The 460,178-nt window shown below is 65.3% G+C and carries 422 protein-coding genes, 7 tRNA genes, 10 pseudogenes, 1 riboswitch and 3 other annotated features (2 of these 443 running past the window's edge); of the genes and pseudogenes, 159 read left to right on the forward strand and 280 right to left on the reverse strand.

All coding sequences use genetic code 11. The features are described 5' to 3' along the window. Both IG171_RS07445 and IG171_RS07450 read right to left on the reverse strand, forming a co-directional pair. A protein-coding gene (locus tag IG171_RS07445; protein WP_212131051.1) for a family 1 glycosylhydrolase crosses the window boundary here: on the reverse strand, positions 1-175 show its beginning. It extends 1,178 nt beyond the left edge of the window; the window shows 175 of its 1,353 coding nt (coding positions 1-175); the start codon lies at positions 173-175; its stop codon lies beyond the left edge, outside the window. A gap of 89 nt (positions 176-264) precedes the next feature. Beyond that, a tRNA-Ala gene (locus tag IG171_RS07450) sits at positions 265-337 on the reverse strand. 141 nt (positions 338-478) lie between these two features. Between IG171_RS07450 and IG171_RS07455 the strand changes: the two genes are divergently transcribed. Both IG171_RS07455 and IG171_RS07460 read left to right on the forward strand, forming a co-directional pair. Next, positions 479-1,690: an FAD-dependent oxidoreductase gene (locus tag IG171_RS07455; protein WP_212131053.1), complete on the forward strand. Its 1,212-nt coding sequence runs from the start codon at positions 479-481 to the stop codon at positions 1,688-1,690. A 133-nt stretch (positions 1,691-1,823) separates the two neighbouring features. Next, positions 1,824-2,546, forward strand: a complete 723-nt coding sequence (locus tag IG171_RS07460) for an alpha-ketoglutarate-dependent dioxygenase AlkB (protein ID WP_212131055.1) — start codon at positions 1,824-1,826, stop codon at positions 2,544-2,546. A 19-nt stretch (positions 2,547-2,565) separates the two neighbouring features. Here IG171_RS07460 and IG171_RS07465 read toward each other — a convergent pair whose 3' ends face one another. The 6 genes from IG171_RS07465 to IG171_RS07490 are packed head-to-tail and all read right to left on the reverse strand — an operon-like array spanning position 2,566 to position 8,485. Further along, positions 2,566-2,955 (reverse strand): monovalent cation/H(+) antiporter subunit G, encoded by a 390-nt coding sequence (locus IG171_RS07465; RefSeq protein ID WP_212131057.1) that lies wholly within the window; start codon positions 2,953-2,955, stop codon positions 2,566-2,568. Beyond that, a complete protein-coding gene (locus IG171_RS07470) occupies positions 2,955-3,215 on the reverse strand; it encodes a monovalent cation/H+ antiporter complex subunit F (RefSeq protein ID WP_212131059.1) in 261 nt (86 codons plus the stop codon). The genes IG171_RS07465 and IG171_RS07470 overlap by 1 nt, the downstream gene beginning before the upstream one ends. Continuing rightward, positions 3,212-3,589, reverse strand: a complete 378-nt coding sequence (locus IG171_RS07475) for a Na+/H+ antiporter subunit E (protein WP_349252148.1) — start codon at positions 3,587-3,589, stop codon at positions 3,212-3,214. Before IG171_RS07475 ends, IG171_RS07470 begins: the two co-directional genes overlap by 4 nt. After that, on the reverse strand, positions 3,586-5,103 hold the full coding sequence (locus tag IG171_RS07480) for a monovalent cation/H+ antiporter subunit D family protein (protein ID WP_212131061.1): 1,518 nt from the start codon (positions 5,101-5,103) through the stop codon (positions 3,586-3,588). Before IG171_RS07480 ends, IG171_RS07475 begins: the two co-directional genes overlap by 4 nt. Further along, complete coding sequence (locus IG171_RS07485; RefSeq protein WP_092014199.1) at positions 5,100-5,432, reverse strand: cation:proton antiporter subunit C; 333 nt, start codon at positions 5,430-5,432, stop codon at positions 5,100-5,102. Before IG171_RS07485 ends, IG171_RS07480 begins: the two co-directional genes overlap by 4 nt. Next, positions 5,429-8,485 (reverse strand): DUF4040 family protein, encoded by a 3,057-nt coding sequence (locus IG171_RS07490; protein ID WP_212131063.1) that lies wholly within the window; start codon positions 8,483-8,485, stop codon positions 5,429-5,431. Before IG171_RS07490 ends, IG171_RS07485 begins: the two co-directional genes overlap by 4 nt. A gap of 122 nt (positions 8,486-8,607) precedes the next feature. On the opposite strand from IG171_RS07490, the gene IG171_RS07495 reads away from it, so the two are divergent. Then, positions 8,608-9,747 carry a glycosyltransferase family 1 protein gene (locus tag IG171_RS07495; protein ID WP_212131065.1) on the forward strand — a complete coding sequence of 380 codons (1,140 nt, stop codon included), beginning with the start codon at positions 8,608-8,610 and terminating at the stop codon, positions 9,745-9,747. Positions 9,748-9,827: 80 nt separating this feature from the next. Here the strand turns inward: IG171_RS07495 and IG171_RS07500 are convergent, their stop codons facing one another. From IG171_RS07500 to IG171_RS07555, 12 genes are all read right to left on the reverse strand, one after another. Then, a complete protein-coding gene (locus IG171_RS07500; RefSeq protein WP_212131067.1) occupies positions 9,828-10,424 on the reverse strand; it encodes a histidine phosphatase family protein in 597 nt (198 codons plus the stop codon). Further along, the gene (gene rsfS / locus IG171_RS07505) at positions 10,421-10,792 is read right to left on the reverse strand and encodes a ribosome silencing factor (RefSeq protein WP_249204176.1); all 372 of its coding nucleotides are present in this window, start codon (positions 10,790-10,792) and stop codon (positions 10,421-10,423) included. Before rsfS ends, IG171_RS07500 begins: the two co-directional genes overlap by 4 nt. Positions 10,793-10,829: 37 nt before the next feature. Continuing rightward, positions 10,830-12,290 (reverse strand): hypothetical protein, encoded by a 1,461-nt coding sequence (locus IG171_RS07510; RefSeq protein WP_212131071.1) that lies wholly within the window; start codon positions 12,288-12,290, stop codon positions 10,830-10,832. Then, positions 12,283-12,858 (reverse strand): nicotinate-nucleotide adenylyltransferase, encoded by a 576-nt coding sequence (gene nadD / locus IG171_RS07515; RefSeq protein WP_249204177.1) that lies wholly within the window; start codon positions 12,856-12,858, stop codon positions 12,283-12,285. The genes IG171_RS07510 and nadD overlap by 8 nt, the downstream gene beginning before the upstream one ends. 31 nt (positions 12,859-12,889) lie before the next feature. Beyond that, positions 12,890-13,048, reverse strand: coding sequence for a hypothetical protein (locus IG171_RS07520; RefSeq protein ID WP_212131075.1), 159 nt, complete (start codon positions 13,046-13,048; stop codon positions 12,890-12,892). 124 nt (positions 13,049-13,172) lie between these two features. Then, entirely contained in the window at positions 13,173-14,462 is a 1,290-nt protein-coding gene (locus IG171_RS07525; protein WP_212131076.1) for a glutamate-5-semialdehyde dehydrogenase, read from the reverse strand. 3 nt (positions 14,463-14,465) lie between these two features. Beyond that, positions 14,466-15,632 carry a glutamate 5-kinase gene (gene proB / locus IG171_RS07530; protein WP_212131078.1) on the reverse strand — a complete coding sequence of 389 codons (1,167 nt, stop codon included), beginning with the start codon at positions 15,630-15,632 and terminating at the stop codon, positions 14,466-14,468. Further along, the gene (gene obgE / locus IG171_RS07535; RefSeq protein WP_212131080.1) at positions 15,629-17,197 is read right to left on the reverse strand and encodes a GTPase ObgE; all 1,569 of its coding nucleotides are present in this window, start codon (positions 17,195-17,197) and stop codon (positions 15,629-15,631) included. Before obgE ends, proB begins: the two co-directional genes overlap by 4 nt. Before the next feature lie 99 nt (positions 17,198-17,296). After that, positions 17,297-17,548, reverse strand: a complete 252-nt coding sequence (gene rpmA / locus IG171_RS07540; protein ID WP_212131082.1) for a 50S ribosomal protein L27 — start codon at positions 17,546-17,548, stop codon at positions 17,297-17,299. Positions 17,549-17,563: 15 nt separating this feature from the next. After that, positions 17,564-17,872, reverse strand: coding sequence for a 50S ribosomal protein L21 (rplU, locus tag IG171_RS07545; RefSeq protein WP_212131587.1), 309 nt, complete (start codon positions 17,870-17,872; stop codon positions 17,564-17,566). Between the two features lie 235 nt (positions 17,873-18,107). Beyond that, on the reverse strand, positions 18,108-18,425 hold the full coding sequence (locus IG171_RS07550; protein WP_212131084.1) for a chorismate mutase: 318 nt from the start codon (positions 18,423-18,425) through the stop codon (positions 18,108-18,110). A 95-nt stretch (positions 18,426-18,520) separates the two neighbouring features. After that, positions 18,521-20,050, reverse strand: coding sequence for an alanine/glycine:cation symporter family protein (locus IG171_RS07555; RefSeq protein ID WP_212131086.1), 1,530 nt, complete (start codon positions 20,048-20,050; stop codon positions 18,521-18,523). A gap of 142 nt (positions 20,051-20,192) precedes the next feature. Between IG171_RS07555 and IG171_RS07560 the strand changes: the two genes are divergently transcribed. Beyond that, positions 20,193-21,488, forward strand: a complete 1,296-nt coding sequence (locus IG171_RS07560; RefSeq protein ID WP_249204179.1) for an SPFH domain-containing protein — start codon at positions 20,193-20,195, stop codon at positions 21,486-21,488. 94 nt (positions 21,489-21,582) lie between these two features. Here IG171_RS07560 and IG171_RS07565 read toward each other — a convergent pair whose 3' ends face one another. Next, positions 21,583-24,777 carry an Rne/Rng family ribonuclease gene (locus tag IG171_RS07565; protein ID WP_212131088.1) on the reverse strand — a complete coding sequence of 1,065 codons (3,195 nt, stop codon included), beginning with the start codon at positions 24,775-24,777 and terminating at the stop codon, positions 21,583-21,585. Between the two features lie 244 nt (positions 24,778-25,021). Here IG171_RS07565 and IG171_RS07570 point away from each other — a divergent pair, with 244 nt between their 5' ends. Further along, a complete protein-coding gene (locus IG171_RS07570) occupies positions 25,022-25,669 on the forward strand; it encodes a vitamin K epoxide reductase family protein (protein ID WP_212131090.1) in 648 nt (215 codons plus the stop codon). 106 nt (positions 25,670-25,775) lie between these two features. Here the strand turns inward: IG171_RS07570 and ndk are convergent, their stop codons facing one another. The 6 genes from ndk to IG171_RS07600 all read right to left on the reverse strand — a co-directional run bounded on the left by ndk (position 25,776) and on the right by IG171_RS07600 (position 33,657). After that, entirely contained in the window at positions 25,776-26,189 is a 414-nt protein-coding gene (gene ndk / locus IG171_RS07575; RefSeq protein WP_212131091.1) for a nucleoside-diphosphate kinase, read from the reverse strand. A gap of 82 nt (positions 26,190-26,271) precedes the next feature. Next, positions 26,272-26,637 carry a DUF4233 domain-containing protein gene (locus IG171_RS07580; RefSeq protein WP_212131092.1) on the reverse strand — a complete coding sequence of 122 codons (366 nt, stop codon included), beginning with the start codon at positions 26,635-26,637 and terminating at the stop codon, positions 26,272-26,274. Beyond that, on the reverse strand, positions 26,634-28,073 hold the full coding sequence (locus tag IG171_RS07585; protein ID WP_212131093.1) for a folylpolyglutamate synthase/dihydrofolate synthase family protein: 1,440 nt from the start codon (positions 28,071-28,073) through the stop codon (positions 26,634-26,636). The genes IG171_RS07580 and IG171_RS07585 overlap by 4 nt, the downstream gene beginning before the upstream one ends. Then, the gene (ileS, locus tag IG171_RS07590; protein ID WP_212131094.1) at positions 28,070-31,333 is read right to left on the reverse strand and encodes an isoleucine--tRNA ligase; all 3,264 of its coding nucleotides are present in this window, start codon (positions 31,331-31,333) and stop codon (positions 28,070-28,072) included. Before ileS ends, IG171_RS07585 begins: the two co-directional genes overlap by 4 nt. A 290-nt stretch (positions 31,334-31,623) precedes the next feature. Beyond that, positions 31,624-32,376, reverse strand: coding sequence for an SDR family oxidoreductase (locus IG171_RS07595; RefSeq protein ID WP_212131095.1), 753 nt, complete (start codon positions 32,374-32,376; stop codon positions 31,624-31,626). 78 nt (positions 32,377-32,454) lie between these two features. After that, positions 32,455-33,657: an acyltransferase family protein gene (locus tag IG171_RS07600; protein WP_212131096.1), complete on the reverse strand. Its 1,203-nt coding sequence runs from the start codon at positions 33,655-33,657 to the stop codon at positions 32,455-32,457. Positions 33,658-33,852: 195 nt separating this feature from the next. Here IG171_RS07600 and valS point away from each other — a divergent pair, with 195 nt between their 5' ends. Together valS and IG171_RS07610 are read left to right on the forward strand one after the other, a co-directional pair. Next, positions 33,853-36,498, forward strand: a complete 2,646-nt coding sequence (gene valS / locus IG171_RS07605; protein ID WP_212131097.1) for a valine--tRNA ligase — start codon at positions 33,853-33,855, stop codon at positions 36,496-36,498. A 391-nt stretch (positions 36,499-36,889) separates the two neighbouring features. Continuing rightward, complete coding sequence (locus tag IG171_RS07610) at positions 36,890-37,576, forward strand: AIM24 family protein (RefSeq protein ID WP_212131098.1); 687 nt, start codon at positions 36,890-36,892, stop codon at positions 37,574-37,576. 77 nt (positions 37,577-37,653) lie between these two features. On the opposite strand, the gene IG171_RS07615 is transcribed toward IG171_RS07610, so the two are convergent. From IG171_RS07615 to IG171_RS07650, 9 genes are all read right to left on the reverse strand, one after another. Beyond that, positions 37,654-38,604 (reverse strand): IS3 family transposase, encoded by a 951-nt coding sequence (locus IG171_RS07615; protein ID WP_249203700.1) that lies wholly within the window; start codon positions 38,602-38,604, stop codon positions 37,654-37,656. Between the two features lie 71 nt (positions 38,605-38,675). Beyond that, entirely contained in the window at positions 38,676-39,116 is a 441-nt protein-coding gene (locus IG171_RS07620) for a transposase (RefSeq protein ID WP_212127466.1), read from the reverse strand. A gap of 121 nt (positions 39,117-39,237) precedes the next feature. Further along, the gene (locus IG171_RS19315) at positions 39,238-39,684 is read right to left on the reverse strand and encodes a hypothetical protein (protein ID WP_349252149.1); all 447 of its coding nucleotides are present in this window, start codon (positions 39,682-39,684) and stop codon (positions 39,238-39,240) included. After that, positions 39,685-40,527 (reverse strand): MFS transporter, encoded by an 843-nt coding sequence (locus IG171_RS07625; protein ID WP_349252150.1) that lies wholly within the window; start codon positions 40,525-40,527, stop codon positions 39,685-39,687. An 11-nt stretch (positions 40,528-40,538) separates the two neighbouring features. Continuing rightward, on the reverse strand, positions 40,539-41,825 hold the full coding sequence (gene clpX / locus IG171_RS07630) for an ATP-dependent Clp protease ATP-binding subunit ClpX (protein WP_212131099.1): 1,287 nt from the start codon (positions 41,823-41,825) through the stop codon (positions 40,539-40,541). Between the two features lie 196 nt (positions 41,826-42,021). Then, positions 42,022-42,666 (reverse strand): ATP-dependent Clp protease proteolytic subunit, encoded by a 645-nt coding sequence (locus IG171_RS07635; protein ID WP_212131100.1) that lies wholly within the window; start codon positions 42,664-42,666, stop codon positions 42,022-42,024. Positions 42,667-42,689: 23 nt separating this feature from the next. Next, a complete protein-coding gene (locus tag IG171_RS07640; RefSeq protein ID WP_212131590.1) occupies positions 42,690-43,286 on the reverse strand; it encodes an ATP-dependent Clp protease proteolytic subunit in 597 nt (198 codons plus the stop codon). A 203-nt stretch (positions 43,287-43,489) separates the two neighbouring features. Then, complete coding sequence (tig, locus tag IG171_RS07645; RefSeq protein WP_212131101.1) at positions 43,490-44,848, reverse strand: trigger factor; 1,359 nt, start codon at positions 44,846-44,848, stop codon at positions 43,490-43,492. Between the two features lie 618 nt (positions 44,849-45,466). Then, positions 45,467-46,027, reverse strand: coding sequence for a PadR family transcriptional regulator (locus tag IG171_RS07650; protein WP_212131102.1), 561 nt, complete (start codon positions 46,025-46,027; stop codon positions 45,467-45,469). A gap of 116 nt (positions 46,028-46,143) precedes the next feature. Between IG171_RS07650 and IG171_RS07655 the strand changes: the two genes are divergently transcribed. Together IG171_RS07655 and IG171_RS07660 are read left to right on the forward strand one after the other, a co-directional pair. Beyond that, positions 46,144-46,548, forward strand: a complete 405-nt coding sequence (locus tag IG171_RS07655) for a nuclear transport factor 2 family protein (protein WP_212131103.1) — start codon at positions 46,144-46,146, stop codon at positions 46,546-46,548. After that, a complete protein-coding gene (locus IG171_RS07660) occupies positions 46,549-47,280 on the forward strand; it encodes an AMP-binding protein (protein WP_212131104.1) in 732 nt (243 codons plus the stop codon). A gap of 470 nt (positions 47,281-47,750) precedes the next feature. On the opposite strand, the gene IG171_RS07665 is transcribed toward IG171_RS07660, so the two are convergent. Then, positions 47,751-49,787, reverse strand: coding sequence for an NADPH-dependent 2,4-dienoyl-CoA reductase (locus IG171_RS07665; RefSeq protein ID WP_212131105.1), 2,037 nt, complete (start codon positions 49,785-49,787; stop codon positions 47,751-47,753). 842 nt (positions 49,788-50,629) lie between these two features. Further along, positions 50,630-50,703 (reverse strand) — tRNA-Gly (locus IG171_RS07670). Positions 50,704-50,980: 277 nt separating this feature from the next. On the opposite strand from IG171_RS07670, the gene IG171_RS07675 reads away from it, so the two are divergent. Next, positions 50,981-51,054: transfer RNA gene (locus tag IG171_RS07675), tRNA-Pro, on the forward strand. A gap of 415 nt (positions 51,055-51,469) precedes the next feature. After that, on the forward strand, positions 51,470-52,813 hold the full coding sequence (locus IG171_RS07680) for a tyrosine-type recombinase/integrase (RefSeq protein ID WP_212131106.1): 1,344 nt from the start codon (positions 51,470-51,472) through the stop codon (positions 52,811-52,813). 3 nt (positions 52,814-52,816) lie between these two features. Here the strand turns inward: IG171_RS07680 and IG171_RS07685 are convergent, their stop codons facing one another. Together IG171_RS07685 and IG171_RS07690 are read right to left on the reverse strand one after the other, a co-directional pair. Then, complete coding sequence (locus tag IG171_RS07685) at positions 52,817-53,131, reverse strand: hypothetical protein (protein WP_212131107.1); 315 nt, start codon at positions 53,129-53,131, stop codon at positions 52,817-52,819. Continuing rightward, positions 53,128-54,846 (reverse strand): FtsK/SpoIIIE domain-containing protein, encoded by a 1,719-nt coding sequence (locus IG171_RS07690; protein ID WP_212131108.1) that lies wholly within the window; start codon positions 54,844-54,846, stop codon positions 53,128-53,130. The genes IG171_RS07685 and IG171_RS07690 overlap by 4 nt, the downstream gene beginning before the upstream one ends. A 152-nt stretch (positions 54,847-54,998) precedes the next feature. Here IG171_RS07690 and IG171_RS07695 point away from each other — a divergent pair, with 152 nt between their 5' ends. Then, positions 54,999-55,331 (forward strand): hypothetical protein, encoded by a 333-nt coding sequence (locus tag IG171_RS07695; protein ID WP_212131109.1) that lies wholly within the window; start codon positions 54,999-55,001, stop codon positions 55,329-55,331. A 4-nt stretch (positions 55,332-55,335) separates the two neighbouring features. Here IG171_RS07695 and IG171_RS07700 read toward each other — a convergent pair whose 3' ends face one another. From IG171_RS07700 to IG171_RS07710, 3 genes are all read right to left on the reverse strand, one after another. Beyond that, positions 55,336-56,088, reverse strand: a complete 753-nt coding sequence (locus IG171_RS07700; protein ID WP_212131110.1) for a hypothetical protein — start codon at positions 56,086-56,088, stop codon at positions 55,336-55,338. Positions 56,089-56,207: 119 nt separating this feature from the next. Continuing rightward, positions 56,208-56,813 carry a hypothetical protein gene (locus IG171_RS07705; protein WP_212131111.1) on the reverse strand — a complete coding sequence of 202 codons (606 nt, stop codon included), beginning with the start codon at positions 56,811-56,813 and terminating at the stop codon, positions 56,208-56,210. Positions 56,814-56,887: 74 nt separating this feature from the next. Continuing rightward, positions 56,888-57,802: a hypothetical protein gene (locus IG171_RS07710; RefSeq protein WP_212131112.1), complete on the reverse strand. Its 915-nt coding sequence runs from the start codon at positions 57,800-57,802 to the stop codon at positions 56,888-56,890. Positions 57,803-57,936: 134 nt separating this feature from the next. Here IG171_RS07710 and IG171_RS19025 point away from each other — a divergent pair, with 134 nt between their 5' ends. The 4 genes from IG171_RS19025 to IG171_RS07725 are packed head-to-tail and all read left to right on the forward strand — an operon-like array spanning position 57,937 to position 61,224. After that, positions 57,937-58,875: a hypothetical protein gene (locus IG171_RS19025; RefSeq protein ID WP_249204180.1), complete on the forward strand. Its 939-nt coding sequence runs from the start codon at positions 57,937-57,939 to the stop codon at positions 58,873-58,875. Then, a complete protein-coding gene (locus IG171_RS19030; protein WP_249204181.1) occupies positions 58,853-59,938 on the forward strand; it encodes an N-6 DNA methylase in 1,086 nt (361 codons plus the stop codon). The genes IG171_RS19025 and IG171_RS19030 overlap by 23 nt, the downstream gene beginning before the upstream one ends. Beyond that, a complete protein-coding gene (locus IG171_RS07720) occupies positions 59,935-60,999 on the forward strand; it encodes a restriction endonuclease subunit S (protein WP_212131113.1) in 1,065 nt (354 codons plus the stop codon). Before IG171_RS19030 ends, IG171_RS07720 begins: the two co-directional genes overlap by 4 nt. A gap of 3 nt (positions 61,000-61,002) precedes the next feature. Then, on the forward strand, positions 61,003-61,224 hold the full coding sequence (locus tag IG171_RS07725; protein ID WP_212131114.1) for a helix-turn-helix transcriptional regulator: 222 nt from the start codon (positions 61,003-61,005) through the stop codon (positions 61,222-61,224). A gap of 88 nt (positions 61,225-61,312) precedes the next feature. On the opposite strand, the gene IG171_RS07730 is transcribed toward IG171_RS07725, so the two are convergent. Together IG171_RS07730 and IG171_RS07735 are read right to left on the reverse strand one after the other, a co-directional pair. Further along, on the reverse strand, positions 61,313-65,635 hold the full coding sequence (locus IG171_RS07730) for an FtsK/SpoIIIE domain-containing protein (protein ID WP_212131115.1): 4,323 nt from the start codon (positions 65,633-65,635) through the stop codon (positions 61,313-61,315). Then, positions 65,635-66,345, reverse strand: a complete 711-nt coding sequence (locus IG171_RS07735) for a nuclease-related domain-containing protein (RefSeq protein WP_212131116.1) — start codon at positions 66,343-66,345, stop codon at positions 65,635-65,637. Before IG171_RS07735 ends, IG171_RS07730 begins: the two co-directional genes overlap by 1 nt. 951 nt (positions 66,346-67,296) lie before the next feature. Here IG171_RS07735 and IG171_RS07740 point away from each other — a divergent pair. Beyond that, a complete protein-coding gene (locus IG171_RS07740) occupies positions 67,297-67,473 on the forward strand; it encodes a hypothetical protein (RefSeq protein ID WP_212131117.1) in 177 nt (58 codons plus the stop codon). Positions 67,474-67,547: 74 nt separating this feature from the next. Here IG171_RS07740 and IG171_RS07745 read toward each other — a convergent pair whose 3' ends face one another. The 9 genes from IG171_RS07745 to IG171_RS07780 all read right to left on the reverse strand — a co-directional run bounded on the left by IG171_RS07745 (position 67,548) and on the right by IG171_RS07780 (position 74,541). Continuing rightward, positions 67,548-68,432: a hypothetical protein gene (locus IG171_RS07745; RefSeq protein ID WP_212131118.1), complete on the reverse strand. Its 885-nt coding sequence runs from the start codon at positions 68,430-68,432 to the stop codon at positions 67,548-67,550. Continuing rightward, positions 68,429-68,623: a hypothetical protein gene (locus IG171_RS07750; RefSeq protein ID WP_212131119.1), complete on the reverse strand. Its 195-nt coding sequence runs from the start codon at positions 68,621-68,623 to the stop codon at positions 68,429-68,431. The genes IG171_RS07745 and IG171_RS07750 overlap by 4 nt, the downstream gene beginning before the upstream one ends. Positions 68,624-68,633: 10 nt before the next feature. Next, on the reverse strand, positions 68,634-68,762 hold the full coding sequence (locus IG171_RS19250) for a hypothetical protein (RefSeq protein WP_283091852.1): 129 nt from the start codon (positions 68,760-68,762) through the stop codon (positions 68,634-68,636). A gap of 124 nt (positions 68,763-68,886) precedes the next feature. Further along, entirely contained in the window at positions 68,887-69,681 is a 795-nt protein-coding gene (locus IG171_RS07755) for a hypothetical protein (RefSeq protein ID WP_212131120.1), read from the reverse strand. A gap of 91 nt (positions 69,682-69,772) precedes the next feature. Next, a complete protein-coding gene (locus IG171_RS07760) occupies positions 69,773-71,080 on the reverse strand; it encodes a DNA methyltransferase (protein ID WP_212131121.1) in 1,308 nt (435 codons plus the stop codon). Positions 71,081-71,119: 39 nt separating this feature from the next. Further along, complete coding sequence (locus IG171_RS07765) at positions 71,120-71,338, reverse strand: hypothetical protein (protein ID WP_212131122.1); 219 nt, start codon at positions 71,336-71,338, stop codon at positions 71,120-71,122. A 54-nt stretch (positions 71,339-71,392) separates the two neighbouring features. After that, positions 71,393-72,457 (reverse strand): hypothetical protein, encoded by a 1,065-nt coding sequence (locus tag IG171_RS07770; protein ID WP_212131123.1) that lies wholly within the window; start codon positions 72,455-72,457, stop codon positions 71,393-71,395. Between the two features lie 4 nt (positions 72,458-72,461). After that, positions 72,462-73,598: a hypothetical protein gene (locus IG171_RS07775; RefSeq protein ID WP_212131124.1), complete on the reverse strand. Its 1,137-nt coding sequence runs from the start codon at positions 73,596-73,598 to the stop codon at positions 72,462-72,464. A gap of 4 nt (positions 73,599-73,602) precedes the next feature. Next, positions 73,603-74,541, reverse strand: coding sequence for a hypothetical protein (locus IG171_RS07780; protein WP_212131125.1), 939 nt, complete (start codon positions 74,539-74,541; stop codon positions 73,603-73,605). Here IG171_RS07780 and IG171_RS07785 point away from each other — a divergent pair. Then, a complete protein-coding gene (locus tag IG171_RS07785) occupies positions 74,540-75,640 on the forward strand; it encodes a DNA methyltransferase (RefSeq protein WP_212131126.1) in 1,101 nt (366 codons plus the stop codon). The genes IG171_RS07780 and IG171_RS07785 overlap by 2 nt on opposite strands. Here the strand turns inward: IG171_RS07785 and IG171_RS07790 are convergent. Further along, on the reverse strand, positions 75,546-76,508 hold the full coding sequence (locus tag IG171_RS07790; RefSeq protein ID WP_349252154.1) for an IS3 family transposase: 963 nt from the start codon (positions 76,506-76,508) through the stop codon (positions 75,546-75,548). The genes IG171_RS07785 and IG171_RS07790 overlap by 95 nt on opposite strands. After that, positions 76,367-76,499: a sequence feature (AL1L pseudoknot), on the reverse strand. It overlaps the preceding gene by 133 nt. Continuing rightward, on the reverse strand, positions 76,457-76,768 hold the full coding sequence (locus IG171_RS07795) for a transposase (RefSeq protein ID WP_212127336.1): 312 nt from the start codon (positions 76,766-76,768) through the stop codon (positions 76,457-76,459). The genes IG171_RS07790 and IG171_RS07795 overlap by 52 nt, the downstream gene beginning before the upstream one ends. 23 nt (positions 76,769-76,791) lie before the next feature. Between IG171_RS07795 and IG171_RS07800 the strand changes: the two genes are divergently transcribed. From IG171_RS07800 to IG171_RS07820, 5 genes and pseudogenes are all read left to right on the forward strand, one after another. Next, positions 76,792-77,112 carry a hypothetical protein gene (locus IG171_RS07800; RefSeq protein WP_212131127.1) on the forward strand — a complete coding sequence of 107 codons (321 nt, stop codon included), beginning with the start codon at positions 76,792-76,794 and terminating at the stop codon, positions 77,110-77,112. Between the two features lie 54 nt (positions 77,113-77,166). Next, entirely contained in the window at positions 77,167-77,565 is a 399-nt protein-coding gene (locus IG171_RS07805) for a hypothetical protein (RefSeq protein ID WP_212131128.1), read from the forward strand. Between the two features lie 113 nt (positions 77,566-77,678). Continuing rightward, positions 77,679-77,942: a glutaredoxin domain-containing protein gene (locus tag IG171_RS07810; RefSeq protein ID WP_212131129.1), complete on the forward strand. Its 264-nt coding sequence runs from the start codon at positions 77,679-77,681 to the stop codon at positions 77,940-77,942. After that, positions 77,939-78,661 carry a hypothetical protein gene (locus IG171_RS07815; protein ID WP_212131130.1) on the forward strand — a complete coding sequence of 241 codons (723 nt, stop codon included), beginning with the start codon at positions 77,939-77,941 and terminating at the stop codon, positions 78,659-78,661. Before IG171_RS07810 ends, IG171_RS07815 begins: the two co-directional genes overlap by 4 nt. Positions 78,662-78,707: 46 nt before the next feature. Further along, a pseudogene (locus tag IG171_RS07820) lies at positions 78,708-79,620 on the forward strand (IS5 family transposase). Positions 79,621-79,642: 22 nt separating this feature from the next. Here IG171_RS07820 and IG171_RS07825 read toward each other — a convergent pair. After that, the gene (locus tag IG171_RS07825) at positions 79,643-80,350 is read right to left on the reverse strand and encodes a GNAT family N-acetyltransferase (RefSeq protein WP_212131131.1); all 708 of its coding nucleotides are present in this window, start codon (positions 80,348-80,350) and stop codon (positions 79,643-79,645) included. 393 nt (positions 80,351-80,743) lie between these two features. Between IG171_RS07825 and IG171_RS07830 the strand changes: the two genes are divergently transcribed. Both IG171_RS07830 and IG171_RS07835 read left to right on the forward strand, forming a co-directional pair. After that, complete coding sequence (locus tag IG171_RS07830) at positions 80,744-80,968, forward strand: hypothetical protein (protein WP_212131132.1); 225 nt, start codon at positions 80,744-80,746, stop codon at positions 80,966-80,968. A gap of 468 nt (positions 80,969-81,436) precedes the next feature. Then, positions 81,437-82,596 (forward strand): annotated as a pseudogene (locus IG171_RS07835) (IS3 family transposase); the annotation flags it as partial. A gap of 533 nt (positions 82,597-83,129) precedes the next feature. Here IG171_RS07835 and IG171_RS07845 read toward each other — a convergent pair. Continuing rightward, positions 83,130-84,047 carry an NAD(P)-dependent oxidoreductase gene (locus IG171_RS07845; protein ID WP_212131133.1) on the reverse strand — a complete coding sequence of 306 codons (918 nt, stop codon included), beginning with the start codon at positions 84,045-84,047 and terminating at the stop codon, positions 83,130-83,132. A gap of 52 nt (positions 84,048-84,099) precedes the next feature. Beyond that, positions 84,100-84,942, reverse strand: a complete 843-nt coding sequence (locus IG171_RS07850) for a MurR/RpiR family transcriptional regulator (protein ID WP_212131134.1) — start codon at positions 84,940-84,942, stop codon at positions 84,100-84,102. Positions 84,943-85,076: 134 nt separating this feature from the next. On the opposite strand from IG171_RS07850, the gene IG171_RS07855 reads away from it, so the two are divergent. The 3 genes from IG171_RS07855 to IG171_RS07865 all read left to right on the forward strand — a co-directional run bounded on the left by IG171_RS07855 (position 85,077) and on the right by IG171_RS07865 (position 88,491). Further along, positions 85,077-86,198 carry a mandelate racemase/muconate lactonizing enzyme family protein gene (locus IG171_RS07855; RefSeq protein ID WP_212131135.1) on the forward strand — a complete coding sequence of 374 codons (1,122 nt, stop codon included), beginning with the start codon at positions 85,077-85,079 and terminating at the stop codon, positions 86,196-86,198. Beyond that, complete coding sequence (locus IG171_RS07860; protein ID WP_212131136.1) at positions 86,182-87,348, forward strand: FAD-dependent oxidoreductase; 1,167 nt, start codon at positions 86,182-86,184, stop codon at positions 87,346-87,348. Before IG171_RS07855 ends, IG171_RS07860 begins: the two co-directional genes overlap by 17 nt. Positions 87,349-87,516: 168 nt before the next feature. Next, complete coding sequence (locus IG171_RS07865; RefSeq protein ID WP_212131592.1) at positions 87,517-88,491, forward strand: IS481 family transposase; 975 nt, start codon at positions 87,517-87,519, stop codon at positions 88,489-88,491. A gap of 911 nt (positions 88,492-89,402) precedes the next feature. On the opposite strand, the pseudogene IG171_RS07870 reads toward IG171_RS07865, so the two are convergent. The 4 genes and pseudogenes from IG171_RS07870 to IG171_RS19320 form a co-directional block, all read right to left on the reverse strand. Continuing rightward, positions 89,403-89,870, reverse strand: a pseudogene (locus IG171_RS07870) (DDE-type integrase/transposase/recombinase); the annotation flags it as partial. Positions 89,871-89,906: 36 nt separating this feature from the next. Beyond that, a protein-coding gene (locus IG171_RS07875) for an IS3 family transposase (RefSeq protein WP_212128014.1) occupies positions 89,907-91,141 on the reverse strand; the annotation gives its coding sequence in 2 pieces (ribosomal slippage) (positions 89,907-90,859 and positions 90,859-91,141; 1,236 coding nt in all). Between the two features lie 61 nt (positions 91,142-91,202). Beyond that, positions 91,203-91,729, reverse strand: a pseudogene (locus IG171_RS07880) (IS3 family transposase); the annotation flags it as partial. 27 nt (positions 91,730-91,756) lie between these two features. Then, positions 91,757-91,939 (reverse strand): annotated as a pseudogene (locus IG171_RS19320) (helix-turn-helix domain-containing protein); the annotation flags it as partial. Positions 91,940-92,107: 168 nt separating this feature from the next. On the opposite strand from IG171_RS19320, the gene IG171_RS07890 reads away from it, so the two are divergent. From IG171_RS07890 to IG171_RS07900, 3 genes and pseudogenes are all read left to right on the forward strand, one after another. After that, the gene (locus IG171_RS07890) at positions 92,108-93,694 is read left to right on the forward strand and encodes an IS1634 family transposase (protein ID WP_212127892.1); all 1,587 of its coding nucleotides are present in this window, start codon (positions 92,108-92,110) and stop codon (positions 93,692-93,694) included. Between the two features lie 171 nt (positions 93,695-93,865). Beyond that, positions 93,866-95,049, forward strand: a pseudogene (locus tag IG171_RS07895) (IS3 family transposase). 34 nt (positions 95,050-95,083) lie between these two features. After that, positions 95,084-95,269: pseudogene (locus IG171_RS07900) on the forward strand (IS1380 family transposase); the annotation flags it as partial. Positions 95,270-95,319: 50 nt separating this feature from the next. On the opposite strand, the gene IG171_RS07905 reads toward IG171_RS07900, so the two are convergent. The 9 genes from IG171_RS07905 to IG171_RS07945 form a co-directional block, all read right to left on the reverse strand. After that, a complete protein-coding gene (locus IG171_RS07905; protein WP_212131138.1) occupies positions 95,320-96,243 on the reverse strand; it encodes a LysR family transcriptional regulator in 924 nt (307 codons plus the stop codon). Positions 96,244-96,247: 4 nt separating this feature from the next. Continuing rightward, positions 96,248-97,903, reverse strand: coding sequence for an ABC transporter ATP-binding protein (locus tag IG171_RS07910; RefSeq protein WP_212131139.1), 1,656 nt, complete (start codon positions 97,901-97,903; stop codon positions 96,248-96,250). A gap of 11 nt (positions 97,904-97,914) precedes the next feature. Beyond that, positions 97,915-98,748, reverse strand: coding sequence for an ABC transporter permease (locus IG171_RS07915; RefSeq protein ID WP_212131140.1), 834 nt, complete (start codon positions 98,746-98,748; stop codon positions 97,915-97,917). Beyond that, on the reverse strand, positions 98,745-99,701 hold the full coding sequence (locus IG171_RS07920) for an ABC transporter permease (RefSeq protein WP_212131141.1): 957 nt from the start codon (positions 99,699-99,701) through the stop codon (positions 98,745-98,747). Before IG171_RS07920 ends, IG171_RS07915 begins: the two co-directional genes overlap by 4 nt. A 94-nt stretch (positions 99,702-99,795) precedes the next feature. Then, a complete protein-coding gene (locus IG171_RS07925) occupies positions 99,796-101,340 on the reverse strand; it encodes an ABC transporter substrate-binding protein (RefSeq protein WP_212131142.1) in 1,545 nt (514 codons plus the stop codon). Between the two features lie 5 nt (positions 101,341-101,345). Beyond that, positions 101,346-102,983 (reverse strand): hydantoinase B/oxoprolinase family protein, encoded by a 1,638-nt coding sequence (locus IG171_RS07930; RefSeq protein ID WP_212131143.1) that lies wholly within the window; start codon positions 102,981-102,983, stop codon positions 101,346-101,348. Between the two features lie 22 nt (positions 102,984-103,005). After that, complete coding sequence (locus IG171_RS07935) at positions 103,006-103,368, reverse strand: hypothetical protein (RefSeq protein WP_212131144.1); 363 nt, start codon at positions 103,366-103,368, stop codon at positions 103,006-103,008. A 95-nt stretch (positions 103,369-103,463) separates the two neighbouring features. Next, positions 103,464-104,875 (reverse strand): IS3 family transposase gene (locus IG171_RS07940; RefSeq protein WP_212131495.1). Its coding sequence is split into 2 segments (ribosomal slippage): positions 103,464-104,527 and positions 104,527-104,875, totalling 1,413 coding nucleotides; the frame shifts between segments, so codons are not numbered across the junction. Positions 104,876-104,925: 50 nt separating this feature from the next. After that, positions 104,926-106,647, reverse strand: coding sequence for a hydantoinase/oxoprolinase family protein (locus IG171_RS07945; protein ID WP_212131145.1), 1,722 nt, complete (start codon positions 106,645-106,647; stop codon positions 104,926-104,928). Positions 106,648-106,878: 231 nt separating this feature from the next. Here IG171_RS07945 and IG171_RS07950 point away from each other — a divergent pair. The 5 genes and pseudogenes from IG171_RS07950 to IG171_RS07970 form a co-directional block, all read left to right on the forward strand. Next, positions 106,879-107,241: pseudogene (locus IG171_RS07950) on the forward strand (IS481 family transposase); the annotation flags it as partial. Positions 107,242-107,312: 71 nt separating this feature from the next. After that, positions 107,313-108,547 (forward strand): IS3 family transposase gene (locus IG171_RS07955; RefSeq protein ID WP_212128014.1). Its coding sequence is split into 2 segments (ribosomal slippage): positions 107,313-107,595 and positions 107,595-108,547, totalling 1,236 coding nucleotides; the frame shifts between segments, so codons are not numbered across the junction. A 35-nt stretch (positions 108,548-108,582) separates the two neighbouring features. Beyond that, on the forward strand, positions 108,583-109,653 hold the full coding sequence (locus tag IG171_RS07960; protein WP_212131146.1) for an integrase core domain-containing protein: 1,071 nt from the start codon (positions 108,583-108,585) through the stop codon (positions 109,651-109,653). Between the two features lie 134 nt (positions 109,654-109,787). Continuing rightward, a complete protein-coding gene (locus IG171_RS07965; RefSeq protein ID WP_212127336.1) occupies positions 109,788-110,099 on the forward strand; it encodes a transposase in 312 nt (103 codons plus the stop codon). Next, positions 110,057-110,189 (forward strand) — a sequence feature (AL1L pseudoknot). Its footprint overlaps the gene before it by 43 nt. Continuing rightward, positions 110,138-111,010 carry an IS3 family transposase gene (locus IG171_RS07970; protein ID WP_249204296.1) on the forward strand — a complete coding sequence of 291 codons (873 nt, stop codon included), beginning with the start codon at positions 110,138-110,140 and terminating at the stop codon, positions 111,008-111,010. (Overlaps the previous feature by 52 nt.) Before the next feature lie 126 nt (positions 111,011-111,136). On the opposite strand, the gene IG171_RS07975 is transcribed toward IG171_RS07970, so the two are convergent. Genes IG171_RS07975 through IG171_RS07985 form a run of 3 tightly spaced genes read right to left on the reverse strand, consistent with a single transcriptional unit; the run spans position 111,137 to position 112,784 of the window. Continuing rightward, positions 111,137-111,415 (reverse strand): hypothetical protein, encoded by a 279-nt coding sequence (locus tag IG171_RS07975; RefSeq protein WP_212131147.1) that lies wholly within the window; start codon positions 111,413-111,415, stop codon positions 111,137-111,139. A gap of 11 nt (positions 111,416-111,426) precedes the next feature. Beyond that, positions 111,427-112,227 (reverse strand): hypothetical protein, encoded by an 801-nt coding sequence (locus IG171_RS07980; protein WP_212131148.1) that lies wholly within the window; start codon positions 112,225-112,227, stop codon positions 111,427-111,429. Then, positions 112,224-112,784, reverse strand: a complete 561-nt coding sequence (locus tag IG171_RS07985) for a hypothetical protein (protein ID WP_212131149.1) — start codon at positions 112,782-112,784, stop codon at positions 112,224-112,226. Before IG171_RS07985 ends, IG171_RS07980 begins: the two co-directional genes overlap by 4 nt. A gap of 73 nt (positions 112,785-112,857) precedes the next feature. On the opposite strand from IG171_RS07985, the gene IG171_RS07990 reads away from it, so the two are divergent. After that, positions 112,858-113,737, forward strand: a protein-coding gene (locus IG171_RS07990) for an IS5 family transposase (protein WP_212127312.1) whose coding sequence is annotated in 2 segments (ribosomal slippage) — positions 112,858-113,214 and positions 113,216-113,737 — 879 coding nt in all. Because the reading frame shifts where the segments join, the coding sequence is not laid out codon by codon here. On the opposite strand, the gene IG171_RS07995 is transcribed toward IG171_RS07990, so the two are convergent. Next, positions 113,734-113,925, reverse strand: coding sequence for a helix-turn-helix domain-containing protein (locus IG171_RS07995; protein ID WP_212131150.1), 192 nt, complete (start codon positions 113,923-113,925; stop codon positions 113,734-113,736). The genes IG171_RS07990 and IG171_RS07995 overlap by 4 nt on opposite strands. Before the next feature lie 210 nt (positions 113,926-114,135). Between IG171_RS07995 and IG171_RS08000 the strand changes: the two genes are divergently transcribed. After that, positions 114,136-114,256, forward strand: a tRNA-OTHER gene (locus tag IG171_RS08000). Between the two features lie 115 nt (positions 114,257-114,371). Here IG171_RS08000 and IG171_RS08005 read toward each other — a convergent pair. From IG171_RS08005 to IG171_RS08015, 3 genes are all read right to left on the reverse strand, one after another. Next, positions 114,372-115,484: an alcohol dehydrogenase catalytic domain-containing protein gene (locus tag IG171_RS08005; RefSeq protein ID WP_212131151.1), complete on the reverse strand. Its 1,113-nt coding sequence runs from the start codon at positions 115,482-115,484 to the stop codon at positions 114,372-114,374. A gap of 13 nt (positions 115,485-115,497) precedes the next feature. Continuing rightward, on the reverse strand, positions 115,498-115,971 hold the full coding sequence (locus IG171_RS08010; RefSeq protein WP_212131152.1) for a ribose-5-phosphate isomerase: 474 nt from the start codon (positions 115,969-115,971) through the stop codon (positions 115,498-115,500). A gap of 71 nt (positions 115,972-116,042) precedes the next feature. After that, entirely contained in the window at positions 116,043-116,648 is a 606-nt protein-coding gene (locus tag IG171_RS08015; RefSeq protein WP_212131153.1) for a disulfide bond formation protein DsbA, read from the reverse strand. 192 nt (positions 116,649-116,840) lie between these two features. Between IG171_RS08015 and IG171_RS19040 the strand changes: the two genes are divergently transcribed. The 4 genes and pseudogenes from IG171_RS19040 (at position 116,841) to IG171_RS08030 (ending at position 121,032) form a co-directional block, all read left to right on the forward strand. After that, positions 116,841-117,587, forward strand: a complete 747-nt coding sequence (locus IG171_RS19040) for a hypothetical protein (protein ID WP_249204183.1) — start codon at positions 116,841-116,843, stop codon at positions 117,585-117,587. 60 nt (positions 117,588-117,647) lie between these two features. After that, a pseudogene (gene pepN / locus IG171_RS08020) lies at positions 117,648-119,486 on the forward strand (aminopeptidase N); the annotation flags it as partial. Positions 119,487-119,498: 12 nt separating this feature from the next. Then, positions 119,499-120,647, forward strand: coding sequence for a mechanosensitive ion channel family protein (locus tag IG171_RS08025; RefSeq protein ID WP_249204188.1), 1,149 nt, complete (start codon positions 119,499-119,501; stop codon positions 120,645-120,647). Beyond that, complete coding sequence (locus tag IG171_RS08030) at positions 120,628-121,032, forward strand: globin (protein ID WP_212131154.1); 405 nt, start codon at positions 120,628-120,630, stop codon at positions 121,030-121,032. The genes IG171_RS08025 and IG171_RS08030 overlap by 20 nt, the downstream gene beginning before the upstream one ends. Positions 121,033-121,156: 124 nt before the next feature. On the opposite strand, the gene IG171_RS08035 is transcribed toward IG171_RS08030, so the two are convergent. Beyond that, the gene (locus tag IG171_RS08035) at positions 121,157-121,825 is read right to left on the reverse strand and encodes a hypothetical protein (protein ID WP_212131155.1); all 669 of its coding nucleotides are present in this window, start codon (positions 121,823-121,825) and stop codon (positions 121,157-121,159) included. Then, the gene (locus tag IG171_RS08040) at positions 121,822-122,364 is read right to left on the reverse strand and encodes an acyl-CoA thioesterase (protein ID WP_212131156.1); all 543 of its coding nucleotides are present in this window, start codon (positions 122,362-122,364) and stop codon (positions 121,822-121,824) included. The genes IG171_RS08035 and IG171_RS08040 overlap by 4 nt, the downstream gene beginning before the upstream one ends. 96 nt (positions 122,365-122,460) lie before the next feature. On the opposite strand from IG171_RS08040, the gene IG171_RS08045 reads away from it, so the two are divergent. Continuing rightward, a complete protein-coding gene (locus IG171_RS08045) occupies positions 122,461-123,369 on the forward strand; it encodes an acyl-CoA thioesterase II (RefSeq protein WP_212131157.1) in 909 nt (302 codons plus the stop codon). Then, positions 123,366-123,599 carry a hypothetical protein gene (locus IG171_RS08050; protein ID WP_212131158.1) on the forward strand — a complete coding sequence of 78 codons (234 nt, stop codon included), beginning with the start codon at positions 123,366-123,368 and terminating at the stop codon, positions 123,597-123,599. The genes IG171_RS08045 and IG171_RS08050 overlap by 4 nt, the downstream gene beginning before the upstream one ends. 110 nt (positions 123,600-123,709) lie before the next feature. Here the strand turns inward: IG171_RS08050 and ettA are convergent, their stop codons facing one another. The 9 genes from ettA to IG171_RS08095 all read right to left on the reverse strand — a co-directional run bounded on the left by ettA (position 123,710) and on the right by IG171_RS08095 (position 132,412). Next, the gene (ettA, locus tag IG171_RS08055; RefSeq protein ID WP_212131159.1) at positions 123,710-125,392 is read right to left on the reverse strand and encodes an energy-dependent translational throttle protein EttA; all 1,683 of its coding nucleotides are present in this window, start codon (positions 125,390-125,392) and stop codon (positions 123,710-123,712) included. 47 nt (positions 125,393-125,439) lie between these two features. Further along, positions 125,440-126,057, reverse strand: coding sequence for a hypothetical protein (locus IG171_RS08060; RefSeq protein WP_249204189.1), 618 nt, complete (start codon positions 126,055-126,057; stop codon positions 125,440-125,442). Between the two features lie 77 nt (positions 126,058-126,134). Then, positions 126,135-126,752, reverse strand: coding sequence for a single-stranded DNA-binding protein (locus tag IG171_RS08065; protein WP_212131160.1), 618 nt, complete (start codon positions 126,750-126,752; stop codon positions 126,135-126,137). A 165-nt stretch (positions 126,753-126,917) separates the two neighbouring features. Beyond that, complete coding sequence (locus IG171_RS08070; RefSeq protein WP_212131161.1) at positions 126,918-128,498, reverse strand: GTPase; 1,581 nt, start codon at positions 128,496-128,498, stop codon at positions 126,918-126,920. Then, complete coding sequence (locus IG171_RS08075; RefSeq protein ID WP_212131162.1) at positions 128,495-130,192, reverse strand: dynamin family protein; 1,698 nt, start codon at positions 130,190-130,192, stop codon at positions 128,495-128,497. Before IG171_RS08075 ends, IG171_RS08070 begins: the two co-directional genes overlap by 4 nt. Before the next feature lie 177 nt (positions 130,193-130,369). Beyond that, positions 130,370-130,443, reverse strand: a tRNA-Arg gene (locus IG171_RS08080). Positions 130,444-130,550: 107 nt separating this feature from the next. Beyond that, on the reverse strand, positions 130,551-130,757 hold the full coding sequence (locus IG171_RS08085; RefSeq protein ID WP_212131163.1) for a hypothetical protein: 207 nt from the start codon (positions 130,755-130,757) through the stop codon (positions 130,551-130,553). A gap of 79 nt (positions 130,758-130,836) precedes the next feature. Next, on the reverse strand, positions 130,837-131,151 hold the full coding sequence (locus IG171_RS08090) for a thiamine-binding protein (protein WP_212131164.1): 315 nt from the start codon (positions 131,149-131,151) through the stop codon (positions 130,837-130,839). 70 nt (positions 131,152-131,221) lie between these two features. Further along, positions 131,222-132,412, reverse strand: a complete 1,191-nt coding sequence (locus tag IG171_RS08095; RefSeq protein WP_212131165.1) for an acetyl-CoA C-acetyltransferase — start codon at positions 132,410-132,412, stop codon at positions 131,222-131,224. Between the two features lie 228 nt (positions 132,413-132,640). On the opposite strand from IG171_RS08095, the gene IG171_RS08100 reads away from it, so the two are divergent. Together IG171_RS08100 and nucS are read left to right on the forward strand one after the other, a co-directional pair. Further along, positions 132,641-134,257, forward strand: a complete 1,617-nt coding sequence (locus IG171_RS08100) for a cell division protein (RefSeq protein ID WP_212131166.1) — start codon at positions 132,641-132,643, stop codon at positions 134,255-134,257. A gap of 448 nt (positions 134,258-134,705) precedes the next feature. After that, entirely contained in the window at positions 134,706-135,401 is a 696-nt protein-coding gene (gene nucS, locus IG171_RS08105) for an endonuclease NucS (RefSeq protein WP_212131167.1), read from the forward strand. 330 nt (positions 135,402-135,731) lie between these two features. Here nucS and IG171_RS08110 read toward each other — a convergent pair whose 3' ends face one another. From IG171_RS08110 to IG171_RS08255, 30 genes and pseudogenes are all read right to left on the reverse strand, one after another. Then, on the reverse strand, positions 135,732-136,592 hold the full coding sequence (locus IG171_RS08110; protein WP_212131168.1) for a hypothetical protein: 861 nt from the start codon (positions 136,590-136,592) through the stop codon (positions 135,732-135,734). Between the two features lie 332 nt (positions 136,593-136,924). Further along, positions 136,925-138,238, reverse strand: coding sequence for a UDP-N-acetylglucosamine 1-carboxyvinyltransferase (murA, locus tag IG171_RS08115; RefSeq protein ID WP_212131169.1), 1,314 nt, complete (start codon positions 138,236-138,238; stop codon positions 136,925-136,927). Further along, positions 138,238-138,705, reverse strand: coding sequence for a DUF2550 domain-containing protein (locus tag IG171_RS08120; RefSeq protein WP_135538628.1), 468 nt, complete (start codon positions 138,703-138,705; stop codon positions 138,238-138,240). The genes murA and IG171_RS08120 overlap by 1 nt, the downstream gene beginning before the upstream one ends. 22 nt (positions 138,706-138,727) lie before the next feature. Further along, positions 138,728-138,988 carry a F0F1 ATP synthase subunit epsilon gene (locus IG171_RS08125; protein ID WP_212131170.1) on the reverse strand — a complete coding sequence of 87 codons (261 nt, stop codon included), beginning with the start codon at positions 138,986-138,988 and terminating at the stop codon, positions 138,728-138,730. A 3-nt stretch (positions 138,989-138,991) separates the two neighbouring features. Continuing rightward, on the reverse strand, positions 138,992-140,440 hold the full coding sequence (atpD, locus tag IG171_RS08130; RefSeq protein ID WP_212131171.1) for a F0F1 ATP synthase subunit beta: 1,449 nt from the start codon (positions 140,438-140,440) through the stop codon (positions 138,992-138,994). 26 nt (positions 140,441-140,466) lie between these two features. Beyond that, a complete protein-coding gene (locus tag IG171_RS08135; protein ID WP_212131172.1) occupies positions 140,467-141,399 on the reverse strand; it encodes a F0F1 ATP synthase subunit gamma in 933 nt (310 codons plus the stop codon). A gap of 31 nt (positions 141,400-141,430) precedes the next feature. Beyond that, positions 141,431-143,065 (reverse strand): F0F1 ATP synthase subunit alpha, encoded by a 1,635-nt coding sequence (atpA, locus tag IG171_RS08140; protein WP_212131173.1) that lies wholly within the window; start codon positions 143,063-143,065, stop codon positions 141,431-141,433. An 84-nt stretch (positions 143,066-143,149) separates the two neighbouring features. After that, positions 143,150-143,956 (reverse strand): F0F1 ATP synthase subunit delta, encoded by an 807-nt coding sequence (locus IG171_RS08145; RefSeq protein ID WP_212131174.1) that lies wholly within the window; start codon positions 143,954-143,956, stop codon positions 143,150-143,152. Next, entirely contained in the window at positions 143,956-144,507 is a 552-nt protein-coding gene (locus IG171_RS08150; protein WP_212131175.1) for a F0F1 ATP synthase subunit B, read from the reverse strand. Before IG171_RS08150 ends, IG171_RS08145 begins: the two co-directional genes overlap by 1 nt. A gap of 19 nt (positions 144,508-144,526) precedes the next feature. Next, positions 144,527-144,751 carry a F0F1 ATP synthase subunit C gene (gene atpE, locus IG171_RS08155; RefSeq protein WP_209325103.1) on the reverse strand — a complete coding sequence of 75 codons (225 nt, stop codon included), beginning with the start codon at positions 144,749-144,751 and terminating at the stop codon, positions 144,527-144,529. 80 nt (positions 144,752-144,831) lie between these two features. Further along, complete coding sequence (atpB, locus tag IG171_RS08160; RefSeq protein ID WP_249204190.1) at positions 144,832-145,644, reverse strand: F0F1 ATP synthase subunit A; 813 nt, start codon at positions 145,642-145,644, stop codon at positions 144,832-144,834. Positions 145,645-145,906: 262 nt separating this feature from the next. After that, a complete protein-coding gene (locus tag IG171_RS08165) occupies positions 145,907-146,353 on the reverse strand; it encodes a hypothetical protein (protein ID WP_212131176.1) in 447 nt (148 codons plus the stop codon). Continuing rightward, positions 146,350-147,459: an MraY family glycosyltransferase gene (locus IG171_RS08170; RefSeq protein WP_212131177.1), complete on the reverse strand. Its 1,110-nt coding sequence runs from the start codon at positions 147,457-147,459 to the stop codon at positions 146,350-146,352. Before IG171_RS08170 ends, IG171_RS08165 begins: the two co-directional genes overlap by 4 nt. Continuing rightward, positions 147,460-148,110, reverse strand: coding sequence for an L-threonylcarbamoyladenylate synthase (locus IG171_RS08175; protein WP_212131178.1), 651 nt, complete (start codon positions 148,108-148,110; stop codon positions 147,460-147,462). It lies immediately after the preceding gene. 59 nt (positions 148,111-148,169) lie between these two features. Further along, positions 148,170-149,135, reverse strand: a complete 966-nt coding sequence (gene prmC / locus IG171_RS08180) for a peptide chain release factor N(5)-glutamine methyltransferase (protein ID WP_249204191.1) — start codon at positions 149,133-149,135, stop codon at positions 148,170-148,172. Further along, complete coding sequence (prfA, locus tag IG171_RS08185) at positions 149,092-150,168, reverse strand: peptide chain release factor 1 (protein ID WP_212131179.1); 1,077 nt, start codon at positions 150,166-150,168, stop codon at positions 149,092-149,094. Before prfA ends, prmC begins: the two co-directional genes overlap by 44 nt. A 1-nt stretch (position 150,169) precedes the next feature. Next, positions 150,170-152,198: pseudogene (rho, locus tag IG171_RS08190) on the reverse strand (transcription termination factor Rho). A 224-nt stretch (positions 152,199-152,422) separates the two neighbouring features. After that, positions 152,423-153,325 (reverse strand): homoserine kinase, encoded by a 903-nt coding sequence (gene thrB / locus IG171_RS08195; protein WP_212131180.1) that lies wholly within the window; start codon positions 153,323-153,325, stop codon positions 152,423-152,425. A 2-nt stretch (positions 153,326-153,327) separates the two neighbouring features. Then, positions 153,328-154,413, reverse strand: coding sequence for a threonine synthase (gene thrC / locus IG171_RS08200; RefSeq protein WP_212131181.1), 1,086 nt, complete (start codon positions 154,411-154,413; stop codon positions 153,328-153,330). A gap of 2 nt (positions 154,414-154,415) precedes the next feature. Continuing rightward, positions 154,416-155,759, reverse strand: coding sequence for a homoserine dehydrogenase (locus IG171_RS08205; protein ID WP_249204193.1), 1,344 nt, complete (start codon positions 155,757-155,759; stop codon positions 154,416-154,418). Further along, on the reverse strand, positions 155,756-157,198 hold the full coding sequence (gene lysA, locus IG171_RS08210; protein ID WP_212131182.1) for a diaminopimelate decarboxylase: 1,443 nt from the start codon (positions 157,196-157,198) through the stop codon (positions 155,756-155,758). The genes IG171_RS08205 and lysA overlap by 4 nt, the downstream gene beginning before the upstream one ends. Then, positions 157,198-158,010, reverse strand: a complete 813-nt coding sequence (locus IG171_RS08215; RefSeq protein WP_212131183.1) for a DALR anticodon-binding domain-containing protein — start codon at positions 158,008-158,010, stop codon at positions 157,198-157,200. Before IG171_RS08215 ends, lysA begins: the two co-directional genes overlap by 1 nt. Before the next feature lie 160 nt (positions 158,011-158,170). Beyond that, positions 158,171-159,346 (reverse strand): MFS transporter, encoded by a 1,176-nt coding sequence (locus tag IG171_RS08220; protein ID WP_212131184.1) that lies wholly within the window; start codon positions 159,344-159,346, stop codon positions 158,171-158,173. 88 nt (positions 159,347-159,434) lie between these two features. After that, the gene (locus tag IG171_RS08225) at positions 159,435-161,984 is read right to left on the reverse strand and encodes an FtsX-like permease family protein (RefSeq protein ID WP_212131185.1); all 2,550 of its coding nucleotides are present in this window, start codon (positions 161,982-161,984) and stop codon (positions 159,435-159,437) included. After that, complete coding sequence (locus IG171_RS08230; RefSeq protein WP_212131186.1) at positions 161,981-162,787, reverse strand: ABC transporter ATP-binding protein; 807 nt, start codon at positions 162,785-162,787, stop codon at positions 161,981-161,983. The genes IG171_RS08225 and IG171_RS08230 overlap by 4 nt, the downstream gene beginning before the upstream one ends. Positions 162,788-162,908: 121 nt before the next feature. Continuing rightward, positions 162,909-162,984: transfer RNA gene (locus tag IG171_RS08235), tRNA-Arg, on the reverse strand. A 136-nt stretch (positions 162,985-163,120) separates the two neighbouring features. Further along, positions 163,121-164,170 carry a M15 family metallopeptidase gene (locus IG171_RS08240; protein WP_212131187.1) on the reverse strand — a complete coding sequence of 350 codons (1,050 nt, stop codon included), beginning with the start codon at positions 164,168-164,170 and terminating at the stop codon, positions 163,121-163,123. 309 nt (positions 164,171-164,479) lie between these two features. Continuing rightward, entirely contained in the window at positions 164,480-165,541 is a 1,062-nt protein-coding gene (locus IG171_RS08245; RefSeq protein WP_212131188.1) for a hemolysin family protein, read from the reverse strand. Beyond that, positions 165,538-166,869, reverse strand: a complete 1,332-nt coding sequence (locus IG171_RS08250; protein ID WP_212131189.1) for a hemolysin family protein — start codon at positions 166,867-166,869, stop codon at positions 165,538-165,540. The genes IG171_RS08245 and IG171_RS08250 overlap by 4 nt, the downstream gene beginning before the upstream one ends. A 131-nt stretch (positions 166,870-167,000) precedes the next feature. Next, positions 167,001-168,458: a GuaB1 family IMP dehydrogenase-related protein gene (locus tag IG171_RS08255; protein WP_212131190.1), complete on the reverse strand. Its 1,458-nt coding sequence runs from the start codon at positions 168,456-168,458 to the stop codon at positions 167,001-167,003. Positions 168,459-168,560: 102 nt separating this feature from the next. Here IG171_RS08255 and IG171_RS08260 point away from each other — a divergent pair, with 102 nt between their 5' ends. Both IG171_RS08260 and IG171_RS08265 read left to right on the forward strand, forming a co-directional pair. After that, positions 168,561-172,280 (forward strand): multifunctional oxoglutarate decarboxylase/oxoglutarate dehydrogenase thiamine pyrophosphate-binding subunit/dihydrolipoyllysine-residue succinyltransferase subunit, encoded by a 3,720-nt coding sequence (locus IG171_RS08260; RefSeq protein WP_212131191.1) that lies wholly within the window; start codon positions 168,561-168,563, stop codon positions 172,278-172,280. Further along, positions 172,277-172,891, forward strand: a complete 615-nt coding sequence (locus IG171_RS08265) for a GDSL-type esterase/lipase family protein (RefSeq protein ID WP_212131192.1) — start codon at positions 172,277-172,279, stop codon at positions 172,889-172,891. The genes IG171_RS08260 and IG171_RS08265 overlap by 4 nt, the downstream gene beginning before the upstream one ends. 307 nt (positions 172,892-173,198) lie before the next feature. Here the strand turns inward: IG171_RS08265 and rsrA are convergent, their stop codons facing one another. After that, positions 173,199-173,468: a mycothiol system anti-sigma-R factor gene (gene rsrA / locus IG171_RS08270; RefSeq protein WP_212131193.1), complete on the reverse strand. Its 270-nt coding sequence runs from the start codon at positions 173,466-173,468 to the stop codon at positions 173,199-173,201. Beyond that, on the reverse strand, positions 173,465-174,073 hold the full coding sequence (locus IG171_RS08275) for a sigma-70 family RNA polymerase sigma factor (protein ID WP_212131194.1): 609 nt from the start codon (positions 174,071-174,073) through the stop codon (positions 173,465-173,467). Before IG171_RS08275 ends, rsrA begins: the two co-directional genes overlap by 4 nt. Positions 174,074-174,265: 192 nt before the next feature. Here IG171_RS08275 and IG171_RS08280 point away from each other — a divergent pair, with 192 nt between their 5' ends. From IG171_RS08280 to IG171_RS08300, 5 genes are read left to right on the forward strand one after another with little or no spacing between them, the layout of a single operon-like run. Further along, positions 174,266-174,763 (forward strand): DoxX family membrane protein, encoded by a 498-nt coding sequence (locus IG171_RS08280; RefSeq protein WP_212131195.1) that lies wholly within the window; start codon positions 174,266-174,268, stop codon positions 174,761-174,763. Beyond that, complete coding sequence (gene aroA / locus IG171_RS08285; protein WP_212131196.1) at positions 174,756-176,096, forward strand: 3-phosphoshikimate 1-carboxyvinyltransferase; 1,341 nt, start codon at positions 174,756-174,758, stop codon at positions 176,094-176,096. The genes IG171_RS08280 and aroA overlap by 8 nt, the downstream gene beginning before the upstream one ends. Position 176,097: 1 nt before the next feature. Continuing rightward, a complete protein-coding gene (rsgA, locus tag IG171_RS08290) occupies positions 176,098-177,156 on the forward strand; it encodes a ribosome small subunit-dependent GTPase A (protein ID WP_212131197.1) in 1,059 nt (352 codons plus the stop codon). A 9-nt stretch (positions 177,157-177,165) separates the two neighbouring features. Next, a complete protein-coding gene (hisN, locus tag IG171_RS08295) occupies positions 177,166-177,957 on the forward strand; it encodes a histidinol-phosphatase (protein WP_212131198.1) in 792 nt (263 codons plus the stop codon). Continuing rightward, positions 177,957-179,222: an aminotransferase class I/II-fold pyridoxal phosphate-dependent enzyme gene (locus IG171_RS08300; protein ID WP_212131199.1), complete on the forward strand. Its 1,266-nt coding sequence runs from the start codon at positions 177,957-177,959 to the stop codon at positions 179,220-179,222. Before hisN ends, IG171_RS08300 begins: the two co-directional genes overlap by 1 nt. Positions 179,223-179,320: 98 nt before the next feature. On the opposite strand, the gene IG171_RS08305 is transcribed toward IG171_RS08300, so the two are convergent. Continuing rightward, entirely contained in the window at positions 179,321-179,869 is a 549-nt protein-coding gene (locus IG171_RS08305; RefSeq protein ID WP_212131200.1) for a YceI family protein, read from the reverse strand. Positions 179,870-180,030: 161 nt separating this feature from the next. Here IG171_RS08305 and IG171_RS08310 point away from each other — a divergent pair. Beyond that, positions 180,031-180,107: transfer RNA gene (locus IG171_RS08310), tRNA-Met, on the forward strand. A gap of 1,372 nt (positions 180,108-181,479) precedes the next feature. Here IG171_RS08310 and IG171_RS08315 read toward each other — a convergent pair. Further along, positions 181,480-184,500: a UPF0182 family protein gene (locus IG171_RS08315; RefSeq protein WP_249204195.1), complete on the reverse strand. Its 3,021-nt coding sequence runs from the start codon at positions 184,498-184,500 to the stop codon at positions 181,480-181,482. Continuing rightward, the gene (locus IG171_RS08320; protein ID WP_212131201.1) at positions 184,500-185,639 is read right to left on the reverse strand and encodes a S16 family serine protease; all 1,140 of its coding nucleotides are present in this window, start codon (positions 185,637-185,639) and stop codon (positions 184,500-184,502) included. The genes IG171_RS08315 and IG171_RS08320 overlap by 1 nt, the downstream gene beginning before the upstream one ends. Positions 185,640-185,810: 171 nt before the next feature. On the opposite strand from IG171_RS08320, the gene IG171_RS08325 reads away from it, so the two are divergent. Then, positions 185,811-187,277 carry a zinc-dependent metalloprotease gene (locus IG171_RS08325; RefSeq protein ID WP_212131202.1) on the forward strand — a complete coding sequence of 489 codons (1,467 nt, stop codon included), beginning with the start codon at positions 185,811-185,813 and terminating at the stop codon, positions 187,275-187,277. Then, positions 187,278-187,832: an NUDIX domain-containing protein gene (locus IG171_RS08330; RefSeq protein WP_212131203.1), complete on the forward strand. Its 555-nt coding sequence runs from the start codon at positions 187,278-187,280 to the stop codon at positions 187,830-187,832. It abuts the gene before it with no gap. Here the strand turns inward: IG171_RS08330 and IG171_RS08335 are convergent. Then, positions 187,816-188,367, reverse strand: a complete 552-nt coding sequence (locus IG171_RS08335) for a M48 family metallopeptidase (RefSeq protein ID WP_249204197.1) — start codon at positions 188,365-188,367, stop codon at positions 187,816-187,818. The genes IG171_RS08330 and IG171_RS08335 overlap by 17 nt on opposite strands. Positions 188,368-188,897: 530 nt before the next feature. Between IG171_RS08335 and IG171_RS08340 the strand changes: the two genes are divergently transcribed. Continuing rightward, positions 188,898-189,800, forward strand: coding sequence for a hypothetical protein (locus IG171_RS08340; protein ID WP_212131204.1), 903 nt, complete (start codon positions 188,898-188,900; stop codon positions 189,798-189,800). Here IG171_RS08340 and IG171_RS08345 read toward each other — a convergent pair. Together IG171_RS08345 and nudC are read right to left on the reverse strand one after the other, a co-directional pair. Then, complete coding sequence (locus tag IG171_RS08345; RefSeq protein ID WP_249204199.1) at positions 189,777-191,816, reverse strand: UvrD-helicase domain-containing protein; 2,040 nt, start codon at positions 191,814-191,816, stop codon at positions 189,777-189,779. The two genes, IG171_RS08340 and IG171_RS08345, sit on opposite strands and share 24 nt — an antisense overlap. Further along, the gene (gene nudC / locus IG171_RS08350) at positions 191,813-192,790 is read right to left on the reverse strand and encodes an NAD(+) diphosphatase (RefSeq protein WP_212131206.1); all 978 of its coding nucleotides are present in this window, start codon (positions 192,788-192,790) and stop codon (positions 191,813-191,815) included. Before nudC ends, IG171_RS08345 begins: the two co-directional genes overlap by 4 nt. A 156-nt stretch (positions 192,791-192,946) precedes the next feature. Here nudC and IG171_RS08355 point away from each other — a divergent pair, with 156 nt between their 5' ends. Then, on the forward strand, positions 192,947-194,176 hold the full coding sequence (locus IG171_RS08355) for an aminoglycoside phosphotransferase (protein ID WP_249204201.1): 1,230 nt from the start codon (positions 192,947-192,949) through the stop codon (positions 194,174-194,176). A gap of 127 nt (positions 194,177-194,303) precedes the next feature. Here IG171_RS08355 and IG171_RS08360 read toward each other — a convergent pair whose 3' ends face one another. After that, positions 194,304-197,555, reverse strand: a complete 3,252-nt coding sequence (locus IG171_RS08360) for an ATP-dependent DNA helicase (RefSeq protein WP_249204203.1) — start codon at positions 197,553-197,555, stop codon at positions 194,304-194,306. Then, positions 197,489-200,728 (reverse strand): UrvD/REP family ATP-dependent DNA helicase, encoded by a 3,240-nt coding sequence (locus IG171_RS08365; protein ID WP_212131207.1) that lies wholly within the window; start codon positions 200,726-200,728, stop codon positions 197,489-197,491. The genes IG171_RS08360 and IG171_RS08365 overlap by 67 nt, the downstream gene beginning before the upstream one ends. A 111-nt stretch (positions 200,729-200,839) precedes the next feature. Between IG171_RS08365 and IG171_RS08370 the strand changes: the two genes are divergently transcribed. Beyond that, positions 200,840-201,433 carry a TetR/AcrR family transcriptional regulator gene (locus IG171_RS08370; protein WP_212131208.1) on the forward strand — a complete coding sequence of 198 codons (594 nt, stop codon included), beginning with the start codon at positions 200,840-200,842 and terminating at the stop codon, positions 201,431-201,433. A 138-nt stretch (positions 201,434-201,571) separates the two neighbouring features. After that, complete coding sequence (locus tag IG171_RS08375; protein WP_212131209.1) at positions 201,572-201,793, forward strand: DUF3107 domain-containing protein; 222 nt, start codon at positions 201,572-201,574, stop codon at positions 201,791-201,793. Between the two features lie 96 nt (positions 201,794-201,889). Here IG171_RS08375 and IG171_RS08380 read toward each other — a convergent pair whose 3' ends face one another. After that, the gene (locus IG171_RS08380) at positions 201,890-202,522 is read right to left on the reverse strand and encodes a ferritin-like fold-containing protein (protein ID WP_212131210.1); all 633 of its coding nucleotides are present in this window, start codon (positions 202,520-202,522) and stop codon (positions 201,890-201,892) included. 61 nt (positions 202,523-202,583) lie between these two features. Here IG171_RS08380 and IG171_RS08385 point away from each other — a divergent pair, with 61 nt between their 5' ends. Together IG171_RS08385 and IG171_RS08390 are read left to right on the forward strand one after the other, a co-directional pair. Beyond that, a complete protein-coding gene (locus IG171_RS08385; protein WP_212131211.1) occupies positions 202,584-204,092 on the forward strand; it encodes a DEAD/DEAH box helicase in 1,509 nt (502 codons plus the stop codon). 136 nt (positions 204,093-204,228) lie between these two features. Beyond that, entirely contained in the window at positions 204,229-205,488 is a 1,260-nt protein-coding gene (locus IG171_RS08390; protein ID WP_212131212.1) for an acyltransferase, read from the forward strand. Positions 205,489-205,502: 14 nt separating this feature from the next. Here the strand turns inward: IG171_RS08390 and IG171_RS08395 are convergent, their stop codons facing one another. Further along, on the reverse strand, positions 205,503-206,360 hold the full coding sequence (locus IG171_RS08395) for a PHP domain-containing protein (RefSeq protein WP_212131213.1): 858 nt from the start codon (positions 206,358-206,360) through the stop codon (positions 205,503-205,505). A 78-nt stretch (positions 206,361-206,438) separates the two neighbouring features. On the opposite strand from IG171_RS08395, the gene IG171_RS08400 reads away from it, so the two are divergent. Together IG171_RS08400 and IG171_RS08405 are read left to right on the forward strand one after the other, a co-directional pair. Beyond that, a complete protein-coding gene (locus IG171_RS08400) occupies positions 206,439-207,953 on the forward strand; it encodes an aminopeptidase P family protein (protein WP_212131214.1) in 1,515 nt (504 codons plus the stop codon). Continuing rightward, positions 207,950-209,041 (forward strand): P1 family peptidase, encoded by a 1,092-nt coding sequence (locus IG171_RS08405; RefSeq protein WP_212131215.1) that lies wholly within the window; start codon positions 207,950-207,952, stop codon positions 209,039-209,041. The genes IG171_RS08400 and IG171_RS08405 overlap by 4 nt, the downstream gene beginning before the upstream one ends. A 63-nt stretch (positions 209,042-209,104) precedes the next feature. On the opposite strand, the gene IG171_RS08410 is transcribed toward IG171_RS08405, so the two are convergent. Beyond that, positions 209,105-211,027 (reverse strand): calcineurin-like phosphoesterase family protein, encoded by a 1,923-nt coding sequence (locus IG171_RS08410; RefSeq protein ID WP_212131216.1) that lies wholly within the window; start codon positions 211,025-211,027, stop codon positions 209,105-209,107. Positions 211,028-211,221: 194 nt separating this feature from the next. On the opposite strand from IG171_RS08410, the gene IG171_RS08415 reads away from it, so the two are divergent. Genes IG171_RS08415 through IG171_RS08430 form a run of 4 tightly spaced genes read left to right on the forward strand, consistent with a single transcriptional unit; the run spans position 211,222 to position 215,750 of the window. Further along, positions 211,222-212,496, forward strand: a complete 1,275-nt coding sequence (locus IG171_RS08415; RefSeq protein ID WP_212131217.1) for a CBS domain-containing protein — start codon at positions 211,222-211,224, stop codon at positions 212,494-212,496. A gap of 4 nt (positions 212,497-212,500) precedes the next feature. Further along, positions 212,501-213,085 (forward strand): DUF1003 domain-containing protein, encoded by a 585-nt coding sequence (locus tag IG171_RS08420; RefSeq protein ID WP_249204204.1) that lies wholly within the window; start codon positions 212,501-212,503, stop codon positions 213,083-213,085. Positions 213,086-213,108: 23 nt separating this feature from the next. Then, positions 213,109-214,230: an Mrp/NBP35 family ATP-binding protein gene (locus IG171_RS08425; protein WP_212131218.1), complete on the forward strand. Its 1,122-nt coding sequence runs from the start codon at positions 213,109-213,111 to the stop codon at positions 214,228-214,230. A 32-nt stretch (positions 214,231-214,262) separates the two neighbouring features. After that, the gene (locus tag IG171_RS08430) at positions 214,263-215,750 is read left to right on the forward strand and encodes a polysaccharide deacetylase family protein (protein WP_212131219.1); all 1,488 of its coding nucleotides are present in this window, start codon (positions 214,263-214,265) and stop codon (positions 215,748-215,750) included. Positions 215,751-215,790: 40 nt separating this feature from the next. Here the strand turns inward: IG171_RS08430 and IG171_RS08435 are convergent, their stop codons facing one another. After that, complete coding sequence (locus tag IG171_RS08435) at positions 215,791-216,249, reverse strand: twin-arginine translocase TatA/TatE family subunit (protein ID WP_212131220.1); 459 nt, start codon at positions 216,247-216,249, stop codon at positions 215,791-215,793. 81 nt (positions 216,250-216,330) lie between these two features. Here IG171_RS08435 and IG171_RS08440 point away from each other — a divergent pair, with 81 nt between their 5' ends. Together IG171_RS08440 and IG171_RS08445 are read left to right on the forward strand one after the other, a co-directional pair. Beyond that, positions 216,331-216,663, forward strand: a complete 333-nt coding sequence (locus tag IG171_RS08440) for an MGMT family protein (RefSeq protein ID WP_212131221.1) — start codon at positions 216,331-216,333, stop codon at positions 216,661-216,663. Between the two features lie 36 nt (positions 216,664-216,699). Then, entirely contained in the window at positions 216,700-217,335 is a 636-nt protein-coding gene (locus IG171_RS08445; RefSeq protein WP_212131222.1) for a class I SAM-dependent methyltransferase, read from the forward strand. A gap of 107 nt (positions 217,336-217,442) precedes the next feature. On the opposite strand, the gene IG171_RS08450 is transcribed toward IG171_RS08445, so the two are convergent. The 6 genes from IG171_RS08450 to dapE all read right to left on the reverse strand — a co-directional run bounded on the left by IG171_RS08450 (position 217,443) and on the right by dapE (position 222,236). Beyond that, the gene (locus IG171_RS08450; protein WP_212131223.1) at positions 217,443-217,613 is read right to left on the reverse strand and encodes a DUF3117 domain-containing protein; all 171 of its coding nucleotides are present in this window, start codon (positions 217,611-217,613) and stop codon (positions 217,443-217,445) included. Between the two features lie 115 nt (positions 217,614-217,728). Beyond that, positions 217,729-218,964: a hypothetical protein gene (locus tag IG171_RS08455; RefSeq protein ID WP_212131224.1), complete on the reverse strand. Its 1,236-nt coding sequence runs from the start codon at positions 218,962-218,964 to the stop codon at positions 217,729-217,731. Then, the gene (locus IG171_RS08460; protein WP_212131225.1) at positions 218,961-219,338 is read right to left on the reverse strand and encodes a DivIVA domain-containing protein; all 378 of its coding nucleotides are present in this window, start codon (positions 219,336-219,338) and stop codon (positions 218,961-218,963) included. Before IG171_RS08460 ends, IG171_RS08455 begins: the two co-directional genes overlap by 4 nt. A gap of 35 nt (positions 219,339-219,373) precedes the next feature. Next, a complete protein-coding gene (gene folP, locus IG171_RS08465; RefSeq protein WP_249204205.1) occupies positions 219,374-220,273 on the reverse strand; it encodes a dihydropteroate synthase in 900 nt (299 codons plus the stop codon). After that, positions 220,270-221,064: a TIGR00730 family Rossman fold protein gene (locus IG171_RS08470; RefSeq protein WP_212131226.1), complete on the reverse strand. Its 795-nt coding sequence runs from the start codon at positions 221,062-221,064 to the stop codon at positions 220,270-220,272. Before IG171_RS08470 ends, folP begins: the two co-directional genes overlap by 4 nt. A 5-nt stretch (positions 221,065-221,069) precedes the next feature. Further along, on the reverse strand, positions 221,070-222,236 hold the full coding sequence (gene dapE / locus IG171_RS08475; RefSeq protein WP_212131227.1) for a succinyl-diaminopimelate desuccinylase: 1,167 nt from the start codon (positions 222,234-222,236) through the stop codon (positions 221,070-221,072). A 42-nt stretch (positions 222,237-222,278) separates the two neighbouring features. Between dapE and dapD the strand changes: the two genes are divergently transcribed. Further along, complete coding sequence (gene dapD / locus IG171_RS08480; RefSeq protein ID WP_212131228.1) at positions 222,279-223,223, forward strand: 2,3,4,5-tetrahydropyridine-2,6-dicarboxylate N-succinyltransferase; 945 nt, start codon at positions 222,279-222,281, stop codon at positions 223,221-223,223. 482 nt (positions 223,224-223,705) lie between these two features. Here dapD and IG171_RS08485 read toward each other — a convergent pair whose 3' ends face one another. From IG171_RS08485 to fdxA, 3 genes are all read right to left on the reverse strand, one after another. After that, positions 223,706-224,989, reverse strand: a complete 1,284-nt coding sequence (locus IG171_RS08485; protein ID WP_212131229.1) for a citrate synthase — start codon at positions 224,987-224,989, stop codon at positions 223,706-223,708. A 331-nt stretch (positions 224,990-225,320) separates the two neighbouring features. Then, positions 225,321-226,442, reverse strand: a complete 1,122-nt coding sequence (gene dapC / locus IG171_RS08490; RefSeq protein ID WP_212131230.1) for a succinyldiaminopimelate transaminase — start codon at positions 226,440-226,442, stop codon at positions 225,321-225,323. 12 nt (positions 226,443-226,454) lie between these two features. Then, positions 226,455-226,781, reverse strand: a complete 327-nt coding sequence (fdxA, locus tag IG171_RS08495; RefSeq protein WP_212131231.1) for a ferredoxin — start codon at positions 226,779-226,781, stop codon at positions 226,455-226,457. A gap of 190 nt (positions 226,782-226,971) precedes the next feature. Between fdxA and IG171_RS08500 the strand changes: the two genes are divergently transcribed. After that, positions 226,972-228,057 (forward strand): GNAT family N-acetyltransferase, encoded by a 1,086-nt coding sequence (locus IG171_RS08500; RefSeq protein ID WP_212131232.1) that lies wholly within the window; start codon positions 226,972-226,974, stop codon positions 228,055-228,057. A gap of 2 nt (positions 228,058-228,059) precedes the next feature. Here IG171_RS08500 and IG171_RS08505 read toward each other — a convergent pair whose 3' ends face one another. From IG171_RS08505 to IG171_RS08535, 7 genes are all read right to left on the reverse strand, one after another. After that, positions 228,060-229,817, reverse strand: coding sequence for a VanW family protein (locus tag IG171_RS08505; protein WP_212131233.1), 1,758 nt, complete (start codon positions 229,815-229,817; stop codon positions 228,060-228,062). 51 nt (positions 229,818-229,868) lie between these two features. Continuing rightward, positions 229,869-231,191 carry a PIG-L family deacetylase gene (locus IG171_RS08510; RefSeq protein WP_212131234.1) on the reverse strand — a complete coding sequence of 441 codons (1,323 nt, stop codon included), beginning with the start codon at positions 231,189-231,191 and terminating at the stop codon, positions 229,869-229,871. Between the two features lie 32 nt (positions 231,192-231,223). Continuing rightward, on the reverse strand, positions 231,224-233,134 hold the full coding sequence (typA, locus tag IG171_RS08515) for a translational GTPase TypA (protein ID WP_212131235.1): 1,911 nt from the start codon (positions 233,132-233,134) through the stop codon (positions 231,224-231,226). A 301-nt stretch (positions 233,135-233,435) separates the two neighbouring features. Beyond that, entirely contained in the window at positions 233,436-235,406 is a 1,971-nt protein-coding gene (locus tag IG171_RS08520) for an ABC transporter ATP-binding protein (RefSeq protein ID WP_212131236.1), read from the reverse strand. Beyond that, entirely contained in the window at positions 235,406-236,437 is a 1,032-nt protein-coding gene (locus IG171_RS08525; protein WP_212131237.1) for an ABC transporter permease, read from the reverse strand. Before IG171_RS08525 ends, IG171_RS08520 begins: the two co-directional genes overlap by 1 nt. Continuing rightward, the gene (locus IG171_RS08530; RefSeq protein ID WP_212131238.1) at positions 236,434-237,978 is read right to left on the reverse strand and encodes an ABC transporter permease; all 1,545 of its coding nucleotides are present in this window, start codon (positions 237,976-237,978) and stop codon (positions 236,434-236,436) included. The genes IG171_RS08525 and IG171_RS08530 overlap by 4 nt, the downstream gene beginning before the upstream one ends. 103 nt (positions 237,979-238,081) lie before the next feature. Then, the gene (locus tag IG171_RS08535) at positions 238,082-239,887 is read right to left on the reverse strand and encodes an ABC transporter family substrate-binding protein (RefSeq protein WP_212131239.1); all 1,806 of its coding nucleotides are present in this window, start codon (positions 239,885-239,887) and stop codon (positions 238,082-238,084) included. A gap of 258 nt (positions 239,888-240,145) precedes the next feature. Here IG171_RS08535 and IG171_RS08540 point away from each other — a divergent pair, with 258 nt between their 5' ends. Beyond that, positions 240,146-240,736 carry a hypothetical protein gene (locus IG171_RS08540; RefSeq protein ID WP_212131240.1) on the forward strand — a complete coding sequence of 197 codons (591 nt, stop codon included), beginning with the start codon at positions 240,146-240,148 and terminating at the stop codon, positions 240,734-240,736. 4 nt (positions 240,737-240,740) lie between these two features. Here the strand turns inward: IG171_RS08540 and IG171_RS08545 are convergent, their stop codons facing one another. The 5 genes from IG171_RS08545 to IG171_RS08565 all read right to left on the reverse strand — a co-directional run bounded on the left by IG171_RS08545 (position 240,741) and on the right by IG171_RS08565 (position 245,803). Next, positions 240,741-241,394, reverse strand: coding sequence for an MBL fold metallo-hydrolase (locus tag IG171_RS08545; protein ID WP_249204207.1), 654 nt, complete (start codon positions 241,392-241,394; stop codon positions 240,741-240,743). 74 nt (positions 241,395-241,468) lie between these two features. After that, entirely contained in the window at positions 241,469-242,539 is a 1,071-nt protein-coding gene (locus tag IG171_RS08550) for an NADH:flavin oxidoreductase/NADH oxidase (protein ID WP_212131241.1), read from the reverse strand. A gap of 28 nt (positions 242,540-242,567) precedes the next feature. Next, positions 242,568-244,187: a DASS family sodium-coupled anion symporter gene (locus IG171_RS08555; RefSeq protein WP_249204209.1), complete on the reverse strand. Its 1,620-nt coding sequence runs from the start codon at positions 244,185-244,187 to the stop codon at positions 242,568-242,570. A gap of 171 nt (positions 244,188-244,358) precedes the next feature. Further along, positions 244,359-245,138, reverse strand: coding sequence for an alpha/beta fold hydrolase (locus IG171_RS08560; RefSeq protein ID WP_212131243.1), 780 nt, complete (start codon positions 245,136-245,138; stop codon positions 244,359-244,361). 53 nt (positions 245,139-245,191) lie between these two features. Beyond that, positions 245,192-245,803: a thymidine kinase gene (locus IG171_RS08565; RefSeq protein WP_212131602.1), complete on the reverse strand. Its 612-nt coding sequence runs from the start codon at positions 245,801-245,803 to the stop codon at positions 245,192-245,194. Positions 245,804-245,952: 149 nt separating this feature from the next. Here IG171_RS08565 and IG171_RS08570 point away from each other — a divergent pair, with 149 nt between their 5' ends. The 4 genes from IG171_RS08570 to IG171_RS08585 all read left to right on the forward strand — a co-directional run bounded on the left by IG171_RS08570 (position 245,953) and on the right by IG171_RS08585 (position 251,216). Then, entirely contained in the window at positions 245,953-247,377 is a 1,425-nt protein-coding gene (locus IG171_RS08570) for an IS1380 family transposase (protein WP_135542801.1), read from the forward strand. Positions 247,378-247,804: 427 nt separating this feature from the next. Then, complete coding sequence (locus IG171_RS08575; RefSeq protein WP_212131244.1) at positions 247,805-250,033, forward strand: NADP-dependent isocitrate dehydrogenase; 2,229 nt, start codon at positions 247,805-247,807, stop codon at positions 250,031-250,033. Between the two features lie 100 nt (positions 250,034-250,133). Next, positions 250,134-250,568 carry a lipopolysaccharide assembly protein LapA domain-containing protein gene (locus IG171_RS08580; protein WP_212131245.1) on the forward strand — a complete coding sequence of 145 codons (435 nt, stop codon included), beginning with the start codon at positions 250,134-250,136 and terminating at the stop codon, positions 250,566-250,568. 3 nt (positions 250,569-250,571) lie between these two features. Further along, a complete protein-coding gene (locus IG171_RS08585) occupies positions 250,572-251,216 on the forward strand; it encodes a 4'-phosphopantetheinyl transferase superfamily protein (protein ID WP_212131246.1) in 645 nt (214 codons plus the stop codon). Positions 251,217-251,512: 296 nt separating this feature from the next. On the opposite strand, the gene IG171_RS08590 is transcribed toward IG171_RS08585, so the two are convergent. Next, complete coding sequence (locus IG171_RS08590) at positions 251,513-251,902, reverse strand: hypothetical protein (RefSeq protein WP_212131247.1); 390 nt, start codon at positions 251,900-251,902, stop codon at positions 251,513-251,515. Then, positions 251,899-253,293 carry a PLP-dependent aminotransferase family protein gene (locus IG171_RS08595; RefSeq protein WP_212131248.1) on the reverse strand — a complete coding sequence of 465 codons (1,395 nt, stop codon included), beginning with the start codon at positions 253,291-253,293 and terminating at the stop codon, positions 251,899-251,901. The genes IG171_RS08590 and IG171_RS08595 overlap by 4 nt, the downstream gene beginning before the upstream one ends. Positions 253,294-253,513: 220 nt before the next feature. Here IG171_RS08595 and pdxS point away from each other — a divergent pair, with 220 nt between their 5' ends. Together pdxS and pdxT are read left to right on the forward strand one after the other, a co-directional pair. Then, positions 253,514-254,395 carry a pyridoxal 5'-phosphate synthase lyase subunit PdxS gene (gene pdxS / locus IG171_RS08600; RefSeq protein ID WP_212131249.1) on the forward strand — a complete coding sequence of 294 codons (882 nt, stop codon included), beginning with the start codon at positions 253,514-253,516 and terminating at the stop codon, positions 254,393-254,395. Then, positions 254,389-254,982: a pyridoxal 5'-phosphate synthase glutaminase subunit PdxT gene (gene pdxT, locus IG171_RS08605; protein ID WP_212131250.1), complete on the forward strand. Its 594-nt coding sequence runs from the start codon at positions 254,389-254,391 to the stop codon at positions 254,980-254,982. Before pdxS ends, pdxT begins: the two co-directional genes overlap by 7 nt. Before the next feature lie 183 nt (positions 254,983-255,165). Here the strand turns inward: pdxT and IG171_RS08610 are convergent, their stop codons facing one another. From IG171_RS08610 to IG171_RS08635, 6 genes are all read right to left on the reverse strand, one after another. After that, entirely contained in the window at positions 255,166-255,954 is a 789-nt protein-coding gene (locus IG171_RS08610) for a diacylglycerol kinase family protein (protein ID WP_212131251.1), read from the reverse strand. Positions 255,955-255,956: 2 nt separating this feature from the next. Next, positions 255,957-257,066 carry a winged helix DNA-binding domain-containing protein gene (locus IG171_RS08615; protein ID WP_212131252.1) on the reverse strand — a complete coding sequence of 370 codons (1,110 nt, stop codon included), beginning with the start codon at positions 257,064-257,066 and terminating at the stop codon, positions 255,957-255,959. Positions 257,067-257,175: 109 nt separating this feature from the next. Further along, positions 257,176-258,480: a carboxylesterase family protein gene (locus IG171_RS08620; RefSeq protein WP_212131253.1), complete on the reverse strand. Its 1,305-nt coding sequence runs from the start codon at positions 258,478-258,480 to the stop codon at positions 257,176-257,178. Between the two features lie 9 nt (positions 258,481-258,489). After that, positions 258,490-258,993: a phosphoribosyltransferase gene (locus IG171_RS08625; protein ID WP_212131254.1), complete on the reverse strand. Its 504-nt coding sequence runs from the start codon at positions 258,991-258,993 to the stop codon at positions 258,490-258,492. A gap of 58 nt (positions 258,994-259,051) precedes the next feature. Beyond that, on the reverse strand, positions 259,052-259,525 hold the full coding sequence (locus IG171_RS08630) for a DUF2087 domain-containing protein (RefSeq protein ID WP_212131255.1): 474 nt from the start codon (positions 259,523-259,525) through the stop codon (positions 259,052-259,054). 172 nt (positions 259,526-259,697) lie between these two features. Continuing rightward, complete coding sequence (locus IG171_RS08635) at positions 259,698-260,081, reverse strand: YchJ family metal-binding protein (protein ID WP_249204211.1); 384 nt, start codon at positions 260,079-260,081, stop codon at positions 259,698-259,700. A gap of 54 nt (positions 260,082-260,135) precedes the next feature. On the opposite strand from IG171_RS08635, the gene IG171_RS08640 reads away from it, so the two are divergent. From IG171_RS08640 to IG171_RS08655, 3 genes are all read left to right on the forward strand, one after another. Beyond that, the gene (locus IG171_RS08640) at positions 260,136-260,723 is read left to right on the forward strand and encodes an HhH-GPD-type base excision DNA repair protein (protein ID WP_212131256.1); all 588 of its coding nucleotides are present in this window, start codon (positions 260,136-260,138) and stop codon (positions 260,721-260,723) included. A 171-nt stretch (positions 260,724-260,894) separates the two neighbouring features. Beyond that, positions 260,895-261,488: a hypothetical protein gene (locus IG171_RS08645; protein WP_212131257.1), complete on the forward strand. Its 594-nt coding sequence runs from the start codon at positions 260,895-260,897 to the stop codon at positions 261,486-261,488. A 331-nt stretch (positions 261,489-261,819) separates the two neighbouring features. Next, the gene (locus IG171_RS08655; protein WP_212131258.1) at positions 261,820-262,362 is read left to right on the forward strand and encodes a hypothetical protein; all 543 of its coding nucleotides are present in this window, start codon (positions 261,820-261,822) and stop codon (positions 262,360-262,362) included. 18 nt (positions 262,363-262,380) lie between these two features. Here the strand turns inward: IG171_RS08655 and IG171_RS08660 are convergent, their stop codons facing one another. Then, complete coding sequence (locus IG171_RS08660; protein ID WP_212131604.1) at positions 262,381-263,799, reverse strand: DHA2 family efflux MFS transporter permease subunit; 1,419 nt, start codon at positions 263,797-263,799, stop codon at positions 262,381-262,383. A gap of 213 nt (positions 263,800-264,012) precedes the next feature. Here IG171_RS08660 and IG171_RS08665 point away from each other — a divergent pair, with 213 nt between their 5' ends. After that, a complete protein-coding gene (locus IG171_RS08665) occupies positions 264,013-265,299 on the forward strand; it encodes an FAD-dependent oxidoreductase (protein ID WP_212131259.1) in 1,287 nt (428 codons plus the stop codon). On the opposite strand, the gene IG171_RS08670 is transcribed toward IG171_RS08665, so the two are convergent. Continuing rightward, positions 265,269-265,937: a hypothetical protein gene (locus tag IG171_RS08670; RefSeq protein WP_212131260.1), complete on the reverse strand. Its 669-nt coding sequence runs from the start codon at positions 265,935-265,937 to the stop codon at positions 265,269-265,271. The genes IG171_RS08665 and IG171_RS08670 overlap by 31 nt on opposite strands. Before the next feature lie 101 nt (positions 265,938-266,038). Here IG171_RS08670 and IG171_RS08675 point away from each other — a divergent pair, with 101 nt between their 5' ends. Next, a complete protein-coding gene (locus IG171_RS08675; RefSeq protein ID WP_212131261.1) occupies positions 266,039-266,755 on the forward strand; it encodes a PIG-L deacetylase family protein in 717 nt (238 codons plus the stop codon). 101 nt (positions 266,756-266,856) lie between these two features. On the opposite strand, the gene tpx is transcribed toward IG171_RS08675, so the two are convergent. The 7 genes from tpx to IG171_RS08710 all read right to left on the reverse strand — a co-directional run bounded on the left by tpx (position 266,857) and on the right by IG171_RS08710 (position 274,738). Beyond that, positions 266,857-267,357 (reverse strand): thiol peroxidase, encoded by a 501-nt coding sequence (gene tpx, locus IG171_RS08680; RefSeq protein WP_212131262.1) that lies wholly within the window; start codon positions 267,355-267,357, stop codon positions 266,857-266,859. Between the two features lie 78 nt (positions 267,358-267,435). Next, on the reverse strand, positions 267,436-268,455 hold the full coding sequence (locus IG171_RS08685; RefSeq protein ID WP_212131263.1) for a DUF368 domain-containing protein: 1,020 nt from the start codon (positions 268,453-268,455) through the stop codon (positions 267,436-267,438). Positions 268,456-268,513: 58 nt separating this feature from the next. After that, positions 268,514-268,885, reverse strand: coding sequence for a VOC family protein (locus tag IG171_RS08690; RefSeq protein ID WP_212131264.1), 372 nt, complete (start codon positions 268,883-268,885; stop codon positions 268,514-268,516). A 106-nt stretch (positions 268,886-268,991) separates the two neighbouring features. Then, positions 268,992-269,810 carry a thioesterase family protein gene (locus IG171_RS08695; RefSeq protein WP_212131265.1) on the reverse strand — a complete coding sequence of 273 codons (819 nt, stop codon included), beginning with the start codon at positions 269,808-269,810 and terminating at the stop codon, positions 268,992-268,994. 41 nt (positions 269,811-269,851) lie between these two features. After that, positions 269,852-270,067 carry a hypothetical protein gene (locus IG171_RS08700; protein WP_212131266.1) on the reverse strand — a complete coding sequence of 72 codons (216 nt, stop codon included), beginning with the start codon at positions 270,065-270,067 and terminating at the stop codon, positions 269,852-269,854. Positions 270,068-270,227: 160 nt separating this feature from the next. Further along, positions 270,228-272,531 (reverse strand): LPXTG cell wall anchor domain-containing protein, encoded by a 2,304-nt coding sequence (locus IG171_RS08705; protein WP_249204213.1) that lies wholly within the window; start codon positions 272,529-272,531, stop codon positions 270,228-270,230. A gap of 266 nt (positions 272,532-272,797) precedes the next feature. Further along, on the reverse strand, positions 272,798-274,738 hold the full coding sequence (locus IG171_RS08710; RefSeq protein ID WP_212131267.1) for an LPXTG cell wall anchor domain-containing protein: 1,941 nt from the start codon (positions 274,736-274,738) through the stop codon (positions 272,798-272,800). 245 nt (positions 274,739-274,983) lie between these two features. Here IG171_RS08710 and IG171_RS08715 point away from each other — a divergent pair, with 245 nt between their 5' ends. Genes IG171_RS08715 through IG171_RS08725 form a run of 3 tightly spaced genes read left to right on the forward strand, consistent with a single transcriptional unit; the run spans position 274,984 to position 276,737 of the window. Further along, positions 274,984-275,460 (forward strand): META domain-containing protein, encoded by a 477-nt coding sequence (locus IG171_RS08715; RefSeq protein WP_212131268.1) that lies wholly within the window; start codon positions 274,984-274,986, stop codon positions 275,458-275,460. Beyond that, positions 275,457-275,768 carry an META domain-containing protein gene (locus IG171_RS08720; protein ID WP_212131269.1) on the forward strand — a complete coding sequence of 104 codons (312 nt, stop codon included), beginning with the start codon at positions 275,457-275,459 and terminating at the stop codon, positions 275,766-275,768. The genes IG171_RS08715 and IG171_RS08720 overlap by 4 nt, the downstream gene beginning before the upstream one ends. Beyond that, positions 275,769-276,737, forward strand: a complete 969-nt coding sequence (locus IG171_RS08725; protein ID WP_212131270.1) for a DUF808 domain-containing protein — start codon at positions 275,769-275,771, stop codon at positions 276,735-276,737. 42 nt (positions 276,738-276,779) lie between these two features. Here IG171_RS08725 and IG171_RS08730 read toward each other — a convergent pair whose 3' ends face one another. The 7 genes from IG171_RS08730 to IG171_RS08760 all read right to left on the reverse strand — a co-directional run bounded on the left by IG171_RS08730 (position 276,780) and on the right by IG171_RS08760 (position 282,942). Beyond that, entirely contained in the window at positions 276,780-277,367 is a 588-nt protein-coding gene (locus IG171_RS08730) for an ABC transporter substrate-binding protein (RefSeq protein ID WP_212131606.1), read from the reverse strand. Between the two features lie 242 nt (positions 277,368-277,609). Next, positions 277,610-278,434, reverse strand: a complete 825-nt coding sequence (locus IG171_RS08735; RefSeq protein ID WP_212131271.1) for an ABC transporter ATP-binding protein — start codon at positions 278,432-278,434, stop codon at positions 277,610-277,612. After that, positions 278,434-279,534, reverse strand: coding sequence for an iron chelate uptake ABC transporter family permease subunit (locus tag IG171_RS08740; protein WP_249204215.1), 1,101 nt, complete (start codon positions 279,532-279,534; stop codon positions 278,434-278,436). Before IG171_RS08740 ends, IG171_RS08735 begins: the two co-directional genes overlap by 1 nt. Further along, positions 279,531-280,598: an iron chelate uptake ABC transporter family permease subunit gene (locus IG171_RS08745; RefSeq protein WP_212131272.1), complete on the reverse strand. Its 1,068-nt coding sequence runs from the start codon at positions 280,596-280,598 to the stop codon at positions 279,531-279,533. The genes IG171_RS08740 and IG171_RS08745 overlap by 4 nt, the downstream gene beginning before the upstream one ends. 87 nt (positions 280,599-280,685) lie before the next feature. Continuing rightward, the gene (locus IG171_RS08750) at positions 280,686-281,171 is read right to left on the reverse strand and encodes a SufE family protein (RefSeq protein WP_212131273.1); all 486 of its coding nucleotides are present in this window, start codon (positions 281,169-281,171) and stop codon (positions 280,686-280,688) included. Then, on the reverse strand, positions 281,171-282,079 hold the full coding sequence (locus IG171_RS08755) for a sulfurtransferase (RefSeq protein WP_249204216.1): 909 nt from the start codon (positions 282,077-282,079) through the stop codon (positions 281,171-281,173). Before IG171_RS08755 ends, IG171_RS08750 begins: the two co-directional genes overlap by 1 nt. A 74-nt stretch (positions 282,080-282,153) precedes the next feature. After that, positions 282,154-282,942 carry an alpha/beta fold hydrolase gene (locus IG171_RS08760; protein ID WP_212131275.1) on the reverse strand — a complete coding sequence of 263 codons (789 nt, stop codon included), beginning with the start codon at positions 282,940-282,942 and terminating at the stop codon, positions 282,154-282,156. A 73-nt stretch (positions 282,943-283,015) separates the two neighbouring features. Between IG171_RS08760 and IG171_RS08765 the strand changes: the two genes are divergently transcribed. After that, on the forward strand, positions 283,016-283,480 hold the full coding sequence (locus IG171_RS08765; RefSeq protein WP_212131276.1) for an NUDIX domain-containing protein: 465 nt from the start codon (positions 283,016-283,018) through the stop codon (positions 283,478-283,480). A gap of 13 nt (positions 283,481-283,493) precedes the next feature. Here the strand turns inward: IG171_RS08765 and IG171_RS08770 are convergent, their stop codons facing one another. Further along, positions 283,494-284,450, reverse strand: a complete 957-nt coding sequence (locus IG171_RS08770) for an iron-siderophore ABC transporter substrate-binding protein (RefSeq protein ID WP_212131277.1) — start codon at positions 284,448-284,450, stop codon at positions 283,494-283,496. A 118-nt stretch (positions 284,451-284,568) separates the two neighbouring features. Beyond that, on the reverse strand, positions 284,569-285,798 hold the full coding sequence (locus tag IG171_RS08775; RefSeq protein ID WP_212131278.1) for an NAD(P)/FAD-dependent oxidoreductase: 1,230 nt from the start codon (positions 285,796-285,798) through the stop codon (positions 284,569-284,571). A gap of 122 nt (positions 285,799-285,920) precedes the next feature. Here IG171_RS08775 and IG171_RS08780 point away from each other — a divergent pair, with 122 nt between their 5' ends. Then, positions 285,921-286,517 (forward strand): TetR/AcrR family transcriptional regulator, encoded by a 597-nt coding sequence (locus tag IG171_RS08780; RefSeq protein ID WP_212131279.1) that lies wholly within the window; start codon positions 285,921-285,923, stop codon positions 286,515-286,517. Positions 286,518-286,572: 55 nt separating this feature from the next. Here IG171_RS08780 and IG171_RS08785 read toward each other — a convergent pair whose 3' ends face one another. Together IG171_RS08785 and IG171_RS08790 are read right to left on the reverse strand one after the other, a co-directional pair. Then, positions 286,573-287,220, reverse strand: coding sequence for a response regulator transcription factor (locus IG171_RS08785; protein ID WP_349252155.1), 648 nt, complete (start codon positions 287,218-287,220; stop codon positions 286,573-286,575). An 85-nt stretch (positions 287,221-287,305) separates the two neighbouring features. Next, on the reverse strand, positions 287,306-288,454 hold the full coding sequence (locus IG171_RS08790) for a sensor histidine kinase (protein WP_212131281.1): 1,149 nt from the start codon (positions 288,452-288,454) through the stop codon (positions 287,306-287,308). A 153-nt stretch (positions 288,455-288,607) separates the two neighbouring features. Here IG171_RS08790 and IG171_RS08795 point away from each other — a divergent pair, with 153 nt between their 5' ends. Together IG171_RS08795 and IG171_RS08800 are read left to right on the forward strand one after the other, a co-directional pair. Next, on the forward strand, positions 288,608-289,264 hold the full coding sequence (locus IG171_RS08795; protein ID WP_212131282.1) for a DedA family protein: 657 nt from the start codon (positions 288,608-288,610) through the stop codon (positions 289,262-289,264). Between the two features lie 5 nt (positions 289,265-289,269). Then, entirely contained in the window at positions 289,270-289,845 is a 576-nt protein-coding gene (locus IG171_RS08800; RefSeq protein ID WP_212131283.1) for a histone deacetylase, read from the forward strand. On the opposite strand, the gene IG171_RS08805 is transcribed toward IG171_RS08800, so the two are convergent. After that, positions 289,799-290,737 (reverse strand): 2-dehydropantoate 2-reductase, encoded by a 939-nt coding sequence (locus IG171_RS08805; protein ID WP_212131284.1) that lies wholly within the window; start codon positions 290,735-290,737, stop codon positions 289,799-289,801. The genes IG171_RS08800 and IG171_RS08805 overlap by 47 nt on opposite strands. Continuing rightward, positions 290,734-291,417: a thiamine phosphate synthase gene (gene thiE, locus IG171_RS08810; RefSeq protein WP_212131285.1), complete on the reverse strand. Its 684-nt coding sequence runs from the start codon at positions 291,415-291,417 to the stop codon at positions 290,734-290,736. Before thiE ends, IG171_RS08805 begins: the two co-directional genes overlap by 4 nt. A gap of 12 nt (positions 291,418-291,429) precedes the next feature. Further along, a riboswitch (TPP riboswitch) is annotated at positions 291,430-291,533 on the forward strand. On the opposite strand from thiE, the gene thiO reads away from it, so the two are divergent. From thiO to moeB, 4 genes are all read left to right on the forward strand, one after another. Beyond that, entirely contained in the window at positions 291,523-292,665 is a 1,143-nt protein-coding gene (gene thiO, locus IG171_RS08815) for a glycine oxidase ThiO (protein WP_212131286.1), read from the forward strand. It overlaps the preceding riboswitch by 11 nt. A 30-nt stretch (positions 292,666-292,695) precedes the next feature. Further along, a complete protein-coding gene (thiS, locus tag IG171_RS08820) occupies positions 292,696-292,953 on the forward strand; it encodes a sulfur carrier protein ThiS (RefSeq protein ID WP_212131287.1) in 258 nt (85 codons plus the stop codon). 1 nt (position 292,954) lies between these two features. Further along, the gene (locus tag IG171_RS08825; protein WP_212131288.1) at positions 292,955-293,722 is read left to right on the forward strand and encodes a thiazole synthase; all 768 of its coding nucleotides are present in this window, start codon (positions 292,955-292,957) and stop codon (positions 293,720-293,722) included. Further along, positions 293,719-294,918, forward strand: coding sequence for a molybdopterin-synthase adenylyltransferase MoeB (gene moeB, locus IG171_RS08830; RefSeq protein ID WP_212131289.1), 1,200 nt, complete (start codon positions 293,719-293,721; stop codon positions 294,916-294,918). The genes IG171_RS08825 and moeB overlap by 4 nt, the downstream gene beginning before the upstream one ends. Here moeB and IG171_RS08835 read toward each other — a convergent pair. Further along, positions 294,909-295,388, reverse strand: a complete 480-nt coding sequence (locus IG171_RS08835) for an SRPBCC family protein (protein ID WP_249204217.1) — start codon at positions 295,386-295,388, stop codon at positions 294,909-294,911. The genes moeB and IG171_RS08835 overlap by 10 nt on opposite strands. A gap of 23 nt (positions 295,389-295,411) precedes the next feature. On the opposite strand from IG171_RS08835, the gene IG171_RS08840 reads away from it, so the two are divergent. Then, complete coding sequence (locus IG171_RS08840) at positions 295,412-296,056, forward strand: mismatch-specific DNA-glycosylase (protein WP_212131291.1); 645 nt, start codon at positions 295,412-295,414, stop codon at positions 296,054-296,056. Positions 296,057-296,059: 3 nt separating this feature from the next. Here the strand turns inward: IG171_RS08840 and IG171_RS08845 are convergent, their stop codons facing one another. Both IG171_RS08845 and IG171_RS08850 read right to left on the reverse strand, forming a co-directional pair. Next, positions 296,060-296,683, reverse strand: a complete 624-nt coding sequence (locus IG171_RS08845; RefSeq protein ID WP_212131292.1) for a thymidine kinase — start codon at positions 296,681-296,683, stop codon at positions 296,060-296,062. After that, the gene (locus IG171_RS08850) at positions 296,676-297,347 is read right to left on the reverse strand and encodes a PepSY domain-containing protein (RefSeq protein WP_212131293.1); all 672 of its coding nucleotides are present in this window, start codon (positions 297,345-297,347) and stop codon (positions 296,676-296,678) included. The genes IG171_RS08845 and IG171_RS08850 overlap by 8 nt, the downstream gene beginning before the upstream one ends. Before the next feature lie 172 nt (positions 297,348-297,519). Here IG171_RS08850 and IG171_RS08855 point away from each other — a divergent pair, with 172 nt between their 5' ends. Then, on the forward strand, positions 297,520-297,810 hold the full coding sequence (locus IG171_RS08855; protein WP_212131294.1) for a YrhK family protein: 291 nt from the start codon (positions 297,520-297,522) through the stop codon (positions 297,808-297,810). Here IG171_RS08855 and IG171_RS08860 read toward each other — a convergent pair. From IG171_RS08860 to IG171_RS08885, 6 genes are all read right to left on the reverse strand, one after another. Next, complete coding sequence (locus IG171_RS08860) at positions 297,737-298,282, reverse strand: HXXEE domain-containing protein (protein ID WP_212131295.1); 546 nt, start codon at positions 298,280-298,282, stop codon at positions 297,737-297,739. The two genes, IG171_RS08855 and IG171_RS08860, sit on opposite strands and share 74 nt — an antisense overlap. Before the next feature lie 104 nt (positions 298,283-298,386). Further along, positions 298,387-299,910 carry an ATP-binding cassette domain-containing protein gene (locus IG171_RS08865; protein ID WP_212131296.1) on the reverse strand — a complete coding sequence of 508 codons (1,524 nt, stop codon included), beginning with the start codon at positions 299,908-299,910 and terminating at the stop codon, positions 298,387-298,389. 1 nt (position 299,911) lies between these two features. Further along, positions 299,912-300,763 carry an energy-coupling factor transporter transmembrane component T gene (locus tag IG171_RS08870; protein WP_212131297.1) on the reverse strand — a complete coding sequence of 284 codons (852 nt, stop codon included), beginning with the start codon at positions 300,761-300,763 and terminating at the stop codon, positions 299,912-299,914. Then, a complete protein-coding gene (locus tag IG171_RS08875; RefSeq protein WP_212131298.1) occupies positions 300,760-301,638 on the reverse strand; it encodes a histidine kinase in 879 nt (292 codons plus the stop codon). Before IG171_RS08875 ends, IG171_RS08870 begins: the two co-directional genes overlap by 4 nt. Continuing rightward, complete coding sequence (locus IG171_RS08880) at positions 301,635-302,756, reverse strand: nucleoside hydrolase (protein WP_212131299.1); 1,122 nt, start codon at positions 302,754-302,756, stop codon at positions 301,635-301,637. Before IG171_RS08880 ends, IG171_RS08875 begins: the two co-directional genes overlap by 4 nt. A 26-nt stretch (positions 302,757-302,782) precedes the next feature. Continuing rightward, the gene (locus tag IG171_RS08885; protein WP_212131300.1) at positions 302,783-303,004 is read right to left on the reverse strand and encodes a hypothetical protein; all 222 of its coding nucleotides are present in this window, start codon (positions 303,002-303,004) and stop codon (positions 302,783-302,785) included. Positions 303,005-303,132: 128 nt separating this feature from the next. On the opposite strand from IG171_RS08885, the gene IG171_RS08890 reads away from it, so the two are divergent. Next, positions 303,133-304,038, forward strand: coding sequence for a carbohydrate kinase (locus tag IG171_RS08890; protein ID WP_212131301.1), 906 nt, complete (start codon positions 303,133-303,135; stop codon positions 304,036-304,038). Here IG171_RS08890 and IG171_RS08895 read toward each other — a convergent pair. Further along, complete coding sequence (locus tag IG171_RS08895) at positions 304,028-304,498, reverse strand: SRPBCC domain-containing protein (RefSeq protein WP_212131302.1); 471 nt, start codon at positions 304,496-304,498, stop codon at positions 304,028-304,030. The genes IG171_RS08890 and IG171_RS08895 overlap by 11 nt on opposite strands. A gap of 298 nt (positions 304,499-304,796) precedes the next feature. Then, a complete protein-coding gene (locus tag IG171_RS08900) occupies positions 304,797-305,288 on the reverse strand; it encodes a helix-turn-helix domain-containing protein (RefSeq protein WP_212131303.1) in 492 nt (163 codons plus the stop codon). Positions 305,289-305,397: 109 nt separating this feature from the next. On the opposite strand from IG171_RS08900, the gene IG171_RS08905 reads away from it, so the two are divergent. Then, the gene (locus IG171_RS08905) at positions 305,398-306,036 is read left to right on the forward strand and encodes a dihydrofolate reductase family protein (protein ID WP_212131304.1); all 639 of its coding nucleotides are present in this window, start codon (positions 305,398-305,400) and stop codon (positions 306,034-306,036) included. Positions 306,037-306,162: 126 nt separating this feature from the next. On the opposite strand, the gene IG171_RS08910 is transcribed toward IG171_RS08905, so the two are convergent. Continuing rightward, the gene (locus IG171_RS08910) at positions 306,163-306,849 is read right to left on the reverse strand and encodes an SDR family oxidoreductase (protein WP_212131305.1); all 687 of its coding nucleotides are present in this window, start codon (positions 306,847-306,849) and stop codon (positions 306,163-306,165) included. Positions 306,850-306,994: 145 nt separating this feature from the next. Here IG171_RS08910 and IG171_RS08915 point away from each other — a divergent pair, with 145 nt between their 5' ends. The 3 genes from IG171_RS08915 to IG171_RS08925 all read left to right on the forward strand — a co-directional run bounded on the left by IG171_RS08915 (position 306,995) and on the right by IG171_RS08925 (position 308,662). Further along, a complete protein-coding gene (locus IG171_RS08915; RefSeq protein ID WP_212131306.1) occupies positions 306,995-307,618 on the forward strand; it encodes a 1-acyl-sn-glycerol-3-phosphate acyltransferase in 624 nt (207 codons plus the stop codon). Between the two features lies 1 nt (position 307,619). Then, the gene (gene arfB, locus IG171_RS08920) at positions 307,620-308,057 is read left to right on the forward strand and encodes an alternative ribosome rescue aminoacyl-tRNA hydrolase ArfB (RefSeq protein ID WP_212131307.1); all 438 of its coding nucleotides are present in this window, start codon (positions 307,620-307,622) and stop codon (positions 308,055-308,057) included. Between the two features lie 110 nt (positions 308,058-308,167). After that, positions 308,168-308,662 carry a DinB family protein gene (locus tag IG171_RS08925; RefSeq protein WP_212131308.1) on the forward strand — a complete coding sequence of 165 codons (495 nt, stop codon included), beginning with the start codon at positions 308,168-308,170 and terminating at the stop codon, positions 308,660-308,662. 21 nt (positions 308,663-308,683) lie between these two features. On the opposite strand, the gene IG171_RS08930 is transcribed toward IG171_RS08925, so the two are convergent. From IG171_RS08930 to IG171_RS08965, 8 genes are all read right to left on the reverse strand, one after another. Beyond that, positions 308,684-309,631 (reverse strand): alpha/beta fold hydrolase, encoded by a 948-nt coding sequence (locus IG171_RS08930; protein ID WP_212131309.1) that lies wholly within the window; start codon positions 309,629-309,631, stop codon positions 308,684-308,686. 24 nt (positions 309,632-309,655) lie between these two features. After that, a complete protein-coding gene (locus IG171_RS08935; RefSeq protein WP_212131310.1) occupies positions 309,656-310,159 on the reverse strand; it encodes a nucleoside deaminase in 504 nt (167 codons plus the stop codon). Between the two features lie 89 nt (positions 310,160-310,248). After that, positions 310,249-310,749: a YtoQ family protein gene (locus tag IG171_RS08940; RefSeq protein ID WP_249204323.1), complete on the reverse strand. Its 501-nt coding sequence runs from the start codon at positions 310,747-310,749 to the stop codon at positions 310,249-310,251. Positions 310,750-310,825: 76 nt separating this feature from the next. After that, positions 310,826-312,055, reverse strand: a complete 1,230-nt coding sequence (locus tag IG171_RS08945) for an alpha/beta hydrolase (RefSeq protein ID WP_212131311.1) — start codon at positions 312,053-312,055, stop codon at positions 310,826-310,828. A gap of 356 nt (positions 312,056-312,411) precedes the next feature. Further along, entirely contained in the window at positions 312,412-312,828 is a 417-nt protein-coding gene (locus tag IG171_RS08950; protein WP_212131312.1) for an ATP-binding cassette domain-containing protein, read from the reverse strand. A gap of 118 nt (positions 312,829-312,946) precedes the next feature. Further along, on the reverse strand, positions 312,947-313,246 hold the full coding sequence (locus IG171_RS08955) for a transcriptional regulator (protein ID WP_212131313.1): 300 nt from the start codon (positions 313,244-313,246) through the stop codon (positions 312,947-312,949). Beyond that, entirely contained in the window at positions 313,243-313,722 is a 480-nt protein-coding gene (locus tag IG171_RS08960) for a hypothetical protein (protein ID WP_212131314.1), read from the reverse strand. The genes IG171_RS08955 and IG171_RS08960 overlap by 4 nt, the downstream gene beginning before the upstream one ends. 9 nt (positions 313,723-313,731) lie before the next feature. Next, on the reverse strand, positions 313,732-314,013 hold the full coding sequence (locus IG171_RS08965) for a helix-turn-helix transcriptional regulator (protein ID WP_212131315.1): 282 nt from the start codon (positions 314,011-314,013) through the stop codon (positions 313,732-313,734). Between the two features lie 241 nt (positions 314,014-314,254). On the opposite strand from IG171_RS08965, the gene IG171_RS08970 reads away from it, so the two are divergent. Then, a complete protein-coding gene (locus IG171_RS08970; RefSeq protein ID WP_037294454.1) occupies positions 314,255-315,088 on the forward strand; it encodes an SDR family oxidoreductase in 834 nt (277 codons plus the stop codon). A gap of 14 nt (positions 315,089-315,102) precedes the next feature. Here IG171_RS08970 and IG171_RS08975 read toward each other — a convergent pair whose 3' ends face one another. After that, positions 315,103-315,396, reverse strand: a complete 294-nt coding sequence (locus IG171_RS08975) for a hypothetical protein (protein ID WP_212131316.1) — start codon at positions 315,394-315,396, stop codon at positions 315,103-315,105. Between the two features lie 172 nt (positions 315,397-315,568). On the opposite strand from IG171_RS08975, the gene IG171_RS08980 reads away from it, so the two are divergent. After that, positions 315,569-316,876, forward strand: a complete 1,308-nt coding sequence (locus tag IG171_RS08980; protein ID WP_212131317.1) for an ISL3 family transposase — start codon at positions 315,569-315,571, stop codon at positions 316,874-316,876. Between the two features lie 248 nt (positions 316,877-317,124). Continuing rightward, the gene (locus tag IG171_RS08985; protein ID WP_135807666.1) at positions 317,125-317,499 is read left to right on the forward strand and encodes a VOC family protein; all 375 of its coding nucleotides are present in this window, start codon (positions 317,125-317,127) and stop codon (positions 317,497-317,499) included. Between the two features lie 143 nt (positions 317,500-317,642). Here the strand turns inward: IG171_RS08985 and IG171_RS19325 are convergent, their stop codons facing one another. From IG171_RS19325 to IG171_RS09010, 5 genes are all read right to left on the reverse strand, one after another. Continuing rightward, positions 317,643-317,927 carry a response regulator transcription factor gene (locus IG171_RS19325; RefSeq protein WP_349252151.1) on the reverse strand — a complete coding sequence of 95 codons (285 nt, stop codon included), beginning with the start codon at positions 317,925-317,927 and terminating at the stop codon, positions 317,643-317,645. A gap of 48 nt (positions 317,928-317,975) precedes the next feature. Then, on the reverse strand, positions 317,976-318,260 hold the full coding sequence (locus IG171_RS19330) for a response regulator transcription factor (protein ID WP_349252152.1): 285 nt from the start codon (positions 318,258-318,260) through the stop codon (positions 317,976-317,978). Between the two features lie 496 nt (positions 318,261-318,756). Beyond that, positions 318,757-320,021 (reverse strand): IS3 family transposase gene (locus tag IG171_RS08995; protein WP_212131318.1). Its coding sequence is split into 2 segments (ribosomal slippage): positions 318,757-319,730 and positions 319,730-320,021, totalling 1,266 coding nucleotides; the frame shifts between segments, so codons are not numbered across the junction. Further along, positions 319,606-319,737, reverse strand: a sequence feature (AL1L pseudoknot). It overlaps the preceding gene by 132 nt. A gap of 221 nt (positions 320,022-320,242) precedes the next feature. Next, entirely contained in the window at positions 320,243-320,899 is a 657-nt protein-coding gene (locus IG171_RS09005) for a hypothetical protein (protein ID WP_212131319.1), read from the reverse strand. Continuing rightward, on the reverse strand, positions 320,842-321,573 hold the full coding sequence (locus IG171_RS09010; protein ID WP_212131320.1) for an ABC transporter permease: 732 nt from the start codon (positions 321,571-321,573) through the stop codon (positions 320,842-320,844). The genes IG171_RS09005 and IG171_RS09010 overlap by 58 nt, the downstream gene beginning before the upstream one ends. Positions 321,574-322,046: 473 nt before the next feature. On the opposite strand from IG171_RS09010, the gene IG171_RS09015 reads away from it, so the two are divergent. Then, positions 322,047-323,438, forward strand: a complete 1,392-nt coding sequence (locus tag IG171_RS09015) for an IS1380 family transposase (protein WP_212131610.1) — start codon at positions 322,047-322,049, stop codon at positions 323,436-323,438. 11 nt (positions 323,439-323,449) lie between these two features. Here IG171_RS09015 and IG171_RS09020 read toward each other — a convergent pair whose 3' ends face one another. The 6 genes from IG171_RS09020 to IG171_RS09045 form a co-directional block, all read right to left on the reverse strand. Continuing rightward, positions 323,450-324,163 carry an ABC transporter ATP-binding protein gene (locus IG171_RS09020; protein ID WP_212131321.1) on the reverse strand — a complete coding sequence of 238 codons (714 nt, stop codon included), beginning with the start codon at positions 324,161-324,163 and terminating at the stop codon, positions 323,450-323,452. A 344-nt stretch (positions 324,164-324,507) separates the two neighbouring features. Continuing rightward, the gene (locus IG171_RS09025) at positions 324,508-325,152 is read right to left on the reverse strand and encodes an MFS transporter (protein ID WP_212131322.1); all 645 of its coding nucleotides are present in this window, start codon (positions 325,150-325,152) and stop codon (positions 324,508-324,510) included. After that, positions 325,122-326,001, reverse strand: a protein-coding gene (locus IG171_RS09030; protein WP_212127312.1) for an IS5 family transposase whose coding sequence is annotated in 2 segments (ribosomal slippage) — positions 325,122-325,643 and positions 325,645-326,001 — 879 coding nt in all. Because the reading frame shifts where the segments join, the coding sequence is not laid out codon by codon here. The genes IG171_RS09025 and IG171_RS09030 overlap by 31 nt, the downstream gene beginning before the upstream one ends. A 193-nt stretch (positions 326,002-326,194) precedes the next feature. After that, the gene (locus IG171_RS09035; RefSeq protein WP_212131323.1) at positions 326,195-326,851 is read right to left on the reverse strand and encodes an MFS transporter; all 657 of its coding nucleotides are present in this window, start codon (positions 326,849-326,851) and stop codon (positions 326,195-326,197) included. 301 nt (positions 326,852-327,152) lie between these two features. Then, a complete protein-coding gene (locus tag IG171_RS09040; protein ID WP_212131324.1) occupies positions 327,153-327,860 on the reverse strand; it encodes a TetR/AcrR family transcriptional regulator in 708 nt (235 codons plus the stop codon). Between the two features lie 33 nt (positions 327,861-327,893). Further along, on the reverse strand, positions 327,894-328,361 hold the full coding sequence (locus IG171_RS09045) for a hypothetical protein (RefSeq protein ID WP_212131325.1): 468 nt from the start codon (positions 328,359-328,361) through the stop codon (positions 327,894-327,896). Positions 328,362-328,417: 56 nt separating this feature from the next. On the opposite strand from IG171_RS09045, the gene IG171_RS09050 reads away from it, so the two are divergent. Together IG171_RS09050 and IG171_RS09055 are read left to right on the forward strand one after the other, a co-directional pair. Continuing rightward, positions 328,418-329,293: an alpha/beta hydrolase gene (locus tag IG171_RS09050; RefSeq protein WP_212131326.1), complete on the forward strand. Its 876-nt coding sequence runs from the start codon at positions 328,418-328,420 to the stop codon at positions 329,291-329,293. 196 nt (positions 329,294-329,489) lie between these two features. Continuing rightward, on the forward strand, positions 329,490-329,837 hold the full coding sequence (locus tag IG171_RS09055) for a VOC family protein (RefSeq protein ID WP_212131327.1): 348 nt from the start codon (positions 329,490-329,492) through the stop codon (positions 329,835-329,837). A 257-nt stretch (positions 329,838-330,094) separates the two neighbouring features. On the opposite strand, the gene IG171_RS19045 is transcribed toward IG171_RS09055, so the two are convergent. From IG171_RS19045 to IG171_RS09070, 3 genes are all read right to left on the reverse strand, one after another. After that, on the reverse strand, positions 330,095-330,439 hold the full coding sequence (locus IG171_RS19045; RefSeq protein WP_249204218.1) for a hypothetical protein: 345 nt from the start codon (positions 330,437-330,439) through the stop codon (positions 330,095-330,097). A 227-nt stretch (positions 330,440-330,666) separates the two neighbouring features. Further along, entirely contained in the window at positions 330,667-331,185 is a 519-nt protein-coding gene (locus IG171_RS09065; RefSeq protein WP_249204219.1) for an AraC family transcriptional regulator, read from the reverse strand. 109 nt (positions 331,186-331,294) lie between these two features. Further along, positions 331,295-331,438 carry a hypothetical protein gene (locus IG171_RS09070; protein WP_168216587.1) on the reverse strand — a complete coding sequence of 48 codons (144 nt, stop codon included), beginning with the start codon at positions 331,436-331,438 and terminating at the stop codon, positions 331,295-331,297. 141 nt (positions 331,439-331,579) lie between these two features. Between IG171_RS09070 and IG171_RS09075 the strand changes: the two genes are divergently transcribed. Next, positions 331,580-332,143 carry a TetR/AcrR family transcriptional regulator gene (locus IG171_RS09075; protein ID WP_249204220.1) on the forward strand — a complete coding sequence of 188 codons (564 nt, stop codon included), beginning with the start codon at positions 331,580-331,582 and terminating at the stop codon, positions 332,141-332,143. Then, entirely contained in the window at positions 332,140-332,724 is a 585-nt protein-coding gene (locus IG171_RS09080) for a hypothetical protein (RefSeq protein ID WP_028704971.1), read from the forward strand. The genes IG171_RS09075 and IG171_RS09080 overlap by 4 nt, the downstream gene beginning before the upstream one ends. 142 nt (positions 332,725-332,866) lie before the next feature. On the opposite strand, the gene IG171_RS09085 is transcribed toward IG171_RS09080, so the two are convergent. The 4 genes from IG171_RS09085 to ychF form a co-directional block, all read right to left on the reverse strand. Next, positions 332,867-333,175: a hypothetical protein gene (locus tag IG171_RS09085; RefSeq protein ID WP_019619454.1), complete on the reverse strand. Its 309-nt coding sequence runs from the start codon at positions 333,173-333,175 to the stop codon at positions 332,867-332,869. Continuing rightward, positions 333,172-335,085: a cation-translocating P-type ATPase gene (locus IG171_RS09090; RefSeq protein WP_051082907.1), complete on the reverse strand. Its 1,914-nt coding sequence runs from the start codon at positions 335,083-335,085 to the stop codon at positions 333,172-333,174. The genes IG171_RS09085 and IG171_RS09090 overlap by 4 nt, the downstream gene beginning before the upstream one ends. Then, the gene (locus IG171_RS09095; RefSeq protein ID WP_019619456.1) at positions 335,082-335,441 is read right to left on the reverse strand and encodes a metalloregulator ArsR/SmtB family transcription factor; all 360 of its coding nucleotides are present in this window, start codon (positions 335,439-335,441) and stop codon (positions 335,082-335,084) included. The genes IG171_RS09090 and IG171_RS09095 overlap by 4 nt, the downstream gene beginning before the upstream one ends. 78 nt (positions 335,442-335,519) lie before the next feature. Continuing rightward, positions 335,520-336,605 (reverse strand): redox-regulated ATPase YchF, encoded by a 1,086-nt coding sequence (ychF, locus tag IG171_RS09100; protein WP_212131329.1) that lies wholly within the window; start codon positions 336,603-336,605, stop codon positions 335,520-335,522. 72 nt (positions 336,606-336,677) lie between these two features. Between ychF and IG171_RS09105 the strand changes: the two genes are divergently transcribed. Then, a complete protein-coding gene (locus IG171_RS09105) occupies positions 336,678-337,874 on the forward strand; it encodes a DNA recombination protein RmuC (protein ID WP_212131330.1) in 1,197 nt (398 codons plus the stop codon). 14 nt (positions 337,875-337,888) lie between these two features. On the opposite strand, the gene IG171_RS09110 is transcribed toward IG171_RS09105, so the two are convergent. Then, positions 337,889-338,968 carry a 4-hydroxy-3-methylbut-2-enyl diphosphate reductase gene (locus IG171_RS09110; protein WP_212131331.1) on the reverse strand — a complete coding sequence of 360 codons (1,080 nt, stop codon included), beginning with the start codon at positions 338,966-338,968 and terminating at the stop codon, positions 337,889-337,891. 99 nt (positions 338,969-339,067) lie between these two features. On the opposite strand from IG171_RS09110, the gene xseA reads away from it, so the two are divergent. Both xseA and IG171_RS09120 read left to right on the forward strand, forming a co-directional pair. Then, complete coding sequence (gene xseA / locus IG171_RS09115) at positions 339,068-340,390, forward strand: exodeoxyribonuclease VII large subunit (protein WP_212131332.1); 1,323 nt, start codon at positions 339,068-339,070, stop codon at positions 340,388-340,390. Positions 340,391-340,492: 102 nt separating this feature from the next. Beyond that, complete coding sequence (locus IG171_RS09120; protein WP_212131333.1) at positions 340,493-340,732, forward strand: exodeoxyribonuclease VII small subunit; 240 nt, start codon at positions 340,493-340,495, stop codon at positions 340,730-340,732. A 73-nt stretch (positions 340,733-340,805) separates the two neighbouring features. Here the strand turns inward: IG171_RS09120 and IG171_RS09125 are convergent, their stop codons facing one another. Next, on the reverse strand, positions 340,806-341,453 hold the full coding sequence (locus IG171_RS09125) for a DUF4245 domain-containing protein (protein ID WP_249204222.1): 648 nt from the start codon (positions 341,451-341,453) through the stop codon (positions 340,806-340,808). A 116-nt stretch (positions 341,454-341,569) separates the two neighbouring features. Here IG171_RS09125 and glpX point away from each other — a divergent pair, with 116 nt between their 5' ends. From glpX to IG171_RS09140, 3 genes are all read left to right on the forward strand, one after another. Beyond that, positions 341,570-342,694, forward strand: coding sequence for a class II fructose-bisphosphatase (gene glpX, locus IG171_RS09130; protein ID WP_212131335.1), 1,125 nt, complete (start codon positions 341,570-341,572; stop codon positions 342,692-342,694). A gap of 68 nt (positions 342,695-342,762) precedes the next feature. Next, a complete protein-coding gene (locus IG171_RS09135) occupies positions 342,763-343,389 on the forward strand; it encodes a carbonic anhydrase (RefSeq protein WP_212131336.1) in 627 nt (208 codons plus the stop codon). 65 nt (positions 343,390-343,454) lie between these two features. Beyond that, positions 343,455-344,858 (forward strand): class II fumarate hydratase, encoded by a 1,404-nt coding sequence (locus IG171_RS09140; RefSeq protein WP_212131337.1) that lies wholly within the window; start codon positions 343,455-343,457, stop codon positions 344,856-344,858. Positions 344,859-345,228: 370 nt separating this feature from the next. Here IG171_RS09140 and IG171_RS09145 read toward each other — a convergent pair whose 3' ends face one another. Continuing rightward, complete coding sequence (locus IG171_RS09145) at positions 345,229-346,536, reverse strand: PhoH family protein (RefSeq protein ID WP_212131338.1); 1,308 nt, start codon at positions 346,534-346,536, stop codon at positions 345,229-345,231. A 226-nt stretch (positions 346,537-346,762) separates the two neighbouring features. Continuing rightward, entirely contained in the window at positions 346,763-347,524 is a 762-nt protein-coding gene (locus IG171_RS09150) for an isoprenyl transferase (protein ID WP_212131339.1), read from the reverse strand. A 102-nt stretch (positions 347,525-347,626) separates the two neighbouring features. Here IG171_RS09150 and IG171_RS09155 point away from each other — a divergent pair, with 102 nt between their 5' ends. After that, the gene (locus IG171_RS09155; protein ID WP_212131340.1) at positions 347,627-348,406 is read left to right on the forward strand and encodes a hemolysin III family protein; all 780 of its coding nucleotides are present in this window, start codon (positions 347,627-347,629) and stop codon (positions 348,404-348,406) included. 94 nt (positions 348,407-348,500) lie between these two features. Here the strand turns inward: IG171_RS09155 and IG171_RS19050 are convergent, their stop codons facing one another. Together IG171_RS19050 and mca are read right to left on the reverse strand one after the other, a co-directional pair. Further along, positions 348,501-348,896, reverse strand: coding sequence for a hypothetical protein (locus tag IG171_RS19050; RefSeq protein ID WP_249204224.1), 396 nt, complete (start codon positions 348,894-348,896; stop codon positions 348,501-348,503). Next, positions 348,893-349,960, reverse strand: a complete 1,068-nt coding sequence (gene mca / locus IG171_RS09165) for a mycothiol conjugate amidase Mca (RefSeq protein WP_212131341.1) — start codon at positions 349,958-349,960, stop codon at positions 348,893-348,895. Before mca ends, IG171_RS19050 begins: the two co-directional genes overlap by 4 nt. Positions 349,961-350,083: 123 nt before the next feature. Here mca and IG171_RS09170 point away from each other — a divergent pair, with 123 nt between their 5' ends. Together IG171_RS09170 and greA are read left to right on the forward strand one after the other, a co-directional pair. Continuing rightward, positions 350,084-350,509 (forward strand): DUF4307 domain-containing protein, encoded by a 426-nt coding sequence (locus IG171_RS09170; protein ID WP_212131342.1) that lies wholly within the window; start codon positions 350,084-350,086, stop codon positions 350,507-350,509. Between the two features lie 252 nt (positions 350,510-350,761). Then, a complete protein-coding gene (gene greA / locus IG171_RS09175; protein WP_212131343.1) occupies positions 350,762-351,256 on the forward strand; it encodes a transcription elongation factor GreA in 495 nt (164 codons plus the stop codon). A gap of 91 nt (positions 351,257-351,347) precedes the next feature. Here greA and IG171_RS09180 read toward each other — a convergent pair whose 3' ends face one another. Beyond that, the gene (locus IG171_RS09180; protein WP_249204231.1) at positions 351,348-352,874 is read right to left on the reverse strand and encodes an AI-2E family transporter; all 1,527 of its coding nucleotides are present in this window, start codon (positions 352,872-352,874) and stop codon (positions 351,348-351,350) included. A 64-nt stretch (positions 352,875-352,938) separates the two neighbouring features. Between IG171_RS09180 and IG171_RS09185 the strand changes: the two genes are divergently transcribed. The 3 genes from IG171_RS09185 (at position 352,939) to IG171_RS09195 (ending at position 356,474) form a co-directional block, all read left to right on the forward strand. Continuing rightward, a complete protein-coding gene (locus tag IG171_RS09185) occupies positions 352,939-353,859 on the forward strand; it encodes an SGNH/GDSL hydrolase family protein (RefSeq protein WP_249204232.1) in 921 nt (306 codons plus the stop codon). Next, positions 353,856-354,539 (forward strand): Maf family protein, encoded by a 684-nt coding sequence (locus IG171_RS09190; protein WP_212131344.1) that lies wholly within the window; start codon positions 353,856-353,858, stop codon positions 354,537-354,539. Before IG171_RS09185 ends, IG171_RS09190 begins: the two co-directional genes overlap by 4 nt. Before the next feature lie 123 nt (positions 354,540-354,662). Continuing rightward, positions 354,663-356,474, forward strand: coding sequence for a biotin carboxylase N-terminal domain-containing protein (locus IG171_RS09195; RefSeq protein WP_212131345.1), 1,812 nt, complete (start codon positions 354,663-354,665; stop codon positions 356,472-356,474). Positions 356,475-356,533: 59 nt separating this feature from the next. Here the strand turns inward: IG171_RS09195 and IG171_RS09200 are convergent, their stop codons facing one another. The 4 genes from IG171_RS09200 to IG171_RS09215 all read right to left on the reverse strand — a co-directional run bounded on the left by IG171_RS09200 (position 356,534) and on the right by IG171_RS09215 (position 360,323). Then, positions 356,534-357,811: a DUF6596 domain-containing protein gene (locus IG171_RS09200; protein ID WP_212131346.1), complete on the reverse strand. Its 1,278-nt coding sequence runs from the start codon at positions 357,809-357,811 to the stop codon at positions 356,534-356,536. Next, positions 357,811-358,152, reverse strand: coding sequence for a YciI family protein (locus IG171_RS09205; protein ID WP_212131347.1), 342 nt, complete (start codon positions 358,150-358,152; stop codon positions 357,811-357,813). Before IG171_RS09205 ends, IG171_RS09200 begins: the two co-directional genes overlap by 1 nt. 110 nt (positions 358,153-358,262) lie before the next feature. Continuing rightward, complete coding sequence (locus tag IG171_RS09210) at positions 358,263-359,687, reverse strand: NAD(P)H-quinone dehydrogenase (RefSeq protein ID WP_212131348.1); 1,425 nt, start codon at positions 359,685-359,687, stop codon at positions 358,263-358,265. 84 nt (positions 359,688-359,771) lie between these two features. Then, positions 359,772-360,323 carry a gamma carbonic anhydrase family protein gene (locus tag IG171_RS09215; RefSeq protein WP_212131349.1) on the reverse strand — a complete coding sequence of 184 codons (552 nt, stop codon included), beginning with the start codon at positions 360,321-360,323 and terminating at the stop codon, positions 359,772-359,774. 262 nt (positions 360,324-360,585) lie between these two features. On the opposite strand from IG171_RS09215, the gene IG171_RS09220 reads away from it, so the two are divergent. Continuing rightward, positions 360,586-360,834, forward strand: a complete 249-nt coding sequence (locus IG171_RS09220; protein ID WP_009374875.1) for a WhiB family transcriptional regulator — start codon at positions 360,586-360,588, stop codon at positions 360,832-360,834. Between the two features lie 224 nt (positions 360,835-361,058). Here IG171_RS09220 and IG171_RS09225 read toward each other — a convergent pair whose 3' ends face one another. Together IG171_RS09225 and IG171_RS09230 are read right to left on the reverse strand one after the other, a co-directional pair. Next, positions 361,059-362,573 (reverse strand): PAS domain-containing sensor histidine kinase, encoded by a 1,515-nt coding sequence (locus tag IG171_RS09225; protein WP_212131350.1) that lies wholly within the window; start codon positions 362,571-362,573, stop codon positions 361,059-361,061. Positions 362,574-362,695: 122 nt separating this feature from the next. Next, complete coding sequence (locus IG171_RS09230) at positions 362,696-367,573, reverse strand: NAD-glutamate dehydrogenase (RefSeq protein WP_249204233.1); 4,878 nt, start codon at positions 367,571-367,573, stop codon at positions 362,696-362,698. 141 nt (positions 367,574-367,714) lie between these two features. On the opposite strand from IG171_RS09230, the gene IG171_RS09235 reads away from it, so the two are divergent. Further along, complete coding sequence (locus tag IG171_RS09235) at positions 367,715-368,179, forward strand: DUF2505 family protein (RefSeq protein WP_212131352.1); 465 nt, start codon at positions 367,715-367,717, stop codon at positions 368,177-368,179. A gap of 11 nt (positions 368,180-368,190) precedes the next feature. On the opposite strand, the gene IG171_RS09240 is transcribed toward IG171_RS09235, so the two are convergent. From IG171_RS09240 to IG171_RS09250, 3 genes are read right to left on the reverse strand one after another with little or no spacing between them, the layout of a single operon-like run. Then, the gene (locus IG171_RS09240; protein ID WP_212131353.1) at positions 368,191-368,754 is read right to left on the reverse strand and encodes a hypothetical protein; all 564 of its coding nucleotides are present in this window, start codon (positions 368,752-368,754) and stop codon (positions 368,191-368,193) included. Between the two features lie 10 nt (positions 368,755-368,764). Next, entirely contained in the window at positions 368,765-370,015 is a 1,251-nt protein-coding gene (locus IG171_RS09245; protein WP_212131354.1) for a DNA-binding response regulator, read from the reverse strand. Beyond that, complete coding sequence (locus IG171_RS09250; protein ID WP_212131355.1) at positions 370,015-370,662, reverse strand: SAF domain-containing protein; 648 nt, start codon at positions 370,660-370,662, stop codon at positions 370,015-370,017. Before IG171_RS09250 ends, IG171_RS09245 begins: the two co-directional genes overlap by 1 nt. A 141-nt stretch (positions 370,663-370,803) precedes the next feature. Here IG171_RS09250 and IG171_RS09255 point away from each other — a divergent pair, with 141 nt between their 5' ends. Continuing rightward, positions 370,804-371,025 carry a helix-turn-helix domain-containing protein gene (locus IG171_RS09255; protein ID WP_212131356.1) on the forward strand — a complete coding sequence of 74 codons (222 nt, stop codon included), beginning with the start codon at positions 370,804-370,806 and terminating at the stop codon, positions 371,023-371,025. A gap of 34 nt (positions 371,026-371,059) precedes the next feature. Here the strand turns inward: IG171_RS09255 and IG171_RS09260 are convergent, their stop codons facing one another. Then, positions 371,060-371,575: a hypothetical protein gene (locus IG171_RS09260; RefSeq protein WP_212131357.1), complete on the reverse strand. Its 516-nt coding sequence runs from the start codon at positions 371,573-371,575 to the stop codon at positions 371,060-371,062. A 149-nt stretch (positions 371,576-371,724) separates the two neighbouring features. Between IG171_RS09260 and IG171_RS09265 the strand changes: the two genes are divergently transcribed. Together IG171_RS09265 and IG171_RS09270 are read left to right on the forward strand one after the other, a co-directional pair. Next, positions 371,725-372,573, forward strand: a complete 849-nt coding sequence (locus tag IG171_RS09265; RefSeq protein ID WP_212131358.1) for a LysM domain-containing protein — start codon at positions 371,725-371,727, stop codon at positions 372,571-372,573. After that, positions 372,570-373,037: an Rv3235 family protein gene (locus IG171_RS09270; RefSeq protein ID WP_212131359.1), complete on the forward strand. Its 468-nt coding sequence runs from the start codon at positions 372,570-372,572 to the stop codon at positions 373,035-373,037. The genes IG171_RS09265 and IG171_RS09270 overlap by 4 nt, the downstream gene beginning before the upstream one ends. A gap of 36 nt (positions 373,038-373,073) precedes the next feature. On the opposite strand, the gene secA is transcribed toward IG171_RS09270, so the two are convergent. The 7 genes from secA to mtrA form a co-directional block, all read right to left on the reverse strand. Next, positions 373,074-375,761: a preprotein translocase subunit SecA gene (secA, locus tag IG171_RS09275; RefSeq protein ID WP_212131360.1), complete on the reverse strand. Its 2,688-nt coding sequence runs from the start codon at positions 375,759-375,761 to the stop codon at positions 373,074-373,076. A 54-nt stretch (positions 375,762-375,815) separates the two neighbouring features. Next, positions 375,816-377,057, reverse strand: coding sequence for a crosslink repair DNA glycosylase YcaQ family protein (locus IG171_RS09280; RefSeq protein WP_212131361.1), 1,242 nt, complete (start codon positions 377,055-377,057; stop codon positions 375,816-375,818). A 141-nt stretch (positions 377,058-377,198) separates the two neighbouring features. Next, complete coding sequence (raiA, locus tag IG171_RS09285) at positions 377,199-377,861, reverse strand: ribosome-associated translation inhibitor RaiA (RefSeq protein WP_212131362.1); 663 nt, start codon at positions 377,859-377,861, stop codon at positions 377,199-377,201. Between the two features lie 66 nt (positions 377,862-377,927). Beyond that, positions 377,928-378,650: a ComF family protein gene (locus IG171_RS09290; RefSeq protein WP_212131363.1), complete on the reverse strand. Its 723-nt coding sequence runs from the start codon at positions 378,648-378,650 to the stop codon at positions 377,928-377,930. Between the two features lie 37 nt (positions 378,651-378,687). After that, on the reverse strand, positions 378,688-380,376 hold the full coding sequence (locus IG171_RS09295) for an LpqB family beta-propeller domain-containing protein (RefSeq protein WP_249204324.1): 1,689 nt from the start codon (positions 380,374-380,376) through the stop codon (positions 378,688-378,690). Positions 380,377-380,411: 35 nt separating this feature from the next. After that, a complete protein-coding gene (gene mtrB / locus IG171_RS09300) occupies positions 380,412-382,520 on the reverse strand; it encodes an MtrAB system histidine kinase MtrB (RefSeq protein WP_249204236.1) in 2,109 nt (702 codons plus the stop codon). Further along, on the reverse strand, positions 382,517-383,197 hold the full coding sequence (mtrA, locus tag IG171_RS09305; RefSeq protein WP_212131365.1) for an MtrAB system response regulator MtrA: 681 nt from the start codon (positions 383,195-383,197) through the stop codon (positions 382,517-382,519). Before mtrA ends, mtrB begins: the two co-directional genes overlap by 4 nt. Before the next feature lie 132 nt (positions 383,198-383,329). Between mtrA and IG171_RS09310 the strand changes: the two genes are divergently transcribed. The 5 genes from IG171_RS09310 to IG171_RS09330 are packed head-to-tail and all read left to right on the forward strand — an operon-like array spanning position 383,330 to position 388,588. Next, on the forward strand, positions 383,330-384,382 hold the full coding sequence (locus IG171_RS09310; protein ID WP_249204237.1) for a hypothetical protein: 1,053 nt from the start codon (positions 383,330-383,332) through the stop codon (positions 384,380-384,382). Beyond that, complete coding sequence (locus tag IG171_RS09315; RefSeq protein WP_212131366.1) at positions 384,379-385,065, forward strand: DUF4129 domain-containing protein; 687 nt, start codon at positions 384,379-384,381, stop codon at positions 385,063-385,065. The genes IG171_RS09310 and IG171_RS09315 overlap by 4 nt, the downstream gene beginning before the upstream one ends. Next, the gene (locus IG171_RS09320; protein ID WP_212131367.1) at positions 385,062-386,315 is read left to right on the forward strand and encodes a DUF4350 domain-containing protein; all 1,254 of its coding nucleotides are present in this window, start codon (positions 385,062-385,064) and stop codon (positions 386,313-386,315) included. The genes IG171_RS09315 and IG171_RS09320 overlap by 4 nt, the downstream gene beginning before the upstream one ends. Next, a complete protein-coding gene (locus IG171_RS09325; RefSeq protein WP_212131368.1) occupies positions 386,312-387,301 on the forward strand; it encodes a MoxR family ATPase in 990 nt (329 codons plus the stop codon). Before IG171_RS09320 ends, IG171_RS09325 begins: the two co-directional genes overlap by 4 nt. Then, positions 387,302-388,588 carry a DUF58 domain-containing protein gene (locus tag IG171_RS09330; RefSeq protein ID WP_212131369.1) on the forward strand — a complete coding sequence of 429 codons (1,287 nt, stop codon included), beginning with the start codon at positions 387,302-387,304 and terminating at the stop codon, positions 388,586-388,588. 30 nt (positions 388,589-388,618) lie between these two features. On the opposite strand, the gene IG171_RS09335 is transcribed toward IG171_RS09330, so the two are convergent. After that, a complete protein-coding gene (locus IG171_RS09335; RefSeq protein ID WP_212131370.1) occupies positions 388,619-389,617 on the reverse strand; it encodes a stage II sporulation protein M in 999 nt (332 codons plus the stop codon). Between the two features lie 67 nt (positions 389,618-389,684). Here IG171_RS09335 and IG171_RS09340 point away from each other — a divergent pair, with 67 nt between their 5' ends. Beyond that, positions 389,685-390,515, forward strand: coding sequence for an RDD family protein (locus tag IG171_RS09340; RefSeq protein ID WP_212131371.1), 831 nt, complete (start codon positions 389,685-389,687; stop codon positions 390,513-390,515). Here the strand turns inward: IG171_RS09340 and ahcY are convergent. From ahcY to IG171_RS09355, 3 genes are all read right to left on the reverse strand, one after another. Beyond that, complete coding sequence (ahcY, locus tag IG171_RS09345) at positions 390,509-391,969, reverse strand: adenosylhomocysteinase (RefSeq protein ID WP_212131372.1); 1,461 nt, start codon at positions 391,967-391,969, stop codon at positions 390,509-390,511. The genes IG171_RS09340 and ahcY overlap by 7 nt on opposite strands. 80 nt (positions 391,970-392,049) lie before the next feature. Continuing rightward, positions 392,050-393,534 carry a phosphomannomutase/phosphoglucomutase gene (gene manB / locus IG171_RS09350; RefSeq protein ID WP_212131373.1) on the reverse strand — a complete coding sequence of 495 codons (1,485 nt, stop codon included), beginning with the start codon at positions 393,532-393,534 and terminating at the stop codon, positions 392,050-392,052. Continuing rightward, a complete protein-coding gene (locus IG171_RS09355; RefSeq protein WP_249204241.1) occupies positions 393,531-393,845 on the reverse strand; it encodes a DUF3499 family protein in 315 nt (104 codons plus the stop codon). Before IG171_RS09355 ends, manB begins: the two co-directional genes overlap by 4 nt. A 130-nt stretch (positions 393,846-393,975) precedes the next feature. On the opposite strand from IG171_RS09355, the gene IG171_RS09360 reads away from it, so the two are divergent. Continuing rightward, positions 393,976-394,338: a metallopeptidase family protein gene (locus IG171_RS09360; RefSeq protein WP_212131374.1), complete on the forward strand. Its 363-nt coding sequence runs from the start codon at positions 393,976-393,978 to the stop codon at positions 394,336-394,338. Positions 394,339-394,368: 30 nt separating this feature from the next. On the opposite strand, the gene IG171_RS09365 is transcribed toward IG171_RS09360, so the two are convergent. From IG171_RS09365 to IG171_RS09375, 3 genes are read right to left on the reverse strand one after another with little or no spacing between them, the layout of a single operon-like run. Beyond that, positions 394,369-395,826, reverse strand: coding sequence for a DUF5719 family protein (locus tag IG171_RS09365; protein WP_212131375.1), 1,458 nt, complete (start codon positions 395,824-395,826; stop codon positions 394,369-394,371). Beyond that, positions 395,823-398,873 carry a glycosyl transferase gene (locus IG171_RS09370; RefSeq protein WP_212131376.1) on the reverse strand — a complete coding sequence of 1,017 codons (3,051 nt, stop codon included), beginning with the start codon at positions 398,871-398,873 and terminating at the stop codon, positions 395,823-395,825. The genes IG171_RS09365 and IG171_RS09370 overlap by 4 nt, the downstream gene beginning before the upstream one ends. Further along, on the reverse strand, positions 398,870-399,121 hold the full coding sequence (locus IG171_RS09375) for a WhiB family transcriptional regulator (protein ID WP_212131614.1): 252 nt from the start codon (positions 399,119-399,121) through the stop codon (positions 398,870-398,872). The genes IG171_RS09370 and IG171_RS09375 overlap by 4 nt, the downstream gene beginning before the upstream one ends. Positions 399,122-399,659: 538 nt before the next feature. Here IG171_RS09375 and IG171_RS09380 point away from each other — a divergent pair. The 4 genes from IG171_RS09380 to IG171_RS09395 are packed head-to-tail and all read left to right on the forward strand — an operon-like array spanning position 399,660 to position 402,962. Then, positions 399,660-400,787 (forward strand): coenzyme F420-0:L-glutamate ligase, encoded by a 1,128-nt coding sequence (locus IG171_RS09380; RefSeq protein WP_212131377.1) that lies wholly within the window; start codon positions 399,660-399,662, stop codon positions 400,785-400,787. Positions 400,788-400,834: 47 nt separating this feature from the next. Beyond that, complete coding sequence (locus IG171_RS09385) at positions 400,835-401,530, forward strand: hypothetical protein (protein WP_212131378.1); 696 nt, start codon at positions 400,835-400,837, stop codon at positions 401,528-401,530. Continuing rightward, positions 401,518-402,288 carry a CoA transferase subunit A gene (locus tag IG171_RS09390; protein WP_212131379.1) on the forward strand — a complete coding sequence of 257 codons (771 nt, stop codon included), beginning with the start codon at positions 401,518-401,520 and terminating at the stop codon, positions 402,286-402,288. The genes IG171_RS09385 and IG171_RS09390 overlap by 13 nt, the downstream gene beginning before the upstream one ends. Positions 402,289-402,299: 11 nt before the next feature. Beyond that, positions 402,300-402,962, forward strand: coding sequence for a 3-oxoacid CoA-transferase subunit B (locus IG171_RS09395; RefSeq protein ID WP_212131380.1), 663 nt, complete (start codon positions 402,300-402,302; stop codon positions 402,960-402,962). 240 nt (positions 402,963-403,202) lie between these two features. Here IG171_RS09395 and manA read toward each other — a convergent pair whose 3' ends face one another. The 8 genes from manA to IG171_RS09435 all read right to left on the reverse strand — a co-directional run bounded on the left by manA (position 403,203) and on the right by IG171_RS09435 (position 414,498). Continuing rightward, positions 403,203-404,522, reverse strand: a complete 1,320-nt coding sequence (gene manA, locus IG171_RS09400; protein WP_212131381.1) for a mannose-6-phosphate isomerase, class I — start codon at positions 404,520-404,522, stop codon at positions 403,203-403,205. 287 nt (positions 404,523-404,809) lie between these two features. Then, positions 404,810-407,623, reverse strand: coding sequence for an NlpC/P60 family protein (locus IG171_RS09405; protein ID WP_212131382.1), 2,814 nt, complete (start codon positions 407,621-407,623; stop codon positions 404,810-404,812). A gap of 264 nt (positions 407,624-407,887) precedes the next feature. Next, positions 407,888-409,408 (reverse strand): LCP family protein, encoded by a 1,521-nt coding sequence (locus IG171_RS09410; RefSeq protein WP_212131383.1) that lies wholly within the window; start codon positions 409,406-409,408, stop codon positions 407,888-407,890. A gap of 312 nt (positions 409,409-409,720) precedes the next feature. Next, positions 409,721-410,869, reverse strand: a complete 1,149-nt coding sequence (locus tag IG171_RS09415; RefSeq protein WP_212131384.1) for an acyl-CoA dehydrogenase family protein — start codon at positions 410,867-410,869, stop codon at positions 409,721-409,723. 37 nt (positions 410,870-410,906) lie between these two features. Beyond that, the gene (gene purE, locus IG171_RS09420; RefSeq protein WP_212131385.1) at positions 410,907-411,425 is read right to left on the reverse strand and encodes a 5-(carboxyamino)imidazole ribonucleotide mutase; all 519 of its coding nucleotides are present in this window, start codon (positions 411,423-411,425) and stop codon (positions 410,907-410,909) included. 46 nt (positions 411,426-411,471) lie between these two features. Further along, entirely contained in the window at positions 411,472-412,665 is a 1,194-nt protein-coding gene (locus tag IG171_RS09425; protein WP_349252153.1) for a 5-(carboxyamino)imidazole ribonucleotide synthase, read from the reverse strand. Between the two features lie 70 nt (positions 412,666-412,735). Next, a complete protein-coding gene (locus IG171_RS09430) occupies positions 412,736-413,914 on the reverse strand; it encodes a nucleotide pyrophosphatase/phosphodiesterase family protein (RefSeq protein WP_212131387.1) in 1,179 nt (392 codons plus the stop codon). Beyond that, positions 413,911-414,498 (reverse strand): DUF5998 family protein, encoded by a 588-nt coding sequence (locus IG171_RS09435; RefSeq protein WP_212131388.1) that lies wholly within the window; start codon positions 414,496-414,498, stop codon positions 413,911-413,913. Before IG171_RS09435 ends, IG171_RS09430 begins: the two co-directional genes overlap by 4 nt. 79 nt (positions 414,499-414,577) lie before the next feature. On the opposite strand from IG171_RS09435, the gene IG171_RS09440 reads away from it, so the two are divergent. The 3 genes from IG171_RS09440 (at position 414,578) to IG171_RS09450 (ending at position 421,050) form a co-directional block, all read left to right on the forward strand. After that, positions 414,578-417,250 carry a bifunctional GNAT family N-acetyltransferase/acetate--CoA ligase family protein gene (locus IG171_RS09440; RefSeq protein WP_212131389.1) on the forward strand — a complete coding sequence of 891 codons (2,673 nt, stop codon included), beginning with the start codon at positions 414,578-414,580 and terminating at the stop codon, positions 417,248-417,250. 328 nt (positions 417,251-417,578) lie between these two features. Beyond that, entirely contained in the window at positions 417,579-418,133 is a 555-nt protein-coding gene (locus IG171_RS09445; protein WP_212131390.1) for a TetR family transcriptional regulator, read from the forward strand. Positions 418,134-418,278: 145 nt separating this feature from the next. Next, the gene (locus IG171_RS09450) at positions 418,279-421,050 is read left to right on the forward strand and encodes a DNA topoisomerase IV subunit A (RefSeq protein ID WP_212131391.1); all 2,772 of its coding nucleotides are present in this window, start codon (positions 418,279-418,281) and stop codon (positions 421,048-421,050) included. 68 nt (positions 421,051-421,118) lie between these two features. Here the strand turns inward: IG171_RS09450 and IG171_RS09455 are convergent, their stop codons facing one another. Together IG171_RS09455 and IG171_RS09460 are read right to left on the reverse strand one after the other, a co-directional pair. Further along, positions 421,119-422,813, reverse strand: coding sequence for an adenylate/guanylate cyclase domain-containing protein (locus IG171_RS09455; RefSeq protein ID WP_249204243.1), 1,695 nt, complete (start codon positions 422,811-422,813; stop codon positions 421,119-421,121). A gap of 5 nt (positions 422,814-422,818) precedes the next feature. Next, the gene (locus IG171_RS09460; protein WP_212131392.1) at positions 422,819-423,694 is read right to left on the reverse strand and encodes a biotin--[acetyl-CoA-carboxylase] ligase; all 876 of its coding nucleotides are present in this window, start codon (positions 423,692-423,694) and stop codon (positions 422,819-422,821) included. A gap of 67 nt (positions 423,695-423,761) precedes the next feature. Between IG171_RS09460 and IG171_RS09465 the strand changes: the two genes are divergently transcribed. Beyond that, positions 423,762-425,342, forward strand: a complete 1,581-nt coding sequence (locus tag IG171_RS09465; RefSeq protein WP_212131393.1) for an acyl-CoA carboxylase subunit beta — start codon at positions 423,762-423,764, stop codon at positions 425,340-425,342. Then, a complete protein-coding gene (locus IG171_RS09470) occupies positions 425,339-425,650 on the forward strand; it encodes a hypothetical protein (protein ID WP_249204244.1) in 312 nt (103 codons plus the stop codon). Before IG171_RS09465 ends, IG171_RS09470 begins: the two co-directional genes overlap by 4 nt. 96 nt (positions 425,651-425,746) lie before the next feature. Here the strand turns inward: IG171_RS09470 and IG171_RS09475 are convergent, their stop codons facing one another. The 4 genes from IG171_RS09475 to IG171_RS09490 all read right to left on the reverse strand — a co-directional run bounded on the left by IG171_RS09475 (position 425,747) and on the right by IG171_RS09490 (position 430,460). After that, positions 425,747-427,522 carry an MDR family MFS transporter gene (locus IG171_RS09475; protein ID WP_212131394.1) on the reverse strand — a complete coding sequence of 592 codons (1,776 nt, stop codon included), beginning with the start codon at positions 427,520-427,522 and terminating at the stop codon, positions 425,747-425,749. Further along, positions 427,519-428,226 carry a TetR/AcrR family transcriptional regulator gene (locus tag IG171_RS09480; protein ID WP_212131395.1) on the reverse strand — a complete coding sequence of 236 codons (708 nt, stop codon included), beginning with the start codon at positions 428,224-428,226 and terminating at the stop codon, positions 427,519-427,521. Before IG171_RS09480 ends, IG171_RS09475 begins: the two co-directional genes overlap by 4 nt. A 137-nt stretch (positions 428,227-428,363) precedes the next feature. Further along, positions 428,364-429,161: a nitrilase-related carbon-nitrogen hydrolase gene (locus IG171_RS09485; protein ID WP_212131396.1), complete on the reverse strand. Its 798-nt coding sequence runs from the start codon at positions 429,159-429,161 to the stop codon at positions 428,364-428,366. A 102-nt stretch (positions 429,162-429,263) separates the two neighbouring features. Next, positions 429,264-430,460, reverse strand: coding sequence for an MFS transporter (locus tag IG171_RS09490; protein WP_212131397.1), 1,197 nt, complete (start codon positions 430,458-430,460; stop codon positions 429,264-429,266). Positions 430,461-430,578: 118 nt separating this feature from the next. Between IG171_RS09490 and IG171_RS09495 the strand changes: the two genes are divergently transcribed. Both IG171_RS09495 and IG171_RS09500 read left to right on the forward strand, forming a co-directional pair. After that, positions 430,579-432,255 carry a DUF885 domain-containing protein gene (locus IG171_RS09495; RefSeq protein ID WP_212131398.1) on the forward strand — a complete coding sequence of 559 codons (1,677 nt, stop codon included), beginning with the start codon at positions 430,579-430,581 and terminating at the stop codon, positions 432,253-432,255. A gap of 15 nt (positions 432,256-432,270) precedes the next feature. Beyond that, positions 432,271-432,951, forward strand: coding sequence for a GntR family transcriptional regulator (locus IG171_RS09500; RefSeq protein ID WP_212131399.1), 681 nt, complete (start codon positions 432,271-432,273; stop codon positions 432,949-432,951). 3 nt (positions 432,952-432,954) lie between these two features. Here the strand turns inward: IG171_RS09500 and IG171_RS09505 are convergent, their stop codons facing one another. Continuing rightward, a complete protein-coding gene (locus IG171_RS09505; RefSeq protein ID WP_249204246.1) occupies positions 432,955-434,466 on the reverse strand; it encodes an MFS transporter in 1,512 nt (503 codons plus the stop codon). Between the two features lie 431 nt (positions 434,467-434,897). On the opposite strand from IG171_RS09505, the gene IG171_RS09510 reads away from it, so the two are divergent. From IG171_RS09510 to IG171_RS09525, 4 genes are all read left to right on the forward strand, one after another. Then, positions 434,898-435,401, forward strand: a complete 504-nt coding sequence (locus IG171_RS09510; RefSeq protein ID WP_249204325.1) for a flavin reductase family protein — start codon at positions 434,898-434,900, stop codon at positions 435,399-435,401. Between the two features lie 97 nt (positions 435,402-435,498). Then, positions 435,499-436,563 carry an Rv2578c family radical SAM protein gene (locus tag IG171_RS09515; protein WP_212131401.1) on the forward strand — a complete coding sequence of 355 codons (1,065 nt, stop codon included), beginning with the start codon at positions 435,499-435,501 and terminating at the stop codon, positions 436,561-436,563. A 102-nt stretch (positions 436,564-436,665) separates the two neighbouring features. Beyond that, entirely contained in the window at positions 436,666-437,388 is a 723-nt protein-coding gene (locus tag IG171_RS09520; RefSeq protein ID WP_212131402.1) for a DsbA family oxidoreductase, read from the forward strand. A gap of 286 nt (positions 437,389-437,674) precedes the next feature. Further along, positions 437,675-438,424 (forward strand): MgtC/SapB family protein, encoded by a 750-nt coding sequence (locus IG171_RS09525; protein WP_212131403.1) that lies wholly within the window; start codon positions 437,675-437,677, stop codon positions 438,422-438,424. A 54-nt stretch (positions 438,425-438,478) separates the two neighbouring features. Here the strand turns inward: IG171_RS09525 and IG171_RS09530 are convergent, their stop codons facing one another. After that, a complete protein-coding gene (locus tag IG171_RS09530; RefSeq protein WP_212131404.1) occupies positions 438,479-439,081 on the reverse strand; it encodes a TetR/AcrR family transcriptional regulator in 603 nt (200 codons plus the stop codon). Between the two features lie 91 nt (positions 439,082-439,172). On the opposite strand from IG171_RS09530, the gene IG171_RS09535 reads away from it, so the two are divergent. After that, a complete protein-coding gene (locus tag IG171_RS09535; protein WP_212131405.1) occupies positions 439,173-440,357 on the forward strand; it encodes an ABC transporter permease in 1,185 nt (394 codons plus the stop codon). A 138-nt stretch (positions 440,358-440,495) separates the two neighbouring features. Beyond that, positions 440,496-441,383, forward strand: coding sequence for a hydrolase (locus tag IG171_RS09540; protein ID WP_249204248.1), 888 nt, complete (start codon positions 440,496-440,498; stop codon positions 441,381-441,383). A 29-nt stretch (positions 441,384-441,412) separates the two neighbouring features. Here the strand turns inward: IG171_RS09540 and IG171_RS09545 are convergent, their stop codons facing one another. The 3 genes from IG171_RS09545 to IG171_RS09555 all read right to left on the reverse strand — a co-directional run bounded on the left by IG171_RS09545 (position 441,413) and on the right by IG171_RS09555 (position 444,634). Beyond that, complete coding sequence (locus IG171_RS09545; protein ID WP_249204250.1) at positions 441,413-442,564, reverse strand: acyl-CoA desaturase; 1,152 nt, start codon at positions 442,562-442,564, stop codon at positions 441,413-441,415. A 127-nt stretch (positions 442,565-442,691) separates the two neighbouring features. Then, positions 442,692-443,372 (reverse strand): response regulator transcription factor, encoded by a 681-nt coding sequence (locus tag IG171_RS09550; RefSeq protein ID WP_212131406.1) that lies wholly within the window; start codon positions 443,370-443,372, stop codon positions 442,692-442,694. After that, the gene (locus IG171_RS09555; protein WP_212131407.1) at positions 443,369-444,634 is read right to left on the reverse strand and encodes a histidine kinase; all 1,266 of its coding nucleotides are present in this window, start codon (positions 444,632-444,634) and stop codon (positions 443,369-443,371) included. Before IG171_RS09555 ends, IG171_RS09550 begins: the two co-directional genes overlap by 4 nt. Before the next feature lie 303 nt (positions 444,635-444,937). Between IG171_RS09555 and IG171_RS09560 the strand changes: the two genes are divergently transcribed. Next, positions 444,938-446,251 carry an SLC13 family permease gene (locus tag IG171_RS09560; RefSeq protein WP_212131408.1) on the forward strand — a complete coding sequence of 438 codons (1,314 nt, stop codon included), beginning with the start codon at positions 444,938-444,940 and terminating at the stop codon, positions 446,249-446,251. 19 nt (positions 446,252-446,270) lie between these two features. Here IG171_RS09560 and IG171_RS09565 read toward each other — a convergent pair whose 3' ends face one another. Then, the gene (locus tag IG171_RS09565; RefSeq protein WP_212131409.1) at positions 446,271-447,776 is read right to left on the reverse strand and encodes an acetyl-CoA hydrolase/transferase family protein; all 1,506 of its coding nucleotides are present in this window, start codon (positions 447,774-447,776) and stop codon (positions 446,271-446,273) included. After that, positions 447,749-449,137 (reverse strand): MFS transporter, encoded by a 1,389-nt coding sequence (locus IG171_RS09570; RefSeq protein ID WP_212131410.1) that lies wholly within the window; start codon positions 449,135-449,137, stop codon positions 447,749-447,751. The genes IG171_RS09565 and IG171_RS09570 overlap by 28 nt, the downstream gene beginning before the upstream one ends. 243 nt (positions 449,138-449,380) lie before the next feature. Here IG171_RS09570 and IG171_RS09575 point away from each other — a divergent pair, with 243 nt between their 5' ends. Beyond that, complete coding sequence (locus IG171_RS09575) at positions 449,381-450,283, forward strand: LysR family transcriptional regulator (RefSeq protein WP_249204251.1); 903 nt, start codon at positions 449,381-449,383, stop codon at positions 450,281-450,283. Between the two features lie 9 nt (positions 450,284-450,292). Here the strand turns inward: IG171_RS09575 and IG171_RS09580 are convergent, their stop codons facing one another. Further along, the gene (locus tag IG171_RS09580; protein WP_249204252.1) at positions 450,293-451,306 is read right to left on the reverse strand and encodes a formylglycine-generating enzyme family protein; all 1,014 of its coding nucleotides are present in this window, start codon (positions 451,304-451,306) and stop codon (positions 450,293-450,295) included. 55 nt (positions 451,307-451,361) lie between these two features. Here IG171_RS09580 and IG171_RS09585 point away from each other — a divergent pair, with 55 nt between their 5' ends. Next, complete coding sequence (locus IG171_RS09585; protein ID WP_212131412.1) at positions 451,362-452,174, forward strand: fructosamine kinase family protein; 813 nt, start codon at positions 451,362-451,364, stop codon at positions 452,172-452,174. 70 nt (positions 452,175-452,244) lie between these two features. Here the strand turns inward: IG171_RS09585 and IG171_RS09590 are convergent, their stop codons facing one another. Further along, positions 452,245-453,066 (reverse strand): DUF4352 domain-containing protein, encoded by an 822-nt coding sequence (locus tag IG171_RS09590; RefSeq protein WP_249204254.1) that lies wholly within the window; start codon positions 453,064-453,066, stop codon positions 452,245-452,247. A 125-nt stretch (positions 453,067-453,191) separates the two neighbouring features. Here IG171_RS09590 and IG171_RS09595 point away from each other — a divergent pair, with 125 nt between their 5' ends. The 3 genes from IG171_RS09595 to IG171_RS09605 all read left to right on the forward strand — a co-directional run bounded on the left by IG171_RS09595 (position 453,192) and on the right by IG171_RS09605 (position 456,238). Then, a complete protein-coding gene (locus IG171_RS09595; protein WP_249204256.1) occupies positions 453,192-454,709 on the forward strand; it encodes a histidine kinase in 1,518 nt (505 codons plus the stop codon). 60 nt (positions 454,710-454,769) lie between these two features. Then, positions 454,770-455,435, forward strand: coding sequence for a response regulator transcription factor (locus tag IG171_RS09600; protein ID WP_212131413.1), 666 nt, complete (start codon positions 454,770-454,772; stop codon positions 455,433-455,435). Between the two features lie 68 nt (positions 455,436-455,503). After that, positions 455,504-456,238, forward strand: coding sequence for a phosphatase PAP2 family protein (locus IG171_RS09605; protein WP_249204259.1), 735 nt, complete (start codon positions 455,504-455,506; stop codon positions 456,236-456,238). Positions 456,239-456,289: 51 nt separating this feature from the next. Here IG171_RS09605 and IG171_RS09610 read toward each other — a convergent pair whose 3' ends face one another. Both IG171_RS09610 and IG171_RS09615 read right to left on the reverse strand, forming a co-directional pair. Further along, positions 456,290-457,048, reverse strand: coding sequence for an SDR family oxidoreductase (locus IG171_RS09610; protein ID WP_212131415.1), 759 nt, complete (start codon positions 457,046-457,048; stop codon positions 456,290-456,292). 66 nt (positions 457,049-457,114) lie between these two features. Beyond that, entirely contained in the window at positions 457,115-458,116 is a 1,002-nt protein-coding gene (locus IG171_RS09615; RefSeq protein WP_212131416.1) for an acetamidase/formamidase family protein, read from the reverse strand. 230 nt (positions 458,117-458,346) lie between these two features. Between IG171_RS09615 and IG171_RS09620 the strand changes: the two genes are divergently transcribed. Continuing rightward, positions 458,347-459,687: a dicarboxylate/amino acid:cation symporter gene (locus IG171_RS09620; protein WP_212131417.1), complete on the forward strand. Its 1,341-nt coding sequence runs from the start codon at positions 458,347-458,349 to the stop codon at positions 459,685-459,687. A gap of 79 nt (positions 459,688-459,766) precedes the next feature. Continuing rightward, positions 459,767-460,178, forward strand: the 5' end (the start) of a protein-coding gene (locus IG171_RS09625; RefSeq protein ID WP_212131418.1) for a D-cysteine desulfhydrase. The gene runs 641 nt beyond the window's last position; the window shows 412 of its 1,053 coding nt (coding positions 1-412); its start codon is at positions 459,767-459,769; its stop codon lies off the right edge, out of view.

Consider the following 460,178-nt stretch of genomic DNA (forward strand, 5'->3'; position numbering starts at 1 on the left):
CCGGTTCTGCTGTGCTGCCGTCGACGACATTTCCCGGAGTGTCAACGAAGTCATCCCAGATGGAGCGCCCACGCCCATCAGCGGTGCGTGCACCTTCGATCTGGAAAGCGGCCGTGGCCGCGGAGAAGCGCAAACCTGCCAGCGCCTGAGCATCGAGAGGATGAATGCCGTCCATGCGTCGAATATGTCATGGAAGCTCGGGGGCTGCAATAGACCCGTCAGGTGCGGGCCGGACCGGGGACGGAGTGCGTCCAAGAGTGTCTGTGGAGCTAAGGGGAATCGAACCCCTGACCTTCTCATTGCGAACGAGACGCTCTACCAACTGAGCTATAGCCCCTTTCGCATCTCAGCTTACGCCCGAACCCCACAACAGACCAAAACGGCCGCCGATGCCGTTCGCCTGGCAGTCGCACTCCTGGTGACGGGTCTGCTCGGCGGGTACAGTCGGCAGTGAGTCCCCTCGATGAAAGGACGTGTTATGGCTCAGGAATTCGGAACAGTCGTCATCGGTGCCGGCATCGGTGGTGGCACCGTCGTCGAATCGCTGCGAGACGCCGGTTACGCCGCCTCGATCGCTCTCGTCGGCGCCGATCCGGCTGCCCCCTACTACCGCCCGGATCTGTCGAAGAAGGTGATGATCGAGGGCTCGGACCCGACTGATTCCGCTCTGCGCGGCGATGAGTGGTACTCGGCGCATGATGTCAGCACGTTCTTCGGCACAGCGGTGACTTCCATCGATCCGGCCGCACAGACGGTGACCCTCGACAACGGCGAGCAGCTCCAGTACGGACAGGCGATCCTGGCGACCGGCTCGACCCCGCGCACCCTCGACGTGCCGGGGGCCCAGTTGGCCAACATCCACACTCTCCGGGATGCCGGAGACGCCGTGGCCATCCGCGGACAGTTCGGCGAGGGCAAGAAGGTCGCCGTCATCGGCGGCGGTTGGGTCGGACTCGAGGTCGCCGCAGCAGCGAAGCTCAACGGCTGCGATGTCACCGTCATCCTCAACTCGGATGCGCCTCCGCTGTCGTCCGTGCTCGGTCAGGAACTCGGACAGCATTTCGAAGACCTCCACCAGAAGAACGGTGTGACCTTCCTCAAGGAGGCGAACACCACGTCCTTCACCGGTTCCACCGCCGTCGAAGCCGTCGAGACCAGCGCCGGAAGTGTGCCCGCCGATCTCGTCGTCATCGGCATCGGCGCGGATCCCACCGTGGACACGGCCGCCTCGGCGGGGCTGAGCACGGACAACGGCGTTGTCGTCGATGAGCACATGCGGACCTCCGACGGAAGCATCCTGGCCATCGGTGACATCGCGAACGCCCAGAACACTCTGCGCAATGAGCGTCTGCGCATCGAGCACTGGGACAACGCCGTCAGACAGGCCGAAGTCGCGGCGTCGACGGTCACCGGCGGCTCGAAGGCCTACGACTGGCAGCCGTACTTCTACACCGATCAGTTCGACCTCGGTATGGAATACGTCGGCCACGGCAGCGCCACCGACGAGGTCGTCATCCGGGGCGATCAGTCCAGCGGCGAATTCATCGTGTTCTGGACGCGAGACGGTCGGGTCACCGCGGCCATGAACGTCAACGTCTGGGAGTACGGTGACGAGCTCCGTGCCCTCATCGGCAAGGAGGTCTCCGCCGAGCGCCTGCGCGATGAACAGGTTCCCGTCGGCGAACTCTGATCCGCACGGAAGGACTCGCGGGGTCGGTGGCTGCGGCCGCCGGCCCCGCATCGTCTGTGTCGCTGACCCATCCGGACGGGCCCGAGCAAGGGCGGCTGTGCCGGTCCGCTGCCCATCTGGCATCCTGAAGGGCATGGATTCGCTCTTCGCCGATGAGGCCTTCGACCGTCGTCCGCGCATCGTCGCTCCGGGCGCGGTGTGGCTGCCGGCGTTCCTGTCCGATCGGGCCCAGTCCTGGATCATCGCACGCTGCGCCGAATGGCAGTCCGGTCCCGTCCCGCCTCATGCCACCACCATCGCCGGGCATCCGATGAGCGTGAGAACGATCGGCCTGGGCTGGCATTGGCGACCGGGTCGCTACGACCGTCGAGCCGTCGACGTCAACGGCGCCGCGGTCCTCGCCTTCCCCGACTGGATGACCCGCCTGGGTCGCCAGGTCCTGCAGTCCGCGACGGAGGTCGTCGACGGCGCCGACGACCTGCCAGCCGGCACCGCCGCATCCTGGGGGTTCGATCCGACCGGCTACCATCCGGATGTGGCTCTTGTGAACCATTACGATGCGCAGTCGAAGATGGGCATGCACCAGGACAAGGACGAATTCGATCCGGCCCCCGTCGTCTCACTGTCCCTCGGTGATACGTGCCTCTTCCGATTCGGCAACACCGAGCACCGCAATCGCCCCTACGAGGATCTGCGTCTGGCGTCCGGGGACGCCTTCGTCTTCGGGGGTCCGGCCCGGTTCGCTTTCCACGGTGTGCGCTCGATCCAATCGGGGACCGCACCGGATGCCGGACGGTTGAGCCATCTCGGCGGGGGCAGGATCAACATCACCATGCGCACCACCGGTCGGGAGTGAAGGCGCGCGCTGCGGGGCCTCAGGTCCGGTCTGTCTCGGGGTCGACGTCGACCGTGCCCTCCGGCGGCTGAGCGAGACGGTTCGGGGAGGTCTTGCGGTAGACCGGCTGTCCGGAGAGCACGGTGGACCTGGCGAGCGTGTTGCTGGCCACCGAGGAGACGATGATCAGGCACATCACGGCCACAACAGCCATGATCAGCGAGCCCCAGCTGAACCCCGAGGAGTGCAGGTCGAAGACATAGGCGGCGGCGACGATGAGCGGCATGCCCAATCCGGTCGCCGGGGAGAACACATTGATCCGTGACAGGGAGTCGCGGACGCGGTACATCGCTAGGGCCGACGACAGCAGCAGCAGGGAGCCGGTGATGCCGAAGATCCCGACGAGGACAGTCGCCAGTATCTCGTTCATCAGCGGTGCCCCCTGGTGAGGATGCGTGAGAGGGCGACGGTCGCGAGGATCCCCACCATGGAGGCGAGGAAGACGACGTCGAGGACGATGGACGAGGACACTGCGATGCCGAGCATCGTCACGATGGCCACGGACGAGAAGTAGATCAGGTCCGAGACCACGGCCCGCGAACCCAGGTCACGGGCGGTGAGCACCCGGACGAGGCCGATGATGATGGCTGCGGCGAGAATGAGCGCGCAGATGCTGACGACGACGGTCATGAGCGTTCTCCTTCGGACTCGGCTCCGCCTCCCGGCGCGCGGCCGCGGGTCATGGCCAGCAGCCGCGACTCCATATCGGTCAGCCCGGCCAGGGCATCCTCCTCAGAATCCTCGAACAGCGCGTGGACGAACAGGACGGGCGGCTGCGTCGACGTTCCGGCCGCGATCGCCGCGACGAGCGTGCCGGGAGTGATCGTGATCGATGAGGCGAAGAGGGTGACTTCGAGATCCGTGGCGCAGCGCAGCGGCAGCTCGACGATCATCGGTTGGGCGTAGTCGGCCCGGAAGAGTCGGGACGCGATGGTCCATGATCCGGTGACGATGGCCCACAGGATGAAGCCGACATAGGAGACGCCGTGGATGAGACGCATCATGGGGTCATCACCGCCTCGATGTAGTCGCTGTGGTCGAGCAGGCCCTCGGCGGCGCGATGAGTGATCTCCAGCAGCGGCTCCGGGAAGCAGAAGAGCGCTGCCGACAGCCCGATCATGATCGTGGCGGGCGCGAGCAGACGGGCGGGGATGCGCACGCTGCGCAGGATGGGCTGGGCCGGGGCACGACCGGTCTCGGCCGAATCCGGCCGGTACGTCTGCATCGGCGGCCCCCAGAACGTGTTGCGCCAGGTGCGCTGCAGCGCCAGCAGGCTGATGAGCGCACCGACGACGATGGTCGCCGCGAGGACCCAGCCGCGTCCCCCACCGCTGTCCGTGGCCGCGGTGATGAGTCCGACCTTGCCCCACAGCCCCGAGGTCGGCGGAAGCCCGATGAGCGAGAAGAGGCCGAGGATCATCAGCACCGTCGCCCACCGCTCGCGTGAGGCCAGTCCGGACAGTTTCTTGAACGAACCGGTGCCGTAGGTCTGTTCGACCGCACCCATGATGAGCAGCAGACCCGACATCGTGATCATGTGATGGACCATGTAGAAGGCTCCGGCACTGAGCGCGGCCGAACTCAGCAGAGTGACGCCGAGCAGAATGTGCCCGACGCCCGCTGTCATCTGGAACCCGAGCACATTGCGCACCCGCACCTGTCCGAACCCGGAGATCGCGCCGATGAAGATGCTGACCACGGCCACGACGAGGAGGACGTTCACCCACGGTGCGGGCTCGCCGTAGACGGTGGTGTAGATGCGATAGATCGCATACAGCCCGACCTTCGAGTGCAGTCCCGAGAACAGCGACATCATCCCCGCCGAGGTGTTCGGATAGCTGCGCACGAGCCACCCGTGGAACGGCGCTCCACCGGCCTTGATGAACAGTGACAGCAGCACCACTCCGAGCGCGATGCCCGCCTGCCCCGTGGGCCTTCCCTGGTCGGCGAGGACGGCGAGGTTGACCGTGCCGGTGGACCCGTAGACGAAGCCGACGCCGATGAGCAGCATCGTCGAGGTCAGCAGGTTGACCATGACGTAGAGTCGACCGATGCCCAGCCGCCGCCAGGTGCCGGTGACGGCGATGAGGGCGTAGGCCGGCAGCATCATCACTTCGACGAACACGAAGAAGTTGAACAGGTCCCCCGTCAGCAGGGCACCGTAGACGCCGGTGAGCATCATCAGGATCAGCGCCGGGACGAACCGGTACTGGTCCTCCCCGGTGGCGATGAGGAACAGACAGCTGATGAGCGCCACCAGTGAGGTCAGCACCAGCATGAGTGCGGTGAACGTGTCCGAGACGAACACGATCGCCAGTCCCGGCACGTAGTCGCCGACCGAATGCGCGATCACCGGGGTGCTCTCGTGGATGAGGAGCAGTCCGATGCCGGCCCCGCCTGCGAAGATCGGCGCGGCCAGCAGCAGGAACCGGTCGAAGGTGCGTGAGGTGATGAGCACACTCAGGGCCGAGGACAGAAGCGGCACACCGATGAGCAGGAGGAGAAGGGCCGAGTTCATGAGTCGCGCTCCTCCCCCGTCTCGGGATTGCGTTTCTGGTCGTCGTCATGGCCGAGCACGGCCAGGGCGAGCATGAAGATGGTCACGGCCAGAGTGATCACGATGGCGGTGAGGACGAACGCCTGCGGCAGCGGATCGGCGGCTTCGGACAGATCGCCGCGACCGGCCAGGGGTTCGCCCCTCCAGGCTCCGACTCCGGCCGAGAGCAGGATGAAGTTCGCGGCGTGCGAGATGAGGGTGAGTCCGAAGACGCCCCTGACCATCGAGCGCTGCATCATGAGATAGACGCCGCCGGCGGTGAGCACGCCGATCGTCAGTGCCAGGATCATGGCGCCTCCTGCCCTTCGACGAGTGGGTCCTCATGCCGTTCGACCGGCGGATCACCGCGCAGAATATGCGTCGAGGAGGCACGGACCTTCTCCTCCGTCGAGGCCCGGTCGGCCCGCCGGCTGCGCTCCGGTCGCTCCCCGCGGATGGCTTCCATCGGACCGCTGAGCTCTCCGTAGAGCAGCTCATCGGCCCGTTCGCGTGTGCGTTCGACATCGCGGCGAATGATGCCGTTGGTCAGCACATCGTCACCGGCCGAGGTCGCGGCCGAGTCCGAGACGCCGAGGATGTTGAACGACAGCAGCATCAGTCCGAGCACCGCGAGATAGACGCCGAGGTCGAACAGCATCGACGTCGTCCAGTGCTGACCGGCGAATTCGGTGTGCATGGGTTTGAGGAACGATCCGGCGAAGACGAGTCCGATGATCCCGGTCACCACGGCGGTGCCGACGCCGGATCCGATGAGGTACAGCGGTGCCCGCGGCGGGCCGATCGCACGATCCCTCGCCGTGGACAGGTAGGCCAGTCCGATGACGGCCGAACCGACGAGAGCGGCGATGAATCCGCCGCCGGGCGAGTTGTGTCCGCGCCAGAAGATCACCAGGGACGACAGGGCCAGCAGCGGGCCGAGGACCTTGATCGTCAGCTGCAGCGGGATGACGTTCGGCCATGCCTCGTGGACGGCGCGGTACGCCGTGGTTCCCTTCGGACGGATCGACACCCACGGCGGGCGCGGCGGTTCGGGAATATTCTCCGCCGGCGGGTCGATGAACTTGTCCTTGACCGTCGACATCACGGCCACGATGGCGATGCCGGCCATACCGAGCACGGTCAGCTCGCCCAGGGTGTCGAGGGCACGGAATTCGACGAGGATCGTGTTGACGATGTTGTCGCCTCCGCTGATGCCCGGTGCCCGGTCGAGGTAGTAGGTGCCCAGATCGGAGCGTTCCCGGCGCCCGTTGAGAACGAGGGTCAGGGCGGTCACCGAGGCGCCGACGATGATCGCGAAGATCAGACGCGGGCTCTGCTGGCGCTTCGGATAGCGCCAGAACGAACGCGGCAGCTTCTGCAGCACGAGCATGATGACGATGATCGTCATCGCCTCGACGAGCAGCTGGGTGAGGGTGACGTCGGGGGCGCCGAGGGCCAGGATCTGCACCGTGGCGAGGATCCCCACGGCTGAGAGCGCGACGACGGTGGTCAGCCGCGAATGCGACGTGCACACGACGAGCACGGCGACGGTGATGAGCACGAGGAGGATGACGTCGACGGGACGGCTCAGCCCCTCCTGCAGGCCCGGCAGCTCGGCGTAGACGATCGGAATCGCACCGATGGCCAGCAGACTCAGCCCGCCGAGGGACATCGCGAGATAGGGTCCGGAGTTCATCGGTCGGACGAAGGCCGAGAGTCCGTGCCCGGCCCGGCGCAGTCCCGCGTTGAGCGCATCGATGACGTCTGCGCCGTCGAAGGGCAGTGTGGCGCGGTGGAAGAAGACGAAGACCCGTGACCGTTTGAGGATGATGAGCACACCGAGAGCGATGATGAACGCCGAGGCGATCAGTTCGACGTTGACCCCGTGCCACAGCTCCAGGTGCACGGACCCGGTCGCCGACGGCAGGGCCGCACGGACCACCTGGTCGAGCGGATTGTCGAAGGCGAAGAGGACGAAGCTCAGCGGCAGCGAGGCCAGGATCGGCACCGCAGCGGCGATGAGCATGACCGACGATCCGTGGTGGAGGCGGCCCGGTTCGGGCTCCTTGCCGTCGATGAAGCTGCCCCACACCGTCTTCGCGCAGTAGGCGAAGGTGAGAACGGAGGCACCGGCGGCGACGAGGAGGGCGACCCACCCGGTCCAGTCCCCGCCGGGGGCCTCGCCGAGGGCGGTGAACAGGAACTCCTTCGATACGAACCCCAGCAGCGGGGGGATGCCCGCCATCGACGCACAGCCGATGATCATCACTGCGAACGCGGCAGGGGCGGTGCGCATGAGTTTCGGGATCCGGGCCAGATCGCGGGTTCCGGCCAGGTGGTCGACGACGCCGACCATCATGAACAGTCCGGATTTGAACAGAGCGTGGGCGATCACGTGCAGGGTGGCCGCGGCGATCGCCGCCTCCGTGCCGACGCCGATGACGGCGGTGATGAGCCCGAGCTGGGAGACCGTCGAATAGGCCATGAGCTTCTTCACGTCGTGCTGGTTGAGCGCGAACCAACCGCCGAGGCACGCGGTGACCAGTCCCGCGACGATGAGCAGACCGTTCCAGGCCGGGGTCGAGTGGAAGGCCGGTGAGAACCGCAGCATGAGGAAGATTCCGGCTTTGACCACTGCGGCGGCGTGCAGATAGGCCGAGACCGGGGTGGCCGCGGCCATGGCATCGGGCAGCCACGGGTGGAACGGGAACTGCGCGGATTTGGTCATGGCCGCGATCGCGACGAGGAGGGCGACCAGACTCGTCACCTCGGGCTGGCCGGTCCACACCGGGGAGCCGATCGCCTCGTTGACGTTCGTCGTCCCGGTCACGGCGATGATGACACCGGTGGCCACCAGCAGGCTGAGTCCGCCGATGAAGGTGAAGAACATCGTCCGCAGGGCCGGGGCCCGGCCTGGCGAACCGGATCGGGCGATGAGGAAGAACGACGCGAGTGAGGTCAGCTCCCAGCACACGAACAGCACGAGCAGGTCGTTGCTGAGCACGAGGGCGACCATGGAGAAGGTGAAGATCACCATCAGCCAGTAGAAGCTCGTGTTGCGCCCGTGGGGCAGGTACTCCGTGGAGAACACGAACACGACCGCGCCGATGATCAGGGCGATGTAGGTGAAGACGACGCCGATGCCGTCGGCGCGAAGGGCGAGGTCGACGCCGAGGCTGGGGATCCACGGATAGGTCACCTCGGGGGTGTTCCCGGCCATCACCTCGGCGGCGGTCGGGGTGAACAGCCCGGCCACGGCCAGGTACGCCACCGCCAACGGCCATCCGCTCGCTCGTCCCGCAACGCGGGTGAGGAAGGGAGTGAGCACGACCAGTCCGGCAAGTGCGATAATCGTTAGGATCATGACCGGACCTCAGCGGCCGTGGGCACAGGTGACGGTTCCTTCACTCACTGATCCTTTATCGAGATGTGCGCAGATCGACAGACACAGACTTTCGAAGAATCAGACTATCGACTCGGAGTTCCATGAGCAAAAGCACATTGAGGCCCCGGCCGGCACGGACGCTGTCGGTCTTCTTCGACGCGCGATTCACCCGCACGAAGCACCATGACGGCATCTCCCGCTACGGCTCGTGCCTGCTCGCCGCACTGCTCACGGCGGTCGAGGGCACGGAGATCGACGTCACCGCGATCATCAGCGACGAGGCCCAGCTGGATCTGCTGCCCGAGTGCCGGTGGGTCAAGCTCAACGATCCCACCTCGCCTGCCGAGGTGGCCATCGCCGCCAAGCTCAATGCCCTGGGCGCCGACGTCGTGTTCTCGACGATGCAGACGATGGGATCGGCGGGACGGCGCTACGGCCTCATCCTCACCATCCACGACCTCATCTACTACTCGCATCCGCAGCCGCCGGGCGACCTGCCGCTGCCCATCCGCCTGCTCTGGCGGGCCTACCACCTGAGCTATCTGCCCCAGCGGCTGCTGCTCAACCGGGCCGATGCGGTGGCAGCGGTGTCGGAGACGACGAGGGATCTCATCGTCTCGCACCGACTCACCACCCGGCCGGTGCACGTGGTCTCGAACGCCGCCGAGGTCACCGCCTCGGCGACGCGCACCGTGAATCGTCACGAGGCGAAGACGCTCATCTACATGGGAGCGTTCCTGCCGTACAAGAACGTCGAGTCCCTCATCCGGGCCCTTGAGCACCTGCCGGGGTGGACGCTGCACATCGCCAGTCGGATCGATGGCCGACGGGAGGCGCAGCTGCGGGCCCTGATCCCCGACCGGGCCACGGTCGTGTTCCATCGCGGGATCAGCGACGCGGACTATGCGCAGCTGCTGGACGAGGCCACGGCTCTGGTCACGGCTTCGAAGGAGGAGGGCTTCGGTCTGCCGGTGATCGAGGCTATGGCGCAGGGAGTGCCAGTGGCCGTGTCGGACATTCCCATCTTCAGGGAGATCGCGGCCGAGGCGGCGATGTACTTCGATCCCGATGATCCGCAATCGATCGCCGAGGCGATCACCGCGCTCACGGACGAGACGATCTGGGCACGGCAGTCCGCGGCCGGGCGGACGCAGTCACAGGTCTTCGACTGGTCCCGATCGGCACAGGCGCTCATCGATCTGATTCGCACCGTCGATGAGCGCCGAGGCTCCGGCACCTGAAGCCTCGTCGGCGCCCGAGCCGGGCCGGGGCTTTGCCCGCGGTCGGGATCGCGGCATCGAACCGCAGCCCGCCGATGCTCTCAGCGCTGCTTCCCACTCCAGCTGCTGAGCACCCAACCGTTGCCGGTGTAGCGGAACTCGCCGTATCCGCAGTTGCCGAGCACGCCGATGCGACCGGCGCCGCCCAATTCGAGAAGGATTTCGGCGGCACCGCGCAGCACGGCCCCGTGGGCGACGATCACGATCGTCTCGGCGGACGAGGATTCGACGATGTCGGTGATCGCGGAGGCGACTCGACGGCCCGACTGCGACCGCGACTCGCCTCCCGGAGGGGCGACGTCGACGCCGGAGGCCCAGTCGGCCAGTTCCGCGGGCCAGGTCGCGGCCACCTCGGCGCGGGTGGACCCCTCCCACTCACCGAACGCGGACTCTCGCAGCCGCTCGTCGCGGACCGGTTCGAGACCGGCCAGTCGCGCCAGGCTGTCGGCGGTCTCAGCGGCGCGGGACAGATCCGAGGACACGATGAGACCGGGTTCGAAAACGACGAGTCGACGCGCGGCGTCCTCGGCTTGGGACCGGCCGGTGTCGTTCAGGGGCACATCGGACTGTCCCTGGAAGCGGCCCTCGACGTTGAAGTCGGTCTGACCGTGGCGCCAGAACAGAACCGTCTTCGTCATCGCTGCTCGTTCGGCAGCTGCAGGTCGATGACCGGCACGTCCTTCCACAGCCGCTCGAGAGCATAGTATTCGCGCTGTTCGGTGGAGAAGACATGGACGACGATCTCGCCGAAGTCGAGCAGCACCCAGTCGCTTCCCCGCCCCTCGCGGCGCAGAGGTGTGCGGTCGTGTCCGCGCTGGACGGCCTCCTCGACGGCGTCGATGATCGAGTCGATCTGCCGTTCGTTGTCGGCGGAGACGATGAGGAAGGCGTCGGTGATGTAGAGCGTGGAGCTCACATCGAGGCCGACGATGTCGGTGCCGAGCTTCTCGTCCGCGGCCTTCGCGGCGGTCCTCAGCAGTTGGGTTGATTCGACGATCTCGCTCACAAGATCCTTTCGCATGGATGCGGCTGTCAAGAGGGTGTCACAGGAACATGACGAGGGCGATGACGATGAGTGCCAGGGCGAAGAACGCGGCGACGCCGAGGATGATATAGGGCATCTTCGAGGGCTCCTCGCCCATGAGGATCTGCCCGTCCTGTCCGGTCACGGAGCTGGCGCGGATCCGCGATCCCGGTGGGTTCTCGGTCTCCTCGTCCTCGTAGTCGGGGTTGGGCAGGGGCCAGGCCTCCGGCACCGCGTCCATGGGACGGGTCTCCGGGTTCGCCGCCAGTGCGCGTGCCGCATCGTCGGAGCCGGCTTCGGCCGACGGGGCCTTCGCTTCTGCGGACTCCGCTGCCCGGCCCGAGTCCCTGGCAGTGTCCGAGCCATCGGCGTGCGAGGGTCCCTCCTGTGAGGCGGAGTCTCGGTCCTCTTGTGCGTTCGCCTCGGAGCCCTGGGCCGAGGCTGCGGTGACGACTCGCACCCCGGCCGTCGAGGGCGGCTGGACGATCGGCATCCGACGCGAACGTGAGCTCGCCTCGGCGTCGTCGTCGGTCGGCCCCTCGACTTGCGGTGTTCCGCTGTCGGTGCCGGCGGGGCTCGGACCTGTCTCGGCAGGGCTCGAGCCGGTACCAGCCGCCTTCGCATCGGTGGCGGCAGCGTCCGGATCGGTCCCAATCGCCTTGGAATCGGTGCCGACCGCGTTCGGATCGGACTCAGCAGCGCTCGAGGCGGCCTCGGAGGCGCTCGTGGCCTCCTCGGCGGATTCGGAGGCAGGCGTCTGTGCGGACGTGTCCGCGGCCGAGCGGTCCTGCGCTTCCTCTTGCTCGAGTTCCGAGTACGGCATCGACAGGGCGTCGTAGGGTTCGTCGTCGAACGCCGTCGGACGCGGAGCCGATTCGGCCGTGACCGGGGCCTCGAAGTCGCGTGCAGCGACTTCGTCGGAGTCCCCTCCGAACCCGGCGGCATCATAGGATTCGTGTTCGTCCTCCGACTGCGCGGTCTCCGCAGTTTCGGTCACAGGTCCGGTCAGGCGTCCCTCGGCCGCGGCCCGACGTTCGGCCAGCTCTTCCTCATCGGCGACGACCGGGATCGCACCGGTGGACAGGTCACCGTTGAATGACAGTCCGTGCTCGCGCAGATACCGTTTCCTCTCCGCACGCGACTCGAAGTGCGGCAGCGGGCTCCGCTGCCGGTCGAGACGGTCCTCGGCATGGACGGGAGGCCGTGTTTCGAGAGGGTGGTCCGAGGCCAGTGCACCGCGTTCGTGGGTGGTCCGCGGTGAAGGATCGGGGTCGATGCGGGAGTCGGAGTCCGCACCGTCGGCGGCGGGGCCGGGCGCGGCATCGGGCTTCCTCGGCGGTCGCGGGCTGAGCAGATCTGCGCGGGAGCTCTGCGCCTCATCGGACTGGCCAGGAACCTCTCGTGCCTCGAATGCCTGTTCCGCCGCCAGCCGTTCGGCTTCCCGCCGGGCCCGACGTGACGTGAACTGCTCCTCAGCCATTCTCACTCCTGTACAACTCGTACTTCGCGATGTACTGCACGACTCCGTCCGGCACGAGGTACCAGACGGGCGCACCATCCATCACCCGTTGTCTGCAATCCGTGGACGATATCGCCAGTGCCGGAATCTGCACGAGACTCAACCGGTCGACCGGCAGCCCATCACCATGGAGTTCGTGCCCCGGCCGGCTGACCCCGACGAAGTGCGCCAAGGAAAACAGCTCATCCACATTCTTCCACGTCAGGATCTGAGCCAAAGCGTCCGCGCCGGTGATGAAGAACAACTCCGTGTCCGAACCGTAGCTTCGAGCCAGATCGCGCAGCGTGTCGATGGTGTAGGTGGGCCCGGGCCGGTCGACATCGACGCGTGAGACGGTGAAGCGCGGGTTCGATGCCGTGGCGATGACGGTCATCAGATACCGATGCTCTGGACTCGTGACCTCGTCGACGTCCTTCTGGTACGGCCGTCCGGTGGGGACGAAAACCACCTCGTCGAGGTCGAAGGTCGCTTGGACCTCGCTGGCCGCGACGAGGTGGCCGTGGTGGATGGGGTCGAAGGTGCCGCCCATGACACCGACTCTGCGTCTGTGGTCTGCCATATCAGTGGCGGTGCGAAATGCCCTTCCACGACCGAGTCACAATGCCCATCGTGAGGAAGATCGCCAGGGTGATGAGTCCGTACCAGATCGGATCCATCGGCAGCTCGGTGTGGGCTGCATGCTCCGCACCCTCGGCGGCGGCCATGATGGCTGCGTTCACGTCATAACTCCTTCTGCTTACCGACGACGCTGTTGGCCCGCGTCGTTCTCATTGCCTTCTCAGTTTCTCATGAACGTCCCGGGATTCCGGCATCGACATGATTCGATCCCTGCTCGAGTGCCCTTCAGGAACGGATCTGGCCGTTGCCCATCATCACCCACTTGGTCGTCGTCAGCTGCTCGAGGCCCATCGGCCCGCGGGCGTGCAGCTTCTGAGTCGAGATCCCGACCTCCGCACCGAAGCCGAGCTCTCCCCCGTCGGTGAAACGGGTGGAGACGTTCACACCCACGGCCGCGGCATCGATGGCGGCGACGAAGGTGTCGGCGTTGTCGAGGTCCTTGGTCACGATCACCTCGGTGTGGCCGGAGCTGTAGGCGCGGATGTGATCGATGGCCTCTTCGATCCCCGAGACGAGTTTGATCGCGATCTCGAGGCCGAGGTACTCCTTGGCCCAGTCCCGTCGCGAGACGCGCTTGATCTTCATCGACGCCGGGGCGTGTGCCGAGACGTCGGAGTCGGCGTGGACGACGACACCGGCCTGATCGAGCCGGTCGAGGATCTTCGGCAGCACGCGCTTGGCGGCCTTCTCATGGACGAGCAGGGTCTCAAGGGAATTGCACACGCTGGGGCGATGGGTCTTCGAATTGAGCACGAGATCGACGGCGGTCTTCACCGTCGCCGTCGAGTCGACGAACATGTGCACATTGCCCACACCGGTCTCGATCACCGGCACGATCGACTCCTGCACGACCATGTTGATCAGTTCGGCGCCGCCTCGGGGAATGAGCAGATCGACGAAGTCGCGGGCGTGCATGAGCACATTGGCCCCGTCGCGACCGTACTGGTCGATTCCGTTGACCGTATCGGCCGGCAGACCGACCGATTCGACGGCCGAGCGCAGGACGGAGATGAGCTCGGCGTTCGAGTTCTGCGCGGCCGATCCTCCTCGCAGCACCGTCGCGTTGCCCGCTTTGAGGGCGAGCACGGCGATGTCGACGGTGACGTTCGGCCGGGCTTCGTAGATCGCACCGATCACGCCCATGGGCACACGGGTCTGGCTGAGCCGGATGCCGTTGGGCAGGGTCCGGCCGACGACGACGTTGCCGACGGGATCGGCGAGGTCGACGATCGCTTCGACCGAATCGGCGATCGCGGCGATGCGATCGGCATCCAGGCGCAGGCGGTCGAGCAGCGCTTCGCTCATCCCGCTCTCCGTGCCGGCGGCGATGTCGGCGTCATTGGCTTTGACGATGCGGTCGGTGCCCGTGCGCAGCGCCTCGGCGATGGCGACCAGTGCCGCGTTCTTCTCCGCAGTCGAGGCCGTGGCCAACAGGCTCGATGCCGCCTTCGCGCTGCGCGCGATCCGGGTCACGCCGCGGACTGTCTTCGGGTGGATCTCGGATGATGCTGTCATGGGCTATCTCCTCCCGTTTCTCTGTGTGAGAACGAGATCGTTCCGATGGATGACCTCTTTACGGTAATCATTTCCCAAACGGGTGCCAAGTTCCTCCGTCGTGGCCCCGAACATCGTCGGCAGCTCGTCCGAGGAGAAGTTCGTCATCCCGCGGGCGATGACCTCACCGTCGAGGTTGCGGATCTCGACCGGGTCACCGGCCTCGAAGTCACCGTCGGCGCCGGTCACGCCCGCCGCCAGCAGGGACGTTCCCCGTGAGAGCACCGCCTGTTCGGCTCCGCGGTCGATGGTGATCGAACCGAAGGTCCGTGCCAGGTGGCGCAGCCACAGCAGTCGGGTGCCGCGACGGCGATGGGTGACGGAGAAATAGGTGCCGACCTGCTTGCCTGCCAGTGCCGCCGCGGCCCGATGCGCAGAGGTCAGCACGGCCGGGATGCCGGAGTCGGCGACCATGATCGCCGCGTCGACCTTCGTCGCCATTCCCCCGGTGCCCGTCCCGGCGAGGCCGACGCCGCCGATGGCGATACCGTCGAGATCGCCGAGGCCGCACACCCGGTCGATGAGTTCGGATCCGGGCCGGTCCGGAGGCCCCGAGTAGAGGGCGTCGACGTCGGAGAGGAGGACGAGCGCATCGGCGTGGGCCAGATGCGCCACAAGAGCGGCCAGACGGTCGTTGTCGCCGAAGCGGATCTCCTCGGTTGCGACGGCGTCGTTCTCGTTGACGATGGGCAGGGTGCCCAGGGCCAGGAGTTTGTCGATGGCGCGTTGGGCGTTCTTGTACTGGGTCCGCCGGATCAGATCGTCGGCGGTCAGCAGCACCTGCCCGGGCACGAGGTCGTAGCGTCCCAGAGCACGCGTGTAGGCGGCCATCAGCAGTCCCTGACCGACCCCGGCGGCCGCCTGCTGCGTGGCCAGGTCGCGTGGCCGCTTCCTCAGACCCATCGGGTCGAGACCCGCCGCGATGGCACCCGAGGACACGAGGATCACCTCGTGGCCGGCGGCCCGATGCGCACCGATGACATCGGTGAGTGCGATGAGCTTGGCCTCATCGAGACCGCCGTCGAGGCTGGTCAGCGATGAGGATCCGACCTTGACGACGACGCGACGGGCGGCGGCGATGTCTTCGCGCAGGGGCAGGGTCGCCGCGTGCGTATCAGCTGCGGCGTTCACTCCTCCTCGGTCCCCGAGGCCGGATCGGATGCCTGCTCCCTGACCGACGGGCTCTCGCGGCGTGCCCGCTCGGCCAGCCGCTCCTGCTCGAACTCGGCTCGCACCGCGGCCTTCGCGTCCATCCGTTCGTGGTAGGCGGCCTTGCGCTCCCTGCGGGTCGCGCGGGCTTCCTCTTCCAGGCGGGCGTCGGTGCCGCGGGAGCCGAGGAGTTCGGCGCCGCCGACCGTTGTCGGGTCCCAGTCGAAGACCACTCCATCGTCGCCGCCGACGACGATCGCATCGCCCGGTTTGGCTCCGGCCTTGAACAGGGCGTCCTCGACTCCGAGCCTTTCGAGCCGGTCGGCCAGATAGCCGACGGCTTCGTCGTTGCCGAAGTCCGTCTGCTGCACCCACCGGCGGGGTTTGTCTCCGAGCACCCGGAACAGCGGCCCGTCGGAATCGTGTTCGGCGCGGATCTCGAAGCCCCGATCGTCGACGGCCTTCGGGCGGATGACCACCCGCTGCGGGGTCGCTACGATCTGCTCGCGGCGTTCGCGCTCGGCCAGCACGAGTTCGGCCATGGCGAAGGACAGTTCGCGCAGTCCGGCATGGCTGACGGCCGAGATCTCGAAGACACGGTATCCAGCGGCCTCGAGATCGGGTCGGACGATATCGGCCAAGTCCCGGCCGTCGGGGATGTCGACCTTGTTGAGCGCCACGAGCTTCGGACGTTCGGACAGCGGCAGCAGTCCGCTGCCGTCATCGAGGTCGACGGCATAGGCGGCGAGTTCGGTTTCGATGATCGTCAGGTCGGTAACAGGGTCTCGGTTCGGCTCCCAGGTGGCCATGTCGATGACGTGGACGAGACCGGCGCAGCGTTCGACGTGACGCAGGAACTCCAGACCGAGCCCCTTGCCGTCGGAGGCTCCGGGGATGAGACCGGGAACGTCGGCGACGGTGTAGCGCGTGTCTCCTGCCTGGACCACGCCGAGGTTGGGCGCGAGCGTGGTGAAGGGATAGTCGGCGATCTTCGGCTTCGCCGCTGACAGCGCTGCGATGAGGCTGGACTTGCCGGCCGAGGGATAGCCGACCAGAGCGATGTCGGCGATCGTCTTGAGTTCGAGCACGAGGCTGAGGCTCTCGCCGGGTTCGCCCAGCAGGGCGAAGCCGGGAGCCTTGCGCTTCGTCGAGGCCAGGGCGGCGTTGCCGAGTCCCCCGCGGCCACCTGCGGCAGCGGTGAATTCGGTGCCCTCGTCGACGAGATCGGCGATGATGTCGCCATCGGTGCTCTTGACCACCGTGCCCTCGGGCACGGCGATGACGAGGTTCTTCCCGTCGGCACCGTGGCGCAGATCGCCCTTGCCGATCCCCCCGCCGTCGGCGCGCAGGTGCGGACGGTGGTGCAGCGGCAGCAGTGTGGTCGTCTGTCGGTCGACGCGGAAGACGATGTTGCCGCCGTTGCCTCCGTCGGCACCGTCGGGGCCGCCGAGCGGTTTGAACTTCTCGCGCCTGATCGAGGCGCACCCGTTCCCACCGTCGCCGGCGGCGAGGTGAACGGTGACACGATCTACGAACTCGGTGGCCATAATGTCCTTATATCAGATGAAGGGTGAGTCGCGTGACTCACCCTTCACAGTCCCCTGACGGGGAGAAATCCTATTGGAATCGATCGGATCCTGAGCGGATCAGGCTCCGACGATGTTGACGATCCTGCGCCCCTTGCGGGTGCCGAACTCCACGGCGCCGGCAGTCAGAGCGAAGAGGGTGTCGTCTCCTCCACGGCCGACGTTGGCTCCGGGATGGAACTTGGTTCCGCGCTGGCGGACGAGGATCTCGCCGGCCTTGACGGACTGGCCGCCGAAGCGCTTGACGCCGAGGTACTGCGGGTTTGAGTCGCGACCGTTGCGGGTCGAGCTGACTCCCTTTTTGCTTGCCATGTGAGAAGTCTCCTCTTACTTGATGCTCGTGATCTTCAGACGGGTGAGGTCCTGGCGGTGGCCCTGACGCTTCTTGTACCCCGTCTTGTTCTTGTACTTCTGGATCACAATCTTGGGGCCGCGGAGCTCGCCTGCGACTTCGGCGCTGACCGAGACCTTCGACAGTGCCTCGGCATCGGTCGTGACCGTCTCACCGTCGACAAGAAGCACGGCATCGAGTTCGACGCTGTCTCCAGCCTTCGCCTTCATTCGGTTGACTGTGATGATGTCGCCGACGCTCACCTTTTCCTGGTGGCCTCCGGCGCGGACGATGGCATAGACCATGGTCGAACCCTCTTTCTGCATATTCACGATCGAACGGCGGTTGTCCCTTGGCTGCCGACGAAGTCACCTTCGAGGCCGCCCATTGAGAGGAATCACCAGCCGTGGTGCGTCACGCGCACCGACGCTCAATTCTAGTCTTATCAGCGTGAGATCGGCAAACCCGCAGGGCGGATGCCCACCACCCCGCACTCGACTGTGAGTCATCTCTCAGCCCGGCCGGGAGGCCGAGGAGGTCTCAGTCCTCCCGCGCTTCGGCGATGCGCTCGTGACGGCGGATCACCTCGGCGACGATGAAGGCGAGGAACTTCTCGGCGAATTCGGGGTCGAGGTGCGAGTCCTCGGCGAGAATCCGCAGGCGGGCGACCTGTCGGGCCTCGCGCGATTCATCGGCCGGCGGCAGCCCGTGTTCGGCCTTGAGCTCGCCGACCCGTTCGGTGAGTTTGAACCGCTCGGCCAGGAGGTGGACGAGGGAGGCGTCGATGTTGTCGATGCTGTCGCGCAGCTCGATCAGTCTCTTCTGGGCGGGTGTCTTTCCGTCTCTGTTGTGCTCCACGGCACCAGTCTAACGATGAGCGGACACGGCAGTGCGCCGCGTCTCACGGATCGCGGCGCACTGCGTCTGCTCCTTCGGCAGAGGTCTCGGATGCCTCAGCCGAGTGCGTCGACCGGAACGGCGTCCTTCGTCTCGGGATCGCCCAGCGTGCCGGCCCTGCGGTCGGCCAGGTACTTCTTCATCTCCTTCTTGACCACCGGCATCAGCAGATAGAGGCCGAGGATGTTGATGAACGCGCACATGAACAGCGCGGCATCGGCGAATTCGACGACCTTGGAGAAGGTGGCCACGCAGCCGATGACGACGAAGACGCACACGAGCGTGCGGAAGACGGTGACGCTGGCCTTGGCGTTTCCGAACAGGAAGCTCCAGGCCTGCTCACCGTAGTAGGCCCAGGTGATCAGCGTCGAGAAGGCGAAGAGTGCCACGGCGATCGCCAGCAGCGCCGGGTACCAGGAGGCGACAGTTGAGAAGGCGTCCGAGGCCAGGGCCACTCCCCCGATCTCACCGGCGCCGAGGTCCTCACGGTACGAGGCCTGGTTGGCGACGATGATCGTCAGAGCCGTCATGGTGCAGACGATGACGGTGTCGATGAAGGGCTCGAGCAGGGCGACGAAGCCCTCGGAGATCGGGCGGCGGGTCTTGACCGCCGAGTGGGCGATCGGCGCCGAACCGATACCGGCCTCGTTGGAGAACGCCGAACGCTGAAAGCCGATGATCATGACACCGATGACGCCGCCGGCGATGCCCTGCGGGTTGAACGCGCCGGAGAAGATCTCGCCGACGGCGTGGGGGATGTTCGAGTAGTTGAGCCCGAGGACGAGCAGGCAGGAGACGACGTAGAAGATCGCCATGCCGGGAACCAGTTTGTCGGTGACCTTCGCGATGGAGCGGATGCCGCCGAGGATGACGAGCGCGACGAGGACGGCGAAGACGATTCCGAAGATGAGTGAGGCGAAGGGGCCGGCCAGGATGCCGTCGTCGCCGCCGGTGGCGGTGCGCACCTGGGCGAAGGTCTGGTTGGCCTGGAACATTCCGCCGCCGACGACGCCGAAGATGAGGATCGCGATGGCGAACAGTCCCGTCAGCGTCGTGGCGACGGGTCTGCTGAAGCGTCGGAAGGCGACGGGCAGATATTTGAAGGGTCCGCCGTGGACGACTCCGTTCTCGTCGATCTCACGGTACTTCGCGCCGAGGGTGCATTCGACGAACTTCGTGCACATGCCCAGCAGGCCGGCCACGATCATCCAGAATGTCGCGCCCGGACCGCCGAGGGCGATGGCGACGCCGACACCGGCGATGTTGCCGAGTCCGACGGTTCCCGACAGGGCCGAGGCCAGGGCCTGGAAGTGGGTGACCTCCCCCGGGTCGTCCTTCGTGGAGAACTTCCCGCGGATGATCTCGATCGACAGCTTGGCGGCACGGGCCTGGATGAAGCCGAAGTAGATGGTGAAGACCAGTGCGGCGAAGATCAGCCACACGACAACGAACGGGAAGGACGCTCCCCCGATGGTGATCGGGAAGAAGATGATGTTGCCGAACCATGTTGCGATCGGGTCGAACCAGGAGTTGATGGCATCGTCGACCGGGGACACCGGCTCTGCATGGAGTTGAATGCTGTTCATGGTTTGAAAAGATCCCTGAGACGCAGATCACATTCAAGGCTTCCGCCCGTTGAGACGAGTTCAGTTATGAAACCGTTACCCAACCCGCTCGAACGGAGTCGATGTGAGATTCGCGTCTCATTCTGTGGCCTAGACTGGAGACATGACTGAGAACCCACAGCAGCATGATCGGCGTCCGAATCAGCCCCCTGTTCGCGGCCCTGTCCCGACCGGCGATCCGATGCCCCACTACCAGGACGGTCACACTCACCCGGCCGCGTATCCGGGAGCCGAACCGGTGACCAACCCCAACGGTCACTACGGATCACAGGGTTCCCAGGCCGGCTCCTCCGGTTCTCCCGAATCCCCTGTCGCCTACGGTCCGCCGGGAGGCGCCCAGGCCAATACGGGGGCTCCGCAGACGCACGGAGGCGTCTCCGGCCCGAGCTCCCCGATGCCGCACAACACCGCCCGGGGTCGGCATTCGGCCTCACCGTCTCCCGCCCCGGCACCGGACCCCGGCGGTCGGCGGCCGGCACGCATCGTCTCCCCTGAAGGCGAGCGGGTGCGGGAGCGCTCCGCCGGCGGCGTATCCGGATATTTCGCGATCGCCGGAGCCATCGTCCTGCTCCTGTTGGCCGCGCTGCTCGGGATCATCGGTCTGATCATGACCATCGCGGCGACGGCGATCGGGATCGTCCTCATCGTTCTCGGCGTGCTGTGCTTCATCGCCTCGATGTTCCTCTTCAAGGGCTGCACCTCGGTGGCGCCCGGACATGCTGTCGTCCTCCAGCTGTACGGGAAGTACGTCGGCACCGTCCGGCAGTCGGGGCTGCGGTTCGTCAACCCGTTCTACACGAAGGATCAGGTCTCCACCCGCATCCGCAACCATGAGACCTCGACGCTGAAAGTCAACGACCTCGACGGCAACCCGATCGAGATCGGCGCCGTCGTCGTCTGGCAGGTCAGGGACACCGCACAGGCGATGTTCGAAGTCGACGACTTCGAGGAGTTCGTGGCCATCCAGGCCGAGACCGCCGTCAGGCACATCGCGAATTCCTATGCCTACGACTCCTCCGACCCGCATCGGATGTCCCTGCGCGACAATGCCGATGAGATCACGTCGAAGCTCTCCGACGAAGTGGCCGCCCGGGTCACGGCCGCCGGTGTGACGATCATCGAATCCCGCATCACGCAGTTGGCCTACGCCCCGGAGATCGCCCGTGCCATGCTCCAGCGGCAGCAGGCGACCGCCGTCGTCGCCGCTCGCCAGCTCATCGTCGAGGGCGCCGTGGGCATGGTCGAGACGGCGATCGAGGAGATCGAGGGGCGTGGGATCGTTCGGCTCGGTCAGGCCGAACGCAGCGATCTCGTGTCGAACCTCATGATCGTCCTCTGCGGTGATCAGGCGGCGCAGCCGACGATCAGCACGACGCGCAATCAGCAAGCGGAGGATTGACGCGCAGGACGGGGAGGCCGGCCGTCGACGGATCGTCGAGGGCCGGCCTCCCTGGTGACCGGTCACCGGTCGCGGTGACCGTTCGCGGCTGCGTTCAGTCGTCCTCGCCGATGATGACGAACGAGGTCGGCAGCTGTTCCTGCTTCTCTTCGGCAGCTCTCTTCGGCTCGGCCGACTCCTTCGACGCCGCCGGTGCCTTCTTGGGGGCAGGGGCCGGGGCGGCCTCTGCCACCTTCGTCTCCGAGTCCGCGCCGATCATCAGCGGCAGATCCTCCGGCTCCTCAGCGGCGGGCTTGCGCTGCCCAGCCGCTCCGTGACCGGCGGCGGGCTGCGCCTCCGCCCGGTCGGCCTTCGCCGATGACTTGTCACCGCCCGCCTTCGCCGGTCCCGACTTCGATGTCTCTGAAGTCTTCGCCGACTCGGATGTCTTCGACGACTCGGACGTCGAGGCGTCCGTCGCCTCCGCGGGCTCAGACGTCGAAGCTTCGGATCCCGAGGCAGCCGACGAGGACTCATCGGACTGCGCGGATCGCGAGCTCGAGCGACGACGGCCGTTGCGCGAGCGTGAGCGGCCCTTGCCCCGCTCGGCCGTGTCCGAATTGCCCTCTCCGCGCGAATGGTCTTCGGTCCCGCCGTCGGCAGAGCCGGTATCGGTCTGCTTCATCGTCGCCTTCGCGATCGCGGCGACTGCGGAGCGTGAAGCATCCGAGGACACCGAGTCCTCGTGCGAATCGGACTCATTGTGCTTGGACTTCGAACCCGAGTCGCTGCGGCGCTTCCGGTCGCGGCGGTGGTCACCGCCCGAGGACCGATTGCCCCGATGCGACTTCGAGCCGTCCTCGTCCGATCCCGGCAGCAGCAGTCCGCGACCGCTGAGGTCGGCCCCCGCGCTGACCATCGACTCGGCCAGACCGGTGCCGATGCGCTTGCGGGTCATCTGGACGAGACCCAGCGAGGTCACCTCGGCGACCTGATGCTTCGTCCGGTCGCGGCCGAGGCATTCGACGAGGCGGCGCACCACGAGATCGCGGTTGGATTCGAGCACCATGTCGATGAAGTCGACGACGATGATGCCGCCGATGTCACGCAGGCGCAGCTGTCGGATGACCTCCTCGGCGGCTTCGAGGTTGTTGCGGGTCACGGTCTCCTCGAGGTTTCCCCCGGAGCCGGTGAACTTGCCGGTGTTGACGTCGACGACGGTCATCGCCTCGGTGCGGTCGATGACGAGCGATCCGCCCGAGGGCAGGTTCACCGTGCGCTGCAGCGCCTTCTGGATCTGCTCCTCGATGCGGTAGTGGTCGAAGATGTCCTCGTCCTCGTTGTAGCGGTGGACCCGCTCGAGCAGATCCGGGGCGACGGATTCGACGTACTCGTGGATGGTGTTCCAGGCTCCGTCGCCGTCGATGACGAGCGAGTTGAAGTCCTCGTTGAAGACATCGCGGATGATGCGCACGATCATGTCCGGTTCGCTGTAGAGCAGCTGCGGGGCCAGCACCTTCGTCGACTTCGACTTCTTCTCGATCGTCTCCCAGCGCTTGGCCAGTCGTTCGACGTCGCGTCCGAGATCCGTATCGGTGGCGCCTTCGGCCGCGGTGCGCACGATCACGCCGTTCGAGTCGCCGACGAGCTCCTTGAGCAGCTTCTTCAGCCGTGCCCGCTCGTTGTCGGGAAGCTTTCGGGAGATTCCGGTCATCGAGTTGCCGGGCACGTAGACGAGGAACCTGCCGGGCAGGGAGATCTGGCTCGTCAGACGCGCACCCTTGTGCCCGATCGGGTCCTTCGTCACCTGGACGAGCACCGAATCGCCGGGGCTGAGCGCGGTCTCGATGCGGCGGGCCTTGCCGTCCATTCCGAGAGCGTCCCAGTTGACCTCACCGGCGTAGAGCACGGCATTGCGCCCCTTGCCGATGTCGATGAAGGCCGCTTCCATGCTCGGCAGCACGTTCTGGACCTTGCCGAGGTAGACGTTTCCGATCAGCGAGGCCTGCTGGCGGTTCTCTTTGAGATAGTGTTCGACGGCGATACCGTCCTCGACGACCACGAGCTGGGTCTGGTCACCGCTTTCGCGCACGAGCATGGTGCGATCGACGGATTCTCGCCGGGCGAGGAATTCGGCCTCGGTGATGATGGGACGACGACGTCCGGCCTCGCGTCCCTCCTTCCGTCGCTGCCGCTTGGCCTCGAGGCGGGTCGAGCCCTTGAGCGAAGTGACTTCGTCGCGGTCGCTGCTCCGCGAGCGGGAGCGGCGGCGACGGCGTCGGCGGGATCCGCCGTCGCTGTCGTCGTCATCGCCGCTGTCATCCGACTGCGAGTCCTCGGATCTGCCGTTGTCGGACTTGCCGTTGTCGGAGTTGCCGTTGTCGGACTTGCCGTTCGTCTCCTGCGAATCGGAGTCGGAGCTCTGCTTCGAACCTCGGCTGTTCGATCGCGAGCCCCGTCGTGAGGAGCGGGAACGTCCGCCGGAGGAGCTCTCGTCATCTGAGTCGCCTGTGCCCTCGGAGTCCTGAGACTTCTCCGCCGAGTCGTCTTCGGAGCGGTCATCGCTGTCATCGCGACCTCGCGAGCGGCGTCCGCGGCCGCCTCGGCGACGACGCGGACCGTTCGAGCTCTCGTCATCGTCGTCACCCCGGTGGGAGGAGCGCGCCTCGTCATCGCTGTCGTGGGAATCGTCCCAGTCGTCGGAGTCGTCGTCTTCGATCTTCACGACTTCGGCGAGTTCGGCCTTCGGCACCTGGAAGATCAGGCCTCCGTCGTGGGGGACGGTGGGGTTGGGGCGCGGTTCCGGCGACGACGCGGATGCCGCGGCGGGAGCGGCGAAGGGATTGCGCGGATCGAAGTTCACCGGCGACCGGCCGGCTCCCTCCCGGTCGTTCGGCTCCTCGTCGTCATCCGAGTCCCGGTGCGACGACTCATCTCCGTCTCCGCGGACGTACTCCTCGAAGACGAGTCCCCGGTTGGCCACGGCGTCTCGGGCAGGCTTCGGGCTCGCCCGCCGGGCGGTCGGCTCCCGCTCCTCGGCGTCCTCGTCGTCATCCTCTTCGTCGTCGGCATCGCCGGTCCGCAGCGATTCGGCCGCGGCGGCGATGTCGTCGAGTCGTGCGCGCACGCTGCCGTCGACGTCTTCATGGTCGCTGTCCTTGGCGTTGACCGACTGCTGCAGATCGGCCAGGTCGGCGAGGATGCCTTCGGTCGGATCTGTCGGTTCATTACCGTCGTTCGACGTTTCGTTCATCAGTTCTCCCAGTCCGAAGACGCCGTCCACACCGTACGGATCTTCGGATCCTTGCATGGTCCTTGGGCGGACCGAAACTTGTGGATGGCACGTCAGGCTCGCGCTCGGCGCGTAGGCCTGAGGTGCTGCCTCATCTTGTTGTCGACCTGCGAGGTCATACCCTCGACTCGGTGGAGGCACTTCTCCCATTCGGTGTGAGAACAGGTATCCGTATTCACATTATGTCACACATGTCCCTCTCCGCTGAGGGTCCGAGGGCGCAGGGTTTGCCGCATGGAGTGCGGCCAGGCATTCTTAAGGGGTGAACAGTGCACAGACCCTCCCCGATGGCCGCGACACGGATGCCCCCGCCCCGGCGTGGGTGCTCAGACGGGTTCCCTTCGGAATCTTCCTCATCGTCGGCTCCGTGATCGGGTTCCTCGCCTCGTTCTCATTGGCCGCGGAGAAGTACGCCAAGCTCGCCGATCCCGAGCTCGTCCTCTCCTGCGACCTCAATCCGTTCTTCTCCTGCGGTTCGGTCATGGAGCATCCGGAGGCCGAGCTGTTCGGCTTCCCGAATCAGCTGCTGGGTGTGGCCGCCTTCGTCTTCCCGCTGCTCATCGGCGTGCTCTTCCTCGCCGGGACCGAACTGCCTGGTTGGGTGATGATCGGGCTCAATCTCGGTCTGGCCCTCGGCGTCGTCCTCGTGATGTTCCTGTTCTACGTCTCGATCTACAGGATCGGGGTCGGCTGCCCGTGGTGCATCGTCGTGTGGACCGTGACGATTCCGATGTTCGTGGCCGTGACCGCCCACAATGTGCTCTCCGGCGCCTTCGGCACCCGGGCCGAGGCGAATCCGTTCGCTCGGGTCTTCGCCAAGGAGAACATCGCCCTGTCGGTGCTGTGGATGCTCATCATCTTCGCCTGCATCGTCGTCCAGTTCTGGTCGTTCTTCTCCAATCTGGTCTGAGCGGCACTCGCCTCTGACTTCAGCGATTCGGGCCGATCACGCCGAAGGGGCGCCCCACCGCCAGGTGGAGCGCCCCTTCGCTGTTGGAACGGCAGATGCCGTGGCCTCAGGCTGGGTACCAGATGCCGATCTCACGGTCGGCCGATTCCGTGGAATCGGATCCGTGGACGAGGTTCTTCTGCACCTTCTCACCCCAGTCGCGACCGAAGTCGCCGCGGATCGTGCCGGGCGCGGCGGCCGTCGGATCGGTCGCTCCCGCCAGCGAGCGGAAGCCGGCGATCACTCCCTGCCCCGAGGCGATGATCGACACGATCGGGCCTTCGGCCATGAAGTCGACGAGCGGCTGGTAGAAGGGCTTGCCTTCGTGCTCGGCATAGTGGGCGGCCAGCTCCTCGGACGTGGCCGTGCGCAGGTTCAGCGCGTCGATCCGGTAGCCCTTGTCTTCGATCCGGGCCACGATCTGTCCGACGAGTCCGCGAGCGACCCCATCGGGTTTGATGAGAATGAGGGTGCGTTCCATTCCGGTCCTTCCAAGTTCGAGTGGACGTCGGTCCACAGTTTACCCGGGCGCCGAGGCGGCTCTGCCCGGGATCGGCCGCGGCTCACGAGCGGGCCGCGACCTCGCGATCGATGCGAGCCGACCAGTACACCGCCATCGCCCACAGGGCGATGAAGATGACCGCGACGAAGAACATCGAGTTGAGGACGAACCCGGAGGCCAGAAGCAGCGCCTGGACGATCCAGCCGAGGATCACTCCGGGACGCTTCTGTCCGATCCGGCGAGGCAGCATGATGACGGCGACGATCGCGAGCACGGCGATGGCAGAGGCGCCGATGAGCAGCTGGGCCAGGCTCAGAGTCTGCGCCGATTTCACGACCAGTCCGAAGGTCGTGAGCACGGCGAAGTAGACGACGACGAGCTCGCAGATGAGGATCGACCCGCACAGGACGGGATACTTGGACTTCACGATTCCTCTCCCTTTCCCAGCAGCAGACGCGCCTCGGCGACGGTGTAGAGGGAACCGGTGACGACGATCCCGGGGCTCTTGGCCGCAACGCCGGTGGCGAGGTCGATGGCCTTCATCAGAGCGGCATTGATGTCGGAGGTGACGATGACCGAATCCTCGTCGACCCACTCGCGGGCCGCCTCGGCGAGCTTGTCGACCGGCAGCGCCCGAGCGCTCAGGGTCTCGCTGACGACGAAGACGTCGGCACTGCGGTGCAGCTCTTCGAGCACCCCGTCGAAGTCCTTGTCCCCGAGCATCGCCAGCACCATGACCACGTAGTCGAAGTCGAAGGCCTCATCGAGGGTCTCGGCGAGCACGTGTGCGGCGTCGGGGTTGTGCGCTCCGTCGACGACCACGCTGGGTCCGGTGCGCACGAGTTCGGCGCGGCCGGGCGAGGTCACCTGGGCCAGGCCCTCGGCGACCGTCTCCTGGTTCAACGGCTTGTCCTCGGTGCCGAGGAATGCCTCGGCCGCGACGACGGCGACCGCCGCGTTGTGGGCCTGATGGCTCCCGTGCAGTGGGACGAAGACGTCCGCGTAGACATCGCGTCTGCCCTGGACGGTGATCAGCTGCCCGTCGACGGCCCGCTGGCGGTCGAGGAGGCGGAAGTCCCGGTCCTCGGCCACGAGAGCGATCTCACGTCGTTCGGCCTCGGAGTCGAGCACGGTCTGGGCCGCTTCGTCCTGGACGGCGGTGACGGCCACGGGCTCGGGTGCCGGGGACGGATCGACGCTGCGGTCGAGGACACCGGCCTTGGTCGCAGCGATCGCCTCGATGGTCCCACCGAGGAACGCCTGATGGTCGAGTCCGATCTTCGTGAACACGCACACCTGGGCGTCGGCCACGTTCGTCGAGTCCCACTGCCCGCCCATGCCGACCTCGGTGATGACGACATCGACCGGGGCGTCGGCGAACACCGCGAAGGCCAGCACCGTGAGAGCCTCGAAGTACGTCAGCTTCGGGCGGTCCTCGGACTCGAGCTGAGCGTCGATGATGTCGAGATAGGGGGCGATCTCGTCATAGATGCGCACGAAGGTCGGGATGTCGACCGGGGCCCCATCGACCGAGATCCGTTCGGTCACCGAATGCATGTGCGGGCTGGTGAACCGACCGACCCGCAGATCGTGGGCGGTGATGAGCGAGTCGAGCATCCGGGCCGTGGAGGTCTTCCCATTCGTTCCCGTCACCGTGATCGTCGGAGCCGCCGTGTGGATGTCGCCGAGGACCTCGCAGGCTCGTCGGGTCGCGTCGAGGCGCAGCTCGACCTGGGTCTCCCCCGCCCGGGCGAGCAGCAGGGCGTAGACCCGCGCCAGCTCGGCCTTCGCGGTCTCCGGCGCGGGTGAGCCGGTGCCGGCCTCATCCCGGTCGCCGTGACCGTTCGTCGCTTCGGTGCTCATGCGCGGCTCACCGCCAGACGGGTGCCCTCGGGCAGCTCGTCCGGGTCGAAGACCTGTGCCGCGCCCTCTGCCGAACCGAACTCCAGCGAGGTGGCCAGGGTCTCACCGGCGATGAGCTCGCTGTGGGTCTCGAGCGCCGCGGTGACCTCGGCGCTGGCCTCGACGATGACGGCGATCCGATCGGAGATGTGCAGATCGAGCCGCTTGCGGATGCCCTGGATGGCGCGCACGGCGTCGCGGGCCATGCCTTCGGCCTCGAGCTCGGGGCTCACGCGCGTGTCGAGGGCGAGGAAGCCGGAGTCCAGGGCGGCCAACTCCATGCCCTCGGTGCCGGATTCGGCCACCGACTCCAAGGAGTATTCGCCCTCGACCAGTTCGATGCCGCCACTGACGACCGTGCCGTCGGTGACCGACCAGTCACCGGTCTTCGAAGCCTTGATGACCTGTTGGACCTGCGTGCCCAGACGCGGTCCGGCAGCGCGGGCGTTGACGACGAGGTTCTGCGACAGGGAGAACCCGGCGGCCTCCGCCTCGGCGATGTCGAAGACCTCGACCTCACGGACATTGAGCTCATCGGCGATGATCCCGGTGAAGTCCGCACCGAGCTCGGTGTCGGTGGCCACCGTCAGGCGCGCCAGGGGCAGGCGCACGCGCAGGTGGTTGGCCTTGCGCACCGAGGAGGCCGTCGAGCAGATGTCGCGGGTCAGGTCCATGGCCGCGACGAGGCCGGCATCGGCGGGGAACGCCTCGGCGTCGGGATAGTCGGCCAGGTGCACGGAGCGCTCACCGGTCAGTCCCCGGTAGATCTCCTCGACGGTGAACGGCAGCAGCGGAGCCGCGACCCGGCAGAAGGCCTCGAGGCAGGTGAAGAGCACATCGAAGGACTCGTGGGTGTCGACCCCGCCGTCCCAGAAGCGGCGACGCGAACGACGCACGTACCAGTTCGTGAGCATGTCGAGGTAGCTGCGGACGAGTTCGCAGGCGGCCCAGATGTCCAGGCCCTCCATCGCCTCGGCGAACCCGGCGATGAGGTCGTGCGTCTTCGCCAGCAGGTAGCGGTCGAGGACCTGCGTCGAGTCGTATCGGGTCTGCGCCTGGTAGCCGGTCTGGGCTGCATCGGGCCCGTCGGCGGCGTTGGAGTAGGTGGCGAAGAACTGCCAGGTGTTCCACAGCGGGAGCACGACCTGCCGGACAGCGTCGCGGATGCCCTGCTCGGTGACGACGAGGTTGCCTCCGCGCAGGATCGACGAGGCCATGAGGAACCAGCGCATCGCGTCCGAGCCGTCACGGTTGAACACCTCGTTGACGTCCGGGTAGTTGCGCAGGGACTTCGACATCTTCTGCCCGTCGGAGCCGAGGACGATGCCGTGGGAGATGCAGTTCGTGAAGGCCGGGCGGTCGAAGATCGCCGTGGCCAGCACGTGCAGCAGGTAGAACCAGCCGCGGGTCTGTCCCACGTATTCGACGATGAAGTCGGCCGGGAAGTGGTTGTCGAACCATTCGGAGCTCTCGAACGGGTAGTGCACCTGGGCGTAGCTCATCGAACCGGAGTCGAACCAGACGTCGAAGATCTCCGGGATCCGACGCATCACGGACTGGCCGGTCGGGTCGTCCGGGTTCGGCCGGGTCAGATCATCTACCCAGGGACGGTGGAGGTCGACCTCGCCGGAGTCGTTGAGCGGCAGACGGCCGAAGTCGGCTTCGATCTCGGCCAGGGAGCCGTAGACGTCGGTGCGCGGATAGGCGGGGTCGGAGGAGACCCATACGGGAATCGGCGAACCCCAGAACCGGTTGCGCGAGATCGACCAGTCACGGGCGTTCTCGAGCCATCTTCCGAACTGTCCGTGCTTGACGTTGTCGGGCACCCAGTTGATCTGCTCGTTGAGTTCGACCATCCGGTCCTTGAACTCGGTGACTCTGACGAACCAGGAGGACACCGCCCGGTAGATCAGCGGATTCCGGCAGCGCCAGCAGTGCGGGTAGGAGTGCTCGTAGGATTCGTTTCGGATCAGCAGCGCGCTGCGGCCCTCGAGCGGACCGGTGTGGTTGCGCAGGTCCTTGATGATGGCCTTGTTCGCGTCGAAGACCTGCATTCCCGCGTAGTCGGCCACGGTCGAGTCGAAGCGTCCGGCGTCGTCGACTGGACGGGTGGCGGTGATGCCGTAGGAGTCGGTCAGCTCCTTGTCCTCCTCACCGAAGGCCGGTGACTGGTGGACGATTCCGGTGCCGTCCTCGACGGTGACGAAGTCGGCGGCGAGGATAGTGTGCATCCGCTCGCCGAACTCCTCCTGGCGCCCCGCGAAGTACGGGAACGGAGGCTCATAGGACCGACCGACGAGTTCGCTGCCGGGGAAGGTCCGCAGCACCTCGGGGTGCTCACCGAGCTCACGGGCATAGGCGCCGAGGCGGGCCTCGGCGAGGATCAGGGTCTTGCCCTGCAGCTCCTCGGCCCCGTCGGCACCGGCGACGACGGCGACCAACGGGATGTCCGGGTTGACGGCCACGGCCTGGTTCGACGGCACCGTCCAGGGAGTCGTCGTCCAGATGAGGACCCATTCATCGGCATCGGTGAGTTTGTAGCCGATCGTCACCGACGGGTCCTGACGTGTCTTGTAGACATCCTCGTCCATGCGCAGCTCGTGGTTCGAAAGCGGTGTCTCGTCCTTCCAGCAGTACGGCAGGACCCGGTAGCCCTCGTAGACGAGGCCCTTGTCCCAGAGCTGCTTGAACGCCCAGATGACGCTTTCCATGTAGTCGACGCCCAGCGTCTTGTAGTCGTTGTCGAAGTCGACCCAGCGACCTTGGCGGGTCACGTACTCCTGCCATTCCTTCGTATAGCGCAGCACCGAGGAGCGGCAGGCATCATTGAACGCGGCCAGGCCCATGCGGCCGATCTCGGACTTGTCGGTGATGCCCAGCTGGCGTTCGGCCTCGAGTTCGGCGGGCAGCCCGTGGGTGTCCCAGCCGAAGCGGCGGTCGACCTTCTTGCCTCGCATGGTCTGGAACCGCGGAACGACGTCCTTGACGTAGCCGGTGAGCAGGTGACCGTAGTGGGGCAGGCCGTTGGCGAAGGGAGGGCCGTCGTAGAAGACGAATTCGTTCTCCCCGTTCTCACCGGGATCGCGCTGGTCGACGGAGGCCTGGAAGGTGTCGTCCTCCTGCCAGTAGCGCAGGACGGCGTCTTCGATCTCAGGGAAGTTCGGCGAGGCGGACAGGCCGAAGGCCGAGGTCGATGCCTTGGGATAGAGAGGCTGGGTCATGAGCGTCCTTCTGGGTCACTGCGGTCACTGTCACGAGGACGACAGTCTGCCGCGGTACCACCTCGCTTATCCGCTGCCTGCGCCGATGAGCTCAGGCGGCGGATCGCTCATTGCCGGATGATGACGGATCCACCCGTCCGGTTCTACTGGGATCGCTGGGATCCGTTCTTCCGGATGCTCCCCGGTGATGGCCGGATCAACGCACTTCAATCGTATACCGTCGGCTCCGCTGAAGACCACTCACCGCCAGCGCGGCCGGCGCGAGTGGTCTCCGACCGGGCCGACGACCGTCACAGCCCCTGGTTGCGGGCCACCTTGTACTGTTCGGCCTGGGCGATGGGACGGATGACCATGAGGTCGACGTTGAAGTGGTGGGGGCGGGTGAGCGTGTAGACGACGGCATCGGCGACGTCCTCGGCCGTGAGCGGATTCTCCACGCCTTCGTAGACCTGGGCCGCCTTCTGCGCATCGCCGAGGCGTTTGAGGCTGAATTCCTCGGTTGCGACCATGCCCGGCGCGATCTCGATGACCCGCACGGGTTCGCCGAGGAGTTCGAGCCTGAGGGTTGCGGCGATCGTATGGGAGCCGTGCTTCGTCGCCACATAGCCGCCGCCCTTCTCGTAGGCCTGGTGGCCGGCGGTCGAGGACATCACGACGATATCGCCGCGACCGGAATCGATCAGCGCCGGCAGAATGGCTTTGACGACGCGGAGGACACCGAGGACGTTGATGTCGAACATGTCCTTCCATCCCTCGACCGAGGACTCCGCGATCGTGTCGACGCCGTAGGCGGCTCCGGCGTTGGCCACGAGGGAGTGCACCGGTCCGCCGCGCAGAACCTCGGCGGCCATCGCCTCGACCTCGGCGTCATCGGTGAGGTCGGCGACGATGTAGTCGGCTCCGGTCTCCTCGGCGAGGGCCTTGAGCTTGTCCTCACGTCTGGCCACGGCCACGACGTCCCAGCCCTGTTCGCGCAGCTGCCGCACCGTGGCCGCCCCGATTCCCGAGCTCGCGCCTGTCACCACTGCTCTGAGTGTCTCCATCTGCCTTCTCCTCTGTCGCGGTGTCCGGTTGCATGTGCGACCTCGTCTCCCGGCTCAGTCTACGGAGTCCGGTGGGGCTCAGGGGTCGGGTTCCGGGGCGCGGACGGGACGGGGCGGCTGAACCGAATCCGTCGGCGTCTGCGAGGCTGCGTCGGCCGGATCACCCGGGCGCGGTCTCCGACGGCGGCTCGGCCGCGGTGCGCGGGGCAGGGAGTACGGGTTGCGGAGCCCGCCCTCGCCGAAGACGGCGCGGACTCCCGGGATCCTGACCGCCAGCCAGGTGATCACTGCGCACACGACCGCGTAGGCGAGCGGCATGACGAAGGCGTGCAGCGCCACGCCCGCGACGGTGTCGGGCAGTCCCATGAGATTGCGGACCGGATAGAGGATGAGCGGATGGAGCAGGAACACGCCGAAGGAATACGGATAGAAGCGGTGCAGAAGGCCGAATCCCTCGCGCAGGTGGAAGTGCAGCAGCAGATAGGCCGCCATCGAGGCCACAACCACTCCGGGGGCGAGGAACGCGTAGGGGAACAGCCACGGCTTCTCTCCTGGTCCCAACCCTGCCCAGGCGGCGGTGCCCGCGATCGCGACCAGCAGAGTCGACCAGACGAGAACGGCGGCACGCGCGGACAGGACGATATCGCGCAGCACCCAGCCCAGGATGTAGAAGCCGGCCATGGGCAGGAATCGGGTCGCGATATTGGCCTCCCCGACGTCGAAGATCATCGACACCCACTGGTCGAGCATGCCGATGCCCAGAAAGATCAGGCCCGTGCCCCACTGCAGGCGACGCGATCCGTGCACGCTGAGCAGGCGGAAGAACGGTGTGAGCAGGGTCAGTCCCGCCAGGACGTAGAGGAAGTAGAGCTGGACGAAGGGCGAGCCGGTGAGGATGGCGACCCCGGGGTTCCAGCTCTCGTCGTCGGGCTGGAGGTAATAGCGGCGGAACAGAACGTAGACGACGGTCCAGAACACGAGGGGGATGCCGATGCGCCAGATGCGTTTGGACAGGAACCTCCGCGGTTTGCTCCCGCGATTCGGGTCGAGAGCCAGGGCGCCGGAGATCATGATGAACACGGGCACCGACCAGCGGGAGGCGGAGTCGACGGCGTTGGCCAGCCACCAGTCGGGACCCATCCCGGAGAAGTTCTGCTCGACCACGGTGCCCAGCGAGTGAATGGCGACGACGGCGACGATCGCGATCGCTCGCGCCGGATTCATCCATGCCGTCGAGGTCGGAGGAGGATTCTCGGTCGGAATTCTGTCCAAGGTCGCCATGGGCCAATATTCTCATTGCCCGGCGCGGATGCGTCTCAACCGACCTTCAGGATGTGCGGCCCCTGACATCGTCGGTGCGGATCGGAGTCCGGAACGTGCCTGCTCGTGTCCGGGAGTGAATCTGCCGCTTCCGGGACGCACACGGGCCTCTCACCGGTTTGGCCAGACGCTCACCGGGTGAGAAAATCAGCAATTATGAACACACCTGCCTTTTCGGACTCGACGCACGAGTCAGTGAACCTGCCTGACAAACCGGCTCTCGAGGGCCTGCGGGACAAATGGGACGCCGCGTGGAGCGAGTCGGAAGTCTACGCCTTCGACTCCGAGACCGATCGTGGTCAGGTCTACTCCATCGACACTCCCCCGCCCACCGCTTCGGGTTCGCTGCACGTCGGGCACGTGTTCTCCTATACGCAGACCGACATCATCGCCCGCTACCAGCGCATGACCGGCAAGAACGTGTTCTATCCGCTCGGCTGGGACGACAACGGTCTGCCGACCGAACGCCGGGTGCAGAACTACTACGGCGTGACCTGCGATCCCAGTCGGCACTACGATCCGGACTTCCAGCCGCCGGAGAAGGCACCGAAGAATTCGCGGGACTTCGTCAAGATCTCACGCCAGAACTTCATCGAACTGTGCGAGAAGCTCTCGGCCGAGGACGAGCAGGTCTTCGAGGATCTCTTCCGCTCCACCGGCCTGTCCGTGGACTGGAACTACACGTACCGGACGATCGACGATGATTCCCGTGCGGTCAGCCAGCGGGCGTTCCTCGCGGATCTCGCCGGCGGACATGCCTATTCCCAGGACGCCCCGACGATGTGGGACGTGACCTTCGGTACGGCCGTGGCCCAGGCCGAGCTCGAGGATCGGGAGAAGGACGGCGCCTATCACAAGGTGAAGTTCTTCCCCGAGGGTGCCGACGGACTGGCCGACACCTCTGCCGAGCCGATCGTCATCGTCACCTCGCGTCCCGAGCTCATCCCCGCCGTGGTCGCCCTCGTCGCCCACCCCGACGACGAACGCTATGCCTCGTTCTTCGGCACGAACGTCGTCTCTCCGCTCTTCGGCGTCAGCGTCGAGGTGCGTGCTCATGAATTGGCGAAGTCCGACAAGGGCACAGGCATCGCCATGGTCTGCACCTTCGGCGACCTCACCGACGTCACCTGGTGGCGCGAACTCGATCTGCCCACGCGTGCGGTCATCAACCGCGGCGGTCGGCTCAACCTCGAGGTCCCCGAGTGGATCGCCGCCTCCCCGAAGGCCGAGGCGGTCGCCAACTATGAGGCTCTGGCCGGCAAGACCACCTTCAGCGCGCGCAAGGAAATCGCGCAGATGCTCATCGATTCCGGTGACCTCATCGGCGAGATCGAACCGATCACCCATCCCGTTCCGTTCTATGAGAAGGGTGACAAGCCACTCGAGGTCGTCACCAGCCGCCAGTGGTACATCCGCAACGGCGGCCGGTCGGCACAGCTGCGAGATGAGCTCATCGCCCGGGGACGTGAGATCGAATGGCACCCGGCGTTCATGCGCTCGCGCTACGAGAACTGGGTGGAGAACCTCCACGGCGACTGGCTGGTCTCCCGGCAGCGCTACTTCGGCGTCCCGATTCCTCTGTGGTATCGCCTCGACGGCGACGGGCAGCCGGACTACGACGATCCGATCGTTCCCGAGTCTCTGCCGGTCGATCCGATCGCCGAGGTCCCGGCAGGCTATACGGAGGAGCAGCGTGATGTGCCCGGCGGCTTCACCGCAGACCCGGACGTTCTCGACACGTGGGCGACCTCCTCGCTGACTCCGCAGCTGCTGGGCGGCTGGTCACGGGATGAGGACTTCTTCGACAAGGTCTTCCCCTTCGATCTGCGCCCGCAGGGACACGACATCATCCGCACCTGGCTGTTCTCGACCGTGGTCCGGGCGAACTCACTCAACGACTCGGCACCGTGGAAGCATGCCGGACTGTCCGGCTGGATCCTCGATCCTGACCGGAAGAAGATGTCGAAGTCGAAGGGCAACGTCGTCGTCCCCTCCGACATCCTCGCCGAGTCCAAGCCCGGTTTCGGCCCCGACGCTGTCCGCTACTGGGCGGCCAGTGCCAAGCTCGGTGCCGACACCGCCTATGACGTGACCCAGATGCAGATCGGCCGTCGCCTGGCGATGAAGCTGCTCAACGCCTCGAAGTTCGCCCTCGCCCAAGGCGTGCATGCCGGTCTCATCGGCCAGCTCGGTGCGGTCACTCACGACCTCGACCGTGCGCTGCTGGCGAAGCTGTCCGAGGTCGTCGACCAGGCCGGTGCGCATATGGCCGATTACGACTATGCGCACGCGCTGCGAGTGGCCGAGAGCTTCTTCTGGGAATTCACCGACGACTACGTCGAACTCGTCAAGGACCGTTCCTACGGGGCCTCCGGAACCGACGACCAGACTTCGGCCCATGTCACGCTCGCCACTGCGCTCGATGTGCTGCTGCGGCTGTTCGCGCCGATCATGCCGTTCGTCACCGAGGAAGTCTGGTCGTGGTGGCGGACCGGCTCGGTCCACCGTGCGCCATGGCCGACCGACGAGTCGCTGAGCCATCCGGATTCGACCGTTGCTCCGGAACTGCTGGCTTCGGTGGCTGCGGCGCTGACCGAGATCCGCCGTACGAAGACCGAGGCCAAGGTCTCGCAGAAGACCGCTGTGGCCACAGTGACGATTCAGGCACCGACATCAGTCGTGTCCGCGATTCGCTCTGCCGAGGGAGACCTCAAGGCCGCGGGTCGGATCGAGACTCTCCTGGCCGAGGAAGTCGGCGAAGAGATCACCATCGGTAACATCAGCTTCGTCGAACAGGCCTGATCTCACGGGCCCTTCGGCTCCGAGTCCGCAGGCGGACGCAGATTCGAGCCCCGCGTCGCCCAGCGCTTCGAAACCTTCGAGTGCTGGCCGACGCGGGGTCTTTGCGCGTTCTGGAAGATGCGGTGCCTCCACCGCCTGCTCTGACGCTCCCGCCCGTGTGCCGGGAGTCTTGCCTGTGGCGTTCCGGGAGGCATGCGTGTGTTCCGGGGGTCTTGCGTGCCGGCAGTCATGCCGGTGTTCCCGGATTCCTCGCGCATGTTCCGGCGTCCTCGCGCATGTTCCGGGATGGCCACAAGCGCCGACCTCGTGCACGTGGGATGCGCACGTATTATGGATCCGACAACCGTAGAAGTGCGGAATCCCGTCCTTCCTCAAGAAAGGCCCGTGGAACGTGAGAAGCGAACTCTTTTCCAAACGCAACGCCGAAATCCAGAACCAGGATCGATGGACGCTCCAATCGAAGAAGATGCTGCGTACGGTGATCGTCCCGAACGCCCCGATGATCGCCACCAAGGGAGCCATGGTCGCCTACCAGGGGGATGTGCACTTCACCCACCAGGGGTCGACATCCGTCGGACAGTTCATGAAGAAGGCTGCCACCGGCGAGGGCGGCAATGTGATGCGCGTTGAGGGTCATGGCGAGGTGTTCTTCGCTCGCGAAGCCTCGAATATCTTCATGATGTCCTTGGAGGGTCCGCAGGACGCGCTGACGGTCAACACCTCGAATCTTCTGGCCTTCGATGATGCGCTGAGCTGGGAGATCAAACGCATCAAGGGCGGGGTCGGCGCCATGGTCAGCGGTTCGGGCCTCTTCAACCTCGAACTCGCGGGTCAGGGCACTGCGGCCATCTGCTGCAAGGGAGAACCCATGGTTCTCGACTGCTCGCAGCAGCCGACCTTCGTCGACCCGCAGGCTGCCGTATGCTGGTCGTCCGCTCTGGCTCCGCAGATCAAGACCGATGTCAACGTCGGCACGTTCTTCGGCCGCGGATCCGGTGAATCCGTCCAGCTCGCCTTCCACGGGCCCGGATTCGTCGTCGTCCAGCCTGCCGAGAACGCCGTCTACTCAACTGCCTGAGTCAGAGACGCGCGGGCCGCGCGCGAACTCCTCGTGACGACGGTGGAGCGCCGAGGCCACTGCGCGTGCGGTATATTTCAAGCTGTTTGTGACAGCTCGGTGTTTTCTGGGCTATTGATGCCGGCGTGGGTCGGTGGGCCAGCGGCTATGGGGCTGGTGTGGAATCGTTCCGGATGCGCGCAGTGACGGGCCTCCAGAGTGGCTTGGCGACGGGCCCGGACAAGCTCGGTACGTCCGTGATGGACATCGTTGGGAGTGTAATAATTCAGGCCGCTGTGGCGGTGGTTCGCGTTGTAGTCAGCAATGAACGCGGCCATGTAGTCACGAGCATGATCGATGGATTCGAACCGGGTGGGAAAGTCCAAGTGGTACTTGATGGTCTTGAACGTCGATTCACTAAACGCGTTGTCATTCGACACTCTGGGCCGGGAAAAGGACAGCTTGATCCCCAGCGACTGAGCGAACTGGACAGTCGTTGCCGCGCGCATGGGAGCCCCGTTATCGGCGTGTAGCACGGTCGGGTACTGCTGGTTAGTTGCCACAGCCTGATCGATCATGGTCTGAGCATGGACGGATTTCTCGGAAGTCTCGACCCGGTGGCCAACGATCTTGCGGGAGAAAACGTCCATGATGGCATAGAGGCGATAGATGACCTTGCCGGGACCGCGCAGCATCGTGATGTCCCAACTCCACAGTTGGTTCGGTGCGCAGGCAGCGTGGACCGGCTTGGGCCGTTTGGGCTGGTTACCACGGCGCTGGGCGCGACGGTCTCCGTTCTGCCCGTGTGCGGCCACCACTCGGTGAGCCGTCGATGCGGAGAATGGCACCTGCCCGGCATCGAGCATCCGCCAATACGCCTGGGTGACAGACAGGTTCTCGTAGTCTTCAGAGTTCAACAGCGCCATGAACGCATCGGCCTCGGCGGTGGTGATCCGACTCGGGTAGTCGCGTTCCTTCTGCGGCACCTGCACCCCGGCCGGGACCGCCGGATTCTGGTGACGGTACCAACTCGTACGATGCACACCCATCAACTCGCAGGCCGCCGTGATCGACCAGCCGACCCTGATCAGATCGCCGATGAACCTGAACCCGATTGCCTTTACTGTGGCGGGCTCATCCAGTCCGGCCTGGTCGCCTCGACCTCGGGCAGCGTCGGGTCTGTCGCGGTCGCGCTCTTGGACATCGCTTCCAAGAGCGCGGACGCTTTTCCCAAGATATCGACCGCAGCTTCAGACTTGGCCAGTTTGGCCTTCAACGCTTCGTTCTCGGCCTGCAGCTGTGTGAGTTGCTTCTTCTCAGCGGCTTTGAGCTTGTTGTCACTGGGATTGCCATTCAACCGATCCGATCGCGAGGTCAGGCAACCATTTTCTCTGTCCACGAACCACTGATAGATCGTTCTGGGATTGACCCCGACAGTCCGAGCCAACTGGGCTTTAGAACCCATCTCGATACATTTGTCATATTCGTCCAGGATCTCGAGTTTCTGGGCCGTGGTGAAATGCCCGCGGCTCGAGGAACGGGACGGAACTTCAAAAGACATAACAGACTTCTCTCCCCGCCAATATTGTCAGATAACTGTCACAAGACAGCCTGACACAGAGGGCGTGCACAGTGGCCTCGGCGCTCCACCGTTGTCTCGACCTCCAATCCGCCCAGGGAGCTCAGGGTTCGACGGCGACGGTCTGCTCGGGCCGCCCGCGCTCGACCCGGTAGTTCCGGAAGGCGGGGAAGGCGAGCGAGCATCCGAGGACGAGCACGATCACTGCGGCCCCGCCGCCGGCGGCTGCGACGGTGGTTCCTGTCGCCTCGGCGATCGTTCCGTGGAGGATGTCTGCCAGGCGCGGGCCGCCGGCCACGACGACGATGAACACGCCCTGCATCCGACCGCGCATGTCATCGGTCGCGGCTTCTTGGAGCATCGTCGATCGGAAGGCCGAGGAGATGATATCGGCTCCCCCGCCCAGACCGAGCCCGAACAGCGCTGTGATGAGAGCGAGCGTCCAGAGACTGGAGGCGACCTCGAGCGAGAGCCCGAACAGAACCATCGCCGAGCCCCAGACGATGATCGCTGTGATGACGGCAAGCCCCTGCCGCTCGACTCGGGACACCTATCCGGAGAAGATCCCGGCCACGGCGCTGCCGCCGGCCAGAGCGGCGAAGAGCAGAGAGAAGACGATCCCGCCTTCGTCCGGACCGTCGAAGGTTTCAACGGCGATCTGAGGGAACAGCGCGCGCGGCATGCCGAACACCATGGCGATGACATCGACGAGCAGGGAGACCATGACCACCGTGTTGGTTCTCAGGTACCGGAATCCGTCGACGATGCCTTTGAAACCGGAGCGCGTGTCCGGCTGCATCTTCGGCACCAGTGCAGGAAGGCGGATGACAGCGTAGAGCGTGGCGAACAGGCATACAGCATCGACGCTGTACAGCAGCTCATAACCGAACAGCGGAATCAGAGCGCCGCCCATCACGGGGCCGATGACAGCTCCGACGGTCATCACCGTCATATTCAGCGAGTTCGCCGCCGGCAACAGCTCGAGCGGGACGATCGTCGGCAGAAGGGCCCCTCGTGCCGGCTGGTTGAGACCGAAGAAGGCCTGCTGCAACGAGAACACGGACAGCAGCAGCCAGACGTTGTCGACGCCCACCACTGCGATGAGGGCGAGCACGGCGCTGGTGACGATGAGCCCGACGGTGGAGGCGACGAGCAGCTTGCGCCTGTCGATGACATCTGCCAGCGAGCCGCCCCAGAGGCCGAAGACCACGAGTGGAACGAGGCCGAAGGCTCCGGCGAGTCCGACGTATCCCGAGGACCCGGTGATGTGGAAGATCTGGGCCGGGATCGCAACGACCGTCATCTGAGCACCGATGACGGTGACGATGTTGGCCAGCCAGAGACGCCGGAAGGGAGCGTACTTCAGAGGACGAACATCAGCGAAGAGCCTCATCGGTCACAGGCTCAGGCGGACTTCTTGTTCGTCCTGTTCCGCGACTTGGGTACCAGCGTCGGTGCGACATTGGAGTCGACGACGTCCTTGGTCACAACCACCTCGGCGATGTCCTCACGCGAGGGCACGTCGAACATGACCGGCTGGAGGACCTCCTCCAGGATCGACCGCAGCCCGCGGGCCCCGGTGCCCCGCAGCAGTGCGAGGTCCGCGATCGCTTCGAGGGCTTCGGTCTCGAAGGTCAGCGAGACGTTGTCGAATTCGAACATGCGCTGGTACTGCCTGACCAGAGCGTTCTTCGGTTCGGTGAGGATCGACATCAGCGCCGCGCGATCGAGGTTGGACACCGTCGCCAGCACGGGAAGTCGACCGATGAATTCGGGGATGAGTCCGAACTTGAGCAGGTCCTCGGGCAGGATGTCGGCGTAGAGGTCCTCTTCGTCGTTCTTCGACTGCAGCAGGGCACCGAAGCCGATTCCGTGCTTGCCCTTGCGTGCGGCGACGATCTCCTCCATCCCGGCGAAGGCGCCGGCGACGATGAAGAGCACGTTCGTGGTGTCGATCTGCAGGAAGTCCTGGTGCGGGTGCTTGCGTCCGCCCTGCGGTGGGACCGAGGCCTGAGTGCCCTCGAGGATCTTCAGCAGGGCCTGCTGCACGCCTTCACCGGAGACATCCCGGGTGATCGACGGGTTCTCCGATTTGCGGGCGATCTTGTCGATCTCATCGATGTAGATGATGCCGTGCTCGGCGCGCTGGATGTCGAAGTCCGCGGCTTGGATGAGCTTGAGAAGGATGTTCTCGACGTCTTCGCCCACATAGCCGGCTTCGGTCAGTGCAGTGGCGTCGGCGACGGCGAAGGGCACGTTGAGGCGCTTGGCCAGTGACTGGGCCAGATACGTCTTCCCCGAGCCGGTGGGACCGACCAGCAGGATGTTCGACTTCGCGATCTCGACCTCGGATTCGTCTCCACCGAGGGTCTTCGCCTCCTCCCCCGACTGCAGGGAGCGGATGCGCTTGTAATGGTTGTAGACGGCGACGGACAGTGCCTTCTTCGCAGGTTCCTGACCGACGACGTATTCCTGCAGGAAGTCGAAGATCTCACGCGGCTTCGGTAGTTCGAGTTCGGCCTGCTCCGGACTGGATTCGCTGAGCTCCTCTTCGATGATCTCATTGCACAGTCCGATGCATTCATCGCAGATGTAAACACCAGGTCCGGCGATGAGTTTCCGAACCTGCTTCTGGGACTTCCCACAGAAGTTGCATTTGAGCAGGTCTGCTCCGTCCGCACTGCGAGCCACTGTCACAACCTTTCGCCAGGACGCTTGGCCCCAACTCTACCGCTCGTGTTTCATGTACCTCAATAGCTTCCCATACGTCGCTGACACGAGCCCCCAGCAACGTCATTCGGTGTGTCGGCCGAGAGCCGGAACGGGCCCGCGCAATCGCTGCTGCACGGACCCGTTCCCCCTGAACTCTCGGTGCCCCCGACCGGGCTCAGTACGCGTTCTTGCGCGAAGTGAGCACCTGATCGACAAGACCGTACTCCTTGGCCTGCTCGGCCGTGAGGAAGAGGTCCCGTTCGATGTCGTTCGAGACCTGCGAGGCCTCCTTGTTCGAGTGCTTGGCCAGAGTCTCCTCCAGCCATTCGCGCATCCGCAGCACCTCGGCGGCCTGGATCTCGAGGTCGGAGGCCTGTCCCTGACCCTGACCCTCCATGGCCGGCTGGTGGATGAGCACGCGCGCATTCGGCAGGGCCAGGCGCTTGCCCGGAGTGCCGGCGGCCAGCAGCACGGCGGCTGCCGAGGCGGCCTGCCCGAGGCAGACGGTCTGGATCTCCGGCTTGATGTACTGCATCGTGTCGTAGATCGCGGTCATCGCCGTGAACGAACCGCCGGGTGAGTTGATGTAGAGCGTGATGTCACGGTCCGGATCCTGCGATTCGAGGACCAACAGCTGGGCCATGACATCGTCGGCGCTCGTGTCGTCGACCTGGGCGCCGAGGAAGACCACGCGGTCATCGAAGAGCTTGGTATACGGGTCCTGACGCTTGAAGCCGTAGGGCGTCCGCTCCTCGAACTGCGGCATGACGTAACGCGCCTGGGGCATGAAACCGGCGGTCGAGCCGGCATTGAAGTTCATCGAGTTCATTCCTTGACTCCCACTCACTTGTCGTTGACGTCGGACGCGCGGGCCACCATCTTGTCGATGAAGCCGTAATCGAGGGCCTCCTCGGCGGTGAACCAGTGGTCACGGTCGTTGTCCTTGAGGATCTGCTCGAGCGACTTGCCAGTCTGCTCGGCGGTCAGCTCGGCCATCTGCTTCTTCATGTGCAGAATCAGCTCGGCCTGGATCTTGATGTCCGTGGCCGTACCGCCGATGCCGCCCAGCGGCTGGTGCATGAGGATGCGGGCGTGCGGGGTTGCGAAGCGCTTGCCCGGGGTGCCCGAGGACAGCAGGAACTGCCCCATCGAGGCGGCCATGCCCATCGCCACGGTCGAGACGTCGGGCTTGATGTACTGCATGGTGTCGTAGATGGCCATGCCGGCTGTGACCGATCCGCCAGGTGAGTTGATGTAGAGCGAGATATCCGCGTCCGGATCCTCAGCGGCCAGCAGCATCATCTGCGCACAGATCGCGTTTGCGTTGTCATCGCGCACCTCTGAACCGAGCCAGATGATGCGCTCCTTGAGGAGACGATTGAAGATATGGTCGTCCAGGCCCATTCCCCCACCGGCGTCGAGACCGACGGGAGCTGTCATGTCGTGTGCGCTCACGTTTCACTCCTGTGTTCTGTGGATGGCTTGTTATGGACTCTAACCGCTCCCCACCGGGTTTTAGTCCGCGGCGAGGCCGGTGTTCGCCCTCAGCGTGATCGACGTGGACGGAGATGCACAGACGGTGGGCACGGAACATCGTCCGTGCCCACCGTCTGATCCGGAAACCACCTCGAGGAGGTTCTTCCTCAGTTCTCTTCGGCAGCCTCCGCAGCGGCCTCGTCCGAGGTCTCGGCGTCAGCACCCTCGGCTTCAGCGTCCTCGTCCTCAGGGGGTGAGGTGAAGGCCTCCATGTCGACGAGGTTTCCTGCCGTGTCCTTGACCGTGGCACCGGCGAGGACAGCGGCCAGGGCCTTGCGGCGAGAGACCTCTCCGACCAGGGCGTTGACCTGTCCGGAGCTGTCGAGCATCTGGGCGAACTCGTTCGGGTTCATTCCGTACTGCTGCGAGGCCGAGATCAGGTATTCGATGAGCTCGGACTGGCTGACCTCGACGTTCTCGGCTTCGGAGACGGCATCGAGGATGAACTGGGTGCGCAGGTTGCGCTCGGTCTCCTCGGTGACCTCGGTGCGGTGCTCGTCGTCATCGAGCCGGTTCTCGGACTCGAGGTGACGCTCGACCTCGTCGTTGACGATCTTGGCCGGAACGGGGACCTCGAGGGTCTCGACGAGGTGTTCGAGGACCTTGTCGCGTGCCTGCACGCCCTGGTCGGTCTCCTTCTGCTTGGCGGCCTGCTCGCGCAGGTCCTCACGCAGTTCGGCGATCGTATCGAACTCACTGGCCAGCTGGGCGAAGTCGTCGTCAGCCTCGGGCAGTTCGCGCTCCTTGACCGCAGACAGGGTGATCTTCACGGTTCCCTGCTCACCGGCGTGCTCGCCACCGGCGAAGGTGGTCTCGAAGGTCGTGGTCTCACCGGCGGAGAGGCCGTCGAGGGCCTCGTCCATGCCTTCGAGCATCGTTCCGGCGCCGACCTGGTAGGAGATGTCGGAGGCCGTGTCGATCTCCTCGTCGTCGATGGTGGCGACGAGGTCGAGGGTGACGAAGTCGTCCTCGGCGGCGGGACGATCGACCGAGATCAGGGTTCCGAAGCGGGTGCGCAGCTGCTCGAGCTCGGCATCCACATCGGCATCGGTGACCTCGATGGGGTCGACCTCGACGGTGATCGAATCGTAGGCGGGCAGCTCGATCTCGGGACGGACGTCGACCTCCACGGTGAAGCCCAGGTCGCCGTCTTCGGTGCCGTCGAGTCCGGGCACCTCGGAGATCTCGACCTCGGGCTGGCCCATCGGCTTGAGTTCGTTCTCTTCCACGGCATTGCGGTAGAAGTCATCGAGACCGTTGTTGACGGCTTCCTGGATCACTGCGGGACGACCGATCCGCTGATCGATGATGCGCGCGGGAACCTTGCCCTTGCGGAAACCGGGGACGGTGATTTGGGCACCGATGGTCTTGTATGCCTCGTCGACGCTCGGTTTGAGTTCGGCGTATGGGACTTCCACGCTGATCTTGACCCGCGTGGGGTCGAGTTGCTCGACGGAGCTCTTCACAGTGCGACCTTTCAATTTCGACAGTCATGCAGTTGCGGCCATCTTCCGACCTCACCGGCCCAAGTACATGGCCGGAAGGGCCATCTCACAGCCTGATCGGCCATCTCGTGACCTGAAGGGGAGCGAAAGTCCACGAATAGTTCGCGCACGTCCGCAAGACGCAATCACCCATATTACGCGAAACCCCGGCCGATACGCGAAACCGGGCGGTTTTCATTCGGTCGCTTCCTCACGGGCCATGGAGCTCGTCCGCAGCGAGCTGTCCCAGCCCCGAGCCCAGTCGATCGCGAGCAGTTCACAGTGAGCTCGTCCGCAGCGAACTCCTCCAAAGCGAACTGGCCTGTTCGCGACGATGCCCGCTGTGGCCCGAACGCCCCACGTTCCTCTCTGCGCCTTGCGGACCACGATGGGCGATGGGCGACGTTGCGCCGCCGCGACGATGCCGGGTGAGTCTGCAGCCACGGGGCAAGCACATATTTCGATCTTCGGCCCGCAGCGGTGCCGATCGTCCGGCTCGGGCCGATCGCCCTCTCTCATTCCGGGACATCAGCTCCAGCGCCCAGGAGTGCCAAGCTGTTCAGAAGATCGGCTCCATTGACCACTCGCGGACGACGATCCTCATCCGCCCGTGCCTCGCGCGTCCAAGGCCTCCAGCACGAAGTCGCACCACGCGATGTTCTCCTCCTCGAAGACGATCCCGCGCCGGAGGGTCAAGTAGGACCCCAAGCGCGGCCCTGCGATGATGTAGTGCTCTTCACGGTCGCCGTCGAGGAGACGGTCGCGCGCCCGGCGATAGTGTGCGAGCTTGGCCTGCGAATTCGCCCTCTTGCGCGTCACGTTGTTCCGGATCGCCTCCTCATCGCCGATGGCGAGCGCCTCGACCTGCACCAGCAGCTCGTCGCGGATCGCGGTGGACTTGGGCTCGCCTCGGGTGAACTCGTGCAGTGCCTGCCGACCGGCCTCTGTGAGAGAGAAGACCCGCTTGTCGGGGCGCTTGACCTGGCGCACGACGCGCCCTTTCACCAGACCCGCAGTCTCAAGCTTGTCGAGCTCCCGGTACATCTGCTGGGGTGTGGCCGTCCAGTAGTTTGCGACCGTGATGTCGAAAGCCTTCGCCAGGTCGTATCCGGAGGACTCGTCGTTGGCCAGGGCGGCGAGGATAGCGTCACGCAGTGCCATAGGTCGCATGTTCCCATGAATAGTCCACAAGTTCAATAATCAAGACTGGACAACGAGTGAGCTGGGTCATACCTTCAATTTGTCACCTACTATACAAATTGCTTAGAGAGGGAACTGTGGTCACATTCAGCGAGGCGGTCGTAGCCAAGGATCTCGATGCGGTCGAGGACATGCTCGCCGATGAGGTCGTCTTCACCAGTCCGGTGGCCTACAGGCCCTACCCCGGAAAAGCGATCACCATTTCAATCCTGCGCGCAGTGGTCGAGGTCTTCGAGGACTTCAAATACATCCGCGAGATCCAGGACGACCACGAGCACGCCTACATCTTCACAGCCGAGATCAACGGCTTGTCGGTGACCGGCTGTGACTTCCTCACCTTCGATGAGGAAGGCAAGATCGCTGACTTCATGGTGATGGTCCGGCCGCTCAAGGCCGCCCCGGCTCTCGCCGCAGCCATGGCGGACCGCTATCCGTCCATCCAGGAGGCCGCGGCGCGAATCGAAGAAACGCAGGGGAAGTAGATGCTCAACCTCTCAACCCTCCTCGAAGACTCCGCCCGCACCCACCCGGACCGAACAGCTGTGGTCGCCGGCTCTGACCGGCTGTCGTTCGCCTCCGTCGAGCGCACAGCCAATCAGGTGGCTAACCTGCTGGTCGGACGCGGGATTCGGCCCGGAGACACCGTCGCACTCAGCTGTCCCAACCTGCCGTGGTTCCCAAGCATCTACTACGGCATCGTCAAGACCGGTGCCGCCGTCATGCCACTGAACATCCTGCTCAGCGCACCCGAAGTGGCCTACCACCTGCGCGATAGCGGGGCGAGAGCATTCTTCGCTTTCGAAGGCACCCCCGGACTTCGGCTGGGTGATATCTGCACAGCCGGCTTCGCCGACGCCCCGGACTGCGAGCAGCTGTTCCTCATCACTGCAGATTCGACGAGCCGCCAGGGCACAGACTCACTCGGCAACGGCGTCGAACCTCTTGCACCAGCGCTGGCCAAGCAGCCGGAAGACTTTGATGCCGCCATCACTCAGGCCAGCGACACCGCGGTTGTCCTGTACACGTCGGGCACCGCCGGTCGACCGAAGGGCGCGGAGCTGACCCACGCCAATGTGGTGCTCAACGCCCTCACCGCCCACCGCATCCTCGAGGGGCGCGAGGCAGTTGACACCCACCTGGTGGCTCTGCCGCTCGAGTTCGTCACGAGCTTTCCGATGACCGCGACCGGCAAGATCCTGAAACGCGAGCTCTGACGGCTCCGCCCGATGCACCAGGTCTCCCCCGCCGGTGCCGTGGCCTGATCGAGATGTGCCGACTGCGGCATCGGCCGCGATTCAGATGACGGCGGAAGGTCGATCGAAGCACACCGAGTCAGCGTCTGATCCCTTGCGAATTCACCGTCGGGTGGGAGCACAACGCGATGATGCGGCGCTCGAGCCCAGATGTCAGGCCTCGGAGGCCTCCGACAGACTGCCACACCTGCCCACCGAACGGCGCGCGGCCGGACGAGGGCCAGCGGGCTCCGTGCCATCAGAGCTCCGAAGCAGTGGATGACACCGCCAGCGCCGAGCGCCGGTGAAGACGACCCAACGCGATCAGGCCGATCCACAGACGATTCAGCACAGACATACGGACCCGGTACACCCCTGCGCACAGGCCCCATCCAGCCGCGGACCGTCTCAGTCAGCAGCCGATTGGGACAACCCGTTGGTGTGTGCGTCGCTCACAGGTCGGCGGCGAGCCTGGTGCCCTGATCGATCGCCCGCTTGGCATCGAGTTCGGCGGCCAGCTCGGCCCCTCCGATCAGGTGGGCGCGGATACCGCGGGCACACAGCTCGTCGTACAGTCTCCGGTTCGGCTCCTGCCCAGTGCACAGAACCACATTGTCGACAGTCAGCAAGCGCTTGTCACCGCCATGGATGAAATGCAGTCCTTCGTCGTCGATGCGCTCATACTCGGCACCGGCAATCATGTCCACGCCGCGATGCTTCAGTTCGCTGCGGTGGATCCAACCGGTCGTCTTGCCCAAGCCTGCACCCAGCTTGGTGGTCTTCCGCTGGAGAAGGGCCACCGTGCGTGCCGGCCGCGGACGTGTCGCGGTGGCCAGGCCGCCGGGTGTCGCCGTGTCGCCGCTGATGCCCCACGTATTCAGGAAGGCCGAGACGTCGCGGGCCGGGTCGGCGATGGCCGGATCGCTGAGGCTGGCGTCTGTGAGGTATTCGGCGACATCGAATCCGATTCCGCCCGCACCGAGGATCGCAACCCGATCACCAACGGGTGCCCTGTCTTGCAGCACATCCAGGTAGCCCAGAACCATCGGGTGATCGATCCCGGGCAGCTCGGGGATGCGCGGGGTGACGCCAGTGGCGACCACCACTGCGTCATAGCTGCTCAGCTCATCAGCTGTAGCGGCGGTGCCGAGCCGGACATCGACTCCGGCCGACACCAGCTGGCGCCGATAGTAGCGCAGGGTCTCTTCGAATTCCTGCTTGCCGGGAACCTTCCTGGCGACGTCGAGCTGGCCGCCGATGCGGTCGGCGGCGTCGAAGAGGGTCACCCGATGGCCGCGGCGGGCAGCGTTCAGTGCGCATGAGAGGCCGGCCGGGCCGGCACCGGCCACTGCGACGGTCTTCGCGGTGCGGGTGGGCCCGAGGACCAGTTCGGTCTCGTGGCAGGCGCGAGGATTCACCAGGCATGAGGTGGTGCGCAAGGAGAACGTGTGGTCGAGGCAGGCCTGGTTGCAGCCGATGCAGGTGTTGATGGTCTCCGGCATGCCGGCAACGGCTTTGTTGACGAAGTCGGGATCAGCCAGGAAAGGCCTGGCCATGGAGACCATGTCAGCATGGCCACTTGCGAGCAGCTCCTCTGCTTTTTCAGGGGTGTTGATGCGGTTGCTGGTGACCAGCGGGACGGTCGTCTTGTCCATGAGGCGCTTGGTGACCCATGCATAGGCGCCGCGCGGCACGGAGGTGGCAATGGTCGGAACCCGCGCCTCGTGCCAACCTATTCCGGTGTTGATGATGCTTGCGCCCGCCTGTTCGATGTGGTGCGCCAGAGTGACGACCTCTTCGAAGGTCGAGCCGTCGGGCACAAGGTCGAGCATCGACAGGCGATAGACGACGATGAAGTCCTCACCGACGGTCTCCCGCACGCGCCGGACGATCTCAATCGGGAAGCGCATCCGGTTCTCGTAGCTGCCGCCCCAGTCATCAGTGCGCTGGTTGGTGCGTCGGGCGATGAACTCGTTGATGAGATAGCCCTCAGAACCCATGATCTCCACACCGTCGTAGCCTGCGAGCTGCGCCAGCCGGGCGGCTTCTGCGAAATCGGCGATGGTCTGCTCGATCTCTTCGGGTGTCAGTGCGCGCGGGACGTGCTCACTGATCGGCGCCTGCAGGGGGCTCGGTGCGACGAGATCGGGGTGGTGCGCGTAGCGGCCGAAATGCAGGATCTGCATAGCGATCCTGCCACCGGCAGCGTGCACGGCGTCGGTGACGGTGCGGTGGGCGGTCGCGTCCTGCTCGGTGGCCATCATTGCACCGCCCGGATACGGTCGTCCCGCCTCGTTGGGCGCGATGCCGCCGGTGACGATCAGCCCAGCGCCCCCGGCAGCACGCTCGGCGTAGAAGGCGGCCATCCGGGCGAAGCCGTCCGGAGCCTCTTCCAGACCGACGTGCATCGAGCCCATCACGACTCGGTTGCGCAATGTCGTGAAACCCAGGTCGAGCGGTTCCGACAGGTGGGGATAGTGAGCGTTCATGTCCGACTCCAACACACTAGTCAACAAATTGATTATTGATCATAGTAGCTACATGTTGAGAGCATTGTCCAGGGGTGCGCGTCAGTACCGTAGGCGTCCCGAACGGTCACCCTGTCGAGTCCAGGTCGCCCCATGTGCGCCGACCCGTTTCGCCGCAGATGGGGCGACGGCACGAGATCAGAATGGCCGACCAGCTTCTCCAGCTGCCGATCCGGCTCGCCCTCAGTCGCTCAGACCCGCATCGATACCAGGAAGAAGGCCGACTTCACCCGGCGAATCCGATGGTGCTCGAACGTGCAGCCGAGTCCACCCGCAACCGGCGAAATCCCAGACCAGGTCATGCTCGACGGCACCCGCTTCAACGGATGGCGCCCCCTCATCGGCCGCATCCGACCCCGGTGGCGGCAGCCGTCGATGGCAACGGGCCTCTGACGGCCCTCGTCAAACGAATCCAGCCGAGGACTCGAATCCAATGGCGTCACTCCCGCATCCGACAGGCAGCCCACCGGCGTCTGTCCGGCATCCTGCTCTGACTGTGAACAGGGAGCCCCGCGGCCCATTCGAAGCGCTGTCGAGAGTGACCGATCTGGACGTCGCCGCGATGTGGACGGACGCGTTCACCAGTCCGGAAGCGATTTGGGAGTCTTTCCGCAAACTGCGAAGGCGCACCACGACGGCGCAGGGACGTTGGAGAACCGTACTGACGGGACGTACCGCTTATCCGGCACTGCCCATACCCACTTTTCGGACTGTGTCCCGCTCCATCGGTCGAGGAGCGTCGGCCAGACTGAAACGCCTTGGGCCGCGACTCGTCTGTCAACGATGTCGCGGCCCAAGGCGATTGGAGGGGATGACGGGAATCGAACCCGCACCATCAGTTTGGAAGACTGAGGCTCTACCATTGAGCTACATCCCCGTGGTGCGAGATCGACTATAGCCGAGTCTTCCCACCACCGCCAAATCGGCCTTTCATGAACTGCATCACACCGGTGGCAGGCGTCTTGCGAGAGCGGCGACGAGGCTCAACATCAGGCGCGGCCCGGCCCGACCCGGTCACACGCCACGCGTCCGGCCGAAACTCCCCACGCACGGCAGTACGCCGGCCGACCGATGTGAAGTGCCTCGCATCGGCCGGTCTCGCCCCGACCCGAGGTGCATCTGCCGACTCGGCTGTGGTTAGATAGAGGCCGTCGCGGGATGTGGCGCAGCTTGGTAGCGCATCTGTTTTGGGAACAGAGGGTCGCAGGTTCAAATCCTGTCATCCCGACGATCACCAGCCGCCCGGAGAAAGCTCTCCGGGCGGCTTCTTCATGCCCGGAAACAGCCCGTCATTCTCCCCGTTCGAGGCTCTGACCAGCACGGACATGTGCCTGCACGGGTTTCTGGAACAGGGCTCGACCATCTGTGCACACGCGGTGCTCCCCAGGTCGGATCCGTTCTGGCGACACCTGCGCCCGGTCGGGGTTTCTGGCACGGTCTGTTCCGTTTACTCCACAAGGCGCTGTCGGCCACCCCCTGATGCCCTGCCCGCGACGAGCGCAGCGATCCGCGTCCTCGCAGGTCGCAAACGCCGCACGGGGCCGCCCACATCGAAAGTGGAACGGTATTCCCCGCATTTCCGTATTGATGGAACACCTCATTCTCGCGTCCGAATACGCGCACATAATAAGGAGTATTCGAGCATGGCCAGACCAGCATTGAAACCGGGCGATTTCGGCAAACGCTCCGTATCTTTCAGACAGAAGGAGAATGCCTTCGTCGCCAGCGTCCGATACCGCCGCCACGACGGTGACACCACGCGCATCCTCGCCCGAGGCCCCGATGAGGACACCGCCCTGCGACTGTTGGAAGAGAAGGCCTCCCGCGTGCGGCTCATGGATGAGGACCGCGCCCTGACCCTCTACCAGGCCGCGCACGAAACCATCGACCACCTGGAGGTCGCCCGCGAGAAGCTGCGCCCGCAGACAGCCACCTCCTACCGGGGAACGCTGGAGCGACACCTGCGCGACCACCCCTGCGGCCGCCTCGACCCCCGCACACTCACCGTCCCGCGCGCCCAGGAGCTCATCGACACCACGGCGGAGGCAGCGCCGAGTCAGGGCCGCATCCTGCGCATCATCCTCCGCAGCACCTACGACCGCCTGCTGCGCGTCGGAGTCATCGACCACTCCGCCGACAACATCTTCGCCCACACGCTGCCGCCGCTGGAGAAGAAGGCCAACCCCATCATCTTCCCGTTCGAGGACATCCCCGACCTGCGCGCCGGTCTGCGCTCCTGGGCCTCCGTGCGCACCTCCGGGCCACCTCGACCGACTTACCTCATCGACCTCATCGACATCATCCTGCTCACCGGCATCCGCGTCGGCGAAGCACTGGCGCTGCGCTGGTGCGACATCGAATTGCCCGCATCCGCCCTGCGTGAAGCACCCTGCCAGCCGCAGAGCGAGGAGGCGGCAGCGCTGCCCTACCCCGGCGAACAGGCGAAGGCCGCGCTCACCGTCAACGGCACCCTGCTCCAGCAGCGATTCCACGGACGCATCCGGCAGGAGATGCCGAAGTCAGACACCTCCTGGCGGCGCATCATCGTCTCTGAGACCGTCATGAACATCCTCATCAGCCGCCACCGACTGGTCGCCGGGATCTTCTCAGGCGGCAGTCCGTGGGTGTTCCCCAACCGGGACGGCACCTCGCCCATCCTCATCCCGTCCATGTCCCGCAGCTGGAGACAGGCACGCGCACACGCGGGCTACCCCGACCTCACCCTCCATGCCCTGCGGCGGACACTGGCGACCTACCTCGACGAAGCCCTGGCCGAACGCGGCGGCCTCGAAGTCGCCCGGCGTGTGCTCGGCCACTCCTCGGCGGAGATCACCGAACGGCACTACCGGGCGAAGACGGCGGCATCCGTGCCCGATGTCAGCACGATCATGGAACGGATCCTGTCCACCGGCGTGCAGATGCCAGCACCGAGCGCCCCGCGATCAGGCGGAGCGCTGGAAGCACTGCTGGGAGAGGAGGCGAGCTGATCCTCAGCGGTCGGATGCAGCGACAGGTGCCCGCTGGCGCATCCGTCTGGACCTCGCCACCAGGAAGAGCGTGGCCAGCGCCAGCGGGCCGTTGACGATGCCCGGTGCCGCCACCCAGAACGCGCCGGTGAGCACACCGTAGATGCCCCAGAGGGAGGCATTCGCCAGCAGCGCCACCTGCATCCACACCGACACGCCCGACAGGGCGGCCACGTCCTCGCGCTTGCGCCACACCAGCAGCGCCTGCGGGACGAAGAGGATGAAAGCCGTGATGGAGGCGGCGAAGCCGACGACCTCTGCCAGCAGTGCCTGCGTCACGGCGTCTCACCGCTGGCAGCATCGGCGACCGACTTCCGCGCGCTGCGGGAGCGCTGGAGGTTCGCGTACTCGAAGGCGCTCATCCGCTCGCCGGTCTCCGGGTCGGTCATCGCCTCATCCTCCATCTTCTTCCGGCGGGAGACGGTATCGGAGCCGCGCTCATCATCGACCGACTCGTCCAGGCGCGGGATGTACTTGTCGATGAGCGCAGGCGTGGGCCGGACCTGCTCGGTGCGCGGCACCCCGAGGCCGTCGAGGTAGCTCGTGAGCGCGTCCGTGTCGGCGTAGAACGACTTGAACACCGTCGCCGGTGCCCCATCGAGCTCGGCTGCCCCCGTGCCGCGCGAGGCGGCCCGGTCGGCGACGATGTTCTTCGGCACAACCGGCACCTGCTCGTGGTCGTTGAAAATCAGCTTCCGGTTGTTCTCCGTCGGGTTCGGCCCCAGCAGCACGCGGTGGCCGAGGTTCGTGCGCAGGGCGGTGTCGATGCCGGTGTTCACGCTGGCGATCTGCGTGGAGATGATGAGGCGGAAGCCGACGAACCGCAGCTCGGCGGCGATCTTCTTCACCCGGTTCTTCAGCATCTCCTTCTTGAGGTTGATCTCCTCGGCCTCCACCCGCATCGGGTGGTCCTTCTTCAGCTTCGGCACGGCCTCCATCGCGTAGAGGCCGGTGACCTCATCGACGATGATGAACACCAGCGGCATCGTCGCACGGACGCCCTCCGGCAGCTCCTCGATCTTCTTGGCCCCGTGCTCCTTGAAGATCGCCGCCCGGCGCGAGCCCTCCTCGTAGAGGTAGGCGATGGTGGCGACGATCTCGTCCAGGTTCTCGCAGCCCCAGCCGTAGCGGCGCACGAACGGGCGGCACCACTCGAAGTCCACCGCCTTGTCCGGCAGGTCGATGATCGCCAGTTCATGGCCCCGCGACAGCAGCGAGGCGATAATGTTGTTAAGCGTGACGGATTTTCCGGCACCTGAGATTCCGCCTATCTGCGCGTGCCGATCCGCGAAGTCGATGATGAACGGGCTGCCCGTCTCCTGGCCCGGCTTCGGCAGCCGCTGGCCGATCACGAGTTCGGTGTCGCCGCGCTCAGGCTCAGTCATCGGGTACGGGATGAGACCGGGGAACGTCGGCGGGTCCGAGGGGACGATCCGCCCGGTGAGCGTGCTCGCGTTGATCTCGACGTACCAGCCCTCCTCGCCGATGACCGTCTGGGCGACGTCCTCGATCTTCTCCAGGTGCTTCGAGGGGATGTAGGAGCTCGGCAGGCGCAGCGAGTAGCCGCCGTCAGCGGTCGGGGCGACCTGCACCTCCCACGGCTTCGCGCCGATGGCCGCAGCGATGGAGTCCCTGGCCCGCTTCGTCTCCGGTGCCAGCTTCGTGAGCACCGCACGACGATTGAACGGATCGAACTCGGTCAGGAAGAACCCCGGATACTGGTCGGCGAGCTCGGCATCGAACTTCTTGCCCTGCCCCTCCGTCACCGACGACGGCAGGGTCACCCGCATCCGCTCCCCGCCCTCGACGGCAGAGACCTCCGTGAGGGCGACCCGCTTGACGATGGACGCCTTGGCCTCGTCCATGTCGATGCTCTCGACGACCCAATCGGCCCCCACCTTGTCGGCGATGCGCTTCTCGAGTGCGCTCATGTGCTTGTTCGGGTCGAAGTTCGCAGGCAGGGGGATGCGGGCGCGCTGCGTACTCTCAGCCATCGCAGGTGTCCTCTCAATCGAATGTGCGGAATGCTCTCGACAGGACACAGGGGATCGAGCCCGCCCCCGCAGCGGCATCTGCGGGAAGGCGCGAGGGGCGTCATGCGTTCTGCTGACACGAGCGCGAACGAGCGTGAAGGGTGGGTGGACCGATGCAGCTCTTCGAGTTCCTGCGCACCACCGGCGCGATCCCGCCGGAGGCCACACACCTCGAACTGGCCGAGTACGGGCGCACCGGTCAGGCATGGCGGCCTTGCCGACAGTGCGCCGGGCAGGGATGGGTGCGAGCGTTCGAGGCCGTGGCCGGAGGCCGGTGCTTCCCCTGCGGCGGGTCCGGGAGGATGCCGGTCACGACCATCAGCACACCGCGCGTGCTGGAGGCGATCAGCCTGTGGGAGGACACCTACGGCGGCAGCGGGACGGAACCGGAGGCGGCAGACGGGCAGACCCCGGACCCGCGCAACGGGCCGGGGTCTGGTGCGTGAAGGCTCAGATCACCCGCATGGTGGCGAAGAAGGTCTCGAGGTCGAGGATGTCGGCCACCCCGTGCTCATCGAGGAGCACCACAGCGTCAGTGTCACCGAAGACGCACCGCTCACCGTCCGAGGTCGGCGACCATGCCGGGCGTCCGGCGGGATTGCGCGCGGCCAGCAGTACGCGCCCGTCGGAGGTGGCCACCTGCGTGCCGCAGGCGCGCACCTCGCACTCATCGGCCCCCGTCAGGGCAACATGGCCGGAGTAGATCATGTCCTCCAGGCTGTCGATGTCCGGGCTGATGTAGGTGTGATCGGTCGAGATGACGCAGAGGGTGTCCTCGCCGTCCTGGAGGGAGACTGCCCGGTCGAGGGCCGACTGGTCGAGCTCCGGCAGCGCGGACAGCGAGCGGAGGGTGGCGAACACCTCCGCCTCATCGTGGGGGTCATCCACCGGCGCGACGACTTCGATGCTCAGGAGGCAGTGGCGGGAGTGGCCGTGCGGGCCGATGGCCCACTCGTGCAGGTGGTCCTGGTCGAGGCCGATATGCACGCGCCCGGAGCCATCGTCCAGGGCGGTGATGGCGAACGCCGCCGAGTCGAACCGGGAATAGGCGGCCCCCAGCTTCACGGACAGGAAGCCCTGGCGCACCAGTCGCTCATCATCGGCAAGCGCGGTCATCGGCAGTCCGACGTGCCAGCGGACGCCGAGAGCATCGGCCTCGCTCGGCTGTGCGGGTGTGGGTGCGAGTGCGTCGGTGGACTTCATCGCGGGCTCCTCATCGGCTCGTCTGGTGCTCGCCTGCCCTGTCGGAGGCCGGGCGCACGTGTGCGCACCTGCACATCGCTGGCAGGACTGTGCATGACTGCACAGGGGAAGCGTGCGTCTCAGGCGCTCAGACGCTGACGATCATCGGCCAGCATCGCCAGCCACCGCTCCACCTGGCGCAGAGCGCGCAGGAGCGCCGCCTGCGCGCCGTCAACAGCATCGACGAAGCAGTCGCAGACATACTCGAAGTCGGTGCCCGCGCCGAAGACGAGATCAACCTCAGAGGATGCCTCGCGGGCCTCATCCAGGCCCGGATCGCCGACCAGCAGGTCAGACTCACCCATCTCCTCGATCAGCTCGTCGAGATGGGTGAGCGTGGACGCCCACACGGAGTCATCGGTGAAGTCGCCATCACGCTCATCGGGAGCGGACCGCCGGATGCGGTTCAGGCGGGAGATGCGGGCCTTCACCCAGGTGCGATCCTCCACCAGTCGGTGCATCCGAGACGGCAGCTGGCGGACATTCGAGTAGCCGAGGATGGACAGGAACTCCCGGTTCGACTTCGCCTGATGCAAGGCGATGGCCGTGCCGTAGTGGAAGCGGTAGTAGTCGATGAGTGCGCGATCCTCGGCGACACTCAGATCGAAGTGGCGACCGAGGACATCCGTGAGGGTGGAAGTCTGCTCGAGGGTGAGTCGTGCGGTCTGTCCGGTCGTCTGCGCCATCGTGTGCTCCTCGCGAGTGTCAGGGTGCGCGGCTTGCTCGCCCACCCTGTCGGAGGAGAGGCCACCCGACCGACTCAGGTCAGCCGCGCGGCCACGGCGGCCAGCGTCTCCTCGGAGATCGAATGCGTGCGGATCCCGTCATCGAAGCCGCCGGACTGCCGCCCCTGCAGCTCATCGACGGACGGTGAGGACATGAGTTCGAGCAGTTCGGCGGTGCCGTCGCTCCCCTCGTTCACCGCATTCTTGATCCGCTCGCTGGCGGAGAGAAGATCGGTGATGGAGAACTCCCCGTCGGCGATCTTCTGGACGGCCAGCAGCATCCGCGACAGGCGCACCTGCGGCGTTGACACCGTGACGGCATTGATCGCGTCCTCCTCGTCGTCGCCGATGCCGAGGACGCTGGGCGAGGTGGAGAAGCCGGACGGGCGCACGTCGATGTTGAGGCAGCGGTCTGCGATGACGCCGGAGTCCCCGACCGTGCGGTCCCAGGAGTCCCGACGCTGAGCCCACTCCAACTCGGAGACCTCTTCGGGCCAGTCCGTCTGATCCTGGTAGTGCCAGTCGGCCCAGCCCTGTGTAGCGCAGAACGCCTCGAACGCCTCGCGGATCTCATCGCTGTGGCCGAGGAACGCCTTCGCCAGCAGCCTGCCGTCAGCAGGATCGCGCAGGAGCGAGACCGAGAACCGATGGGCGTCATGGAAGGTGTCAGACGGCGAGAGATCAGCCTCCTGATCAGCGAGGACGCGGATGGCTGAGACCCACGGGTTCTGCGGCGTGTAGAGCCGCGAGCCGTCCCGCCTGCGCACCGGCATCCGAGACCGGTCACCATGCAGCGAATAGTCATCAGCCAACTGGCAGGCCGTGCGCGCCAGCACCTGTGCATCGGCGCGCAGCCTCGCAGGCAGGATCGCCGCCCGCAATGGTGCCACGACCTCGAACGGGTCGGTGCCGACCGGCAGGCGGTAGGCGTCATAGATCTTCGTGCTCACAGGATGCGCTCCTCATCGTCTCGGCAGTCTCGTGCTCGCTGTCGGAGCGCGGGTGTCGAAGTAGGTTCGGGCCTGGTCGGTCAAGTACTGTCATTGTTAGATATTTGATGCAATCAGCGAGTGAGAGTGTTGCTATGGGGAACGAGAAGAGCACCGACCAGTTCGTACGCGACATGCTGCGCGAGATCGGCCACCTCAGACCGTGGGAGCAGAGCTGCTCCGACGCTCCCGCGTACATCTACGAAGCCCTCGAAGGCGCATCCAAGTCCGATGGCTCCGGTCGGGGCAAGCCCGAGTTCGTGATCGAGTCCGGCGAGTTCATCGTCGTGGTCGAGGACAAGGCACGGTTCGAGGATTCACTGCTGCTCGACGACGAGGGCCGTGTCGCCCTGGACGTGCCATCTCGGGTCAGGTATGCGCTGAACGGTGCCGTGCACTACGCGAAGATCTTCGCTGAGAAGACCAACAAGAAGGTCTTCGCGGTCGGCATCGCCGGTACGGAGAGCCACTACGACATGACGGTCGCGTACGTTGCGCCGAGGCTCGAGCCCAGGGTCTTGGACAGGCTGGAGACGCTCACGCCGTTCGCGGCGGAGAACATCGACGAGTACTACCGCGTCGCCGTGCTCGGTGAGCTTCCTCGCGAGGAGCGCGAGGTCCGCGAGATCCGCAAGGTGGCAGCGAACCTCCACGAGGGAATGCGCAACTACGCCTCGCTGGAGAACGAGAACAAGGCGACGCTGGTCTCAGCGATCCTGCTGGCGCTCAAGTACCGACCCGAACTGCTCGACGACCTCGCCGGTGACCAGCGCAACGGATACCGGGACGGCGAGAAGGTGTACAACGCCGCGAAAGAGTTCTTGGAGAGCCCCGAAGCTGACCTCGGGCCGAAGCAGAAGATCGGGATCATGCTCGATCGATTCTCCTTCATCAAGCGCCACGTGCTGCTGAATCAGCGGAACCGCGATCTCGGGAAGACACCGCTCCGGCACTTCACGGAGATCCTCGATCACGAGGTCTTCGAGGTCGTGTCCTCACTCGGCGTTCGACGTGCTGGGGAACTTCTACGGTGAGTTCGTTAAGTACGGCGGCTCCGACGGAAACTCGCTGGGCATCGTGCTCACACCGCACCACATCACAGACCTCATGGCCGAGCTGATCGACGTGAACAGCGACGACGTGGTGCTTGATCCGACTGCAGGATCAGGCGCATTCCTCATCGCGGCGATGCGCCGCATGTTCGCCGACGCGACCACGCGGTACGACCAAGACCCCGCGCTCCTCGCTGAGCGCCTCGACGAGATCAAGAGATTCCAGCTGCACGGCGTCGAGCTCCAGGACAAGCTCTTCGCAGTCGGGACGACGAACATGATCCTGCGCGGTGACGGTAAGGCGAACTTCCAGCGCCGAAGCTTCTTCGACTGCACGCGGGATGACTTCTTCCCGTACAACCCCGAGCGCCCCGAGCGCTTGGAGAGGTTCATGAAGGTGCTCATGAACCCGCCGTACTCGCAGTCGAAGGACAAGACGACTCGGCACCTGTCCGAGCTGTCATTCATCGAGCGGGCGCTGTCACAGTTGGAGGCCCGAGGGCGTCTCGCGGCGATTGTCCCGCAATCGGCAATGGTCGGGAAGACCAGGGAGGACAGGGATCTCAAGGCGAAGATCCTGGGGCACCACACGCTCGATGCCGTCCTGACGATGAACCCGGACACGTTCCACGGCGTCGGTACTCACGTCGTGATCGCGCTCTTCACCGCTGGGGTGCCGCACCCTGAGACGAAGAAGGCGACATTCGTGAACTTCAAGGACGATGGCTACAGGGTCCACCCGCACGTCGGCCTGGTTGACGACGGGCGCGCTGCTGATCGGCGAAAGCACGTGCTGGAGGTCATCCGGGACGGCGTGCCCGACGACACGGCGTTCGTCGTGCGCTCTGAAGTTACGGCAACCGATGAGTGGCAGCACAGCTACTTCTACTTCAACGACCAGCCACCGAGCTATGAGGACCTCTACGCGACAGTCGCGGACTACGTGACGTGGCGGGTGGACATGCACACCCACGGTCGCGGTGAACTCATCACGCCGGGGACGGAAGAAATTGAGTCTGAGATCGGGGGAGGTGTCGACGCATGAGTGCATATGATGACTTGAGGTTTGCCCCCGAACTGCTCACCGATATGTTCCGCATTCACGCTGGTTCTGGTCGCGCAAAGCAAGAATCCGGGCCGATACCTTACGTGGCCGCCTCCTTTCAGAACAACGGCATTGTCGGGTATGTCGACGAGGAGAAATATCCAGGTGGGTGGCTGTCCTTCGTTAAAGACGGCGACGGAGGCGCTGGCACCTGCTTTTATCAGCCCGCTGCGTTTTGGCCATCGAATCATGTGTTCGGCCTGGAGCCGTTGGCGGAGGATGTGACCGAACCTGCCCTGATCGTTATGGCGGCGACAATTACCCATCAGTGCTTCCCCAAGTACAACCGTGGCTTTGCCGCAAACAGCGGCCGACTGTCGCGTCAGAAGATCATGGTCCCTGTGACGACCAGCAGTTCCGGCGAGCAGGTCGTCGATTGGGAGGGCATGACTCGGCTCGGTGAAGAGCTGATGGCCCAAGCGATCACACACACGCACAGCGCTCGTACGTCTGACGACGCCGACGCCGACGCGGACCTTCCGGATCTTAGGTTCGAGCCGATGCTGATCACGGATGTGTTCGAGGCGATGAAGTCGTCGTCTGCGTGGTATGACAAGACCAAGCTTCGTCAGGGGCAGGGTGTTTTCCCGTTCGTCTCCCGGACTAAAGTGAGCAATGGCACGGATGGGTTCACCGCGCGACAGGAGAAGTCGCCGGAGCCGGGAGGTGCGGTGACGATCGGTCTGGATACCCAGACGATCTCGTACCAGCCGGTACCGTTCTACACCAGTCAGAACATTCAGGTTCTTCGTCATCCGAGCCTCGACGAGGACAACGCCCTTGTGCTGGTGTCTTGTCTTCGTGAGCAGATGGGAAAATTCAGCTGGGGCGGTAACGGCGCAACCCTGGGGCGTCTCAAAGCGACCCGCATCATGGTTCCCGTGACGGTCAACGACTCCGGTAACGAGGTCATCGATTGGGAGGGCATGACCCTCTACGGGAAGATCTTGCGGGCACGTGCTGAACGACGGCTGTCCGCATCGGCAGCGGCATCGGGGTGACTCATGAGCCGGCCTCCGGGACGGGCCAAGGGCTTCGGGAAGAGCGTGCAGACGGCCCGACTTGAGCGCGGGTGGTCGCAGGACGAACTGGCCGAGAAGGCAGGAGTGTCCCGCCCCACTGTGTCGCGTGTGGAGCTCGGCCAAGAACCGTCAATGCGCACAGCACGCAGGCTCGCGACCGCGCTCGGCCTGTCCGTCGAGATCATCGGCGGAGACGACGCATGACTGCAAGCGTCTTCCAGTAAGACGGGTGCTGGCGCAGTACCGGCCATGTTCTCCGTGTGCGGATTCTCCTCGGGTCTATCGGAGATGATCAGAAGGTCGGCAGCGTCTTCGTCCGCTTCGGCTGCGGCACGGCGAAAGCATCCGCATCGGCGCTGGCGCGCGTGCGCGTCTTCGGCGCGGAGAATGAATCCCCGCCATCCTCGGCGCGTGCGCGGCGGGACTTCCGCTTCGGCCTGCTCGGCTCCTTCGCGGCGAACAGGTCACCGTCATCGTCGATGGTCGGGATGTTCGGGACGAATGATCCGACCTCCATCCGGTCTGCCTCCGGGGTGGGCTCCTGATCGACGAGAGGGGCACTCCGGGAGGGTGCAGGCGGCTCAGGCTCAGCGGAGGTGACGCTCGCGCCTTCCTCCTCCGCTGAGGTGCTGTCCTCCTCTTCGGGCTCGGACTGATCCCAGTCCGGCTCATCGCTCGCGGTCTCGTCCTCCATCTCATCGGCCTCCGCCGGATCGTCCGCGCTCTCGGGCTCATCCCCGCCGTCTTCGCCGCCGATCTCCTCGGCGTCTTCGAGTCCCGCCAGCCAGTCATCGCCGAGGTCGAGGTCCAGGTCGCCCAGGTCTTCGACGACCGGCTCCGGCGGCAGCATCTCCACCGCCGGACCCTCATGGATCTGCGGCAGGCGCAGGTACGCCTCGTAGTCGATGACCTCATCGGCGGCCAGCGGCTCACGCACCGTGGAGATGAGATCGGCCAACCCGCGCTGACCACCGGGCTCGAACCAGATCTGGACCATCTGCACGCCCGCCTCGATGGACTCGTACAGGCCCCGCCCCTTGGCGACTGACTCCCCCAGGTCCGGCACGTCGTAGGGGTTGACCATGCCAGCGGCGGCCCGGTCGGTGTCCTTCGACTTGCCGAGCACGAGCGTGGACGTGTTCGTCTTCATGTCGTTCGTGCCCGCCAGGCCCTTCATCATCTCCGAGGTGATCTTCTGGGTTGCCAGCATCACCGACACGCCCACGCTGCGGGCCTCGCGGATGATCTTGCCGACGTAAACGGCGATCTCCTTCTTCGCCGCGTTCTGCGCCAGGATCCGCTCGCGCTCGGCCTCGATCTCCGGGTCCATCGATGATTTCGGCTCCGGGTCGAGCATGATGAGCGAGGTGAACTCGTCGATGACGACCATCATGTGCTTCGGGCGCACCTGCTCAGGCAGCTCTCGGTAGTTGCCGACCCCGTGCCGCATGTTCAGCTGCTTGCGCGGACCCACCTGCGCGTAGACGGCCTTGAGCATCGCTGCCAGGTGGAACAGGCCGCCGTCCTCGACTTCGATGTCGATGAAGCCGCGCGAGAACGGACGCAGGTACTGGAAGTCGGCAGCGCCCTTCATCGGGTCGGCGACGTAGAGGTCGTAGCCCTTCATGACCGCCGGGGTGATGATCGCCTGGAGGCCGACCGACTTGCCCGAGCCCTGCCCGCCGAGCACCATCAGGTGCGTGTTCTGCTTCACGTCGAAGACGACCGGTTCGCCGTCGAGTCCGAGGGAGAACGGGATCTCGTCGTCGCCGGTGGCGAGGATCGTGTCGGGGTCGTAGGGGGCCTTCGTGGGCATCGGGTTCTGGCGAGAGCACATGATGCGCGCCCGACCGGTGTCCTCGACCGGCTGGAGCTGGATGAAGCCGTACCCGGTGGGGCCGGAGAGCTTGTCGATGGCCTGCTTGATCCGGCGGGTGTCGAGGCCGCTGGGCAGGTCGAAATCGACGATCATGACCTCCGGGTTCTTCTCCAGCCTGCGGAAGCCCGCCAGCGTCGGCGTCATGCCCTCGGAGTTGCGCACGCCCGCATCCAGGAACGCCTGCTCCCAGTCCATGACCGCCAGCTCCTCGTCGATGACCTCCGCATCGACGAGCGTGCAACGATCCGGGTGCGCGCCGATGACCAGGACGATGACGTCCCCGTCCTCCCCCACGCGCAGGTACTCCGAGCCCAGGTGGCGACGGATGATCGAGGACTGCTTGCGCACCTCCGCCAGCGTCACCCCGCCGTGCAGGCGTGCCCACGCCCGCCACAGGTGCGCCGGGGAGTCCGGGGTGGACAGGGGCTCGACGGCGTACACCTGCGGGTGGGCGAGCTTCGCGGCGGTGAATGCCTGCCGCAGCTGCGCCTGGAGCACCCACAGCGCCGCCGTCTGCCGCCGGTCGGTGTAGGCGGGCTGGGGCGGGAGCACATCGGGGCGCGAGGGCACCGGACGGCGCGAGTAGCGCACGGCCACGCCCATCGGGTGGCGGAAGCCGGGCCGGTCGGCCTTCGTGTCCGGCATGTAGTCCAGCGCGGCGAACGGGGCTGCCGCCAGCACCGAGGACAGGGTGGCCTCGGTCTTCATCACATCGGTCAGGGACTGATTCTGGCGGGCGACGAACGCGCGCTGCTCGATCTCGACACCGGTCGCCAGCGTCCGCGTCATCGACGCCTCGTGCCGCATGGACGGCACCTTGCCGGGATTGTCGTCGAACAGCCGCGCCCAGCGCGTCGTCCACTCGTCCTCGTCGATCAGGCGCATGATCGCGTCCTCGTCCACCGGCCTGCCATCGGAGAACGAGGCATCGTCTGCGAAGGCGAAGCCATCGGAGTCGAAGCCGCCGACGATGAGGTCGCCTGCGCGCATGAGGGCGCTCGCACCGTAGGCGTGCGCGAGCCCGTCGAGCCATTCGGCGCGCACGACCGCCGGTGGCACGCAGGTGGGACCGGCCACTGCGAGGCTCGCGCGCCAGCACGCCCAGAATCCACCAGGAGCGCTTGAAAATGCCTCGACGGACTCCGGGTGCGGATCGAGGGTGTCAGGCCCGTCCTGTCCATCCTCCGAGCGCTGAGGGGCATTCTCTGCGCCAGTCACCCCGGACAGATCGCCGATCTGGGCGAGATCGACGATCTCGGGCGCTCGTGCGCCGACCTCCACGGCGTGCATCCACAGATGCGCCCGCAGGACCTGATAGACGCATTCGAGGCCCAGGCCGGGATCGGCCAGCGAGAGATCATCGGGTGCCTCGATGTACTGGAAGCGCGTGCCCGACTGTGTGCCCGGCGTCGGGGAGCCCGTCTGCGGGTCGATGTCCGGGCACGCGGCGAACGCGCCGACGAATCCCAGCGGTCGCTGGCCGACCGTCTCGTCGATGAGCTTCGGCTGATCGAGCACCGCCTGGATCGACAGCGCCTGGGGCAGGTCGAATGTCGTCACCGACACGGGCGGCTGGTCCTGTAGCGTGTCGATCTGCTCGAAGCCGACGACCACCGGGTGAGCATCCCACTTCTTCATCCGCGCCCAGCGCGAGGCCCACACAGCGGTGTGCAGCACCAAGCGGATGCGCTCGGCCTCGCTGGCGGCGGCGATGGCCGGTGTCGGGGCCTCGTTCGCGGGCCAGGTCACGACACGGAAGAGGTTCGGGTGCGTCGAGCCGGGGATGTCCTCGCCATTGCCGTCCTGCTGCGGGTGTGGGATGACGGCAACGGCCTGGGAGCCGCCGATCTCGGCGACGACCTTGGCAGGCTGGCGGATGATCTCGCCCGCCTGCCGGGTCTCGAACGTCGTGACGGTGAAGAAGCCGTACTCGCGGTAGTCCTCGAGGTGGGCGCGGACCTTCATCGCCTCCCAGCGAGGCTTCCACAGCTCCCGCTGCGCATCGACTTCGCGCCAGTGGGCCAGCGCGGGCCGCCGGGTGATGAAGAACCACACCAGGCCGCCTGCCAGCAGACCGCCGGGCAGGAACGCCCACAGCCCCAGCGCACCGGCAGCGGTGAGCACGACCGTGCGCGCCAGCCACGTCCCGGTGAGGACCGCCGCCAGGACGGAGGCTGCTGCGGCGGCCGCGCGGGAGACCGGCCCCGGCAGGGCCACGAAAGACTCGCGCACGTCCGTGACCGGCTGCGAGCCGAACTCGGAGCGGGTGGCCCGCCAGGCGGCGTCGAAGCCTGCGGCCAGGCCATAGGCGCACCAGGCGTTGACGATGAGCGCGGCCAGGGTCGCCGTCGGATTCTCGGCCAGTAGACCCATGAGCGGCTGATGGATCGACAGGGCGGCAGCGGCCAGGCCGATGAGGCTGATGACCGCAGGCGGCCAGCCGGGCAGCCACGCGCGGGTCGGCACCAGCGCCTGCACGCGCAGCTCGGACCAGAACCGGTAGCGCAGCAGCTTCTTCTGCTCGCGCCCCAGCGGGGTCGGGTACCCCATCGGGTCCTTCGGCCCGGTCAGCTCCGGACGCACGGAGAAGAGGCTGATGACCACCAGGGCGAGACTCGTCGCGGCGAAGACCGGCACGCCGAACCACCCGGTGACCAGCGCCAGGGACAGCGCGGGCAGGAGAACGAGTGCGGAGTAGTCGCGGCGGTTCGCGGGAGCTCTGCGCTTGCCAGCCATCACGCCTCCCCCGATCCGGTGAACTTGGACGTGATCGAGGACGTGGACGCCTGTGCGGCGCGGCCCTCCTGTGCGGGTGCCGCGCCGCTCGGCTGGATGTGGGCGGCGGCCTGCTCGGACAGGAAGCGCCTCAGCACCGCCTGCTCGATGAGCGTGTCTGCCCGACCGGAGGAGGCAGCGCGGCGCAGGCGGCGGGCGATGCGGCTGCGCCCGATGACGTACTCGCTGCCGCGCGGGCGGAAGCCGATGGCGCGCACCTTCCCGCGTGAGGGCCAGATGGCCAGCAGGCAGCGCACCTCGAAGTCCTCGGCACCTGATGCGCGCAGAGCCTTGACCACGACCGAGCGGGCTATCTCCATCGTGTGCTTGTCCGGGTAGGGGAACTCGCTGAAGCCCCGGCGGGTCTTCCCGCCCAGCGTCCACAGCACGCCCGGCGCGTAGACCTTCGCGTCGATGACCCACACGGTGCGGTCGGTGATGAGGATGTGGTCGATGTTCGCGCGCAGTCCGGGGAGCATCACGTCATGGATGACCGTCGGCCCGTCGGTTCGCTGCGCGAGCTCATCGAGGATGTGCGCAGTCGCCAGCTCTCCCCTGCGCCCCTGCTCGGCGACCTGCGCGTTCGCCGCCCACGACGGGGCATCCTCCAGGCTGCCACCGGCGACGCCGAAGATGCGAGGGCCGGAAGGAACACGATGGTGACGAGACATGGTGCCGCTTTCGTCCAGGACTGCTGACACCACGACACAGGGGAAGCACCCGGCCCGACTCCGGCACGAGTGGGTCAGCAGGCGCACCAGCACCCCGCACCACACCACGAGACCCCGCCACTATCCCCATCCCACACCACCGGACTAAACCCGCAAGCCTCTCACCAGCACAAACACTCAGCGGGAAGGCCGGTGGGATAGACGTGGGATAACGGTTTCGGGCTTCTCACCTGCGGAAACTCTCTCTACTACTACTACTATCCCTATAAACTAAAATATATATATAGACCCCCTCACCCCTCTCCTCTCCCCCATCTACCTATACCCCCATATAGGCGTTGTACTCCGGGGGATAGGCCAACTTGACAGCCCGTGATACACTGGACCCGCAATAACGCACAAGGGTTCTTGATACAAAGGGTCCAGCGTACCCCGCGAAACCCCAAGACCACCCCCACCGAACACCTCCGAACACACCCCCGAAACTCCCTCAGCACCACGAAATGAGCCCCCGCAGCGCCGCGAGGGCTCATTTTTGGCCGCACATGCTACAATGCTTCCGTCGAGTGTGCGAGCTTGTGAGTCAGACTCGACGGAAGCATTGTAAAACCCACACCACCGAAAACCGCATGAACACCACCCCTCCACACCCCCTGGAGGGGCCGATTTTTGCCCAGATTTTTGCCCACACATGCTACGCTCCAGTTGCGAGCCTGCGAGGTACGAGTCAGTATCGCTGCTGGAGCGTAAACCCCACCCCACCGAAAACCGCACGGACGCGACCCCTCCTCACACCGACGTGAGAACACACCCGACCACCGCGCAACCGACCCCCACTCCCCCACGACAACCACCCCGCAGAAGCGCTCAGCGCGCCCATCCTCGGCCAGGCTTCCCCTGTTCTCCGACAGACAGTGCAGTGCACAGTCGGAACGAGACAGGAGCGAGAGCATGGCCGCGAAGAAGGATCAGAGCCACTGGGAGCGGATCGTCGAATCCGGTCAGCGCTACGTTGACCAGGACGACCGACAGAGCATCAATGACTGGCTGGAAGGATGGGGCGCGATCTTCTGCGGCGCAGTCCTCATCATCTTCATCGCCACCATCGCCTACAGCGCGATCTTCTAGCGCACCGGCGACACGCGAGAGCCCCGCAGGCGTGCGTCTGCGGGGCTCTTCGCTGTTCGGACATCAGGTGCCGCTCAGCAGGCATGTGCAGGCACGTCTGCTGCCGCCTGCCGCAGGGCCGTCTCACCGAAGAACCCGCGCACCATCGAGTCCCTGGACATGGGCACACCGCGCCTGAGCCAGCTGCCGACGAAGTGCTCGGGCACCCCCAGAGCCTCCGCCAGCGCCTGCGGCCTCATCCCGGCGTGCGTGAGAACGCTTCCGAGCACAGCGCCGTCGATGCGGCGACCGGTGCCCTCCGTGCGCTCGGCGATGGTGTTCTCGATCAGGCGCACAGCCTCCTCCCCCAGCAGCGTGCGCACCTGCCCGGCCCGCAGCGGCGGCACCCCGCGAATGGACCAGTTGTGGATCGTCGAGGTGGCGGTCTCGAGTGCGTCGGCCAGCTGCTGGAGCGACTTCTCGGCGCGTTCGCGGGCAGCGGCGAAGACATGGCCTTCGATGGCGAGGTCATCGGGCGTCCTCCCGGCAGCCTCGTCCTCGCGGGCGCGGGCGAGGGTGTCTGTGCCGAGGAGGCCGATCACCTCTTCGATGCGGGAGACGGCCACGCCGTGAGTGGCCCAGCTCTTGACCGTGCCGGGCGCGACGCCCAGCGCCTCGGCGACCTGGGAGCGGGACATTCCGGCTCGGGTGCGGGCGATCTCGAAGACGCCCGCATCGATGCGCAGATCCTTCCGTCCGACACCAGCCGCCGCGTCTGCGCGCGCCTTCCTCAGCGCGTTCTCGCCGAGGAGGTCGATGACCTGCCCGGCTCGCGGTGCAGACACGCCCCGGATCGTCCAGTGCTGCACGGCGGCCCTCGACAGGCCGCAGGCGTCGGCGACCTGGCGGAGGTTCAGACCCGCGTGCGCGCACGCGAGTGCGAAGACTCCCGCGTCGATCCGCCCGGCGTCGGCACTCACCGCGCGCCCGCCTCGACGGCCCTCCAGAAGTGTTCGTGCTCGATGTGCTGGATGTCCCAGGTGCCGCCTGCGAGGTCGTAGAGGTGGTCGGTGATCGCGTGGATGTCGAACTCGTGGCGAGTGGCATCACCGGCCTCGATCGCGTCGATGACGTACTGCTCTGCTTCGGTGCGGGTGTCGATGGTGGGCATGGGCGTCTCCTTATCGGGTGGTGGGGTCAGTGACTGCGAGGTCCGCGAAGGTCACGTCGTTGAAGCCGGTGTCGGTGAAAGTGGTCTCATCTGCTGCGGCGTAATCGTCGGCCCAGGTCTGCGCGAGGGTGCTGACCATGATGATCCTCCGGTGCGTGCGGGTCTCGATGCTGTCAGATGACCTGTCGGAGGCCGGTGCCGGAGAGCGCGAATGCGCCGGGCCTGCGGATGGGCAGACCCGGCGCATTCGCTCAGTGTGAGGATCAGTGGATGACGATCTGCGTCTTCGTCTTCCCCTGCCACTTCATGGCCTTGACGAGGCTCTTCTCGTACATGGACACGCACCCGGCGGTCTTCATCGACTTCGTGTTCGCGTGCAGGAAGATCGCCGAACCCTTGCCCGCCTTCCGCGCCTCGTTGTAGCCGATGACCTGCGAGTACTTGTACGGCTTCGGCTGGTAGAGGGCCTCACCCCGGTAGCCCTTCGACTTCCGCTTCATGGTGTTGTAGCCCTTGGCCTTGGACGCCTTGCCATCGACCCACACATGGTCGCGGGTGACCTTCGTCCACTTCTTGCCCAGACCGGGGTTCTTCGAGGTGCCGAACCCGTCGCGCAGCCAGTACACGCCGGTGGGGGTCTTCCCGTCGCCCTCGCGCTTCTTCGAGGTGACGCCGTTGTAGCCGAGCTTGCCCGCATAAGCACCGCCGTCGCGCACGTAGCGCTTGCCGGACTTCTTGCACAGGTAGATGTTCGCGGTCGTCTTCGTCTTCTGTCGGACCTCGATGACCTTCGAGGCGGTCACGCCCTTCTTCTTCTCGATGCCGGTGCAGTACGTGACCTTCTTCTTCTTCGGCTTGGACGAGCCACTGCCACCGAGCTTCACGCTCGCCTGAGATGAGCCGGTCAGGGCCGCCTGCGCCTGAGTCTGGGCCGTCGCGCTCGTGTGCGCCTGGGCGGGCTGTGCGATCCCGCTGCCGAGGACGAGTGCGCCGCCGAGCGCGAAGGCGGACAGGCTGCGCAGCAGCGTCATCATGCGGGGGCCGGTGGTGGTGGGCATGGGATGAGACTCCTTCTCCGTGATGCCATCGGCATGTCCGACGGCGACTGGCCGAACTGTCGGAGGAGGCTCACCCCACCCCGCCGCGCCGCTATGCCGGTGCGGCGGCTGAGCGGAGTCGGCGGTGTATGAGATCAATGTAGTCCGCCTCGCGCTCGATGCCCAGGCTGGCGAACCCTTCCATCTGCGCGGCTTCGAGGGTGGTTCCGGAGCCTGCGAACGGGTCGAGGACGGTGCCTCCCGGCGGGGTCAGCAGGCGGACGAGCCATCGCATGACACCCAGCGGCTTCACGCTCATGTGCCGAATGGTCGATCCGTCCTCGCCCTGGACCCTCGGGCGTTCAGAGGCGCGAGCCTTCGGATGGTAGAGGTACGGAGCTTCGGTGGCGGTGAAGAAGCGCGATGGGCCTCTCTCGGGCGTGGGCGCACCGTCATCGAGGCCGCCGACCGGGCACGCGGGTGCGCAGACCTGCCCGTCTGCCCCGTGCTGGCAATCGGCGGCGTGAGTGAGGACGACGTTGGCCGGGTGGCGGCCACGGCTGCCGTCGTAGTCCTTCTTCGGCACCGTCGAGTAGTCGCCGTAGACATGATTGCCTCCGGGCGTCGTGCCGTAGTGGGCGTGACGGTTCTTCACCGAGGATTCTTCGAGGTCGGCCGCCGAGCGGTGCGCCACGCGGCAGGCGTCGGTGTTGAGCGCTCCCGTGGAGTGGGCGAGGACGTTGCGGGCCACGGAGGTCTCCGCCAGCGGCTTGCGGGCGAGCACGATGGGCTCATGGGCAGGCTTGAGTCCGGTCGTCCACCCCTGCCAGCGCTGGGCGTCCTCAGCGGTGGGCCGCCAGTGCCTCCGCGTCGTTGTCGCTGTCTTCTCCGCCATGATGTCGTTGACCTGGTGCGTCAGCGTGTACTCCTCGCCGTCGCCGGACTGCTCGGTGGCTTTCAGCGAGGCGGAAGACGATCCGCCCAGCGTCACCTGCGCTTCGACGGCCTTGGCGACATCCTGCCTGTGCGGCATCCCGGAGCCGTAGAGCCACGCGAGCCCGTCGCGGATCTCGAATCCGGCCAGGCGGACCGACATGCCCATGAGGTCGTAGGTGCGCGAGCCTGCGAAGGCGGCCAGATGGCCGCCGGGCTTGAGGATGCGAAAGCACTCGTCCCACAGCGCCGGTGGCGGGACGAAGGCGTCCCACGGCAGCGACATGAACCCGCGCCCGGCGGGCATGTGCTCGCGGTCACCACCGGCCCACGCCGCCAGCGTTTCGATGACCTGGGCGGGGCTGGTGGCTGAGAGCCCGTAGGGCGGGTCGGTGATGATCGCGTCGATGCTCTCGGACGGCAACGTGCGCAGGTGCTCCAGTGCTTCGGCATGGATGACGGCGGGGGCGGTGTCGGCAGTGCTCATGCATAGGCACAGGGGCTCGGACTCTCCCGCGCACCGGCCTCAGAACAATGCGGCACCGAGGCTGTGCGCGAGGCTGGCCAGGGCTTCGTCCGTCTGCCCGTCCAGCACAGAATCCACAGAGTTATCCACGTCGCTGTCCCCACCAGCGTCCGCATTGTGGATGACACGGCGGGCGTGAGCGATCTGCTCGGCGTCGAGGTCGATGCCGTGATCTGCACGCAGCTCGGCGGCAGTGATCGTCGCCCACCAGCCCCGCATCTGCGCGCAGGCGTTCGGTCAGCGCGGCAGCCGCACTGCTGCGCGCATCGGCTGTCACCGCCTGTCCCGTCGCTTCGTGACCACGCCCGGCAGGTCGTGCGCATCCTCGACGCTGACGACCGTGATCTGCCGGTTCTCGCCATCGGCGAGGTAGATGTCGTCGGTGCGGGTGCGCCCCTGCTCGTCTGTGCGGGTCGTGTAGCCGATGATCTGATCGGCGCGGGCGGCCCCGACAGCCTTGCGGGCCTCATGGGTGCGCTCGTCGTGGTGCCATGCGGGGGTGAGCGCGGGTGCCTGCCGCCCGGCCCGGACGCGGTTGTCGAGGTCGATGAGGTCGAAGTGCTCATCGGCGGTGCCGTAGTCACCTTCATCGGCGGCGCGCTGAGCTGCAGTGAGCACTCGAGTGCGCTCAGCCTCGCCCATCGGCTCATGGCGACTCGCCAGCGCGCGGTCCTCCTCCCTCCGGTGCCACCACGTCACTGCGAGCTCGCGGGTGTCGCGGTCGCTGGGCGCGTAGGGGCCTGCCATGCGCTCTTCGAGCGTTTCCATCTCGCCCGCACCGGACACGTCGCCGATGGATGCCGGTGCCCACGTCTGGATGTGCTCGCGCGCCCTCGTCGGATCGCCGGGAGTGTCCTCGCTCAGCGTCGAATCCCCCGTGTTCGTGCCGGGTGCCTCGCGCACCGGGCCGCCGAGGGCGATCTCGGCTGCCGCCCGCCCGGTGCCGGACTCGGCTCGCGGTGCCGAGTCATCGCGCACCCATGAGCGCAGACCGCCTGCGTTGCCGTCTTCGAGCACGGCGACCCCGCCAGAGCCGCGCATGACCCATGCACGGTGGCTGCTGGTGTCATCGAGCTTCACGTAGGCCAGGGCTCCCGGCTGGAGCTTCGGCAGGGTCTTCTCGCGGTCGCCGAGGACCGTGATTCCCGCCCGATAGGCGATCCGGTCGGCATCGGCCCCTGCCTGCACCTGATCCTCCGGCTCGGGGTCTGGCGAGGCGAAGCTCTCGGTGTCTTCGAGGAAGGACACCTCATCATCGGCCACGGTGTGGGCCTTGGCCGCGAACTGTCCGGGGTTGCCCGCCTGCCCCACTTGACCCTTGCGGGTGATCTTCGTCATCGTCTCAGCCGTCCTTCCGTGTGTTCGTCTCGTAGGGGTCGCTGTCGAGGGCATGGACGCCGCGCGAGATGCGCCTCTTCCCGCTGAGCACCCCGCGTCCGAGGACGGTGGTGCCGGGGCCTTCGATGATGACCTCATCACCGATGCGCAGATCGCCACTGACCCCGGCCCTGCCCCGGATCACGGCATCGCCGTCGAGTCGGGTGGCCCCGGAGACCTGGGCGCTCTCGATCACCTGGGAGCGCCCCTGGATTCGCGCGTGCCCGGCGACGACCGCGCGGTCGGACACGCGCGCTTCGTCCCCGACCGTCGCCCCTCCGTGGACCCACGCCCCGCCGGAGATCTTCGCCTCGCCGCTGATGATCGCGTGATCTGTGACCTCGGCGTCGTCGGTGACCTCGCAGCCGGGACCGCTGAGGCGGGCCGAGTCGGCAACGAGGGCGCGCCCTGAGACGGTCGCATTGCCGCCGACATGCGCACGGTCCTCGATCCGGGCCTCATCGCGGGCGACGGCATCATCGCAGAGGCTGGCGGTGCCGGACACACGCGCGGCCCCGGAGACCCTGGCCGAGTGGGAGAGGCGTCCGGCCCCGGTCACGCTGCCGGACCCTTCGACCACCGTCGTGTCGAACACGCGGGCGTCGTCGGTGACGCGAGCATCATCCCTGATGCGAGCGAGTCCGCCGACGATGGCCCGACCTCCCACGTAGGCGCTGTCGCTCACGCGCGCCTGCCCGCGCACCTGAGCGCCTTCGGCGACCCACGCGGCCCGGCTGGTGTCCAGGTTCTCGGGGTGCTCCACCCAGCCGCCGAGGTCACCTGCGCGCACGCCGTGCTCGGGGATGTCGCGTGAGGCTCGCACGCGGCGCAGCTGCGGCCACTGGGGGTGGCGCTCATCGGTGACTTCGACGCCGCTGCCGCCCGCATACGGGTCGATCCCGTCATCGGGCAGCAGGACGGGGCCGTCGTCGCGCTGACGGGAGGGAGCATCCGTCGGCTCCTGTGTCTGACGCATCGGCGCGAAGCTCTCGGCGTCTTCGAGGAAGGCCACCTCCCCGTCAGCCACGGCGTGGGCCTTGGCCGCGAACTGGCCAGGGTTGCCCGCCTGCCCCACCTGACCCTTGCGGGTGATCCTCGTCATCGTCTCAGCCGTCCTTCCGCGCGTTCTGATCGGCGGGCACGTCGGTGCGCTCGTAGACGACGAGCGGCACGTCGTTCTCATTGCAGACGATGATGCGCCCGCCGTCGTCGGTGTAGGCACGGCTGCCGCCCCAGCCGAGTTTCGAGTGGGCGGGAAGGCCGCCGTCTGCCGGTCTGTGCTCGAGGGTCTGCTCATGCGGTGTCTGCTTGATCACGCGCATGTTCTCGGTCTCGCACCCGGTGCGGGGTCCGATGGCGATGCGGCGGGTGACTTCGGCTCCGACCGGCAGGCGACGGCGGGCCTCGGCGGCGGTGATGCGCTCGCAGTCGCGGCCCACGCGCTCGCCGCGCAGCTGCTCATAGCCCTTGCGCACTCCCATTGCTGAGTTCTCGAAAGCCACCGGGGAGATGTTCGAGCCGAACTCCTGCCCGTACTCGGCATTGGCCCGTCCAGCTGCGAGCTCCGCCTGCGCTTCATCCCAACCCTCATCCCCGCTGGCGGCGTGGCGGACAAGGGCTTCCTGGCATTGGTAGCGGGCGCGAGCGGCGCGCTCTTCGGCCCGCTTGATGCGGCGGCGATACTCAGCAGCCTGGCTCGACGCCAGCGGCAGCTCCTGGAGGGCCTCCCGTGCCCTCTCCACTTCAAGACCCGCGCTATGGACTTCCTGCCTGGCGGCGTACCACTGGGCGCGGGTGTAGTCAGTCGGGATGACGAACGGGTTCGCGGGGCCGGGCACGGGGCGACCGCGCCCTTCAACCGGGGCGAAGCCTTCCGTGTCTTCGAGGAAGGACACTTCCCCGTCGGCCTCGGCGTGGGCCTTGGCCGCGAACTGTCCGGGGTTGCCCGCCTGCCCCACCTGGCCCTTGCGGGTGATCTTCTGCGCGCTGCTCATACTCACGATGTGGGCGGCTGCCACAGGTACGAGCACCACACAGGCATCCATGACCGACATCCTGCTCGACGGAGAACCGGCAGGTGCCGACCTGCTCGCACTCGAAGGCGACAACCTCACCTCCCTGGAGAGGCTCGACGGCATCGAGTCGCAGGCGGGCATCGTCTACCTCGACCCGCCCTACAACACCGGCTCCTACGACCGGACGTACCGAGATGCCTTCGGCAGCGGCTGGGAGGCGTTCATGCGGCCCCGGCTGGCCGCGTCTCGCGCGCTCCTGGCCCCCACGGGTGTCCTCATGGTCTCCATCGGAGAGGCTGAGCACCCGCGTCTGCGCCTGATGCTCGACGAGATGTTCGGGGTGAAGAACCGGCTGGCCACGCTCATCTGGTCCAGCGGCGGACGCAATGCGGGCCGGTTCACCTCCGGGGTGGACTATCTGCTCGTCTACGCCCGCGACAGGCGGGCCTATGAGGCCACCGGCCACACCTGGCGGGTGCCCAGGCCCGGCGTGCGCGCGCTGCTGGCGGCAGGCGCAGATGCCTGGGACAGGCACGCGCCCGATCATCTGGCCGCCTCGCGGGCGCTGTCGGCGTGGTGGTCGAAGAATCGCGGTGATCTGCCTGCCGGGCTGCGCTTCTACCTGCGCATCGACGATTCGGGGCGCGTCTACCGCACATCGGATCCCGGCAGCAGGAATCCGGCCAACCCGAACCGCTATGACATCCTCCATCCGACCACCGGACGGCCCTGCCGGATGCCGGTCAACGGCTGGGCCGGTCCCCCGGACACGCTGCGCGCCTGGCAGAAGGAGGGTCGTCTGCGCTTCGGTGCCGATCACACGACGACCCCGCAGTACGTGCGCTATCTCGATGAGGGCGTGGTGCAGGCTCCCGATCCGGTCATCGTGTCCTTCCGGCAGTCGGCATCGAAGCACGTCGCCGAGCTGGTCGGTCATCGTGAGGTCGGCACACCGAAAGACCACCGGGTGCTCGCCGAGTGGTTCTCCATTGTCAAGTCCCGGGTTTTCTGGAGGCTGAACGTTCGTTCAGTTATTAGGCCGCCGAAGTCTGCAGGCTCGTGTAGTGGGCTGCTTCGATCTCGGCGGGAGTCTGATAGTCAAGCATCGAATGCAACCGTTCGGTGTTGAACCAATGCACCCACTCAGCCGTCGCGGCCTCGAGATCGTTGCGACCGGACCAGGGGCCGTCGGTGAAGACGAGTTCGTATTTGTATAACGAGTTCAGCGCTTCGGCCATGGCATTGTCGTAACTATCGCCGATCGATCCCACCGACGCCACTGCCTCGGCCTCAGCCAGTGCCTGGGTGTAGCGCAGAGCCCGATACTGCACCCCTCTGTCCGAGTGGTGGGTCAGCCCTACAACGTCGTGACCTGCACGTTTACGGCCCCATATGCCCATATTCAAAGCATCGAGAGCCAGATCGGTATACATTCGCGTCGAGGTCTGCCAGCCGATGATCATTCGAGAGAATACGTCGAGGACGAACGCGACGTAAACGAAGCCGGCCTCAGTGGGAACGTAGGTCAGATCCGCGACCCAGAGACGGTTCGGCTCCGCAGCGGTGAAGTTACGTTTGACGAGGTCAGCCGGTCGTTTCGTCTCGGGACCGGGCTTCGTCGTCCGCGGGAACTTCCCTCTCACAACACCCCGGATGCCCAACTCATTGCACAATCTCTCGACCGTGCACCGGGCCACGGGGCCGTAGGTCCTTGTGAGTTCGGCGTGGATCTTGCGGATGCCGTAGACCTTGTTGCGGCGGTGAGTGTGGATAGCCATGATCCTTTCTTTGAGCACCGCATCTCGCTGGGCTCGAGCGCTGACCGGACGGGTCTTGAAGGCATAGTACGTTGATGGGGCGATGCTCAGGCCCAGGTCCTGGCGCAGGACCTGACAGATCGGTTCGATTCCCCACCTGTGCTTGTTCTCGTCGATGAAGGCGACGATTACTTCTGTAGGCGGTCGAACTCCGCCTTGCCGAAAAACGCGGTCGCTGATCGGAGGATGTCGTTGGACTTCCGCAGCTCCCGGTTCTCCTTCTCCAGCCGCCGGATCCGTGCCTGGACGTCCTCGGTCTCGACGGGCAGGTTGGCTGCTTCGGCTTTCTTGACCCAGTTGCGCAGGGCTTCCTTGTTCACATCGGTCTGCTCGGCAATGCGGGCGATGGCACCGTTTCGAGTCTCTGGGTCGGCGCGGGCCTCGAGAGCCAGTCGAGTGGCTCTCTCACGTACTTCTGGTGGATATTTCGAGGTAGGCATGATGAGTTGAGGGTAGTCCTTTCTTGGGTAACCGCACACCCTCCATCAAACCAAGGACGAATCACATCGTCTGCCCGACGGAGGACCCCCTCATCGTGGACCTCTTCGCCGGTTCCGGCTCGACCGGGGATGCGGTCGTGAGCATGAACCGCGCTGATGGCGGCTCTCGTCGCTGCCTGCTGCTGTCCATGAACGAGGTGCCTGTGCGCAAGCGCCGAGAGCTCACAGCCGCCGGTCTGGCTGAGGGCGATGAGGACTTCGAGGCGTGGGGCATGTTCCGGCGCACGCTCATGCCCCGCCTGCAGGCTGTCGGCGGTGACTGGAGGTTCGTTCTCGAGCGCTGACGCTCGCGCCTCCGACAGGCTGCGCGTACACGCACCTGAGTGAGGAGACACACCATGCCCGGCACCGACGCCACAGCCACCACCTATTCGCGGACCGTCACGACCCCCGCCGGTGAAGACTTCACCCTCATCGCGGACAGCCCGCTCGGGATCGTCCAGGAGGCGGGAAGGGTCGCCGAGACCACGAGCATCGAGGGTCTGGCCGATGTGCTCACCGATCCCGAGTTCGAGCGCGACCTCCTGGCTCGCGCCGTCTTCACCATTGAGGCCGAGAGTCTGGTCGCTGAGTTCGCCCGCACCCTGGCATCGGTGGACAACCCGGAGTTCGCCGCTGATGAGACGGTCGGCTTCGATCAGCTGATGACCCTGCCGAGCGTGCGTGATGCCGTCGAGGCCCTGCGCCACGTCTTCGCCGACCGCTCGCTGGAGGTGGTCCGCCAGCAGCTGCCCTGAGTTCGATCCTCGGGCATCTGTTTGCCGCTGGCGGCACCTTGCCGCCCACATGAAGGGTAGACCCCTCCTGCTGGTATCCGCAGGAGGCTGACACCTCTTGTGGAAGGATGCTCGTGGAGCCCATCACCATCTACACCGGACCTGCCTGCCCCGCCTGCCGTCGGACGAAGATGATCCTCGACGACAGCGGACTGGACTACCGCGAGATCGACGTGGCCGACCGCCCCGAGATCGTCGAAGAGCTGCGGGCTGGTGGCTTCGCCCAGCTGCCGGTCGTCTTCGTTCCCGGCATGGCCCCGTGGTCTGGTCTGAGGCCGGACATGCTCGTGCGCGTCAAGGCCGCATTCGCCCAGTCGAATGAGGCGAAGGCCGGATGAGCGTCGCATTCGACGAGTCGAAGCACTGCCGTGGCGGGGATGGGCGCTTCGCACGCAGGGCGCACGCGGCGGCCGAGGCGGAAGTCGGCTTCGGCGACATGGAGGATGAGCAGACAGCCCCCGCCTCCCCGTCCGGAGAGCCCGCCTGCCTGGCGGTGCCATCGGCGGCGAATCTGCCACTGGCGGCCAACCATCCGCACCTGCCGCACACGGTGCGCTTCGGCCATGAGTCCGACCGCGTGGTCACCGTCGTCCGCGAGGGACGCGAAGAGGCGTACCTCATGCCCAATGACGTGCTGATGAGCCGCGAGATGGAGCGCGTGCGCGAGTCCAAGCGCACCGGTAGGCCACGCGAGCCGATGACCTTCACCGATGAGGAGCTGGCCGCCTACCCGCCCGCGCCCCTGCAGTCGCCGATCCGCAGGCCCGAGCCGCGCCTGCGTGACTTCGACATCGAGCGGGTGCCGAAGAACCGTCGAGCCGCCGTCGAGCGCGAGCTCGATCGCGAACTGGTGTGGCTGCCGAGGAAGGCCGATGGGACGCCGGGGACCATCCGCAACGAGATCGCCTCCGGCAGGATCGTCGGCCTGGACCGGACGGGCGGGCAGGCGTCCCTCCGGCGCACCTCGATCCCGGAAGGCAGTTCCCAGGCGGCGGAAGACTCCTCGCACAAGACCATCGGCGTCTCGAAGTCGCTGCTGAACGCCTTCCGGGCCTAGGGCGTGTCTCCTTTATTGACCATTCCAGCACTGACACGGTGGTGTTGTGACTACGAAGCAACGACATCAAGTCTTCACTGATGAGCAGTGGGAGAAGATTGAACCACTGTTGCCCTCGAATGTCGGCAAAAGAGCCCGACCGTTTGAGAACAACCGTCGAATCGTCGAGGGAATCGTCTACCGCTACCGTGCCGGCATCGCCTGGCGCGATCTGCCCCGTGAGCACTTCGGACCGTGGCAGACGGTATGGAAACGTCACCGCCGCTACGCCGCCGACGGCACCTGGGACCGGGTGCTGGCTCACGTACTATCCGATGCTGACGCTGCCGGTGACATCGACTGGAACGTCTCCGTCGATGGCACCATCAATCGTGCCCACCAGCATGCAACGAACACGACGCGCCCTGACCAGGACACAGGGGGCTACGTCGAATTACAAGAATCTGCCCGATCAGGAGTGTGAGCCGGCAGGGCATGGCATCGGTCGCTCGCGTGGTGGGCTGACGACGAAGATCCATCATGCCGTCGACGGCAATGGCCGGCCCCTGGCTGTGGTGGTCACCGGCGGGCAACGTCACGACGGGGTGATTCTGCCGCAGGTGCTTGCCGACATTCGAGTGCCCCGGGCTGGTGGCGGTCGTGAGCGTACGCGTCCGGATGCCGTTCTGGCTGATCGTGCTTATGGGTCCCGGGCGAATCGCGAGTACTTGCGTTCGCGTGGCATTCGGGCAGTGATTCCGGAGAAGAAAGACCAGGTCGCGAGCCGAAAGAGACGCGGGAGTAGAGGTGGGCGGCCGCCGACGTTCGATGCTGGTGCCTATCGGAACCGCAACGTCGTGGAACGCTCGTTTGCCTACGTCAAGCAATGGCGAGGATTAGCAACGCGCTACGACAAGCTCGCGATCACGTATCGAGCGGCTGTCGTGATCAGCGCGATCGTGACATGGCTACGCCGATAAAGGAGACACGCCCTAGTCCGAGTCACTGATCCACAAGATCTTTCGGATCTCCGCACACGTCACATACCAATCGTCCACCCTCTTCAGCCACAAAGTGCAGAGGCTCCTCACACCTGGAGCAACGCATCAAATCCTCAAACATCGGCCATGTGTCGATATAGAACCAGTGCCCGTTGACTTCTTTGACATGGTTCAGCGGCACATTCGCTGGGCTACGGACAGGAAGGCCCTGGTTCCGTTCAGTCACCACAGCTCCGAATCGGCGGTAGAAGTCCGCAGACCCCGTGCGTTCATCGACGAACCCGTCGAGATAACGCGCCCGTTGCTGAAATGAGTGGTTGGCGGCCCAATCTAAGAGGTCTCGGCCCAGCCCCTGCCCCCGGAATTCCTCAGCCACAAACATCCCTGCCAGTACCCTGTGGAAGGAAGCCATAATCCGCGCCTGCTCTTCGTTCTCGTTCACCAGCTCGTCAAAGTATGGAGTCTCGACGATGGCGGCACCGTAAAGTTCCGAATTACTGGTATCAGTCAGGGCGAGAACCGTACTCGCCTGTGGTGGCTCACTCACTCCGTCGAACAGTCGATCCAACTTGTGCTGTTGGCGGTCGTTATAGTCCCGAATCCAATCAACATTGCCGTCGAAGCCGATAATGTTCCGGCCAGCGACCTTGTGCACCATTTCGATACCTCGAGGGTGAAGGACTTGAACGTGTTTCATCTCTGCGGTCATCGCTCTGTCTCCAATCAACATCGATCAGTTCAAGGGGCCAGTTGCTCCCTGTAATCCACTCTAACGGCCAGGAGGGGCACGCGCGTTACGAACCAAATCAGCGCGGATCTGAAGGGATGATCAGCAGGAGAGACCCATCATTGATGACTTACTACTTGCCGCAATGAGACTCTAGGTCTGTGAACAGACATATCAAATCAGGAGGAACGATGGCAGCAGAGGACGTCTTAGACAGCGTAAAGAGGCTGGAAGACCAGCTAATCCGGGCGACACGGTTCGAAGGAATTTCCCGAGCGATCTCCCTCATTGGCCTCGCGATCATCGGCATTGGCGCGCCGCTAGCGATTGCTGCGTACAGCATGCAAATGACGGGGGGCGATCGCAGCGGCCGAGATGGACGAGAAGTATGAGAACGACCCACCAAGCGAAGTTGTCGGCGCGTTCAATCACCTGTGGGGCCAGATCGATTCCGCTATGGGAACCGGTGTAGTGATCGCCCTCATTGCGGGCGCAATCGCATTGATTGGTGGGGTCGCCCAGGCCTGTTTCCGGAGCAAGGCGCTGCGAGCAGAGTTGGAACGCGAACGGCAGCTCACTGTGCAGGGCACCCCTGATTGAGCGAATCCAGCAGAACGGCCGAGTTCAAGGAAGCACCTGAATAGTGCGTTCGTAAACGATCGTTTCCGCGACGTCCCATCTACACCGTTGTGCTTCCGCGTCCCATGTAGAGATGCCTTCTACTTTGTACAGAGACTCGGATACATTGGTTACGGGAATTTTGCGGTTCGGGGTCGCTACCTGAGCTGTCTCAGGCGCGCAGGCGAAACCCGAAAGGATCGACGAACCTATGACGAATCAATCCACTGACTCAACGGCAAAGGCATCACATCCGCGGCGAATGAACAATTACGACGCCTTCGCCGCCGCCTACTCAGCAGAGAACGACGACAGCCTCGCTAACGCCTACTATGAGCGACCAGCAATGCTCAACCTTCTCGGAAGCGTTACGGGGCGTAAGGGACTGATGCAGGGTTAGGTGACATCTAGTCTGGCTTGTTTGAAAGCAAGTCTGGAAGGATGGACACCATGCCACAGCCCTACCCGAAAGAATTCCGCGACGACGTCATCCGCGTCGTCCAGACCAGGGATTCTAAGACAACGATCGGACAGATCGCCAAGGACTTCGGAGTCCACGAAGGCACCATCAACAAATGGATCCGCCAAGCAGACATCGATGCCGGCAACAAACCCGGCAACACCAGCGACGAGTCCGCCGAACTACGAGAGATGCGTCGGCGCAATCGTCTGCTTGAGCAGGAGAACGAGGTCCTGCGCCGCGCGGCCGCCTATCTGTCACAGGCGAACCCTGCTGATCAATTGTGCTCTACCCGCTCGTGAGAGAGCTCGCCGCCGACGGGATCCCCGTCGCGGTGTCGTGCCGGGTCTTGAAGCTCTCACGCCAGCCCTACTACCGATGGCTGGCAGCGCCTGTCCCTGAAGCTGAGGTGAATGAGGCGTATCGGGCCAACGCCTTGTTCGATGCCCATGCCGATGACCCGGAGTTCGGGTACCGGTACCTGGCCGATGAGGCCGAGGCTGCCGGCGAACCGATGGCGGTTCGCACCGCGTGGCGGCTGTGCTCGGCCAACTCGTGGTTCTCGGTCTTCGGAAAGGCCCGAGCCAAGAACGGCAAGCGGCCGGGACCGGCCGTCCACGACGACCTGTGCGTGGTTGTCGATGCCGATGGGCGCACCCGTCACGAGTTCCGAGCCGATGGACCGAATCAGCTGTGGTTGACCGACATTTCAGAGCACCATACGAATGAGGGCAAGCTGTACCTCTGCGCGGTCAAGGACGCCTACTCCTCGCGCATCGTCGGCTACTCCATCGGGGCCCGAATGAAGGCTCGGTTGGCTGTTGATGCCCTCGAGATGGCTGCGACCAGGCGCGGTGACGTGGCTGGATGCGTGACGCACAGCGATCGCGGAAGCCAATTCCGGTCGAAGAAGTTCACCCGTGCTCTGGCCCGCCACGGCCTGGTCGGATCGATGGGCAGGATCGGCGCGGCCGGCGATAACGCGGCCATGGAATCGTTCTTCGCTCTATTGCAGAAGAACGTTCTCGACCGTCGCAGGTGGACCACTCGCGACCAGCTGAGAATCGCGATCGTGACGTGGATTGAGCGGACGTATCACCGACGTCGCCGACAAGCCCGGTTGGGTCGATTGACACCAGTAGAGTACGAAGCAATCATAGAGCCAAGCTGCTCTCGCAGCATGACACTCACGCTGTCACCCTTCTTTGCATCAGTCCCCTCGACTCCGAACTTGTTTTTGTGCTCGTCGATGTACGAGCAGATCACCTCGATGGGCGGTCGAGCTCCGCGGCGAAAAAGTCGACTTCAGGATTTGATTGGCTCGGCGCAGCTCGCGGCCTTCCTTTCCGAGGTCCTTGATGCGCTCGGCTTCGGCTGTGGTCGTGCCTGGCCGGTCGCCGGCGTCGGTCTGTGCTTGGTTGGCCCAGGAGCGCAGTGTTTCGGGGTTGACGCCGAGTTGGTCGCCAACCCGGCGGAAGAGGCCCCGCCGTGAGCTGCGATCGGCTTCGAGTGCGTCGAGGACCATGCGGGTCGCTCGCTCGCGGAGCTCGATGGGGTATTTACGTTGGTTGGGCATGACAGGGAAGTCCTTTCCGTGGCTTCACTGTCTCCATTATTCCCGCGGCGATTCAGGTGGTCGCATTGGACCCCGTGAAGAATTCGTCTTGGTCTCTCCCTGTCTGCTCAGTACCCGTGATGAATGTCTACCTGGCCGATTGGCGTATCGCCGCGCTTGATGCGGACGAAATTTTCAACGATCCGTTCTCTGAGAAGAGGGCGGATGATCTCTGGAGTGTCGGCTGTGTGTGGTGTCACGAGACAGTTCGGAAGCGACCACAAAGGGTGACCTTCTGGTAAAGGCTCTGGGTCAGTGACATCGAGACCGGCGCCGAAGATTCGACCATGAGTCAACGCATCGAGGAGCGCTCCGTGATCGATGATCGAACCTCGTGCTACGTTGACAACGACTGCTTCGGCAGGGAGCTGCTCAAGTTGCGCTGTCCCTATCATATATCTGGTCAGCGGAGTTGCCGCAGCAGCTACGGCGACGACCTGACCTCTCTGGAGAACTTCATCCAACTGGTCAAACGTGACCGTCTCGTCGGCACCATTGAAGTTCTCAGCGGTGCGTCGTACCACGGTGACGTGCGTGTCGAACATCTTGTAGAGACGCACCAATTCAGCTGCAACACCTCCAGCTCCGATGACCACGCAGCTGCGTCCGTTGAGTGTTGAACCGGACCTTCTACCCCAGCTCGTGGCAAGAGATCGGTCCTTGAACTGACGAAGTACAGCCAGTGTCAGTGCGAGGCCATGTTCGCCCACTGGCTTTGCGTATGCGCCTTTGGCTGAGGTCCATTCGACGTGCGGATGTTCTTCGATCAGCCCCTGATACTTCTCCACACCCGCAGAGGGCAGTTGCACCCACGCCACCTTTGGGTTCTGTTCCAACGCCGTCTCCAACTGGTGTCGAGCCGGTGCCCTGTGGAGGATGAATCCGTGTGCATCGGACGCTCCCTGAGTGATGACTGCACCCTGTTGTTCGAGGGCATGATTGAGTTCCGTGTCGTTGCCGGGCATGAGAAGTAGCCGTTCGACCATTGTGTCTCCCATTTGCTGTGATGAGGTGAATCCGGTTGGCGGAGATAGCGGTTCAGGGACTGAGATTCTCTCGCAGTTCTTGGATAGTTGTTCGCACACCCAACGCTTCCTCAGGTCTCCTTCGAACTTGTTCGGCGATGAGGACATCGCAAAATGCCCAAGCCGTGACTGATTCTGACGCTGCCTCGCCGAAAGTGAGCGGCAGGTCAATCTTGCGAAGATCTGCCAGACTTCGGGGAAGGTCATCAGGCGTCACTACTGTCGTATCAAGTGCCCGAGGGGCGGCGTGAGAGAGGAAATTCTGCACATCGGGGAAAATCCGACGTGGAGCCAGTACCAAGAGAATGTCGTCCGACGTCACTCTGTAGACGGCATCGGCGTTGGTATGACCAGAGCCTGTCAACTCTGAGGCTTGAATTCCTAAACGCCGCAGTTCAAGGCACAGGTATTGAGAGATGTGAAAGGCGGTTCCAAGACCGTAGACGAGCACTCGCTTGGCGTCCGCAATCGCTCCTGAAAGAGCAGCGAGTGCGTACGGATCAAGCATGTCCTTCAAGCGGAGGAGCAGAGTCACCGCGGAGGAGAGAACGGCGTCGAACGGTGCGTCGGCACCATGATTGCCAGCACTGACATTCAGTGCCTCCAGTCGAGCTTGGGTGATTCCGCTCAGCGTCTGCGTGGTTTCGACTTTGCGCGCATAAGCGAGCTTCATCTCTTTCGTTCCGCTGAACCCGAGCTTTTTGGCAGCCCGGGCGACTGTGGCCTCGCTCGTCGATGTGGCCTTTGCAATGGCGGCAGCCGAATTGGTGGCGAAGAACAACGGATCCTGATCGGCGAATTCAACCAGCCGGCGTTCCTGCTTGCTCAGCACTGCATCTGATCGTTCGACCTCCATGTGATCATTCTGCCACGACCTTCGCATAAAAATGAAGGCTTTTCTTCCTCTTGCGCTTTCATGAAGGTTTTTTTACACTTGACTCAAGCCTCCGGTGGGGGTTGTCGAATGACTGAGGAAGCGATTGACCAGATATGAAAATCACTGAAATGCGTTCATGGGACCTACTCATCCCTTATGCCGAGCCGTTTCGTCCCTCTTGGCAGCCGGGCGTCGTGCGCAAAGACCGAGAGTTCACGCTGGTAGCCGTTACGGTAGAGGACGGCACTGTCGGCTACGCTGGAGTCGATCAGTTCCGTAGCAGCGAAGTAAAGCGTTACGTGGAGCCGTATCTGCTCGGTGAGTCTGTGTACGACGTGGAGCACCATGCCGAAACCTTGCGCAATGCTGGATTTTGCTGGTTCATTGATATGGCGCTGTGGGACATTATCGGAAAATTGACGAACAAGCCCATCCACGAAATTTGGGGCCGGGTGAGGGACTCAGTTCCGGCTTATGCCAGTACAGGAGCGCGCGGTAACCCCGATGAGCGTGCTGAGCTCATCCGCCACTACCGCGACCAGGGCTTCAAATTCGCCAAATTCCGTTTCGGCAACGAGGACCTCAAAGACGACCTGGCAATTTATGACGCGGTGCATGCGGCGGCACCTGAGCTTGGTCTCATGATTGATGCCAATCAAGCGACGAATCTGCCGCGCAAAGACCATCCGCTACGTTGGGATCTCAACCGAGCGCTCCAAACCGCTCGCGAACTTCACGACCGCGGATGCCTATGGTTGGAAGAACCCTTGCCGCGCTACAACGTCGAAGACTTGGTGCGCCTGCGCGAATGCAGCGATATTCACATCGCTGGTGGTGAGAAGAACCGAGGGTTGCACGAGTTCCAGGTGCTTATCAACGCCGGTGCCTATGACATCATTCAACCTGATCCGGCGATGTCTGAAGGAATGTCACAGCTGCGCAAGATCGCTGCAGCATCTGAGATGTGGAATCGCCATTTCATTCCCCATCATGGTTTGAGCGGGCTAGGGTTGGCCGCCAGTCTTCAGCTGTGCCTGACTACTCCGGGTCTCAAGTATCTAGAAATGATGTATGAGCCTCCGACTCGTACCCTCGAGACTTATCAGCAGCTCGGCGGAATCATCACCTCGACCATCTGGATCGACGATGATGGCTTGGTCCATGGCTGCGAGGAGCCTGGCCTCGGCGTCAGCATCGATGAATCCAAGATTGACCAGTATGTTGTCCGCAGCTGAAACACCACAGATCGATGCTCGGTTTGCCGTGGTGGGACTCGGAGCTGTGGGAAGCGCAGTTCTGTGGCAACTCGCAGAGCAGACCAATGGCGATGTCATCGGCATCGAAAAGAGCCACCTCGCCAACGATCGGTGCGCAGTCGGCGGAGATACTCGGCTCTTTCGTGTTGCGTATAAGGAAGGCGCCGAATTCAGCACCTTGCTGACTGAGTCTCGTCGGTTACTACTCGAACTCAACGCCTCATCCGCATCACCGGTGTTTCACCCGTGCGGCGCGCTCACAATTGGTGATCGGGACAAAGAGTACATGGACACCTTGCTTAAGAGCGTCCAAGAAGCAGGGGCAGAGCATGAGGTTCTGGACCCGACCGCATTGCGGCGTCGCTACCCCCAGCACGGGACTCTGGACTCTGATATCGGACTGTTCGATCCAGCCGGAGGGCTCATTCGGACGAATACTGCCGTCCTGGCGGCAGCCGAAAGAGCAAGCCAACATGGTGCGCGCATTCGAACGGGCGAATCGGTGACCGCTCTGACTCCAATTCGCGCCGGTGTCCGCATCACGACAACCAATACCGAGTACACGGTGGAGAAGGCAATCATCGCCACAGGGGCGTGGTCACGTGATCTCCTCCCCGGCCATTTTGCCGATCACATGTACCCCGGACGCATCATCCTGACATGGTGCAGTGCACGGAACCCGAGCGAGTTCACGCCTGATCGGTTTCCCGTCTTCATCCGTGACTCGGAAGGCACGCACATGTTCGGAACTCCGACGGTCGATGGCGACATGGTCAAGATCTCAGGAGTGATCCCGGATCAGGAAGTTTCTAATCCCTCAGGGCTGCGGCGCGAGCTGTCGGAAGAAGAGCGGTTGCAGATTCTGGCTGCTGTGGAAAAGTTCTTCCCGAGCGTGTATCCCAGCATCGTGCGCGCCGATGCCTATCCTGATCTCTTCAGCGAGGATATGAAACCGCTGGTTGGTGAAGTGTCTGAGTCGAAAGGCGTCTACTTGGCCACTGGCTTCTCAGGGCGAGGATTCAAGATGGCCACCGGAGTGGGGGCAGCGATTGCTCGCAGCGTACTGTCGGGACAGCAGGAATCTGCGTTAGAGTTCGCCTGTCCAGCCCGTTTCACTGATGTTGAGTAGGCGAACAGGATCGGAAATGTGAACGAGTGCTCACACCCGATACGAAGTCGATCCCTAAGTGTACCCGGCCAGGACGTTGGTGACACTCGCGGTGGTTCGTTGACGTGAGGAGGACCTCCGGGTGAGGTGTGGCTTGTCGAGAGTCACAACCAGATCCCGGAGGTCCTCGTGTCCCACCGTAATGCCCGTCTGACGTTCCAGGGTCGCCTGCTGCTGGTGCGGCGGGTACGCCAGGAGGGGTGGGCGGTGGCCCACGCCGCCAAGGCGATGGGCATCTCGCGCAAGTGCGCCCACTACTGGCTCAAGCGCTACGACCAGGAGGGCGAGGACGGCCTGCACGACCGCTCCAGCCGCCCCCACCACAGCCCCCGGCGCACACCGCCCGAGGTGGCCGAGCGGATCGTGGCCTGCCGACGCACCCACCGCCGCGGGCCGGACTGGATCGGCGCCGAGCTCGGTGTGCCCGCGCGCACCGTCTCCCGGGTGCTGCGCCGCGCCGGCGTGCCCTACCTGCGCGAGCTGGACCCGATGACCGGTGAGCAGATCCGCTCCTCCAAGGCCACCGCCGTGCGCTACGAGCGGTCCCGGCCCGGGGAGCTGGTCCACGTGGATGTGAAGAAGCTGGGCAAGATCCCCGACGGCGGCGGCTGGCGCGCCCACGGACGCGCCGCGGCCAACAAGACCAAGGACAAGTCCCGGCGCATCGGCTATGACTACGTCCACTCCATGGTCGATGACCACACCCGCCTGGCCTACAGCGAGATCCACGACGACGAACGGGCCGAGACCTGCGCCGGGTTCCTGCGCCGGGCAGCGGCCTACTTCGCCGCCATGGGCATCACCAGGATCGAACGCGTGATGACCGACAATGCCTTCGCCTACCGCCACGGCCGCGACGTCCACAAGGCCCTGGCCGATCTGGGTGCGAAGCAGAAGTTCATCCGCCCCCACTGCCCCTGGCACAACGGCAAGGTCGAGCGGTTCAACCGCACCCTGCAGACCGAGTGGGCCTACCGCCACGTCTTCACCAGCAACCAAGCCCGCCGCGACGCCCTTGCACCCTGGCTGCACACCTACAACACTGAACGCCGCCACAGCGCACTCGGCGGCCTCCCGCCCCTCAGCCGAGTGTCACCAACCTGATGGCCGAGTACACCTAAGGGCAGGGGGAAGTGGTTGCCGTGATGAGTTTCAGGCGTCCAAAGCGCCGGATGCGGTTGGTGCTTCGTCTGCATCGTAAGTACTCGGTGCCACGCCGACATCACGTCGACAGGCCCCGAAACACCCGTATTCACCGGTGTATCTCCTTTGCATACATTCGTCCACTGCGTCAATCACACTGAGTTCCTTCGCCATGTGGCAGGCTTTCCCAGCCTCGGACTACTACGAACTCTCCGCCCCTTGTCATGGGCATCAGTCGGCGACGGACCTTCCCTCCCGAACACGAGTGGTTCTCGCATCCGGGAGGGGCCAATGACGGGGTTCCCACGTTCACTGTTAACCGTTTGACGGGACCGGTATCCAGTTATGCTCCTGCATCATCGCCATGACTACGCTGCAGGCATTCACCATGGCCTCCCGAGCCGACGACATTCTTCAACTCGGAAGTTCCCTCTGCTGTCGAAACAGTCAAGTTCTGCAATGCGATCCGACCCAAATCCGCCAGGTTTCGAGTCGGCGGGCTGACTTGAGGAGCGCTCAGACACTGGTTCCTATGCATAAACCTCTCCGTCATGTTAGCCGAGCACGCCCCATCTGGCAGTACTGGGAACGTCTCGTCGTTGTCAGGGCTGCTTCCCGCCCTCACCCCCGTCCCGGGGATCAGGTTGCCCTCAACTTCGTCTGGCTGCTGCGACAGCCAGACGGTGGTGGTCTCTCACCTCCACTCGGTTCAACAGCGCCTCGTGGCGCACTATATCGGCCACCCACAACTGGTTCGGAGCGAACGCTTCGAAGTGCCGATCGACAAGATCAGCATGGCACATCTCGCGCGGCGCGGACCGGGTCGTGTTCGGAGCTTTCGGGACTGCTGAAGGTTTGGTTGACTCCTGGGTTTATGCCGCCAGGGCGACGGCCTTGTGGTGAACAAGCTCGTATTCAACCGGGGTCAGTTTACCCAAACGTCGCTGTCGACGCTTCCGGTGATAGGTTCGTTCGACCCAGTGGACGATCGCTGTGCGCAACCTCGCTCGCGTGTCCCAACGGCCCCGGTCGAGGACGTTCTTCTGCAACACGGCGAAGAACGATTCCATCGCCGCATTATCACCAGCAGCACCAACCCTTCCCATCGATCCGACGAGCCCATAGTGCCGTAAAGCGTGCTGGAATTTGCGGGAACGAAATTGCGACCCGCGATCCGAATGCACCACGCAACCGGCCACAACGCCAGCCCCGCCGCGGCGGGCTACAGCATCGTCAATCGCTGCTACGGCCAGGCGCGACTTCATTCTCGAGTCGATGGCATAACCGACGATTCTGTTGCTGAACACATCCTTGACCGCGCACATGTACAGTTTCCCCTCTGGGGCTCCCCGCAAGTCGTGGACACGTGAACCACGTCACGCAGCCTGCGTCGACGCTTCCTCCTGAACCCGACCAGCACTCTGCTCGGCCCAGAACTTCTCCTCGAACTCCACCGGCGGAACCATCCCCAACGCCGAATGCAACCTCCGCCGGTTATAGACCACCTCGATCCAACGAGCGACTTCCCGCATTGCCTCGGCCCGGGTCTGCCAGACTCGCCGCTCGAAGAACTCCGTTTTCAACGACGACCAGAACGACTCCGACATCGCGTTATCCCAACACACTCCAGTCCGGCCCACCGACTGCGTCAAACCCAACTCGACAGACGCCTGATGCAACTGCGACGACGTGTACTGCGCTCCTTTGTCGGCATGAAAAATGACGTCAGCTGGAACCAGCTCTCGCAACGTATGAGCCATCCTCAACGCCCGTTCCACGAGGTCAGAATCCTGCCTGGCATCCATCGCCCAACCAAGCACTCGACGTGAGCACCCATCGCGGATCACACATAAGTACACGAACCCCTCCCAGGTGCGCAGATACGTAATATCGCTGATCCACACAGCATCCAACTCACCTCGGTCCCAGACCCGTTTCACGAGGTCCGGAATGTGATGAGTCGCCACCCCCGGCAGAGTCGTCACCGGTTTGAACCGGCGCGGGCTGATGCCTTCAAGGCCCTGCCTGCGCAACGAGGCCGCGACCGTCTTCTCGTCCACGCTCACGCCTTGTCGAGCCAGTTGCGCTGCCACCCGTGGTGCCCCGTAGACGCCATCAGAGTCCGCGTGGATCTCTGCGACGTGCCCATCCAGGCTCCGTTGCGCTCTGGCACGTTTCGATGGTCCGGTCTGCCGACGCTTCTTCCATGCGTAGTACCCAGATTTCGTCACCTCGAGGAGCCTGGCCATCCGGCGAATCGCGTAGTGAGCCTTCTCCGAATCCATCAGTTCGAATTTCTCTTGTTTCGAGGCTTCGACGCGAAGAAGGCGGCTGCTTTTCCCAAAAACTCGTTGTCCTGTTTCAGATCGAAGTTCTCCCGCCTCAACCGTGCCAGTTCAGCCCGTTCGCCCTCGTTCAACGGGCCCGTGGGCTCACCGTCGCCGCGGCGTCGGTGCTTCTCGGCTTTGACCCAGGTGCCCAGGGTCTGTTCACCGACTCCGATTTCCTTGGCCACCGCGGCGATGGACCTGCCGGTGTCGATGACGAGATTCGCCGCCTCGATCCGATACTCCGGGGTGTAAGAGCGCCGCTGGCGCTTCTGATCTGACATATTGAACATCCTTCCAGCAGGACTGCGAATCCCGCTAACTTGGGTGTCCACTATTCGAGGGTAGCCTCACCTCACTGGTGTGATGCTCGGTAATGTCGGTCAACCATAGTTCGTTGATGCCTGACGCTGAGAAGTCGCGTTCGACGAGGTCATCACACACTGGCGGGCCGGGCTTCTTACCGTGCTTCCGGGCCCGTTTGATCGTGAGGGAGAACAGTTCCTGCTGCGAGCACAGCCGCCACACACGACGCTCTGACGCCTCGTATCCGCACGCGTGGAGTTCATCAGCGATGAACCGGTGCCCGAACTCGGGATCGTCCGTATGCACGTCGTAGGCGGCATTGATCAAGTGCGCCTCCTCGAGATCCCGGTCAGAGATAGGTTTCGCGCACCACTTGTAGAACCCCTGCTTGGTAAAGCCGAGGACCCGGCAGGCCACTGCCACCGGCACCCCGGTGGCAGCAAGGTCGAGGACCAGCGGGTACATCATTTTGGGTGATGACCACCGAGCCTCAAGTTCGCTTGCGAGAGATACGCTGCAGCCTCGCGGAGGATCTTGTTCTCCCTCTCGAGCTCGCGAATGCGTTTCAGCGCTGCCGCCTGGGCGCGAGACTCCTCGACATCACGGGAGGGCTCGAGTCCGTGCTCGCGTAGCCGCGAGTCACGTACCCAGGCCTGGAGAGCTGACTTCGAGATGCCGAGGTCGGCGCAGACCTGCTTCTGGGTCATCCCCTCGCCCAGGAGCTCGAGCGCTGATTGCTTGAACTCATCGGTGTAGATCTTTGGCATGACTTCCATCCTTCCTGGAATTTATCCAGTCGTGAAGTCAACCAAACCTTCAGCAGTCCCGACCGACCCTGACTTCCACAACTAGGCGCTGATTTCGCGATTCCGTTCGTGTTTGTGCTGGTCACAAGGCCGGGAATTCTGTTGGTGGGACACTAATTGGCTGTCTACGATGGGGCTATGTCGCCTCGTCTGCGGAAAGTCACCACCGGGTCCGGGGCCACAGCCGTGCAGATCGTGCGCAAACACCGTGGGAAAGTCACCGTCCTTGAACACCTCGGATCCGCTCATACAGAAGCAGAACTAGCGGCTCTGCTCGCTGCCGGCGAAGAAGGGCTCGCCGACTACGGGGCGGCCGAACAACTCGAACTTGAGCTGGGCCTACCTACCGATGCTGCCGTGCCACCGCGGGCCCGAACTGTGGTGGGATCACGGTCTTCCGTCCTCATCGATGCCATCGCCGAGTCGTGGAAGAGACTCGGTTTCGACGAGGTGGTCAACGACAACGCCTTCTTTCACCTCGTGCTGGCACGGCTGGTTGAGCCGACATCGAAAGCCGACAGTCTCCGTGTCCTTGCCGAGCTCGGTATCGAGCCACCGCACCACAACACGTTCCTCAACTGTCTGGTTCGGGCCAACGAACGCGACTACCGGGACAAGATCGCCGAGAAATGCTTCGCCCACAGCATCGCCACCACCGGCATCAGTCTGCTGCTGTATGACGTCACGACACTGTATTTCGAGGCTGAGAAGGAAGATTCTCTGCGTCAGGTCGGGTACTCCAAAGAACGCCGCGTGGACCCGCAGATCGTTGTTGGACTCCTCGTCGATCGGACCGGATTCCCGTTAGAGATCGGCTGCTTCGAAGGATCGAAAGCAGAGACCCACACGCTCATTCCCGTGATCAAAGCCTTCCAAGAACGCCACCAGGTGACAGACATGGTCGTCGCCGCCGACGCCGGAATGCTGTCGGCAAAGAACCTCAAAGAACTCGATGACGCTGGGCTGCGGTTCATCGTCGGGTCGAGGCAGACGAAAGCTCCACACGATCTGGCGACGCATTTTCGGTGGAATGGTGAGTACGCCGAGGACGGGCAGATCATCGACACGATCACCCCGAAAGGAACCAAGCGGCTTGATCCTGAGCGGGTGAAGAAGAGACGCGAACCCGTCTGGTCAGCGAAAGAGCATCCTCATGCGTGGCGAGTGGTGTGGCAGTACCGGCGCAAACGGGCGATGCGTGATGAGCAGACGCTGAACCTGCAGCGCAACCGGGCATTGGCGATCATCGACGGTGACAAGCCGGCGAAGAAGGCTCGGTTCGTCAAGGTCACTGATGAGGAGAAAGCCTTCGATGAGAAGGCTTATGAGCGGGCGATGAAGCTGACAGGGTTCAAAGGCTACGTGACGAACATTCCCGTCGGGACCATGCCTGCGGCCGAGGTCATCGGCAGCTATCACGACCTGTGGCATGTCGAGCAGTCTTTCCGGATGTCGAAGACCGACCTACGAGCCAGGCCGATCTTCCACCGCACCAGAGATGCGATCGAGGCGCACTTGACAGTCGTGTTCACCGCGTTGGCCATATCGAGGTTCATGCAGGACACGACTGGGGCGTCGCTGAAGAAGATCATCACATCGTTGCGGCCGCTGCGGGAGTTCACCGGCCGCGTGGGTGGGCAGGACATCACCTTCGACCCAGAGGTCACCGGGGAAGCGAGAAAAATCGCGGGTGAGCTACTGCCGGACCGTTTTGCGGGGCACTAAAGTTGTGGAACTCAGGTTCAGCAGTCCCGACCGACCTCGCCGATCAACGCCTGACCGTGACCACCACCGGTGCCGATAAAGGCGCGAACCCGGGCGCGAAACTGGCCACCCGGGACTGCTGAAGGTTTGGTTGACTTCACGACTGGATAAATTCCAGGAAGGATAGAAGTCATGCCAAAGATCTACACCGATGAGTTCAAGCAATCAGCGCTCGATCTCATCAACGACGGGATGACCCAGAAGCAGGTCTGCGCCGACCTCGGCATCTCGAAATCAGCCCTACAAGCCTGGGTCCGTGACTCGCGGCTACGCGAGCACGGACTCGAGCCCTCCCGTGATGCCGAGGAGTCACGCGCCCAGGCGGCAGCGCTGAAACGCATTCGCGAGCTCGAGAGGGAGAACAAGATCCTCCGTGAGGCTGCCGCCTACCTCTCGCAAGCGAACTTGAAGCTCGGTGGCCATCACCCAAAATGATGTACCCGCTGGTCCTCGACCTTGCTGCCACCGGGGTGCCGGTGGCAGTGACCTGTCGGGTGCTCGGCTTCACCAAGCAGGGGTTCTACAAGTGGTGCGCGAAACCTATCTCTGACCGGGATCTCGAGGAGGCGCACCTGATCAATGCCGCCCATGATGTCCATACGGACGATCCCGAGTTCGGATACCGTTTCATCGCCGATGAACTCCACGCCGCAGGTCTGCAAGCGTCAGAGCGTCGTGTGTGGCGATTGTGCTCGCAGCAAGAGCTGTTCTCGAACACGATCAAACGAGCTCGGAAACATGGGAAGAAGCCCGGCCCGCCAGTGTGTGATGACCTTGTCAAACGAGACTTCACGGCCAAGGCAATCAACGAATTGTGGCTGACCGACGTCACGGAGCATCACACCGGTGAGGGCAAGCTGTACATGTGCGCGGTCAAGGACGTGTTCAGCAACAGAATCGTCGGCTATGCCATCGACTCGAGAATGAAGTCGCGCCTGGCCGTAGCAGCGATTGACGATGCTGTAGCCCGCCGCGGCGGGGCTGGCGTTGTGGCCGGTTGCGTGGTGCATTCGGACCGCGGGTCGCAATTTCGTTCCCGCAAATTCCAGCACGCTTTACGGCACTATGGGCTCGTCGGATCGATGGGAAGGGTTGGTGCTGCTGGCGACAACGCGGCGATGGAATCGTTCTTCGCCGTGTTGCAGAAGAACGTCCTCGATAGAGGCCGTTGGGACACGCGAGCGAGGTTGCGGAAGGTGATCGTGCACTGGGTCGAGCGGACCTATCACCGGAAGCGTCGACAGCGACGTTTGGGTAAACTGACCCCGGTTGAATACGAGCTTGTTCACCACAAGGTCGTCGCTCTGGCGGCATAAACCCCGGAGTCAACCAAACCTTCAGCAGTCCCCCCTGATCGCGGGCATGGCCGCCGGGGCTGACTCGATCGATGACATGAACATGCTGCGCCACGGCGGCATGAGCAGACTTTTCGACCGCGTCTACGCCCCGTCCACCCTGGGATCGTCCCTCCGCTCGTTCACCTTCGGCCACGTCAGACAACTCGACGCCATCAGCACTCGTCTCCTGGCTAACCTCAATCGAATAACGCCACTGCTGCCCAACCTGTCACCCCGGCTTCTCCTCTGTCAGCTGGGCGAACCCGGGCCCGCAGTCAACCGTTCGACGGCACCCGGATCACCGAGCAGACTAGCAACGTCTGCCACCGCGTCTTTCGACGTATGCGGATTCCAGGTGCAGTAGACAGGCAGGCTGGGCAGCGTGGGCTGCAACTCCGCATAGGCAACGTCGAGCAATGGCAGAACGTCTGCTACTGATTTCGCGATGATGCCGACTGTGGACCCGGAACGAATATAGCCGAGGAGCTCCACATACGACGCCGGCACTTCACGGAATAAGGGTGTGATGTTGAGATCAGCAAAATACCCAAGCATCCGATCATAGTTAGCAGGGGCCACTCCCCGCGAGAACGTGAGCACTGACCTCGACAACAAGTCTTCAACTTTGACCACCCCTTTGTCAGCCCCGGGTGGCGCGTGATGGATGTTGTACGCGAGCACAAGAGGATCGTTCCAAATCACATCGTTGACATAACGGGGATCATTGGACTGAGTATTGGTAATGATGATGTCGTGCGCACCGTGTACGACGTCAGCTAACAGACGGTTAGTGGAGTCACGCAACAGTTCGATATGGACACCCGTCAGTTCCTGACGAATCTCTCGAATCCGTGCAGTGACGAAGCTAAAAAGTAGCGAACGAGTCACTCCTACACGAACCATGCTCCGAAAGCCCTTCGGGTGTTCAGATAGCCGGAGCAACGTCTGCGCCTGCCGCAGCATTGACTGCGCTGTTTCATAAACAGAGCGCCCTGCCGCGGTCAATGTGAACGGCCTCGCGCTCCTGTCAATGAGCAACGTGCCAACCTCGGTCTCGAGCCGTCGTATCTGTTGACTGACTGCCGATTGTGTGAGGAACAGTTTCTGAGCCGCTTTATCAAAGCTTCGCTCATCTACGACCGTGACGAAATACTCGAGCTTTCTCAGTTCCATGTGTTCATTTGACTCGCTCTAGTTTCCGTTTGCGTTGAGCATTCGGATCGGGTATCGGCACTGACCTGATCAGTCTACGAGTGTACTCGGTACCGGGATTATAGATGATCTCTTTAGTCCTACCAGATTCTTCGATCTTCCCCTTCCGAAGAACGACGATATTGGCAGCAACTTGCTCAACGACTGCCAGATCATGCGAAATGAAGATGCACGAGAAGCCGTATTCCTTCTGAAGCTCGGTAAATAGATCGAGAACAGCGGCCTGCACAGAGACGTCAAGCGCAGAAGTCGGTTCATCAGCTACCAACAGATTCGGGTCGATGCTAAGCCCACGGGCGATACCGACGCGCTGCCTCTGTCCCCCTGAAAGTTCGTGCGGCAGCCGGTCAACAAATGAACTGGGGAGTCTGACCTTGTCCAACAGTGATCGAACTCGCTTGTGAATATCCACGCGTGAAATGCCCTGCTTGCTCCAAACCAGAGGGGCAGCGATTGACTCTGCGACTGTGCGCCGAGGATCGAGAGATGAGGCTGGATCTTGAAAGACCATTGAACGCACGATTGGTCGTCCGTCGTGAGAGCCGCAGATCATCTCACCACTACTCGGCTGTAGGAGCCCGACGGCAATTCTGCCGATCGTCGACTTCCCGGATCCCGACTCGCCAACCAATCCGATTGTCTCACCAAAGCCAACCTTGAAGCTCACCGAATCGAGTGCCTTTTTGTCCGCCCGCTTCAACGATTCACTGTAGTAATAGTCGATGTCCCTGAGCTCCAGCGCTGATCGGCAAGCCTCATCCGCGCTGTGTTCGACGTCCTTCGGCCCAACGGTACTCTCAGCGAGAACACGAGCGTCGGATGAGCCCGCAGTTAGCGCCGCGACGTCCAAGGTCGGAACGGCACCGAACAGATTCTTCGTGTACTCATGTTCAGGATGCGCGAATACTTCCTCAACCCGACCGTGTTCACGGACGTGGCCGTGTTGCATCACGTACAGACGATCTGCTGAGTTCGCGACAACACCCATATCATGAGTAATCAGCAACATAGCCATGCCCAAACGTTTCTGAAGACGTTCAATCAAGTCCAGCACATCGGCTTGAACGGTAACGTCCAAAGCTGTCGTGGGCTCATCAGCAATGAGCAGTTTAGGTTCCGGATCGATCGCCATTGCGATCATGACCCGTTGCCGTTGTCCGCCCGACAGCTCGTGCGGATACTTGTCGACGGCTAACTCCGGTTCAGGGATGTTGACCTGTTCCAACAATTCAATTGCTCGCGCTCGTCGCTGCTTTCGTCCTGGTTTGCGCCTCTTCATCGACATTCCGAGGGAGGTGCCGATCGTGTAGACAGGGTTGAGGGAGCTCAGCGGGTCCTGGAAGATGACGCCTATATCATCCTCGAGCAAACCACGTCGCTGGGCCGCGCTCATTTTAAGAACATCCCGTCCTTCAAATAGCACACGCCCGGACGACTCTGCATTTTTCGGGTTCAGCCCCGCGATTTCCATCGCAGTGACAGACTTTCCCGATCCTGACTCGCCAACCAAGGCCACAACTTCTCCCGCGTTGATGGAGAGATCGATCCTATGAGTAACATCCGTCGTCAACTTGCGACTGTGTCGAAAACTGACCGACAGCGATTCTGTCTCTAACAACATATAATAGTCCTCTAGGTCCGGGGATCGAGTAGATCGCGTAGAAAATCGCCCAGTATTCCGAAGCTCAGAATCATTAAGCTCAGTACAGCACCAGGAATGAGCAACTGCTCAGGATGAGCCCCCATATAACGCTGCGCAGTGGCGACCATAGCGCCCAAAGACGGATCTGGCGGAGCCACACCGAGGCCAAGGAAGCTCAATCCCGATTCCAAGAGGATCGCAGCTGCGATGATCACGGTGAACTGCACGATTATCGGTGCCAGACAGTTGGGAAGGATGACGGTGAAAATCCTGGTGAGCATACCGGCCCCGAAGACCCGAGAGGCGTCAACATACTCCAGCGGGGCTACGGAAAGCACCTGACCGTACACGACCCGGCCAAAGTTTGGAACGAAAAGGAAGCTGAGCACCAGCGTCAGTGTAATGTTGGAATGTCCGTAGATCGTTGTTGCCAGAAGAGCAATGATCACTGGCGGAAACGACAAAATGACGTCGACTACTCGCATTAACAGGAGCTCCCCGAGTCGTGGATAAACACCCGAGAACAACCCTAGAAGAGTTCCTCCCATCATTGCCAACGTAGTCGCGGAAACAGCGATGATCAGCTCGACAGATATTCCCTGCAGAAGACGTGCGAAGACATCTCTGCCGACCTCATCTGATCCCAGCAGATATCCGGATTCACCGAGGCCCGCGAATCGATTGGTGACATTCTGCGTGTATGGATCGAAGCTGGGCAACCAGACAGACACAAAGCTCATAATCACCAGTGCGACGACAAAAATGAGAGCGACCGCCCGAACTATCGTCAGAGAACGCAAAAACTTTAAGCTCACGCGTTTCATGCTGCTCGCCTCCTTACCCGTGGGTCGAGGATCCCATAAATGACATCGACGGCAATGCTGAGCACGACGAACGAAATGCAGACGACGATGACGACGGCCTGAACAACCGGGTAATCACGATCATTCACGGAGTCGATCAACAACGAACCGATTCCCGGCAGATTGAAGATTCTCTCGACAACCACTGTGGATCCAATCAAAGCTCCCGCCTCAAGCCCCGCCACAGACGTCACGGGGATCATCGAGTTTCTCAGAACATGCCGATTGAACACTGTATTTGGAGAAAGTCCCCAAGATCGCGCAGTACGTACCCAGTCTTGCTGGATGTTTTCCAGCATACTCGAGCGGGCCATTCGGCCAACTACCGAGCTAACGGGGATACTGAGCGCGAGAACTGGAAGTACAATTCTCCTGAAGTGCTCAGCCACATCTCCTGTGATTGGTTCAAAACTGCCGGCTGGAAACCATCCTAATTTCAGAGCGAAAACCAGGATTAACAAAGCCCCGACGACATAAACCGGAATGCTGATTCCGATGCTGAGTAATGCAGATAGAACAGTGTCAACGATTCCTTTTGCCCGAGCAGCCAAAGACCCTATGAACGTGCCAAGAAAGGTTCCGACTATCAATGCGAACAATGCGAGCTCGAGTGTGACTGCGAGTCGAGGGCCGAGCAACGATTCGACCGGTGTGGAGAAAACGAATGAATTGCCGAAATCAAATGAGACGACTCCCACCAGATATGAAATGTACCGTTCGGGTCCTGGCCTGTCCAAGCCCAGCTGCTCGCGCAGATTAGCCACTGCCTCTGGAGATGGATCGCTACCGTCGCCGGCGAGTATCTGATAGGCGGGGTCACCCGGGATAAGTTGCAGCATCAGGAAGATAATGGTGATGGATATCCACAACAGCACCGCACCTGCAAGCACCCTGCGAAGAATGTATATGAGCATATGGCTCCCGATCAGTTGGTCGCTCTATGGTGGTGGACGACGACAACTCTGTCATCGTCGTTCACCGCCCCAGAGAAGCTACACGAACTCAGGCCTACTTAATGTTCTGGATTGAGTAACCGCTGTAGAAGGACTGGAACCCCGGGAGGGTCGAAAAGCCCTGCACGTCTTTGGTGTATGCATAAGCCTGACCACGCTGGTTCAGCATGACGATCGGAGGATCGTTGGTCCATTCCTCACGAGCTTTGTCAAACGCTTCCTTCTTCTTTTCGTTGCTATCGGCTGCCATTCCCTGCTCGAAAAGATTTTCCAGCTTTTTGTTCTTGTAGCCGTAGCTCACCGTTGCCATATTGGCACCGTTGATGAAAGTCTGAAGGTATCCGAGGCCAGGGATACGTCCCGTCGTTCCATTGAGCGAGATGTCATAGTCGCCTTTTTGCGCACGTTCTTGACGTGTAGCCCAATCAGGTGAATCGAACTTGACTTTGAGCCCTAGCTTCTTGAGATCGGACAAGACCGGGAGCGCATTGTCCTCATGGAATTTGTACTGCGAGTTCGCCAGGAAATTGATCTCTTTTGAAGTGTCGAACCCGGACTCTTTGAGGAGCTCACGGGCGTGATCCATATCTTCCTCGTACATCTTCGTCCATGCTGGATCGTACGCGGGATCGTCTTCATCCGCTGCAACACCGTACGTGGGCTCGCCGTTTCCGTTGAACGCGGCATTCACCGTGTTCTGGCGGTTCACTGCATAGGCAACTGCCTGACGCAGCAGCGGGTTGGCAAACGGAGAGTCGCCAGTTGTGTTAAACATGAGGTACATGAACGGTCCATTTTGGCTGTCCAGCACAAGTTTGTCATCAGAGTCAATCTGCTCAAACGATTCCCATGGGACATAATCAATCATGTCCACTTCGCCACTGACCAATGCATTGGTCTGAGCTGTGTTATCAGGATAGAAGTCCAGATTGACTTCATTGAGTTTGACGCTGTCGGCGTCGTAATAGTTCTCGTTCTTTTCGAGAACCATATTCCGACCTTCGTTGTATTCCTTCAGCGTAAAAGGGCCCGCGCCTTTCCAATCATCTGACTCGTCTTCCAGATCTTTAGAGGGGTAGACAGCCATTGATGGAACTGCCAGATACTGCAGGAAGGCGTTGTTGGCCTTTTCCAGCATAAATGTCAGCTCGGTGTCGGATTGCACATCAATCTTGTCGATCAGCAATACGCCGTCGATCGTGGCTCCAGGACTGTCTGGGTCGGAGAGATAGCTGAAGCTCTCCTTGACGTTCTCCGCAGTCAATGGCGTGCCATCGGCAAACTTGAGGCCGTCTTTGAGCACGATGTGGAAGACCTTGTGATCGTCAGTATCGATCGACTTGGCGAGGTTCATTTCCACCTCGCCATCGGTGTTGTATTTCGTTAGTCCCGCATGGACCAGTGCGTCCATTGTCAACGGCACAACTGCAGTCGTAGAGGCTGGAGCTAGCTGCCCCGGCTCATCCGATAATCCGATTGAGATGCTGGTCAGCTCATTCCCCTGCTCGTCGCTTCCCGAGCCGCATCCCGAGAGGATGAGCACGGAGGCAACAGACAGGGCGAGGCATTTCTGAAATGTTCCAAAGCGTTTCATTGCCATCCCTTCTATTGATACGTGATCTCGACGTTGTACTTATTCTTGGCGGTGTCTTCCGATATCCTTCCTTCACGAAGATCTTTTAACACGTCCTCGGCAGGCCGGTCCTGTGGTTTCCCGAAACCGCCGCCACCCGCGGTTTTAACGCTTAGAACATCGCCCGTGGACAACGTGACCTTCTCCGCGTTGAGCGGCCTACCATTGACTTCGATCTTCGCTGAAGCAGCGTCGTCGCCGCCCTCCAAGCCCCATGGGCGAGTGTCCATCCGGCTCACTCGTGGACGGCACCTGCAGTCGTCGTGTTCAGCGATGATCTGTCGGTGTATTCCCATTCCCCCGGGATTGCGGCCAGGACCGCTGGAGTCGTTGACAAGCTCATATTTGTCAACTGTTAGAGGATATTCGACCTCAAGGCTTTCTACAGGAAGGTTCGATGTATTCGTGATATGACCTTGCACCCCGTTGAGTCCTGCTTCGCAAGCGCTGGCACCGAGTCCTCCACCGATCGTTTCGATGTACACATAGAACTCTCCGCTGCGCGGATCCGTGCCGCTGAACGTGGTCGACGGCACGGATCCGTAGCTAGCGGCCGTGACCAAGGTTGGGTCTGCTTGCGCTACGGCTCCATGGATGAGATCGGCTACACGCTGTGAAATGTCTGTTCTGCCATTCACCGCAGCAGGAGCGACACAACTGAGTACAGAGCCTTCAGGAGCTTTGACGTCGATTGCCCGATAAAGGCCCGCATTCGCCGGAATATCCGGTCCAACAACGGTCTTGACAGCGTAATAGGTCGTTGCCAACAGCGCGGTATGCACAAGATTGAGACTTGCTCGCACCTGCGGTGGCGCGTCGAACTCGAACAGCAGTGAGTCGTCCCGGACTGTCAGGTCAAGTTTGAGCTTGAGTATCTCGTCCAGTTCTGGACTATCGAATTCGTCTTCACAGTGGTAGACGCCGTTCTGGATTGTTGCGATCCCTGCCCGAACTTTGCGCTCGGTGTAGTCCATGAGCTCTGTACCGGCAGCTTCCATGACTTTGACACCGTACTTATCGAACAGCTCGACCGTTCTCTTGACGCCGAGCTGATTCGCAGCAAGCTGAGCCCGAAAATCAGCAATCCGCTCGCTTGGAACCTGCATATTGGTCAGTACAAGATGCATGACATCATCGACATACTTGCCTTCGCGGACCGCTCTGACCGCAGGAATGCGGATACCTTCTTGGAAGATGGTGGCGTGCGCACGGTCAGCGTAGTCAGCATGATGAGCAAGGTTCGTCGCCCAACCGACAAGACGGGACTGATAGAAGATCGGCGTGACGAGCACAATGTCGGGAAGGTGCGTACCGCCTCCGGTATGGGGATCATTACCCAGGAAGCCATCACCGTCGCGAATATCTTCCACAGGGTACCGGTCGAGCACAGCCGAGACGATGCCCATCAGGGAACCCAAGTGGATGGGAATGTGCTCAGCCTGCGCAAGAGCGCGCCCTTGAGCGTCGAACAGACAAGTGGTGCAATCCCGGCGCTCTTTGATGTTCGGTGAGTAGGACGCTTTGACCAGCGCCTCGCCCATTTCCTCACACACAGACGCGAGTGCCGAGCCGATAACTTCAACTTTGATCGGGTCAAGCTTGGTACTCATGAAAGGGTTCCTGCTTTCGTCTTCATTTTTGTGCCTGGTCACGAATGATGAGCATGTCGTAGGTGTCGATCAGAGCTTCCTGCCCGGGCAGGATGAACGACGTGGAGTCGTATTGTTCGACAATCGCTGGCCCCACAACTTTCTGATCGGTAGGAATTGCCTGACGGTGTAGAACGGGCACCGTGCGTCGCTCACCGAACTCAGTGAGCCACACTTCTCGGCTACTCTCTTCTTGAACTTCAAAAGGAGAATTCAGGCGCTGCACAAGGTCGATGCTCTCAACCTTTCCAAGAGCCTCTACCCGGTAGTTGACAACTTCGATTTCCGAATCCTCGTTGAGGTACCCATATACCGTGTGGTGACGTTTTTCGAAGTCGGCTTTCAACTGTGTCAGCAGGTGTGAGTCCCTGGAAATGTCATCGAGCTCGACCGTCAGTTCGTAGTTCCGGAATTTGTCAAGGTGAGTGAGACCAGCGGGAGTTAGGCAGCTGGTAGCTCAACCTGCTGGCGGTCGTCGTCAGTCGTGCTCTCGACGGGCTTGTTGATCCAGGCAGCCGCAGGGAGGTCGAGGACCTTCGGGGGTGCGTTCGTGGCGAACCGTTCAGGATGAGCCGCCCGGGCCGCGGCGAGGACGTCAGCGCGTTCATTCGCCTTGGCCGCTGCGAGTCCGTAGTGGACATCGGCCGGCGTATGCAGACCGAGTCCCTGGTGGTGATGTTCATGGTTATACCAGGACACGAACTCGTCGATGAACCCTCGCGCCCCAGCCAAAGACCCGAATCGTTCGGGAAAGACCGGCGCATACTTCAACGTTTTAAACCACGCTTCGGAATAGGGATTGTCGTTGGAGACCTTCGGCCGCGAATGCGATCTGGTCACTTCCAGATCGGCCAACAGTGTAGCCACGGACTTCGACGTCATCGACGTGCCCCGGTCGGCATGGACCACCTGTGGGATGCCGTGGATGCCGAACACCTCGGCCATCATCTCCTGAGCCAACGGTCCGGACTCACGAGCATGGACATGAGCACCAACGATGTAGCGGGAGTAGATATCGATCATCACATAGGCGTCGTAGTACACACCCCGGGTCGGTCCGGCCAACTTGGTGATGTCCCACGTATACACCTGTCCCGGCCCGTCAGCGACCAGTTCCGGCACCGCTCGGGCAGGATGCCTGGCCTGCCGTCGACGTTCTCTGACCTGGGCATGCTCGGCCAGGATCCGATACATCGTCGAGATCGAGCAGAGGTAGACGCCCCGGTCGAGGAGAGTGGCGAAGACCTGCATCGGGGTGGAATCGACGAACTCAGCACTGTTGAGCACGGCCAGCACATGCGCTCGTTCAGTGCAGTCGAGCCGGTTGGCCGGGACCACCTCCCGCGGTACAGGCGGGCCTGAACGTCTGCGGCGGCGTGCCGCGGTCGACCGCGCGATACCGGTCAGCCCAGCCGCGCCCCGGGTACTCAAGCCGTGGACGGTCAGCTCGGTGTAGGCGTTCATCAGCGCTTCTTCCGCCTGGTCTCGGTATCCGCGCTCTTGGAGGTCTCTTCCAAGAGCGCGCGTGCTTTTCCCATAATCTCCAATGCCGTCTCCGTGCGGTCCAAACGCTGCTGGGTCTGCTCGAGCTCGCGGCGCAACCGGGCAATCTCAGCCTGATCCTTGCTCGGCTTCCCGACCGCCTGACCGGGCTTCTTTCCATCCAAGACACCCGCATCGCGCAGTCTGCGCCATTCGGTGATCAGCGAGGAATACAGCCCCTCACGGCGCAGGTAGGCTCCTCCCTGCTGCTGCCTGCAGGCTTCTTCGTACGCGGTCAGGTGGGCGAGTTTTTGGTCGGGGGTGAAGGTACGTCGGCGTGGACCATCAGCGCGTGGGTGGCGAGGGTTCATCGTTCCATCATCGCCGATCGGAGTTGATGATGGGGAGAGAGTCGAGATACTCATCGTGGTTGTTCCTGATCTCGCCCTGCTAAGGCGGACTTGCTATGAACCGGTGGACTCAACTCACCCTGACACGCAGGGTTCTGCCCTTTGTAGCGAAGATCTGCGAAGAAGTGCAGCGACTCATCACCCTCAGCGATGGCCTCTTCTCGGATCCAATTCGTGGCATCAGCTTTCAGACTCTCGTATACGTCGACGATCCGATTCAGCGCCTGAGGCTCGAGTACGGTCCGAGCCGTGCTGACGAAGTCGGCCTTGAGGTCGGTCATCAGCATGCCGACAGCAGACATTGCTCCGGGCGCCATCGGAACAAGTGTGATCTTCATGCCCAATTCTCTGGCCAAACGGCCTGAGTGCAAAGGACCGGCCCCGCCGAAGGCGACCAGAGCATACTCTGCCGGGTCATACCCCTTCTGCACAGAGATGACGCGGATGGCTTTGGCCATGTTGGCCGTGACCACACTGATAATCCCTTGAGCTGTCTCTTCCACGCCCAAGCCCAAACGTTTGCCGAGAGCTTCGACTGCCTGGAAGGAAAGACGTGCATCGATCGGCATCTTCCCACCCAGCAGCGCCTCATTGTTCAGAATGCCGAGGACTACGTTCGCATCGGTCACTGTCGGTTCGATATTGCCGTTGCCGTAGCAGGCCGGACCAGGATGCGCTCCCGCGCTCTGTGGACCGACTTTGAGGAGACCACCGTTGTCGATCCATGCGATACTTCCGCCTCCGGCACCTACTGTGCTGATGTCGAGCATCGGAGCCTGGATGGGCCGACTGTCCAATTCCATGCCAGACGTGGACGTAGGTGTACCGTTGTTGACCAGAGCAAGATCGGATGATGTTCCCCCAACGTCCAAGGTGATGATGTTCGGGAATCCTGATTTGCTCGCCAGCGCTGCTGCACCAACCACTCCGGTACTCGGTCCGGAAAGAACCGTACGCACAGGCATATCCTCAGCGGTGGTGAACGAAATGATGCCACCGTTGCTCTGCGTGACCTTGGGGGCGACACCAAGTCCCTTCTCCGCGAGTCGTTCTCGTAGGGACCGCAGATAGTTCTGCATTACCGGACCGATATATCCGTTGATTGTTGTCGTTGAAAGCCTCTCGAATTCTCTGAACTGCGGAAGCACGTCGGAAGAGACTGTGACAAACGCCTGGGGAAATTTAGCCTGAAGCATCTTCCCTGTGACCTCTTCGTGTACTGGATTCTCGAAGCTGTAGAGATAACAGACCGCAATAGCGTCAACTTCGGAGAGAACGTCCTGATGCTGTTCAAGCTGTTCTTCAAGCGTTGAAGGGTCCAAGGGCCGAACGATTGTGCCGTCATACCTGACTCGTTCTTCGACCTCAAAAATGCGATCGCGATCAACGAGGAGTTCAGGCTTCTGAGCGAAGAGGTCATAAAGCTTAGGACGACGCTGCCGACCTAGTTCAAGCAAATCGCGAAAGCCCTGGGTAACGAATAGGGCGACCTTGGCACCCTTGCCCTCGAGCAGGGAATTCGTAGCCACTGTGGTGCCATGAGCGAAGAACTCAACCTCTTCGTAAGAAGACTCAAGCAGATCCACTGCTTCATCAGCACCGACCAGCACCGCCTCCCCCGGGTCATGTGGTGTGCCCGGTGTTTTCAGCACCGTCAGTTGTTTAGAACCGCCGTCATACAAGCATACGTCGGTAAATGTGCCGCCCGTGTCCACGCCCACTCGAAGGGCCATCTGTGCCTCCAATTCATTCGATAGTGACTTGGACTACATACTTGCGCACTTCACAATAATTAGTCAAACAATGAATCGGTAAGCTTCTATTAGCTATAACTAATAGTTTCAAAGAGCGCACAGAGTTACCGCGCCTGGTCCAGTTTGTAGGTGTGGAACCTCGGTACATCGTGGACACCATGTCTCATGACTTCGTGCGCACCCCATGGACGGTTGTGATAGCTGGAGAGAATGACGAATTCTCTCTCACCCCAGATTCGGGCGGCCATCATCAACTACGATCCGACCCAGCCGAACGCCTTGTCGGTCACCGAATTCTGCCGAGCACACAAGATCTCACGCAGCGCCTTCTACAAGATTCGTACCCGGAGCAGGCAGGAATCAACCGCAGCTTTGCATCCGCGGTCGCGGGCCCCGAAACAGCCGGCACGACGCTACGGTCCCGAGGTCGTCAACGAGCTCGTGAGAATCCGCAAGCAGCTCAAAGTTGACGGGTGGGACTACGGGCCACGCACGATCTACTACGAAGCCACGATCGCTGGGTCTTTCCCCGGCGGAGAAGTCCCCTCTCCCGCGACGATCGCCCGGCTGCTGACTGAGGCTACCCTCGAATAGTGGACACCCAAGTTAGCGGGATTCGCAGTCCTGCTGGAAGGATGTTCAATATGTCAGATCAGAAGCGCCAGCGGCGCTCTTACACCCCGGAGTATCGGATCGAGGCGGCGAATCTCGTCATCGACACCGGCAGGTCCATCGCCGCGGTGGCCAAGGAAATCGGAGTCGGTGAACAGACCCTGGGCACCTGGGTCAAAGCCGAGAAGCACCGACGCCGCGGCGACGGTGAGCCCACGGGCCCGTTGAACGAGGGCGAACGGGCTGAACTGGCACGGTTGAGGCGGGAGAACTTCGATCTGAAACAGGACAACGAGTTTTTGGGAAAAGCAGCCGCCTTCTTCGCGTCGAAGCCTCGAAACAAGAGAAATTCGAACTGATGGATTCGGAGAAGGCTCACTACGCGATTCGCCGGATGGCCAGGCTCCTCGAGGTGACGAAATCTGGGTACTACGCATGGAAGAAGCGTCGGCAGACCGGACCATCGAAACGTGCCAGAGCGCAACGGAGCCTGGATGGGCACGTCGCAGAGATCCACGCGGACTCTGATGGCGTCTACGGGGCACCACGGGTGGCAGCGCAACTGGCTCGACAAGGCGTGAGCGTGGACGAGAAGACGGTCGCGGCCTCGTTGCGCAGGCAGGGCCTTGAAGGCATCAGCCCGCGCCGGTTCAAACCGGTGACGACTCTGCCGGGGGTGGCGACTCATCACATTCCGGACCTCGTGAAACGGGTCTGGGACCGAGGTGAGTTGGATGCTGTGTGGATCAGCGATATTACGTATCTGCGCACCTGGGAGGGGTTCGTGTACTTATGTGTGATCCGCGATGGGTGCTCACGTCGAGTGCTTGGTTGGGCGATGGATGCCAGGCAGGATTCTGACCTCGTGGAACGGGCGTTGAGGATGGCTCATACGTTGCGAGAGCTGGTTCCAGCTGACGTCATTTTTCATGCCGACAAAGGAGCGCAGTACACGTCGTCGCAGTTGCATCAGGCGTCTGTCGAGTTGGGTTTGACGCAGTCGGTGGGCCGGACTGGAGTGTGTTGGGATAACGCGATGTCGGAGTCGTTCTGGTCGTCGTTGAAAACGGAGTTCTTCGAGCGGCGAGTCTGGCAGACCCGGGCCGAGGCAATGCGGGAAGTCGCTCGTTGGATCGAGGTGGTCTATAACCGGCGGAGGTTGCATTCGGCGTTGGGGATGGTTCCGCCGGTGGAGTTCGAGGAGAAGTTCTGGGCCGAGCAGAGTGCTGGTCGGGTTCAGGAGGAAGCGTCGACGCAGGCTGCGTGACGTGGTTCACGTGTCCACGACTTGCGGGGAGCCCCATGACCAGCGTCGGCCAGGTCGATGCGTCCCCGAAGAAACGCCCCAAATCGTCCTACATCCCCTTCGTGCGCGCAACAGCGATGTCACTATGGCAACTCGACGCTTTCGAATACGACCTGGTCGGTGGGGAAACTGTCACCATCTATCAACTGCTCGACGACTCCACCCGGTTCGACGTTGGCACAGATGCCTGTGCTCGTGACGAGAACAGCACCGATGCCCAGACCGTGCTCGCGGCCGCCATCGCCGCACACGGGCCACCACAGGAGGTTCTGTCGGATAACTCGTTGGCGTTCAACCAGCTCCGTCAAGGCACCATCGGCGCCGTCGAGGTCTTCCTGGCGTCCAAAGGCTCCATGCCCATCAGCGGTCTGCCCGGCAAGCCGACGACTCAGGGGAAGAATGAACGGTCCCACCAGACGCTGATTCGCTTCCTCGACGCGAACCGGCCGGCCACGCTCGACCAGGTCCGGTGCAGGATCCGGCGGTTCCGGGACCATTACAATACTCGGCGACCGCATCAGTCGCTCAACGATGCCACACCGGCAACAGCGTGGAACCTTGTCGACCATACTCCGGCCACACAGCCGATTCCGATGGCAGTGCTCGAGGCGAAAGCCGCTGAGTATCGGCAGGCGCGCATGCTGCGGCAGGGCCAGCTTGATCGTGCGGCGTTGACGATCTCGAAGACCGGGCAGATCCTTCCGGCCCCCGGTGTATCAGAGCAGCGGGCTGACCAGTCTGTCGTCACCGTTACGAGGGCGAACAGGCAGGTCTACTATCACGGTTATCATGTGTCCCTGCCGTCGACGTTTGCCGATCGCCAGTTCTTTCGAACGATCACTGATGACGCGTTCTTGCTCACCGACATGGTCATGGGAGAAGTCGTGTTCTTGTTCCCGTTGCCGATGATCGCTCTGGGCGTCCGGGACCGCTTCATCGCCTCCTACGCTATCCAGGGTGTGGAGATAGCCAATCCGACGACGCAGTGGCAGCGGAAGCATGCGCAGTATCTGGAGGAGTTCGCATCCCGTGAGTCGGGCCTGCCGGAGGTGTTCACTTTGAGATGATGAGCGGCCGGTGCTGAGGCTGGTAGTTGTGTACAAAGTTATGAGACTGGCTGTCCCCGAAGTGGTGAGGTGATTCGTCCTTGGTTTGATAGAGGGTGTGCGGTTACCCAAGAAAGGACTACCCTCAACTCATCATGCCTACCTCGAAATATCCACCAGAAGTACGTGAGAGAGCCACTCGACTGGCTCTCGAGGCCCGCGCCGACCCAGAGACTCGAAACGGTGCCATCGCCCGCATTGCCGAGCAGACCGATGTGAACAAGGAAGCCCTGCGCAACTGGGTCAAGAAAGCCGAAGCAGCCAACCTGCCCGTCGAGACCGAGGACGTCCAGGCACGGATCCGGCGGCTGGAGAAGGAGAACCGGGAGCTGCGGAAGTCCAACGACATCCTCCGATCAGCGACCGCGTTTTTCGGCAAGGCGGAGTTCGACCGCCTACAGAAGTAATCGTCGCCTTCATCGACGAGAACAAGCACAGGTGGGGAATCGAACCGATCTGTCAGGTCCTGCGCCAGGACCTGGGCCTGAGCATCGCCCCATCAACGTACTATGCCTTCAAGACCCGTCCGGTCAGCGCTCGAGCCCAGCGAGATGCGGTGCTCAAAGAAAGGATCATGGCTATCCACACTCACCGCCGCAACAAGGTCTACGGCATCCGCAAGATCCACGCCGAACTCACAAGGACCTACGGCCCCGTGGCCCGGTGCACGGTCGAGAGATTGTGCAATGAGTTGGGCATCCGGGGTGTTGTGAGAGGGAAGTTCCCGCGGACGACGAAGCCCGGTCCCGAGACGAAACGACCGGCTGACCTCGTCAAACGTAACTTCACCGCTGCGGAGCCGAACCGTCTCTGGGTCGCGGATCTGACCTACGTTCCCACTGAGGCCGGCTTCGTTTACGTCGCGTTCGTCCTCGACGTATTCTCTCGAATGATCATCGGCTGGCAGACCTCGACGCGAATGTATACCGATCTGGCTCTCGATGCTTTGAATATGGGCATATGGGGCCGTAAACGTGCAGGTCACGACGTTGTAGGGCTGACCCACCACTCGGACAGAGGGGTGCAGTATCGGGCTCTGCGCTACACCCAGGCACTGGCTGAGGCCGAGGCAGTGGCGTCGGTGGGATCGATCGGCGATAGTTACGACAATGCCATGGCCGAAGCGCTGAACTCGTTATACAAATACGAACTCGTCTTCACCGACGGCCCCTGGTCCGGTCGCAACGATCTCGAGGCCGCGACGGCTGAGTGGGTGCATTGGTTCAACACCGAACGGTTGCATTCGATGCTTGACTATCAGACTCCCGCCGAGATCGAAGCAGCCCACTACACGAGCCTGCAGACTTCGGCGGCCTAATAACTGAACGAACGTTCAGCCTCCAGAAAACCCGGGACTTGACATCCTTCACGGGTGAGACCGTTCCTGCGTCTGCGGGAGCATTGTGTGCCAGCGCTGTGTTGTCTGTAGTCATGGTTGCCTCTCTCACTGGTCGACCGGGCCGATCCAGTCGCATGAAACTCCGCCGTTGCCGTTGTCTCCGTCGTAGACGACGCAGGTGATGGTGCGTCCGTCCTCGAGGACGATGGGTTCTTCGTGGAGTCCTTGCCCGTCGCCACGTTCATCGACGACGGAGGGGTCATTCGTTTCGTCCGAGCCCTCCGGGGGTTCCTCGACCTTCTTCGGTTCGCATCCAGCCAGGCTGGCGGTGAGGATGATGGTGGTCAGGAGGATGACTGGTTTCTTCGCGTGTGTGGTCTTCATGGGTATTCCAATCACTTGGTCTTCGTGGTCGTGAGTTGCTTCATCACGAATGGTTCGAGTTCCGGGATCTCGACCGCACGGTCACCGACGATGGGCTTGAGTGCTTTGAACAGTGCCCGCATCGTCCGGTCCTGGTCATCGTCTGTGGTGTCGGGACGGCGCAGAATCTCGACGAGGTGCGCGGCATCGTCCATCACTCGTTTCAGCACTGGGTCCAGGGACGGTCCGCGACCGAGAATCGTGGCTTGGTGCTCACCGTCACGCAGCGCCTTGTCGAAGGCATCGACCGCGGTCTCGAAGTCGCGAAGAAGAATGTGATCGTTCTGGTCGATTTCCCACCGTTTCCGGGTCGTCGACGCGACTTCTGACCTATCGAGGATCCGCACCGCGAACTCTTCGTGAGCGACGTCGTGGATCGCGGGAAATTCGATGAGGAGGTCGAGGTCGGTGTGCCACTGGTCCCAACGGGTCTGGATCGCGTCATGACGGGCCACCGTCACCTCTCCCCGATCCCAACCCCACACGTCAACAGTCGAACCGTCGGAGTCCCGGAGCGCGACTCGCGTTGAGCTCAACCCATGCGCTTCCTCGGCAGCAGCGTAAGCGTAGAGGGATATCAGATCGCTCCCAGCCCCACTCAGACCTGCGCGGGAATTCAGGCGACCGACCATAATGGCTCCGAACCCGATCACCGCAAGGACGACGGCAAGCGTCAGACCAACGACCAGAATCGTTGCGAAAGCTTGATCGTTTGCCCATGCCTCGATTGAGGGTCCACCAACGGAGGGTCTACGAACTTTGAATGCCATCATGACCGGCTCCGGGTGATGACTTGGAGGTTCGTCATGGTCTTCTTGATCGACCCGACGGTGTCCGAATGAGTCAGCGCGGCTTGGAACGTCGGTGCCGGCTGTGTGGCCATTGCCGAGAGCAGGTCGGAGAGGACACCGAGTGCGTCGGCGACGTCGCGGCCGAGGTCTTCGACCTTGTCGCCCTCGAGCGTTCCGAGGTCGGAGACTCCCCCACTGAACGCAACCTCGAGGAGTTTCGACTGTTTCTTGACCATTGGCAATGGTGCTGCGGCTCCGTAGTGGAGTTCCCGGATTGCACGGACCACGTGCTCACGGCCAGGAGTGTTACTCGACTCGCTGAGATTCACCGATGCCGGTTCAAGACCGGACGATGAGACAAGGTCGTAGTCGGTGGGGTGGCCATCCTCGACGATTTCCGCATCAACGATGTTCTCCCTCGACGGATTTGGTGCGGATGTCGGCTTAAGAGGTCGTTCGCGGTCGTATTGTTTCCCATCCAAACCAATGACTGGCTCATCAGGTTCAGGTGATTCATTTGAATCACGTGGTTCGTTCAATCGTCGGACTACCGTCGGCTGGCTTAGGGCGTGTCTGATAAATTTCCCGGTGGGATTCTGAAACCCTGGAATCGTGTCTCGATTCCAACTACTCACTGATGACCAATGGGCTCTCATCGCCGACTACCTCCCGGCACCGACCGGCCGACGAGGCCGCCCGTTCTCCGATCCCAGACAGATGGTCGAGGGCATCATCTACCGCTACCGCACCGGTATCGCTTGGCGCGATCTGCCCGAGACCTTCGGCAAATGGCAGACCGTGTGGACCTGGCACCGCCGCCTCGCCGCCGACGGCACCTGGGATGCCATCCACCAGGCTCTGACTGTCCACGCGGCAAAGAATGACAAGGTCGACTTCACCGTCTCAGTCGACTCCACGATCGCTCGCGCACATCAACACGCGACGAACATCAGCCGCGTAAAAAAGGGACTCGTCGAATTACAAGGATCTACTGACAGAGTCGCCTGACCACGCTTTCGGCCGCTCGCGCGGAGGCTTGTCGACAAAGACTCATCAGCTCGTCGATGGCCACGGGCTGCCGCTGGTGTCGATCTGCACCGCTGGTCAGGACGGCGACAGCCCGATGCTCGCCCCTCTGTTGGACAACCTTCAGGTCGGTCGACGCACCCGCCCGGACGCCGTCCTTGGCGACAAGGCCTACTCATCGAGAGCGAACCGGTCACTGCTGCGGTCGCGGAAGATCGAGGCAGTCATCTCCGAACCGTCCGATCAGCAAGGCCATCGTCTCCGGCGAGGATCAAAGGGTGGCCGTCCACCGAAGTTCGACGCGATCAAGTACAAGGGTCGCAATGTCATCGAGCGCGGTTATGCCCGTTTGAAGCAGTGGCGAGGACTGGCCACTCGCTATGACAAACTCGCCGTCGTCTATCGAGCCGCTGTCGTGCTCAACGGTGTCATCGCTTGGTTACAGCATTTATCAGACACGCCCTAGTCGAACAGCGCGTCGATGAAGTCTTCCAGGTCAGCGACCCGGTAGTAGATGCGTCCGCCGAGGACTGCCGTGGGCGGACCTTCCCCGCGTGATCGCCACGCTCTCAGCGTGCGCGGGCTCAGCCCGAGATAGTCGGCGGCCTGATCGAGGACGAGGAATCTGCTCGTATCTGAAATGCCTGTGCTCATGCATTCCTGTGTGGGCCGCACTGGGCGATCACTGGCCGATTCGTGCATTCCAGGTGTCGCAGGAACGAATCAATCCGTCGCCAGAACATATCAGCGCACAGTGCATTCATGAGGCATTCCGCGCAGCATTCTTCCGCCATTCTTCGATTACACTCAATATGGATCGGGTGTTCCTTTTTGGAGCACATTCAATCGGGCGAATCGAATGATCGGGGTGTGAGCGGATGTCACCGGACTGTCAGTGCCTGCAATGCGGATCACTCGCACCGACGACAGCCTCCGCTGGCGGACCCAGGCCAGAGGGTCGCAGGTTCAAATCCTGTCATCCCGACACACATCGGCCGCTCGGACCATGAGGTCCGGGCGGCCCTTCCGCATTCTCAGCGGCCCCGGGGCATGGCCCGTCGATCCCGGCGGCTTCCGCCCTCAACGAGCGCGCCCGCCGCTCAAGCCTCGAAGTCGATGATCTGGCGCACCACCGTGCCGTCGGCGAGGGCGTCGAAGGCCGAGTTCAGGTCGGTGAGTCCGATCGTGTCGGAGATCAGCTCCTCGACCGGCAGCTTCCCCGCCCGCCACAGATCCGCGTAGACGGGGATGTCGCGGCTGGGCACGGCCGAACCGAGGTAGGAGCCGATGACCGTGCGGGCCTCTGCCGTGAGCGTCACCGGCGTGATGTGCGACTGAGCGTCCGGGGCGGGCAGCCCCACGGTCACGGTCGTCCCGCCCACGGCCGTGGCTTCGAAGGCCGTTTCGAAAGCCCGGGGGTGGCCGACGCATTCGATGACGACCGGAGCCCTGCGGTCACCGAGCCGCTCGGGAGTGAAGACCTCCGCAGCCCCGAGTTCCTTCGCGCGAACGAGCTTGTCCGGGTTCGCGTCGACGCCGATGACGCCGGCGGTCTCGATCGACAGCGCCGTGATCAGCGCGGCCGTGCCGACTCCGCCGAGGCCGACGATCATCACCTCATCGCTCGGGTCGGGACGGCCGGCGTTGCGCACCGCTCCCCCGCCGGTGAGCACGGCGCAGCCGAGCACCGCAGCGATTGGAGCCGGAACATCATCGTCGACGGGCACGACCGAGGCGCGATTGAGGACTGCATGCGTGGCGACCACACCGGCGCCGAGGTGATGGGCCACCTCGGCGCCGGTGTGGTCGTGCAGTCGCACCTTGTGACCGTCGAACGGCAGGGTCCCGGCATTGTTCGTCGCGCTGCCGGGCGTGCACGGCAGCTTGCCGTTCGTGCGGCAGTTCGCGCACTCTCCGCATCGGGGCAGGAACACCGTCACGACCTGCTGACCGACCTCGAGGTCGTCGACGCCGTCTCCGAGCGCCTCGACCACACCGGCACCCTCATGACCCAAGAGCATCGGCGTGGGCCGGGGCCGATTGCCGTCGACGACCGAGAGATCGGAATGGCAGACTCCGGCCGCTCGCATCCGAACGAGCACCTCGCCCGGCCCCGGTGCGTCGAGCTCGAGGTCCTCGATCGTCAACGGCCGAGATCTCGCATACGGACGAACTCGTCCGCTCTCACGCAGCACAGCACCTCGGATGTTCACAGCGCGCCGCCTGTCACAGGGCCTTCGGGCCCTGCTCCTCGTAATCGGCCATGATGGCGATCCGCCGTGCGTGGCGGTCGTCTCCCGAGAACGGTTCGGCCAGGAACGCCTCGACGATGGCGATCGCTTCGTCCTCAGGATGCTGTCGGGCACCGACCGCGACGATCTGAGCATCGTTGTGCGCACGTGCCAGCTTCGAGATCTCCGGGTTCCAGGCCAGCGCGGTGCGAGCGCCCTTGACCAGGTTCGCCGCCATCTGCTCACCGTTGCCGGACCCGCCGATGACGACGCCGAGCGCCTCGACGCCGGCGGCGCGGTCGTCGACCACGCCCTGGGCCGCGGCGATGCAGAACGCCGGATAGTCATCGAGTGCGTCGTATTCGAGCGCACCGTGGTCGACGACCTCATGCCCTGCCTTCTCGAGGTGGGTTCTGAGGACCTCTTTGAATTCGAATCCGGCGTGGTCGGTGCCGAGATGGACCTTCATCTGTCTGCCTTTCGTACGATCCCTGCGGACCGCGCTTGAATGTTCATCGGAAAGCGGGTGGAGCCGGCGACTCAGTCGAAGTTCGGACCCTGGTCGCGAGTGCGCTTGAGCTCGAAGAATCCGGGAGTCGAGGCGACTGCGAGGACTCCGTCGAAGAGTCGGCCGGCGTCCTCGCCCTTCGGCGCCGGGGTCACGACCGGCCCGAAGAAGGCGGTGCCCGCCACGCGGCAGATCGGGGTGCCGACCTCATCGCCGACGAGGGCCAGGCCTTCGTCGTGGGAGGCCTGGAGCGCCGCGTCGTAATCGTCGGTCTGGCCGTACTTCATGAGCCCGGCGGGCAGGCCCACCTCGGCGAGCGATTCGGAGACCGCCTTGTCGAAGTCCTGCTCCCCACCCGGGTGGATCCGGGTGCCGATGGCGGTGTAGAGCGGTTCGGCGACTTCCTCACCGTGCTCGGCGATCGCGGCGGTGACGATGCGCATCGGGGCCAGGGCCCGGTCCATCAGCGCCCGGTAGTCGTCCGAGATGTCCTTGTCGCGATTGAGGAAGTTCAGACTCATGGGGTGGAACTTCACCTCGACCTCACGCACCTTGGCCACTTCGAGACTCCAGCGGGAGGTCATCCAGGCCCATGGGCAGCTGGTATCGAACCACAGATCGAGTGTTTCCTTGCTCACTGTCTCTCCTCTTTCGGTCGGTCACGGGCCCCGTCACGGGCGCCCACCGTGTCGGTGCTCAATCTACCAAGGTCTGCCGAATGGGGTGAAAGCGGTCGAAACCTCCATCTCGGGCGGGCGCCGCCGCGACAACGGAAGTCCATGAAAGAATGACCGAGTACACCCGGTCCCCGAAGCGGAGGTCACCTCACTGTGCCGCAATACAACCTCACCCGCGACGAAGCACGCGAACGTTCCGAGATCGTGGACGTCTCGAGCTACGAGCACACCCTGATCCTCACGGGAGAGGGCGAGAGTTTCCGCGTGCACTCGCGCATCCGCTTCACCGCGGTGCCGGAGTCGACGACATTCATCGACGCCATCACCGCCAGCGTCGAACGCGTCCGACTCAACGGAGTCGACCTCGACCTCGCCGAGGCGGTCGGACCGGCCCGCATCGCCCTTCCGGGGCTCGCCGCCGACAACGAACTCGTCGTCGACGCGCATTTCCACTACATGAACACCGGCGAGGGCCTGCACCGCTTCGTCGATCCCGTCGACGACCAGATCTATCTCTACTCGCAGTTCGAAGTGCCCGATGCCAGGCGGGTCTTCCCCGTGTTCGAACAGCCGGACATCAAGGCCCCCTTCTCCTTCACCGTTGTCGCCCCCGACACGTGGACCGTCGTGTCGAACTCCCCCACACCGACTCCGGGCGACCCGACCGAGACCTTCACCGAGCTCGGCGAGCGGCAGGTGCCGTCGACGGCCGTGTGGCAGTTCGCGCCCACGACGCCGATCTCGTCCTATATCACCGCGATCATCGCCGGCCCCTACCGCTCGGTCCATTCGGAGCTGACCTCCTCTGACGGATCTGTCGTGCCCTTGGGCCTCTACTGCCGGTCCTCGCTGTTCGAACACCTCGACGCCGAGAATCTGTTCGGGGTGACCAAGGCCTGATTCGAGTTCTTCGAACGCGAGTTCGGCGTCTCCTATCCGTTCGAGAAGTACGACCAGCTCTTCGTGCCCGAGTTCAATGCCGGTGCGATGGAGAACGCCGGAGCCGTGACGATCCTCGAGAACTACGTGTTCCGGTCCCGCCCGACCGAGGCCCTGGTCGAGCGTCGAACCGTGACCATCCTCCACGAACTCGCCCACATGTGGTTCGGTGACCTGGTGACCATGCGCTGGTGGAACGATCTGTGGCTCAATGAGTCCTTCGCCGAGTTCATGTCGACCCTGGCCACCGCCGAGGCGACGAAGTACACGCAGGCCTGGACGACCTTCGCCACGATCGAGAAGTCCTGGGCCTACCGACAGGACCAGCTGCCGAGCACCCACCCGATCGTCGCGCCGATCGAGGATCTCGCCGATGTCGAGGTCAACTTCGACGGAATCACCTATGCCAAGGGAGCCTCGGTGCTCAAACAGCTGGTGGCCTGGGTCGGGCGGGAGGAGTTCTTCGCCGGGCTGGCTCGCTACTTCGACAAGCACGCCTGGTCGAACACCGAACTGTCCGATCTCCTCGATGAGCTCGAGGCCACCTCGGGCAGGGATCTCGCCAGCTGGTCGAGGCTGTGGCTCGAGGAGTCCGGGGTCAACCTCATCGAAGCCTCGGTCGAGACCGATGACGACGAAGCGATCACGTCCCTGCGCGTGACCCAGCGTCCCTGGACGCTGGAGAACCAGCCGACTCCGTCCCTGCGGCCGCACCGATTGGCCGTCGGCTTCTATTCCGATGACGGATCCGGCCGCCTGGTGCGCACCCACTCGTTCCCCCTCGACATCGATTCCGAATCCGTCGAAATCGACCAGGCCCGCGGCTTGGACCGCCCGGACGTCATCATCGTCAACGACGCCGATCTCAGCTATACGAAGGTCCGCTTCGACGAGTCGAGCATGGACACGGCCGCACGGCGACTGAGCGACTTCGACGATTCGCTCACCCAGCTGCTCGTCCTCGCCACCCTGTGGGACGAGGTCCGTGACGGTCAGCGACCCGTGCAGGACTACATCGAAACGGTCATGACCCACCTGGGCGCGATCACGCACTCCTCCGGGCTGCTCACGCAGATGCGTCAGCTCGACTCTGCGGTCTCGGCCTATCTGCCCCCGCAGCAGCGCGAGAGCGTGCATGCCCGGCTGGCCGACCGGTTCGTCGAACTGCTCGAATCGGTTCCCGAAGGCACGGATCAGGCGTTCCAGTTCGTCCGCGGCTTCATCAGGCACGCGACGACTCCGCAGCAGCTCGAACGGCTGTCGTCATGGCTGCGGCCGGAGACCGACACGGTCTTCGGAATCTCGCTGGACACGGACCTCACCTGGGAGATCCTCATCGGACTCTGCGCTCACGATGCCGTCGAGGATGCGGCCGTGGCCGAGATGAGCCGCCGCGATCCCAGCGCCACCGGCGTCCGCCAGGCCGCGACCGCACGTGCGTCCCGTCCCACTTCGGCGGCGAAGTCGCGGACCTTCACCCGCCTCGTCGACGACGCGGACCTGCCGAACTCCGAGCTCGGGGCACTGGCGCTGGGATTCGGCACCGGTCTGCAGCTGCCTTCGGGCGAGACCATCGCCGCCGACGCTCCCCTGCGGTCCTTCAGCGAGGAGTACTTCGCTCGCGTCGCCGGTTGGTGGGAGACCAGAACCCTGGAGATGGCGCAGACGATGACTCTGCACCTGTTCCCGCCGGTGAGTCAGGACACGGTCGAGGCCACCCGCCGGTGGCTGGCCGACCATCCCGCCGCCCCGAAGGGGCTGCTGCGGCTGATGCAGGAGAAACTCGCCGACGCCGGGCGTGCACTGGAAGTTCAGCGTGTGTCCAGCGCTTCCAAGGGATCATTGAACCTCGGCAGTTAGTCTCGAGACATCATGACTTCTGAGCCAATGGAATCCACTGTTCAAGCCGCAAGCGACTTCGATTGGTCCTTCCTCCTCGGCACTCCGCTGAGGATCACGATCATCATCGTCGGGGCCATCGTCGTCAACCTCATCGTCCGTCTCTTCATCCGACGATTCACCGCGGCCGTGGCCAAGGGCACGGTCGGCAGCGAGAAGGCGGAGGCAGCCGGTCTCGCAAAGTTCTCCGCCACCGCGATGGAGGCGCACAGGACCGGGATCGACCAGCAGACGATCAAGGAACGGCGGGCGCAGCGAGCGAGAACCGTCGGGCGGATGCTGTCGTCGGTGACCACGATCCTCATCAGCGTCATCGCCGCGCTCATGGTCCTGGATGCGCTCGACTTCAACATCGCCCCGATCCTGGCCTCGGCCGGCATCGCCGGTGTGGCCATCGCCTTCGGCGCCCAGGAGCTCGTCCGCGACTACCTCTCCGGCTTCTTCATCGTCATCGAGGACCAGTACGGCATCGGTGACACCGTCGACCTCGGCGAGGCCGTCGGTGAGGTCGAGGACGTCGGACTGCGCCGCACTCAGGTCCGCGATCTCACGGGCACGCTGTGGCATGTGCGCAACGGTGAGATCCTGCGCGTGGGCAACCTCTCCCAGGGCTGGGCCCGTGCCGTGCTCGAGATCCCCATCGACTACTCCACCTCGATGGATGACTACCGTGAGATGACGAAGGACGTCACCGCCTCGCTGCGCAAGGATCCCGAGATCTCCCGCGCGATGCTCGAGGATCCCGAGATCGCCGGCGTCCAGTCACTGTCGGGGTCCCACCGCGTCATCCGCACCATGATCAAGACCAAACCGAACCTGCAGTGGATGGTCGAGAGGGCCTTCCGGGCCGAACTCATCAACGAGATGGCCAAACGCGGGGCTCAGGTCGGTATGATCCAGGAGACGGTCCTGCGCACTCTGCCCGACAGCGCCGACGACTCCGCCGAGGCCGGACGGGCAGAGACCGCTGCCGCCGGCTCCGCACAGCCGAAGCGGTCGGCCGCGGTCACATCGGAAGCCGACAGCGCGCCCTCGCGCCTGCCCAGCGACCAGGAGATCCGCAGCACCGTCCACGAAGACTCCCCCAGCGAAGGAACGAGCGATGACACAGGCCAGCAATGAATCGGTCTTCGAAGCCGTCGGGGGTCATGAGACCTTCACGCGTCTCGTCGACGTGTTCTACAAGCACGTCGACGAGGATGCCGAGCTCATCGCCATGTATCCTGACGGGCACGAACTCACCGGTGCCAAGCATCGCCTGCAGACATTCCTCGAACAGTACTTCGGCGGACCGTCGACGTACCAGGACGAACGCGGCCATCCGCGGCTGAGGATGCGCCACGCCGACTATCCGATCGATTTCGATGCCAGGGACCGCTGGCTGCGCTGCATGCGCGCGGCGCTGGACGATGTGAGTCTGCCGCCGCTGTATGACGAGATGTTCTGGGACTACTTCCAGCGGGCCGCGACCGCCATGGTCAACACGGCCAATCCGAACATCCGCTGAATTCCTGTGCTGAGTCCCAGCGGTGCCGGTGCGCCTGGTCTGCACCGGCGCTGATCGTCCGCACCCGTGCAGTTCATGCGCGGGTGCGGACGGTGCCAGTGGCTCATCCGCTGGTGCGGGCGAGTCATCTGCGGGTGCGGGTGAGCAGGTGACCGCCCGGGGTGACCAGCCGCAGCCAGCCCGCTGATTCCATCACGTCCAGCTCCGCGTCGTCGTCGCGGCCCTGTGCGGGAATGAAGCGCAGCGCAGTGGCCGCGAACGCCAGCCCACCGGGCAGATCGGTGCCGAGGGCCCCTGTCATCTCACGTGACCAGACCCGGGACCGCAGCGCCTTGACCGCGTGTCCGCCGGAGCCTTCCGGGGCACCGGTGCTGATCTCCTCGACACCGGCTGCCGCTGTCTCGTGCAGACGGCCCACCGAGATCGTGTCGCGGGCCCGCCAGCCTGATCGAGGCGGAGCGATGCCGGTCCACGATACGAGCACCGAATTCGGCGGCACCGGCAGCGAAGTGCCGTTCTCCTCCCGCGCGAAACGGTCGATCAGGTTCGACAGCGGCACCGCCTCGTCGAAGCCGTCGAGTTCGGAACTGCGCAGACGCAGCATCCTCATCCCCAGCACCAAGGGGGTCGAATCCCCGATCCCGTGCGGGTACAGCGGGGCCACCGATGCCGCGAGAACATCGGCGACGACCTGCAGTCGCATCGCTCCGTCGGAGTCGGCGCGGTGGGCCAGAGAGGTGAATGCCGACAGATCGGCCATGGCCAGCGGGTCTGAGATCTCGAGAACCGTCATCGGCGACTCCTTCGCATCGGCACGGCACGACCGGCCACGGACTCCATGGCCGCCGTCTCCTCCTGAGTGAGGCGACGCGGTCTGCCCTTGGCGGTATCGATGAAGACGATCACGGTCTCGGCGACCGTGTACGCCTGCGAACCGTCCGGTTCACAGATGACGTAGCCGGCCGTCACCGAGGCGGGGCCGACCTCGCTGATGACCAGATCGACGGCGATGGGGCCGGTGCGATACGGGATCGGTGCCCGGTATTCGATCGCGTGGGAGGCCACGAGCAGTTCGGTCGTCGACGAGGCGTCGGCGAAGATCTTGGGGATCTCGACCCCGCTGACGGTCTCGCTCACCCCGTAGCGTCCGGGTGTGTTCGCGGCGTCGGAACTGTGGGTGGGCGATCCGAGTGCCCGCACACGGGCCTCTTCGAGCAGTCGCAGCTGGGTGACGTTGTTGACGTGTCCGTAGGCGTCCATGTCACCCCATCTCAGTTCCAGCAGTACACGGGTGAATTCGTCCAGAAGAGGATCGGTGGTGCCAGAGTGCATGAACCCCATCATGCCACCTTCCTCGCGACGGTGCGGCACGCGATAGGATCGTGACTCGTACGCACCATAGGCACTGTCGTCCGAGGGAGAGAACCCATGACCGATGAAGCATCCACCGAGGCGGAGGCGAACGTCGCACGGCTGCGGGAGCTGCTCGACCTGCGCAGACTCGAGTTCACCTCTGCGTCGAGCGAGACGGATTTCTTCATCGGCGCCAGCCAGTACAAACCCGATGGCCGGGTCTACGGTGGGCAGGTCCTCGCACAGTGCGTCGTGGCCGCGGCGGCCACTCTCCCGCAGGACAGGCACATCCATTCCCTGCACGGCTACTTCCTGCGTGCCGGGGACGTCAGCGAGCCCATCGAGTTCGGTGTCGAGAGGCTCCGGGACGGACGATCGTTCTCGGCACGACGAGTGCATGCGTATCAGAAGGGCGCTCCGATCCTCTCCCTCATCGCTTCCTTCCAGGACGAGCAGCCGGGCCTCGAACACGCCGAGGAGATGCCCACTGGACTGCCCGCGCCCGAGGACTGCCCCGAGCTGCTCGAGATCATCGGTGACGACGATTCCCCGCAGGTGTCCGGCTGGCTGAGGAAGCGGCCCTTCGAGGTCCGCCCGATCGAGGGGTCCCTGCACGCCCCCGGGGGTGCCGATCCCAGCCTGTGGGAACAGCATTCCTGGTTCCGCACGAGCGCGCCCTTCGGCAGCGATCGCGTGCTCAACGCCGCGGCGCTTGCCTATGCCAGCGATTTCAACCTGCTCGAACCGGTTCTGCGCCGTCAGAAGCTGACCTGGAGCACCCCCGGGCTACGAGTGGCCAGCCTCGACCACGCCATGTGGTGGCATCGGCCGGTCAGGGTCGACGAGTGGATGCTCTATGTCCAGGAGTCACCGGCGGCCCAGGGCGGACGCGGTCTGGGCTATGGCCGCATCTTCGCCGCGGACGGCACGCTGCTGGCCACTGTGGCGCAGGAGGGCATGGTCCGTGTCAAGGAGACCCGTTGAAGGACGACGCCACGATGATGGACGTCATCGCCGCCATTCTGGGTCGATTGGTCAATGTGGCGCTGTTCGTCGTCTTCTCGATCCTCGCTCTGCTGTTTCTGCGGGCGAACACCGATCTGCACATGGGTCTCGTCGCCGTCCTGTCCATCGTCATCGGCGTCGCCGGCACGGTCCTCGTGCGGGTGCTGCTCAACGCGCTGCGGAGTCTCGGCGAACGGCTGCGTTCCTGACCGCGGTTCGGCGCTTCCCGACCGCCGGTGGGTCTGTGGCGGACTCCCACCCGGACGCACCGATGCCCCGGTCAACGTGACCGGGGCATCGGTGCGTCTGTTCGGCTGGCTCAGCCGCGGGTGAGGCGACGGTGCGTCACGCGGTGCGGACGAGCCGCGTCCTCGCCGAGGCGCTCCACCTTGTTCTGCTCGTAGGCTTCGAAGTTGCCTTCGAACCAGTACCACTTCGCGGGATCCTCGTCCGTGCCTTCCCAGGCGAGGATGTGAGTGGCGACCCGGTCGAGGAACCAACGGTCGTGAGACACGACCACGGCGCAGCCGGGGAACTCGAGGAGGGCGTTCTCCAAGGATCCCAGGGTCTCGACGTCGAGGTCGTTCGTCGGCTCATCGAGCAGGAGCAGGTTGCCGCCCTGCTTGAGCGTGAGCGCGAGATTGAGGCGGTTGCGCTCACCGCCGGAGAGCACGCCGGCCTTCTTCTGCTGGTCCGGTCCCTTGAATCCGAACGCCGAGACATAGGCGCGCGAGGGCATCTCCACCGCGCCCACCTGGATGAAGTCGAGACCGTCGGAGACGACCTCCCACAGGCTCTTGTCCGGGTCGATGCCGCCGCGGGACTGATCGACGTAGGAGATCTTGACCGAGTCACCGATCTTGAGCTCACCGCCGTCGAGCTCTTCGAGGCCGACGATGGTCTTGAACAGCGTCGACTTTCCGACGCCGTTGGGGCCGATGACACCGACGATGCCGTTGCGCGGCAGAGAGAAGCTCAGCCCTTCGATGAGCTGACGTCCGTCGAAGCCCTTCTCGAGCGAGTCCGCCTCGATGACGACATCGCCCAGACGGGGTCCGGCCGGGATCTGGATCTCTTCGAAGTCGAGCTTGCGTGTCTTCTCCGCCTCGGCGGCCATCTCCTCGTAGCGGGCCAGACGCGCCTTCGACTTCGTCTGCTTCGCCTTCGGGTTCGAGCGCACCCACTCGAGTTCGTCCTTCAGCCGCTTGGCCAGCTTGGCGTCCTTCTTGCCCTGCACCTGCAGACGTTCGCGCTTCTTCTCGAGGTAGGTCGAGTAGTTGCCCTCGTAGGGGTAGAGGTGGCCGCGATCGACCTCGGCGATCCATTCGGCGACGTGGTCGAGGAAGTACCGGTCGTGAGTGATGGCGATGACGGCACCGGGGTAGGTCTTCAGATGCTGCTCGAGCCACAGCACAGACTCCGCATCGAGGTGGTTCGTCGGCTCGTCGAGGAGGAGCAGGTCCGGCTTCTCCAACAGCAGCTTGCACAGCGCCACCCGACGGCGCTCACCACCGGAGAGCACCGAGACCTCGGCGTCCGGCGGCGGACAGCGCAGGGCGTCCATCGCCTGTTCGAGCTGGGAATCGAGATCCCAGGCGTCCGCTGCGTCGATGGCCTCCTGCAGTTTGCCCATCTCCGCCATCAGAGCGTCGAAGTCCGCGTCCGGATCCGACATCTCCTCGGAGATCGCGTTGAAGCGGTCGAGCTTCGACTTGATCTCGCCGACGCCTTCCTCGACGTTGCCGAGGACCGTCTTCTCTTCGTTCAGGGGCGGCTCCTGCATGAGGATGCCCACGGTGTAACCGGGACTGAGCCGAGCCTCACCGTTGGAGGGCTGCTCGAGTCCCGCCATGATCTTGAGGATGGTTGATTTGCCGGCACCGTTGGGGCCGACCATACCGATCTTCGCTCCGGGATAGAACGACATCGATACATCGTCGAGGATGACTTTGTCACCGTGCGCCTTACGCGCCTTGTGCATGGTGTAGATGAATTCGGCCATAGTGGTCTCAGGCTATCGTTTCGCCGCACCCGAGACCTAATTGACCATCAGCCTCCGCCGAGTGAAGGAGCCTCTCCGGAGGTGTCGCCGCCATCGGACGAATCCTCGCTCGGTTCCGGGCTCTCGGCCGGTTCCGGGCTCTCGGTCGGATCGTCCTCGCCGTTGATGTTCTCTCCCGGCAGATGACCGGCCCCGTTGGAGTCGCCGTCTTCGTCCCTCTTCTCCCCCTTGGGGGCCTCGACTCCCTTGGGCCGTTCGACCTCACCGAACAGGCACGATCCGGTCGACTCGGTGGGCTGCATGAGTTCAGCAGTGGCCTTGCCCGAACGGATCTCTCCGATGACGCAGCCTTCATCGGTTCTGACCCCGAACATCTTCGACGGAACATCGTTGCCCAGCGGAGATTCGTCGATCGTGGCCTCGAGCTGCTCGGGATCGTAGCCGGCGTCGAGCATGGTGGAGAAGAACTTCTTCGTCGACGGCACCGAATCCTTGTCCCCGGTGATCGGTTTGAGCGCCTTGAGCACCTTGTCCACCTCCGCGACCTGGGTGGCCTGAGTCTTCTTCGGCTCGGGCGCGGGTTCTTCGGTGCCGAAGCCCAGGAGCGAACAGCCCGACAAGGCCAGGGTCAGTGCTGCAGCACCCAGCACAGGAACGAGACGCATCTACAACCTCGGCGGGAGGGGACGATTGACAGTCTCACTTTAACCGATCCCGTCGGTCGACGGTGGCAGCGAACCGGTCAGAACGGTGCGGCGGCTTCTGCGGTGTCCTGTGCGATCGCGGCATCACGCTCCTTTGCGGTCTGCTCTGTATCCGCAGCGGACTCCGCAGCGGCAGCCGACTCACCGCTGCCTGTGGACTCGGCGGCGCCTGCGCCGTCCCCGGACGCGGACTGCCCGCCGTCTGCGGACGTGTCCGACAGGGCGTCCCAGCCCGAGGACTGCGGCGAATCGGTCTCCCGCGCTGCTGGGCCTGCCTGGTTCTGCGCTCGCTCAGGGGCCTTCGACCGTCGGTAGTTGGCGGTGCCGTAGCGCAGGTCCGGCCCGATGTGCTCGGCCACCACGGTCGGTGCGATGCCGCTGCGCTCTTCGGTCTCCCATTGGCGGATCTTGAGGGTCCCGGTCACGATCACGGCCGTACCGGAGTGCAGTGACATGGAGGAATTGCTGGCCAGGTCGCCGTAGCAGTCGACGCTGAACCAGGAGGTGCCGTCTGTGACGAACTCTCCCGTGTCCTTGTCCACGCGCCAATGGTTGACCGCGAGGCGGAAGGAGGCACAGGCCCGTCCGGACGGCAGTGTCCGGGCGGCAGGTTCCGTGGCGACTGTGCCGGTGACGGTGATCGGAATGGCGGACATCGGTGACTCCTCTGCTGTTTGGCTGCGCGCGTCCGGGGCGGACGCGCTGGCCTTCAGTCAGCACCGAGACCCGTGGTGGTGTCCAGGCATGAGAAATGCCCTGTGGAAGGAGACCCTCCGTCCACAGGGCATCCGAGGCCGAGTCGCACGGGCTGTGTTCAAGTCTCAACCGAGCAGCTCATAGGCCTTCCGATGCTCGCCGATGACGACCTTCACGGGATCCAGATACGAACTCCGGGCGACTCGACCGACCGCTTCGCGCAGTCTGCCGTCGACTTCGGCCGCCGCTTCGTTCGCTCCCCTGCTACGCGCGGATCTCGCCATCAACGAGGTGACCAGGGACCCGATGACACCGATGACGAACACCCCGATGCTCACGATCCAGCACCAGGCCGGCAGCGCTCCGGAACCGATCGCGGCGATCAGCGCCGATGCGATGATGCCGATGACTCCGATGATGGTCGCGACGAAGAAGACGATCTGCGCCGCGTTGGCCAGTGACCACCAGGCGGGGTTCTGTCGTGTGATATCCACAGCGGTCACCGCCGAGTCGAGAGTCTCCGACAGTTCGGCAGTGCTTCTCTTCTCGGCTTCGGCGGCTTCGTTCTGCCAGGCTCGCGGCATCGTCGACACTGATTCGGTGATCAGTTCGTGGGCCATGAGTCGCACGTGTGAGCTCTGCGCCTTCGTCGTGGCCGGCACAGAGGCCTGGACGAGCTCGTCGCGTCCCTGTCCGTGTTTGGCTCCGAGCGGGTCCGGAGTGTTGCGCTGCATCCAGGCGAGCACCGGATAGCCGGTCTTGCGGTAGGCACGGCGGAGGTAGTCATCGTGGACGGTCTGAGCCACCGCGTCGACACCTGCCGCATCGGACATCGTCTCGACCAGGCGGGAGGCACCGGGCAGTTCATCGGGTGCGGCCACCGGTTGGCCGAGCTCCTTGCGGATCCGCTTGGCCATCGCCTGCATATCGGCCAGCAGCCTCTCGGCCGCTGCGTCTTTCGTATCGACGGTGTCAGCGAGGATGCTCCGGATCTCGGGAATGCCTTCACGCGTCACGGCCGAGGACACGCGCACGTTCGTATCGCTCAATCCGTCCTCGTTGAGCAGATGGCGCAGATGATCAGTTGCGGCCTTCTGTTCCTCGGGGCTGAGCTTGTCGATCTGGTTGAGGACGACGACCATGTTCGCGCTGTTCTCAGCGAGTTCGGTCAGGTAGTCCGCGTGCAGCGAGAAGTCCGCATACTTCTGCGGATCGACCACCCAGAAGACGACATCGACGAGTCCGACGAGACGGTCGGATTCGACCCGGTGCTCAACAGCGGTCGAGTCGTGGTCGGGCAGGTCGAGGAGGATGAGGCCGTGGAGGCGACGCTGGTCATCGCCATCGAGTGCTGATTCGCGCCAGGTTCGGCTCCGCTCGGGAACGCGCAGCCAGTCGAGAACGTCATTGCCGCCCTGTCCCCAGACGCAGGCCGTGGGCCGTGAGGTCGTCGGACGCCGCACGCCGACGCGAGCGATCTCGAGACCGGCGACGGCGTTGAACAGAGAGGATTTGCCCGACCCGGTCGAGCCGGCGAAAGCCACGACCGTGAAGTCCTCCCCCAGACCCAGTCGGTCCTCTGCTCGTCCGAGCAGTTTCTGAGCATCGGTGCGAACATCCCCGCTCAGTTTGTCGGCGCTCAGCGACAGCGAGTGCCGAATGCCCTCGGCCAGGCGCCGGATCTCCGTCTGTGCAGAACTGTTCACAATGCCACCTCAAGTCGTTCACCGGACGAGCGCAGAGCGCCCGATTGCCGCGCCGGTACCGCGGATAGTCTCAGTGCGTTGTCGAATGGGGTGCGGCAGCCACCGACGATCCCCGCCGCGGCGGTGAGGAAACGCTGCCGGATCGAACCGATGAGTTCGGCGGCCTCGGCTTCGCCGAAGATCGTTTCGGCCAGATTGAGCGCCACCCCGGCGCCATGCCGAGCAGCCGGTTCCGCATCGCTGGCGTATCTCGGGTCCCAGAAAGTCGCGTATTCGATGACCGCGCAGACTCCTGAGACACCGAAGGAGAGGATCCGTGCCTTGGACTTCCTGCCCTGTCCGATGTCGCGCACAAGCGCGTTCACCTCATCGGACCAGCCGCTGACTGCGGCCTTGACCGAGTCCTCGAGACCTCTGCCGACATGCCGCAGCTCTGCCTGCTCCTCGATGAGGGCGGCACCGGCAGCGGTGTTGCGCCACTGACCATTCACTTCGTCGACCACAGCGATCGCCTGTTCCCGCAGTGAGACTGCGGCGCTGCGCAGGATCGCGATGTGCAGCGGTGTCGCCGCATCGTGCTTGCCGGTCACTGCCGAGGAGATCCGATCGCGCATACGCGCCATCGTCGGCTCGAGACCGCGGAACAGCTGTCCCGTGCCGACGAAGTCCTGCCATCTGGCATTGACCTCACCGTGAAGGACTCGCCCGTCTGAGAACACCTCGGCCAGCACCGAGTCAGCGGCACTGAAGCATCTGTCCAGTGAGGCCGCCAGCTCGCTGTGGGCCTGCTCCTGCGACTGAGCGAAATCAGCCAGGGCGTTGACCTTCCCGGGTAGCGCGGACACGGCCCCGGTCAGGGTCCGAGCGCGGATGCGCTCCAGCGAAGCCCCTTCGCTGCCGACCTGTGAGATCCAGGAGCGGATGGGATAGATCGCCGAATGCGGAAGCAGCCCGTCTTCGAGCTCGAGTTCGGCCACGGAGAAGATCGGCGAATTCTCCAGCCCCGCCTCGGCGAGCAGACTCGACAGGTGGTGCCTGACCTCGCGGTTGGCTTCAGGGGGAACCCGGTCCAGGACGATGGCGACGGAGGTGCTGCGCACGGCAGCCGTCTTCAGCAGTGCCCAGGGCGCGGCATCGGCATAGCGATTGGCAGTGGTCACGAACAGCCACAGATCGGCGCTGAGCAGAGTCCTGCGGGCCAGTGCGCGATTCGATTCGGAGATCGAATCGATGTCCGGACAGTCGAGGATCGCAGTGCCCGCTTCGACGCTGTCGTCGGCGATGAGGACGACGCCCGGCGTCGTCGACCCGGGGTCGGTGCTGCGCGGCAGGTCCGGCAGATAGTGCTCGGGCTCGAAGTGCTTCGCATCGGCAGGATTGTGGATCACGATGGGATTGCCCGTCGTCGGTCGGCGCACCCCTGCGGGGCTCACGGCGCGACCCACGAGCGAGTTCACCAGCGTCGACTTGCCGGCCCCGGTGGAGCCGCCGACTGCGATGAGGAAAGGCGTCCTGGTGCGATTGATGCGCGGCAGAACGTAGTCGTTGAGCTCCGCGGACAGCGCCGAGTGCGCTGCACGACCGTCTTCGCAGTCCTCGGTCTGCAGGGTGAAGCGGGTCTCGGAGACGCGCTTGACGATATCGTTCACCGCTTGGCCGACAGGCGGCGTCACGGCACTCTTGCTCTCTGTCATCACGCATCCACTCTCCATGTTTTCCCAGCTCGGCACCAACTGCCACGCCGTATCAGCACGGAATTGCCCAGGGCAAGACGGGGTCGACCGAGAGCGCAGTGCCTCGAAGCATGAGGGAAGTCGGAGGAGTCGACGGCCGTCTGACGAATTCGCATTGTGAGGCCGGTGTCCGGAGAGCGCCCCCGGCGGGGCTCGAACCCGCGACCTACCGCTTAGAAGGCGGTTGCTCTATCCGACTGAGCTACGGAGGCTCACACATCGTAACCGATGGCCGCGGAAGAACAGAAAGCGGCCCCGGCCGGACGGGACCGTTCGAGTCCGCGCCCACGGGCCGGGGCCGCTGAGCAGCATTGCTGGATCAGTAGTGACGCGCCGCCTGCTCCAAGGATTTGCGGATGGTCACGAAAGACACCACCGCCACGCCGGTCAGGGCCAGCACGACGGCTACGGCTTCGATGGCGAAGGCGAAGTCGACGATGATCGGAAAGAATCCGGCGAGCATGAAGCCCAGCAGGGCCACCAGAGTCAGCGCAGTGGCGATCGAGAAGTACTTGGCACCGTTCATTGTTCATCTCCTTCTTCCGTTGGAAAAAGGTTAACCCCAAACGTGAGCCGCGTCACTGTGAATTCGAAGAAAATTTCATTCAGCTCTCGCTGCGCGAGTCGATCGCTTTCTCCAGACGTTCGATCTTGCCGTCGATCTCTCCGGTGTATCCCGGACGGATATCGGCCTTGACCACCAGAGATACCCGGGTGCCGTATTCTCCGACGGCCTCTGTCGCTTCTTTGATGACGGCGAAGACTTCATCCCATTCGCCTTCGATGGTGGTGAACATCGAGTCCGTTCGATGAGACAGCCCGGACCGACGCACGATCTCGACGGCCGCGGCCACGGCGTCATGGACCGATGCGTCCGAGTTCTCTCCCCCACTGGGGGCGACTGAAAATGCTGCGAGCATGATGCGTCTCCTTCTTCGAGTGCGGCGGAGGGACCATATGGCCCTCCGCCGCTTGCCGATACCGGCTGGTTCAGCCCTGAGCCGGAACGTTGATGATCAGCGAATCGCCCTGACCACCGCCGCCGCACAGGGCAGCGATGCCGCTGCCGCCGCCTCGGCGCTGGAGTTCGAGGGCGAGGGTGAGAACGATGCGGGCACCGGAAGCGCCGATCGGGTGGCCGAGCGCCACGGCGCCACCGTTGACGTTGACCTTGTCCTCGTCGACGCCGAGGTCCTTGGAACTGGCCAGACCGACAGCGGCGAATGCCTCGTTGATCTCGTAGAGGTCGAAGGAATCCGCGGGCACGCCTTCGCGTTCGGCTGCGGCCCTGATGGCCTGCGAGGGCTGGTGCTGCAGTGTCGAATCGGGACCGGCGGTCCAGGCGTGGGAGCGGATCTCGGCGAGGATCGGTGCGCCGATCTTCTCGGCCTTCTCTCGCGACATCACCACAACGGCGCAGGCTCCGTCGGAGATCTGCGAGGCGTTGCCCGCCGTGATCGTCCCGTCCTTGCGGAAGGACGGGCGCAGCTTGCCCAGGGAATCGGCGCTCGTCTCGGGTCGCACCCCCTCATCGGCGGAGACGGTGACATCGCCCTTGCGCGAGCTGATGGTCACCGGCACGATCTCGTTGTCGAAGGCCCCGGACCGCTGCGCCTGTGCCGCACGCTGGTGTGAGCGCGCGGAGAACGAATCCTGGTCTGCGCGGGAGAACTCCCGGTCACCGGCATTCGCCTCTTCGGTCAGCCCGCCCATGGCCTGATCCGTGAAGGCGTCCCACAAACCGTCGTAATCCATATGGTCTTTGACGACGACATCACCGTACTTGTAGCCGGCACGCGACTTCTGGAGCATGTGCGGTGCCTGACTCATCGACTCCTGACCGCCGGCGACGACGACGTCATACTCTCCGGCACGGACCAGCTGAGCCGCCTGAGTGATCGTGTTGATCCCCGATAGGCACAGCTTATTCACCGTCACCGCTGGCACGCTCATGGGAATTCCGGCATCGACGGCCGCCTGTCGCGCAGGTCCCTGACCGTTTCCAGCCTGCAGCACCTGACCCATGACGACGTACTCGACGTCCTCGCCCTTGATTCCGGCACGATCCATCGCGCCGGCAATGGCCCTGCCGCCGAGCTCGACGGCGCTGAGCTTCGACAACTCGCCCTGCAGACGCCCGAACGGCGTGCGAGCTCCGGCCACGATCACTGCATCAGCCATTTCTCCTCCTCGGATCTCCGCGCCCGGACGCCCGCCCCGACACGTGTGCTTTTCGATATATCCCAGGGTAGTCGAGGTGTCTGTGGCCTTCGTCACTGGGTCTGTGACACACTTCGGAATGCGCCTGTCCACCATCGCGCATTCGCACCCAACACTCATGGAGTCTCCGTTAGAGTAGGACGAGGACAGCCCCGATCACCCCTCCAGAGACGATAGGAGTTCGCTTCAGTGACGCCCACCGAAGAATTCCGCACAGCGATGCGCGGCTACGAAAAGAGTGAAGTCGATTCGCGCCTTCAACAGTTGCGCACCGAAATCGAATCGGTCCGCAAGGCGCTGGCCGATGCGCGGAGTCAGGTCATCAACGCCGATCGGGCGAAGCTGCAGATCGCAGGCGAACTCTCGGAGGCCAAGGCTCAGCTGAAGAAGGCCGCGAACGACAATGCCGAGGCTTCGGGCCCTCCCGGCAGTCGGATCGACCACCTGCTCAAGATCGCCGAGTCCCAGGCCCGAGAGACTCTGGCCCAGGCCAATTCCGATGCCGAGACCATCCGGAACAAGGCCCGTGCCGAGGCGGCTTCGGCCCGGGCTCGGATGCATACCGAGAGCAATGACACCCTGTCCAATGCGCGGTCCGAGGCCGATGCGATCATCTCCTCGGCCGAACTGCGCGCCGAAGAGACGGTCAAGGCGGCCGAGAAGCGCGCCGCCGAGCTCAAGGCCAGCACCGAACGCGAGACGAATCAGGCCAAGGAGGCCAACGACGCCGCGGCCAAGGAAGCACGCGAGAGCCTCGATCACGAACTCTCCGAACTGCGCGCGGCTGCCGAGAAGGAAGCGGCGGATCTGCGGGCCGAGGCCAAGACCGAGGCCGAGGAGACCGTGGCGGCGGCACAGGCTCAGGCCGATGAGCTGCTCGCGGCGGCCAAGGCTCGCGACGAGGCCTCGAAGAAGGCCCGCAACGAATTCGAAGTCGAGCTCGCCGCCAAGCGCAAGGAAGCCGAGTCCGAGCGCAAGAAGCGCTACGACGAGGCGCAGGCCGAGAACAAGAAGCTCATCGAAGAAGCGCAGGCTCGGGCCGCCAAGGCCGACAGCGAAGCCAAGCAGGCTGCGGAGAGGGCAGAGAAGACTCGGACCGATGCGGTGAAGAAGGCCGACGACATCATCGCCGACGGCAAGTCGCGGGCACAGACCCTCATTTCCGAGGCCCGCGCCACCGCCGAGGCGACCATCGAGGAATCCGCGGCCGAAGCCAAGCGCAATGTGGCTTCTGCGCAGTCTCAGGTCGACCTGCTCACCAAGCAGCGCAAGACCATCACCGCCCAGCTCGATCAGCTGCGGTCGCTGTTCGCCATGCCCGGGGTCATGGGCGGCGACAATGTCGATCCGGCGAAGGCCGAGTCCGCCTCCCATGCCACCGAGCAGATCGCCGATGGCCAGGAGCTCGAGGACCTGCTGGCCGAGGACGGTTCCGGCGAGGGCGAGCAGAAGTCCGAGGACTCCTCGCAGGCGGACTCTTCGGAGAAGGGCGATGCAGAGACTGATTCCTCGGAATCGAAATCCTCACAGGCCCAGGAGGCAACCGACTCATCGGAGTCCGAGGCCGCACAGACGGATGACGCGAAGGGGCAGAACTCCCCCACCGAGGCTTCCTCGGCTGAGAAGTCGAGTAACGGCTCAGAATCCGAATCGGAATCCGCTGACAAGGACAGCAGCTCGGATGAGCTGCCCAACGGGGCCACCGATGAGGACACCATTGCGATCAACGCTCAGGTCTCCGGGTCGAACTCGGGATCGAACAAGAAGGGGTCGAAGACGAAACGCTCACGCAATTCGCTGCGCTGACAGCGACCGTGACCGGCGCTGAGACTCATCACGTAGCGGTCGCGGAGAAGTGAAAAACGAGGGGGCCCGTTCGCGGGCCCCCTCGTCGTTGCCGAAGAGGGTCAGTCTCCCTCCAGGGCGATCAGCGGAACCGGTCGAAGCACCGAGAATGCCAATGTCGCCGGCTCTCGACCCCGATCTCGATCCCATGCCGGGCCTCCTGTCGCCAGGCGACGATGTGAGTCGAGGATGCATTGACATCCCGGCCGCACCCCGGGCAGACGTAGACCTTCCCCGAATCGTTGCCTTTGACCGTCTGGACTGACCAGGTTCCGTCCGGCAGGCTGCGCGTGGTCCGCAAGCCGGCGGTGGTCTCGGACAGGTCACGGGCCGACCTCTGCCATTTGTTCTTGCGACGCGAGGATGAAGATCGTGGCATTGAGCCATTGTCTCACGTAGGCTGAAACGCGTGCGTCTTGTCATTGCCCAATGCTCCGTGGATTACGCCGGTCGTCTGACCGCTCACCTCCCGATGGCCACCCGCCTCATCATTCTCAAGTCCGACGGATCGATCCTCATCCATTCCGACGGCGGCTCCTACAAGCCGCTGAACTGGATGACTCCCCCATGCACGATCCGGCACCTCGAGCCCGATGCCGAACAGGCCGAAGCAGGACTGGACGAGGTGTGGGAGGTGTCGCAGACGAAGACCGGCGACCGTCTCATCATCTCCATCGCCGAGGTGATCTCCGACGACACCTACGAGTTCGGCGTCGATCCGGGACTGGTCAAGGACGGCGTCGAAGCCCATCTGCAGGAGCTGCTGGCCGAGCACATCGAAACCCTCGGCGAGGGCTACAGCCTGGTTCGCCGCGAGTACATGACGGCGATCGGGCCAGTCGATATATTGGCCAAGGACCACGTCCAGAATTCCGTGGCTGTTGAGATCAAACGACGCGGGGACATCGACGGAGTCGAACAGCTCACCCGATACCTCGACCTGATGAATCGCGATCCCCGGCTCAGCCCCGTGCAGGGCGTCTTCGCGGCACAGGAGATCAAGCCCCAGGCTCGCACTCTGGCCGAGGACCGCGGCATCCGCTGTGTCGTTCTCGACTACGATGCCCTGCGCGGCATGGACGACCCCGAGTCCCGACTGTTCTGATCGCTGGCGACACCGATCGCATTTCCGACCCCGTCGCCTGCCATTCACGGCGGCCTTTTCCCCTGCCGTTCACGACGCTCTCCCCTGCCGTTGACGACGCTCTCCCCACCTGCCGTTGAAGGCGGCGAGCATCCGTCGATTCGTCGACCGATCGTCAGCCGCGACTGGCCTTGAACGAGGGGTGAGCGCGATCACGACCGCCGTCTTCGCATCATGTCGATGACGTCGTGTTGGCGCACAGCCTCTTTGATCCTCAGGAAGACGTCCGCTGAGAACAGATCGCTCCACCGGATGCGGAAGACCGTCCACCCCTGGTTGTGCATCGCGTACTCACGACGACGCTCGAGTTCGAACGCCTGCTGCGGATCGGCGTCGTCGAGGTAGTATTTTGCCGGCACCGTCGAATTCAGCGATCACCTTGGCGTGCTCATTCGCAAAGTCGGTCCGGCCCAGGTGCCTGCCGCTCGAGTCGCAGATGTCGACCTGCGGTTCGAAACCGACGATCGAATGCTCGACGAAGCGAATCGCACAGATCGATTCGGCCACGTTCTCTCGCCGAGCGTCGACATTGCGCAGCGCTGAGGCGATCTTGCGCGCACCTGTCCGGACCGGATGGGATTCGGCATACGAGCGAAGCTCATCGATGCTCACGGCGAAGCTGCGCACAGCCGCGTCGAGGACGGCGACGGAGAAGGCCAGCGGACAGTCCCGAGCAATATCGAGCATCGTCTGCACCACGTTCGTCACGGGAATCCCGTTGACGATCTCGAGTGCATCGACGTCGAAGGTCCGTCGCCTGATCAGCATGTTCTGCAGACGCACGCCGTAATGCGGACTCACCGATTCGGCAAACACCTCGCCGGGCTCGATGTACGGGATCGGCAGACCATGGGCGATGAGGGCACTGCGATGGGAGAACACGGCATCGGTCGGAAGACGATCGACATACGATCTCACGAGGATCCGCAGGTCCTCCGTGCGCTTGGGCAACCCGTTCGTCTCCGCGGGCAGCGTCGTCGTCGGGGCCGCGGCGATAGCTGCTGTGAAGGCGTGATCGGGGTGGTCGCAGATTGCAGTGATGAGATACCGACCGCGCTCCAACCGCCGCAGGCAGCATCGTTCTGCGGCCTTGATGCGATGGCAGCCCCATCCGGCCTCATTGAGAGCAAAGGTGGACAGACACTCGAACATACCGTCAAGCATGATCGGTCGTGCCTTGGAAAGGCCAGAGTTCGGAAACGGCCTGTGGATAACCGTCGACTCGAGATCACAGGCCGCAGAAAATGCCGTACATGCGAGCAGACGAGTTCATCGAACGCGCTGGTTCAAGGCCGGACACATTGGTGGAAAGGAGCACCTATCGACAGGTGCTCGTCGGCTTGAACGAGTGTGGCTTCTCCCGAAACATGAGCGCCGGCTTGAACGAGTGCGGGTTCTCCCCAAACATGCGCGGCGACTCGAACCATGAACCAGCGATTGATTCCAGCGCCGAATCCCTGGGCAGCCCTCGGCCCTGTGCGCGCCTATTCGAAGCTGAGCGCGTCGGGCTTCTCCACGCGCTCGATGTCGACACCGAGGCTGCGCAGATTGGCGACGAAGTTCTCGTAGCCGCGTTCGATGTGGTCGATTCCCGACACTTCGGTGACTCCGCCGGCGCGCAGAGCGGCCATGACGAGACCTGCCCCTGCACGGATGTCCGAGGCCTCGACCTCGGCGCCGGAGAGGCTGTCGGTGCCGGTCACAAGCGCGTGGTTGCCATCGATGCGCACCTTGGCACCGAGCCGTGCGATCTCCTGGACGAAGCGCCAGCGTGCCTCGAACAGATTCTCCGACAGCAGTCCGATGCCGTCGGAGACCGAGTTCAGGGCGATGACGAAGGGCTGCAGATCCGTGGGGAAACCGGGAAACGGCATGGTCGCCACTCGGATCGCCTGAGGACGCTCGGCTCCGATGACGCGGAAACCCTGTCCCAGGGTTCCGTCTGACAGACTGATCTCACCCAGTTCTTCGACGGTGGCGCCGGAATCGCGCAGCTTCAGTCCGATATTGGGCATGAGCTCGAGACCGACCCCGCGGACCGTGACATCGCCGGCGCTGAGGGCCGCCCCGAAGGCGAATGTGCCGGCGACGATGCGATCGCCGACGGTCCGGTGGGTCACGGGGCTCAGCGACTCGACGCCGGTGATGGTCAGATCGGAGGTGCCGATGCCGTCGATGCGGGCGCCCATCTCGACGAGCATCGTGCAGATGTCGACGATCTCGGGTTCACGAGCGGCATTGGCGATGGTGGTTGTGCCATGTGCCAGGGTCGCGGCCATGACGAGGTTCTCCGTCGCTCCGACGGAGGGGAATTCGAGGACGATCTCCGTGCCCTGCAGCCCGCCGGGGGCTTCGGCGACGAAGTACCCGTGATCGAGGTGGACCTCGGCGCCGAGGGCCTCGAGGCCGGCCTGGTGCATATCGAGACCGCGGGAGCCGATGGCGTCGCCGCCGGGCAGCGCGACGTGAGCGGCACGCATCCGTGCCGTGAGCGGACCGAGCACCGAGATCGAGGCCCGCATCGCCCGGACGAGTTCATAATCGGCTTGGATCCCGACTTCGGCCGGAACGTCGATGCTGACGACGCCGTCGTCGGAGTCGTAGTCGACCTCGCAGCCCAGACGCACGAGGAGTTCGACCATGATCCGCACATCGAGGATGGCCGGGACATTGGTGATCGTGGTGCGTCCCACCGCCAGCAGACTCGCGGCCATGAGTTTCAGGACGCTGTTCTTCGCGCCTCTGACATCGACGGCACCGGTCAGGCGGGAAGGACCGTGCAAGCGAAAGACATCCATCAGGTGAAACGTCCCATCGTCGGGTTGAAGCCGGGAGGTGAGGACTCCAGCCAGGAGGCCATCGTCGACAGTGATTCGGTGTCCATGGCCAGGGACACCGAGCGTGGGCGGCCGTCGGCCTTGCCGTAGGAGCAGTCGACGACGACCGCATCGGGCAGAACCGAGTACTGCTCCCCCGAGGTCGGCTTGCGCCGCACGAGGATGTCGAGGTCGGCGCGCGGAAGCCGGAACGCCGCGCGGCGAGTCAGCGCGAAGACCGGGTACCAGTCCAGGGACGCGACGGAGAACACGGCCACGCCCAAACGCCAACGTGGGCGAGAAGAATACTCCTCGCCCACGTTGATGGAACAGTCAAAAGCACCCGAGAGCTTCGAGATGGACCTGCGTCGGATCGTCACCACGACGATCAGGGCAAGCGCGAGTCCTACCAGCGAGAGCAGAACGATCAGCAGGACAGAAGGGTTCACGGTTGCCAGTGTAACCTGCAGATCAGAGAAGTTCGGCCTGATCAGCGGCAATGATCACGCGATTGTTCTCGACCGAGAGGAAACCGCCATCGGCTTGGACCCGGACGGTGTCCTCCCCGGTCGTGAGAATTCGCGTTTCGCCGTCGGCGACGACACCCAGCACGGGCTCATGGCCCGGGAGGATGCCGATCTCGCCGTCCAGGGTGCGGGCGATGACGCGCTTGGCCTCACCGACCCACACCTCGCGATCGGCAGCCACGACATTCACTTCGAGTGTCGCCATGGCTTACTTCTGCATCTCTTCGTAGTTGCGCATGACGTCGTCGAGACCACCGACGTTGAAGAATGCCTGTTCCGGAACATGGTCGACCTCGCCGGAGCAGATCTTGTCGAAGCCCTCGATCGTGTCGGCAAGCGGCACCGTCGAACCGGGAACCTGAGTGAACTTCTCAGCGGTGTAGGTGTTCTGCGACAGGAACTGCTCGATGCGACGAGCACGGTGGACGACGAGCTTGTCCTCTTCGCCGAGTTCGTCGACGCCGAGGATGGCGATGATGTCCTGCAGCTCCTTGTTCTTCTGCAGAATCGCCTTGACCTCGTTGGCCACACGGTAGTGCTCGTCACCGACGACCAGCGGATCGAGGATGCGCGAGGACGAGGCCAACGGGTCGATGGCCGGGTACAGACCGCGAGAAGCGATGTCGCGGCTGAGCTCTGTGGTCGCGTCCAGGTGGGCGAAGGTCGTCGCCGGGGCCGGGTCCGTGTAGTCATCGGCGGGAACGTAGATCGCCTGCATCGACGTGATCGAGTGACCACGCGTCGAGGTGATGCGTTCCTGCAGCAGACCCATCTCGTCAGCCAGATTGGGCTGGTAGCCCACGGCCGAGGGCATGCGACCCAGCAGGGTCGAGACCTCGGAACCGGCCTGGGTGAAGCGGAAGATGTTGTCGATGAACAGCAGCACGTCCTGGTTCTGCACATCGCGGAAGTACTCCGCCATGGTCAGCGCCGACAGGGCCACGCGCAGACGGGTGCCTGGCGGTTCGTCCATCTGGCCGAAGACCAGGGCGGTGTCCTTGAACACTCCTGCTTCGTCCATCTCCATGATGAGGTCGTTGCCCTCACGGGTACGCTCGCCCACACCGGCGAACACCGAGGTGCCCGAGTGGTTGTGCGCGATGCGGAAGATCATCTCCTGGATGAGCACTGTCTTGCCCACACCGGCGCCGCCGAACAGGCCGATCTTTCCACCCTGGACATAGGGGGTCAGCAAGTCGATGCTCTTGATCCCGACTTCGAGGATCTCGGTCTTGGACTCGAGCTCATCGAACGCCGGTGCCGGACGGTGGATGGGCCACCGTTCGGAGATCTCCAGCTCCTCGCCCTCGGCGAGGTTGAGGCAGTCTCCGGTGGTGTTCCACACATGGTGCTTGGTGACATCGCCGACGGGCACCGAGATCGGTGCCCCGGAGTCGACGACTTCCTGACCGCGGACGAGGCCGTCGGTCGGCTGGAGCGACACGGCGCGGACGAGTCCGTTGCCCAGGTGAAGACCGACCTCGAAGGTCAGCTTCCTGGTTCCCTCGGACAGGTCCACCGTAGTGGTCAGTGCATTGTAGATCTCTGGCACGGAGTCGAGCGGGAACTCGATGTCGACAACCGGGCCGATGACTCGGGAAATCCGGCCGAGGGCGGTGCCCTGTGCCGGAGAGGTTTCCGTTGCTGTGGCAGTCATGGTCTCTTTCTCTCTGCTCTCGCCGGTCAGTCGCCGGCTGCCGATGCCGCGAGGGCATCCGCCCCACCGACGATCTCGGTGAGTTCCTGGGTGATTTCCGCCTGGCGGGCCGTGTTGGCCAACCGGGTGTAGGTCTTGATGAGATCATCCGCGTTGTCCGTGGCCGTCTTCATCGCTGCCTGCCGCGACGCCTGCTCGGAGGCCGCAGCGCTCAGCAGGGCCGAGAGGATGCGCGAATCGATGTAGCGCGGCAGCAGGGCATCGAGCACGGCCTCGGCGCTGGGTTCGAACTCGTACAGCGGGAACGCCGCGGCACCTGAGGCCTCTGCCGACCCTCCACCCGTCGACGCCTCATCGGCGTCGACGACCTCCAGCGGCAGCAGTCGCCGGTATTCCGGATCGTGCGTGACGCTGGAGACGAACCTCGTGAACACGATGTAGATCTCGTCGACCCCCGAGTCCTCGGACTCCGGATCGAAGTTCTCCAACAGGGCTTCGCCGATCTCCCGGGCGTTCTCGGCCACAGGGTTCTCGGAGATGCCGGTCCAGGACCTCTCGATCTTGCGATCGCGGAAGGTGTAGTAGTTCTTCGCCTTGCTGCCGACCGTGAACAGCTGCACGTCCTTGCCCTCGCTGTGCAGAAGCCGAATGAGCTCCTCGGCCTCGCGCAGCAGGTTCGCCGAATAGGCTCCGGCGAAACCACGGTCGGGCCCGATCACGAGCACAGCGGCACGAGAGACGTTCTCCGACTCCGTCGTGAGCACGTGCTCGACGTTCGACTCGCTTGCCACCGCCGAGACCGCCCGAGTCAGGGCGTTGGCATAGGGGCTGGCGGCCTGCGAGCGGGCAATGGCCTTCTGAATCCGCGAAGCAGCGATGAGCTCCATCGCCTTGAAGATCTTCCTCAAGGACTGAGTCGAGCGGATCTTCTGCTTGAAGACCCTCTGCTGGGCTCCCATCAGTTCTTCCTTTCGCCGTTACGGAACAGGATCAACGCTTCTGCCGAACGATCTGCTCCTGCTCGACATCGTCAGAAGACGCGGTGGCGGTGTCTTCGCTGCCGGCCTTCGACCCGCTCTGATCCGAGCTGATGAAGTTCTGCGAGAACTCGTCGAGCGCGTTCTTCAGCTCTTCGGCAGTATCGTCGTCGAGCTTGAGGGTCTCACGGATGGTGGTGAAGACGCCGGTCTTGCGTTCGATGTGATCGTGCAGTTCGGACTCGAAGCGCAGCACATCGTCGACCGGGATGTCGTCGAGGTAGCCGTGGGTGCCGGCATAGATCGACACGGTCTGCTTCTCGAACGGCATCGGGGTGTACTGACCCTGTTTGAGCAGTTCGGTCAGGCGTGCGCCGCGAGCCAGATCGCGCTTGGTCGCATCGTCGAGGTCAGAGGCGAACATCGCGAAGGCCTCGAGCGAGCGGTACTGAGCCAGCGAGATCTTCAGCGTACCGGAGACGCCCTTGAGTGCCTTGGTCTGTGCGGAGCCGCCGACACGCGAGACGGACACACCCACGTCGACAGCGGGACGCTGACCGGCGTTGAAGAGGTCCGACTGGAGGAAGATCTGACCGTCGGTGATCGAGATCACGTTGGTCGGAATGAACGCTCCGACGTCATTGGCCTTGGTTTCGATGATCGGCAGACCGGTCATCGAGCCGCCGCCGAGCTCGTCGGAGAGCTTCGCACAGCGTTCGAGCAGACGCGAGTGGAGGTAGAACACGTCACCCGGGTAGGCCTCACGGCCCGGCGGACGACGCAGGAGCAGCGACACGGCGCGGTAGGCTTCGGCCTGCTTCGACAGATCGTCGAAGACGATGAGGACGTGCTTGCCGTCGTACATCCAGTGCTGACCGATGGCCGAGCCGGAGTAGGGTGCGAGGTACTTGAATCCGGCCGGATCCGAAGCAGGTGAGGACACGATGGTCGTGTACTCGAGAGCTCCTGCCTCTTCCAGCGAACGACGCACGCCGGCGATGGTCGAGCCCTTCTGGCCGACAGCGACGTAGATGCAGCGGACCTGCTGCTTCGGGTCGCCGGTCTCCCAGTTGGCCTTCTGGTTGATGATCGTGTCGATCGCCAGAGCGGTCTTGCCGGTCTTGCGGTCACCGATGACCAGCTGACGCTGTCCACGGCCGATCGGAATCATCGCGTCGATGCTCTTGTAGCCGGTCTGGAGGGGCTCGCGCACCTCCTGCCGGTCCATCACGCCTGCGGCCTGGAGCTCGAGCTCACGGCGGCCGACGGTCTCGATGTCGCCGAGTCCGTCGACGGGACGACCCAGCGGATCGACGACACGACCGAGGTATCCATCGCCGACCGGGATCGACAGGACCTCGCCGGTGCGGTAGACGTTCTGTTCTTCAGCGATCGAGGAGAACTCGCCGAGGATGACGACGCCGATCTCCCGTTCGTCGAGGTTCTGCGCCAGCCCCAGGGTGCCGTCTTCGAACCGCAGGAGCTCGTTGGCCATGGTGCCGGGCAGACCCGATACGTGGGCAATCCCGTCACCAGCGGTGACGACCTTGCCGACCTCGGTCTTCTCCGAGCTCTCGGGGTTGTACGACTCAACGAACTTCCCGAGAGCGTCCCGAATCTCTTCCGGGCGAATTGTCAGTTCCGCCATCTGGTTTCCCTGCTTCCTTTACTCAAATCTTGCGTCCGGCGACCGGTGGGCCGCCTGTGCTGCCGGAGGAGCCGGCCACTAGTGTCAACCTGCGAGCTTGCGCTGCACATCGGCCAGTCGATCGGCCACGGTCGAGTTCATCATCTCGTCGCCGACCTGGACCCGGACTCCCCCGAGGACCTCGGGATCGACCTGGACATTGAGCACGAGCTCACGACCGTAGCTGGCAGACAGAGCCGCCTGCAGCCTGTCGGTCTGAGACTCGCTCAGCGGCTTGGCGACGGTGACGTCCGCAACCGATCGCTGCTGCCGGGCTGCGAGGATGTCGCTGTACTGGTCCAGCGCCGTCGCCACGCGGAGTCCACGTGGGTGCAGGGACGCCTGTTCGACCAGCGTGATGGTTTCTGGCTGTGCCTTGCCTGAGAGCAGGTCGTTGACAAGGGCACGTTTGCTCTCGTCCTGAGCCTGCGAGTCGAGTGCGCGGGACAGATCGTGGTTCGATTCCAGCAGACGCGCGAAGCGGAAGATCTCCTCTTCGACCTCACCGAGCTGGCCGGTGGCCTGCGCGGCAGCGGCGATCGCGGTCACGCCGGCGACTTCGAGGCTGGTGACCAGGTCCTGGGTCCGTGCCCAGCGCTGGCCGACGGCCGCATCAGCGATCCGCAGAACCGCATCCGCGGTCCGAGTCGAGAACAGAGCCCGCAGCAGGTGCTGCTTCTTCTCAGCTGACTCGGATGAGTCCGCCAAGGTCTTGCGCAGTGCGACGTTCTCGGCGAGCACTCCGACCACGGCCAGAGTCTCCTCACCGATCTGGCGTGGGTCTGCCCCCGAGATCTCGGAATTCGCGATTTCGAGGACGGCCTGCAGGGACAATCTGCTCGACTGGAGCATCACGCCCCCTTGACCGGCTGTGCGGACGAGTCGGACTCGAGATCGGCGATGAAGCGATCGACGACATTGGCCGAGCGCTCATCATCGGTCAGTGACTCCCCGACGATGCGGGAGGCCAGATCCGTGGCGAGGGTGCCGACCTCGGAACGCAGCTGAACCATGGCGGACTGGCGTTCGGCGTTGATCTGAGTCTGTGCCGACTCGATGATGCGATCAGCCTCGGTGTGAGCCTGTGCCTTCATGTCGGCGATGATCTGAGCGCCTTCTTCCTGGGCCTCGGCGCGCAGTCGTGCCGCTTCGGCACGACCGTCGGCGAGCTGCTTCTGATACTCGGCCAGAGCCTGATCGGCTTCGGCTTGCACTCTTTCGGCCTTCTCGATTCCGCCCTGGATGCGCGCGGCGCGCTCATCGAGAGTGCGGTTGAAGGCCGGGAGGACGTACTTCCAGACAACCAGGAAGACGATCAGCAGGCAGACGGCACTCCAGATGATGTCATACAGCGCGGGGAGAAGCGGGTTCTCCGCGGCCGCAACGATGTTTACCGGAGTCATCTTTCAGTCCTCTTCGAGATCAGGGGAGGAAGAACGGGGTCGCGATACCGATGAGGGCCAGGGCCTCGATCAGAGCGATACCGAGGAACATGTTTCCGCGCAGGGCGCCGGCCATCTCGGGCTGACGTGCGGTTCCCTCAATGGTCTTTCCGATGACGATGCCGAGACCGACACCGGGGCCGATTGCGGCGAGGCCGTAACCGATCGTCGAAACGCTACCTTCAACTGCGGCGAGCATATCCATAGGATGCTATTCCTTTCATAATGAAGTCGGGTGGTTGGCCCGACCGTGCAACTCGTGAGTTACGGATCTGAGTGGCTGACTCAGTGTTCTTCCGAGACAGCCGAATTGATGTAGACGCAGGCGAGCAGGGCGAAGATGTATGCCTGCAGGACCACGACCAGCATTTCGAGGAGGAAGACGAACATTCCTCCGGCGAAGGTCAGGATGGAGAAGAACTGGAATCCGTTCGAGGCGTCGAAGAGGAAGAAGCTCGTCGCGGAGAAGCACAGGACCAGCAGCAGGTGGCCGACCATCATGTTCGCGAAGAGTCGGATCGCGAGCGTGAACGGCTGCGTGACGAACTTCGTGATGAATTCGATTGGGATGAGCAGGATGTGCATGGCCGGCGGCACGCCGGGCAGAACGAGTGCGTCCTTGAGGTAGCGCCCCAGACCCTTCTCGGCGATGCCCGCCCAGTGGTAGGTCACGTAGACCACGAGTGTGATGACCAGCGGCAGACCGATGACTCCGGTGCCGGGCATATTGAGGAACGGGATGAGCTTCGTGACGTTCCAGAACAGGATGCCGAAGAACACCGCCACGATCAGCGGCATGAACTTCTTCGCCCTCTCCTTGCCCATCGTGTCCTCGGCGATGCCGACGGTGACGAACTCCATCGCCAGTTCCATCGTCGACTGGAAGCGGCCGGGGACGAGCTTCATGCGCTTGGCCCACACGGCGAGGACGACAACCACGGCGACCGTCGCGATCAGGCGAATGAGCATCACCCGGTTCATCTCGAACGGGGTGCCTTCGAAGAGGAACGGTGCCGGGAAGAACTCCGACATCGAAGGAGCGTGGAAGCCGCCTTCTGCAGCAGTGATCAATGTGTTCGCGGCGTTAAGAGTTCCCACGTTGTTATTTCTCTCCCATGGTCAGGGGCCTTGATGGCCTGGCCTTGGCCGTGCAGTCGGTGCGCGGCGTGAGGTTCAGGAGCGACAGAGGCCGTATAACCGCCCCAGCACCGTGCCTACTCTACCAATTGTAGAGAGTCACCGACAAATTCATCAGGCTTCTCTGTGCAATTTCTGTCAACGATTTTATCCGACACGTCATCGTCGTTGCGAACCGGGTCGACGTCACCGATTCCACCGGATGCTCTGCCGGATTCGAGTCTCATTCGGCTTCGGGGTCCACATAGGGCACGCGCCCCTTGACGACGGTGATCGCCTCGACGATCGAGGTGCCGAGCACGGCGACGACGATCGTCAGGAAGGCCACGGTGCCGTCGAGCCAGGCCGCGTCCTTGATCCGCCAGATCACGATCATGAAGATGAAGGCCTTGAACAGGAATCCGACGCCGAGCAGTCCGGCGACGGTTGTCAGGCCCAGGTTCCGACCGAAGTACATGATCACGAGCGTGATGATGATGAAGACCGCCGCCAGTCCCCCGCCGACGGCGCCGCCGACGAGACCGGTCGTGCCGGAGATCAGCCAGCCGAGACCCATGCCGAGAGCTGCGACGACGAGGACGAGGACGATGCCGCGGATCAGCAGGGACTTCCAGACTCGGGTCCAGGCCGCCTCGACTGCGGTTTCGGTTCGCGGGCTCGGATCGGTCACGAGATTTCCTCTCTGGCTTTCTGACGCATTCGCAGGGGGTAGAAGGTGAAGATCAGGGTGATGGCGACGAGGCCGCCGATGAGGCAGGCGGCGAAGATCCAACCTTTGAACAGGAGCAGCACCGAGCCGAAGGCGATGAGCGCCGTCCAGGTGTAGAGGATGAGGACCGCGCGTGCATGCGAGTGGCCCAGGCGCAGCATCCGGTGATGCAGGTGCTTGGCATCGGCGGAGAACGGGGATTGGCCGGCTCGCAGCCTGCGCACCACGGCCAGCCCCAGGTCCAGCAGCGGCAGGAACATCACCGCGACGGGCAGGATGATCGGCATGAAGGTCGCGAAGGCCCGCTCCTGTCCGATGAGTGCGGGATCGACCTGGCCGGTGACACGGATCGTCGAGGCCGCCAGCAGCAGACCGATGAGCATCGAGCCCGAATCGCCCATGAAGATGCGGGCGGGGTTGAAGTTGTGCGGCAGGAATCCGATGCAGGCGCCGACGAGGATCGCGGTGATCAGGGAGGCGAGGTTGGCATACGAGTCGGGTGAGGCGTCTCGAGCCAGCCAGTAGGAGTAGATGAAGAAGGCGCTGCCGCCGATGGCCACGACCCCCGCGGCCAGGCCGTCGAGCCCGTCGACGAAGTTGACCGCGTTGATCGTGACGAGGACGACGAGCACGGTCACGATCAGCGACATCCGCGGAGAGCCGATGATGACTCCGCCGAAGGGGATGGACAGCAGTGCCACGCCTTTGATCGCCATGAAGCCAGCGGCCAGTGCCTGACCGGCGAGTTTGGCCATCCAGTGGAGGTCCCAGATGTCGTCGACGACGCCGAGCAGGCACAGCAGTCCGGCGGCTCCGGCGACGCCGATGATCGGTCCGGTGTCGACGAAGATCCTCTGCAGGAACGGCGTCTGGGAGGCGAAGACGAGGCCGACGAGCAGGCCGCCGAACATCGCCACTCCCCCGAGGCGCGGAGTCGGCACGGAGTGCACATCGCGTTCGCGCAGCGGAGAGAAGATCCGGCCCCGTTCGGCGACCCGCTTGACCATCGGGGTCAGCAGATACGCCACGAGGGCGGAGACGAGGAGGATGAAGAGGTAGGCGCGCACTCAGCCGTCCAGGTCGATGAGCTCGGGGACGATTTCGCGCAGCTGCTCGGCCGTGATGGGTCCACGCCGCGCGATGCGCGGAACGTCGCCGCTGAGGTCGATGATGGTCGAGGACATCCCCGATTCCCTCGCTCCCCCGTCGACGTAGATGTCGACGTCATCGCCGAGCATCTCCTGAGCCTCGTCGGCGGTGGTGGCGGCCGGCCGGCCGGAGATGTTGGCGCTGGAGACCGCGAGAGGTCCCGTGCGGGAGAGCAGGGACAGGGCGTATTCATCATCGGGCATGCGCACGGCCACGGTCCCGTGGGTGTCGCCGAGGTCCCAGTCCAGCGAGGGCTGGGCATCGGCGATGATCGTCAGAGGGCCGGGCCAGAACCGGGAGGTCAGTGCCAGGATCGTCTCATCGACTCCGTCGACGAGTCCGAAGATCGTCTCCGAGCGGGGCACGAGCACCGGCGGGGGCATGTCTCTGCCGCGGCCCTTCGCCGCCAGCAGGGCTGCCACGGCTGCAGCGCTGAAGGCATCGGCGGCGATGCCGTAGACGGTGTCGGTGGGGATGACGAGCAGATTGCCCGTGTCGGCCACGCGTGCGCACTCGTCGAACACGAGGTCACGGATTTCGGCCTGGCTGACGTCGAATCGTCTCGACACGAGTTCTCCGTTTCGAATCTCTGGGCAGTGGTCTCAGCGGCGGTTGACGTTCACCGGTTTCAGGGCGCCTGTCGGCGCGCGAGGGTGAAGCGGTCGCGTCCAGTGTAGTCCGGGTGGGTCGCGGCCTGTCTCAGACTGGCCGTGGATTCCATCAGTTCTCGGACACGCTCGCCCTGCTCTTCGCCGTGTTCCATGAGCAGCAGGCCGCCGGGGCGCAGCAGCGATTCGGCCTCGACGACGATGAGCGCGGGCACTTCGAGTCCGGACTCGCCCCCGTAGAGTGCGGCGGCCGGATCGTGGTCGGCGACTTCGCGATCGCGGGGCACGGCGTCGTCGGGAACATAGGGAGGATTCGTCACGACCACATCGGCGTGCCCGATCAGTTGCGGTCGGCTCGCCGTGATCGTCGTCGCATCCGCCTGGAGGAATTCGACGCTCGAGTCGCCGAGGCGGGTCAGCCCGAGGTTCTCCCGCGCCCAGTCCAGCGCCGCGGATTCGCGTTCGACGCCGAGGACGTCGACGCCCTCGAATTCCGTGGCCAGCGCCAGGGTGATCGCTCCGGAGCCCGAGCACAGGTCGATGACGAAGGGGCGTCCGGTCCGGCCGCGCCCTGTGAGCTCGGCGAGGGCCGCGCCGACGATGAGCTCGGTCTCCGGTCGGGGGACGAACACTCCGGGTCCCACACGCAGCTCGAGGTGTCTGAAGTGGGCGATTCCGGTCAGGTGCTGCAGCGGGACCCGGGCCCGGCGACGTTCACAGAGTCGGGCGAATTCGTTCCTGGTGTCCGTGGGCACCGGATCATCGAACAGTCGCTTCCTGCTCAGCGCGGTCCGGTCGATGCCCCAGGCGTGCGCGAGCAGCGTCAGCGCATCGGTCTCAGGGGTGGGCACTTCGGCCGCGGTGAGCAGGCTGATGGCTTCGCGCAGGAGATCGCTGACACGTGTGGGATCGCTGACGCGTGTGGGGTCGCCGGTGTCCAGTTCAGTCTCCCAGAGCGTCGAGTCGTGCCGCCTTGTCGGCGTCACGGCAGGAGCCGATGACCGGATCGAGGTCGCCGGCGAGCACGTGGTCGAGGTTATAGGCCTTGAACCCGGTCCGATGATCGGTGATCCGGTTCTCCGGGAAGTTGTAGGTGCGGATCCTCTCCGAACGGTCGACGGTGCGCACCTGTGAGCGTCGGATGTCCGCGACCTCGGCGGCGGCCTCCTCCGCCTGCTTGGCCAGGATCCGGGCGCGGAGCATGCGCATGGCCGCGTCCTTGTTCTGCAGCTGCGATTTCTCGTTCTGGCAGCTGGCAGTGATGCCGGTCGGCAGATGGGTGATCCGAACGGCGGAGTCGGTGGTGTTCACCGACTGGCCCCCGGGCCCCGAGGAACGGTAGACGTCGATGCGCAGATCGTGGTCGTCGAGCTGGACCTCCTCCGGTTCGTCGACCTCGGGGAAGACGAGGACACCGGCGGCGGAGGTGTGGATGCGGCCCTGGGACTCGGTGACCGGCACGCGCTGGACCCGGTGCACTCCGCCTTCGAACTTCATCCAGCCGTAGGCGCCGTCGTCCTTGGCCTTGACGGCCATGGTCACGTCCTTGAAACCGCCGAGGTCGGAATGAGTGGCATCGAGGATCTGACTGGTCCAGCCGCGGGAGTCGATCCAGCGCTGATACATCCGCAGCAGATCGGCGGCGAACAGCGCCGATTCCTCACCGCCCTCACCGGCTTTGATCTCGATGATCGCGTCGCGGGCGTCATCGGGATCGCTGGGCACGAGGAGGTCTCTGAGTTCGGACTCGACGCTCACCAGCTCTTTGGACAGGCGCTCGGCCTCGGCTGCGAAGTCGGCGTCGTCCTCGGCCAGCTCCACGGCCGCAGCATGATCGGACTCGAGCTCGGCGAAGTGCCGGGCGGCCGCAGCGACCTTTTCGAGTTCCGCGTACCGCCTCGTCAGCTTCTTGGCCCGGCCCGCATCAGCATGGACGGCTGGGTCGGAGAGCTCCTCCTGCACCCGGGCGTGCTCATCGAGCAGAACGCTGACACTGGCCGTGAGAGTGTCGTCGGCCATCTCAGCTGTTGTCGGTCGAGGACTTCGGCAGGGGTGTCGTCTTCTGGACCTGCATGAGGAACTCGACGTTCGAGCCCGTCTCCTTGAGCTTGGACATGAGCAGTTCGACGGCCTGCTGCTGTTCGAGGCCGGACAGCAGCCGACGCAGCTGCCACATCACCTTCGTCTCTTCGGAGGTCATGAGCATCTCTTCGCGACGGGTGCTCGAGGCGTTGACGTCGATGGCAGGGAAGATGCGCTTGTCCGCGAGCTGGCGGCTCAGGCGCAGCTCCATATTGCCGGTTCCCTTGAACTCCTCGAAGATGACCTCGTCCATCTTCGACCCGGTCTCGACCAGCGCCGTGGCGAGGATGGTCAGCGAACCGCCGCCCTCGATATTGCGTGCGGCGCCGAAGAACTTCTTCGGCGGGTACAGCGCATTGGCGTCGACGCCGCCGGAGAGGATGCGGCCGGAGGCCGGCTGGGCGATGTTGTAGGCACGCCCGAGGCGGGTGATGTTGTCCAGCAGGACGACGACGTCCGAACCCATCTCGACCAGACGCTTGGCGCGCTCGATGGCGAGCTCGGCGATCGTCGTGTGGTCGTCGGCCGGGCGGTCGAAGGTCGACGCGACGACCTCGCCCTTGACGGCACGCTGCATGTCCGTGACTTCCTCGGGACGTTCGTCGACGAGGACGACCATGAGGTGCGCTTCGGGGTTGTTCTCGGTGATCGCATTCGCGATCTGCTGCATGATCGTGGTCTTACCGGCCTTCGGGGGCGCGACGATGAGACCGCGCTGGCCCTTGCCGATGGGCGTGATGAGGTCGATCAGACGCGTCGAGTGCAGCTTCGAGGTGGTCTCCAGCCGCAGGCGCTCCTGCGGGTAGAGCGGGGTGAGCTTCGAGAACTCGACGCGGCTGCGAGCATCGTCGACGGTCAGTCCGTTGACGGAGTCGAGGCGGACGAGTGCGTCGAACTTCTCGCGCTTGCCGCCCCGATGTTCGTTCTCACGCGGCTGGCGGATCGCGCCGGCGACGGCATCGCCCTTGCGCAGACCGTTCTTCCGCACCATCGAGGCCGAGACGTAGACGTCGTTCGGGCCCGAGAGGTAACCGGAAGTGCGCAGGAACGCATAGTTGTCATGGACGTCGAGGATGCCGCCGACGGGGATGAGCACGTCGTCGTGGCGGATGTCCGGCTCGTCATTGCCGCGACCGCGACGCTTGCGGTCCCGACCGCGTCCGCGACGATTGCCGCCGTTGTCGCGGTCGTTGCGGTGCGAGCGATCGTTGCCTCCGCCGCTGCGGTCGTGGCCGCCGCGGTCATTGCCGCCGCGGTCGTCACGGCCGGACCGGTCGTCACGACCGGAGCTGTTCCGGTCGTTTCCGCCCCGGTCGTCGCTGTCGCGGTCGGCGTTGCCGCGACCCTTGTCATGACCGCCCCGGTCGTCATCGGAGCGATCGCTGTGCTTGGCGCGACGCTCGTTGTCACGACCGCCGCGGTCGGAGCCGCGGTCCTGTCGGCCGCCGCGTTCGGACGAATCGTCCGACTGCTGGTCCCGGCTCTCGGCCGGGGACTCGGAGCTGCGCGAACGAGAACGGCTGCGACGGGACTGCTGACGGTCCTGATCGCCGCTGTCCTTCGGGCGAGGAACCCTCCGACTTCTCGGCGGCGGTCTCCTGTCCGGCCGCCGCGTCTGAGCTGGGTTCGACGATGAGGGCCGGCTCCTCGGACGACGGTGCGGCGGCACGGCGCGAGGAGCGACGGTTCGTCGACTCCTGCTTCTGCTCGTCCGACTTCTCCGCCGACTTCTCTGACTTGCCGCGCGCCGCATCGGCGGCGGACTTCTTCTCGGCAGGGGCGGACTTCGCGGACGCTTCCGCGGATCCGCCCGAGTGGCTGTTGATGGCGTCGATCAGTTCGCTCTTGCGAAGGCGACGGTAACCCTTGATCCCCAGGCCGGCTGCCATTTCCTGAAGCTGCGGCAGCCGCAGAGCTGTGAGGCTGCCAGAGCGCGGCGTGGAATCCTGAGTGGTGGTTTCAGACACGAAGGTCCTTCTCCCTCTTTCGGCCGTGCGGCATGTGCCGTTTGCTCACGGCGACGGAAGCACCATTGACGGTGCGTTGTGAAAGAAAACCTGCTGATGAATGAGCAGGAGATGTTCCAGAATGTTTGACATCGGCAACGGACCCGTGAAGATCAGCGGGAAGCCGTCCACTGTCGGAACACCTTCATTCTACTGGTTCGGAGCCGATCATGCGAATCGTTTCCTCAATTTTCTTCGCTCACCCGGTATCCCCCGAGGTCAATCGAGGTTCGATGGGCGCTGATGCCGGCGGGCACAGCGGTGTCGGGCACCGGCCCGTCGAGGACGAGCACGGTGGGCCCGGCGCCGGAGACGACAGCCGACAGCCCGTGTCCGCGCAGCGTATCGACCAGGGCCATCGACTCCGGGTAGACACTGCGGCGGAACTCCTGATGGAGCTTGTCACTGGTGGCTTCGAAGAGCGCTGAGGGGTCGTTGACGAGCCCGTGCACCAGCAGTCCCGAACGGGCCGAGTTCTCCGCCGCGAGGTCATGGTCGATGACAGCGGGGATGAGACTGCGGGCGACGTCCGTGTCCAGGCGGACATCGGGGATGAGCACGGTGACCTCGTCGATCGTTCGCACCGGCACCTGCCAGGTCCGGGCCGGTCCGGACAGGGAGATGGTCAGCCCGCCGAAGATCGCCGGCGCCGCGTTGTCGGGGTGGCCTTCGAAGTCCGTGGCGATCTCGAGGATGCGTCTGCGATCCAACCGCGCACCGGTGGTCAGGCCTCCGAGCTCGGAGGCCAGGCCGATGCCGGCCACGACGGCCGCAGCCGATGAGCCCAGCCCTCGGGAATGCGGGATCCGGTTGCGACAGTCGAGTTCGATCCTGTCGATCAGCGACTCGTCCGCGGCGGGGAATTCGGCGGCGAACACCTCGGCGATGACGCGCATGACCAGATGGGAGCGATCGCGCGGCAGCGCCTGCGCCCCCTCCCCCGATACCGTGACACACGATTCCGGGTCGACGGGGTCGTCGTGGACGGTCAGGGTCAGCGTGTCGACGATGTCCAGGGCGAGGCCGAATGCGTCGTATCCCGGTCCCAGATTCGCCGAGGTGGCCGGCACCTCGAGTTGCAGCCGCACGCTCAGCTGTCCTCGAGGCCCAGGGCCCGGGCAGCGCTGACGGCGTCGACCGAGACCCGCTGGGTCTCGATCTCGGAGCCGTCTGCTGTGTGCAGCGCCCAGGACGGATCCTTGAGCCCGTGGCCGGTCACGGTCACGGCGATCGTCGCGGAGTCAGGAACCCTGCCTGCGTCGGCGGTCTTGAGCAGTCCCGCCACCGAGGCGGCCGAGCCGGGTTCGACGAAGATGCCCTCTTCGCGGGAGAGGAATCTGTGGGCGAGCAGGATCTCGTCGTCGGTGACCGAGTCGATGAAGCCGCCGGATCCGTCACGGGCCGCTTCGGCCTGACTCCAGCTGGCGGGGTTGCCGATGCGGATCGCGGTCGCGATCGTGTCCGGATCGTCGACCGGGTGTCCGAGCACCAGCGGTGCGGCTCCGGCGGCCTGGAATCCCCACATCTGCGGCAGCCTCTTCGCGACTCCCCGCTCCCGGTATTCGTTGTAGCCCTTCCAGTAGGCCGTGATGTTGCCGGCGTTGCCGACGGGAAGGACGTGGACGTCGGGGGCATCGCCGAGCACGTCGACGACCTCGAAGGCAGCAGTCTTCTGTCCTTCGATGCGATCGGGATTGACGGAGTTGACGAGGTGGACCGGATAGGACTCCGAGAGCTTGCGGCACAGTGTGAGGCAGTCATCGAAGTTGCCGTCGACCTCGAGCAGTGCGGCACCGTGGGCGATGGCCTGGCTCATCTTTCCCGGAGCGATCTTGCCGCTGGGCACGAGCACGGCACAGGTCAGTCCGGCCTTCGTGGCATAGGCCGCCGCCGACGCCGAGGTGTTGCCCGTCGAAGCGCAGATGACGGCCTTGGCACCATTGGCCGCGGCCTTCGTGATCGCCATCGTCATCCCACGGTCCTTGAACGAGGCGGTCGGGTTGAGCCCTTCGTACTTCACCCACACCTGGGCGCCGATGCGTTCGCTGAGCCGATCCGCCTTGATCAGCGGTGTCCCACCTTCGCCGAGGGTCACGGCCGGGGTGGATTCGGAGACGTCGAGCAGACTCCGATACTCCTCGACAACGCCCTGCCACTGGTGTCTGGGGTAATTCATTCTCACTGTCCTTCTACGCGGATCACGGATTTGACGGCATGGACGACGGACAGGTCGATGAGTCGATCGACCGTCTTCCTCAGAGTCGAGTCGGTGTTCGAGTGGGTGGCGAGCACCAGTTTGGCGTGCTGGACGCCGTCGTCGTCGACATCGCCGACCGTCTGGCGCATGAGCTCGATGGACGCGCCCTCGTCGGCGAAGACCTCGGAGACCGCTGCCAGCACGCCGGGACGGTCGACCACGTCGAGGGTGATGTGGTAGCGGGTCGTGATCGAGGAGATCGGCAGGATGCGGGAGTCCTCGTGGAAGGGACGCTCGTACTGTCCGCGTCCGCCGAGGACCTTGCGCCGGGCCACGGACACGATGTCTCCGAGCACCGCTGAGGCGGTCGGGGCTCCCCCGGCTCCTTGGCCGTAGAACATCAGCTCTCCGGCGGCTTCGGCTTCGATGAAGACCGCGTTGAAGGCCCCGCGCACCGAGGCCAGGGCGTGATTGCGGTCGATCAGGGCGGGATAGACGCGGGCCGACAGCCCGGCACCGGTCGGTGAGGAGGCCACGCGTTCGCAGACGGCGAGGAGTTTGATGACGAAGCCCTGATCGCGGGCGGTCTCGACCATCTCGGAGGTCACGCCCTCGATGCCTTCGACGTGGACGTCGTCGATCGACACGGGCGCGTGGAAGGCCAGTGACGACAGGATCGCCGCCTTCGCGGCCGCATCGTGTCCGCCGACGTCGGCGGTCGGATCGGCTTCGGCATAGCCGAGCGCCTGCGCTGTGGTCAGGGCCCGTTCGAAGTCCCAGCCCTCGGAATCCATCTGGTCGAGGATGTAGTTCGTGGTGCCGTTGACGATGCCGATGATCCTCTCGATCCGGTCACCGGCCAGGGAGTCGCCGACGGGGCGGATGATGGGGATGGCTCCGGCCACGGCCGCTTCGTGCTCGAGGCGGACACCGGCGGCGTCGGCGGCGGACATGAGCTCACCGTAGCTGGCGGCCAGGAGCGCCTTGTTCGCCGTGACCACCGAGGACCCCTGCTGCAGGGCCGCGGTGATGAGCGATCGAGCCGGTTCGATCCCGCCCATGAGCTCGACGACGATATCGGCGTCGGCGATGGCCGCCTCGGCGTCGGTGGTCAGCAGGTTCGGGTCGATTCCCGAACGGGGACGCGATGCGTCCCGGACGACGATGGCGTTGAGTTCCAGTGGCGCCCCGATGCGTTCGGCCAGGCCGTCTGCGCGGTTCTGAATCCGTGCGGCGACTTCCGTGCCGACGACTCCGCATCCGAGCATGGCAACCTTCAATGCCTGCATATCCTCACCTTTTCCGCTGTTGTCGTTGACGCTCATCTGCTGCTCGGCCCGCCATCGGCCATCCCCGGATCGGTGGCGAACATCTGCGAGTGATCCTCGGGCAGGACGATCCACTCAACTCTATCGGCATCGACGGCGAGCACTCCCGGCCGGGGGATGTGGTTGTAGTTGCTGGCCAAGGGGCGGCAGTAGGCGCCGGTGGAGGGAACGGCGACGAGGTCGCCGGCGGTGACATCGGCGCCCATGTACTCGTCCCGGACGATGATGTCGCCGGATTCGCAGTGCTTGCCCACGACGCGCACGATCGCCGGTTCCGCGCTCGAGGCTCGGTTGGCCAGGGTGCACGAATAGTCAGCGTCGTAGAGGGCGGTGCGGATATTGTCGCTCATCCCTCCGTCAACGGCGACATAGGTGCGGATTCCGCTGTCGGTGCTCACCTGTTTGACGGTGCCGACCTCGTAGAGGGTGAACACGGCCGGGGAGACGATGGCTCGGCCGGGCTCGATCGAGATCCGCGGGACATTCGTTCCCAGACCGCGGCACTCCTTGGCCACCACCGCGGCCAGCTCCGTCGCCATCTCGGCAACCGGGATCGGGGTGTCCTGTGAGGTGTACCGGATGCCGAAGCCGCCGCCGAGGTCGACCTCGGGCAGATCGATGCCGTGTTCGGCCATGACCTCGGCGCGGAAGCCCAGCACCCGGGCGGCGGCGACCTGGAAGCCGGAGATGTCGAAGATCTGCGAGCCGATGTGCGAGTGGAGGCCGTCGAGGCGCAGATGGGCGGAGTCGGCGACCTTCTGCGCAGCGCGTGCCGCGGTTCCGTCGGCCAGGGACAGGCCGAACTTCTGGTCTTCGTGGGCGGTGGCGATGAAGTCGTGGGTGTGTGCCTCGACGCCCACGGTCACTCGCAGCATGACCGGGGCCAGGACTCCCGTGGCCCCGGCGATCGTGTCGAGCCTGTCGATCTCGTCGAGGCTGTCGACGAAGATCCGCCCGACCCCGTAGTCGAGGGCGTATTCGAGTTCGGCGACCGACTTGTTGTTCCCGTGCAGGCCCACCCGGTCGCCGGGGACCCCGGCGGTGCGAGCGACCATCATCTCCCCCAGAGAGCAGGTGTCGAGGCCGAGACCGGCCTCGTGCACCCAGCGGGCCACCGCGGTGCACAGGAAGGCCTTGCCCGCATAGTAGACATCGGCTCCGGCCAGTCCCTTCTCAGCGGAGAAGGCGTTCGCGAAGGTCGAGGCATAGGCCTGGGCGCGGGACCTGAAGTCGGCTGCGTCCATGATCAGGGTGGGGGTGCCGTATTCGGCGGCGAGTTCGGTCACCGAACGGCCGGCGATGGTGAGCACCCCGTCATCGGTCTTGGTGACGTTGTCCGACCACAGGCTCGGCAGGAGCGCATTGACGTCATCGGGGTAGGGCAGCCACACCGGGGCCGGGGTCGCGTGCAGCGTACCTGCGATATGTGCGGGCATCAGATCCTCTCCGGCGCCGAAGCGCCCAGTTGTCGTAGTCCTGCGGCGAGGACGATGATGGCGGCTCGGGCGAGGACGAGCCGTGATGCGTGTCTGGCGGTGATGTCCTCATCGATCGTCGGCGTCACCCGGCAATGACCCAGCCAGTCCTCGATGGCGGCGGAGACTTCGCTCAGCCCGGTCAGCAGCGGTTCGCCTCGTTTGCGACGTCGAGACCGGTCCAGGGCGGCGGGGATCGCGGCCAGTGCGTTGAGCAGCCGCACCTCGGTGGGGTGTGCGAGGCTCGAAGCATCGACCTGCTCGGTCGTGATGCCGGCGGCGTGCGCGCGCCGTTCTTCCCGGCAGACCGCGGCGTGGCCGAGCTGGAGCGGCCTGACCGCGGACGCATCGACGGATGCCACCTGGCCGGTGTCCGCGACGACGCGGCCCGCCGGCAGGGATCCCGCATCGCCGAGGCTGCCCGACCGGAGGGTCGGCTCGCTCACCGCATCGGCCGCGGTGATGATGTCGAGTGCCACCTGTGCCCGTGCGGCCGGGGTCATGGTGATGTTGACGAAGCCGGGGCCGGCGATATCGGCCGACGCCACTTCGGGCAGCGACCGCAGGTGAGCACAGATGTGTTCGGCCAGGTCGAGCCGACTCGAGGGTCGGGCAGCGGCACGCAGGGCCGCCGTCGTCGACCAGTCCCCGAGCTCCGAACGCCGCGGCGGAACGACCTCGACCGGGGCTTCGGCGGCACCCGGTGCCGCGAGACCGTCTGCGGCCAGCGCCAAAGCGCGCGAAAGAGCGGTCTGCAAGTCTTCGGGGGTCACTCGAACAGAGTACTCGGAGCCGCGGGGCGAGGACGAATCTGTCGTCATCTTCGCTCTCATGACGAGACGCGGCGGCCGGAAGCCTGCCGCAGCCGGACGTGTGCCGGAGGCGCCAGCCGCCAGCGCGCCGATGGTCGCTGGCGGAAGCACGCAGGGCTCATCAGATCGAGCCGGGGCGGCAGGCGGCACGGCTGACGAGCAGTTTGACCGCCACCGAGGCCAGGACCACCGCGAAGGCGGGCCACAGGCCATCGAAGCTCTGAATCAGAAAAGCGAAGATCAGCGGTCCTGTGGCTGCCAGAAGATAGCCGCCGCCTTGGACGAACCCGGACAGGGACGCCGCCGAATCCGCGTCGCGAGCACGCAGGGTGATCAGCGTCAGCGCCAGCGGGAAGGTCGAGATCCCGATGCCCAGCAGCACCGTCCACAGCACCGGAGCCGCCGTCGGAAGCAGCCACAGTCCGATGTAGCCCACGGCCAGGCTGAGGCAGAATCCGACCACGATGGGATAGGCCGAGCTCAGCTTCTGTGCCAGGGTCGGAAGAACGAACCCGAGAACGAGCGGGATCGCGGTGACCAGGGCGAGCATCGCACCGGCGAAGGCCGCATCGAACCCTGAGCGTGTCAGCAGCGTCGGCAGCCAGGTGAAGAGGATGAAGTTGTTGAATGAGGTCAGCCCCGTCATCGTCATCAGCGCCCACGCCCGCTTGCTGCGCATGAGCCGGGCGAGTTCGCTGCCGCCGACGACCGCGGCGGCCACCTCGACCGCCGGGGCCGGACGGAGCAGGCGGAGGAGCAGCCACACGGTCACGCCGAGACCGGCGAACCCGGCCCAGACGAGCAGGGAGCCGCGCCAGCCGAATCCGGTGGCCAGGGGAACCGCGACGAGAGGCGGGATGAAGGTGCCGAACTGGAGCAGACCGACATGGACGGTCGACATCAGCGCCACCCGGTCGGGGAAGTACGACTTCACCAGGGGTGGAAGGACGACATTGCCGATGCCCATGCCCAGCAGCGCGAGCACACTGAGGGCGAGGAAGACCGGTGGCGAATCGATCACGGCCCGAACGCCGAGGCCGATGGTGACCATGAGCATCGCCGCCAGCGTCAGTCCGAGGTCGGTGAAGCGCGTGTAGAGCCGTGGGGTGATGAAGCCGCTGAGACCGTACAGCAGCGGAGGCAGCATGCCGATGATGGCCAGGAACGTCGCACTCAGGTGGATCTCCTCGCCCATCGCGTCGAGCAGGGGTGAGAGTCCGGTCACGCCGGGTCGCAGATTGAATGCGGCGATGACGATTCCGACGATGATCAGAATGCGTGTCCGCGCAGAGTCCATGGTCTCTTTCCTATCAGACGAACACCCGCCCGCCGCCGTGCGGGGTCGGGTCTGAGGAGACCGGCTTACGAGATCGCAGCAGCGCGGATCAGAAGTCGAGTTTGAGCCCTTCGACCGGGGACAGGCGCGCGGCCCGACGAGCCGGCGCCAGAGCGGAGAGGATGCCGGCCACGATCGCGACGCCGAGGATGCCGAGGAATGCCGGCACGGAGAAGTCGACGATGAGGTCGGTGGAGTAGCCGTAGGTGAGCAGTCGGGTGCCGACGATTCCCAGTCCGGTGCCGAGGATCAGGCCCACGAGCGCTGCCACCGAGGAGATGAGCACGGCTTCCAGCGCCAGCAGCGACCGCAGCTGCGCGATGCTCAGTCCCAGGGCACGCATGAGCGCATTCTCCCGCCTGCGTTCGATGACGGAGAGGCTGACGGTGTTCGAGACCCCGATGAGGGCGATGAGGACGGAGACGAACAGCAGCCCGACGGCCCCGGCGAGCATGACGTCGATGAGTTCGGAATAGACACCGCGGGCGACGGCGGATCCTCCGACCTCGTCGCTGGACACGTCGAGGGCTTCGGCCACGGACTGCTGGATGCGGTCGATCTCATCGACGTCGACGTCCTCGTCGAGGCGGACGAGCACGGACGTCGAGGTCGCGGAGACTCCGATGCTGTTGCCCACCTCGGGGGTGGTGAAGAACGCCAGACTCGACAGGCCCTCCCTGTGCACGGGAACGTTCATCTCGTTGAGGCCTTTGATCCGCACCGTCGCATCGGAGTAGTCCTCGGGCACGACCACCCGACCGGGCACGAGGTCGGCAGCGGAGTCGCCGAGGACGGTCGAGGCGGTTTCGGGATCGATGACATAGATCTCGGGACGCTCTCCCTTGAAGTCCTCGACCGCCTCGGCGCGGTGGGCGGTCACGGCGTGGGCCACCCCGGGGATCTCCCGCACCTGTGCCAGCGTATCATCGTCGACGATGCCGGACAGCGGCACCGAGACATCGACCGGGTAGCGCTGGTCGAGACCATGGCCGAGCGTCGCCTTCGTCGACATTCCGCCCACGAGGATGGTCGCGACCAGAGTCACACCGATGATCAGCGCCGTGGCGGTGGTCGCCGTGCGCCGGGGATTGCGCAGCGTGTTCAGGGTCGCCAGCTGCCCCGGCAGTCCCCAGGGACTGAACAGCACTTCGCCGATCCAGCCGACGATCGGCGGGATGATCTGCGATGAGCTGATGACCAGCCCGGTGACGAGCAGTCCCCCTCCGAGGGCACCGCCGATGATCCATTCCTGCCCGCCCGACACCGCGTAGAGGGAGGCGATGACGAGTCCGACGCCGACGGCGATGCAGCCGAAGCCGATGATCTGCCGGGGCCTGTTGCGTGTGGACGGGGTGAAGGAGACGTCGAAGGGCTGGAGCGCCTCCAACGGGGTCACGGCGATGGCGCTGCGGGCCGGGCGAATGGTCGCCAGGATCGTCAGCAGCGCCCCGACTCCGATGCCGGTGAGCAGCGCTGAGACGGGAACGGTGAGGGTGTCGTAGGGGAACTCCTCGGGCCAGTAGCGCACAGCCGCCAGCATCAGGCCGCGGCTGACTCCGATCCCGGCGAGGACTCCGAAGACGGAGCCGAGCAGGCCGACGAAGAGCCCCTCGGCGACGACCGAACCGTACATCTGACCGCGAGAGGCGCCGAGGCAGCGCAGGAGCGCGAGTTCGCGGCGACGGCCCGCCACGATGACAGAGAACGTGTTCGACACGACGAGGATGGCGACGACGACCGAGATCCCGGCGAAGCCGAGCAGCAGCGCAGTGATCACGGAGTTGCCTCCGGAGAGACGGTCGGTCTTGACGTCGACGGCGTCGTCGACGGTGAGTGCATCGAGGCTGCCGTCGAGGTCCGAGGAGTCGATGACCGACTGCAGCCGTTCGCGCACCTCTGCCGCGTTCGCGTCCTCATCGAGTGCGATCTGAATGGCGATGACATCGCCCTGCTGTGCGAAGTACTCCTGATAGCCCGACGCGGTCGTCAGCGCTCGGTTGGCTCCCGGCAGTGCCGGGTCCTCCCCCATCTCGGCGAGGCCGACGACCGTGAAGGTGACACTGCTGTGGCTCGGTCCGCGGTAGATCGGCGTGTCGTCGTCGCCGGTCTCGACCGGGACGGAATCGACCGTGAAGCGGATCTCGTCGCCGATTGCGGCCCCGAGGTCCTCGGCCGTGGACGCGTCGAGAACCAGATCGGTGGGAGCATTCGGCCGCTGACCGGAGACGAGGTCGAAGGAGTCCAGGTGAGCATCGGCCGGCACCGGAGACAGGGCGAAGGAGCTCTCGGAGAACGATGTCCCACGCCCTGTGGTCAGGGTTCGCGCCGACAGCGATGCTGTGTGGACCCCGTCGATGTCGGACATGGGACCGAGCAGGGGTGCGACTTCGTCTCCGCCGACGAAGACGTCCTTGCCGGGGATGACCGTGAGATCGGCGTGGGAGAACGATCGGCCGACAGCGTTCTCGAGGCTGTTCTGCAGGGAGGAGTTGATGATGAGGGTCGTCGCGACGAACCCTGCCGCCAGGGCGATTCCGAGGCCGATCGCCAGGAAGCGCGCCCAATGGATCCGGATCTGCGCCAGAGCGACAGCGATCACAGAGCGCTCAATTCGCTCAGGGCGGTGACCACGCTGTCCCGGGTGGGCTGCCGGACCTCCCCGGTGGCCCGTCCGTCTTTGAGCAGGACGACCCGGTGGGCGTGCGAAGCTGCCATCGGGTCGTGGGTGACCATGATGATCGTCTGTCCGTACAGGGTCGTGGCGCGTCCGAGCAGGGACAGCACCTCGGCGCCGGCATGGGAGTCGAGGTTGCCCGTGGGTTCGTCGGCGAAGATGACATCGGGTCTCGTCAGCAGGGCCCGCGCCACGGCCACGCGCTGCTGCTGACCGCCGGAGAGCTCATGCGGTCGATGCTGCAGGCGGTCGCCGAGTTCGAGGCGTTCGACGACCTCGTCCTTCCACTGCCGATCGATCTTCTTCCGGGCCAGGGACACGGGCAGTTCGATGTTCTGTTCGGCGCTGAGCGTCGGGACGAGGTTGAATGCCTGGAAGATGAAGCCGACGCGGTCTCTGCGCAGCTGGGTTAGCTGACGGTCGTTGAGCCGGGTGATGTCCTTCCCGCGCATGATGATCGACCCGGAGTCGACGCGGTCGAGTCCGGCCAGCACATGCATGAAGGTCGACTTCCCCGAGCCCGAGGGGCCCATGATGGCGGTGAAGCGACCGGATTCGAAGTCGACGCTGATGTCGTCGAGGGCGTCGACAGCCGTGTCCGCCCGGCCGAAGCTCTTGCGCAGGCCCTTCGCCCGAAGGACGATGCCGGAGTCGTCGGCGGCCTCACCGGTTGGGACCTGACCGGCGGCTGTGGCCGCACGACCGGTCTCATCGGAGGAGTTCGACATACGGGCCTCTTATCGCAGTTCTGGGATCGTCTCCGACTACCTTAGATGCTGGCCCAGTCGACGACCACTTGGGCCGGAGTCGCAGAACCGCCCACCTCAGCTGCTGAGATGGGCGGTGGTGTGGTGCCCGCGACAGGATTCGAACCTACGACCTTCTGCTCCGGAGGCAGACGCTCTATCCACTGAGCTACGCGGGCAACGGATGCAATGCTACCACCGTTCTCCGGTGCCTCCCAAAACGACACCGCGTGCAATCGGAAATCGATTGCACGCGGTTTGTCGGGCTCGGTTCCGGCAGCGCTGAAGCGCCTGCCGAGCACAGGTTCGGAGGGCTCAGGCGCCCTTCATGTCCTTGCGTCCGGGAACGTATTCCCAGTGCCAGAGCTCGTAGGAGTTCCGCTTGGCCCAGTCCGGGTTCTCCCAGCCGTACTCGCTCGCGTTCGCGACCAGCCAGTCGTACTGCTCGCCGCTTCCGGTCTGGGTTCCCCCGCCGAGGTCCAGTGCCAGGCCCCAGCCGTGGTTCGAGGTGCCGGGACGAGCGGCGAAGCCCGGTTTGCGGGCGGCGACGGAGACCTGCGACTCCAGCGAGCGGTAGGAATCGGTGACGGCGAGGTCCTTTCCGGTGTCCTTCTTGAACGCCGCGTTCATCTTCGCGAAGGCGACCGCGGCATCGGTGCGCAGCTTGTGGTTTCCGACACCGATCTCGCACAGCCATTCATCGGGCAGTTCGCCGTTGCTGGCCTCACCCTTGGGCGCCTCACCATCGCAGCCGGGCAGAACCGTCTTCGTGATCGCCCGCGAGGCGGCCTCGACCTTCGTCTGCTTGGCGCTCGGTGCGCCGATCGTCATCGACGTCTTGTCGTCCTTGTCGACGGCGATGTCGGCAGAGACGGATTCGGCGTTGATCGCTCGCGGCTGCGACTGGGCGGCCGAGTCGTCGACCTTGACCTCCTGCTTGCCGCTGAGGTTCCCGGCGACCATCACCGCAGCGATGGCGGTGCCGGTCACGGACACGGTGGCCAGGGCGGAGAAGGTCGTGACCTGGCGTCGGCGGACCGAACGCAGCAGCGAACCGTCCGAGCCGCGCCTGCCCAGCTGAGCGGCGGCCAGTGTCGAGGTGCGCGCGGCGGGAGTCATCATCTGAGACTGCGCCTGCGCAGCCTCCCTGGCCATCGCGGCCCGACGCGGCGAACCGGCTGCGGCACGCGCCTCGGCGGCCATGGCCGCGCGCCGAGGAGACAGTTCGGCGGCTTCGTCGCTGCGCGGCGAGGACTTCGGCACATTGTTGAGGATCGTCGAAAAGTGCGACGAGGCCCGGTTCTGCCTGCGCAGATCGCGACGGCGGACCTGCGGCGCCTCGGCGGTCGAGAGCTCACTCGACATAGTGCTCCATACTGTTGGCTGTAGCTGTGCGGCGGGCCCCGGATGCGGGCGCCCCAAATGGCTGATGTCACAACACTATAACGACATCGTTACAGAATGTCACTTCTCGGTCATGCACCGCGTGTGACCTGGGCGTTCGTCATTTTCGGAGGGCCAGAAAACACTACAGATGACCTATTCGGGAAGGCGCGAAACAACGTTTCGTTATCATCCGTTACAAATGTTGTCGGACGTCGTGGTCGGCCCGCCGAGGTCATCGGACACCGGGGTCCCCGACCGGGGACCACCGGTGCCGGACGGCGATGTCAATCAGCGGCGGAAGTCGAAACGCCCCCGCTGCATGGCGTCCTGGACCTCGCCGACGAGCTCTTCGAGCACGTCCTCGAGGAAGAGCAGACCCAGCACCTGCGCCTGCGCATCGATGACCCTGGCCACATGGATTCCGACCTTCTGCATCTGCGCCAGCGCCTCCTCGACTTCGTCATCGGCGGTGACGGTGAACAGAGGGCGGAAGCGCTTGCTCTGCACCGGGGCGTCGAAGGCGTCATCGGTGTCGGCGTAGAGGACGTCCTTGATGTGGAGATACGCGCGCGGATATCCGTCCCCGCCGACGACGAAGTACCTCGAGAATCCTGTCTTGCCGACCAGGGTGACGAGTTCGTTCGGGGTCACCTCGTCCGAGATCGTGACGAGCTCGGACATCGGGACCATGATGTCGGCGGCGGTCTTGTCGCTGAACTCCAGGGCACCTTTGAGCAGACCCGTGTCGTCATTGAGCAGCCCCTCGCGCTTCGACTCCGCCACGATCGATTCGACCTGCTCGATCGTGTACGCCTCGTTGACCTCGTCGCGGGCCTCGATCCTGAACAGATGGAGGATCCCGTTGGCCAATCCGTTGAGCGGACGGATGACGAAGCCGAAGACGCGGGCGAGGAACACCAGCGGAGTCGCCAACAGCATCACAGCCTGGCCCGAGGCTGCCAGGGCGAGGTTCTTCGGCACCATCTCGCCGATGACCACGTGCAGGTAGGTGACGACGCCGAGGGCGAGGACGAAGGAGATCGTCGATGACAGTCCCGCGGGGATGCCGAGCCCCTCGAGCGGGCCGGCGAGCAGGTGGTGGATGGCCGGTTCGGCCACATTGCCCAGGAGCAGCGAGCACACGGTGATGCCGAGCTGACAGATCGCCAGCATCAGCGACACGTGCTCCATCGCGTACAGCGCGGTCTTGGCCGCGGCCGAGCCCTCGGCGGCACGTGGTTCGATCTGCGAGCGCTTGGCCGCGACCACAGCGAACTCGGCGCCGACGAAGAAGGAGTTGCCCAGCAGGAGCACGACCAGCCAGATCAGTCCCAACCAATCGGAGCTCACAGGCTCTCACCTCCCGCGTCGAAGGCATCCGCGTCCGTGGCGCGCAGCACCACCCGCAGGCGCTCGACCCGTCGACCGTGCATCCGCTCGACGCGGATCAGCGCGTCGTCGGTCGACACCTGGTCACCGGGTTCCGGGATCCGTCCGAGTTCCTTGAGCACGAAGCCGGCCAAGGTCTCGTAGTCGGAGTCCTCGGGGATGGTGATCCCCATCGTCGACGAGATCTCGTCGGGACGCAGCTGTCCGGGCACGATCCACGAACCGTCGCGGGCCGGACGGGCGGCCACCCGCATCCGGTCGTGCTCGTCGGCGACCTCGCCGACGAGTTCCTCGACGACGTCCTCGAGGGTGACGACACCCGCGGTGCCGCCGAACTCGTCGACGACCACGGCCATCTGCAGACCGGTGGCCCGCAGCTCCATGAGCAGAGGATCGAGCGTCTGCGTCTCCGGGATCTCCTTGACCTCGGTCATCAGTCCGCCCGCATAGGCGTCGTCACGGTTGGGAGGGGGAACGGCGAAGGCCTGTTTGACGTGGACGACGCCGACGATGTGGTCCTTGTCCTCCTCGGCCACGGGGAAGCGGGAGAATCCGGTCTCCCGGGCCTGTTCGATGATCTGACGCGCGGTGGTGTCCTTGCCCACCGTCGACATGCGCGTGCGCGGCGTCATCACATCCTCGGCCGTGCGTTCGGAGAAGCTCAGCGTCCGCTCGAGCAGATCGGCTGTCTGCTCGTCGAGCACCCCTTCCTCGGCGGAGTGCCTGACCAGCGACGTCAGTTCCTCGGGCGAGCGTCCCACGGAGCCCTCCTCCTGCGGTTCGACGCCCATCGACATGAGGATCTTGTTGGCTGTGCCGTTGAGCGCGGCGATGACCGGTTTGAACACGATGGAGAACACGTACTGCACCGGTGCGGCGATCCGTCCGGTGGCCAAGGGAACCGCGATCGCGAGGTTCTTGGGCACGAGCTCGCCGAAGATCATCGAGCCCACAGTGGAGACGATGAGGGCGATCGTCAGGGCCAGCGGAGCGGCGAGGCCGGGACCGACGCCCCAGGCCTCGAACACCGGAGCCAGCAGCTTGCCCAGTGACGGTTCCATGAGATAGCCGGTCAACAGCGTGGTGATCGTGATGCCGACCTGTGCCGCGGACAGCTGGGTGGACAGGTGCGTCATCGACCGCCGCAGCGTCTTCGCCCCGACGACGCCGGCTTCGACGGCCTGATCGGCGGTGTGCCGATCGAGTGTGAGCAGTGAGAACTCGGCCGCGACGAACACGCCGGTGCCGAAGATGAGGAACACAGCGAGAGCGAGGAACAGCCATTCCATCAGCGGCGACCCCCACCGATCACGGCTCGCCGAATCACGTGAATGAGTGGACCGACCCTTCCGGGGTGAGGGTCGTCGTCTGAGGCGCCGGCTTCCCGCCGGCCGGGACTTTCACTGTGCATGCAGAGATCTTACCAACTTCCGGCCAGCGGCCTGCCCTCTTCGTAACCGGCCGCACTCTGGATCCCGACCGCGGCCAATCGCGCGAATTCCTCGAGGTTCCGGGCCCCGGCATAGGTGAAGGAGCTGCGCACACCCGAGGTGATCGAGTCGAGCAGGTCCTCGACCCCAGGCGATTGGGGGTCGATGTACATGGTCGACGAGGAGATGCCCTCTTCGAACAGTCCCTTCCGTGCCCGGGAGAACGCCGATTCCGAACGGGTGCGATTGGCCACAGCACGTGCCGAGGCCATGCCGAAGCTCTCCTTGTACTTCCTCCCCTGACCGTCGACGAGGAGGTCTCCGGGGGATTCGTGGGTGCCGGCGAACCAGGAGCCGACCATGACCTGCGAAGCCCCGGCCGCCAATGCCAGAGCGACGTCGCGGGGGTAGCGGACTCCCCCGTCGGCCCAGACATGAGCGCCGAGCTCCCGGGCCGCCTCGGCGCATTCGAGCACGGCGGAGAACTGCGGGCGACCGACCGCGGTCATCATCCTCGTCGTGCACATCGCACCCGGACCCACCCCGACCTTGACGATCTGGGCTCCGGCGGCCACGAGATCGGACACGCCCTCGGCGGTGACGACGTTGCCGGCCACGATCGGCACTCCGAGGTCGGCGTCGGCGATCGCCGACAGCACTTCGATCATCTTCGCCTGATGCCCGTGGGCGGTGTCGACGACGAGCGCATCGGCCCCGGCCTCGACCAGTGCGGCGGCCCGTTCGACCGCGGCACCGTTGACGCCGATGGCCACGGCGATCTTGAGTCGGTCGTGAGCGTCGACGTTGGCGGTGTAGATCGACGAACGCAGCAGGGACTTCGGTGTCAGACCCCCGAGCACCCTGTCCTCGTCATCGACGACAGCGGCGAACTCGGCGCGCGATTCGGTCATGGACTCGAACAGCGATTCGAGCTGGCTGCCATCGGTCCAGTCGATCTCGGAGGCGCGGATGACATGGGGCGAGGAATCGAGGAGTTCGGACACGGCGGTGAAGCGATCGACATCGCGCAGACCCGCCGCATCGATGATGCCCTCGAGCCGACCGTCGGCGTCGACGACGACCCCGAAGCCGTGCGGACGCTTGGCCAGCACATGCAGCGCGTTGAGCACCGTGTCGTGCGGGGAGAACCGCAGTGCCGATTCGAAGATCCGGTCACGGCTCTTCACCCAGGAGATGGTGTCCCTCGCCGCGGTCAGGGGGATGTCCTGAGGCAGCACCGCCAGCCCGCCTCGGCGAGCCATGGTCTCGGCCATCCGCCGTCCGGACACGGCGGTCATGTTCGCGGCCACGAGGGGCGTCGTCGAACCTGTCGGATCCGTCGTGGTCAGGTCCACGTCGAACCGGGACGTCAGCGAAGATGAGCTCGGGACGAGGAAGACATCGGAGTAGGTCAGATCACTGTTCGGGTCTTTTGAGATGAAACGCATAACACTATTGTCGCTTATGTGCACATTGCGGGGCACATCGCGTTAGGCTGGGAGTTGTCGTTAAGCAGCAAGTCTTGAATCAGGAAGTAGGCGATCAGCGCCGTGTCCGTCAATACTCCGAACCGCACCGTTGAAGACTTCGGGTCCAACGAGTGGCTGGTCGAGGAATTGTATGAGCAGTACAAGTCAGATAAGAACTCGGTCGACAAGTCCTGGTGGCCGTTCTTCGACAAGTACGAGAAGAACAGCGGCGGCTCCCAGACCGCTGCTGCCAAGCCCGCTGCGAAGGCGGCCGACAAGTCTGCTGCGAAGTCCGAGGCTCCGGCCACGGCTTCGTCGGCACCGCCCGCCGCACGGGAGAACCTGCGCGGCGTCTCTCCGTCATCGGCGGAGTCCGAGACCCTGAAGGCGGAGACGAAGTCCGTCCCCCAGGTCACCGTCAAGGAGACCGCCCCGAAGACCGCACCGGAGGAGACGATCACTCCTCTGCGCGGCCCTGCGAAGCTCATCGCCAAGAACATGGATGACTCGCTCGAAGTCCCGACCGCCACCTCGGTCCGGGCGCTGCCTGCCAAGGCGCTCATCGACAACCGCATCGTCATCAACTCCCACCTCAAGCGGACCCGCGGCGGGAAGGTCTCCTACACCCACCTGATCGGCTATGCCGTCATCCGGGCGCTGCAGAACTTCCCCTCGCAGAACGTCTCCTACGACGTCCGCGACGGCAAGCCCGTGATGGTCTCACCGGCCCACATCAACTTCGGCCTGGCCATCGACGTGCCGAAGAAGGACGGCACCCGCACGCTGCTCGTGCCCAACGTCAAGAAGGCCGAGACGCTGACCTTCCGCCAGTTCGTCGACGCCTACGACGGCCTCGTCGACAAGGCGCGCAAGGGCAAGCTCACCGCCGACGACTTCGCCGGCACCACGGTCTCGCTGACCAACCCCGGCGGCATCGGCACCGTCCACTCGGTGCCGCGCCTGACCAAGGGCCAGGGCTGCATCATCGGCGTCGGAGCCCTCGACTACCCGGCCGAATTCCAGGGCGCGAGCCAGCAGACCATCAACTCGCTGGCTGTGTCCAAGGTCCTGACCCTGACCTCGACCTATGACCACCGGGTCATCCAGGGCGCGGGCTCCGGGGAGTTCCTCAAGCTCGTCCACAGCTACCTGCTGGGCGAGGACGGCTTCTACGACGACGTCTTCGAGTCCCTGCGCCTGCCGTATGAGCCGGTGCGCTGGGTTCCCGATGTCTCGGCCGAGGACCAGGACGATGTCAACAAGACCGCGCGCGTCATCGAACTCATCGATGCCTACCGCACCCGCGGTCACCTCATGGCCAACATCGATCCCCTGGTCTACCGGCAGCGCTCGCACCCGGATCTCGACATCAACCAGCACGGTCTGACCCTGTGGGACCTCGAACGCGAGTTCCCCACCGGCGGATTCGGCGCCAAGGCGATGATGCCCTTCCGCAGCATCCTCGGACTGCTGCGTGAGAGCTACTGCCGCACCATCGGCTTCGAGTACATGCACATCGCCGACCCCGTGCAGCGACGCTGGTTCCAGTCGAAGATCGAGGTCCCCCACCAGGAGCTGACCCGCTCCGAGCAGGGACACATCCTCGGTCGACTCAACGCCGCCGAAGCCTTCGAGACCTTCCTGCAGACGAAGTACATCGGGCAGAAGCGCTTCAGCCTCGAAGGCGGAGAGTCCGCGATCGTCCTGCTCGACGAGATCCTCAACCAGTCGGCCGACACCGGACTCGACGAGGTCGCGATCGGCATGGCCCACCGCGGGCGCCTCAACGTGCTCACGAACATCGCCGGCAAGTCCTACGCACAGATCTTCCGCGAGTTCGACGGCACCATGTCCCCCGACAGCGTGCAGGGCTCCGGCGATGTCAAGTACCACCTCGGCACGCAGGGTTCGTTCACCTCGCCGTCGGGCAACACCACCGGCGTCTACGTCGCAGCCAACCCCAGCCACCTCGAGACCGTCGACCCGGTCCTCGAAGGCATCGTGCGCGCCAAGCAGGACCTCATCGACCAGGGCGAGTCCGGGTTCACAGTGCTGCCCGTCCTCGTCCACGGCGATGCCGCATTCGCCGGTCAGGGCGTGGTCACCGAGACGCTCAACCTCTCCGAGCTGCGCGGCTACCGCACCGGCGGAACCGTGCATGTGATCATCAACAACCAGGTCGGGTTCACCACTCCCCCCGCCTCGGCGCGGTCGTCGTTCTACTGCACGGACGTGGCGAAGTCGATCAACGCCCCGATCTTCCACGTCAACGGCGATGATCCCGAGGCGGTCGTGCGTGCGGCGCGCCTGGCGTTCGAATACCGTCAGGAATTCAACCGCGACGTCGTCATCGACCTCGTCTGCTACCGTCGCCGCGGCCACAACGAGGGCGATGACCCCTCGATGACGCAGCCGACGATGTATTCGCTGATCGAGAAGAAGGGTTCGGTGCGCAAGCTCTACACCGAATCGCTCGTCGGCAGGAAGTGCATCACCGACGACGAAGCCGCCGACGCCCTCAAGGACTACCAGTCGAAGCTGGAGTCCGCGTTCGCCGAGACCAAGGAGGCCGAGACCGGCCCCTACGACGGCGAGGCGTTCAACGCTCCCTACGAGCCCAGCGACATCGAGACCTTCAACGATGTCGAAACGGCCATCAGCACCGAGACGCTCCAGCGCATCGGCGAGGTCTTCGCCGAGGTGCCCGAGGGCTTCACGATCCACAAGAAGCTGCGGGCGCTGCTGGAGAAGCGCAAGGAGATGTCGCTCTCGGGCGGCATCGACTGGGGCTTCGCCGAGCTCATCGCCTTCGGCTCGCTGCTGATCGACGGTGTGCCGGTGCGACTGGCCGGGCAGGACTCGCGCCGCGGGACCTTCGTCCAGCGCCACTCCGTGCTCATCGACTCGGTCAACGGCAACGAGTGGACACCCCTGCAGAACCTCACCGAGGATCAGGCCAGGTTCTGGGTCTACGATTCGCTGCTGAGCGAGTACGCCGCCGTCGGCTTCGAGTACGGCTACTCCGTCGAGCGCAAGGACGCCCTCGTGGCATGGGAGGCACAGTTCGGTGACTTCGCGCAGGGTGCGCAGACGGTCATCGACGAGTTCATCTCCTCCTCCGAGCAGAAGTGGCAGCAGAACTCCGGTGTCGTCATGCTCCTGCCCCACGGCTACGAGGGACAGGGACCCGACCATTCCTCGGGGCGCATCGAGCGCTACCTGCAGCTGTGCGCGGAGTCGAACATGACCGTGGCCCAGCCCTCGTCGGGAGCCTCGTACTTCCACCTGCTGCGCCGCCACGCCAAGACGACGAACAAGCGTCCGCTCATCGTCTTCACCCCGAAGTCGATGCTGCGGGCCAAGGCCGCGGCGAACTCGCCGGAGGAATTCACCTCGGGCCGGTTCCAGGCGGTCATCGACGACGGCGAAGTCGATGCCGGTCAGGTCGACCGGGTCGTGCTCGTGTCCGGCAAGCTCTATTGGGAGCTCAAGGCCAAGCGCGAGAAGGAGAACGACACGAAGACGGCACTCATCCGCTTCGAGCAGCTCTATCCGCTCGACGAGGAGGCCATCACCGCCGCACTCGACCGCTACCCGGCCGATGCCGAGATCGTCTGGGCTCAAGACGAGCCGGAGAACCAGGGCGCTTGGCCGTTCATGGCCCTGCACCTGCCTCAGCTGCTCGGAGGCCGTGAGCTCACCGTGACCTCGCGTCCGGCCTCTGCGGCCACCTCGACCGGGCTCAAGCACATCCACGAGGTCCAGCAGAAGGAACTCGTCGACCGGATCCTCAGCCGGTGAGCAGCGGCGTCACCACAACCATCGCCGTGGTCGGAGGGCCCCTGGTCGCCGGCCACGGCGATGGCCGTGGCCTCGGGTGGGTCGGTCGGGTCACGGCCCGGACCCTGCCGAGCCTGCCCGATCTCAAGGTCTATCCGCTGGCCGTTCCCGCCGAGGACTCCGCCGGTCTCCATGACCGCACCATCGCCGAGGCATCGCTGAGGTTCACCCCCGACGGTGACAATCGCCTGGTGCTGGCCCTGGGCTCGGGTGACCTCGACACGGGACGTTCGGTGGCCCGCGCTCGACTCGATGTGGCCAATGTCCTCGACGAAGCGCTGGCTCGGAAGGTCTCGACGTTCGTGCTGGGCCCACCGCCCGAGCACGATGGGGATCGCAATCGTCGCATCGCCGAGCTCAATACGAGCTTCTCCGATGTCGCGAAGAGACGGGGAATCACCTACGTCGATGCGTTCACTCCCCTGCTCGGCCATCCTGTCTGGCAGCGCGAGGTCGCGTCTTCGCGAGACCACCTGCCCGCGCAGGAGGGCTACGGTCTGCTGGCCTGGCTGGTCCTCCATCGCGGTTGGTTCAACTGGCTGGGAGTCCAGGACGTCCTCGGCGACGGCTGAGTCCGAAGACTTCTCGCCGACAGGGAGAGCAGACGCCCGGGGCGGCCGCTTCAAGCGGCTTTGCCCTGGTCCGGCGATCATGAGAGAATGAACCGTCTATTGAAGGAGGGCACCATGAGCAAGCGTGGCCGTAAACGTCGCGACCGCCGTCATAACAAGGCCAATCACGGCAAGCGCCCGGGCGCTGGCGGTCGGTGATGGACTGACTCAGTCAGCCCAGATGACGAGGGCGGGAAGAGGATTCGTTCCTCTTCCCGCCCTCGTCATCTGTCTCTGCTCCGTCTCCGGGTGAGACCTCTCCGCCGTCTCAGGCCCCGGGCCAGGTCGTCTGCTCGAGAGCGATCCGCTGTCGGATCTTCTCACGCAGTCCCATCGGCGCCCGGTCCTGACTGCAGGACCGACGCACCAGTTCCTTGAGCAGGGCCTCGATCTCGTATTCGTCGTGGCATGAGGGGCACTGTTCGAGGTGGACCGAGATCTCACGGATCTCCGTGGTCGTCAGCTCACCGTCGAGGTAGTGGTAGATGCGCATCAGGGACTCGGTCCTGACGCTTTCGCAGCATTCCTCGTCGCTCATTTCGCACCTCCCTGAGGGGTCACGAAACCGCGCTCGGCCGCGTAGTCGGCCAGCATCTCCCGCAGCTGGCGGCGCCCACGATGGAGTCGAGACATCACGGTGCCGATCGGTGTCTCCATGATCTCGGCGATCTCCTTGTAGGGCAGCCCTTCGACGTCGGCATAGTAGACGACCATGCGGAAGTCCTCGGGCAGCGCCGACAGCGCGTCCTTGACGTCGGTGTCGGGCAGGTGATCGAGCGCCTCGAGCTCAGCGGAGCGACCTCCGGAGGAGGAATGGCTGTCCGCCTGAGCGATCTGCCAGTCCTCGATGTCCTCGCTGCCGTGCTCCTTCGGCTGGCGCTGTTTCTTGCGATAGTTGTTGATGAAGGTGTTGGTCAGAATCCGGTACAGCCACGCCTTGAGGTTCGTGCCCGGCTTGTACTGGTGGAAAGCGGCATAGGCCTTCGCATAGGCCTCCTGGACGAGGTCCTCGGCGTCGGCGGGATTGCGAGTCATCCGCAACGCAGCCGCATACAGCTGGTTGACGTATTCTAAAGCGTCGCGCTCGAAACGCTCCGACCTCTCGGCGGCCGTCTCGGGGACTTCCTTGACTGATTCGGTCATCGCAGTCAATGATACGCCCGTTCTCTCGAGGACGGCAGTCGCGCTCATGGACAACTCCTTCTGCCTGTCGATTCGCGACGGGGCTCACCCGCCTTTCGGCTTCACCTGTGCAACATCGGACCGAGGTCCCACTATTCCCCGAACAGCGGTTATGCTTGCCAGTGAGATGCCCGCCACGTAGGAAGGACCACAGTGTCTCCCATCCGCTTCATCGCACGGCCCATGCTGGCCGCCGGCTACATCCTCAACGGCGTCGACCGACTGCGCCGCCCCGAGCCTGCGGCAGCTTCGGTCGGTCCCCTGCTCAACCAGGCTCGCAAACAGATCGATGTGCCCGTGGACGCGACGACTCTGGCCCGCGCCACCGGCGTCGCCCAGGTTGCGGCCGGTTCGCTGCTGGCGATCGGACGCTTCCCGCGCATCAGCGCCTCGATCCTCGTCGGCACCTACCTGCTCGACACCGTCGGTGAGCGCCTGGCCGCGGAGAAGGCGACATCGAAGGAAGAGAAGAAGGCCCGCACCGAACGCACCCTGCAGCGCACATCCATGCTCGGCGGAGCCCTTCTGGCCAGTGTCGACACCGCCGGCCGTCCCGGACTGTGGTGGAGGACCCAGCATGCCGCTGAGGACCTGTGGTCGAACGTCGAAGACACCTCCAAGCAGGCGTTGAGTGCGCTCGGAGTTGACTGACATCCCCACCGAGACACTCCCCGCGGCCGGTGATTGGCAGGCACCGGCCGCCGCATCCGGCATCACTGCCACCGTTTCCGTGCCCGGATCCAAGTCGCTGACGAACCGGTACCTCATCCTCGCCGCCCTCGCCCAGTCCGACTCCGACCTCAAGGGCTGGCTGCGCAGTCGTGACACGCTGCTGATGATCGAAGCCCTGCGCGGGCTCGGTGCCGTCATCGAAGAGGACGCCGATGTGCTCCACATCGAACCGATCGACCTGTCCGAGGCGGCATCGTCGGCCCATCGGGCGAACTCGACCGAGCCGATCAGCATCGACTGCGGACTGGCCGGAACCGTCATGCGCTTCGTGCCCCCGGTGGCCGCGCTCACCGGGCGCGAGGTCGTCCTCGACGGTGACGAGCAGGCGCGGGTGCGGCCGATGACCGTGACCGTGGATTCGCTGTCCAGTCTCGGTGCCGAGATCACCTCGACCGATGGGTTGCTGCCGCTGACCATTCATGCCTCCTCGCAGCTGCGCGGCGGCCATCTCGAGATCGACGCCAGCGCTTCGAGCCAGTTCGTCTCCGGACTGCTGCTGACCGCACCGGTCATGCCCTTGGGCCTCGAACTGGTCAACACCGGTGGACCGGTGCCCAGTCGCACGCATGTGGACATGACGATCGAAGTCCTCCAGGTCGCCGGGGTCGACATCAGCGAGCCCGAACCCGAGCGCTGGATCGTCGAACCGGGTCTGCCGCGCGGACTCGACGTCACGGTCGAGCCCGATCTGTCGAACGCCGCCGCCTTCGCCGCGGCCGCCCTGGCCTCGAGCGGCTCGGTGACCATCGCCGACTGGCCGGTGCACACCACCCAGGCCGGTGATGGCTTCCGCGACATCGCTGAGGCCTTCGGCGCTGAGACGGCCCTGGACCGCAAGGGTCTGCACGTGCGGGGACCGTCGACTCTCGACGCGGTCGATCTCGACCTGTCCGCGGTCGGCGAGCTGACGCCGGTGGTCTCGGCCCTGGCTGCCCTGGCCGAGGGAACCTCGCATCTGCGCGGAATCGGACATCTGCGCGGACACGAGACCGACCGTCTGGCCGCTCTGACCAAGGAGCTCGGGGACATCGGCGTCGACGTCGTCGAACACCCCGACGCGCTGACGATCACCGGGACCGCGGATCTCCGCCCTGCTCTGTGGCACACCTACCATGACCATCGCATGGTCATGGCCGGTGCGATCCTCGCCCTGCGCAACCGGGGACTGATCATCGAGAACGCCGGCACCGTGGCCAAGACGCTGCCGGAGTTCACCCGACTGTGGGAAGCCATGCTCTCCGCCGGAGACTGAGATGGCGAAGATCTACCGCGATGAGGACTACCGTCCCCGACCGAACCGGCGCGGCTCACGTCCCCGGACGAAGAACCGCCCCGATCACAAGGACGCTGTGTCCGGTCTGGTCACTGCCGTCGATCGGGGACGGTACCGCGTCATCCTCGCCGATGCGGCAGGCGAATTCACCGCCGCTGCCCTCGACCCGGGGTCGAAGCGGCAGAGCGATCATCACTCCACCTCGGTGACGGCGGTGCGCGCATCGAACCTGCGACGTCGAGCCATCGTGCCCGGAGACGTCGTCAAGCTCGTCGGCGACACCTCCGGTCGTGACGGGACCCTGGCCCGTCTGGTCGAGATCACGAAGCGGCGCAGCCTGCTGCGTCGCAGCGCCGATGACACCGACCCGACCGAGCGCGTCCTCGTCGCCAACGTCGACGTTCTCGGCATCGTCACCGCCACCGTCGATCCCGAGCCCTCGTACGGCCTCATCGATCGGGCGCTCGTGGCCGCCTTCGACGCGGACATCGATCCGCTGCTCATCGTCACCAAGACGGATCTTCACTCGGCGGCCGAGATCAGGCAGCGGTTCTCGGCCACCGGCGTCGACATCGTCGAGACCTCCCTCCCTCCGGACAGCGGGCGAGTCGAGTCCGAGATCGCCGATCGGCTGGCCGATAGGATCAGCGTCCTCGTCGGCCATTCCGGGGTCGGCAAGTCGACACTGACGAACGCGCTGGTGCCCGCCGCCGAACGCGCGACCGGTGAGGTCAACGACGTCACCGGACGCGGACGCCACACCTCGTCCTCGGCCGTGTGCCTGCCGCTCGCGGCCGGAGGCTGGCTCATCGACACCCCCGGAGTGCGCAGCTTCGGCCTCGCCCACGTCGACCGGCAGACGCTGCTGTCGGCCTTCCCCGAACTCGTCGAAGCCACTGCTGACTGCCCCCGCGGGTGCACGCATCTTCAGGGCGCCCCCGGCTGCCGCCTCGACGACTGGGTGGCCGAGGGGCGGGCCGGTTCCGGCGGCGTCTCACGGCTGGAGTCGCTGCGTCGACTCCTGCCCACGACTGGATAGGCTGAGGGCATGAATGACCTCGACCTGGCGATCGAACTCGCCGATCTCGCCGATGCCATCAGCCTCCCCCATTTCACAGACCAGGACTTCACCGTCGAGACGAAACCCGATCTCACGCCGGTGACCGAATGCGACCGCGCCGTGGAGAAGGCGATCATGGACCGATTGGCGCAGCAGCGCCCGAACGACAGCGTCCTCGGTGAGGAGTTCGGCGCCCATGGCGACTCATCGCGACGCTGGATCGTCGACCCCATCGACGGCACGAAGAACTTCGTGCGCGGAGTGCCCATCTGGGCGACGCTCATCTCCCTCTACGACGGTCAGCAGCCCCTGATCGGCGTGGTCTCCTCTCCCGCTCTCGGCCGTCGCTGGTGGGCGCAGGAGGGACGGGGAGCCTTCGCCTCGGCCCTGGGCGCACCGGCGAAGCGGATCTCTGTATCCGCGGTCGACCGGCTGGACGATGCCTCGCTGTCCTACGCCTCGCTGTCGGGCTGGAAGGACCTGGGTGTCCTCGACGAGTTCCTGCGACTCTGCGAATCCATGTGGCGCACGCGCGGCTACGGTGACTTCTACTCCTATATGCTCCTGGCCGAAGGAGCCGTCGACCTCGCCTGCGAGCCCGAGCTCGCACTCTACGACATGGGTGCCCTCGTGCCCATCGTCACCGAGGCCGGAGGCGCATTCACGAACACCGCGGGCGTCCCCGGCCCCTTCGGCGGCAATGCCGTGGCCAGCAACTCCCATCTCCAGGACGCAGCCCTCGACCTGCTCGGGCGGGTGGCACCGAAGGAGAACGACTGATGCCCGATATCCGCCGCGCCGGGCTGTGGCACGCCATGGCCGAGTCCGCGGGACTGACCAATGCCGACGGCACCATCGGTGAGACGATCTACGGACAGATGACCAAGCGTGCGGCACAGCTCGGTGCCGTCAACCTCGGTCAGGGTGCCCCGGGGACGGAACCGCCCGCCGAACTCATCGACGCCACCACCGAGGCGATGCATGCCGGGTTCAACCAATACGCGCCGGGGCAGGGCTTTCCGCAGCTGCTCGAGGCCGTCGCGGCTCAGCGCGAACGTGATTTCGGCCAGCGAGTCGATCCCGCCGAGGTGCTCTACACCGCCGGCGCCACCGAGGGACTGACGGCTGCGATCCTCGCTCTTCTGCCCCGTGGGGCAGCCGTGGTGGCCTTCGAACCGTTCTACGATTCCTATCCGGCCGCGATCACTGCTGCCGGCGGCAGCCTGCACACGGTTCCGATCCTGCCGGATGGTCGGGGCGGCTTCGCACCGGATTGGGACCTCTTCGATGCGGTCGTGGCCGAGGTCGGGCCCGCGATCATCCTCGTCAACACCCCGCACAATCCGACCGGGTACATCTTCTCCGCGGACGAGCTCGCGCGGATCGGCCGCGCCGCCGAGGCCGCCGACGCCTGGGTCGTGTCCGACGAAGTCTACGAACAGCTCGTCCTCACCGACCAGGCACATGTGCCACCGGCCGTGGCCATCGAGGACACCTCGCGTGTCGTCACGGTCTCCTCGGCGGGCAAGTCCTGGAACACCACCGGATGGAAGATCGGCTGGGTGATCGCCTCGGCGGAGGTGCGTGAGGCCGTCCAGGCGGTCAAGCAGTTCCTCACCTTCACCGCAGGTGGCCCGATGCAGATCGGGATGGCCGCGATGCTCACCGGCGGGTCCGGTTTCATCGAGGAGAACCGCGCTTCCCTGGCCGCCCGCGCCGAGGTGCTCGTGCCGGCCTGCCGCACCGTGCCGGGAGCGATCGTATCGACTCCGCGGGCCGGGTACTTCACCGTCATGGACTTCTCCGCACTGACCGATCTCGATGCCTTCGCGCTCAATGACCTGCTGGCCAGAGAGTTCTCGGTCGTGGGGATCCCGGTACCGGCCCTCTGCCGGCCCGGCAGCCCGGCGCACAGCGCTTATCGCTCGTCGATCCGGTATTCGTTCTGCAAGTCCGTGGCCGACGTCGACAAGGGCGCACAGATGCTCCTCGCGCTCGGCAGCCACCTCAAGCAGCACCCCGAGGCGCTGAGGGCCAGCGGCTGAGGGGCTGAGTCCCTCCCCGGCAGAGACAGACGAAGGGGCGAACCGCATCGCGGGCGGTTCGCCCCTTCGTTGACCTGTCGACGACCGTGGCGGGCCGATCAGGCCTTGACGAGTTCGAGTTCGAGTTCGATCTTGATCTTGTCGGACACGAGAAGCTCACCGCCGCCGAGGACGGCGTCGAAGGACATGCCGAAGTCCTTGCGGTTGACCGTGCCGGTCGCCGACAGTCCGGCGACCTGGTTGCCGTTCGGGTCGGTGGCGACACCGGCGAATTCGGTCGCGAACGCGACTTCCTTGGTCACTCCGCGCAACGTCAGCTCGCCGACGACTTCGAACTCGTCTGCGTCATCGACCTTGATCGCGGTCGACTTGAACTCCAGCTTCGGATGCTCCTCGGCGAGGAAGAAGTCTCCGCTCTTGAGGTGGCCGTCGCGCTGCTCGTTGCGGGTGCTGACCGAGGAGGCGTCCGCCTCGGCGGTCACCGAGCTGTCCTCCAGTGAGTCGCCGATGGAGACGGTACCGGCGATCTCCTCGAAGTGGCCGCGGACCTTGGACACGCCGGCATGGCGGGCGGTGAAGGTGAATTCCGAATGGACGGGGTCGATGTTCCAGGTTCCAGCGGTCAATCCCTGAGGCAGAGCAGTCATGATGTCTCCTTTTAGTTGAAATTTGAAGTACAAAACTGACTATAGTTTACGTTTCAACTAAAGGCAAGTCGTCGAGGTGAACGACAAGTGGACATGTGGCAGAGGTCACCTGTACTCGGTTTGGCCTCGACATGACCCCTCGTGTAATGTGGTGAACACGCCGCGGGGTGGAGCAGTTCGGTAGCTCGCCGGGCTCATAACCCGGAGGTCGGAGGTTCAAATCCTCCCCCCGCCACCAAAGTGGCAGGACCCCCAATCAGTTCAACTGGCTGGGGGTTCTTCTCATTCACACTCTCGCCTCCCAGGAACCCGCCCCGATGTGGTGTATGCACCCACAAACTCGTGAAGAACAGAACCACCACTGCGGGTCGTCCGAGCTGGCGCTGAAACCACTGCGGTGCCTCCTCCACGAAGTCCTGCACAGAGGTTATTCGCAAAGCAGAGTTCAACGACTTTCAGAAGTGGCCGTCCTGCGCTCTCCCACAGGGCGGGGCGAACACGTCCGGCCGCACCTTCCGACGCCGAATTCGATGCTGCTGGAACGTCGCTACGGAGTCAATTTTCAGCCGTCGTTGACAGCACCGCCTGTGACCGGGGAAGCCCATGACCGAATAAGGCTCGATGGCACACCCTCCAGCGGGTAGTGCACACTCATCGCATTCACCGGCTTCCACGTCATCAATTGGCAATTCACCGATACCGAGAAGAACGCGTCGTGGACAGCGCTGATCGAACACGTACCTGCCCCTGAGCCGCAATCATCGATGGTGATGGGCCATTGACCCGGTCGTGAAGAGGCTGTGGCCGACGCCGTGGCCCTGGATGACCCTCGTCGACGTGTGGTTCGGCGCGCTTGACCGCCAGGCGATCAAGCGGGGTGTGTACACGTCGGTGAAGAGTCTCAACACAAGGATCCGAGAGTTCATCAACGGCTGGAACGAACCCAAGCACCCGCCTATGCGGACGACGACACGAGAATCGGTCCTCGATACAGCCAAATCTGAAACATCTTCAAATACGGGATACTAGTCAGTCGCTTCATATTTGTTGAACAGCCTAGCAACCACCGGGTCGACGTATACCTGTCCCTTTATCATGGCCGTTGGCGGTTCCCTCCACTGGCTCACGCTCAGTGAGTTGAGTTGCGCCAGTGCAAATATATCGTCACTGCTGAGAGGCTGCGAACGGACCAGGCGGCCGAGCGCATCCGAAGACCCAGTACTTTGAAGTTGCAGACGGAAATCAATGGCAGCGAATTCGTCTGATAGATCCCATTCCCGCAAGGGCTCCCCAGGGCGATGATTCGACGAGGTTCTGAACACGTCTCCCATCATACTGTGGGACAGCTCACCGAAGCACTGCTTGGCCGATTGCCCACCGGGTCGTCAAGGTCCACAGCGCCTTTCACCCTCCACGGCTCCATATGCATATGCGGCGACGGTCTCCGTCGCATCCGGCAGAATCGAAGACCGGGCCTCTCTTGAAGATCATGTGGCCGCGGCCTCCGCCTGGCCGCCACAGGCCGGTCCCCCGAATACGCCGGGCGCCCCCAAGAGCTGATGCTCTCGGGGGCGCCTGGCTCACTCAGTCGGCCGCTGGGGCGGTCCCGATCAGTTGTCAGAGTCTCCTGCCTGATCGGCCGGATCCGAGGCGGGCGCAGAAGCATCGCTTCCGGCACCGTCCTCAGCGATCGACGGATCGGCCGCAACCGCGTCGTCGATCGCGTTCTTCAGCCGCTCCTGGGCCTTTCCGTACTCTTCGAAGTCACCGTCCTTGAGGGCGGCGTCAGAGTCTTCCATGGCCTTCCGTGCTTCCTGCAGCGCATCGTTGAGGGCCTTGTCCGGAGATCCGGAGCCGGAGTCCTCACCGCCGCCGGAGGAGGAACCGCCGGACTCACCTTCCCCGCTGTCCTCAGTGCCGGCGTCTCCGGCCTTGGCACCGGAGTCGCCGCCGAACACCTGGTCGAGCGCCTCGTCGAGGGTCGGGGCGAAGCCGATGTCCTCTCCGAAGGCCACGAGCACGTGCTGCAGCAGCGGGTAGGAGGTCTCGCCGGCGGACCTGACGTAGACCGGCTGCACGTAGAGCAGACCGTTGCCGATGGGCAGCGTGAGCAGGTTGCCGTTCTCCACCTCGGACTCACCCTGGCGCAGCAGGTTGAGGCTGCGCTGGACGTCGGGCGCGGTGTTGAAGTTGTTTTGCGCCTGTCCCGGTCCGGGCACGGTCGTATTGCGCGGCAGCTGGAGCAGTCTCAGCTTGCCGTAGCTTTCGGCCGTTTCGCCCTTCTTGTCCCCGGCATCGGCATCGGCCGACAGGAATCCGGTGAGGTTGTTCCGCGACTGGCCCTCAGACGACCGAGCCGGAATGTACGAGCTCGTCAGAGAGAAGGACGGCGAATCCTGACCCGGCATCTGCAGAGTCATGTAGAACGGCGGCTGAGTCAGTCCGCTGCTGGCCTGCTTCGTCGGATCCGCCGGCAGGGTCCAGAAGTCCTGACCGGAGTAGAACTCGCTGGCCGTGGTCACGTGATACTTCGCGAGCAGGTCGCGCTGGACCTTGAACATGTCCTCCGGATACCGGACATGGCTCATCAGATCACTCGACATCTCCGAGGACGACTTGATCAGACCGGGGAACACCTTCATCCACGTCTTGAGGACCGGATCGTCCTTGTCCCACTGGTACATGTCGACCGATCCGTCGTAGGCGTCGACGGTGATCTTCACGGAGTTCCGGATGTAGTTGACCTCATCATCGGGCAGGGTCGCCACATTGTTCGGAGCGGTCGCCGTGGTCGAGTCCTCGGTGGCCTGCTGCAGCAGCTGCGGTGTCGAATAGGGGTAGTCCTCGGCCGTGGTGTAGCCGTCGAGGATCCACTTGATCTTCCCATCGACGACGGCCGGATACGGGTCACCGTCGATCTTGAGGAACGGCGCGAGCTTCTCCACACGTTCACGCGGGTGACGCTCGTAGAGGATCTGGGACTCGTCGTTCAACGCATCGGAGAGCAGGATCTGCTCATCCTGGAACTTCAGGGCATAGGCGAGGCGGTTGAACACATTGCCGACCGACGGTCCTCCGTCACCCGAGAATGTGTTGTTCACCTGGCCGGAGCCGCTGTCCTCATCCGAGGGATAGTCGAGCTCACGAGGAGTCGCGCCCTTCTCCGCACCGACGATCGAGTAGTCCGGTGAGGACTCACCGAAATACACTCGCGGCTCGTAGTCGGGGAACTCTCCGCTCGGGGGGATGTCCGATTCCATGAAGGTCGGCTCACCGTCGGGATTGCGCTGATTGCCGTTGGCGGCGACGACGCCGAAGCCGTGGGTGTAGACGATCGCTCGATTGAACCAGCTCTGGTTGTTCACCGAGCTCGGGGCGAGCTCGCGGACTGCAATGACGGTGTCGCGCTTCTCTCCATCGATGTCGTAGCGGTCGACGTCGAGCTTCTGCGGGAACGAGTAGTAGGGGCGCACCTGCTGCAGCTGTCGGAAGGTGTCGGACACGAGGTTCGGGTCCAGCAGGCGGATCGAGGCCGCGGTCTCCGCGTCCTTGCGCAGGGCTCCCTTCTCACCGCTGGTGCTCGGCTCGTAGGGAGTCACCTCGATGTCGTCGAAGTCGAAGGCATCGCGGGTGGCGTCGATGTTGTTCTGGATATAGTCCGACTCCAGCGACTGCTGCGAGGGGTTGACCTGGAACTGCTGGATCATGGCCGGGTAGGCGATGATCGAGACCCCGCCAAGGACGATGAGCGTGAGCGTGGCGATGATCGAGATCCGCCAGTTGCCCTTCCAGGCGGTGTAGACGAACAGCAGTGCCACGAGCACCGCGGCGATCGCGACGATGGCCATAGCCGGCAGTGCGGCGTGGTCGTCGACGTAGGTGACGCCGGGAACGATTCCGCCGGTGGCCGTCATCCGATCGTAGCGGGCCAGCCACAGGCGACCGGCCTGGATGACGACGAGCACCGCGACGGTGATGCCCAGCTGCCATTGAGCCGTCTTCGTCAGGATCACACCTCTCTGCTCTCCCGGGCGGATCCCGCCGAAGAGGTAGTGGGCGACGAGAGCGGCGATGAGCGAGATGAGCAGGGCCATGCCCAGCTGGTTGCCGATCAGTCGCAGACCCGGGAGCACGAAGACGAAGAAGGACTTGTCGAGTCCGAACTGCGGATCCGTCGATCCGAAGGAGGTGGAGTTGATCCATTCGAGGATCGTGTTCCAGTGCGCCGAGGCGGTGATGCCCGCGAGCACGCCGACGACGGCGGGAATGGCGATCGTTGCGACCCTGCGCAGCGGTTCGATCGCCTCACGGTACCGGTCGAGGTTTTCCTGGCGCGGTGTCGTCGGGGCGTAGACCGGACGATGCCGGTAAGCCAGGTGCAGGCTCACCCAGACGGGCACGGCCATGAGGACGAAGCCGGCGAGGAACGTCAGCCCCCGGGTGACCCACATGGTGCGGAAGACCTTCGTGGCATCGAGCTGCCGGAACCACAGGACCTCGGTGTAGACCTGGGTGAAGGAGATGAAGGCGATCAGCAGTATCGCCACGGATACGAGCGTGAGCAGCAGCGGCGAACGTCTGGGCCGATTCGCCGGCATGCGTGCGGAGGTGGGTGAGGACGAGGTGCTCACTACTGCCCTTTCTCATTGTTGTCGGCACCGTCGACGGAGCACTTCGGAAGATCCGAAGTGTCGCCTTCGGCGTACTGCTCCACGGCGGTCACCGCATCATCGAGAGTGTCGATGCGCGCCACCGTGATCTTGGACTGGTCAGCGGCTGACAGGACTTCCGCACAGTTGTCGGCGGGTGAGAGGAACAGCGTCGCTCCGTTCTCAGTCGCTGCGGCCACCTTCTGACGGGCTCCGCCGATGGGTCCGACCGTCCCGGTCGGATCGATCTCCCCGGTGCCCGCGACGTGCTTGCCCCCGGTCAGTGCCCCGGGGGTGAGTTCGTCGATGATGGCCAGGGCGAACATCGTGCCTGCCGAAGGTCCTCCGACACCGTCGACGTTGAAGGCCACGTCGACGGGGAAGTCGAAGTCCTGCTTCATGGTGATGCCGATCGCCTTGCGTCCCTCGACGTCGTCGGGCTTGATGGTGATGTGCTCGGTCTTCCCGTCTCGGTCGATGACGAGGTCGACCGAGTCCGCTGACTGCACTGTCTGACTCATGATGCTCGCGGCTTCGGGATCGGAATCGAGCTTCTTCCCGTTGACCGACATGAGCCGGTCGCCCTTGCGCAGGCTGCCCTGCGCCGGAGAATCGGCGACGACATCGTCGACGAGCAGGTGCACGGAATACGACTTGTCCAACTGCCCCATCGCCGCGGCGACGGCGACGTCCTGGCTCGACGACATCTCCACCGCGTTCGTCTCGGCCACGTCTTCACGTGTGGTGTCGAGAGGATAGTACGCCTCGGAGGGGATCACGGTCCGCTGACCGTTGATCAGCGCCCCCAGAGCCTGAGAGGCGTACACATCACGGCCCGGTCCCCCGCTCACGGCCACCGTGAGCATGTCGATGCGCCCGTCGGTGGGATAGGTCTTGGCTCCGGAGACCTCGATCATCGAATCGCCCTGGTAATCGCCGAGGGTGTTGAAAACCGGTCCCGGCAGCTGGAGCATGTACGGGACCGGCAGAAGCACGGCCAGAGCGATGAAAACGTAGGTCAGGACACCCGATGTCGTGGCCAGACGGGGAGGTCGTCGACGTCTGGTGCCGCGAGACGGCGCCGTTGGCACCGGCACGGCCCGTGGGGCGTTCTCTGACATGTATTCCTTTCACTGCACCGCCCCACCAGTCTAGTTGAATGCTGAGGGCCGAATTCACAGACTCCTTTCGCCGGGTGCGAACATCCTGCGAAACCTCCTGGAATTGGGAAGCTTCCCACATATGAAACCGTTAACGTGGATGTCAAACCTATTCATGGGGGCTGTAGAACAATGACCGATGACAACAACAACGAGCAGAATCCGTTCGAGCAGATCTTCGGGATGCTCTTCGGTGCCAATGGCCCCGGTTCTGGTCAAGGCGACGACAAGAACGAGTCCGGCATGCCGCAGGGCTTCCAGATCGATCCGTCGATGATGGCGACGATCATGAATCAGATGCAGGGACTGTTCGGACAGGGCGCCGACCCGCAGGCCCAGGCCGTCTCGATCGCGCAGAAGGCCGTGCCGACGCCCGACCCCGCGGTGACCGAGGAAGCGAAGCGGGCGACGACCGATGCCTTCCGACTGGCCGAGCTCTGGCTCGCCGAGGCGACCGAACTGTCCGTGGCCAACCGCACGGCCCGCCCGCTGCGCCGCGCCGACTGGGTCGAGGAGACGATGCCGGGGTGGCAGAAGTTCGTCCTGCCGATCAAGGAGAACATGTCGACGGCTCTGACCGAGACTCTCGAATCCCAGGTGCCGGCAGAGATGAAGGGCATCCTCGCAGGCGCTTCGTCGATGTTCGGATCGATGAGCGATTCGATGTTCGCCATGCAGATCGGCCAGGCCGTCGGTGCGCTGTCCGAAAGCGTGCTCACCGGCACCGAGGTGGGCCTTCCCCTTCTGCCTCACGACACCGCCGTGCTCATCGAGACCAACGTGGATGCCTTCGCCGCCGATATCGACGTCGACGCCTCTGAGGTCCGCATCTACCTCGCCGCCCAGGAGCTGGCCCACCTCGCGCTGTTCGAACGGGCGCCGTGGCTCAGCGCCCAGGTCGAGACCGTGCTGACCCGTTACGCACAGGGCCTCAAGGTCGATACCTCGCAGATCGAGGACATGGCCTCGAACATCGACCCGTCGAACATCTCCGACCTCAGCGACAACATCCGACAGGGGCTGTTCAACCCGCCGACGACTGACGACCAGAAGAAGGCACTGACCTCCTTGGAGAACCTGCTCGCCATCATCGCCGGCTGGGTCGATGTCGTCGTCTACGAGGCCTGCGCGCATCTGCCCGGCCGCGATCAGATCAGGGAAGCGCTGCGTCGCCGCCGCGCGACGGCCGGACCGGCGGAGAAGACCTTCTCCACTCTCGTCGGTCTGCAGTTCAATCCTCGACGGCTGCGCGACGCCGCCGCCCTGTTCGCCTATCTCCAGACGCAGGGCGGGGCCGAGGCCAGGGACAAGGTGTTCTCCCATCCCGACCTGCTTCCGACCACCCAGGATCTCGACGATCCGCTCGGGTACTCGGAACGCCGCCAGGCCGAGTGGACCAATGAGTCGAGCATCGACGAGGCCCTCAGCCGCATCCTCGCCGAAGGCCTCGATGGTGCCGACGGATCCTCGGAGACCGACCCGGTCGAGGACTCGGCGGCCACTGCCGCCGAGGATTCGACGGGCAGTGCCGCCGAGGACTCCACGACCGAGGACCCGACAGAGACCGATCCGGACTCCGATGACACCGACGATCGCTGAATGATCGACCTCGAAACGGCCCGCCGAGAGGTCAACCGGGCACCCTCGAGCCCGTTCGCTGACGAGTTCGCCGAGCTCTTCGCTCGGCAGGGAGCCGCGGCACTCGAGCGTCACGGCGGCGGGCACCATGTCACCGCCAGTTGCCTGGTGTTCGATCCGATCGCCGACTCGGTGCTGCTCAACCACCATGGCAAGGCGCAGCTGTGGGGCCAGTTCGGCGGACATCTCGAACCGGTCGACGTCTCCCTCCGCGCTGCAGCGCAGAGGGAGGCCGAGGAGGAGAGCGGGTTGACCGCACTGTCCTGGGTCTCCTCCGCCCCCATCGACCTCCACGTCCACGACCTGTCGACTGCGTTCGGAACCTGCACCCGTCACTACGATGTCGTCTTCGCCGCCCGGGCCTCGGTGAGCCAGTCGCCGACCGTGTCATCGGAATCGATCGATGTCGCTTGGTTCTCCCTGACCGATCTGCCGTCGGCGCTCATGCCCGATCTGCCGGCGCGACTGCCCGGCCTGTTCCGCGCCGCCGCCGGAGCCTTCAGCTCCGACCGCTGAAGCGCTCTCCGTCGCTGAATCCCTGCAGGTACAGCTGCGCCTCCGCCTGCCGCGGATGACGATCCGCCAAGGCATGGAATTCCTTCGAGTGCGGGCCGATCTGCAGGTGGACGAGTTCGTGGACGACGACCGTCTCGAGCACCCAGCGCGGCACGGATTGGAGCCGATGGGAGATGCGGATGTCTCCCGTCGACGTTGTCGTCGAAGCCCAACGGCTGACGTTCTGGTTCGTCACCCACCGGATCGACGTCGGACGCAGCCGTCCCTCGAAGTACCGTCGGCTCATCTCCTCCGCGACCTCCACGAGATCGGCAGCGGACGAATGGTCACGAGCCGACAGCCGGTTCAACAGCTCGGTCAGTGACCGGACGTTCGCCTCCACGCTGTAGCGGACCGGGGTGCGCAGCACATACGTGTCGATCTCCTTGGACACGGCCACCGTCTTCTTCCGCCGGGCCGATCGGCGCACTTCGATGTCCCCGCGGGCGATCGCCCGCAGCACCGCTTCTTCGTTCCACTGCTGTCCCTTGGCCACGGGTCCATCATAGGAAATGCCACTGACTCATCATCGCCTCACCATCGGCCCCCAGACCTTGTGAGTTTCCTGAGCATCCCACGTCACTCCCCCACGGATCGTCTGTCCACAGCCGCCTGTGCGACAGGTCTGCCCGGCGAACGGGGCAGATGACTCATTCCGGGTGCAGTCATCAACACCTGCGAGGCTTTCAAGGCGCCTTTCCTCCACAATCCTCACGGCGATTTCCACACGTTACCCACAGGGTGTTGACGTGTCTGTGCATGAGCGCGCATTGACGCGGCGGCGATTGCAGAATAAGTTCTATGCTTGACCCCGGAAAACCCGGAGATGCGTGCGGAAGGGGAAGCCGCACGAGTCTTCGCGAGCGCCTGGGGCACAATGCGGTTGAGGGCATGTCGGAACGTGTTTTCCGGCCTGTCCTCAACCGTTTTCCACAGGGTTGTCCACAGCTTCTCCTGCCCCATGGCCAAGACTGGCCTCGTTCACTACTGTGGAAGTCCTCAGCGTGTCGAGGCGAAGGGGCCGAGATGTTCAGAATCTTTCCCAGTGTTCCCATCACATGGCGTTCGTCTTCGTGCATCCAGTTCGGTGCCGATGACCCGGTTCTCATCGACGGGCTCCTGCCGGCCGATGTCAGACTCATCGAAGATCTCCGCCTCGGCATCGGATCGTCGCAGTTCTACGCCCGGGCGCAGGAGCTCGGCGCCGATCTCGGTCGGGCGACATCCTTGATCACCCTGCTCGGCGAGGCCGGGGTTCTCATTCCCGAGGGCGCGGACACCGGCGTGGTCCCGAAGGGCTCACCGGCCTTCGCCGCCGCACGCAGCTACGGCCTGTCCCCGGACCGAGTCTCCCAGGCGCTGGCCGCCCGCCCCGTCCTCGTCACCGGTCCTCTGAGAGCGATCGCCGAGGGACACCTCGCCGCGACCGGTTTCACCGTCTCCGGTGCTCGACAGATCGAGGACCTCGACCTCATGACCGCCCCACTGGTCATCACGAGCTCCTACCTGGTCCCCGATCTCCATTCGGCGACATGGCTCAGCGACCGGGAGGTCGACCACGTTCAGGTGGTCCTCGGCGAGTCCGTCGTCGAAATCGCGGGACTCGTCCGGCCCGGGCGGACTCCATGCACGGTCTGCTCCTGTCTGCACAGGAAGGACGCTGACTCCGGTTGGTTCGATCAGTACCCGCGGCTGCGTGCTCTCAGCGACCGGGAGTCTCTGACCGATCCCCTGGCACGCATCCTCGGCGCGGGACATGCCGTCCAGCTTCTCCGCCATTGCCTGCTGCGGCCGCGGTTCGACCCGGTCCGCCGGGTCATCGCGCTCGATGCGGAGACGGTCAGTGAGGACGAGCTGGCCTTCCACGACCGCTGTCACTGCCGCGCTCCCGTGCCCGACTTCGGATCAGTCAGCGAGCAGGCCCATTAGACTCTTTCCGTAGAGTTCGAGCTTCGTCGCCCCGACTCCCGGAACACGCGAGAGCTCGTCGAGGTCACGTGGGCGGATCTCGGCGATGACGGACAGCGAGGTGTCTGTGAGGACAAGGTAGGGAGGAAGCCCCTGCTCCATCCCCACACGGACCCTCCAGCGGCGGAGTCGGTCGAGCAGATCGAGGTCGACATCGCCCGGACAGTCGCCGCAGCGCCCGAGCGCTCGATCGACCTGGGACACGAGTGCACGTCCGCACTGGCGGCAGCGATTGAGCGCGACCGCGTCCTCGACCCTCGGCGCCCGACCCATCGACTCCTCGACCTGTCCCAGTTCGGACAGGAACCGCGAGGCCCGCCGAGGCTTGTGTTTGGAGTCGAAGCGCGCCAGCGACCAGCTCATCTGCAGCTGCCGACCGGCACGGGTCAGCGCCACATAGAACAGCCGCCGCTCCTCAGCGATGGCACGGGGAGTCTGCGCATAGCTGATCGGCAGCAGCCCCTCGCTCAAGCCGACCAGGTGCACGCTGTCCCATTCCAGGCCCTTGGCGGCGTGGAACGAGGCCAGGGTGACGCCTTCGATGTCGGGGGCGAACTGATGTTCGGCACGGTCGGCCAGATCGTCGAGGAAGGTCTCCATCGGCACGGGCAGCTCCTGACCTGCCTGATGGGCCTCGGCGAGATCGACGAGGGCCTTGAGGGACTCCCATTTCTGACGGGAGGCGCCGGGCCCCGGCGGCTCACGGGTGAAGCCGAGGGACCCCAGCACCTCCCTGACGACGTCGGGCAGCGCACGGCCGCTCGAGGTCGTTCGTGCGGCTCGGAGCATGAGGATGGCTTCCTTGACCTCCTTGCGAGCGAAGTACCGTTCCCCGCCCCGCAGCACATACGGGATTCCGGCAGCGGCCAACGCCTGCTCATAGGCCGGGCTCTGTCCGTTCGTGCGGAAGAGCACGGCGATGTTGCGCGGTCGGCGCCCGGCCTTGATCTCTGCCGAGATCGCGTTGACCACCCCTGTGGCTTCGGCCTCGTCGGTCGGATATTCGACCATGGTCGGCTGCTGGCCGACCGGATTGTCCGTCCGCAGGGTCAGCGCGCTCTTGGCGGTGTGTCTGAGCAGGCTGTTCGCGGTGGTCACGATCGCTTGGGAGGACCGATAGTTGCGGACCAGTCGAATCGTCCTGGCCTCGGGCATGGAGGTGCCCAGCGAACCGAGCAGGCTCGCATCGGCACCGGCGAAGGAGTAGATCGTCTGTGCGGGGTCACCGACGACGCACAGGTTGTCGCGGGGGCCGAGCCAGCGGGAGAGCACATCGAACTGCAGCGGTGAGACGTCTTGGAACTCGTCGACGACGAAGTGTCGGTACTGGTCGCGGATCTCTGCCGCGATCGCCGGATACTCGGCCAGGACCCCGGACAGCACCAGCAGCACATCGTCGAAGTCGAGCAGCCGTCCGCGGGTCTTCGCTTCACTGTAGGCCTCGAAGATGCGGACCATGTCTTCGACGCTCAGTCGTCCGGGCAGATCGCGTGCCGCCGCCTTCGTGGCATAATCCTCGATGCCCAGCAGTGAGGCGGAAGCGAATTCGACCTCCGAAGCGACGTCTCGGGTCAGCTCCCGGCTGGTCTCCATCCCCAGGCTCTGCATGACGGAGCCGATGATGCCGGCCTTGTTCTCGATGATGCGCGGGAAGTCCCCCTCGGCGAACCGATCCCAGAAGAAGCGCAGCTGGCGCAGGGCCGCGGAATGGAAGGTGCGCGCCTGCACCGCGGGCACGCCGAGTCCGCGCAGCCGCGAACGCATCTCCCCCGCCGCCTTCGCTGTGAAGGTCAGGGCCAGAACCTGGTTGGGAGGGAACACCTCGGTGGCGATTCCGTAGGCGATGCGGTGCGTCATGGCTCGGGTCTTGCCCGTTCCGGCACCGGCCAGGACGATCACCGGGGAGTCGAAGTGGGTGGCGACCTCTCGCTGCTCCTCGTCCAGGGCCTCGAGAAGGGCCGTGGTCGGAGCGTTCACGCGTTGTCCAACCAGCTGTGGAGGAGTTGGCCGGCGATGGAGACGGTCGAGGGTGCCCGGACCGTCTTCGCGGCGATGGCGTCTCGCAGCTCCTCGCGAGTGAACCATCTCAGGGTGGCGATCTCGGTCCGGTCCGCGGCGAACTCACGGCTGGGTGCCTCGGCGGAGAACCCGAGCATGAGCGAACACGGGAAGGGCCACGGCTGGGACCCGAGGTACTGGGGATCTGTGACCTCGAGGTGGGCCTCTTCCCAGATCTCTCTGATCACCGCGCGTTCGAGTGTCTCCCCGGGTTCGACGAAGCCGGCCAGCAGCGAGTACCGGTCGGCCTCCCACGCGGCGTTGTTGCCCAGAAGGACGCGTTCGACGCCGTCGTCATCGGTGTTGACGATGACGACGATGACGGCAGGGTCGGTGCGCGGGAAGTGTTCGCTTCCGGTCTCCGGATCGCGGCGCACCCACCCGCCGAGGGCCGGTTCGGTCGGGGTGCCGGTGCGCGGCGAGTACTGGTGGGCGCGATGCCAATTGCCGACTCCCACGACTTCGCAGGCCAAGGACACCTGCACGTCGTCGAGGGACTCGGCCAATTGTCGCAGGGGCAGCCACACGGGTTCGGAGCTGTCGAGACCGTCGCCGGGTGCGGTGAGCAGATCGCTGGCATCGCGGGCCCGGGAGGCCTCAAGGGCTGAGTCGAGGTGACTGCGGCCGGCGTCATCGAGCGAGACTCCGATGTAGCGCGTCGCGGCGGCGTCCCGGCCGAGGTAGATCTCGGTCTGTCCCTCAGGCACCTGTTCGCGATCACCGAGGAAGAGCCCGCCGGCTGCCACAAGCAGGGATCCGCGATGTTCGAAGACCGCTAAGGCTCCGGACGCCCAGACCTCGGACAGGTCTCCGTCCGAACCCCGGGTGAGATAGTCGCGATCGATTCCGTGACGGGCGAGGCTGATCGGCTTCACACGAGGCAATGACTTCATGCATTCCACGATAGCTCAGGGCCCTGACGCACACGGGTGCGAGTCGGGTCCGTCCGGGCCCCGGCTTCGGCGCGACTGACACGCTCGGCGGCGAGTCCCGTGTCTCAGCTGGGAGCAGACGGTAGATTGGGAAAGGTGGATACCAAGGCGCTCAAGTTGACTGCGATCGCGGCGACGATGCTCGACGGCTTCGCCCCGACGAAATGGACACCTCTGCCTCCCCTCGACGACGGTGTCAGAGTTCTGCTCGATGACGACCGGCAACAGCTCGTGGCGACGGCTCAGACTCAGCTCGATCGCACCGCGGACACCGGCTCCGCCGCCGAGGCGGGCCGCATCTACGACGCCATGTACCCGCACGCTGACTTCACATGGCCGCATCTGCGGGCCCTGACCGAGGTCGATGCCGAATACTTCGGCACCTCGACTCCGACGACCGTGACTCTGGTCGACCCCCTGCCCGGAGCGCCTCTGGGCGATGTGCCCATCGCCGACACGGCTCGGGCCAGTTCCTTGGCGCAGGCCCTGGCGACCCTGCATTCGGCCGCTCCCGAACCGGTTTCCGAGGCCGGTTTCCCGGTCGAGGACCCCTCTCGGTCGCAGTTCCTCATCCTCGAACGCCTCGACCAGGCCGCAAGCACCGGCCGGGTGCCCTCGGCTCTGCTCCAGCACTGGGAGGAGGAGTTCGAGAAGGTCGCTCTCTGGCATTTCCTGGCCACCCCCATCCACGGCTCCATCGATGAGGCGAGTGTCTACACCGATCAGGAGCGGGTGCTCGCGTTGTCGGAGATCGGCCGTCTGCGGGTGGCCGATCCTGCCGTCGATCTGGCTGCGGCCTCCGCACTGATCGACCCGGCGGCCCTGCCGACGTTCTTCGAGGAGTACCTCAACTCCCGTCCCCGCGCCGATGAGCACGTCATCACCCGTGCCGAGCTGCTGGCCGAATTCGCTGTCCTCGATTGGTTGCTCGAAGCCGTCGATTCCGGCGATGAGGCCGCCATCGAGGACGCCGCCGACCTCTTGGTCTCGTTCAACGACGTTCTCTTCGCCGCCGCCCCCGGCACCGATTCCGGGTCCGCCGAACACCGGGACGACGCCTCTGCCGAGACTCCGACGGCCGACGACGCCTCTGCCGGTGACGACGAGCACGAGGTCGTGTCCGACGAGACGAACGGTCCGGCGGATGAGGAAGGCACGGGTGTCGAGGCCGCGATCACCGAGCGGGACCGCAGCGACGTCTTCATCCCCCGTGCCCGACCGGCCTCCGCCTCCGACGAACCAGCCGCCGACGCACCCGCTGCATCCGACGAGTCCGCTGCCTCGACCGAACCCACTCCGGATCAGGATGACGGGACCGGTCCGATATCGCGACCGGACCGCCCCTGAACCACGGCTCGCCCCACCCGTAGTCCGCCCGGCGGAATCGACTGCCGAGGGGATCGGAGCCTGCCGGGAGATCGGAGATCAGGCAGGACCGGGATGCTGCCGCACCCGGAGTCCGGCGGGCCCGGAGTCAGGTGAGGTCGTTGGCCTCCAGCCAGGCGATGACCTCGTCTTCGTCGGGCAGATCGGTCAGACGCACGATCTCGTCGCTGCCGACGAAGTAGAACGTGCCCGTCACGTCGGTGATCTCCGGATGTGCCCGCAGGATCGCAAACCGGTAGAGCGCCAGCTGCCACTTCATCACCTCGAGCACGTGCGCCTCGGGTTTCTTCGAGGTCTTCCAGTCGACGACCTCCGCGTGCCCGTCGGTGATGAATACGGCATCGATCTTGCCGGGGACCCGGAACCTGCCGAGGACGAGTTCGAACGACATCTCCACGTGGTCGGGGCTTCTGCTGGCGAATTCGGAGGACAGGAAGGTCTCCTGCAGCCGTTCGACGGTGGTCGCATCGATCGATCGCACGAGTTCGTCTTCGCCGATGTCGATGCTCGACTGCCCGAAATGCTGTTCGACCCAGGAATGGAAGTTCGTGCCGATCTCTGCCGCCCGGCTGGGCGGGGTCGGTATCGGGCGCAGAGTCTGCGTGCGGAAGCTCTGCGGATCCCGTCGCCAGGCGACCAGGGCGGTCGCCGACAGTCGATCGGGCATGCCCGCGGCAGAACCGGTCTCCGGCCGGTCCCCGATGCGAAGCGCCTGGGCGGCATAGCGTCCGACGGGACCGGGCTCTGCGGCCAGCTCCTCCAAACCGACCTCTCGGCTGGTCTCGACCCACTCGGCTGCGCGCTGAGCCGCGGCGACCTGTTCGGTGCGCGGAACCGGCCACAGGCTGGTCTCGATCCGGTCTTCCTCGCTCTCATCGGCCGGTTCGGGGATCTCCACCTGTGCCCCGAGCGCTTCGATCGCCTCGGTGAGGAAGGGAGAGGGCTCGTCGGGAACGGTCCTCGCCCCCATCAGTTCGGCCCCGAGCCACAGGTAACGCTTGGCTCGGGTGAAGGCGACATAGGCAAGACGCCGTTCCTCGGCCACGTGGGCCTCGGCGATGCGCGGCCTGATGAAGTCCCCGATCCATTCGTCGAGTGCCTTCTTCGTCTCGAACTCGGCCTCCCGCAGATCGAAGTCGACCAGGTGCGCTCGGTCCCCTCGCAGGGGGTACGGCAGTGCGGTCCGGTCCATCCAGCCCTCCTTGTCACGCGGTTCGGTCGGGAAGTCCTTGACCACGAGCGAGGGCACGGCCACCGCGTCGAATTCCAGCCCCTTCGATGCGTGAACGGTCATGATGTTGATCGCATCGGCTGCCGCCGTCGGTTCGACGGCGTTGAGGGCGTCGTGAGCTTCCATGAGGCTCAGCCAGGACAGGAAGCCGGTGATCGTGGGCTGGTCGTCGGTGGTCGCGTACTGGCTGGCCGCGGACAGGAACGAGTCGACGGCCGAGCGGTGCAGGTTGCGCAGGGAGTCGTTCAGACCCCAGATGTCCGAGTCGATCCCGGTCTCCGCCATGGCCGTGCGGATGATCGAGGAGATGGTGCCGGTGCCCGACCGGACGGTGCGCAGCGCCCGGGCCAGTGCGACCAAGCGGTCCAGTGCTTCTCGGCTCAGCCCTGCCGCTCGGTAGTCGGCGACCAGTGCCCTGTCCGCGGCCGTTCGCGGACCCTGGTCGAGGGCGCGCTGGACTTCGATGAGCTCGTCGACGCCTTCGACGATGGTGGCCTGGTCGATGGCTTCGGCGATGACCTCAGCGGGGTCGAGGCCCGCCTCGGTCCGTTCCGCCTGCCGTCGTTCGGTCTGTCTGTGGGTGAATGACTGCAGTCCGGCGATGTCGCCGGCACCGAGTCCGAGCATGCGGCCGCTGATCAGCCGCATGAGTTCGTTGCCGGCCATCGGGTCGACGGCCGCGGTGAGCACCGCCCGCAGGTCGGCGACGAAGGGGTCGCTGAGCAGCCCGGAGGAACCGTGCACATGGACTGCGAACCCCGCGGCCTCCAGGGCAGCTGCGACGGCGGCGAAATGCGCGCGTTTGCGGCACAGCACGGCCTTCGTCGCCCCTTCGGGGATGGTGGCGAACCATTCGGTGAGGGCTCTCAGGCCGTTGGTGAGGAAGTCGGGGTCGTGTGCGCCCGAGCTGATCTCGATGCCCACCTGCCCGTCGCCGGCTCCGTCGCGGGCGGTCAGCGGGCTCTCGCTGCTGTCGGTGAGTCCTTCGGCAATGCGGTTGGCCACGTGCAGGATCGACCGGTCGTTGCGCCAGCTCGTACTCAGTGTCAGCGATTCGACCTCGGTGAAATCGGAGGAGAAACGGCTCATATTGTCGGCGCTGGCACCGCGCCACCCGTAGATGGCCTGTCGGGGATCGCCGACAGCGGTCACGGCGGTCGAGGCGAACAGGTCGCGCAGCAGTCTGAGCTGGGCGACCGACGTGTCCTGGAATTCGTCGAGGAGGACGATCCTCCAGCGTGCTCTCTCGGCCTGAGCCGCGGCCGGCACTTCGTCGATGATGCGCTGGGCGAATCTCACCTGGTCGGAGAAGTCCATCGCCAGGTTCTGTCGCTTCGCCTGCATATAGGCATCGGCCAGCCGTGCGGTCCTGATCTTCGCTTCGAGCTTCGCCCGCCGTCCGTTGGGGTCGACCGGTTTGCCCTTGCTGGATACGAGCGCGGCCAGACACTGTTCGAGATAGTCGGTGACCTCGTCGACGTCGCGTCCATGATCGTTCATGGCTCCGGCCAGTGCGATGATGTCGGCGATCATCGTCTCCCGGGAGAAGTTTCCGGGTATCTCATCCGGCGGCGTGGAGTCGATGATCTTCGCGGCGATGGTGTGCGCGGCGGCGTCGTCGAGCAGCACGGTCTCGGGTTCGATTCCGATGCTCGCTCCGTGTTCGCTGACGATCGAGGCCGCATACGAGTTGTAGGTCGACACGGTGGGAGTGTCCAGACCGGGCAGCGACAGCTCCCGGCCCTGCCCGAGGTTGTGCCTGAGCCGGGACAGGAGCACGCGGATGCGTCCGCCGAGTTCGCCGACGGCCTTGCGGGTGAAGGTGAGTCCGAGGATCTCCTCCGGCGATACGTGCCCGTTGGCGACCAACCACACCACTCGCTGCGAGATGACGGTGGTCTTGCCGGAGCCGGCGCCGGCGGTGACCTTCATCGACTGCTGCGGATCGGCTTCGATGATGATCTTCTGTTCCGGGCTGGGCGGGAAGGCCTGTGCGGGGTCGGCGGCTGTCAGCCGCGCGAGCTGTTCGGCGGTGAAGCGCATCAGTTCTCCTCCAGCATCTTCGGACCGATCGCCGGGCAGGACGATCGGACGGGACAGCTCTGGCATTTCTGCGGTTCGACTCGGGCGGGGAAGCTCGCCGCCCGCATTCTGCCGGACACATCGTCGATGAGGTCCCGCGCCCAACCGGGGTCGGAGTCGGCCTCGAGGGCCGGCTGCTCCCTGACGGTCCGGGATGATCTGCGCAGGAAGACGAGTTCGGCACCATAGGCCTGGGCCTCGAGTCTCTCGTCCTGTCCGATCGTGATGGTGCCCGAATTGATCGCCTCTTGGTACACGCCCAACTGAGCGTGCCGGTCCATCTCCTTGCCGGCCACGACGTTCCGGCCCGTTTTGAAGTCGACGATGCGCAGACCGCCCTCGACCTCCTCGACACGGTCGAGGCGGCCGGTGACCTTCCACTGCCGTCCCTCGTCGTCGACGCCGACGGCGTAGACCTGTGCCTCCACCCCCACCAGTTCGCCGGGAGCGTTCATGATGTACTCGCCGAGGCGGTCGGCCATCGTCATCGCCACATCGAATTCGCGTTCGCGCTCCCACTCCGCGTCGAATTCGAGGGTGTGGAACTCCTTCTGCACATAGTCGCGGATCGCCGAGGTCGGGCCTTCGGGGTAGTTCTCGGCGGCCGCGTGGATGATGGTGCCGAGGTTCTGGGCGGTCGAGCTCGGACGGTCCCCGCCGTTGCGGGTGAGGAACCACCGGAGGGCGCAGTCCGTGAACGATTCCACCTGCGATGGTGACACCCGCACCGTGTCGGCGGAGGTGAACAGCGGTTCGCTGGTGGTGATGTCCTCGGCTTCGCGCCACTGCTTCGGGTCCGCCACCGATGGGCTCGCCGCCGCCAGTGCGCGCATCAGCTGCGCCCAGGTCTGAGTCTGCTCATCGGGCGGGCCCTCGACGTCGGACCCGCCGTTGGTGTCGGGCCCGAGCGCCGCAGCGGACTGGAGCAGGTGGGCTCTGGCATGTGCGGCCATCTCGGTCAGCGTCAGCGGCGGCAGTTCGTCCTCGTGGGTGATCGCATAGCCGTCGGCCGCCTCGGTGCCTTTGGCGGTGCCGGCGGCCAGAACGTCGAAGAACGGTGAGGGTTCGGTCTCGGCATCTGTCACGGCCGTGACGATCACCCGCTCCTGTGCTCGGCTCAGCGCGGTATAGAACAGTTCGCCCTCCTCGCGCAGGTTCGTCCGCTTCGCATGCGAGTGGTAACCCGGGTCCGCGGTGACGGTCTCCCCCGTGGCCAGCACCGAGGCGAGGTCGGTCAGGCCGAGGATGCCGCCGCGCAGCTTCGGGTTCGGCCACACCCCGTCGTTGACCTCGGCGATGATGACCAGAGGAACCCGCACATGGGCCAGGGAGGACGGCGTGCCGACTCGCACGTGGTCGGCGAACCCGGCGGTGTCGGCCAGGGAGTCCTGCGCGATGTCCTGTTCGGCGACGATCCCGGCGAAGGAGCGCGCGGTGAAGCCACCTCGGTCGGCGATCTTCTCGGCAAGGGCGAACAGCCGCAGCACCGAGTCCAGGTAGCCGTGGGTGACCGATTCGGGGTCGCGCAGCGCCTCGTCCTGCCATCTCTGTGCCACCCCGGCGGCATCCCAGATCGCCCACAGCGCCTGGTGCGGGTCGGATGTTCCGACCTCGGCCGCCGCGTGGAGCATGCGTGAGATCGTCGCCAGCCCCTGCGGAGACGAATCGTCGATGGGGCTGCGCAGCGCCTGCGCGAGCGAGGCCGTGCTGCTGGCGGCGGGAAAGCGCCGGCGCACGCTGCGCCTGAAGCGACGGATCTGGACCGGGTCGAGTCGGACATAGATGCTGCCGGCCAGGGACAGGGCGAGTTCGGCGATCGACTCATCGTCGTCGAAGTCCGGCCGGGTCGACAGCAGCTGCAGCAGCGGCGCGGTCGCGGGATCGATGTTCAGCGGCTGCATCAGCGTGGCGATGGACACGCCTGAGGCGCGCAGCTCGCTGGCGATCGTCCGAGCCGTTGCCGAATTCCGGCAGATGAGTGCGACATCGGACCAGGAGTGTCCGTTCTCGACGAAGTTCGTGATCCGACGCGCCAGATACCGATGTCCCGATGCGCTGCCATCGAACACATGGGTCTCCAGCGGAACGTCGCGACCGGTCTCCGCGGTCGTCTCCTCGCCGGGCACAGCCTCGGCAGGGGCTCCCTCCTTCTCCTCCCCCCGCGGTCGGGGCATGTGCCCCAGAGACCACCGGGTGGTGATCCTGCCGCCGAATCCGTCGATGACCTCGGCCAGTTCCGGATCGACGTCCCACGGCCGGTCGAGGACGACGGTGTCGAAGCCCGCCTCGGCAGTGGCACGATCGATGATCGAGGCATCGGCGCCGTGGAACCGTCCGGTCACCGTTTCCGGGGAGCCGAACAGGGCCACGGCGCTGCCGCGTCCTCTCAGCTGCTCGAGAATCCCCCAGCTGGCCGCCGGGAAGTCCTGCACCCCGTCGGCGAGCACCACCCCGGGCACCCGATCGGGAGCGAAGGTCCACGCTCTGCCGGCGGTCACCTCGGCGGGTTCTCGGAAGATCTCGAACGCGGCCAGGGCGAGCACGGTGGCGGAGTCGACTCCCCCGTAGCCGGGCATGGACATGATGCCCAGATACTCGTCGAGGATCTCGGCCACGGCCGACCAGCGAGGATCGGGATGCCGGGCAAGGGCGCGCTCAAGAGCACTGCGGCCGAAGTCGAAGACGTGATCGCCGCCGTCCGGTTCGGGCACGCGCAGACCGAAGTCGAATTCCATCACCCGGTTGAGGGCGTCCCTGACCTCGGTGCGGAAGGCAGCCGTCGAGCGGACCTCGGCGGTGATCTCCGACGGCCAGTCGGGACCACGGGAGTGACCGCGCTCGTGACCGGCGAGGAGGTCGGCGAGGAACACGTCCTGATCGGCCCCGGAGATGAAGGCGAGGTCCTCTCCGGTCCTCGTCGTGTGAGCGGCCCGGGCGATGCCGTAGGCGAAGGAGGACACGCTGCGGGCCGGAGCGGCCGAGAGCACCGCATCGGCGGGAACCTCGAGTCGGTTGCGCAGCACATCGGCATGGTCGCGATCGGCGGTGAGCACGAGGACGGACGAGGGATCGACCTGAGCGACCAGATGCGAATAGAGCGATTCGAGCAGTGTCGTCTTGCCCGTACCGGGGCGGCCGACGATGTTCAGGCAGCCACCGGAGAGCAGCGTGGCGCCCATCTCCTTCGTCATCTCATCCATACCCGTATTCCACCACGAGCAGCTGACACGACTTCCCCGACCCCCGGATCCGGCGCGTCACCTCCGCCCTGCCTGCCCGGTCACAGGCTGGTCTTCGCGTAGCATTGAAGAATGTCGAGTCCACAACAGAGATCGCCCCGTGACCAACGCCGCGACCAATTGGTGTCCGTGGCGCGCTCCGTCTTCGCCACACGTGGATATCGAACGACGTCGATGGACATGATCGCCGAGGCCGCCGGCGTGTCCAAGCCCGTGCTCTACCAGCATTTCGATTCGAAGCAGGATCTGTATCTCGCGCTCATCGATTCCTCCGCCGCCCACCTGGACTCCCGTCTGGCCGAGGCGCTGGGCTCGACGAACGATCCGCACGAACAGGTCCGCGCCACCTATCGTGCCTATTTCGATTTCGTCGTCTCGCACCGTGAAGAGTTCGTCATCATCTTCAACTCCGACGTCTACGAGCCGAAGGCCGAGAAGAAGCTGCGCAATCTGCGGGAGAGGTCGGCCGCACGTGTGGTCACTGCCCTCCAGAACTTCGCACCGCTGAAAGACGACGAGGCCCAGCTTCTGTGCCGGGCTCTCATCGGCACCGCCGAGGTCGTCGTCAAACAGCTCGACTCCCAGCGCGGCGTCGATGTCGACTCCGCCGTGTCGCTGCTGACCCAGATGAGCTGGGGCGGGCTGAGTTCGTTCTCCCAGCGCTGAGTCCCGCCCTGACGACATTCCCTCCGTCGCCGCATCAGCCCAGAGCGGAATCGAACGGGAAGAAAACCCCTGTCGGCTGACGTTAGGCTGAGCACAGGCCAAATCATCATCTGCCATCGAGAATCTGCAAGGAGCACCATGGAAATCAAGATCGGCGTCAAACAGACTCAGCGTGAGATCACCTTCGAAACCGACGAGGACCCGAAGGACCTGGCTGCGCGCATCGAGGAGAAGGTCCAGTCCGAAGGGCTGCTGACGTTCTCGGACACGAAGGGACGTCAGATCTTCGTTCCCGCCGGATCGCTGGGCTATATCGAAATCGGCGCCGAAACGATCCGTCGCGTCGGGTTCAACGCCTGAGCTGCGCCTCGCCGCATCCGACGCGGCGATGATCTCGCCGCGTCGAACGGAGACAGCGCCCCGGTCATGACGACCGGGGCGCTTCGCTTCGTCCGCTCAGGCGACGAGGCCGAGGGCCGACATCCGCCTCGAATGGTTCGAGGTCACCGAGGGGATCATCTCGACGACGAGGTCCTCATCGATGCCGAGGATCGGATCGGTGAGCAGACTGCGAGCCCGCCCCAGCGTCTCGGCGACGAGCTTGCGGCCCCACAGCGCCAGACGCGACGCCAGCTGTGTGTCCTCGGCCACCTCGGCCGTGAGCCGATTGCGCGCATAATCGCTGGCCCGTGTATCATCGAGAATTGCAATAGCCAGGCTGTATCCGGGCTCGACGAGTTCGTCCACAGCCGTGCGGTAGAAATCATTCATGATTCCGTCGAAGACGAATCCCTTCATGAGGCTTTCGTACCAGTCGCGAGGACGAGTCCTCTCAGCCAGAGTGCTGAAGGTGGGCTCGAAGTGCTGACAGAGCTCGATCACATCCTGGCCCATCTGATCGATGTGCTGTGAGAGCTGTTCGAAGTTCGCGAATGACTGGGAGGCCAACCGCGCCAGGATGACCTTGTCATCCAGATCCGCCGCGGTCGTCGCGTTGGTGGCCATACGTTCGAAACCGGTCAGCTCGCCGAACGCCAGAAGCGCGAGCGTTGCAGCATCAGTACCGGCCAATGGGACAGAATCGGGCATAGTTCAAGACTACCGGTTCTGAGCCATGACAAGCGCGCATGCGCTAAAAGGAGTTTGGAATATGGCGGAGACAGAAGCGGATTTCGCGGACCTGGGAGTCGCCGGACCGATCGTGGCCTCGCTGGCCGCAGCGGGCATCACCCATCCCTTCCCGATTCAGGCACTGACGCTGCCGGTGGCTCTCTCGGGCGCCGACATCATCGGTCAGGCGAAGACCGGGACCGGCAAGACCCTCGGCTTCGGCATCCCTCTGCTCCAGCGAGTCGTCGGCAAGACGGAGGACGCGTCGGTGACCTCCGACCCGGAGTCGACTCCCGACAGCACGGGCGACGCCAAGGAGCCGCGTCTGCCGCAGGCCCTCGTCGTCGTGCCCACCCGTGAGCTGGCCAAGCAGGTCGCAGCCGATCTCGTCACTGCCTCGGTGCAGCGTGATATCGACATCATGACGATCTACGGCGGCATGGACTTCGATCCCCAGATCAGCCGTCTCAAGGCAGGCGTCGACGTCGTCGTCGGCACCCCCGGTCGCCTCCTCGACCTCTATGGGCGCAAGATCCTCAGACTCCACCGTGTCCGCACCGTCGTCCTCGACGAGGCCGATGAGATGCTCGATCTCGGGTTCCTGCCCGATGTGGAGAAGATCATCGATGCGGTGCCCGCGCACCGGCAGACGATGCTGTTCTCCGCGACCATGCCCGGGGCGGTCATCTCCCTGGCCCGCCGCTACATGGACCACCCCACCCACATTCGCGCTCAGGACCACGAAGACCTGTCGCTGATGGGAAAGAACACCACCCAGTTCGTCTACCGCGCCCATTCGATGGACAAGAGCGAACTCGTCGCCCGGATGCTCCAGGCCGAGGGACGCGGACGCACCATCATCTTCACCCGCACCAAACGCACGGCCGACAAATTGGCCGCCGAACTCGGCGATCGCGGGTTCGCGGTCAGAGCCCTGCACGGCGACCTCGGCCAGGCGCAGCGCGAAAAGGCGCTGAAATCCTTCCGCGAGGGCAAGGTCGACGTGCTCGTGGCCACCGATGTCGCCGCCCGCGGCATCGACATCGACGACGTCACCCACGTGGTCAACTACCAGTGCCCGGAGGACGAGAAGACCTACGTCCACCGCATCGGACGCACCGGTCGCGCCGGCAACTCGGGTGTCGCCATGACCCTCGTCGACTGGGACGACATGCCGCGCTGGCGCCTGATCAACAGGGCCCTCGGACTCGACTTCGACGAACCGGCGGAGACCTACTCCACCTCGCCGCACTTCTTCTCCGACCTCGGCATCCCGAAGGGCACCAAGGGCCGCCTGCCGCGTCAGCACTCCGAAGGCGAGGCCGACGAGGAGAGGAAGGGCCGCAGATCGGAGCGTCAGCGCGGTTCGGGCCGCGGTCGCTCCGGCGAGCGCCGAGGCGGGTCCTCGGATCGTCGCGGTGTCTCGGCGGGCTCCGGTGATGAGGAGCGCAAGCCGCGCCGTCGGCGTCAGCGCCGCCGCACACGCGGAGGCAAGCCCGTCAACCGGCCGCAGGGCGGTCGCCCGACCGCCGACTCGAACGAGAGCTGACCCGCACTCACAGGGCCCCGACCATTCGGTCGGGGCCCTCGTTCACTCTGCGTTCAATTCGACGGCCGATCTCGTTCAATTCGGTGACCGATACTCATCGGAGTCCCTGTCATCGAGTACGAACGAGAGTGAGTCATTGTTCGGTCCACGCCGGTTGGACGCACAGTCCCCCGCAGCACCCACCCGGTCCGGTCTCCTGCCCACCGCCGAGTCTGCGCCTCAGTCAGCATCGGGGACTCAGCCGGCTGCCACGGCTGAGGCGGAACCGGGAACGCAGGCGATGCCGGTGGCCGCCGAGCTGACCGAGTCCGGATCACCATCGAGCCCGAAGCGGACTCGCCCCGTTCCCGAACTGCCTCGTTCCCGTACGTATTCCGGGGCCGGTCGGGCTGAGCGGCCCCACAGGCATGACGTCGACGTCATGCGCGTCCTCGCCGGGCTGACGGTCATGGTCGGCCATTCCGGCGGCGTGCTCATCGGCCGTGCCGAAGAAGGCAGCGATGCCTGGTGGCTCGGTCACTTCGCCGAGGCGGTCAATCCCTGGGCCGTGCCCATGTTCTTCATGATCGCAGGCTGGGCCGTGCTCGCCGGGGCACCGCCGCGCACCGAAGCGAAGATGTGGGACCGCATCGTCCGCCACCTGGTTCCGCTCGCCTGCTGGTCGGTCATCTTCGTCCTCGGATTCAACTTCTTCGACACCGACGCCGTCGATGTCCGCCACGAACTCGTGCGCAGCGTCTTCGAAGCCGGCCGTCCCGGTTTCCACCTGTGGTACCTCTACGCGTACATCCCGCTCATCCTCGTCTTCGGCACTCTGGTCCTGTTCTGGCAGGGCCAGCGCCCGTGGAGGCTCGCCGGACTCGCCCTCGTCCTCGGCGGTTCGACCGTCTGGGTGCCGTTCCTCATCGACGTCATCGGTGTCGGATACGACGGATGGAAGTGGGGGTTCGCGACCTATCAGGTCGTCTACTTCGTCATCGGCGCCTTCATCATCCACCACGCGGGGCAGCTGCGTCCGCCGATCTGGTCGCTCGGACTGCTGTTCGCGGTCTCGGCCCTCGGTGTGCTGTGGTGGGAGTCGAGGAGGTCCTATCCGATCGAGAATGCGAATCCGCTCATCATCGGGCTCGCCGTCAGCGTCATCCTCATCGTCTCGCGCATCCGCCTCGGCGCCCGGTCGAAGAAGGTGTTCGCCTTCCTCGCCTCGGCCTCATTCGGGGCGTTCCTGGTCCATGTGTTCTTCCTCGAGCTCTTCTTCGAACGGCTCTTCGACATCGAGGCCGGACCGGTGCTTCTCGTCGTCCAGTATCTCGGCTTCCTCATCCTCATGGCCGCAGCGTCCTTCGCGCTCAGTCTGACCTGGGGACGTCTGCGCCTGCGCAGGCTTCTGGGCTGAGGCCGGGCGGGGTCTCAGCCCTGGATGAAGTCGACTCCGCCCGGCCGGGAGGCGGCGCGGTCGAGCAGCCTGGTGAGCATGTGCTCGGAGGTGACGTGTTCGCCGAGGCGGTTGGGCTTGCCCGTCCCGTGGTAGTCGCTCGAGCCGGTGATGATGAGATCGTGCTCATGGGCGAGCCGGCGCATGGTCTCCCGCTCCTGCGCCGGATTGTCCCGGTGGTCGACCTCGAGGCCGTCGAGGCCGGCGGCGATGAACTCGGTCATCGCGGAATCGGGCACGACACGTCCGCGCATGGCCGCACGCGGGTGGGCGAAGACCGACACACCCCCGGCTTCGCGGATGAGACCGATCGCGGTGATCGGGTCGATCGTCGGCAGCGCCACATGGTACTTTCCGCGACTGGACAGGATCGATGAGAAGGCCTCCGTGCGCGTCTCGACGACCCCGGCCGCCACGAGGGCATCGGCGATGTGCGGACGGCCGATCGTCGCGTCCTCACCGGAGACCGAGAGCACTGCATCCATGTCGATCGGATAGTCCTCGGCCAAGCGTTCGATGATGAGATGGGTCCGGTCGAGACGTGCCCGCCTCGTCTCCTGCACGACCGCGGCCAGGCCCGTGTCATAGGGGTCGTGGAGGTAGGACAGCAGGTGGACGCTGATGCCTTCGTAGCGACAGGAGATCTCCATCCCGCGGACGAGGCCGAGCCCGTAGACCCGGGCTGCGTCCTCGGCCGGATTCCACCCCGCCGTGGTGTCGTGGTCGGTGAGGCCGACGACGTCGATGCCCTCCATCGAGGCTTCTGAGATGAGTTCGGAAGGAGTCTGGGTCCCGTCCGAGAATGCGGTGTGCACATGGAGATCGATGACCATGGTCACAGTCTATCGGCATCTGTCGTCCCGTCTCCCACATCCGGGCGCCGAGTCAGTCGGGCCGCCTAGACTGGGGACATGACAGAGCAGAACTCAGAGACTCCAGACACGACTCAAGCACTCGCAGACCGCGTCAACAACCGCTCGCACCGCCCCAACTCGCGAGCCTTCCGCGATTTCGTCGCCTCCGGCTGGGATCGCACCCCGCTCCACGCCGAGGCCCTCGCCGCAGCCGGCTTCACACCCGCACGTCGGGCTCAGGTCTCCGCTGCCTTCCCCGGCGAACGGCTCGTCATTCCCGCCGGCGGCCTCAAGGTCCGCTCGAACGACACCGACTACCGTTTCCGTGCGCATTCGGCCTTCATCCACCTCACCGGCCTGGAGACCGACTCCGAACCCGATGCCGTCCTCGTCTTCGAACCCACCGACGACGGCCACGAGGTGACTCTGTACTTCCGTCCCCGGGCCGGCGCCGACACCGAGGAGTTCTTCTCCGACTCCCGCTACGGCGAATACTGGGTCGGCCCCCGGGCGGACCTCGAGGCCATGGCCACCATGACCGGCATCGCCACCGAGAACTCGGCCACCGTCGACGACGCCATCACCAAGGACCTCGGATCCATCTCCGTGCGCCTCGTGCGCCAGGCCGATACCCGCGTCGACGGTGTCATCGATCTCGCCCGGACCCAGGTCCAAGCCGATCTCGAGACCTCCGAGGCCGGGGACGCGGAACTGGCACAGATGCTGTCCGAACTGCGTCTGATCAAGGACGACCATGAGATCGACGCCCTGCGCGAAGCGGTCGCGATCACCCGGGCGGGCTTCGACAACGTCGTCGCCTCGCTCCCCCAGGCACTCGACCACCGCCGAGGTGAGCGCGTGATCGAAACCGCCTTCGAAACCGCCGCCCGCTCCGACGGCAACGGAGTCGGCTACGACACGATCGCGGCCTCGGGCAACAACGCCTGCACCCTGCACTGGATCCGCAATGACGGTCAGGTCCGGGACGGCGACCTCGTCCTCGTCGACGCCGGTGCGGAGGCCGATTCGCTCTACACCGCCGACATCACCCGCACTCTGCCGGTGTCCGGCACCTTCACCGAGGTGCAGGCGAAGATCTACGACGCGGTGCTCGCCGCCTCCGATGCCGCCTTCGCCGTCGCCGCCGATCACGCCAATCGGCCGGTGAAGTTCCGCGAGGTCCACGAGGCGGCCATGGAGGTCATCGCCGAACGGCTCGAGCAGTTCGGCGTCCTGCCCGTCTCCGCAGCCGAATCGCTCTCTCCCGAGGGCCAGCAGCACCGCCGGTGGATGGTCCACGGCACCAGCCACCACCTGGGTCTTGACGTCCATGACTGCGCTCAGGCGCGGGCGGAGATGTACCTCGATGCCACACTCGAACCCGGCATGGTCTTCACCATCGAACCGGGACTGTACTTCAAGGCCGATGATCTGCTCCTGCCCGAGGAATTCCGCGGCATCGGTGTGCGCATCGAGGATGACGTCCTCGTCACCGCCGACGGGGTGGAGAACCTGTCCGCGGACTTCCCCCGCACCCGCGCCGAGGTCGAAGCCTGGGTCCAGGGACGATGACCGACAGCGGTGGCAGCGCGCCGGAGGCAGGCGTCGGTCCGGTCCGCTCGCGTGGGATCCTCGAAGTTCCCGGCATCGGCCTCGGCCATGCCGGGCAGTTCTCCCAGGCCCGGATGACCGGATTGAGTGTGGTGCTGCCTCCGCCGGGGTCGACCGTCGGCGTCGACGTCCGCGGAGGCGGCCCGGCCACCCATGAGACCGATGTCATCGCACCGGGGACGCATTCCTACGGTGCCGATGCCATCGTCCTCACCGGCGGTTCCGCGTTCGGGCTCGGCGCCGTCAGCGGGGTCGTGGGGACCCTCGCCGAGGCGGGCCGCGGTTTCCCCGCCGCAGGCCTGGACGGCACTGTCATCCCCCTCGTCCCCGCAGCCGCGATCTTCGACCTCGGCCGCGGGGACGGATCCGTTTCCCCACCCACGCCGGATGAGGGTGCTCTGGCCGCGCGCGCGGCACTGTCCGCGGCCTCCGGGGCCACCGCCGATGAGGCTGTCAGAGGCAGTGTCGGGGCTGGGCTCGGAGCCCGTTCGGGATTCCAGAGCCTGCGCAGCGGACTCGGATCCTTCGCGATCCGCCTGCCCGGCGGCACCGTGGTCGCTGCCCTCGTGGCAGCGAACTCACTGGGCACCATCGGCTCGCCTGCCGGTGGTCTGTGGTTGGACCCGCTGCTGCGGTCCTACGGTTTCGGCACACCAGCTGTGACCGGACTGCCCGCGGCGAGCACAGAGGCTGATGACAGGAACACGACGATCGCAATCGTCGCCACCGATGCGGCCATGGATCCGGCTCAGGTGACGCGTATTGCCGCGGGAGCGCATGCGGGCATCGCCCGCGCCGTACAGCCCTCGCACACGCTCTTCGACGGCGACACGGTCTTCGGCATCGCCACCGGTGCACGGCCGCTTTCCGAGGGTTTCGAGTCCTCGACCCGCGAACTCGTGTCCATCACCGCCGCGGCCGCCGATGCCCTCAGTCTGGCGATCCTCGACGCGCATGCCTCGGCGGCGCCGGCCGACGCCGCGTGGCGGCAGCCACCGACCCTGTCCGAGATCGCACCGGACTTCACCTCCGCGTTCACCGCGCTCTGAACTCGAAGGCGGGGCCCGCCATCCGGCGGGCCCCGCAGCCGCCTCTCTCAGATCGGTTTCGAGTCAGTCGTTGCGAGCCGACTGAGCCTCGTCGGAGTCGAGGCCCTTCGGCTCCCTGATCTCCTTCTTCTGCTGAGTGTCGAAGCCGTCCTGGCGCAGCAGCTTCTGCGATTCGGACTGGGCTGCGGCCTCGTCCTCGACAACGGTGAACCGGATCGTCTCAGTGAATTCACGGCCGTAGCGGTCGGTTCCGGTCACCTCGGCGGTGTGGGTGCCCAGGCCGAGGTCCGACGGGATCTCGGTCCGCCACAGGTGAGAGCTCGACTGCCCGACGTTGCCGGAGGTGCGCAGGTTCTGCGAGGCCGTGTACGGATCGGTGTACTCCCAGCCCTTGGCCAGGCCCTCGCCCTCGCCCGGCTGCGTGTGCTCGGACTGCTTCGGGCTCTTGCCGTCGAAGCTGACCTCGACGCGCGCATCCGAGGTCCCGGCCAGGAAGCTCGAGGTCAGCCACGTCTGCCCCTGCTTGAGGTCGTCGCGGGTGACGACCCGCTCGGAGATCGCCTCCGGAGGGGCACCGACCTTGTCCGCGTCCTGCCAGTCCTGTGCCTTCTGCGCCCAGTCGCGCCACTGCGGCGAGTTCACACCGAGCAGCAGCTGGTGGTCATCGGATTCGCCTCGAACGGTGTAGCGTTCGCTGCGCGAGGCACCGTCGAATTCCAGGGTGAGCACACCCGGTTCGGAGGCGTCCTGAGTGAACGAGTACGGCAGTCCGTCGGCGTTGAGCCCTCCGGAGTACCAGTCGCCGGAGACCGCGCCGGCGACGATCTGCGTGTGCGGCAGCTTCTCGATGCCGGCTGCCGCCCATTCCTTGCGCGTCTGCCCGGCTACGAGGTTCTCCTGCGTGTGCGTGTGACCTCCGACGGTCACGGCGTTCGGGTAGTCGGCGATGACGTCGTAGAATTCCTTCGCATTGTCGACGACGACCTCTTTGTGGGTGAGGATCGGCGCGTGTGTGGCGATGACGACCTGCGCATTCTTCGGCACGTTCTTCAGATCGTTGGCCAGCCACGTCAGCTGCTCGTCGGTGATCTTCTCCTTGTACTTCCTGTTGTTCGCCTTGCCTTCGTATTCGATGCTGTCGAGGACGACGAAGTGAGTCTTGCCGACCTCATAGGAGAAGTAGGACGGACCGAACTGATCGCGGAACGTGTCGAGGGCGTGAGCATCATCGACGGCGTCGTAGTCCTGGTCGTGGTTGCCCGGAGCGACGCGGACCGGTCCGTTCATCTGCGAGTAGATGTCGCGCAGATCGTCGTTGAGGCTGAGGTCGTCGCCGACGTTGTCGCCCAGCAGCAGCACGCCGCAGGCACCGTAGTCGTTGCGATCGGCGAGGTCTCCGACGGCGCCGTCGCGGGCATAGCCCATCTCGGTTTTGTCATAGGCCTGTGTATCGGCGGCGATCGGGCAGTTCTGCTCCGGCTCGGCAGAGGCCTGCGATTCGACCATGGGGAAGTTCACGGCCTTCGGGGTGTCCCCCGTCGGTTCGATTCCGCCGTACTTGAGGTCTCCGGAGCCTTCCGGCAGGTGGTTGTAGCTGAACTGTGCGACCTTGTCCTCGTCGACGGGCACCTGCCAGCCGGCCGGCTGGGTGATGGACACGGTCATATTGTCCCGCACGGGCAGCTCGTAGCGGCCCTCGCCGTCGGTCTGGACGACGTCGACGCCGTTGGACACGGCGACTCCGGCCACGCCCTTCTCGTCGCCGTCGAGTTTCGAGTTCTGGTTGACGTCGTCGAAGACCTGACCGGTGAGCGTCTCCGGATCCTCGGGCTGCCCGCGATCGACCTGCACATGTCCTTCGTAGAGCTCAGCCGGCGGCTGCGCCGCGGCCGCCGTGGGGGAGAGCAGCGGAGCGAAGAGCGAAAGGACAGCGCAGGCGCCGAGACCTGCGACCGCTGTGCGGGGACGGATTGGGCGTGTGTGCATGAATGACTCCTGTATTCGACTGTGGCTGCATCTGCCGAGTCACGACCCTAAGGAGGCGGATCGACGAGGAAGTGAAGGAGCAGGGTCCACGTGATGAATAGGAGGCGTGCCGGCAGAGAACCGGCCTCGTGTGATCTCGGTTCAATTCGGTTCGCCCGGCCCGAAAACACCGATTCAGCACGTAGTCTGAGACCATGAGCGGTCCACCGAAAAGAGTCTTCGTCGCCCGACTCGTCTCCGCGCCCGTGTTCGACCCTCTCGGGGATCAGGTCGGACGGGTCCGCGATGCCGTCATCGTCTATCGAGCGACCATGCGTCAGTTCCCTCGAGTCATCGGTCTCGTCGTCGAGGTCCCGGGCCGACGTCGCGTCTTCGTGCCCATGGGGCGGGTGACCGCGATCGATTCCGGTCAGGTCATCACCACCGGTCTGGTGAATATGCGCCGCTTCGAGCAGCGCCAATCGGAGACGCTGGTCATCAACGATCTGCTCGACCGCCGCCTGCGTCTGCGCGAGGACGACTCCCCCATCCTCGTCGAGGACGTGGGCATCGAACAGCAGGTGAACAAGGATTGGGAGGTCACCAGGCTGTTCGTGCGTCGGGTTCCCGAACGCAGCGCCTTCGCGGCCTTCCGCCGCCGCGGTGAGACCAAGCAGATCGATTGGACCGACGCCGATCATCCGGCGGACTCCGAGGTCGACCAGGAGGCGACCCAGCTCATCGCCGCCTATCAGGACACGAAGCCGGCCGACCTCGCCGATGTGCTCTTCGAGATGAATTCGGCCCGCCGACTCCAGGTGGCGCGCGCACTCGATGACGAACGCCTCGCCGATGTCGTCGAGGAGCTGCCGGCGGAGACGCAGATCGAGGTTCTCGCCGGGCTCGAGACGGAGCGGGCGGTGACCGTGCTCGAGGAGATGGAGCCCGATGACGCCGCCGACCTCCTCGGCGAGCTCACCGACGAACAGGCCGAACGGTTCCTGGCGATGATGGAGCCCGACGAGGCCGAGGACGTGCGCACTCTGCTGGCCTATGACGATGACACCGCCGGCGGTCTGATGACGACCGAGCCGGTGATTCTCACGCCCGAGGCCACTGTGGCCGAGGCGCTGGCGCATGTGCGCAGGGAGGATCTGCCTGCGGCGTTGGCGGCGGCGGTCTTCGTCTGCCGCCAGCCGGTGGAGACTCCGACCGGGCGGTACCTCGGCCTCGTCCACATCCAGGAGATGCTGCGCCATCCTCCGCATGAGCCGGTCGGCATCATGCTCGACACCGAAGTCGAGCCGCTGTCTCCGGACACGGCCCTGGCCGAGGTCTCGAAGCTGCTGGCCGCGTACAATCTGGTGTCGGTGCCGATCACCGACGAGAACGATCGCCTCGTCGGGGTGGTCACCGTCGATGACGTCCTCGACGAGCTGCTGCCCGAGGACTGGCGCACCACCGGTCGTGACGATCGCAGGAAGGGGTAGAGACATGGCAGTCGATGACTTCGAGATCCCCCGTTCGAGCAGACGCAGGCTGCCCAGCTTCACCGTCTCCCCCGAGACCTTCGGTCGCGGCGCCGAGGCCTTCGCCCGGTTCATGGGCACCCCGGCCTTCCTCGTCGGCATGACCGTGTTCTGCACGGTGTGGCTGCTGTGGAACACCCTGCTTCCCGAAGCCTGGCAGTTCGACCCCCGGTCGCTGAACTTCACGCTGCTCACCCTCATCCTGTCTCTGCAGGCCTCGTACGCGGCACCGCTGATCCTGCTCGCGGAGAACCGCAGCACCGACCGTGACCGCGTCGAGTTCGAACACGATCGGCAGCGAGCCGAACGCAATCTCGCCGACACCGAGTACTTGGCCCGGGAGGTCGCGGCACTGCGCATCGCCATGCGCGAGGTCGCCACTCGCGACTTCATCCGCTCCGAGCTCAAGGACCTGCTCAGAGAACTCGAGGACGAGGAGGCGGAGTCGAAACGATCCGCGGCCGACGCCGGCGGTCCCCTTCAGGACGGCGGCGGAGAGGGTGACGGAGCCGAGAGCGACGATGTAGGCTTGAAGGCCCGGAAGCAGTGACCCGGGCAGGAAAGGACGTGGGGATGACAGGTCCCGATGTGGAGGCAGTGACAGAGGCATTGACCGGCGTCATCGACCCGGAGATTCGCCGCAACATCGTCGAACTCGACATGGTCGACGACATCAGCATCGACGGTGGTTCAGTCACCGTCACGGTCCTGCTCACGATCGCCGGCTGCCCGCTCAAGGACACGATCACACGGGATACGAAGGCCGCGGTGGCCCGCGTCGAGGGCGTCACCGAGGTGTCCGTCGTTCTGGGCACCATGACGCCCGAGCAGCGGAAGGCGATGAAGGAGAAGCTGCAGGGCAGCGGCACCCGCGACATCCCCTTCAACCGTCCCGATTCGCTCACGAAGGTCTACGCGGTCGCCTCGGGCAAGGGCGGGGTCGGCAAATCCTCGGTCACGGCCAACCTCGCCGTCTCCCTGGCGGCCAAGGGACTGCGCGTGGGCCTCGTCGACGCCGACATCTACGGATTCTCGATCCCGGGCATGCTCGGCCTGTCGGGGAAGCCGACTCGGGTCGACGACATGATCCTGCCGCAGATCGCCCATGAGGTGAAGGTGATGAGCATCGGCATGTTCGTCCCGCCCAGTCAGGCCGTGGTCTGGCGCGGCCCGATGCTCCATCGTGCTCTCCAGCAGTTCCTCACCGATGTGTTCTGGGGCGATCTGGATGTGCTGCTGCTCGATCTGCCGCCGGGCACCGGTGACATCGCGATCTCGGTCGCACAGCTGTTGCCCGGTTCGGAGCTGCTCGTCGTCACCACCCCTCAGTCGGCCGCCGCTCAGGTCGCCGAACGCGCCGGGTCGATCGCGACGCAGACGAAGCAGACGCTGTCCGGAGTGATCGAGAACATGTCGTGGATGGAGATGCCCGACGGCACCCGCATGGAGGTCTTCGGTTCCGGCGGTGGCGCCAGCGTGGCCGCGAACCTGTCGACGACCCTGGAGCGCGAAGTGCCGCTGCTGGCCCAGATCCCGCTCGACACTCGTCTGCGGGAAGGCTCGGACGCCGGCACCCCGGTCGTGCTGTCCAGCCCCGATTCCCCCGCCGCACAGGCCTTCGACACCCTTGCCGAATCCCTGCGCAGACGCACCCGCGGCCTGTCCGGTCGTTCGCTGGGCCTCAGCCCGGTCTGATCCGAACCGTCGCTCCGATAGGTCACTTGCCCGTGGTGTCTCTGCCTGATCGACGAGACTCGATCGTCTATTCCGTTTTCGCCCTCGCCAGCGCACTGACCCTTCTCATCCTCCTCTCCGGCAGCATCGTCTCCGCGCACCGACCGGAAGCGTCGGCCACGGATGCGACGATCTCTGCCGACCGCACCACCGCCGAGGCCAACCGCGATCGTGTCTCCGCTGCGATACGCAGCTACGCGGTGGTGTCCGAGAAGAGGTCGCCGCACCTGAACATCCATGTCTTCGGGCTGCCGGGAGCCTCGTCACTGAACTCCGCAATCGAGTCGCGGCTGCTCGACCGCATCGAGCACGCACACGGATTCGACGGACGAGCCGCTTTCGAACCGGTCCAGACCGCTCCGGTCCACCGGTGGCCGACGACGGGCTTCACTCCCCCGGTGCCGGCCTCCTCGGCGCCGGCTTCCGAGGCCGGGCGCGAAGTGCCCGAGGTCGGTCGCGCACCGGCGACGCCGTCGGCCCGAGGGGATGAGAACAGCGATCACAACAGCATCGACCTCAGCAATTCGGTCCTCAGCGCGGGCGGTCACTATCTCATCACGGCGCTGCGGCAGCGTTCCCCACATCCGCAGACGACGGTGCTGCTCACCGATCTCGAGGCCGACACCACCGTCGACGCCCAGAAGCTGTTCTCCGCACGCATCGATCCCGCTGACCTGTCTGCCACCGACACCGGGACCCTGACTCTCGCCGGTGAACCGGTCGAAAGAGATGACCTCTCAGCGCTGGGCAGGCACGTGGCTGCGGCCCTGCACACCCCGCTCGAACTTCCGCAGCCGAGCGACCAGCGCTCGCCCGACTTCTCCTGCGCCCTGCTGCCCTGCACTGCACTGACCTATGATGACGGCCCCGGAGACGCCGAGACCGAACAGGCTCTGCTCGATGCCGCTGACGCGGCGAACATTCGCCTCACCTATTTCCTTCTGGGACGGAATATCGACGAGTCCCCCGACGTGGCGGCGCGCATCATCGCCGCCGGCCACGAGGTCGACAACCACACCTACCGCCACCTGAGCCTGGACCGGACCGAATCGGCGACGATCCGACATGAGGTGAACCGGACTCAGAAGTCGCTGCGGGCCCTCGGGCAGAATCAGCACGCTCTCGTCCGACCGCCCTACGGCGCGCTGGACAGACGCTCCGCGCACGCCTTGGCCCAGCCTGCGATCGTCTGGGACGTCGATACCGGCGACTGGCAGGACAAGGACCCGAAGAAGACGGTGAGCCGGGTGAAGTCGAAGACTCGCCCCGGCTCGGTCGTGCTCATGCATTCGATCCACGCTTCGACGGTCGAGGCGGCGCCGGCGGTGTTCTCGGCTGTTGCCGACAAGGGCCTCTATGCCGTGACTGTACGCGAGCTCTTCGCAGGGATCGACTGGGAGCCGGGCGGATCGTATTTCTGCCGCGGCTACGCCGACGAACTGTGCTCGAATCCCGAACACCCTTCCGTGCACAAGGACTGACCCGGCACGCGACCGGCGGCTTCGAGCAGTGGGCGGGATCTCAGGTGGCTTCGGGGTCGAACGGGGCTCCGGTGGAGCGATCGCGCAGTTCCGCCTGGGCCTGGAAGCGTTCGATCGGCGACTGCTCACGCATCTTCGCAGCAGCCGAGGCATCAGCAGAGGAATCGGCTTCGCCGCCGTCCCCGCTCGTCGGCGCGAACTCGTTCGAGGACCGCTCCCGACGCTTGGACTCGCGGATCGCGGTGTCCTCTTCGACGAGGGCCTCCCGCACGATCCGCCTCGGGTCGTACTGGCGCGGATCGAGCTTCTGCCAGTCCACGTCCTTGAAGTCGTCTCCGAAGTCACGTTGGACGCTGTCCTTCGCGCCTTCGGCCATCCGTCGCATCTGACGGACGAAATCACGCAGCTTCTGTGCGTATTCGGGCAGGCGCTTGGGTCCGATCACGACCAAGGCCACAACGACCAGGATCACCATTTCGGTGCCGTTGATACCCAACATGCCTCCAAGTCTACCGTGGAGGCAGGTAGCATCGACTCATGGTCAGCACAGGTTCCCGTCGGCGATCGACCGGCAGCAGTGATGGATGAGACCGCGGTCGAGAGGATCCTGCGCATCGTCGAACTCATCCCCTCTGCGCATGTGGTCGCCTACGGGACCGTGGGTGCCGTCGCCGGCTGCTCTCCCCGCTACGTCGGACGGGTGATGAAGGAGTTCGGCTCGAATGTCACCTGGTGGCGGGTCGTCAATGCCGCCGGTGTCCTGCCCCCGGACATCCGAGCCCGTGCCCGCATCCACTGGGATGCCGAAGGGACGCCGTACTCGCCGCAGCGTGTGGGCCGCAGCGCGTTCCTCGATGTCGATCAACTCGACGAGCTGTGGCGCACCCACGGAATCGACCCCGATTGCGGTTAGACTTGGGAGCAGCCATCAGCGGAAGGAGAGGGCCGATTGTCACGCGAAAATGCAGGTGATCTCACCTTCTCCGAGCAGTACAACGGCCCCGACCCGCTGCTCGACGCCGCCCGGACGCATTCGCACGAATTCGGGCTCGTCCCGGTCTCGCAGACGACGGCGTCGACGATGACCCTGCTCGCCAGGCTGCTGACCCCGGTCGCCGCTGTCGAAGTCGGCACCGGCGTCGGAACCTCGACACTGGCTCTGCTGCGCGGAATGCCGACCGCCGGGATACTGACCTCGATCGACACGAATTCCACGGCCCAGGGTGCCGCTCGCGACCTCGTCGAGATGGCCGGGATCCGCCCGGGACGGCTGCGGCTGATGAACGGTCGCGCCGAGGAGGTGCTCAAGAAGCTCGCCCCCTCGGCCTATGACATGGTCTTCATCGACTCGGAGCCGAGCACCCTCGAACGCATGATCCAGCCGTCGCTGCGGCTGCTCGACACACACGGTCTCCTCGTCATCCACCAGACGCTGCTCAAGGGCTCTGTGGCCGATCCCGTCGACCGCAGCCCGCGCACGCAGGCAGCCAGAGGACTGCTCAATCGCATCGCCGAGCGGGAGGACCTCCAGCGGGTGCTGCTGCCCATCGGCGAGGGTCTGCTGCTGCTCCAGAAGAGCCCGTGAGGCGAACACGGTCCTGAATACGACGAAAGCAGAGACTTCTCATCAGTCTCTGCTTTCGTGCGGTGTGTTCGTTCGGCAGTTGCCGGCCCGGAGGCGGGGCCGTCTGCTCAGAGTCCCAGTGTCTCGGCCAGAGTGTCGTGCAACCCGGTGGCTTCGTCCTTGCTGAGTTCGATCACCAAGCGGCCTCCGCCTTCGACTGGAAGCCGCATCACCATGCTTCGGCCTTCTTCGGTCACTTCCAGAGGTCCGTCGCCGGTGCGGGGTTTCTGGGCTGCCATGTGGGCTCTTCCTTCCGTTGTCATGCAAAGACGGTCCACGCCAGGTGCACCGACTGTTGTACCTCGATTATTCCATGATCCGGTCGATCCGGGTAACTTTCCTTCGAACACATGATCACGGCGGAAGATCGGCCGGTGGGGTGAAGTGCCACAGATAGGCCACCCACACGATCTGGAGCAGCATATAGGCCACGAGCATCGCGGCCCGATAGCCGCGTGAGCGCACCAGCGCCAGGGTCACCGCCATCGGGAACAGCGGCAGCAGCAGCCGCAGAGTCGAGGTCTGCGGGTTGAAGAAGATCAGCAGATAGAGACCGTAGCCGAGGCAGAACAGCTGCAGCGTCCGCCCCATCCGCGCTCCCGCCGGGGAGAAGATCAGGGCGAGCATGCCGGCGACGACGATGATCAGCAGCACCGGGCCCAGGGGGCCGATGAGGTTGATCGCCTGGGCCACCCACTGGACGACGAAGGTCGTCTCCCCGGTGTGCCAGGCCGCCTCGGTGTCGGTGTAGGCGGTCATCGAGCCGGTCGCCAACCAGGCGTGGACGGGGTGGATGAGGGCCGCCGCGCAGGAGAGCACGCCCAAGGTCCAGGACCGGGCCACCTCGGCGGCGGGATACGGGTCGTGCTTGCGGCGGACGAACCGGTCGATCAGAAGCAGGAGCATGAAGAACGAGAACGCCACGCCGATCGGCCGGGACAGGTCCATGAGGACGACGACCGGCAGTGCGGTGAGGTAGCGGCGTTCGACGAGCAGGAACAGCGCCATCGCCTGCAGCAGCAGGGTCAACGATTCGGCGTAGCCGGTGGAGAAGACCGCCGCCGGTGGGAAGAACATCACGAGTGCCAGACCCATCAGGGCCTGGTCGGCGTCGAGGTACTTCCGGAACAGGTTGAGGATGACGATCGAGGCCAGTGCCGCGGCCAGGGTGGACACGATCGGCGAGATGATCTCGTAGCTGACCCCGGTGAGGTCGGACAGCGTGGACACGACGGCGGGGTGCAGGGGGTAGAAGGCCCACTGGTTCTCCCCCACGGCGCCGCTGTCGTCGATCGGCAGGACGCGCGGATAGCCCTCCTCGGCCACGCGGGCGTACCAGCCGCTGTCCCAGAAGTTGAGGAAGTCGTTGAGGGTCGTCGTCACCGGTGAGGACGACCAGTTCGCCGGGTCCTGGCGTTTCAGCACGGCGGCGAAGATCGAGATGCTCACGACGCGGGAGACGAAGTACACGGCCAGTGCCTGGATCCACACCGGCAGCGTCAGGAACAAGGTGCCCAGGCGTGAGAGCCGGGAGGAGTCGAAGATTTCGGGAGCGAGGGTGATTCCGGGCAGGTCGGCGGGTCGGCTCATCGCGGTCCGGCGGCCGTTTCCTCGGCGTCGGCGGAAGTCGCCGCCTCGCTCGCCGCACCGACGGCTTCGCTCGCCGCGCCGGCGGCGCCGTTCGCGGATTCGGCGGGCTCGACGTCGGCTGCCGATTCGAGTTCGTCCAGGCGCTCGCGCAGGATCTGCATCGCCTGATCGACGTCTTCCATCCGGTAGCCGCGCAGCGCCGGCCGGAAGGTCACGGTCTCAAGATCCGCTCCGGTGAATCCTTCGGGCAGGCCGGTCCATCGCTCTTCGGCCTCGTCGACGGTCTCGGCGGAGAAGACGTTGAAGGTGGCCGCGACGACGAATACGAGGACGAAGATCGCGGCCGCGACACCGATCACAATCCACACAGGCATGGACTCATTTTCGCACAGTCGATCGTCCGGTCGGCTCAGCGCAGGCCGCGCACGGTGTGTTTCGGTTCGGCTTCGCCGGTGATCGCCAGGGTCACGGCGATGGCATCGGCGGTGGCGCGGACATCATGGGTGCGGATCATCGCCGCACCCCGCTCGACGGCCAGTGCGGTCGCGGCGATGGTCCCGTGCAGTCGATCCTGCGGGGGCACATCGCCGATCGCCTCTCCGACGAAGTCCTTGCGTGAGACCGCGAGCAGCACCGGGTACCCCGTGTCGACGAACCGGTCGAGATCACGCAGCAGGCGCAGCGACTGGTAGGTGTTCTTCCCGAAATCCGGAGTCGGGTCGATGATGATCCGGTCCTCGGGCACACCGGCGGCGCGGGCGGCCGAGGCGAGGTCGAGGACCCCGGCCAGGGTCCGGTCGACGATCTCTGCCGCGTGCAGTCCGTACCGGTTGCGGTGGGCGTCCGTGCGCGGGTTGAGCCCTCCGGTGTGGGAGCAGACGATGCCGGCGTCGTGGGCGGCGGCCACCTCGGCGACCTTCGGATCGGTTCCGGCCCACGTGTCGTTGAGCAGACCGGCACCGGCGCGGCAGGCGGCGTCGGCGACCTCATGACGCCATGTGTCGACGCTGATGAGCACCTGCGGGTGGGCGGCGGCGACGGCTTCGATGGTCGGGCACACGCGGTCGATCTCCTCGGCCACGGAGATCTCCCGACCACGTCCGGCTCGCACTCCCCCGATATCGACGATCTGGGCGCCGTCGGCGGCAGCGGCCTCCACGGCGGCGATGGCTTCGTCGAGTGTCGCGGCGGATTCGTAGAACGAATCGGTCGTGCGGTTGATCACGGCCATGATCGCCGGTGACCCGGCCCGTGCCTGCCCGAGATCGCGGGATGCAGGTGCCGACTGGGTGAGGCTGCTGTCCTTCACGAACGGCTCCCCGCCCGGCCGGAGTCGGGCCCCGTCTCCGGCGGCCCCGGCGCGATCGCGGCCACGACTTCGTCGATGTCGTCGGTGAGCGTGAACATCGACAGGTCGGGCCGACCGATCGTGCCCGTCGCCAGCGGGGCCTCGGACAGCCAGTCGATGAGCCCCTGCCAATAGCTGCGGCCGAAGAGGACGATCGGGAATGATGTCACTTTGCCCGTCTGCACCATGGTCAGCGCTTCGAACAGCTCATCGAGCGTGCCGTAGCCGCCGGGCATGACGACGAAGGCGCACGAATACTTGAGAAACATCGTCTTGCGCACGAAGAAGTAGCGGAAGTTCACCCCGAGTTCGACGTGGTCGTTCAGCCCGGTCTCGAAGGGCAGCTCGATGCCCAAGCCGATGGACACTCCCCCGCCGTCGACGGCACCGAGGTTGCCGGCTTCCATGATGCCCGGCCCACCGCCGGTGATGATGGCGTTTCCCGCCTCGGCGAGTCGGCGCGCGATCTCACGGGCGTCGGCATAGACCTGAGTGTCCGCGTGCAGGCGGGCGGAGCCGAAGAGGCACACGGCCGGGCCGACCTCGGCCAGCGTGCCGAAGCCCTCGACGAACTCGGCCTGGATGCGCATCACCCGCCACGGATCCTCGTGCGCCCAGGCGGCCCCCGAACCGCGGTCGAGCAGACGCTGATCCGCCGTCGCCTCCGGCACCTTGTCACCGCGCAGACGCAGCGGCCCCTTCCGGTAGAAGCCGCGTGATGGGGTCGAAGCGGGCTCTCCTTTGTCGGCCATCGTCCTCACCGGCCCTCGAAGTAGCTGCGCAGGGTGCGGGCGGCCCGCTCCACCTCGGCGACTGAGACATGCTCATCCGATTTGTGGGCGAACAGCGGGTTGCCCGGTCCGAAGTTCACCGCCGGCACGCCGAGGGAGCTGAACCGTGAGACATCGGTCCAGCCGAGCTTCGGGGCAGGCGACAGTCCCAGCGTGTCGATGAATTCCTGGGCGATCGGGCGGTCGAGGCCCGGCCGGGCGCCTTCGGCCGCATCGGTGACGACGACGTCGAATCCGGTGAAGAACTCGCGCAGGAACTCTTCGGCTTCGGCCGCCGACTTGTTCGGGGCGAACCGGTAGTTCACGGACACACGGCACTCATCGGGCACGACGTTGCCGGCGACTCCGCCGCTGATGTTCACCGCCGACAGCGACTCCTGGTAGTCGAGTCCGTCGACGGTCACGGAACCCGTCTCGTGCGCGGCCAGTCGAGACAATACCTCGGCTGCGGCGTGGATGGCGTTGACGCCCATGAAGGCCCGGGCCGAGTGGGCCCGCACACCCGTGGTGGTGACGTCGACGCGCATCGTGCCGTTGCAGCCGCCTTCGACCGTGGCGTTCGACGGTTCGCCGAGGATCGCGAAGTCACCGGCCAGCCAGTCCGGGTGGTTGCGGGCGACCCGGCCGAGTCCGTTGAGCGAGGCGTCGACCTCCTCGTGGTCGTAGAAGACCCAGCTGACGTCCCGACCGGGCTCGCGCAGGGCCGCGGCCGTGACGAGCTGCATGGCCACTCCGGCCTTCATATCGCAGGCTCCGCGCCCCCAGATCACCTCGTCGGCGGGGTAGTCCTGTCCGGTCATCCTGGTGCGCACGGGCGGCAGGTTCTGCTCGATGGGAACGGTGTCGAGATGACCGGCGACCACGATCCGCTCGGTTCGGCCGAGGTCGGTCCGGGCGACGATCGTATCGCCGTCGCGCAGGATCTCGAGGTCGGGGCCCGGTCCTGCGCTGATCGTCTCGAGCACCTCGACGACGGCATCGGCCAGAGCCGTTTCGTTTCCGGAGACGGATTCGATGGCGCACAGACGGCCCGTGAGCTCGGCCGGGTCATCGAGTGCGCCGGACAGGTACCCCCCGAGCTCGCCGGTGGGCGCGAAGGCGGATTCAGTCTCAGCAGATGGATCGACAGTCATGTCCCTTAGCCTAGTACTGCCGTCTCCGACTAAGCTTGAGGCATGACAGAACGCATTGTTTCCGCACGTGGACTTGCCACGATCCATTCCGACATCGTCCTCTCCGTCTGGTACCCGGCGCTGAGCACGGGTGAGACCGCTGAAGCCGCCGAGGCGGCCGCGACCGCTCGTGCCGCCAACGACGGTCTCGATGCCCTCGTGGGCACTGACGAGGCCCGCGGCACCCGCACCGAGGTGGTCACCACCACGATCGATCTCGACGTCGGCCCCGCCTCGGCGGCGGATGTCTATCTGCGCCTGCATGCCCTCTCCCAGCGGTTGGTCACTCCCAATGACGTCAACCTCGACGGGATCTTCGGTCATATCTCGAACGTCGTCTGGACCTCCTTCGGAGCCTGCTCGACGGAGGACTTCGAAGCCACTCGCGCCAAGCTGCTCGCACGCGGGCCCGTGGCCGTCTACGGACTCGACAAGTTCCCGCGCATGACCGACTTCGTCATCCCCTCCGGGGTCCGCATCGCCGATGCCGACCGTGTCCGCCTCGGCGCTCATCTGGCCTCCGGCACGACCGTTATGCACGAGGGCTTCGTCAACTACAACGCCGGCACTCTGGGATCGGCCATGGTCGAAGGACGCATCTCGCAGGGCGTCGTCGTCGGCGACGGCTCGGACATCGGCGGCGGCGCGTCCATCATGGGCACGCTCTCCGGTGGCGGCACCCACCGCATCTCCATCGGCTCCAGCAGCCTGTTGGGCGCCAACGCCGGTGTCGGCATCTCCATCGGTGACGACTGCATCGTCGAGGCGGGCCTCTACCTCACCGCGGGTACGCGAGTGACCGTGCCCGGCGAAGACAACGCCGTGGTCAAGGCGGCCGAACTCAGCGGACAGAACAACATCCTCTTCCGCCGCAACTCGGTCACCGGCACCGTCGAGGCCATTGCCCGCGACTCCAAGGGCATCGAGCTCAACCCCGACCTGCACTGATCATCCGGCGCGCGTCGCTGGGCGCGCAGAACCGGTCTGCCATCGTGCGTTGCCTCGGTGGTGAAGAGATTTCGAGGGCGCGTTCTCTGAACGCGCCCTCGCGCTATTCACACGCAGCCTCGGCTCGATTGGCTTCCCGCAGCAGGCTGGCAAGCGACTTCCCACGCCGGTGATGGCTCCTCCCGCCAGCGTCATGGCCTCATTCGCATCACGTCAGCGCCTCACTCACGCACTCCTGTCCGCCTGACACCCTCCAGCACGCGCCACGCCCACGCGTTCGTCTCACACCCCTGCGTTGCTGCAGGGCGGTGTGCCGCTGCCGAAGACTATTGCCACCAACGGAGCGCTGCGCCGGCAACGGTGAGGGATGCAGCCGGTGGCACGGCGGGAGTTCACGTGAGGCTGGAGGTCTCAGAGGTCTGAAACGAACACCGGCGCCGGGCAGACGAATCTGCTCCGGCGCCGGTGTGAACCAACAGGGCTCAGCGGTCGCTGATGTCCGTGTAGTTCCGGGAGTGGGCACCCGTGTAGATCTGGCGGGGACGGCCGATCCGCGTCTCGGGATCCTTGATCATCTCGCGCCACTGAGCAATCCAGCCGGGCAGACGGCCGACCGCGAAGAGCACGGTGAACATATTCGTCGGGAATCCGAGCGCTTTGTAGATCAGGCCCGTGTAGAAGTCCACGTTCGGGTAGAGCTTGCGCTCGACGAAGTAGTCATCGGCCAATGCGATCTCCTCGAGCTGCTGAGCCAGCTCGAGCAGAGGATCTCCGCCGGACCGGGCGAGGACCTCGTCAGCGGTCTTCTTGATGATCTTCGCACGCGGATCGTAGTTCTTGTACACGCGGTGACCGAAGCCCATCAGACGGACCCCGTCCTCCTTGTTCTTCACCCGCTCCATGAACTTCTTCGGTCCGTCATCGGAGGCAGCGATCTGCTGCAGCATCTCGAGCACCGCGGAGTTCGCACCACCGTGCAGCGGTCCTGCCAGGGCGTTGACGCCGGCCGAGATCGACTGGAAGACATTGGCCTGTGAGGATCCGACGAGGCGGACGGTCGACGTCGAACAGTTCTGCTCGTGATCGGCGTGGAGGATGAACAGCTGATCCATCGCCTTCACGGCCAGCGGGTCCGGCTCGTATTCCTCGGCGGGGACGCCGAAGTTCACGCGCAGGAAGTTCTCGACCAGGCTCAGCGAGTTGTCCGGGTGGATGACCGGCAGGCCCATGTTCTTCCGATGGGCCAGAGCCGCGATGGTCGGCATCTTCGCGAGCAGGCGGAACGAGGAGGTGTCGATCTGATCTTCGTCAAAGACATCGAGGTCATCTTGGTAGAACGTCGACAAAGCCGCGACCGCAGCTGCCACCATGGGCATCGGATGAGCATCGTAGGGGAAGGCACGGAAGAAGCGACGCAGATCCTCGTGGACGATCGTATGTCCGCGCAGACGGGAATCGAAGGCATCGTACTGTTCCTGCGTCGGCAGCTCACCGTAGATGAGGAGGTAGCAGACTTCGACGAAGTTCGACTGCTCGGCGAGCTGGTCGATCGGATAGCCGCGATACTGCAGGACACCTTCGTCACCGTCGATGAAGGTGATGGCCGATGAGGTGGATGCGGTGTTGGCAAACCCCGGGTCGTATGTCACCGAACCGGTCTCTTTCAGCAGAGAGCCGATACGGTATCCGTTGTTGCCCGCCGACGCCGACACCTCGGGCAGTGCCAGCTCCGTGTCAGCGATCCTGAGGTTCGCCTCCGAAGTCATTCGATCTCCTCACCGTTGACGTACCTCAAGAACTTCCTGAGGTGTCTTGCACAGTTCCTTCAAAGACTACCGATAACCGAGGCAATGAGAAAATCGCTGCACCCGGTACCTACCCATCGGTAATACGTTTGACCTGGTCAAATACCCCATTTTTTATCTGAATGGGGGCTAAGCGCCGCCTTGGAGAACGCTTTGAGGCCACAGCATTATTCCCACCACCGAACAGTGCCGATTCTCACATCGTGCCGTTCGGGGCCGACTCTCATGCCGCGTCCACTCATGCGATTCGCATGCTGCGAATCGCGCACTCTCGTTCGCCCGGTGGCGAACCTCACCCTGCGGCTTGGCTGAGTCTGTTCGCAGCGGCCGCGATCCGCTCGTCTGTCGCGGTCAGGGCGATGCGCACGTGGTCACTGGCTGCCTCACCGTAGAACTCCCCCGGCCCGGCGATGATGCCGAGCTCAGAGAGCCGGGCAAGGGAGTCCCAGCAGTTCTGTCCGGTCGTCGACCACAGGTAGAGACCGGCGGTCGAATGATCGATGCGGAACCCGAAGTCCTCGAGACCCGAGCGCAGCAGATTCCTGCGCGAGCGGTACAGCTGCTTCTGGGCGAGCACATGATCGGTGTCCCTGAGCCCCGCGATCATCGCCGCCTGGATCGGGAAGGGCACGATCATCCCCGCGTGCTTGCGTGAGCGGGTGAGATCGGCAATGAGGTCGGCATCCCCGGCGACGAAGGCGGCGCGGTAGCCGGCGAGATTCGACTGCTTCGACATCGAGTAGACGCTGAGCACTCCGGACCGGGACTCCCCGGCGACCGAGAGCACACTCGGTGCGGGATCGTTCGATTCCCAGTTGAGCAGTCCATAGCATTCGTCCGAGGCGAGCACGATTCCGGCGGCCCGGGCACGGTCGACGACCTCAGCGAGGATCTCGGTGCTGAGCACCTCGCCGGTCGGATTGCTCGGAGTGTTGATCCACAGCAGGCCGATGCCCTCGAGCGAGGCGCCCGCGGCGACCTCGGCGGCATCGAGGCGCACGCAGTCGACCCCGGCGATCGTCGCACCCATCTCATAGGTCGGGTACGCCGCCGACGGACAGGCCACCGCCAGTCCCCTCTGCCGCAGGCCCAGCAGAGTCGGCAACCACGCCACGAACTCCTTCGATCCCACGGTGGGCAGGATCTCCGCGGCCGGGTCCAGAGTGACCGAATGCCAGATCTCGTACCAATCGGCGATGGCTTCGCGCAGCTCCGTAGTGCCGGCCGTCGTCGGGTAGCCGTGGGCGTCTCCGGCCTCGGACAGGGCCCGTCGGATGACCTCGGGCGTCGGATCGACGGGCGTGCCGATCGACAGATCACACACACCATCGGGATGTTCGCCCGCGCGGCGGCGGAAGTCGGTGAGTCGGTCCCAGGGGTAGTCGGGCAGATCGAGTCCGAAGGAAGTCGTCATGGTGGGCAGCGCTCAGAGGTCGTGGCTCTGCGGCGGGAGAGCGGCGATGATCGAATGGTCCTTGTGAGTGTTGCCGAGCTTGGCGGCCCCACCGGGGGAACCGAGCTCGTCGAAGAACTCGACGTTGGCCTTGTAGTACTCTTCCCATTCGTCCGGCACATCGTCTTCGTAGAAGATCGCCTCGACCGGGCACACCGGTTCGCAGGCACCGCAGTCGACGCATTCGTCGGGGTGGATGTAGAGACTGCGTTCGCCCTCGTAGATGCAATCGACCGGGCATTCGTCGATGCAGGCCTTGTCCTTGAGATCAACACAAGGTTGGGCAATGATGTACGTCACTGGGCTGACTCCTCGAACGACTCACGGATGGTGCGCATACACCTCCCACAATACGCCCTCGCCCGAATCCCACGCCCACCGGCGCCCCGTGATTCGCATTGCATCCGCCCTCCCCCGCCACACCTGTCACGGCCGACGTCCACGGTGTCTTAGGCTGGGAGGGCACACATTCAGCGGAGGAAGGCGAGAAGTGGACGAACTCCAGGCCGGCAGACGAGTGGTCGTACGGTATTCGCTCGATCCCGGCGACACCCATTCGACTTCCGATGCCCTCGGTCTCGTCACCGCCGTCGACGAAGCGGGCGTCGAGATCGATACGAAGCGCGGGCCTCTGCGCATCCCCCGGTCCCAGATCCTGCTGGTCCACGAGGTCCCTCCCGCACCGACGAGGACCGGACGCACCCATGAGATCGTCTCCGCCGTCGATCTGCGTCGCATCTCCGCGGCCGCATGGCTGCCGCAGGATGTCTCCTGGCTCCACGTGGAGAATCTGCGCAATGAGGGCACGGAGTCCGGAGCCGATCTGAGCCTGCTGCAGAAGGGTTGGCTGCTGCGCAGTTCGGCCTGCTCCACGCGCCGGGCCAACAGCGCGCTGCCCGTGACCGATTCCGGACTGGGCTGGGAACAGGGTCTCGACGCCGTCGAAGAGTGGTACCGCACACGCGAGCAGCCGAGCCGGATCCAGATCTACTCCGCCGACGACTCGTCCACGCTGGCCCCAGAATGCCAGGGTCTGGCTCCCCTGCTCTCGGCCCGTGGCTACACCCCCTCAGAGGCGGTCCTCCTGCTCACAGGTGCCACCGCCGAGGCGGCCGACGGAGCGTCTGCCCCCGCCGAGGCCGCCGCTGACGGTCTGCTCATCGACGTCGCCGATGCGCCCACATCCGAACATCTCGCGGCGTGGACGAGTCAGCGCAGTCCCGGTCAGACACCGGCAGCGGCAGAGGCCTTCCGCGGACTCATCACCGCCGACCAACCCTGCGAATTCGTCACCGCCTATGCCCAGCATCCCGACGGCTCCCGATCCATGGTGGCGGTCTGCCGGGTCGTCGAGCGCAGGAAATGGGGCGTCATCACCAACCTCGTGACTCGTCCGGACCTGAGGCGTCGCGGCGCCGGGCGATCCGTGGCCCGAGCCGCGGCAGCCCTGCTGGCCCAGCGCGGGGTGCGGTCCTACCTCGTCGATGTCGACGCAGGCAACGAGGCGTCGGTGAACCTGTTCGCCTCGCTCGGAGCGACGGTGCGCCACCGTTCCTGGTATGCCGAGCTCGCCTGAGCTCAGTCCTTGCACTCGACCTTGTTCACCGGTCGGTAGACGGTCGTGAATCCGTCCTTGGTCGTCCGGCCCGAATCGATGTCCTTCATCGTCCGGGTGATTCGGATCGACCATCCGCCCTTGGGCGACTGCGGCGTGCAGGAGTCGCCGCTTTCGGTGATCGAACCGGGTGAGGTGTGGTCGAACCGGTCCGAAGCGTCGGCCGAGACGTCGTACTTCTTGACGCCGAAGACCTTCGCATGGACCTCACCGTCCTTGAGGTACATGTCGAGGACGACCGGCGTCTTCGAATTGTTCGTGAACTTCATGTCGATCGACGACCAGTCGAGCGTCGACTCCCGCCCTTCCGGGTAGCGGGAGATGTAGCGCGAATGCGCCTGGTGCTCATCGAGATCGAACCCGGCGAAGAACGCGGCGTTGAACAGCGTCGTCGACACCTGGGAGACTCCCCCGCCGAAGTCGTCCTTCATCTGTCCGTCTGAGATCACGCCCGCGGCCTTGTATCCGTTGGCCGCGGTGCGCTGGCCCAGGGTGTCGTTGAGGGAGAACTGCTCACCCGGCTGCAGCACGGTGCCGGAGACCTTCTTCGAGGCCACCCGCAGATTGTTGTCGCGATTGGGTTCCGAACTGTAGCCGGTGGAGAACTCCGAGACCGTCTCGGAGACATCGGCCTTCTTCGCATCCTTCGTCGTGAAGTCGGGTTCGACGGAGGCCAGGGTCACCTCGGGGTCGTCGTTGTCGCCCTTGATCACCTCGGTCACGACCTTGGTCAGCTCCTTGGCCTTGATCCCGATTCCGGTCTCCGAGGGCACGACCTCGGGTTTGCCGTCCTTGATCGTGAAACCGGCGTCCTTGGCCGGCTTGCCGATGGCCTTGTTCGCGTCCAGCACCGATTCCTGGAGCTCCTCCTGGTCGAAGACCGGGACCAGTTTCGAGTCCTTGGCCTCAAATGTCAGTGTCTTCGCAATCGTCTTCGGCGAAACGGTGAGGACACCGCCGTCGACGTCCGAATCCGCGTCCTCGCCGGGTTCGGCCTTGATCTCGCGCTTCTTGCTCACCGCGTCCTCGGCGAATCCGTCGGCCATGTCCTCGGCCTCTGCCGTCGTGATGTCGGGATCGACCTGAGTCGGTTGGACGGGCAGGGCGTCCTGCGTGCGCAGCCAGTTCTCGTCGACGGCCGTGCGCACCTGTTCGGCATCGACCGTCTGCCCGACGGTGCCGTCCTTGACCTTCGGTGTCGTCTTCTCGTATCCGAGTTCGGCATCCTTGGGTTCGACGGCAAGGGATTCGGTGACCTTCGAGGTGGCCTTGTCGAACTTCTCCTCGTCGACATCGATGACCGGGGCGACCTCGTCGTCTCCGAACAGGCGGTCCCAAATCACGGTGGGATCGAGACTGAACCCGGTGACACGGTCGACCGTGGCCTCGGCGTCGAAGGTGATGCCGGCCTCGGCGGGGTCGAGCTTCGCCGTCGGTTCGCCTGCCTGCAGAACGATCTCCTTCTCGGCTTCGTCACCGAGTTCGCTGCGCAGCGTGTTCTCGGCGTCGGTTGCGCTCTTGCCGCCGATGTCGATGCCGGCGACGGTCGTTCCCGGAGTGAGCACGCGTCCGCTGAAGAAGCCGACCACGATGTAGAGCGCGGCCAGGACGACAGCGACGAGGAGGACGTAGGGCCAGATCCGCTTCTTCCGGGCACCCTCGACCGAGGAGCGGGGCCCATCGGGACCCGAGATTCCGTCGGCTGGTGTCTGGGGCGTCATCTTCCTCCCGAGGATATCGAGAACGAGTGGATCGATTCTGTTCGGATGAGTCTAACGAGTCCGTTCGCCGCCGCGCACGTTGATGAAGGCGAAGACGGCGGCGAACAGCATCGGTCCGAGCAGCCAGGCCACGGACCGGAGGGTGCCGGTGACGATCATGTCCGCTCCCGGCAGCCAGTTCGGCTGACCGAACACATAGGACAGCACGGCGATGATGACGGCGGCCAGCAGCATCGGCGAACTGCTGCGGTACATGGTCTTCAGATGCCACAGCCCGCTGGCGGCCAACAGCAGCGACAGGGCCAGACCCCATGGGAGGATCACGGGGACCCCAGCGGGGTGGACGACGGTGACGTTGAGGTGCTGCATGGCGCCGAGGAAGGCGATGAGCACAGCGAGGACCCCGGCGTGCAGGTAGGCGAAGACGCCGGGCTTCTTCGGTTCGCGCCGGCGCTTGGCCGGTGCCGGGCCCACCGCTGGCTCCTGCGCTTCCACGGCCGCGAGGTCGAGACCGGAGAGCACATGGTCGGCCGGCCCCTGACGCAGTCGGTCCTCGGGGACTTCGGCTCCGGCGCCGATGGAATAGTATTCGTGGTCGCCGATCCTCTGTCCGACGCCGTTCGACAGTGCGAAGAATGCGCCCGAGACGCTGACCTGGGTCCGATGGGCCTCGAGCGCCGCGCGCTTGGCCGCGAGCACGGCGGTCACGTCCTGGCTGATGACGATCCGGTCGACCGGAGGTTTCGCGGGAATCGCCTCGACGGGCGCGAAACCGGTCTCCGCGAACCCGGCCTGCCCGGGGTCGAAGGCCCGCTGGGCCACCTCGGTGGGGGTGTCGACGCACAGCAGCCGTCCGGTGCGCCATTCGGCCAGGTCGATCGCGGCCATCGTCGCCTCGTGGACCCGCACATGATCGGGATGGCCGTACCCGCCGTTTGCGGCGTAGGTGATGACCGCATGCGGGGCCAGGGCGTCGATGACCGCGGCGATGTGCCTGGCCACGGTGGTCACATCGGCCGCGCAGAGGGCGTCATCGGGCATGGACGACGCGGGCCGGGCATGACCGTCCGGACCCCACTCCATGCCCGAGTCCTCGAAGGTGCGGGTGGTCCCGCCGAGGAAGGCGTGGGTGGAGACTCCGAGCGCGCGCATCGCCTCGGCGATCTCCTGCTCCCGGACCCGGGCCAGGCCGACGCGATCGCCCTCGAGGTGCCTGAGTTCGGCGGGGATGACCTCCCCGCCCTCTCCTCGAGTGGCGGTGAGCACCATGACCTCGGCGCCTTCGGCCACAAGGGACGCGATGGTGCCTCCCGTCGTGATCGTCTCATCGTCGGGATGAGCGTGCACGAAGAGGACGCGCGGCGTGAGTGTCATGGAATCTTGGTGACTCATTCGGCAGTGCTGGTTCAGGCGTTCTGGCGGCGCAGCTTGGCGTGGAGCTTCGCGCGCTCCTTCTGATCGAGCTCGACCTTGCGGATGCGGATCGCGGCCGGGGTGACCTCGACGCATTCGTCCTCGCGAGCGAACTCGAGGCTCTCTTCGAGGGTGAGCTTGCGCGGCGGGGTGAGATTCTCGAAGCTGTCGGCCGATGCCGAACGCATGTTCGTCAGCTTCTTCTCCTTCGTGATGTTGACGTCCATATCGTCGGCCCGCGAGTTCTCGCCGACGATCTGGCCCTCGTAGACCTCGGAGGTCGGTTCGACGAAGAAGGTGCCCCGGTCCTGCAGGTTGATCATCGCATAGGGGGTCACGGTTCCGGCGCGGTCGGCGACGAGCGAGCCGTTGATGCGGAATTCGATGTTGCCGGCCCAGGGACCGTATCCGGCGGAGATCGTGTTCGCGATGCCGGTGCCGCGGGTCTCGGTGAGGAACCGTGTGCGGAAGCCGATGAGGCCGCGGGCGGGGACCTTGAACTCCATGCGCACCCAGCCGGTTCCGTGGTTGGTCATCGTCGACATCACACCCTTGCGGGCGGCCAGCAGCTGGGTGACGGCGCCGAGGTAGTCCTCCGGAACGTCGACGGTGAGCTCCTCGAACGGCTCATGCACCTTGCCGTCGATCTGCCTGGTCACGACCTGCGGCTTGCCGACGGTGAGTTCGAATCCCTCACGACGCATCTGCTCGACGAGGATGGCCAGCGCCAGCTCTCCGCGTCCCTGGACCTCCCAGGCGTCGGGACGCTCGGTCGGGACGACCTTGAGCGAGACGTTGCCGACGAGCTCCTGGTCGAGGCGGTCCTTGACCATGCGGGCGGTGACCTTCGTGCCCTTCTCGCGACCGGCCAGCGGAGAGGTGTTGATGCCCACGGTCATCGAGATCGCGGGATCGTCGATGACGATCGCCGGCATCGGCTTCGGGGTGTTGATGTCGGTGAGGGTGTCACCGATCATGATGTCGGGGATGCCGGCGACCGCGACGATGTCACCGGCCGAGGCCTGGGTGGCGGGCACGCGATCGAGTCCCTGGGTCTCGAGCAGCTCGGTGATCTTGACCGAGCTGATCTCGTCCCCACGGGCCCAGGCGACCTGCTGGCCTTTCTTCAGCGTGCCGCCGAAGATGCGCAGCAGGGCCAGACGGCCGAGGAACGGCGAGGCGTCGAGGTTGGTCACGTGTGCCTGGAGGATTCCGTCCTCGTTGATCTCCGGGGCCGGGATCGTCTCCAGGATGGTCTTGAACAGAGGCTCGAGATCGGGGTTGGCCGGGACCTCACCATCGGCGGGCTGTTCGAGGGAGGCGGCACCTGCCTTCGCTGCGGCATAGACCACCGGCACGTCGAGAACGGCGTCGACGTCGAGGTCGGGAACTTCATCGGCGAGGTCGGAGGCCAGACCCAGCAGCAGGTCCTGTGCCTCTTCGACGACTCCGTCGATGCGGGCATCGGCGCGGTCGGTCTTGTTGATCACGAGGATGACCGGCAGCTTCGCGGCCAGCGCCTTGCGCAGAACGAACCGCGTCTGCGGCAGCGGGCCCTCGGAGGCGTCGACGAGGAGGACGACGCCGTCGACCATGGACAGGCCGCGTTCGACCTCTCCGCCGAAGTCGGCGTGGCCCGGGGTGTCGATGACATTGATGACGATGGGGTCCTCACCGGCCGAGGGACCGTTGTAGAGCACCGAGGTGTTCTTCGCGAGAATGGTGATGCCCTTCTCACGTTCGAGGTCACCGGAATCCATGACGCGTTCGGCGAAATCGCCGTGTTCGCTGAACACACCGGTCTGCCGGAGCATGGCGTCGACCAGGGTGGTCTTGCCGTGGTCGACGTGTGCGACGATTGCTACATTGCGGCGGTTGTCCCGTCGTGTGATGGCTTCAGTCATCAAGAACCTTTTGAGATAGAGAGATCGGTCCAGCCCGGACCCAACAGACAATTATACGCACCACCCGGTGCCTCGCGGTGACAGCCGATGCTCAGCTGCCCGCGGGGGGCCGGAAGTGAGCGGACCCAGCCGGCGGCGCAGCCCCGGCCGGCGCCCCGGAGCCGGCTTCGGGGCCCGCTGAAGCTGAATGAGGTCACAGAACCGAGGCGAAAGACCCGATTCGGGCAGATCGCCTCGGTTCTGTGACCTCATTCGGTGGTTGCGCGGGCGCCGACGAGCCGAAGCCGCCCGCGTCGGAGGCTCAGGCCTCCATGGTCGCCTCGAGGACGGCGTCCCTGGCCTCCCGGCGCTTGCGCTGCTCTTTCGGATCCGGGACCGGAACCGCCGAGAGCAGACGCTGCGTGTACGGGTGGACGGGGTTGCCCACGACCTGCGAGGACTTGCCGATCTCGACGAGGTAGCCGTGGCGCATGACGGCGATGCGCTCGGCGATCCGTTCGATCACCGCCAGATCATGGCTGATGAACAGGCACGCGAATCCGTACTCCTTCTGCAGGCCTTCGAACAGGTCGAGGACCTTCGCCTGCACCGATACGTCGAGCGCCGAGGTCGGCTCGTCGGCGATGAGCAGCTTCGGCCGCAGGGTCAGAGCGCGGGCGATGCCGATGCGCTGACGCTGACCGCCGGAGAGCTCATGGGGGTACCGGTTGCGCATCGACGTCGGCAGCTCGACCGCCTCCAGCAGCTCTTCGATCTTCTTGCTCAGCTCCGGTCCCTTCATCCGCTCGTGGAGGTAGAGCGGTTCGCCGATCGACTCGCCGACCGGCAGACGCGGGTTGAGCGAGGAGCCGGGATCCTGGAAGACGATCCCGACTTCCTTGCGCAGCGGACGCAGCTGCTTGTTGTTCAGTCCCTTGATACTCGTGCCGTTGACGACGATATCGCCTTCGACGGTGGGCAGCAGGCCGAGCGCGGCCCGACCGATCGTCGTCTTGCCCGAACCGGATTCGCCGACCAGTCCCACGACCTCACCGGGGGCGATCATCAGGTTGATGTGATGAGCGGCGCGGAAGGCCTTCTTCCGACCGGAAGCCGGATACTCGATCGCGGCATCGCGCAGCTGCAGGGCCGAGGGCTTCGAGAAGTCCGCCTGCGAACCCGGATGGTAGAAGGTCTCGGTCGAATCCATCTCGATGCGATGATCGGGTTGGCCGGCCTCGGCGATCTCACGGGATTCCGTGTCGAGGTCATCGGTGCGGTTGGCGCCTCCCTCCGCCACGGTCGCGGAACCGGCGTGCGTGTTCCCCAGCGAATCGCGGGAACCGTCGTGGTGGGGATCGATGTCCCCTTGCTCCGCACGCAGGGAGCCGATCTCCTCCGCATGCCCGAAGGCGGCGGACTCGACGTCGTCGAGGCTCGACCCGAAGACCTCGCCTTCGATGCCGGTGCCGAGGTGGGGCACCGCCTCGAGCAGCTGCTTCGTGTAGGGGTGCTGCGGATGGTAGAAGATCTCCTCCGCAGTGCCGGCCTCGACCACCCGGCCGGCGCGCATGACGATGATGCGGTCGGCCATATCCGCCACTACACCCATATCGTGGGTGATGAGGATGATTCCCGCATCGAGCTTCGACTTCAGATCCCGCATGAGCTTGAGGATCTCGGCCTGCACCGTGACGTCGAGGGCCGTGGTCGGCTCGTCGGCGATGAGCAGCTTCGGTTGGCAGGCCAGGGCCTGCGCGATCATGATGCGCTGACGCTGACCGCCCGAGAGCTGGTGCGGGAACGAATGGAACCGGTCCTCGGGGTCGGGGATCTCGACGAGGCGCATGAGCTCGAGAGCCCGCTTCTTCGCTTCGCTGGGTCCGATGTCGAGGTGGACGCGCAGGGTCTCCACGATCTGATACCCGGCGGTGTAGACCGGGTTGAGCGCGGTCATCGGCTCCTGGAAGATCACCGAGATCTCATTGCCCCGGACGTCCTGCATCCGCTCGGGAGGCATGCCGATGAGCTCAGTGCCGCCCAGCACCGCCGAACCGGTGGCCCGACCATTGCTCGGCAGCAGACCGAGCAGCGACATGCTCGACTGCGACTTGCCCGAGCCGGACTCGCCGACGATCGCCAGCACCTCACCGGCGTTGACCGTGTAATCGAGGTGTTCGGCGGCCGTCCACCATTCATCGCTGACCCAGAACTTCACTCCGAGGTCGTTGACCTCGAGGATCGGCGAACCCTTGACCGGCTGCGAATCGCTGCGTGCTGTCTGCTCAGTCATCACTTCGCCCCTTTCTGCGCCATGCGCTCGGCCTTCTTCATCTTCCTCCAGCTCGGGATCGTCTTCATCCTCGGGTCGAACGCATCGCGCAGACCGTCACCGATGAAGTTCACGCACAGAGCGATGACGATGATGAACAGGCCGGGCCACCAGAACAGCCACGGACGGGTGGCGAACGAGGTCTGGTACTCACTGATCAGCTGGCCCAGGGAGATGCCGGGCGGCTGGATGCCGAAGCCCAGATAACTCAGGGCGGCCTCGAGCACGATCGCCTGACTCATGATCAGCGTGGTGTTGACGATGATGACGCCCATGGCATTGGGCAGCATGTGCTTGAACATGATCCTGAAGTCGCCGGCTCCGGCCACGCGTGCCGAATCGACGAATTCGCGTTCGCGCAGGGACATGAAATCACCGCGGACGAGGCGGGCCAGACCGACCCAGAGGATGCAGCCGAGCGCCAGACCGAGCATCGGTCCGCTCGACCCGCCGACGAGGACGCCGAGGATGGAACCGACGACGATGACCGGCAGGATGATGAAGCCGTCGGTGATGCGCATCAGCACCGAGTCGATCCAGCCGCGGTAGTAGCCGGCCAGCGCTCCAATGATCGTGCCGATGACCAGGCAGACCGCGCCGATGATGAACATGACGATGATGGAGATCTGCGTCCCCTTCATCACCCGTGCGAAGTTGTCGCGGCCGATCTCGTCCTGCCCGAAGGGGTGTTCGCCCAGCGAGAAGATGTTCGACAGTGACCAGGTCGGGGCTCCCCCGGGGTTGACCACCTGCCCGGAGGCGGTGTGACTGTACTTCCACCAGCCGGGCAGACCGCCGACGCCCTGTGCACTGAAGGCTAAGATCGCCACAAGCACGAGGACGACGATGCTGATCATCGCCCCTTTGTGGCGGAGGAACTTCCGCAGGACGATCGTGCCCTGCGACAGGCCTTCGGTTTCCTTCGACTCGATCGCATTGTCCCGAACTTCGTCGAGAGCGAGAGCGTTCTGATTGTCGTTGTTGGTACTCATGCGTTCACTCGGATTCTCGGGTCGAGGACGGCGTAGAGGAAGTCCGCGACCAGGTTGGCGATGATGGAGAGCAGACCCGTGATCAGGATGTAGGCCATGACCGGGTCGAGTTCGGCTTGCCTCATCGAGTCGATGAAGAGTTTGCCCATGCCGTTCCAGCCGAAGATCGTCTCCGTGATCACGGCACCGCCGATCATCGTGACGATGTCGACGGGCACCACCGACGCCAGCGGCAGCAGCGCATTGCGCAGAGCGTGGCGCATGATCACCGTGCGCTCGTTGAGGCCTTTGGCCCGTGCCGTGCGGATGTAGTCCTGGCCCATGACTTCGAGCATCGAACCGCGTGTATAGCGGGTGTAGGAGGCGAAGGAGATGAGGACCAGCGCGATCGACGGCAGCAGCAGGTGAGTGAACGAGTCGAGGTTCGACACCCAGAAGTCACCGTCGATGTTCGGCGCCGAAGCACCGATCGTCGCGATCGGACGATTGTTGATGGCCGGGTCGTTCGAATAGTCCTGCCAGCCCTGCAGCACGCGATCGGCGAAGATGAGGAAGGCCACGATGACAGCGGTGAAGCCCGTCGTGCGCGCCGTGTCCCAGGGATCGGGACCGCGGAACGCCAGCCCCACGCCGATGGCGACGGCGATGGCGACGATGAGCAGCCCTGCCATCCACAGCCAGTTCATCGCCACGTAGTAGAAGAGGTACTGCAGGGGCATGAACAGCAGGGCGCCGACGGCCACTGTGGTCAGCGAGGCGTAGAGCACGCGGCGGTTCTTCAGACCCGTCGACAGATACGTCATGACGATGGCCGCGCCGGTTCCGATGATGATGACGCCGACGAGGCCGATGCTCGGATGCTGCAGCCAGCCGCTGGCGAGGATGTAGTAGACCGTGGCGAAGGTGATGAGCGTGGCCGCGGAGAAGGTGATGACTCGCCGTCTCACGCTCCCGCCCAGCGCTCCCATCCAGAACAGCCCCATCGCCAGACAGGCGATGATGATCGGCCACCAGGAGTCCAGCGTCGGGTCGTTGATGAAGTTGTTGATGTCGATCGCACCGTACTGCTTGAGCAGCACCGCCACCCAGAACACGGGCAGCGAGTAGAGGAGGAACGAGACGAAGGTGATGAAGTAGTCGAAGCCCGAATACTGGCGGATCGCCGAGATCATGCCCACAGCGATGCCGAGGATGATGGCCACGATCGTCGAGGCGGTGATTAGCTTGATCGTGTTGGCGATCGCGCCCTGCAGCTGGTCCGTGACCTCCTGACCGGACTTCCACGCGACGCCTAAGTCGCATTGGCCGATGGCGCAGCCACCGACTCCGGCCAGCCACTTGAAGTATCTGACGATGGCGGGCGTGTCGAGGTCGAGCAGACGCCGACGGGATTCGTAGAGGGCCTCGATGTTCGGGGAGGTGCTCGACCGCAGATCCCAGAAGAAGTCCAGGGCGACGTTGAGCAGGAGGTAGAGGACGAAGGTGACGACGAGCAGCACGAGCGCTGTCGACAGCAATCGTCGGAGGATGAATCTGATCATGATGTGGTATCCGTTTCAATCTTCCGAAAACGCTGCTGTGGGGACCACACAGTGATCCCCACAGCAGCCAGGGTGGAGAAGAACCGATCGCGTCAGTTGCGGATCAGTTGACTTCCCACTCCCAGTAGTTCCACATCAGTGTCGGCGACACCGTGATCGTCGACGCGTTCTTGAGCTTCTCGTTGTAGATGAGCAGCGAAGGGAACTGGAACAGCGGCGCACCGAAGGCATCGTCGGTGAGCTGCTTCTCAAGTTCTGTCGACAACTTCTCCTGATCCTCCTCGGGCGCCACGAGGATCTCATCGAGGATCTTGTCGGTCTTCTTGCTCGAGTAGCCGCCATAGTTGTTCTGAGCCCCGGTGCGGTAGTTCGCATCGGACTCCGTGATCCCGGTGCCTTCGGACTGCCAGCCGAAGAGCGCGACATCATAAGTTCCGTCCCCGAGGCGGGTGCCCCAGTTGACGTCTCCGACGTCCTTGATCTCGAAGCCGGCCTTCTCGGCCGACTCCTTGATCAGCTGGAACTCCTGCTGACGACGCGAGTTCGTGTTGTCATACATGACACGGACAGTCGGGCTGTCGACCCCTGCTTCCTTGAGCAGTTTCTTCGCACCGTCGACGTCGACTTCCTTGAGCGCTTCCATTCCGTTGCCTTTGACGATGGCGTCATACATCGGCGAGCCAGGCACCTGGTTGAATGAGTCCCTGGTCTTGGCCTCGGGGTTGAGCGGCTTGATGATCTTGTCGACGATGTCCTGACGCGGGACGGTCTTGAGGAAGGCCTGACGAACCTTCCGCGCTTTGTCCTCGTCGCCTCCATTGGCTGCGGGATCAAACGGCCCCTTGTTGTCGAAGGTGAAGTCGACGTGCTCATAGGTCGCATCGTCGCCTGTGTCGACCTTGACTCCGTCGAGGTCCTCGGCGGCGGAGAGCACATCGGAGGTGGCCTGCGGCTGGGTGAAGTCGACCTCACCGTTCTCCACAGCTTGGACCATCGCCATCGGATCGCCGTTGTAGCGGACGGTGATAGTGTTGATCTTCGGTTTGGTCGGACCGCTGTAGTTGTCGTCGAGCTCGAGGGTCACGTACTGACCTTCTTCGAACTTCGTCATCTTGTACGGACCGCTGTGGACCAGCAGGTCCTCGTCCTCGGGCATCGAGGTGAAGTCGAAGCCGGTGTTCCACACGTTCGAGATCTTCGACAGCTTCTTCGTCTCCTTGTCCTTGATTGCATCGAGGATCGCCTGTTTGCCCTTCTCGGCATCATCGATTCCCAAGGCCTTCTTCGCCACGATGTGCGCCGGCACGCCGACCCCGTCGGCGCCGATGCCGAACTCATCGGCCCAATCGGAATAGGGCTTCGTGTACTCGAACGTGAGTTCCTTGCCGTCGTCTGAGATCTCCGGGAAATCCTTGATGAGCGAGGCGCCGATCGTCGACGAGTCGAAGTAGACCGTGTCCTCGTCGTTCTTCTTGACGTTGCCCTCATCGTCGGAGTTGCTCTCGACGGTATTGAAATTCGAAGACATTCCGGCCCAGGTGAGCGCCAGATCAGCGGCATCGACGGGGGTTCCGTCCGACCACTTGGCGTCGTCGTTGAAGGAGTACTTGACCTTGAGTGGGTCCTCCGAAACCTGCTCGACCTTGCCCAGGTTGCCGTCGGTGACTTCGAGGTCGTCGTTGTAGTACCCGAAGTTGTCGTTCATCAGGTAGGTGAGAATGGCGTTCGAGGTCGCATTGCCGTTCGCGGTCAGAGTGTTCATCGATCGGAAGGATTCGTTCCAGCCGATGTTGAGCGTCGTATCGTTCGATGCGTCGTCGTCATCGCCTCCGCCAGGGGGTGTGCAGGCGGTGAGCACCAGTGCGGCGGCGGCCACTGAGGCGCCGGCCGCGAGGAAGCGCTTGTTCACGTTCTCTCCTTGTTGTCTTAGGGCGAGTCACCCTCGTGCGTGCACCCCAAGGCCGGAGTGCATTCCGATCACAGATTCCCTGTCGGAGATTCCGATCCGGTCGTGATCGTCTTCATATTCTTCATATGGATTGCCTCAAAGTTAATTCACCAGCAACTGTGACCGAGTCCACATATTGAGCAAAATACCGAATCGTTACCGTTTCGAAACCAAGAGAATGGACACCGTTTGTCCAGTCTCAGTGGATAGGATGGCCAGGTGGCTAGCAGTGAGATAGATCGCAATTCAGGCAGTTTCCAGCCGACGATCGTGCGGACGACGGGTTCGACGGTCCTGTTCTTCGTCGTCACCGGTCTGTGCACCATCGGCGTCGTCTCGATCCTCTTCGGCGACTTCTCACCGCGCGGCCTCGCCGCCGCAGGCATCCCCGCTGCTGTCGGCACCTTGGTCTTCGCGCTCTACCGATTCCCGCGGGTCGAGCTCCATCGCAGCGAGCTCGTCCTCGTCAACCCGCTGCAGACCGTGACCATCCCCTGGAATCTCGTCGACGGCTTCGAAACGCACTTCGGCCTGGCCGTGCGCACTCATGAGAAGAAGTTCGGCTCCTGGCCGCTGGCGGGCAGGGGGAAGAAGTGGGAGAAGGACGAGCACGACATGCGCCGCCTCGTCGAGAGTCCGAACCCGGCCGTCGACACCGTGCTCGACCGCTACGCCCGTCTCAGCGACGAGGAGCTGGCCAATCCCGGCGGGAAGAGGACGATCCGGACGGTGTGGAACCTCGGCATCATCGTCGCAGGTCTCCTCGCCGTCGCGTGGGCGGCCTGGGGCGTCGCCGTCCTCCCGGGCTGAGGGCTCACCAACCGCGTTGGCGCCACTCGTCGAGTTTCGGACGTTCCTGGCCCACAGTCGTCGAGTCACCGTGTCCCGGCAGGACCACGGTGTCATCGGCGAGCTGGCCGAAGACCCGCTCCTCGAGGTCGTCCATGAGCGAGGTGAAGTCCGCCTTCGACCAGGTCTTGCCCGGCCCGCCGGGGAAGAGCGAGTCACCGGAGAAGAGGATCGTTCGTCCCCCGTCGCTCAGCAGCAGCGCGATCGAACCGGGGGTGTGCCCGCGCAGGCAGATCGCCTGGAGGACGAATCCGCCGAAGTCGCCGACGTCGAGGTGGTCGACGGTGTGGGCGATCTCCACGCCTTCAGCCTCGGTGATGGCCGCGGCGTCATCGGCCCCGGCAATCGTCATCGCCTCCGGATACCGGGCTGAGACGGCCGGCAGCGCGCGGATGTGGTCCCAATGCCGGTGGGTGGTGATGATCGCCCTCAGCGAGGTCTCCGCCTCGGTGTCCGCAGCCCCGGCCGCCACGAGCTGCGCGATCGCCTCGGCATCGTCGGCGGCGTCGATGAGGACCTGCGAGCCCGTCTCCTTGGCCGTGAGCAGGTAGACGTTGTTCTCCATCTCGGAGACTGCGATCGAACGGATGACGATGTGCTCGGTCTCGATCATATTCATTTCCGTGCTCCTCTTCACGCTGCGCACTTCATCTGTGCGCTGTCTGCGGACCCTCCGCAGGGATCAGGGGGCGGTCACCAGGCTCCTCGCGTGTACTGCGGAGGATAGGGACCGGGTTCGACGCCGAGGATGTGGGCGGCACGCTGCGGCCAGGCCGGTTCGCGCAGCGCGGCGCGGGCCATGAAGATCGCATCGGCCTGGCCCGTGCTCAGGATGGTCTCGGCCTGTTTCGGATCGGTGATCAGCCCGACGGCACCGGTCGGCACGCCCTCGGCGCGGATGGCTGCGGCCAGCGGCACCTGGTAGCCGGGGCCGATGGGGATCCGCACCGGATAGTTGCCGCCGGAGGAGACATCGATGAGGTCGACTCCCGCTTCCGACAGGTCGCGGCAGACCTCGGCCGCCTCGGTGATGTCGAATCCCCCTTCGTGCCATTCGCTGGCCGAGATCCGGACGAAGACGGGCACCTGTTCACCGACCTCGGCGCGCACGGCCGCGTACACCTCATTGAGCAAGCGCGAGCGACCGGCCAGGTTCCCTCCGTAGTCGTCGCTGCGCTGGTTCGACAGCGGCGACAGGAAAGAATGGAGCAGGTAGCCGTGCGCGGCGTGGAGTTCGACGAGATCGAAACCGGCCCCCACCGCCCGCGAGGCCGCCGAGGCGAAGGCGGCGACGACCTCGGCGATGTCCTCGGCTGTCATCTCCTTCGGCTCCGCGAGTTTCGGATAGGCGATGGGGCTGGCCCCTGCGGTCGGCCATCCGCCCTCGGATTCGGGCAAGCTGCCCTTGGGCTCACCGGCGAAGGGCCGGTAGGTGCTGGCCTTGCGGCCGGCGTGCGCGAGCTGGATGCCCATGACGCTGCCCTGGGAGTGGACGAAGTCGACGACGGCCGACCAGGATTCGGCCTGCTCGTCGTTCCAGATCCCGGCGTCTTGAGGGGAGATGCGCCCTTCCGGGACGACGGCGGAGGCCTCGGTGAGGATGAGCCCGAAGCCTCCCTGCGCGCGGGAGCCGAGGTGGACGAGGTGCCAGGGCCCGGGCATGCCGTCCTCGGCCTCGCAGGAGTACTGGCACATCGGAGCCAGCCAGATGCGGTTGCCGATCTCGGTCCCGCGCAGGGTCAGCGGTTCGAACAGCTGGGTCATGACTCAATGATGCCAGTTCGGTTCCGGTTCACAGAGCGATCCCGAATACCGGAACGGCCAGCAGATACACGGTCGCGGTGATGAGCACGATGCCGATGACGTTGAGCCACAGACCGCCCTTGACCATCTGCGCCACTGTCACGTAACCGGAGCCGAAGGCCACCGCATTGGGCGGTGTGGCAACGGGCAGCATGAACGCGCAGGTCGCGGCCAGAGCGACGGGAATCGTCAGCAGCAGCGGGTCGAGGTCGAGGCCCATCGCCACTCCCCCGACGACGGGCACGAACGTCGCGGCGGTCGCGGTGTTCGAGGTCAGTTCGGTGAGGAAGAGGATGATGGCGGCGAAGATCGCGACGACGATCACGGTGGGCAGAACCCCGACCCCGCTCGTCGTCTCACCGATCCATTCGGTCAGCCCCGAGTCGGAGAACTGCGCGGACAGGGCGAGGCCTCCGCCGAAGAGCAGCAGCACGCCCCAGGGCAGCTTCTCCGCGGTCTCCCAGTCGAGGAGGCGCACGCCGCGATTGGCACCTCCCGGGATGAGGAAGAGGAGGAGTCCGATGGCCATGGCGATCCCCTCATCGGAGATCGGCGGTTCATCGAAGATCAGCGGCAGCGAGATCCAACTGGCTGCGGCGAGGACGAACATGGCCAGTACGAGCTTCTCCCCCGTCGACATGGGTCCGAGCTTGTGCAGCTCATCACGGATGAGTTCACGACCGCCGGGGATCCGATCGATCTCGGGTTTGAACAGCACCTTGACCAGCAGGAACCACGCGATGGCCATCATCACGACCGCCAGGGGAACGCCCACGGCCATCCACTGGCCGAAGCCGATGGAGATGTCGTGGCTGTCCTTGAGATAGCCGATCAGGAAGAGGTTCGGAGGGGTGCCGATGATGGTGCCCAAGGACCCGATGGAGGCGGAGTAGGCGATGCCGAGCATGAGTGCGGTGCCGAAGTTCGACTTGACCACTGCCCCGAGGCCGCTGTCGTCGGATTCCGTCTCGCCCTCGTCAGCGACTTCGGTCCCAGTGCCGTCGGCGGTCCCGGTGTCGTTGGCGGACCCAGTACCGTCTGCGGAGCCATCGGTGAGGGCGGACCCCACCACTTTGGACACGATCATGAGCACCGAGATGCCGATCGGCAGCATCATCACCGCCGTGGCGGTGTTCGACACCCACATGGAGATGAAACCGGTGGCGATCATGAAGCCGGCGATCATCGGACCGGGCCGGTCGCCCATGATGCTCAGCGTCACCAGCGCAATGCGACGGTGCAGGTTCCAGCGCTGCATGGCCAGGGCGATGAGGAAGCCGCCGAGGAACAGGAAGATGATCGGATTGCCGTAGGAGGCTCCGACGGTCTCCATCTCGACGTCGGTGCCCAGCACTGGGAAGGCGACGAGCGGGACCAGGGAGGTCGCGGCGATCGGCAGCGCCTCGGTCATCCACCACGCGGCCATGAGCACCGCGATCGCCGCGGTCAGCTTCGCCGAGTGGTCGACGTCGGCCGGCATGATCGCGTAGATCAGCGTGGAGAAGATCAGCCCGAGCAGAAAACCGGTCCACCGGATCCGCAACGTGCTGCGGCCGATTCCGGGTTCTCGTTCGCCGGGAGATCGCATATCGATCTCGGTGGAGGTCATCTCAGAAGACTTCGGACTCGGGGACATTCTCACTCCTCGTCGAGCAGGTTCGCCTGTTCTCAGCCCAGCCTACTGCAGAGGACGCGCGCGTCGACTGCAGAAGTGATCCGCGGTTCGCCCCGGTACGCTCGCCACCGGTGGAGAACTCGTCAGATCCGGGTGGAGAGGTCGTCAGAGCAGGCTGCAGAAGCCGTGGATGCGGTCGGCGACGAGCTCCGGGTGTTCGACCATCGGCAGGTGCGCGGAGTCGGGGACGGTGGCCGACTGCGCCCCGTCGACCCGCTCGGCCAGGGACGACATCGCCTCGGGTGAGAATCCCGGGTCCTGGGCTCCGGCCAGGAACAGGGTCGGCACGGTGATGGCGTGGACGGACCCGCTGAGATCGTAGGATTTCGCTGCGGTGGCGGCCGCGATGTACGCTTCGTCGTCGACCAGAGCGAGGTCGGCGAGGACGAGCGGCCCGGCGGCGATGTCCTCTTCGAGGAATCCGGCGGCGAACCACCGGTCGGCCGTATCGTCGACGAGTCCGCGGGTGCCGTCGGCGCGGACCTCGGCGATCCGTTCGTCCCATGTCTGCGCAGTTCCGAGCTTATCGCCGGTCGCGCAGGCGACGAGTCCGGTCAGCGCTTCGGGATGATTGAGCGCAAGCGTCAGACCGACGGCGCCCGAGATCGAGACGCCGCAGTAGGTGAAGGAGTCCACGCCGACCGCGGCCAGCGACTCGACGAGGCCGGAGGCCAGGTCTGCGATCGTGTACGGTTCGGATTGATCGCCGAGCGCTTCGTCTGCCGGCAGGGTGTGTCCGGGCAGGTCGGAGATGTAGATCTGGAAATCATCGGCCAGTCGGCCGGCGACCGCCGACCACAGCGACATCCGCGTGCCCAGCGCGTTGCCGAAGACGAGGACGGGAGAACCGGGATTGTCGTTGAAGGCACGGACAGCGATGCGCATCTGAGGCTCCTTGGGGTGCGTGAGGGTTCGACTGGGTTCCGAAGACCGTGCGGTCAGGAGTCTTCCGTGGTCAGCCTACCGCCGGAGAATTCGAGATAACAGCGTGGGCACAGCGACTCATATGTCACGGCATTGCCGTCGATGGCGACCTGGTCTCCGTCGAAGATGAATTGTCCGTCGAGGAGGCGGCCGTTGAACATGGCCTTGCGACCGCACCGGCAGATCGTCTTGAGCTCCTCGAGCGTGTGGGCGATCTCCAGCAGGCGGCCCGAGCCGGGGAACGCCTTGGTCCGGAAGTCCGTGCGGATTCCGTAGCACATCACCGGCACCGAGGAGTTCGTGGCGATGCGCATGAGCGAATCCACCTGAGCAGGGGTGAGGAACTGGGCCTCGTCGATGAGCAGGCAGGCGACCGGGGTCTTCGGAGCGTCGATCGACTCGAGCAGGGCGTCGTGGTCGACGTAGTCGGCGTGTTCGGCATAGATCGTCTCGACGTCGCCGTCGGCGGGGATGAGGAAGTCGACATCTCGGGTCACTCCCAGCCGGGACACGATCTGAGAGGCGCCCTTCGTGTCGATGACCGGCTTGGCCAACAGGACTCTCTGGCCGCGTTCTTCGTAGTTGAAGGCCGCCTGGAGCAGAGCCGTCGACTTGCCGGAGTTCATCGCCCCGTACCGGAAGTAGAGTTTGGCCTTGATCCACCGATGCGGGTAGCTGTTCAAAGCCGCGTGTGAAATGGAAATGCCCCTCCTGAACTGGGAAAATGATGATGTCTAACGTCAACATTCCCGTTCAAGAAAGGGGCACCTCTCAGGTGCTATTCAATCACACACCCACGGCAGCGTCCTACTCCTTCAACGACACGAACCTCGTCAGTCCTACCGGCCTGGTCCCGATCATGCGTCTGGCCCACCAGGCAGGCCTGCTCGACCTCGCCGAGCAGCGTTTGACCGTGACGACGACCGGAGCCGATAAGGGCGCGAACCCGGGCGCGAAACTGTCCACCCTGATCGCGGGCATGGCCGCCGGCGCCGATTCGATCGATGATATGAACATCCTGCGCCACGGCGGCATGAACAGACTCTTCGACCGTGTCTACGCCCCATCGACTTTGGGATCGTTTCTGCGCTCGTTCTCCTTCGGCCACGTCAGACAGCTCGATGCCATCAGCGCCCGTCTTCTGACCGGCTTCGACCAGCACATACGCCTGCTGGCCACCAGTCCGACAACACCGCAGTCGTCAATGGTCTTCGTTGACGTCGACGACACCGTCATCGACGTCCATTCCGCAAGGAAACAAGGAGCCGGATTCGGGTATCAAGGCAGTCGGGGACTCAACGCGCTCTTGGCGACTGCATCGACAAGCACCTCCAGTCAGGTCATCGTCGGTCAGCGTCTCCGGAAGGGCTCTACCTCATCAGCTCGGGGTGCCGACAAGTTCGTCTCTGACGCCCTGGCCACCACTCGACGCATCAATTCCGGTCAGGCCCCGGTGCTGGTGCGTGCTGATTCCGCCTACTACTCGTCGACAATGACCAAAGCCGCCCGCGGTGCTGGGGCCGAGGTGTCGGTGACGGTGCGTATGGACAAGAAGGTCAAAACAGCGATCTCCACCATCGACGATGATGCGTGGACCGGCATCCAGTACCCGGAAGCGATCTTCGACGAAGAGACCAAAACGTGGATCAGCAAGGCTGAAGTCGCTGAAGTCGCCTTTACCGCGTTCACGTCGAAGAAGAAGGCTCTGCAGGTGCCAGGCCGGTTGATCGTGCGACGAGTCCCCGAGCTCAACGAGAAGAAGCGGTCTGCCGGGCAGGACCCGTTATTCGACTTGTACCGATACCACGCCTTCTTCACCACCCTCGATCAGGAGCGCTTCGACACTGTTCTGGCGGACCAGATCCACCGGAAGCACGCAATCATCGAGCAGATCAATGCGGAATTGAAAAACGGTGCACTGGCGCATATGCCCTCAGGGGCCTTCGATGCCAACGCAGCGTGGGTGACGATCGCGGCGATGACTCATAACCTACTGCGGGCAGCTGCTGGGCTCATGGGTGGCCGAATGAGCAAGGCGCGTGCACAAACACTGAGGACGCGTATCATCCTCGTCCCGGCCCGGATTGCCCACCGAGCGAGGAGATTGATCCTGAATCTGCCCAGAGACTGGCCATGGGCCGAGGAATTCGCTCGTTTGTGGCAGGCCGCGTTGAGCCCTCCCCAACGTGCGTTGACATGACCGATCAGCCCGAGCGGGCGTGAAGACCGGGGCCCGGGGAGGAGGCCTACGGGAACTGAAAAGTGGAATCAGACTGGTGAGAGACCGGGACGATGTTCCCTGCCCATTTGTCGACATTTTGCGGGAACCGGATTCACACCACGGCTCCCATACCGATCGGTGGATCAAGGTTTGGCCACTGTCGTCCTCTTTCTGTTGTCCGTGCCGACACAGAAGACTACCGCCGATTCGACAGCCGACCACGATCGCCGCGGTGACCGACCGCCACCGTCACGACCACCGCCCCCACCGCGGCGGTCACCGCCGGGTCGAGCCGGCGCGAACACCGGGTGTGAGCACCATCATCGGCCCATGCCGACTACCGAAATCGTCCTGAAGGTAAGATGTCGGTGACAAACCCCAAGAAGATGCGGAGTGGTCCATCACTATGGCAAAAATCATTTACACGCGCACGGATGAAGCGCCGCTTCTGGCGACATACTCGCTCAAACCGATCATCGAAGCCTTCGCCACTTCGGCCGGCGTCGAGGTCGAGACTCGAGACATCTCGCTTGCCGCACGCGTGCTGGCACAGTTCAGTGACCGCCTCCCCGAAGACCAGCAGGTCAGCGACGCTCTGGCCGAGCTGGGCGACCTCGCCCAGACGCCGGATGCGAACATCATCAAGCTGCCCAACATCTCGGCCTCCGTGCCTCAGCTCAAGGCCACCATCGCCGAGCTGCAGTCACAGGGCTATGATCTGCCGGATTACCCGGAAGAGCCCGCGACCGACGAAGACAAGGACGTCCGGGCTCGCTATGACAAGGTCAAGGGCTCGGCCGTCAACCCGGTTCTGCGCGAGGGCAACTCCGACCGTCGCGCTCCCGAGGCTGTGAAGAACTTCGCCAAGGCCCACCCGCACTCGATGGGCGAATGGACCCAGGAATCGAAGACCCGAGTCGCGACCATGGGCTCCGATGACTTCCGCGACAACGAGAAGTCCGTCATCATCGACTCCGACGACACCCTGACGATCCGTCTGCGCACCGCAGCCGGCGAGACCACCGTCCTCAAGGAGTCCCTGCCCGTCCTCGCCGGTGAGATCGTCGACTCGACGAAGATGAACGCCACCGCCCTCGACGAGTTCGTCAAGGAGCAGATCGCCCAGGCCAAGGCCGACGGCGTCCTCTTCTCCGTCCACCTCAAGGCGACGATGATGAAGGTCTCCGATCCCATCCTCTTCGGCAAGGTCATCGAGGCCTTCTTCCCCGAGGTCTTCGCCGAATACGGTGATGTCCTCGCCGAGGCGGGCCTGACCTCCGACAACGGACTGGCCGCCATCCTCGCCGGACTCGACACCCTGCCCGCCGACGCCGCGTCCGGCATCAGGGCCGGAATCGAGAAGGGCCTGGCCGAGGGACCCGACCTGGCCATGGTCAACTCGCACAAGGGCATCACGAACCTCCACGTGCCCTCCGATGTCATCGTCGACGCCTCCATGCCCGCGATGATCCGCGTCGGCGGCAAGATGTGGAACAAGGACGACCAGAAGCAGGACACCCTGGCCGTCATCCCCGACTCCTCCTATGCCGGCGTCTACCAGACCGTGATCGAGGACTGCAAGGCCAAGGGCGCCTTCGATCCGCGCACCATGGGCACGGTGCCCAATGTCGGTCTCATGGCCCAGAAGGCCGAGGAGTACGGCAGCCACGACAAGACCTTTGAGATCCCCGAAGCCGGGGTCGTCGAGGTCGTCGACTCCGCCGGTCAGGTGCTGATGAGCCACGAGGTCGCCGCCGGTGACATCTGGCGGGCCTGCCAGACCAAGGACGTCCCGGTCCGCGACTGGGTCAAGCTCGCCGTCACGCGTGCCCGTCTGTCGGACACCCCGGCCGTGTTCTGGCTCGATGAGACCCGCGCCCACGACCGCAACATCCGGTCGAAGGTCGAGGAGTACCTCACCGATCACGACACCGAGGGCCTCGACATCAGGATCATGAACCCGGTGGAGGCCACCCAGTTCTCCATCGACCGCATCCGCGAGGGCAAGGACACCATCTCGGTGACCGGCAATGTGCTGCGTGACTACAACACCGATCTGTTCCCCATCCTCGAACTGGGCACCTCGGCGAAGATGCTCTCCGTCGTCCCGCTCATCGCCGGCGGAGGACTCTTCGAGACCGGCGCCGGCGGCTCGGCACCGAAGCACGTCGAGCAGCTCGTCGAGGAGAACCACCTGCGCTGGGACTCCCTCGGTGAGTTCCTCGCCCTGGCCGAGTCCTTCCGCCACGAGTTCAACGTCCACGGCAACGAGCGCGCCGGCGTGCTGGCCGACACCCTCGATGCGGCCACCGGCAGGTTCCTCGAAGAGAACAAGTCGCCTTCGCGCAAGGTCGGCGAGATCGACAACCGCGGCAGCCACTTCTACCTCACCCTCTACTGGGCGCAGAAGCTGGCCGAGCAGACTGCCGACGAGGCCCTGGCCGAGGCCATCGCGCCGGTGGCGAAGGCACTGACCGAGAAGGAGGGGACCATTGCGGCCGAACTCCTCGAGGTCCAGGGCAGTCCCGTCGACCTCGGCGGCTACTACTACCCGAACGATGAGTTGGTGACTGCGGCGATGCGCCCGTCGGCCACGCTCAACGAGATCATCTCCTCACTGAGCAAGAACGTCTGAATCAGCATCGACGCGGTGTGAGCGGTGTTCGTGCAACGGTTGGCGAACACTTGCCGCACTTCCGGACTCATGCGCCCCATCAGTGGTTATGATGGGGCGCATGAGTACTCAAGACCCGCGCGGCGAATCCCAGACGCCCGAAGAGCTCCTGGCCGAAACCGATTCCGTGCTCGGGGACGAGGCTCCCACGACCGGGGAGACCCGCGAGGTCGAGCCTCACCAGCAGACGCAGCCTCCCGCACCCGGCAGCACCGACGAACTGCCTTCGACGAAGGGCGGCACGGGGATGTCGGCGGGTATGTGGATCTCGCTCATCATCGGAGCGGTCATCGTCGTCCTGCTTCTCATCTTCATCGTCCAGAACAACGTGGCCGCCCAGTTCCAGTACTTCGGCTGGCAGTTCGAACTGCCCTTGGGTGTGGCCATGCTCTTCGCCGCGATCGGCGGCATCCTCATCGCCGGGCTGATCGGCTCGGTGCGGATCTTCGTGCTCAACCGCCGTCTGAAGAAGATCCACAAGGCTCTGGGCCGCTGATCCATGACGATCGATCCCAGTCTCGCCGAACTCCGCACCGAACTGCCCGCTTCACTGTTCCTCGCCGATACCGCCGCCGAGGCGGCCTGGGCGCGTGAGGACGATTCCGTGCTCACCGAACAGGAGCGCAACTACGCACGGGAGTTCGACGCCGAGGCCGCCACCACCTGGTCGGCCGGCCGCGTCGTCCTCAGGCACGTGCTCGGGGCACATCTTGATCGAGACCCGGCCGGAATCGACATCCGCCTCGATTCGGCGGGCAAGCCCCGCCACGACGATTGCGAGTTCTCCGTCTCCCGCTCCCGCAGACTCGTCATCGTCGCCGTCGCCGACGATCCGGTCGGCCTCGACATCGAAGCCGTACCGGAGCCGGCCGTTGCCGCCGAGGCCCTGCAGCTCGTGCATCCGCGTGAGAGAGCTGAACTCGACCAGCTGTCCGGACCCGAGATGGCTGCGGAGTTCGCACGCCTGTGGGCCCGCAAGGAAGCCTTCCTGCGAGCGATGAGCACTGGCTTGGCCCGAGACCCGGGCATGGACTATGTCGGTTCCGGGCCGCTGCCGGAGTCACCGCATCCGGACGTCGACATCTTCGATCTCGAGTCGGGAATCCCCGAGGGGCACTTCGCCGCGATCGCGTTCAATCGCTGACGATTCCGGTCTCCAGCGGGCACCCGGCAGCAGATGTGTTCAACCGCTGACTCGCTCCTGCACTGCCGCCCGGCCGCCCTCGGCAAAGGGCTGCGCCGATTGCGCCGTTCGATGACTGCGCGGCCGCTTGAACGACCTTGGTTGCGGGGGCGCAGATCCGTCGTTCAAGGCGCAGCGAGGATGTCGACCCGCGCACCTCTCGAAGACTGTACGGCCGCTTGAACGACGTTCGTCCGCAGCCGCCTCGGCCGAATACTCGGTCCGCGATCGCCGAGGAGAGCCTGGAAGAACCTCGTTCAAGCAGTCTGTGACTCGTCCTTGCCGAAATCAGGACCGTTCTCTCCCGTGGTGAAGACCACGGCGATGCCCAATGAGCCCAGCGCCACACAGCCGAAGAGGATCCACGCGGCAGCGGAATTGGCCGCCAGCGCGAGGAAGACGGCGATGACGGCGGCGACGACGAGCAGGCCGTCGAAGAGCATCGGATACTTCAGGAAGCGCTTCTCGCCCTTGCGCACACCGTAGGAGATCTGAGTCGCGGCCCCGAGGAAGAGCAGCACGAGGGCGGTGATGACCAGCCAGCGCGGGGCCAGGAAGAACGTCTCGAGGGCGGGCAGGGCCACGACACCGACGATGGCCAGCAGCATCCTGATGGTGCCGTCCACCACGAATCCGGACTTCATCATGTCTGAATCCTACTCAACAGCGTCTGCACCGTGGCCAGCGCCCTCCGCAGCACCGTCGCCTCGACATTCGAATGGGCGATGACGAGACCGTGCCGGACCTGATCCCCACCGGTCCAGCCGCGGGCCAGGGAAGCGACGAGGATCCCGCGGTCGGCGAGCTGTCGCAGCAAGCGATCGGCCTCGGCAGCGGAGGTTTCGATCACGAGGGTCCGACCGTCATGGACCAGTCCGGGAATCGGTCCCGCCTCGGCGACGACCTCCTCGGCGGCCCTGAGGCGGCGACGGCCGCGCGAGATCCGTCGCCGCAGGCCCCCGGAACCGAGGTAGGAGCTGATGGCCATCTGCAGAATCGGCGAGAACGCCGGCCCCAGCGCCGTGCGCATCGCCATCAGACGCGACGAAATCTCACCGTGGGAGATGAGGTATCCGGTCGACACCGCCGAGGTCAGCAGCGTGGAGAAGGTGCCGATGTGCACGACCTGCGCGCGGCTGTCCGTCGATGAGGCCAGTTCGAACAGCGTCGGCAGCACGGTGCGAGTGAAGCGGGCCTCACTGTCGTAGTCGTCCTCGATGAGGATCACATCCCCTCGCTCCGCCCACTCCAGCAGCCGCACTCGATGATCAACCGGCATCGGAGTCCCGTGCGGGAACTGGTGGTTGGGCGTCACGACGGCGGCCGACACCCCTGCCGGGGACCCGGCGGCGAGGTCCAACGGCACGAGCCTCTGGTCGGTCATCGCCTGCCGCAGACCGGGAAAGCCCGGATTCTCCACAGCGATCGCCCCGTCGATCCCGCTGCTCAGCAGCAGGCGCAGACCGTCACGGGAACCGCTGGTGAGGATGATCTCATCGGGGTCGACGGCCATTCCCCGGGCCAATCGGAGGTAGTCGGCGATCGCCCACCGCGCATCCGGCTGGCCCAGCGGATCGATGGGACCGGGGTCGAGATCGAGCGATTCCCTCCAGGCGCGGCGGAAGGCCGGTTCCCGCAGCGGATCGTCGCCTCCGAAACCGGGCCGCAGATCGATGTAGTTGCGCAGGCGCCGCCTCGGCGAGGCGGGAACACGCGGCCGGGCGCGTGCGGTGCGGGCCGTCGCCGGCAGGTCCGGATTGATCCGGGTCGCCGAGCGTTCGGTGGTCACCAGGAACCCCTCCACAGCGAGCTGTCCGTAAGCGGTCTCGACACTGCCGCGGGAGATCCCAAGGTGAGCGGCCAGACGGCGGCTCGACGGCACCGCATCGCCGGGAAGCAGGGCCCCTTCGGCGATGAGGCGCCGCAGGCCCTGTGTGAGCTGATCGGGCAGCGGAGTCGGCAGATGTCGATCGACCATGAGCGGCAGCGCTACCCCCTCGGTCCGACCGCCGCGTTCCCGGATCGTGCTGGGTTCCATGATCCGATCGTAGGCCTCCCACCGGCATCTGGCCCAAAATTTCGACACATTTCTGGCTCTCCTGCTGAGCCACCCATCGGTCTAGGCTGATGGAGAACGGCCGTTCACCCCTGAAATCCAACGATCCCGACCCAGACCGGACAGAGGCCCGAGGCGACTCGGCTCTGTCGACCCGGTCGACCCGGATCGTCTCCGCGACAGTGAATGGACGAACACCACAATGACCGAGACACAGAACCTGCTGGGCACCGGACTGGCACAGATGCTCAAGGGCGGCGTCATCATGGACGTCATCGATGAGGAGCAGGCCCGCATCGCCGAAGCCGCCGGAGCCTCCGCTGTGATGGCTCTCGAACGCGTGCCCGCCGACATCCGCGCCCAGGGCGGGGTCGCCAGGATGAGCGATCCCGATCTCATCGATTCGATCATCGGCGCCGTCAGCATCCCCGTCATGGCCAAGGCCCGCATCGGCCACTTCGTCGAAGCCCAGATCCTCGAGACCCTCGGTGTCGACTACATCGACGAATCCGAGGTCCTCTCCCCTGCCGACTACGTCAACCACATCGACAAGTCCGTCTTCCAGGTTCCCTTCGTCTGCGGAGCGACGAACCTCGGTGAGGCCCTGCGCCGCATCACCGAAGGTGCTTCGATGATCCGGTCGAAGGGCGAAGCCGGAACCGGCGACGTCTCCGAGGCGATGCGTCATCTGCGGACCATCAACTCCGAGATCCGCGCACTGACAGCCAAGAGCGAAGACGAGCTCTATGTCGCGGCCAAGGAGATCGCCGCGCCGTACCACCTGGTCAAGCAGGTGGCGAGCCTCGGCCGTCTGCCGGTGGTGACCTTCGTCGCCGGCGGTATCGCAACCCCGGCCGATGCGGCGATGATGATGCAGCTCGGCGCCGACGGAGTGTTCGTCGGTTCCGGCATCTTCAAGTCCGGCGACCCGGAGGCCCGGGCGAAGGCCATCGTCGAGGCCACCACCCACTTCGATGATCCGACGGCAGTGGCCAAGGCCTCGCGCGGACTCGGTGATGCCATGGTCGGCATCAACGTCGCCGATGTGCCCGCCCCTCACCGCCTGGCCGAACGCGGATGGTGAGAGTCGGCGTCCTCGCCCTCCAGGGAGCCTTCCGTGAGCACCTGCTCATGCTCGGCTCCCTGGGGGTCGATTCCCGGAAGGTGACTCGGTCCGAGCATTTGAGCGGCCTCGACGCGATCATCCTGCCCGGCGGCGAGTCGACGGCCATGGTCCGCATCGCCGCCGGCACCGATCTCTTCTGCCGACTGCGGGAGAGCATCGCTGCCGGCCTGCCGGTCTTCGGCACCTGCGCCGGCCTCATCCTCCTGGCCGATCGGCTCAGCGATGATTCGCTTGGCGGTTACGAGCGCCTCGGCGGCCTCGACATCACCGTTGCCCGCAACGCCTACGGCCGGCAGCGTGAGTCCTTCACCGCGGCGTTGCACATCGAGGGCTTCGAGCGCACCTTCGACGGCACCTTCATCCGCGCCCCGCAGATCCTCGACATCTCCCCCACCACCGAGGTGCTCGCCCGGTGCGAGGACAGACCGGTGCTGGTGAGGCAGGGCAATGTGTGGGCCGGCAGCTTCCACCCTGAGCTGGGCGGGGACCTGCGGCTCCACACCGAGTTCCTCCAGCACGTCGGCGCTCGGGCTCACCCGATGTGATCGTGGGCTCTCATGGCCGCGGAGCGGATATCAGCAGTCGCTGCCGACCCGCGTTCAGACGCAATTCGAGGCAGTCGCCGATGAGGTCCCCGTCCAGTTGGGCCGGTGCCGGGACATCGAGGCCGATCGTGACCGCGGTGGTGCTGCGATAGTGCATCAGCGGGTGCGATTCCGGTCTGCCTTTCAGGCAGGCGACGGCGATGCCTGCCCAGGCGCGAACGGCTCGGGGGCGCTCCCACGCGGCAGCGGGCCGACGGTGAGGGCGGAGAACTGCTCATCGTCGACTCGCGCGGAGGGGAAGACAGAGATCGGTCCGGCGGGACGGGCCACCTTCGAGGCCATGACCGACCACACGGGCTCGCCGGCGGTGAGCGCGTCGCCGGTGACAGCGAGCCCCTCCGCGAACAGCGCCGTGGCCGCACCCCAGGCGTAACCGGCCAGCCCCGGCAGTGCGTGATGCCGGGCCACGGCACGTGCGTCTCCGCCGATGCCGGCCAGGCAGAGGAAAGCGGTCTGCTCCCATCGCCCGTCGGCTCGCCGGATCTTCGCGACATTGATCGGGACGCGGCGAATGCTCGCATCGGCATCGTCGCCGGCAGATCGCAGGATGCGCAGGCAGTGCGCGATCGCCTGCCGTGTCGAGCCGAGTCCCACATGTCGGCTGAGGACGTTCGCGGTGCCCGTCGGCACCAGGGCCGCGGGGATTCCGGCTTCGGCGAGGACCGGTGCTGCCGCGCGGATGGTGCCGTCCCCGCCGAGGACGATGACGACCTCGGCGCCCCAGTCCACCAGCTGTTCGGCCTGCCATCGTCCGTCGCGAACCGCCGTCGTCGTCATCGTCCGATAGGCCACTGCCCGCTCCCGCAGCGCCTCTGACAGCTTGGTGTACGCACGTCGAGTCGCGACGTGTTTGGGGTTGACGATGATGCCGACGCCGGCCGTCGCTGACCGCTGATCCGGTCTGTCGTTCACGATCACGTGAACGCCGGATGGTCCGTGGCGGCCGCCTCGACGGCGTCGGAGTCGACCGTCTGGCCGGGGAAGGCCTCGACGATGACGCGCGGACCGGTCTTGCGCGGCGAGCGCTTCCACGTTCCGCGGGCACGGCTTCCGGAGATGACGGTGTTCTTGAACATTCCGTTGCCGCCGGGAACGACGGACTTCTCGTGGGCGGGGTCGAGTGTCGCGCTGCGATCCTTGTAGCCGAGGATGATCTCGTCGAATCCCGGCACCAGCAGCGTCTTCGCGGCATCGGATCCCCATTCGCTCAGACGGTCGTCGAGGTCCGGCGCGTGGAAGCAGTCGATTTCGCCGATCTTCGCGCTCATGATCTCTCCGGAGTCGACGCAGTCCTGTACGGCCCTCCTGATCGCGGTCTTCGGCAGTCCGGTCCACCGTGTCGCATCGTCGATGGTCACCGGTCCGTGGCTGAGGACATAGCGTCTCATCCATTCGCGCAGCCCCGCCTCGGCGTCGAGTTCTGTGGGCAGAGGCACCCAGTCGGCGGTGAGGACGTACTTCATGTCGTCCTTGCCCGCGATCATGGGGGCCTGGACGATGAGGTTGTTCAACGCCAAGGAGGTGATGAGGTGCCGGGAGTGTCCGTATTCGTCGCCGGCGCCCAGGGGTGCGAAGGCGTCGAGGAGTTCCTCTCGGGTCAGGGCGCCGCGCTGTCGGAGGGCGGTGGTGGCCAGCTGCGCTGCGGAGTCGAGCATGTCATCGGTGATGCCGAAGTGCTCACGGCGCTTGGCGGTGGACTTCATCGTCCGGGCCCCTGTCAGGCCGAGGATCCAGCCGATGTCCTTGGCCGTGGTCAGATGGATCGTCCCGCGCTGGGTCCAGGTGCGCACGATCTCTCCGGAGTCGATGGCGGCCCGCACGGCTGCGATGCCCGCGGTCTCATCGGTCCCGAGTCGCAATGCGATCGAGGCGAGGGCTCCGCCGAGGTTCTGCGCTTGGACGCAGCCGAGGTGCTCGACGACCGAACCGGCCGGCGACAGCTTCGTCCCGGTCGGTGATACGGGTGGGGGCCCGACCAGACCCTGTGAGATCAGACGCGCCGCGGAGACCTGATGAGTGTCCATGGTCCAACGGTAGCCGACGGCGGTGACACGGCGATTGCAAGAACCCGTCAGCTGCAGGTTCTCGACGCCCCGGGGCCTCGAGTGTTCGACTGTTCTGGCCCCCGAGGGCTCAGCCCATGATGTCGATGAGGCCGGGGACGGGCACTCTGGGCAGTGCCCCGGAGGCGGCGAAGCGGCCCCAGATCCGTCGCAGCTCGGGGCCGGCGATGGCCGTGGTCTCCCCGTAGTCGAGGAAGGAGTCGTGCCAGATCTCGCCGGGGAAGATCAGCGGCAGATCTCCCGAATGGGCAGCGTCGAAGAAGCTGCCGTCGCCGCGAGAGACGATGAGCAGGCGGGCTCCCTGCCCTCCGGACATGCGGTGCCGGTCGTAGAATTCCCGCCCGGCTCGGGTGTAGACCGCCGAGGTGATCCCGGAGATGAGGGATTCGAGCATGGGCGAGGTCAGGCTGCGGTCGTGGAGGCGACGCAGGGCTGGAACGAATCCCGCGAAGAAGGCGATCTCGCGCTCGGTGCGGGTCATGAGCACATCGTATTTCGGCGCGACCTCGGCCCAGGCGTGAGCCGCATCCGACCGTGTCGGCAGGGGCCTGTGCCCATAGTGGACTCCGAAGCACATGCCGGCGTGCAATCCTCCGACTAGGGCGGCCTTGTGGACTTCCTCCTGGGCTGCGAGGATCTCATCGACGCTCGCGGCCGGGTCGATCTTCTGGGCGACCCTGGCCATCGCCCAGTTCATCGCATCCGTGCCGCCGGCCAACCCGAAGGGGGTCGAGGCCAGCAGAACACGGTGGAAGAGGCCTTCGGTGCCTTCAGCGATCATGAGGTGGGCGCAGGCGTCCGCCCCGGCGCTCTGACCGGCGATCGTGATGTTGTCGGGATCTCCGCCGAAGGAGGAGATATTCGCCTGCACCCAGCGCAGCGCGGAGATCTGGTCGAGCACACCGAGGTTCGAATGCTCGGGTCTGCCCGTGCCCAGGTAGCCGAGCACCCCGAGGCGGTAGGTGACCGAGACGACGATGATGCCCTGTTCGGCCGACAGGGTGTGCGGATCGTAGATCTCCGCGTCTCCGGCGCCGGCCACATAGGCGCCACCGTGGATCCACACGAGAACCGGCAGACCCGCCTCGGCGACGGCGGCCTTCGGCATCGTCACGCTCAGTCGCAGACAGTCCTCGCTGATGGGCAGGCCGCCGAGCTGGTCGAAGGTCATTCCTGCGTTCGGGTCGCGACGCAGCTGCGGGCTCGCCGGTCCCGGAGTGGATCCGTCGATGAAGTCCACGGGAGGTTCGTCCAGCGGCGGGCAGAAGCGTTCGGCTCGGGCATAGCGGATCCCCCGTGCACGGATCACATCGTCGTCCTCATAGGCACGGACCCGTCCGCACGGCGCGAGGATGTCGTGCGAGTCCTTCTCCATGCAGTCAGCTTACTTGCTGGGCTCCACCGGAGGTTCGGCCGACCACGGGAAGACGATCCACTGATCGGTGCGCTTCCACACGAAGTCGGGATCGATGATGGATGCCGACTTCGAGTAGATGACTGCCGACTGTGCCTCGGCGCCGTGCTTGCGCAGCAGTTCGAGGACGAGGGCCAGGGTCCTGCCGGAATCGGCGACGTCGTCGACGACCAGCAGCTTCTTGCCCTTGATCGCGTCGATGTCGAGCATCGGTGCCAGCAGGATGGGGTCGGGCAGAGTCTCATGGACATCGGTGTAGAACTCGACGTTGATCGCGTCGGAGAGCTTCAGGCCGAGGGCGTAGGCCAAGGCGCCTGCCGGCAGCAGGCCTCCCCGGGCGACGGCGATGACGATCTCGGGGTCGTAGTCGGAGTCTGCGATCGTCTGCGCCAGCTCACGCGCCGACTGGCCGAACAGGTCCCATGTGAGGATCTCCTTCTCATCGAGATCGCTCGAATCGGCGTGATATGCCATGAATGCTCCTTTGTTTGCCCCGTGTTGGCTCGAGCTCCAAGGATACGCCGTCGCGGAGTCAGCGCAGAAACACCGCGAGCCCGGCCATCTCCTGTGCCTGGGAACCGGTGGGAGTCGGTGGGTTCGGGTTCACCCAGTACCGGCCCGTGTGGGAGTCGCGGTCGAGCAGCCGGTAGTCGATCAGTTCGCGTCGCAGGCGCGCGAAGTCCGGTTGGAAGCCGGCCAGGATGCCGTTGACCTGCTTCTCGCTGTAGATCCGATCCGCCTCGAAGGCCGCCAGGACCTCGATGAGGAGGACGACGAGGGCCCTGCGCTTGGTCGGGATGGAGATGATTCGACCCGCAGGCATGAAGGTCGCAAGTGTCCTGGTGCGGAATCGTTCGATGTGGGGATCGATTCCTGCCGTGTGGGGCTCCGGCGCTGTCTCGACCGGGCTCGATTCGAGCAGGGCCGCACGCGCGGCAGTGAAGTTCTCACCGGTTGCAGTCATCCGCGACCGCACGAGCTCCTTGAAGTCCTTGTCCTTGGTCATGGTGTCTCTTCCTCATGCGACCAAGTCTCCCCCAGCACGAAACCCGGTCAGGAAAGCACCGTGTCGGTTTCGTCCGAGGATTCTCTCCCCTTCGCCATCCGGTCGATGTGCTGGGACCACGACCTCGGCTGGGCGTTGGATGCGCCGAGGACCAGTATAGGTCGAGTCGCTCTCAGCTCTCGAGCGCTTCGAGGTACATCCAGCGTCCGGCCCGACGAACGAAGGCGGAATTCTCCTCCAGCACATGCTCGCCGATGTGGTCCTTGAATCGTGCGCGAAAGTGCACTGTACCGGTCGAGTCCTCCTCTCCTCCGCCGGTGGTGTCGAGGATCGTCAGGCCCAGCCACTCGGTCCGAGTGTCAGTGCCGGGGTCAGCGGGGCGGGTTCTGGGATGCCACGTGCGGAAGAGATGGTTGTCGTCTCTTCGGACGAAAGCGGTGTACCGCGATCGCATGAGCGCCTCCGCGGTGGTCGGCCAGACCTCGCCGTCGAGGGCGGAGCGGCAGCAGTGGTCGAAATCAGTGCCCGGCGGCATTCCGGAACAGGGACAGATCATCCACCGATGATAACCGGAGATGAACGATCGGAGATTGCGTGCGAGGATGGGGCTATGAGTTCAGTGTTCCTCTCCGGAGATCCGCAGGCCGACGCACTGCTGGCAGAAGACCGTTTCGCTCTGCTCATCGGGATGCTTCTCGATCAGCAGGTGACCATGGAGAGCGCGTTCGCGGGACCGGCGAAACTGGCCGAACGATTGGGCCAGCTCGACGTCAACGAGATCGCCGAGATGAATCCCGATGATTTCCTCGACGCCTTCGCCGCCAGCCCGGCCGTCCACCGTTTCCCGAAGTCGATGGCAACGCGGGTGCAGAAGTTGGCCGCGGCCATCGTCGACGACTACGACGGTCAGCCCGAAGCCATCTGGACCAGGGGCGACCCCAGTGGCGCCGAAGTGCTCAAGCGGTTGAAGAAGCTTCCGGGATTCGGTGATCAGAAGGCGAAGATCTTCCTCGCGCTGCTGGGCAAGCAGTTCGGGCTCAAGGCCGAGGGATGGCGGGAAGCCGCCGGGGACTACGGTGCCGAGGACAGCCGTCGCTCCATCGCCGATGTCGTCGATGACTTCACCCTGCAAGAGGTTCGCGAGTTCAAGAAGCAGCAGAAGGCCGCCGCCAAAGCCGCCAAAGCAGCGAAGAAGTAGTCAGCTCACTTCCGCGTAAGTTATCCACAGATTCGACTTCGCCTGTTCTAAAACGCCTTCCGGTCGAATAATGTAGGGACTCCGGGTGCCGGCTGAGGCTCGCACCGCAGTTGCAGACCACAGAGGCGTGGAATGAAAACTGGATCGTCTCGACCGTTTCGTCGACCGGCCTTGATCGTTGTCGCCCTTTTCGGCGCGTTGGCACTCGTGGCACTGGCAGGATGCGCCGACAGCTCCCCCGTCGCCGCCCCGACCTCAACTCTTCCGGAGCAGGTCCCTAGCGACGCGGCCACCGCTGAGGTCGACATCCCTGAATACGAGACCGAACTCGACCTCACAGCTGAAGAAGAGGAAGCCGTCGACGGGGCGTTGGAGGCGTTTGTTGGGTACATCGCAACGATCAATCGCGTGTTCTCCTCCGGAGGGAAAGACACGAAAAACATCGACGCTTTCGCAAGTGAAAAGTCACTTCGAGCACTCCAAGAGAGCGCAGATGACCTGACCAGAGAAAACAAATACATGGCGGGCGAATACGACTTCTACGACGTACGAATTCATGAGGTCAACACTGCATCGGATTCATCCCAGAGCGAATCGGTAGCCATTCTGTTTTGTTCGCATGATTCAGAGCGAGCTGTAATTGAAGTTGGCAAATCTATGCCCAGCCAAACCGAACAAAGCTTAACTATATTGCAGACCGCGACCAAGCACGATGACCGCTGGAAAATCTCCAATCAGGAACTCTGGAGCAAAAGGTGCGAGTAAGCTTAAGCATTTTCGCTCTGTCTTCGCTCGTCCTATGGATGGTGCTCTTCAATAGCATTCCAGCTCAGGCGAATACCGGTCCGGCTTGCGACTCGCTTCAAGAACGAGCTTGCAGCGTCGTCAAGCCCCCGGCCCCTGCGCCACCGCCAGGAGGCGGCTCCGGCGGAGGCGGCGGCTCTGACAGCGGTGGTTCCGGGGTGGCGGGCGCGGTGGCTCCGGCGGCGGAGGCTCTGGAGGTGGGAGCTCCGGCGGAGGCTCTGGAGGTGGAGGCTCCGGCGGAGGAGGAGCCGAACTGCCCGAATGCAGTTATGAAGAAGTCGGCCACCTCTGCGTGAGCGATCCCGGCCCCGGCGAAGGAGGAGGCGGGGGCGGCGGAGCTCCGGCTCGGCCGGCACCACCGACCCGGATCCCGGAATCCCAGTTCCAGAGCTTCGACATCCCTGCACCGACGATCTACGCCTGGCCGAAGGACTGGGCCGTCGTCGGCAAACCGGCCGCCTTCTGGACCGACACCGAAGTCAGCTACATCGACATGACCCTGCTGACCTATGCGGTGACGGTCAAAGTCACCCCGGAGCGATTCCACTGGGACTTCGGCGACGACACCGGAAAGACCACCTCGGCGAAGGGCAAGAAACCGCCACCCGGCAGCAGCCCGCAGATCGGACACGAATACCAGAAGTCCGGAACCGTCTCGGTGTCGATGACTGCGACGTTCAGCGGCGAATTCTCCGTCGACGGAGGTCCCTGGCTGCCCATCGACGGATTCGCTCATGTGGCGAGCAATGAGATCGGCATCGACGTCTACCGGTATCACCGCTATCTCGTCGACGAGGACTGCTACGCGAACCCACGCGGCCCCGACTGCACCTGAGCCCCGCGCCCGGACGGCTCAGCTGTGCACTCGCGGTTTCGGTCGTTCGAAGAACAGGACCGCGATGAAGCCGACGATGACCAGCCCCGCAGGCACCCACAGCGACTGACCCATGGCATGAGCGAACCCGGAGGCGAGCGCGTCCGGCATTTCCGCCGACATCTGCCCGGTCGCACCCGCGCCCGCCTCGGCGCCGGTGCTGCCGCTCGACGAGCCGAGGTTCGCAGCCAGACGCGACTCCATCGCTGCCGAGATCGCGGCACTGCCGAGGACGGCACCGACCTGTCGCACCGTGTTGTACACTCCCGATCCGGCTCCGGCATGGTGCAGCGGCAGGTTCCGAGTCGCCGTCGAACTGATCGACGACCACATGAAGCCGTTGGCCACACCCAACAGCAGCACCGGCGGAATGACCGCCCACAGCGAAGTGTCCTTGTCGAGGATCGACCCCAACCAGAACAGAGCGATCGAAAAGGATCCGAGTCCGATCCCCGCGAGGATTCGCGGATCCCCGTGATCGACGAGGCGACCGACGAACGGGGCGAGCACCCCAGAGAGCATCGCCATCGGGGCCAGCAACAGCGCCGCCTGGGTCGGTGAGCAGCCGAGCACGGTCTGGGCCCAGAGCATGATCGGAAACGCCATCGATGTCACGCCGAAGCCGACCGTGGTCATCGCGATCGCAGCGAGCGTGAAGTTCCTGTCCTTGAACAGCGACAGCGGTACGAGCACCTCGGAGGTGTTGATCCTCTGCCACAGGACGAAGGCGCTGAGGACGACGAGGCCACCGGCGATGACGAACGGCACGGTGACCGGCCCGATGAGTGGTCCCCACCCGGCGCCGGGTGCCTGTTGGATTCCGTAGACCAGCAGGAACATGCCGAGAGCCGAGAGCGCGACGCCGAACCAGTCGAACCGGTGCGGGTGAGTCTCGAGGCTGGGCACCAACCAGATCGCCATTACCAGGGCGATGATGCCGACTGGGACGTTGATGAAGAAGATCCATTCCCAGCCGAAGGCGTCGACGAGCACCCCGCCGAGGATGGGGCCGACCAGCGTCGCGATTCCGGCGACGGCGCCCCACATTCCCATCGCCGCTCCCCGTCGATCGGGTGGGAAGATCCGAGTGATCACGGCCATGGTCTGCGGTGTCATCGAGGCGGCTCCCATGCCTTGGATGACGCGTGCGACGATGAGCGCCTCGACGCTGGTGGTCAGCCCGCACCACAGTGAACTCAGAGTGAAGACGACGAGGCCGACCAGGTAGACGCGTTTCGGTCCGAACCTGTCGCCCAGTCGGCCGGTGATCAGCAGAGGCACCACATATGCGAGCAGATACGCCGAGGTGACCCAGATGACGGCATTGATGTCGGCGTCGAGGGAGGCCATGATGTCGGGCATGGCGACGGAGACGATCGTCGAGTCGACGAGGATCATGAAGAAGCCGAAGCACAGCGCCCACAGCGCCCGCCAAGGATTCGTGACAGCGTTCGATTGGTTGCTCACCGGTTCATCTTTGTTCTCTTCGCCGTCGTGGTCAATCCGGGCCCGCTACCTCCGGGGCTCCCGCCGTCCGGCTCCCCGCTGCACTCATCGTGAGCGTTCATGCTGCAGGGCACACCATCGGCGGGAACCTGAAACAATGGCACCATGGTGTGCCGAATCAACGAGCTGCTCATCGACTCCCACTGGTCAGTCGTCATCATCGGCGCCGGCCAGGCCGGGCTCTCAGCCGCACACTATCTGTGGCGCGACGGAATGGTCCCGGGCAGGGACTTCCTCGTCCTCGATGCCGGAGCCGGGCCCGGTGGGGCGTGGCGCGAACGCTGGGATTCCCTGACGCTGGGCAGAACCAATCACGTCGCCGACCTGCCCGGGTTCCCCCTCGGACGTCCGGATCCGACCATGCCGGCCTCGCAGGTGGTCTCCGACTACTACTCCCGGTTCGAACGCGAACTCGAACTCTGTGTCGTTCGTCCGGCCGCTGTGACCACCGTGACCTCAGAGGAACGCGGAGTCGGCAGGTTCGACATCACCGCCGACATCGACGGCGAACGGGTCCGACTGTCGACCGACTTCATCATCAATGCCACCGGCACCTGGACACAGCCCTATGTGCCCTTCGTTCCGGGTATCGCGGACTTCGAAGGGCACCAACTGCACACGGTGAATTTCCGTGATGCGGAGGACTTCCGCGGTCTGCGCACGCTCGTCGTCGGCGGCGGGATCTCTGCCACCCAGTTCCTCCTCCAGCTCTCAGAGGTCACCGACACTCTCTGGGCCACCCGCCGACCACCGAACTTCACCGACCGAGAATTCGACGGTCAGTGGGGGCTCGAAGTCGAACGGGCCGTACGCGAGCGAACCCTGTCCGGTCTCGCCCCGGCCAGCGTGGTCCGCACCACGGGCCTGCCGATCCGAGACGAGTTCCGTGAAGGCGTCGATTCCGGAGTTCTGGTCTCACGCGGCATGTTCGACCGCGTCCTGCCGCACGGTGTGCACTTCCCCGGTCAGGATGAGACCTCGCAGACGGTCACTGCGGACGGACTGGGCCCGTCCGCCAGCGACCGCCTCGCGGTACCCGAATCATGGGCCCCGTTCCCCACCGAACGGGTCGAGGATGTCGACGTGATCTTCTGGAACACCGGGTTCCGGGCCGCGCTCAAACACCTCGCGCCTCTGCACCTGCGCACCCGCGACGGCGGCATCGCCATGGACACCGAGGTGGCCGTCAGGGGCGACCCGCGGATCTTCCTCGTCGGCTACGGTTCCGCCAGTTCGACCGTGGGTGCCACCCGTGCCGGAAGGATCGCCGCCCGAGAACTGCTCCGGCGGTTGTCCGGACGTTCGAAACCACGCAGATCGACACCCGCTGGCGGGGACGCGAAGGCAGCCTCGGCGCAGGATCAGCGCAGGTCGGGAGTCTCGAGTTCGTGACCGTCGAGGCGGACAGTCGGCAGCATCTGCCTGAACTGTTCTTGGGCCTGGGTGTCATCGGCCTGGGCGAGCATGTCGACGGCGACCTTGAACAGGCGCCCGTCGACGGAGATCCCGGCGACGACCCCGAAGATGGTGGAGTCCTCTTCGTCGACGGCCCGCATATCCTCAGCGGCGAGCTTGCCGTGCACGACCCAGTACTCTCCCCCGTCCAAAGAGCCCGAAGCTTCGCTGAGTTTCGCCGAACCCGAGGTGCTGAACATTCGCTCTCGCGACTTGTCAACGAGCTTCTTCGCTGATCCCTCGTCGTCTTCGTAGCAGTTGACCGTGATGAGCGCCTCGGAGGCGGTGGTGAAGAGCCGATACCCCTCGTATCCGGAACCGTCCGCCCAGTCCGGGCCCAGAGCCAGGCTGACTTCGACCGGGCATTCGGCGCCCAGTTCGACAGTGGTCTCGCTCATCCCTTCCGGAATCGTCGCACCGGTGGGACTCGGCGAGGCGGTCGACTTCTCATCGCTGATACCCACCTGCGCCGGTTTCGACGCGGCATCCTCAGAGCTGCTGACCTTGATCGCCGAGCACCCGCCGAGCAGCAGACTCAGCGCTGCCGCGCCCGCCACCAACGGTCTGGTCTTCATAGTCTGCCTTCATTCTCTTCCGACGGTCCCCATCATGGTACCCACACAGCTTGCGCCTCCCAGCCCTGGCGGAACCGGGGTCGGGCACATAGCCTGGTGTCATGACTGAACTCCCGCTCTTCGACGATCGCGATATCAATCGTGTCCTCTGCGTAGTCGCCCATCCCGATGACATGGAATACGGGGGTTCGGCGGCCGTCGCCAAATGGACCGACGAGGGCAAGGAGGTCGCCTACCTTCTGCTCACCCGGGGTGAGGCCGGCATCCGGGACAGGTCACCGGATGAAGTCGCCCAGCTGCGCGCAGCCGAACAGCGCCGGGCCTGCAATATCGTCGGCGTCGACGATCTCGAGATCCTCGACTTCCCCGATGGCCTGGTCGAACCCTCCCATGAGCTGCGGCGGGCCATTGCGAGGAAGATCCGCCAGTTCGGACCGGATGCGGTGGTGGTGACGAACTTCGACCTCAAGGCCAGGTGGGGACTCAACCACGTCGATCACCGCAATGCCGGCGTGGCCACCGTCGACGCGATCCGCGATGCGGACAACCCGTGGATTTTCACTGAACTCCGAGACGAGGGCCTGGAGGCGTGGAAGGCCGGCCATCTGCTGGTCAACGGCGGCGAGCCCACCCATGCCGTGGCGCTGAGCGCCGACCATGTCGATCGCGGCGTGCGCTCGCTCGAGGCGCATGAGGTCTATCTCGAAGCTCTCAGCGACCATCCGGCTCCGAAGGACATGATCCCCTCGATCGCCACATCCGGTGGAGAGCTCGCCGGAGTCGACTACGCCCTGCCGGTCGCGGTCTTCGACATGTGAGAGCCGGGTGACACGCTCATCGGCGTCCCACCCGGCTCCGTGATTCATTCAGTCCGCGTTCATTCGGATCCGCGGACCGATGCATCGGCCAACAGCACCGATCAGGCTCCCAGAGCTGCGGTCGCTGCGTCGTAGTCCGGTTCGGTGGTGATCTCGTCGACGACCTGCGTGTGGGTCACGGTGCCCTTCTCGTCGAGGACGACGACGGACCGGGCCAGCAGGCCGGCGAGCGGACCGTCGACCATGGTCACGCCGAAGTCCTTGCCGAACGAGCTGCGGAACCCGGAGGCGACCACGACGTTCTCGATGCCCTCGGCACCGCAGAAGCGGGCCTGAGCGAACGGAAGGTCATTGGACACGCAGAGGACGGTGGTGTTCTCCAGCCCTGCTGCCAGCTCATTGAACTTACGCACCGAGGCGGCGCAGACTCCCGTGTCGAGGCTGGGGAAGATATTGAGCACGACGCGCTTGCCCGAGCTGTCCTGCGAGTTCACTTCGCCGAGATCTCCACCGACGAGGCTGAAGGCCGGAGCCTGCTCGCCCTTGGCCGGCAGGTCGCCGACGGTCTTGACCGGAGTTCCCTGAAATGCTGTGTTGGCCATTCTTGACTCTCTCCTTCTTCAGAGCTGACTGCTGTCACATCCACTCTACGTGAGAGTCGGCCCAGCAGAATCCGCCGATCACGGCCGGGGATTCTCACCTTCATCGGGGCCCGGAGACGTCTGATCCTTCGCTGCCGCGGACCGCGCCTCGACGATGATGAGGGCGATGACGACGACCGCGCCGAGAACGGCCAGAAGGATCGGGACGAGCACCGGATCGGTCGGGGCGAGCAGTCCGCCTGCTCCGTGCGGTTCACCGTCTGCGCCGACCTCGGCGGCAGACTGCCAGGGCCACAGGGCGCGCAACGACCCGAACATCAGTCCGGCCATGATGATCAGGGTGAACCACCGGTGGTTGTGGAGGAAGTACTTGAGAATGTTGACGAACACGGCCAGACCGAGAATCGCCCCGAGCATGAAGATTCCGATATAGCCGAAATCGCGTGTGTCGACGGCCCTGAGCGTCGTCGAGTACATGCCGACGGCGAGCAGGAAGAACGAACCCGAGACTCCGGGGATCACAAGTGCGCAGACCGCGATCGAGGCGACGAAGAACACAGCGATCAGCGGAGGATTCTCCACATCGGCTCCTCCGGCCAGACTCGTCATCCAGAAGGCGAGGGCGGCCGCGGCGAGGAAGGCGAGAACACCGAGGACGACCGGTTGGCGCGACGTGCGTGCCGGAAGCATCCGCAACGGCACCGCAATGCTGGCGGCGACGAGTCCGAAGAACAGCCCGCGGGCCACCTCGGGGTGGCCGGTGACGAACGATTCCATCACTCCGGCGACGGTGAATACCGCCGTCGCCATGCCCAGAAGAACGGGCACGACGAGGAACCAGTCGGTGCGCCGCAGCTCGGCAAGTGCCGCAGAGATCCGGTCCGGTCCGGTGACCAGCCTCTTGGCCGCCAAGACGACGTGAGCGGCGGAGTCGATGAGCTGATCATAGACTCCGGTCACCAGCGCGATGGTGCCGCCGGAGACGCCGGGGACGAGCTCGGCGCTGCCGATGAGGAAGCCACGGACGAGGTCGAGCGGGATGAGTCTCTTGGGGCGCGCCGGTGCGGTCTCGGTGCCGGACGTCGAGGAGTGGGTCATGCGTCCAAGCCTAGCGACTCAGTCGCCTGTCGTCCCATCGATGGCTTCGCGGAGGAGATCAGACCGCCGTGCGCCGACCGATGTCGAAGACGTTTCCCTCGGGGTCTTTCAGCGTCGTCCATTCGATGCCGTGCTCGTCGAAGGACGCTAGCTTCTGTGCTCCCAGGGCCACAGCTCGCTCGACGTCGGCCGGATAGTTCGGGTCGTCGAGGTCGATGTGCAGCGGGTTCTTCCCCTCTGCCCGATCGTCGACCTTGACGAAGAGCATTCCCGGCGTCGGCGATTCGGAATTGTGGACTCCGCCGATGCTGGCGACGAACTCGTTCGCACCGGCATCGAGTTCAGCGCCGAGCAGCTCGGCCCAGAAGATCGACTGCGCTTCGACGTCGTGGCAGTCGAAAGTGATGCTCATCGATGACAGTGAAGCCATGAGCGTGGTCCTTTCACCTGTGGATCGGGATGTCCCCGACTCTAGTATCGACCACGGACGCAAGTGCCCGACGACGTCATCGAAGGTTATCCTGCGTCGCTTCGGCTCAGCCTCTGGGCTGCCGTGCCAGTTGCCGCGACTGCGCGACGAGGCGGCCCGCCGAATCCCAGAGCTCGCAGTCCTCTTCGAACATGCCGCCGGCGATGTTCCGAGTGGAGATCTTCGCGCTGATCCATCCGGGCGCCGGCAGAGCACGCAGGTGGGCTGTCAGCTCCATCGTCGGCGCCCAGTTGAATCTGCCGAGATCGAACATCACCGGCGGGAACGCATCGAGGAAGGTCAGCAGCGACAGCGGGTCCGGATCTGTCCCATCGACCAAACGGATCCACCCCTGCAGCAGACCGCGTCCGCTCGGCTTGCCCACTGCGAAGCCGGCAGTCGCCGGGTCGAGCCGCATGTCGAAACGGTCGATGATCGGAGCGGCCTTGTGGAACTTTTCGCTGGCCTCGGCCGCATCGATGCACTCTTCCGGTGGGGGAAGCTGCGGTGGCGTGGCCGTGGTGGCGACATCGTCGGGAAGCTCGCCGAGGTTGCCCATCGTGGCCATGGCCGCGATCGTCGGTGCCCCGTTCTGCGACAGATCGACGCTGTAGCTTGCCGTCGATCTGCCCTCGCGCAGAGTGCGAATCGAGATGTCGGCCGGTCCGTCCGCACTCGGTCCGAGGTAGAAGGTGGAGATGACCAGTGGATCCGGCGTCTTCGGGCCGAGACTGCGCAGGGCACGGCCGACGATGCCGAGCAGGTATCCTCCGTTGATTGCACCTGCCACCTTCCAACCGGCGTCGAGTTCCGCGCTGAAGCTGTGGTCGCTCTGGCGCTCGACGGCGGTCGAGCGGGCGAATTCACTGGAGGCTGTTTGGGTCATGCTCTTACACTACCAATCACTGAACGAACGTCCAGCCAAATTCATGTTCTGCGCGTGCGCCGTTCGTTTCCGTGGCGGTAGTTGCCCGTGACACGAGCCAACAGCTGCTGATCCTGCTCAGCGTCGTGGCCGAGTCTGGGGATGAGAGCCGCCGCCTTCTTCCCGCCGAGCTCCATCACGGTGCGGCCGCCTCGGCGGATGAGCAGGAGACCGGACTTGGTGACCTGATAGTCGAATGGATCGGATTCCAGGCTCATCACAGGACTCCCTCGTCGCCCGCGGCTCCTCGTTGCCGGCAGCTCTCACTGTGATCGAACGTATCGGGCCAGACTGTGCGTGGGTTGAGAAAGTGCCCCTGGCCTACAGACCAGGGGCACTTTCGTTCAAACGGTCAGACTGCGACCGCCTTGTTCAGTCTCAGTTGTTCTTCTTGCGACGCATGGTCAGAACAACTGCGGCTCCACCGACAACGAGGAGTCCGGCTCCGGCAGCCAGGCCGGTGAGCTCGGCACCGGTGCGAGGCAGATCGGATCCGCCGTCACCGTTTCCGTCGTCGTCACCGTCGTTGCCGCCACCGTTGCCATCTTCGTCGGCAACGACCGAGAACGAACCGGTCAGAGCATCTTCGTCCTCGGTGTCGTTGGCACCGGTGACCTCGAGATCGTACTGGCCGAGGTAGGCCGAGGGGTCAGAGGCGTTGGTGCCGTAGATCGAGAATCCGACGACTCCATCCTCGTTCGCGACCTCGTCCAGGGTGATGCCCTCGACGTTCTCCGGTCCGGCAACGACCTCGAGAGTGACCTTCTCGCCCTCGTCGAAGCCTTCGGCCGTGATCTGCACGCCCTTGTCCTCCTGGACGAAGTCGGAAGCAGCGATCTCCTCCGGGTCGACGGTCAGATTGCGTTCGGCCGGAGCCTCTTCAGCCTCAACGGTCACGGTGAACTCGGCCGGTGCCGACTCCTGGCCGTTCGCATGGACGACTGCGGTGTAGTTGTAGTCACCGGCTTCGGCAGGTGCCTCAGCGGTGAACTTGCCGTCGTCGTCCGTCTTCACAGTCGTGTTGCCGTTGCCGGGCACAGCCTGTGCGGAGCCTGCATTGGCCTCAGCTGACTTCCAGGTCAGTTCCACCTCGACGTTCGGGGCGGCCTGTCCGGTGATCTGTCCGCCTTCGACGACGGTCTGGTCTCCGACCTTCGGAGCTTCGGGCTTCTCGTCGCCATCGGCATCCGAATCAGCTTCATCGTCCTTGCCGTCAGCGGCGGCGTCAGCTTCCGCGTCCTTGGCGTCGGCGTCAGCGTCGGCATTGGCCTCATCGTCCTTCGCATCGGCGTCAGCGTCGGCCTTCGCCTCATCACCGTCAGCACCGGCATCGTCCGAGGCCTCGACCGTCACGGTGAAAGCAGCAGCGTCCGAGGACTCTCCGTCGACAGTCGCCACGGCCTTCGCATCGTACTCGCCCTCAGCGCTGGGGCCTTCGAGGGTGAAGTTACCGCTGTCATCGGCCTTCGCCGTGGCTTCGCCGTCTTCGGCGCCCGTCCAGGTGACCTTGACGTCAGCACCGGCAGCCGCCTTGCCCGTGATCGCTCCCTCGGGCTCGATCGTCTGGTCCTCGACCTTCGGTGCCGCAGGGGCTTCGGGCTCATCGCTGGGTTCTTCGAGGTTGAAGTCCGCGCCGGACTGCTCGAGCGAGTAGTCGAGGTCGGCGACCCAGCCGAGTTCGAACGGAGTTCCATCATCCCATTCGGCCGGTCCGCCACCTGAGATCACACCGACTGCCGTGTCCCCCTGGAAGACTCCGCCACCGGAGTCTCCGGGCTGGGAGAACGGATCACTCGGAGAGGATTCAACGCCGAAGCCATGCACCCAACGATCGCTGACGTTCATGAACTCGAACGGGAAGCTCTCGTAAGGGATGACCTGACCGTCCGTGAGACCAGTCGTGCGACCGGACTTCTGAACGGTGCCTTCGCTGTGGGATCCCACAGACTTGATTGCCGACACCGAAGAGGAGAGATCATCATCGGACCAATCCGTGATGCCGTTCTTGACGTTGTAGGTCGATTCGTCAACGTTGATGACGGCGAAGTCGATGTCACCTTCGCTGCCCGTATCGTCTCCCTCTTCGACCGGGCTGCCGTACTTGTTGTAGCCCCATGTGCCGAGGGAACCGATCCCGGCGGGTTCGAATCCCTCACCGCCACGGGCAGGAGCGCTGCTGGGAAGTTCGGTGTCGACTGGTTCGGTCGATCCGAGGTCCTCTCCGGTCTCCCCATCCGTGTCCTCGGCACAGTGGCCGGCCGTCAGCACGACGGGGTTGCCCTCGTCGTCCCAACCGGAGAATCCGGTCGAGCAGGCCCCACCTTTACCGGTGCTGGGAACGTCCAGCAGGTAACCGGCTCCACCGACCAGATCGTCAGCAGCGTATGCCTCGACCTTGGGAATCCCAGCCTTCACGACGACGTTGTCTGCGCCGTACTTCTTCTGGAGCTTCTCGATCTCCGCTGAATCGACGTCGCCCTCGCCTTCGACACCGAGGTGAAGAGTACCGTTGTCGAAACCGAAAGCGTTGACCTCGGAAATGGACTTCGCGGCCTTCTGTGCCGTCACTTGAGTCAGTTCCGGCTCATCCGCCATTGCGGGAGCGGTGACGAAGGCACCGCCGAGCCCGAGTGCCGCAGCCGCTGCCATAGCCAGCGAACTCTGCACGAGTTTCTTCTGCATAAGTAGTTGTCTCTCTTTTCTGAGGGAACAATGTCACAAATCGATGACCTAAGTCACGGCAAGGTTACGGGCTCGACTCAGCGACTACCAAGAAAGTAGGTCGGAAACTGTGAACTAAATGTACGAAACTTCAGGCGACGTAGAAGCGTGCGGCCTCCCGGTCGTGTGCTTCGGACGGGGGTGAATAGACGAAGTCCCCGGTCAAACGACCGGGGACCCCGTGGCTGAGTGCTCAGCGAACCGTCAGACGGTCAGCCTCGCGGGACTCAGTTGTTCCTCTTGCGACGCATGGTCAGAACCACTGCGGTCCCTCCCACGACGAGCAGTCCGGCTCCGGCCGCCAGGCCGGTCAGCTCGGCACCGGTGCGCGGCAGGTCGGATCCGCCGTCACCGCTTCCGTCTCCGTTGCCGTCATCGTCATTGCCGTCGCTGCTTCCATCGTCATCGCCGCCGGTGCCGCCGCCATTGCCGTCTTCATCGGCAACGACCTCGAAGGAGCCCGTCAGAGCGTCTTCGTCTTCGGTGTCGTTGGCGCCGGTGACCTCGACGTCGTACTTGCCGAGGTAGGCCGACGGATCGGAGGCGCTCGTACCGTAGATCGCGAAGGCAGCCGCACCGTTCTCGTTTGCGGTCTCCTCGAGCGTGATGCCCTTGACGTTCTCGGGTCCGGAAGCGACTTCGAGCGTGACCTTCTCACCTTCGTCGAAGCCCTTGACCGTGATCGTCACGCCCTCGTCTTCCTTCACGAAGTCAGAGGCCGCGATCTCCTTGGGGTCGACGCTGATCTCACGCTCGTCCGGAGCGGGAGTCTCGGATTCGTCCTTCTCGACGGTCACCTCGAATTCGGTCGTCTCGGACTCCTCACCGTCGACAGTCGCCGTCGCGGTGTAGGTGTAGGCGCCCTCGGCCTCCGGCCCTTCGACGGAGAAGTTTCCGTCCTCGTCGGCCTTGACCGTCTCCGAGCCTTCTTCACCAGCGTGGTTGTCCGTACCCTCTTCTTCGCCTTCTTCAGCGGGCTTCCACGTCACCTCGACCTCGGCGCCGGCCTCGGCCTTGCCGGTGACTTCTTCCCCGGGCTCGATGGTCTGGTCCTTCGCCTTCGGCGCATCCGGAGTCTCAGGGGCCTCGTCGCCCGGCTTCTCGAGGTTGAAGTCCGTGCCGGACTGCTCGAGCGAGTGATCGAGGTCGGCGACCCAGGTGAACGACTCGCCACCGAGGTTTCCGCCACCGGAGATGACGCCGACTGCCGTATCGCCCTGGTAGACGCCGCCACCGGAGTCCCCGGGCTGCGAGAAGGGCTCGTCCGCCGGCGAGGTCACACCGAATCCGTGGACCCAGCGCCCGCCGACGTTCTGGTAATCGTAGTCGTACTCGGAGCGAGGCAGCACCTCACCATCGGTATTGCCGGTCGTCCGGCCCGACTTGCTGATCGCGCCTTCCTCGTGCGCTCCCACCTCGGTGATGTCGGTGGTCGACTTGGACAGGTCGTCCGAGTCGGCTGAAGTCCAGTCGGTGATACCGCCCTTGACGTTGTACTTCGATTCGTCGACGTCGATGACGGCGAAGTCGATGTCCGACTCGCTGGGATTCGGCCACTCGTCCTGGTCGGCGCCCTCGAGCAGGTCACCGCCGAAGTTGTGGAAGCCCCACTTGCCGATGACGCCCTCGCCGGAGGCCTGGAAGCCCTCTCCCCCATTGGCCTCGGCCGTCGACGGCTGCTCGGTCTCGCCGACGGTGGTGTCACCATCGAACTCGTTCGTGTCTTCGTTGATGATCTTCGAGCAGTGCCCGGCGGTGAGCACGACGGGGTTGCCGTCGCCGTCCCAGCCGGTGAACCCGGTCGAGCAGGCCCCGCCGGCCTCGCCGGCCTTGACGAGGTATCCGGCACCGCCGACGAGGTCGTTGCTCGCGTAGGGCTTGAGTTCCTTGACGCCCTCGTTGACGTTGATGTTGTCGTACTTCTTCTCGAGATCCTTGATCTCGTCGGTCTTCTTCGCAACGCCGATGTTGAGCTCGCCGCCGTCGGCACCGTAGGCGTTGACGCCTTCGATTCCGGACAGTGCCTTCTGGATCTGAGCTTCACTCTGAAGATCCAGCTTCTGCGGGCCGCTGTCAGCCATAGCGGGAGAGGCCGCGAACGCGCTGCCCAGGCCGAGAGCCGCAGCGGCACTCAGCGCCAGTGAACTCTGAACGAGTCTCTTCTGCATACTGTTGATTCCCTTGATCGTTGTCGGTGCTTCGATTGTCCGGCTCCTCAACACGACTCACCGTTCGCCGGCGGTCCGTGTCTCGGGTATCAGAATTTCAACCGGGTGAGAGATTACGGTTTGGTCACGACGCTTTGCAAGAACAATGAGAGTTGTGAGCGAACACAACGTACAGAAGTCGGTTCCTCCACCCGAGATCAGTGTTCTTTCAGGGCGTGCCGAACGCTGGCCGTTATCATCGGGGCATGCCGAACCACATTTCGCTTCGAACCCTGGCCGCCTCGCGCACAGTGTCGAGACTGGCGCTCGGGATCGCCGCTGCGGCGCTCACGCTTCCGCTGGCCGCCTGCGACACCGGAGTCGATCCCAGGGACCCGAATTCCCCGCCTGCGAGTGAAGCCTCCGAATCCGCTTCAGCCAGCGGGGATGCCGCCGTCGATCCCGTCGGCAGATGGACCTCCCCCGAGGCGGGAGATCCCTATCTCGAATTCCTCGACGACGGATCCCTCGAAGGTTCGGACGGCTGCAATGTGATCGCGACTACGTGGGAGGTCGAGGACGACGAGATCGTCATCGATTCGTTCATGACCACGCAGAAGGCCTGCTCGGGCGTGGATCCGTGGTTGAGCAAGGCAGCCACGGCCACCATCGAAGGCAACGTCATGAAGGTCGAAGACAGCAATGGCAAGGTCATCGGCGGACTGGAGAAGGAAGACACATGACACATGAGATCATCGGCCGCTGGGCGGCCGAGCAGAACGAAAGGGCCTTCCTCGAGTTCCAGGAGGACGGAAGACTGCGCGGCAGCGACGGCGCCAATGCCATCGCCACCTCATGGTCGGAAGAAGCCGAGGGCCTGATGGTGAAGCCGTCGACGACGACGCTCATGGCCGCGCCCGGAATGCTCACATGGGTGACCAGAGCACGCCGAGTCGCGCCCGACGGAGACCGGCTGGACGTCTTCGACGCCGCCGACAAGCACGTCGGCACACTTCTCCGGCAACCGCCTGACACCGCCGAAGGCCGATAGGTGGCCGGAGGTCTCATCGCCCTCCTCGACGACGTCGCCGCTCTGGTCAAGCTCTCAGCGGCCAGCCTCGACGATGTCGCCGCCGGTGCCTCACGCGCCGGCGCCAAGGCCGCCGGAGTCGTGGTCGACGATGCGGCGGTGACTCCGAAGTTCGTCGAAGGCGTCAGCCCGAAACGGGAACTGCCGATCATTCGGCGCATCGCGCTGGGGTCGATGGTCAACAAGATCATCATCATTCTTCCGATCATTCTGCTGCTCAGTCAGTTCCTGCCCTGGCTGCTGACCCCGCTGCTCATGGTCGGCGGCACCTATCTGTGCTTCGAAGGCGCGGAGAAGGTCTTCGAGAAATTCGGTTGGATCGCCCATCATGAACACGGCCAGGACAGGATCAAAGGCGCAACGACCGATCCCGCCGCCGGTGGTTCCACGGCGGAGAAGAAGATCGTCCGGTCGGCGATCACGACCGACTTCGTCCTCAGCTGCGAGATCATGGTCATCGCCCTCAACGAGGTCGCCGCTGAGTCTCTGGTCAGCCGAGCCCTCATTCTCGTCGTCGTGGCCCTGGCGATCACGATCGGCGTCTACGGTGTGGTCGCGCTCATCGTCAAGATGGACGACATCGGTCTGCACCTGGCTCACAGGGACGTCCCCGGTCCGCAGAGGATCGGACGGTTCCTCGTCGCTGCCATGCCGAAGCTGCTCACTCTGCTCTCGGTCGTCGGCACATTCGCCATGCTCTGGGTCGGAGGGCACATCATCCTCGTCGGCACCGACGAACTCGGTTTCCACGCCCTCTACGGCTTCGTCCACCTGCTCGAAGCACCGATGGCGGCGCTGCCCGCTCTCGGCGGTCTCCTCGGTTGGCTGGTCAACACCGTCTTCTCGCTCATCCTCGGCGCGATCTGGGGTGCCGCGACGGTCGGCGTCGTGGCGGCGATCACCGGTGCGGTCAAAGCCGTGAGAAGTTGAGTTCCTATTCCTCGAGCAGGTCCTGAATGCCGCCGTCTTTGATCAGCCAGTCCAGGCTGGCCGGACTCGCAGCGTTGACGGCGGTGGCGAATCGGTGTCGATGAAGCTCGCCGTCCCCGCTTGGACCGACCGCGGTGAGTCATAGCCCGGATTGTCCTCGAGCTGCTTCTTCGCTTCCTCGTCCATGGCCCAGATGAAGAGGTAGTCCGCATCGAGCTCTTCAAGATTCTCCGCCGAGAGCGTGAACCCATTCACCTCTTCCGGGGTCTGGTGTCGGCCCGGCTCCAGGCCGAGGAGCGCCAACGGTGCGGCATTGCCGAAACAGATGCCCTCGGACCGGGGCGAGTTGAGCTGATAGGACTTGCCCTCCGTCCCCAGGTCCGAGGCGACATCCGATAGGCGCGCCTTCGTCTCGTCGATCAGTTCATCAGCCTCGTCGGCCCTGCCCAGCGCCTCGCCGACCTGCTTGGTCATATCCTCCCAATCGGGATTCGCGGATTCGGTCCTCGGGACGGTCACGGGCGCAATGTCCGAAAGCTGTTCGTAGGCGGAGTCGTCGGCGATGTTCCAGGGAGCTGCGAATATGACATCGGGCGACGCCTTCCTGCCACGGCATGATCTCCTCGGCAGAGGAGGCCACCGCCACCGATGTCACACCGAGTTCTGCCGCGACCTCGCCGGCTGGGGAATTGAGGACGACGATGGTCTCCGGATCTGCCAGCACCTGACCTGTCCCTTGATCGTGTCGACCGTCACCGACTCTCCGGTGCCGTTCGCTGAGTCTCTTCCGTTCCCGCAGCCGCTGAGCAGCAGCGCTGACGCGCTGATCATGGAGGCCGCACCCACCACAGCTGTCCGTCCCATGCTCGGCCTCATCTGTCCGCGAAGGTCTTCTTCGGCATCCCCGCCACGATCATCGGAGCCCCGGTGACGGGGTCGTCGATGACGGTGCAGCCGATCCCGAAGACCTCGTCGACGAGTTCGGCGGTGACGATCTCCTCGGGCGGTCCCTGAGCGACGATCGCACCGTCCTTCATCGCGATGATCTCGTCAGCGTAGCGGCAGGCCTGGTTGAGGTCGTGCAGGACTGCGACGAGGGTGTGACCGTATTCGTGGTTGAGCTGGGAGAACAGGTCGAGCAGTTCGATCTGGAAAGCGAGGTCGAGGAAGGTGGTCGGTTCGTCGAGCAGCAGCAGAGAGGTCTCCTGAGCCAGCACCATGGCCACCCAGACGCGCTGGCGCTGACCGCCGGAGAGTTCGTCGACCTGCCGTGACGACAGGTCCTCGGTGTTCGTCGCCCGCAGTGCTGAGAGCACGGCCGCTTCATCGGCGACTGTCCACTGCCGCAGGAACGACTGGTGCGGATGGCGTCCTCGGGCGACGAGCTCACCGACCGTGATCCCCTCCGGTGCGATCGACGACTGCGGCAGGAGGCCCAGGCGCTGAGCGATCTTCTTCGTCTTCATCTTCGCGATGTTGCTGCCGTCGAGCAGCACCGATCCTTCGGCCGGAGGAAGCAGCCTGGCCAGTGCACGCAGCAGTGTGGACTTCCCGCACGCATTGGGTCCGACGATGATGGTGAACTTCCCGTCGGAGATGTCCACATCGAGGTCGGTCACGATCTGACGGTGGTCGTAGGCCAGGTCGAGGTGCTGGGCGACCAGGGGCGAGTGCGCGTCCGCGTTGAGAGTGCTCATTATGCCTTCCGAGCTTCTTGGATGAGGAGCCAGATGAGATAGATGCCGCCGATGCTCACGGTGATCACACCCACGGGCAGTTGGAGGTCGCCGAAGGCGTGCTGTGCGATGAGATCGGCGGCCACGAGGAGCAGAGCGCCGACGGCCGCCGACGCGAGCAGGCTTGTGCCCTGCGCTTTGGCCAGCCGTCGACCGATCTGCGGGGCGGCCAACGCCACGAAGGCGATCGGTCCGGCGGCCGCCGTGACGACGGCGACGAGTGCGACTGCGACGACGATCAGGGCCGCGCGCACCGGCTCATTGCGCACTCCCAGGGCCTTCGAGGTGTCATCGCCGAGTTCCAGGGTGCCCAGATCCCGTGCGAACAGGCCGCAGGCCAGTCCCAGGACGATCGTGGCCACGGCGGCCGGTGCGATGGTCGACCACCCGATCCCGTTGAGAGTTCCCGCGCCCCAGGTGGCGGCGGCCATGGCGAGTTCGAGGTCGGCACGCAGGATCAGCCAGGTGTTGAAGGCGTTGAGCATCGCGGTCAGTGCGATGCCGACGATGATGAGCCGGAATCCTTGGACTCCGCCCTTCCATGTGAGCAGGTAGACGACGACCGCGGTGAGCAGTCCGCCGACGATCGCTCCGGCGGCAGTGGAGATGAAGCTCGTGCCGAAGACGATGATGGTCACGATGCCGCCGGTGTAGGCACCGGTGGAGAAGCCGATGATGTCCGGAGATCCGAGCGGATTGCGTGTCAGCGACTGGAACACGGCCCCTGAGACCCCGAGCCCGGCTCCGAGGACGATGGCGGCGATGACTCTGGGCGCACGCCATTCACCGGCGACGGTGTTGACGATGTTCTTCTCGGCCAGTCCGAACAGCCCCTGGAACACTTCGCCGGGGGTCAGCGAGAACTTGCCGAGCATGAGCCCGGCGAATCCGCAGGCCAGTGCCAACAGGGCGACGATGCCGGCGGTGACGAGCACGCGGATGTCGAGTCGGAACCCGAAGACCCGCAGCATGGGCCGGCCGAAGTCGATCCTCTCCCCCGGCAGTGTGCCCGGTCCTGGGGTCAGTGTGCGTTCGTGGACCGCTAGCTGGCTGGTTTTCACAGACCGCTCGCCTTCTTCCGACGGACAAGGGCGATGAGCACGGGAGCGCCCACGAATGCGGTGACGACACCGACTTGGAGCTCGCCGGGCTTCATCACCACTCTGCCGATGACATCGGAGGCCAGGAGCAGAATGGGTGAGAGCACGAGTGAGTAGCCGAGGATCCATCTCTGGTCCGGGCCGACGATCCACCGGGCGATGTGCGGAATCATCAGTCCGATGAAACCGATCGGGCCGGCCGCGGCGGTGGCCGCCCCGGCCAGCAGGGTCACGGCGAGGATGGAGAACACGCGTGTGCGGTTGACCGAGGTGCCGAGGCTGGCTGCCAGATCATCGCCGAGTGCCACCGCATTGAGCGAATGGGACAGGGCCAGGGCCAGCACGGTTCCGATGATGATGAACGGAAGGATCGCGGTGATCGTGTCGAAGTCGCGGCCGGCGATCGCGCCGACGTCCCAGGACCGGAACGCATCGAAAGCGCGTTCGTTGGTCAGCAGGATCCCCTTCGTCAGCCCCGTCAGCACTGCGGCCACGGCGACTCCGGCCAGGGTGAGGCGGATCGGGTCGACGGTGCGACTGCGTCCCGAGGAACCGATGATGTAGACGCCGACCGTGGCGATGAGTGCGCCGAGGAAGGCCAGCCAGATATAGCCGGTGATCGAGGTGATCCCGAAGAAGGCGACTCCGATGGTCACGGCGAAGGAGGCCCCCGCGTTGACGCCGAGGATGCCCGGGTCGGCCAGGGGATTGCGCGTGAGAGCCTGGATGAGCCCTCCCGCCAGGCCCAGCCCCATCCCGACGAGTACACCGAGCACGGTGCGCGGAAGGCGGAGTTCGAGAACGACGAGCTGGTCGTCGCTGCCGCTGGGAGCGAAGAACGCACCGAGGACTTCGGACACCGGCATGTCGCGGGCCCCGACGGCCAGCGAGGCCAGGACCACGAACACCAGTGCGGCAATGGCGGCCACCAGCCCCACCACACGCTTGATCCATAGGCTCCGGCCAGCAGGCTGACCGGTGTCAGTGTGCGGTTTCGCCGCAGTCGTGGTGGCGGAACCGGTCATCGAGGTGGTCCTTCTCGAGGGAGTTGACTAAGGGCAGGCTAACCACACTGTAACTCACTCGTCCACCTCAGCCAAGCGGCACCGGTCTCATCCGACTGTGATCTTGCCGATCCTCTCGGACACCTGCCGCTGGATGCGCGAGAGCATTCCGCTCATCCCGCGCAGCCGAAGCGGGCTGACGAGATCGGACAGCGACAGCCTCAGCGGCAGGTCGGACGGGGTGGACAGGATCACCTCGGCGGTGGCTCCGTCGAGCCCCTCGTGCAGGATTCCGGCGAACCCTCGGGTCGTCGGCGATTCCGGAGGAGCGGAGAAATGCAGTCTCACGACCGCGGCCTCCCCTGCCTCCGGGGTCTCGACCTCGGTGACGAGGAAGATCGGCGACTGGCATTCGGGCACGGGCTCGAGCAGCTCCGGATGGTCCGTGTACTTCTCCGGAAGCTCCGGCAGATCGGACGCGAACTCCAGCAGCAGCTGCAGACGGTCATCGGCAGCGGTCTCGGAGAAATCGGTGACGGCTTCGGCCAGGGCCTCCGGCAGGTCTGCGGTCTCAGGTGTGGTCTCGGCAGTCATCAGCGGCTCGGCACCTCTCCGGGCTCGGAGCCGGTGGCGATCGGCACGGCCACGACATTGCCCCATTCGGTCCAGGATCCGTCGTAGTTGCGCACGTTGTCGTAGCCGAGCAGGTGCGTGAGGACGAACCAGGTGTGGCTGGAGCGTTCGCCGATGCGGCAGTAGGCGATGACCTCATCGCTCGTGCCCAGCCCGGCCTGGTTCGTATAGAGGTCCTTGAGTTCGGCCGCGGACTTGAACGTGCCGTCCTCGTTGGCCGCCTTGCTCCAGGGCACGGACTTCGCGCCCGGGATGTGGCCGCCGCGCAGCGCCCCCTCTTCCGGGTAGGCGGGCATATGAGTGCGTTCGCCGGAGTACTCCTCGGGGCTGCGCACGTCGATGAGGGGCAGTGTGCCCAGGCTGTCGCGAACCTCGGGCAGGAAAGCGCGGATGGCCGAGTCGTCGCGGTCGACGACCGGGTACTCGGTGGGTTCGGGCCTCGGCTTCTCAGTCGTCATCTCACGGCCTTCGGCCTGCCATTTGGCGCGGCCGCCGTCCATCAGGCGGACGTCTTCGTGGCCGAAGAGGGTGAAGACCCACAGCGCGTAGGCCGCCCACCAGTTGGATTTGTCGCCGTAGACGACGATGGTGTCGTCGCGGGAGATGCCCTTGGCGGACATGAGAGCTGCGAAGCCCTCGCCGTCGACGTAGTCACGGGTCACGGAGTCGTTGAGTTCGGTGTGCCAATCGACCTTGACCGCTCCGGGGATGTGCCCGGTCTCGTAGAGCAGCACGTCCTCGTCGCTTTCGACGATGACGAGTCCGGGATCACCAGCATGCTCAGCGACCCATTCGGTGCTGACCAGTCGCGTTCCGTCCGCATATTCGGCGAACTTCGGGCTGGGATCGGTCGGGATCGAAGTGCTCACGCATTCCTCCTGAAACATAGTGGCTGAGACGAACTCGTTGGAACAACGTCGGTATCCCACAGCATATTCCCTACTCAGGACCTGCCGAGGAAGGTCCTCAGCGCTGAGATGAATGCCTCCGGCTTCTCCGAGTGCACCCAGTGCCCGGAACCCTTGACGGTGAGCAGGGCGGCGCGAGGGAACAGGGTGCGCATCTGCGGCAGATCCTCCCGGCTGACGTAGTCGGACCTCTCGCCGGCCACCCACAGGACCGGATGGTCGAATCGGGCCCCGCCCATGTCCGGGAAGTCGCCGATGGCCTCAAGACTCGAGTGCAGGAGCCCGAGGTTGGGCTGCCAGGCGTAGCCGTCTGCGGTCGGACGCAGGTTCTGCAGCAGGAATCCCCTGATCGCGTCCTGGGGAATCGGCTCCTGCAGGGCGGCATCGGCGTCCGTGCGCGATTCGACCTCGTCGAGATCGAGACCTGCCAGGCTCGAGAGCAGATGGTCGAAGATGCCGAGGGAGCCGCCGGCGTTCGGGCCGATGTCGACGACGACGAGGCGGTCGATGAGCTCGGGACGGCGCAGGGCCAGGACCATGGCGATCTTGCCGCCCATGGAATGCCCGACCAGGTGCACCGGCTGCTGATCGGCTTCGGTCACCTCGGCGATGTGGGCGGCCACCGAGTCGGCGAGGTCGATGTAGTCGAAGGTCTCCGTCCACTCGGAGTCACCGTGGTTGGGCAGGTCGACGAGCAGGCTCGAGAATTCGGGTTCGAGCGCCTTGGCGATCCGGGTGAAGTTCTTGCCGCGGCCGAACAGTCCGTGGAGGAAGACGACGCGACGACCGGTGTCACCGACGCGCTTGCTGGAGATGATGGTCACCACTCCAGCCTAGCGGGTCCGGTGGTGGCGCTGAGAGCCTCACCCCCGGTCCGGGCGCGGGTAGGGTGAGGTCATGCACTTCTCCGAATATGACATTCGCCTTGCCGGCTACGCGGTCATCGTCAACGATGATGACGAGATCCTTCTCAGCTGGTTCAACGGCGGGCGCGACCGCTTCCACGCGCTCTGGACGCTTCCCGGGGGTGGGATCGAGTTCGACGAGAGCATCGAAGAGGGCACGATCCGCGAGGTCAAGGAGGAGACCGGCTATGATGCCGAGCTGGTCCGCCCCCTGACCACGCATTCATTCACGGAGTCACGCCGCAATCCCGCGTTCGGGACCTCGAAACCGCGACCGTTCAAAGGCGCACGGATCGTCTTCGAGGCACGGATCACCGGCGGCACCCTCGGCACGCTCGAGGTCGGAGGCACGACGGACCGCGCCGAATGGCTGTCGATCGACTCCCTCGCAGACATCCGCCACGCCCGCATCATCGACATCGGTCTGGATGCGCTGCGCGGCGGACGGCCAGGCTGAGCCCGGCTGCTGATCACTTGACGATCTTCGCCAGCTTCTCAGGCAGATTCTCGGCCGCGTACTTCGCAGAGAGGATCGAGTTGAGCGAGAATGCTTTGCGAAGCTCGTCCATGTCATCGGTGAACACGAGGCTGCGACCGTCCTCGACAGCCGGAATGCGCTGGTAGGCCTCGTCGTCGGTGACATCCGCATCGGGGATGTAGATCGGGAATGTCAGCAGCACATCGGCGTCCAGGGTCTCCAGGTTCTCCTCCGAGACCGGGACCGAGAACCCTTCGGCCTTGCTCTCATCGATCTTCGACGACTGGGTGAACCCGAGCCGCTCCATGACCTGGACACGGCTGGACGCCTCGACATACGCGCCCCACCCCTCCGAGGTCTTCGCCGCGACCGTGACGGACTTGCCGTCGAACTCAGGATGATCCTTCGCCGCATCCTCGAAGGTCTGGTCCAAGTCGTCGAGCAGGCTCTTCCCCTCGTCTTCCTTGCCGAGAGCCTCTGCGACGAGATCGACCTGCTGGTCCATGGTCGTCAGGTAGTTGTCGCCGCCTTCGGGAACGCCGACAGTCGGGGCGATCTCCGAGAGCCGGTCGTAACGTTCCTGCTCACCGGAGCTGTTCGTATCGAGGATGAGATCGGGTTCGAGGGCGGCGATCGCCTCGTAGTCGGGCTCCATCGTCGCGATGATCTCCGGAGCCTCGTCATAGAGGTCCTCGGCCCACGGGCCGACACCCGTGCCGCCGAATTCGACCCAGTCGGAAGCGCCTACGGGTTGGACGCCGAGGGCCAAGGCGGTTTCGGCATCTCCCCACCCCAGGGCGACGACCCTCTGCGGATCGGCGGGGACATCGACGGACCCGAACTTCGTATCGACGCTGGGTCCGGACGTGTCGGACGATTCGGAGTCGCCTCCGCCGCAGCCGGCGAGGACGAGGAGGGAGGCGAGGATCGGGGCGAGTATTCGGCGCATGACTTCCTTTTCACGAGTTTAGGCGAGCCTAGCTTAACCCATCTTCGCCCGTCGGAGGGCATGCCGGCGGCCGACGGCCCGCGAGCAGGGTCACCTCGCTCGGGTCGGGGCCCGGTCGTCAGCTCCCGGCAGGGGTGTCGAGCAGTCTGAGTATCGGCTTGAGTGCGGTCCTGATGCTGAGGACCCGGAACATCTGGTCACGGGCGGCAGCGAGCAGTCGGGACCGGTCGAACATCAGCCCGGCCAGGGAACGGGAATTGTCGTGGGCGGTCTCGACGCGCGGGCGCTGACGGGCCTCGAACCGGTCGAGCGCAGCGGCCGGGTCATCACGGTCGGCCGCGGCGATCTCGTCGGCGAGCACCGAGGCCGATTCCATGGCCATCCCGGCGCCGATGCCCGCCGTCGGGAGGAATCCGGCCGCGGCGTCGCCGAGGAGGACGGTGCGGCCGACCGCCCACCGCCTGGCTCGGGCATCGCGCAAGGGCCAGAAGAAGGGGTCCTCAGACGCACCGATCGCCTCGAGACAGGCGTCGATGCGCGGGCTCATCTCCTTGAGCTTCGCCCGGACCTCGCCGGCGAACCGTCGCGGACCCAGCGGCTGCCGCGAATCAGGACAGCCGAGGAAGACTCCGATGCCGTCCTTGACCGGATACATGCCGAGGAAGAAGCCGTCGCCCCAGATCTCCTCGACGGCGTCCGGGCTCCCGTCGGCATCCGCCCAGCACACCCAGCCGCCCCAGGCCGTGTCCACTGTGTCCGCGGCTTCGCGGGAGTGAGCGGGCACGAGCGTCCGGGTCCGGGAGTTCATCCCGTCGGCGATGACGACGATGTCGAATTCGGTGCACCCCGGATCGTCTGCCGCGCCACCGGCCCAGGTCACGGTCACGGACTCTTTGTCATCGACCAGTCCCTGCACGGTCGTTGCGAATGCCACTGGGGTCTCGGCACCGGTGAGCACGGTCAGGAGCTCGGACCGGGAGATCCCGCGATAGTCGCCGTACTCGGCCAGCAGCTCGCCGAGCTGATACTGCCTGAGCACGCGGCCGGTGTGTGCATGGGCGATGTATCGCTCGATGCCGACACTGGAGTAGAGATAACCCTCCCGGGCCCCGAGCGCGTCGATGATCGGATCGACCATGGGCATGAGGGCGAGCATGTACCCGGCCCGATTGTCCCCGATCATGCGCTGCGCATCGGCCGAGCGGTCGACGAGCACCGGCGCGAGCCCCTGGCCTCTCAGCAGCTGAGCCAGAGTGATCCCGGCGATTCCGGCTCCGACGATGAGGACGCGCGGCGTGCCCTCCGGTACGGAGGTGAGCTGCCGGCTCACGCTCGCTGGGGTGATCATCTCGTGCGCCTCCTGACTCCGCTGAACTCCTCCGCCACCTCAGTGGACCGGGTGGTCCACTCACCGTAGCACTGCTTGGACCAGCCAGTCCACACCGTGCCCGCCATTGCTAGACTGCGATTGTGTCCGAGACTGCACTGGCGCGCATGCGCCCGGAGAAGAGAGCCGAGCTCATCGCTGCCGCCGCACGGGAATTCGCCTCTCGAACCTACGAGGAGGCTTCGCTCAATCGCATCATCGGCAGCTGCGGCCTAAGCAAGAGCTCCTTCTACCATGTCGTCGATTCGAAGGAGGGCCTCTTCTCCCTCGTCGTCTCCGAGCTCTCTGCGGCCGCCGACCGCACCTGGACCGCTCCGGAACCGGCCAGCTTCGCCGATCACTTCTGGGACCGTGCGGACTCCGTGTGGCAGGAGGCCCTCACGACCTGGCCCAACAGCCTTGAACTCACTCAGCTGTGGCACATCGTCTATGCCAACCCCGACAACGAAGCAGTGCTCACGCTGGCGGATCGGGTCCGCACATGGGTGCGCGACGTGCTCATCACCGGGCGCGAGACCGGTGCAGTCGACCGGACCTGTCCCCTCGACCTCCAGTCCCTGGCCGTGTTCTCACTGCTGCGGACCTTCGACGAATGGGCCCTCACTGCGGCCGGAGACGACTCCCCCGACGAGGCAGCCGCTCATCAGTTCCGCCTGCTCAAGCGCCTCCTTCATCCCTGAGGGCCCCGATCCGATTCGGGCGGGCGCGGGCGGAGGAAGGAAGCGTCCGCGCCGGTCAGCTCCGGTTGAGGTAGGCCAACACCGCCGCGACCCGGCGGCTGGTCGACTCACCCGCATGCAGGCCGAGCTTGTCGAAGATCGCGCTGATGGCCTTCTCCACGGAGCTGACCGACACGAACAGCCGTTCGGAGATCCCGCGATTCGACAGGCCCTCGGCCATCGCCTCGAGCACTTCGTTCTCCCGCGGTGTGAGGGCAGCCAGGGAATCCTGCTTCTCTGAGGTGTAGAGCAGCTGACGGACGACATCGGGGTCGATGACCGTTCCGCCCTCGGCTATCCGATTGACCGATTCGAGGAACCGGTCGATATCGGTCACCCGGTTCTTCAGCAGATAGCCGACGCCGACGGATTCGGTGCCCAACAGCTCCGTCGCGTACTCCCGCAGCACGTACTGGCTGAGCACGAGCACCCCGATGTCGGGGAATCGCCGTTTGATCGACAGGGCGGCTTCGAGACCCTCCGTGGTGTGGGTCGGCGGCATCCGCACATCGACGATCGCGAGATCCGGTCGCAGGCGGGCGACGGCGCGCAGCAGCTCCTGCCCGTCCCCGACCGAGGCGACGACGGAGATCCCCTCGTCCTCGAGCAGACTGCGCACGCCTTCGCGCAGCAGCACGGCGTCATCGGCGAGCACCACCGTCAGCGGCTCGCCCCGGGACTCGGTGCCTGGCGACCCGTCCATTCTCACTTCTCCTTGTCCGACCTGTTCGGTCCTCAGCGGCTGAGTCTCAGCCATGCGGGATCTCCGCTCTCACGGTCGTGCCGGTCCCAGCCGGGCTGTCGACCACCAGTCTTCCATCGAGCGCGCCCACCCGTCGGGCGAGACCCTGCAGCCCGCTGCCGCTCTGGTCGGCGCCTCCGTCACCGTCGTCGACGACCTCGGTGACGACCACCCCGTCGTCATCGCGGATCGAGATCGAAATGCCCGCCGCCTGCGCATGTTTGACGACATTGGTCACGGCCTCCCTGACCACGAAGTAGACGGCGGATTCGACCTCCGAGGGCAGTCGCTGCTCCGGTGCGGCCACGACTGTGATCGGGATCGGGCACCGATCGGCCATGCGATTGAGCACCGGCGGCAGGCCGTGATCGTCGAGCGCTGTGGGGTAGACGCGCCAAGCGACCTCGCGCGTTTCCTCGATGAGGTCCTGGGATTGGGCGAGCGCATCGTCGAGCAGCCGTGCCGCTTTGTCCGGATCCTGAGCCCTCCGAGCGCGGGCGATGAGCATCGACAGGGACACGACATTCTGCTGGACGCCGTCATGGAGATCCCGTTCGATCCGGCGGCGCTCATCGTCGATGGCCACGACCACGCCGCGACGGGTCATCACCAGTTCCGTGATCCGGCTGTACCGTGCGTTCGGTCGGCTCACCTCGACGTCCATCCCATCGATCCGACCGTGCAGCCAGTTCGCGGCCTCGCTCAGGGCGATCGCACCGATGAGGTTCGCCGCAGCGTAGAGGAGACCGACGAAGAGAGTCGGCTGGGCGATCCTCCACGAGTCGAAGCCGATGGTGATGCTGCCTCCGAGGGACAGCCCCTGCACCACCGCTCCGACGAAGACAGTGACGAACCCCGCGAGGAAATTCAGCACCGGGACCGTGACGAGTGCGGCGACGACTCCGTTGAGCGCGAGGAATCGGCGTGTGGCAGGCGGCGGGTTCACAGCGATGCCGAAGGTGGAGAGCTGCCGTGAGACCTCCCAGCCACGCACCTTTCCGACCGGCCGTGACGACGGAGGAAGGGCGGCGGCGATGAGCAGCGGAATGCACAGCGCTGCGCCCCACAGCACGCCGAGGACGGAACGGACCCAGCGGCTGACGAGCATCCGCGACTCGCGAGGCATCCGCGAGATCAGTGCGTTCGGCCAGGGCATGGGTCGATCGTAGCAACGGCCGGTCTCCTGCCCCATGGGTTCGACCGCAGAACCGGGTTCCGGTTGACCGCATTCCGGGGTGGACGAACCTGCAGTCGATCATGTGCCCTCCCGCGTTCTGCTCGCGCCTGTGGGCCCATAGCGTGGATGATTATGGATTTCGCATTCGAGGCGCTCACCTCGCCCCTCACCTCTCCGTGGGTCTATGCCCTCATCGCCCTTGCTGCGGCCTTGGACTCCCTTCTGCCCATCGTGCCCTCGGAGACCCTGCTCATTTCGGCCGCGACCTTTGCCACAGCCGGAGTGCCCCACCCACTCGGGCTCATCGCAGCGGCGACTCTGGGGGCGCTGGTCGGCGACCTCGCCGCCCATCTCGTCGGTCGCAGCGGCCGCCGTCGGCTGCACCGCTGGAGTGCCCTTCCCCGGTGGCAGCGTCTGTTCGCCTCGGCCCAGGAGATGTGCGCGCGTCGAGGCGGGTCCATGCTCATCGTCGGACGCTTCGTTCCCGGCGGACGCACCGCCACAACCATCGGCTCGGGCATGCTGGGGTTCCGGATCCGCGACTTCCTCCTCTTCGATGGAATCGGCAGCCTCGCCTGGGCCGTGTACTCCACCGGGATCGGCCTCCTGGGCGGAAAGCTCTTCGAGGGCCAGCCGGTGCTGGGTGTGCTCACGGGAATCGGCGTCGCCCTGGCCGTGAGCGCCGTCATCGAGATCCTGCGTCGGATCATCGCCGCCCGCTCATCCGGACCAGCGGACACGCTGGACGAGGCGGATTCGACACACACCCCCGCCGACGTGACACGATGAAGTGGATGTCTCAAACACATGTGTGGTATGTCAGCTACGGTTCGAACATGGCGCGCGATCGACTCGCCTGCTACCTTCAGGGCGGCCGACCACCAGGGGCTCATGTCAGTTATCCGGGTGCCAGGAACCCCGCGGCGCCTCGCGCCGAGGCCTGCGTCGAACTGCCCGGAACGATCTACTTCGCCGGAGCATCGAAGGTGTGGGGCGGCGGGATGGCCTTCTACGACCATCACGCTGCCGGACCCACTCCGGCCAAGGCCTATCTCATCACCGCCGAACAGTTCGCCGATGTCGCGGCCCAGGAGATGAACCGCCCGCCCGAGGCGGACAGTCCGCTGGAGGACCTCGTGTTCGATCTGCCCGTCGGCGCCTCGCACTCGGTGGGACCGGGAGGCTATGAGACGCTCCTCGTCCTCGATGACATCGACGGCGTGCCCATGGTCACATTCACCGCACCCCACGGTTCGGCCGACATCGAGCACACCCAGCCGACGGAACCGTATCTGGCGATGCTGCGCACCGGCAGTGCCGAGGTCAGGGACGCCGCTGGGCTTCCCCGGTCCGCAGCTGCACGAGTGTGAGGTCGAGCAGCGGAGTGCTCACCCCCAGAACGGCGGCCTTGAGCGCCAGATCGCCGAGGATGTGCTCGGTTTCGCTCGGCAGCCCGGCCGTGACGTCCCGGTAGAGCGACGAGGTGAATGCTGAGCCGGCCTCGGTGAGCATCGACACGGTCATCGCATGAGACCGCTCGGACACCGGATGGTCGGCCGCGGTCGCCACTGCCTCGAGCTCGGCGATGATCCGCAGCACATGGTCGCGTCCCCCGGCGTCCATGATCGCGCCCACCGGGCCTCTGAACAGGCAGGTGACCACTCCGGCGGCGGCGATGAAGATCCACTTCTCCCACAGGCCGCCGACGACGTCGTCGATGACCTGCAAGCGGAATCCGGGCACATCGAGGGCCGTGGCGACGGCGTCCGGAACCTCGTCATCGCCGAGTCCGCCGATGGTCATCACGGCCAGGTCGGTCAGCTGGTGCACCGCGCCGTCCTCGACGGTGCCGACGATCTTGACGAATCCGCCGAGAGTCTGACCGGGATAGTCGGCCTGCAGCCGGTCGATCTGGGCCATGCCGTTGAGGAAGGGAATGATCCGCGTATCGGGGCCGACCGCGGGGCGGATGTCGGCGAGCACTGAGTCGAGACCGCCCGCCTTGACGGCGATGATGACGATGTCGAAGGTCCGCGGGCTCGTCACGAGTTCGTCCGCGGTGACCACATCGACGAAGTTCGTCCGGTCCGCGTCCGGGGCCACGAAGCGCAGCCCGCCGGTCCGGACCGCCTCCGCCCGGGCCTGCCGCAGCAGGAACGTCACCCTCCGGCCGGCCTCGACGAGGTAGGAGCCGAAGGCCCCGCCGGTGGCCCCGGCACCGGCGATGAGGATCGTCGGTTCGCTGTCTGCGCTGCCTGTCATCCCAGTTCCTCCTTCAGGTCCCGTGCGGCCGCGGCGGGATCGTCTGCCGAGGTTATCGCACGCACTACCACGGCGCGTTTCGCGCCCGCTTCCCGGATCTCGTCGAGGCGGGGGCCGGCCGCGATCCCGCCGATGGCGAACCAGGGTTTGCCCGCCTCGGCGGCCACTTCGGTCAGCAGCTGGGTGCCCACGGCCCGCCGGCCGGGTTTCGTCGGAGTCTGCCACACCGGGCCGACGCAGAAGTAGTCGATCTCGCCGTCGGCTTCGGCGGCGAGCGCCTGGTCCCGCGAATGGGTGGAGCGGCCGAGGATCACATCGTCTCCGAGCACGGCCCGGGCCTGAGCGCTGGTGAGGTCCCCCTGGCCGACGTGGAAGACGTCGGCGCCGGTCAGGAGGGCGACATCGGCCCGGTCGTTGACGGAGAACAGCTTCCCGTGCCGCTGGGCTGCATCCTTGAGCACCTCGAGGGCCGCGATCTCGGCACGGGCCTCGAGGGTCTTGTCGCGCAGTTGGATGATGTCGACGCCGCCGGCGTAGGCGGCGTCGAGGAACTCGGCAAGATCGCCCTGAGCGCTCCTGGCATCGGTGCACAGGTAGAGGCTCGCCCGGGCCAGCCGGGCCTGCCGCGAAGCTCGCAGCGATTCGGACACATCGGTGTGCGGTGGAATATCCGTGGTCATGGTCATAGAGTAGAGGAAGTTCGCGGGAGCCTCCGAACGAGGCTGAGAGGGCATAAGAGCCGACCGCCAGACCTGATGCGGATCATGCCGCCGGAGGGAGAATCCATGCACGTCATCGTCGTCGGGGCCGGAATCATCGGCCTGACGACGGCCTGGTACCTGCGCCGCCTCGTTGCCGGTGTCACCGTCATCGATCCCGCCCCCGCCAGGGGTGCCTCCCATGCGGCGGCGGGCATGCTCGCCCCCGCCGCCGAGGTCGTCTGGGGCCAGACGTCGCTGTACCCCCTGCTGCGGACCGCGGCCGAGATGCACCCGGAATTCGCCGCCGAGGTGGCCGGTGCCGCCGATGCCGAACTCGGACTCACGGACACCGGGACCTTGGTGTGTGCCGGTGACCGTGCCGATCTGCAGGCGCTGCGCGAGCTGCGGGATGCTCAGACGGGTGCCGGGTTCTCCACCGAACTCATCACCGGAACCCGGGCCCGAGAGCTGGAACCGTCCCTGTCACCGTCGGTCGCCGGTGCCGTGCGCATCCCCGAGGACCAGTCCATCGACCCCCGGAGGGTGACCTCGGCCCTGCTGTCGGTCTTCGCCTCCGAACTGATCAGTCAGCACGTGAGTGGGCTGGTGCGCGAGGGCGGTGCCACCGTCGGTGTGGAGCTGGCGGACGGTCGGCGGATGAGCGCCGATCAGGTCGTCCTGGCCGCCGGAAGCGCTGCGAACACCATCGCCGGGGCACCGCAGCTGCCGGTGCGTGAAGTGTGGGGAGACGTCCTGCGTCTGCGTGCTCCTGCCGAGCGCACTCCCCTGCTGCGCGGCACCGTCAGGGGTCTGGTCAACGGCCGTTCCGTCTACGTCGTGGCCCGACCCGATGGTCAGCTCGTGCTCGGGGCCAGTTCCCGTGAGGACGGTCGATCGGGCACCGATGCCGGGGCGGTTCACCGGCTGCTCAGCGATGGTCAGCGACTCGTTCCCGGCATCCTCGACTGTGAGATCACCGAGATCACCACCCGGGCCCGCCCCGGCTCTCCCGATGATCTGCCCCTGGTCGGTCGGATCGATGACGGCTGCGTCGTCAGCACCGGCTATTTCCGGCACGGCATCCTGCTGGCCCCGCTCGGCGGACGTGTGGGTGCCGAAATCGCGATCGGCCGCCGCCCCGACTGGCTGCCCCCGGGCGCGCTCGACTCCGTCTCGCCTCAGCGCTTCGAGACTCCCGCCGACCTTCCTGTTCTGTCGACCACCTGATTCCACCACGACCATGATGAGGAGCACTCCATGACCGAAACCGCACATGCACCCACCATCGTCCTCAACGGAAAGACCCATGAGCTCGGCGGGGCCACCTCGGCGCTCGACCTCGTCGCCGAGGTCACCGGACGTCAGCTGCGCGAGGACGGCGCCCCGGCCGACGGCGGCCGTCTGGGCATCGCCGTCGCCGTCGACGGCGAAGTCATCCGCCGGAGCCACTGGTCCGAATTCGCCCTGGCCGACGGTCACACCGTCGACATCGTCACCGCCGTGCAGGGAGGCTGAGATGACCTGGACGATCGACGGTGCGGACCTGGACTCCCGGCTGGTCATGGGCACCGGAGGGGCGAGCTCGCTGAGCATCCTCGAGACGGCCCTGCGGACCTCGGGCACCGAACTGACGACCGTGGCGATGCGACGCTTCGACTCCGAATCACGCGATTCCGTGTTCGCCATGCTGGAGCGCCTGGGCATCCGCGTGCTGCCGAACACCGCCGGATGCTATACGGCCCGTGATGCCGTGCTCACCGCCCGGCTGGCTCGGGAAGCACTCGAAACGAACTGGGTGAAGCTCGAGGTCATCGCCGACGAGGACACTCTGCTGCCCGATCCGGTCGAACTGTTCAGGGCCGCAGAGGAACTCGTGCTCGACGGATTCACGGTCTTCGCCTACACCAACGATGATCCGGCACTGGCGAAACGGCTCGAGGACGCCGGGGTGGCGGCGGTGATGCCGGCCGGAGCCCCGATCGGCAGCGGGCTGGGCATCCTCAATCCGCACAACATCGAAACCATCGTCTCCCGCGCCCAGGTGCCGATCATCCTCGACGCCGGTGTCGGCACCGCCTCCGATGCTGCCCTGGCGATGGAGCTCGGATGCACCGCGGTGCTGCTGGCCTCGGCGGTCACCCGTGCCCATGATGCGCAGGCGATGGCCCGGGCGATGGCCCTGGCCGTCGAATCCGGGCATCTGGCGGCCGGAGCCGGCCGGATCCCGAAACGGCCCCTGGCGCTGGCGTCGTCGACGTTCGACGGAATGGTCGCGGCCCGATGACCGAGGTGTCCGCCCCCAGGGTTCCGGTCGTCAATCCCGGACCGCTGGTCGACCCCGTTGATGCACTGGACCGAGACGAACTGGACCGCTACTCCCGGCATTTGAGCCTGCCGGGGTTCGGAGTCGAGGGGCAGAAGCGGCTGCGGGCCGCCTCCGTGCTGGTCATCGGGGCCGGAGGCCTCGGTGCGCCGGTGCTCAATTATCTCGCGGCCGCCGGAATCGGGTCGATCACGATCATCGACGACGATGCGGTCGAGACCTCGAACCTGCAGCGCCAGGTCATCCATCGCCGCGTCGATGTCGGGCGGCAGAAGGTCGACTCGGCCGCCGCAGCTGTGCACCGGCTCGACCCCGACCTGAACGTGACCACGATCGAGGACCGGTTGAGTCCGGACAATGCGCTCGAGCTCTTCGCCGACCACGATGTCGTCCTCGACGGGGCGGACAACTTCGCCACCAGATACCTGTCCAATGATGCCGCCGAGCTCACCGGCACTCCCTTGGTGTGGGGCACGATCTTCCGTTTCGCCGGACAGGTCAGCACCTTCGCCCCCGGCCACGGACCGATGCTGCGCGACCTGTTCCCCGATATCCCCGATCCCGATTCGGTGCCCAACTGCGCCGAAGGCGGTGTGCTCGGAGTGCTGTGCGGAACCGTCGGCTCGGCCATGGCCACCGAGGCGATCAAGCTCATCTGCGGCATCGGCACCCCGTTCATCGGCCGCCTGCTGCGCTATGACGCTCTGGACGGTGAATACTCGACGCTGCGGTTCTCCCCCGACCCCGATCGCCCCGCCGTCACCGATCTGACCGAGGTGGCCGCGGCCTGCGCCGCCTCAGCGCCCGGGGCGGCGACCGGGTCGGATGCCGGGGTCGAGGAGATCGACCCTGTCGGACTGGCCGGACTCGATCCGGCCCCGGCGCTCATCGACGTCCGTGAGGATTGGGAGCGGGAACTGTCGTCGATCCCCGGATCCCTGCACCTGCCCTTGGCCAGCATCCGCGAACACGGGTGGCCCGCCGTCGTCGGACTGTTTCGCCGGGCGTCTGAGCACACGGCCGACGACATCGTCATTCACTGTCAGTCCGGAGTCCGCTCGGCCGAGGCGGTCGGGCTGCTCAGTCGCGCCGCCCCGCCCGGAGTGCGCCTGCGCTCCCTGGCCGGAGGCATCACCGCCTGGTCCGTTCAGGACTGAAGCAGTCGGGCCGTGAGGCCGCGTTCTCCGGCTCGCATCACGGCCGTGTGCATGAGACCCGACAGGGGCCGCAGCATCCTGATCGGCAGGCGCGTGCTCGTCACGCACCACAGCGAATCGATCTCCGTGGCCCGCTCATGGTGTTGACTCAGCGTCCAGATGCCCTGACCGCGCAGGTCGCCGTGGGCGCTGAAGCTGATCATGTGCGGAGCCCGGACCTGTTCGGCTTCGATGATGAAGCGCAGCCCCGTGCCGATGGGTGTGCGCACGAGCAGTCGGGCGCGGCTTCCCGGCGCCACCCGGTCATCGACGGGTTCGGCTTCCGACAGCCCCGGCCACCACTGCGGCCACTGCTCGACTCGTTCGAGTATCGCCCAGACGGCATCGGCGTCGGCGGCGGCCGACCATCGGTCTTCGAAGTGGAACGGCGGTGATTCTCCCGGTCGCGGGGACACATGCTGGTGGCTCATGATACGACGGTAGTGTGAAAGACGTGAGTGAGGAAAGCAGTGCCAGCAGCCGTCGGCCCTCCCCGCTGGGTGGCCGCAGACCGACCAAAGACGATCTCGCCGCATTCGCCACGGATGATCCGAACGCGATCGACGATATTCTGCCCGCCGATTCCTCCGGGCTGAGGATGCTCATCGTCGGGATCAATCCCGGCCTGTGGACGGCCGCGGTCAATGCCCCGTTCGCCCGACCCGGGAACCGGTTCTGGCCTTCACTGCATCAGGCGGGGCTGACCGACCATCAGGTCGATGCCTCCTGCGGTCTGGACCCCGCCGATGAGCAGCAGCTGCTGCGTCGGGGCATCGGGCTGACCAACCTCATCGGCCGAGCCACCGTCCGAGCCGATGAGCTCTCGCGTCAGGAGCTGCGTGATGGGGCGGCGCATCTGGTCGAGCGTTTGGCCGATCTCCGGCCGCGGGCGGTGGCCATCGCCGGCATCACCTCGTTCCGGATCGGCTACCGGCAGCCCAAGGCCCAGTTCGGCCGGCAGGACACTTCACTGATCGAGGGCTGGCCACCCGAGGTGGCCCTGCACGTGGTGCCCCAGCCGAGCGGGCTCAACGCCCACTACCAAGTGCCCGATCTCGCCCGCATCTGGCGTGAGGTGTGGGAGAGCATCGACGACTGACCTCTACCGGCCGGCCCCGGTGAAGTGCTCACGGCAGCGAGCGACATAGGTCTCGAGGCCGCCGATGTGGCTGGCGTCGATCTCGGTGGCGGCAGGCCCCGAGGACTCAGCAGTCGCATTCGCCGCCTGTACCCCGCCCGTTCCGGGCCGACCTGAGTCCAGACGCTGATGGAAGACGGCATCGCGGCCGCAGACGGTGCACACCGCAGTGAGCCGCAGCACCTCCTCGGCGACGGCCATGAAACTGGGCAGCGGTTCGAAGGGGGCACCGTCGAAGGTCACGCACAGGCCTTCGACGATGACGTCGATGCCGTCGCCGAGGAGGTCCTCGACGGCCGGCACGAGGTCGGGTCCGAAGAACTGGGCCTCATCGATGGCGATCAGATCATAGTCCTGCGCCCGGGCCGCTTCGGTCAGTGAGCGAACGTCACCGAGGGGCATGGCGGGAATGTTCATCCCGATATGAGTGGTGATCGTCGAGATGTCCGACCGGGTGTCGAGGGAATGGGACACGACGAGGACGTCGATGGCGGCGATCGTGGCGCGGCGGACCCGCCGCATGAGCTCTTCGGACTTGCCGGAGAACATCGGGCCGGCGATGACCGTGAGACGACCGGTGTCAGTCATCGTCGACGGTCACGCGTTCGGTTTCGACATCGACCGTGGTCTCGGTCTCCTCGCCGTCGTGTTCGAAGTCGAACTGGAACTCCCTCTGGCCGTCGTCGTATTCGAGCTTCCACCCGACGAGCCGGCCCGAGCTCTTCTCCTGTGCGAGTTCGAGCGCTTCATCGAAGGTCATCGGATACGTGAGGTCGATGGCCCTCTCCTCATCATCGGTGCTGTCCTTGTCGTGGTCGACGATCTTGCCCGACTCCGCGTCGATCTCGATGTCGTGGTCGGTGGTGCCGTCGAGGATCGACACCTCGTACTGCCAGGCGCTGTCGGTCTCGTCCCAATCGAGCTCGATGCCGTGCACGATGCCGTCGCCGGTCTCCTTCAGCGCCGTATCGATCGCGTCCTCGGGGCTCACTGAGGGAGAGTCCTTGCTCAGATCCGCATCGGCGGGCAGGGCCGACGAGTCCGAGTTCGCGTCCTCGCCGGCGGTGTCATCGTCCGCGGTCGGCTCGCTCGCCTCGTCGGAGGTCCCGGCATCGCTGTCGGCCGAGGCCGCCGGTGACGACTGCCCGTCGCCGGATCCGTCGTCGGAGTCCGCATTCGAACAGCCGGCCAGGGCCAGACCGAGCGCTGCGATACCTGCCGCTGTCCTGATTGCCAAGCTGTTCGTCTTCATAGTCCTCACGGTAACAGCGAACCGCCTCGGTGCCTGCGTTTCTGAGCGAAGTCTCATCTGGGCTGTCGAAGGTGTCTCGAACCGCCAGGTGCTGACCTGCGAACTCCTCTTCGCCGAACTAGGCTTCTGAGACAGGAAGCTTCAGGGGCAAGCGAACCGGGAGGAGAGAAGCATGGGTGGAGACAGCCGTGACATTCATCTGCGGATCGGGCGAGAGGAACTCGTCATCCGTCAGCGCTACCAGTTCATCAGCATCGCCAATGACGTCCTCATCGGCCTGTGGTTCCTCATCGGCAGCTTCATGTTCTTCTCCGAGTCCTTGACCTATTCGGGCACCTGGCTGTTCGTCATCGGCAGTGTGGAGATGCTCATCCGTCCGGTCATCCGCCTCATCCGGCACCTCCACCTGCAGAGGATCGGCGGGCCCGGGGCCGCGACGTCCGATTCGACCTACGACTTCTGATCCGAGCCGACCAGTCGACTCGAACGGCGCAGTGGGCGCTCAGAGCCACCGCCGCCATGACCATGCCGCCGCGCCTCCACTCGGCGTTGTCCAGGGGCCTGCCCACCGCGGCCAGCTCTCGGCGGGCGAAGGCGGCGCCGGGCCACATGACCGGCACCGCAGTGATCACGCCCGCCGTGTACCGTCGCAGCAGCACTGAGGCCACCAGGTGAGTGAACACGTGGCCTTCGAGACCGGCGACCGCATACCGGTACAGCGGCGAGGCCCCGTGGGTCTTCGCTCCGCGGACTCCCGCGCAGGCGAGCACCGCGCCGACGAGGCCGATCGCGGCCGCACTCTGCTTCGTGTTCATCCGCAGCGCGTCGATTCCGGTGAGTTCGGCCAGATGTTCGGTCGTGGAGGGGAACGTCAGAGCCTCCTCGATATCGTGGAGCACCCATGAGGCGAAGAGCACCCCTGGTCCGCGCATCATCGCTCTTCCTCTCCGCCAGTCGTCCGACCATTCCATCACAGAACCGGACGCCGTGGGAGGGCAAGCACTGTCGCGGAGGAAAACCCTTCCCACGGTGGGATCGGTCAGGGACGGCTCAGGCGTCCCTCGGCCAAGTGGAGGAGACGGTGGGAGGACTCGCGTGCCCACCGCCGATCATGGGTCGTGGCCAGGACGGCACCACCTCGGCGGAGGAATCCGGCGATGACCGCGTCGAGACGGTGCATGCCCAACAGATCACGGCCGATGGTCGGTTCATCGAGCAGCATCACGCGGGGGTCTGCGATCAGCGCCGAGGCGATGACCAGATCCTTCCGCCGGGGCACGTCGAGGTCGAACGGATGCTCCTCGGACACGGTGGACAGGCCGGTGTCTCGCAGCACGCCTTCCACCATGGTCCTGCGCTGCGCGCGGACTCGTTTCCGATCCCGCCGCCGGTGACGGGGCAGGGGGACCGCGAGCATGAGTTCACCGCGCACCGTCGTCGCCGACAGCTGGACCCCCGGGTCCTGGCCGACCCACCCGAGACTGCGGCTGCGGGCGTGGGCGGGCATCTCTGCGAGATTCGGCCCCTCGCCGAGGCGGCCCGCCGTGATCGTGCCCGAACACGACGCCGTCCGGTCGAGGAGGCCGATGAGTGAGCGCAGCAGCGTCGTCTTTCCGGCACCGTTGGCTCCGGTGATCGCCACGAGCTCGCCGGGATGCAGTTCGAGGTCGATGCCGTCGAGGATCCGGTTGCCGTGCCGTGCCACATTGAGATCCTGCACGGTCAGAATCGGTGATGACGAAGCCGGTGCAGGAGCCGGCTGGGTGGGTGCCGAAGTCGGTCGCGTCGATGCCGGCACTGCGCGAGCGGGAACAGCGGTCGGCTGCGGTGCGGCTTCCTCGGTTCGGGTGTCCCACACGTCGTGGGCCCGGCATGCGGTGGCGAAATCGCTGTCCGACACCCGGGACACCCGGGATTCCTCTGCGGTCTCGCGGCCCGTCGTCAGCGTCCCCGTGTCGAGGAAGAGCACTTCATCGCAGGCGAGAGTCAGCTCATCGACCTGGTGACCGGTGATGAGAACCGACCTCTCCTGTGCACAGTAGGCACGCAGGGTGACCGCCAGGCCCCTGCGCACGAGTGGGTCGAGCGATTGCGAGGGCTGGTCGAGGATGAGCAGGTCAGGAGCGAGCGCGATGATCCTCGACAGGGCCACCAACTGCCGTTGACCGCCGGAGAGCGTGTCGAGGTCACGGGACCACAGGCCATCGATGCTCAGATCCGACAGAGCCTGCCGCGCCCGGGCCTCGGCCGTTGCGGGTGCGAGACCGTGCAGTCGGCAGGCCAATTGGGTCTCGTCTCCGACGTGGCTGGTCAGGCCGCTCAGTTGTGCTTCGGGGTCGTCTCCGAGCACAGCGACCGTCCCATCAGTCTCGATGCGGCCGGTGGGGGTCCCTCTGGATTCGAGCAGACCGCCGAGGAGTCGGCACAGCGTCGACGTTCCCGAGCCCACGGCGCCGAGCACTGCAGTCATGGTGCCGGGGACGATCTCGAGGCTGATGTCCTCAAGCGCGGGTGCGGCCGTGCCGGTGTAGATGAATCCTGCGTGCACGATCGTCGCCGGCATCTCAAGCCTCGCCGATCAGCTGCGAAGCGCTCGGCAACGGCAGCACTCCCGCCACGGAAGCGCCGAGGAGCCCGAGCGCGACGACAGGGACGCATACACGCATGAGCGCCTGTCCGGCCCCGTCCCGGTGGTCCTGAAGCTCAACGACGGTTCCTGTCGCACCGAGTCCGCTCTGTTCGAGCACTTCGTGACGCTGTTCGACCGTGATCAGCAAGGCGGTGAACAGTCCCACCACGATTCCCGGCAGCAGCCGCACTCGCACCCGCCATCTCTCGGTCGCCCACCCGCGAGCCTTCCTGGCTTCGATCACCTGCCGGGTGCGGGCGACGACCAGCGGGATGAGGCCGATGACCGAGGCACCCACATAGGCCGCACCCACGGGCAGACGCAGTCTGCGCAGACCGTCGAAGAGTCGGGCGGCGTCGGTTCCCAGGCCGAAGACGGCACACAGTCCGACCAGGGAGGTCACGCGCAGCCAGATCTGGACTGCGATGCTCAGACCTTCGACGCTGAGTCTGGCGGGACCGTACTCCCAGAGCACACGCACCTCGGCGCCCGGGTAGAAGAACCCCTGCACGAGCACGAGAACCAGAAGTGTCGGCAGGCACACCACTGCCACTCCCACGGCCCAGGACCGAAGACTCACCGTGGTCGACAGGCCCGCCGCGCAGCAGCTGGCGACGATGACGCCGGCCGGCACGACGGGAGAGGGGATCCCGAAGACCAACAGCAGGCCGCTGAAGAGGACAATGATCTCCGTGGCCGGATGCAGACGACGGCCGGTCCCCGTCATGGTCGGGGCTTCGGCGTCAGCGTCGGTGTTCGCAGCGGTGGCGGAACGGGCGGCCGTCATTCCGCCGCTGGGGCCGATTCGACCGGAGTGTCCGCGCGTGAGGCGCCTGTCGCCGGTGCCGACCGGCCGCGGCTGTGCGCGGCGAACGGATAGCGACCGATGATGCGTTTGGGCAGTGACCTCACCACCACATAGGCGAGGGTGAAGATCAGTGCTTTGTCGACGATGTCGGAGAGCATGCTCTGGGCGAAGGTGGCGTTGAACATCTCCAGACCCGCAGCCTGGAGGATCGCCACGACTCCCCCGGTGCCGACTCCCAGTCCGCCGCCGAAGACGTAGGCGGCGACGGGCGCGCCGATGGCACCGGCAGGAACGCCGACGACAGCGCCGACGACGACAGCGGTCCAGGGGGTGCGGAAGACGCCGAGGCGCGCGGCCCAGCCGGCGGCGGCGCCGATGAAGGCGGCTCCGGAGCTGAAGGCGATGACGCTGGGGGTCAGTGTCACGCCCCAGATGAGGTTCGACACGATTCCGGTGAAGGCCCCGGCTGCGGGTCCGGCGAGGACACCGATCATCACGGTGCCGATGGAGTCGAGGTAGAGCGGGACGGGTGTGTAGTTGCCGATGATCTGCCCGATGACGATGTTCAGGGCGATGGCGACGGGGATGAGCGCGAGGACGCTGCGTGGGATGAGGGGCAGGGTTCCGGCGGCGAGCAGCAGGCCGCCGAGGAGGTAGCCGAGCATGACCCACAGAGTGGTGTGGCCGAGATCGACACCGAGGTTCATCGGTTGGGTCAGCAGCACGGCGATGTAGGTGCCGATGACGACGAGGGTGCCCAGCAGCGTCAGGGCGAGTGTGAGGTTGCGGTTTTGTCCGGGACCGACCGCCGTGGTGGTCGGCCCCTGCCCAGACTGTCTGGAGTGTGTGGTCATGCCGGTGGTCCTTTCATCAGGGTGGTGCTGAGATGGTCGAGGAAGGCGGATGAGTTGATCGAACGGAGGATCTCCGCGTTCACGGGGCTGCCCCACCGCCCCAACCAGTCGGCGACGGTTTCGCCTCGTGTGAGTGTACCCGTGAGTTCGACGTCGACGGGTGCCCTGAGCGTCTTCGCCCAGGGCAGGGCCCCCGACGACCCGTTCGCCACCGCCGAGGCTACCCCCGGCTGACCGTGATTGCCGGAGCTCGCCGGGCCGCTGCGGTCCTGCCGTGCCCATTCGAGAGCGCATGCGAGCACGAACGGATCGTGGATGTGGGCGAGATAGCCGAGCCCGTCGGACTCGTGGAATTCGAAGTAGAACCGCAGTGCCTCGGACAGCTGGGTCAGCATCGCCTGCCACGACTGGTGAGTCTCGGCCGCTCCCTCGCGGATTCCGGTCAGCCGCTCGGAGGTCATCTCGACGGCTTCGGTGGCTTCGATCGGGGCGATCACCGGCAGATGGTCCAGGTCCCCGGCCTCATGGGCCGTGCCGAACTCCGAGAGCACACGGGCGGTGGCTTCGGGATCGAAGGTGACGTTCCATTCGGTCGTCGGGCGAGTGTTGCCGCGGTGGTTGAAGGCTCCGCCCATGATGAAGAGCCGTTCGAACAGCTTCGGCAGCTGTGGATCGATGGTCAGCGCAAGGGCGAGGTTCGTCGAGGGGCCGATGACGACGCCGATCAGTTCTCGCGGATGGGCGTGTGCCGCATCGACCCAGGCCTGGGCCGCCGACACCGCGCTGAGGGGAGCCCGCGGGGCGGGCAGGCGGGCGTATCCGGCGCCGGTGCCGCCGTGGGTGAGGTCGGCGTATTCGGGACCGTCGTGATCGGTCGTCGAGTTCGGTCCCTGCCACGCCAGTGGCAGGCGGTGGCCGGCATGGACCGGGATATCGCTGCGGTCGGCCAGTTCGAGCCATCCGCGAGTGTTCTCGACGACCTGCTCTGTGGCGACATTGCCGCCGGAGGCCGCGATGCCGACGACGTCGACGTCGTCTTGGCAGCACAGGTAGGCGAGCGCGAGCGCATCGTCGATTCCGGGGTCACAGTCGAGGAAGAGCGGCACGGTGGAGGACATGGTTCTATTGTGCCGGACGTCTCCTCTCACCGACGCCGGAACCTGGTGCCGATCAGCTCGCCGAAGGACATGCTGGTCATCCACGGCCTCTGTGTCAGAGCGAAGGCATTGAGGAAGCTGCAGCCGAACTCGCGCACCTGCCGGAAGACGTAACAGACCAGGCATTCGCCCGATCGTGGGGTGAGGATGCGTGCCGAAGCTCCATCGACGATCGTTCCGATGTCTGAATCAATGATGTTCCCGTCCATGACCACACACTTCCGGGCGGTGCTGACATGAAACGGGACCATTCTGCGACCTTTCTCGATTCTCGTCCTATTCCTGCTGGTGAGGCCTTCGGATCCCCCGTCGAATCCGCGCGCATAGAATCGGGGTCATGAGCATTCTCGTCGTCGGTGAGGCTCTCATCGACATCGTCAGCACGCCCGGCAGTTCGAACCGTTACGCACCCGGCGGTGCCCCGGCGAATATCGCGCTGGGGCTCGGCCGCCTCGGCGATGACGTCGCGTTCCTCACCGATATCGGTGACGACTTCCACGGCGGATTCCTGCTCGCGCATCTGCGCGAGTCACGCGTCGAGGTCCTCGCCCGGCCCACCGGTCGCACCTCGACCGCACTGGCGCGGCTGGCCGCGGACGGTTCGGCGGACTACGACTTCCGTCTGCGGTGGGCCCCCGACGAGTCCCTGGTCGAAGACGGCCCCCGCTCGATTCTGCACTTCGGTTCGATCGCCGCGTTCCTTCAGCCCGGCGCGACGGTCGTCGACCGCCTCATCGACCGCATCGCCTCACCGACGGACGCGTGGCCGGAGGCTGCGCTGCTCACCTTCGATCCGAACATCAGACCCTCGATCATCGGATCCCACGATGCGGTCCTGCCTCGGTTCGAAGAGCTCGCCTCTCGCGTCGATCTCGTCAAGCTCAGCGACGCCGATGCCGATTGGCTCTACCCCGATCTCGATGCACATGCCCAGATCGATCGGGTCCTCGATCTCGGTGCGGACCTGGTCGCGATGACTCGTGGTGGAAATGGTGCGATCGTGGCGACCGCCTCGGCGCGGGCGGAGGTGGGGGCGGTGCAGGTCGAGGTGCGGGACACGATCGGGGCCGGGGACACGTTCATGGTCTCGCTCATCCACGAACTGCACACCTCACGCACCTCACTGGACAGCCTCCGGGAAGCCGAGCTCACACGACTGGGCGAACGCGCGGCCGGACTGGCCGCGATCACGGTCGGACGCGAGGGCGCCGATCTGCCCTGGTCCGAGGACCTCACGCGGTGAGGTGTTCTCCGAGTTGGCGCAGGCAGATCTCGTGGCCGTTGCGGTGGCCGTCGATCATTCCCTGACCGACGAAGGAGACGACCTGGTCGACGAGGTCGACCCGGGTGCCGCTCGAGGTGGCCTCGAAGGTCCAGGTGATGATCGCGGTGGACAGGACCTGCCCCTCGCGGGTCAGCGTCTCGGTGGTCACGAGCCAGCGTTCGGGTTCGACGGCGCAGTACTGTCCCGCGGAGTCGTATTCGAGAGCTCCCGGTGTTCCGCAGCGCGCACGAATCGATCCTCCCGGCCGGAATTCGTCCACATCGCAGATCATCTCCTCTCCCTCGGGAACGCCCCATCGCACTCGCTGGTCGATGTCGGCGAAGGCAGTCCATACCGTCGAGGTCGGATGGTCGAAATCGGCGCCGAGGCTGATCGTCGCAGTCGTCGGGCCGAGCGGGTCCGGGGGGGACTCATTCACCGAAGAACGCCACCGGGTTTCCGTCGGGGTCGGGAGTCGGGGACCCGGTCGAGGAGCCGTGCATACCAGTTGGCGGCAGTCCTCTCCCCGCCGACGCTGATGGTGGCCGTGAGTCCGTTGAACATGATCGCTCCCTCGTGATCATTGTCGCCGTTGAGTGATTGTATTATGCAATCACCTTTTCCAGGGAACCACACCGGTCGCGAACGGACAAGGGGGCCATCGCTCTGAGCGAGCGGCAGCCGTCGGCGGCGGACTCGGCCGGTCGGCGCCAGACGTCCTGTGGGCTGCGGCGGGTTCAGCCGTTCGCGATCTCGGACTCGAAGGCCGCCTGCAGTCTCTGTGAGGCTCGTGTTGCCTGCGGGTCGGGGCGGGGAATGCCGAGGTGGATCTCTCTCAGCTCGTCCATGAGATCGGCGACGAGCCGAGGATCCTCGGCCATGAGGCGGGAGCGGATCGTCAGCTCCCGCGAGGTCGTCCGGTGGGTCATCCCCCAGGTTCCGAGCGCGACCATGACCGGCAGGGTCTCGACCCCCGCCTCGGTGAGGGAATACTCCGCTCTCTGCCCGCGAACCGCTTCTGCCTTCGTCAGCAGCCCTTCGTCGACGAGCTTCTTCAACCTGCTGGCGAGGATGTTCGAGGCGATGCCTTCGTCGTTGAGGGTGAGCAGCTCGCGGAAGTGCCGCCTGCCTCCGAAGATGATGTCGCGCAGAACGATGAGCGACCAATTGTCCCCGAGCACCTCGACGGCGACATTGATCGCACACCCCGAACGCGGTCGATTCGTCATGTGTCCACCTCCAGTGATTGCACTTGACAACTACTCGATCGTACACTGGACCGATTGTGCGATCACGCACCGTTCCCAGACACCGCCGAACCACCACACTGGAGTGCTCATGGCCAAAGCATGTGTCAACAGTCTCTTCGTCTCACTCGACGGCTTCGCCGCTGGCGAGTTCGTCACGCTCGATCAGCCGATCGGCGAGGCACAGGCGCTGTTCTCCTACTTCGACGGCCAGGGAATCGAGGGCGTTCACACCGTCGACGGCCCCATCACGGCCGACCGTGCGCTGTTCGCCATGTGGGGTCAGGGCAGCGGTGCCGAGATCATGGGGCGGAAGAAATTCGGGCCCCAGTCGGGGCCATGGCCCGATGACGGGTGGCGCGGCTGGTGGGGTGAGCAGCCGCCGTTCAGGACCCCCTGTTTCGTCCTCACACACCATCCGCGTGAACCGATGGAATTCGACAACGGCACGAGCTTTCATTTCATCGGCGCCTCCCCCGCCGAAGCTCTGGCTGAGGCGACCGCCGCGGCCGACGGCCTCAACGTCCGCATCGGCGGCGGCCCCTCGACGGTCAGGCAATTCCTCGCCGCTGGTCTGGTCGACTTCCTGCACATCGTCGTCGTGCCGGTCGTCCTCGGCCGAGGTGTCGCGCTTTGGGAGGGTCTCGATGGAGTGGAGAAGGATTTCGCCGTCGAGTCCGTGACCACGGCGAGCGGTCTGACCCACCAGCTGTGGAACCGGCGAGGCTGAGCCATTGCCGACCGGTCGTCGCCGATGCGTCAGACCCGATGGCTCGTCGTTCCTTCCGGAGCGACGGGCCATCGGGTCCGCGGGCGCTCAGACCTGCGGGCGTTCGGGCCCGCGTGGCGATTCGGGTCAGCGGATCGCTTCGGCGATGGGTGTCTGACCGTCGTAGAAGTTCACGGTCTCTCTCACCGCCGCCGAGTTGGAGATGACATGGGTGATGACATCGGCGACGAGTTCGCGGGAGGTCACCCGCACATCGTCGGCCGGCTTCTGTCCGTCGACGTCGCCGGCGGCGTCGGCGATGAGGACCTTCCCCGTCGAGGGTTCGAGGGTCAGTCCGCCGGGGCCGAGGATCGTGTAGTCCAGCGAGCTGGCCCGCAGGTGTTCATCGGCTCCGTGCTTGGCCTGGACGTAGGGGTAGAAGGAGCTGTCAGGATCGACACGGTCGGAGTCGACACTCGCGCTGGAGTAGGAGACCATGACGAAGCGCGTGACTCCCGCCTGAGCTGCGGCATCGACCGAGCGTTTGGCGGCGTCGAGGTCGACGGCCTTCGTGCGGGCGGGGTTCCCGCCTCCGGCTCCGGCGGAGAAGATGACCGCCTCGGCGCCGGAGAAGACATCCGCGAGCGCGTGTGTGTCAGCGGTCTCGATGTCGAGCACGACGGGATTGGCCCCAGCGGCTTCGACATCGGAGGACTGCTGCGGGTTGCGGATGACGGAGTCGACGACATACCCCGCGTCCTTGAGTTTGGGGGCGGCCAGGAGGGCGATCTTTCCGTGCCCGCCGAGGATCACTGCACGAGCTGAATCAGACATATCTTCCTCTGCTGTCGGTGAAGGATGGTATGGGAGACAGCGATGAGCGGCCGGTGATTATTCCCTCCCGGCAGACGTCCGATTCTCTGCTCGCGCACATGGACGCCGATGGGTTCGCTCACACGGGTGCTCTACCGTTGAGACCATGATCCGACTCCTCATCGCCCGCGCCTTCTGGACAGTCAGTCGGTGGAAGCTCGTCACCGAGCCGGCCCCGAAGCGACCGACCGTCCTCGTCGGCGCGCCGCACACCTCCAATTGGGACTTCGTGCTCATGCTCGCCATCGCATGGAGTCTGGGCGTCGAGGTGCATTGGCTGGGCAAGCATTCCCTCTTCGCCGGGTGGCGGGGGCCGATCATGCGCGGACTCGGCGGCATTCCCGTCGACCGGTCCGATCCCGGCAGGATCGTCACCGAGGTGGTCGCCCGCGTTCGGGCCGGGGAGGTCTTCGGCCTGGTCGTGACCCCCGACGGGACGCGCAGCGGGCACACGCACTGGAAGTCCGGATTCCACCGCATCGCCGTGCAGACGGGCATGCCGGTGACCTTGGGATACGTGGATTCCCTCACACGGACGACGGGCCTGGGCCCGACCCTGGAGATGACCGGAGACCTCACCGAGGACATGGACAGGATCCGCGAGTTCTATGCCGATAAGCGCGGCATCCGACCTCAGATGCAGATCACGCCGAGGCTGCGCGAAGAGGATGCCGCCTGCGACGAGGATCCCGAGACCGGCGACCGCAATGGCGATCCGGAGCCGAACTGAGATGGATGTGCGCGTTCCTGCCGGACCCGGCATCCCCGCCGGACTGGTCATTCCCGCCGGCGAACTCACCGAGCAGTTCTCCCGGTCCTCGGGACCGGGCGGTCAGCATGTCAACACCTCGGATTCGCGAGTGCAGCTGAGTTTGGATCTGGCGAGCGCGTCTTTTCTCACTGCCGTTCAGCGCGAGCGAGTGCTCATCCGACTGGCGCCGAGGCTGTCCGGCACCGTGCTGACGGTGGCGTCGGAGACACAGCGTTCCCAGCTGAAGAACCGGCAGGAGGCGCGAATGCGTCTGGCCCAGCTGCTGCGGGAGGCCCTGGCCCCGCCGGTGCGGAGAAAAGCGACGAAACCCTCACGCAGCTCCCGTCGCCGTCGGGTCCGCGCCGAGCAGCGGCGTTCGCAGATCAAACGCAATCGGCGCCGGCCCCGTCCAGAATGACCGCCGCCGACCGAGACTCCGCATGCCCGGCACAGGCGGAGCCCCGCCTGACCAGCCACTGTGGCTGCGGCCCCGTGACAGGATCGATGCCGGAGAGCACAATGGGCACCATGACTGCCAACGCAATTCTCACCGACCTCATCCAGCGCCCCGCCCAGGCAGCCGAGGCACTGCCGGCCCTCTCCCCCGACCAGCTCAACACCCACCTCGGCGGGCATCCGAATTCGATCGCCTGGCTGCTGTGGCACAGTGGCCGTGAGATCGATGCTCAGCTGTCCGACCTCACCGGGTTCCCGCAGCAGTGGGAGGATTTCCGCGAGCGGTTCGACCTCGGTGAGATCGGCGAGACCTTCGGCCTCGGTCACACTCCCGAGCAGGCTGCGCAGATCCGCGTCGATGATCAGCGGCTCCTCATCGACTACCTCAAGGCCGCCCTCAACGCGTGTGCCGAGTACGCGGACACTCTCACCGACGCCGATCTAGCCGAGGTCATCGACGAGAACTGGACGCCGCCGGTCACGCGTGGTGTGCGCTTGGTCTCGGTCATCGACGACGCCGTCCAGCACATCGCTCAGGCCGCCTTCATCGCCGGGGCCCTGGGCTGACCCACACAGCAGCAGGCGGCATCACTGAGTCGTTGTGACTCGGGTGGCGAAGTCGAGGATCTCGCGCTCCGCCTCGGCGCGGGTCAGAGGCTCATTGTGCACTTCGTGCCGCACTCCGGGGAAGACTCGCGTGCGAACGTCGTCGTGCCCGGTCTCGCGGAGCCGATTGGCCACGTGAAAGGCGCCTTCGCCGTAGTTGGCCACCGGGTCCTGCTCACCGGCGAGGATGAGCACCGGCAGCTGTGCGCCGATGGCCGAGTACCAGGCTCGGTCATTGGCTTGGTCGTAGACGTCGACGAAACCCTGCATGAATCGTGCGCTCATCGGGGCGCCGAAATTGTTGAACGGATCGCGGCCGTGGTCGGCGACGACGTCCTCGTCCGCAGCGACCCAGGCGGTGGGACCGGCCTGAGGACCGCACCGGTCGAGGAAGCCGTCGAAGAGCTGATCGACGAGCTGCTCCGACGCCGGTTCGGCTCGGTTGTCACCGGTGGCCGATCTCTTGAGGTCTTCTCTGTCGACAGTTCTCTCGATTCCGCGCATCTGCGCGGCGATCCCGCACAGGACGAGTCCCGCCAAATCGCCGGCGGTCCGGGCAGCCATGACCCGCGCGATCATCGACCCCCAGCTGTGTCCGAACACGACGCAGCGAAGATCCGGAAGGATCTCACGGACCTTCCGCTGCAGAGTCAGCTCATCGGAGACGACGACGCGTGCCGCATCGTCACCGGCATCGGCCCAGATGCCTGACTGCATGGCCGTGCGGCCGTGACCGGCATGATCGTCTGCGGCAACGGCGAATCCCGCGTCCAGCAGAGCACTGATGAGGTGGAGGTAGCGTCTGGAATGCTCGCCCAAACCGTGGATGAGCTGGACCACGCCCTTGGGCTCCGCGGCGGGTGTGTGCAGCCACCCATGGATGACATCGCGGTCGTTGCTCGAGGTGAAGTCGATTTCATACAGGGCCAAGACGGAGCTCCTTCCTCGGGTTGCTCACGGAGTGAGCGTGATTCCATGCAGTCGTGCCTGCAGCCGACGCAGCTCATCGCTGAGATCCGGGTCCGGTCCGGTGACGTCGATGTCGGGTGCGACGGCGTTGATCGGCAGCGGCAGAACGGGGCCTGCGGCAAGGCCCCATTCCTCACTCCACGCCGTCAGCTGTTCGCTGCTGCTGGCGTAGACGATTCGCCCGAGCCCGACCCATGCATGGGCCGCCGCGCACATCGGGCAGTGTTCGCCCGAGGTGTATACGGTCGATCTCGCTCGTTGGTCCCGGGTCAGGTGCGCTGCCGCCCACCGGGCGATCTCGAATTCGGGGTGGCGCGTGTGATCGCCGCCGGCGACTCGATTGCGATCGGCGAAGAGCTCTCGACCGTCGGCATCGACCAGCACGGACCCGAACGGTTCGTCTCCGGCCTCGAGCGCTTCACGTGCCAGGTCGACGCTGCGGCGAAGGAATCTGCGGTCATCGTCATTGAGATCGGATCGGTGTGCCATGTTCTTCATCCAATCACAGATCGTGCCGACTTCTCAGTCCCGGAGCCGACGCCGACGGCATCGACGACGGCTCCGGGGCTGAGTCGTGTTCAGGCCCTCAGGACGTAGCGCAGGGTCTCGACCACCTGATCGGTTGTTGTGCACCAGGCCTTGGCCTCAGCATCGACCTCTTTGAGGGCATGGACGATGTCCGCATCGTGCAACGTCACATACGGCTTGCCGAGCGCGGCGCAGTAACCCGCGTCGAAGGCCGCATTCCACTGCTTGTACTTATCGCCGAATCGCACCACCACCATGTCGCTCTTCTCGATCAGGGTGCGGGTGCGAATCGCGTTGACCTTGGCCGACTGGTGGTCACGCCAGAACTGGCTGTCATTCTCACCGAGGTGATCGCCGGCGGCATCACTGGCCGGGTGGTCGGTCACCGGCGCGGTGAACTCGACGTCGAGACCGGCGGCCTCTGCGCCGCGTTGGATCTCATCGCGCCAATCGGTGTGGATCTCGCCGGAAAGATAGACGGTGAAACTCATTGGTGAAGGCTCCTGTTTCGAATGGTGGCGGAACCGGATCGTTCGCTCAATCACCACCATAGCCAATCGGCGATATTCACGTCGGCTCCGCCGACTCTCGCGCGCTTTCACGATATGCCGCGCCGACCACGCCTGGTCAGCGAAGCCGTTCGGATAAGTAGGCCTCTGCGATGCTCAGGTGCCCCTGGCTGCCGAGTGAGTTCTTCGCCTTCTGCGTGTAGGCATGGTTGGCGAGCGGAATCCGCACGGTCTGGACGTCGACTCCGCGGTCGCGGGCGGCATCAGCCCAAGCGAGCTGGTCGGAGGGAGCGATGACGTCATCGCGCATCGCGATCATCACGAGCATCGGCGGCGCCTCGTCGGTCATGTGGGTGGAGGAATTCACCGCCGCGTAGCGCTTCGGGAACTCCCCCGGTGTCCCGCCGGTGAAACTCGTCGCGAAGATGCGCGTGCCCGTACCCGCGCCAGGACCGGCCGGTGCGTTCTCGTACAGGCCCGTCACGTCGAAGGCGGGATAGTCAGCGACAACCGCAGCCGGGACAGGAACCTCCCCACCGCACGAGGACTCGGCGGCACCTTGGGCTGCGGCGCCGGCGGTGTTGGCGACCATGTTGCCGCCGGAGCTCTCGGCCCAGAACGCGAGACGGTCCATGTCTGCGCCGAGCTTGTCTGCGTGGGACTGAATCCAGGTCGCGGCGCACGCTACCTGCGAGGGCGCGCTCTGCCAGGTCGCGTTGTCCTGGGTGGCGAGTTCGTAGTCGACCGAGATGACCAGGTAGCCATGATCAGCGAGTTCGCGCAGCTCCGAGCTCGAAGCGTTCGCCTCGCCCGCGATCCAGCCGCCTCCGTGGACGTACATGATCGTCGGTGCCGGGCCCTCAGTCCCGTCCGGCTCGTAGATCGACACGGCCAGGTCGTCTCCTGAACTGGTCTGCTCGTACACCTCTTGGCGGTCGGGCTTCGCCGTGTCGATGGCGGACAGTCCGAATGTCGCAGTGAACACGTTCACCGATCCGCCGGCCGATGTGATGGCACCGACGAGGACAATGATGACGGCGAGATTCGCAGCCGCGCCGACCCCACCGAGCACTGTCGCCGCTGCTCCGGCGCGTCGACGCCCTCGACGCACAGCGATGGTTCCGACGCTGAGGACGATCAGCCCCACCAGAGCCACCAGGGGTGCAACGGTGGGCGCGAAGCGAGATGCAACCGTGCTGAGCGGACCGAGTCCGGGCACGAGCGATGCGACTCCGATGATCGCGGCAATCACGCCCACCACGATCGCCAGGGCAAGGGCCGCTCCCCAGACCGCCTTCGCGACGGCCCGTGGCCCCGACCGCTGTGACGAACTCGTACTGTCGGTCATCTTCAGTCCTCGGCTTTCGATCTTTCAGGTTGGCCTTCGACCTGCATCAGATCCCCTGGCTGCGAGCAGATGCTGACATTCGGGGGCAACTCTAACGCACGCCGATCTCAGCGACCTCACTGTTTCGTGTGCGGCCAGGACGAGGACAAGCCGGTTGCAGTGGGCAGCTCACCTGAAAGCGCACGCCGACGGGTGAGCGTCGAAGAGGCAGCGTATCGATCGATTCACGTCGGCCGATTTGCGGACCTTATGCTCAGAACTCACTGACGAACAGGACAGATCTTTATACGTTGAACCTGAACTCCACCACGTCCCCACACCGAGAAACATCTGTTCGCCAGGTCCGCTCCCTCCCGTCAGAGGCCACTGCAGACCTTCCCAGTAGGCGAAGCCGAGCTGGACGATGACATCCGCACGGAATTGACCGCGAAGTCGACCTGCGCGTCGTCGAGGCCGAGCAGTCGCTGGACGATGCGCATGTTCTCCGCGCCGGTCAGGTGCGCATACCCCGGCGGAGTCTCGATGAGCGAGCCGACACCGCCCGGCAACTGCCGCCGGGTGCTGCGGGTCATCGGCTGGCCCAGCACCTCGACCTCGCCGCTGGTGGGACGGATGAGCGAGAGCAGCATCTTCATGGTCGTCGATTTGCCCGAGCCATTCGGCCCGAGGAAGCCGTAGACACTGCCTTCAGGGATGCGCAGGCCGAGACCGTCGACGACGATGCGGCCGCCGTAGGCCTTCGTGAGGTTTGAAGGTTCGACGGTGAGGGACATGCCTCCACCCTCGCGAAGATCAATGGCGGTGTCGTCTGCCGAGGCGATCATCTTCGACTAGTCGATCCGCATTACGTCGGGCAGCAGACCGGGGCGCGCGCGGCCGCGACGCCAGTGTTCACCCGGCGATCGCTCTGAGCGCAGCCAGGTGCTCCTCGACGACCTCGCGACCAGCACCAGTCAGCGCCACCCAGGTCAGTCGGCGCGCATCGGACCGCTTCTCCGACGCTTCCTTGCGCACGGAGACCAGGCCCGCGTTGGCGAGGACGGCGAGGTTCTTCGAAAGATTCGCATCGCTCAACTCGAGCGCATCGCGAATGACCGAGAACTCCAATTCCTCGGCGCGGCGCAGCAACCCACAGATGCGCAGGCGGGTTGGGGCATGGACGACCTCGTGGAATTGCGCTTTCGTGCTCACGGTCCGGTCACCGATCCTGCCAGCTCTCGGCGGAGCTCACGGTCGTAGTGACGCCCCATGACCCACGTCGCGAAGAGGCCCGACAGCGCAGGTAGGAGAGCCCACCAGGGTGCGGGTTCCGTCACGCGCAAAGCAAGCGCCGTCCCCATCAAGACGATGTTGATGACCATGAGGACGCGCTGGAGTTGCCGGGTGGAGGGGCCGGCGGCCCGCGAGATCCAGACCCCCGTGCGAAGCGTGTACACCCGGACGAGAAGCGCGATCCCGATGACTCCGATCGCGACGAGGCCGAAGCCGAGTGCGCCTGGGTACGCAACCCCGAAGATCATCAGAGCGACGATGACGCCGAGGATCGAGTGATACCACCAGGGCGTGATGACCCGCTGGGCCAGACGCGCTCCATCAGCATCGAGAGCGGACAGCGCTTCCCGCGCCGCATCGCCATCAGAGGCCCCCGAACCAGAGTCATTTTCCATGTCGGCAAGTCAAGCATTGACTTTCCAGCTCGTCAAGTCACCTAGGGCGCTTGCCCACTCGGACGCGGGGGCCAGGCCCAGGCGGTGGGCGAGAACGACCGCTTGGGCCTGGTCGCGCAGCTGAAGCTTGGCGAGGATGCGCAGCACGTGCACACGCGCGGTGTTCTCCGAGATGACCAGCTCCGCGGCGGTCTCCGCGTTGAACAGCCCGCGTCCTGTATACACGAGCACCTCCCGCTCACGCGCGGTGAGCTCGTCGAGCCGCTCTTCCGATGCAGAGCCCACGGCCATACGGCGCTATTCTGCGAAGCAGTCGAGCATACGGACGCCACCGCGTCCGCTCGACCGCGTACGAACAGAGCATGTGTCGGCCGCCGGCAGTTGGACGCCGACTGCCGGCGACCAACCGTCGTGCCTCACACGTTGAAGCGGAACTCCACCGCGTTCCGGCACGAAGCAACCTCTGAGCAGCTGACAGCCGCGCAGAACCGTCGTACGCGACCGGGCACTCTGGTCTGTTTCAATAGAGGCCATGAACCTCGAACCGACGCATCCTTTGACGCGCGTCCCGTTCCCTTTGAAGGGCAAGTCCGCTGTCGTGACCGGGGTCAGCCGCCGCGCGGGGATCGGGTACGCCATCGCATGCAGACTCGCCGCGTACGGGGCCAACGTGTTCTGTCACCACTTCTCCCCACATGATGCCGAGCAGGAGTGGGGCAGCGACGACATCACCGCTGTCCTCGACGGCGTTCGATCACACGCCGTGGGCGATGCACGCGTTGCTGACCTCCACGCCGATCTGGCTGACCCAAACGCCGCCGAGCAGGTAATCGACGCAGCCGTGGGCGAGTTCGGCCACGTCGATGCATTGGTCTGCAATCAAGCGCTAACAGGATCCGACGGCCCCATCGGTGAGTTGAGTGCCGCGGATCTCGACCGACACTGGGCAGTCGACGCGCGCGCATCGATTCTGCTCACCCAGTCCTTCGCTACACATCACTCCCCAGGGAGTCCGGCGTCAATCGTCTTCCTCACATCAGGCCAGGACCTTGGCCCGATGCCCGGCGAAGTCGCATACGCGGCAGCCAAGTCCGCGATCGCCGGAGTCACGACGACGATCGCCGATCAACTCGCCGATGACAACATTCGGGTCAACACGATCAATCCAGGCCCCGTCGACACTGGTTATCTCACCGACGACATGTGGCAGTTCGTCAAGCCCATGTTCCCGTTCGGGCGATACGGACAGCCGGATGACCCGGCGCGCCTCATCGCGTGGCTCGTAACCGACGAGGCATCGTGGCTCACAGGCCAGATCATCAATACCGAGGGTGGGTTCGGACGCTGGCGTCCCCGCGGAAGCTGAACTCCGAAGAGAATCTATCTAGCCTTTTTTGACTTCTCCCGGGGAGGCTCATAGACCGCGCCCAGACCAACGGCTGCCAGAGCTACGACAAAAGCCCCAACCACTCCGGTCACAAGAATAATCAACCAGAACAGCACTGCAGTGTCTTGGATCGCGATCGCGATAGAAACTAGTCCATAAACGATGGCCCCGCCTACGAGCGCAATGAAGATCAGCGCCGCAACGTTGCCCGCATTGAGCTTACGAGTCAGACGGTGCGTCTCTCGTTCCTTGAGCAATTGCGCCTCACTCGCGATAAGCATGTCCATGTGCGTGAGTGCATCCGGAACGTCCTCCAGCTTCTGTCGGATGTCCGCGTGCAAAGCAATCCGGCTCTTCACAGATGAGGGTGTAGGAGCTGGCGGCGCGGCGGTGTCGGGATAGACGTCGAGGTCTCCCGATGATGGAAGTTCCTACGCTCGCCATCTGGAAGACCTCGACGTGCTCAACGCTACCTTCACCGCGCCCGATCTCGATACCTTCAGCCAGCTTGACCGGCTGGGCCTAACCGTGACGGGCCAGCTGATCGAGCCGCACCGATCGGTGTTGGAGTGTCGCGTGCTCGAACCGGACAACTGGTGCCACGGTTGCGGCCAGCAAGGCGTCTCCCGGGGCACGGTGATCCGGCGTCTCGCCCACGTCCCGCTGGGCTGGCGTCCCACGACGCTGCAGGTCAGAGTGCGTCGTTACCGATGCCCGGACTGCCGCAGCGTGTGGCGCCAGGACACCTCGACCGCGGCCGAGCCCCGCGCTGTCCTCTCCCGGCACGCCGCGCTGTGGGCGCTCAAGGGCGTGGTCATCGATCGCTTGTCCGTCGCCCGGATCGCCACCGGGCTCGCAGTCGCCTGGAACACCGCCAACGATGCGATTCTGGCCACCGGCCAGCAGCTGCTGATCAACGATCCCACCCGCCTCGACGGGGGCCGCGTCATCGGCGTGGACGAGTACGTGTGGTCCCACACCCGCCGGGGCAGCAAGTACGTCACCGTCATCATCGACCTGACCCCGATCAGCGACGGCACCGGCCCCTCCAGGCTCCTGGACATGGTCCCGGGGCGCTCGAAGAAAGTGTTCAAGACCTGGCTCGAGGGCCAGACCGCCCAGTTCCGGGACGGGGTCGAGGTCGTCGCGATGGACGGGTTCTCCGGCTTCAAGACCGCGACCGCCGAGGAGCTGCCCGAGGCGACCGCGGTGATGGATCCCTTCCACGTCGTCGCCCTGGCCGGCGAGAAGATCGATCAGTGCCGCCAGCGCGTCCAACAGGCCACCCTCGGCCATCGGGGCCGATCTGGGGATCCGCTCTACGGGATCCGGCGCGTGCTGCACACCGGCGCTGACTTGCTCACCGACAAGCAGATCACCCGCCTGAAGGCCGTGTTCGCCCGAGACGAGCACGTCGAGGTCGAAGCGACCTGGAGCATCTACCAGCGCATCGTCGCCGCCTACCGCCACCCCGACCGCGCGAGTGGGAAGAAGGCTCTGCAAGCCGTGATCGACGACCTCCCCCAGGAAGTGCCCACGCAGCTCACCGAGCTGATCACCCTCGGTCGAACCCTGAAACGACGGGCCCTGGACGTGCTGGCCTACTTCGCCCACCCCGGCACCAGCAACGGCCCCACCGAAGCGATCAACGGCCGACTCGAGCACCTCCGTGGCACCGCGCTCGGCTTCCGCAATCTCGCCCACTACGTCATCCGCGCCCTACTCGACACCGGAGGATTCAGAACCGAGCTACACCGTCATCTGTGAAGAGCCCCTTGAAGACGGGCGCTCCCGGGCGATACGGTGTATGCGTGAAGACCGGAACGGCAATCTGCCACGCACAGGACGGCTATCCGGTCGCAGGCTGAGAATCGACCGGCCCACCGGGCCGGCTCCCCTGCGAACCAATCCTCCCCGCTGTCATCTCAGAGCTCGAAGTCCTCCATCTGGACTGCAAGCGCGCTTAGCGCGCTACACATGTCATCACCAACGGATGGAAACGAAAGGTTCTAGATATGACCGCACTTCTCAATCACACAATCATCGCAGCACTTGATCGGCACGAATCGGCTGCCTTCTACTGCCACATGCTGGAGGCCTCCGAAACCGAATCGTGGGGTTTATTCAGCAACATCATGATCGGCGGAGGCGTGATGCTGCAGTTCGCTGAACCACCCTTCCCCATTCAGATGCAACACTACGCATTCCTGGTATGTGATGATCATTTCGATCGAGCACTCATGCGCCTGAATGACGGTGGCATCACGTACTGGGCGGATCCGCAGATGAGCCGTCCTGGTCAGACGAACACAGATCACGGCGGGCGCGGCGTGTACTTCAAGGACCCCGCCGGTCACGCGCTTGAGCTCATCACTCAACCCTACGTGTGACGCCGCGGCCGTAAGCGCCCCGAGCACGCGGTCCGAAGAACGCTGACCGAGGGGACCCGCAGCGCCCGCGATACAGCGGTGCGTTGCGGGCCGTAGGCGCGCAGCCGGTACCTGCTTACCCTTCCACAGGGCAGCTTTCCGGCTTACAACAATCCACGCTCGAGAGCCAGCGTGACCGCTCGCGTACGATCCTCCACCCCCAGCTTCGCGAAGATTCTCAGTAAGTGCGTCTTGACCGTCGACTCAGCAATATGCAGCTCCGTTCCTATTTGGGCGTTCGATAGGCCAGCAGCGACATTGCGAAGGACAGCCAACTCCCGAGGCGTCAAAGGTTCTTGACGCGGAGCGCGCACCGAGGCCGCGAGCACTCCAGCGGCTAATGGCGCCAGGGTAGTGTGGCCGGCTGCTGCGCTTTCCAGGCTCGTCACGAGCTCCGCAGCGGGCGTGTCCTTCAGCAAATATCCCGTTGCACCCGCCTAAATCGCGCGCAGTATCGCTGAATTCGTTTCGAAAGTAGTCAGCACCAGTACTCGCACTGGATTCGCCATCGCACAAAGACGGCGGGTGGCAGTGACCCCGTCGATGACGGGCATCCGTAGATCCATGAGAACGACATCCGGAGTCGTTCCGTCGAGAACCATCCTCTCCACGCGCTCGATGACCTCCGCCCCATTTACGGCTTCGGCCACAACTTCATGTCCCGCATTCTCCAGAACAGCACGCAGGCCAGCGCGGAAAATGGGATGGTCATCAGCGATCACGACCGCAAGAGAAGTGGATCCCACGTCCGTTACGCTCCCGTCCCCTCGGCGGCTTGGAAAGGCAATCGTGCCGTCAGCGTAGTGCCGTGCCCACGGGACGCCGCAACACCCAGTGACCCACCCTCGATCTCCAACCGAGAGCGCATGCCATGCAGGCCATATCCCGGAGACGGTAGATCGGCGTCGAAACCCTCCCCGTCATCGTGAACTTCCAGTACAGCGACATCGTCAACATCATCAACATTCAAGATCACTCGCGCCTCACCTGCATGCGAATGCCTCTCGACATTGCGCAGCGCCTCCTGTGCGACGCGCAATAACACGACTTCGAGCCTCGTTGCCGCGGGCTGCCACCTGGCGGAGTCTACGGAGGCACGGATCCTGGTTCGCTCTGACAGATCCCTGGCGAGTCGCTTCACCGCCAAGGCAAGATCCATTGGAGGCCGCGATCGCGCGAGCAGGCCGCGCGCCTCCGCGAGACTGGATCGCCCCGAGTTCAGTGGAGAGCTCTTGACGGTACGCCAGCCACCTCTGGCCGACTGATTTCAGTATAGTAGTGATCCTCGAACTGTGCTGGAGCGAGGTCTTTACAGTACGAATGCGGGCGGGTGTTGTTATACCAATGCACCCACTCCAAAGTCGCGAATTCCACAGCATCGCGACCAGTCCACGGACCTTCGCGCCACACCACCTCTTTCTTAAATAGTTTGTTTAACGCTTCAGCTGCGGCATTATCATAAGAATCACCCGTCGAGCCGACCGAGGCCTCTATCCCGGCTTCACGTAGTCGCTCTGTGTAAGCAATAGAAACATACTGGCTCCCCTTGTCTGAATGGTGAATTAGCTGATTGATATTACGATCCTTTCGTCTCCTTTCCCATAAAGCGTGCTCCAGGGCATCCAGCGCCAAATCGGTTCGCAGCGTCGTATCGACTCGCCACCCGACAATCATGCGGGAAAACAAATCCATCACGAACGCGACATAGGCGAAACCACTCCACGTCGAAACATACGTAATGTCAGCGACCCAGCGGGTATCTGGAGCATCGGCGGTGAAGTCCCGGCACACAAGGTCACTCGGGTACGAGGCGGTCTTAGACTGCCATGTCGTATTCGTCGACCGGGCATTGCTCACCCCTGCCAGACCCAGGGCGCGCATGCGTCGTTCGACTGTGCACCTGGCGATCGGCTCGTCTGGATAGAGCCGGCGGAGCATGACCCAGAGCTTCCGTGCTCCAAACAATCCGCGATTATCGGAATGAACTTTCTGAATCCGTTCATCCCACACGGCATCAGAGCGTTTCCGCTCCGAGGCCGGGCGGGATTTCCTGGCGTAATATGAACTCGCAGCGATCTGCACCCCGGTACCGGAAAGGACACGACAGATCGGCTCGACTCCGAATTCGTCACGATTGTCATCGATGAAGTCATCGATATCCGTCAGCGGCTGCCTGGCTCCGCCTGGGCAAAATACGCACTCGCTTTCCGCAGGATTTCATTGGCTCGGCGAAGTTCTCGGATTTCCTTTTCCAACTCCGTGATGCGTTGCTTGTCATCGGTTGTCATTCCTGGCGTTTTGCCCGAATCCACATGGTTTTGTTTCACCCAATTGCGGAGGGTGTTTTTGTTGATTCCGATCTGTTCACCGACCAGTCGGCACGCGGTGCTCACGGCCAGGGCCGGATCGTCGGTCAGCTTCTCGTTGACCATGCGTACGGCACGGTCACGGACTTCTACAGGGTACTTACTCGGTGCGGGCATGTTTCTATCCTCTCGGTTGGATCAAGCCCTCCACCACACCCGGGGCGATCCAGACCATCGCTAGCAGCGACTTCAATCTGATCGATCAACCCGGGACGTACCGAACCGTTCTGCCGAGCGGCCTGCGCCAGGATTGCGATCGAACTGAATGATTGCGCGAGAGTGTCATGGATGTCCGCCGCGATACGCGCACGCTCATCAGCTGCCCCCTGGGTTCGTTCCTAGGATGCCAGCTCTGCTCGCGCGGCCTCTAGCTCCGATACCGTCTCGGATAGACGCGCAACAAGCTCACGGCGTTCGTGGGAGCGGACCTCAACGCGCCATATCCACGCCGCAAGTCCGATCGAGAACGCCGCGACACCGAAGCCCATCGCGAGAGCCGATCCGAGCACATCACCATTGACTCCGCCCTCGCTCCAGATCACGACAAGCACCATGGCCGTGGCAGCAGCGACGGTAGCTAACAGCCCGCGGATAAATGTTTCGAGCATGATCCAGATCAGCGGAAAGGTGACGAACAGATGTAATCCGTTGTCGCTCACGGTCAGAAGCGCCATTGCAAGGACTGTCATCATGGCGACCCCGCATTCTCCGGCCCCCCGAACCTGGCGGACGATATAAGCCCAGTGAGTGAGGCCGTAGGACGCCGCCCACAGCAGGGCCAGAACTATCGCCGATCCACCGGGCGCGAGCGCGATCTCCACACCGGCGGCGACGAAGACCGCGACATGAACAGGCCAATTCGTCCGCCAGTTTCGCTCCGCCTCGGACGCCAGAGGAACGTTTCCGCCAGTGAGCAAGTGACGGTGCCGTGCTTGCTTCACCGGGAGAACCAGCGAAATGCGCGCCAGGTCAACGCGGCCATAGCGACGAACCATAAGCTCAACGCTACCGCCACCACGGGTAGCTCTCCGATCGCTGCAACCCCGAACGGTTGGGGCTCGATCGCGTCAGTGAATTCGACCGGCAGCACAGTATGCCGCAGCCCTCGGGCGATCCATGCCTGCGGAAACAGGTAACCGGCGCTCTGCAACCAGCCGGGAAGCTCGGTCATCGGTATGTAACTCCCGGAGAAAATGCTCAGCACAACCGTGATGGGAGTGGCAGACGCTATGGCGCTTCGCGCGTTCGGCATCGCGGAACCGAAGGCGACTCCGGCAGCAGTAGCGGCAGCGGTGCCGAGGACTAGTACCCAGGCGAAGACGAAAACAGGGTTCGGCATGTCAACCCCGAAGACAGTTCGTGCTACCAGGAGTAGCAGCAGCGTCTGCAACGAGGTGTTCATGACGACCAAGATCACCTTGCCGACGAGATACGCGCTTCCGGGCATGGGACTGACAGCGAGTCGTTGCATCGTCCCATCGTCCCGCTCCGAGGCGAGGATTTCGACGGTGGTCTGAAATCCAGAGGTCATGACGGCGGCAGCGATCATACCCGCCAGGTAATAGGCCTCGAGAGTGGCCTCAGCTCCCTCCGGCGCATCGAACGATCCTGCGAAGATCGTCGCAAACATAGCGAACAGAACGATCGGGAACGCGAAACCGAAGAACACTTGCAGGGGTTCGCGGCAGAACTGCTTGATTTCAACACGCGTACGGGCGGCAACGGCGCGAGAGAAATTTTCAGGGTTTCACGCACAGGACTTCCCAATGGCCAGCTCTAAATAGATTTCTTCCAGTGACGGGCGCCGAATTTCGAGATCTGCAATCTCGTCGTCATTACATGTCGAGAGTAGCTGGCGGATGAAAGGCAGCACCTCTGTGACGGTCTCAGCCTGCAGGCCGTTGGCGCCGCGCCACGAGATTGCAGCTTCGGCCCCGACGGCTTGCCGGATCTCCGGCAGCGTCCCGGCGGCAACGATGCGACCGGCCTTAAGCCTTGATCCACCGATGTAAGTAGCCGTTCAAGCTCGCGCGTGGAATGGAAATGCCCCTCCTGAACTGGGAAAATGGTGATGTTCAAAGTCAACATTCCCGCCCAGAAAGGGGCACCTCTCAGGTGCTATTCAACCACACCCCCGCGACTGTGTCCCACTCCTTCGACGATGAGAACCTCACCGCAACCACTGGGATGGTCCCGATCATGGGCCTCGCCCAGAAGGCCGGCTTGCTCGACCTCGCCGAAGACCGTCTGACCGTGTCGACCACCGGCGCTGACAAAGGCGCGAACCCGGCGGCGAAACTGGCCACACTCATCGGCGGGATGGCTGCCGGAGCCGACTCGATCGATGACATGAACCTCGTCCGCCACGGCGGCATGACACACCTGTTCGACCGCGTCTACGCTCCCTCGACTCTGGGTTCGTTCCTGCGCTCGTTCGCCTTCGGCCATGTCCGGCAACTCGACGCGATCTCCTCCCGTTTCCTGGCCAACCTCAACGAACACACACCGCTGCTGCCAACCAGCGAAGACACTGGACAAGCGATGGTGTTCGTCGATATCGACGACACCGTCATCGATGTTCACTCCGCGGCGAAGCAAGGAGCCGGGTTCGGCTACCAAGGCAGCCGCGGACTCAACGCACTGTTGGCCACAGCCTCGACTGCCGGTTCCGGCCAAATTATTGTTGGTCAGCGCCTGCGCAAAGGCTCAACCTCGTCAGCCCGGGGCGCTGACAAACTCGTCTCCGACGCCCTGGCCACCACGGCCCGAATCGGCTCCGGTGCCCCGGTGCTGGTGCGTGCTGATTCGGCATACTACTCATCAGGCGTCGTCAAAGCCGCCCACGACGGCGGGGCGGATGTGTCGATCACGGTGCGCATGGACAAAAGGATCAAGGCAGCGATCGGGTCGATCAGCGACGACGCATGGACAGGCATCGAATACCCCGAAGCGATCTACGACGAAGACTCCGAGGCCTGGATCAGCAAAGCTGAAGTCGCTGAGGTCCCGTTCACCGCGTTCACCTCGAAGAAGAAGTCCCTGCACACGACGGGGCGTTTGGTGGTCCGCCGCATCCCGGAACTCAACGAGACCAAACGCGCGAGTGGGCAGGATCCCTTGTTCGACTTGTACCGGTACCACGCGTTTTTCACCACCATCGACCGGGATCGTTTCGACACAGTCGCTGCTGATCAAGTCCACCGCAGACACGCGATCATCGAGCAGATCCATGCGGAGTTGAAGAACGGGGCCTTGGCGCATATGCCTTCCGGGGTATTCAACGCCAATGCCGCCTGGGTGACGATCGCAGCGATCACGCATAACCTGCTGCGGGCTGCTGCCGGGCTCATCGGTGGACGGATAAGCAAAGTGCGCGCCCAGACGCTGCGCACGCGCATCATCGGCATCCCCGCCCGGATTGCCCACCGGGCCAGGAAGCTGATCCTGCACCTGCCCACGAAGTGGCCGTGGGCGAGGGACTTCGCACGACTCTGGCAAGCAGTGCTGAGCCCACCAAGGACAGTATTGTCCTGACCGATCCGCTCCTACTCGAGCACAACGCCGCAGGGTCTGGAGGAGACCTTGGGAAACATTTGTGGAAGAGACCGGTGAGAGACCGGGACGCTACCTCCTGCCCTCACGTCATGCTCGCGCTCGAATCCAGCCGCACCCCTTGCCTGCAAGCAGATCGGTGGATCAAGGCTAAGTATCGCGATCCGATCTGCCAGAAATTCCACTTCCTCGAGATAGTGGCTGGTCAGCACTATCGTGGCCCCGAAGTCTCGGAGGCTGCGGATGAGGTGCCAGAAAGCCCTCCGCGCAGCGGGGTCGAATCCCGTGGTCGGCTCATCGAGAAATAGCACCCGTGGCCGCGACACGACCCCTAATGCCACGTCGAGGCGACGGCGTTGGCCGCCTGAAAGGACCCCGATCCGTGAGCCTCCCTTATCGCCTAGTCCGGTAATTTCCAGCAGCTCGTCGACATCCCACGGGTTTTCACTGTATGCAGCGAATTGAGTAACCATTTCTGTCACGGCGAGCGACGTGCGCTCGAATCCGCTCTGAGCCACGATCCCGATCTGATTCCGCATCATTTTAGTGAACCTGTAAGGATCGCTCCCTAGGAGCCTCACGTGCCCGCGATCGGCTTCTCGGACTCCCTCGCAGATCTCGATCGTGGTCGTTTTTCCTGCCCCATTGGGGCCGAGTATCCCGAAGAACTCTCCCTGAGCAACATCAAAGGACACATCATCGATCACTCGTTGAGGCCCGTAGCTCTTGACGAGTCCCCTGACCTCCAGCACGGTGACTGCACCACCTGCTGGCCGGCCCTGTGGTCCGCGCTGGTTACTACTATGCATGTGACCAGTGTTCGCGCCCGGTCACGCTTGCGGATCCACCGCCCGACCCGGTCCGAGTCCACCGATCGGTGGACTCGGACCGGGTCGGAACTACTCTGGCGGCGCTACTCGACCGAGCAGCCTCATCCGCCCTCCAGTTAATCGCCACATCGCGCGTCCGGTGATCGGTCGTCTGCGCTCGAGTAGGAACCGTGCTCTTATCGGGGCCCGGACTCCATTCGGCCGCAGCCCCACCACATCCGTCATCGGTCACGGTGGCGAGGCAAGACGAAGACTGCCACTCCCGCGCCGATGATCAACAGCCAGGCGGCGGCTTGCATCGCGAGTCCGTAGCCGGCGGTGAGCGTTTCGGGGCTGGGCTCCGCCCCTGCCCGTTGAATGGCCAGGGTCCCCAGGACGGCAAGTCCCACCGACGCACCCAACTGACGAGCGCTGGACAGCAGCCCGGAGGCCATTCCGGCCTCCCTCTCAGACACACCGTGTGTAGCGGTTGAGACCACGGGTCCGAGGCACATTCCGAATCCGACGCTGGCTATGATCGAGGGCCCAAGGACATCGCTGAGGAACGTGCCGTCGGCTCGCATGAGTCCGAACCACATGAACCCTGCGGCCGCTAGGGGAGCACCGATGATCATCAGTGCACGGGGCTGAAGGTACCTGCCGAAACGGAGGGACAGCACTGCGCCGACTATAACTCCGAGTGCGAACGGGAGAAACATTAGCCCGGTTAACGCCGGTGGATACCCGAGCACCATCTGAACGTAGAGGGAGAGAAAGTAGAAGCACGAGGCCATCGCCGCGCCGAGGAAGAGGTTGATCACATTCGACCCGGCGACGCTGGCATTGGATAGGAGGCCTAGGGCGTGTCTGATAAATGCTGTAACCAAGCGATGACACCGTTGAGCACGACAGCGGCTCGATAGACGACGGCGAGTTTGTCATAGCGAGTGGCCAGTCCTCGCCACTGCTTCAAACGGGCATAACCGCGCTCGATGACATTGCGACCCTTGTACTTGATCGCGTCGAACTTCGGTGGACGGCCACCCTTTGATCCTCGCCGGAGACGATGGCCTTGCTGATCGGACGGTTCGGAGATGACTGCCTCGATCTTCCGCGACCGCAGCAGTGACCGGTTCGCTCTCGATGAGTAGGCCTTGTCGCCAAGGACGGCGTCCGGGCGGGTGCGTCGACCGACCTGAAGGTTGTCCAACAGAGGGGCGAGCATCGGGCTGTCGCCGTCCTGACCAGCGGTGCAGATCGACACCAGCGGCAGCCCGTGGCCATCGACGAGCTGATGAGTCTTTGTCGACAAGCCTCCGCGCGAGCGGCCGAAAGCGTGGTCAGGCGACTCTGTCAGTAGATCCTTGTAATTCGACGAGTCCCTTTTTTACGCGGCTGATGTTCGTCGCGTGTTGATGTGCGCGAGCGATCGTGGAGTCGACTGAGACGGTGAAGTCGACCTTGTCATTCTTTGCCGCGTGGACAGTCAGAGCCTGGTGGATGGCATCCCAGGTGCCGTCGGCGGCGAGGCGGCGGTGCCAGGTCCACACGGTCTGCCATTTGCCGAAGGTCTCGGGCAGATCGCGCCAAGCGATACCGGTGCGGTAGCGGTAGATGATGCCCTCGACCATCTGTCTGGGATCGGAGAACGGGCGGCCTCGTCGGCCGGTCGGTGCCGGGAGGTAGTCGGCGATGAGAGCCCATTGGTCATCAGTGAGTAGTTGGAATCGAGACACGATTCCAGGGTTTCAGAATCCCACCGGGAAATTTATCAGACACGCCCTAGGCGCAAAATCGCATCTCGTTGCGGAGATTGCTCCACGCGAACGAAGAGGCTGAGCAACAACGCGGCTGCCGTGAGCGCAAGGAGCGTCTGCGGAGACGTCCAGCCGAGGTTTGATGCCCGCACCACTGCAAGGACAAGCACGGTCACCCCCGAGGTCGCCAGCAGTCCCCCATGATGTCCGGCCTCTTCGCGACCGGGACGGAGACGTCTCTCGGAATGCCGCGCCGGGCGAGGTACATCGGTATGAGGGCCACCGGAACGTTAAGCAACATGACCCAACGCCAGTCGGCATACTCCGTTATAACTCCACCGAGCAGCACGCCGATAGCCGCCCCGAAAGCGTTCACCGCACTCCAGATCCCGAATGCGCGCACACGCTCTCGCCCTTTCGGGAACGTTGTCGTCAGCACGGCGAGCGATGCTGGCTGCATAGCGGCGGCGCCAACGCCTTGCAAGCCCCGAGCGGCGATCAAGACCTCAGGCGACGTGGCCAGGCCTGCAAGTAATGATGACAATCCGAAGATCGAGAGACCTGCAATGAGTGTTCGGCGCTGTCCGATCGTGTCGGCAATTTTACCGCCAAGAAGAAGGAGCCCACCAAAAGTCAATGTATAGGCATGTATGACCCATGCCAAATTGCTTGCACTGAAGTTCAGGTCTGTTGCAATGTCGGGAAGCGCGACATTAACAATGCAGAGGTCGAGGGACACCAGGAGTTGAACTCCGTTGACGGCCGTCAGGATCGAGCCCGTCCTTCGGCTTGTGTAGCTAGCAGCCTCTGTGCTGGATGCGTTATTCATTATCGATTTTCCTCATGCTTTGCTCAGGGTTGATTGCCGGACGCATGTGGGCAGCAACGCGTGAACAAGAGGAACCCAGGGACGCCCTATGCCGGGGCGCAAGCCATCAGAGCTACTGGAATGTGGACACTGCTCAACGTGCGCTGCGGGAGGCTTTGATGTCACGCGCGGCGGGCCGAGGCTCGCCTGACCGAGTTGCGGGTCGTACACCTCGCGATGTCTGGAAGCAGACTATTAACGGGTAACTGAGCGGGCCTTTTCGCCTCGCATTCGAGGGGCCGGAGACTTGCGCGAGAGCGATTCAGGATCGCCGGCTGGCCTCGCCGAGCGCTACCTGTATGAGTGCCCGGACACCGCCCGAAAAGGTGTCCTGAGCCGCCAGTGCGGGCCAGTCACGACCTATCGAGGCCAGTTCGGGAACCTTCTCGGCGTTTCGCCCTTCAAATGGCGCTACGGTCTCATCGATCAGTTTTGAACGATCCACCGTGGTCTCGGAAGTATCGCTGCTGCGGTAGTGGACTAGCAGCTCTCCAATGGTGAAGTACCAGATGTTGCGGAACAGTGCGACTGCTTCTTCCCGGCTACATCCGCCGCGACGTGCGCCGTCGAGCATGGCCTCAACGAACCATAGTGCGTCATCACTGAGCCGCCCGACGAATCCATCGACGGTGAGGACCTCGGCCGCCCACGGCAGCTCGCGCAACGCCTCATGGAGGGCCACCGCCGCCACGCATATCCTCTCGCGCGGTTCGGATGGCAGCTCGGGACGCGGTATTTCGGCAGCGTAGTCACTGATCAGTCGGACCAGTAGGTCCTCGCGATCACGGACGTGGTGATAGATCGTCGCGGCTCCGATCCCGAGCTCCCGGGCGAGACCACGGATGGTGAGGCTCTCCCATCCTTGTGCCTCGATCACGCGCCAGGCTGCAGCGAGAATGTCGGCTTGAGACGTCGCCGGGGGGCGACCTCTGCGCCGCCCGACCTGCGGCTGATCGGTTCTCTCGACCACGGGTGACTCCTTCGACGAGGCCCAGCATGCCAGTCACCGTTTCGCGCCACGGAACAGCAGTGTTACGGCGAGGGCTCCTGCGATGGCGGGCAACGCAATGAGGACACCCCACTGCATCGGGAAGACGACACTCCCGTACTCGGTCGCGAAGAGCATCGCGAGAGCCGTGGCACCGTTCGCAAGCACTAGTAGAGCGCCGACACCTGACGCAACCCTCCGGCTCACCCATGCTGTGACCGCAGCTGTCAACCAAAGTACCACTAGCGATCCGGCGACCGCATAAACGATGAGATACAGCAGGCCAGGGTCGATAGGCACATCGTGCGCGCTGTACATGTTCACGGCATGTGAGTGCAAGGTGCGAGCTGATTGTTGATCGATGGCCGCTGCAACCGCAGGGACGGCCGAAAGCGCCGCCGCCGTCCCAAGAGTCCGTCGGCCGTAGGCCAGGGGATTCACTTCATCGCTCCCGGGCGTTCGCCCGGCTTCTTTTTCGAACATGTTCCTAAACTAGGTCACGAGGTACCCACGGTCAAGCAGGTTGTTACGCTCGACCTATGTCTGATGCCGTGGGAAGGTTCCGAGACGCTGATGCCCGGGCACGCTTCATGCGCGCCTTCGACCGAGCGATGGAGACCTGGCCCGCGCGAGTCGACCACCAAGTCGAGACGAGCTACGGAACGACGGTGGTGTCGGCATCGCGGACGCGCCGCGCTACCATCCCGGCCCTCCTTCTTCCTGGTGGCGGAAGCACGATCGCCTCGTGGGGCCCATTCGTCAGCGCCTGGGAGTCCGAGCGGCAGATTTTTGCCGTTGACACCATCTGGGACGCCGGCCGGAGTGTCCAGACCAAGCCACTTCCGACGGGCGCGGAGGTTGCATCATGGCTCGAGCAGACCCTCGACGGCCTGGGGATCGAGAAAGTGCACCTGGTGGGTTTCTCTTACGGTGGCTGGGCCGCACTGAACCAGCTCGTCCGCTTCCCCTCCCGCCTCCAGAGCGTCACTGCGCTGGACCCACCCGGGTCCCTTGCGCCGATCCCCCTGGGAACATGGGCACGAATGCTCGCCATGTTGCTCGGCGATGAAGAACGATATCGCTCGTACTTGGCCTGGGTACGAGGAGGAAAGCTGCCCGAATCAACAACACTCGACCTGCTTATCGCCAGCAGGCGAGAGTTCGTGCAGGCAGGGACGCCGCGCCCACAGCGCATCGCCCCGAGCGAATGGGCCGCATTCGACTCGCGGGTTGCGGTCCTACTCGGCGGAAAAAGCCGGTTCGTCCCCCGCAGAGCTGAAGCGACCCTTCGGCGCCGTGCTCCCGAGTCCGAGGTCAAACGTTTTCCCAACGCCAGTCACGCGCTGCTCGTCGACGAAGCCGAAGCGATCACGCAGTACGTGAACACGTTCATGCGCGATCGTGATGCCCTCTAGATGTAGACGCTGCTCCTAATTGCGATCACCTTCGCTAAGCCCACGCCCTGCCACAGGTGCTCGCGAATCCTGGGTCCCGGCTGCTCATCCCGTGGGCGACGGGCGTCACGGTCAGGGGCGTTACGGCGACCGTGCAGTCCGCCGTAAGCCATGCCGGCAGCGGGCGACAACAGTGCGCCGGAGCAATAATCTCGTCATGAGCATCGAACGCATCGTCCCCGACCTCTCTGTCACGGACCTCCGCCGGAGCGTCGACGAATACGCCGCGGTATTCGGTCTCGACGTCGTCATGGACCACGGATGGATCGTCACCCTGGCCGATGCGGAGGGGCGTCAGCTGAGCCTGCTCTCCGCCGATGCGACCGCTCTTGAGAATCCCACCGCCTCCGTTTTCGTTGACGACGTCCAAGCCGCCTACGAACGGGCCGTGGCGGCCGACCTGGAGATCGTGCACCCTCTCACGACCGAGACGTGGGGTGTGACCCGATTCTTCTTCCGCGACGGCTCAGGCAATGTGATCAAGGTCGGCATGCATGCTCGGTGAAGGCTCGAATCCCACCGTAAGACGGCGCTGCACGGGTGACCAGCCGACCGGCCTCCGGTCGATTGGGCCTATGACCCCTTTGGGTCACGCAGCGAAGACATCGCTTCCAGCAGCGTGTCATGGATGTACTCGAGATCGGGCGATACCTCGGCCCACCCGACGTCGTTTCCTGCGGCCGGCCATTCCTTCTCATCATCATGCACGTCCCACGCCGCGTCGCCGTGTCGCCAGATCCACCACAGATTCGCACTCGCGTCTTACACACGCGCGAACTGCGCGCCGAAGAAATCGGTTGGCTTCGTGACCAGACGTGCTCCGCGCGCGAGGGCACGCTCGAGCACCAGCTCAAGGTCGTCGACGTACACCTGGAGCAGGCTCGGCGTGAACGGCCAGCCCGGCTTACGCTCGGCGAGCATGATGGTGGTCGTACCGACGCGCACCTCACTCTGTAGCAGCAGCCCGTCTTCATCGATGGTGCGGGCTTCCACTCGCTCCTCGCCATCAAAGACCTCGATCACGAACCGCGTCACGTCATCGGCATCTCTCGTGATGATGAAGGGGTTGACGGTGGCATAGCCTTCGGGGGCGGGAGGTGCGGACATCGATTGCTCCAATACTCGAAAACCCAGTGAGAACGCGAGCTCTCAGTCCATCACCGCAGGAACGCCACCGTCTTGAACAAAAACGCCCTCACCGACCTGCCAGAACCTGGGCCGGCGTCTGGCCATGGAATACCCTGAGCGAACGAGTCAGATGGGCCTGGTCCGCGAATCCGCATCGCTCAGCGCATTCGATCGGCGGCACGCCCTGCAGCAACAGGGCATACGCTTCACGCGCGCGACACCTGCTCGATCTGCTTACGAGTAAGACCCGTCGCGGCTCGGATCCGACGTTGCCGACGCCGCGTCGAATAGCCCGCATCATCGCCAGTGAGCATCCGTTGAACAGCGTGGTCATGGCGCAACACATCGAGCTCCAGCAGTCCCTGTACGAAACTCTCCAGATCCTCGAACTCAGGGAACGGCACCGCCTGCATCCCGAGCGTGATGAACCCGTCCTCGACGACGAACTGCTGCTTCGCTCCGAGCAAAAGGTCCTTGCGCACTCCGGGCAGAACGATATGAGTCTTCAGCTGAACACCCCAGCTGTGCTCCCCGACTGTCGAGCGAATCCAACGGTGCCCTATGGAAGGGCCGGCTATTCCGGCGCGAAGCTCCCCATCTGCCGCGCGGGTGAACCATAGGTCCCAGTGCTCGACAGCCGGCACGAGGTAGCGCTCCTCTCGCGTCGCCCGTGCCTGCCACATGCACTGCACAACAGGCGAGTCAGGATGGCGTTCTTCGTACATGCCCCCATTTTCGCCGTCGACCTCCGAGGGGACTCTTCACCTTCAGATCGATCGGCGGATCTCCGCTGGCTCTCGTCACGCCAGCTTGTCCTGCCGCCTCACGCGGTCCTCAGATGATCCCGTCGATGATTGAACCGTCGGCGCGCGTCGGGTATCTCTTGTGCAGAGCCGGAATCCGCGCCCAGAGCGCCACGAGCATCCGCGGTCGCTCCGCGATCCGTGCGCCAACTGCGTAGAAGCGGGTTGTCGGCACCGCCGCTGGTCACAGGTTGAAGCGGAACTCCACCGAGTTCCGGCACGGACGAACATCTGGCACACCTGCCTCGCAATCCGATGCACTCGTATCGATTAGGAGGTGCCAGTGAGCCGAGGTGTGGGGCGGGACCACGAGACAGTGCGCGGCGCTATCGCTGCCGCAGCGTGCGTACTGGTGGCGGAGGAAGGTGCCGGCGCGTTGACGGTGCGACGAGTTGCTGCCGCTGCTGGGGTCTCGCCCGGCCGGGTTCAGCACTACTTCCCCGACCGCACTGCTCTGATGCTCGCGGCCTTCGACTCGGTACAGCACGCCGTTGCCGCAGAGGCGACCACGGCCGTCGGGGAAGCCGCCGCGCCGGAACAGGTGTTGACCGCCGTCCTGCGCGCGATGATTCCCACCGACGACACAGCGATGCGACGACTGCGGGTGGTGGCACAGTTCGAGTCGCTGGCGCTCACGGAGGACATCCTGGCGACGAGGATCCGCGAGGGGCACGCCGAACTTCTCGCCTTCCTCGAACGCCTCCTGGAATCCAGCAGGATCCGCCTTGACTCGAACAACACCGAAGGCACTCTTCAGGGACTCCTTGCTACGGCCGAAGGGCTCAGCGGGCAGGTTCTCCTCGGCCAGTCCTCGCCCGATCGGGCGCTCGCGCTGCTGCAGACATCCATCGACGACATGTTTCGAGGAGTCGCATCGTGACCACGCAATCATCAACGACGCTGAGGCCCCTCCGGTGGGGAGCCGGCCTCATCCGGGGGAGATTCGAGGTGCACCGGAACGGACATCACTACGTCGTCGACTCCGGGTACCTCGATCTCGATGAGCGCATCTCCCTGTACCGCGACGGTCGCCTCGTCGACACAACGCGACGCAAGGCCTCCTTCCCCATCGAAGACGGCGCGCACATCGAGGCAGCTGTCGCAAAGCTCGGGATGAAGTACGTACGCATCCGCGAGGCGAAGGCACGGGAGACCCAGCCGCTGACCCCTGCTGCGGGCACCGCCGAGGCTTGGCGAGCGAACCTCGACCGACAGCACCCCGCAACCAGTCGAGCAGTCGGAATCGTTGCCACCCTCATCGTCGTGGGGGTGCTTCTGCTCGAGCTTCCTCAGCTGATCAACCTCGTCGGTCTGCTGACGTCGTACGTCGGGCTCCCAGTATTCGAGATCCCGGCGATCCGCCTCGCGGGTTGGCAGAACCTCCTCGTCGTCATCGCCGGAGGCCTCGCGGCGATCGAACGAGGGCTGAGCATGAGATACAACCCACTCTTGGACGACTGAACCCCGCTGGTCAACGCGATAGGCAGCCAATCGCCTCACACATTGAAGCGGAACTCCACCGATTTCCGGTACATACCACCCTCTTGAGGTGTGCAGTGAAGCGCTCGGCCCCGCGTCCGGGACCGACAGCTTGCGTTCGACGTCAACGATAGGTCTCGTGCAACGCCTCCTCGATCTGAGACGGAGTCGGTGCACCGGCGTACCCGCGCTCAGTCGCGTAGACCCGGCACGCGAGCGAGCGAACCGGTTGCGTCGGAAACAGGTCGACGCCGTCGACGAGGATCGTGGGCGAGCCTCCGAATCGGGTGTTCACCGCTTCGGTCTCGGTGTGGATCGTTACCAGCTCGATGGGCACTTCCGCGAGCTCGGCGGCATCCAGCGCGGCGCGCGCGTTTGCTTCGGCGATGGCCGTGTTCGGGCAGTCGACGATGTGCAGCAGTTCGACCTTCATACGATCTGCTCCTTCCGGGTCCGGGCCGCGCGCAAGCCATTGAGGATCACGATGACCTCCGCGATCTCGTGCACGAGCACCACGGCAGCGAGTCCCAGGACGCCGAAGAGGGCGAGCGGGAGCAGGGCGGTGATGATCAGCAGGGACAGGATGATGTTCTGGTTGATGATGTGCCTGCCGCGGCGGGCGTGGTCGAACGCCCGCGGGAGGAGCCGCAGGTCGTGGCCGGTGAAGGCGACGTCGGCGGACTCGATCGCGGCATCGGAGCCGGTCGCGCCCATCGCGATGCCGATGTCCGCGGCCGCCAGGGCGGGGGCGTCGTTGATGCCGTCGCCGATCATCGCGACCGAGCCGTGCCTGCCCAGCTCGCTGATCGCGGCGGCCTTGTCCTCGGGACGCAGCTCGGCGCGCACGTCCCCGATCCCGGCCTGCGCGGCCAGCGCGCGGGCGGTGCGGGCGTTGTCGCCGGTGAGCATGGTCATCCCGACGCCCTGGGCCGCGAGGGTGCGCACGACCTCTGGGACCTCGGGGCGCAGCTCGTCGCGGACCCCGATCGCGGCGACCGGGACCCCGTCGAGGTGCACAATGACGACGGTCATGCCCTGCTCCTCCAGGCCCGCGACCTGGTCCTTGAGCGTCCCCGAGTCCAGCCAGCGAGGGCTGCCGACGGTGACCCGGGCCCCGTCGAGGGTGCCTTCGATGCCGTGCCCGGCCTGCTCGGTGACGTCCAGGGCGGCGGGGGCTCCGGGTGCGGCGGCGGTGATCGCGGCGGCCAGCGGGTGGGTGCTGTGCTGCTCCAGGGATGCCGCCCAGGCCAGGGCCTGCGCCTCGGTCACGCCGTCGGCGGTGAGGACGGCGGTGACGGCGGGCTCGTTGCGGGTGAGGGTGCCGGTCTTGTCGACGGCGACGTGGCGGATCACGCCGAAGCGCTCGAACACGGCACCGGACTTGATGATCACGCCGAACCGGCTCGCCGAGCCGATCGCGGCGACGACGGTGAGCGGGACGGAGATCGCCAGCGCGCACGGCGACGCGGCGACGAGCACCACGAGGGCGCGGGTGATCCACAGCTCCGGGTCGCCGAGCAGCGAGCCGATGATCGCGACGAGAGCGGCGAGGATCAGCACGCCGGGCACGAGGGGTCGGGCGATCCGGTCGGCCAGCCGAGCGCGGTCTCCCTTCTCGGCCTGCGCCTGCTCGACCAGCTCCACGATCGTGGTCAGCGAGTTGTCCGTACCCGCCGCGGTCGCCTCGACCTCCAGGGCACCGGCGGTGTTGATCGCCCCGGCCGACACCGCGTCGCCGGGCTCGACCTCGACCGGGATCGACTCGCCGGTGATCGCGGAGGTATCCAGGCTCGACCGACCTGTGCGGACGATGCCGTCGGTCGCGATCCGCTCACCGGGGCGCACCAGCATGAGCTGCCCGACCTGGAGGTCTTTCGCGGCGACCTCGACCGTCGCGCCGTCGCGGCGGATGGTCGCTGTCTCAGGGACGAGTTTGAGCAGCGCCCGGAGCCCGCCGCGGGCGCGGTCCATCGCCTTGTCCTCCAGCGCCTCAGCGATCGAGTACAGGAACGCCAGGGCCGCGGCCTCCTCGACGTAGCCGAGGATCACCGCGCCAATGGCGCTGATCGTCATCAGCAGGCTGATGCCGAGCTTGCGCTTGAACAGTTTGCGGATCGCGCCCGGGGTGAACGTCGACGCTCCCAGCAGCAGACCGAGCCAGAACAGCACCAGCGCCAGGATCTCGAGCCCGGACCACTCCAGGACGAGACCGGTCAGGAAAGCGACGCCGGAGAGGACCGGGACCATGATCCCGCGGTCCCGCCACCAGGGTCGCTCCTGCACCTCCTCAACTGCTTCGCCGACCGTGGTCTCGGGCTCGTCGCAGCCGCACGCCGCGCTCATGCGCCTGCCCCCGTCCCGCAGCAGCCCGGCACCGGGCACTGGTCATCAACGCATGGCGCGTGCTCGTCGACGGCCAGCGTCACATCCACGAGCGCCGTGAGCGCCGCAGCGAGGTGCGGGTCGGCGATCTCGTAGCGCGTCTGCCGCCCCTCGGGCTCGGCGGCCACGATGCCACAGTCGCGCAGACAGGTCAGGTGGTTCGACACGTTCGACCGGGTCAGCTCCAGCTCGCGCGACAGCACCGCCGGATAGCTCGGGCCGTCGAGCAGGGTCATCAGGATCCGGGATCGCGTCGGGTCCGCCATGGCTCGGCCGAGCCGGTACATGACGTCGAGGCGTGAAGCAATGGTCAGCATGCACTGAACTATACAGTGCCTGCTGACCTATTTTGGTCATCGCATCGGCAGGTCAGACCGCTCGATCGACGCGAGAGGTTATACGGCGAAACGAAATTCCACCACATCGCCGTCGGCCATGACGTAGTCCTTGCCCTCCATGCGGACCTTGCCGGCGGCTTTCGCGGCAGCCATCGAACCGTGGGCGTCGAGCGCGTCGAAGGACACGACCTCGGCCTTGATGAAGCCCTTCTGGAAGTCGGTGTGGATGACTCCGGCCGCCTCGGGGGCGGTGGCTCCCTTGGGGATCGTCCATGCCCGGGATTCCTTCGGGCCGGCGGTCAGGTAGGTCTGCAGGCCGAGCGTGTCGAAGCCGACCCGGGCGAGCTGGTCGAGCCCGCTCTCCTCCTGACCGGTCGATTCGAGCATCTCGCGTGCCTCGTCCTCATCGAGTTCGGCGAGCTCGGATTCGAACTTCGCGTCGAGGAAGATCGCCTCGACGGGGGCCACGAGGGCCCGCATCTCGGCCTTCCTGTCCTCGTCGGCGAGCACCTCGTCGTCGACGTTGAAAACATACAGGAAAGGCTTGACGGTCATCAGCTGCAGCTCACGCAGCACGCTGACGTCGAAACCGTCGGCCTGCATCGCCTGGTAGAGCGTCTTCCCGCTCTCGAGGATCTCGGTGGCGGAATCGATCGCGCTCAGCTGCTCGGCGGGTGCGCGCTTGCCCTTGACTTCCTTCTCGATCCTGGGCCGAGCCTTCTCCAGGGTCTGGAGATCAGCGAGGATGAGTTCGGTGTTGATCGTGTCGATGTCGTCGCCGGGACTGATCTTGCCGTCGACGTGGACGACATCGTCATCGACGAATCCGCGGATGACCTGGCAGATGGCGTCGGCTTCGCGGATGTTGGCCAGGAACTGATTGCCCAGGCCCTCGCCTTCGGACGCACCGCGCACGATGCCGGCGATGTCAACGAAGTCAACGGTCGCATTGAGGATCTTCTCGGAGGAGAAGATCTCCGCCAGCCTCGTCAGCCGAGCATCCGGCAGAGGGACGACGCCCACGTTCGGTTCGATCGTTGCGAACGGGTAGTTCGCCGCGAGAACTTGGTTCTTGGTCAGTGCGTTAAACATGGTCGACTTGCCGACATTGGGCAGTCCCACGATTCCGATAGTCAAAGCCACGGTATCCCAGTCTAGCTGTCGCCGAGGCGGTGCTCGAATTCCCATGTCCGTGCCGTCTGACACGCTGGATCTATGAACGCTTTCCCCGCAACTGGTGTCATCATCGCCTTCATCGTGGCGATCGTCCTCGCCGCTGCCCTCGGCTTCCTCCTCGGACGCGCACTGACTCGGTCGCGCTACCTTGAGAGGCTCACTCGAGCCGAGACCACCTCGCGCATCCTGTCGGAGCGCACCGAGGATCTCGAAGCCGATGCGCAGATGGCCGGAGAGATCACTGCGGCCATCGGACCGCTGGCGGCGAGTGTGAAGAATCTGCAGGAGAACCTGCACTCCCAAGACCGGACGCAGATGGAGCAGATCACACGCCTGAATTCCCAGATCGGTCACCTCAGCCAACAGAACCTCCGTCTCCAGGAGTCCACCGGCTCATTGGCCAACGCCCTGAATTCAACCACCCACCGAGGCGACTGGGGCGAGGTCCAGCTCAAACGCATCGTCGAATACGCCGGGCTCCTCCCCCACGTCGACTTCGACACCCAGGTGACAGCCGACCGGGACGGCAAACGCCACCGCCCCGACATGGTCGTGCACCTGCCCGGCGGCGGCACCATCGTCATCGACGCGAAGACACCGCTGTCGGCACGGATGAACGGAGAAGGCAGTGACGCGTCGGCGGAAGGGGCGGACAGCGAAGATCATGCTCGGGCTCTGCTGCGCCATGTCGATGCGCTCGCGTCGAAGGAGTACTGGAAGGCCTTCGAGACCTCACCGGACTTCGTCGTCTGCTTCGTCCCCACCGACGGACTGCTCTCCTCAGCTGCGGCGAGCTATCCGAAGATGATCGACCACGCTCTGGGCAAGAACGTCGTTCTCGCCTCTCCGGCGACCCTGTTGGTGCTGCTGAAGACCGTGGCGCTCAATTGGCGCCAGGCCGATATGTCCACCTCGGCGACCGAGGTGCTCAGGCTCGGCACCGAACTCTACGAACGAGTCGGCACCCTGATCACCCATGTCTCGCGGATGGGATCCAGTCTCGATCGCTCGGTCGAGGACTACAACCGGTTCGTCTCATCGCTGGAATCACGGTTCCTCGTCACCGCACGGAAGTTCCCCTCGACGGGGATCGTCGCCGAGGAGCTCGACGCGGTCGCGGAACTCGATGCTCGCTCCCGCGGCGTCAGCGCAGAGGAACTCACGCGTCCCCGATCGAGGTCCTTCGATGATCGCGGCCCCACCGATCTGCGTGATCGGCACACGGGCACGAGCTGAGAGCCGAGGGGACGTCAGACGGTGCCGTGGCTGCGCTCGGCGCCGTCGGCACGGTTCGATGTCTTCTGCCCGGCGGCCTTGAGGTCTTTGCGCAGCTCCTTCGGCAGGGAGAACATGAGGTCCTCCTCGGCGGTGACGACCTCCTCGACGGCGTCGAATCCGTAGTCGGCCAGCAGCGACAGCACATCCTGAACGAGATTCTCGGGCACGCTGGCTCCGGACGTCACTCCGACGGTGGCGACATCGTGGAACCAGGTTTCGTCGATCTCACGGGCGAAGTCGACGCGGTGAGCCGTCTTCGCCCCGTTCTCGAGGGCGACCTCGACCAGGCGCACGGAGTTCGACGAGTTCGCCGAGCCGACGACGAGCACGAGGTCTGCTTCGGGAGCGATCTTCTTCACCGCGACCTGCCGGTTCTGCGTGGCGTAGCAGATGTCGTCGCTGGGCGGGTCCTGCAGCTGTGGGAAGCGTTCGCGCAGAATATCGACGGTCGCCATCGTCTCGTCCACGCTCAGGGTCGTCTGGGAGATCCACACGAGCTTCGCATCGGCGGGCACGCTGACGGTGCGCGCTTCTTCGGGACTCTGGACGAGGGTGATGTGCTCCGGCGCCTCACCCATGGTCCCTTCGACCTCCTCATGACCGGCATGACCGACCAACAGGATCCGGAAACCGTCCCGAGCGAACCGGATCGCCTCTTTGTGCACTTTCGTCACCAGGGGGCAGGTCGCATCGATCGTGGACAGGGACCGTTCGGCCGCCTCGGCGTGGACGGTCGGTGAGACTCCATGGGCGGAGAACACGACGCGTGCCCCTTCCGGAACCTCGTCGGTCTCGGCGACGAAGACGGCACCGCGTTCGGACAGGGTCTCGACGACATGCCTGTTGTGCACGATCTCCTTGCGCACATAGATCGGGGCGCCGTAGTGTTCGATGGCGCGTTCGACGGCAATCACCGCGCGATCGACTCCGGCGCAGTAGCCGCGCGGTGCGGCCAACAGGATTCGCTGCTGGGTGCCGGCAGGGGTCCGGATCTCATCCGGAGTCAGGCGCTGACGCGGAATCGTCGGGGTGGGAACGGAAACGGCGGTCATCTCTTCAGTCTAAGCCGGGGACGCGGACAACGCCTAGGAACCGAGATATGGGCTGAGTCAGTGCCGTTCGTTAGGCTTATGATCGGAAGGGGACACACCATGGCGCAACGAATCTCCGGTACTCCCGGAACACTCGGCGAGTCCGTCGAGCCGAAGGAGCTCGCCGCCACCGCAGCCGAGACCACGGCGGAGAACCCGTGGCCCTTGAGCCTGCTGTCGTCGAAGATGAAGTCCTATATCGATCGCATGTCGAGCGTGTGGATCGAGGGACAGGTCGTCGAACTCAATCATCGCGGCAAGGCCAGCTATCTGACGCTGCGCGACTCCGACGTCGAGATGTCGCTGCCGGTGCAGATCTGGAGAAACGTCCTCGAGCGCACCGGTGCCCCGCTGACCGAGGGCAGCCATGTCGTGGCCAACCTCAAAGCCGACTTCTGGGCGAAGACCGGTCGGCTGACGATGCGGGCCAATGACATCCGCGCAGTGGGGCTGGGCGAACTGCTCGCCCGACTCGAACGTCTGAAGAAGCAGTTGGCGGCAGAGGGTCTCTTCGACCCGGGCCGGAAGCTGCGTCTGCCGTTCCTGCCGAATCGCATCGGTCTCATCACCGGCCGTGACTCGGATGCGCAGAAGGACGTCGTGCGCAATGTGCACCTGCGGTGGCCGGCCGCGCAGTTCGAGATCCGCAACTGCGCCGTGCAGGGCCCCGATGCGGTCCCCGGTGTGATGAGGAACCTCGCCGAGCTCGATGAGGACCCGCAGATCGACGTCATCGTCATCGCCCGCGGCGGCGGCAGCATGGAGGACCTCCTGCCCTTCTCCAACGAGGCCCTGGTCCGCGGCGTCTCCGATGCCCGCACCCCGGTCGTCTCCGCTATCGGACACGAGGCCGACCGTCCCATCCTCGACGAGGTCGCCGATATGCGCGCCTCGACACCGACGGATGCGGCCAAGAGGATCGTGCCCGACGTCGCCGAAGAGGGGATGAACCTCCTGCGGGCCCGGGCCGAGCTCGAGGCCGCGGTCAACCGCATTCTCGACAGGGAGCAGGAGATGCTCACCGCCGTGCGCTCACGACCGGTGCTGGCCGAACCGCAGACTCTGATCACCGCGCACGAGAACGAACTGGCAACGATCCGTCGTCGCAGTCTGCAGGCGACGAACGGGCTGGTCCTCCAAGCCCAGAACGAGATCCACCACCTCCGCTCACAGGCCCGTTCCCTCTCGCCCCTGCGCACCCTCGAACGCGGGTACGCCGTGGTGCAGACCGATGCGGGTCAGGCCGTCCGGGATGCCGCCGATGTGGCTGCGGGAGACACGGTCCATGTGCGGGTCGCTCAGGGCCGCTTCGATGCCGAGATCACCGAGACCACGCCCGAACCCGACAGCCCTGCAGCCGACAGTCCCGGGGCCGGGAGCTGACGCCCGAGTCGCAGCGCTCACAGCTCCGAATCCCGGCAGCCTTGGATCCGCGCACCGGAGCGGATCCACAACAGTTCCACCGTCGCTACGAAGGAGACACCGATGACCGAACCGGCCACGCAGCAGGATCAGCCCGACATCAGCACGCTCAGCTACGAGCAGGCGCGCGAAGAGCTCGTCATGACCGTCAAACGTCTCGAGACCGGAAATCTGCCGCTCGAGGAATCGCTGCGCCTGTGGGAGCGCGGCGAGGCACTGGCCGATCGTTGCCAGTCCTGGCTCGACGGAGCCAGAGAGCGCCTCGACAAGGCCCGCGAGGAAACCGCCGAAGACAGCGAGTGAACGCAGTCACCGCAGCTGTGCGGTCGGTTCGGCCGGTCGTTTCAGCTGCGCAGCCGCTGTCGGGGCGGCGCAGTCACTTCAGCTGAGCGGCCACCTGATCGGCGAAGGAGTTAATCGTGTCCGGTGACGCCGTCGCAGTGATGACGACGTACACGTCGTCACTGTGCGTGACCCAGTATTCCTTCGCATCGTCGGTGCGATAGACCTGGAAATCGAATCCGCCGACGGTCAGCGTCTCGACGGCCGCAGCACCTTCGGTCTTCTTCTTCGCCCAGTTCTGGCTCGCCTTGGCCTGTTCGATGCTCACCCACTGGTCCTCGGGTCCGATGAACGACATGTACCACGACACGTATTCGGAGTCATTGAAGCGGTCGAGGCTCGCTTCGTTCGCCGACCAGCCGCGGGGGATCTGCGGGATGATGAGGTCGAAGTCGGCATTGCCTTCGGACTGTTCGGCGATGCCCTGATAGTCGACGACGCGTTCGGAGTCGACCTCGGGCTGAGGCGCGATGAACAGGATCCCCACGACAACCGCCAGGCAGGCGAGGATGGCGATGATCATATTCACCCAGTTCGAGTTCCTCCGCAGGAAGCGCATCTCTTCCCGCGACCCCGGCAGCATCACTCCGGACTCGTCAGCCATGGACTCTCCCTTGGGGGTCGGCGTCGCATCATCGACCGCTCGCGTCCCCGTCTCGTAGGCGGCATTTCGGACATTCACATCGCCATTGTCCTCGTCTCGCGCGCGAAGAGCCAATCACCATGCCGCCTGTGGTCGGGACCACAACCACATGCCGCTGTCGCGACCCTCATCACAGGGGTGGCACAATTGGACGCATGAGTGACTCCAAAGAACCTGTTGACGCGAAATCTCACCATGACCGAGGACGAGTCGATGAGGAGGCTCCCCCCGTCGCTGTGACCGACAGCTGGTCACAGCAAGCACAGGTCAGCGGAGATGCGCCCGATCGCAACCTCGCCCTCGAACTGGTCCGAGTCACCGAGGCGGCCGCGATCGCCGCCGCCCCCTGGGTCGGCCGTGGCGACAAGAACGCCGCCGACGGTGCCGCCGTGGCCGCGATGCGCAATGTCATCTCCACCGTCCGGATGGCCGGCAACGTCGTCATCGGTGAGGGCGAGAAGGACGAAGCTCCGATGCTGTTCAACGGCGAGCAGGTCGGCGACGGCACCGGCCCCCACTGCGATGTGGCCGTCGATCCGATCGACGGAACCCGGCTGACCGCTCTCGGCATGCCCAACGCGATCTCGGTCATGGCCGTCACCGAGGATGGTGCCATGTACGATCCCTCGGCCGTGTTCTATATGGAGAAGCTCGTCACCGGACCGGCTGCCGCAGATGCCGTCGACCTGCGCCTGCCGATCGCCGAGAACATCCGGCGCGTGGCCAAGGCAAAGCGCACGAAAGACCCCGCCTCGGTGACCGTGATGATCCTCGACCGTCCCCGCCATCAGCAGATGATCGATGAGGTCCGCGCCGCCGGGGCCCGCATCCAGCTCATCACCGACGGTGATGTCGCCGGAGCCATCGCCGCCTGCCGCCCCGGCACGGGAGTCGACATGCTCATGGGCATCGGCGGCACCCCCGAGGGCATCATCACCGCCTGCGCCATCAAGGCCCTCGGCGGAGTCATCCAGGGTCGTCTGTGGCCCCAGGACGACTCCGAACGCGAAGCCGCCGCCGCGGCCGGCCTCGACGTCAATCAGGTCCTCAACACCGACGACCTGGTCACCGGCGACAACAGCTACTTCGTAGCCACCGGCATCACGAACGGCGACCTGCTGAACGGAGTGAAGTTCCAGGGCGGTCATGTCACCACTCATTCGCTGGTCATGCGGTCGAAGTCGGGCACCGTCCGACAGGTCTTCGCCGAGCACCAGACCGCGAAGACCCACTCATACATGGAGGCCGCCGAGGAGGCCGCGCGACGCGGTCTCATCTGACCTCCCTGACCGGGCCCGGCCCCGGGGCCGGCGTCACCATCTCGAAATCGGAAGCAGGTTCGAAAGCGATGCCCAATCTAGCGTGGAATCGACTCTTGGAGGGAAATCGGCGGTTCGTCGACGACGTTCCGCAGCACCCCAACCAGGACACCGCACGACGCGAAGCGCTGTCGAACGATCAGAAGCCCTTCGTCACCCTCTTCGGCTGCTCGGATTCCCGCGTCGCCGCTGAGATGATCTTCGACGTCGGCCTCGGCGATATGTTCGTCGTCCGCAACGCCGGTCAGGTCATCGACCCGGTCACCCTCGGCTCGCTCGAGTACGGCGTCGAAATGCTCGACACTCCCCTGCTCGTCGTCCTCGGCCACGACAGCTGCGGGGCCGTGACGGCTGCCTATGACTCCTACGATTCCGGTGAGACTCCCTCCGGTTTCATCTCCGATGTCGTCGCTCGACTCCTGCCCACCGTGGCCAGGGCCAGGAAGAACAACCGGACGACGATCAACGAAACCGTCGCCCAGAACACCATGGACACGGTCGATAAGATCATGCAGCTGTCGACGATCATCAAGACCGCCGTCGACGAGGGCCGACTCATCATCGTCGGTCTGACCTACCAGCTCCATGACGGACACACCACGGTCGTCGCCCAGTACGGGGGCGACGAGGCGGCCGTGTCGAACTACGCTTCCTGAGCCTCGACCGCCTCGGTGGTCGACTTCACCGACAACTCCCCGACAGCACAACGGAAAGGACAGCAATGAGCGAAGAGTTTCGCATCGAACACGACACCATGGGTGAGGTCAAGGTCCCCAAGGACGCCCTCTACAGCGCCCAGACCCAGCGCGCGGTCGAGAACTTCCCGATCTCCGGAAAGACCCTCGAATCGGCTCATATCGCCGCTCTGGCACAGGTGAAGAAGGCCGCTGCGAAGGCCAATCTCGAGCTCGGCGTCCTCGACAAGGCCCGCTCCACGGCCATCCAGAACGCCGCCGACGCGGTCATCGCCGGTGAGCACGATGGACACTTCCCCATCGACGTGTTCCAGACCGGTTCGGGGACCTCGTCGAATATGAACACCAATGAGGTTCTGGCCTCGCTGGCGACCAAGGCGCTCGAGGCCGACGGAATCAACGTTCACCCGAACGATCACGTCAACGCCTCCCAGTCCTCGAACGACGTCTTCCCCACCTCCGTGCACCTGGCCGTGACGAAGGCCCTTGTGAACACGCTCATCCCGGCCATGGAGACCCTGGCGACCTCGCTGGAGAAGAAGGCCGAGGAGTTCTCCTCCATCGTCAAATCCGGCCGCACCCACCTCATGGACGCCACCCCGGTGACGCTGGGCCAGGAGTTCGGCGGATACGCTGCGCAGGTCCGCTACGGCATCGAGCGCATCGAGGCCTCACTGCCCCGCATCGCCGAGGTGCCACAGGGAGGGACCGCCGTGGGCACCGGCATCAACACCCCCGACGGCTTCTCCTCCCGCGTGATCGAGATCCTCGCCGAGGAGACAGATCTGCCGATCACCGAGGCCCGCAACCACTTCGAGGCCCAGGCCAACCGCGACGGGCTGATCGAGGCCTCCGGTCAGCTGCGGACCATCGCCTACGGCTACATGAAGATCTGCAACGACCTGCGCTGGATGGGGTCGGGCCCGAACACGGGTCTCGGCGAACTCGCGATCCCCGATCTGCAGCCCGGTTCCTCGATCATGCCCGGCAAGGTCAACCCGGTCATCTGTGAAGCCACCATCCAGGTCGCCGCCCAGGTGATCGGCAACGACACCACCGTTTCGCTGTCGTCGACCAACGGTGCGTTCGAACTCAATGTCGGCATCCCCGTCATGGCCTCGAACCTGCTCGAGTCGATCCGGCTGCTCGCGAACTCCTCGACCGTGATGGCTGAGAAGATGATCGACGGTCTCGCAGCCAATGAGGAGCGCGCCCGCTTCCTGGCCGAGGCGAGCCCGTCCATCGTCACCCCGCTGAACAAGGTCATCGGCTACGAGGCTGCGGCGAAGATCGCCAAGCACGCCGTGGCCAACAAGATGACGGTCAAGGAGGCCACGGTCGCACTCGGGTTCGTCGAAGACGGATCGATCACCGAGGCCGACCTCGACAAGGCGCTCGACGTGACCACGATGATCGGCAACTACAAGTAAGCCTCACGCTCGAGTTCGCTGAAAGGGGCGGCCCACCGGTTGTCGGTGGGCCGCCCCTCATGCTTCGTCGCGGTGGCGTCGCGTCTCTGGGCGCTCAGGGCCCGGTCGCGCCACGTTTGTGTCGCACAGAGCCCGGTCGCGCCACGTTTGTGTCGCACAGAGCCCGGTCGCGCCACGTTTGTGGTCACCGCACCGAGGCGGAATGGCCGATTCGGGCGAATCACCTCGGCGCGGTGACCACAAACGGGCCGATCTTGTGACCACAAGCGCCTCGACGCAGCGACGGCTTACGAACAGACGCCTCGTCTCGTCGCCTCGCGCCTGCTCTCAACGTCTCCTCTCGTCGCTTCCCGCCGCGTCTCGAGGCGGCTCAGGCCCGGAAGGGGTCGAATTCCTCGAGCACGTCGGTGACCAGTGCCGCGATCTCCGAACGCTCCGAGCGCGTGAGGGTCACATGGGCGAAGAGATCGTGGCCCTTGAGCTTCTCGATCACCGCGGCGATGCCGTCATGGCGGCCGACGCGCAGGTTGTCTCGCTGAGCGACGTCATGAGTGAGCACGACCTTCGAATTCATGCCGATGCGCGAGAGCACGGTCAGCAGCACATTGCGCTCCAGGGACTGCGCCTCATCGACGATGACGAATGCGTCATGGAGCGAACGCCCCCTGATGTGCGTCAGCGGCAGCACTTCGAGGATCTCCCGGTTGACCACCTCGTCGATGACGTTCTTGCTCACCAGGGCGCTCAGGGTGTCGAACACCGCCTCGGCCCAGGGGTTCATCTTCTCCCCCTCGCTGCCGGGCAGGAAACCGAGATTCTGACCGCCCACCGCGTAGATCGGCCGGAAGACCATGATCTTCGAGTGCTCGTCCTCCTCGAGCACCTTCTGCAGACCGGCCATGAGGGCGAGCGCGGACTTCCCCGTTCCGGCTCGCCCTCCCAGGGAGACGATTCCCAACGCGTCGTCGAGCAGCAGGTCGATGGCGATCCTCTGCTCCGCCGAACGTCCGTGGACTCCGAAGATGTCCCGGTCCCCGCGCACCATGGACACCCGATTGCCGGGCTGGACCCTGCCGAGGCCGGACCCGCGCGGGGAGGTGATGACGAGGCCGGTGTTGACGATCTCATCGGACACGGCCTCGGTGACGACCGAGCCCGAGTCGTAGAGTTCGCTCATCTGCTCGTCGTCGAGACCGACCTCGCTCATCCCGGTGAAGCCGGAGTCGGTGGCCAGTTCGGCCAGATACTCTTCGGCGTGCAGTCCCAAAGCCGAGGCCTTCACGCGCATCGGAACGTCCTTGGTCACCACGACCACATCGTGTCCTTCGGCCGAGAGGTTGCGCGCCACGGCCAGGATGCGCGTGTCGTTCTCCGTGCGGTCGAACCCGACCGGCATCGTCGAAGCGTCGATGTGGTTGAGTTCGACGCGCAGCGTCCCCCCGGCCTCCCCGACGGGAATGGGCTGGTCCAGCCGGTCGAAGTCCGACCGGAAGTCATCGAGGATGTGCAGGGCCTTGCGAGCAGTGAAGCCGAGTTCCGAGTGATTGCGCTTCGCTTCGAGCTCGGAGACGACGATGAGCGGGATGACGACATGGTGTTCGGCGAAGCGCAGAAGAGCGCCCGGATCCGAGAGCAGCACAGATGTGTCGAGAACGTAGGTATGGACATTTTCAGCCATGAGGACCTCTGTGGCGTGAGTTCCGCCGAGATCCGGTTCAGACATCCCCCGATCTCGGGTTGGTGTCGACCAACTACTGCCAACCTAACCCGGTTCGGCTCCGGGTTCGGTACCGGCACGCGTGTTCGGGAAAGTCGTGACCATGAACTCGGACTGAACGCGCGTTGGCCGACGAGAAGCCGGCAAGAAACGGTCAGGAACGCTCCCGGCGCCGGGAGCAGGGAGGCTATTTGCCGAACCGGCGCTGTCGCAGCCCGTAGTCGCGGACGGCGCGGAGGAAGTCCGTGCGGCGGAAATCCGGCCAATAGGCTTCGCAGAAGTAGAACTCGGAATAGGCGCTCTGCCACATCAGGAACCCCGACAGCCGCTGCTCTCCGGAGGAGCGGATGATGAGGTCGGGGTCGGGCTGGCCCTTGGTGTAGAGGTGCTCGCCGATCTGCTCCGGGGACAGTTCGGAGATGATCGTCTCGAGATCCGTGCCGTCGTCGTTGCGGGCCCGCAGCAGGGATCTGACGGCGTTGACGATCTCCTGCCGACCGCCGTAGCCGACGGCGACGTTGACGCGCATTCCGCAGTCGGAGTCCGTGGTCACTGCCTCGAGCCGGGCGCGCAGGTCCGCCGGCACGATTTCGAGATCGCCGACCAGCTGCACTCCGACGCCGTCGAGGGCGGCGATCTTCTCCACCAGGTCGGAGATGATCTCGATGAGGATCGAGACCTCTTCGGCCGACCGTGCGAGGTTCTCCTTGGACAGGACGTAGAGAGTGACGATCTCGACGTCGATCTCGAAGCACCAGCCGAGGAACTCGACGATCTTCGCCGCTCCCGCCCGGTGCCCGTCGGCGGTGGTCGCCCCGAACTCCCTGGCCCACCGCCGATTGCCGTCGGTGATGACTCCGACGTGGCGGGGAACCGGCACCGACTTGTCGAGCTCGCGTTTGAGTCGTCGCTCGTACAGCCGATAGAGCAGGTTCACCGGTCGGGCCACAGCTGTCTTCTTTCGCGTTGTTCGCAGTCAGGTTCGGACACGTACAGACTACTAGCCGACGATGCTGAATGAGGCCTCAGACCCGCTCGATACCATGGTGTCATGAATGCTCCGGCCACCGAACCCTCATCAGTCGTTCCCGACGGCTCCCGCGCCGATGCCCCGCCCCCACGGGTCGACATGCCCTATCCCCTGCACATCGCCCGGCGACGCTCCGCGCTGCGTGCCGAGCTGACCAAACTCGCCGGGCATGTGAAGCCGAAGCTGCGCGGTTGGTTCCATGCCGGGGCGTTCCCCCTGGCGATGCTCGGCGGACTCGCGCTGGTGATCATCTCACCGACGATCGAGTCGCGCATCGCGGCGGCCATCTTCGCGATCACCGGGATGCTGCTCTTCGGCACCTCGGCCGTCTACCATCGCGGACGCTGGCGCACCCGAGCCCGCCTCATCCTGCGCCGCCTCGACCACGCCAACATCTTCCTCATCACGGCCGGAACCTACACCCCGCTGGCCGTGCTCATGCTCCGCACCGACCAAGCGGTCCTGCTGCTGTCGGTGCTGTGGGGCGCAGCGGCACTCGGTGCCGCCTTCCGCACGATCTTCACCACCGCGCCGAGGTGGCTCTTCGTTCCCATCTATGTCGGCTTCGGTGTGGCCGGAGTCGGATACATTCCCCAGATCTGGGCGACGAATCCCGCCGTCGGCATCCTCGTCGTCATCGGCGGTGTCTGCTATATCGCCGGAGCGGTGGTCTACGGCATCAAACGGCCCAATCCCTCACCGAAATGGCTCGGCTTCCACGAGATCTTCCACATCCTCACGATCTTCGGCTACGGATGCCATCTCGCGGCACTGATCGTCGCGGCCGTCGCCGCGTACTGAACCTCCCGGCCCACGACGGTCGAGGGCGCGGTCAGCATCGGGTGATCGCGCCCTTCGCCTGAACGGAGCCTGCCTCTCAGACGGAGCCCGAGCCTCAGTCTCGCTCGTCTGGAGTCTCGGACGTCGGGCCGGAGGCCTCGGAATCACGATCGGAGGTGCTGTCGTCGGAAGCGGGTGAACCGGCGTCGGCCGAACCGCCGTCGGGCCCGGCCGGAGGAGCCGCGGAGGCGGGGCCGTCCTTCGGCCCCTCCGGTCCCGACAGCTTCGACTGGTTGGGCACCACATGCCGACGCAGCGGGATCGGGTAGGCATCGGTCTCTCCCGAGCGCGCCCGCACCCGACGGACCCGTCGGAGGGCATCGCGGATGAGGAAGATCACGACGACGGCCACGGCCAAGGTGGCGAGGAAGCCGATCGTTCCCGGTGTCACCAGGTCCGGATCCGGGGCACCACCGCCGGGGGTCGATTCGGGTGTGGACGCGATGATCATGCGTGGGTGTCACTTTCGGTCAAGGCGGCGGATCCCTCTGCGCCGGACTGCCCTGGGCCCGCCACGGGAGAATCCGGGTCCGAGGCTGGGTCTGCGGCTTCCTTCTCGGCCTCGGGGGTGTCCGGCAGCATCCCCGCGTCGGGGACACGACGACCGTCGTCGAAGGTCACCGCCGCAAACAGGTCGCCCTCCTGGAAGTCGACTCCCGGGCGCAGCGGCTCTCGGTCCGTCCGGTCGAGAGCCAATTCGAATTCCTCCGTCGGCCAGTAGGTTCGGGCGGCCTTGCGTGAGGCCGAGAAGAACCCGCCCTCGGGGTCGATCTGAGTGGCATGCGAGAGCAGTGCCCGATCTCTGGCCGGGAAGAACTCCGCGCAGGGGATCTGAGTGCTCAGCCAGTTGTTGCGCTTGCTGTCGCGCTTCTTGAAGTCTTCAAGATGTTCGGCGAACGGGGATTCGAGTCCCGCCTCGGTCATCTTCTCGTGGATGGTGATCCACTTCTTCGCCGACAGGTCCTGGTTGTAGTAGACCTTCTGCACCTGCCAGGGCTCGCCGAGTTCGGGATGAGCCGTTCCGTCGGCGGCCGCCGCGACCGCGGCCATGGTCACGGCGTGGTTCTTGATGTGGTCGGGATGCGGGTAGCCGCCGAGCTCGTCATAGGTGGTCACCACCTGCGGTCGGAAGGTGCGGATGATGTGGACCAGCGGCAGCATGGCCACCTCGTCGGGCACGCGGTAGAAGCATCCGGGCGGTGTCTGATTGTCGAAGTCTCCATCGGGCAGGCCCGAATCGACATGGCCGACCCACACGTGTTCGGCGCCGAGAGCCGCCGCTGCGGTGGCCATCTCCTCGCGACGCAGGCCGGCGATGTCGCGGCTGGCCTTCGGACTCTGCAGCAGTGCGGGGTTGAGGATGTCTCCGGCTTCGCCGCCGGTCATGGTCGCGATGAGGACCCGTGCTCCCAGTGAGGCGTACTTCGCGCTCGTAGCCGCACCCTTCGAGGATTCGTCGTCGGGGTGGGCATGGACCGCCAGCAGACGCAGCCCGTGGTACGGAAGCGAAGTCATATCCTAAATGTCCCTTTCGATTCAGCCTGGTGGCCTTCCTCTGCCGAGATTGCGGCTGACATGCTCGTCGGCAGAGGATCGACTACTCTAGATTAGTGCGCGAAGTACTCAAAGAGGAATTCAATGACTGAGGTAACAGTGGCCGAACCACTGCACGATGATCGTTACGGACGGACCCGGAAGCCGAAGCGGAATCTGAGCCGCAGGGCGAAGATCATCGCCGCTGCCGTCGTCGTTGTCGCGATCGCAGTCATCGCCTTCGTCTCGTTCAGGCCGCAGACGGAGCCCACGACACCGCGGACCCTTGACTATTTGGTTGTCGACTCCTCTACAACGCAGGTCAGCGTCGGAATATTTCCCGATCAGGAACGCGATGTGCACTGCACCGTCCAGGCGACGAACGAGAACGAAGCCGTCGTCGGCTTCACCGAGGTCACCGTTCCCGCCGACCCCGACGCCGATCCGAACTCACCGAGGCAGATCGACCTCGACCTGGCCACGACGCAGCTGGCCGCTTCGGGACACGTCGACTCCTGCTGGTTCGAATAGAACGACCCGGTTCGCGCCGGCTCGGGTCGACTCGCCGCGAGTCCGCTTGCGGCGAGTCGAACGGGTCTCGCACTCATTCGTCTCCTGCCGCCGGATTCTCCACCTCGACGGCGGGAACGTGACTCAGCTCATCGTGTTTCCGCGCGGATGCGTTACACTGTAGTTTCATTCATCTTCCGGGCGTGCCCATACGCCCGGTTTTTTCGTTGCCTGACATGCCTGTCAGTGCACCGAACCGAAGAAGGAGAAGTCATGACCGAGGAAGTCACCCAGGAAGAAACATGGTTGACCCAGGAAGCCTTTGACCGTCTGTCGAAGGAACTCGAGCATCTCTCCGGACCGGGTCGTGCAGAGATTGCTGAGAAGATCGAAGCCGCCCGCGACGAGGGTGACTTGAAGGAGAACAGCGGTTATCACGCGGCGCGTGACGAGCAGGGCAAGCAGGAAGCACGCATCCGTCAGCTCGAGGTGCTGCTGCGCAACGCGAAGGTCGGCTCCAGCGACAGCGACGGCAAGACCGTGGCTCCCGGCTCCGTGGTCAACGCCACCGTCGCCGGCAACTCGATGCGGTTCCTGCTGGGCAACCGCGAGATCGCCGGCGACTCCGATATCGACGTCTTCTCGGAGAAGTCGCCGCTCGGTGCCGCCGTCATCGGTGTCAAGGCCGGAGACACGAGCTCCTACGAAGCGCCCAACGGAAAGACCATCGAGGTCAAGGTCGAGTCGGTGGAGGCCTTCACCGGCTGAGCTGAGTACTCGATCCGGCCGAAGGACTCTGGTTCCTTCGACACACGGCAGTGGGCGGGAGACACCTCCCGCCCACTGCTGTATTCATAACTCACTTCCGTCGGCGCCGCGGCCCCTTGGGACCCTTCCCCGTGTCGGGGGAACCTGCGGAATCCGTCCCGGCGTCTCCGGCTGCTGAGCCGACGCCGCCGGTTTCCGTCCCGGCCCCCGCCGCGCTTCCAGCATCCGCCGCGCTTCCGGCCCCCACCGTCGCGCCTGCGCCCGCTGCGGTCGAGCGGTCGGCCGGCGTCGCGTCGGAGCCACGCCCGGCGGCGTCGACCGTCTTCGCAGTTGGGTCACCAGTCGGCTCGTCCTCGGCCTGCCTGCCGCCGTGATCGGCTGATGCCTCCCCGGCGTCCTCGGAGCCGCTGGCCCGAGCGATGTATCCGACCACGCTGTTGAGCACGGCCACCAGCGGAACTGCGAACAGGGCACCGACGATGCCGAAGAGGAAACCGCCTCCGGTGACCGCGAGGATCACGGCCAGCGGATGGACGGACACGGCTTTGCCCATGAGGAAGGGTTGGAGCACCTGACTCTCGATCTGCTGCACGCCGATGACGACGGCCAACATGATCACCGCACTGACCAAACCGTTCGAGACCAGTGCGACGAGCACGGCCACGGCGCCGGAGGCGATAGCGCCGACGACCGGGACGAAGGAGGTCAGGAACACGAGCAGGGTCATGGGAATGACCAGCGGAACCCCGAGGAAAGCGGCGCCGATGCCGATGCCGATGGCGTCGACGGCGGCGACGAGGATCTGCACGCGCACGTATTGGACGAGTGTGGTCCAGCCCCGCCGCGAGGCACCGGTGGCCACCGGGCGCGCCGGGATCGGCAGCAGCTTCATCACCCAACGGAAGATGTTCTCTCCGTCGTAGAGGAAGAAGAACGTCGTGAACAGGCACACGGCCATACCGGTGAGGAAGGTGCCGACAGAGGAGGTGGCCTCCAAGGCACCGCCGAGGAGCTGGCTGCTGTTGCTCTGGAAGAAGTTCGTGGCGGTATTGATGCCTTCGTCGATATACCCCGAGATCGTCGAGGAGTCGATGCCGAAGGGGCTGGTGGCCAGCCAGCTGCTGATTCCCGACACACCGGCGATGACCTGCCGGACGAGGTCGGGCATCCCGGAGTAGATCTGCTGACCGACGAGACCGAAGAGGCCGAGCACGACGACGATGAAGCCGACGAACGAGATCGCTGCGGCCCCGCCGCGGGGCATTCCCTTCTTGACCAGCCATGCGGTCGGAGGTGCGAGCAGCGCGGCCAGCAGCAGTGCGATGAGCACCGGCAGCACGACGCTGGAGATCTTCGACAGCAGCCACAGGGCAACGCCGACGGCGACGAGGACGATGAGCGATCGCCACGACCACGCCGCGGCGAGCTTGAGTCCGGGAGACACATAGGGCGGGGCCTCGGCCTCGATGCGACTGAGAGCGATCTCCTCGGCACTGACGTCGCGCGGCTGCTCAGTCTCGGGCTCAGGCCGGGAGCGGGAGGACTCACGTCCTCGTCGGAATGCTTCCCACGCCCCACGGAAACGGTTCGGGGAATGCTGGTGATCGTTTTCGGTCATGGCTCAACAATAGTTGTTGATGCCGTGACAAAGGTGCAATGATGACGGCGGAGGAGGGAATTCCGTGGGAAAACGCATGATCTGCACGCTGGCGACCATGGGGGCGACAGCTGTCGGAGCCGGAGCTTCGGCGGTGGGCCTCCTCCGTCACCAAGCGGGTTCGCTGCGCAGAGCCTTCGACGAGGACGAGAATCGTCCTCATTCCACCTTCGCCGAGGCGATCGCCGCCCCGCGCCACCGCGACGATGACGATTCGGCGGCCTTGGCCATCATCGGTGACTCCTGGCTGTGCGGTGTCGACGTCGATGCCGAGCAGGCCCCGCCCACACTCATCGGCCGCGGATTGGCCCGCATACTCGGCACCACTGTGCGTGTGCAGACCACCGCCCGCCCCTCGGCCCTGTCGGACGACCTCCACTGGCAGGTCGATGAGGTGCTCCGCTCGGCCTGGCTGTCACGACAGCTGTCGGAGACGTGGAACGACTCCCGCCGGTTCGCGATCATCTCCATCGGCACCGGTGACATCATCCACCCGATCCAGGCGACCATCGGCATTCCCGTCCTCAACCAAGCGATCAATCGGCTCCAACGCGAGGGCCGCTACACGGTCTTCGTCCTCGTCTGCCCCAATCTCGGCGGCCTGCCGGGACTGCGCGATCCGCTCAAGACCTCGCTGCGACGCACCTCCCGGGTCCTTGCCGGATCCCAATGGCTGGCAGCCCTGGCCGCGCGGGCGGTTCCGCTGCGGGCGACGAACTCCCTGAGCGGGACGAAGCGGAAGTCCCTGCTCAATGAGTCCGGCCGATTCCCCAGTGAACTCGGATACGCACAGCTGTCGTCGACCCTGCTGGCAGCGATCGCCGAACGCATCGAGGCTCCGGTCGTGGTCGACCGCAGCCTCGACGTGCCGGAGAAGGGAGAGTCGGCGCGCCGCCGGGACCTCGTCCCGGGCCCCCGACCGAACCCACCGGCGGTCGCCTCGTGATCCCGGTCGTTCTGGCCTCGCAGTCGCCTGCCCGCCGACAGATCCTGACCGCGGCCGGCATCGATCCGCAGATCATCGTCTCCGAAGTCGACGAGCGCGCCATCGAGGCCGGATTCACCGGTTCGGTCGGCGATCTGACCACAGCGCTGTCGGAGGCGAAAGCCCGCGCCGTCATCGACCGCATCCGCCGCTGCCCTCCCCCGGAGCTGACCGGGAACGGGACCGTCGTCGTCATCGCCGGCGATTCGCTCCTCGAACATGCCGGGCAGGCCATCGGCAAACCCGGAACGGCCGAACGGACCCGCGCGGTATGGTCCGAGATCGCCGGGCAGTGGACACAGCTGCACACGGGCCACACCGTCGCCGTACTCACCGACGCTGACGACCGGGACGCCTCAACCGAGACCTCAGCTGCCGGCCTCAGCGCGATCCGCTCGCGCCGGTCGACGACCTCGGTGCTCATCGGGTCTCCGAGCCCGGAGGAACTCGAGGCCTATATCGCCACCGAGGAGCCCTTCCAGGTGGCGGGAGCGCTGACCATCGACGGTTACGGCGGAGCCTTCGTCGATCGCCTCGACGGCGACCATCTCACCGTTCTCGGTCTCAGCCTTCCGGTCGTGCGGGAATTGGTCACGGACATGGGCCTGTTCTGGCCGGATCTGTGGTCGCCGAAGGGCTAGAATCGATCAGGGTCGTGTGACACGCCCGGAGTCGTTGAAGTTTTCGCTCGAACTTTTTATCGCTGGCCTACAAAGTGTTGGTGTCGTTCTCTAAATTGTTCTGTGATCATACAAAGGAGCGCCATGACCACAGTCCTCCCCGAAGCAACGACCGCGGTGCTGCGCACCACTGTGCCGACCGCAGCCGTCACCCGAGTCCTCATCGCCAACCGCGGTGAGATCGCTCTGCGCATCATCCGGGCCGCCCACGACCTCGGCATCAGGGCCGTCGCCGTGTACACCCGCGCCGATTCCGACGCCGATTTCGTCGACCTCGCCGACGACGCCTGGCTGCTGGACGGGTCCGGAGCCGGGGAGACCTACCTCGACGTCGACAAGATCCTCGCCCTGGCCAAACGCTCCGGAGCCGACGCGATCCACCCCGGGTACGGCTATCTGGCCGAGAACTCCGGCTTCGCCCAGGCCGTCATCGAAGCGGGACTGACCTGGATCGGGCCGCCGCCGGCCGCGATCGAACTGCTCGGCGACAAATCAGGCGCCCGCGCCGTGGCCGAAGCCGTCAAAGCTCCCGTCGCACCCGGTTCCAATGGGGCCGTGGCCGATCTGGCCGAAGCGGCGAAGGTCGCCGAGGGCATCGGCTTCCCGGTCGTCGTCAAGGCCGTCCACGGCGGTGGCGGTCGCGGATTCCGCGCCTGCGCCTGCGCAGACGACCTCGAGTCCGCCTACACGGCCGCGACCCGCGAGGCCCAGAGCGCGTTCGGCCGCGGTGAGTGCCTCATCGAGAAGCAGATCGTGCGCCCGCGGCACATCGAGACGCAGTGCCTGGCCGATGCCCACGGCAATGTCCGCATCGTGTCGACCCGTGACTGCACTCTGCAGCGTCGCAATCAGAAGATCGTCGAGGAGGCCCCGGCACCGTTCCTGTCGGCCGACCAGGAGCGCGTCGTCTCCGAGGCGTCGGCGCGACTGCTCGCCCATGTCGGCTACGTCGGCGCCGCCACGTGCGAGTTCCTCCTCGGTGAGGACGGCACGATCATCTTCATGGAAGCCAATGCGCGCATCCAGGTCGAACACACCGTCACCGAGGAGGTCACGGGAGTCGACCTCGTCGGCTGGCAGATGCGCATCGCCTCCGGCGAGGTTCTGCCCGAGCAGTTCCCCGCCGCCCGCGGCCATTCCTTCCAGTTCCGGATCAACGCCGAGGATCCGACCACGTTCTTCCCCGCCACCGGCACCGTGAAGAACTACCGTGCCCCTTCCGGACCCGGTGTGCGTCTGGACTCGGGCATCGGTGAGGGCAGTGCGGTCGGTACGGACTTCGATCCGATGCTGGCCAAACTCATCGTCACCGGAGCGACCCGCGACGAGGCTCTGGCCCGTGCCCGACGGGCGCTGTCGGAATACCGCATCGAGGGAGTGTCGACTCTGCTGCCGCTGCATCGGGTCCTCGTCTCGCAGAAGGCCTTCGCCACCGATTTCGAGGTCTGGACCAATTGGCTCGAGACCGCCTTCGTCAATCCGCTCGCCGAACCGCAGACAGGAGATCACATGAGCACTCCGACCGACAGCTTCAGCGTCGTGGTCGAGGTCGACGGCCGTCGGATGACCGTCTCGGTCCCCAAGGACGTCATTTCCGACCTCGGGCACGTTCCCAGCCCCACCGTGCCGCGTCGCAAGCGCAGCCTCTCCAGCCGCAAGGGTGCGAAGATCGCCGACGATTCGAACTCGCTCAACGCTCCCATGCAGGGCACCATCGTCTCCGTCGCCGTCAGTGCCGGCGACACCGTCGAAGCCGGCGATACCTTGGCCGTGATCGAGGCGATGAAGATGGAGCAGCCGCTCAAGGCCGGTCACTCGGGCACCGTCTCCGAGGTGCTCGTCGATGCCGGTGCCGCGGTGAAGTCGGGCGAGGCGATCATTCGCTTCGCCGCCTGAGACCGTTTCGTCCGTGGCCGGGCGTCTGCAGTCCGGCGGCCACGACCGTCCTGTCCGGGTCACCGATCGAGGTCGGCGACCCGGGCAGCGATGTATTCGGACTCGGCTTCGTTGCCCGGGCACTCGAGCGCGACCGCATACGCTTCCTCCGCTTCGCCGGGTCGACCGAGATCGGTCAAGGTGATCGCCCTCGCTGTGTGGAAGGGCCGGTGCCTCTGCAGGCGGGGATCGTCGGCGAGTTCGTCGAGGGCGCGCAGTCCGGCCTCGGGGCCGCAGACCTGCCCGAGGGCGATCGCCGCATTGAGTGCGACGACCGGGGACGGGTCGAGCTGAGCGAGCATGCGATAGAGGACGAGGATCTGCGGCCAGTCCGTGTCGGAGAAGTTCGCTGCCTCGGCGTGGAGGGTCGCGATCGCCGCCTGAATGGTGAACACGTCCGAACCCGCCTCTGCGGCGGCGGTGCGGACGAGTCCGATTCCCTCGGCGACGAGGTGGGAGTCCCACAGGCTGCGGTCCTGTTCCGACAGAGGCACCGGAGAGCCGTCGGCAGACACGCGGGCACGGTCCCTGGCATGCGTGAGCAGCAGCAGAGCAAGCAGACCCCGGACCTCCGTCTCGGCCGGCAGGAGTTCGGCAAGCAGCCGTGCCAGTCGGATCGCCTCCTTCTGCAGATCGACTCGCGTGTGGGTGGCTCCGGAGGTCGCATTGATGCCGTGGGTGAAGATGAGGCTGATGACGCGCAGGACTCCCGGCAGTCGGTCGACGAGCTCATCCGGTCCGGGACGTCCGAATGGGATCCCGGTCTTCGCGATCCGCTTCTTCGCGCGCACGATCCGCTGCTGCATCGTCGGGGTCTCGAGGAGGAAACCGGCGGCGACCTCGGCGGTGGTCAGCCCTGAGAGAAAACGCAGGATGAGCACGATCCTCTCGTCGACGCGCAGGGTCGGATGGGAGCATGTGAAGAACAGCCCCAGCCGTTCGTCGGGGATGTCGGCACTCGAGATCTCCTCACCGAGGCGGCCGGCATGGTCGTCATGATCGCCCGGTCGCAGTTCGTCCTCGATCCACAGCCGGGAGAGATGACGGGTGCGCACCTCATCGGCGCGGAGGCGGTCGATCGCACGGTTCTTCGCCGTGGCCATCAGCCACGCCTGGGGTCGGGCGGGCACACCGCGGCCGGGCCACGTCTCGACCGCGCGGAGCACGGCATCGTGGAGGGCCTCCTCGGCGAGGTCGAAATCGCGGAATCGATTGGCCAACGCCGCGAGCAGCCGCCCACGATCCTCCTCGCTGACGGCGCTGAGGATCCGGACGGCCGCCTCGGGGTCGGTGTCCATCAGTAGTCGGCGACCGGGCGGATCTCGATATGGCCGCCTCTCACCCCGGGGCACTTCTTCGCCCAGGCGATCGCCTCGTCGATGTCCGCCGCCTCGATGACGTAGCTGCCGCCCACGAAGTCGTTCGATTCGGCGGAGGGACCGGAGGTGACGATGGACTCACCGTCGGATTCGCTGACGCGGACTCCGAACTCGGGACCGTCGAGGGCGAACCCGCCGACGACGACCCCGGCCTCGGTGATCTCCTTGTCGAAGGCCATGAACTCGCTCGGGTCCGCGCCTCCGGTCTCTCCGCAGTCGGGGTCCCCGCTGCGGCCCATGAGCAGAAGTGCGTATTTCATGTCTGTCTCCCTGTCATCTCTGGTGTCACGCCGGGCGGCCTGACACCATCATGACGGGTGAGCAGCGTGGAGATCGACAGCTGCGGCGAAGAATCCTCTGCAGACCGGTCTCAGAGGTGGCGGTGGAGTTTGCGTGCCGCTTCGGTCAGTGACCCGCTCACCGAGGGGTAGACGACGAACGAGGCGGCCAGCTGGTCGACGGTGAGCCGGTTCTCCACGGCCATCGTGATCGGGAGGATGAGTTCGCTGGCCCGCGGGCCGATGACGACGCCGCCGAGGATGGAGCCCGATCCGCGTCGGGCGAAGATCTTGACGAAGCCGTCCTTGATGCCGAGCATCTTCGCCCGCGGGTTCGTGTCCAGCGGCAGCATCACGGTGTCGATGTCCGTCGGGTTCTCCCGGTAGTTCGCCTGGGTGAAGCCGACGGTCGCGATCTCCGGAGCGGTGAACACGTTCGAGGCGACATTGCGCAGCTTGAGCGGCTGCACAGCGTCACCGAGGGCGTGGTTCATCGCGATCCGGCCCTGCATCGCCGCCACCGAGGCCAATGGGAGCACACCGGTGCAGTCACCGGCCGCGTAGATTCCGGCCCGGGAGGTGCGGGACACACCGTCGACGACGATGTGTCCGGAGTCGCTGACGCGCACACCGGCCTTCTCCAGACCGAGGTCCTCAGTGTTCGGAATCGAACCGACGGCCATGAGGCAGTGGGAGCCCTCGACGCGACGTCCGTCGGCCAGCACCACCTCGACGCCGGACTCCGTGCGGGTCACGGATGCGGCACGGGAACGGGAGAGGACGTTCATGCCCTTGTTGCGGAACACGAATTCGAGCACATCGGCGGCGTCTTCGTCCTGGCCGGGCAGAACCTTCTCTCGGGACGACACGAGGGTGACCTCGGTGCCGAGAGCGCGGTAGGCCGAAGCGAACTCGGCACCGGTGACGCCGGAGCCGACGACGATGAGGTGCTCGGGCAGCGTGTCGAGGTCGTAGAGCTGCGTCCACGACAGGATCCGCTCGCCATCGGGCTGGGCCGTCGGCAGCTCACGCGGATGGGCTCCCACGGACAGCAGGATCGTCGAGGCGTCGAGTGTGTATTCGGTGCCTCCGGTCTCGACGACGTGGACCTGGTCGCGGCCGGCGAGGGTGGCTCGGCCCTGGATGACTTTGACCCCGGCCCGGATGAGGCCCTCGTAGATGTCGTTGGCCTGCGCATCGGCCAGGGACAGGATCCTCTCGTTCACGGCCTCGAGGTCGGCGGTGACCCGACGCACATCGGTCTTGCCGACCTCGCCGTCCGAGATCCGAATTCCCAGACCGTCGGAGCGGCCGATGTCGTCCATCATCTCGGCGGTGGCGATGAGGGACTTCGAGGGCACCACATCGGTGAGCACGGCGGAGCCGCCGCAGCGGTTCTGCTCGATGAGCATGACATCGGCGCCGAGCTGAGCCGCGACGAGTGCGGCCTCGTAGCCGCCGGGGCCGCCGCCGATGATGACGACACGATCTGCAGTGGAAGGAAATTCTGTGTTCACACTGCGATTGTCTCAAATCGCCCTCTGACTGGGAAATGAGCGGAGGTGAGAGGCCCGGATGCGCTCAGGACCGAACGCGACTGATCAGGATTCGTCGACGACCTCGGCGGTGTCCTTGTGCAGGGCCGACAGCTGCACATACGACTGAGCGTTCTGCCGCACCTTCTCCACGCCCTCGGCGGTCATCTCCCTGCGCACCTTCGCCGGCACTCCGGCGACGAGGGACCGGGCCGGGATCTGCGTGCCCTCGAGCACCACGGCTCCGGCGGCGACGAGGGACTCGGTGCCGACGAGGGCGTCGTTGAGCACCGTGGAGTGCATTCCGATGAGCACATCGTCCTCGACCACAGCGCCGTGGACGAGCGCTTGGTGGCCGATCGAGACACGAGCGCCGATGACCACGGGTTTGCCGGCATCGGTGTGCATCACGGTGTTGTCCTGGACGTTCGAGTCCTCACCGATCGTGATCGGTGCGGCCTCGGCGCGCAGGACGCACCCGTAGAAGATCCCGGCGCCCTTCTTCACGTGGACGTCCCCGACCAGGGTGGCACCGGCGGCGACGAAGGCGCCGGGATCGATTCGGGGCGTGTGCCCGCCGACGGACACGAGGCGGGGGCGGTCGAGATCGTTGGTCATGAGTCCTCCATCGGTTCACGAACTGTCTGCTTCCGCCTGTCAGTCTATGCGGAGTGTCGGAAGAGGGCTCGAGACGACGCATAGCGGACCGATTTGCACGATTGCCTCTATAGCAGGACAATGGTGAAAATTCTTGTCAGAAATTTCACACTGCCGGACCCTTGTGCGCCCAATGGCGTTATGTGAACCTTGGTTGAAGGAGTTGCGCGCCTGGAATTCGGGCGCGGTCAACCGCGTTCACTGAATTCGTCGAAAGGTCACCATGGATTGGCGACACCGTGCAGCATGCCTCAACGAGGATCCGGAGCTCTTCTTCCCGATCGGCAACACCGGACCCGCCCTGCTTCAGATTGAGGAAGCGAAAACCGTATGTCGCCGCTGTGAAGTAGCAGAGACCTGCCTGCAATGGGCCCTGGAATCCGGTCAGGATGCAGGAGTCTGGGGCGGACTGAGCGAGGACGAGCGTCGGGCGCTCAAGCGCCGCGCGGCTCGCGCCCGCCGCGCCGGCTGAAGTTCCAGCTCGCAGCGTCGGCACTGCACCGGCAGCAGCATACCGAGTGAGTCCCCTGTTCGGACGACGAAACAGCGTCGTCCGAACAGGGGACTCACTCGTAGCGCCGCTCGCGGCCACCGCGTGCGGCGGCCGCGCCTCTGCCGCGCCCGATTCAGTCACCGAACGCTCCACAGCAGTCCGCGTCGTTCAGTCACCCGATCTCATTCAGCCGTCCTCGTCATTCAGTCGTACGAGTCCGGGCGCAGCGGGACGTCGAGGACGGCGACCGTTCCCCCGCCCTCACGGGCCTGCCACTGGATCGAACCCGCCAGATCCGCCGACACCAGGGTTCTCACGATCTGAGTGCCCAACCCGTTGCCCGGGCTCTGGGCATCCCCGAGGCCGATCCCGTCATCGGCGATCTTCACCGTCAGATGGTCGCCCTGCCGATCGGGAGTCACCCACACGTGACCGTTGAGCGTCTCCCCCGGCGCCAGACCCTCCTGCGCCTCCACGGGGAAGCCGTGTTCGATGGCGTTCGTGATCAGTTCCGTGATCGCCAATGCCAAGGAGGTGGCATCGGCTGAGGAGATCGCACCGAAGCTGCCGCAGCGTTTGAGCTCGATGTGCACCAGCGGACTCGTCAGCTCCGGGGTCAGGCGCAGCCCCTTGTCGACGACCTCGTCGAAATCGACCTCGGATTCGACCCCCTGGCTGAGCACGTCGTGGACGACGGCGATGATCGACACCCGGCGCATCGCCTCGGTCAGTGCGCTCTTGGCATCCGGGCTGTCGATCCGGCGGGTCTGCAGCCGCAGCAGAGCGGACACGGTCTGCAGATTGTTCTTCACCCGATGGTGCATCTCCTTGATCATCGCGTCGCGGGAGAGCAGTTCGCGCTTGCGCCGGCGGATCTCGGAGACATCGCGGGCCAGGACGATCGCCCCGACCCTCTCCCCCTCGTCGGTGAGCGGGATCGCCCGCAGGGAGATGCTGGTGCGTCCGACCTCGAGTTCGGTGCGCCAGGGAGTGCGGCCGGTGAGCACCAGCGGAAGCGTCTCATCGACCTGCCGCAGCTCGGCGCCGAGACTCGACACCACCTCGGCGAGGTAGCTGCCTTCGATGTCCCCGCCATGACCCAGCCGGTGCATCAGCGACACCGCGTTCGGGGAGGCGTACTGGACATGCGAATCACGGTCGAGGATGAAGATGCCGTCTCCGACCCGCGGTTCGCCGTGTCGGGCCCCGCTCGGGGCGTCACGGTCGGGGAAGGTCCCCTGAACGATCATCGTCATCAAGGCCATGGCCGTTTCCCGGTAGTACTTCTCCAGCCGGGACGAACCGCGGCGGCGGGCCTCCTCGGAATAGCGGATGACGGTTCCGATCGCCTCCCCGTGTCGAACGATCGGGACCGCCTCGGCGAGGATGTCGACATCGGCGGAGCCGGCGCTGACACCCAGCTCCCCGGCCACGGCGACGCGAGTGACATAGCTCCGGGACTCCGTGGCCGCGTCGAGCAGCTCCTTCTCCAGGCCCGTCGCCCGAGCCCCGATGAGATCCCGGTTGAACAGCGTCGCCCCGGTCGTCGACCGCGCATGGGCGACGACCGTGTAGGAACCGCTGGGCGAGGGAACCCACAGCACGAGGTCGGCGAAGGAGAGGTCGGCGAGCAGCTGCCAGTCCGCGACGAGCAGATGGATGTGTTCGACGTCCGACTCATCCGTGAGCCCCTCGGCCGCCAGCAGTTCGTTGAGCACTATTCGTTCCTCCCAGCTGAGATCAGCAGACCCGAGATCCCCTCGGGTCTGCTGATATGTCGATTTCAGACGCTACCACTGATTCTCAGACGTCCGGACCAGCCGGGAGGCCCGAGTCGGGCTCACGCGCTGTGCTCACTCTCCCAGGCCGAGGATCGGACCATCGACCGCAGGGACCGCAGCAGCACCGTCAGGGGCGCCTGAGTCACCGTATCGAGGCCGAGGATCGTCTCCGTCGTCTCCAGCACGCGGCCCACGACCGTCTCATTGCGGTCGAGCCATTCGGCCAGTCGCTGTTTGGCGCGGGCGTCCGGGGTGCCGGAGATCGGCGAGTCCGTGGCTTCGAGGACCGAAGCGGCCACGGACAGGATCGCGGAGTAGAAGTCATCGCGCATCGATCCCCTGGCCAGTGCCGACCACCGATCGCTGCGGTCGAGGCCGCCGATGAGGGTGAGCACCTGCGAACCGGAGAAGCGTTCGTTGACGGCGTAGTAGACTTCGGCCACGTCCTCGGCCGATTCGTTCGTCCGAGCCGCAAGCTGGGTGATGTCGAGCAGCACGAACTCATCGAGCAGCGCCGCCGCCCGCCATGCGAGCTCCTCGGGCACGCCCTCATCGATGTAGTCCTGCGCCTTGGCCTGCATGGTCTCGGCATCGTATCCGTCGACGAGGTCGGGCACCCGTGAGCGCAGCGATTCGACGACCTTGCCGTACATCTCGATGCCCGAGTCAACGTCGAGGCTGTCCGGGGCCTGCTGCACGAGCCACCGCGAGGACCGGTCGAGCAGGCGCACATAGTCGTGCTGGAGCTTCACCTGCACCTCGGTCGGCACCTGGTTGTCCAGGGCGCACACCGCATCGAAGTAGTCGTCGAGGGCGAAGATCTCGGAGACGACGACGAACACGCGCGCGATCTGCGGCACCGAGGCCGGGGTCTCCTCGATCATCCGGTAGATGTAGGTCAGGCCGCCGCGGTCGACGAGCCGGTTGACCAGCTTCGCCGTGGCGATCTCCCGGTGCAGGGGGTGTTCGGGGATGAGCTCACCGTACTTCTCCTGCAGAGAGTCCGGGAAGTAGGACACGAGTTCCCTGCGCATCCAGGACTCATCGGGCACGACGCTGTCGAGGATCTCGTCGGCGGCGTGCATCTTGACATAGGCCAGCAGCACGGCCAGCTCCGGCGAGACGTAGTAGCTGAACTCCCGATCGGCCAGTTCGTCCGCGTTCGGCAGGAACTCGACGCCGCGGTCGAGGCCGGCGTGCTTCTCCAGGTAGCTGAGCATCCGCCCGTAGGTGCCCGACATCGATTCGGTCTGAGCGCGGGCCTCGCCGAGGACGACGTTCTGGGAGTAGTTGTTCGACAGCACCCGGTCCGCGACCTGGTCGGAGAACGAGTGCAGCACCTGCTCCCGTTCCTCGGCGGCGAAGGCACCCTTGTGCAGCAGGGTGCGCAGGAGCAGTTTGATGTTGACCTCATGGTCGGAGCTGTCGACGCCGGCGGAGTTGTCGACGGCATCGGTGTTGATCTCGATGCCGGTCAGCGCCGCCTCGACCCGCCCCAACTGGGTCACGCCGAGGTTGCCGCCCTCACCGATGACCCGGGCCCGGACATCGGCGCCGTTGACGCGGATGGCGTCGTTGGACTTGTCGCCGACCTCCCCATGGCTCTCCTGAGAGGATTTGATGTAGGTGCCGATTCCGCCGTTGTAGAGCAGATCCACGGGTGCCCTGAGGATCGCTGAGATGAGTTCGGCAGGGCTGCGCTTGCCGGGGCGGATGCCCAGCACCGAGGCGGCCTCGCTGCTGACATCGACCGATTTGGCCGAGCGGGAGAAGACTCCGCCGCCTTCGGAGATGAGGTGCCGGTCGTAGTCCTGCCAGCTCGAGCGGGGCAGATCGAACAGCCGCTTGCGTTCGACGAAGCTGCGTGCGGCGTCCGGGTTCGGGTCGAGGAAGATGTCGCGGTGGTCGAAGGCCGCGACGAGGCGGATGTGCTCACTGCGGAGCATGCCGTTGCCGAACACATCGCCGCTCATATCGCCGATGCCCACGACCGTGAAGTCCTCGGCCGCCGTGTCGAGGCCGAGTTCGCGGAAATGCCGTTCGACCGATTTCCACGCACCGCGCGAGGTGATGGCCATCTTCTTGTGGTCGTATCCGACCGATCCGCCGGAGGCGAAGGCGTCACCGAGCCAGAATCCGCGGCGCTCGGCGATCGCATTGGCCACATCGGAGAACCGGGCCGTCCCCTTGTCGGCCGCCACGACGAGGTAGTGGTCGTCACCGTCGTGGCGGACCACACGGTCGGGGTGGACGACGACTCTCGAGTCGTCGTCTCCGTAGGTGAGGTTGTCCGAGATCTCGAGCATGCTCTCGATGAACACCTCATAGGCGGCCTGTCCGGCCGCCATCCACGCATCCCGGTCGCTCATCGGAGGCAGCTGTTTGGGGAAGAACCCGCCCTTGGCTCCCGTCGGCACGATCAGAGCGTTCTTGACCATCTGCGCCTTGACGAGGCCGAGCACCTCGGTGCGGAAGTCATCTCGACGGTCCGACCAGCGCAGGCCTCCACGGGCGACGGTGCCGAAGCGCAGGTGCACGCCTTCGACCTGCGGCGAATACACCCACATCTCGAGCGCGGGCTTGGGCTTGGGCACGAAGCTCAGTTCGGTGGGTCGGATCTTGAGCACGAGGGCCGTCGGCAGTTCGCCGGTCTCGTGGATGTAGTAGTTCGTGCGCAGGGTCGCGCGCAGCAGCTCCAACGATGACCTGAGCACCCGGTCGGCGTCGAGGCTGGCGACATCGCTGAGTGCGGCCTCGATGGCCGCGTCGGTCTCGGCGACCACGGACTCACGGCCGGCGTCGTCGGCGTCGGGATCGAATTTCGCCGCGAAGTAGTCCACGAGCATCTTCGAGATCTCCGGGTTGTCACTGTAGACCTCGCCGAGGTAGGCATCGGAGTAGGTGTAACCGGCCTGGCGCAGGTATTTGCCCAACGCTCGGATGATCGTGACATGCTGCCACCTGAGTCCGCTGACGACGAGGCGGTCGAAGACGCCGGCTTCCTTCTTGCCCTCCCAGCCGGCCATGAAGGCCTCGGAGATGCGCTCGTAGACGCTGTCGGCGAGGTCCTCGGAGAAGCTGAGTCCGAAATCGTAGATGTAGCGGTGACTGCCGTCGGCGAGGTCGAGCTCGTGCGGGCGCTCGTCGACGACGGTGGCGCCGAAGGCCGTGAGGAAGGGCAGGACCTCGGACAGCCCGACCCTCTCGTGGCGGTAGAGGACGAGGCGCACGGAGGCATCGGTCAAGCGCTCGGGCCGGTAGAGGCGCACGGCGGACCCGCGCCCGGCGTCGAGGTCCTCGAACCGACCGACGTCGGCGACCGCCTCGGCGGGGGTGTGATGTTCCTCGTAGCTGGGCGGGAACGCCTTCGACCACAGATCGGCGCGCGCGTTCGAGGCTCCGGCATCGCCGAGCTCGGACGGGGTGAGGAAGGCGTGGACGTCCTCCGACCAGGAGCGGACGGCCCCGACGATGCGCTGCTCGACCTGCTCCGCCCGAATCCGGGGAAGCGCGGAATCGCGGGCGACGCGGGCCACGAAGTGAATGCGGGCCAGGGCCGATTCGCTCAGCAGCACGTCGAAGTCGACGCTGACGGCGTTGTAGTACTCGCGCAGCACCTCCTGCACACGCACACGGGCGTCGGTGTTGTACAGGTCGCGGGGAAGATAGAGGATGACCGAGACGAAGCGCTGGTAGGGATCGGCGCGGACGAAGACGCGCGATTCCCGACGCTCCTGCATATCGACGATCTCCATGACCACGTCGAAGATCTCTTCGACCTCCTCGTGCAGAAGGTCCTCACGAGGGTAGGTCTCGAGCACGCCGAGGAGCTCATTGGCCGAATGCGAACCGGCGGGGAACCCGCTGGCCGAGAGGATCCGGCGGACCTTGCGGTCGATGACGGGGATGTTGAGAACGCTGTCGTTGTAGAACTCGGGCTTGAACACTCCGACGAACCGCCGTTCGCCGACGATCTCGCCGGAGGAGTCGAAGGTCTTCACGCCGATGTAGTCCATGAAGGACGAGCGGATCACGCGCGAACGGGAGTTCGCCTTCGTCAGCACCAGCACATGCGGCTCCAGGGCCTTGGCGGCCACGGCACGACTGAGTGGGGACTTCACCAGCGGACGCAGTGCGGAGATGCCCAGGGAGGTGCCCTGGATCGGTTCGAGGCTGGCCTGCTCCTCATCGTCGATGTAGTCGTATTCTCGGTAGCCGAGGAAGGTGAAATGGCCTTCGAGCCAGTTGAGCAGCTCGGCTGCGGCTTCGGCCTCAGAGGCCAGTTCGGGACGCGGCGGATGCGCGCTGAGTTCGGCGGCGATGTCCTTGGCTCTGCCCGCCATCGCCTGGGAGTCCCGGGCCGCGGCGGCGACGTAGTCGAGCACCTCGCGCAGCCTCTTCTCGAGCTCGGCGAAGTCCTCCTGTGGGACCCGGTCGATCTCGACGCGGATCCACGACTGCTGCTGCGCGGAGTCCGAATCCGAAGCGGCGGGCTCGGACACCTTCGGCAGGCTCGCCGTATCCGCGCTCAGAGCCGGAGCCTCGGCCGGCGAGACGATCGACTCGGCGTCGCCGGATCCGGTGACGGTGATGATCGGATGGTGGACGCGACGGATGGCGCGACCGCTGTTCGCCAGATCGCTGACGATCGAGGAGACGAGGTGCGGCATATCGGCGAGAACCATCGCGATCACCGTGTGATTGTTGCGGAACTCCGGCGAGTCGACCTCCGGGTTGTAGATCGCGATCGCCGGGGACGAACCGTCGTATTCCGTGCCGACGGCGAAGTGCCGGGCTGCAGCGGCGGCATAGGCCCGAGGGTCGATCTCCCCTGATTCGAACCGCGGATAGTACGCGTCGAGGAAGTTCTCGGGCGCACTCTGGCCTCTCAGCTTCCTCCACTCTTCAGCAATGTCCGAAATTGAGACCTGAGTCACTATGTCACCTCTATGATCAACGAGCATTCCTCATGCGATTCGTCCTCGAACCGCCTCCCTCAACACTATGCCCAAATATCGAGAAAGGCACGCCGAGCGGCATGCCATGGTGCACAGTCCATTCGCTGGCAGACTGGAGCCATGCGAACTCTGACTCTCAACCATGACTACTCGGATGATCTGACGACTTTTCTGGCCAAACTCGCCGATGTCGCCGTCTGGGAGAAGCTCGGATCCGAAGCCAGTGCCGAACACATCGATCCCGATACGGAGATGACCGTGCGGACACCGATGCCCCGGACGGAGCTGCCCTCGGCCCTGGCCGGGCGACTGCCGGCAGAGACCGAACTGGTCGAGGTGTACATGATCCCGGGCGATGTCCTCGGTGATGAGGCGGAGATTCGCATGACGGCCCGCGCAGCGGGCGTCCCGGTCGAGATCGATGCGGTCATCGAGCTGCACGAGGCGGATGCGACGACGAAACTGACCGCACATGCCGAGATCAGCTCATCGATCCCGATGTTCGGCGCGATGATCGAACAGGCCGTGGTGCCGATCCTGCAGAAGCGCCTGAGCGAGCGTCTGCGCCGTTTCGAGACCGTCTGAGGCGGACGGGCTCAGCCGCGTTCGTCCAGAAGCGACGGCAGCTCAGTGGCGTCGTACCACAGCAGGTCCGATTCGCCGAGGCGGTCCTCGGCGGCTTCTGCTCCGGACTCCAGCGCCAACCGCACGGCGTCGTTCCAGACCGCGTCCTCGTCGAGGTGGAAGCTCGCCACCGCAGACATATCGACGTGGACGAGTCCGATGAGGTCGAATCCCTCCGTCAGCGTCTCGCGCGGACAGGACTCGGGCGCATCATAGGCGACGACGACGCGGGCCTCGCCCGATCCATCTCCGACAGGGCCCGCAGCATCGCCTGAGCCCGCGGCACCGCCGCCTGAGTTCGCGGCATCACCGTCCGAGCCCGCGACGGACTCGCCGGAGGAAGCGCCTCCGATGACCCGATCGAGTGCTGATGAGGCGGCGAGAGCGGCGGCGATGCACATTGCGTCGAACTCGACCGTTTCGAGTTCCTCACCGCGCAGGCTGCGGCCCCGTTCGTCGGGAGCGACGGCTCGAGCACCGGGCAGCCCCGACCGCAGCGCGTTCAGAGTGGTGGGGATGTAGCAGCGGATGGTCATGCCCTCCATCCTAGACCTGTCGGACCCGCCGTCTGCGCCCCCGTGCGGTGCCTTTCGTCCGCCCCCTGCCCGCTCGGCGCGCGCGCTTCCGACTCGGTGCCAGGTCCTCGACCATCTCGGCGATGTCCTGGCCGAGCGAGGACCGCGGATTCTGCTCGTGCAGGGTCTTGCCTGCCAGCATCGCCGCATCCGCGGTGGCCCGATCATCGCTGAGGACGAAGTCGGGGGCGATTCTGACGAACCGGTCGAGGACCTCCCTGATCCTCACCTCGGCGGGATGGCCGACCGCCCCTGAGCGCACCTTCGTGATCACCAGGCGCATCCTCTCCCGCAGTGCTTCTGCCCGCGGCGTGCCCAGCAGCTTCACCAGCCGCTGCAGGCCGATCGGCTCACCGGCGGCGAGGACGAGGACGAGGTCGGCGGCCTCGAGGGAGGCTCTCGTCGCGCAGTGTCGATCGTAGAAGGGATCGGCGAGTTCGTCGTCGGGGTCGATGCGGTCGCTGACGTCGACGATGACGAGGTCGTAGATCTTCGCCAGGCGCTGCAGGACGGACTCGAGCACGGAGGCGCGGATCTCCGGCCACCTCTCCGGTCGCGTCAGTCCGGTGATGACGTGGAAGTCGTCGCGGACGGCGGCATGCGGCACCGTGTCAGGAGCGAGGTGTGCTAACCTCTCCGCAGCGCTGCGACACAGACTGGCCAGATGCGAGGACTCCTCGGTCAGCCCGAGAGTGGCAGCGACCATTCCCGAGACGGTGTCGGCATCGACGAGCACGCTGCGGTGGCCCTGCCGACAGGCCTGGTCGGCGAGGTTGACCGCCGTGAGGGTCCGTCCCGGCGACGATCCCGTCCCCCACACCGTGATGATCCTCCCCTGACCGCCGACCGGCCCCGGCGGAGACGCGGGTCGGGGCGGGACGACGGTCGCGTCTCGGACGTCCTCGAGCGCCGTGGCCAGCATCGCGGCATCGGCATCCGTGCCAACGCTCGCCGCGATGCCCAGGGCGGACATCGCCTCGGCATCGTCGCCGAAGCCGAGCACTTTCGCGCCGGTGGCCGTGATCGCCGAGACGACCTCGGCATCGAGACCGGGAAAGTAGCGGCCGACGATGACGACATCCGCGCTGCCGGTGCGGCAGTGAGCCAGCAGCTCCACCTCGTCGGCGGGACGGGCGACGATCGTGACGTCATCGATGTCGCTGAGCAGCTCGAAGAGGATGAGATCGAATTCGAAGTCGACGGCCAGCAGCACCTGGGTCATCACTGTTCGCCGCCCGCCGAGGCCGCGGAAGGGGCACCGACGACGGACAGGACGCTGTGCCCGTCGAGGGCAGCGAGCACATCGGACAGGTCCGCGGTGCCGACGAAGACCTCGATGCGGGCCCCGTCACCGGTGCCGAAGCTGCCCACGTCGCGGGTGATATGGGCAACCGGGGCGGAGTCGACGATCTGCTGCGGCGAGGACGCGTCGTCGTCGAGCCCTGTCTGCTCCGGCTGCGCCCACACGTCGACGAGGCTGCCCGAGTCGACGACGCTGGGCACGGACCCGGCGACGTCGATGGCCACGACTCGCCCCTCGAGTTCGGACAGCGGCGCCACCGTCGAGGCGGCCAGCAGCTCCCCCGCGGCGACGACGCTGCGCACGCTCGAGCCCTCGGGCAGTTCGACGTCGGCCGACAGATACTTGCTGCCGAGGTCGGCGAGGTTGACCTCGGCCACCGTGAGATCGGTCGGTTCAAGCACGTCACCGGGCACGAGCGGCCGAGCACTCGCCCAGACTCGAGTCGTGGAGTTCGCGGTGGTGATGAGCAGATAGGTCGCGATCACCGCGACCACGACGAGCATCGCTCCCACCAGGAGCCGGGCATCGGTCCACTTGGGGCGTCGGATTCGTTTCGAGAGCTCCATTGCATCTCCAGGTCGGCAGAAATTTCCATGGCACGGACTGTTTCTCAGTGATAGTATTGGACATCAAATGATGCCAAAGCAATGTTTTTGGCAAATTCGATCAACAAGCAGCCAGACATCTGGAATGGGAGAAGTCACCGAATGGTCGTCGAAAACCGCTTCCTGCCACTGACCGATGTGGCCGAACTGCTCAACGTCTCGATCGCTCAGGCCCGCGCCCTCGTCCGCTCCGGCGACCTCCGAGCGATCAAGGTCGGCGGCCGCGGACAGTGGCGCGTCGAGAAGACCGAGATCGAGGCCTACATCCAGCGCATGTACGAGCGCACCGAGCACCAGATCAAAACGGGGTCCATCGAGGACTGACGCTCGACCGTGCCCGATTCCGTCCATGTCCGGATCAGCCGAAGGGATTGATCCGGGCGCGGACGGCACTGATCGCGGCGAAGGGAACGATCCGACCCGCGATCTCGACGTAGTCCGCGCCGACGAGCTCGCAGCGCCCGCGCAGCGGACCCGAACTGCCGGAGACTTCGATGGAGACCTCCGCGTGTTCGGCCGCCAGCCGGCGCAGCGCCGAGCCCATGCCCAAGCGCTCCAGTCCCCCGGCCTCGAAGCGATGCATCCGCGTGGCCAGCCGCAGTCCGCAGATGCGGTCGATCGCGATGACCGATGTCTCCGCCCCGGTCACGACGACGATGCCGCGGCCGAGGAAATCCATCGTCCCGCTGATCTCCCCTGTCGGCAGCGTCACCTGCACCGCTTGTCCGACCGCCGCCCGGAGACGCTCGAGCAGGGTTCGCTCGGCCGCCTGAGCCGCCAGCTCATCACCGAACTCACCCCTCCTGGCATGCCGGTCTGCGGCAGTGCCCGCGGCCTCGACATCCGCCAGGAGTGCATCGATGCGATCGTCCATAATCGATAAGCCTGCCCCAGCTGTAGTCGACTTTCAAGAGACGAAGCGAACTGAGCACGAACTACAATCATGTAGTTATACTCTAACTATTGACATCAAACTGCATCTAACGCAATCATTGGAGTTCATATTCAATGGAGGATGTCAAAATGTATCTTCTGATCGTCTGTGCGCTCTCATGGCTGGTTCTGCTCGGTTCCCTCATCACCGCCTGGACGGGTCTTCCCCAGCCTCGCACCGCGACCGATATCGTCGTCATCGTCGTCATCGCGGCCGCGACCGCGGTGTTCGCCCGGCTCGGTCTCGTCTCGATCATCGCTCTGCTTCTGCGGACTCTGCCCGACGGCCGTGTCCGGTCTGTGCTCGCACCGTTCGTCATTCGTGCGATGCCGCGGCTGGTCGCCTCGAGCGCACTCACGGTCATCTCGGCCGGCATCGCCGTTCAGGCCGGGCACGCGTCGACGCAGCAGGACCGGGCAGGGCCGGCCCCACACCCTGTCGGCGGCGAGACGGTGGCCGAAGCGCCCGTCGATCCCGGCTGGCCGACGATCACCGACCCGTCGCCTGAGCCCGAGGCACGCGAGACGGACGCGCCTGAGACTCGGGCAGCCGAAACCGAGACGCCCGACCCCTCTGACCCGACCGGATCACGGCTGCCGGATCCCGGTTGGCCGACTGAGCGGCCGGAACACTCGAATCCATCCCAGAGCTCTTCCCCCTCTGCGGAAGCCGACCGTGCCCACGACGGCGATTCCACACCCGTGCCTTCGGAGTCCGAGTCCTCCCCGGAGGCACCCGACCCCAGTCCCAAGGCTCACGAGCCGACCATCCACGAGGTCGAGCGCGGAGAGAGTCTGTGGTCGATCGCGGAGACCTTCGTCGACGACCCCGACGAGGTCGCCGAATCCGTCGCCGACATCTATGCCGCGAACAAGTTCACGATCGGGCCGGATCCGAGCCTCATCCTCGCCGGCCAGAGATTGGAGATCCGCCCATGAACGCCCCGCTCACCCTCAGCCGCCCCCAGGCAGCCACGTCATCGACGCGCCGGGAGCACCCGCGCCTGCGCGGAGCACATGGACACGATCGCGGCCCGGACCGCGAGGTCGGGGACGAGAGCGAACGCATCGCGGCCACGGCCACCTCGTTGGCGGTCGCCTGTCTCGAGATCCTCTCCGGTGTGCGCCGCAGCGAGACGATCGCGCGCTGGGTCGATCCGCAGCTGTTGGAGAGGATCGACCACCGGGCTCAGCTGCGGGCCGAGGTCGCACCGACCCACCCACCGGCCGAGCTGGGCTCGCCGCGAGTGGTGCAGCCGGGCACGGCCCATGTCTGCCAGGTGACCCCGACGGTCGCCGAGGTCACGGTCATCGTGGCCACGCCGAACCGCTTCCGGGCGGTGGCCGTTCGCTTGGAACTGCTCACCACCCGGTGGACGCTGACAGCGCTGCAGACGATGTGAGGGACTGCAGAAGGGACGAGGGCCGAGGGCCTCGAATCAGCTCTTGGCCTTCTTCTTCGCCCGTCGCTGCGCGCGATTGGCCGGGGCCGGCTCATCGTCGTCTTCGGACTCGGACAGCGACGACCCGTCCTCGGAAGGGGCCGAGAGCTGCATCTTCGGTGTCGTGTGCCGCAGCTCGGCCGCGTCGACTTCGACTTCCGAATCCTCACCGGAGGCCGGCTCAGACGTACTCACCTGCACCTTGAGAGTGTTCGTCAGACGGACCACGTCCTCCTTGATCCCATCCTGCATGGTGGTGAACATCTCGTAGCCCTCACGCTGGTATTCCACCAGCGGATCGCGCTGGGCCATCGCCCGCAGACCGATGCCGTTCTTGAGGTAGTCCATCTCATAGAGATGCTCGCGCCAGCGCTTGTCGATGACCGACAGCACCACGCGGCGCTCGAGCTCACGGGTGGCTTCCTCCCCGAGCTCCTCCTCACGCCGGGCGTAGAAGAGTTCGAGATCGGACTGGATCTCCTGGTTCAGCCGGTTCCTCGACAGATTGCCCAGCCCTCCGACTTCCTCGGCCAGATCCTCCGAAGTGATCGAGGGCTCGTAGATCTTGCCGAGGGCCTCGAAGAGTTCGTCGATCTGCCAGTCCTCGACGGGTCCCGTCGTGGCCTGGGCGACATAGGCGTCGATGACCTCTTCGCGGAACTTCGCGACCTGCTCCTCGAGGTCGGCGCCGTCGAGGACGCGCCGACGCTCATCGTAGATGACGGTGCGCTGACGGTTGAGCACATCGTCGTACTTGAGGACGTTCTTGCGCTGTTCGGCGTTGCGCTGTTCGATCTGCGACTGGGCCGAGAGGATGGCACGGGTGACCATCTTCGATTCCAGAGGCACATCGTCGGGCACGTTGGCCGTCGCCATGATCCGCTCGGCCGCGCCCGAACCGAACAGGCGCATGAGGTCGTCGGTCAGGGACAGGTAGAACCGGGATTCTCCGGGGTCGCCCTGTCGACCCGAACGTCCTCGCAGCTGATTGTCGATGCGGCGGGATTCGTGGCGTTCGGTGCCGAGCACATAGAGTCCGCCGAGCTCGACGACCTCTTCGGCCTCTTCCTTGACCTTGTCCTCGGCGGCCTTGAGCACTTCGTGCCATTCGGCTTCGTACTGCTCCTCGTCCTCGGCCGGATCGAGTCCGCGCCGCTCCATCTCGGACACCGCGAGGAATTCGGCATTGCCGCCGAGCATGATGTCGGTGCCGCGGCCGGCCATGTTCGTGGCCACGGTGACTGCACCCTTCCGTCCGGCCAGGGCCACGATCGAGGCCTCACTGGCGTGGTTCTTCGCATTGAGGACTTCGTGTTTGATACCGCGTTTGGCCAGTTGCTTCGAGAGGTATTCGCTCTTCTCCACGCTGGTGGTGCCGACGAGGACCGGCTGCCCGTTCTCGTGGCGCGAGGCGATGTCGTCGACGACGGCGTCGAACTTCGCGACCTCGTTCTTGTAGACGAAGTCGGACTGGTCGACGCGCTGCATCGGCTTGTTCGTCGGGATCGGCACTACACCGAGCTTGTAGGTGGACATGAATTCGGCGGCCTCGGTCTCGGCCGTGCCGGTCATGCCGGAGAGCTTCTCGTAGAGGCGGAAAAAGTTCTGCAGGGTGATCGTGGCCAGAGTCTGGTTCTCGGCCTGGACCTTCACGTTCTCCTTGGCCTCGATGGCCTGGTGCAGACCTTCGTTGTACCGGCGTCCCTTGAGCACACGACCGGTGTGCTCGTCGACGATGAGGACTTCGCCGTCGAGGACGACGTAGTCCTTGTCCTTCTTGAACAGCTCCTTGGCTCGGATGGCGTTGCTGAGGAAGCTGATGAGCGGAGTGTTCTCCGCATCGTAGAGGTTGCCGATGCCCAGATAGTCCTCGACGCGTTCGATGCCGGGCTCGAGTACGCCGACGGTGCGCTTCTTCTCGTCGACCTCGTAGTCGCGGTCGGCCTTGAGCCGCTTGACGACCTTGGCGAACTCCCCGTACCAGCGGGTCGCATCTCCTTCGGCAGGCCCGGAGATGATGAGCGGGGTGCGGGCCTCGTCGATGAGGATCGAGTCGACCTCGTCGACGATGGCGAAGGAGTGTCCGCGCTGGACGAGCTCATCGGCCGACCACGCCATGTTGTCGCGCAGATAGTCGAAGCCGAATTCGTTGTTCGTGCCGTAGGTGATGTCTGCGGCGTACTGTTTGCGGCGCTGATCCGCGGGCATGTTCGCTTGGATGCAGCCGGTCTCCATGCCCAGGAACCGGAAGACGCGGCCCATCAGCTCGGATTGGTAGGTGGCCAGGTAGTCGTTGACCGTGATGATGTGGACCGGCTCTCCGGTCAGGGCGTTGAGATAGGCCGGCGCCGTGGCCACCAGCGTCTTGCCCTCACCGGTCTTCATCTCCGCGATGTTGCCCAGATGCAGGGCGGCGCCGCCCATGAGCTGCACGTCGAAATGACGCAGCCCCAGGGTTCGGCTCGAGGCCTCGCGCACGGTCGCGAACGCCTCGGGCAGCAGGGAGTCGAGGCTTTCCCCGTCCTGATAGCGTTCCTTGAACCGACCGGTTTCCTCTCGCAGCTCGGTGTCGGTCATCGCACTGAACTCATCGGAGAGCTGGTTGATGGCGTCCGTGTATCGGCGGAGCTTCTTCAGAGTTCTGCCTTCTCCTGTGCGCAGAAGCTTCTCGAGGAAATTAGCCACTTTTCTCCTAATCGGCAGGACTGCCGGACAACGACTCGGACGACTGTATAGTCTCTAGCTTAATGGCAGGTGAGTGCCTTCGATCTCCACGGCGGTCAATCCCAGCCATTCGGCCATCTCCCGCAGTTCGATCAGCAGCTGATCGGTGTGCTCCTCACCCGTCTCCCAGCTGACACGATGGGCTCGCAGGGTCTGCGCCGACCGGTCTCGCTGGAGATCGACCCTGTCGACGAGCCGATCGCCGAGGAGGAACGGGGTGACATAGTAACCGTGCACGCGCTGAGCCGCCGGGGTGTAGATCTCGATCCGATAGTGGAAGTCGAAGAGCCATTCGATGCGCGGGCGGAAGAAGACCAGGGGGTCGAAGGGCGCCAGCAGCGCCCGGGCCCGCACCTGACGCGGCGTCCGCGCCCGATGCCACCTCAGAGCCGGGACCCCATCGACCTCGACCTCTCGCAGCTCACCGGTGGCCAGCAGTTCGGTGATGGCCTCATCGGTCGGTGCACGCAGCTGTCGGAAGTAATCGGCCAGGTCCTCCGGTCGCGCGATGCCCAGCGCCCGTGCGGCGATGCGGGTGAGGTCGAGGACGTTGTTCTCGACTCCGGAGACTCCCCGCGGCAGAGAGGCATCCGGGTCGAGACCGAGTCGCGGCCGAGCACCGGTTCCGTACGACAACGGGATCTCGGGCAGTTCCGCCGAAACGTCTCGGGTCAGGGCATAGATGCGTTCGAAGTGGTCATTGCGTCCGGCGGCGCTGATGATCCCACCGGCGAACAGGGCTTCGAGGGCGACCTTGACCTGACTGGGATTCCATCCCCAGTGCCCGCGGTGGCGTTCGGGCAGATCATGGTCGACGACCTCTGAGACGTCGCGGGCCGATTTCGGCCCCTCGGCCAGCGCGGCGAGGACGGAGCTCTGCAGGTTCCTGAAGGCCTCCCCCGTCTCCGGGTGCCGTTGGCCGTAGTCGACCCGCCACCATTCGGCGCGGCTGCGTGAGAAGTGCTTCCAGGTCTCGGGTGGGACGAAGGCCGCCGCGTGCGCCCAGTATTCGACGCCCATCCGCGGTGAGGAGTAGAGCAGCCGGTCGAGCGTCGCGCGCTGATAGGGGCCGAGACGGGAGAAGAAAGGCAGGTAGTGGGACCGGATCACACGAGCCACCGAATCGATCTGCGTCACCCCCATGGTGGCGAAGACGGATCTGAGGTGGCGGGCCGTGACCGTCGCCGGGCGCGGCCTGTCCAGTCCCGTGGCCGCGATCGCCGTCCGGCGCGCAGCTGACCGTGTCATCGTCTGCATGACCCCACGGTAGAGCATCGGACTGACGCGACCGTCGCACGGCGATCGCCGAGGCGGTCCTTCCACCTCGGCGATCGGGTCATCTCGAACTGAACTGCAGCGGCCGACCGTTCGGACCGGCCGCATGATCGGGCGCCGGTGTCAGTCGGCGACCTCCTCGAGTTGATGGTCGAGAGCGATCACTCCGTAGCTCCACCCCTTGCGGCGGTAGACGACGGAGGGCTTGCTCGATTCCTCATCGATGAACAGATAGAAGTCGTGACCGACCAGCTCCATCCGATTGAGCGCCTCTTCGATGCCGATCGGAGCGGCCGCGAAGGTCTTCTCCCGCAGCACCACCGGCGAGTCGCCTTCGGCCTTGATCCGCCCGTTCGTCCGGTCGACGTTCTCCGTCTTCTCCTCCGTCGGCGCCTCGGAGTCGGCGTCGGGGATCATCGGCTCGGCCACCGGCATCTTGGCCAGCACCTCTGCGGTGGATTCCTTCCGATGAAGCCCTGAGCGGGGGACCTTGTGCCGGTCCCGGGCTCGCCTGAGTCGTTCGACGAGCTTGGCCCAGGCCAGGTCGAGTGCCGCATACTTGTCGCTTGCCATGGCTTCTGCCCGAATTGCCGGCCCCTTCGCCACCACCGTGAGTTCGACTCGCTCGCTCGTTTCGGGCTGGCGGGAGTTCTTCTCGTGAGTGACATGCACCTCGACGCGCTGAGCCCGGGGGGAGAGCTGCTCGACCTTGGCGATCTTGTCCTCGATGTGGGCGCGAAAGCTGTCGGAGATGGTCAGTTGACGGCCGTTGACAACAATGTCCATGATGTGTCCTTAGCGACTCGTTCTTCGGATTCATCCGATCCCATGCCCTTGGATGGGTAAACACCGTTATACAGTAAAGGGAGAGACAAATCGAGTGCCCCCGCGCCCGAGCCCGAGAACTACTCCGGCAGCGGGTCTGATCTGCACCGATGCTAATAATCGTGTGCTTTCTGCCAGGGTTGCGCCGGTGGTCGAGAAGTCGTCGACGACGAGGTCGACAGAGGGTTCGGACGCTTCGCTGCGGGTCTGATTCGGACGGATCTTCGCCAGTTCTGCGTGGTCGAGGTACTGCGTTCTCGCCACATTTCTCGCCCGGTCATGTGCCCCGAGTCCGACCTGGTCGCGGGTGCCTCGCGCGAGCAGGACATCGTGGACTTCCAACGGCAGCTCCGGGCTCAGCTCGCTCGCGCGCTCGGCCAGGGACACCGTGTGCGATCCGCCTCGGCGGCGTCGGGCCCGATCGGAGCTGGGAGCCGGGAAGAGCCTGATCCCACCGCCGATGTAGCCGGTGAGATCGAGGGCCGCGACGATCGAACGGGCCAGCGCCAGGGCCAGCGGGTCGAGGATGTCCCGGCGGCCTTCGTCCTTGAAGCCGACGACCATCCGCGAGATGCGCGAATCGTATTCGCAGACCCCGATGATCGGGATCCGACCATAGCGCGGTTCCATCGCCCGCGGGATCCCGCCGAGCAGCTGCAGGCAGCTCGTGCACAGGGACACGCTCTCCCGCCCGCATCCGGCGCACCGTCTGGGCAGGAGCAGTTCGCCGAACTCCCCGAGCAGCCCCATGGGAGAAATCTACTACGTCCGAACGGATGCACGGGCCTCAGCCGGGGTAGGACGGATCCTCCGCGGCGACGTCGGCGAGCTTCTGCCAGGCATTGGAATTGTACGAATACAGCTCGCCCGAGGAACTGGTCACCAGGATGGAGCGTCCGTCCACTCCCCCGGAGATCCGACTGCCGTCGGAGACCTCACCGAGCTGGGCCGAGGGGCCGGTGACTCCGAGTCGGAACGGCTGCGCCTTCTCCCCTGATTCCGCCGCCAACGCCACCAGCGAGGTCGATCCCGCCCATGAGACGTCTCTGACCTCGTCGAAGTTCGCGCCCACGGCGATCGGGGTCTCGGACAGGCTGTCGCCGGGATTGCCGGCCTTGTCCCGAGGCACGCCGACGACGTCGATCCGGTCGGGTTCGCCCTTGTGGCGGCTGAGCAGCGCCACACGGGTGCCGTCACGGGAGACCTCAACGTCGACGAGCTGCCGTCCGGCGAGGAAGTCGGCTCCGACGGTGTAGACCTCTCCGTCTCGGCCCACGGCCTTGAGTTCGCCGTCGTTCTCGGCTTCTCCGGTCCAGGTCGTGTTGAACCTGTCGATGCTGGGACGAACGAGCTTCTCGCCCTTGAGGATCGCTGTCGCGTCGACCGCATCGGATTTCAGGCGCATGAGTTCCTTGCCGTCATCCTGCAGGTACACGTAGAGAGAGTCGTCGAGGGACACCGCCGGGTCGCTGGCCTTCGCCTTCTTGAGGTCCGGGCTGTTCTCGACCTTGGCCACGGTGGTGCCGGACACTCGCGAGAGGTGATTGTCGGCCAAGACCACGGGCGGCCCGTCCACCTGGACCGAGGTGTCGGTCTTCGGCTGCAGACTGGCGGAGACCGCCTGTCCGCCGATGGTCAGCTCGATGCTCGAGATCGAGGGAATGACCTGAAGGGTCGCGGAGATCTGCTGTCTGATCATGCCCTTCTCCCGATCGGACGGGGCAGGGCTCTGCGGTCCCAGAGCCACGTGCGCGACACCGTTCTCGATCGTGACGACATTCGAGTCGACGAGTTTCGCACCATCGGGAATCGAGGTGATCACTGCTGATGACAGATAGGGCGCCGGGCCGCTGAGCAGTTCGTTCATCAGCGCCGTCGGGGTCGAGGACGAGCGCAGGAACCAGCGGGAGTCCGGTACGAGGTACGAGTAGTCGGAGGTGAAGAACTGCAGCGAATAGTTGAGGAAGATCGTCTGGAACTCCGCCTGGCTGATGAGCAGTCCGTTCGGGGCCGAGGAGATCCGCCATTCGCCGTTCTCCTGTCGCAGGGAGAACTCCAGCGTCGACTGGGTACCGGGCTTGGTCGAGTTGTACACGCCCGAGGAGTCGACGAGTCCGACCACCGGAGCCGACATGGTCAGGGTCTTCTGATCGGAGGTGACCTCGTAGTTGAGGGAGTCGAGATCCGTGTCGTTGGGCAGCACCGACACGGACTCCTGCGGGCTCCATTCCTGTGCCTCGGCCTCGGTTAGGAAGGATCTGGCCACGGAGAAGTTGTTGCCGGTGCCGGCACCCGCCGCCAGGAAGCCGCGCACGATCTCGGAGACGCTGTCACCGGGTTCCGGACCGTCGGGGATCCGTGCACTGCTGGCTGCGGGGTCGCCCGAGTCGTCTTCGATGTGTCCGACCGGGGAGGAGGTCGGGATCGATGAGCAGCCGACCAGAGCGAGCGAAGCGCATACCGACAGGATCAGCATCGTCACTCGGGATCTTCTGGACCTCATGCTCTTCATCACCGTCCTCCTTCGCCGTCGCCCTCGCCGTTCGCGCCCATGTCGTCGTCTTCGTCGGGAGCTCCGGGATCGTCATCCTCACCCGGGGCGTTCGTGTCGTCACCAGGGACGCTCGTGTCGTGGCCGGGGGCGTCCGTGTCCTCGCCCGCATCTGGGACCTCCGTGCCTTCGCCGGGAGCTCCCGGGCCGTCGGCGGAGTGGTCGTCGGTCGGGGCGATCGGGGAATCGGGTCCGACGAGCTCTCCCAGCACCGTTTCCCGACCGGCCGCGTCATCGCCGCCCTGCCCGGTCGGTGAGTCCGCATCCTCGCTCGTGTCTTCCACGCTGCCCCCGGCGGCACTCGGCTCAGCGTCGTCCGGGGTGTTCTCACCGGACTCATCGGCGTGGCCCGTCCGGGCCGGTTCCTGCTGATCGGTCTCGACGACGATCGGGATCGACCCGGTCTGGATCCGCACGGATCCGTCCGAGGACAGCGGACCCGCCACGAGCGCGGCCCCCTTGATCTGAGCATCGCGCGGCGGCAGCGGCAGCGGCGAGGAGGTGATCTCCTGATCCGGTCGCCGCGGAATCGTCAGCCGGAAGCAGGAGCCTTCGCCGGGCTTGCCCCAGACCTGCAGCCAGCCGTCGTGCAGATGCGCATCCTCGAGAGAGATCGCCAGGCCCAGGCCGGATCCGCCGAGGGTGCGCTTGCGAGCCGGATCGGCACGCCAGAACCGGTCGAAGACGTGCTCGACCTGCTCTTCGTTCATTCCGACACCGTGGTCGCGGACGCTGACCGCGACCGCCTCGGCGTTGGAGGAGACGTAGATGTCGATCGGGTTGCCCTCACCGTGCTCGATCGCGTTGACCACGAGGTTGCGCACGATGCGAGTGATGCGCACCCGGTCCACCACCGCCATGACCGGCGAGGAGGGGGCATGGACGACGATGCGGGTCGACATCTGCTCAGCGACCATCGAGACCGTGTCGATGACGCCGGTGACGATCGCTCCGACGTCGACGGGCTTGGCCACGAGCGCAGCGGCGCCGGCATCGTATCGGGAGATCTCCAACAGGTCCGAGAGCAGGTTGTCGAAGCGTTCGGCCTGGGAATTCAGCAGCTCCGCGCTGCGGGCGGTGACCGGATCGAGTTCCTCACGAGATTCGTAGATGAGGTCCGCCGCGGCCCGGATCGTCGTCAGCGGGGTCCGCAGCTCGTGCGAGACGTCCGAGACGAACTGCCGCTGCAGCACCGACAGTCTCTCCATCTGCTCGATCTGGTGCTGGAGGGTGTCGGCCATATCGTTGAAGCTCTCACCGAGCACAGCGATCTCGTCGTTGCCGTGCACGGGCATGCGCTCGTCGAGGTCGCCGTCGGCGATGAGCCTGGCCACCTCGGCGCCCGTGCGCACCGGTGTCACGACGAGGCGAGTGACGATCCAGGCGACTGCGCCGATGAGCACGACGAGCACGAGGGCGGCCACGAGCATCGATCTCTGCACGAAGCTCAGGGTGTCCTGCTGCTCACTGAGATCACCGAGGTAGTAGAGCTGGAACTGCCCGGCGCCCGGGATCTGCAGCTCCTGTGTGATGAGCAGTCCGGGACCCGTGCCGTCGGGCAGGCTGACGGACTGATAGAGCTTGTCGTCGGCCGGAGCGGTGCGCATGGCATCGCGGAGTTCATCGCTGATGGGAACCTCCGCCGCTTCCCCCTCCCCGTTCGCCTCACCGGCCGTGATCGTCGAGAACGAGGAGTTCGGATCCTTCGGCTCCAGCGTCAGCGAATACACCGAGTCCGCCGAACGGTTGTAGATCGACGACAGCTGCGAGCTCAGCGTGTCCTGAGTTACCGCCTGACCGTCGACCGGCGCCAGAGACCGCAGCTCGGACAGGATCGACCTGGTCTGGGACGACAGGGAGTCCAGGCGGGTGTCGAAGAGCCCGCGAGCGATCTGCTGGGACATGTAGGTGCCGACGCCGAAGATGGCCACTGAGGTCAGCACGATGGTGAGGACGACGATCCTGACCTGCAGGGAGTGGCTGAACGATCGGAGGATGAAGTTCCAGAACGTTCTCAGGCCCGAGGCCACGGAGCGGAGGGTCCCGCCCGCCGCCGACTCGGGACTCACGCGGCTCTGCCGGCCTTATAGCCGACGCCGCGGACGGTGACGATGATGTCCGGCTTCTCCGGATCGCGTTCGATCTTCGAGCGCAGACGCTGGACGTGCACATTGACCAGCCGGGTGTCGGCGGCATGACGGTAGCCCCAGACCTCTTCGAGGAGGGTCTCCCGGGAGAACACCTGCCAGGGCTTGCGGGCCAAGGCCACGAGCAGATCGAATTCGAGCGGTGTCAGCGACACCGGTGAGCCGCCCTTGGTCACGGTGTGACCGGCCACGTCGACGACGACGTCGCCGACGGTCAGCAGCTCCGGGGCCTGGGGCTCGGAGATCCGCAGTCGGGCACGGACACGAGCGATGAGCTCCTTGGGCTTGAACGGCTTCGGCACATAGTCGTCGGCTCCGGATTCGAGGCCGAGGACGACATCGACGGTGTCGGACTTCGCCGTGAGCATGATGATGGGCACCGAGGACACCTCGCGGATCTCCCGGCAGACCTCGAGACCGTCCTTGCCCGGCAGCATGAGGTCGAGGAGAACGAGATCCGGACCGACCTTCTGGAACTCCTCGAAAGCCTGATCCCCCGTGGCACAGAAAAAGGGCTCGAAGCCTTCGCTTTTGAGCACAATTCCAATCATTTCGGCCAAAGCCGTGTCATCATCAACTACGAGGATTCGAGCGTTCATGCTCCCATTGTCCCTTATGTTCGCCTGTTCTGCGGTTCTCGACACTCCTACCCTATCGGCCAGATGGCGAAGCGGTCGGCACCAGGTTCGCACTGCTCGGCACGAGCAGGCGAAACATGGCAGGATTGGGCGATGATGGCACGTTCGAACGCATGGGCCTCCGAGGTCGACTGGCACACGGGTCGGTGGCAGATGCGCTCCGGAACCCCGCGGCCACGCGGGTGGCATCCGCCGCCACCGCGCGGTCTGCTGCCCAAACGCCCCCTGACCTTCGTCGAGGCCCTCGACTCCGGGTTCCGCCTGCTGCGCTTCATCCCCGGTCTGAGCATCGGCTCCTCACTGATCGTGTTCACGCTCTGGAGCCTGCTGCTGACCGCCATCGGGACACTCGCATTCGTGCAGCTGCTGCCCTTCCTCAACGACCTCAGCGGCAATGACGATGCGGTCTCCGGCTTCCTCGTGCTCGCCCAGCTGGGCTCGGTCGCCCTGAGCCTGCTCAGCCTCGGACTCGCCCACCTGCTCTCGGGCCTCATCGCCACCGGCACCCGCGCCTCCTTCGGCGCCCGCAGGACGAGTCTGTCCCAGGCCTGGCAGGGTCTGACCGGCAGCCGCCGACGACTCATTGCGGCGACCGTGCTCATGTGCTCGATCAACCTCGGCCTGCTGCTCATCCTCGGCGCCCCCACCGCACTGTTCGCGATGATCGATTCCCCCGTCCTCGCCTTCGTCTGGGCGGGACTGGCCACGCTCCTATGGGTTCTGGCACTCATGTGGCTCAACCTGCGCCTGTCCTTCCTCGGCGCGGCGATCGCCGTCGAAGGACTCAGCGTCCGCGCCGGACTCAAACGGTCCTGGACGCTGACCGGCCGCGGCTTCTGGCGACTGCTCGGCCAACTGGCCCTGGGCTACTTCCTGTCCAATCAGCTCGTCCAGCTCGTCATCTCCCCGCTGGCCATCGTCATCTCCGTTGCCCTCGGACTCGGCCTGGCCACCACGGAGGACTCCGCGGCCGCACAGGCGGCCATCGGCCTCGTCTCCGCGGCCCTGCTGCTGGCACTGACTCTGATCTCCTCGGCCGTCCTCTTCGCCTACTTCTCCTGCCTCGTGACCGTGTGCTTCTTCGATCAGCAGATGCGCACCGAAGGCCTCGACCTCGTGCTCATCCGCGCCGAGGAGGAGCGATGATCCCGGATCTCCTCTGCCTCGCCTCGGCGCCGTCGACCGGACCGGCCATCGACCGGGACACCGGCCGCGAATGGGTCGAGAACGAACTGTCGAAACAGGAGTACTCGGCAGCCGATCTCACACCCTTGGAACAGATCGGCCGCTGGATCTCCTCCCTCTGGGACTCGCTGGTCAATGCGGCCCTGCGCTCGAACTCACCGTGGCTGCTCCTGCTCGTCGCACTCGCCCTGGCCGCGATCATCGCCCTCGTCGTCTGGCGCGTCCGCCGCGCCGGCCTGCGCCGCACCGGGCTGCCACTGTCGGCCTTCGACCCGGTCGTGTCCCAGCCCGAACCGGGGCCGTGGCGCGAGGCCGCGGCCCGGGCCGCGCAGGCGGGGAACTACCGGGCCGCGGTCATCGACGCCTCGCGCGCGATCTTCGCGGTGCTCTCGGTCAAACGGATCATCTCTCTGGAGTCCTCGGCCACCGCCAGCGAGCTCGCCCGCGAGGCCGAATCCGCACTGCCCGACCATGCCGCCGCCGTCCATTCCGTCGCCGAGGTCTTCAACGACCTCCTCTACGGTGATCGCCTCGGCGGCCGAGAGCGCCCGGACCGGGATCTGCCCGCGATCTACGCACGCCTGTGCGAGATGGACCGGACGCTGAGCTCACTGCCGGCAGGACAGCAGGAGGCGAGCGCATGAGCGCCCGATTGGATGTGGCCGCCCGCGGCACCCGGTCGAGCCCGACCGTGGCCCTCCGCGCCCGGCTGCGCTCGGCCGGAGTCTGGATCGCAGCGGCGATCATCATCCTCATCACTGTCATCGCCACCCTGCTGATGAGCTCGGAGTCCGAGACCGAGGCTCCGCTGCACTTCGATTCGACGGCCCGCGACGGCACCAAGGCCATGGTCGAGACCCTGCGCTCCCACGGCACCGAGGTGACCACCACCGAGGACAAGGACGAGGCCCGCGCCGCGGCCGCACACTCGGACACGACACTGCTCATCCCCTCCGGCGCCGAGGCGCTGTCGGCAGGCGACGTCAACGGCTTCGAATCGACGCTGCGCGCCCACGGGAATCGTCTGGTGCTCGTCGATCCGGGTCCGGCGATCACGGAGTTCACCGATCGGATCACCGTCAACGACAATGTGAGCCCCCTGGGCAGCCCGGACCCCACCTCGGAGCCGGACTGCTCGCTGCCGGGTCCGCGGGCGGCCGGCGCGGTGACCACGGGCACGGTCGAGTACGCCGAGACCGACAAGGGCACCGACGGCATCACCGCCTGCTATCCGTTCGCCGGCCCCGGGGTCGATGAGCTCGATGGCGCCGAGGTGGCTCCCGGCTCCGCTCGCGGGCAGCTGATCACCGATGACGCCGGCCCGGTCCCTCTGACCGTGATCGGCAACTCGGATTGGGTGACCAATGAGCACATCGACGAGGAAGGCAACGCCTCCCTCGTCCTCTCGGAGCTGTCGCACACGGACGACCTCGTCGTCTACTTCCCCACTTTCGACGATGCCGCACAGCCGCCGCCGTCGACCATCGACTTCGTGCCCAGCTGGTTCCTCGCCGGAGGGATGTGGCTGATCCCCTGCACACTCGTCCTGCTGCTCGTGCTCGGCCGGCGCTTCGGCCCCTTGGCGGTCGAACGACTGCCCGTGATCGTGCCCGCGGTGGAGACCGTCCACGGACGGGCCGCGCTCAGTGTCCGCAGCCACGATCGGGCCGGTGCGCTGCACACGCTGCGCACGGCAGCGCTGCTGCGGATCGCCAAGCGGTTCTCGCTCGGGTCCGAGGCCCGTGCCGAGGACATCATCGCTCGCCTCGCCGCAGCCACCGGTCGCGATCCCGGCCACCTCCACCATGTCTTCGTCTCCGGCTCCGCACGAACGGACGCCGAACTCACCGACCTCGTCCACCAGCTCACCCAGATCGAAAGTGAGGTCCCATGACCCAATCGCCTCAGGAACACACCGCACCGCCGCGCCCCGACCCGGTGCGTGAGGCCTTCAACGGCGTGCGCACCGAGATCGGCAAGGCCGTCGTCGGTCAGGACCAGGCGGTCACGGGCATGCTCATCGCCCTGCTGTGCCGGTCTCACGTGCTCCTCGAGGGCGTGCCCGGAGTGGCCAAGACCCTGCTGGTCCGCAGCTTCGCGGCCGCGGTCAGCCTCGACAGCGCGCGTGTCCAGTTCACCCCGGATCTCATGCCCAGCGATGTCACCGGTTCCCTGGTCTATGACGCCTCGGTCTCGGACTTCTCCTTCCGTCCCGGCCCCGTGTTCACGAACATCCTCATCGCCGATGAGATCAACCGGACCCCACCGAAGACCCAATCGGCTCTGCTGGAGGCGATGGAGGAGCATCAGGTCTCGGTCGGCGGGCGCTCCCGCAGTCTGCCCGAGCCGTTCATGGTCGCCGCCACGGAGAACCCCGTCGAGTACGAGGGCACCTATCCGCTGCCGGAGGCCCAGCTCGACCGGTTCCTCTTCAAACTCGTCCTCGATCTGCCCTCGCGCGAACACGAATTCGAGATCCTCGATCGGCATGCGCGCGGCTTCGACGCCGCGCGGCTGTCGGCCGCGGGTCTGCGGCGGGTCGCTGATGCCGATCTCATCGCCCGGGCCCGCGAGGCCATCGCGGGCATCTACATCGCCCCGCAGATCATCACCTATGTCGTCGATCTCGCCCGGGCCACCCGGCAGGCTCCGTCGCTGGCGTTGGGCGTCTCCCCGCGCGGTGCCACCCGGATGCTCGGTGCCGCCAGAGCGCATGCCTGGCTGAGCGGGCGGAACTATGTCACCCCCGACGACGTCAAGGCGCTGACGCATATGGCGCTCGGTCACCGTGTGATCCTGCGGCCCGAGGCTCAGATGGACGGGCTCGATGTCGCCGGGGTCCTCGACTCGATCCTGGCCACCACCGAAGTGCCGCGCTGAATGACTGCCCGGCTGTTCCTGCTCACTCTCTCCGGGCTCGTGCCCGTCATGCTGCTGCCCTCCTGGCCGACGGCTCTGATCGTCGCCGGCGCGATCGTCCTCGCCGCACTCGTCGACTTCTTCCTCGTGCCCCGAGTCCATGATCTGGCGCTGCAGCGCACGCCCGGCCCGAAGGTCAGGCTCGGTGATGACACCCACAGCGTGCTCACCCTGATCAACGGCTCGCCCCGCGTGCTGCGCCTCGAGGTCCGGGACGCCTGGACCCCGAGCGCCGGAGCCGTGCAGACCCGTTCGCGCCATGTCCTGTCCGCCGGCGAGCGTGCTCAGGTGCGCACCGAGCTGAGGCCGGTCCGCCGCGGAGCCCTGGCCGCCGATCTGGTGACCGTACGCAGTCGCAGTCCGCTCGGGCTCATCGCGCGACAGAAGAGCATCGAGGTGCCCGCCGACATCCGCGTGCTGCCGCCGTTCGTGTCCCGCCGTGAACTGCCGTCGAAGACGCAGAAGCTGCGCGAGCTCGAGGGCCGGTCGGCGGTGATGATCCGGGGCATGGGCACGGAGTTCGATTCGCTGCGCGAGTACGTCGACGGCGACGATGTCCGCTCCATCGATTGGCGGGCCAGCGCCCGCGCCTCCGATCTCGTGGTCAAGACCTGGCGGCCGGAGAAGGACCGTCGCGTCGTCATCGTCGTCGACTCCTCCCGGCTCGCGGCCCGCCGCTGCGGTGAGGGCACGGTCTTCGACGCCGCCCTCGAGTCCTCCCTGCTGCTGACGGCCCTGGCCACCGGCGCCGGCGACCGGGTCGACGTCATCGTCGCCGATGCCCGGGTCCGAGCCGTGGCCTCGAGCCGCCGGGCACACGACCCCGTCCACGATCTGTCGGTGACGCTGACACCGGTGCACCCGGAGCTCTACGACGCGGACTGGGAGGCGATCACCGCCGCTGTGCTCGCCACCACCCGCCAGCAGGCCCTGGTGGTCGTGATCACCGCGCTCGATGAGACCACCGTCGCCGAGGACATCCTGCCCGTCCTGCCCACCCTCACCGCCCACCATCGAGTGGTTCTCGCCGGCGTCGAAGACCCCGCGCTGGCCGAACTGGCCGGGGCACGCGGCGATGTCGAGGAGATCTACACGGCCGCCGCGGCCGAGTCGGAGCTGCTGACGGCGGCATCGCTGCGAACGCGCCTGCGCGGGCTCGGCATCGCCTCCGTCCAGGCCCCGCCCGATGATCTGCCCGGTGCCCTGGCCGACCACTACATCCGGCTCAAGGTCACCGGCCGACTCTGAGACCCGACCGCGGCGAACCCTCCGCTGCGGCTATCGGTCCGTGGAGATGACCGAATAGCCTGCCTGGTGCTCGTCGAGGTCTGCGCTGAGTTCGGCCCGTGCCGCGCGTCTGCCGAAGTGAGCGGCGTAGGCGACCACGGCTGCGGTGTAGGCGATGCCGATGGCGATCTTGAGCGCGGGCGGGATCGGATTCGGAGTCACGAAACCCTCGATCAGCCCCGAGCCGAAGAGCAGCAGCACGAGCCCGCCGGCGACGATGAGCAGCGACCGCGCCTCTGCGGCCAGTCTGTCCCGCCTCAGCCTCGGGCCGGGCACGATCCAGGCGAAGAAGAGCCTGAGCCCGGCCGCCGCGGCCAGGATGATGCAGCTGATCTCGGGAATGCCGTGCGGCAGGATGTAGAGGAAGAAGTCGGAGCCACGGTCGAACTCGAACATCATGGCCCCGGAGAAACCGACGTTGACCGCGTTCGAGAACAGTCCGGCCACGACATAGACGCCCGTGATGCCCAGCAGCACGAACTGGACGGCGATCCAGGCATTGTTCGTCCACACGCCCACGGCGAAGAACCCGTTCGGGTTCTCCTTGTAGTAGTCGACGAAGTCGTGTTCGGCGAACTGGCGGCGGAACTCCCGATCGCCGAAGGTCTCGAGCACCTCCGGGTGCGTCCCCGCCCAGATCCCGGACACCACGGCCACGGCGAGGAAGGCGAGCGCTACGATGGCGAAATCCCAGCGCAGTCGGTACAGCGACAGCGGCAGGCTGATGACGAAGAACCGCGACAGCCCCGACAGTCCCCCGCTGGGCACGGCGGACAGGTGGTTGCGGGAGCGGTGGACGATGGCGGACAGGCGTGCGGCTTCGAGTGAGTCGGGGGCCACGGTCATGATCCGCGACAGGTCCTTCGAAGCGGCACGGTAGAGGTCGAGGAACCGTCTCGTCTGCTCCGGGCTCAGGGTGTTCTTCTTCGCCAGGCCTGACAGCTCCCGCCAGTCGTCGCCGTGCAGCTCGGCGAGAAGATTCGGATCCATGCCTCAACCCTAACGGAGAACACCCGCACGGCCGGTGTCGGTCGAACAGATGTGACACCATGGTCGGGTGAGTACTCTGGTGACCGGTGAAGCCGTCGAACTCAGTGTCCAGCCTGCCGCGTTGGCGGCACGGGCGCTGAGCTGCCTGATCGACTACATCGCCTACTCCCTGGTGAATGTCGGCCTGCTCATCGCCATGTTCTGGCTGCTGCTCAAGACCTCCGCACTCAACGGTCTGCTCCTGGGTTCGGTCATCACCGTGATGACCATCTCGGTGTTCGTGCTGCTGCCGATGCTCATCGAGGTCCTCACCCACGGTCGCTCTCTGGGCAAATTCGCCCTCGGGCTGCGCATCGTCCGCGATGACGGCGGGGCCGTGCGGCTGCGCCATTCATTCATCCGAGCGCTGCTGTGGCCCTTCGAGATCCTCTCGACCGGAGGAGGGATCGCAGCCCTGTCCGGTCTCGTCTCCCCGCAGGCGAAGCGCCTCGGCGACTATCTGGCCGGCACCATGGCGGTGAGCGAACGCAGCGTCCCGCCCCCGCCCGTGCACACTCATGTGGCCCCGCAGCTGCAGGACTGGCTGTCGCGGACGGATGTCTCGGCCCTGCCCGATGGCCTGCATCGGCGTATTGTGACGTTCCTGGCCATGGCGCCGAAGCTCAGCATCGAGTCCCGCTGGCAGCGGGCGATCGAGCTCGCCACCGAACTCAACCCCTATGTGGCTCCCGCCCCGCCGGAGGGGACGTTCCCCGAACAGTTCCTGTCTGCGATCGTCCACCGTCAGCGGGCGGCAGAGGTCGAGAAGCTCCGGAGGCGTTCGGCCCGTTCGGCGGCGTTCCGGGCCGGGGTCGACACTCTGCCCCACGGTCTGAGGCTCACGGTCGGGGATCAGTAGCGATAGTGGTCGGGTTTGTAGGGTCCGGCCACATCCACACCGATGTACTCGGCCTGCTCCTTGCTCAGTTCGGACAGTTTCGCCCCGAGCGCCGGCAGGTGGAGGCGGGCGACCTTCTCGTCGAGCTCCTTCGCCAGGCGGTGGACCTCATGGTCATAGCGGTCATGGGAGTTCCACAGTTCGATCTGCGCGAGCACCTGATTGCTGAACGACGCACTCATGACGAACGACGGGTGCCCGGTCGCATTGCCGAGGTTGAGCAGACGGCCCTCGGACAGGACGAGGAAGTCAGTGACCTCTCGATCGAGCCCGGCCTCGGCCGGCACCGGAACCCTCCATTCGTGGACCTGAGGCTTGATCTCGATCTTCTCCACCCCCGGCAGTCGGGACAACCCGGCCAGGTCGATCTCGTCGTCGAAGTGGCCGACGTTGCCGATGATGGCGCCGGGTTTGAGCGTCTGCAGCACCTCGACGCCGACGACGCGAGTGTTCCCGGTCGTCGTGATGACGATGTCCGCCTGCGGGGCCACCTCGGCGAGGTGATCGACCTGGTAGCCGTCCATCGTCGCCTGCAGGGCGCAGATGGGATCGATCTCGGTGACGATGACGCGTGCGCCCTGTCCGCGCAGGGCTTCGGCCGCACCCTTGCCCACGTCACCGTAACCGACGACCACGGCGATCTTGCCGCCGATGAGCACATCGGTGGCGCGGTTGAGCCCATCGGGCAGGGAATGGCGGATGCCGTAGCGGTTGTCGAACTTCGATTTCGTCACCGAGTCGTTGACGTTGATCGCCGGGAACGGCAGTCCGCCCTGTTCGGCCAGGCGGTAGAGGCGGTTGACCCCGGTGGTGGTCTCCTCGCTCACGCCCTTGATTCCAGCGGCGAGGCGGGCGAAGCGTCCCGGGGACGACTCGATCGACGAGGCGATCTGGGTCAGCAGGACCTTGTACTCCTCCGGGTCGTCCTCGGCGGCGGTGGGCACTCCCCCGGCGGCTTCGCACTCGGTGCCCTTGAGCACGTACAGGGTGGCGTCACCGCCGTCGTCGAGAATGAGGTTCGCCCCGTCGGGGAAATCGAAGATCCGATCGGCGGCCCACCAGTACTCTTCGAGCGTCTCGCCCTTCCACGCGAACACGGGCACTCCGGCCGGGGCCTCGGGGGTACCGGAGCCGACGACGACCGCTGCTGCGGCTTCGTCCTGGGTGGAGAAGATATTGCAGCTGGCCCACCGGACCTCCGCGCCGAGGGCGACCAGGGTTTCGATGAGCACCGCGGTCTGGACGGTCATGTGCAGGCTGCCGGCGATGCGGGCACCGGTCAGGGGCGCGGACGAGGAGTACTCGTCGCGCAGCGCCATCAGCCCTGGCATCTCCCGTTCGGCCAGGCGGATCTGGTGCCGTCCGGCCTCGGCGAGGGTCAGATCGGCAACCTTGAAGTCGGTGGAATCGAGCACGGTACCTCCATAGGGCGGAAAGTCGGAACGTGTTCGAGTCTATTGCCCGCCTGCCGGGCTTGTCCTCTCGGGTCCGGAACTCAGGCGCGAGCGGTGACGAAGTCGCCGACCCTGCGGACCAGCTCTTCCATCTGCCCGTGGTCTGCGGCCTCGACGTTGAGCCTGACCAGGGGTTCGGTGTTCGACTTGCGCAGGTTCACCCACCAGTCCTCGCCCTGGAGGCCGATGCCGTCGAGATCGTCGACGGTGTTGGGCGGGAAACGGTCGGCGTCTGCGGCGAACTCGGCGAGCACGGCATCGGGGTCGGTGACGGTGAAGTTGATCTCCCCGGACTGGACGAAACGGTCGTAGTCGGCGACGAGTCGGGAGGCCGGGGCCGCTGATTCGGCGAGTGCGGCGATGAGGTGACAGGCGGCGAGCATGCCCGAGTCCGCGCCGTAGAACTCCTCGAAGTAGAAGTGCGCGGAGTGTTCGCAGGCGAAGACCGCGCCGGTCTCGGCCATCAGCGCCTTGATGCCCGAGTGTCCGACCTTCGATCGCAGCGGGCGGCCGCCGGCGGCGGTGATCGTCTCCGGCACGCTGCGGGAGGTGATGAGGTTGTGGATGACGGTCGGCCGCTCATCGCCGGCGGCCTTGGCCCGCGCGATCTCGCGTTCGGCCACGAGAGCGCCGATCGCCGAGGCCGACATCGTCGCTCCGGTCTCGTCGATGAAGAAGCAGCGGTCGGCATCGCCGTCGAAGACCAGGCCGAGATCGGCACCGGTGTCGACGACCGCCTGTGCGGCGTCGACGAGGTTCTCGGGTTTGAGCGGGTTCGCCTCGTGGTTGGGGAAGGTGCCGTCGAGCTCGGTGAACAGGCCGATCACGTCGAAGGGCACGCGGACGGGGTCGACGTCGGTGCCGAAGACCTCGCCGAGGAGGCGCCCGGCCATGCCGTTGCCGGCGTCGAGGACGACTGTGAGCCCCGTGACTTCGTCGACGTGGGTGAGTTCGCGGATCCGGCGGACGTAGCGCTCTCGCATGGCTGCCGTCGCCGAAGCATCGGCCGCCACCGGCCGCTCTGCGGCCCTCGGCGCCGTCGGGGCGAGTTCCCGGATCCGTGCCAGCCCGGTCGTGAGGCTGACGCCGGCGGCGTGCGGGCCACAGATCTTGATGCCGTTGTAGTCGGCCGGGTTGTGGCTGGCGGTGATCATCGCACCGGGGACGCCGAAGATGCCCGAGGCGAAATAGAGCTGGTCCGTCGAGCACAGCCCCAGCAGGGTCGCGGTCGCTCCAGCGGAGTCGACCCCGGCGGCGAAGGCACGGGCGAATCCGGGTGAGCTCGGGCGCATATCGTGTCCGATGACGACCTCCGCGGTGGAGTGGAGCTCGGCCATCGTCGTCGCCGTCGCCCAGCCGAGGGCGAACAGGATGTCCTCATCGAGCTGGTCGGGGATGCGGCCGCGGATGTCATAGGCCCCGATGGCGGCGTCCACGGCCGCCGTCCTCGCTCGGCTCAGCGCCGAGTCCGCTGCGACCGGGGGCACCGGGTTGGGTCCGGATGAGCGCGGGCCGGGGGCGATCATGAGTCGCCGATGATGCGCAGGTGGCCGTGTTTGCGTCCGGTCTGCGTGGAGTCGGCGGCAGGAGCCGATTCGGGCCCCTGAGCACGCGTGTCGGCATGGTCGGCGGCTTCCCTGACCGCATCGGCGATGGCCAGAAGGTCGTCGCGGCTGCGCTCGGGAGGCGCCTGCCCGGAGTCGAGGCGGATGAGCTGCCAGTCCACAGGTGGGGTCAGCTTCGCCGCATGGTCGGCGCACAGGTCGTGGGCGCCCGGCTCGGCTCGTCTGCCCAGCGGGCCGATGACGACGGTCGCATCAGCGTGCACGTACGTCATGGTGGCTGCGGCGGGACGCGAGCAGCTGACTTTGGAACACATTCTCACGGCTGACACAGTCCACCACTCTACACGCCGCGGGTCCTCGATTCGCTTAGGCACAGCGGCCTCGTCGATAGAATGACGTGCTATGAGATCCAGGCGACATCGTGACCGGCACGGCCGCGGTCTGAGGTCCCCGCTGCACCGGGCCGACGTGCCGGCGCGGCTGACTCGGGCCGAGTCCTTCGCCAGGGTGGCGGCCGCGGAATTCGCCCGGATGCGCGATCGGGAACCGGGGCTGCTCAGCGATGTGGTGCTCGCCATCGACGCTGTTCCCCCGGCGAGTTCGACCGAGCCGAGCTTCGGCCGAGTGTTTCCCGCCACGCCCGACAGGTCGACCCATATCGTCCTCTACCGTCGGGTCATCGAGGATCACGCCGGCAGCGGCGCCAGAGACGCCCTCATCGCCGAGGTCGTGGCCGATCAGGTCGACATCCTCCGCCGCACCTGACCGACGGGCCCGGCCCTCGGCGCACGTGTGTCAGCCGAGGCGGATGTCGCGGTAGGCCACACCTGCCGGGGCCGGGGCGGGCGCGACGGTGGAGATCCCGTCGTCGGTGGTCACGACGAGGGTGGCGTGGACTCCGTCGGCTTGGGATCCCGAGGCCTGGGCGCCCTTGATCACCAGTGCCCGCACCGGGTCGTCGGAGACCTCTGCCGGATCGAGCACGGTCGTCCCGGTGGGGTTGAGATCCACGACCTGACCGTCGGTGAGCGAACCGTCGTCGAGCATCCCCTGCACCTGCACCTGTCCTTGGCCGGGCGACAGCTGCAGGGAGCTGCTGCCGGTGCGCGGCAGCGCCATGAGCTGAGTCTCTGCCAGTGAGTCCGTGGTCTTGATGCTGCCGAAGTCGGAGGCACCGTCCTCACCGTCCTGGCCGATGAAGCCCCCGGCCTGTATCCGCTGGTCGGAGTCGATGACGAGGCTGACGTCCTCGAGGTCGCCGAGCTCGGCCTCGGCCACGCCGCGGCCGACCACGGTCATCGAGGACCGGGGGATGTCGATCTCCCCATCGGGCCCATAGGCCTTCAGCGAGACCTCCGCGAGATCGCTGCTCGGATTGGCCACGCGCACCCGCGCGTCCTTGCCGCTGAGCCCCGTGAGCACCTGCTGCCGGGAGGCAGAGGCCCCTCCGGCGGCAAGATCGATGCCCTGGGGTTTGAGTCCGTCGAGGACGGACTCCTGCACGGAACCGGCCAGGACTCCCCCATCGACTGTGACGTCGACGGCCAGGGACTCCGCCCCGCCGGCCAGGCCGCCCAGACGCACCGCCCGCTGCTGGCCGGCTCTGATGCTCAGCTCGGTCGGTTCGGCCGACTCCCCGGACGGGGTCATCACGGTCACCTTCGCTTGGACGGCCGCATCGCCGGGATTGCTCAGCAGCAGTTGGGAATTCGATCCGGTGGTTCCGGACCCGGCGAGGATGCGGAAGCTGCTCGAAGCCTGCGCACAGGTCAGAGTGGCCAGACCCGTGAGGTCGCCCGAGCTGCCTTCGACGGTCTCAAGCCCGGTGGTCAGGGCCGGCGCGCCGGGGCGGGCGAAGCCGGTGACGAGCTTCGTCGAGTCGATGCTGTCATCGCCGGAGACGAACCCCTGTCCTGCCGCGTTGTCGAAATCGACGGATCCGCCGAGGTCGGCCACCTGCAGTCGGGCAGAGGAGGTCGAGCCGTCGGCGGCACCGATCGGCGCCGAAGCGGAGACGACCCGGGTCGAAACCTTCGAATCGTCGACGAATTCGGCGTCCGTGCCCTCGGCTTCCGTGTCGGTCAGCAGCGGGCCGGGACACACGGCCTGGGTGTCGGCGGTGGGCATGCGCACCTGTTCGGGGCTGCGGTCGAGGGTTCCCGGGGTCAGCGGGGTGAGAAACGAGGTCGTGGCCACGAGCACTCCGGGCACGGCGATCGCCGCGAATGTCACGATGCTGCGCAGATGCCTCATGCTGACGTCTCCTCGGTGCTGCTGCCTGTTGCATTCCTGCCCCGTCCCCCGGATCCGCCGAAGGGGATCGCTGTGATCAGGCTGAGCACGCCGAGCGCCCATCCGGCGATGACGCCGACGGGGTACAGCGGCGAGTTCAGGGAGATCTCGACCGCTCCGCCGGACGCGGGCAGATCGAATTCGCTGGCCCAGGACTCCTCGTCCGGATCCGCCTCCGGCAGCTGCTGTCCGTCGACGCTCGCGGTGATGCCCGCGGAGGCGTCGGCGACGATCAGGGTGCGTCCGTCCTCACCTGCGGGCACCTCGGCGGTGGTGCCGTCCATCTTCGCGGAGGTCACCGCGCCTTCGCCGTCTCGGATGAGGAATCGCCCGCTGTAGGGTTTGTCGACCCGCCACAGCTGACCCGATTCGGTGGGACCGACCCGGATGAGACCCTGGGCCACGGACACGGTGTTCTCCAGGCCTTCGGCATCGGGACCGACGAGGACGAAGTCGACGCCGAGTTCGCCGAGGATCTCGCTGACGTCGCCGGTGTCATCGGCCGACAGCGCGGCCGCGGCCTGGGCCACGAGGACCTGGTCGTCGGGGATCGGCAGAGGGCGCCTCTGCCACGGCCAGCCGCCGACGGTCTCGGCGGCGCTGACTGTCGAGGTGCCCAGCACTGTCCCGTCGGCGGAGGCGATGAGTGTCGACAGGACCTCTCCGTCGACATTGTCCAGCCGCAGCGTCCGTGCTCCGGAGTCGCCTTCGGCGCGGTCGCCGGCCAGGGCGGGAACGGCGCTGTCCTCGCTGGCGGCGACAGCATCGGGCGAGGCCGTGGCGCGGCCGGCGCCGATGGCCATGAGGCCGACGGCGGCGACGGCGACGAGGGCGACGAGTCCGCGCATGGGCATCCGTCCGCTGCCGGATCGGCCTGCCGCCGTGCGGTCCGCCCCGAGGCCGAGCAGGAGGATCGACCCCAGGCTCACGAGTGTCAGACCGGCCGCCGGGTAGGAGCCGATGAGATGGAACGGACCGGTCTGGGCAGGCAGATGCACCTGGAGCGCGGCGAGGACGAGACCGCTGAGGTAGAGCCCCACGGCCCACACCAGCCGCGACAGTTCGAGACGTGCCTCGATGAGGGTGAAGAAGGCCAGAACCAGCATCGGCAGGACCAGCACGGGGGCCCAGAGTTGGAGGACACCGGGTGGGACCGAACCGAGGCCGATGTCGGCAGCCAGGTCCGCCAGCCACGACATGTCGATCGGCCCGGGGAACCCGACGGCCAGCAGGTAGGTCGGAGCCGGTTCCGGGGCCAGCGTCTGCCCGGGCATGGTCAGGACCGCTCCCGGTTCGTGGACCAGGGCCCACAGCCACGGCCAGCCGAGGAACACGGTCGGAGCCAGCAGCCACAGGTGACGCAGTCCGCGGCCGGTCGCCAAGGCCACCACGGTGCCGAGGACGACCACCGGCAGCAGCAGCGGGATGCCGGCGATGATGACGAACAGCAGCAGTCCGCTTCCGGCAGCGGCCGCGATCGACCCGGTGCGCAGGCTCCGGCGCAGGGTGAGGACGAGCAGGGGTGCGGCGATCCAGACGACAACCACGCCGAGGCGGCCGTCGGAGACGGCGGTGATGAACAGCGGGGAGGCGATCCACAGCAGGGCGACGAATCCGCGCACCCATCGGCGTGAGAGCACACAGCCGGCGCCGGCATAGGCGCAGATGCCGGCCAGGATCGGGGCCGCCAGCAGCAGGGATCTGACCATGATGTCGACATGGCCGAAGAAGAGCAGGGAGAGGACCCCGAGAACGAGGTGGTAGGGGTCGGCAGGAACGGCGGCGCCGGTCGAGATGTCGAGGTGGCGGCCGAGCAGGCGGGAGAAGATCTCTCCCACTCCGATGTCGGTGGAGCCCAGGGCCCCACCGGTGAGGTGGCCGGGTCCGAAGAGTCGGTAGGAGACGAAGCCGCTGAGCACGACCGCCGCGACGATCACATAGGTCACGGGGGCGCGCAGAAGGCTCGTCCCGCCGGAGATCTCGAGCCGGGAGAAGGAGTCGATGGCCTCCTCGGTGTCGCCGATGGGGTTGAGTTCGGCATCGGCGTCGGGGCCTCCGGTGGGAACTTCGGCGGGCCCGTCCTGCCCGGCCTCGGCGCTCATGGACCTGCGCTGAACCGCCAGTTCGTCGGCATCGGCGTAGAGCGCGGCCACGTGGGAGGTGCTCGTGCGTTTGGCCAGCCGGTTGCGGCGCGCATTGGCCCGCCGCAGCGCGGAGGTGGTGGTCACATCGGAAGCGAGCCCGAAGAGGGCGGACAGGTGCCAGCCGGCGGAACGGAAACTGTTCGACAGCAGTCCGCCGAGGATGTGGCCGAGGTTGACGAACAGGAGCCGGCAGAACAGGGAGGCCAGACCGGGGCTGGCGAGGCTGAGACGGTAGCGCTGCTCGGTCCGGATCTGGAGCTTCGAGGTCGGTGGCAGTGGGGAGGAGCCCAGGCGGTCCGCGGCCTGAGCGGAGATCTCCATCCGCGCCCGTGGGGCGAGGACGACGCGGCGGCCGAGGTCGCGCAGTCGCCGACAGTATTCGATGCCGCGATAAGCGGGCCCGAGCACGCGGGAGGGGGCACCGATCCGCTCGAGTTCGCCGGTGGCCATGAGCAGGCCGGGCAGGTCGAGGCCGAGCGTCTCCGTGCGACCGTCGCGTTGGCCCTGATCGATCTCGCCGGCGCCGACGGGATTGAAGCGCTCCCCCGCCGAGGTGGTGCTCACCCCCGCAGAGACGATGCGATCACCGCGCATGAGTTTGGGACCCACGGCGGCGACTGATTCGGTTTCGCCGATGGCGTCGAGGAGCTCATCGAGACAATCGGGTTCCGGACGGGAGTCAGGGGTGAGGAACCACAGATAGTCCGATTCCGCGATGGCGGGAATCTCACAGGCCTCCCGAACCGAAAGTCCCCCGAGATCCACGACCGGGATCTCGGGGAAGTGCGGCCGCAGGGCGGTTTCGAGCTCAACCTTGGCGGCGTCGTCGCCCGAAGCGACAACGACGGTGACAGCTGAACTCACACGACCTTTTTCTTGAGCCGACGGCGTTCACGTTCGGACATGCCGCCCCAGATGCCGAATCGCTCATCGTTGGCCAGAGCGTATTCCAGGCATTCGGAGCGCACTTCACAGGATGCGCAGACCCGTTTGGCCTCTCGAGTCGATCCGCCTTTCTCCGGGAAGAACGCCTCGGGGTCGGTCTGTGCGCACAGCGCCTGGTCCTGCCAGGCCAGTTCCCCGTCGTCAGCGGCACCGAGGAGCAGCGACAGCGGCGAGACCGCAGAATTGTCCGCCTGCAGAGGCGTCAGATCGCTCGGATCGACCGCCAGCGGATCAGGCAGCGTCTCGGGTGTGCGTGCTCCCGGCTCGACGAACCAGTCTTCGGCACGGCGGGAGGTGACTCCCGGTACGGCGGTGAAGTCTTCTCTCTCCCGCCATTCTCTCTGTGTGCTTGGCACGGCTTTCCCCTTTCTCACGCTTGAGCATTTCCGTCACCGTGACTGAGCCGATCAGCCCGATGTAGGGTCGAATGCTGAAGATTCATGCTCCGCGTGTTCCCCTTTAGGTATAAATTACACGTGTGTCATTACCGCTCCGTCAAGCCCTCATGGAGTATTAGGAGGGCCCACGTTCGATTATTCGAACACACCTTCACATGCACACGCGCCGGGAACACCACATATAGGGAGAGTGACGGAAATCGGACACAACCTGTGGGGTGGGCCTGAGCAAATCTGGAGAATTTCGGAAAGAGTCGCCGTCGATGGGATTATTGAGGAATGAGAGTCGAATCACCGGCGGCCGATCATGAATGACCGTCTCCTCACCGTCTACGCCCCTCCCGTCGAGGAAGAGGTCGCCCCGGGATCCGACCTCGCTGCCATCCTCATCAATGCTCTGCGCCGCAATCGCATCGACCTCAAGGACGGTGACATCCTCGTCGTCGCCTCGAAGGTCGTGTCGAAGGCCGAAGGTCGGCTGACCACTGTGGCCGACCGGACCGAGTTCGAAGACCTCGTCGCCGCCACCGGCACTCATCTCGTCGCCGAACGCTCCTACGGCTCCGGCACCACCGTCCAGGTCGTGCGCACCCCGGCCGGCACGGTGCAGGCGGCCGCGGGACTCGACCAATCGAACTCGGCCGGAGCGGTCGTGCTCCACCCGCTCGACAGCGACCGGTCCGCCGACGGTCTGCGGCAGAGAGTGGAGCAGGCGTTCTCTGTCCGCATCGGGCTGATCATCTCCGATACGAGTTCACGGCCCTGGCGAATCGGCGTGGCAGACATCGCCCTCGGTCTCTCCGGATTCTCCGGCCTCGACGACCAGCGGGGCCGACCCGATGACGACGGCCGTGTGCAGACGGTGACCGTGCGGGCCGTGGCCGATGAGATCGCCGCGGCCGCCGACCTGGTCAAAGGCTCCTCGCGCGGATTGCCGATGGCCCTGGTCAGAGGGGCTGGCGGGTACCTCGACAACGGGCGGGACGGGGCCAAGGCGCTCACACGCGAACTCAGCGAGGACTGGTTCCGCTACGGTCACGTCGAAGCCGTCCAGCGCGGCCTCGGCGTCACCGATCTGCCCGGCAGCGCCCCAGCCGGGGACAACGGCGATGACATCCTCGAACGGGTCTCCCGAGCGATCCGCCTCGTGCGTGCCGGGCAGTCGCGGACTCCCGGGCATGCGGCGTGGAGGATGCGCATCGAGGGGTCCGGCTCGCGCATCACGCTCAGCCCCTCCGACTCTCCGGCCACCGCGCAGTCGGGCGGGCCTCCGCTGCTCGAGGCGATGGTCGGACTGGGCTCGCTCGTCGAGCGCCTGCACACGGCGCTGTTCGCCGAGGACCTCAGCGCATCCACGCACTACCAATGGGTCGACGGAGAGCTCGGCGCATTCCCGCGCGGGGTGACCATCGACATCGGACTCATCAACCCCTGACCGGCCACAGCCGAGACGAAGAACAACGGACAACGACGAAAGCGGATATGGATCTCTCAGTCATCACACGCACCGGCGGCCCCGTCCTGCTCTGGCGCGGACCCGACCACGACGCCCTCGACCTCACCGGGCCCGTCGTCTCGAACTGGGTGAACAAGGGAGTCGGACTCTTCGGCGACTACGACCTCGGGCCCGACTTCACGCTCTTCGCTCCCCTGCCGCAGGGCCTGCACTGGCGCGAACTCGTCGCGATCCTCAGCGTCCTCCTCGCCGGAGGGCGGGTCGTCATCGGTTCGACGCCTCCGGACGAGGAGCATGTGGCCATCGTCGCCCTCGGCCATGAGGACGACGAGTCCGTGACCGACGCCGAGGAGGTCTTCGTGTTCAATCCGCCGGCACTGGCGCTGAGCACACCGGTCGATGAGGACTTCATCGACGTCAACTCCGCCATTCGCGCCTATCCCGATGTCACCTCCCGACGCCTCGATGCCTCAGGCACGCTCGAGGTCGACGGCCGGCGCATCGATTGGAACCGACAGGAAGGCGAGACTCCGGCCGGGCGCCCGCAGGGGCTGCTGGTGTCGAATTCGACCCCGTTGCCACAGGAATGGCCGGAGTTCCTCGACCATCTCCTCAGCGGCAAGGAGGTTCTGCTCGCATCAGGGGTCGATGAGGCTCGAATCATGGACCTGGCAAACGGCCTCGGAGTGGTCCGTGGCACACTGGGCACATGGACAAAGTAGTTGATACCCCCGCAGACGCGGTGGCCGACATTGCAGATGGATCATCGATCGCCGTGGGCGGCTTCGGTGTCGTGGGTGTGCCCGAATTCCTCATCCGGGCGCTCCAAGACCAGGGAGCCAAGGACCTCGAAGTGATCTCGAACAACGCCGGTGTCGATGGGCGCGGTCTGGGCATTCTGCTCGCCGACGGTCGACTTCGTCGGATCATCGCCTCCTATGTCGGTGAGAACAAGGAATTCGCTCGCCAGTACCTGTCCGGTGAGCTCGAGGTCGAGCTCACCCCGCAGGGAACGCTGGCCGAGAAGCTGCGCGCCGGCGGGGCGGGAATTCCCGCCTTCTACACGATCACCGGTGCCGGAACCCAGATCGCCGAGGGCGGCATGCCGTGGAAGTACGACGAGAACGGCAATGTCGTCAAGGAATCCCCGGCGAAGGAGACGAAGGTCTTGGACACCTTCGGCGAGGAGAGGGAATACGTCCTCGAGAAGTCGCTGGCCCCCGACTACGCCCTCGTGCGCGCCGCCGTCGGCGACCGCCACGGCAACCTCGTCTTCCATTCCTCGGCCCGGAACTTCAATCCCCCGGCCGCCCAGTCCGCACGCACCACCATCGCCGAGGTCGAGAAGCTCGTCGAGCCCGGTGAGATCGATCCGGACCATGTCCACGTGCCCGGCGTCTTCATCCACCGAGTGGTGCCTCTGACACCGGAGCAGGTGGCGGACAAGCCCATCGAGAAGCGCACCGTGCGAGAAGCCTGAGGAGACACACCATGTCATTGACACGCAATCAGATGGCGGCCCGTGCCGCCCAGGAACTCGAAGACGGCAGCTACGTCAACCTCGGCATCGGCATGCCCACCCTGGTTCCGAACTTCCTGCCCGACGATGTCCACCTCGTCCTGCAGTCCGAGAACGGACTCCTTGGCGTCGGTCCCTACCCCACCGAGGACGAGATCGATCCCGACCTCATCAACGCCGGCAAGGAGATCGTGACGATGAACCCCGGCGCCGCCTATTTCGATTCGGCGACGAGCTTCGGCATGATCCGCGGTGGAAAGATCAACGCAGCGATCCTCGGTGCCATGCAGGTCGCGGTCAACGGCGACATCGCGAACTGGATGATCCCGGGCAAGATGGTCAAGGGCATGGGCGGTGCCATGGACCTCGTCCACGGGGCTCAGCGCGTCATCGTCATCATGGACCATGTGGCCAAGGACGGCTCACACAAGCTGCTGACCTCCTGCGACCTGCCGCTGACCGGCAAGGGCGTGGTCTCGCGCATCGTCACAGATATCGCCGTGCTCGACGTCAGCGGCGACTCCTTCACCCTCGTCGAGCTGGCCCCCGGAGTCACCGTCGATGAGGTCAGGGACAAGACCGGCGCCGAGGTCACCGTCCCCGACAGCGTGCCCACCATCGAGGTCGCCGCCTGACAGCTGCCGACGCCCCCTGTCGCCTCCCGGCCAACCGAGAAGTGGTCGCGTTCGGATACCAGAACTCAGTTTCTGTATCCGAACGCGACCACTTCTCAGTGTGAGCAGGTGCCATCGGCAGGTGACGTGAACAGAGAGAGCTGCGGGCGCTCCGACCAGCCGGGCCTCTCACCGCCGCGCAGGACTCCTGGCCCCGCCGCGCCGAAGCCTCTGACTCACCGCCGCGCGGGAATCCTTCTCTCAGCCCAGGGACGGGGCGGGTTCCAGGCCGGTGGTCGCCACGAACAGATCACCGTGGCCGTCGGCGCTCACCATCGGCTCGTTGGCCGCGATGAAAGCGCTCTGACCGCGCTCGAGGGTGATCGAGGTTCCGAGCGAAGTCAGAGTGACCGTTCCCGAGGTGCACAGGGCGATGGCCGCGCCTCGGCGCTCGAGCTGCGTGTTCCGCGGGCACCGCAGGGACTGCAGCGCGAAGTCCTCGGTGGCGCCGAACAGCACACCGGCACGATCGGGTTCGACCATTCTCGGCATTCCCGCACGGAAGTCCGCGATCTTCGACAGCTGCTCGATATCGACGTGCTTCGACGTCAGTCCTCCACGCAGGACGTTGTCGCTCGAGGCCATGATCTCGATGCCGGTGCCGAAGAGGTAGGCGTGGAGCACACCGGCGTCCATCGCCAGCGCCTCCCCCGGCTGCAGGTGCACGCGATTGAGCATGAGTCCGACCAGAACACCGGGGTCGTGGGGATAGTCGCTGACGAGCTCGCAGAAGGTCTGTGCCGGGTCGACGGCGCTGCCGAGCCGGCTCACGTGGCGATCGGGCAGCTCGGCGAGGCCGTGGACGGCCACTTCGTCGACGAGGCCGGTCGCCCGCGGGTCGCCGAGCACGAGTTCAACGGCACGCGAGAACGCCTTCGCCTCCCCGATGGATCTCAGTGCCCCGATGACCGAGCCGAGGAAGTCCAGCGAGGGCGGGGTCAACGGCTGGGAGAGCATTCGCTCGAACGTCGCCCGCACCGCCTTGCGGGGACGGAACCCCGTGAGCGCGTGGAAGTCGGTGAGCGCATAGATGAGTTCGGGCTTGGCCGAGGCGTCCTTGTAGTTGCGGTCCGGGGCGTCGAGCGTGATTCCGGCCGCCTCTTCCGCAGCGAACCCCGCCCGGGCCTGTTCTCTGTTCGGGTGCACCTGGATCGACAGGGCCTTCCGAGCCGAGAGCACTTTGAGCAGGAACGGCAGCCTGGCTCCGAACGAGTCGACGGACTCCTGGCCGAGCAGTCCCGTCGGATCGCCCGAGAGGTATTCGATCAGATTGGGGCCCGATGCCGGTGCGGCCTCGGTCGCCACCACTGCCCCGGCCGAGGACGGGCCGCCGAGGCGGTCGCTGCGGAACCGTTCGCCCGTCGTCTCCCGATCGACGTCGAGCCGTGAAGGGCTCATCGGATGGGCCCCCAGCCAGAGCTCGGCGCAGGGGGTTCCGTCCGGGACGGTGCCCAGAAGCGCGGGAATCGCGTCGGTGCTGCCCCATTCGAAGTTCTTGACCGTGTTGTGCAGACGATGCACTGCTCTGGCCCCCTTGGACGGATAGTGCCGGAACCGCGCTTCGGGCTCCGGGTGTGCACTGTCCACGATAGCCCCCGCGACCAGCGATGGGCGGCCACTTCACTGACTGTTCAGACGATGTCACACACTATTCACCGCCTATCACCTGGGACGATGTTCATTCCCTTGAGGGGTGCCGGTTCGGAGAAAGGAGGAGAACCGGAAAGTGCCCTGCGGGTGATCCGGAATCGGACCCCCGCAGGGCACTGTCGGTGAGGCACTCGAACGCCTCCCGTCGGCGTCGTCGGTCAGCCGACCACGCGGATGACCTTGGCTCCACGGTCGAGCATCCAGCTGTAGCTGCGCTTCGTGGTGTTCGTCCGGGGCGATCCCGCATCGTACATCTGGCCCTTGGTCTCGGAGATGATTCCGATGTGACCGGGGATCCAGATCAGGTCGCCTGCTTTGGCGTCCTTGATGGAGATCTCCTTACCGGCGTAGCGCTGCTGACTGGTCGTGCGCGGCAGATCGATGCCGTGCTTGCCATAGACGTACTGGGTGTAACCCGAGCAGTCCCAGCCGGACTTCGGCGAGGTGCCGCCCCATACGTATTTGACGCCGAGGTGGGCCTTCGCCTCCTTGATGATGGACGCGCGCTGGGCCGCGATCTTCTCGGCCTTCGTCGGCTCGTCCTTCTTCTTGTCGTCGTCCTTCTTGGAATCGTCTTTGGACTTGTCGTCGTCCTTCTTGGAATCGTCCTTGGACTTGTCGTCTGACTTCGAGTCGTCCTTCGAATCCTCGTCGTCTGCAGTACCTTCCCCGGAGTCTGCAGGCGAGTCGTCATCGGTGGGTGTGTCCCCCGGCGGGGTCGAATCGCCCGGGGCGTTGCCATCGGTCACGCCCCCGGCGATCGATCCCTTCGGAGAGAACTCGGTGGTGCCGTACCCCTCGGCCCAGACCAGACGTGCGCCTTCGAACAGCTGCTCACCGCGGCCGTCCTTGTAGCTCACGTCGGACTTGGGGTAACCGAGGTGACCCTTGACGGTCCCCTTGTCACCCCAGTAATTCATGATCGTGCCGGAGGTGTAATGCGCACCGGTGTCCTTGGACCAGTAGAATGATCCGTTTTCGAAGCGCTGCGCAACTCCCCCGTCCTCGAGGCCGCCCTTCTCCTGAGAGGTGGGCAGCCCCAAGTCGGCGATCGCGTCACCCTTGTACGCTGAGGCGATCGCGCCGGTCAGATGGTACGCACCGGTCTTCTTGGACCAGTAGACGACGCCTTTCTCGAACTTCTGCGACTTGGCGCCCTTGTGTCCCTTGACAGAGTGCTCCTTGCCGACGGCCTTGCCGAGCTTGTGCTTCGCGGCGTACTTCTCGATCTCGGTCTTCGACTTCTCGGACTTCTTGTCGTCGTCCTTCTTATCGTCGGACTTCTTGTCGTCGTCCTTGGACTTGTCGTCGTCCTTCTTGGAGTCGTCCTTCTTGTCGTCGTCCTTCGACTTGTCGTCATCCTTCTTGTCGCCGGGCTGTTCCCCGGTCTTGAGAACGGAGTTGACCGTCGAGCGCATCTCGCCCAGCTTCGCGTAGAAGGCGTCGCCGGGGCAGTCGGTCTGACCCAGGTCACGGTGTCCGACGAGATTCGACTTCGTCGCCTTCGAGATTCCGTTGATCGAGAACTTCCAGGCGATCGCCGAGGCCACAGCATCGCGGGTCTTCTTCGGCGGGGCCGAACTGTTGTAGGTGCCCAGCACGGAGATGCCGAAGGTGCCGGTGTTGTGTCCGGACACGTGAGCGCCGATGACGGCCTTCGAGATGTCACCGCCGCGCGCCTGCCAGAGACGACCGTACTTGTCCGCGACGACGTTGTAGCCGATATCGTTCCAGCCGCGTCCCTGCTGGTGGTACGCCTGGATACCGCGGATGATGCCCGGAACGTCTTCGGCCGAGTAGCTGTTCGAACCGGAGGTGTGGTGCACGACGGCCTGCTTGATCCCGCTGGCGTAGTCAGGGCTGCCCTTGTAGGCCTTCGCGCCCCAGGAGCTGCGCGAACCGATCTTCGGCTTCGAGACCTTCTTCGCCACGGTCGAGACCGTCGACGATCCCGGCACGTAGTTCTGATTGGTCACCGTCGCACCGTTGGTGGCCGCAACGTTCTCGGCGGTGGTCGCCTCGGCGTCGGTGGCCTCATCCGTCGACGCGTCATCAGCGCCTTCGGCGGATTCCGAACCCTGCTGGTCGAGATCGACGGGCGCATTCTCGGCCACCGCCTGAGCATCACCGGCGTCACGCTTCGGGTCGACGAGCACGAGCTCGGCATCGCTCGGCGCGGAATCGCCGAGGATGCGCATCTGCACGCCCGAAGCGTTCGACACCGTCATCGGCTCGGATCCCTTGTTCTGGGCCTCTTCCTGCTGCTCCTGGTCGAGGGTGTCCCAGCTTCCCCATTCGGAACCGTGCTTGACGCGGACCTGAATGCGGATATTGGACTTCGCTTCGGAGAAGGTGAAGCCGATGAGGCTCGGATTGTTCGACGGCACGTCGAGGACGTCCGAGATCAGCGCGATATTGACACCGTCCTCGGTCTTCTGTTGGACCGAGCCGGAGATGTCCTCATCGTCCTTGGACTCCGACTTCTCCGAGGAGTCCTTCTCACCTTCGCCCTCAGCATCCTCGGACTTCTCGGCGTCCTCGGACTTCTGGTCTCCGCTCTTCTCGTCCTCATCGGGCGTCTGCTCCGACTTGGACGGCGTCGACTCCTCCGAGGACTCGGCCTCGTCGGGTCCGGACGACAGCCCGGCCGAGACGTTCTCTGCCGTGCCGGTCGTCGCCGAAGCGGAGGCAGCGGCATTGACGATATCGGGCGCTTTCGCCTTGGCCAGCGCAGTCTCGGACTTGAAGATGTTCGGCAGATTGGTTGTCGCGCTCTGGTTGGCGGCAGTGGCGGTGGATTCACTGGATTCGCGGGCACCGGGCGCCTTGAGTCCGTCCTCGCTGACTTTCAGCGATTCCTTGGACACCTCCGGCGACGACGTGGCCGCGAAAGCCGTCGGTGCCGTGACCGCTAAGGTGCCGACCAGCGCCACAGACGCGCAGCCCGCAACAGTGGGCAATAGATATTTCATCGTTACAGCCTTTTCGAGGAAGACAGGGAAGTTCAGGCCTCGAGGTCTCCTGCACCGTTGGCAGTACGGTGGGCAACCCCAACATCTCAAAATTGTTACACATTTTCGGCGTGTCAGACTAGCCACAGAGCGGAATATTCTAGTTACAACGATGTGGTTCCCAGTAATGGCAAGGGACACACCGAGCAAAAGTTTTTCCCGGAATCGTCATGAATCGGCCGGTTTCGGTCATTGCCGCCCCCGACCGACCACATGCCCGATGTCTCAGGGCACGTAACAGATCGCCTTCTCGTCGGCTTCTTCGCCGTTGTCAGCCGAAGTGTCGCCGGCACCCTGTGCCAGCAGCTGCGGCCCTGAACCGGGGGTCGGATCGAGTCCCGCATCGACTCCGGCGGCGGCTGACAGGTCGCCTCCGGGGGCCGAGACAGCGCCTTTGTCCTGCTCGGAGGACTCGGACGCCTCCTCGATCTTATCGGCTACGAGCTCTCGTGCCACATCGAAGTCCGGATGCGACGGTGTGATCTCGGGTGGAGTGAGGTCCAGCGACTCGATCTTCTGCGATTTGACCTTGAGCGCGAGATCCACGAAGGAGTCCACCTGCGAGGACGGGATGTCGGTCGACACAGCGCCCGGCGTGGCCTCCGCGATCGCCTGATAGCGGGTGAGCACCGTGGCGGGATCGAGCTGTTTGACCATCGCCGTCTGCACGCAGCGCTGCCGGATCATCCGCTCGTAGTCACTGGAGAATTCGCGAGAGCGAGCGAACCACAGGGCATGATGGCCGTCGAGCTTCTGCTTGCCCGGCTCGATCCACCCCTTGACCGGACCGTGCTCGCCCGTCGTCGGATCGACCTTCGAGGAGATCGGCACGCGCTTGCCCGAGACCAGGGTGATGCCGCCGAGGGAGTCGATGAGGTCCTCGAAGCCCTTGAGGTTGATCATCGCATAGTACTGGACCTCGAGCCCGGTGACCGCGGACACCGCGTCCATCGTCGCCTGCTCCCCCGCCAGCTCCGGATCATCGAACTCGTCCTTGTGCCGCTCTCCCTGCTGGAACACCGCATTGAGCAGGCACTCGTCACCGCAGTTGAAGCCCTGCGGATAGTGCTTGTGCAGCGGCGAGTCCTCGGGGAAGGGCACGTTCTCCATATTGCGAGGCAGACCGATGATGACCGGCTTGCCCGTCTTCGTGTCGATCGAGACCAGAGACAGCGAATCCGGGCGGATGCCGGTGCGCCCCTTTCCGGCATCGGAGCCGAGCAGCAGGATGTTGTACCGGCCGTCGACGGGTTTGAGCGCCTTGCCCGAGGCGAAGAGGTCGCTCATCAGGTCGCGCTGTGAGTTGAGCATCGTCGTCCCCCAGGCCAGCGGCCCCACCACGATGAGCAGGAGAGCACAGAAGGCCGCGACGAAGCGCTTGCGGGCGCGCCCGGACAGTGTGACAAGGCGGATCCGGCGCAGCGAGTCGAAGAGGCAGACGACCCAGTTGACGGCGATGATCGGCAGCCACACGGTGAGGAACGTGAGAATGAAGGGATTCGTGCCGATCGTGAACAGGAACGTGCGGTCGATGAGGACGATCACCCCGGCGACGATGACCAGGAGCCAACTGATCGCGGTGATCGACAGGGAGATCTTCGCCCAGCGACGACGCCTGAACAGCAGCTGGACGCCGCCGGGGACGATGACGGTAACGAGGAGAAGCAGCCATGCCCGCACATCCCGCGTCGGCTGTGAGGCATACGAAGGGTAGCGGATCGGATCCACGTATCTCGTTTCAGCCACTGCCTTCCCTTCGTCTCGTCCGTGGTCATCGGGGTCCGCCACCGGCACGCCGGCCCGTGCCGGCGGCCGCTGCGCTCGGTCGAGGCGACCGGACGCGCACCGCAGACCACTGTGCCAAATGAAATTCAGAGTCCACTGTGCTCATCCATTGTGTCGCCTGCGGACTCCCGATGCCGGCACATCCGCGCCGTGCATGTCGGATTCTGTGTCTATGCGATTCTTCACAGAAGACAGAAACGGCACCGCGGACCGTCCGATCCGCACGGTCCGCGGTGCCGACGAGGGCGCTGTCTCAGGCCAGCAGCTGACGTCTCAGCGGAGCAGCTGACGCCCCATCACCATGCGCTGGATCTGGTTCGTGCCCTCATAGATCTGAGTGATCTTCGCATCGCGCATCATCCGTTCGACGGGATGGTCGACGACGTATCCGGCCCCGCCGAGCAGCTGCACGGCGTCCGTGGTGATCTCCATGGCCGCATCCGAGGCATAGGCCTTCGCCGCGGCGCCGAAGTAGGTCAGATCGTCGTCGAAGCGCTGACTCTTCGCGGCGGCGGTGTAGGTCAGCTGGCGCGCGGCCTCGAGCTTCATCCCCATATCGGCGAGCATGAACTGGATGCCCTGGTTCTCAGCGACGGCCTTGCCGAACTGCTGACGCTCCTTGACGTAGTCCAGGGCGTAGTCGAGAGCGCCCTGGGCGATGCCCACGGCCTGCGCCGCGATCGTCACACGCGTGTGGTCGAGGGTGCGCAGGGCGATCTTGAGACCCTCGCCGGGCTCCCCGACGATCCGGTCTCCCGGCAGGCGGACGTTGTCGAAGAGCAGTTCGCGAGTCGGCGAGCCCTTGATGCCGAGCTTGCGCTCCTTCTCTCCGAAGGTGAAGCCCTCATCGGACTTCTCGACGACGAAGGCCGAGATGTTCCGTCCCCGCGCACCGTCGGGGTCGGTGACGGCCATGACCGTGTAGTACTCGGATTCGCCGGCGTTCGTGATCCAGGTCTTCACTCCGTTGAGGATCCAGTCGTCGCCGTCGCGCACCGCCCGGGTCTTCATCGAGGCCGTGTCCGAGCCGGCCTCGCGTTCGGACAGGCCGTAGGAGAAGCCGGCTTCCCCCGCCGCGACCGACGGAAAGTACTTCTGCTTGATCTCGTCGCTGCCGCCCAGCTGCACGGGCATGCTGCCGAGCTTGTTGACCGCCGGGATGAGCGAGGAGGAGGCGCAGCCGCGGGCGACTTCCTCGATGATGATCGACACGGCCAGGGCGTCCGCGCCCATTCCGCCGTATTCCTCGGGGATGTGGGCCGCGAAGAAGTCCGTCTCCACGAGCGCGTCGTGGGCTTCCTGCGGATAGCGCGAGTCCGCGTCGACCTCAGCCGCGTACGGCGCGATCTTCTTCTCCACGACATTGCGCACGGCCGCGCGGATCTCTTCGTGCTCTTCGCTGGGCTGGTAGAGGTCGAACATCCTTCTCCTAAGACTTAACAATCGTTCGGCAAGGCCATTATTCCTGCAATGCGCGGCCTTTGTCGAGAGCGACCTGCCGCAGCTCGTCCCGGTAGACGTCCAACCGACCTCGCAGATCCGCCGCGTCGACGCCCTCGCCGGCGCCGAGGATGCGCGCAGCCAGCAGACCCGCATTCTTCGCCCCGCCGATGGACACGGTGGCCACGGGCACCCCGGACGGCATCTGGACGATCGACAGCAGGGAATCCATCCCCTCGAGATGTTTCAGGGGCACGGGAACGCCGATGACCGGCAGAGACGTCATCGAAGCGATCATTCCCGGCAGGTGGGCCGCTCCGCCGGCCCCGGCGATGATGACCCGGACGCCGCGATCGGCCGCCGACTTCGCCCAAGCGATCATGTCCTCGGGCATGCGGTGGGCGGAGACGACCTCGGCACTCGAATCGACTCCGAGCTCGTCGAGGGCGTCGGCCGCAGCCTTCATCGTCGGCCAGTCCGAGTCCGATCCCATGACGATGCCGACCGGGGCCGCCGGGGTCTGGTGTGCTGCGCTCATCTGTGCTTCCTTCGTCTCAGTCGACGCCGGCCCGTTCGATGCCGGCTCATTCGGTGTTGGTGTCTCGCCCGGCCAGCAGGTCGCCGGGGGTGGGCATCTCGGGGTGCGGATCGACGTCGACTCCGGCGATGAAGTCCGCGGCGTGGCGGGCCCGGGCCAGCACGAGCTGCGGGTCCTGGCCGTAGGCGTTGACGTGTCCGACCTTGCGGCCCGGGCGCACGCTCTTGCCGTAGAGGTGGACCTTGACCGCGGGATCGTGGGCCATGACATGCAGATAGGGCTGGTAGAGGTCCTCGTGCTCGGCACCGAGGACGTTGACCATCACGGACACGTCCTCCCTGGCCGCAGGGCTGCCCAGGGGCAGGTCGAGGACGGCGCGCAGGTGCTGCTCGAATTGGCTCGTCACCGACCCGTCCTGTGTCCAATGCCCGGTGTTGTGGGGACGCATGGCGAACTCGTTGATGAGGAAGCCGTCGGCAGTCTCGAACATCTCCATAGCCATGACACCGGTGACGTCGAGGGTGCCGGCGACCTTGAGGATCGCCTCCGTGATCTCCTTGGCCTTCGTCGTCTCGAGTCCGGGGGCCGGCGCGATCGCCTCTTTGCAGACTCCGTTCTGCTGCCAGGTCTCGACCACCGGCCAGACGGCCGTCTGCCCCATCGGGGAGCGTCCGACCATGACCGCGAGCTCACGGGTGAAATCGACCTTCTCCTCGGCGAGCAGCTGCGGGACCTCGCGGAGCCAGTTGACGGCCTCGTCGAGGCTGTCGATGACGCGGACCCCCTTGCCGTCGTAACCGCCGCGAGGGGTCTTGAGGATGAAGGGATAGCCGACTCGGGCGGCGAAGGCCTCGACGTCGGCGGCCGAGGTGATCTCCGCCCAGGCGGGATTCGGCAGGCCGAGTTCGTCCATCTTCGTCCGCATCCGGATCTTGTCCTGAGCGAAGATGAGAGCCTGGGGGCCCGGACGCACGACGTGGCCGGCCTCGACCAGGGCCCGGAGGTGCTCCGGCGGGACGTGTTCGTGGTCGAAGGTGATGACGTCGACGGTTTCGGCGAAGGCCTTGAGCGTCGGGTAGTCCGTGTAGTCGCCGACACTCACCTCATTGATGACCTGAGCGGCGGGGGCATCGGCGGTCTCTGCGAGAACGGAGAACCGGATGCCGAGGGCTTCTGCGGCGGGAGCGAGCATGCGTGCCAGTTGGCCGCCGCCAATGACACCGATACGAGGAAAAGTCACGTCTGCCATCCTAACGCCGACCTCGGCGGCGCCGGCGCAGGGTTCGCCGATCGGTCCGACGCTTCCGGCCTCAGACGACGAGCAGCGGAATCTCCAGCTCGCGGTCCGTCGTCGAGCCGTGGTGACCGATCAGCGCCAGCGCCGAGGCGGATTCGACCTCGGAATCGACGACGGCGAACCCATCGGCGCAGATGACGAGGAAGTCGCCGATCCGACTGTGGACGTGCGGAGCCACGGGTCCGAAGTATCCGCGCCCGATCGCCTCGGATTTCGGCAGAATGAGCCCGCGGTCGCCGATCGTCTCGCGCCAGGCGGAGCCGACCTCGGCCTCGGCGCCGGGTTCGACGTAGAGGTGGAGGGCCCGCGGCTCTCCCCCGACATGCCTGAGCCCGGTTTTGAGCGCAGGGGCATCGACGAGGTCGAGACGTCGATCGTGATCGATGTCGACCATTCCGTGATCTGCAGTGGCGATCATCGTGGCATCATCGGGCAGATCGGCGGCCAGTCTGGACAGCGCGAGGTCGACACGTTCGAGCTCCTCGGTCCAGGCCGCCGAGTCCGATCCGTGCACATGACCGGTCTTGTCCAGATTGCCCCAGTAGAGGTAGATGAGGCGCCGGCCCGGGGCCCGAGCCTCGGCCAGGGCCTGGCCACAGCGCTCCTCCAATGTCTTCGAGGCCCGGAAGCGGCCTCCGCGCAGCGAGGCGCGGTTGAGCCCGCGACCGGAGAACTTCTTCTCCCCCAGGCTGACCACGTCGACATCGGCGTCCGTGAGCCGTTCGAACAGCGTGGCATCGGGCACCCAGGCGACCGGGTCGACGTCGAGATTCCACGTCAGCTGGTTGAACACCGCGTCCCTGTCCGGGTCGAGCACCCGGTAGCCGACGACCCCGTGCGCCCCGGGCAGACGCCCCGTGGCCAGCGAGGACAGGGAGTTGGCCGTGGTCGAGGGGAAGCCGGCCGACAGGGTCCTGCGGGTCTGCGCCAGGGACCGGAAGAAGGGAGTGTAGCCGCTGTACCGGCGCAGCTGCCGCTCCCCCAGCCCGTCGATGAGGATGACGATGGCGGTTCGCGACTCACGGTCGAGACCGAGCCTGCGTGCGCGCTCGTGCGCCTCGGCGTCGAAGATGCCGCCGGCACCGAGGCTCAGCGCCGCGGCGGGAACGATGTCGGACAGGATCGGCCCGGAGTAGTCCGGCGGCCCCAGCAGGGGCGCGCCGTCCTCGGGCCGGGAGGCAGCCTCGCTCATTGACGCGACCGCAGCCGGGCGTGGAAGACCGCGGCACGCAGCTTGCCGGCGAAATCGGCGATGCGGTCGACCGCGGCCTGGCCCTCCGCCTCGGCCGAGACCCGGAGCATGACGTCCTCGGCGAAGATCGACCCTCCGTATCCGTGGTCGCCCATGCAGTTGGGGTCCCCACAGGTCTCGGGGAAGGCCTCGATTCGGTTCGACGCGCCCCAGGACAGGGTGAGCGAGACCTCGACGGGTTTGTCCCCGGGCCGGTACGAGGCGGGATCGGCGAAGGTGCGGCCGACCATGACCGTGCCGAGCCTGTCGAGTTCAATGTCCTCGCTGCTGGTCACCGCCCGCGGCTTCGCTCCGGGTTCGGTGTTCGGATCGTCGTCGACGTGCACCAGCAGCAGCCGGGTCTCGGTGAGGACGAACGCGGTCACGTGCCGGTGGATGGATTCGATGTCGACGTGGGTGTCGATGTGGACGAAGTGGGCCAGTACCGGTTCATCGAACAGGGAGTCAGCGAGTATGCCTTGGGTCAGTTGGGGATAGTAGCCGGCCGACTGCAGATCGTGAACGAGAACCTCGGGTAATGCCATGCCCTCCATTGTGCCCCACTCCCCCGACACTTCACAGCGAGGGCCGCCACAGACGGGGCCGTGCGCATATGCTGGGACCATGGAAAACTATCCTGCCGGGTGGGAAGCCGACGTCGTCCTCCGCGACGGGGGCACCGCCCATCTGCGTCCGATCACTCCTGCCGACGCCGATGCCCTGTCGCGCATGCACGAGGCCCAGTCGCCGGAGTCCGTCTACCTGCGCTTCTTCGCTCCGCTGCCCCGCCTGCCGAAGCGGGACCTCGACCGGTTCGTCAACGTCGACCACCATGACCGAGTCGCCCTGATCATGCTCATCGGCGATGACATCATCGGCGTCGGGCGCTTCGACAAGATCTCCGACACCGAGGCCGAGGTGGCCTTCAACATCGCCGATGCCCACCAGGGACGCGGCGTCGGCTCGATCCTGCTCGAGCACCTGGCCGCCGCGGCCAGAGAAGGCGGCATCCAGAGGTTCACCGCCGAGGTGCTGCCCCAGAACCGTTCGATGCTCCAGGTCTTCCAGGCCGCCGGCTACGAGGTCTCCCGCGGTTTCGACGACGGGGTCGTGGCCGTGAATTTCGACATCGACCCGACCGCCCGGTCGATCGAGGTGCAGGCCTCCCGTGAGCACAGGGCCGAGGCCCTGAGCGTGCGCACGGTCCTCCACCCCACCTCGGTGGCGGTCATCGGCGCCAGCCGCAAGCGCAACTCCACCGGTCATCTGCTCATCCGCAACATCACCGCAGCGAATTTCACCGGCAAGCTCTGGGTCGTCCACCCCGAAGCCGATCAGATCGCCGGGGTCCAGGCCTACCCGAGCCTCGACGCACTGCCGGGCAAGGCCGATCTCGCCGTCATTGCCGTGCCCGCCGAGTCCGTCACCGAGGTCGTCCAGGACTGCGCTGCCCACGGCGTCAAGGCGGTCCTCGTCATCTCCTCCGGCTTCGCCGAGACCGGTCCCACCGGCGCCGAGCTGCAGACAGAGATGGTCGCAACCGCCCGCGCCTACGGCATGCGCGTGGTCGGCCCGAACTCGTTCGGTCTGGTCAATGAGGCCGGCGACATCTCGCTCAACGCCTCACTGGCCCCGTTCCTGCCGGCCTCGGGCACGCTCGGCCTGTTCAGCCAGTCGGGGGCGCTGGGGACGGCTCTGCTGGCGGCGGCGAAGAACCGCGGCCTGGGCATCTCGACATTCGTGTCCGCGGGCAACCGGGCGGATCTGTCGGGCAACGACATGCTCCAGTACTGGGAGGAGGACCCGGCCACGCAGACCGTCGGACTCTATCTCGAGTCCATCGGCAATCCGCGCAAGTTCTCCCGCATCGCCCGCCGCGTCTCCCGGGTCAAACCCGTCATCGTCATCAAATCCGATCTCACCGGTCGGGAGCTGCCGCCCGGACACATCGTGCGCACCTCCTCGCTGGCACCGAACACCCTCGACCAGGTGCTCGAGCAGGCGGGAGTGATCAGAGCCGACACCATTCATCAGCTCTTCGACCTCGCCCAGGTGTTCGCAACCCAGAAGCTGCCCGACGGCCGCCGGGTCGGCGTCATCGGCAACTCCGCGGCGATGGGCACGCTGATCATGCAGCGGGCCCGGTCCGAGGGCCTGCGCGTGGACACGGACCCGGTCTCGCTGCACCCGGAGGTCGACGCGCAGACCTTCCGCGACGAACTCGATGCGATGTATGAGCGGCAGGACGTCGATTCGGTCATCGTCACCTTCACCCCCTCGGCCGGGGCCGAGGAGTCGGAGATCGCGGCCCTGCTGTCCGAGGCCGCCGCCCGCTCGGGCAAGACCACGGTCGCCTGCTTCCTGGGCATCCAAGGTGTCCACGACGAACTGACCAGCTACCTCGCCGACGAGGAGGGCAACCGCGTCTCCCGCACGGTTCCCAGCTATGTCGGACCGGAGGACGCGGTCTGGGCCCTGGCCCGGGCCACGGACTATTCGCGCTGGCGCGCGGCCGATCACGGCCGCTACATCGAACTCGACGACCTCGATGACAGGAAAGTCCGGTCGATCATCGAATCGGCCCTGGCCGGAGCCGAGCCGGGCACCCCGGTCCGACTCGAGCGCGATGACACACGGGCGCTGCTCAACGCCTACGGCATCGAGGTCCTTCCCTACCTTGCGGCGTCCTCGGTCGAGGAAGGACTCGCCGCCGCCGAGAGGATCGGCTACCCCGTGGCGCTCAAGGCCGTGTCGAAGCTGCTGCGTCACCGGATGGAGCTCGGCGGCGTCCGTCTGAACATCGACTCCCCCGATGAGCTCGCCGAGGACTTCGCCGCGATCCAGGACACCATCCGGCAGCTCGTCGGCGAAGAGGAGCCGCTCGTCGACGTCCAGGCGATGGCCCCGCACGGGGTTCCCTGCGTCCTGCGCGCCGGTGAGGACCCGCTGCTCGGCCCGCTGCTGGCGTTCTCGCTGGCCGGCGACACCACCGAGCTGCTCGGCGACGTCGCGCATCGGGTCGCCCCGATCACCGACAAGGAGGCCGGGGACATGATCCGTTCGATCAAGGCCTCCCCGCGCCTGTTCGGCTATCGGGGCCTGCCGCCGATGAACATCGAACCCCTGCGCAACGTCCTCGAACGCCTGTCCGTGCTCGTGGAGAACCATCCGCAGATCCTCGAGCTGGTCATCCATCCCATGGTCGCCACGGAGACGGACGGCCATGTGCTCAGCGCGCATGTGGATCTGCTGCCGGACCCCACCCGCATCGACGGCACACGCCGGCTCCTCAGCTGAGGCTGTTGCCCCTGGTGTCGATTCCGCGTTCGCGGCCCGTCTGTCTCGCGTTTCCACACCGTCGTCAGGATGTGAGAAGCTGAACGGCAAATCAGTGCCTGCCGAGGACGAGCCCCGAATATTGGGAACCGACTGTCAGATTGGCGAGTCCTATACCAATTCGCAGACTTGACGGGTAGTGTCTGTATCCGTTCGGCACGAAAAGTTATGAATTCGTGTTTTACTGAGTGGTCGTTCACACGGCCGTTGTCTGTGGCCGACACCGGCCACCCATTGTCCACGGCACCTGCGACCCGCGGGTGTCCCATGAGAGCGAGGCCTCACAGTCATGATTTCGCGCAGAGACGTCGTCACCGATTCCGCGATCGCAGTAGTCGCCGAACAAGGAGTCCGCGGGCTCACCCACCGGGCAGTCGATGCACTGGCCGAACTGCCGGTGGGTTCGACGTCGAATGTCTACCGCACCCGTGACGCCCTGATCACCGGCATCATGGAGCGCATCGGCGAACTGAACTCCCAGCAGCTCGAACGCATACCCGAACTCGTGCGCGCCCCGGGCGCCGATTCCCTCGAGGTCGCCATCGACTTCTGCATGAACTGGCTGACCACGGACCGCAACCGGTTCTACACGATGATGATGCTCAGCCTCGACCCGGCTCTGCCGCCCGAGGCCGTCATCGCCAAGGAGAAGAACGTCCGAGCGATCCACGACTTCATCATGCGCTTAGCGGGGGTCGATGCCGACTGCGCCCGCCACATCAACAGTTCTGTCGCCGGCATGATGTTCAGCGAGCTCGTCTCCGGCACCGCCGATCGGGCCAACGTCGAGACCTACCTCAGGGAGTTCTTCTCGTGGCTGGACAACGTCCGCGCATCAGCCTGAGTCCCGACACGACTCAGCCGATGACGCCCGATTGAGGCGGAGACTCCGAATCGAACGCTAGAATCGACGGGTGCCCTCCCGCACTGGCATGCGCGTGGTGCGGGCGAGCCAGGGAATCGAACAGTTCGTGCGTCAAAGGAGTTCCATGCCCGAAGGCAGAGTCATCGATGTCGACGTCTCCTCAGAGATGGAGAGCTCGTACCTCGAGTATGCGTATTCGGTCATCCACTCACGCGCACTTCCCGATGCCCGTGACGGCCTCAAACCGGTGCAGCGACGCATCGTCTACCAGATGGGCGATATGGGACTGCGCCCGGAGCGCGGCCATGTGAAGTCCTCCCGCATCGTCGGCGACGTCATGGGCAAACTCCACCCGCACGGCGACTCGGCGATCTACGACGCGCTGGTGCGTCTGAGCCAGGACTTCATCATGCGGGTGCCCCTGGTCGACGGCCACGGCAATTTCGGTTCCCTCGACGACGGTCCCGCGGCCCCGCGCTACACCGAGGCCCGACTGACGACCGCGTCGATGCAGATGATCGCCGGACTCGACGAAGACGTCGTCGACTTCGTCGGCAATTATGACAACACGCTGACCCAGCCCGAGGTGCTGCCGAGCGCCTTCCCGAATCTGCTCATCAACGGCGCATCGGGCATCGCCGTGGGCATGGCCACGAACATGGCCCCGCACAATCCCGGTGAGGTCATCGCCGCCTGCGCGCATCTCATCCGCAACCCGGACGCCGGTCTGGCCGAACTCATGCGCTTCATTCCCGGGCCCGATCTGCCCACGGGCGGTCGGATCATCGGCCTCGACGGTGTGCGCGAGGCCTATGAGACCGGACGCGGAACCTTCCGCACCAGGGCGACCGTGTCGTTCGAGAACATCAGCGCCCGCCGCAAGGGCATCGTCGTCACCGAGCTGCCCTACCTCGTCGGCCCGGAGAAGGTCGTGTCGAAGGTCAAGGACGCCGTGGCGGCGAAAAAACTGACCGGCATCGCCTCGATCGATGACTATTCCGACCGCAAGAACGGAATGCGCCTGGTCATCGGAATCAAGAACGGATTCAACCCCGAGGCGGTGCTGGCCGAGCTCTACCGCCAGACCCCCTTGGAGGAGTCCTTCGGCATCAACAACGTCTGCCTCGTCGACGGACAGCCCTCGACGCTGGGCCTGCGCGACCTGCTCATGGTCTACCTCACCCACCGCATCGACGTCGTCCGCCGTCGCACGGTGTTCCAGCTGCGCAAGGCCAAGGACCGGCTCCACCTCGTCGAGGGTCTGCTCATCGCGATCCTCGACATCGACGAGGTCATCCAGCTCATCCGCTCCTCCGAGGATGCCGCCAGCGCCAGGACGCGTCTGATGGAGGTCTTCGACCTCTCCGAGCTGCAGGCCACCTACATCCTCGACCTGCAGCTGCGTCGACTCACGAAGTTCTCCCGCCTCGAGCTCGAAGCCGAACGCGACGAGCTGAGGAAGAGGATCGACTACCTGGAATCGCTGCTCGCCGATGAGGCGAAGCTGCGCGAACTCGTCGCCACCGAACTCGAGACGACCGCAGAGATCATCGGCTCGCCGAGGCGCACCGTGCTCATCGAAGGATCGATGAAGGAGCTGAGCGCCAAGGGCAAGAAGGCGCCGACGAACCTCAGGATCGCCGACTCCCCCTGCCGGGTGCTGCTGTCGACGTCTGGGCGCATCGCCCGAACCTCGGATGCCGCTCCGCTGGCACGCGACGGCCGGCGCTCGAGCCATGATGCTCTGCGCTCGGAGATCGTCACCACGACCCAGGGCAAGGTGGGAGCCGTGACCACCGCCGGGCGAGTGCACATGGTCGACGTCGTCGACCTGCCCGCCCTGCCCCCGGCCGCGACCCGACCGAACGTCGCCGGCGGAGTCAAGATCGCCGAATACGCGGCGCTGGAGAAGAACGAGAAGATCCTCGGTCTCATCGACCTCGACCAGGAGTTCGTCGTCGGCACGGCCCAGGGCGTGGTCAAACGGGTGTCCGTGTCGGGGCGGCCGAACAAGAGCGAATGGGATGTCATCACCCTCAAGGGCAAGGACTCCGTCGTCGGCCTCGCACAGCCGCAGGACATCGACGACTCCCTGGCCGTGTTCGTGACCTCGAACGCCCAGCTGCTGGCCTTCGACGCCGCAGGACTGCGGGCGCAGGGATGGAACGCCTCGGGGGTGGCAGGCATCAAGGTCGCGGCCGAGGCGCAGGTGATCTTCTTCGGCATGACACCGAAGGCGGCGAAGACCGATGAGGAGGGCGACGCCGATGCCGAACTCGGCAGCTTCGCCGTGGTCACCATCGCCACCGGGGAGAACTTCTACGGCGCACCGTCGTCGTCGATCAAGGTCAGTGAGTTCTCCGAGTTCCCGACCAAGGGCAGGGCCACCTCGGGGGTGCGTGCGCACAAGTTCCTCAAGGGCGAGACCGAGCTGTCGCTGGCGTGGGTCGGCGACTCCCCGCAGGCGGCCGCCTCCGGCGGCGGGGCCAGGTCGCTGCCGACGGAAATGAGCCGACGCGATGGCAGCGGTTCCCCGCTGGAATCGAAGATCGACGTCATCGGCACTCTGCCCCGCCTCGGCGGAGCCGAATCCATCGACGCATCCTCCGCTGACGGGGCGGGCGAGGCAGAGGATCCGGCGGCCGAGGCCGGAGGGGCGAGCGCCGAGGCGGGCCCAGCCGCGCGCGGTGGGAAGGCGAAGTCCGCTGGAAAGAAGTCAGCGGGAGCGAAGAAGCGCGGCCAGCAGGGACTGGCGACGAGTGTCGATGAACTCGAGCTCGACCTCGACGATGCGAAGGACGAGATCGCCCGGGCGAAGTTCGACACCGAGGACGCCGTCATCGTCTCCCATGACGACGATGACGACGATGGGAACGACGGCTCGGCCCTGTTCTGACGGAGACGGCGTCCCCGCATCGGCTCATTGCCGCCCGGGGTCGTTCCCGCGTGGGGAGCGGATGTGCCTCAGGACTCGCCTTCGTCGTCGAGGTCGAGGCGCATCCGGGCGGCGGTGCCGCGCTTCATCTCGCCGACCGCGGTCTCACCGAGTCCGTGCAGCGAGATCGACTCGCGGGGTTCGAAGACGTAGTCGTCCGAAGCCGAGAGCACGCGTGCTGTCTCCTCGTCGGTGAAGATGGTTCCCGGATCGGCGACCGCGGTCAGCCGCGCTGCGAGGTTGACGCTCGAACCGAAGATGTCGCCCAAGCGTGAGAGGACTCGGCCCCAGACGAATCCGACGCGCGCCTGCGGCAGACCCTCGGCGGCGGTGACGCGCTCCATGAGAGTCATGGCGATCTCGGCCCCGGCCAGAGGGGTGGAGGCGGCGAAGAACACTTCGTCGCCGACGGTCTTGATGACCCGGCCGCCGCCGGTGGCGACGATGTTGTAGGCCATGCCCTGGAACTCCTGGACCATGTTCGCCAGCTGCCTGGGCTCCATCTGCTGCGACAGCCGGGTGAAGGACACGAGGTCGATGAAGCCGACCGCCCGGGCCAGCGGCATCGAGGAGTCGTACCAGCCCTGCCGGTTGTCCATGGCCAGACCATCGGAGACGTTGACGTTGAGGCGGCCCATCACCTCGGCGAGGTTGCGCCGCCACGAATACGTGAGCATCTTCTGCAGGGGGTCGATCATGTCCTCGACGACCTGGAGGGCGTCCCGACGGGCCTCGGGATCGGACAGGCCCTTCTCCTCGGTGAGGAATTCGACGAGTGTCTCCATCTGCCAGACGACGAGCCGGTCGGTGGTCTGGCCGATGGCACGGGCCAGCGACAGCGCCGTGTCCTGATCGATCAGGCCGTCGGCCACGGGCTTCGCCCACATCCTCAGGGCGTGGGCGTCGCTGACGGTGTAGGCCTTGTCGTTCTCATTCGTCTGCGACATGCCCAGCGCACGCCACATCTTGCGCGCCGACACGGTCGAGATCCCGCCGAGCTTCGCGGCCTCACGACGATCGAGGACACGTTTGCCGTCGAGCAGGATCTCCTCGAGGCGCTCGGCGGCCGTGCGGGTCTCGTAGATCGTGTCGTCGAAGTCCGGGCCGTCATCGCCTGTGGTCTCGTCCTCATCACTGTCCGCCACGGACTGCATCGCCCCGGTGCGGGGGTCCTCGTACAGCCCGCCGAAGAAGTCGGTCCCGTCGACCGGTGCGGCCGCGGCATCCCCGTCGCCGGTCCGCGGGGGCGCGCCGTCGAGTTCGCGCACCAGGTCGTCGTCGCCGTGTTCGATGCCGGGCACCGAGTCCGTGGGCGCTGCGCCCGGGGTCGAGGAGGCAGCCGCGGCATGCGCCTGCAGCCGGTCCTCGGTGATCACGGGCAGAGAATTCGGTCCCGACACCGGGTCCGCATCGGCGGAGGAGTCTGCTGCGGGGGCCTCTGCTTCAGCATCGTCCGGCTCAGCACTCGCGGGGCGGCCGTCGGCCTCGGCGCTGTTCGTCGAATCGCTGCGCGAACGGTCTCCGGCGACGTTCCGCGGCTCCGTGTTCTGCGAAGTGTCCTGTTGCGACGTGTCCTGCTGCGGAGGCCTCTGCGCAGTCCCAGCGTCCCGGGAATCCGAGTTGCCATCGGACCGTGTCGGGGTATCGCGATCGTGCTCACCGACTTCGGCGGAACCGAGACGCTCGGGGTCGACGATATCGAACCCGGCGGTGAAATCGGACACCGGCGTCATCGACTCTCACCCCGGTCGGGATCGGTCGACACCGAGACCGGGCGCAGATGATGCACATCGCCGGCACTGACCGAGACGCGGTCGTCGATGATCAGGTCCGCACCGTGGTCGAGACCCGTGGGGATGCCGATGAGTTCCGAACAGTCGGGCCTGACCACCCTGACCTTCGTCCCGAGCGTCACCATGTGCTCACGCACTCTCTGCGCCGTGGGACTGTCCCGGAAATCCTCGTCGCCATAGTCGGTCAGCTCTCTGTAGCAAGGGATCAATGTGCTCAGGATTGAGACTAACAACGCTTCATGATCAATTTCTGAACCGTCGAGGCCGGTCTCGATGGCCAGAGAGCTCGCATCGGCCCGCGGCAGATCAGCAGGCTCCAGGCGTGTATTCAGCCCCATCCCCAACACGACGCGAACGCCGCCGGCACCCGATTCGATCCGGGCCAGGATCCCGCACAGCTTCTTCCCGTCCTCGGTGAGCACATCATTGGGCCATTTGATCACGGCGGGCACTCCCGCCTCGGCGACGGCGGCGCGAACGGCCTCACCGGCGATGAGCGGAATCCACCCCCACTGCGAGAATCCGGCCGGGGGCGTGAGCAGAATCGACCAGGTCAGCGACCGCCTGGCCGGGACCGTCCAGGTCCGGCCAAGGCGACCGTGCCCGGAGTTCTGGAAGTCGGTGCCGCGGATGGTGAATTCGGCCGGCTGCTCAGCGCCGGCGCCACCGTCACGCACCAGACGCGCCAGCTCGTCATTCGTGGAAGAGCAGGTATCGTCCCAGATCAGCCCCGGAAGTGAAAGTCCGCGGTCCGCGGCAGCGCGGAGGACGGAGTCGGCGTCGACGAGAAGAGGATTGTGTTGGCTGTTCACCAGTCCACTTTAGATTCTTTTGGTGGGAGTGCACAATGATCGGCGTTCGCGTCGTTATTGTGGAGGTATGACGGATACCCCACGGACCACAGCCGAGCGCATCGAGCACTTCACCCAGCGTCGGGACGCTGCCCACACCGGCAACCAGCGCTCGGTGGACAATCAGCACAAGCGCGGCAAGCAGACCGCCCGTGAGCGCATCACCGCTCTCCTCGATGCCGATTCCTTCCAGGAGATCGACGAATTCGCCCGCCACCACAACCACCAGTTCGGGATGGAGAACAACCGTCCCGACGGCGATGGTGTCGTCTGCGGTCTGGGCACGATCGACGGCAAGACCGTCGCGGTCTTCGGCCACGACTTCACGGTGCTGGGCGGATCGCTCGCCGAGGCGAACGGGCGCAAGATCGTCAAGGTCCAGAAGCTCGCGCTCAAGCTCGGCTGCCCGATCATCGGCATCAACGATTCCGGCGGAGCGCGGATCCAGGAGGGCGTGGGATCGATCGCCCTGTTCGCCGAGATCTTCCGCCTCAACGTCGCCTCCTCCGGCGTCATCCCACAGATCTCGCTGATCATGGGCCCCTCGGCCGGCGGAGCCGTCTACTCCCCCGCCCTGACCGATGTCACGATCATGGTCGACCAGATCAGCCACATGTACATCACCGGCCCGGACGTCATCAAGACCGTCACCGGTGAGTCGGTCGGCCACGAGGAGCTCGGCGGCGGCCGAACGAACAACACCGTCTCCGGCAACGCCCACTACCTGGCCAGCGACGAGGAGGACGCACTGAACTATGTGCGCGATCTGCTCTCGTTCCTGCCGCAGAACAATCTCGATCCGGCCGATGCCGATGAGTTCGAGTCCGATCTGACCCCGACCGCTGAGGACGAGGCCCTCGATGCTCTCATGCCCGATTCGCCCTCGCAGCCCTACGACATCCTCGACGTGGTCACCGCCGTGCTCGATGACGGCGAGTTCCTCCAGGTCTCCGAGCTGTTCGCCCCGAACGTCGTCACCGGCTTCGGCCGGGTCGAGGGAGCCAGCGTCGGCATCATCGCCAACCAGCCGATGCAGCTGGCAGGCACCCTCGACATCGACGCCTCCGAGAAGGCGGCCCGATTCGTCCGCCTCTGCGATGCCTTCAACATCCCGATCCTCACCTTCGTCGACGTGCCCGGGTTCCTGCCCGGCACCGATCAGGAGTACGGCGGCATCATCCGCCGCGGGGCCAAGCTCATCTACGCCTATGGTGAGGCCACCGTCCCCCTGGTCACACTCATCACCCGCAAGGCCTACGGCGGGGCCTACTGTGTGATGGGCTCGAAGCAGCTCGGGGCCGATATCAACCTCGCCTGGCCCTCCGCCCAGATCGCGGTCATGGGTGCCCAAGGTGCGGCGAACATCGTCTACCGGCGCAGGCTCAAGGCCGCCGAGGAGGCCGGTGAGGACGTCGAGGCCGTGCGCAGCGAACTCATCCAGGACTACGAGGACGCTCTGCTCAACCCGTACCTGGCCGCCGAAGAGGGCTACATCGATGCCGTCATCAAACCCAGCGAGACGCGCAACAGGATCGTCCGGGCGCTGCGGGCGCTGAAGAACAAGCACGTTGATGCTCCCGCCCGCAAGCACGGTAATATCCCCCTATGAGTGAGCACGCGCAGACCGAGACCGAGGTTGATCCTGAGTCCGGCGAGACGCTTCGGGTGCCATCGGTCGAGAGCCGGTCACAGGTGCACTCCGATGACGGTGAACCGATCAGCGACGAGATGGCCAGCGCCGCGGCCGTGGCCGCCGTGGTCGCGATCCGTCAGGTGGCTCGCGCCTACGCGGCCAATCAGGCCGCGGCCGACGACGAGCTCGAGACGAAGAAGAACGACCGTGCGGGCTTCAGCGCCCCTCGCCGCAATGTGCGCAGGCGTCTGCCCCCGACCTGGACCCAGACGCTGAGGCGCTGAATCGCTGCTGGACGCGCTGAGGGCGCCGACAGATCGACTGTCGGCGCCCTCAGCACGTCTGCGGCTCAAGCGGTCCTCGAGCACGGGAGTCGGCGACTATTTCAGCCGGTACTGGTCCTTGGCCGGATCCGCACCGGGTTCGGTGACCACCCGAATCGTGCCGGTCTCGGACCCCGGTGCCGGACCGGTCTCCTCCTCGACGGCTATCGTGGCCAGCCGCGCGTGCCCCTCGGCCGCTGCGCCTGCGGCGTCGGCCTGCCCGGAGTCGGCGACCCCGCGTGCGGCACCGCCCATGTCCTCTCCGTAGACGGCCTCACCGCGAGCGACCATTCCGGCCACATCGGAGAGCGTGAGCTGCGGGAGGAACCAGGCCAGGACGAAGGCGACGAGGAAGACCGGGACCATGTACCAGAACGAAGGCGCCAGAGCATCGGCATAGGCGTTGACGACGAGGTCGTGGACCGGATCGGGCAGGCTCGCCACCGACTCCGGGGTCAGAGAGTCCGTCGATGGGGCGCCGGCAGCGGCATTGGCCGCATTCGCCGGCAGGTCGTGCATCGCCTCGGAGATCTTGTCCGCCAGCCGGGAGGTGAAGATCGAACCGAACAGCGCCGTGCCCACCGAGGCCCCGATCTCACGGAAGTAGTTGTTCGTCGAGGTCGCGGTGCCGACCAGCTGCGGGGCCACGGAGTTCTGGATGACCAGGACGATGATCTGCATGACCAGTCCCAGACCGAAGCCCATGGTGAAGATCATGAAGCCGATGAGGACCATCGAGGTCTCGGCCGTCATCGTCGTCATCCACGCCAGTGCGGCCCCGGCGATGAGGGTGCCCAGCAGGGGATAGATCTTGTACTTGCCGGTCTTGGACACGATGATGCCCGAGACGATCGAGGTCAGCATGACACCGGCCATCATCGGCAGCATGAGCAGTCCGGAGCCGGTCACGTCCGTGCCCGCGGCCATCTGCATGAACGTCGGCAGGAACGCCATCGCGGAGAACATGCCCAGCCCGAGCAGCAGGCCGATGACCGTGGAGAGCACGAAGGTCGGGTTCTTGAACAGCCCGACCGGGATGATCGGATTCGACACCTTGGACTCGACGAAGACGAACAGCGCCGCGGCGACGATGGTCCCGATGATCAGCGAGATGATCGTCGGCGAGTTCCAGTCGTAGTCGTGCCCGCCCCAGCTGGTGACGAGGATGAGCTGCGAGGTCGCTGCGACCATGAAGACGATGCCTAGGACATCGACCTTCTGATCGGACCTGTGACTGGGCAGACGCAGAGCGAACAGGGCGATGAGGAACGCGATGATGCCGATCGGCACATTGATCCAGAAGCACCAGCGCCAGTCCATGTGCTGGGTGAAGAAACCGCCGAGCACCGGCCCGAGCACGCTCGAGATGGCGAACAGCCCGCCGAGGGGGCCCATGTACTTTCCGCGCTCACTGGCGGGAATGATGTCGGCGATGATGGCCTGCGAGAGGATCATCAGACCGCCGCCGCCGAGTCCCTGGAACCCGCGCCAGGCGATGAGCTCCCAGAAGTTCTGCGCCATACCGGATCCGAAGGAGCCGACGACGAAGATCGCGATCGCGACCAGGAAGATGATCTTCCTGCCCCACATGTCGCCGAACTTGCCGTAGAGGGGCATGACGATGGTCATCGCCAGCAGGTAGATCGTGACCAGCCAGGCCTGGTGCTCGACGCCGTCGAGCTCGCCGACGATGGTCGGCATCGCTGTGGACACGATCGTCTGATCGAGTGTGGCCAGGAACATCGCGGCCATGAGGGCGCAGAAGATCAGAATGATCGTTCTCTTGGTGAGAACGATCGGTGCCTTCTCCGCAGTCTCGGGTGCTGCACTCATGCCGATTCCTCCTTGAAGATCGTGCGCAGTTCCGTGAAGAGCCCCTCGATGACGGGGGCCGAATCGCCCTCGAACCTGCGCAGCCGGGTGAACGTCGCCTTCAGCGCCATCATCGCCAGTGCGGCGACGGCCTCGGCCCTCAGCGAGACCGGCTCATCGTCCTCGGCGGAGCTGTCGAACGTCGCCTCATGGAGGGCGGGTGCCGGCGCCGAGGCGGAGCGGGGCCTGCCGTCGAGGCGGCGTTGGATGATCTGGCGGAAGAGGCGTTCGTTGTTGCCCATCCGCGACATCTGCAGCTGCAGCAGCGAAGGGTCCTGCTTGAGCATGAGGTGGTAGCGGTGCACCTCGTCGCGCTTGCTCATCCGAGTGGCGACGATGAGGCCGAGGAGGTGCTCGAGATCGGCGATGAGGCTGCCGTGGGGCCCTCCGGCCTCGAATTCCTCGATCGCCGGCTGGTCCTCCTCGTCGAACACGGTGTCCGCGCGGCCGAGGAGGGCCTCTTCCTTCGACGAGTAGTAGTTGAAGAAGGTCCGACGGGAGACTCCGCAGCGTTCGCAGATGTCTTCGACCGTGACGTTGTGATAGCCCTTCTCCAGGGCCAGATCGATGGCGGCGCTGCGCAGGGCCTGACCGCGTTCGCGCTTCTTGCGCTCACGCAGCCCTTCTGCCGGTTCCGAGGGCTGACTGTTCGAACTCAATGACATGAGACTATTGTTGCACTCCGTGCATTTTTGCCTCAAGTGCAAATCGAGTGTTCTGCGGCACACTCACACCCTGTTCGCAGCCCCCGACCGCTTCTGCAGGGCCCCGGTTCTGGTCACAGTCCCGGGTTCGGCAGGACTCAGTACCCGAGCTTCGCGTTGGCCAGAACCGGGACCGCCTCGGCGGCCTTGTCCGCACCGGACAGTTCGAGGTCGACGATCTCGAGGCGCTCGGCCCCGTCGAGCGAGCTGAGGACATGACCGAACGGGTCGGACACGAGGCTGTGCCCGACGCCCGTCGGGCCCTTCTCCGGCACCTCGACCCCCGAGACCTCGGGATCGGCCTGGCCGAGTGCGGCCACGAACATATTCGAATCCAGCGCCCTGGCCCGGGCGAGGATCTCCCACTGCTCGACCTTCCCGGGCCCGGCGCCCCACGCGGCGGCGACCACTGCCAGCCGGGCGCCGCGGCGGCTGAGTTCGGCGAAGAGCTTGGGAAAGCGGATGTCGTAGCACAGGGCCAGACCCACGTCCTCGCCGTCGATGCTGATGACCACCGGCTCCTCCCCCGGTTCCACCGTGTCCGATTCCTTGAATCCGAAGGCGTCGTAGAGGTGGATCTTCGCATAGTCGCGGCGGTCGCCGTCCGGAGTGTAGACGGCGAGGAGATTGGTGACCTTATCGGCGGCCGCGCCGAATTCGCCGATGATGACGGTGATGCCGGCTTCGGCGGCCAGCCCCTTGAGAGCGGCCCTCCAGGAATCTGCGTGCTCCTCGGCCATGGCACGCAGGCCCGGGCCGAAGGCCGACATCGTGGCTTCGGGGAAGACGATGAACCGGGCCCCCGCCTCGGCGGCCTCACGGGTGAACGTGCGGACCTTGTCGAGGTTCTCGGGCACCGAGGTGGTCGAGTTGATCTGAGCGAGCGCGAACTTCATTCTGGTCCTCCGGAGAAACGGGCGCTGAGGCGGAGGGCGAGAGCCCACCATGCGGTTCCCCTTCAGGCTATCTCGATCCCGACGGCGGTGGAACCGGGCGTCTCAGGCGAGGAACTCCTCTCCCGGGCGGCCGCCTCGGCGATGTCCGTGGACCCCGATGTAGACGCCGATGGCCGCGACCACGAGGCCGGCACAGACGAGGAACATCCCGCTGCCGCCGGTCAGCGGATAGAGGGCTCCGAGGATCACTGGACCGACGCCCGAACCGGCGTCGAGGAGGAGGAAGAAGGACGCGGTGGCAACGGGCACGCGATTCATCGGCACCGATTTGACGGTGATGGCCTGCAGACACGGCATGAGTGAGCCGAAGCCGAGGCCGATGAGCACTCCGGCGAGGACGATTCCCGGCATCGTCGGCCACAGCGCCAGCAGGATGTTGCCGGCGATATCGCAGGCGAAGACCGGGAAGATCACCGCATTGTCGCCGAGGGTGTCCTGCAGTCGGCCGACGAAGAGGCGGGCGACCAGCGAGGCCACGGCGAAGGCGACGAAGAACAGAGAGGCAGCGGGTGCGACACCGTGCTCGGCGGCATAGCCGGCGAGGAACACGAGAGCGGCGGCATAGGCGGTGCCGGCCAGCAGCATGACCGAACCGATCCGCAATCCGTCCCGATCGACGAGGGTGGCGAGCTTGAGATGCCATTTCGTCCGCCGCTGATAGTCGCTGAGCTCCTGAGCCGGGAGTCGGATGAGGATGCAGGCCAGAAGGGCGATGACGGACATGAACGCCGAGGCGAGGAAGAGCATCGCGAAGTCGAACTCGCGGGGAAGGACCACCCCCAGATAGGGCCCGAGCGCCGTCGACAGTGTCGTGGCGGTTCCGAAATAGCCCGTGCCCTCACCCCGCCTGGGAGCGGGGATGATGCTCTGGATGGCCGTCATGATCGCGGTGTTGCCGGCCCCGAAGGCGATCCCGTGGACGATCCGCAGACCGATGAGGACGGTGAGGCTGTCGGCAACCAGGTACGCCAACGAGGCGAGCACCGAGACCGCCATCGTGATGATGAGCAGTCTGCGACGGCCGATGAAATCGAGGTACTTACCGGTGATCACCCTGGCGACCACGGCGCCGAGGACGAACGCCGATGATGCGAATCCGGCGGCCGCCTCGCCGGCGGAGAACCGGGCCACGGCATAGCCGGCCATGGACGTCATCAGCAGGTAGAACACCATCGACATCGACAGGTTGAGACCGATTCCGACGATGAAATCCTTCGTCCACAGCTTCGCTCTTGCCACTGGAGATCGGTCTCACTTTCTGCTGCGTGTCGGGAACAGAGACAGACTAACCGGTCCGGGCCGAGGACGGGCTCCGGTCCATCTCGAACGTGACGCAGATCGCGATAGGGTGGGTCCCATGACCCAGAAGAGAATCCCTTCCGCCGTCGACGCCGTCGCCGAGGACTACGTCGACGACATGCTCGCCCTCTCCCCCTCTCTCGCCCTCTATCTGGGCCTCGACGGCGCAACCGGCTTCGATGACTTCTCCCCCGCCGGTCTCTCAGCACTCAACGATCTCACCGTGGACACGCTCTCACGCTTGGACGAGGCCGCGGCGGGATCCGAGCTCGATGAGGTCGATCTCGTCACCGTCGATGCGATGCGCGATCGCCTCGGAGTCGACCGGGACTCCTTCGACGCCGGGATCAAGCATGCCAGCCTCAATGTCATCGAGTCCCCGCTGCAGCAGGCCCGCGACGCCTTCGACCTGATGCCGACCTCGACGGTCGCGGACTGGGAGACCATCTCGACCACCCTGGCCGCGATTCCGACCTCGCTGGCCGGCTACCAGGAGTCCCTGACGCTGGCGCGGGAGAACGGCCGGGTCGCCGCCCGGCTCCAGATCGAGAAAGTCATCGAACAGGCTCGCGCACTGGCGGCACCCGGCAGCAGCTTCGACCGGCTCGTCGCCGACGCCACCGAGGCCCCTGCGCCTCTGCGCTCGGATCTGAGCGCCCGTGCCGAGGCCGCGCGTGAGTCCGCATCGGACCTGGCCGATTTCCTCGGTTCGCAGCTGCTGCCCGCCGCCGGTGAGAACGAGGCCTGCGGCCGGGAGGACTATGGTCTCCACTCACGGGACTTCCTCGGCGCCGAGGTGGACTTCGACGAGACCTACGAATGGGGGCTCGAGGAGCTCGCCCGCATCGATGCCGAACAGCGTGAGGTGGCCGCCAGGATCATGCCCGGAGCCGATCTGTTCGAGGTCATGGAGGCCCTGAACAACGATCCCGAGCGCAGCCTGCACGGCACCGAGGCCCTGCGGAGGTGGATGCAGCAGGCCGCCGACGAGGCGATCACCGAGCTCGGCCGGTCCCACTTCGACATCCCCGAACCCGTGCGGACGATCGAATGCATGATCGCGCCCTCGGCCACCGGCGGCATCTACTACACGGGCCCGACCGATGACTTCTCCCGCCCGGGTCGCATGTGGTGGTCGGTGCCGGAGGGCGTGAACGAGTTCGCCACCTGGCAGGAGAAGACGACGGTCTACCACGAGGGAGTGCCCGGCCATCACCTGCAGATCGGTCAGGCCACCTATGTCTCCGACACCCTCAATCGCTGGCGCCGCCTCATGTGCTGGGTGTCCGGGCACGGTGAGGGCTGGGCGCTGTACGCGGAGAGGCTCATGGCCGATCTCGGGTTCCTCGACGACCCCGGCGACTACCTGGGCATGCTCGATTCGCAGCGCCTGCGAGCGGCCCGCGTGGTCCTCGACATCGGCTTCCACCTCGGGCTGAAGGCCCCGGCCGGCCTCGGCGGCGGGATCTGGGATCGGCAGAAGGCCTGGCAGTTCCTCACCGACAACGTGGCCATGGATCGGTCCTTCCTGGCCTTCGAACTCGACCGCTACCTCGGATGGCCCGGTCAGGCTCCGAGCTACAAGATCGGTCAGCGCCTGTGGGAGCAGTTCCGCGACGAGGCGAAGGCCTCCGCCGGGGCCGACTTCGATCTCAAGGCCTTCCACACCCGGGCTCTGAACCTCGGGTCGGTCGGGCTCGACACGCTCGGAGCCGCGATGCGGCGCGCGCAGTGAAGCGAGGTTCCCGAGATGACAGATGAGGCTCCGCGTTCGGAGACCGTGCGGGTCACCGAGGTGCTGCGCAACGAGATCATCGATGGCCACCGGCAGCCGGGAGAGAAGCTCGTCGAGCGCAATCTCGCGACCGAGCTCGGTGTCTCCCGCGTGCCCATCCGGGAGGCGCTGAAGAAGCTCGCTTCCGAAGGATTGGTGACGAACCGCCCGAACACCTGGTCCACGGTCCGGGTGTTCTCCCCCAGCGACATCGCCGACCTCAACGAGGTGCGCACGGTCTTCGACGTGCTCGCCTTCGAGCTGGCGGCCCAGCGGCACACCCGTGAGGGGCTGGCCCGCCTCGAGGCCACGATGCTCAAGGGCCGACAGCTGGCGGAGGCCGGAGAGGTCGTCGGCGCTCACAGGTGCGCGGCCGAGTTCCACGCCATCGTCACCGAGCTCTCGGGCAATGAGCTGCTGGCCGAGATCGGAGCGCTGCTCGACTCGCGGATGCGCTGGCAGCTGAGCCAGCACGATGATCTCGATGTCGTCGCCGCCGAGCACGCTGAGCTCTTCGAGGCGATCGCCCGACGCGACCAGGCGCAGGCGGGAGCCCTGGCCGCCAGTCATCTGAGGACGAGTCAGGACCAGCACGAGAAGCACTCGAGACGGCTGGCCCGGCTCGCCGAAGATGAGGCTCAGGGCGAGGGCGACTGAACCTCAGCTCTCGGCTTCGACGTCCTGGGCCGTCGGATCCCATTTCACGATGCCCACTGCGATGGCCCCGGCCAGCGGGGCGCAGGCCACGATCCAGAACACGCCCGTGCCCAAGGAGGCCGCGAGGATCGGGAACATGATGAGCGAGACGATCGAGAAGGCCCGGAGCACGGACTGATTGAACCCGATGCCGATTCCGCGCAGCCTCGTCGGATAGGACAGTGTCGCGTAGTTCATGAGGTTCGCACCCGGACCGCCGGCCTGGGCGAAGACGAAGGCCGAGAGCATGGCCACGGAGACGAGGACGAGGGCCCCGTTCGGGATGCCGACGATCGCCAGCAGCCCCAGCGACAGCGCCTGGATCGCGAAACCGTACAGGGTGAGCCGTCGAGTGCCGAAGCGGTTGACGATGCTCATCCCGAGCAGGCCTCCGATGGTGCCGAAGCCGAGGTTGATGATCAGCGAGGACACGATCGTGATCAGCGGTGTCTGGTGGAACAGGGTGGTGATGATCAGCGGTGTGCCGTAGGCGACGGCGTTGTAGCCGAAGGTCGAGAACACGGACACGCAGAGGGCCACGATGGTGCGCACTCGGTAACGCGGTGCGAAGAGTTCGGCGAACCCGCTCCACCTTCCGCCCTTGACCGGCTCGGCCGAAGCTGCGGTCGGGTCCCGATCCTCGACCGGTGCCAGTTCGACATCGAGGTTGTGGTGGGAGCGCATGACATCGACGGCGGCCCGCAGATCCCCCTGGTTGGCCAGCCATTCGGGAGATTCTGCGAGGTAGCGACGGCGCACGAGGAGCACGATGAGTGCGGGAACGGCACCGAATCCGACGACGATGCGCCACAGGATCGCGTGCTGCTCATAGGGCAGGGTGACGAAGATGATGAGGACGACGAGGTAACCGACACCGGTGGCGAAGTACCAGGCCGGTGACCAGGCATTGACACGCTGCGAGCGGTTGCCTCTGCCCTTGAGCTTGGAGAATTCGGCGAGGAAGGCCATGGCCACCGGGAGATCGAGTCCGACGCCGATGCCCATGACGAAGCGGAAGACGATGAGCACCCATTCGTTCGGGGCCACGGCGCAGCCGAGCGCCGCCACGACGAAGAAGACCATATCGGCCATGAACAGCCGGTAACGGCCGAACCGGTCGACGAGGTAGCCGCCGAAGAGGGCGCCGATGACCGCGCCGACCATGATCGAGGCATTGACGAGTCCGGTCATGAACCCGCTGAGGCCGAACTGCTCCTGGATGGCCGTGATGCCGAAGGCCAACGAGGAGAAGTCATAGGCGTCCATGAAGATTCCGCCGAGGGCGAGGATGATCACAGCCGTCGTCTTCGTTCCCTGGGAGCCGAATTCGGCGAGCACCGCGTGGATGTCCGAGGCCGTGCGCACAACCCGCGGGGACTGCGGGTCGGCCGTTCCCGACGGAGCGGACCCAGACGGTGCGTGCGCGGGGGCGGGTGATGTCTGCGCCGAATCGGCGCGGTCGTCTGTCGAAGTCACAGTCGACCAGTATGCTCTCGGCACCGGGAGCGGGCTCGCACGACCGTCACAGTTCGTCACCGGCGGGCGGCCTCGTCACCGGCCCGAGGCAACGGCGTCGCCGGGCGGCCACCACGGCACCTGTGACCGAATCGTGCAGACGACCGCGCCTGCGATCCGGACGCGCCGAGGTGACCTGTTTCGCTGAACAATCCGTGCGCCGACGCCGAGCCCGGAGACGCACCGCGTCACGACTCGCCTCCATCGGTCACTTCGTGTCACACAGTGCCGCCTTGTGACGCCTGAGACTCCAGGCCGGGCTTGCGGCTTGCAAAGATCGGCGGCAACGACGAACATCAGCTGTAGCGATCCTCCGACCCCGTGACAGGCGGATTGTGATCCGGATCGCTCAACACATCATCTGCGGTGAAGGAGTGACGACAGTGGCAGACATGTGCCCTGCGGCGGTGGACCCAGCCTCGCCGGAAGCCCTCCGGGAGACGTTCTCCCGCTTTCCCCAGGGAGTCGCTCTCATCGCCGCCGAGGTCGACGGAGCCCCGGTCGGCCTCGTGGCCTCCACACTGACCGCCGGGGTCTCCCTCGCCCCTCCGCTGGTCAGCGTCGCGATCCAGAATTCCTCGACCAGCTGGCCCGCACTGCGCCGGGCGACCGAACTGGGCATCTCACTGCTGAGCACGGAACAGCAGGCGCTGGCCAGGCAGCTCGCGTCGAAGGACCACGCCCGACGGTTCAGCGGCGTCGACCCCGAGGTCAGCGCCGATGGCGCCCTGACCATCCCGGGCAGTTCGACCCTGCTGTGGACCCGGCACTACAGCGAGTTCGCAGCCGGCGATCACACCGTGGCCCTGCTGGAGATCCTCGGCATCCGCAGCGAGGAAGGGCCCGAAGCCCTCGTGTTCCATCGCAGTCAGTTCAAGGGTCTGCGTGTGTCCTGACCTCGTCACAGGCGCACCTCGGACCGTTCACCTTCGTCACCGCCGACGGGTGCCCTCCACCCTTGACCTGGATTCGAAGACATGTTCGAATTGAGCCATGAGGTGGAACGAACTGACCGACGAATCGGGCCCGTCGACCCCCGACCTGTTCGGGGTCAAAGGACTCATCCGCACGGTCCGAACACCGGAGTTCTCAGCGGTCACCTTCCACGAGGTGCTTGCGAAATCGGCGCTCAACAAGGTCCCCCGATCGAGCTCGATGCCCTTCACCTGGACGATCAATCCCTACCGCGGCTGCTCACACGCCTGCGTCTACTGCTTCGCCCGCAGCACCCATCGCTACCTCGACCTCGACGCCGGCACCGACTTCGATCGCCAGGTCGTCGTCAAGGTCAACATCGCCGAGGTGCTCGCCGCGGAGCTGGCGCGGCCGAAATGGGCCCACGAGCATGTCGCACTGGGCACGAACACCGATCCCTATCAGCGGGCAGAGGGACGCTACGGCCTCATGCCCGGGATCATCACCGCCCTGGCCGAACGGTCGACGCCGCTGTCGATCCTGACCAAGGGCACCCTCCTGCGTCGCGATCTGCCTCTTCTGTCGCGGGTCGCCGAGGACACTCCGGTCGAGATCAGTATGTCGATCGCCGTCCATGACGACGCTCTGCAGCAGAGCCTCGAACCCGGCACCCCGACGACGAAGGCGCGACTGGCCACCGTGCGCGCCGCCGCCGAACTCGGCTTCGACGTCACGGTGTTCATGATGCCGATCCTGCCGAAGCTCACCGATTCCCACGAGCACCTCGATTCGGCACTTTGTGCGATCAGGGAGGCCGGGGCCGCCCGAGTCGTCTACGGTCCGCTGCATCTGCGGCCGGGAGCACGAGAGTGGTTCTTCACCTGGCTCGAACACGAACACCCAGAGCTCCTGCCCCGCTATCGCAGGATGTACGCCACTTCGTCCTATGCCTCGAAGGAGTACCGTCGTTGGCTCGCCGAGCGCATCGATCCCCTCATCGACCGCTATGGGCTGCGCGGATCGGGTGATGGGGCCCCTCCGTCCGAATCCCGCCGACGAGGACGCAGTCGCCCGGAGTCCGCGACGACCGTTGACTCCCCTGCCGCGGGACTGTCCCCACCTGCCCAACAGGTCCTGTTCTGAACCGAGGACGGCCAGGCTCGATTCCCTGCGAACAGGCACCACGGTCTGCCTGCGGACACGGGCGGGCGGAATAACCTCGGCAAGATCGCAGTTGCTCCTGTCATGAGGATCGAGATCTGGTCGGACATCGCCTGTCCCTGGTGCTATATCGGCAAACGTCGCTTCGAAACAGCCCTCGACGGCTTCGCCCACCGGGACGAGGTCGAGGTGATCTGGCGCAGCTTCCAGCTCGATCCGAGCCTGCCCGATCACTTCGACGGGACCGAGACCGAGTACCTCAGCCAGACCAAGGGCATGCCGGCCGATCAGGTGCGACAGATGTTCGACCAGATCAGCCGCCAGGCGGCCGAGGAAGGCCTCGACTACGACTTCGATGCGATAGTCGTCGCCAACAGCTTCATCGCCCACCGGTTCCTGCACTTCGCCCGCGCTCACGGGCTCATGCCCGAAGCGAAGGAGGCTCTCCTGTCGGGGCATTTCGAGAAGGGCCGGGACATCGGCGACATCGCCTACCTCGCCGAAGTGGGCACCTCACTCGGCCTCGATGCCGCACAGATCCGCCGGGTCCTCGAGTCCGAGGAGTTCACAGCCGAGGTCAGGGCCGATATCAGTGAGGCCAGGGCTCTGGGCGCCACCGGCGTCCCGTTCTTCGTCATCGACCGCAGATACGCGATCTCCGGGGCCCAGCCGACGGCCGTCTTCGCCGAAGCCCTCGAGACCGCCTGGAGCGAGAATCAGAAGATCACCGTGCTCGCCGGCGGCGGCAGCGATGACAGCCGGGAAAGCGGCGAAGGCGCGGTCTGCGGCCCCGACGGCTGCGACTGAAGCCCGCGCCTGCGACTGAAGCCTGCGGTCGCCTCCGCAGATCAGCACACTCGGTCAGCAGCGGAACACATCAGGGCAGCATTCGGATGCCCCACGGCGCCGTCGACGCCGATCAGGCCACCGCGCACTCAGCATGATCTCGGACATCGCCACCTCGAACGAGGCGAGGCGATCCCTGCCACTGTCTGAACCTCCGCCCGGTGGCCCGGCGCGCGGCCACAGCGGACACGCACCGGCGACCGCAGTTCTTCCACGCCTCGGCACTGACGGCTAAGGTGAAGTGACTATGGACAGTTCATCGGTCTCGCTCAGCGGCTTCCTCAGCAGCAGCAGTGCCCTCGAGGTCGAACTGCTTCTGGCCAGCTTCGCGCTGTGCTCGCTCATCGGCTTCGAGCGTCAGTTCCGGCAGAAGGCCGCCGGCTACCGCACGCACGTCCTCGTGGGCATCGGCACCTGCGCGTTCACGCTGGTCTCGGCCTACGGCTTCGCCGGGGTGCTCGACAGCGACATCCGGCTCGACCCGTCCCGGATCGCCGCCCAGATCGTGTCCGGCATCGGCTTCCTCGGCGCCGGAGTCATCTTCAAGGGCCGCAATATGGTCCGGGGGCTGACCACGGCGGCAACGATCTGGGTCACCGCCGCCGTCGGCATGGCCTGCGGAGCGGGGATGCTTTCTCTGGCGACCGCTCTGACCGGACTGCACCTGTTCACGCTCTTCGTCATCGCACCGCTGATCCGCAAACTGCCCAACAGCGACCACGGCCGACTTCTGCGCATCACCTATCGGGACGGGCAAGGAGTTCTGCGCGACATCCTGGGGCTGGCGAGCCGGATGGGGTTCGCCAACACGATCGTCGATTCACGGAAGTTCGAGGCCGACGACGGGGTGCGCATGGTCAGGATCGACGTGAAGTTCGAGGGCAAGCGTCCGCTGCACCTGCTCGTCGCCCCGCTCATGGATGTGACCGGAGTCGACACGGTCAGCATGCGCGAGGATCGGGTCCATTCGGTCGACGACGACGGCGATTCGGTCTGAGTCCGGACCACCGCTTCCCAAGGATCGGGCCAGGCTCTGCAGTCGCCCCCGCCCTCAGTAGTCGATGCGCGAGAGCAGGCCCTCGATGCCGGCGCGGACGCGTTGGCGCGATCGATCGCCGAAGATCGCTGACTGCACCACGGCCCCCTGGATCATTGCGAGGATCGCCGGCACCAGCTCCTCGGCCCGGTCCCGCGCGGATTCGAGCCCCGCGCCGCGGGCCTCATGCAGGTAGCTGGCGAGGTAGACGGTGAATTCCTCGACCAGGGACTCGAAGATCGTGGCGGCGAAGCCCGCGAACTCCTCGTCGAAGGAGGCCTCAGCCCAGACCTGGACGAGGATCGATGAGAACGGGTTGTCGATCAGCAGGGAGTCGAGCAGCTCGATGAACACCTCCGACGGAGGTGTCACCTCGCTTCCCGCCCTGGCCGTCTCGAGCACGGCGATGCGCGGCTCCATCACCCGGCGACCGACGTCGACCATGAGTTCGGACTTCGACGCGTAGTAGACGTAGACCGCACCCGCCGACAGTCCCGCCTCTTTGACGATATCGGCCATCGAGGCCCCGCTGAAGCCCTTGCGCGCAAAGCACGACAGCGCGGCGTCTTGGATCCGCCGACGCATCGACTGCTTGTGCTCCTCGGTGACCTTCGGCACCCGACCTCCTGAAAACGAATGACTGCTCTTGATCAATCCTAGTCCATGGTTTCATAATGAACGAGTACTCGTTTTCTATGATTGGACGGACATGACCACGAAGATCCTCAGCCGAGACGCGAGCGCACGCCGACAGCGCGAAGCACCGGACTCGGCGTCGAAGCAGCCCGCCTCCCCGCAGCTCGGGCGAGCGATCACGATCGCTGTGGTCGCTGCCGCAATCGTCAGCCTCATCCTCCTGGCCTTCAGCTGGCCGAGTGTGACGTCCGACCCCGAGGACCTGCCGGTCGCCGCCGTCGGCGACCAAGAGCAGATCGACCAGATCACGGACCACGCACCCGAGGGGATGCTCGATGTCCACCGGGTCGATTCGAGGCAGGAGGCGGTGCAGCTCATCCGCGAGCGTGAGGTCTATGGCGCCTTCGTCGTCGACAAGGACGATCCGGAGATCCTCACGGCCGAGGCGGCCTCGACCGCCGTGGCTCAGCAGCTGTCGACCATCGGCTCGGCGATGCAGCAGAAGATCGACGATCAGGTCATCTCCGGTCTGCAGGAGGGCACCGAGAAGATGCAGAAGCAGATGGAGAAGGCAGTCACCGCCGCCGCGGCCGGCCGGGCCCCGTCCCAGGCAGACGGCGCTGGTGAGGACGCCGGCGCGGACGCCTCGGCGATGGAGGTGCCGCAGGTGAAGATCACCGAGGTCGTGCCGCTGTCGGATGACGATCCCTCCGGCGCGGGTCTGGCGATCGCCGGTCTGCCCCTGACCATCGGCGGAATCGTCGGTGGTGTGCTCACCAGCATGGGCATCCGCTCCCGGCGGATGCGCGCGGTCGGCACGCTCGTCTACGGCGCCGTCGGCGGTGTGGCTCTGGGACTGATCATGCAGACCTGGTTCGGCATCCTCCAGGGCGACTTCGGGCTCAACGCGCTCGCGATCGGATTGTCCATCGCGGCCACAGCCGGGCTCATCAATGGATTCGTCTCCCTCATCGGGCCCGCCGGCATCGGCATCGGGGCGGTGCTCACGATGTTCATCGGCAACCCGATCGCCTCGCTCAACCAGCCCAAGGAGTTCCTCGTCGGGGCCTGGGGCGATATCGGACAGTTCTTCGTCCCCGGTGCGGCGGGCACTCTGCTGCGCGACGTGTCCTACTTCCCCGATGCCGCCGTGGGACTGCAGTGGTGGGTGCTCATCGCCTGGTTCGTCGTCGGCATCGCTCTCATCCTCATCGGCCATCTCATCGCACACAGAAGGACGACGACCTCGGCTCACTGAGACCGACCGCAGAGACGACCGGCATCCGTCGATGACGTCCCCGGTCGGTCCCAGACGACCCTGGTCATCGTTTCGCCCGAGGACTAGGCTCGATGGCAGACAGTGGTCTCAGCCGTCGAGACTCAAGAGGAGGTCGTCGTGCAGAACCCGAACAGCGCTCCGACAAGTGTGGAACCGGACTCCGCCGTCGCTGGACGGTTGGGACGACCAGGTGATGTCACGATCTGCCGCACCTGCGGTGTGGAGACGACGACACCGCCTCCGGCGCTGTGCCCGATCTGCGACGACGAGCGGCAGTGGGTGCCGACGACCGGCCAGCAGTGGACGACGAGGCAGGAGCTCGAGGACGAGGGCCACCGCCTCGTCATCGAGAACAGGGAACCGGGGATCTTCGCCCTCAGGGTCACTCCGCGGCTCGGGATCGGCCAGACCTGCTATCTGGTGTGCACGGAGGCGGGGAATCTGCTGTTCGACGTCCCCGCCTACATCGACGCCGAGGCCATCGCCCGGGTCCGCGAACTCGGCGGCATCACCGCCATCGCGGCCAGTCATCCGCATATGTTCGGAACTCAGCTGGAGTGGAGTGCGGCGTTCGACGGTGCCGCGGTCTTCGTCTGCCGCGCCGATGCCGACTGGGTGCAGAGGACGAGTCCCGGCATCACGACCTACTTCCATGAAGCGGCCCCGCTGCCCGATGTCCAGCTGCGCCGCAACGGCGGACACTTCGCGGGCAGTGCTGTGGCCGTGTGGCCGGGTGAGGACGGAGCCGGAGTCATGCTCAGCGGTGATTCCATCGGACCGGTGGCTCGGGACGGCTGGGTGACCTTCATGCGCAGCTTCCCGAACTATCTGCCGCTCTCGGCCGCTGTGGTCAGACGCATCGCCGCCTCAGTGGACGATCTCGAGTTCGATCGGATGTACGGCAACTTCGGTCAGCACATCCCACACGGTGCCCATCGCGCCGTGCAGACCTCGGCCGAACGCTACGCCGAATGGGTCTCCGGCGAATACGATCACCTCACCTGAGGCGCCGACTGTCCGCACGGATGGCCGGCTCAGCGGGATCGGAACTGTGCGGTGATCGGGCAGTCGAAGGGATCGGCCTCGCCGAGCCCCACCCGGTTGAGGTAGCGGATGATGATCCGGTAGGACTCGAGGAGCGTCGTCTCCGTGTACGCGATGTCCTTCTGTCGGCAGTACTCGCGCACCATCGGCTGGACCTTGTGCAGGTTGACGCTCGGCATGCTCGGGAACAGGTGGTGCTCGATCTGGTAGTTGAGCCCGCCCATGAGGAACCCCATCGGGCGTCCGCCCGAGATATTGCGCGACATCAGCGTCTGACGTCGCAGGAAGTCGATCTTGACGTCTTTGGGCACGATCGGCTGTCCCTTGTGGTTGGGGGCGAAGGAACCGCCCATATGGACCCCGAACACGGCGACCTGGACGATGAGGAAGACACAGCCGATCAGCGGTCCCGCGGCCCAGATCGCAAGCACGGGGAACCCGAGGAGCCGGATCGCGATGAGCACGCCTTCGACCCATCGCCGTTTGATCGACGACTGGCCGCGGATGATCGCCGCCACCGAGTTCACATGCAGCTGCAGTCCGGCCAGCGTCAGCAGAGGCAGGAAGAACCATCCCTGTCTGGCGGCGAACCATTTGGCGAAACCGGTCCGCTCACGGGCGTCCTCGGCGACGAAGACGAGTGCGCCGGGCGCGATGTCACCGTCGACGCCGGCCTTGTTCGGGTTGGCGTGGTGCAGCGCGTTGTGCTTCTTCAGCCACCATCCGTAGCTGAGGCCGATGAACAGGTTGCCGATGACCGTCGACACCCACTCCCCCGCCTTTCGACTGGAGAAGATCTGTCGGTGGGCCGCATCGTGGGCGACATAGGCCGTCTGGGTGAACAGCGCACCGAAGACGACTGCGGTGGCCAACTGCCACCAGCTCTGTCCGATGAGGAAGAGCATCGTCAACGCCGCCGCATAACCGAGGCCGAGGAGGCAGAACCGCAGCAGATTCCATCCCGGACGCCTGGCGAGGAGACCGGCTTCCTTGACCTGTGCCATGAGGGCGCTGAAGTCGCTTGTGAACTCCTGCTGCTTGGTGCCCCGGCTGGCACGCCTGCGTTCGAGCACCTCGGTGCGGGTGGCGGGATCCGGGGCGGGAGTCGGCAAGGGGGTGCTGCGCACTTCGGTCGGGTTCATACCCTCAACGCTAGGGTGCCGACGCCCATTGCGCGTCACCCTGTGGAGCGGTTCTCGACCCCCTACCCTGGTAGGGGTCGCGGCGACGCAGCAGAAGCCGGAGCGGGTCACGTGGCCGCAGAATCACTCAGCCCTGGGTGCCGGGCACGATCAGTCCCGATTCGTAGGCGGCGATGACGGCTTGAGCCCGATCCCTGGCGTCGAGTTTGTACAGGATGCGGGAGACGTGCGTCTTCACCGTCTGCACGGCGATGACCAGCCGGGCCGCGATCTCCGAATTGGATTCGCCGCGAGCGACGAGCACGAGGATCTCCCGTTCGCGGTCCGTCAGGTCCGGCAGCGTGGAAGGCGTCGAGGCCTCAGACGCAGCGGGAGTCGCGGCGAAGTGCTCGATGACCCGTTTGGTCACGCTCGGGGCCAGCAGTCCGTCCCCCGAGGCCACGACGCGCACCGCCTCGGCGAGCTCTTTGGGAGGAGCGTCCTTGAGGAGGAATCCGCTGGCCCCGGCTCGGATCGCATCGAAGACGTAGTCATCGATGTCGAAGGTGGTGAGCATGATGATCCGCGGCCCCGCCGCCGAGGCGGATCGCGCGTTCGCGACGATCGTCCGTGTCGCCTCGATGCCGTCCATCGTCGGCATGCGCACATCCATGAGGACGATATCGGGCTCGCAGTCGGCCACCATTCTCACGCATTCCTCGCCGTCCTGGGCCTGTCCGATGATTTCGAGATCGGGATGGGCGTCGAGCAGGGCGGCGAAGCCGGCCCGGACCATGGCCTGGTCATCGGCGATGACGATGCGAATCATGCCCGCTCCTGTCTGTCCCCGGTCAGGGGCTTTGTCAGGCTCAGCGGCAGCACGGCTTCGACTTCGAATCCGCCCGCAGCCGTCCGGCGGCTGCGGATCTCGCCGCCGACGGATCCGGCGCGTTCGCGCATGCCCACCAGCCCCTGTCCGCGGTGCGATTCGTTCAGGGCGGACTCGGTGGGCCCTTCCCCGGCGGTATTGGTCACCGAGATCCGGACCGTGCCGCCGCCGCTGCGGATCCTGATCGCGATGTCCGAGTTCCGGGCGTGCCGGATCGCGTTGCTCAGTGCCTCTTGGACGATGCGGTATCCGGCCAACCCGATGCTCTCGCGCAGACCGGCGTCGATCGCCTCTCCGCTGCGCTCGAAGGTGACTCTCACTCCCGCCTGTCGGGTCTTGTCGACGAGCGTCTCGACATCGGACAGCTTCGGCTGCGGGGCCAGTTCGTGCGTCGAGTCGTCGTTGCGCAGCACGCTGAGCAGACCGCGCATCTCCGTCAGCGCGGCACGCGCGGAGGTCGAGATGTCTTCGAATTCCTTCGCCACCTCGACGTCGAGCCCGGCATGGCGGACCGGTGCGCTGGAGGCTTGGATATTGATGATCGACATGCTGTGGGCGACGATATCGTGCAGTTCGCGTGCGATTCGGGCCTTCTCCTCGATGGTCACGCGCTTCGAATGCTCTTCGGCAGTGTTCTCCTTCTCCTGCAGAAGCTGGGAGCGGATGAGCTGCCACTGCTGGACGATGACTGCGGCGACATAGACGCCGCCGGCGATGCAGGCGTAGATCATGATGTTGATGATCGCCGCGTCCGAGGGTGCGCGGTCGAGGGCGAAGTGGCCGATCACAGCAGCGATCGAGGACCCGCCGATGCTGCCGAGCAGGGCCGAGAGCGCGATGCCCCAGTGGGCGCGGAGACCGAGAACGGCGATGACCAAGACCTCGGTGATCATCGCCGGGACCATCCACGGCCAAGGCTCGACGGAGACCTCTGCCACGATCAGCGGCAGCACGGCGCAGACGAAGGACGAGAGGATCGCGCCGAAGAGCGGGCGCAGCATGGACAGCGGCATCGTTCCGGCGTGGATGACGGTGAGGCCGAAGGCCAAAGCCACAGGAGCATCGTAGACTCCCGCGGCGATCGAGGATTGGACAGCCAGCATGCCGATCGCCGCGATGACCACGACGATCCATGCCAGAGCAGTGGGATTGAGTCTGCGATCGGCGGGCAGGAATCTGCCGAACACCTGATTGACCACCACAGGAACCGGCTCCCTTCCGTGCGCTCGGCCGACTGATGTGATCATCGAACCTCGCCGCTGCTTGCATCGACAGTAGCAAACAGCCGACCGGCGCGGACTCGGGCAATGCCCAGACGGCGGCCTCCGCCGCGGGAGCGGGACTCAGTCCCTCGTTTCCGCCAAGTGCCCTGCCTCGGACCCGTACACGCCGATGCTCGGATCTCGGGAAGCGACGAGACGCGGGTGAGACATGCGCTAATTTGGTCCGGTGCTCGGTCAGCACCGCCGACCGTGCGAGAGTAGTCCCTGAACGGAGGAGAAGGAATGAGTGCCGAGCTGATCTGCGTGATCGTCCTCGGTCTGATGTTCGTCATCGGAACGTGGAGAGACCTCAATATGGGGCTTCTCGGCTTCATCGCCGCGGCCGGTGTCGGAGGGCTCGTGCTCGACCAGGCGCCCGAGGAGTTCCTGGCGGGATTCCCCGTCGATCTCTTCCTCACCCTCGTCGGCCTCACCTACCTGTTCGGCTTCGCGCAGAACAACGGCGTCATCGATGTCATCGTGCGCTGGTGTGTGCGCATCGTCGGCGGACGCACTGGCCTGATGCCGTGGATATTCTTCGCACTGACCGCGATCCTCATCGCCCTCGGCGCGCTCTTCGCCGTGGCCATCATCGCGCCGTTGGCGCTGTCCTTCGCCCGCAGGCACCGGATCAACCAGTTCATGACCGGCCTGCTCGTCGTCCACGGGGCACTGGCCGGAGCGTTCTCGCCGATCAGTGTCTACGGCATCTTCATCAATGACTACCTGGCGAAGAACGGGCTCACCCCGACTCCGGTGTCGCTGTTCTTCGCGCCACTGGTCTTCAATCTCGTGTTCGCGATCGCCGTCTACCTCGTCCTGCACCGCCGCCCCGGTCTGCGCGCCGAGGCCGATGACGAGCTCTCACCGGATGCTGCCGTGCCCGCACCCGAGGGTGGAGCCGCCTCGGCGGTTCGATCGGGTGCCTCCGTCACCGCGGAAGCGACGGTGAGGCTGGAACGGTCCCAGATCCCGACCCTGATCGGACTGATCGCGATGGCCCTGTCAGTGATCGTCTTCGGTTGGGACGTCGGCGTCGTGACCATCACGATCTCGGCAGTGCTGGCCGCAATCGACCCGGAGGCGGGCAAGGCAGCGATGTCGAAGGTCTCATGGTCGGTCGTCGTCCTCATCACCGGTGTCCTGACCTACATCGCCGTGCTGCAGGAGGCCGGCACCGTCGAATGGGTCTCCGCCGGGATCTCGGCGATCGGCATTCCTCTGCTCGCCGCGCTGCTGCTGTTCTACATGTCCGGGCTGATCTCGGCGCTGGCCTCGTCACTGGCGATCATCGGCGTGGTCATCGCCCTGGCCGTTCCCTTCCTCGAATCCGGGGATGTCCATGTCGGCGGCTTCGTCGCGGCCCTGGCGATCGCCGCGACCATCGTCGACATCAGCCCGTTCTCGACCAACGGCGCGATGCTGCTGGCCAACGTCCATCCCGCGATCCGTGACCGCTACTACCGGCAGATGATCGGCTATGCCGGTCTGATGTGCCTCATCGGTCCCGGCCTGGCCTGGGTGGTGGCCGCCGTGCCGACCTGGCTCGCCGGCTGAGTCCTCGTCCCCCGGTCGGCTACATCCGGCCGGTGGTCGTGAAGCTCTCGTGCCAGGACAGAGCCTCGCCCAGCAGGTGCGGAGTGTGCCGGCCGTGCGGGTTCGCCGCGATCGCCCGCTCGAGGTAGTCGGTCAGCCGTTCGCGGTAGTCGGGGTGGGCGCACCGGTCGATGATCCTCCTCGCCCGCGCCACGGGTGGGAGTCCGCGCAGATCGGCCAGTCCCTGTTCGGTGACGAGGATCTGGGTGTCGTGCTCGGTGTGGTCGATGTGGCTGGCGAAGGGCACGATCGTGGAGATCGCACCGTTCTTGGCCACCGAGTTCGACACGAAGAAGTCCAGGTAGGCGTTGCGCGCGAAATCCCCGGAGCCGCCGATGCCGTTGATGATCGACGAACCCATCACATGGGTGGAGTTGACGTTGCCGTAGATATCGGCCTCGACCATTCCGTTGATCGCGATGACGCCGAGGCGGCGGATGGCTTCGGGATGGTTCGACATCTCCTGCGTCCGCAGCAGGATCCGACCCTTGTAGGACTCGATCCGGTCGTTGAAATCCACCGCCCGCTCGGCAGACAGCGAGAACGCCGTCGCCGACACCGAGGCGAGCTTTCCGCTGTCGATGAGGTCGAGCATTCCGTCCTGGATGACTTCCGTATAGGCGCTCAGTCCCTCGAACTCGCTGTCAGCGAGATTGCCCATCACCGCGTTGGCGACATTGCCGACACCTGACTGCAGCGGCAGCAGCTCCGGTGGCAGTCGATCGGCTGCGATCTCATGACGAAGGAAATCAACGAGGTGGCTCGCAATCGCCTTCGAATCCTCGTCGGCGGGTTTGAACGGCAGGTTCCGGTCCGGCGCGTTCGTCTCCACCACGGCGACGACCTTCGCCGGGTCGACACGCAGATAGGGGTCACCGATGCGCTGCATCGGCTCGAGCAGTTGGATCGGCAGCCGCTCGGGCGGGCGCCGGGTTCCGTAGTAGACGTCGTGGAAGCCTTCGTACCCACGCGGGTGCCAATCGTTGACTTCGAGGATGACCTTATCGGCCAGGTCGAGCCACGTCTTCGAGTTCCCGACGGAGCTGCCGGGCACCAGCAGACCGTTGGGCAGGATCGCCGCGACTTCGACGACGGCGACGTCGAGGTTGCCGTAGAAGCCGAACCACGCCTGCTGTGCGGAATGGCTGAGATGGGTGTCGACGTACGCGGTGCCGCCGGAGTTGATCGACGCGCGCATGTCGGGATCGGATTGGAACGGCAGCCGCTTGCTCACCGCCTGCGCCTCGGCCAGCACTCCGTCGAGTTCCGGAGCCGTCGACGCGCCGGTCCACAGCTCGATGCTGAAGTCGTCTCCCCGCGCATGAGCGGCACGTGCCCGCTTCGCCACCGCTCCCGGCACCGCTTTCGGGTATCCCGAACCGGTGAAACCGCTCATGGCCACCCGATGCCCATGGTCGATGTGACGGGCCGCCTCATCGGCGGAAACGGTCTTCTCTCTCAGCTCCGGGCACGTGATTCTCGACATGGTCCGAAGTCTATCGGGCGCTGTGTCTCCACCACCGAGGCGGCCCCGCCCCGAGGCACCGACTGACCCGAACTCACCGGGGTGCCGTACCGATCGACCATGGGAACCGGCCGCCTGCCGACCTCGGTCGGTGCCTCGGATTCCGCCCGCGACTGCCGCACCACGGTCTCGGCGAGGCTGGGCACGGGAATGGAGACGATCGTGGCCAGCAGCAGCGCCAGGGTGAAGATCATCGCGGCCGTGGCCAGGGGCATGCTCAGGGCCAGGAGTCCGACGACGACCGCCGGTGCGCCCGCGCCGGCATAGAAGGCCAGATACAGTGCCGCTGAGATCCCGGCGCGGTTCTTCGCCGGAGTCAGCAGGTCGATCTCACGGTTGGCTCCCCAGTAGCTCAGACCGTGTCCGGTCCCGGTGGCCACGGCGGCGATCACCAGCAGCGCGGTCACCGCGTGCGGACCGATGCTCGGCAGATTCGAGCTCAGCAGCAGCGCCGCTCCGAGCCCCATGAGCGTCAGACCCAGTGTCTGCGCGGCCCGGGGACGCAGCTTCGGTGCCGCCAGCTGGCTCGCGGCCGAGACCACGAGGACCGATCCCACGATGACGCCCGCGGACAGGGTTCCCGACTTCGGCAGGACCGACTGCGCCATCGATGGCAGCAGCGCCAGGAAGAGGCCGAGCGCCGTCCAGCCGACGAACCCGGTCAGAGCCGCGATGTTGAAGCTCGTGCGCATGGGGCCGGGCACGGACGGCCACGTCGGCCGCCACCGCTGCCGGGTGAAGGGCCGATGCAGCGGCATCAGAGCGATCAGCACCATTACGATCGCCATCGCTGCGACCATGATGATGAAGGGAAGGATCAGAGGCACGGCGCTGAACTCTGCGAGGACGCCGGCCAGAATCGGCCCCAGGCCCGAGCCCAGAACGAACGAGATCGTGGCGAAGGTCGAACCCAGCCAGACTCTGCGCGCCGGCGAGGCCTCGACCATCAGGGCGATTCCGGCACCCGTGCCCAGGCCGAGTCCGATGCCCACCAGCGCCCGGCCGGCGAAGAGTCCCGCGGTTCCCAGCGTGTTGAGGCCGAAGCCTGCGGTGCCGAGGACGACCAAACCGATCGCTGCCAACAGGACCGGTTTGCGGCCGAAGGCGTCGGCAGCCGATCCGAACAGCAGCAGTGAGGGCAGGCAGCTGAGCACATAGGTGGCATAGAGCCCGGTCATGGTCGTCTCGGACATCCCGTAGGTCTCCTGCAGCAGCGGGTACAGCGGGCTGGCCATGTTCGCGGCGGCCGAGAGCACCAGCAGGACCAGCCCGCCGAACCACAGCTGCCTCCTCGAGCCTCTGATTCGTGCGTACTCGGGCATTCGGACCTCCTTCGTCTCATCGCTTCGCCTGGGTTCCCGCGGACGCAGACCGCATGAGAAGCCTCGGCGACCGTTCCCTTGGCCTCAGCCATGCTCTCGAATCGTGAGCATGGCTGACTGTCGTTCGGCTGCGTGACCGCTGCTCCAGGATGGACTCGAAGGAGTATTGTTGTCTATCGCAAGAACAGACACACGACCATTCGATAGGAACGCATGATCGACAGTCGGCTCACCATGTTGAGCATGATCCAACGCCACGGCACCGTCACAGCGGCCGCCCACGCGCTCAGGTATTCGCCGTCGACCGTGTCGCACCAGGTCAGGCAGCTGTCGGCAGAGCTCGGTGTGACCCTGCTCGAGCAGCATGGACGCAATGTCAGACTCACCCCGGCAGCCGCCTCGCTGCTGGGCCATGTCGAGGCGATGTCCGCGGAGTGGGAATCGGCCCTGGCCGATCTCGGGCGCTTCTCCGAAACGGTCTCGGGCACACTGGGCCTGTGTGGGTTCTCCACGGCGGCGGGCCTGCTCCTGCCGCCGACCATGCGCGCGCTCAATGCGAAGTTCCCTCATCTGCACACGCAGACGATCGAGGCCGAGCCCAGTGAATGCTTCGATTTCCTGCTCTCCGGCGATGCCGACATCGGCATCATCGTGGCCGCTCCCGACATCCCCGCCGGTGGGGACGATCGGTTCAGCCAGCACTTCCTCATCGATGATCCGCTCGACCTCATGGTTCCCCTCGACCATCCCCTGGCCGATCGCGACTCCGTCTCGATCGGCGACACCGTCGACGAGACCTGGATCCTGGGCCGCCCCGGCACCACGTATCATCAGCTGCTCATGGCCAGCTGCGCGGCGGCCGGGTTCAAACCTCGCATCGGGCACTTCGCCAATGACTGGAACACGGGCACCGCGCTCGTGTCCGCGGGCTTCGGAGTCTGCGTCGCCTCCCGTCTGTCCCGGTCCCAGGATCTCCATCCGGTCCGCCGCATCCCGCTCAGCGGCGACAACTCACCGTCGCGTCACGTCGCCGCCGTTACGCGAGCCGGCGCGGACACCCGTGAGACCGTTCGCTTCACGCTCGAGACCCTGGCCGAAGAGGCGCAGCGGCTGATGGGCCGATTCGAACACGACCTGACCGGCTGAACGCGGTGGTCACTGCGGATCCCGCGCGATGCGGAACCCGATGTTCGAGGCCGAGGAGTCCGGTGTGTTCGACGATCTCGCGGCCACTCGGTACCGGTTGCAGTAGGAGTCGTGGCAGAGGAACGAACCGCCTCGCATGATCCGCGTCCGTCCCGTGTCGGGCCCGCGCGGATCGACCTGTGGCGAGCGCCGATAGTAGTCGCGGTCGAAGTAATCGGAGCACCATTCCCAGACGTTGCCGACTGTGTTGAACAGTCCCCAGCCGTTGGGGGTGAAGTGCCGGGCCGGGGCGGTGCCGATGAACCCGTCATCGAGGGTGTTCGCGTGCGGGAAGTCCCCCTGCCAGATGTTGCAGTTCCACTCCCCGTCGACGAGCAGTCGATTGCCCCACGGGTAGCGTCGTCCCTTGAGTCCGCCGCGGGCGGCGCACTCCCATTCGGCTTCGCTGGGCAGTCGGGCCCCCGCCCACGAGCAGTACGCCTGGGCGTCGTCCCAGCTGATGTGGACGACGGGGTGGCCCTGGCGGGAGGAGACGTCGGAACCCGGTCCTTCGGGTGCCCGCCAGTTCGCCCCGGACACTTCGGCCCACCAGGGCGCACCCGGTGCCCGTCCGAGCACGTGGGCCCGCGCCTGCGGGTTCGACTCCAGAAGCATGGCGAACACAGCCGAGGTGCCCAGACGCTCGGCGGTGGTGACGAATCCCGTGGCGTCGACGAAGGCGGCGAAGTCGTCGTTCGTCACGCTCGTCGTCGCGATCTCGAAGTCGGACAGGCTCACGCGGTGGCGAGGTCCTTCGCCATCGCCCGGATGCCCGTCCCCGAAGGGATCGCCCATATCGAAGGTGCCGCCGACGGTGACGAAGTCGAAGCTGAAGTCCTCGGCCTGCGGCGTTCGCTGTCCGCCACGGGCAAGCGTGTGAGCCGCCGTGCCCGCGGCTTCGGCCGTTCCCGTCCCGGCGGGCGCACAGCAGGCGTGCCCACGATCGCCGAGGTGGCCCTGAGATCCGTCGACCGATCCGTTCACGTGTGCACCCCTTGCCTCGATTCCCACTGTCGCACCACCTTACGACCATCACCGGATGGCCCACTACTCTGAGGGCATGAGTTCAGATTTCGTCAAACAGCGACAAGCCGCGCCCGAGGGATTCTTCGCAGCCGAAGCCGCAGGTCTGCAGTGGCTGGCAGACCCCGATGCCGTCCCCGTCGTCGAGGTCGTCGACCACGGCGAGGACTTCCTGCGGCTGCGACGGCTGGATGAGACGGGGCCCGATGCCGCTGCCGCCGTCGACTTCGGCCGCCGGCTGGCGCGTCTGCACGATGCCGGGGCCTCCGGTTTCGGCTGGTCCCCGGCCGCTCCGGCGTTCTTCGGTCCCCTCGATGCCCCGTTCGAGGTCTCGACCGAGTCGGAGACGTCCTTCTCCGAGTTCTGGACCGCTGGGCGCTTGTCACCGCTGCTGTCTGCCGTCGAGGGTGACCTCTCGACCGAGGAGACAGCCACCATCGCCTCGGCGGTGGAGGCGATCGCGGACGGTGCGTTCGACGGAATCAGCGGTGAAGGTGTGGAGACTCCGGCTCGCGTGCATGGTGATCTGTGGGCGGGTAACCTCATGTGGACCTCCGATGGGTGCACGCTCATCGATCCGGCCGCGCACGGCGGGCACCGCCTGGAGGATCTCGCTCTGCTCGCCCTCTTCGGCACCCCGTTCCTCGACGAGATCTTCTCCGGCTACGAGCAGACTCATCCGATGCCCGAGGACTGGCGGCACGATCTGCCGGTCCACAGCTTCTTCGCTCTGCTCGCCCATGTCCGGATCTTCGGCCGCGGCTTCTTGGGCCAGACCCTGAACGCGGCCGGTGCGATCACTGCTCGAGCCGATGCCTTGCGCCGGTGACCGCCGGCGGCTCGGTCCTCGCCGCGAGGACCGAGCCGTTGTCGCCCACCGGCCTGAACGGTGAGTGTCTCTACTTCAGCGAGATCTCCACCGGGTCGGAGAACAGCCCGCCTGCGAAGGTGAGCTGGTTCGGGTCGACGTCATCGGGCACATCGAAGACGAGCACGCCCTCAGCCGTGTTCCCGGGATTGATCTCCTCGAGGAAGAGGATGTTGTCCTCGACAGCGTAGATGCCGGCTTCGGAGTCCGCCGAATAGGTGTTGCCCTCATCGTCGGCGAGCTTGATGTCGTCCTCGAAGAAGAAGTTCGGGTCCGAACCGGTGTTCTTCACCGACATGGCCACCTGCACGAACTGTCCTTGGGCCTCTGCACCGAGGAAGTCGTCGCCGACCGACGAGACACCGTCCTCGACCGACTCGACGGTGATCTCCCAGTCGTCGGCGGCCACGGTGTCGCCGATGCCATGGCTCGTTTCGGCCGAGTCCTCGGCGCTCTCGTCCTCCGCCGAACCCTCCGACTGCTGGCCATCGGCTGAGTTCGTCTCCGCCGAATCGGTGCCGGCCTCGTCTGCCCCACCGCCGATCGCGCTGAAGACGGCGATCACGACGATGACGACGATCAGCCAGAACCACCAGCGTTTGAGCAGCGGCTTCTTCTGCTTCGGCGGCTTCTGCCCATAACCACCGGATCGGTTCTGCGGCGGGTGGGGACCGCCGGGGTATCCGGGCGAGGGGGTCTGCTGCTGGGACGTCCACTGCTGTGGGCTTTGGGGATGCTGCTGGGTCTGGGGATAGGGCTGCTGCGAGGACTGGGGTTGGGGCGGGAACGGAAGTTCTGGGGGTTCTGCGGGCGGGACATGGCGCTCCTTCGAGACGATTTCTGACTGACCCACTCAGCCTCGTCGAGTTCGCCTTCCGGCGCGTCCGCCGTCAGGCTGGATCGGTTCAGCCGATCGGTTGACGGCGTCCAGCCGACCGGTGGACTACACGCGTCAGTGCCCGCGGTTACGATTCTTCTGTGTCTGATCATTCCGCTCCTCTCTCCGACAGCGGCCGCGGGTCCTCCGTCCCCGGCGCCTCCATACCCGGTGCCGTCGCCCGTGGTCGTCCCGTCGGTCAGGGTCGCCCCGCGGGCCACGGTCGCCCCGCCGGTGCCCGCTCCGCACGGTCGCGGAAGCTCCCTCAGAGCGTGCGGATAGCGGGCAGCATCCTCATCGGCATCGTCCTGTTCCTGTGCGGACTGCTCTGCTCGGCGATGGCACTGACAGCGAATGCGTGGGCGTTCTCCGACGGAGTGCTCAATGACACCGGGTTCGTCGCCGTGATGCTGCTCATCCCCGTCTGGGGAACGGTCTTCCTCCGGCACCGGTGGCCGTGGGCCCCGTTCATCGCCGGAGCCGCGCTCACTCTCGGATGGGGTGACGCCTTCCTCCTGCTCATCGGCGTGTTCCACCTCGTCATTCGGGCTCCCAAACGGCAGGCGATCGCTGCCTCGGCGGTGGGGGCGACCCTGGTCGTCCTGTCCACGGTGCGGATGTGCCTGGCTCCGGCGCAGCGCAACCCCTTCAGCATCTTCTTCCTGCCGGACCCCACGCAGGTCACAGGCGTCGAGGCGACGATCCCACCCGAGGACTCGTACTTGGCCATCCGAATCATGACAGTCGCCGCCTGCGTCATCGGACTCGGCACCAGCCTCGGCGTCGGTGTCCTGCTGCGACGAACCAGGAGGATGAGAGTCGTGGAGTCGCTCGCGCAGCGGGAGACGATGCGCAACGAATCGCTGACTGCCGAACTCGCCAGGCAGTCCGAACGCGAGCTGCTGGCGCGCGAACTCCACGACACGCTCTCCCACCGCCTGTCGGTGATCTCACTGCACAGCGGCGCCCTGGAGGTCGGAGACGGCGCAGACCCTGAGCTCGCGTCCACCGCCTCGGCTCTGCGGCAGGAGGCACGAGCGTCCTTGGAGGATCTGCGCCACCTGGTCGGCGGCGTCAGAGACGGAAACCTCGCCGGTCCGCAATCGCGACACGAACAGTCTGCACCGCCGGACCGGGCGTCGATGCAGTCGATTCCGCAGCTCATCGCCTCCGTGCAGACCACCGGGACGATCATCCGTCCCTCGATCATCATCCAGGACGTCGACGCCTGCCCGCCGGCTCTCGACCGGGCGATCTACCGCATCGTCCAAGAGACGCTGACCAATGCGATGAAGCATGCGCCGAACTCCCCTGTGACCATGGAGGTGACCGTCTCCGCCGCAGGAGGGGCCAAGATCTCGGTGGCGAACCCCTTGCCCGGGAACCCGGATATCCCGCCGCGTCCGCAGTACGCACCGGACTCGGCTGGCGGTCTCGGTCCGGGGACCACCGCGCGAATTCCCCGACCGGCGACGGAGCTCGCCTCGACCGGATCGGGTTCCGGACTGGTGGGGATCCGCGAACGGACCGAGTTGTTCGCAGGCACAGTGCGGATGGGAGTCAGCGGTGAAGAGTTCCGCGTGGACGTGGAGTTCCCGCCGTTCGCGTCCGAAGCCTGATACGAGAGTCCGTCGTCTCCCGCACCTGCGGTGTCATCGACCTCCGGTAGTGTGACGACCATGAGTCCCACCACTGCGATTCGCGTCATGGTCGTCGACGACGACCCGATGGTCATCACCGGAATCAAGGGAATTCTGCGAGCAGCAGAGGACATCGACGTGGTCGGTTCGGCGATGAGCGGCGAAGAGGCGATCGAAAAGGCCGCACTCCACTACCCGGAGGTCGTGCTGATGGACATCCGGATGCCGGGAATCGGGGGAATCGAAGCAATCGGACGTCTGCTCAACAGTGTGCGTCCGCCGAGGGTCGTGGCCCTGACGAGCATGGACAGCGACGATCATCTCTTCCGCGCCCTCGAGGCGGGAGCGGCCGGCTACCTCCTGAAGGACATCGGTCCGGTGGAACTCGCCGTTGCGGTCCGGAAGGCCCAGGCCGGAGAACCCATCCTGGCGCCGCAGTCCATGCGGCAGATGATCGCCAAGGTCACTTCGAGTCCGGACCATCATCTGCAGCGGGAGGCCGAGACGCTGCTCGCCGAACTCACCGAGCGAGAGTTGGAGGTCGCCGAGCTCGTGGCCGAGGGGCTGTCGAATCAGGAGATCGCGGCGAGGACCTTCATGAGCCTGGCAACCGTGAAGACCCATCTCAACCGGATCAACATCAAACTCGATACGAACAACCGTGTGCGCATCGCCACCACTGTGGTCCGCGCCCGGAAGTTCTGAATAGAATTCACCGTTTCTTTATCACCCACGGCAGAAGTGATTCTTCACTCCGTCTAAAATCATCAGTGATGGTTGCTGAGTACTATGTCGAATCCGAGAATATGACCAGCAGCCCCTCAGATCGTGGTCCCTGGACGGCTCGAGCAAAGGGGCTGCTGACCCAAGCAACCTCGATCTGGGCACTGACCGTCACGTTCATCGCGGTGACCCTCGTCGCAGCCGGGCCGATGCGAGTCTGGGACTACAGACTCAACCGACGCTGGCTCTACCTGGCCGACCCCGACCTCGTCTGGTTCGCTCAGCACATCCTCGATCCGATCGCCGGCCAGGCCGTGTGTCTGCCGGTGCTGGCGATCACGGCGATCACTCTCAGCTATCGTCGACGTTCCTGGAGACCGATCGTCTTCGCCGCAGCCACGGAGGCGGCGTTCTTCCTCGGTGTCGGTTCACTCAAGGTTCTGCTCGCTCGGCCCGCGACCACTCTGCACGACCCGAGATTCTTTCAGGGCGGGCTGCTCGACCTCGGTTCCCGAGGAATCAGCTATCCGTCCGGTCATGCCGCCGAGGCCGTGCTCATCTACGGTGCTGTCGCCTATCTCATCGCCCGATACAGCAGCGCCTCGACCCGGGCCGTGCTGCTTCTGTGGTGGGGTGTCGCCGCAATCAGCGTGAATTCTGTGATGGTGTCGTTCGCCCTCGGCTGGCATTGGGCCACTGACCTCATCGGCGGGCTCCTGGCCGGAGGACTCTTTCTGCGGATCCTCATGGCAGTCGACCGCCGGGTGCCGCTCCTGCACTCCTGAGACTCTGTCCGAGGGATCAGATCATCGGACAGAGGTTCACTCTTCCTCCGCTCAGACCTGGATTCCCCGCGTGAGCGCTCCATCGATGAGCAGGTTTGCTCCTGATGTACGACTGGATCGCGGGCTCGACAGGAATACGACACTCGCAGCGGTCTCTTCTGGCGTGCCCATGCGACCGGTTGGATTGAGTCCGAGCGCATAGTCGAACAGTGCGGGATCGTCAGCCTCGATCCCTGGCCACACTCCGCCTTGATGATAGGTGTTGCCGGGGGAAACGGTGTTGACCCGCACCCCGCTGTCTGCCGATTGCAGTGCAAGTCCCGCCATGTAGCCGATGATCGCCGTCTTCATCGTTCCGTACGGTCCGGAAGCGAAGTCGGCTTCCCTGCCGGAGACACTCGAGATGGCGATCAGCGACGCCACATCGCTCTTCTTCAGATGCGGGATGACCGCTTTCGACAAATTCACCGTGGCCATCAGGTCAACGTTGAAGGATCGATACCAGTTCTCCTCCGTGTCCGGAATCGCCAGTGCACTGACGCTGCTGACCACCATGTCGATTCCGCCGAGCTCTTCAGCAGTGGCTGCGACCCAATCGCTCAGAGACGCACTGTCGCTGACATCGAAGGCAGTCCCGATGACTCTTCCCTGGGATGCCAGCTCCAGCTCGGTGTCGGCTACCGCTTGAGCGCTGCGAGCGCAGAAGGCCACATCGGCCCCTTCTGCCAGAAATGCTTCGACAATGGCACGACCGATGCCTCGCGTCCCGCCGGTGACCATTGCGGTCTTTCCGCGAATGTTCAGATCCATTGTGTCTCCCCTTCCCCGTTGATCATCGCGATTCGCAGCTGTCGGCAGCGACATCATGCTCTGCTCCTATCGGAGCTGCCTTGCACGCTGACGCAGATCTGCGTGGATTCCGTTGAAAGCGCTGCCTTCCGGCAACACGGACTTCGCAACTTTCGTCACGACGCTGTAGTTCGTGTCGACCACATTGGCCACCGGGACCAGAGAGATCTGAGTCAGCAGCTGATAGGCATCCATGGGTTCCAAATCGAAGAGCGCGCCGAGCCAGTGGATCATCTCCACCTGCGAGATCCTCCATGAGTCTTCCATCGGTCGTGAAGAGCCCACGACCATCCAGTACTCGTCGTTCTCCAGCCGGGGCCACAGTGGACCGCCTCCCTTGACGAGGTCCACAATGATCGTCGAATTCATCGCTCCTTCGACTGCTGTCCCACATGCCTCGCCCTCACCTTGTCGATAGTGGCCGTCTCCGATGGAGAACATGGCACCCTCGACATTCACCGAGAAGAAGGCTGTGGTGCCGACCCTCAGCTCAGGTGTGTCCATATTCCCACCGAAACGCTCAGGTGTGAGAGACGATTGAACCTCCCCGCCAGCCGGCGCGACTCCGACAGTGCCCAGCATCGGTTCGACAGGCAGGGCGAGTTCGAAATCACCGCTCCGGCTCTGAAAACCAACGGTCTGCGCTTCTGTATCAAGGTCATAGATCCAAGCAGCTTCCGGCAGAGCTCCATGAAGAAGGCTTGTGCGATCCGTCGCCGTCAGTCCGCCGAACAGGGGGATCGTCGCAGATGCTCCCCATCGCCTTGCGGGGGTGAGATCAACTATATGGACAGCCAATGCGTCCCCCGGCTCGGCACCATTGACATAGAACGGCCCGGTCTGTGGATTCAGCCGGTGAGGGTCCAGTTTCGAACTGGGTACGTCCGACCGTGTGGTGATTGCGTTGTTGAACGCGTCTTCGGACCACAGGCGCAAAGCCGTTCCGGGCTCGATCGTCGCCGCTGGCGCAGCACCGCCGAAAGTGTAGACGAATTGATCCGGCCGGGGAACGAAGTCGATGATCTCCATATCTCATAGTACGTGATATGGATCACGCATCCAATGGCACAGCGTCCGCCCAACTGGCCTGAGCACCCACCAGTCGAGCGGGCCCCTTTCCACGTCGATCGCTGTGGCCATTAGGATCTCTACCAGCCAGGGTTTCCTGTCGGTTTCTGCGCTCGTCCTGCCAGCATCGAGGAAGGGACGGTGAGGCAGAACGCCGCCTGGCACCACGCACTATGTGAAAGGCAGACCCTATGCCCTCCCCAGACGTTTCGGATACAGCGGACTCTTCGGATCGGGACAAGCCGACGTCGAAGACCGTCCGAATCCTGCGCAACTACCGATTCCCGCTGTTCATCCTCGCCGGAGTCGTCGTCGGCGCCATCATCGGGCTCATCTTCGGCGAGCGCGCCACGGTCATCAAACCCTTCGGCACACTGTTCATCAATATGATGTTCACCCTCGTCGTGCCGCTCGTGTTCTTCTCGATCTCCTCGGCCGTTGCCGGCATGTCCTCCGCGGCCCGCCTGGGCAAGATCATGGGCACCATGCTCGGTGTCTTCGCCGTCACGGGAGTCATCGCCTCCATCGTCATGGTCGCCGCCCTCGGTCTCTTCAACGCCACCGAGGGAGTGCAGGTCGAGATGCAGGAACCGGAGACCGTCGAGGAGGTCGGCTCCATCGGCGAACAGCTGGTCCAGACCGTAGTCGTCGATGATTTCTCAAAGATCCTGTCCGCCGAGCACATGCTCGCTCTCATCGTCTTCGCTGTCATCGTCGGATTCGCCACGAGCAGGGTCGGAGACGCCGGCAAGCCCTTCGCGCAGTTCCTCTCCTCCGGCACCGAGGTGTTCCTAAAATTCACGTCGATCATCATGTACTACGCACCGATCGGCCTCGGGGCGTACTTCGCAGCGCTCATCGGCGATCTCGGAGCTCAGCTCGTCGGCGACTACGTCCGCGCCTTCCTCGTCTACTATCCGGTGGCGATCGTCTACTTCATCGTCGCGTTCACGTTCTACGCGTTCTTCGCCGGAGGTCGGCGCGGGGTCAGCCGCTTCTGGGGAAACGTGCTCGAACCGACGGCGATCTCCTTGGGCACCTCATCTTCGGTGGCGGCGATCCCGGCGAACCTCCGTGCCGGTGAGCGCATCGGAGTCCCCCGCGACATCCGGGAGACGATCGTGCCGATCGGAGCGACGATCCACATGGAGGGCTCGAGTCTGTCGGCGATCCTCAAGATCGCGTTCCTCTTCGCGGTCTTCGACCGGGATTTCTTCACCCCCGAGAACATCCTCCTCGGCATCGGCGTGGCTCTGCTGGCGGGAATGGTCATGGCCGGGATCCCCTCCGGAGGCTTCATCGGCGAACTCATGATCATCACGCTCTACGGATTCCCGCCCGCCGCCCTGCCGATCATCCAGATCATCGGCACGGTCATCGACCCGCCGGCGACCACGGTCAACTCCGTCGGCGACCAATCGAGCTCGATGATGGTCGCCCGCATCCTCGACGGAAAGGATTGGATGGACAGAGCCGACGAAAACCGGACCGCCTCGGCCGAACCGGACACAGCTGACTCCCCGGGTCGATGAACACGATTCGATTCCGCACGTGTCCGCTGCCAGCCTCCCACCGCAGTCCGACTGCCGGTCACGAGTAGACTCGGGTTCCATGGTCAACCTTGAGAAGATTCCGCGACGCAGCTACACCGACGGATCGACGCCCCTGGAGCATCTGCCTCGCCTCTCGGCCGAGCTCGGCGGCCCGCAGATCTGGATCAAACGAGATGACTGCCTGGGGCTGACTCAGGGTGGGAACAAGACCCGCAAACTCGAATTCCTCATCGCCGATGCGCTTGCGCAGGGGGCGGACGCTCTCATCACCGTCGGCGGCGTCCAGTCCAATCATTGCCGACTGACGTTGGCGGCGGCACGCCGAGAGGGACTCGAGTGCCACCTCATCGTCGAAGAGGACCTCGGCCCTGAGGGGATCGGGCTCGGCCCGGCCGGGGCGAACCCGCCCGAGTACACGGGCAACTTCCTGCTCTTCGACCTCCTCGGCGCCGATTCGGTCACCGTGTCCG

The organism is Brevibacterium sp. SMBL_HHYL_HB1 (genome assembly GCF_018208375.1).
Taxonomy (GTDB): Bacteria; Actinomycetota; Actinomycetes; order Actinomycetales; family Brevibacteriaceae; genus Brevibacterium; species Brevibacterium intestinavium.

Excerpts from the sequence above, each read along its gene's own strand:
- IG171_RS07455 (WP_212131053.1), top strand. The coding sequence starts at position 479 with ATGGCTCAGGAATTCGGAACAGTCGTCATCGGTGCCGGCATCGGTGGT.
- IG171_RS07460 (WP_212131055.1), top strand. The coding sequence starts at position 1,824 with ATGGATTCGCTCTTCGCCGATGAGGCCTTCGACCGTCGTCCGCGCATC.
- IG171_RS07465 (WP_212131057.1), bottom strand. The coding sequence starts at position 2,955 with ATGAACGAGATACTGGCGACTGTCCTCGTCGGGATCTTCGGCATCACC.
- IG171_RS07470 (WP_212131059.1), bottom strand. The coding sequence starts at position 3,215 with ATGACCGTCGTCGTCAGCATCTGCGCGCTCATTCTCGCCGCAGCCATC.
- IG171_RS07475 (WP_349252148.1), bottom strand. The coding sequence starts at position 3,589 with ATGATGCGTCTCATCCACGGCGTCTCCTATGTCGGCTTCATCCTGTGG.
- IG171_RS07480 (WP_212131061.1), bottom strand. The coding sequence starts at position 5,103 with ATGAACTCGGCCCTTCTCCTCCTGCTCATCGGTGTGCCGCTTCTGTCC.
- IG171_RS07485 (WP_092014199.1), bottom strand. The coding sequence starts at position 5,432 with ATGATCCTGGCACTGACGATCGGCGTGCTCACCGCCGGCGGCGTCTAT.
- IG171_RS07490 (WP_212131063.1), bottom strand. The coding sequence starts at position 8,485 with ATGATCCTAACGATTATCGCACTTGCCGGACTGGTCGTGCTCACTCCC.
- IG171_RS07495 (WP_212131065.1), top strand. The coding sequence starts at position 8,608 with ATGAGCAAAAGCACATTGAGGCCCCGGCCGGCACGGACGCTGTCGGTC.
- IG171_RS07500 (WP_212131067.1), bottom strand. The coding sequence starts at position 10,424 with ATGACGAAGACGGTTCTGTTCTGGCGCCACGGTCAGACCGACTTCAAC.
- IG171_RS07510 (WP_212131071.1), bottom strand. The coding sequence starts at position 12,290 with ATGGCTGAGGAGCAGTTCACGTCACGTCGGGCCCGGCGGGAAGCCGAA.
- nadD (WP_249204177.1), bottom strand. The coding sequence starts at position 12,858 with ATGGGCGGCACCTTCGACCCCATCCACCACGGCCACCTCGTCGCGGCC.
- IG171_RS07525 (WP_212131076.1), bottom strand. The coding sequence starts at position 14,462 with ATGACAGCATCATCCGAGATCCACCCGAAGACAGTCCGCGGCGTGACC.
- obgE (WP_212131080.1), bottom strand. The coding sequence starts at position 17,197 with ATGGCCACCGAGTTCGTAGATCGTGTCACCGTTCACCTCGCCGCCGGC.
- rpmA (WP_212131082.1), bottom strand. The coding sequence starts at position 17,548 with ATGGCAAGCAAAAAGGGAGTCAGCTCGACCCGCAACGGTCGCGACTCA.
- rplU (WP_212131587.1), bottom strand. The coding sequence starts at position 17,872 with ATGGTCTATGCCATCGTCCGCGCCGGAGGCCACCAGGAAAAGGTGAGC.
- IG171_RS07555 (WP_212131086.1), bottom strand. The coding sequence starts at position 20,050 with ATGAACAGCATTCAACTCCATGCAGAGCCGGTGTCCCCGGTCGACGAT.
- IG171_RS07560 (WP_249204179.1), top strand. The coding sequence starts at position 20,193 with ATGACTGAGAACCCACAGCAGCATGATCGGCGTCCGAATCAGCCCCCT.
- IG171_RS07565 (WP_212131088.1), bottom strand. The coding sequence starts at position 24,777 with ATGCAAGGATCCGAAGATCCGTACGGTGTGGACGGCGTCTTCGGACTG.
- ndk (WP_212131091.1), bottom strand. The coding sequence starts at position 26,189 with ATGGAACGCACCCTCATTCTCATCAAACCCGATGGGGTCGCTCGCGGA.
- IG171_RS07585 (WP_212131093.1), bottom strand. The coding sequence starts at position 28,073 with ATGAGCACCGAAGCGACGAACGGTCACGGCGACCGGGATGAGGCCGGC.
- ileS (WP_212131094.1), bottom strand. The coding sequence starts at position 31,333 with ATGACCCAGCCTCTCTATCCCAAGGCATCGACCTCGGCCTTCGGCCTG.
- IG171_RS07595 (WP_212131095.1), bottom strand. The coding sequence starts at position 32,376 with ATGGAGACACTCAGAGCAGTGGTGACAGGCGCGAGCTCGGGAATCGGG.
- IG171_RS07600 (WP_212131096.1), bottom strand. The coding sequence starts at position 33,657 with ATGGCGACCTTGGACAGAATTCCGACCGAGAATCCTCCTCCGACCTCG.
- valS (WP_212131097.1), top strand. The coding sequence starts at position 33,853 with ATGAACACACCTGCCTTTTCGGACTCGACGCACGAGTCAGTGAACCTG.
- IG171_RS07615 (WP_249203700.1), bottom strand. The coding sequence starts at position 38,604 with ATGGGTGTGCATCGTACGAGTTGGTACCGTCACCAGAATCCGGCGGTC.
- IG171_RS07620 (WP_212127466.1), bottom strand. The coding sequence starts at position 39,116 with ATGTCTTTTGAAGTTCCGTCCCGTTCCTCGAGCCGCGGGCATTTCACC.
- IG171_RS07625 (WP_349252150.1), bottom strand. The coding sequence starts at position 40,527 with ATGAGGCTCTTCGCTGATGTTCGTCCTCTGAAGTACGCTCCCTTCCGG.
- IG171_RS07635 (WP_212131100.1), bottom strand. The coding sequence starts at position 42,666 with ATGAACTTCAATGCCGGCTCGACCGCCGGTTTCATGCCCCAGGCGCGT.
- IG171_RS07640 (WP_212131590.1), bottom strand. The coding sequence starts at position 43,286 with ATGACAGCTCCCGTCGGTCTCGACGCCGGTGGGGGAATGGGCCTGGAC.
- IG171_RS07650 (WP_212131102.1), bottom strand. The coding sequence starts at position 46,027 with ATGGCACTGCGTGACGCTATCCTCGCCGCCCTGGCCAACGACGAGTCC.
- IG171_RS07660 (WP_212131104.1), top strand. The coding sequence starts at position 46,549 with ATGCTCAACCTCTCAACCCTCCTCGAAGACTCCGCCCGCACCCACCCG.
- IG171_RS07665 (WP_212131105.1), bottom strand. The coding sequence starts at position 49,787 with ATGAACGCTCACTATCCCCACCTGTCGGAACCGCTCGACCTGGGTTTC.
- IG171_RS07680 (WP_212131106.1), top strand. The coding sequence starts at position 51,470 with ATGGCCAGACCAGCATTGAAACCGGGCGATTTCGGCAAACGCTCCGTA.
- IG171_RS07690 (WP_212131108.1), bottom strand. The coding sequence starts at position 54,846 with ATGGCTGAGAGTACGCAGCGCGCCCGCATCCCCCTGCCTGCGAACTTC.
- IG171_RS07695 (WP_212131109.1), top strand. The coding sequence starts at position 54,999 with ATGCAGCTCTTCGAGTTCCTGCGCACCACCGGCGCGATCCCGCCGGAG.
- IG171_RS07700 (WP_212131110.1), bottom strand. The coding sequence starts at position 56,088 with ATGAAGTCCACCGACGCACTCGCACCCACACCCGCACAGCCGAGCGAG.
- IG171_RS07705 (WP_212131111.1), bottom strand. The coding sequence starts at position 56,813 with ATGGCGCAGACGACCGGACAGACCGCACGACTCACCCTCGAGCAGACT.
- IG171_RS19025 (WP_249204180.1), top strand. The coding sequence starts at position 57,937 with ATGGGGAACGAGAAGAGCACCGACCAGTTCGTACGCGACATGCTGCGC.
- IG171_RS07720 (WP_212131113.1), top strand. The coding sequence starts at position 59,935 with ATGAGTGCATATGATGACTTGAGGTTTGCCCCCGAACTGCTCACCGAT.
- IG171_RS07725 (WP_212131114.1), top strand. The coding sequence starts at position 61,003 with ATGAGCCGGCCTCCGGGACGGGCCAAGGGCTTCGGGAAGAGCGTGCAG.
- IG171_RS07730 (WP_212131115.1), bottom strand. The coding sequence starts at position 65,635 with ATGGCTGGCAAGCGCAGAGCTCCCGCGAACCGCCGCGACTACTCCGCA.
- IG171_RS07735 (WP_212131116.1), bottom strand. The coding sequence starts at position 66,345 with ATGTCTCGTCACCATCGTGTTCCTTCCGGCCCTCGCATCTTCGGCGTC.
- IG171_RS07740 (WP_212131117.1), top strand. The coding sequence starts at position 67,297 with ATGGCCGCGAAGAAGGATCAGAGCCACTGGGAGCGGATCGTCGAATCC.
- IG171_RS07750 (WP_212131119.1), bottom strand. The coding sequence starts at position 68,623 with ATGCCCACCATCGACACCCGCACCGAAGCAGAGCAGTACGTCATCGAC.
- IG171_RS19250 (WP_283091852.1), bottom strand. The coding sequence starts at position 68,762 with ATGGTCAGCACCCTCGCGCAGACCTGGGCCGACGATTACGCCGCAGCA.
- IG171_RS07755 (WP_212131120.1), bottom strand. The coding sequence starts at position 69,681 with ATGCCCACCACCACCGGCCCCCGCATGATGACGCTGCTGCGCAGCCTG.
- IG171_RS07760 (WP_212131121.1), bottom strand. The coding sequence starts at position 71,080 with ATGAGCACTGCCGACACCGCCCCCGCCGTCATCCATGCCGAAGCACTG.
- IG171_RS07765 (WP_212131122.1), bottom strand. The coding sequence starts at position 71,338 with ATGCGGGGCTGGTGGGCGACGATCACTGCCGCCGAGCTGCGTGCAGAT.
- IG171_RS07770 (WP_212131123.1), bottom strand. The coding sequence starts at position 72,457 with ATGACGAAGATCACCCGCAAGGGTCAAGTGGGGCAGGCGGGCAACCCC.
- IG171_RS07775 (WP_212131124.1), bottom strand. The coding sequence starts at position 73,598 with ATGACGAGGATCACCCGCAAGGGTCAGGTGGGGCAGGCGGGCAACCCT.
- IG171_RS07785 (WP_212131126.1), top strand. The coding sequence starts at position 74,540 with ATGACCGACATCCTGCTCGACGGAGAACCGGCAGGTGCCGACCTGCTC.
- IG171_RS07780 (WP_212131125.1), bottom strand. The coding sequence starts at position 74,541 with ATGGATGCCTGTGTGGTGCTCGTACCTGTGGCAGCCGCCCACATCGTG.
- IG171_RS07795 (WP_212127336.1), bottom strand. The coding sequence starts at position 76,768 with ATGCCTACCTCGAAATATCCACCAGAAGTACGTGAGAGAGCCACTCGA.
- IG171_RS07805 (WP_212131128.1), top strand. The coding sequence starts at position 77,167 with ATGCCCGGCACCGACGCCACAGCCACCACCTATTCGCGGACCGTCACG.
- IG171_RS07815 (WP_212131130.1), top strand. The coding sequence starts at position 77,939 with ATGAGCGTCGCATTCGACGAGTCGAAGCACTGCCGTGGCGGGGATGGG.
- IG171_RS07825 (WP_212131131.1), bottom strand. The coding sequence starts at position 80,350 with ATGACCGCAGAGATGAAACACGTTCAAGTCCTTCACCCTCGAGGTATC.
- IG171_RS07830 (WP_212131132.1), top strand. The coding sequence starts at position 80,744 with ATGGACGAGAAGTATGAGAACGACCCACCAAGCGAAGTTGTCGGCGCG.
- IG171_RS07845 (WP_212131133.1), bottom strand. The coding sequence starts at position 84,047 with ATGGTCGAACGGCTACTTCTCATGCCCGGCAACGACACGGAACTCAAT.
- IG171_RS07850 (WP_212131134.1), bottom strand. The coding sequence starts at position 84,942 with ATGGAGGTCGAACGATCAGATGCAGTGCTGAGCAAGCAGGAACGCCGG.
- IG171_RS07855 (WP_212131135.1), top strand. The coding sequence starts at position 85,077 with ATGAAAATCACTGAAATGCGTTCATGGGACCTACTCATCCCTTATGCC.
- IG171_RS07860 (WP_212131136.1), top strand. The coding sequence starts at position 86,182 with ATGTTGTCCGCAGCTGAAACACCACAGATCGATGCTCGGTTTGCCGTG.
- IG171_RS07890 (WP_212127892.1), top strand. The coding sequence starts at position 92,108 with ATGTCGCCTCGTCTGCGGAAAGTCACCACCGGGTCCGGGGCCACAGCC.
- IG171_RS07905 (WP_212131138.1), bottom strand. The coding sequence starts at position 96,243 with ATGGAACTGAGAAAGCTCGAGTATTTCGTCACGGTCGTAGATGAGCGA.
- IG171_RS07910 (WP_212131139.1), bottom strand. The coding sequence starts at position 97,903 with ATGTTGTTAGAGACAGAATCGCTGTCGGTCAGTTTTCGACACAGTCGC.
- IG171_RS07915 (WP_212131140.1), bottom strand. The coding sequence starts at position 98,748 with ATGAAACGCGTGAGCTTAAAGTTTTTGCGTTCTCTGACGATAGTTCGG.
- IG171_RS07920 (WP_212131141.1), bottom strand. The coding sequence starts at position 99,701 with ATGCTCATATACATTCTTCGCAGGGTGCTTGCAGGTGCGGTGCTGTTG.
- IG171_RS07925 (WP_212131142.1), bottom strand. The coding sequence starts at position 101,340 with ATGGCAATGAAACGCTTTGGAACATTTCAGAAATGCCTCGCCCTGTCT.
- IG171_RS07930 (WP_212131143.1), bottom strand. The coding sequence starts at position 102,983 with ATGAGTACCAAGCTTGACCCGATCAAAGTTGAAGTTATCGGCTCGGCA.
- IG171_RS07945 (WP_212131145.1), bottom strand. The coding sequence starts at position 106,647 with ATGGCCCTTCGAGTGGGCGTGGACACGGGCGGCACATTTACCGACGTA.
- IG171_RS07960 (WP_212131146.1), top strand. The coding sequence starts at position 108,583 with ATGACCAGCGTCGGCCAGGTCGATGCGTCCCCGAAGAAACGCCCCAAA.
- IG171_RS07965 (WP_212127336.1), top strand. The coding sequence starts at position 109,788 with ATGCCTACCTCGAAATATCCACCAGAAGTACGTGAGAGAGCCACTCGA.
- IG171_RS07975 (WP_212131147.1), bottom strand. The coding sequence starts at position 111,415 with ATGAAGACCACACACGCGAAGAAACCAGTCATCCTCCTGACCACCATC.
- IG171_RS07980 (WP_212131148.1), bottom strand. The coding sequence starts at position 112,227 with ATGATGGCATTCAAAGTTCGTAGACCCTCCGTTGGTGGACCCTCAATC.
- IG171_RS07995 (WP_212131150.1), bottom strand. The coding sequence starts at position 113,925 with ATGAGCACAGGCATTTCAGATACGAGCAGATTCCTCGTCCTCGATCAG.
- IG171_RS08010 (WP_212131152.1), bottom strand. The coding sequence starts at position 115,971 with ATGAAGGTCCATCTCGGCACCGACCACGCCGGATTCGAATTCAAAGAG.
- IG171_RS08025 (WP_249204188.1), top strand. The coding sequence starts at position 119,499 with ATGACTTCTGAGCCAATGGAATCCACTGTTCAAGCCGCAAGCGACTTC.
- IG171_RS08030 (WP_212131154.1), top strand. The coding sequence starts at position 120,628 with ATGACACAGGCCAGCAATGAATCGGTCTTCGAAGCCGTCGGGGGTCAT.
- IG171_RS08035 (WP_212131155.1), bottom strand. The coding sequence starts at position 121,825 with ATGACGGTTCTCGAGATCTCAGACCCGCTGGCCATGGCCGATCTGTCG.
- IG171_RS08040 (WP_212131156.1), bottom strand. The coding sequence starts at position 122,364 with ATGCACTCTGGCACCACCGATCCTCTTCTGGACGAATTCACCCGTGTA.
- IG171_RS08045 (WP_212131157.1), top strand. The coding sequence starts at position 122,461 with ATGACCGATGAAGCATCCACCGAGGCGGAGGCGAACGTCGCACGGCTG.
- ettA (WP_212131159.1), bottom strand. The coding sequence starts at position 125,392 with ATGGCCGAATTCATCTACACCATGCACAAGGCGCGTAAGGCGCACGGT.
- IG171_RS08060 (WP_249204189.1), bottom strand. The coding sequence starts at position 126,057 with ATGCGTCTCGTTCCTGTGCTGGGTGCTGCAGCACTGACCCTGGCCTTG.
- IG171_RS08065 (WP_212131160.1), bottom strand. The coding sequence starts at position 126,752 with ATGTCCGCCATTCCGATCACCGTCACCGGCACAGTCGCCACGGAACCT.
- IG171_RS08075 (WP_212131162.1), bottom strand. The coding sequence starts at position 130,192 with ATGACAGAGAGCAAGAGTGCCGTGACGCCGCCTGTCGGCCAAGCGGTG.
- IG171_RS08085 (WP_212131163.1), bottom strand. The coding sequence starts at position 130,757 with ATGAACGGTGCCAAGTACTTCTCGATCGCCACTGCGCTGACTCTGGTG.
- IG171_RS08090 (WP_212131164.1), bottom strand. The coding sequence starts at position 131,151 with ATGCTCGCAGCATTTTCAGTCGCCCCCAGTGGGGGAGAGAACTCGGAC.
- IG171_RS08095 (WP_212131165.1), bottom strand. The coding sequence starts at position 132,412 with ATGGCTGATGCAGTGATCGTGGCCGGAGCTCGCACGCCGTTCGGGCGT.
- IG171_RS08110 (WP_212131168.1), bottom strand. The coding sequence starts at position 136,592 with ATGTTCGAGTGTCTGTCCACCTTTGCTCTCAATGAGGCCGGATGGGGC.
- murA (WP_212131169.1), bottom strand. The coding sequence starts at position 138,238 with ATGGATGTCTTTCGCTTGCACGGTCCTTCCCGCCTGACCGGTGCCGTC.
- IG171_RS08125 (WP_212131170.1), bottom strand. The coding sequence starts at position 138,988 with ATGGCGACACTCGAAGTGAATGTCGTGGCTGCCGATCGCGAGGTGTGG.
- atpD (WP_212131171.1), bottom strand. The coding sequence starts at position 140,440 with ATGACTGCCACAGCAACGGAAACCTCTCCGGCACAGGGCACCGCCCTC.
- IG171_RS08135 (WP_212131172.1), bottom strand. The coding sequence starts at position 141,399 with ATGGGAGCCCAGCAGAGGGTCTTCAAGCAGAAGATCCGCTCGACTCAG.
- atpA (WP_212131173.1), bottom strand. The coding sequence starts at position 143,065 with ATGGCGGAACTGACAATTCGCCCGGAAGAGATTCGGGACGCTCTCGGG.
- IG171_RS08145 (WP_212131174.1), bottom strand. The coding sequence starts at position 143,956 with ATGCTCCAGTCGAGCAGATTGTCCCTGCAGGCCGTCCTCGAAATCGCG.
- IG171_RS08150 (WP_212131175.1), bottom strand. The coding sequence starts at position 144,507 with ATGACTCCGGTAAACATCGTTGCGGCCGCGGAGAACCCGCTTCTCCCC.
- atpE (WP_209325103.1), bottom strand. The coding sequence starts at position 144,751 with ATGGATATGCTCGCCGCAGTTGAAGGTAGCGTTTCGACGATCGGTTAC.
- prfA (WP_212131179.1), bottom strand. The coding sequence starts at position 150,168 with ATGGCCGACGACACTCTCACGGCCAGTGTCAGCGTTCTGCTCGATGAG.
- thrC (WP_212131181.1), bottom strand. The coding sequence starts at position 154,413 with ATGAATTACCCCAGACACCAGTGGCAGGGCGTTGTCGAGGAGTATCGG.
- IG171_RS08205 (WP_249204193.1), bottom strand. The coding sequence starts at position 155,759 with ATGAGCGTCAACGACAACAGCGGAAAAGGTGAGGATATGCAGGCATTG.
- lysA (WP_212131182.1), bottom strand. The coding sequence starts at position 157,198 with ATGCCCGCACATATCGCAGGTACGCTGCACGCGACCCCGGCCCCGGTG.
- IG171_RS08220 (WP_212131184.1), bottom strand. The coding sequence starts at position 159,346 with ATGGACTCTGCGCGGACACGCATTCTGATCATCGTCGGAATCGTCATC.
- IG171_RS08230 (WP_212131186.1), bottom strand. The coding sequence starts at position 162,787 with ATGTCGAACTCCTCCGATGAGACCGGTCGTGCGGCCACAGCCGCCGGT.
- IG171_RS08240 (WP_212131187.1), bottom strand. The coding sequence starts at position 164,170 with ATGTCGAGTGAGCTCTCGACCGCCGAGGCGCCGCAGGTCCGCCGTCGC.
- IG171_RS08250 (WP_212131189.1), bottom strand. The coding sequence starts at position 166,869 with ATGGAATGGCTGTTCCTCGCTCTCGCTGTGTTCCTCATCTTCGGCACC.
- IG171_RS08255 (WP_212131190.1), bottom strand. The coding sequence starts at position 168,458 with ATGCGTTTCATCTCAAAAGACCCGAACAGTGATCTGACCTACTCCGAT.
- rsrA (WP_212131193.1), bottom strand. The coding sequence starts at position 173,468 with ATGAGCGACGAGGAATGCTGCGAAAGCGTCAGGACCGAGTCCCTGATG.
- IG171_RS08275 (WP_212131194.1), bottom strand. The coding sequence starts at position 174,073 with ATGACCGAATCAGTCAAGGAAGTCCCCGAGACGGCCGCCGAGAGGTCG.
- rsgA (WP_212131197.1), top strand. The coding sequence starts at position 176,098 with ATGGCGAAGATCTACCGCGATGAGGACTACCGTCCCCGACCGAACCGG.
- hisN (WP_212131198.1), top strand. The coding sequence starts at position 177,166 with ATGAATGACCTCGACCTGGCGATCGAACTCGCCGATCTCGCCGATGCC.
- IG171_RS08300 (WP_212131199.1), top strand. The coding sequence starts at position 177,957 with ATGCCCGATATCCGCCGCGCCGGGCTGTGGCACGCCATGGCCGAGTCC.
- IG171_RS08305 (WP_212131200.1), bottom strand. The coding sequence starts at position 179,869 with ATGACTGCTCTGCCTCAGGGATTGACCGCTGGAACCTGGAACATCGAC.
- IG171_RS08320 (WP_212131201.1), bottom strand. The coding sequence starts at position 185,639 with ATGTCAGAGAACGCCCCACGGGCCGTGCCGGTGCCAACGGCGCCGTCT.
- IG171_RS08325 (WP_212131202.1), top strand. The coding sequence starts at position 185,811 with ATGACCGATGACAACAACAACGAGCAGAATCCGTTCGAGCAGATCTTC.
- IG171_RS08330 (WP_212131203.1), top strand. The coding sequence starts at position 187,278 with ATGATCGACCTCGAAACGGCCCGCCGAGAGGTCAACCGGGCACCCTCG.
- IG171_RS08340 (WP_212131204.1), top strand. The coding sequence starts at position 188,898 with ATGTTCAGAATCTTTCCCAGTGTTCCCATCACATGGCGTTCGTCTTCG.
- nudC (WP_212131206.1), bottom strand. The coding sequence starts at position 192,790 with ATGAAGTCATTGCCTCGTGTGAAGCCGATCAGCCTCGCCCGTCACGGA.
- IG171_RS08360 (WP_249204203.1), bottom strand. The coding sequence starts at position 197,555 with ATGCCAGAGCTGTCCCGTCCGATCGTCCTGCCCGGCGATCGGTCCGAA.
- IG171_RS08365 (WP_212131207.1), bottom strand. The coding sequence starts at position 200,728 with ATGGATGAGATGACGAAGGAGATGGGCGCCACGCTGCTCTCCGGTGGC.
- IG171_RS08370 (WP_212131208.1), top strand. The coding sequence starts at position 200,840 with ATGTCGAGTCCACAACAGAGATCGCCCCGTGACCAACGCCGCGACCAA.
- IG171_RS08375 (WP_212131209.1), top strand. The coding sequence starts at position 201,572 with ATGGAAATCAAGATCGGCGTCAAACAGACTCAGCGTGAGATCACCTTC.
- IG171_RS08380 (WP_212131210.1), bottom strand. The coding sequence starts at position 202,522 with ATGCCCGATTCTGTCCCATTGGCCGGTACTGATGCTGCAACGCTCGCG.
- IG171_RS08385 (WP_212131211.1), top strand. The coding sequence starts at position 202,584 with ATGGCGGAGACAGAAGCGGATTTCGCGGACCTGGGAGTCGCCGGACCG.
- IG171_RS08395 (WP_212131213.1), bottom strand. The coding sequence starts at position 206,360 with ATGGTCATCGATCTCCATGTGCACACCGCATTCTCGGACGGGACCCAG.
- IG171_RS08400 (WP_212131214.1), top strand. The coding sequence starts at position 206,439 with ATGACAGAGCAGAACTCAGAGACTCCAGACACGACTCAAGCACTCGCA.
- IG171_RS08405 (WP_212131215.1), top strand. The coding sequence starts at position 207,950 with ATGACCGACAGCGGTGGCAGCGCGCCGGAGGCAGGCGTCGGTCCGGTC.
- IG171_RS08410 (WP_212131216.1), bottom strand. The coding sequence starts at position 211,027 with ATGCACACACGCCCAATCCGTCCCCGCACAGCGGTCGCAGGTCTCGGC.
- IG171_RS08415 (WP_212131217.1), top strand. The coding sequence starts at position 211,222 with ATGAGCGGTCCACCGAAAAGAGTCTTCGTCGCCCGACTCGTCTCCGCG.
- IG171_RS08420 (WP_249204204.1), top strand. The coding sequence starts at position 212,501 with ATGGCAGTCGATGACTTCGAGATCCCCCGTTCGAGCAGACGCAGGCTG.
- IG171_RS08425 (WP_212131218.1), top strand. The coding sequence starts at position 213,109 with ATGACAGGTCCCGATGTGGAGGCAGTGACAGAGGCATTGACCGGCGTC.
- IG171_RS08435 (WP_212131220.1), bottom strand. The coding sequence starts at position 216,249 with ATGTTGGGTATCAACGGCACCGAAATGGTGATCCTGGTCGTTGTGGCC.
- IG171_RS08440 (WP_212131221.1), top strand. The coding sequence starts at position 216,331 with ATGGATGAGACCGCGGTCGAGAGGATCCTGCGCATCGTCGAACTCATC.
- IG171_RS08450 (WP_212131223.1), bottom strand. The coding sequence starts at position 217,613 with ATGGCAGCCCAGAAACCCCGCACCGGCGACGGACCTCTGGAAGTGACC.
- IG171_RS08455 (WP_212131224.1), bottom strand. The coding sequence starts at position 218,964 with ATGAGCCGACCCGCCGACCTGCCCGGAATCACCCTCGCTCCCGAAATC.
- IG171_RS08460 (WP_212131225.1), bottom strand. The coding sequence starts at position 219,338 with ATGCCTGTGTGGATTGTGATCGGTGTCGCGGCCGCGATCTTCGTCCTC.
- IG171_RS08470 (WP_212131226.1), bottom strand. The coding sequence starts at position 221,064 with ATGGCCGACAAAGGAGAGCCCGCTTCGACCCCATCACGCGGCTTCTAC.
- dapE (WP_212131227.1), bottom strand. The coding sequence starts at position 222,236 with ATGACTGTCGATCCATCTGCTGAGACTGAATCCGCCTTCGCGCCCACC.
- dapD (WP_212131228.1), top strand. The coding sequence starts at position 222,279 with ATGACAGAACGCATTGTTTCCGCACGTGGACTTGCCACGATCCATTCC.
- IG171_RS08485 (WP_212131229.1), bottom strand. The coding sequence starts at position 224,989 with ATGACTTCGGAGGCGAACCTCAGGATCGCTGACACGGAGCTGGCACTG.
- dapC (WP_212131230.1), bottom strand. The coding sequence starts at position 226,442 with ATGACGACTTCCTTCGGACTCGATCTGCCCGACTACCCCTGGGACCGA.
- IG171_RS08505 (WP_212131233.1), bottom strand. The coding sequence starts at position 229,817 with ATGACGCCCCAGACACCAGCCGACGGAATCTCGGGTCCCGATGGGCCC.
- IG171_RS08510 (WP_212131234.1), bottom strand. The coding sequence starts at position 231,191 with ATGACACTCACGCCGCGCGTCCTCTTCGTGCACGCTCATCCCGACGAT.
- typA (WP_212131235.1), bottom strand. The coding sequence starts at position 233,134 with ATGACTGAAGCCATCACACGACGGGACAACCGCCGCAATGTAGCAATC.
- IG171_RS08520 (WP_212131236.1), bottom strand. The coding sequence starts at position 235,406 with ATGACTGAGCAGACAGCACGCAGCGATTCGCAGCCGGTCAAGGGTTCG.
- IG171_RS08525 (WP_212131237.1), bottom strand. The coding sequence starts at position 236,437 with ATGAGTACCAACAACGACAATCAGAACGCTCTCGCTCTCGACGAAGTT.
- IG171_RS08530 (WP_212131238.1), bottom strand. The coding sequence starts at position 237,978 with ATGATCAGATTCATCCTCCGACGATTGCTGTCGACAGCGCTCGTGCTG.
- IG171_RS08545 (WP_249204207.1), bottom strand. The coding sequence starts at position 241,394 with ATGAATATGATCGAGACCGAGCACATCGTCATCCGTTCGATCGCAGTC.
- IG171_RS08550 (WP_212131241.1), bottom strand. The coding sequence starts at position 242,539 with ATGACCCAGCTGTTCGAACCGCTGACCCTGCGCGGGACCGAGATCGGC.
- IG171_RS08555 (WP_249204209.1), bottom strand. The coding sequence starts at position 244,187 with ATGACCTCCACCGAGATCGATATGCGATCTCCCGGCGAACGAGAACCC.
- IG171_RS08560 (WP_212131243.1), bottom strand. The coding sequence starts at position 245,138 with ATGCGCATCGCTGTCCGTGCCTTCAACGACAATCCCGGTTCTCCCGTC.
- IG171_RS08565 (WP_212131602.1), bottom strand. The coding sequence starts at position 245,803 with ATGAACTCCGGCAAGTCGACGGCTCTGCTCCAGGCGGCCTTCAACTAC.
- IG171_RS08575 (WP_212131244.1), top strand. The coding sequence starts at position 247,805 with ATGGCAAAAATCATTTACACGCGCACGGATGAAGCGCCGCTTCTGGCG.
- IG171_RS08580 (WP_212131245.1), top strand. The coding sequence starts at position 250,134 with ATGAGTACTCAAGACCCGCGCGGCGAATCCCAGACGCCCGAAGAGCTC.
- IG171_RS08585 (WP_212131246.1), top strand. The coding sequence starts at position 250,572 with ATGACGATCGATCCCAGTCTCGCCGAACTCCGCACCGAACTGCCCGCT.
- IG171_RS08590 (WP_212131247.1), bottom strand. The coding sequence starts at position 251,902 with ATGATGAAGTCCGGATTCGTGGTGGACGGCACCATCAGGATGCTGCTG.
- IG171_RS08595 (WP_212131248.1), bottom strand. The coding sequence starts at position 253,293 with ATGGAACCCAGCACGATCCGGGAACGCGGCGGTCGGACCGAGGGGGTA.
- pdxS (WP_212131249.1), top strand. The coding sequence starts at position 253,514 with ATGACCGAGACACAGAACCTGCTGGGCACCGGACTGGCACAGATGCTC.
- pdxT (WP_212131250.1), top strand. The coding sequence starts at position 254,389 with ATGGTGAGAGTCGGCGTCCTCGCCCTCCAGGGAGCCTTCCGTGAGCAC.
- IG171_RS08615 (WP_212131252.1), bottom strand. The coding sequence starts at position 257,066 with ATGGACACTCATCAGGTCTCCGCGGCGCGTCTGATCTCACAGGGTCTG.
- IG171_RS08620 (WP_212131253.1), bottom strand. The coding sequence starts at position 258,480 with ATGGAGAAGGACTCGCACGACATCCTCGCGCCGTGCGGACGGGTCCGT.
- IG171_RS08625 (WP_212131254.1), bottom strand. The coding sequence starts at position 258,993 with ATGGCATATCACGCCGATTCGAGCGATCTCGATGAGAAGGAGATCCTC.
- IG171_RS08630 (WP_212131255.1), bottom strand. The coding sequence starts at position 259,525 with ATGACCAAGGACAAGGACTTCAAGGAGCTCGTGCGGTCGCGGATGACT.
- IG171_RS08635 (WP_249204211.1), bottom strand. The coding sequence starts at position 260,081 with ATGATCTGTCCCTGTTCCGGAATGCCGCCGGGCACTGATTTCGACCAC.
- IG171_RS08640 (WP_212131256.1), top strand. The coding sequence starts at position 260,136 with ATGAGTTCAGTGTTCCTCTCCGGAGATCCGCAGGCCGACGCACTGCTG.
- IG171_RS08660 (WP_212131604.1), bottom strand. The coding sequence starts at position 263,799 with ATGATCCTCGTCGACTCGACGATCGTCTCCGTCGCCATGCCCGACATC.
- IG171_RS08665 (WP_212131259.1), top strand. The coding sequence starts at position 264,013 with ATGGTGTGCCGAATCAACGAGCTGCTCATCGACTCCCACTGGTCAGTC.
- IG171_RS08670 (WP_212131260.1), bottom strand. The coding sequence starts at position 265,937 with ATGAAGACCAGACCGTTGGTGGCGGGCGCGGCAGCGCTGAGTCTGCTG.
- IG171_RS08675 (WP_212131261.1), top strand. The coding sequence starts at position 266,039 with ATGACTGAACTCCCGCTCTTCGACGATCGCGATATCAATCGTGTCCTC.
- tpx (WP_212131262.1), bottom strand. The coding sequence starts at position 267,357 with ATGGCCAACACAGCATTTCAGGGAACTCCGGTCAAGACCGTCGGCGAC.
- IG171_RS08685 (WP_212131263.1), bottom strand. The coding sequence starts at position 268,455 with ATGACCCACTCCTCGACGTCCGGCACCGAGACCGCACCGGCGCGCCCC.
- IG171_RS08690 (WP_212131264.1), bottom strand. The coding sequence starts at position 268,885 with ATGGCTTCACTGTCATCGATGAGCATCACTTTCGACTGCCACGACGTC.
- IG171_RS08695 (WP_212131265.1), bottom strand. The coding sequence starts at position 269,810 with ATGACCCAAACAGCCTCCAGTGAATTCGCCCGCTCGACCGCCGTCGAG.
- IG171_RS08700 (WP_212131266.1), bottom strand. The coding sequence starts at position 270,067 with ATGAGCCTGGAATCCGATCCATTCGACTATCAGGTCACCAAGTCCGGT.
- IG171_RS08705 (WP_249204213.1), bottom strand. The coding sequence starts at position 272,531 with ATGCAGAAGAAACTCGTGCAGAGTTCGCTGGCTATGGCAGCGGCTGCG.
- IG171_RS08710 (WP_212131267.1), bottom strand. The coding sequence starts at position 274,738 with ATGCAGAAGAGACTCGTTCAGAGTTCACTGGCGCTGAGTGCCGCTGCG.
- IG171_RS08715 (WP_212131268.1), top strand. The coding sequence starts at position 274,984 with ATGCCGAACCACATTTCGCTTCGAACCCTGGCCGCCTCGCGCACAGTG.
- IG171_RS08720 (WP_212131269.1), top strand. The coding sequence starts at position 275,457 with ATGACACATGAGATCATCGGCCGCTGGGCGGCCGAGCAGAACGAAAGG.
- IG171_RS08735 (WP_212131271.1), bottom strand. The coding sequence starts at position 278,434 with ATGAGCACTCTCAACGCGGACGCGCACTCGCCCCTGGTCGCCCAGCAC.
- IG171_RS08745 (WP_212131272.1), bottom strand. The coding sequence starts at position 280,598 with ATGACCGGTTCCGCCACCACGACTGCGGCGAAACCGCACACTGACACC.
- IG171_RS08750 (WP_212131273.1), bottom strand. The coding sequence starts at position 281,171 with ATGACTGCCGAGACCACACCTGAGACCGCAGACCTGCCGGAGGCCCTG.
- IG171_RS08765 (WP_212131276.1), top strand. The coding sequence starts at position 283,016 with ATGCACTTCTCCGAATATGACATTCGCCTTGCCGGCTACGCGGTCATC.
- IG171_RS08770 (WP_212131277.1), bottom strand. The coding sequence starts at position 284,450 with ATGCGCCGAATACTCGCCCCGATCCTCGCCTCCCTCCTCGTCCTCGCC.
- IG171_RS08775 (WP_212131278.1), bottom strand. The coding sequence starts at position 285,798 with ATGATCACCCCAGCGAGCGTGAGCCGGCAGCTCACCTCCGTACCGGAG.
- IG171_RS08790 (WP_212131281.1), bottom strand. The coding sequence starts at position 288,454 with ATGCCCTGGCCGAACGCACTGATCTCGCGGATGCCTCGCGAGTCGCGG.
- IG171_RS08795 (WP_212131282.1), top strand. The coding sequence starts at position 288,608 with ATGGATTTCGCATTCGAGGCGCTCACCTCGCCCCTCACCTCTCCGTGG.
- IG171_RS08800 (WP_212131283.1), top strand. The coding sequence starts at position 289,270 with ATGTCTCAAACACATGTGTGGTATGTCAGCTACGGTTCGAACATGGCG.
- IG171_RS08805 (WP_212131284.1), bottom strand. The coding sequence starts at position 290,737 with ATGACAGGCAGCGCAGACAGCGAACCGACGATCCTCATCGCCGGTGCC.
- thiE (WP_212131285.1), bottom strand. The coding sequence starts at position 291,417 with ATGACCACGGATATTCCACCGCACACCGATGTGTCCGAATCGCTGCGA.
- thiO (WP_212131286.1), top strand. The coding sequence starts at position 291,523 with ATGCACGTCATCGTCGTCGGGGCCGGAATCATCGGCCTGACGACGGCC.
- thiS (WP_212131287.1), top strand. The coding sequence starts at position 292,696 with ATGACCGAAACCGCACATGCACCCACCATCGTCCTCAACGGAAAGACC.
- IG171_RS08825 (WP_212131288.1), top strand. The coding sequence starts at position 292,955 with ATGACCTGGACGATCGACGGTGCGGACCTGGACTCCCGGCTGGTCATG.
- moeB (WP_212131289.1), top strand. The coding sequence starts at position 293,719 with ATGACCGAGGTGTCCGCCCCCAGGGTTCCGGTCGTCAATCCCGGACCG.
- IG171_RS08835 (WP_249204217.1), bottom strand. The coding sequence starts at position 295,388 with ATGAGCCACCAGCATGTGTCCCCGCGACCGGGAGAATCACCGCCGTTC.
- IG171_RS08845 (WP_212131292.1), bottom strand. The coding sequence starts at position 296,683 with ATGACTGACACCGGTCGTCTCACGGTCATCGCCGGCCCGATGTTCTCC.
- IG171_RS08850 (WP_212131293.1), bottom strand. The coding sequence starts at position 297,347 with ATGAAGACGAACAGCTTGGCAATCAGGACAGCGGCAGGTATCGCAGCG.
- IG171_RS08855 (WP_212131294.1), top strand. The coding sequence starts at position 297,520 with ATGGGTGGAGACAGCCGTGACATTCATCTGCGGATCGGGCGAGAGGAA.
- IG171_RS08860 (WP_212131295.1), bottom strand. The coding sequence starts at position 298,282 with ATGATGCGCGGACCAGGGGTGCTCTTCGCCTCATGGGTGCTCCACGAT.
- IG171_RS08865 (WP_212131296.1), bottom strand. The coding sequence starts at position 299,910 with ATGCCGGCGACGATCGTGCACGCAGGATTCATCTACACCGGCACGGCC.
- IG171_RS08870 (WP_212131297.1), bottom strand. The coding sequence starts at position 300,763 with ATGACGGCCGCCCGTTCCGCCACCGCTGCGAACACCGACGCTGACGCC.
- IG171_RS08875 (WP_212131298.1), bottom strand. The coding sequence starts at position 301,638 with ATGACCACACACTCCAGACAGTCTGGGCAGGGGCCGACCACCACGGCG.
- IG171_RS08880 (WP_212131299.1), bottom strand. The coding sequence starts at position 302,756 with ATGTCCTCCACCGTGCCGCTCTTCCTCGACTGTGACCCCGGAATCGAC.
- IG171_RS08885 (WP_212131300.1), bottom strand. The coding sequence starts at position 303,004 with ATGGACGGGAACATCATTGATTCAGACATCGGAACGATCGTCGATGGA.
- IG171_RS08890 (WP_212131301.1), top strand. The coding sequence starts at position 303,133 with ATGAGCATTCTCGTCGTCGGTGAGGCTCTCATCGACATCGTCAGCACG.
- IG171_RS08900 (WP_212131303.1), bottom strand. The coding sequence starts at position 305,288 with ATGACGAATCGACCGCGTTCGGGGTGTGCGATCAATGTCGCCGTCGAG.
- IG171_RS08905 (WP_212131304.1), top strand. The coding sequence starts at position 305,398 with ATGGCCAAAGCATGTGTCAACAGTCTCTTCGTCTCACTCGACGGCTTC.
- IG171_RS08910 (WP_212131305.1), bottom strand. The coding sequence starts at position 306,849 with ATGTCTGATTCAGCTCGTGCAGTGATCCTCGGCGGGCACGGAAAGATC.
- IG171_RS08915 (WP_212131306.1), top strand. The coding sequence starts at position 306,995 with ATGATCCGACTCCTCATCGCCCGCGCCTTCTGGACAGTCAGTCGGTGG.
- arfB (WP_212131307.1), top strand. The coding sequence starts at position 307,620 with ATGGATGTGCGCGTTCCTGCCGGACCCGGCATCCCCGCCGGACTGGTC.
- IG171_RS08925 (WP_212131308.1), top strand. The coding sequence starts at position 308,168 with ATGACTGCCAACGCAATTCTCACCGACCTCATCCAGCGCCCCGCCCAG.
- IG171_RS08935 (WP_212131310.1), bottom strand. The coding sequence starts at position 310,159 with ATGGCACACCGATCCGATCTCAATGACGATGACCGCAGATTCCTTCGC.
- IG171_RS08940 (WP_249204323.1), bottom strand. The coding sequence starts at position 310,749 with ATGGTGGTGATTGAGCGAACGATCCGGTTCCGCCACCATTCGAAACAG.
- IG171_RS08945 (WP_212131311.1), bottom strand. The coding sequence starts at position 312,055 with ATGACCGACAGTACGAGTTCGTCACAGCGGTCGGGGCCACGGGCCGTC.
- IG171_RS08950 (WP_212131312.1), bottom strand. The coding sequence starts at position 312,828 with ATGTCCCTCACCGTCGAACCTTCAAACCTCACGAAGGCCTACGGCGGC.
- IG171_RS08960 (WP_212131314.1), bottom strand. The coding sequence starts at position 313,722 with ATGGAAAATGACTCTGGTTCGGGGGCCTCTGATGGCGATGCGGCGCGG.
- IG171_RS08965 (WP_212131315.1), bottom strand. The coding sequence starts at position 314,013 with ATGGCCGTGGGCTCTGCATCGGAAGAGCGGCTCGACGAGCTCACCGCG.
- IG171_RS08970 (WP_037294454.1), top strand. The coding sequence starts at position 314,255 with ATGAACCTCGAACCGACGCATCCTTTGACGCGCGTCCCGTTCCCTTTG.
- IG171_RS08975 (WP_212131316.1), bottom strand. The coding sequence starts at position 315,396 with ATGGACATGCTTATCGCGAGTGAGGCGCAATTGCTCAAGGAACGAGAG.
- IG171_RS08985 (WP_135807666.1), top strand. The coding sequence starts at position 317,125 with ATGACCGCACTTCTCAATCACACAATCATCGCAGCACTTGATCGGCAC.
- IG171_RS09005 (WP_212131319.1), bottom strand. The coding sequence starts at position 320,899 with ATGGTTCGTCGCTATGGCCGCGTTGACCTGGCGCGCATTTCGCTGGTT.
- IG171_RS09035 (WP_212131323.1), bottom strand. The coding sequence starts at position 326,851 with ATGAATAACGCATCCAGCACAGAGGCTGCTAGCTACACAAGCCGAAGG.
- IG171_RS09045 (WP_212131325.1), bottom strand. The coding sequence starts at position 328,361 with ATGTTCGAAAAAGAAGCCGGGCGAACGCCCGGGAGCGATGAAGTGAAT.
- IG171_RS09050 (WP_212131326.1), top strand. The coding sequence starts at position 328,418 with ATGTCTGATGCCGTGGGAAGGTTCCGAGACGCTGATGCCCGGGCACGC.
- IG171_RS09055 (WP_212131327.1), top strand. The coding sequence starts at position 329,490 with ATGAGCATCGAACGCATCGTCCCCGACCTCTCTGTCACGGACCTCCGC.
- IG171_RS19045 (WP_249204218.1), bottom strand. The coding sequence starts at position 330,439 with ATGTCCGCACCTCCCGCCCCCGAAGGCTATGCCACCGTCAACCCCTTC.
- IG171_RS09065 (WP_249204219.1), bottom strand. The coding sequence starts at position 331,185 with ATGTACGAAGAACGCCATCCTGACTCGCCTGTTGTGCAGTGCATGTGG.
- IG171_RS09085 (WP_019619454.1), bottom strand. The coding sequence starts at position 333,175 with ATGAAGGTCGAACTGCTGCACATCGTCGACTGCCCGAACACGGCCATC.
- IG171_RS09090 (WP_051082907.1), bottom strand. The coding sequence starts at position 335,085 with ATGAGCGCGGCGTGCGGCTGCGACGAGCCCGAGACCACGGTCGGCGAA.
- IG171_RS09095 (WP_019619456.1), bottom strand. The coding sequence starts at position 335,441 with ATGCTGACCATTGCTTCACGCCTCGACGTCATGTACCGGCTCGGCCGA.
- IG171_RS09105 (WP_212131330.1), top strand. The coding sequence starts at position 336,678 with ATGAACGCTTTCCCCGCAACTGGTGTCATCATCGCCTTCATCGTGGCG.
- IG171_RS09110 (WP_212131331.1), bottom strand. The coding sequence starts at position 338,968 with ATGACCGCCGTTTCCGTTCCCACCCCGACGATTCCGCGTCAGCGCCTG.
- xseA (WP_212131332.1), top strand. The coding sequence starts at position 339,068 with ATGGCGCAACGAATCTCCGGTACTCCCGGAACACTCGGCGAGTCCGTC.
- IG171_RS09120 (WP_212131333.1), top strand. The coding sequence starts at position 340,493 with ATGACCGAACCGGCCACGCAGCAGGATCAGCCCGACATCAGCACGCTC.
- glpX (WP_212131335.1), top strand. The coding sequence starts at position 341,570 with ATGAGTGACTCCAAAGAACCTGTTGACGCGAAATCTCACCATGACCGA.
- IG171_RS09135 (WP_212131336.1), top strand. The coding sequence starts at position 342,763 with ATGCCCAATCTAGCGTGGAATCGACTCTTGGAGGGAAATCGGCGGTTC.
- IG171_RS09140 (WP_212131337.1), top strand. The coding sequence starts at position 343,455 with ATGAGCGAAGAGTTTCGCATCGAACACGACACCATGGGTGAGGTCAAG.
- IG171_RS09145 (WP_212131338.1), bottom strand. The coding sequence starts at position 346,536 with ATGGCTGAAAATGTCCATACCTACGTTCTCGACACATCTGTGCTGCTC.
- IG171_RS09155 (WP_212131340.1), top strand. The coding sequence starts at position 347,627 with ATGAATGCTCCGGCCACCGAACCCTCATCAGTCGTTCCCGACGGCTCC.
- IG171_RS19050 (WP_249204224.1), bottom strand. The coding sequence starts at position 348,896 with ATGATCATCGCGTCCACACCCGAATCGACCCCCGGCGGTGGTGCCCCG.
- mca (WP_212131341.1), bottom strand. The coding sequence starts at position 349,960 with ATGACTTCGCTTCCGTACCACGGGCTGCGTCTGCTGGCGGTCCATGCC.
- IG171_RS09170 (WP_212131342.1), top strand. The coding sequence starts at position 350,084 with ATGACTGAGGTAACAGTGGCCGAACCACTGCACGATGATCGTTACGGA.
- greA (WP_212131343.1), top strand. The coding sequence starts at position 350,762 with ATGACCGAGGAAGTCACCCAGGAAGAAACATGGTTGACCCAGGAAGCC.
- IG171_RS09180 (WP_249204231.1), bottom strand. The coding sequence starts at position 352,874 with ATGACCGAAAACGATCACCAGCATTCCCCGAACCGTTTCCGTGGGGCG.
- IG171_RS09195 (WP_212131345.1), top strand. The coding sequence starts at position 354,663 with ATGACCACAGTCCTCCCCGAAGCAACGACCGCGGTGCTGCGCACCACT.
- IG171_RS09200 (WP_212131346.1), bottom strand. The coding sequence starts at position 357,811 with ATGGACACCGACCCCGAGGCGGCCGTCCGGATCCTCAGCGCCGTCAGC.
- IG171_RS09205 (WP_212131347.1), bottom strand. The coding sequence starts at position 358,152 with ATGAAATACGCACTTCTGCTCATGGGCCGCAGCGGGGACCCCGACTGC.
- IG171_RS09215 (WP_212131349.1), bottom strand. The coding sequence starts at position 360,323 with ATGACCAACGATCTCGACCGCCCCCGCCTCGTGTCCGTCGGCGGGCAC.
- IG171_RS09220 (WP_009374875.1), top strand. The coding sequence starts at position 360,586 with ATGGATTGGCGACACCGTGCAGCATGCCTCAACGAGGATCCGGAGCTC.
- IG171_RS09235 (WP_212131352.1), top strand. The coding sequence starts at position 367,715 with ATGCGAACTCTGACTCTCAACCATGACTACTCGGATGATCTGACGACT.
- IG171_RS09240 (WP_212131353.1), bottom strand. The coding sequence starts at position 368,754 with ATGACCATCCGCTGCTACATCCCCACCACTCTGAACGCGCTGCGGTCG.
- IG171_RS09245 (WP_212131354.1), bottom strand. The coding sequence starts at position 370,015 with ATGACCCAGGTGCTGCTGGCCGTCGACTTCGAATTCGATCTCATCCTC.
- IG171_RS09250 (WP_212131355.1), bottom strand. The coding sequence starts at position 370,662 with ATGGAGCTCTCGAAACGAATCCGACGCCCCAAGTGGACCGATGCCCGG.
- IG171_RS09255 (WP_212131356.1), top strand. The coding sequence starts at position 370,804 with ATGGTCGTCGAAAACCGCTTCCTGCCACTGACCGATGTGGCCGAACTG.
- IG171_RS09260 (WP_212131357.1), bottom strand. The coding sequence starts at position 371,575 with ATGGACGATCGCATCGATGCACTCCTGGCGGATGTCGAGGCCGCGGGC.
- IG171_RS09265 (WP_212131358.1), top strand. The coding sequence starts at position 371,725 with ATGTATCTTCTGATCGTCTGTGCGCTCTCATGGCTGGTTCTGCTCGGT.
- IG171_RS09270 (WP_212131359.1), top strand. The coding sequence starts at position 372,570 with ATGAACGCCCCGCTCACCCTCAGCCGCCCCCAGGCAGCCACGTCATCG.
- IG171_RS09280 (WP_212131361.1), bottom strand. The coding sequence starts at position 377,057 with ATGCAGACGATGACACGGTCAGCTGCGCGCCGGACGGCGATCGCGGCC.
- raiA (WP_212131362.1), bottom strand. The coding sequence starts at position 377,861 with ATGGACATTGTTGTCAACGGCCGTCAACTGACCATCTCCGACAGCTTT.
- IG171_RS09290 (WP_212131363.1), bottom strand. The coding sequence starts at position 378,650 with ATGGGGCTGCTCGGGGAGTTCGGCGAACTGCTCCTGCCCAGACGGTGC.
- IG171_RS09295 (WP_249204324.1), bottom strand. The coding sequence starts at position 380,376 with ATGCTGATCCTGTCGGTATGCGCTTCGCTCGCTCTGGTCGGCTGCTCA.
- mtrA (WP_212131365.1), bottom strand. The coding sequence starts at position 383,197 with ATGAACGCTCGAATCCTCGTAGTTGATGATGACACGGCTTTGGCCGAA.
- IG171_RS09310 (WP_249204237.1), top strand. The coding sequence starts at position 383,330 with ATGATGGCACGTTCGAACGCATGGGCCTCCGAGGTCGACTGGCACACG.
- IG171_RS09315 (WP_212131366.1), top strand. The coding sequence starts at position 384,379 with ATGATCCCGGATCTCCTCTGCCTCGCCTCGGCGCCGTCGACCGGACCG.
- IG171_RS09320 (WP_212131367.1), top strand. The coding sequence starts at position 385,062 with ATGAGCGCCCGATTGGATGTGGCCGCCCGCGGCACCCGGTCGAGCCCG.
- IG171_RS09325 (WP_212131368.1), top strand. The coding sequence starts at position 386,312 with ATGACCCAATCGCCTCAGGAACACACCGCACCGCCGCGCCCCGACCCG.
- IG171_RS09330 (WP_212131369.1), top strand. The coding sequence starts at position 387,302 with ATGACTGCCCGGCTGTTCCTGCTCACTCTCTCCGGGCTCGTGCCCGTC.
- IG171_RS09335 (WP_212131370.1), bottom strand. The coding sequence starts at position 389,617 with ATGGATCCGAATCTTCTCGCCGAGCTGCACGGCGACGACTGGCGGGAG.
- manB (WP_212131373.1), bottom strand. The coding sequence starts at position 393,534 with ATGATCGCCCCCGGCCCGCGCTCATCCGGACCCAACCCGGTGCCCCCG.
- IG171_RS09355 (WP_249204241.1), bottom strand. The coding sequence starts at position 393,845 with ATGACGTACGTGCACGCTGATGCGACCGTCGTCATCGGCCCGCTGGGC.
- IG171_RS09360 (WP_212131374.1), top strand. The coding sequence starts at position 393,976 with ATGAGATCCAGGCGACATCGTGACCGGCACGGCCGCGGTCTGAGGTCC.
- IG171_RS09365 (WP_212131375.1), bottom strand. The coding sequence starts at position 395,826 with ATGAGGCATCTGCGCAGCATCGTGACATTCGCGGCGATCGCCGTGCCC.
- IG171_RS09380 (WP_212131377.1), top strand. The coding sequence starts at position 399,660 with ATGAATGACCGTCTCCTCACCGTCTACGCCCCTCCCGTCGAGGAAGAG.
- IG171_RS09385 (WP_212131378.1), top strand. The coding sequence starts at position 400,835 with ATGGATCTCTCAGTCATCACACGCACCGGCGGCCCCGTCCTGCTCTGG.
- IG171_RS09390 (WP_212131379.1), top strand. The coding sequence starts at position 401,518 with ATGGACAAAGTAGTTGATACCCCCGCAGACGCGGTGGCCGACATTGCA.
- IG171_RS09395 (WP_212131380.1), top strand. The coding sequence starts at position 402,300 with ATGTCATTGACACGCAATCAGATGGCGGCCCGTGCCGCCCAGGAACTC.
- IG171_RS09405 (WP_212131382.1), bottom strand. The coding sequence starts at position 407,623 with ATGAAATATCTATTGCCCACTGTTGCGGGCTGCGCGTCTGTGGCGCTG.
- IG171_RS09415 (WP_212131384.1), bottom strand. The coding sequence starts at position 410,869 with ATGTTCGACCTCTACCAGCCCAGCGAAGAGCACGAAGAGATCCGCGCG.
- purE (WP_212131385.1), bottom strand. The coding sequence starts at position 411,425 with ATGAGCGCAGCACACCAGACCCCGGCGGCCCCGGTCGGCATCGTCATG.
- IG171_RS09430 (WP_212131387.1), bottom strand. The coding sequence starts at position 413,914 with ATGAGCGAGGCTGCCTCCCGGCCCGAGGACGGCGCGCCCCTGCTGGGG.
- IG171_RS09435 (WP_212131388.1), bottom strand. The coding sequence starts at position 414,498 with ATGGCATTACCCGAGGTTCTCGTTCACGATCTGCAGTCGGCCGGCTAC.
- IG171_RS09440 (WP_212131389.1), top strand. The coding sequence starts at position 414,578 with ATGGAAAACTATCCTGCCGGGTGGGAAGCCGACGTCGTCCTCCGCGAC.
- IG171_RS09445 (WP_212131390.1), top strand. The coding sequence starts at position 417,579 with ATGATTTCGCGCAGAGACGTCGTCACCGATTCCGCGATCGCAGTAGTC.
- IG171_RS09450 (WP_212131391.1), top strand. The coding sequence starts at position 418,279 with ATGCCCGAAGGCAGAGTCATCGATGTCGACGTCTCCTCAGAGATGGAG.
- IG171_RS09465 (WP_212131393.1), top strand. The coding sequence starts at position 423,762 with ATGACGGATACCCCACGGACCACAGCCGAGCGCATCGAGCACTTCACC.
- IG171_RS09470 (WP_249204244.1), top strand. The coding sequence starts at position 425,339 with ATGAGTGAGCACGCGCAGACCGAGACCGAGGTTGATCCTGAGTCCGGC.
- IG171_RS09475 (WP_212131394.1), bottom strand. The coding sequence starts at position 427,522 with ATGAGTGCAGCACCCGAGACTGCGGAGAAGGCACCGATCGTTCTCACC.
- IG171_RS09480 (WP_212131395.1), bottom strand. The coding sequence starts at position 428,226 with ATGTCATTGAGTTCGAACAGTCAGCCCTCGGAACCGGCAGAAGGGCTG.
- IG171_RS09485 (WP_212131396.1), bottom strand. The coding sequence starts at position 429,161 with ATGAAGTTCGCGCTCGCTCAGATCAACTCGACCACCTCGGTGCCCGAG.
- IG171_RS09495 (WP_212131398.1), top strand. The coding sequence starts at position 430,579 with ATGACCCAGAAGAGAATCCCTTCCGCCGTCGACGCCGTCGCCGAGGAC.
- IG171_RS09500 (WP_212131399.1), top strand. The coding sequence starts at position 432,271 with ATGACAGATGAGGCTCCGCGTTCGGAGACCGTGCGGGTCACCGAGGTG.
- IG171_RS09510 (WP_249204325.1), top strand. The coding sequence starts at position 434,898 with ATGTGCCCTGCGGCGGTGGACCCAGCCTCGCCGGAAGCCCTCCGGGAG.
- IG171_RS09515 (WP_212131401.1), top strand. The coding sequence starts at position 435,499 with ATGAGGTGGAACGAACTGACCGACGAATCGGGCCCGTCGACCCCCGAC.
- IG171_RS09520 (WP_212131402.1), top strand. The coding sequence starts at position 436,666 with ATGAGGATCGAGATCTGGTCGGACATCGCCTGTCCCTGGTGCTATATC.
- IG171_RS09525 (WP_212131403.1), top strand. The coding sequence starts at position 437,675 with ATGGACAGTTCATCGGTCTCGCTCAGCGGCTTCCTCAGCAGCAGCAGT.
- IG171_RS09535 (WP_212131405.1), top strand. The coding sequence starts at position 439,173 with ATGACCACGAAGATCCTCAGCCGAGACGCGAGCGCACGCCGACAGCGC.
- IG171_RS09545 (WP_249204250.1), bottom strand. The coding sequence starts at position 442,564 with ATGAACCCGACCGAAGTGCGCAGCACCCCCTTGCCGACTCCCGCCCCG.
- IG171_RS09550 (WP_212131406.1), bottom strand. The coding sequence starts at position 443,372 with ATGATTCGCATCGTCATCGCCGATGACCAGGCCATGGTCCGGGCCGGC.
- IG171_RS09560 (WP_212131408.1), top strand. The coding sequence starts at position 444,938 with ATGAGTGCCGAGCTGATCTGCGTGATCGTCCTCGGTCTGATGTTCGTC.
- IG171_RS09565 (WP_212131409.1), bottom strand. The coding sequence starts at position 447,776 with ATGTCGAGAATCACGTGCCCGGAGCTGAGAGAGAAGACCGTTTCCGCC.
- IG171_RS09570 (WP_212131410.1), bottom strand. The coding sequence starts at position 449,137 with ATGCCCGAGTACGCACGAATCAGAGGCTCGAGGAGGCAGCTGTGGTTC.
- IG171_RS09575 (WP_249204251.1), top strand. The coding sequence starts at position 449,381 with ATGATCCAACGCCACGGCACCGTCACAGCGGCCGCCCACGCGCTCAGG.
- IG171_RS09585 (WP_212131412.1), top strand. The coding sequence starts at position 451,362 with ATGGCCCACTACTCTGAGGGCATGAGTTCAGATTTCGTCAAACAGCGA.
- IG171_RS09600 (WP_212131413.1), top strand. The coding sequence starts at position 454,770 with ATGAGTCCCACCACTGCGATTCGCGTCATGGTCGTCGACGACGACCCG.
- IG171_RS09605 (WP_249204259.1), top strand. The coding sequence starts at position 455,504 with ATGGTTGCTGAGTACTATGTCGAATCCGAGAATATGACCAGCAGCCCC.
- IG171_RS09610 (WP_212131415.1), bottom strand. The coding sequence starts at position 457,048 with ATGGATCTGAACATTCGCGGAAAGACCGCAATGGTCACCGGCGGGACG.
- IG171_RS09615 (WP_212131416.1), bottom strand. The coding sequence starts at position 458,116 with ATGGAGATCATCGACTTCGTTCCCCGGCCGGATCAATTCGTCTACACT.
- IG171_RS09620 (WP_212131417.1), top strand. The coding sequence starts at position 458,347 with ATGCCCTCCCCAGACGTTTCGGATACAGCGGACTCTTCGGATCGGGAC.